The organism is Pseudomonas sp. DF11 (assembly GCF_058148565.1).
This window is the reverse complement of the sequence record NZ_JBYVYN010000001.1, coordinates 747,214-1,208,586: the sequence shown is the minus strand read 5'-3', so window position 1 is coordinate 1,208,586 and position 461,373 is coordinate 747,214. Positions and strand designations below refer to the sequence as shown.

At 60.7% G+C, this 461,373-nt stretch carries 370 protein-coding genes and 10 pseudogenes (2 of these 380 cut by a window edge); 184 read left to right on the top strand and 196 right to left on the bottom strand.

What is annotated here, in order from left to right; genetic code table 11:
• From lolA to cysG, 5 genes are all read left to right on the top strand, one after another.
• Positions 1 to 497: the 3' portion of an outer membrane lipoprotein periplasmic chaperone LolA gene (gene lolA / locus AC30D9_RS05065; RefSeq protein WP_134924967.1), read on the top strand. It extends 127 nt beyond the left edge of the window; only the last 497 of its 624 coding nucleotides appear in the window; the start codon falls outside the window, past its left edge; the stop codon is at positions 495 to 497.
• Between the two features lie 173 nt (positions 498 to 670).
• The gene (locus tag AC30D9_RS05060) at positions 671 to 1,996 is read left to right on the top strand and encodes a replication-associated recombination protein A (RefSeq protein ID WP_134924966.1); all 1,326 of its coding nucleotides are present in this window, start codon (positions 671 to 673) and stop codon (positions 1,994 to 1,996) included.
• The gene (gene crcB / locus AC30D9_RS05055; RefSeq protein WP_134924965.1) at positions 1,993 to 2,367 is read left to right on the top strand and encodes a fluoride efflux transporter CrcB; all 375 of its coding nucleotides are present in this window, start codon (positions 1,993 to 1,995) and stop codon (positions 2,365 to 2,367) included. Before AC30D9_RS05060 ends, crcB begins: the two co-directional genes overlap by 4 nt.
• 15 nt (positions 2,368 to 2,382) lie before the next feature.
• Positions 2,383 to 3,663, top strand: coding sequence for a serine--tRNA ligase (gene serS, locus AC30D9_RS05050; RefSeq protein WP_134924964.1), 1,281 nt, complete (start codon positions 2,383 to 2,385; stop codon positions 3,661 to 3,663).
• A complete protein-coding gene (gene cysG, locus AC30D9_RS05045) occupies positions 3,664 to 5,058 on the top strand; it encodes a siroheme synthase CysG (protein WP_307571781.1) in 1,395 nt (464 codons plus the stop codon).
• A gap of 141 nt (positions 5,059 to 5,199) precedes the next feature.
• On the opposite strand, the gene AC30D9_RS05040 is transcribed toward cysG, so the two are convergent.
• The 8 genes from AC30D9_RS05040 to AC30D9_RS05005 form a co-directional block, all read right to left on the bottom strand.
• Complete coding sequence (locus tag AC30D9_RS05040; protein WP_490143582.1) at positions 5,200 to 6,204, bottom strand: glutathione S-transferase family protein; 1,005 nt, start codon at positions 6,202 to 6,204, stop codon at positions 5,200 to 5,202.
• An 88-nt stretch (positions 6,205 to 6,292) separates the two neighbouring features.
• A complete protein-coding gene (locus AC30D9_RS05035) occupies positions 6,293 to 7,294 on the bottom strand; it encodes a glycosyl transferase family protein (RefSeq protein ID WP_490143581.1) in 1,002 nt (333 codons plus the stop codon).
• Positions 7,291 to 7,626, bottom strand: coding sequence for a TusE/DsrC/DsvC family sulfur relay protein (locus AC30D9_RS05030; protein ID WP_490143580.1), 336 nt, complete (start codon positions 7,624 to 7,626; stop codon positions 7,291 to 7,293). The genes AC30D9_RS05035 and AC30D9_RS05030 overlap by 4 nt, the downstream gene beginning before the upstream one ends.
• Positions 7,623 to 7,916: a sulfurtransferase complex subunit TusB gene (tusB, locus tag AC30D9_RS05025; RefSeq protein WP_134924960.1), complete on the bottom strand. Its 294-nt coding sequence runs from the start codon at positions 7,914 to 7,916 to the stop codon at positions 7,623 to 7,625. The genes AC30D9_RS05030 and tusB overlap by 4 nt, the downstream gene beginning before the upstream one ends.
• On the bottom strand, positions 7,916 to 8,278 hold the full coding sequence (gene tusC / locus AC30D9_RS05020) for a sulfurtransferase complex subunit TusC (protein WP_490143579.1): 363 nt from the start codon (positions 8,276 to 8,278) through the stop codon (positions 7,916 to 7,918). Before tusC ends, tusB begins: the two co-directional genes overlap by 1 nt.
• Positions 8,279 to 8,671: a sulfurtransferase complex subunit TusD gene (gene tusD / locus AC30D9_RS05015; protein ID WP_490143578.1), complete on the bottom strand. Its 393-nt coding sequence runs from the start codon at positions 8,669 to 8,671 to the stop codon at positions 8,279 to 8,281.
• Positions 8,672 to 8,906: 235 nt separating this feature from the next.
• Entirely contained in the window at positions 8,907 to 9,242 is a 336-nt protein-coding gene (locus tag AC30D9_RS05010) for a DUF6388 family protein (RefSeq protein ID WP_490143577.1), read from the bottom strand.
• A gap of 2 nt (positions 9,243 to 9,244) precedes the next feature.
• On the bottom strand, positions 9,245 to 9,505 hold the full coding sequence (locus tag AC30D9_RS05005; protein WP_490143576.1) for a hypothetical protein: 261 nt from the start codon (positions 9,503 to 9,505) through the stop codon (positions 9,245 to 9,247).
• A 143-nt stretch (positions 9,506 to 9,648) separates the two neighbouring features.
• On the opposite strand from AC30D9_RS05005, the gene AC30D9_RS05000 reads away from it, so the two are divergent.
• Positions 9,649 to 9,999 (top strand): hypothetical protein, encoded by a 351-nt coding sequence (locus tag AC30D9_RS05000; RefSeq protein ID WP_134924955.1) that lies wholly within the window; start codon positions 9,649 to 9,651, stop codon positions 9,997 to 9,999.
• A gap of 58 nt (positions 10,000 to 10,057) precedes the next feature.
• Here the strand turns inward: AC30D9_RS05000 and AC30D9_RS04995 are convergent, their stop codons facing one another.
• Positions 10,058 to 10,492 (bottom strand): GNAT family N-acetyltransferase, encoded by a 435-nt coding sequence (locus AC30D9_RS04995; protein ID WP_490143575.1) that lies wholly within the window; start codon positions 10,490 to 10,492, stop codon positions 10,058 to 10,060.
• 162 nt (positions 10,493 to 10,654) lie between these two features.
• On the opposite strand from AC30D9_RS04995, the gene ggt reads away from it, so the two are divergent.
• Both ggt and AC30D9_RS04985 read left to right on the top strand, forming a co-directional pair.
• Complete coding sequence (gene ggt / locus AC30D9_RS04990; protein ID WP_134924953.1) at positions 10,655 to 12,382, top strand: gamma-glutamyltransferase; 1,728 nt, start codon at positions 10,655 to 10,657, stop codon at positions 12,380 to 12,382.
• A gap of 39 nt (positions 12,383 to 12,421) precedes the next feature.
• Complete coding sequence (locus tag AC30D9_RS04985; protein WP_490143574.1) at positions 12,422 to 12,955, top strand: cysteine hydrolase family protein; 534 nt, start codon at positions 12,422 to 12,424, stop codon at positions 12,953 to 12,955.
• A gap of 197 nt (positions 12,956 to 13,152) precedes the next feature.
• On the opposite strand, the gene AC30D9_RS04980 is transcribed toward AC30D9_RS04985, so the two are convergent.
• Both AC30D9_RS04980 and AC30D9_RS04975 read right to left on the bottom strand, forming a co-directional pair.
• Entirely contained in the window at positions 13,153 to 14,013 is an 861-nt protein-coding gene (locus tag AC30D9_RS04980) for a CAP domain-containing protein (protein ID WP_307571789.1), read from the bottom strand.
• A 215-nt stretch (positions 14,014 to 14,228) separates the two neighbouring features.
• Positions 14,229 to 15,194 carry an EamA family transporter gene (locus AC30D9_RS04975; protein WP_490143573.1) on the bottom strand — a complete coding sequence of 322 codons (966 nt, stop codon included), beginning with the start codon at positions 15,192 to 15,194 and terminating at the stop codon, positions 14,229 to 14,231.
• Between the two features lie 243 nt (positions 15,195 to 15,437).
• On the opposite strand from AC30D9_RS04975, the gene AC30D9_RS04970 reads away from it, so the two are divergent.
• Together AC30D9_RS04970 and AC30D9_RS04965 are read left to right on the top strand one after the other, a co-directional pair.
• Positions 15,438 to 16,568 (top strand): sensor histidine kinase, encoded by a 1,131-nt coding sequence (locus tag AC30D9_RS04970; RefSeq protein ID WP_134924950.1) that lies wholly within the window; start codon positions 15,438 to 15,440, stop codon positions 16,566 to 16,568.
• A 96-nt stretch (positions 16,569 to 16,664) separates the two neighbouring features.
• Positions 16,665 to 17,756, top strand: a complete 1,092-nt coding sequence (locus tag AC30D9_RS04965; RefSeq protein WP_134924949.1) for an SMP-30/gluconolactonase/LRE family protein — start codon at positions 16,665 to 16,667, stop codon at positions 17,754 to 17,756.
• Between the two features lie 68 nt (positions 17,757 to 17,824).
• Here the strand turns inward: AC30D9_RS04965 and AC30D9_RS04960 are convergent, their stop codons facing one another.
• Complete coding sequence (locus tag AC30D9_RS04960) at positions 17,825 to 18,823, bottom strand: LacI family DNA-binding transcriptional regulator (RefSeq protein ID WP_490143572.1); 999 nt, start codon at positions 18,821 to 18,823, stop codon at positions 17,825 to 17,827.
• 167 nt (positions 18,824 to 18,990) lie between these two features.
• On the opposite strand from AC30D9_RS04960, the gene AC30D9_RS04955 reads away from it, so the two are divergent.
• The 3 genes from AC30D9_RS04955 (at position 18,991) to AC30D9_RS04945 (ending at position 22,680) form a co-directional block, all read left to right on the top strand.
• Positions 18,991 to 20,166, top strand: coding sequence for a Gfo/Idh/MocA family protein (locus AC30D9_RS04955; RefSeq protein WP_490143571.1), 1,176 nt, complete (start codon positions 18,991 to 18,993; stop codon positions 20,164 to 20,166).
• A complete protein-coding gene (locus tag AC30D9_RS04950; protein WP_490143570.1) occupies positions 20,163 to 21,254 on the top strand; it encodes a sugar phosphate isomerase/epimerase family protein in 1,092 nt (363 codons plus the stop codon). Before AC30D9_RS04955 ends, AC30D9_RS04950 begins: the two co-directional genes overlap by 4 nt.
• Before the next feature lie 193 nt (positions 21,255 to 21,447).
• Entirely contained in the window at positions 21,448 to 22,680 is a 1,233-nt protein-coding gene (locus AC30D9_RS04945; RefSeq protein ID WP_307571794.1) for a nucleoside permease, read from the top strand.
• Between the two features lie 18 nt (positions 22,681 to 22,698).
• Here the strand turns inward: AC30D9_RS04945 and AC30D9_RS04940 are convergent, their stop codons facing one another.
• Positions 22,699 to 23,355, bottom strand: a complete 657-nt coding sequence (locus tag AC30D9_RS04940) for a polysaccharide lyase family 7 protein (RefSeq protein WP_134924944.1) — start codon at positions 23,353 to 23,355, stop codon at positions 22,699 to 22,701.
• A 248-nt stretch (positions 23,356 to 23,603) separates the two neighbouring features.
• Here AC30D9_RS04940 and AC30D9_RS04935 point away from each other — a divergent pair, with 248 nt between their 5' ends.
• Positions 23,604 to 23,939 (top strand): hypothetical protein, encoded by a 336-nt coding sequence (locus AC30D9_RS04935; protein ID WP_109755520.1) that lies wholly within the window; start codon positions 23,604 to 23,606, stop codon positions 23,937 to 23,939.
• Between the two features lie 206 nt (positions 23,940 to 24,145).
• On the opposite strand, the gene AC30D9_RS04930 is transcribed toward AC30D9_RS04935, so the two are convergent.
• The 5 genes from AC30D9_RS04930 to AC30D9_RS04910 form a co-directional block, all read right to left on the bottom strand.
• The gene (locus AC30D9_RS04930) at positions 24,146 to 25,909 is read right to left on the bottom strand and encodes an L-lactate permease (RefSeq protein ID WP_307571795.1); all 1,764 of its coding nucleotides are present in this window, start codon (positions 25,907 to 25,909) and stop codon (positions 24,146 to 24,148) included.
• A gap of 242 nt (positions 25,910 to 26,151) precedes the next feature.
• Positions 26,152 to 26,496: a DUF6124 family protein gene (locus AC30D9_RS04925; RefSeq protein ID WP_134924942.1), complete on the bottom strand. Its 345-nt coding sequence runs from the start codon at positions 26,494 to 26,496 to the stop codon at positions 26,152 to 26,154.
• A gap of 546 nt (positions 26,497 to 27,042) precedes the next feature.
• Positions 27,043 to 27,423 carry a RidA family protein gene (locus tag AC30D9_RS04920; protein WP_134924941.1) on the bottom strand — a complete coding sequence of 127 codons (381 nt, stop codon included), beginning with the start codon at positions 27,421 to 27,423 and terminating at the stop codon, positions 27,043 to 27,045.
• Positions 27,424 to 27,531: 108 nt separating this feature from the next.
• Positions 27,532 to 28,212, bottom strand: coding sequence for an SOS response-associated peptidase family protein (locus AC30D9_RS04915; protein ID WP_490143569.1), 681 nt, complete (start codon positions 28,210 to 28,212; stop codon positions 27,532 to 27,534).
• Positions 28,213 to 28,636: 424 nt separating this feature from the next.
• Positions 28,637 to 29,590 carry a LysR family transcriptional regulator gene (locus tag AC30D9_RS04910; protein ID WP_490143568.1) on the bottom strand — a complete coding sequence of 318 codons (954 nt, stop codon included), beginning with the start codon at positions 29,588 to 29,590 and terminating at the stop codon, positions 28,637 to 28,639.
• A 100-nt stretch (positions 29,591 to 29,690) separates the two neighbouring features.
• Here AC30D9_RS04910 and AC30D9_RS04905 point away from each other — a divergent pair, with 100 nt between their 5' ends.
• Complete coding sequence (locus tag AC30D9_RS04905) at positions 29,691 to 30,554, top strand: aldo/keto reductase family oxidoreductase (protein WP_490143567.1); 864 nt, start codon at positions 29,691 to 29,693, stop codon at positions 30,552 to 30,554.
• A 21-nt stretch (positions 30,555 to 30,575) separates the two neighbouring features.
• Here AC30D9_RS04905 and kefC read toward each other — a convergent pair whose 3' ends face one another.
• The 4 genes from kefC to AC30D9_RS04885 form a co-directional block, all read right to left on the bottom strand.
• Entirely contained in the window at positions 30,576 to 32,402 is a 1,827-nt protein-coding gene (kefC, locus tag AC30D9_RS04900; protein ID WP_307571801.1) for a glutathione-regulated potassium-efflux system protein KefC, read from the bottom strand.
• A gap of 1 nt (position 32,403) precedes the next feature.
• Positions 32,404 to 32,925 (bottom strand): glutathione-regulated potassium-efflux system oxidoreductase KefF, encoded by a 522-nt coding sequence (gene kefF / locus AC30D9_RS04895; RefSeq protein WP_134924936.1) that lies wholly within the window; start codon positions 32,923 to 32,925, stop codon positions 32,404 to 32,406.
• Between the two features lie 182 nt (positions 32,926 to 33,107).
• On the bottom strand, positions 33,108 to 34,442 hold the full coding sequence (locus AC30D9_RS04890; protein WP_490143566.1) for an ATP-binding protein: 1,335 nt from the start codon (positions 34,440 to 34,442) through the stop codon (positions 33,108 to 33,110).
• Entirely contained in the window at positions 34,439 to 35,149 is a 711-nt protein-coding gene (locus tag AC30D9_RS04885; RefSeq protein ID WP_134924935.1) for a response regulator, read from the bottom strand. Before AC30D9_RS04885 ends, AC30D9_RS04890 begins: the two co-directional genes overlap by 4 nt.
• Positions 35,150 to 35,536: 387 nt before the next feature.
• On the opposite strand from AC30D9_RS04885, the gene AC30D9_RS04880 reads away from it, so the two are divergent.
• Together AC30D9_RS04880 and AC30D9_RS04875 are read left to right on the top strand one after the other, a co-directional pair.
• Complete coding sequence (locus tag AC30D9_RS04880; RefSeq protein ID WP_134924934.1) at positions 35,537 to 36,325, top strand: MlaA family lipoprotein; 789 nt, start codon at positions 35,537 to 35,539, stop codon at positions 36,323 to 36,325.
• The gene (locus AC30D9_RS04875) at positions 36,318 to 36,554 is read left to right on the top strand and encodes a hypothetical protein (protein ID WP_307571804.1); all 237 of its coding nucleotides are present in this window, start codon (positions 36,318 to 36,320) and stop codon (positions 36,552 to 36,554) included. The genes AC30D9_RS04880 and AC30D9_RS04875 overlap by 8 nt, the downstream gene beginning before the upstream one ends.
• A gap of 5 nt (positions 36,555 to 36,559) precedes the next feature.
• Here AC30D9_RS04875 and AC30D9_RS04870 read toward each other — a convergent pair whose 3' ends face one another.
• Entirely contained in the window at positions 36,560 to 37,513 is a 954-nt protein-coding gene (locus tag AC30D9_RS04870; protein WP_490143565.1) for an endonuclease/exonuclease/phosphatase family protein, read from the bottom strand.
• Between the two features lie 162 nt (positions 37,514 to 37,675).
• Between AC30D9_RS04870 and AC30D9_RS04865 the strand changes: the two genes are divergently transcribed.
• Positions 37,676 to 38,155 (top strand): VOC family protein, encoded by a 480-nt coding sequence (locus AC30D9_RS04865; RefSeq protein ID WP_490143564.1) that lies wholly within the window; start codon positions 37,676 to 37,678, stop codon positions 38,153 to 38,155.
• A 217-nt stretch (positions 38,156 to 38,372) separates the two neighbouring features.
• Here the strand turns inward: AC30D9_RS04865 and AC30D9_RS04860 are convergent, their stop codons facing one another.
• A complete protein-coding gene (locus tag AC30D9_RS04860; RefSeq protein WP_134924929.1) occupies positions 38,373 to 38,774 on the bottom strand; it encodes a RidA family protein in 402 nt (133 codons plus the stop codon).
• 129 nt (positions 38,775 to 38,903) lie between these two features.
• On the opposite strand from AC30D9_RS04860, the gene AC30D9_RS04855 reads away from it, so the two are divergent.
• Positions 38,904 to 39,830, top strand: a complete 927-nt coding sequence (locus tag AC30D9_RS04855) for a LysR family transcriptional regulator (protein WP_307571806.1) — start codon at positions 38,904 to 38,906, stop codon at positions 39,828 to 39,830.
• A gap of 33 nt (positions 39,831 to 39,863) precedes the next feature.
• Positions 39,864 to 40,256, top strand: coding sequence for a GFA family protein (locus AC30D9_RS04850; protein WP_490143563.1), 393 nt, complete (start codon positions 39,864 to 39,866; stop codon positions 40,254 to 40,256).
• Positions 40,257 to 40,261: 5 nt separating this feature from the next.
• Here the strand turns inward: AC30D9_RS04850 and AC30D9_RS04845 are convergent, their stop codons facing one another.
• The 4 genes and pseudogenes from AC30D9_RS04845 to AC30D9_RS04830 form a co-directional block, all read right to left on the bottom strand.
• Positions 40,262 to 41,710: an aldehyde dehydrogenase family protein gene (locus tag AC30D9_RS04845; protein WP_490143562.1), complete on the bottom strand. Its 1,449-nt coding sequence runs from the start codon at positions 41,708 to 41,710 to the stop codon at positions 40,262 to 40,264.
• Positions 41,711 to 41,887: 177 nt separating this feature from the next.
• Positions 41,888 to 42,085, bottom strand: a pseudogene (locus tag AC30D9_RS04840) (sarcosine oxidase subunit beta); the annotation flags it as partial.
• 29 nt (positions 42,086 to 42,114) lie between these two features.
• The gene (locus tag AC30D9_RS04835) at positions 42,115 to 42,513 is read right to left on the bottom strand and encodes a RidA family protein (RefSeq protein WP_307571808.1); all 399 of its coding nucleotides are present in this window, start codon (positions 42,511 to 42,513) and stop codon (positions 42,115 to 42,117) included.
• Positions 42,503 to 43,639 carry a DSD1 family PLP-dependent enzyme gene (locus AC30D9_RS04830; RefSeq protein ID WP_490143561.1) on the bottom strand — a complete coding sequence of 379 codons (1,137 nt, stop codon included), beginning with the start codon at positions 43,637 to 43,639 and terminating at the stop codon, positions 42,503 to 42,505. Before AC30D9_RS04830 ends, AC30D9_RS04835 begins: the two co-directional genes overlap by 11 nt.
• Positions 43,640 to 43,734: 95 nt before the next feature.
• Here AC30D9_RS04830 and AC30D9_RS04825 point away from each other — a divergent pair, with 95 nt between their 5' ends.
• The 13 genes from AC30D9_RS04825 (at position 43,735) to AC30D9_RS04765 (ending at position 60,299) form a co-directional block, all read left to right on the top strand.
• Positions 43,735 to 44,619, top strand: coding sequence for a LysR family transcriptional regulator (locus tag AC30D9_RS04825; protein WP_490143560.1), 885 nt, complete (start codon positions 43,735 to 43,737; stop codon positions 44,617 to 44,619).
• A gap of 1,405 nt (positions 44,620 to 46,024) precedes the next feature.
• A complete protein-coding gene (locus AC30D9_RS04820; protein WP_134924921.1) occupies positions 46,025 to 46,693 on the top strand; it encodes a haloacid dehalogenase type II in 669 nt (222 codons plus the stop codon).
• Positions 46,694 to 46,729: 36 nt separating this feature from the next.
• The gene (locus AC30D9_RS04815; protein ID WP_307571812.1) at positions 46,730 to 48,004 is read left to right on the top strand and encodes an NAD(P)/FAD-dependent oxidoreductase; all 1,275 of its coding nucleotides are present in this window, start codon (positions 46,730 to 46,732) and stop codon (positions 48,002 to 48,004) included.
• Positions 48,005 to 48,089: 85 nt separating this feature from the next.
• Positions 48,090 to 49,733, top strand: a complete 1,644-nt coding sequence (locus AC30D9_RS04810) for an ABC transporter substrate-binding protein (RefSeq protein WP_307571813.1) — start codon at positions 48,090 to 48,092, stop codon at positions 49,731 to 49,733.
• A gap of 43 nt (positions 49,734 to 49,776) precedes the next feature.
• Entirely contained in the window at positions 49,777 to 50,733 is a 957-nt protein-coding gene (locus tag AC30D9_RS04805; RefSeq protein ID WP_134924919.1) for an ABC transporter permease, read from the top strand.
• Positions 50,730 to 51,605: an ABC transporter permease gene (locus AC30D9_RS04800; RefSeq protein WP_116832813.1), complete on the top strand. Its 876-nt coding sequence runs from the start codon at positions 50,730 to 50,732 to the stop codon at positions 51,603 to 51,605. Before AC30D9_RS04805 ends, AC30D9_RS04800 begins: the two co-directional genes overlap by 4 nt.
• A 1-nt stretch (position 51,606) precedes the next feature.
• The gene (locus tag AC30D9_RS04795; protein ID WP_490143559.1) at positions 51,607 to 53,451 is read left to right on the top strand and encodes an ABC transporter ATP-binding protein; all 1,845 of its coding nucleotides are present in this window, start codon (positions 51,607 to 51,609) and stop codon (positions 53,449 to 53,451) included.
• Complete coding sequence (locus AC30D9_RS04790) at positions 53,448 to 53,756, top strand: (2Fe-2S)-binding protein (RefSeq protein ID WP_490143558.1); 309 nt, start codon at positions 53,448 to 53,450, stop codon at positions 53,754 to 53,756. The genes AC30D9_RS04795 and AC30D9_RS04790 overlap by 4 nt, the downstream gene beginning before the upstream one ends.
• A complete protein-coding gene (locus AC30D9_RS04785; protein ID WP_307571815.1) occupies positions 53,738 to 55,129 on the top strand; it encodes an FAD/NAD(P)-dependent oxidoreductase in 1,392 nt (463 codons plus the stop codon). Before AC30D9_RS04790 ends, AC30D9_RS04785 begins: the two co-directional genes overlap by 19 nt.
• The gene (locus tag AC30D9_RS04780; protein ID WP_490143557.1) at positions 55,126 to 56,280 is read left to right on the top strand and encodes an NAD(P)/FAD-dependent oxidoreductase; all 1,155 of its coding nucleotides are present in this window, start codon (positions 55,126 to 55,128) and stop codon (positions 56,278 to 56,280) included. The genes AC30D9_RS04785 and AC30D9_RS04780 overlap by 4 nt, the downstream gene beginning before the upstream one ends.
• A complete protein-coding gene (gene argE / locus AC30D9_RS04775; protein WP_134924915.1) occupies positions 56,277 to 57,434 on the top strand; it encodes an acetylornithine deacetylase in 1,158 nt (385 codons plus the stop codon). Before AC30D9_RS04780 ends, argE begins: the two co-directional genes overlap by 4 nt.
• A gap of 287 nt (positions 57,435 to 57,721) precedes the next feature.
• Complete coding sequence (locus AC30D9_RS04770) at positions 57,722 to 59,179, top strand: NAD-dependent succinate-semialdehyde dehydrogenase (protein WP_490143556.1); 1,458 nt, start codon at positions 57,722 to 57,724, stop codon at positions 59,177 to 59,179.
• A 40-nt stretch (positions 59,180 to 59,219) separates the two neighbouring features.
• Complete coding sequence (locus tag AC30D9_RS04765; RefSeq protein WP_134924913.1) at positions 59,220 to 60,299, top strand: tartrate dehydrogenase; 1,080 nt, start codon at positions 59,220 to 59,222, stop codon at positions 60,297 to 60,299.
• 553 nt (positions 60,300 to 60,852) lie between these two features.
• Here the strand turns inward: AC30D9_RS04765 and AC30D9_RS04760 are convergent.
• The 3 genes from AC30D9_RS04760 to AC30D9_RS04750 form a co-directional block, all read right to left on the bottom strand.
• Positions 60,853 to 61,560 (bottom strand): cupin domain-containing protein, encoded by a 708-nt coding sequence (locus AC30D9_RS04760; protein ID WP_134924912.1) that lies wholly within the window; start codon positions 61,558 to 61,560, stop codon positions 60,853 to 60,855.
• A gap of 44 nt (positions 61,561 to 61,604) precedes the next feature.
• On the bottom strand, positions 61,605 to 62,462 hold the full coding sequence (locus AC30D9_RS04755; RefSeq protein ID WP_490143555.1) for a GNAT family N-acetyltransferase: 858 nt from the start codon (positions 62,460 to 62,462) through the stop codon (positions 61,605 to 61,607).
• A 223-nt stretch (positions 62,463 to 62,685) separates the two neighbouring features.
• The gene (locus AC30D9_RS04750) at positions 62,686 to 63,612 is read right to left on the bottom strand and encodes a 2-hydroxyacid dehydrogenase (protein WP_490143554.1); all 927 of its coding nucleotides are present in this window, start codon (positions 63,610 to 63,612) and stop codon (positions 62,686 to 62,688) included.
• A gap of 286 nt (positions 63,613 to 63,898) precedes the next feature.
• On the opposite strand from AC30D9_RS04750, the gene gabT reads away from it, so the two are divergent.
• The 3 genes from gabT to AC30D9_RS04735 all read left to right on the top strand — a co-directional run bounded on the left by gabT (position 63,899) and on the right by AC30D9_RS04735 (position 66,467).
• Positions 63,899 to 65,191 carry a 4-aminobutyrate--2-oxoglutarate transaminase gene (gene gabT / locus AC30D9_RS04745; protein WP_490143553.1) on the top strand — a complete coding sequence of 431 codons (1,293 nt, stop codon included), beginning with the start codon at positions 63,899 to 63,901 and terminating at the stop codon, positions 65,189 to 65,191.
• A gap of 85 nt (positions 65,192 to 65,276) precedes the next feature.
• The gene (locus AC30D9_RS04740; protein ID WP_134924908.1) at positions 65,277 to 65,933 is read left to right on the top strand and encodes an HAD family hydrolase; all 657 of its coding nucleotides are present in this window, start codon (positions 65,277 to 65,279) and stop codon (positions 65,931 to 65,933) included.
• A 45-nt stretch (positions 65,934 to 65,978) separates the two neighbouring features.
• Positions 65,979 to 66,467 carry an Lrp/AsnC family transcriptional regulator gene (locus AC30D9_RS04735; RefSeq protein WP_003203167.1) on the top strand — a complete coding sequence of 163 codons (489 nt, stop codon included), beginning with the start codon at positions 65,979 to 65,981 and terminating at the stop codon, positions 66,465 to 66,467.
• Between the two features lie 342 nt (positions 66,468 to 66,809).
• Here the strand turns inward: AC30D9_RS04735 and AC30D9_RS04730 are convergent, their stop codons facing one another.
• Together AC30D9_RS04730 and AC30D9_RS04725 are read right to left on the bottom strand one after the other, a co-directional pair.
• Complete coding sequence (locus AC30D9_RS04730) at positions 66,810 to 67,763, bottom strand: alpha/beta fold hydrolase (protein ID WP_307571821.1); 954 nt, start codon at positions 67,761 to 67,763, stop codon at positions 66,810 to 66,812.
• 479 nt (positions 67,764 to 68,242) lie between these two features.
• Positions 68,243 to 69,043: a DUF6630 family protein gene (locus tag AC30D9_RS04725; RefSeq protein ID WP_490143552.1), complete on the bottom strand. Its 801-nt coding sequence runs from the start codon at positions 69,041 to 69,043 to the stop codon at positions 68,243 to 68,245.
• 207 nt (positions 69,044 to 69,250) lie between these two features.
• On the opposite strand from AC30D9_RS04725, the gene AC30D9_RS04720 reads away from it, so the two are divergent.
• Entirely contained in the window at positions 69,251 to 70,000 is a 750-nt protein-coding gene (locus AC30D9_RS04720) for a substrate-binding periplasmic protein (RefSeq protein ID WP_134924904.1), read from the top strand.
• Between the two features lie 94 nt (positions 70,001 to 70,094).
• Here the strand turns inward: AC30D9_RS04720 and AC30D9_RS04715 are convergent, their stop codons facing one another.
• The 7 genes from AC30D9_RS04715 to AC30D9_RS04685 form a co-directional block, all read right to left on the bottom strand.
• On the bottom strand, positions 70,095 to 72,263 hold the full coding sequence (locus AC30D9_RS04715) for a TonB-dependent siderophore receptor (protein WP_490143551.1): 2,169 nt from the start codon (positions 72,261 to 72,263) through the stop codon (positions 70,095 to 70,097).
• 259 nt (positions 72,264 to 72,522) lie between these two features.
• The gene (locus AC30D9_RS04710; RefSeq protein WP_490143550.1) at positions 72,523 to 73,179 is read right to left on the bottom strand and encodes an HAD hydrolase-like protein; all 657 of its coding nucleotides are present in this window, start codon (positions 73,177 to 73,179) and stop codon (positions 72,523 to 72,525) included.
• Between the two features lie 438 nt (positions 73,180 to 73,617).
• The gene (hisM, locus tag AC30D9_RS04705; RefSeq protein WP_307571826.1) at positions 73,618 to 74,319 is read right to left on the bottom strand and encodes a histidine ABC transporter permease HisM; all 702 of its coding nucleotides are present in this window, start codon (positions 74,317 to 74,319) and stop codon (positions 73,618 to 73,620) included.
• The gene (locus tag AC30D9_RS04700; protein WP_490143549.1) at positions 74,316 to 75,005 is read right to left on the bottom strand and encodes an ABC transporter permease; all 690 of its coding nucleotides are present in this window, start codon (positions 75,003 to 75,005) and stop codon (positions 74,316 to 74,318) included. The genes hisM and AC30D9_RS04700 overlap by 4 nt, the downstream gene beginning before the upstream one ends.
• Before the next feature lie 24 nt (positions 75,006 to 75,029).
• Positions 75,030 to 75,800 (bottom strand): ABC transporter substrate-binding protein, encoded by a 771-nt coding sequence (locus AC30D9_RS04695; RefSeq protein WP_307571828.1) that lies wholly within the window; start codon positions 75,798 to 75,800, stop codon positions 75,030 to 75,032.
• 63 nt (positions 75,801 to 75,863) lie between these two features.
• Complete coding sequence (locus tag AC30D9_RS04690) at positions 75,864 to 76,718, bottom strand: PfkB family carbohydrate kinase (protein WP_490143548.1); 855 nt, start codon at positions 76,716 to 76,718, stop codon at positions 75,864 to 75,866.
• Positions 76,719 to 76,720: 2 nt separating this feature from the next.
• Entirely contained in the window at positions 76,721 to 77,734 is a 1,014-nt protein-coding gene (locus tag AC30D9_RS04685; protein WP_109753364.1) for an SIS domain-containing protein, read from the bottom strand.
• Between the two features lie 251 nt (positions 77,735 to 77,985).
• On the opposite strand from AC30D9_RS04685, the gene AC30D9_RS04680 reads away from it, so the two are divergent.
• Entirely contained in the window at positions 77,986 to 78,777 is a 792-nt protein-coding gene (locus AC30D9_RS04680; RefSeq protein ID WP_109753363.1) for a GntR family transcriptional regulator, read from the top strand.
• A gap of 93 nt (positions 78,778 to 78,870) precedes the next feature.
• Here AC30D9_RS04680 and AC30D9_RS04675 read toward each other — a convergent pair whose 3' ends face one another.
• The 3 genes from AC30D9_RS04675 to AC30D9_RS04665 form a co-directional block, all read right to left on the bottom strand.
• The gene (locus AC30D9_RS04675) at positions 78,871 to 79,797 is read right to left on the bottom strand and encodes a sugar ABC transporter substrate-binding protein (protein WP_109753362.1); all 927 of its coding nucleotides are present in this window, start codon (positions 79,795 to 79,797) and stop codon (positions 78,871 to 78,873) included.
• A 93-nt stretch (positions 79,798 to 79,890) separates the two neighbouring features.
• Positions 79,891 to 80,682, bottom strand: a complete 792-nt coding sequence (locus tag AC30D9_RS04670; RefSeq protein WP_109753361.1) for a TIM barrel protein — start codon at positions 80,680 to 80,682, stop codon at positions 79,891 to 79,893.
• Positions 80,679 to 81,701 carry a Gfo/Idh/MocA family oxidoreductase gene (locus tag AC30D9_RS04665; RefSeq protein ID WP_109753396.1) on the bottom strand — a complete coding sequence of 341 codons (1,023 nt, stop codon included), beginning with the start codon at positions 81,699 to 81,701 and terminating at the stop codon, positions 80,679 to 80,681. The genes AC30D9_RS04670 and AC30D9_RS04665 overlap by 4 nt, the downstream gene beginning before the upstream one ends.
• Before the next feature lie 197 nt (positions 81,702 to 81,898).
• Between AC30D9_RS04665 and AC30D9_RS04660 the strand changes: the two genes are divergently transcribed.
• Complete coding sequence (locus tag AC30D9_RS04660; protein WP_232199751.1) at positions 81,899 to 83,890, top strand: sigma-54 interaction domain-containing protein; 1,992 nt, start codon at positions 81,899 to 81,901, stop codon at positions 83,888 to 83,890.
• A gap of 9 nt (positions 83,891 to 83,899) precedes the next feature.
• Here the strand turns inward: AC30D9_RS04660 and AC30D9_RS04655 are convergent, their stop codons facing one another.
• The 12 genes from AC30D9_RS04655 to AC30D9_RS04600 form a co-directional block, all read right to left on the bottom strand.
• Complete coding sequence (locus AC30D9_RS04655; RefSeq protein WP_490143547.1) at positions 83,900 to 84,877, bottom strand: aliphatic sulfonate ABC transporter substrate-binding protein; 978 nt, start codon at positions 84,875 to 84,877, stop codon at positions 83,900 to 83,902.
• 110 nt (positions 84,878 to 84,987) lie between these two features.
• Complete coding sequence (locus AC30D9_RS04650) at positions 84,988 to 87,471, bottom strand: TonB-dependent receptor plug domain-containing protein (protein WP_490143546.1); 2,484 nt, start codon at positions 87,469 to 87,471, stop codon at positions 84,988 to 84,990.
• A 36-nt stretch (positions 87,472 to 87,507) separates the two neighbouring features.
• The gene (locus AC30D9_RS04645; protein WP_490143545.1) at positions 87,508 to 88,005 is read right to left on the bottom strand and encodes a RidA family protein; all 498 of its coding nucleotides are present in this window, start codon (positions 88,003 to 88,005) and stop codon (positions 87,508 to 87,510) included.
• 24 nt (positions 88,006 to 88,029) lie between these two features.
• Positions 88,030 to 89,604, bottom strand: coding sequence for a flavin monoamine oxidase family protein (locus AC30D9_RS04640; RefSeq protein WP_490143544.1), 1,575 nt, complete (start codon positions 89,602 to 89,604; stop codon positions 88,030 to 88,032).
• A gap of 34 nt (positions 89,605 to 89,638) precedes the next feature.
• Positions 89,639 to 91,768 (bottom strand): TonB-dependent receptor, encoded by a 2,130-nt coding sequence (locus tag AC30D9_RS04635; protein WP_109753355.1) that lies wholly within the window; start codon positions 91,766 to 91,768, stop codon positions 89,639 to 89,641.
• 457 nt (positions 91,769 to 92,225) lie between these two features.
• Positions 92,226 to 93,185 carry a D-isomer specific 2-hydroxyacid dehydrogenase family protein gene (locus tag AC30D9_RS04630; protein ID WP_307571837.1) on the bottom strand — a complete coding sequence of 320 codons (960 nt, stop codon included), beginning with the start codon at positions 93,183 to 93,185 and terminating at the stop codon, positions 92,226 to 92,228.
• A complete protein-coding gene (locus AC30D9_RS04625) occupies positions 93,182 to 94,369 on the bottom strand; it encodes an acyl-CoA dehydrogenase family protein (protein WP_249015271.1) in 1,188 nt (395 codons plus the stop codon). The genes AC30D9_RS04630 and AC30D9_RS04625 overlap by 4 nt, the downstream gene beginning before the upstream one ends.
• A 58-nt stretch (positions 94,370 to 94,427) precedes the next feature.
• On the bottom strand, positions 94,428 to 95,420 hold the full coding sequence (locus tag AC30D9_RS04620) for an ABC transporter substrate-binding protein (RefSeq protein ID WP_307571838.1): 993 nt from the start codon (positions 95,418 to 95,420) through the stop codon (positions 94,428 to 94,430).
• Positions 95,417 to 96,769: an LLM class flavin-dependent oxidoreductase gene (locus AC30D9_RS04615; protein WP_490143543.1), complete on the bottom strand. Its 1,353-nt coding sequence runs from the start codon at positions 96,767 to 96,769 to the stop codon at positions 95,417 to 95,419. Before AC30D9_RS04615 ends, AC30D9_RS04620 begins: the two co-directional genes overlap by 4 nt.
• A 12-nt stretch (positions 96,770 to 96,781) precedes the next feature.
• Complete coding sequence (locus AC30D9_RS04610; RefSeq protein WP_490143542.1) at positions 96,782 to 97,735, bottom strand: ABC transporter substrate-binding protein; 954 nt, start codon at positions 97,733 to 97,735, stop codon at positions 96,782 to 96,784.
• A gap of 99 nt (positions 97,736 to 97,834) precedes the next feature.
• Entirely contained in the window at positions 97,835 to 99,418 is a 1,584-nt protein-coding gene (locus AC30D9_RS04605; protein ID WP_490143541.1) for a rhodanese homology domain-containing protein, read from the bottom strand.
• Positions 99,415 to 100,023 (bottom strand): cysteine dioxygenase family protein, encoded by a 609-nt coding sequence (locus AC30D9_RS04600; protein ID WP_134924884.1) that lies wholly within the window; start codon positions 100,021 to 100,023, stop codon positions 99,415 to 99,417. The genes AC30D9_RS04605 and AC30D9_RS04600 overlap by 4 nt, the downstream gene beginning before the upstream one ends.
• A 241-nt stretch (positions 100,024 to 100,264) precedes the next feature.
• Between AC30D9_RS04600 and AC30D9_RS04595 the strand changes: the two genes are divergently transcribed.
• Entirely contained in the window at positions 100,265 to 101,170 is a 906-nt protein-coding gene (locus AC30D9_RS04595; protein WP_134924883.1) for a LysR family transcriptional regulator, read from the top strand.
• 126 nt (positions 101,171 to 101,296) lie between these two features.
• Positions 101,297 to 102,091: a class II aldolase/adducin family protein gene (locus tag AC30D9_RS04590; RefSeq protein WP_307571843.1), complete on the top strand. Its 795-nt coding sequence runs from the start codon at positions 101,297 to 101,299 to the stop codon at positions 102,089 to 102,091.
• A gap of 234 nt (positions 102,092 to 102,325) precedes the next feature.
• Here AC30D9_RS04590 and AC30D9_RS04585 read toward each other — a convergent pair whose 3' ends face one another.
• Positions 102,326 to 103,414, bottom strand: a complete 1,089-nt coding sequence (locus AC30D9_RS04585) for an LLM class flavin-dependent oxidoreductase (RefSeq protein WP_490143540.1) — start codon at positions 103,412 to 103,414, stop codon at positions 102,326 to 102,328.
• 386 nt (positions 103,415 to 103,800) lie between these two features.
• Between AC30D9_RS04585 and AC30D9_RS04580 the strand changes: the two genes are divergently transcribed.
• The 6 genes from AC30D9_RS04580 to AC30D9_RS04555 all read left to right on the top strand — a co-directional run bounded on the left by AC30D9_RS04580 (position 103,801) and on the right by AC30D9_RS04555 (position 108,636).
• Complete coding sequence (locus AC30D9_RS04580) at positions 103,801 to 104,685, top strand: ABC transporter permease (protein ID WP_307571845.1); 885 nt, start codon at positions 103,801 to 103,803, stop codon at positions 104,683 to 104,685.
• A gap of 1 nt (position 104,686) precedes the next feature.
• Positions 104,687 to 105,499 carry an ABC transporter ATP-binding protein gene (locus AC30D9_RS04575; protein ID WP_134924881.1) on the top strand — a complete coding sequence of 271 codons (813 nt, stop codon included), beginning with the start codon at positions 104,687 to 104,689 and terminating at the stop codon, positions 105,497 to 105,499.
• Between the two features lie 22 nt (positions 105,500 to 105,521).
• Complete coding sequence (locus AC30D9_RS04570) at positions 105,522 to 106,547, top strand: ABC transporter substrate-binding protein (RefSeq protein ID WP_490143736.1); 1,026 nt, start codon at positions 105,522 to 105,524, stop codon at positions 106,545 to 106,547.
• A 48-nt stretch (positions 106,548 to 106,595) separates the two neighbouring features.
• A complete protein-coding gene (locus AC30D9_RS04565; protein ID WP_490143539.1) occupies positions 106,596 to 107,408 on the top strand; it encodes an energy transducer TonB in 813 nt (270 codons plus the stop codon).
• Between the two features lie 99 nt (positions 107,409 to 107,507).
• Positions 107,508 to 108,233 (top strand): MotA/TolQ/ExbB proton channel family protein, encoded by a 726-nt coding sequence (locus AC30D9_RS04560; protein ID WP_490143538.1) that lies wholly within the window; start codon positions 107,508 to 107,510, stop codon positions 108,231 to 108,233.
• Position 108,234: 1 nt separating this feature from the next.
• A complete protein-coding gene (locus AC30D9_RS04555; RefSeq protein ID WP_046061820.1) occupies positions 108,235 to 108,636 on the top strand; it encodes an ExbD/TolR family protein in 402 nt (133 codons plus the stop codon).
• 282 nt (positions 108,637 to 108,918) lie between these two features.
• Here the strand turns inward: AC30D9_RS04555 and AC30D9_RS04550 are convergent, their stop codons facing one another.
• The 7 genes from AC30D9_RS04550 to AC30D9_RS04520 form a co-directional block, all read right to left on the bottom strand.
• On the bottom strand, positions 108,919 to 109,488 hold the full coding sequence (locus AC30D9_RS04550; RefSeq protein ID WP_490143537.1) for an OprD family outer membrane porin: 570 nt from the start codon (positions 109,486 to 109,488) through the stop codon (positions 108,919 to 108,921).
• Positions 109,489 to 109,560: 72 nt separating this feature from the next.
• Positions 109,561 to 111,213, bottom strand: a complete 1,653-nt coding sequence (locus AC30D9_RS04545) for an AMP-binding protein (RefSeq protein WP_490143536.1) — start codon at positions 111,211 to 111,213, stop codon at positions 109,561 to 109,563.
• On the bottom strand, positions 111,210 to 111,959 hold the full coding sequence (locus AC30D9_RS04540; RefSeq protein WP_178082477.1) for a nitroreductase: 750 nt from the start codon (positions 111,957 to 111,959) through the stop codon (positions 111,210 to 111,212). The genes AC30D9_RS04545 and AC30D9_RS04540 overlap by 4 nt, the downstream gene beginning before the upstream one ends.
• A gap of 31 nt (positions 111,960 to 111,990) precedes the next feature.
• The gene (locus tag AC30D9_RS04535) at positions 111,991 to 113,337 is read right to left on the bottom strand and encodes an MFS transporter (protein WP_109753338.1); all 1,347 of its coding nucleotides are present in this window, start codon (positions 113,335 to 113,337) and stop codon (positions 111,991 to 111,993) included.
• Between the two features lie 179 nt (positions 113,338 to 113,516).
• On the bottom strand, positions 113,517 to 114,533 hold the full coding sequence (locus tag AC30D9_RS04530; RefSeq protein ID WP_109753337.1) for an AraC family transcriptional regulator: 1,017 nt from the start codon (positions 114,531 to 114,533) through the stop codon (positions 113,517 to 113,519).
• A gap of 93 nt (positions 114,534 to 114,626) precedes the next feature.
• A complete protein-coding gene (locus tag AC30D9_RS04525; RefSeq protein ID WP_490143535.1) occupies positions 114,627 to 115,337 on the bottom strand; it encodes a hypothetical protein in 711 nt (236 codons plus the stop codon).
• 58 nt (positions 115,338 to 115,395) lie between these two features.
• Complete coding sequence (locus AC30D9_RS04520) at positions 115,396 to 116,580, bottom strand: aldo/keto reductase (protein WP_109753336.1); 1,185 nt, start codon at positions 116,578 to 116,580, stop codon at positions 115,396 to 115,398.
• 190 nt (positions 116,581 to 116,770) lie between these two features.
• Between AC30D9_RS04520 and AC30D9_RS04515 the strand changes: the two genes are divergently transcribed.
• The gene (locus AC30D9_RS04515; protein ID WP_459161262.1) at positions 116,771 to 117,751 is read left to right on the top strand and encodes an AraC family transcriptional regulator; all 981 of its coding nucleotides are present in this window, start codon (positions 116,771 to 116,773) and stop codon (positions 117,749 to 117,751) included.
• A gap of 92 nt (positions 117,752 to 117,843) precedes the next feature.
• Here the strand turns inward: AC30D9_RS04515 and AC30D9_RS04510 are convergent, their stop codons facing one another.
• The 6 genes from AC30D9_RS04510 to AC30D9_RS04485 form a co-directional block, all read right to left on the bottom strand.
• Positions 117,844 to 118,863 (bottom strand): Gfo/Idh/MocA family protein, encoded by a 1,020-nt coding sequence (locus AC30D9_RS04510; protein WP_176689510.1) that lies wholly within the window; start codon positions 118,861 to 118,863, stop codon positions 117,844 to 117,846.
• A gap of 6 nt (positions 118,864 to 118,869) precedes the next feature.
• Positions 118,870 to 119,799, bottom strand: coding sequence for a shikimate dehydrogenase family protein (locus tag AC30D9_RS04505; protein ID WP_490143534.1), 930 nt, complete (start codon positions 119,797 to 119,799; stop codon positions 118,870 to 118,872).
• 73 nt (positions 119,800 to 119,872) lie between these two features.
• Positions 119,873 to 121,306, bottom strand: a complete 1,434-nt coding sequence (locus tag AC30D9_RS04500; protein ID WP_490143533.1) for an MFS transporter — start codon at positions 121,304 to 121,306, stop codon at positions 119,873 to 119,875.
• A gap of 412 nt (positions 121,307 to 121,718) precedes the next feature.
• Positions 121,719 to 123,299, bottom strand: a complete 1,581-nt coding sequence (locus AC30D9_RS04495; RefSeq protein WP_490143532.1) for an aldehyde dehydrogenase (NADP(+)) — start codon at positions 123,297 to 123,299, stop codon at positions 121,719 to 121,721.
• A gap of 60 nt (positions 123,300 to 123,359) precedes the next feature.
• The gene (locus AC30D9_RS04490) at positions 123,360 to 124,907 is read right to left on the bottom strand and encodes a UxaA family hydrolase (RefSeq protein ID WP_176689513.1); all 1,548 of its coding nucleotides are present in this window, start codon (positions 124,905 to 124,907) and stop codon (positions 123,360 to 123,362) included.
• Between the two features lie 123 nt (positions 124,908 to 125,030).
• On the bottom strand, positions 125,031 to 126,017 hold the full coding sequence (locus AC30D9_RS04485) for a LysR family transcriptional regulator (RefSeq protein ID WP_176689514.1): 987 nt from the start codon (positions 126,015 to 126,017) through the stop codon (positions 125,031 to 125,033).
• Positions 126,018 to 126,137: 120 nt separating this feature from the next.
• On the opposite strand from AC30D9_RS04485, the gene AC30D9_RS04480 reads away from it, so the two are divergent.
• From AC30D9_RS04480 to AC30D9_RS04455, 6 genes are all read left to right on the top strand, one after another.
• On the top strand, positions 126,138 to 127,316 hold the full coding sequence (locus tag AC30D9_RS04480) for a fumarylacetoacetate hydrolase family protein (protein ID WP_459161265.1): 1,179 nt from the start codon (positions 126,138 to 126,140) through the stop codon (positions 127,314 to 127,316).
• 278 nt (positions 127,317 to 127,594) lie between these two features.
• A complete protein-coding gene (locus AC30D9_RS04475; protein ID WP_490143531.1) occupies positions 127,595 to 128,401 on the top strand; it encodes an IclR family transcriptional regulator in 807 nt (268 codons plus the stop codon).
• Entirely contained in the window at positions 128,398 to 129,198 is an 801-nt protein-coding gene (locus tag AC30D9_RS04470; RefSeq protein ID WP_109753328.1) for a 2-keto-4-pentenoate hydratase, read from the top strand. The genes AC30D9_RS04475 and AC30D9_RS04470 overlap by 4 nt, the downstream gene beginning before the upstream one ends.
• Positions 129,199 to 129,201: 3 nt before the next feature.
• Positions 129,202 to 130,095 (top strand): fumarylacetoacetate hydrolase family protein, encoded by an 894-nt coding sequence (locus tag AC30D9_RS04465; RefSeq protein ID WP_109753327.1) that lies wholly within the window; start codon positions 129,202 to 129,204, stop codon positions 130,093 to 130,095.
• Positions 130,096 to 130,116: 21 nt separating this feature from the next.
• On the top strand, positions 130,117 to 130,812 hold the full coding sequence (locus AC30D9_RS04460; RefSeq protein ID WP_109753326.1) for a DUF4286 family protein: 696 nt from the start codon (positions 130,117 to 130,119) through the stop codon (positions 130,810 to 130,812).
• A 286-nt stretch (positions 130,813 to 131,098) separates the two neighbouring features.
• On the top strand, positions 131,099 to 132,379 hold the full coding sequence (locus AC30D9_RS04455; RefSeq protein WP_490143530.1) for an OprD family porin: 1,281 nt from the start codon (positions 131,099 to 131,101) through the stop codon (positions 132,377 to 132,379).
• Between the two features lie 58 nt (positions 132,380 to 132,437).
• Here the strand turns inward: AC30D9_RS04455 and AC30D9_RS04450 are convergent, their stop codons facing one another.
• On the bottom strand, positions 132,438 to 132,845 hold the full coding sequence (locus tag AC30D9_RS04450) for a hypothetical protein (RefSeq protein WP_490143529.1): 408 nt from the start codon (positions 132,843 to 132,845) through the stop codon (positions 132,438 to 132,440).
• Positions 132,846 to 133,005: 160 nt separating this feature from the next.
• Between AC30D9_RS04450 and AC30D9_RS04445 the strand changes: the two genes are divergently transcribed.
• Both AC30D9_RS04445 and AC30D9_RS04440 read left to right on the top strand, forming a co-directional pair.
• Positions 133,006 to 133,857, top strand: a complete 852-nt coding sequence (locus tag AC30D9_RS04445; RefSeq protein WP_490143528.1) for an AraC family transcriptional regulator — start codon at positions 133,006 to 133,008, stop codon at positions 133,855 to 133,857.
• A gap of 277 nt (positions 133,858 to 134,134) precedes the next feature.
• Positions 134,135 to 136,489 (top strand): TonB-dependent siderophore receptor, encoded by a 2,355-nt coding sequence (locus AC30D9_RS04440; RefSeq protein ID WP_490143527.1) that lies wholly within the window; start codon positions 134,135 to 134,137, stop codon positions 136,487 to 136,489.
• Positions 136,490 to 136,602: 113 nt separating this feature from the next.
• Here the strand turns inward: AC30D9_RS04440 and AC30D9_RS04435 are convergent, their stop codons facing one another.
• Positions 136,603 to 136,986: a winged helix-turn-helix transcriptional regulator gene (locus AC30D9_RS04435; RefSeq protein WP_109753321.1), complete on the bottom strand. Its 384-nt coding sequence runs from the start codon at positions 136,984 to 136,986 to the stop codon at positions 136,603 to 136,605.
• Positions 136,987 to 137,088: 102 nt separating this feature from the next.
• Here AC30D9_RS04435 and AC30D9_RS04430 point away from each other — a divergent pair, with 102 nt between their 5' ends.
• Entirely contained in the window at positions 137,089 to 138,207 is a 1,119-nt protein-coding gene (locus AC30D9_RS04430) for an NADH:flavin oxidoreductase (protein ID WP_109753320.1), read from the top strand.
• A gap of 477 nt (positions 138,208 to 138,684) precedes the next feature.
• Entirely contained in the window at positions 138,685 to 139,314 is a 630-nt protein-coding gene (locus tag AC30D9_RS04425) for a LysE family translocator (protein WP_116832779.1), read from the top strand.
• A gap of 290 nt (positions 139,315 to 139,604) precedes the next feature.
• On the opposite strand, the gene AC30D9_RS04420 is transcribed toward AC30D9_RS04425, so the two are convergent.
• Positions 139,605 to 140,381, bottom strand: coding sequence for an IclR family transcriptional regulator (locus AC30D9_RS04420; protein ID WP_232199768.1), 777 nt, complete (start codon positions 140,379 to 140,381; stop codon positions 139,605 to 139,607).
• Between the two features lie 167 nt (positions 140,382 to 140,548).
• Here AC30D9_RS04420 and AC30D9_RS04415 point away from each other — a divergent pair, with 167 nt between their 5' ends.
• From AC30D9_RS04415 to AC30D9_RS04400, 4 genes are read left to right on the top strand one after another with little or no spacing between them, the layout of a single operon-like run.
• Entirely contained in the window at positions 140,549 to 141,307 is a 759-nt protein-coding gene (locus AC30D9_RS04415; protein ID WP_163858042.1) for an ABC transporter substrate-binding protein, read from the top strand.
• A gap of 60 nt (positions 141,308 to 141,367) precedes the next feature.
• The gene (locus AC30D9_RS04410; RefSeq protein WP_490143526.1) at positions 141,368 to 142,024 is read left to right on the top strand and encodes an amino acid ABC transporter permease; all 657 of its coding nucleotides are present in this window, start codon (positions 141,368 to 141,370) and stop codon (positions 142,022 to 142,024) included.
• Positions 142,021 to 142,767: an amino acid ABC transporter ATP-binding protein gene (locus tag AC30D9_RS04405; RefSeq protein ID WP_163858044.1), complete on the top strand. Its 747-nt coding sequence runs from the start codon at positions 142,021 to 142,023 to the stop codon at positions 142,765 to 142,767. The genes AC30D9_RS04410 and AC30D9_RS04405 overlap by 4 nt, the downstream gene beginning before the upstream one ends.
• Positions 142,764 to 144,053, top strand: a complete 1,290-nt coding sequence (locus tag AC30D9_RS04400; protein WP_490143525.1) for an NAD(P)/FAD-dependent oxidoreductase — start codon at positions 142,764 to 142,766, stop codon at positions 144,051 to 144,053. The genes AC30D9_RS04405 and AC30D9_RS04400 overlap by 4 nt, the downstream gene beginning before the upstream one ends.
• Here the strand turns inward: AC30D9_RS04400 and AC30D9_RS04395 are convergent.
• The 5 genes from AC30D9_RS04395 to gcvA all read right to left on the bottom strand — a co-directional run bounded on the left by AC30D9_RS04395 (position 144,019) and on the right by gcvA (position 148,046).
• Positions 144,019 to 144,450, bottom strand: a complete 432-nt coding sequence (locus AC30D9_RS04395; RefSeq protein ID WP_490143524.1) for an ester cyclase — start codon at positions 144,448 to 144,450, stop codon at positions 144,019 to 144,021. The genes AC30D9_RS04400 and AC30D9_RS04395 overlap by 35 nt on opposite strands.
• 63 nt (positions 144,451 to 144,513) lie before the next feature.
• The gene (locus AC30D9_RS04390) at positions 144,514 to 145,260 is read right to left on the bottom strand and encodes a hypothetical protein (protein WP_490143523.1); all 747 of its coding nucleotides are present in this window, start codon (positions 145,258 to 145,260) and stop codon (positions 144,514 to 144,516) included.
• A gap of 178 nt (positions 145,261 to 145,438) precedes the next feature.
• Positions 145,439 to 146,200, bottom strand: coding sequence for an SDR family oxidoreductase (locus AC30D9_RS04385; protein ID WP_490143522.1), 762 nt, complete (start codon positions 146,198 to 146,200; stop codon positions 145,439 to 145,441).
• Between the two features lie 37 nt (positions 146,201 to 146,237).
• Entirely contained in the window at positions 146,238 to 147,065 is an 828-nt protein-coding gene (locus AC30D9_RS04380; protein ID WP_109753315.1) for a DMT family transporter, read from the bottom strand.
• 75 nt (positions 147,066 to 147,140) lie between these two features.
• Entirely contained in the window at positions 147,141 to 148,046 is a 906-nt protein-coding gene (gene gcvA / locus AC30D9_RS04375) for a transcriptional regulator GcvA (protein ID WP_109753390.1), read from the bottom strand.
• A gap of 276 nt (positions 148,047 to 148,322) precedes the next feature.
• Between gcvA and AC30D9_RS04370 the strand changes: the two genes are divergently transcribed.
• The 5 genes and pseudogenes from AC30D9_RS04370 to AC30D9_RS04350 all read left to right on the top strand — a co-directional run bounded on the left by AC30D9_RS04370 (position 148,323) and on the right by AC30D9_RS04350 (position 153,535).
• Positions 148,323 to 148,694 (top strand): GGDEF domain-containing protein, encoded by a 372-nt coding sequence (locus AC30D9_RS04370; RefSeq protein ID WP_116832771.1) that lies wholly within the window; start codon positions 148,323 to 148,325, stop codon positions 148,692 to 148,694.
• Positions 148,684 to 149,781, top strand: coding sequence for an ABC transporter substrate-binding protein (locus tag AC30D9_RS04365; RefSeq protein WP_490143521.1), 1,098 nt, complete (start codon positions 148,684 to 148,686; stop codon positions 149,779 to 149,781). Before AC30D9_RS04370 ends, AC30D9_RS04365 begins: the two co-directional genes overlap by 11 nt.
• A 31-nt stretch (positions 149,782 to 149,812) precedes the next feature.
• Positions 149,813 to 152,125 (top strand): annotated as a pseudogene (locus AC30D9_RS04360) (ATP-binding protein); the annotation flags it as partial.
• A 51-nt stretch (positions 152,126 to 152,176) separates the two neighbouring features.
• Positions 152,177 to 152,674: pseudogene (locus tag AC30D9_RS04355) on the top strand (response regulator transcription factor); the annotation flags it as partial.
• A complete protein-coding gene (locus AC30D9_RS04350) occupies positions 152,675 to 153,535 on the top strand; it encodes a sensor histidine kinase (protein WP_490143735.1) in 861 nt (286 codons plus the stop codon). It abuts the pseudogene before it with no gap.
• 435 nt (positions 153,536 to 153,970) lie between these two features.
• On the opposite strand, the gene AC30D9_RS04345 is transcribed toward AC30D9_RS04350, so the two are convergent.
• The 4 genes from AC30D9_RS04345 to AC30D9_RS04330 form a co-directional block, all read right to left on the bottom strand.
• Positions 153,971 to 155,332, bottom strand: a complete 1,362-nt coding sequence (locus tag AC30D9_RS04345; RefSeq protein WP_490143734.1) for a CitMHS family transporter — start codon at positions 155,330 to 155,332, stop codon at positions 153,971 to 153,973.
• Positions 155,333 to 155,423: 91 nt separating this feature from the next.
• Positions 155,424 to 156,167, bottom strand: a complete 744-nt coding sequence (gene phbB, locus AC30D9_RS04340) for an acetoacetyl-CoA reductase (RefSeq protein WP_490143520.1) — start codon at positions 156,165 to 156,167, stop codon at positions 155,424 to 155,426.
• Between the two features lie 130 nt (positions 156,168 to 156,297).
• The gene (locus AC30D9_RS04335; RefSeq protein ID WP_210643937.1) at positions 156,298 to 157,086 is read right to left on the bottom strand and encodes a hydroxypyruvate isomerase family protein; all 789 of its coding nucleotides are present in this window, start codon (positions 157,084 to 157,086) and stop codon (positions 156,298 to 156,300) included.
• Between the two features lie 30 nt (positions 157,087 to 157,116).
• The gene (locus tag AC30D9_RS04330; RefSeq protein WP_210643940.1) at positions 157,117 to 157,776 is read right to left on the bottom strand and encodes an aspartate/glutamate racemase family protein; all 660 of its coding nucleotides are present in this window, start codon (positions 157,774 to 157,776) and stop codon (positions 157,117 to 157,119) included.
• 231 nt (positions 157,777 to 158,007) lie between these two features.
• Here AC30D9_RS04330 and AC30D9_RS04325 point away from each other — a divergent pair, with 231 nt between their 5' ends.
• Positions 158,008 to 158,946: a GntR family transcriptional regulator gene (locus AC30D9_RS04325; RefSeq protein WP_210645193.1), complete on the top strand. Its 939-nt coding sequence runs from the start codon at positions 158,008 to 158,010 to the stop codon at positions 158,944 to 158,946.
• On the opposite strand, the gene rraA is transcribed toward AC30D9_RS04325, so the two are convergent.
• Positions 158,939 to 159,421: a ribonuclease E activity regulator RraA gene (rraA, locus tag AC30D9_RS04320; RefSeq protein ID WP_210643942.1), complete on the bottom strand. Its 483-nt coding sequence runs from the start codon at positions 159,419 to 159,421 to the stop codon at positions 158,939 to 158,941. The two genes, AC30D9_RS04325 and rraA, sit on opposite strands and share 8 nt — an antisense overlap.
• A 254-nt stretch (positions 159,422 to 159,675) precedes the next feature.
• Here rraA and AC30D9_RS04315 point away from each other — a divergent pair, with 254 nt between their 5' ends.
• The 3 genes from AC30D9_RS04315 to AC30D9_RS04305 all read left to right on the top strand — a co-directional run bounded on the left by AC30D9_RS04315 (position 159,676) and on the right by AC30D9_RS04305 (position 163,231).
• Positions 159,676 to 160,746: an isocitrate/isopropylmalate dehydrogenase family protein gene (locus tag AC30D9_RS04315; protein ID WP_490143516.1), complete on the top strand. Its 1,071-nt coding sequence runs from the start codon at positions 159,676 to 159,678 to the stop codon at positions 160,744 to 160,746.
• Positions 160,747 to 160,862: 116 nt separating this feature from the next.
• Positions 160,863 to 162,131 (top strand): 3-oxo-tetronate kinase, encoded by a 1,269-nt coding sequence (gene otnK, locus AC30D9_RS04310; protein WP_490143519.1) that lies wholly within the window; start codon positions 160,863 to 160,865, stop codon positions 162,129 to 162,131.
• 83 nt (positions 162,132 to 162,214) lie between these two features.
• Complete coding sequence (locus AC30D9_RS04305; protein ID WP_490143518.1) at positions 162,215 to 163,231, top strand: amidohydrolase family protein; 1,017 nt, start codon at positions 162,215 to 162,217, stop codon at positions 163,229 to 163,231.
• A 53-nt stretch (positions 163,232 to 163,284) separates the two neighbouring features.
• Here AC30D9_RS04305 and dctA read toward each other — a convergent pair whose 3' ends face one another.
• Positions 163,285 to 164,640 (bottom strand): C4-dicarboxylate transporter DctA, encoded by a 1,356-nt coding sequence (gene dctA / locus AC30D9_RS04300; protein ID WP_490143517.1) that lies wholly within the window; start codon positions 164,638 to 164,640, stop codon positions 163,285 to 163,287.
• Positions 164,641 to 165,038: 398 nt separating this feature from the next.
• Here dctA and AC30D9_RS04295 point away from each other — a divergent pair, with 398 nt between their 5' ends.
• The 4 genes from AC30D9_RS04295 to AC30D9_RS04280 all read left to right on the top strand — a co-directional run bounded on the left by AC30D9_RS04295 (position 165,039) and on the right by AC30D9_RS04280 (position 169,251).
• Positions 165,039 to 166,109: an isocitrate/isopropylmalate dehydrogenase family protein gene (locus AC30D9_RS04295; protein ID WP_490143516.1), complete on the top strand. Its 1,071-nt coding sequence runs from the start codon at positions 165,039 to 165,041 to the stop codon at positions 166,107 to 166,109.
• Between the two features lie 116 nt (positions 166,110 to 166,225).
• Positions 166,226 to 167,107: a LysR family transcriptional regulator gene (locus AC30D9_RS04290; RefSeq protein WP_210643950.1), complete on the top strand. Its 882-nt coding sequence runs from the start codon at positions 166,226 to 166,228 to the stop codon at positions 167,105 to 167,107.
• A 42-nt stretch (positions 167,108 to 167,149) separates the two neighbouring features.
• A complete protein-coding gene (locus tag AC30D9_RS04285) occupies positions 167,150 to 168,214 on the top strand; it encodes a lactonase family protein (protein WP_210643952.1) in 1,065 nt (354 codons plus the stop codon).
• On the top strand, positions 168,211 to 169,251 hold the full coding sequence (locus AC30D9_RS04280; RefSeq protein WP_210643954.1) for an AbrB family transcriptional regulator: 1,041 nt from the start codon (positions 168,211 to 168,213) through the stop codon (positions 169,249 to 169,251). Before AC30D9_RS04285 ends, AC30D9_RS04280 begins: the two co-directional genes overlap by 4 nt.
• 38 nt (positions 169,252 to 169,289) lie before the next feature.
• Here AC30D9_RS04280 and AC30D9_RS04275 read toward each other — a convergent pair whose 3' ends face one another.
• Positions 169,290 to 170,030: an ABC transporter substrate-binding protein gene (locus tag AC30D9_RS04275; protein ID WP_490143515.1), complete on the bottom strand. Its 741-nt coding sequence runs from the start codon at positions 170,028 to 170,030 to the stop codon at positions 169,290 to 169,292.
• Positions 170,031 to 170,244: 214 nt separating this feature from the next.
• On the opposite strand from AC30D9_RS04275, the gene acnA reads away from it, so the two are divergent.
• The gene (gene acnA, locus AC30D9_RS04270) at positions 170,245 to 172,926 is read left to right on the top strand and encodes an aconitate hydratase AcnA (protein WP_490143514.1); all 2,682 of its coding nucleotides are present in this window, start codon (positions 170,245 to 170,247) and stop codon (positions 172,924 to 172,926) included.
• A gap of 51 nt (positions 172,927 to 172,977) precedes the next feature.
• Here the strand turns inward: acnA and otnC are convergent, their stop codons facing one another.
• The 4 genes and pseudogenes from otnC to AC30D9_RS04250 all read right to left on the bottom strand — a co-directional run.
• Positions 172,978 to 173,616, bottom strand: a complete 639-nt coding sequence (otnC, locus tag AC30D9_RS04265; protein ID WP_490143513.1) for a 3-oxo-tetronate 4-phosphate decarboxylase — start codon at positions 173,614 to 173,616, stop codon at positions 172,978 to 172,980.
• Positions 173,613 to 174,563, bottom strand: a complete 951-nt coding sequence (locus tag AC30D9_RS04260) for a GntR family transcriptional regulator (protein ID WP_490143512.1) — start codon at positions 174,561 to 174,563, stop codon at positions 173,613 to 173,615. The genes otnC and AC30D9_RS04260 overlap by 4 nt, the downstream gene beginning before the upstream one ends.
• Before the next feature lie 151 nt (positions 174,564 to 174,714).
• Complete coding sequence (locus AC30D9_RS04255) at positions 174,715 to 175,578, bottom strand: methyl-accepting chemotaxis protein (RefSeq protein WP_490143733.1); 864 nt, start codon at positions 175,576 to 175,578, stop codon at positions 174,715 to 174,717.
• Positions 175,573 to 176,334: pseudogene (locus tag AC30D9_RS04250) on the bottom strand (MCP four helix bundle domain-containing protein); the annotation flags it as partial. The gene AC30D9_RS04255 and the pseudogene AC30D9_RS04250, both read right to left, overlap by 6 nt.
• 322 nt (positions 176,335 to 176,656) lie before the next feature.
• Here AC30D9_RS04250 and pyk point away from each other — a divergent pair.
• From pyk to AC30D9_RS04210, 8 genes and pseudogenes are all read left to right on the top strand, one after another.
• Positions 176,657 to 178,105, top strand: a complete 1,449-nt coding sequence (gene pyk, locus AC30D9_RS04245; protein ID WP_210643964.1) for a pyruvate kinase — start codon at positions 176,657 to 176,659, stop codon at positions 178,103 to 178,105.
• Positions 178,106 to 178,119: 14 nt separating this feature from the next.
• Complete coding sequence (locus AC30D9_RS04240; RefSeq protein ID WP_210643966.1) at positions 178,120 to 178,290, top strand: hypothetical protein; 171 nt, start codon at positions 178,120 to 178,122, stop codon at positions 178,288 to 178,290.
• Positions 178,283 to 179,584 (top strand): phosphopyruvate hydratase, encoded by a 1,302-nt coding sequence (gene eno, locus AC30D9_RS04235; protein WP_210643968.1) that lies wholly within the window; start codon positions 178,283 to 178,285, stop codon positions 179,582 to 179,584. Before AC30D9_RS04240 ends, eno begins: the two co-directional genes overlap by 8 nt.
• A gap of 3 nt (positions 179,585 to 179,587) precedes the next feature.
• A complete protein-coding gene (tpiA, locus tag AC30D9_RS04230; protein WP_490143511.1) occupies positions 179,588 to 180,367 on the top strand; it encodes a triose-phosphate isomerase in 780 nt (259 codons plus the stop codon).
• A gap of 98 nt (positions 180,368 to 180,465) precedes the next feature.
• The gene (locus AC30D9_RS04225) at positions 180,466 to 182,091 is read left to right on the top strand and encodes an NADP-dependent glyceraldehyde-3-phosphate dehydrogenase (protein WP_490143510.1); all 1,626 of its coding nucleotides are present in this window, start codon (positions 180,466 to 180,468) and stop codon (positions 182,089 to 182,091) included.
• An 8-nt stretch (positions 182,092 to 182,099) separates the two neighbouring features.
• Positions 182,100 to 183,623 (top strand): 2,3-bisphosphoglycerate-independent phosphoglycerate mutase, encoded by a 1,524-nt coding sequence (gene gpmI, locus AC30D9_RS04220; protein ID WP_490143509.1) that lies wholly within the window; start codon positions 182,100 to 182,102, stop codon positions 183,621 to 183,623.
• A gap of 160 nt (positions 183,624 to 183,783) precedes the next feature.
• Entirely contained in the window at positions 183,784 to 184,551 is a 768-nt protein-coding gene (locus AC30D9_RS04215) for a TerC family protein (RefSeq protein WP_490143508.1), read from the top strand.
• 197 nt (positions 184,552 to 184,748) lie between these two features.
• Positions 184,749 to 185,006, top strand: a pseudogene (locus AC30D9_RS04210) (OprD family outer membrane porin); the annotation flags it as partial.
• 59 nt (positions 185,007 to 185,065) lie between these two features.
• On the opposite strand, the gene AC30D9_RS04205 reads toward AC30D9_RS04210, so the two are convergent.
• The gene (locus AC30D9_RS04205) at positions 185,066 to 185,473 is read right to left on the bottom strand and encodes a hypothetical protein (RefSeq protein WP_490143507.1); all 408 of its coding nucleotides are present in this window, start codon (positions 185,471 to 185,473) and stop codon (positions 185,066 to 185,068) included.
• 158 nt (positions 185,474 to 185,631) lie between these two features.
• Between AC30D9_RS04205 and AC30D9_RS04200 the strand changes: the two genes are divergently transcribed.
• Both AC30D9_RS04200 and AC30D9_RS04195 read left to right on the top strand, forming a co-directional pair.
• The gene (locus AC30D9_RS04200; protein WP_490143506.1) at positions 185,632 to 186,480 is read left to right on the top strand and encodes an AraC family transcriptional regulator; all 849 of its coding nucleotides are present in this window, start codon (positions 185,632 to 185,634) and stop codon (positions 186,478 to 186,480) included.
• 388 nt (positions 186,481 to 186,868) lie between these two features.
• Positions 186,869 to 189,115, top strand: coding sequence for a TonB-dependent siderophore receptor (locus AC30D9_RS04195; protein ID WP_490143505.1), 2,247 nt, complete (start codon positions 186,869 to 186,871; stop codon positions 189,113 to 189,115).
• A 184-nt stretch (positions 189,116 to 189,299) separates the two neighbouring features.
• Here AC30D9_RS04195 and AC30D9_RS04190 read toward each other — a convergent pair whose 3' ends face one another.
• Positions 189,300 to 189,683 (bottom strand): winged helix-turn-helix transcriptional regulator, encoded by a 384-nt coding sequence (locus AC30D9_RS04190; RefSeq protein ID WP_109753321.1) that lies wholly within the window; start codon positions 189,681 to 189,683, stop codon positions 189,300 to 189,302.
• 102 nt (positions 189,684 to 189,785) lie between these two features.
• Between AC30D9_RS04190 and AC30D9_RS04185 the strand changes: the two genes are divergently transcribed.
• Both AC30D9_RS04185 and AC30D9_RS04180 read left to right on the top strand, forming a co-directional pair.
• Positions 189,786 to 190,904, top strand: coding sequence for an NADH:flavin oxidoreductase (locus AC30D9_RS04185; protein ID WP_490143504.1), 1,119 nt, complete (start codon positions 189,786 to 189,788; stop codon positions 190,902 to 190,904).
• 371 nt (positions 190,905 to 191,275) lie between these two features.
• Positions 191,276 to 192,271 (top strand): lipase family protein, encoded by a 996-nt coding sequence (locus AC30D9_RS04180; RefSeq protein WP_490143503.1) that lies wholly within the window; start codon positions 191,276 to 191,278, stop codon positions 192,269 to 192,271.
• Between the two features lie 187 nt (positions 192,272 to 192,458).
• On the opposite strand, the gene AC30D9_RS04175 is transcribed toward AC30D9_RS04180, so the two are convergent.
• From AC30D9_RS04175 to urtA, 13 genes are all read right to left on the bottom strand, one after another.
• Positions 192,459 to 194,291 (bottom strand): thiamine pyrophosphate-binding protein, encoded by a 1,833-nt coding sequence (locus tag AC30D9_RS04175; protein ID WP_490143502.1) that lies wholly within the window; start codon positions 194,289 to 194,291, stop codon positions 192,459 to 192,461.
• Positions 194,292 to 194,359: 68 nt separating this feature from the next.
• Positions 194,360 to 195,106 carry a hypothetical protein gene (locus AC30D9_RS04170; protein WP_490143501.1) on the bottom strand — a complete coding sequence of 249 codons (747 nt, stop codon included), beginning with the start codon at positions 195,104 to 195,106 and terminating at the stop codon, positions 194,360 to 194,362.
• A 315-nt stretch (positions 195,107 to 195,421) separates the two neighbouring features.
• Positions 195,422 to 196,288 carry an urease accessory protein UreD gene (locus AC30D9_RS04165; protein WP_490143500.1) on the bottom strand — a complete coding sequence of 289 codons (867 nt, stop codon included), beginning with the start codon at positions 196,286 to 196,288 and terminating at the stop codon, positions 195,422 to 195,424.
• Positions 196,285 to 196,944 carry an urease accessory protein UreG gene (gene ureG, locus AC30D9_RS04160; RefSeq protein WP_167659328.1) on the bottom strand — a complete coding sequence of 220 codons (660 nt, stop codon included), beginning with the start codon at positions 196,942 to 196,944 and terminating at the stop codon, positions 196,285 to 196,287. The genes AC30D9_RS04165 and ureG overlap by 4 nt, the downstream gene beginning before the upstream one ends.
• A 25-nt stretch (positions 196,945 to 196,969) precedes the next feature.
• Complete coding sequence (gene ureC / locus AC30D9_RS04155; protein ID WP_490143499.1) at positions 196,970 to 198,682, bottom strand: urease subunit alpha; 1,713 nt, start codon at positions 198,680 to 198,682, stop codon at positions 196,970 to 196,972.
• 3 nt (positions 198,683 to 198,685) lie between these two features.
• Positions 198,686 to 199,381 carry an urease subunit beta gene (locus AC30D9_RS04150; RefSeq protein ID WP_116832764.1) on the bottom strand — a complete coding sequence of 232 codons (696 nt, stop codon included), beginning with the start codon at positions 199,379 to 199,381 and terminating at the stop codon, positions 198,686 to 198,688.
• Between the two features lie 42 nt (positions 199,382 to 199,423).
• Positions 199,424 to 200,149: an urease accessory protein UreF gene (locus tag AC30D9_RS04145; protein ID WP_490143498.1), complete on the bottom strand. Its 726-nt coding sequence runs from the start codon at positions 200,147 to 200,149 to the stop codon at positions 199,424 to 199,426.
• Positions 200,146 to 200,586 (bottom strand): urease accessory protein UreE, encoded by a 441-nt coding sequence (gene ureE / locus AC30D9_RS04140; RefSeq protein ID WP_176687565.1) that lies wholly within the window; start codon positions 200,584 to 200,586, stop codon positions 200,146 to 200,148. The genes AC30D9_RS04145 and ureE overlap by 4 nt, the downstream gene beginning before the upstream one ends.
• A 21-nt stretch (positions 200,587 to 200,607) precedes the next feature.
• Positions 200,608 to 201,297 (bottom strand): urea ABC transporter ATP-binding subunit UrtE, encoded by a 690-nt coding sequence (gene urtE, locus AC30D9_RS04135; RefSeq protein ID WP_116832761.1) that lies wholly within the window; start codon positions 201,295 to 201,297, stop codon positions 200,608 to 200,610.
• A 2-nt stretch (positions 201,298 to 201,299) separates the two neighbouring features.
• Complete coding sequence (gene urtD / locus AC30D9_RS04130; protein ID WP_134924785.1) at positions 201,300 to 202,037, bottom strand: urea ABC transporter ATP-binding protein UrtD; 738 nt, start codon at positions 202,035 to 202,037, stop codon at positions 201,300 to 201,302.
• The gene (gene urtC / locus AC30D9_RS04125; protein WP_490143497.1) at positions 202,034 to 203,176 is read right to left on the bottom strand and encodes an urea ABC transporter permease subunit UrtC; all 1,143 of its coding nucleotides are present in this window, start codon (positions 203,174 to 203,176) and stop codon (positions 202,034 to 202,036) included. The genes urtD and urtC overlap by 4 nt, the downstream gene beginning before the upstream one ends.
• Before the next feature lies 1 nt (position 203,177).
• Positions 203,178 to 204,080, bottom strand: coding sequence for an urea ABC transporter permease subunit UrtB (urtB, locus tag AC30D9_RS04120; protein WP_116832758.1), 903 nt, complete (start codon positions 204,078 to 204,080; stop codon positions 203,178 to 203,180).
• A gap of 90 nt (positions 204,081 to 204,170) precedes the next feature.
• On the bottom strand, positions 204,171 to 205,352 hold the full coding sequence (gene urtA / locus AC30D9_RS04115) for an urea ABC transporter substrate-binding protein (RefSeq protein WP_116832757.1): 1,182 nt from the start codon (positions 205,350 to 205,352) through the stop codon (positions 204,171 to 204,173).
• A 677-nt stretch (positions 205,353 to 206,029) separates the two neighbouring features.
• On the opposite strand from urtA, the gene AC30D9_RS04110 reads away from it, so the two are divergent.
• The 4 genes from AC30D9_RS04110 (at position 206,030) to AC30D9_RS04095 (ending at position 210,200) form a co-directional block, all read left to right on the top strand.
• The gene (locus tag AC30D9_RS04110) at positions 206,030 to 207,178 is read left to right on the top strand and encodes a transporter substrate-binding domain-containing protein (RefSeq protein ID WP_490143496.1); all 1,149 of its coding nucleotides are present in this window, start codon (positions 206,030 to 206,032) and stop codon (positions 207,176 to 207,178) included.
• Entirely contained in the window at positions 207,175 to 207,807 is a 633-nt protein-coding gene (locus AC30D9_RS04105; RefSeq protein WP_134924781.1) for an ANTAR domain-containing response regulator, read from the top strand. The genes AC30D9_RS04110 and AC30D9_RS04105 overlap by 4 nt, the downstream gene beginning before the upstream one ends.
• Before the next feature lie 204 nt (positions 207,808 to 208,011).
• Positions 208,012 to 209,547, top strand: coding sequence for an amidase (locus tag AC30D9_RS04100; RefSeq protein WP_490143495.1), 1,536 nt, complete (start codon positions 208,012 to 208,014; stop codon positions 209,545 to 209,547).
• Between the two features lie 71 nt (positions 209,548 to 209,618).
• Positions 209,619 to 210,200, top strand: coding sequence for a HupE/UreJ family protein (locus AC30D9_RS04095; RefSeq protein ID WP_490143494.1), 582 nt, complete (start codon positions 209,619 to 209,621; stop codon positions 210,198 to 210,200).
• A 93-nt stretch (positions 210,201 to 210,293) separates the two neighbouring features.
• Here the strand turns inward: AC30D9_RS04095 and AC30D9_RS04090 are convergent, their stop codons facing one another.
• Positions 210,294 to 210,770: an amidase family protein gene (locus tag AC30D9_RS04090; RefSeq protein ID WP_490143732.1), complete on the bottom strand. Its 477-nt coding sequence runs from the start codon at positions 210,768 to 210,770 to the stop codon at positions 210,294 to 210,296.
• 479 nt (positions 210,771 to 211,249) lie between these two features.
• Between AC30D9_RS04090 and AC30D9_RS04085 the strand changes: the two genes are divergently transcribed.
• The 11 genes and pseudogenes from AC30D9_RS04085 to AC30D9_RS04035 all read left to right on the top strand — a co-directional run bounded on the left by AC30D9_RS04085 (position 211,250) and on the right by AC30D9_RS04035 (position 222,724).
• On the top strand, positions 211,250 to 212,503 hold the full coding sequence (locus tag AC30D9_RS04085) for a cyclic di-GMP phosphodiesterase (protein ID WP_490143493.1): 1,254 nt from the start codon (positions 211,250 to 211,252) through the stop codon (positions 212,501 to 212,503).
• 827 nt (positions 212,504 to 213,330) lie between these two features.
• Positions 213,331 to 213,933, top strand: a pseudogene (locus AC30D9_RS04080) (methyl-accepting chemotaxis protein); the annotation flags it as partial.
• A gap of 11 nt (positions 213,934 to 213,944) precedes the next feature.
• Complete coding sequence (locus tag AC30D9_RS04075; RefSeq protein WP_135844811.1) at positions 213,945 to 214,313, top strand: response regulator; 369 nt, start codon at positions 213,945 to 213,947, stop codon at positions 214,311 to 214,313.
• A gap of 32 nt (positions 214,314 to 214,345) precedes the next feature.
• On the top strand, positions 214,346 to 214,663 hold the full coding sequence (locus tag AC30D9_RS04070; RefSeq protein WP_490143492.1) for an STAS domain-containing protein: 318 nt from the start codon (positions 214,346 to 214,348) through the stop codon (positions 214,661 to 214,663).
• Positions 214,664 to 214,679: 16 nt separating this feature from the next.
• A complete protein-coding gene (locus AC30D9_RS04065; protein ID WP_490143731.1) occupies positions 214,680 to 216,809 on the top strand; it encodes a chemotaxis protein CheA in 2,130 nt (709 codons plus the stop codon).
• A gap of 21 nt (positions 216,810 to 216,830) precedes the next feature.
• The gene (locus AC30D9_RS04060; RefSeq protein WP_490143491.1) at positions 216,831 to 219,221 is read left to right on the top strand and encodes a methyl-accepting chemotaxis protein; all 2,391 of its coding nucleotides are present in this window, start codon (positions 216,831 to 216,833) and stop codon (positions 219,219 to 219,221) included.
• Between the two features lie 3 nt (positions 219,222 to 219,224).
• Entirely contained in the window at positions 219,225 to 219,737 is a 513-nt protein-coding gene (locus AC30D9_RS04055) for a chemotaxis protein CheW (RefSeq protein ID WP_490143490.1), read from the top strand.
• A gap of 75 nt (positions 219,738 to 219,812) precedes the next feature.
• Positions 219,813 to 220,337, top strand: coding sequence for a chemotaxis protein CheW (locus AC30D9_RS04050; RefSeq protein ID WP_490143489.1), 525 nt, complete (start codon positions 219,813 to 219,815; stop codon positions 220,335 to 220,337).
• A complete protein-coding gene (locus AC30D9_RS04045) occupies positions 220,334 to 221,137 on the top strand; it encodes a CheR family methyltransferase (RefSeq protein WP_490143488.1) in 804 nt (267 codons plus the stop codon). The genes AC30D9_RS04050 and AC30D9_RS04045 overlap by 4 nt, the downstream gene beginning before the upstream one ends.
• On the top strand, positions 221,076 to 221,651 hold the full coding sequence (locus AC30D9_RS04040; RefSeq protein WP_490143487.1) for a chemotaxis protein CheD: 576 nt from the start codon (positions 221,076 to 221,078) through the stop codon (positions 221,649 to 221,651). The genes AC30D9_RS04045 and AC30D9_RS04040 overlap by 62 nt, the downstream gene beginning before the upstream one ends.
• Positions 221,648 to 222,724 (top strand): protein-glutamate methylesterase/protein-glutamine glutaminase, encoded by a 1,077-nt coding sequence (locus tag AC30D9_RS04035; RefSeq protein WP_490143486.1) that lies wholly within the window; start codon positions 221,648 to 221,650, stop codon positions 222,722 to 222,724. The genes AC30D9_RS04040 and AC30D9_RS04035 overlap by 4 nt, the downstream gene beginning before the upstream one ends.
• A gap of 15 nt (positions 222,725 to 222,739) precedes the next feature.
• On the opposite strand, the gene AC30D9_RS04030 is transcribed toward AC30D9_RS04035, so the two are convergent.
• The gene (locus tag AC30D9_RS04030; protein WP_210644142.1) at positions 222,740 to 223,369 is read right to left on the bottom strand and encodes a response regulator; all 630 of its coding nucleotides are present in this window, start codon (positions 223,367 to 223,369) and stop codon (positions 222,740 to 222,742) included.
• The gene (locus tag AC30D9_RS04025; RefSeq protein ID WP_490143485.1) at positions 223,366 to 226,362 is read right to left on the bottom strand and encodes a sensor histidine kinase; all 2,997 of its coding nucleotides are present in this window, start codon (positions 226,360 to 226,362) and stop codon (positions 223,366 to 223,368) included. The genes AC30D9_RS04030 and AC30D9_RS04025 overlap by 4 nt, the downstream gene beginning before the upstream one ends.
• Before the next feature lie 236 nt (positions 226,363 to 226,598).
• Here AC30D9_RS04025 and AC30D9_RS04020 point away from each other — a divergent pair, with 236 nt between their 5' ends.
• Together AC30D9_RS04020 and AC30D9_RS04015 are read left to right on the top strand one after the other, a co-directional pair.
• Positions 226,599 to 229,499, top strand: a complete 2,901-nt coding sequence (locus tag AC30D9_RS04020) for a sensor histidine kinase (RefSeq protein WP_490143484.1) — start codon at positions 226,599 to 226,601, stop codon at positions 229,497 to 229,499.
• Positions 229,484 to 230,545 (top strand): HD-GYP domain-containing protein, encoded by a 1,062-nt coding sequence (locus AC30D9_RS04015; RefSeq protein WP_490143483.1) that lies wholly within the window; start codon positions 229,484 to 229,486, stop codon positions 230,543 to 230,545. The genes AC30D9_RS04020 and AC30D9_RS04015 overlap by 16 nt, the downstream gene beginning before the upstream one ends.
• Positions 230,546 to 230,555: 10 nt before the next feature.
• On the opposite strand, the gene AC30D9_RS04010 is transcribed toward AC30D9_RS04015, so the two are convergent.
• From AC30D9_RS04010 to argH, 10 genes are all read right to left on the bottom strand, one after another.
• On the bottom strand, positions 230,556 to 233,507 hold the full coding sequence (locus tag AC30D9_RS04010) for a DUF4132 domain-containing protein (protein ID WP_490143482.1): 2,952 nt from the start codon (positions 233,505 to 233,507) through the stop codon (positions 230,556 to 230,558).
• Between the two features lie 30 nt (positions 233,508 to 233,537).
• Complete coding sequence (locus AC30D9_RS04005) at positions 233,538 to 233,978, bottom strand: hypothetical protein (RefSeq protein WP_490143481.1); 441 nt, start codon at positions 233,976 to 233,978, stop codon at positions 233,538 to 233,540.
• 102 nt (positions 233,979 to 234,080) lie between these two features.
• The gene (locus AC30D9_RS04000) at positions 234,081 to 235,256 is read right to left on the bottom strand and encodes an MFS transporter (protein ID WP_490143480.1); all 1,176 of its coding nucleotides are present in this window, start codon (positions 235,254 to 235,256) and stop codon (positions 234,081 to 234,083) included.
• Between the two features lie 20 nt (positions 235,257 to 235,276).
• Positions 235,277 to 236,677, bottom strand: coding sequence for an MmgE/PrpD family protein (locus AC30D9_RS03995; protein WP_490143479.1), 1,401 nt, complete (start codon positions 236,675 to 236,677; stop codon positions 235,277 to 235,279).
• Entirely contained in the window at positions 236,674 to 237,561 is an 888-nt protein-coding gene (locus tag AC30D9_RS03990) for a polysaccharide deacetylase family protein (protein WP_490143478.1), read from the bottom strand. Before AC30D9_RS03990 ends, AC30D9_RS03995 begins: the two co-directional genes overlap by 4 nt.
• Complete coding sequence (locus AC30D9_RS03985) at positions 237,554 to 238,402, bottom strand: polysaccharide deacetylase family protein (protein ID WP_490143477.1); 849 nt, start codon at positions 238,400 to 238,402, stop codon at positions 237,554 to 237,556. The genes AC30D9_RS03990 and AC30D9_RS03985 overlap by 8 nt, the downstream gene beginning before the upstream one ends.
• Positions 238,403 to 238,554: 152 nt before the next feature.
• Positions 238,555 to 239,379 carry an ABC transporter substrate-binding protein gene (locus AC30D9_RS03980; protein ID WP_490143476.1) on the bottom strand — a complete coding sequence of 275 codons (825 nt, stop codon included), beginning with the start codon at positions 239,377 to 239,379 and terminating at the stop codon, positions 238,555 to 238,557.
• 39 nt (positions 239,380 to 239,418) lie between these two features.
• The gene (locus AC30D9_RS03975) at positions 239,419 to 240,183 is read right to left on the bottom strand and encodes an amino acid ABC transporter ATP-binding protein (RefSeq protein WP_109753289.1); all 765 of its coding nucleotides are present in this window, start codon (positions 240,181 to 240,183) and stop codon (positions 239,419 to 239,421) included.
• A 10-nt stretch (positions 240,184 to 240,193) separates the two neighbouring features.
• Positions 240,194 to 241,072: an amino acid ABC transporter permease gene (locus tag AC30D9_RS03970; RefSeq protein WP_490143475.1), complete on the bottom strand. Its 879-nt coding sequence runs from the start codon at positions 241,070 to 241,072 to the stop codon at positions 240,194 to 240,196.
• Between the two features lie 140 nt (positions 241,073 to 241,212).
• Positions 241,213 to 242,640, bottom strand: a complete 1,428-nt coding sequence (gene argH, locus AC30D9_RS03965; protein WP_490143474.1) for an argininosuccinate lyase — start codon at positions 242,638 to 242,640, stop codon at positions 241,213 to 241,215.
• Between the two features lie 295 nt (positions 242,641 to 242,935).
• Between argH and AC30D9_RS03960 the strand changes: the two genes are divergently transcribed.
• Positions 242,936 to 243,901 (top strand): LysR family transcriptional regulator, encoded by a 966-nt coding sequence (locus AC30D9_RS03960; protein WP_490143473.1) that lies wholly within the window; start codon positions 242,936 to 242,938, stop codon positions 243,899 to 243,901.
• Between the two features lie 341 nt (positions 243,902 to 244,242).
• Here AC30D9_RS03960 and AC30D9_RS03955 read toward each other — a convergent pair whose 3' ends face one another.
• Complete coding sequence (locus AC30D9_RS03955) at positions 244,243 to 245,493, bottom strand: MFS transporter (protein WP_490143472.1); 1,251 nt, start codon at positions 245,491 to 245,493, stop codon at positions 244,243 to 244,245.
• 228 nt (positions 245,494 to 245,721) lie between these two features.
• Between AC30D9_RS03955 and AC30D9_RS03950 the strand changes: the two genes are divergently transcribed.
• From AC30D9_RS03950 to AC30D9_RS03940, 3 genes are all read left to right on the top strand, one after another.
• On the top strand, positions 245,722 to 246,147 hold the full coding sequence (locus AC30D9_RS03950) for a YciI family protein (RefSeq protein WP_490143471.1): 426 nt from the start codon (positions 245,722 to 245,724) through the stop codon (positions 246,145 to 246,147).
• Between the two features lie 23 nt (positions 246,148 to 246,170).
• Positions 246,171 to 246,578, top strand: a complete 408-nt coding sequence (locus AC30D9_RS03945) for a VOC family protein (RefSeq protein WP_134924769.1) — start codon at positions 246,171 to 246,173, stop codon at positions 246,576 to 246,578.
• 221 nt (positions 246,579 to 246,799) lie between these two features.
• Positions 246,800 to 248,539 (top strand): OPT family oligopeptide transporter, encoded by a 1,740-nt coding sequence (locus AC30D9_RS03940; RefSeq protein WP_490143470.1) that lies wholly within the window; start codon positions 246,800 to 246,802, stop codon positions 248,537 to 248,539.
• A 29-nt stretch (positions 248,540 to 248,568) separates the two neighbouring features.
• Here the strand turns inward: AC30D9_RS03940 and AC30D9_RS03935 are convergent, their stop codons facing one another.
• On the bottom strand, positions 248,569 to 248,709 hold the full coding sequence (locus AC30D9_RS03935; protein ID WP_167659327.1) for a hypothetical protein: 141 nt from the start codon (positions 248,707 to 248,709) through the stop codon (positions 248,569 to 248,571).
• Between the two features lie 443 nt (positions 248,710 to 249,152).
• Here AC30D9_RS03935 and AC30D9_RS03930 point away from each other — a divergent pair, with 443 nt between their 5' ends.
• A complete protein-coding gene (locus tag AC30D9_RS03930; RefSeq protein ID WP_490143469.1) occupies positions 249,153 to 250,370 on the top strand; it encodes a substrate-binding domain-containing protein in 1,218 nt (405 codons plus the stop codon).
• A complete protein-coding gene (locus AC30D9_RS03925) occupies positions 250,358 to 253,378 on the top strand; it encodes an EAL domain-containing protein (protein WP_490143468.1) in 3,021 nt (1,006 codons plus the stop codon). The genes AC30D9_RS03930 and AC30D9_RS03925 overlap by 13 nt, the downstream gene beginning before the upstream one ends.
• A gap of 44 nt (positions 253,379 to 253,422) precedes the next feature.
• Here the strand turns inward: AC30D9_RS03925 and AC30D9_RS03920 are convergent, their stop codons facing one another.
• The 3 genes from AC30D9_RS03920 to AC30D9_RS03910 all read right to left on the bottom strand — a co-directional run bounded on the left by AC30D9_RS03920 (position 253,423) and on the right by AC30D9_RS03910 (position 256,211).
• Positions 253,423 to 253,911 (bottom strand): hypothetical protein, encoded by a 489-nt coding sequence (locus AC30D9_RS03920; protein ID WP_490143467.1) that lies wholly within the window; start codon positions 253,909 to 253,911, stop codon positions 253,423 to 253,425.
• Between the two features lie 249 nt (positions 253,912 to 254,160).
• Entirely contained in the window at positions 254,161 to 254,745 is a 585-nt protein-coding gene (locus AC30D9_RS03915) for an anthranilate synthase component II (RefSeq protein ID WP_490143466.1), read from the bottom strand.
• Positions 254,742 to 256,211, bottom strand: coding sequence for an anthranilate synthase component I family protein (locus tag AC30D9_RS03910; RefSeq protein WP_490143465.1), 1,470 nt, complete (start codon positions 256,209 to 256,211; stop codon positions 254,742 to 254,744). Before AC30D9_RS03910 ends, AC30D9_RS03915 begins: the two co-directional genes overlap by 4 nt.
• An 801-nt stretch (positions 256,212 to 257,012) precedes the next feature.
• Between AC30D9_RS03910 and AC30D9_RS03905 the strand changes: the two genes are divergently transcribed.
• Positions 257,013 to 258,218, top strand: a complete 1,206-nt coding sequence (locus tag AC30D9_RS03905) for a DSD1 family PLP-dependent enzyme (RefSeq protein WP_490143730.1) — start codon at positions 257,013 to 257,015, stop codon at positions 258,216 to 258,218.
• A gap of 36 nt (positions 258,219 to 258,254) precedes the next feature.
• Here the strand turns inward: AC30D9_RS03905 and AC30D9_RS03900 are convergent.
• Positions 258,255 to 259,481, bottom strand: a pseudogene (locus tag AC30D9_RS03900) (multidrug effflux MFS transporter); the annotation flags it as partial.
• A gap of 457 nt (positions 259,482 to 259,938) precedes the next feature.
• On the opposite strand from AC30D9_RS03900, the gene AC30D9_RS03895 reads away from it, so the two are divergent.
• The 10 genes from AC30D9_RS03895 (at position 259,939) to AC30D9_RS03850 (ending at position 270,514) form a co-directional block, all read left to right on the top strand.
• A complete protein-coding gene (locus AC30D9_RS03895) occupies positions 259,939 to 261,357 on the top strand; it encodes an LLM class flavin-dependent oxidoreductase (protein ID WP_307571879.1) in 1,419 nt (472 codons plus the stop codon).
• 4 nt (positions 261,358 to 261,361) lie between these two features.
• The gene (locus tag AC30D9_RS03890) at positions 261,362 to 262,333 is read left to right on the top strand and encodes an AMP-binding protein (RefSeq protein ID WP_490143464.1); all 972 of its coding nucleotides are present in this window, start codon (positions 261,362 to 261,364) and stop codon (positions 262,331 to 262,333) included.
• Positions 262,330 to 263,100, top strand: a complete 771-nt coding sequence (locus AC30D9_RS03885) for an ABC transporter ATP-binding protein (RefSeq protein ID WP_134924758.1) — start codon at positions 262,330 to 262,332, stop codon at positions 263,098 to 263,100. The genes AC30D9_RS03890 and AC30D9_RS03885 overlap by 4 nt, the downstream gene beginning before the upstream one ends.
• A complete protein-coding gene (locus tag AC30D9_RS03880; protein ID WP_134924757.1) occupies positions 263,097 to 263,978 on the top strand; it encodes a branched-chain amino acid ABC transporter permease in 882 nt (293 codons plus the stop codon). Before AC30D9_RS03885 ends, AC30D9_RS03880 begins: the two co-directional genes overlap by 4 nt.
• A 4-nt stretch (positions 263,979 to 263,982) precedes the next feature.
• Positions 263,983 to 265,047 (top strand): branched-chain amino acid ABC transporter permease, encoded by a 1,065-nt coding sequence (locus AC30D9_RS03875; protein ID WP_307571881.1) that lies wholly within the window; start codon positions 263,983 to 263,985, stop codon positions 265,045 to 265,047.
• A 78-nt stretch (positions 265,048 to 265,125) separates the two neighbouring features.
• Positions 265,126 to 266,466, top strand: a complete 1,341-nt coding sequence (locus AC30D9_RS03870; protein WP_490143463.1) for an ABC transporter substrate-binding protein — start codon at positions 265,126 to 265,128, stop codon at positions 266,464 to 266,466.
• Between the two features lie 65 nt (positions 266,467 to 266,531).
• On the top strand, positions 266,532 to 267,866 hold the full coding sequence (locus tag AC30D9_RS03865) for an ABC transporter substrate-binding protein (RefSeq protein ID WP_490143462.1): 1,335 nt from the start codon (positions 266,532 to 266,534) through the stop codon (positions 267,864 to 267,866).
• Positions 267,867 to 267,931: 65 nt separating this feature from the next.
• Positions 267,932 to 268,708 carry an ABC transporter ATP-binding protein gene (locus AC30D9_RS03860; protein ID WP_134924753.1) on the top strand — a complete coding sequence of 259 codons (777 nt, stop codon included), beginning with the start codon at positions 267,932 to 267,934 and terminating at the stop codon, positions 268,706 to 268,708.
• Between the two features lie 170 nt (positions 268,709 to 268,878).
• Positions 268,879 to 270,111, top strand: a complete 1,233-nt coding sequence (locus AC30D9_RS03855; RefSeq protein ID WP_490143461.1) for an SfnB family sulfur acquisition oxidoreductase — start codon at positions 268,879 to 268,881, stop codon at positions 270,109 to 270,111.
• 10 nt (positions 270,112 to 270,121) lie between these two features.
• Positions 270,122 to 270,514, top strand: a complete 393-nt coding sequence (locus tag AC30D9_RS03850; RefSeq protein WP_307571887.1) for a hypothetical protein — start codon at positions 270,122 to 270,124, stop codon at positions 270,512 to 270,514.
• A gap of 94 nt (positions 270,515 to 270,608) precedes the next feature.
• On the opposite strand, the gene AC30D9_RS03845 is transcribed toward AC30D9_RS03850, so the two are convergent.
• The 5 genes from AC30D9_RS03845 to msuE all read right to left on the bottom strand — a co-directional run bounded on the left by AC30D9_RS03845 (position 270,609) and on the right by msuE (position 275,625).
• Complete coding sequence (locus AC30D9_RS03845; protein WP_134924750.1) at positions 270,609 to 271,457, bottom strand: amidohydrolase family protein; 849 nt, start codon at positions 271,455 to 271,457, stop codon at positions 270,609 to 270,611.
• Entirely contained in the window at positions 271,454 to 272,584 is a 1,131-nt protein-coding gene (ssuD, locus tag AC30D9_RS03840) for an FMNH2-dependent alkanesulfonate monooxygenase (protein ID WP_490143460.1), read from the bottom strand. Before ssuD ends, AC30D9_RS03845 begins: the two co-directional genes overlap by 4 nt.
• 118 nt (positions 272,585 to 272,702) lie before the next feature.
• Entirely contained in the window at positions 272,703 to 273,806 is a 1,104-nt protein-coding gene (locus tag AC30D9_RS03835; RefSeq protein ID WP_134924748.1) for a sigma-54 interaction domain-containing protein, read from the bottom strand.
• 8 nt (positions 273,807 to 273,814) lie between these two features.
• Complete coding sequence (locus tag AC30D9_RS03830; RefSeq protein ID WP_109753258.1) at positions 273,815 to 275,002, bottom strand: acyl-CoA dehydrogenase family protein; 1,188 nt, start codon at positions 275,000 to 275,002, stop codon at positions 273,815 to 273,817.
• Between the two features lie 59 nt (positions 275,003 to 275,061).
• The gene (gene msuE / locus AC30D9_RS03825; RefSeq protein ID WP_134924747.1) at positions 275,062 to 275,625 is read right to left on the bottom strand and encodes an FMN reductase; all 564 of its coding nucleotides are present in this window, start codon (positions 275,623 to 275,625) and stop codon (positions 275,062 to 275,064) included.
• 327 nt (positions 275,626 to 275,952) lie between these two features.
• Between msuE and AC30D9_RS03820 the strand changes: the two genes are divergently transcribed.
• Complete coding sequence (locus tag AC30D9_RS03820) at positions 275,953 to 276,222, top strand: YceK/YidQ family lipoprotein (RefSeq protein WP_134924746.1); 270 nt, start codon at positions 275,953 to 275,955, stop codon at positions 276,220 to 276,222.
• 27 nt (positions 276,223 to 276,249) lie between these two features.
• Here the strand turns inward: AC30D9_RS03820 and AC30D9_RS03815 are convergent, their stop codons facing one another.
• On the bottom strand, positions 276,250 to 276,708 hold the full coding sequence (locus AC30D9_RS03815; protein WP_490143459.1) for a winged helix-turn-helix transcriptional regulator: 459 nt from the start codon (positions 276,706 to 276,708) through the stop codon (positions 276,250 to 276,252).
• 119 nt (positions 276,709 to 276,827) lie between these two features.
• On the opposite strand from AC30D9_RS03815, the gene AC30D9_RS03810 reads away from it, so the two are divergent.
• Together AC30D9_RS03810 and AC30D9_RS03805 are read left to right on the top strand one after the other, a co-directional pair.
• A complete protein-coding gene (locus AC30D9_RS03810) occupies positions 276,828 to 278,114 on the top strand; it encodes an MFS transporter (RefSeq protein WP_490143458.1) in 1,287 nt (428 codons plus the stop codon).
• Positions 278,111 to 279,013, top strand: a complete 903-nt coding sequence (locus AC30D9_RS03805) for an EamA family transporter (RefSeq protein WP_134924743.1) — start codon at positions 278,111 to 278,113, stop codon at positions 279,011 to 279,013. The genes AC30D9_RS03810 and AC30D9_RS03805 overlap by 4 nt, the downstream gene beginning before the upstream one ends.
• Before the next feature lie 27 nt (positions 279,014 to 279,040).
• Here AC30D9_RS03805 and AC30D9_RS03800 read toward each other — a convergent pair whose 3' ends face one another.
• Positions 279,041 to 279,931: a LysR family transcriptional regulator gene (locus tag AC30D9_RS03800; RefSeq protein ID WP_134924742.1), complete on the bottom strand. Its 891-nt coding sequence runs from the start codon at positions 279,929 to 279,931 to the stop codon at positions 279,041 to 279,043.
• Between the two features lie 169 nt (positions 279,932 to 280,100).
• Between AC30D9_RS03800 and AC30D9_RS03795 the strand changes: the two genes are divergently transcribed.
• From AC30D9_RS03795 to AC30D9_RS03775, 5 genes are all read left to right on the top strand, one after another.
• The gene (locus AC30D9_RS03795; protein WP_116832724.1) at positions 280,101 to 281,183 is read left to right on the top strand and encodes a 4-oxalomesaconate tautomerase; all 1,083 of its coding nucleotides are present in this window, start codon (positions 280,101 to 280,103) and stop codon (positions 281,181 to 281,183) included.
• A 43-nt stretch (positions 281,184 to 281,226) separates the two neighbouring features.
• Positions 281,227 to 282,552: a dicarboxylate/amino acid:cation symporter gene (locus AC30D9_RS03790; RefSeq protein WP_490143457.1), complete on the top strand. Its 1,326-nt coding sequence runs from the start codon at positions 281,227 to 281,229 to the stop codon at positions 282,550 to 282,552.
• Positions 282,553 to 282,694: 142 nt separating this feature from the next.
• Complete coding sequence (locus tag AC30D9_RS03785) at positions 282,695 to 283,999, top strand: CitMHS family transporter (protein WP_116832722.1); 1,305 nt, start codon at positions 282,695 to 282,697, stop codon at positions 283,997 to 283,999.
• A 91-nt stretch (positions 284,000 to 284,090) separates the two neighbouring features.
• The gene (locus tag AC30D9_RS03780; protein ID WP_134924739.1) at positions 284,091 to 285,344 is read left to right on the top strand and encodes an OprD family porin; all 1,254 of its coding nucleotides are present in this window, start codon (positions 284,091 to 284,093) and stop codon (positions 285,342 to 285,344) included.
• 261 nt (positions 285,345 to 285,605) lie between these two features.
• The gene (locus AC30D9_RS03775) at positions 285,606 to 286,847 is read left to right on the top strand and encodes an MFS transporter (RefSeq protein ID WP_490143456.1); all 1,242 of its coding nucleotides are present in this window, start codon (positions 285,606 to 285,608) and stop codon (positions 286,845 to 286,847) included.
• A gap of 58 nt (positions 286,848 to 286,905) precedes the next feature.
• Here AC30D9_RS03775 and AC30D9_RS03770 read toward each other — a convergent pair whose 3' ends face one another.
• The 6 genes from AC30D9_RS03770 to AC30D9_RS03745 form a co-directional block, all read right to left on the bottom strand.
• Complete coding sequence (locus tag AC30D9_RS03770; RefSeq protein ID WP_490143455.1) at positions 286,906 to 287,829, bottom strand: fumarylacetoacetate hydrolase; 924 nt, start codon at positions 287,827 to 287,829, stop codon at positions 286,906 to 286,908.
• Positions 287,829 to 289,094, bottom strand: coding sequence for an MFS transporter (locus tag AC30D9_RS03765; RefSeq protein ID WP_490143729.1), 1,266 nt, complete (start codon positions 289,092 to 289,094; stop codon positions 287,829 to 287,831). Before AC30D9_RS03765 ends, AC30D9_RS03770 begins: the two co-directional genes overlap by 1 nt.
• 133 nt (positions 289,095 to 289,227) lie before the next feature.
• On the bottom strand, positions 289,228 to 290,277 hold the full coding sequence (locus tag AC30D9_RS03760; RefSeq protein WP_307571895.1) for a type III polyketide synthase: 1,050 nt from the start codon (positions 290,275 to 290,277) through the stop codon (positions 289,228 to 289,230).
• Between the two features lie 157 nt (positions 290,278 to 290,434).
• Complete coding sequence (locus tag AC30D9_RS03755) at positions 290,435 to 290,875, bottom strand: Zn-ribbon domain-containing OB-fold protein (protein ID WP_014337947.1); 441 nt, start codon at positions 290,873 to 290,875, stop codon at positions 290,435 to 290,437.
• A gap of 10 nt (positions 290,876 to 290,885) precedes the next feature.
• Complete coding sequence (locus AC30D9_RS03750) at positions 290,886 to 292,082, bottom strand: thiolase family protein (RefSeq protein WP_134924731.1); 1,197 nt, start codon at positions 292,080 to 292,082, stop codon at positions 290,886 to 290,888.
• 30 nt (positions 292,083 to 292,112) lie between these two features.
• Complete coding sequence (locus AC30D9_RS03745; protein WP_307571896.1) at positions 292,113 to 293,195, bottom strand: hydroxymethylglutaryl-CoA synthase; 1,083 nt, start codon at positions 293,193 to 293,195, stop codon at positions 292,113 to 292,115.
• A 417-nt stretch (positions 293,196 to 293,612) separates the two neighbouring features.
• Here AC30D9_RS03745 and AC30D9_RS03740 point away from each other — a divergent pair, with 417 nt between their 5' ends.
• Positions 293,613 to 294,239 (top strand): TetR/AcrR family transcriptional regulator, encoded by a 627-nt coding sequence (locus AC30D9_RS03740; protein WP_109753234.1) that lies wholly within the window; start codon positions 293,613 to 293,615, stop codon positions 294,237 to 294,239.
• A gap of 19 nt (positions 294,240 to 294,258) precedes the next feature.
• Here AC30D9_RS03740 and phlG read toward each other — a convergent pair whose 3' ends face one another.
• On the bottom strand, positions 294,259 to 295,140 hold the full coding sequence (phlG, locus tag AC30D9_RS03735) for a 2,4-diacetylphloroglucinol hydrolase (RefSeq protein ID WP_163858143.1): 882 nt from the start codon (positions 295,138 to 295,140) through the stop codon (positions 294,259 to 294,261).
• A 147-nt stretch (positions 295,141 to 295,287) separates the two neighbouring features.
• Here phlG and AC30D9_RS03730 point away from each other — a divergent pair, with 147 nt between their 5' ends.
• Entirely contained in the window at positions 295,288 to 295,965 is a 678-nt protein-coding gene (locus AC30D9_RS03730) for a TetR/AcrR family transcriptional regulator (protein ID WP_307571897.1), read from the top strand.
• Between the two features lie 24 nt (positions 295,966 to 295,989).
• On the opposite strand, the gene AC30D9_RS03725 is transcribed toward AC30D9_RS03730, so the two are convergent.
• From AC30D9_RS03725 to AC30D9_RS03710, 4 genes are all read right to left on the bottom strand, one after another.
• Positions 295,990 to 296,460 (bottom strand): DoxX family protein, encoded by a 471-nt coding sequence (locus AC30D9_RS03725; protein WP_490143454.1) that lies wholly within the window; start codon positions 296,458 to 296,460, stop codon positions 295,990 to 295,992.
• 100 nt (positions 296,461 to 296,560) lie between these two features.
• Positions 296,561 to 296,779: a tautomerase family protein gene (locus AC30D9_RS03720; protein ID WP_003200762.1), complete on the bottom strand. Its 219-nt coding sequence runs from the start codon at positions 296,777 to 296,779 to the stop codon at positions 296,561 to 296,563.
• A 139-nt stretch (positions 296,780 to 296,918) separates the two neighbouring features.
• Positions 296,919 to 298,703 (bottom strand): IlvD/Edd family dehydratase, encoded by a 1,785-nt coding sequence (locus AC30D9_RS03715; RefSeq protein ID WP_307571901.1) that lies wholly within the window; start codon positions 298,701 to 298,703, stop codon positions 296,919 to 296,921.
• Between the two features lie 41 nt (positions 298,704 to 298,744).
• Positions 298,745 to 299,926, bottom strand: coding sequence for a fumarylacetoacetate hydrolase family protein (locus tag AC30D9_RS03710; RefSeq protein ID WP_490143453.1), 1,182 nt, complete (start codon positions 299,924 to 299,926; stop codon positions 298,745 to 298,747).
• 114 nt (positions 299,927 to 300,040) lie between these two features.
• Between AC30D9_RS03710 and AC30D9_RS03705 the strand changes: the two genes are divergently transcribed.
• The 4 genes from AC30D9_RS03705 (at position 300,041) to AC30D9_RS03690 (ending at position 304,297) form a co-directional block, all read left to right on the top strand.
• On the top strand, positions 300,041 to 300,991 hold the full coding sequence (locus AC30D9_RS03705) for a LysR family transcriptional regulator (RefSeq protein WP_307571903.1): 951 nt from the start codon (positions 300,041 to 300,043) through the stop codon (positions 300,989 to 300,991).
• A 306-nt stretch (positions 300,992 to 301,297) separates the two neighbouring features.
• Positions 301,298 to 302,680 (top strand): MFS transporter, encoded by a 1,383-nt coding sequence (locus tag AC30D9_RS03700; RefSeq protein WP_490143452.1) that lies wholly within the window; start codon positions 301,298 to 301,300, stop codon positions 302,678 to 302,680.
• A complete protein-coding gene (locus AC30D9_RS03695; RefSeq protein ID WP_490143451.1) occupies positions 302,677 to 303,417 on the top strand; it encodes an SDR family oxidoreductase in 741 nt (246 codons plus the stop codon). The genes AC30D9_RS03700 and AC30D9_RS03695 overlap by 4 nt, the downstream gene beginning before the upstream one ends.
• Before the next feature lie 31 nt (positions 303,418 to 303,448).
• Positions 303,449 to 304,297 carry an ureidoglycolate lyase gene (locus tag AC30D9_RS03690; RefSeq protein WP_490143450.1) on the top strand — a complete coding sequence of 283 codons (849 nt, stop codon included), beginning with the start codon at positions 303,449 to 303,451 and terminating at the stop codon, positions 304,295 to 304,297.
• A 225-nt stretch (positions 304,298 to 304,522) separates the two neighbouring features.
• Here the strand turns inward: AC30D9_RS03690 and AC30D9_RS03685 are convergent, their stop codons facing one another.
• The 4 genes and pseudogenes from AC30D9_RS03685 to AC30D9_RS03670 form a co-directional block, all read right to left on the bottom strand.
• Positions 304,523 to 307,618, bottom strand: coding sequence for an efflux RND transporter permease subunit (locus AC30D9_RS03685; RefSeq protein ID WP_307571906.1), 3,096 nt, complete (start codon positions 307,616 to 307,618; stop codon positions 304,523 to 304,525).
• A 3-nt stretch (positions 307,619 to 307,621) separates the two neighbouring features.
• Positions 307,622 to 308,791, bottom strand: coding sequence for an efflux RND transporter periplasmic adaptor subunit (locus AC30D9_RS03680; protein WP_134924721.1), 1,170 nt, complete (start codon positions 308,789 to 308,791; stop codon positions 307,622 to 307,624).
• Between the two features lie 101 nt (positions 308,792 to 308,892).
• Positions 308,893 to 309,423: pseudogene (locus AC30D9_RS03675) on the bottom strand (methyl-accepting chemotaxis protein); the annotation flags it as partial.
• Between the two features lie 327 nt (positions 309,424 to 309,750).
• Positions 309,751 to 310,596: pseudogene (locus tag AC30D9_RS03670) on the bottom strand (PDC sensor domain-containing protein); the annotation flags it as partial.
• Between the two features lie 825 nt (positions 310,597 to 311,421).
• Between AC30D9_RS03670 and AC30D9_RS03665 the strand changes: the two are divergent.
• The 5 genes from AC30D9_RS03665 to AC30D9_RS03645 all read left to right on the top strand — a co-directional run bounded on the left by AC30D9_RS03665 (position 311,422) and on the right by AC30D9_RS03645 (position 318,898).
• Positions 311,422 to 312,870, top strand: coding sequence for an APC family permease (locus tag AC30D9_RS03665; RefSeq protein WP_490143449.1), 1,449 nt, complete (start codon positions 311,422 to 311,424; stop codon positions 312,868 to 312,870).
• Between the two features lie 85 nt (positions 312,871 to 312,955).
• Positions 312,956 to 314,377 (top strand): aldehyde dehydrogenase family protein, encoded by a 1,422-nt coding sequence (locus AC30D9_RS03660; RefSeq protein ID WP_134924718.1) that lies wholly within the window; start codon positions 312,956 to 312,958, stop codon positions 314,375 to 314,377.
• A gap of 11 nt (positions 314,378 to 314,388) precedes the next feature.
• A complete protein-coding gene (locus AC30D9_RS03655) occupies positions 314,389 to 315,738 on the top strand; it encodes an aminotransferase class III-fold pyridoxal phosphate-dependent enzyme (RefSeq protein WP_307571908.1) in 1,350 nt (449 codons plus the stop codon).
• Between the two features lie 81 nt (positions 315,739 to 315,819).
• Positions 315,820 to 317,145, top strand: coding sequence for an alginate export family protein (locus tag AC30D9_RS03650; RefSeq protein WP_490143448.1), 1,326 nt, complete (start codon positions 315,820 to 315,822; stop codon positions 317,143 to 317,145).
• Positions 317,146 to 317,329: 184 nt separating this feature from the next.
• The gene (locus AC30D9_RS03645; protein WP_490143447.1) at positions 317,330 to 318,898 is read left to right on the top strand and encodes a trypsin-like serine peptidase; all 1,569 of its coding nucleotides are present in this window, start codon (positions 317,330 to 317,332) and stop codon (positions 318,896 to 318,898) included.
• 208 nt (positions 318,899 to 319,106) lie between these two features.
• Here the strand turns inward: AC30D9_RS03645 and AC30D9_RS03640 are convergent, their stop codons facing one another.
• The gene (locus AC30D9_RS03640; RefSeq protein WP_307571911.1) at positions 319,107 to 319,859 is read right to left on the bottom strand and encodes an IclR family transcriptional regulator; all 753 of its coding nucleotides are present in this window, start codon (positions 319,857 to 319,859) and stop codon (positions 319,107 to 319,109) included.
• 274 nt (positions 319,860 to 320,133) lie between these two features.
• Here AC30D9_RS03640 and AC30D9_RS03635 point away from each other — a divergent pair, with 274 nt between their 5' ends.
• The 15 genes from AC30D9_RS03635 (at position 320,134) to AC30D9_RS03565 (ending at position 335,518) form a co-directional block, all read left to right on the top strand.
• Positions 320,134 to 321,675, top strand: coding sequence for an acetolactate synthase large subunit (locus AC30D9_RS03635; RefSeq protein WP_134924713.1), 1,542 nt, complete (start codon positions 320,134 to 320,136; stop codon positions 321,673 to 321,675).
• Positions 321,676 to 321,685: 10 nt separating this feature from the next.
• On the top strand, positions 321,686 to 323,176 hold the full coding sequence (locus tag AC30D9_RS03630) for an aldehyde dehydrogenase family protein (protein WP_134924712.1): 1,491 nt from the start codon (positions 321,686 to 321,688) through the stop codon (positions 323,174 to 323,176).
• 26 nt (positions 323,177 to 323,202) lie between these two features.
• Positions 323,203 to 323,997 carry an SDR family NAD(P)-dependent oxidoreductase gene (locus AC30D9_RS03625; RefSeq protein ID WP_092445563.1) on the top strand — a complete coding sequence of 265 codons (795 nt, stop codon included), beginning with the start codon at positions 323,203 to 323,205 and terminating at the stop codon, positions 323,995 to 323,997.
• A gap of 12 nt (positions 323,998 to 324,009) precedes the next feature.
• Entirely contained in the window at positions 324,010 to 325,050 is a 1,041-nt protein-coding gene (locus AC30D9_RS03620; RefSeq protein WP_490143446.1) for a VPS10 domain-containing protein, read from the top strand.
• 11 nt (positions 325,051 to 325,061) lie between these two features.
• Entirely contained in the window at positions 325,062 to 325,511 is a 450-nt protein-coding gene (locus AC30D9_RS03615) for a VOC family protein (RefSeq protein ID WP_109753211.1), read from the top strand.
• Positions 325,512 to 325,524: 13 nt separating this feature from the next.
• A complete protein-coding gene (locus AC30D9_RS03610; protein ID WP_490143445.1) occupies positions 325,525 to 326,127 on the top strand; it encodes an amino acid synthesis family protein in 603 nt (200 codons plus the stop codon).
• Between the two features lie 27 nt (positions 326,128 to 326,154).
• The gene (locus AC30D9_RS03605; protein WP_307571913.1) at positions 326,155 to 327,018 is read left to right on the top strand and encodes an alpha/beta fold hydrolase; all 864 of its coding nucleotides are present in this window, start codon (positions 326,155 to 326,157) and stop codon (positions 327,016 to 327,018) included.
• Positions 327,019 to 327,020: 2 nt separating this feature from the next.
• Positions 327,021 to 328,628, top strand: coding sequence for a bifunctional 3-(3-hydroxy-phenyl)propionate/3-hydroxycinnamic acid hydroxylase (locus AC30D9_RS03600; protein WP_307571914.1), 1,608 nt, complete (start codon positions 327,021 to 327,023; stop codon positions 328,626 to 328,628).
• Positions 328,625 to 329,389 carry a 2-keto-4-pentenoate hydratase gene (locus tag AC30D9_RS03595; protein WP_134924709.1) on the top strand — a complete coding sequence of 255 codons (765 nt, stop codon included), beginning with the start codon at positions 328,625 to 328,627 and terminating at the stop codon, positions 329,387 to 329,389. The genes AC30D9_RS03600 and AC30D9_RS03595 overlap by 4 nt, the downstream gene beginning before the upstream one ends.
• A gap of 149 nt (positions 329,390 to 329,538) precedes the next feature.
• Positions 329,539 to 330,480, top strand: a complete 942-nt coding sequence (locus AC30D9_RS03590) for a helix-turn-helix domain-containing protein (RefSeq protein ID WP_134924708.1) — start codon at positions 329,539 to 329,541, stop codon at positions 330,478 to 330,480.
• A 238-nt stretch (positions 330,481 to 330,718) separates the two neighbouring features.
• Complete coding sequence (locus tag AC30D9_RS03585) at positions 330,719 to 331,387, top strand: GntR family transcriptional regulator (RefSeq protein ID WP_307571915.1); 669 nt, start codon at positions 330,719 to 330,721, stop codon at positions 331,385 to 331,387.
• A 78-nt stretch (positions 331,388 to 331,465) separates the two neighbouring features.
• Complete coding sequence (locus AC30D9_RS03580; RefSeq protein WP_307571916.1) at positions 331,466 to 332,272, top strand: ABC transporter substrate-binding protein; 807 nt, start codon at positions 331,466 to 331,468, stop codon at positions 332,270 to 332,272.
• A gap of 12 nt (positions 332,273 to 332,284) precedes the next feature.
• Complete coding sequence (locus tag AC30D9_RS03575; protein WP_109753204.1) at positions 332,285 to 333,061, top strand: amino acid ABC transporter permease; 777 nt, start codon at positions 332,285 to 332,287, stop codon at positions 333,059 to 333,061.
• Positions 333,062 to 333,063: 2 nt separating this feature from the next.
• Positions 333,064 to 333,843, top strand: coding sequence for an amino acid ABC transporter ATP-binding protein (locus tag AC30D9_RS03570; RefSeq protein ID WP_134924704.1), 780 nt, complete (start codon positions 333,064 to 333,066; stop codon positions 333,841 to 333,843).
• A gap of 64 nt (positions 333,844 to 333,907) precedes the next feature.
• Positions 333,908 to 335,518, top strand: coding sequence for a gamma-glutamyltransferase family protein (locus AC30D9_RS03565; RefSeq protein ID WP_490143444.1), 1,611 nt, complete (start codon positions 333,908 to 333,910; stop codon positions 335,516 to 335,518).
• Positions 335,519 to 335,538: 20 nt separating this feature from the next.
• On the opposite strand, the gene AC30D9_RS03560 is transcribed toward AC30D9_RS03565, so the two are convergent.
• Both AC30D9_RS03560 and AC30D9_RS03555 read right to left on the bottom strand, forming a co-directional pair.
• Entirely contained in the window at positions 335,539 to 336,555 is a 1,017-nt protein-coding gene (locus tag AC30D9_RS03560) for an NADP-dependent oxidoreductase (protein ID WP_307571917.1), read from the bottom strand.
• 99 nt (positions 336,556 to 336,654) lie between these two features.
• Positions 336,655 to 337,443: an SDR family NAD(P)-dependent oxidoreductase gene (locus tag AC30D9_RS03555; protein WP_307571918.1), complete on the bottom strand. Its 789-nt coding sequence runs from the start codon at positions 337,441 to 337,443 to the stop codon at positions 336,655 to 336,657.
• A gap of 164 nt (positions 337,444 to 337,607) precedes the next feature.
• Between AC30D9_RS03555 and AC30D9_RS03550 the strand changes: the two genes are divergently transcribed.
• Positions 337,608 to 338,195, top strand: coding sequence for a TetR/AcrR family transcriptional regulator (locus AC30D9_RS03550; RefSeq protein ID WP_490143443.1), 588 nt, complete (start codon positions 337,608 to 337,610; stop codon positions 338,193 to 338,195).
• A gap of 27 nt (positions 338,196 to 338,222) precedes the next feature.
• Here the strand turns inward: AC30D9_RS03550 and AC30D9_RS03545 are convergent, their stop codons facing one another.
• The 6 genes from AC30D9_RS03545 to AC30D9_RS03520 all read right to left on the bottom strand — a co-directional run bounded on the left by AC30D9_RS03545 (position 338,223) and on the right by AC30D9_RS03520 (position 345,067).
• Entirely contained in the window at positions 338,223 to 339,215 is a 993-nt protein-coding gene (locus AC30D9_RS03545) for a LacI family DNA-binding transcriptional regulator (RefSeq protein WP_307571920.1), read from the bottom strand.
• 75 nt (positions 339,216 to 339,290) lie between these two features.
• Positions 339,291 to 340,793: a glycoside hydrolase family 32 protein gene (locus tag AC30D9_RS03540; protein ID WP_490143442.1), complete on the bottom strand. Its 1,503-nt coding sequence runs from the start codon at positions 340,791 to 340,793 to the stop codon at positions 339,291 to 339,293.
• The gene (locus AC30D9_RS03535; RefSeq protein ID WP_490143441.1) at positions 340,790 to 341,935 is read right to left on the bottom strand and encodes an ABC transporter ATP-binding protein; all 1,146 of its coding nucleotides are present in this window, start codon (positions 341,933 to 341,935) and stop codon (positions 340,790 to 340,792) included. The genes AC30D9_RS03540 and AC30D9_RS03535 overlap by 4 nt, the downstream gene beginning before the upstream one ends.
• Before the next feature lie 31 nt (positions 341,936 to 341,966).
• A complete protein-coding gene (locus AC30D9_RS03530) occupies positions 341,967 to 342,809 on the bottom strand; it encodes a carbohydrate ABC transporter permease (RefSeq protein ID WP_134924699.1) in 843 nt (280 codons plus the stop codon).
• Positions 342,806 to 343,771, bottom strand: coding sequence for a carbohydrate ABC transporter permease (locus AC30D9_RS03525; protein WP_490143440.1), 966 nt, complete (start codon positions 343,769 to 343,771; stop codon positions 342,806 to 342,808). Before AC30D9_RS03525 ends, AC30D9_RS03530 begins: the two co-directional genes overlap by 4 nt.
• Positions 343,772 to 343,792: 21 nt before the next feature.
• Positions 343,793 to 345,067, bottom strand: coding sequence for an ABC transporter substrate-binding protein (locus AC30D9_RS03520; protein ID WP_490143439.1), 1,275 nt, complete (start codon positions 345,065 to 345,067; stop codon positions 343,793 to 343,795).
• A gap of 169 nt (positions 345,068 to 345,236) precedes the next feature.
• Here AC30D9_RS03520 and AC30D9_RS03515 point away from each other — a divergent pair, with 169 nt between their 5' ends.
• Both AC30D9_RS03515 and treA read left to right on the top strand, forming a co-directional pair.
• Positions 345,237 to 346,793 (top strand): carbohydrate porin, encoded by a 1,557-nt coding sequence (locus AC30D9_RS03515; protein ID WP_490143438.1) that lies wholly within the window; start codon positions 345,237 to 345,239, stop codon positions 346,791 to 346,793.
• 263 nt (positions 346,794 to 347,056) lie between these two features.
• The gene (treA, locus tag AC30D9_RS03510) at positions 347,057 to 348,682 is read left to right on the top strand and encodes an alpha,alpha-trehalase TreA (protein ID WP_490143728.1); all 1,626 of its coding nucleotides are present in this window, start codon (positions 347,057 to 347,059) and stop codon (positions 348,680 to 348,682) included.
• A gap of 86 nt (positions 348,683 to 348,768) precedes the next feature.
• On the opposite strand, the gene AC30D9_RS03505 is transcribed toward treA, so the two are convergent.
• The 4 genes from AC30D9_RS03505 to AC30D9_RS03490 all read right to left on the bottom strand — a co-directional run bounded on the left by AC30D9_RS03505 (position 348,769) and on the right by AC30D9_RS03490 (position 352,650).
• The gene (locus AC30D9_RS03505; protein WP_490143437.1) at positions 348,769 to 349,995 is read right to left on the bottom strand and encodes a zinc-dependent alcohol dehydrogenase; all 1,227 of its coding nucleotides are present in this window, start codon (positions 349,993 to 349,995) and stop codon (positions 348,769 to 348,771) included.
• A gap of 144 nt (positions 349,996 to 350,139) precedes the next feature.
• Entirely contained in the window at positions 350,140 to 350,670 is a 531-nt protein-coding gene (locus AC30D9_RS03500) for a cupin domain-containing protein (RefSeq protein ID WP_134924694.1), read from the bottom strand.
• Between the two features lie 18 nt (positions 350,671 to 350,688).
• Positions 350,689 to 351,648, bottom strand: coding sequence for a sensor domain-containing diguanylate cyclase (locus AC30D9_RS03495; RefSeq protein ID WP_134924693.1), 960 nt, complete (start codon positions 351,646 to 351,648; stop codon positions 350,689 to 350,691).
• 3 nt (positions 351,649 to 351,651) lie between these two features.
• Positions 351,652 to 352,650, bottom strand: a complete 999-nt coding sequence (locus AC30D9_RS03490) for a response regulator (RefSeq protein WP_490143436.1) — start codon at positions 352,648 to 352,650, stop codon at positions 351,652 to 351,654.
• A gap of 313 nt (positions 352,651 to 352,963) precedes the next feature.
• Between AC30D9_RS03490 and AC30D9_RS03485 the strand changes: the two genes are divergently transcribed.
• On the top strand, positions 352,964 to 353,656 hold the full coding sequence (locus tag AC30D9_RS03485; protein ID WP_490143435.1) for a type 1 glutamine amidotransferase domain-containing protein: 693 nt from the start codon (positions 352,964 to 352,966) through the stop codon (positions 353,654 to 353,656).
• A gap of 381 nt (positions 353,657 to 354,037) precedes the next feature.
• Positions 354,038 to 356,392: a putative bifunctional diguanylate cyclase/phosphodiesterase gene (locus AC30D9_RS03480; protein ID WP_490143434.1), complete on the top strand. Its 2,355-nt coding sequence runs from the start codon at positions 354,038 to 354,040 to the stop codon at positions 356,390 to 356,392.
• Positions 356,393 to 356,426: 34 nt separating this feature from the next.
• On the opposite strand, the gene AC30D9_RS03475 is transcribed toward AC30D9_RS03480, so the two are convergent.
• The 4 genes from AC30D9_RS03475 to AC30D9_RS03460 all read right to left on the bottom strand — a co-directional run bounded on the left by AC30D9_RS03475 (position 356,427) and on the right by AC30D9_RS03460 (position 361,981).
• A complete protein-coding gene (locus AC30D9_RS03475; RefSeq protein WP_490143433.1) occupies positions 356,427 to 356,864 on the bottom strand; it encodes a type 2 periplasmic-binding domain-containing protein in 438 nt (145 codons plus the stop codon).
• Between the two features lie 11 nt (positions 356,865 to 356,875).
• The gene (locus tag AC30D9_RS03470; protein WP_307571934.1) at positions 356,876 to 358,090 is read right to left on the bottom strand and encodes a porin; all 1,215 of its coding nucleotides are present in this window, start codon (positions 358,088 to 358,090) and stop codon (positions 356,876 to 356,878) included.
• A 90-nt stretch (positions 358,091 to 358,180) separates the two neighbouring features.
• Positions 358,181 to 360,043: an ATP-binding protein gene (locus AC30D9_RS03465; protein WP_490143432.1), complete on the bottom strand. Its 1,863-nt coding sequence runs from the start codon at positions 360,041 to 360,043 to the stop codon at positions 358,181 to 358,183.
• A 234-nt stretch (positions 360,044 to 360,277) separates the two neighbouring features.
• Positions 360,278 to 361,981, bottom strand: a complete 1,704-nt coding sequence (locus AC30D9_RS03460) for an ABC transporter ATP-binding protein/permease (protein ID WP_134924689.1) — start codon at positions 361,979 to 361,981, stop codon at positions 360,278 to 360,280.
• A 199-nt stretch (positions 361,982 to 362,180) separates the two neighbouring features.
• On the opposite strand from AC30D9_RS03460, the gene fhuF reads away from it, so the two are divergent.
• Positions 362,181 to 362,870: a siderophore-iron reductase FhuF gene (gene fhuF, locus AC30D9_RS03455; protein ID WP_490143431.1), complete on the top strand. Its 690-nt coding sequence runs from the start codon at positions 362,181 to 362,183 to the stop codon at positions 362,868 to 362,870.
• 178 nt (positions 362,871 to 363,048) lie between these two features.
• Here fhuF and AC30D9_RS03450 read toward each other — a convergent pair whose 3' ends face one another.
• The 8 genes from AC30D9_RS03450 to AC30D9_RS03415 all read right to left on the bottom strand — a co-directional run bounded on the left by AC30D9_RS03450 (position 363,049) and on the right by AC30D9_RS03415 (position 401,498).
• On the bottom strand, positions 363,049 to 364,698 hold the full coding sequence (locus tag AC30D9_RS03450; protein WP_490143430.1) for a cyclic peptide export ABC transporter: 1,650 nt from the start codon (positions 364,696 to 364,698) through the stop codon (positions 363,049 to 363,051).
• A 1-nt stretch (position 364,699) separates the two neighbouring features.
• Positions 364,700 to 368,536: a non-ribosomal peptide synthetase gene (locus AC30D9_RS03445; protein ID WP_490143429.1), complete on the bottom strand. Its 3,837-nt coding sequence runs from the start codon at positions 368,534 to 368,536 to the stop codon at positions 364,700 to 364,702.
• Positions 368,533 to 378,735 carry a non-ribosomal peptide synthetase gene (locus AC30D9_RS03440; RefSeq protein ID WP_490143428.1) on the bottom strand — a complete coding sequence of 3,401 codons (10,203 nt, stop codon included), beginning with the start codon at positions 378,733 to 378,735 and terminating at the stop codon, positions 368,533 to 368,535. Before AC30D9_RS03440 ends, AC30D9_RS03445 begins: the two co-directional genes overlap by 4 nt.
• A 94-nt stretch (positions 378,736 to 378,829) precedes the next feature.
• Complete coding sequence (locus AC30D9_RS03435; protein WP_490143427.1) at positions 378,830 to 392,788, bottom strand: non-ribosomal peptide synthase/polyketide synthase; 13,959 nt, start codon at positions 392,786 to 392,788, stop codon at positions 378,830 to 378,832.
• A gap of 58 nt (positions 392,789 to 392,846) precedes the next feature.
• Positions 392,847 to 395,909: a non-ribosomal peptide synthetase gene (locus tag AC30D9_RS03430; protein WP_307571941.1), complete on the bottom strand. Its 3,063-nt coding sequence runs from the start codon at positions 395,907 to 395,909 to the stop codon at positions 392,847 to 392,849.
• Between the two features lie 111 nt (positions 395,910 to 396,020).
• Positions 396,021 to 397,067, bottom strand: coding sequence for a TauD/TfdA family dioxygenase (locus AC30D9_RS03425; RefSeq protein WP_307571942.1), 1,047 nt, complete (start codon positions 397,065 to 397,067; stop codon positions 396,021 to 396,023).
• A gap of 17 nt (positions 397,068 to 397,084) precedes the next feature.
• Complete coding sequence (locus AC30D9_RS03420; RefSeq protein ID WP_307571943.1) at positions 397,085 to 400,513, bottom strand: condensation domain-containing protein; 3,429 nt, start codon at positions 400,511 to 400,513, stop codon at positions 397,085 to 397,087.
• Positions 400,514 to 400,520: 7 nt separating this feature from the next.
• Positions 400,521 to 401,498, bottom strand: coding sequence for a TauD/TfdA family dioxygenase (locus AC30D9_RS03415; RefSeq protein ID WP_307571944.1), 978 nt, complete (start codon positions 401,496 to 401,498; stop codon positions 400,521 to 400,523).
• 248 nt (positions 401,499 to 401,746) lie between these two features.
• Between AC30D9_RS03415 and AC30D9_RS03410 the strand changes: the two genes are divergently transcribed.
• The 4 genes from AC30D9_RS03410 to AC30D9_RS03395 all read left to right on the top strand — a co-directional run bounded on the left by AC30D9_RS03410 (position 401,747) and on the right by AC30D9_RS03395 (position 409,717).
• A complete protein-coding gene (locus AC30D9_RS03410) occupies positions 401,747 to 403,810 on the top strand; it encodes a TonB-dependent receptor (protein ID WP_307571945.1) in 2,064 nt (687 codons plus the stop codon).
• Between the two features lie 108 nt (positions 403,811 to 403,918).
• Positions 403,919 to 405,340, top strand: a complete 1,422-nt coding sequence (locus tag AC30D9_RS03405) for a diaminobutyrate--2-oxoglutarate transaminase (RefSeq protein ID WP_307571946.1) — start codon at positions 403,919 to 403,921, stop codon at positions 405,338 to 405,340.
• A 70-nt stretch (positions 405,341 to 405,410) separates the two neighbouring features.
• Positions 405,411 to 406,565 carry an efflux RND transporter periplasmic adaptor subunit gene (locus AC30D9_RS03400; protein ID WP_307571947.1) on the top strand — a complete coding sequence of 385 codons (1,155 nt, stop codon included), beginning with the start codon at positions 405,411 to 405,413 and terminating at the stop codon, positions 406,563 to 406,565.
• Between the two features lie 26 nt (positions 406,566 to 406,591).
• Positions 406,592 to 409,717 (top strand): multidrug efflux RND transporter permease subunit, encoded by a 3,126-nt coding sequence (locus tag AC30D9_RS03395; RefSeq protein WP_490143426.1) that lies wholly within the window; start codon positions 406,592 to 406,594, stop codon positions 409,715 to 409,717.
• A gap of 571 nt (positions 409,718 to 410,288) precedes the next feature.
• On the opposite strand, the gene AC30D9_RS03390 is transcribed toward AC30D9_RS03395, so the two are convergent.
• Both AC30D9_RS03390 and AC30D9_RS03385 read right to left on the bottom strand, forming a co-directional pair.
• Positions 410,289 to 410,789 carry a methyl-accepting chemotaxis protein gene (locus AC30D9_RS03390; RefSeq protein WP_232201030.1) on the bottom strand — a complete coding sequence of 167 codons (501 nt, stop codon included), beginning with the start codon at positions 410,787 to 410,789 and terminating at the stop codon, positions 410,289 to 410,291.
• A gap of 372 nt (positions 410,790 to 411,161) precedes the next feature.
• Positions 411,162 to 412,316 (bottom strand): annotated as a pseudogene (locus AC30D9_RS03385) (FIST signal transduction protein); the annotation flags it as partial.
• Positions 412,317 to 412,657: 341 nt separating this feature from the next.
• Between AC30D9_RS03385 and AC30D9_RS03380 the strand changes: the two are divergent.
• The gene (locus AC30D9_RS03380) at positions 412,658 to 413,764 is read left to right on the top strand and encodes a hypothetical protein (RefSeq protein WP_490143425.1); all 1,107 of its coding nucleotides are present in this window, start codon (positions 412,658 to 412,660) and stop codon (positions 413,762 to 413,764) included.
• A 218-nt stretch (positions 413,765 to 413,982) separates the two neighbouring features.
• On the top strand, positions 413,983 to 415,509 hold the full coding sequence (locus AC30D9_RS03375; protein WP_490143424.1) for an FAD-dependent monooxygenase: 1,527 nt from the start codon (positions 413,983 to 413,985) through the stop codon (positions 415,507 to 415,509).
• A 51-nt stretch (positions 415,510 to 415,560) separates the two neighbouring features.
• Here the strand turns inward: AC30D9_RS03375 and yghU are convergent, their stop codons facing one another.
• The 5 genes from yghU to AC30D9_RS03350 all read right to left on the bottom strand — a co-directional run bounded on the left by yghU (position 415,561) and on the right by AC30D9_RS03350 (position 420,431).
• Complete coding sequence (gene yghU / locus AC30D9_RS03370; RefSeq protein WP_490143423.1) at positions 415,561 to 416,400, bottom strand: glutathione-dependent disulfide-bond oxidoreductase; 840 nt, start codon at positions 416,398 to 416,400, stop codon at positions 415,561 to 415,563.
• A gap of 44 nt (positions 416,401 to 416,444) precedes the next feature.
• Positions 416,445 to 417,179 (bottom strand): substrate-binding periplasmic protein, encoded by a 735-nt coding sequence (locus AC30D9_RS03365; protein WP_490143422.1) that lies wholly within the window; start codon positions 417,177 to 417,179, stop codon positions 416,445 to 416,447.
• Positions 417,180 to 417,207: 28 nt separating this feature from the next.
• Positions 417,208 to 418,551 (bottom strand): diguanylate cyclase domain-containing protein, encoded by a 1,344-nt coding sequence (locus tag AC30D9_RS03360; protein ID WP_490143727.1) that lies wholly within the window; start codon positions 418,549 to 418,551, stop codon positions 417,208 to 417,210.
• A gap of 1 nt (position 418,552) precedes the next feature.
• Positions 418,553 to 419,311, bottom strand: coding sequence for a substrate-binding periplasmic protein (locus AC30D9_RS03355; protein ID WP_490143421.1), 759 nt, complete (start codon positions 419,309 to 419,311; stop codon positions 418,553 to 418,555).
• Positions 419,312 to 419,435: 124 nt separating this feature from the next.
• Entirely contained in the window at positions 419,436 to 420,431 is a 996-nt protein-coding gene (locus AC30D9_RS03350; protein ID WP_490143420.1) for an aldo/keto reductase, read from the bottom strand.
• A 114-nt stretch (positions 420,432 to 420,545) separates the two neighbouring features.
• On the opposite strand from AC30D9_RS03350, the gene AC30D9_RS03345 reads away from it, so the two are divergent.
• A complete protein-coding gene (locus AC30D9_RS03345; protein ID WP_490143419.1) occupies positions 420,546 to 421,469 on the top strand; it encodes a LysR family transcriptional regulator in 924 nt (307 codons plus the stop codon).
• Here the strand turns inward: AC30D9_RS03345 and AC30D9_RS03340 are convergent.
• Positions 421,399 to 422,064, bottom strand: a complete 666-nt coding sequence (locus tag AC30D9_RS03340) for a TetR/AcrR family transcriptional regulator (RefSeq protein WP_116832658.1) — start codon at positions 422,062 to 422,064, stop codon at positions 421,399 to 421,401. The genes AC30D9_RS03345 and AC30D9_RS03340 overlap by 71 nt on opposite strands.
• 150 nt (positions 422,065 to 422,214) lie before the next feature.
• Between AC30D9_RS03340 and AC30D9_RS03335 the strand changes: the two genes are divergently transcribed.
• Together AC30D9_RS03335 and AC30D9_RS03330 are read left to right on the top strand one after the other, a co-directional pair.
• Entirely contained in the window at positions 422,215 to 422,973 is a 759-nt protein-coding gene (locus AC30D9_RS03335; protein ID WP_490143418.1) for an SDR family NAD(P)-dependent oxidoreductase, read from the top strand.
• Between the two features lie 37 nt (positions 422,974 to 423,010).
• On the top strand, positions 423,011 to 423,712 hold the full coding sequence (locus AC30D9_RS03330) for an NADPH-dependent F420 reductase (RefSeq protein ID WP_134924668.1): 702 nt from the start codon (positions 423,011 to 423,013) through the stop codon (positions 423,710 to 423,712).
• Here AC30D9_RS03330 and phnE read toward each other — a convergent pair.
• Genes phnE through AC30D9_RS03310 form a run of 4 tightly spaced genes read right to left on the bottom strand, consistent with a single transcriptional unit; the run spans position 423,650 to position 426,880 of the window.
• Positions 423,650 to 424,417, bottom strand: coding sequence for a phosphonate ABC transporter, permease protein PhnE (gene phnE / locus AC30D9_RS03325; protein WP_490143417.1), 768 nt, complete (start codon positions 424,415 to 424,417; stop codon positions 423,650 to 423,652). The two genes, AC30D9_RS03330 and phnE, sit on opposite strands and share 63 nt — an antisense overlap.
• Entirely contained in the window at positions 424,414 to 425,241 is an 828-nt protein-coding gene (locus AC30D9_RS03320) for a PhnE/PtxC family ABC transporter permease (RefSeq protein ID WP_490143416.1), read from the bottom strand. The genes phnE and AC30D9_RS03320 overlap by 4 nt, the downstream gene beginning before the upstream one ends.
• Positions 425,235 to 426,032 (bottom strand): phosphonate ABC transporter ATP-binding protein, encoded by a 798-nt coding sequence (locus AC30D9_RS03315; protein WP_490143415.1) that lies wholly within the window; start codon positions 426,030 to 426,032, stop codon positions 425,235 to 425,237. The genes AC30D9_RS03320 and AC30D9_RS03315 overlap by 7 nt, the downstream gene beginning before the upstream one ends.
• A complete protein-coding gene (locus AC30D9_RS03310) occupies positions 426,029 to 426,880 on the bottom strand; it encodes a putative selenate ABC transporter substrate-binding protein (protein ID WP_116832652.1) in 852 nt (283 codons plus the stop codon). Before AC30D9_RS03310 ends, AC30D9_RS03315 begins: the two co-directional genes overlap by 4 nt.
• Positions 426,881 to 427,174: 294 nt before the next feature.
• Between AC30D9_RS03310 and AC30D9_RS03305 the strand changes: the two genes are divergently transcribed.
• The 4 genes from AC30D9_RS03305 (at position 427,175) to AC30D9_RS03290 (ending at position 431,664) form a co-directional block, all read left to right on the top strand.
• Entirely contained in the window at positions 427,175 to 428,110 is a 936-nt protein-coding gene (locus AC30D9_RS03305) for a Ppx/GppA family phosphatase (RefSeq protein WP_307571961.1), read from the top strand.
• A 252-nt stretch (positions 428,111 to 428,362) separates the two neighbouring features.
• A complete protein-coding gene (locus AC30D9_RS03300; protein ID WP_109753143.1) occupies positions 428,363 to 429,460 on the top strand; it encodes a carboxynorspermidine decarboxylase in 1,098 nt (365 codons plus the stop codon).
• 25 nt (positions 429,461 to 429,485) lie between these two features.
• Positions 429,486 to 430,730, top strand: coding sequence for a saccharopine dehydrogenase family protein (locus tag AC30D9_RS03295; protein ID WP_109753142.1), 1,245 nt, complete (start codon positions 429,486 to 429,488; stop codon positions 430,728 to 430,730).
• Positions 430,731 to 431,163: 433 nt separating this feature from the next.
• Positions 431,164 to 431,664, top strand: a complete 501-nt coding sequence (locus tag AC30D9_RS03290) for a GNAT family N-acetyltransferase (protein WP_490143726.1) — start codon at positions 431,164 to 431,166, stop codon at positions 431,662 to 431,664.
• 66 nt (positions 431,665 to 431,730) lie between these two features.
• Here the strand turns inward: AC30D9_RS03290 and AC30D9_RS03285 are convergent, their stop codons facing one another.
• Positions 431,731 to 432,156 (bottom strand): DUF1810 domain-containing protein, encoded by a 426-nt coding sequence (locus AC30D9_RS03285; protein ID WP_490143414.1) that lies wholly within the window; start codon positions 432,154 to 432,156, stop codon positions 431,731 to 431,733.
• A 241-nt stretch (positions 432,157 to 432,397) separates the two neighbouring features.
• Here AC30D9_RS03285 and AC30D9_RS03280 point away from each other — a divergent pair, with 241 nt between their 5' ends.
• Positions 432,398 to 433,180 (top strand): hypothetical protein, encoded by a 783-nt coding sequence (locus AC30D9_RS03280; protein WP_307571964.1) that lies wholly within the window; start codon positions 432,398 to 432,400, stop codon positions 433,178 to 433,180.
• Positions 433,167 to 433,832, top strand: coding sequence for a LuxR C-terminal-related transcriptional regulator (locus AC30D9_RS03275; protein ID WP_134924659.1), 666 nt, complete (start codon positions 433,167 to 433,169; stop codon positions 433,830 to 433,832). The genes AC30D9_RS03280 and AC30D9_RS03275 overlap by 14 nt, the downstream gene beginning before the upstream one ends.
• A 105-nt stretch (positions 433,833 to 433,937) precedes the next feature.
• Here the strand turns inward: AC30D9_RS03275 and AC30D9_RS03270 are convergent, their stop codons facing one another.
• The 8 genes from AC30D9_RS03270 to AC30D9_RS03235 all read right to left on the bottom strand — a co-directional run bounded on the left by AC30D9_RS03270 (position 433,938) and on the right by AC30D9_RS03235 (position 444,926).
• Positions 433,938 to 434,636 carry an outer membrane protein gene (locus tag AC30D9_RS03270; protein ID WP_307571965.1) on the bottom strand — a complete coding sequence of 233 codons (699 nt, stop codon included), beginning with the start codon at positions 434,634 to 434,636 and terminating at the stop codon, positions 433,938 to 433,940.
• Between the two features lie 83 nt (positions 434,637 to 434,719).
• Positions 434,720 to 435,238: an SRPBCC family protein gene (locus AC30D9_RS03265; protein ID WP_490143413.1), complete on the bottom strand. Its 519-nt coding sequence runs from the start codon at positions 435,236 to 435,238 to the stop codon at positions 434,720 to 434,722.
• A gap of 7 nt (positions 435,239 to 435,245) precedes the next feature.
• The gene (locus tag AC30D9_RS03260; RefSeq protein WP_490143412.1) at positions 435,246 to 438,665 is read right to left on the bottom strand and encodes a beta-ketoacyl synthase N-terminal-like domain-containing protein; all 3,420 of its coding nucleotides are present in this window, start codon (positions 438,663 to 438,665) and stop codon (positions 435,246 to 435,248) included.
• 73 nt (positions 438,666 to 438,738) lie between these two features.
• Entirely contained in the window at positions 438,739 to 439,824 is a 1,086-nt protein-coding gene (locus tag AC30D9_RS03255; protein ID WP_490143411.1) for an acyl carrier protein, read from the bottom strand.
• A gap of 119 nt (positions 439,825 to 439,943) precedes the next feature.
• The gene (locus AC30D9_RS03250) at positions 439,944 to 441,707 is read right to left on the bottom strand and encodes an FAD-dependent monooxygenase (protein ID WP_490143410.1); all 1,764 of its coding nucleotides are present in this window, start codon (positions 441,705 to 441,707) and stop codon (positions 439,944 to 439,946) included.
• Positions 441,708 to 441,710: 3 nt separating this feature from the next.
• Entirely contained in the window at positions 441,711 to 442,322 is a 612-nt protein-coding gene (locus AC30D9_RS03245; protein ID WP_109753132.1) for an HAD-IB family hydrolase, read from the bottom strand.
• Complete coding sequence (locus AC30D9_RS03240) at positions 442,312 to 443,832, bottom strand: class I adenylate-forming enzyme family protein (RefSeq protein ID WP_490143409.1); 1,521 nt, start codon at positions 443,830 to 443,832, stop codon at positions 442,312 to 442,314. Before AC30D9_RS03240 ends, AC30D9_RS03245 begins: the two co-directional genes overlap by 11 nt.
• Before the next feature lie 80 nt (positions 443,833 to 443,912).
• Complete coding sequence (locus AC30D9_RS03235) at positions 443,913 to 444,926, bottom strand: SDR family oxidoreductase (protein ID WP_490143408.1); 1,014 nt, start codon at positions 444,924 to 444,926, stop codon at positions 443,913 to 443,915.
• Positions 444,927 to 445,426: 500 nt separating this feature from the next.
• On the opposite strand from AC30D9_RS03235, the gene AC30D9_RS03230 reads away from it, so the two are divergent.
• Complete coding sequence (locus tag AC30D9_RS03230) at positions 445,427 to 446,023, top strand: TetR/AcrR family transcriptional regulator (protein WP_109753129.1); 597 nt, start codon at positions 445,427 to 445,429, stop codon at positions 446,021 to 446,023.
• A gap of 260 nt (positions 446,024 to 446,283) precedes the next feature.
• A complete protein-coding gene (locus AC30D9_RS03225) occupies positions 446,284 to 447,195 on the top strand; it encodes a bifunctional helix-turn-helix transcriptional regulator/GNAT family N-acetyltransferase (protein ID WP_490143407.1) in 912 nt (303 codons plus the stop codon).
• Positions 447,196 to 447,201: 6 nt separating this feature from the next.
• Here AC30D9_RS03225 and AC30D9_RS03220 read toward each other — a convergent pair whose 3' ends face one another.
• Complete coding sequence (locus AC30D9_RS03220; protein ID WP_490143406.1) at positions 447,202 to 447,945, bottom strand: GntR family transcriptional regulator; 744 nt, start codon at positions 447,943 to 447,945, stop codon at positions 447,202 to 447,204.
• A gap of 134 nt (positions 447,946 to 448,079) precedes the next feature.
• On the opposite strand from AC30D9_RS03220, the gene AC30D9_RS03215 reads away from it, so the two are divergent.
• The 5 genes from AC30D9_RS03215 to AC30D9_RS03195 all read left to right on the top strand — a co-directional run bounded on the left by AC30D9_RS03215 (position 448,080) and on the right by AC30D9_RS03195 (position 454,224).
• Positions 448,080 to 448,919 carry an ABC transporter ATP-binding protein gene (locus tag AC30D9_RS03215; RefSeq protein WP_307571976.1) on the top strand — a complete coding sequence of 280 codons (840 nt, stop codon included), beginning with the start codon at positions 448,080 to 448,082 and terminating at the stop codon, positions 448,917 to 448,919.
• A complete protein-coding gene (locus AC30D9_RS03210; protein ID WP_490143405.1) occupies positions 448,916 to 449,917 on the top strand; it encodes an ABC transporter substrate-binding protein in 1,002 nt (333 codons plus the stop codon). The genes AC30D9_RS03215 and AC30D9_RS03210 overlap by 4 nt, the downstream gene beginning before the upstream one ends.
• A 7-nt stretch (positions 449,918 to 449,924) precedes the next feature.
• The gene (locus AC30D9_RS03205; RefSeq protein WP_307571978.1) at positions 449,925 to 450,674 is read left to right on the top strand and encodes an ABC transporter permease; all 750 of its coding nucleotides are present in this window, start codon (positions 449,925 to 449,927) and stop codon (positions 450,672 to 450,674) included.
• 61 nt (positions 450,675 to 450,735) lie between these two features.
• Positions 450,736 to 453,105, top strand: coding sequence for a hypothetical protein (locus AC30D9_RS03200; RefSeq protein ID WP_490143404.1), 2,370 nt, complete (start codon positions 450,736 to 450,738; stop codon positions 453,103 to 453,105).
• 354 nt (positions 453,106 to 453,459) lie between these two features.
• Positions 453,460 to 454,224 carry an SDR family NAD(P)-dependent oxidoreductase gene (locus tag AC30D9_RS03195; protein WP_307571980.1) on the top strand — a complete coding sequence of 255 codons (765 nt, stop codon included), beginning with the start codon at positions 453,460 to 453,462 and terminating at the stop codon, positions 454,222 to 454,224.
• A 70-nt stretch (positions 454,225 to 454,294) separates the two neighbouring features.
• Here the strand turns inward: AC30D9_RS03195 and AC30D9_RS03190 are convergent, their stop codons facing one another.
• The 5 genes from AC30D9_RS03190 to AC30D9_RS03170 form a co-directional block, all read right to left on the bottom strand.
• The gene (locus AC30D9_RS03190; protein WP_490143403.1) at positions 454,295 to 455,350 is read right to left on the bottom strand and encodes a hypothetical protein; all 1,056 of its coding nucleotides are present in this window, start codon (positions 455,348 to 455,350) and stop codon (positions 454,295 to 454,297) included.
• A gap of 32 nt (positions 455,351 to 455,382) precedes the next feature.
• Positions 455,383 to 457,200 carry a hypothetical protein gene (locus AC30D9_RS03185; protein WP_490143402.1) on the bottom strand — a complete coding sequence of 606 codons (1,818 nt, stop codon included), beginning with the start codon at positions 457,198 to 457,200 and terminating at the stop codon, positions 455,383 to 455,385.
• A 3-nt stretch (positions 457,201 to 457,203) separates the two neighbouring features.
• Positions 457,204 to 458,508 (bottom strand): hypothetical protein, encoded by a 1,305-nt coding sequence (locus tag AC30D9_RS03180; protein ID WP_307571983.1) that lies wholly within the window; start codon positions 458,506 to 458,508, stop codon positions 457,204 to 457,206.
• 19 nt (positions 458,509 to 458,527) lie between these two features.
• On the bottom strand, positions 458,528 to 459,451 hold the full coding sequence (locus AC30D9_RS03175) for a hypothetical protein (protein ID WP_307571984.1): 924 nt from the start codon (positions 459,449 to 459,451) through the stop codon (positions 458,528 to 458,530).
• 62 nt (positions 459,452 to 459,513) lie between these two features.
• On the bottom strand, positions 459,514 to 461,373 hold the 3' portion of the coding sequence (locus AC30D9_RS03170; protein WP_134924646.1) for a hypothetical protein. The gene runs 528 nt beyond the window's last position; 1,860 of the gene's 2,388 nt are visible here — the last part of the coding sequence; the start codon falls outside the window, past its right edge; the stop codon is at positions 459,514 to 459,516.

The following is a 461,373-nucleotide window of genomic DNA, read 5'->3' as shown; positions in this document are numbered from 1 at the left end:
TCTCCCAATTGACCCTCGACGGCAGCGGCACCCAGTTGCAGGAAACCGCTGGCGAAATGGCTTTGCAGCGTCCAGGCCTGTTCTACTGGCACACCGACGCGCCGGCTGAGCAATTGATGGTCTCCGATGGCAAGAAAGTCTCCCTGTGGGACCCGGACCTGGAGCAGGTCACCATCAAGACCCTCGACCAGCGCCTGACCCAGACCCCGGCATTGCTGCTCTCCGGCGACATCTCCAAGATCAGCCAGAGCTTCGACATCAGTGCCAAGGAGGCCGGCGGCGTGATTGACTTCACCCTCAAGCCCAAGACCAAGGACAGCCTGTTCGACAACCTGCGCCTGTCGTTCCGCAACGGCCTGGTCAACGACATGCAACTGATCGACAGTGTCGGCCAGCGCACCAATATCCTGTTCACCGGGGTCAAGGCCAATGAGCCGATCGCGGCATCCAAGTTCAAGTTCGACATCCCCAAGGGTGCGGATGTGATCCAGGAATAAACACAAAGTCCCTGTGGGAAATGGCCTGTGGGAGCAAGGCTTGCCCGCGATTGCATCGCCTCGGTCTATCAGATGCACCGAGGTGTCTGTATCGCGGGCAAGCCTTGCTCCCACAGATCTGCTCCGGCAGAGAGGATCGGCACCAGGACCCAGTGGAGGTTGTATAAGTAGTGATGGACCTGTTTCGAAGCGCCCCGATTGCCCAGCCATTGGCCGCCCGCCTGCGCGCGACCAACCTGGATGAGTACGTCGGCCAGGAGCATGTGCTCGCTCGCGGCAAGCCTCTGCGTGAAGCGCTGGAGCAGGGCGCGCTGCATTCGATGATCTTCTGGGGCCCGCCGGGCGTGGGCAAGACCACCCTGGCGCGGCTGCTGGCGGAAGTCTCGGACGCGCATTTCGAAACGGTGTCGGCAGTGCTGGCCGGGGTCAAGGAAATCCGCCAGGCGGTGGAAGTGGCCAAGCAGCAGGCGGGGCAGTACGGCAAGCGCACGATTCTGTTCGTCGACGAAGTGCACCGTTTCAACAAGTCCCAACAGGACGCATTCCTGCCTTACGTTGAAGACGGCACGCTGATCTTCATCGGCGCGACCACTGAAAACCCCTCGTTCGAACTCAACAACGCGCTGCTGTCCCGGGCGCGGGTCTATGTGCTCAAGAGCCTCGACGAAGCGGCGATGCGCAAGCTGGTGCATCGGGCGCTGACCGAGGAACGCGGCCTGGGCAAGCGGCATTTGAGCCTTAGCGATGAAGGTTTCCAGATGCTGTTTTCGGCCGCCGACGGCGATGGCCGGCGCTTGCTCAACCTGCTGGAAAACGCCTCGGACCTGGCCGAAGACGACAGCGAGATTGGCGTCGAGCTGCTGCAGAGCCTGTTGGGTGATACCCGTCGCCGCTTCGACAAGGGCGGCGAGGCGTTCTACGACCAGATTTCGGCGCTGCACAAGTCCATCCGCGGCTCCAACCCCGACGCCGCCTTGTACTGGTTCGCGCGAATGATCGACGGCGGCTGCGATCCGCTGTACCTGGCGCGGCGGGTGGTGCGCATGGCCAGCGAAGACATCGGCAACGCCGACCCGCGGGCATTGAGCCTGTGCCTGGCGGCCTGGGATGTACAGGAACGCCTGGGCAGCCCGGAAGGCGAGCTTGCCGTGGCCCAGGCCATCACCTACCTGGCCTGCGCGCCGAAAAGCAATGCGGTGTACATGGGCTTCAAGGCGGCGATGCGCAGCGCTACCGAGCACGGTTCCCTCGAAGTACCGCTGCACCTGCGCAACGCGCCGACCAAGCTCATGAAGCAACTGGGCTATGGCGAGGAATATCGTTACGCCCACGATGAGCCGGACGCCTATGCCGCCGGTGAAGATTATTTCCCCGAAGAACTCGAACCCCAGCGCTTCTATCAGCCGGTGCCCCGTGGCCTGGAGCTGAAGATCGGCGAGAAGCTCAACCACTTGGCGCAACTGGACCGCTTGAGTCCACGGCAGCGGAGAAAACCTTGATCCCCCTGATTCTTGCAGTTTCCGCCGGTGGCATTGCCGGTACGTTGGTGCGCTTCGCGACCGGCAACTGGATCAACGCAAATTGGCCGCGGCACTTCTATACCGCGACGCTGGCCGTTAATATCGTGGGCTGTCTGCTGATCGGTGTTCTATACGGTCTGTTTTTGATGCGCCCGGAAGTGCCGATCGAGGTGCGTGCGGGCCTGATCGTCGGCTTTCTTGGCGGCCTGACGACCTTTTCATCCTTTTCACTGGATACGGTGCGCTTGCTGGAAAGCGGGCAAGTGCCGCTGGCCCTGGGCTATGCGGCCATCAGCGTATTCGGCGGGCTGCTCGCCACCTGGGCTGGCCTGTCCTTGACCAAACTTTGATAACGAGAGACCGACATGCTCGATTCCAAACTGTTACGTAGCAACCTTCAGGACGTAGCGGACCGCCTGGCATCCCGTGGCTTTGCCCTGGACGTCGCGCGCATCGAAGCGCTGGAAGAACAGCGCAAGACCGTCCAGACCCGCACCGAAGCCCTGCAGGCTGAACGTAACGCGCGCTCCAAGTCCATCGGCCAGGCCAAGCAGCGCGGCGAAGACATCGCGCCGCTGATGGCCGATGTCGAGCGCATGGCGGGCGAGTTGAGTGCCGGCAAGGTCGAGCTGGACGCGATCCAGACCGAGCTGGATTCGATCCTGCTGGGCATCCCGAACCTGCCTCACGAGTCGGTGCCGGTCGGTGAAGACGAAGAGGGCAACGTCGAAGTACGTCGCTGGGGCACGCCAAAGGCCTTCGATTTCCCGGTGCAGGACCATGTGGCCCTGGGCGAGAAGTTCGGCTGGCTGGACTTCGAAACCGCCGCCAAGCTTTCCGGCGCGCGTTTTGCCCTGTTGCGTGGGCCGATTGCCCGTCTGCATCGCGCCCTGGCGCAGTTCATGATCAACCTGCACGTCACCGAACACGGCTATGAAGAAGCCTACACCCCGTACCTGGTGCAGGCACCGGCCTTGCAGGGCACCGGGCAGTTGCCGAAGTTCGAGGAAGACCTGTTCAAGATCAGCCGTGACGGCGAGGCCGACCTGTACCTGATCCCGACCGCTGAAGTGTCGCTGACCAACATCGTCGCTGGCGAGATCGTCGACGCCAAGCAGCTGCCGATCAAGTTCGTCGCCCACACGCCGTGCTTCCGCAGTGAAGCCGGGGCGTCGGGTCGCGACACCCGTGGCATGATCCGCCAGCACCAGTTCGACAAAGTCGAGATGGTTCAGATCGTCGAGCCTTCGAAGTCCATGGAAGCGCTGGAAAGCCTGACGGCCAATGCCGAGAAGGTCCTGCAACTGCTGGAGCTGCCATATCGCACCCTGGCGCTGTGCACCGGCGACATGGGCTTCAGCGCGGTCAAGACTTACGACCTGGAAGTCTGGATCCCGAGCCAGGACAAGTACCGCGAAATTTCCTCGTGCTCCAACTGTGGCGACTTCCAGGCCCGGCGCATGCAGGCGCGTTTCCGCAACCCGGAAACCGGCAAGCCGGAACTGGTCCACACCCTCAATGGCTCCGGCCTGGCAGTAGGTCGGACCCTGGTGGCGGTGCTGGAGAACTACCAGCAGGCCGACGGTTCGATCCGTGTGCCGGAGGTGTTGAAACCGTACATGGGCGGCATCGAGGTCATCGGCTAAATGGACTATCTGCCACTGTTCCACAACCTGCGCGGCAGCCGCGTGCTGGTGGTTGGCGGCGGCGAGATTGCCTTGCGCAAGTCTCGCCTGCTGGCCGATGCCGGCGCGCTGTTGCGGGTGGTCGCACCCGATATCGAACCGCAGTTGCGGGAACTGGTCAGTGGCAGCGGCGGTGAATGCATCCTGCGTGGCTACGTGGAAGCGGACCTGGACGGCTGCGGCCTGATCATCGCCGCCACCGACGACGAACCGCTCAACGCCCAGGTCTCGGCTGATGCCCATAAGCGCTGCGTACCGGTCAACGTGGTGGACGCGCCAGCCCTGTGCAGCGTGATCTTCCCGGCGATCGTCGACCGTTCGCCCCTGGTGATCGCGGTGTCCAGCGGCGGCGACGCGCCGGTGCTGGCGCGGTTGATCCGGGCCAAGCTGGAAACCTGGATTCCGTCGACCTACGGGCAACTGGCCGGGCTGGCGGCGCGTTTTCGCAGCCAAGTCAAAGGCTTGTTCCCCGATGTGCAGCAACGGCGAGCGTTCTGGGAAGAAGTGTTCCAAGGCCCTATCGCCGACCGTCAACTGGCCGGGCAGGGTGCTGAAGCCGAGCGCCTGCTGCAGGAAAAGATCGACGGCCAGGCGCCGAACGCGCCGGGTGAGGTCTATCTGGTGGGGGCGGGCCCGGGTGATCCTGACCTGCTGACCTTCCGTGCCTTGCGCTTGATGCAGCAGGCCGACGTGGTGCTGTATGACCGCCTGGTGGCGCCGGCGATCCTGGAATTGTGCCGGCGCGACGCCGAGCGCATCTACGTCGGCAAGCGCCGCTCCGAACACGCCGTGCCCCAGGACCAGATCAACCAGCAATTGGTCGACCTGGCTCGCCAGGGCAAGCGTGTGGTGCGGTTGAAGGGCGGTGATCCGTTCATTTTCGGTCGTGGCGGTGAAGAGATCGAAGAACTGGCGGCCCATGGCATCCCGTTCCAGGTCGTCCCGGGCATCACCGCCGCCAGTGGTTGCGCGGCCTACGCCGGGATCCCCCTGACCCATCGTGACTACGCCCAGTCGGTGCGGTTCATCACCGGCCATCTCAAGGATGGCACCAGTGACTTGCCGTGGGCGGACCTGGTATCCCCGGCCCAGACGCTGGTGTTCTACATGGGGTTGGTGGGATTGCCGGTGATCTGCAACGAGCTGATCAAGCACGGTCGCGCGGCGAATACGCCAGCGGCGTTGATCCAGCAAGGCACGACATCCAATCAGCGAGTCTTCACCGGCACCCTGGCGGACTTGCCACGGCTGGTGGCCGAGCATGAAGTGCATGCACCGACGTTGGTGATTGTCGGGGAAGTGGTGCAACTGCGCGAGAAACTGGCTTGGTTTGAAGGGGCTCAGGGGCAGGTTTAGGAAGACCGCGTCGTCTCCAATCGCGAGCAGGCTCGCTCCCACAGTGGACCGTGTACAACCGCAGATTCATGGTTGAACGATGATCAAGTGTGGGAGCGAGCCTGCTCGCGATGGGCCTTCAGAGGCAATCAAGACCCCAGATCACTTCCCAGAACCAAGCCAAATCCCTTTCCCACTCAACCTTCCCCGATCATGGGCGACCGTAAAGTCCTGCTTCGGCCCCTTGGGCACGATCCCATTGGGGTTGATGGTCTTGTGGCTGCCATAGTAATGGCCCTGGATGTGGGTGAAATCCACGGTCTCGGCAATGCCCGGCCATTGATACAGCTCCCGCAGCCAGTTCGACAGGTTCGGATAATCGGCGATGCGTCGCAGGTTGCACTTGAAATGGCCGAAATACACCGCATCGAAACGGATTATCGTGGTGAACAGGCGGATATCAGCCTCTGTCAGGTATTCGCCGGCCAGGTAGCGTTGGGTCGCCAGCAAGGCTTCCAACCGGTCCAGTTCGGCGAATAAACCGTCGAATGCCTCTTCGTAGGCCGCTTGGGTGGTGGCGAACCCGGCGCGATACACGCCGTTGTTCACCGCCGGGTAGATGCGCTCGTTCAGCGCATCGATGTCACGGCGTAGCGGTTCGGGGTAAAGGTCCAGGTCGTTGCCGGTCAGCCCATCGAAGGCGCTGTTGAACATGCGGATGATTTCCGCCGATTCGTTGTTGACGATGCGCCGCTGGCGCTTGTCCCACAGCACCGGTACGGTGACGCGACCGGTGTAGTCCGCCGTGTCGGCGGTGTAGCGCTGGTGCAGGAAACTCAGGTTATCGAGTTTGTCGCCGGTGGAGCCGTGGGCCTTGTCGAAGGTCCAGCCGTTTTCCAGCATCAGGTAGCTGACCACCGAGACGTCGATCAGGTCTTCCAGGCCCTTGAGCTTGCGAAAGATCAGCGTGCGATGGGCCCAGGGGCAGGCCAGGGACACGTACAAATGGTAGCGCCCGGCCTCGGCGGCAAACCCGGCTTCGCCGCTGGGGCCGGCGCTGCCGTCGGTGGTCACCCAGTGACGGCGTTGCGCCTGTTCGCGCTGGAACGTGCCGTCCTTGCTTTCATACCACTGGTCTTGCCAGCGGCCCTCGACTAACAAACCCATCTCGATCTCCTCGGCCAATAAACATTGGAGGGCAGTCTATGCCGATGGGTTCGAACTAAAAGCGCAAAGGTTGGGCGTTGATGATCGACTAAATCGATCGATCCCGGGCATCCCAATATTGCCGGGCCCGTTCGAAAGCCTCTTCGCGCGCCAGGCCCAGGCCGCGCAAGGCCAGGGCCATGGTGGCGATCAAGGCCAGTTGCGGGTAGCTGTCCTCCACGTCGCCGCGCCAGATGGCTTTCAGGTGCTCGGGATCGAGGCTTTCCGGCTTGACGTGGCGTTGCTCGGACAGTCGCGGCCATTCTTCGTCCCAACTGGCGCCACCGCTGGTGCCGTACAAGTGGCTGTCGGCGTCCGGGTTGATCTCGATCTCGCCGCCGTCGCCCTTGATCACAATGGCGGTGTCACCCAGCAAGCCGCTGGCATCGCGATGCACCGCCTGATAGCCCGGATGGAAGATACTTTGCAGCCCGCAACGGGCGCCCAACGGGTTGAGAATCCGTGCCAGGGAGTGGATCGGCGAGCGCAGGCCCAAGGTGTTGCGCAGGTCGATCATCCGCTGCATTTGCGGTGCCCAGTCCACCAGTGGCATGAAGGCCAGGCCGCCGTTGTCCAGCGCGCTGCCGACCTGCTGCCAGTCGCGGCACAACGGGATCTGCAGCAAACCGAGCAATTGTTCGGTGTAGAGCCGGCCTGCGGTGTGCGCGCCACCGCCGTGCATGAAAATCCGCACGCCGTTCTGCCCAAGGCACTTGGCCGCCAGCAGGTACCACGGCAAATGGCGCTTCTTGCCGGCGTAGGTCGGCCAATCGAGGTCCACCGCCAAGGCCGGGACCACCAGGCGTTCACGCAGGGCTTCGGTGAAGCCGGCCATTTCCTCGGCACTTTCTTCCTTGTGTCGCAACAGCATCAGGAACGCGCCAAGCTGGGTGTCCTCGACCTTTTCGTCGAGCACCAGGCCCATGGCTTCGCGGGCTTCTTCGCGGGTCAGGTTGCGGGCGCCGCGCTTGCCTTTGCCAAGGATGCGCACGAACTGGGCGAACGGGTGTTCGGCCGGGGTCTCAAGGGACAGCGATGGAAAGTCGGTCATAAGCAATTCGTCGGTTTGGGCAGGCCCGCCAGCTTGGCGGCGAGTTTGGCGGGGGTGCCTTTGAACAATCGGTTCAGGTGCAGGCTGTTGCCTTTGTCCGCGCCCAGTTTCAGTGCCGTGTATTTGATCAGTGGCCGGGTCGCGGGGGAGAGTTGGAATTCGTCGTAGAAACCGCGCAGCAGTTCGAGGATCTCCCAGTGCTCGGGGCCAAGCTCAATGTCTTCGGCGGTTGCCAGGGCCGTGGCCACCTCGGCCGACCAGTCATCAAGGTCGGCCAGGTAGCCGTCCTTGTCCAGCGCGATGGTGCGCTCGCCTATCTTCAGCGTCTTCATAGCCAGGTGTTGACCTTGTCGTGCTCGATCGATAGCTCGACGAAACCTGAATAGTTGATGGCTTCGGCCCAGTCTGGTGTGTCCAGGGCGCGGGCCTGGAGGTCTTCGGCGAGCACGAACAGGTTCACGCCAGCGGCCTGCAGTACTTCAAACGGTGGGCTGCCCGGTTGCAACGCATAGGTCGCGTCGCCACACAGCAACAGCGCATCCTGCTTGCCCAGTAGCCGCAGGCAACTGGCGAGGCGGTTATCGCCGAAGGGCGAATGAGACAACACATGCAAAGTCGACATCAGAGGGTGATCACCTGGTCGTAACGGTCGATGAGCGCGGCGATGTCCGGCGCAGTCAGTACTTTTACCTCGCCCAGCGCCAGGGCATTGGTGGCGATGCCGCGTTCGGCGGCGCTGGCGGCGCAGAGGAACAGGTCTTCGACGCCGAACATCGGCAATGCCTGCAAGTTGGCGCTCAAATCCTTTTGCTGGACAGCCTTGGCGTTTTGGCCGGCCGTGAGCTGGAACACCCCGTCATCGAGAAACAGCAGGCCGATGGGCAGGTCGAACGCACCGCCGGCCAGGACGATGTCCAGCGCTTCACGGGCGCCGGGGCCGGACCATGGGGCCTGGCGGCTGATGAGCAATAACGACTTGGCCATTCACGCGCCTCCAAAACAGATCAGACGGTCGGCGTCCTGAATCGCATCGTGCAACTGACCCAGCCCGGACAAGGCCCAGGGTGCTTCGACGCTGATTGCAGAACGCTGGTAGCGCTGGGCTTCCTCATCGTTCAATACACCACGACGCAACGCCGCTGCGATGCAAACCACGCCATCGAGCTGGTTATCGCTGACGAAAGCGCGCCACTGTTGGGGCAGGTCCTGTTCGTCCTGGGGGGTGACGACACTGCTGGCGGCGTTATAAACGCCGTCCTGATAGAAAAACAACCGCACGATTTCATGCCCACTTGCCAGTGCAGCCTGGGCAAACAACAGGGCTCGGCGCGAGGAGGGCGCATGGGCGGCGGAAAACAGCGCAATGGCGAACTTCATGACAGACCCGATCAGCAAAACTGCGGCCATGATAAAGCTTTATGGGCGCAGGGGCGATTGCCAAGGGTGTTCACCAGGGCATGGGGTGAACACTCTGTGGCGAGGGGATTTATCCCCGTCGGGCTGCGAAGCAGCCCCTGGATTTGCCAACGCGGTGCATCAGACAGACTGCGGTGACTGGAAGAGGGGCTGCTTCGCAGCCCAGCGGGGATAAATCCCCTCGCCACAAGGATGCTCAGCCTTGGCTTTTGAGACCATTCAATTCGCAATACTCCGCCCACTCCATCCCCGCCATCTCCGCCACTTCCCTGTGCACCTCCAGGCGCTGGGCCTGGTAGTCCTCGGGTGAGGCGGCGGTCAGTTGCAGGGTCAGTTCCCAGGCGAACAGGCCCAGGCGCTCGGCTTCGGCTTCGAACGCTTCATGCAGCCGCTCAGCGCGGTACTGCGCGGCGGTCTCGCCCTTGGCCTGGGCCAGCAGCGGGTTGAGGTGGTCCAACTCGACACGCAGCTCGGGGCGTTCATCGAGAAACTTTTCCAGGGCCTGTTCGTGTTGCTGTTCGGTTGCCGCCATGATCACTCCTTGGGGGATGCAGACTGCTTCTTGCTGGCCTTGGCCGAAGCCGCCAGGCATTCGAGGGCGAACTGTTCGGTGTAGGTCATCCGGATCGACGTGGTTTCGCCCTTGACGGTGCGTTCGCCGTCGAGAATGTAGCGAATCCGCTTGTCGGTGACGCCGATTCGCTTGGCGATCCAGGACGGAGTCTGGCCGATCTGGCTGATCAGTTTGTCGGCGTATTCGGCGGTGGGTTTGTAGAACTCGGCGTTGGGAGTCATGGAGTGTTCCGCGATGGCTGGTGGCAATGGCGCGACAGGTTGCGCGAATCGCAGGCCGATGTCCCGTGTAAATTTCAGTAAAGCAGCACGAAGGCTCGGGCCGCAGTGCTACAGTCCGTTTTTTTTCTCGATGAGTGAACGCAATGCGAATGTTGACGGTGGCCTTGGCCGCAACCTTGCTGGCCGGCTGCGCGGGTTCGGCGATGAACGAGGCCCGGACGCAAACCCCTTATAAGACCCTGGCCTCGGACAAACCCGAGCAGGTCGTGGCCCAGTGCATACAGTTTTCCTGGCAGGACGAAGCGGTGTTCGGCGTCGACGCCGGTGCTTACCTGCAACCGGGCAAGCAGGGGGGCTCGACGGTCTACACGCGCTCCGCCGAAGCGTTTGTCGATTTGCAAGCCAGTGCTAACGGCACGACGCTGAACTATTACGCCAAGCATGACGACTTCGTGGCCAAGCGTCGGTTGGCGGCGTTGGCGACTTGTCTTTAAACAGGCAGACCGAGGTGCCTGCTATCGCGAGCAGGCTCGCTCCCACAGGGTTTGTGTTTCAGTAAGCAGGGTTCAGGCGCTTTTGGAAGAAGAAATGCTGGTGGCCCGGTGGGTAGTCATCGATCTGGCCGATTTCCGTGAAGCCGTGCCTGCGGTAGAACTCCGGTGCCTGGAAGTCGAAGGTGTCCAGCCAGATGCCCACGCAGTTTTTCTCCAGGGCCAGCTCTTCGGCCATTTGCATCAGGGTCGAGCCCATGCCCTGGCCACGGGCCTGTTCCGGCACCACCAGCAGCTCGATGTAAAACCAGCGGAAAAATACGCGCCCGTAGAGCCCGCCGACTATTTCGTTACTGTGTTCATCGCGCACCAGCCAGGCCACCAGCTCAGGTACCGTCCCGCCGGTCTTGGCCGTGTTATAGGCGCGGAGCGGGGCGAGGATGGCCTGGCGTTCTTCATCGGTAGGGGCGTCCGTGCGGTCGATTCGCAGCGTCATTGGTGATGTCCTTATTCAGTAAAAAATCAACGCACGAGCCTATCTCAAAGGGGACGTTGCCGTAACCCAGCCGACGGCTGACAAGCGCATTCCACAAACCGGGCCATACTGCCTAATGCTTTTGAAGCGATCCCGACCCTAAAAACAAGAAGAGACCGACTCATGAAGTTCGAATCCTTAGCCCGGACCCTCATCGCTACGTCATTGACCTTCGGTTGTTTATCGGCGTTTGCTGCCTCCCAGGCGCCGGTGGCCGCCGAGAACGGCATGGTGGTCACCGCCCAGCACCTGGCGACCCATGTGGGTGTCGACGTGCTCAAGAATGGCGGCAATGCCGTGGATGCGGCGGTGGCGGTGGGATACGCCCTGGCGGTGGTCTATCCGGCGGCGGGTAACCTCGGCGGCGGTGGGTTCATGACGCTCCAATTGGCCGACGGCCGCAAGACCTTCCTGGATTTTCGCGAAAAAGCCCCCCTGGCCGCCACCGCCAGCATGTACCTGGACAAGGACGGCAACGTCGTTCCCGACCTCAGCACCCGTGGGCACCTGGCCGTGGGCGTGCCCGGCACTGTCTCCGGCATGGAGCTGGCGTTGAAGAAGTACGGTAGCAAGCCCCGGGCGGAACTGATCGCCCCGGCCATCAAGTTCGCCGAGGAAGGCTTTACCCTGGAGCAGGGCGATGTCGATCTGCTGGAAACCGCCACCGATGTTTTCAAGAAGGACATGCGCGACTCCGGTGCGATCTTCCTGCATAACGGCGAGCCGATGCAGGTCGGCCAGAAGCTGGTGCAGAAAGACCTCGCCAAGACCCTGCGGGAAATCTCCGCCAAGGGCGCCGATGGTTTCTATAAAGGTTGGGTGGCCGATGCCCTGGTCACGTCCAGCCAGGCCAACAAAGGCATCATCACCCAGGCCGACCTGGACAAGTACAAGACCCGCGAGTTGGCTCCGGTGGAGTGCGACTATCGCGGCTACCATATCATCTCGGCGCCACCGCCCAGTTCCGGCGGGGTGGTGCTGTGCCAGATCATGAACATCCTCGACGGTTATCCGATGAAGGACCTGGGCTTCCATTCGGCCCAGGGCATGCACTATCAGATCGAAGCCATGCGTCACGCCTACGTGGACCGCAACAGCTACCTGGGTGACCCGGATTTCGTGAAGAACCCCATCGATCATCTACTGGATAAAAACTACGCCGCCAAGCTGCGGGCCGCGATCGACCCGCAAAAGGCCGGCGACTCCCAGAAGATCAAGCCCGGCGTGGCGCCCCATGAGGGCAGCAACACCACCCATTACTCCATCGTCGACAAGTGGGGCAACGCCGTTTCGGTCACCTACACCCTTAACGATTGGTTTGGTGCCGGTGTCATGGCGAGCAAGACCGGGGTGATTCTCAATGATGAGATGGACGACTTCACCGCCAAGGTCGGCGTGCCCAACATGTATGGCCTGGTGCAGGGCGAGGCCAACGCCATCGCGCCGGGCAAGGCGCCGCTATCATCCATGAGCCCGACCATTGTCACCAAGGACGGCAAGACGGTCATGGTGGTGGGCACCCCGGGCGGCAGCCGGATCATTACCGCAACCTTGCTGACCATCCTCAACGTGATCGACTACGGCATGAACCTCCAGGAGGCTGTCGATGCGCCGCGTTTCCACCAGCAATGGATGCCGGAACAAACCAACCTGGAAACCTTCGCCGCCAGCCCGGATACCCAGAAACTGTTGGAGAGCTGGGGGCACAAGTTTGCCGGCCCGCAGGACCCCAACCACATTGCCGCGATCCTGGTCGGCGCGCCGTCATTGGGCGGCAAGCCAGTGGGCAAGAACCGTTTCTATGGCGCCAACGATCCCCGTCGCAACACCGGGTTATCGCTGGGTTATTGATAGCGGCTGGGATTGAGCAGCGTTTTCAAGAGGAAAGCCATGAACACCGCATTGCTGATCATCGACGTCCAGAACGCACTGTGCCGCGGCGAAGAGGAATGCTTCGATATCCAGCGCGTCATCCAGACCATCAACGGCCTCTCCGCCAAGACCAGGGCCCTCGGCTTGACGGTGATCCTGGTCCAGCACGAAGAGTTGGAAGGCTCGTTGACGCATGGCTCTGCCGCCTGGCAACTGGCCGATGACCTGTTGACCGCGGCCGATGACCTGCGGGTGCGCAAGACCACGCCGGACGCCTTCTACCAGACCGATCTGCTGTCGCTGCTGCAAGCCCGCGGCATCGATCGCCTGGTGATCTGCGGGCTGCAAACCGACTACTGCATCAACGCTACCGTGCGCCAGGCCCATGCCTTGGGGTTCGACGTGGTCCTGGCGGCCGATGCCCACTCCACGGTGGCCAACGGCAGCATGTCCGCCGAGCAGATCATCGCCAACCATAACAATCGGCTGGGGCGGCTGAGCAGTGCGGTGTCGCGGATCGATGTGGTGCCGGCCGCTGACATCCGCCTCTGATCCGAAAGACAGGATTGTCTGACCCCTGTGGCGAGGGGATTTATCCCCGTTGTGTGGGAGCAAAGCTTGCTCGCGATGCATGCGCTTCGGTTCCCAGGGAGACCGCGTTATTTCATCGCGAGCAAGCTTTGCTCCCACAGGTGGGGATCCCCCTCGCCACAGATTCGCTGTTTGCAAGTTTGGGCGATTCTGGCTCCTCAAGGAGCGCCTAACACCATCGTCCAGTACACCCCCGCATCGCTGTGCGAGTCGCTGGCGGAAGCTGCGCCCATCTGGGTGAACATCGGGTTCATCAGGTTGGCGCAGTGCCCCGGGCTGGCGAGCCAGTCGTGCAGGGCCTGGCTCGGTGAGCGTTGGCCGGCGGCAATGTTCTCGCCCAACTTACGTCCGCGAAAGCCGGCACTCTTGGCCCGATCGGAGGTGGAGCGACCGTCCGGGTCGCGGTGGGCAAAATAATTCTCGCGGGCCATCGACCGGCTGTGGCCTTGGGCGGCGGCTCCCAGCGCGGCGTTCCAGCTCAGCGGCCGAGCCGCCGCGAAGCGCTGGCCACCGCACATCCGCGGCCTGGCCCTGGCGGCGTTGACTTGGGCCAGCAGTGTCTTGTCCGCCGAACCCGCATCGCCCATCCGCGTGCCGCCCATGGGTTGTGCCAGCACTACACGCCATTCATCACCGACCCGATTGACGCCGATGTCAGCGTACTGGTCGTCCAGCAGCGCCGCGCAGTGTTCGTCTGCCAGCATGTCAAAGGCTTCTTCGGCGTCCCGCGCATCGGTCAGGCGGATGCTGCGCACGGCCTGGGCTTGATAACCGGCGTCTTTCAAGGTTTCCCGCAAACCACCGCGAAAACCGATCGGCAAGCCCAGGCTCGAACGCAGCACCAGCGGTTGGGTGGCACGTACCGTGCGCCATTCACAACGGCGCGACTGGCTACGGAAGTCGTTGATGGCCTCCACCAGTTGCCTTTCGCCGCGGGCATGGGCGGGGCTGGTGAGTAAAGGAAACAAGGTCAACAAGCACAGCGAAACGAAACGGCAAGAGCGAACAGGGTGGCGCATGGGACGAACGGCTCGAGAGGGGGAGTTGCCATAGCGCCAGGCTTGGCGCCGATCAGCTGGAAAACGCGTCGCTGCAGGTCGGCGAGGTTTTCACGGCTGGGGTAGGACTGTGGCTTTGGGAACAAGTTTCAGCAGGCCAGAGACTCTCTGCGAGGTGGCACGACACCATCGCGGCGAAGGGATAAATCCCCTTGCCACAATGGCGTTCGGTCAGTTCAATTCGTCGCTTCAGCCACAGGCGCCTTCACCCGCTCAACCTTGCGATAAGTCAGCAGCACGATGCCGGTCACCACAATCGCGCCGCCCATCACCTGGCCCGGGTTGAGCATCTGGTCAAGCACCAGCCAGCCGATCAGCAACGTTGCCAGCGGTTCGATGTTCATCACCGGGGCGTTGCGCGGCATGTCCAGGCGGGGCACGGAGATGAACAGTACGATGAACCCGGTGCCGTAGAGCACCACCAGGGTCGCCAGGGCGAACCAGCCGGTGTTGCTGGCCGGCAGGTCGAAACCGCCGGGGAGGGCGCCGGTCAGGCCGGCGAGATTGACGCTGCTGAAGACGATGAAAATCGTCAGCAGGCTGCGTACCGAGCCACGCACCTGGGACAGTTTGTGGTCGGTGATCCACAGCGCGCAGGCAAACACGCAGGCGGCGCAGAAGGCCAGGCCCACCCCAAGTAGCCATTGCGGGCCGACCTCCTGCCCGGACGATAACCGTGCCGGCACTTCCAGCACGAACACCAGGCCCACCAGGATCATGCCCATCAACGCGGCGGTGCGCGCCGTCGGACGGGGCCCGCCCAGCGCCCAGGTCAGCAGGGCCAGCAGGATCGGAAACACGTTGCCGACCAACAGCGCCAACGCCACCGGTACCCGCGCCACGGCGGAGTACAGGCACAGGCTCTGGGCGCCGATCAACAACCCCAGGGTCAATTGCCAGCGCCACGTACCTGGCGGCAAGCGCAGGCTCTGTCGCTGCCAGAGCACCATCGCCGCCAACACCAGCAGTGTTCCGCCCGAGCGCAACAGGATCGCCAGTAGCACGCCGGCCCCGTCATCGAACGCGGCCCGCGCGGCGACATGGTTGCCAGCGAAGGCACAACCCATGCACAGCAGGACGAGTACCGCGAGGTGGCGGGGTAATGGCATGGGAGTGACAGATGCGGCGATGGGGCGAGTCATGGCAGGTGTCTCGAAGGCGGCCGCCAGGGCAAAAGACCCAGGATCAGCTATTTTAGTTATAGGTTGTCGTACAACGTTGGAGTTTTTACCCCATAGAATGGCAAGAGACAAGGTTGGTAGCCTGTTCGCCAGCTACAACGGCGTGGCGATCTTGCAAGACAGCGCACATTGTCTGGCGCTTTGCTGTACAACAAACCTGGCCGCTGTGTGGTTTACAGCATTACCCTTCCTGCGGAACCACTCATGCGCCTGGCTGATTTCATTCTCGACAATATCGAGCCGATTCTTCAGGCGTGGGAAGACTTCGCCAAAACCATCACCCCCGCGTCCATTGGCATGGATTCCGTGGCCCTGCGCGACCACGCCGAGCAGATGCTGCGCACCATCGCCGCTGACCTGCGCACCTCGCAAACGCGCAAGGAGCAGATTGCCAAGTCCCACGGTGAGGCGCCGGTGGCTGATGCCGAGACCGCCGCCGAAACCCATGCGGTCATCCGTCAGTCCTCGGGGTTTACCGTGGAGCAAATGGTTTCCGAATACCGGGCCCTGCGCACCAGCGTGCTCATGCTCTGGATGCCGCACACGCAGCTGGATCACAAACAGATCATGGACGATCTGATTCGCTTCAACGAGGCCGTGGACCAGGCCTTGGCCGAGTCCGTCGTCAGTTACTCGGGGGCGGTGGATGCGTCGCGCAACATCTTTCTCGGCATTCTCGGGCATGACTTGCGCAGCCCTTTGGGCGCGATCCTGCTGAGTTCCGAAGTGCTGCTGCGAGCCGGGGATTTGCCCGCCAAAGCCACCAAGATCACTTCGCGCATCTACACCAGTGTCAAGCGGGCCAACAAAATCGTTGGCGATCTGCTGGATTTCACCCGGACCCAACTCGGCTCGGGCATTCCGGTACAGCGCTTCAACGGCGATCTGGTGGCGGCCTGCGAGGGCATGGTGGAGGAGGCGCGGGCCTATCACCCGGAAAACAGAATCCTCTTTGAAACCCGCGGTCCCCTGGAAGGACTGTTTGACCAGGCACGCATGGAACAGGTGTTCTCCAACCTGATCGGCAATGCCGTCCAGCATGGCGCCGAGGGCACGCCGATTACCGTTTCGTTGAGCGCTGAAGAGGATATGGCCGTGATTGCGATCAACAACCAGGGCAAGCCGATCGAGAAAGAGGCCATTGCCAGCATCTTCAACCCGATGGTCCGGAATCTGCGTAGCGGTGAGATGCAGTACGGTTCCACGGCCGGGCTCGGACTGGGCCTGCACATCGCCTCGGCCATCGTATCGGCCCATAAGGGCACCATTGAGGTCCATTCGAAGGCGCGAGTCGGCACGACCTTTACCGTTCGTATCCCGCTGCACCCGGACTGATCGATTGTCCGGACGAACGGGGCTGTATACTTGTACGATGTCTTATCACGTAGTAAAACTGTCGTCCCGTCCAATAATAATTAACGGAGACGCACGATGGATGCTTCGCAATTTGCAACCGCCGCCGATCAGGGCCGCCGGGTATTCCTGAAACGATCCCTGGTGGTTTCTGCAGCGGCTGCCGCCCTCGGTAACCTGCCAGGCCTGGCTCAGGCCGAGCCTCTGAGCCAGCGTTACCCAGACCCACTGATCAATATCCTTGACCCCAGCTTCATGGACTTGCGCATCTTCAACGCCAGCGTGGAAAAACTCGCCACCGGCCTGCGTTGGGCGGAAGGGCCGGTGTGGGTGGGCGATGGTCGTTACCTGCTGGTCAGCGACATTCCCAACAACCGCATCGTGCGCTGGGATGAAGTCACCGGTGGCCTGTCGGTGTACCGCGAGAACTCCAATTTCTCCAACGGCATGTGCCGCGATCGCCAGGGGCGTTTGTTGGTGTGCGAGGGTTCCACCACCTCTAGCGAAGGTCGGCGCATCACCCGTACCGAGCACAATGGCACCATTACCGTGTTGGCGGACAGTTTCGAGGGCAAGCCGCTCAACTCGCCCAATGACATCGTGTGCAAGCGCGACGGCTCGGTCTGGTTCACCGACCCACCGTTCCAGACCGGCAATAACTACGAAGGACACAAAGTCACGCCTGCCCAACCCCACGCGGTGTACCGCATCGACGGGGGAACCGGCAAGCTCACTCGGGTCATCGACGATCTGGCGGGGCCGAACGGGCTGTGCTTTTCTCCGGACGAGAAAGTCCTCTACGTCGTTGAGGGCCGGGCCAAGCCCAATCGCTTGATCTGGGCGATCACCGTCAAGGACGATGGCACGTTGGGTGAGCGACGCAAACACATCGAAGGCCTGGATTACGCGGCGATCGATGGCATCAAGTGCGATGAGAGCGGCAATCTCTGGTGCGGCTGGGGCGGTAATGGCGATCCCAAGGCCGACCTGGAAAAACTCGATGGCGTGCGGGTGTTCAACCCCGAGGGCAAGGCCATCGGGCACATTTCCCTGCCGGAGCGCTGCCCCAACATCTGCTTCGGCGGGCGGGAAGGCAATCGGTTGTTCATGGCCGGCAGCCACTCGCTGTATTCGCTGTTCGTGAATACCCGAGGGGCGACGTTTGCCTGATGTAGCAACGGATCTTCAGGTTGTCGACCATTGTGGCGAGGGGATAAATCCTCGCCACAGGTTCCTTGTCAGGCCAGGGATGCCGTACTGCCACGCACCGTCAATTCAAACGGCAACACCACATGCCGTTCGGCAAGCGGCTTCTTCTCGATCAGCGCGATCAGCATCTCTACCGCTTTTTGGCCAAAGCTCTCGGCAGGTTGCGAAATGGTGGTCAGGGGCGGGTCGCAATAGGCGGCGAACGGGATGTCGTCAAAACCCACCAGGGAAATATCTTCGGGCACCCGCAGGCCCATTTGCCTGATGCGCCTGAGCGCGCCGATGGCCATCTCGTCGTTCTCACAAAACAGCGCACTGGGGCGGTCGGCCAGTTCCAGCATCGCGCCGGCGCCGTCGTCACCGGCCTTCAAGGTGAAGTCACCATGGCAGATCAGGTTGGGGTCGATGGCGATGCCGGCCTGGCGCAGGGCGTCCTGGTAGCCGGCCACGCGGTCCAGGGTCAGGGGACTGCTGCGTGGGCCCTTGATGATGCCGATGCGCCGATGGCCGAGGCCGATCAGATGTTCGGTCATGGCCTGAGCGGCGGCCCGGTTGTCGAGGCTGATGGTTGGGTAGGGGGCGCCTTTGAGCACTTCGCAGGCGTTGACCAACGGCAGGGATTCAGCACCAGGGGGCAGCGATTCAAAAGGGTTGCTGGCGCGCAACTGAATCACCCCGTCGGCCTGGTGGGCGTAGACCAGGGCGGCGAACTCCCGCTCGATGGCTTCCCGGCCCTGGGTGTCGCACAGCAGCAACCGGTAGCCCGCCGCCTGCGCGGCCTGCTGTGCGCCGCTGATGACCCGGGCGAAAAACGTGTTGGCGATGGTCGGCACCAGGATCACCAGGTTGCCGGTGCGGCGGGAACGGAACTGCACCGCCATCAGGTTCGGTCGATAGCCGGCCTGTTCCACCGCGGCGTTGACCTTGTCCCGTGTTTCGGGGAGCACCCGCTCGGGTGATTTCAGCGTTCTGGACACCGTGGCCACCGACACACCGGCCAGCCGGGCCACTTCACGAATGTTGGACAAAATCACCTCAAGGGGCAGGGGCTACGGTTGGGGAGCTTACCGCAGGTTGAGCGCCTCACAAATGTTCAGGTGCGAACAGATCGGGTTTGACACGCCAGGAAACTGAGCCTAGATTTTCGCCATGATGTAACCGGTTACATCATCATCCTGACAAGAAGAGAATCGCGATGAATCCTGCAGTACGAAAAATAAGAATGGGTTTCGTCGGCGGTGGCGAGGGCGCTTTCATCGGTCAGGCCCACCGTCAGGCGGCGGGGCTGGACGGCGGTTTCGAACTGGTGTGCGGCGCGTTCAGCCGCGACCCTCACAACACGCGGCAGACCGGTGCGGCCCTGGGCCTGGCCGCGTCCCGTTGTTATCACGATTGGCAGCATATGCTCGACACCGAAGCGCTCCTGCCGCTGGATCAGCGCATGGAACTGCTGGTGATCGTCACACCCAATCATCTCCATGCCCCCATTGCCAGCCAGGCATTGGAAGCGGGTTTTCATGTGTTCAGCGAGAAACCCGCCGCCCTGGACCTCAAAGAGTTGCTGGCCCTCAGGGAGGTGCTGCAAGGCAGCCGTTGCCTCTACGGCCTGGCCCACACCTACCTGGGTTATCCCATGGTCTGGCAGGCGCGGGAGATGGTGCGTTCGGGCGTGATCGGCCAGGTGCGCAAGGTGTTGGTCGAGTATCCCCAGGGCTGGCTCAGCCAGGATGTCGCCGCCCAGGGCAACAAACAGGCCGAGTGGCGCGACGACCCCTTGCAGTCCGGTTTGGGCGGCTGCATCGGCGACATTGGCACCCATGCGTTTTCCCTGGCCGAGTTCGTCGCGGACCAGCCGATCCAACAGCTATGCGCCGTGTTAGGCACGCATATACCGGGACGGCAGTTGGACGACGACGTGGCGATGCTGTTCAAGATGGCGGACGGCGCCAGCGGTGTATTGCTCGCAAGCCAGGTCTGCACTGGCGAAGAGAACCCGCTGAAAATTCGCCTCTACGGCGACAAGGGCGCCTTGGAATGGCGCCAGGAAGAACCGGCAAGCCTGATCCATCGCGCCTTTGACCAACCCCTGCGCATCCTGCGTAGCGGTGTCGGCCAGCCGTGGCTGTGCGAGGCGGCCCAGCGTCGCATGCGCCTGCCGGCCGGACATCCCGAGGGCTACCTGGAGGCCATGGCCAACCTCTACGGCGATTTCGCCCAAGCCATTCGCAACCATGTCGAAGGCCCTGATATCCCCGGCGTGCCCGGCATCGAGACCGGCCTGCGTGGCATGGCGTTCATCGAGGCCGCCATCCTCAACCATCGTGGCGACGCCAAGTGGACCACCGTACAAACCGGAGCTTCCCTGTTGTGAATATCCTCGACAAGACCCCGAGCGGCCTGCACGGCCCAGGTATTTTCCTGGCGCAATTCATGTCCGCCGAAGCGCCGTTCGATACCCTGGCCAACATCGCCCAATGGGCGGCGTCGCAAGGCTACAAGGCTATTCAACTGCCAACGTCGGGCACGCAATACATCGACTTGGCCCGGGCGGCCGAGAGCCAGGATTATTGCGATCAGCTCAAGGCCACCTGTGCCCAGGCTGGCGTAGAGATCAGCGAGTTATCGACGCATCTGCAAGGCCAATTGGTGGCGGTGCACCCGGCGTTCGACACGCTGTTCGACGACTTCGCTCCTGCGCATCTGCGCGGCCAGCCCCAGGCGCGGACCGAATGGGCGATCGAGCAACTCAAGCTCGCCGCCCGCGCCAGCCAGCGCCTGGGCCTCAAGGCTCACGCGACGTTTTCCGGTGCGCTGCTATGGCCGTATGTCTACCCGTGGCCGCAGCGTCCGGCTGGCCTGGTGGGGCAAGGTTTTGCCGAACTGGCCCGGCGCTGGTTGCCGATTCTCGACTGCTTCGATACGGCTGGCGTGGACCTGTGCTACGAAATCCACCCCGGCGAAGACCTGCACGACGGGGCCTCGTTCGAGCGCTTCCTCGACGCGGTCGATCATCATCCACGGGCAGCGATTCTCTACGACCCGAGCCATCTGCTGCTGCAACAGATGGACTACCTGGGCTTCATCGACCGTTACCACGAACGCATCCGCATGTTCCACGTCAAGGACGCCGAATTTCGCCCCGATGCCCGTTCCGGGGTATACGGCGGTTACCAGGGCTGGGTCGATCGCCCCGGGCGGTTCCGTTCATTGGGCGATGGCCAGATCGATTTCAAAGCGATCTTCAGCAAACTGACTCAATACGATTTCAGTGGTTGGGCGGTTTTGGAATGGGAGTGCTGCCTCAAGGATTCGCGACAAGGCGCGGCAGAAGGGGCGGCGTTCATCCAGCGGCACATGATCAGCAAGACCGGCAAGGCGTTCGACGATTTCGCCAGCGTCACCGCGGATGAGGACTCCAACCGGCGGCTGTTGGGCTTGCCCCCGATGCCAAGGACGTAACCCTTGTGGCGAGGGGATTTATCCCCGTTGGGCTGCGAAGCAGCCCCAAAAACAGTCAACTCAATCAACCTGGGCGAACCGGGATGCCAGGGTTTAGGACTGCTTCGCAGCCCAGCGGGGATAAATCCCCTCGCCACAGAGGGCTCTGCAAAGTTTCATTTTTCACAAGAACAACAATAAAACGGTGACGGTCATGACCACGATGAACGCACGCTTGAGCGTGATGATGTTCCTGCAGTTCTTTATCTGGGGTGGCTGGTTCGTCACCCTCGGTACCTTCCTCTCCAACACCCTGGGCGCCAGTGGCGGACAGATCGGCATGGCGTTTTCCACTCAATCGTGGGGGGCGATTGTCGCGCCGTTCGTGATCGGCCTGATCGCCGACCGCTACTTCAATGCCGAACGGATCCTGGCGGTGCTGCACCTGCTTGGCGCGGTGTTGCTGTATCAGCTGTATTCGGCGGCGGATTTCAGCGTGTTCTACCCGTACGTGCTGGTGTACATGGTGGTCTACATGCCAACGCTCGCCCTGGTCAATTCCGTGGCGTTCCGGCAGATGCGCGACCCGGCGCTGGAGTTCTCCCGCATCCGGGTGTGGGGCACCATTGGCTGGATCGTCGCGGGTGTGGTGATCAGCTTCGTGTTCGCCTGGGATTCGCGCGAGGCGATCTCAGTGGGCGGCTTGCGCAATACTTTCCTGATGGCGGCCGTGGCTTCCCTGGTCCTGGGGCTATACAGCTTCACGCTGCCGGCCACGGCACCGCTCCAAGAGCAGGCGAGCGCTGGCGGCATCAAGCGGCTATTGGGGTTGGATGCATTGGGTTTGTTGAAAGACCGCAGCTACCTGGTGTTCTTCATCGCCTCGATCCTGATCTGCATTCCCTTGGCGTTCTATTACCAGAACGCCAACCCATTCCTGGCCGAAACCGGCATGACCAACCCGACGGCGAAGATGGCCATCGGGCAGGTATCGGAAGTGTTGTTCATGCTGCTGTTGCCGCTGTTCATCCAGCGCTTCGGCATCAAGCTGGCGCTGTTGGTGGGCATGTTGGCGTGGGCGTTGCGCTACCTGTTGTTCGCCTACGGCAATAACGGCGACCTGGCGTTCATGCTGTTCACCGGCATTGCCCTGCACGGTATCTGCTACGACTTCTTTTTTGTCTCGGGGCAGATCTACACCGACGCCAAGGCGCCGGAGCGTTTTCGCAGTTCGGCCCAGGGCCTGATTACCCTGGCGACCTATGGTGTGGGGATGCTGATTGGCTTCTGGGTGGCGGGGCAGGTGACTGATCACTTCGCGGTGGCCGGCGCTCATGACTGGAAGAGCATCTGGCTGTTCCCGGCCGGGTTCGCGTCGCTGGTGTTCGTCTGCTTTCTGTTCAGCTTTCGCAGCCAGCAGGCGCTCGCCGCGCCGTCAAAGGCCTGAAGCAGGACTGGGCGTCAGTCATTTGTGGCTGACGTCCAGTTTGGTGTAGGTCACTTTCCCGCCTTCGCTGGCATAACCGACGTTGTCCAGGGTGTAGACGCCGGCCTTGAAATAGAAATCGTAGCCGTACCACGACGAGTCCAGCTTCACTTGTTTGCCAACGTTGTTGATCAGCACCGAGAGCTTGCCTTGCTTGTCCATTTGCAACGAATAGGAGAAGTCTTTGTTCAGCGGCACGTTTGGCGCGGTGTAGATCACCGGGCTCTTCTTGTCCTTGGGTTTGACCCGGTACTCCACGTCGATATTGCCGGTGCCCTTGGCGTAGCGGTATACCAGCTTCAGCAGGGGCGTGTCGGCGTCCTTGGCGTGGATCTGCGCCACGACCACGCGGCCTTCGGAAGGCACCTGGTTCACGGCCAGCGTGCCCTTGAGGGTATTGATACCGCTGTTGTAGCGCCAATTGCGCAGTTTTCCGTCTTTGCTGGTTTCCCGCAGTTCGGAGCGCGGGTATTCGCTTTTGCCGGTATGGGAGCCAGTGACCGGCGCCCAGAAGACGATCCGCTGGCCGTTATTGTCGAAATACTTGTTTTTCAGGGTCGGCATGGCTTTGGTCGCCACGACTTGCGCCGGCGTTTGCACGGGCAGGGTAACGTTCCAGACAGTCAGGTCAATCATGATCAAATGCTCCAACAGAACCGGCCATTACTCATCAGCCGGAATGGGCAAGATTACCTTCTGTGGCACAGTGTCCATGTTATCGACGAGGGCCCGTTTGGCTGCAGGGGCAACTGACGAATGGCTCTGCGTTGAGCCTCCCAAGTGGTTTTGCTGATTGTGCAGGGGTGATGTCAATTTGATAATGATCGGTTAGAGTACGCGCCGCCCGAGAGACGGATCCCGGGCGTTTCCTCATGGAGTATTCAATGAACCACATCAGCAAAGTTGTCGCCTGCGCACTGTTCGGCCTGGCCCTGGCGGGTTGCACCGGCACCCCGATGAAGACCCAGCAGTACGATGCCAGCCAATACACCGTTGTCGGCCACAGTGAAGCCAAGGCCACCGGCCTGCTGCTGTTCGGCGTGATCCCGATCCAGCAGAACAACCGTTTCGTACGCGCCCAGACCGCGGCGATCAAGGCCAAGGGCGGCGATGCCATGATCAACACCCAAGTCCAGGAAAACTGGTTCTGGGCCTGGGTCCTGACCGGCTACACCACCTCGGTGTCCGGTGATGTGGTCAAGCTGAAAAGCGTTCAGTAACACCCCGCTTGAAAGTAGGTGAGCGCCGGTTGTAAAGGCGCTTACCTGTGGCGAGGGGATTTATCCCCGCTGGGCTGCGCAGCAGCCCCCAAACCAGACAACTCAGTGTGCCAGGAAGATTGAGTTAACTGCTTTAGGGCTGCTGCGCAGCCCATCGGGGATAAATCCCCTCGCCACAACAGCCCCCGATCATGCTTGATCCTCGACTACTGTCCTCCCACCACCATATGCGTGAACGGCGCCACATACGCCTGCAACGTCACCAGCCCGCCCACCAGAATCGCCAGCACCACCGAGTGGAAAAACACGTAGCGCAGGATTTCCCCTTCATGGCCGTACCAACGGGTGGCGGTGGAGGCGACCACGATCGACTGGGCATCGACCATCTTGCCCATGACCCCGCCGGAACTGTTGGCCGCGGCCATCAACACCGGGCTGATGCCCAACTGCTCGGATGTGACCCGTTGCAAGCCGCCAAACAACACGTTGGACGCGGTGTCCGAGCCGGTCAGCGCGACGCCGAGCCAGCCCAGCAAGGTGCCGAACATGGGGTAGAAAATGCCCGTGGCGGCGAAGGCCAGGCCCATCGTTGCATCCAGGCCTGAATATCGCGTGAGAAATCCCAGGGCCAGCATCGCCACGATGGTGATCAGCGAATAGCGCACCACCCAGAGCGTTCGCAAGTAGTGGTGCAGCAGTTGCGGGATCGAGTAGCCCATCAGCAAGCCACCGAGAATCGCCGCCAGGAAGATGCCGCTGCCGGTGGCGGTGAACCAGTTGAATTTGTAGACCGCTTCCTCGGTTTTAGGCTGGGGCACCACCGGCGGGACTTTTTCGATCTGCTGGTGGATGGTGCCGAAGGTCACCAGGGGCGAGAAGATCGGGTTGGCCTCGCGCATCGGCTTGCCTTGGGGGTCAAGCTTGACCGATTGCGTCTGCGGGTCCAGTGCCGGGCGGGTATCGAACAGGTTCTTGAAACCCTGGGTGCCCCAGGCGAACACGAATACCGTGAGGATGATCCACGGCATCCAGGCCCGGAGCACGGCGGGACGGGCATCGCTGGAGAATGCGGCGCTGGTGACGGGTTGTTCATCCTCGCTGGCATCGATCTTCGAGTTGTCGACCCGCCCGGACAGCGCGGCGGAGGTGTGCACCGTGGCCGGTTTCCAGACCTTGAGGAAGCCGGTGAGGCAGGCCATGGAAATCAGCGCGGCGATGACGTCCACCAGCATCGGACCGTGGTAGTTGGATACCAGGAATTGCGGGATGGCGAAGCTGACGCCGGCCACCAGGATCGCCGGCCAGATTTCCAGCATCTTGCGCCACCCGGCAAACGCCCAGATCAACCAGAACGGCACGATCACCGAAAAAAACGGCAATTGCCGACCGACCATCATCGACAGTTCCATTTCATCCAGCCCGGTGACCTTGGCCAGGGTGATGATCGGCGTGCCCAGGGCACCGAAGGCCACGGGCGCGGTGTTGGCGATCAGTGCCAGGCCCGAGGCGGCCAAAGGCGAAAAACCCAGCCCTATGAGGATCGCCCCGGTGACCGCCACCGGCGTCCCGAAGCCCGCCGCACCTTCGAAGAACGCACCGAAGCAAAAGGCGATCAGCAGCAATTGCAGGCGTCGGTCGTCGGTAATGCGTGCGAGGGAATCCTGCAGGACCTTGAATGAGCCGTTCTCGGTGGTCAGTCGGTGCAGGAAGATGATGTTGAGGACAATCCAGCCAATGGGCAGCAGCCCGTTGGCCGCGCCATAAAGTGCCGCAGACCCGGCCATGCCGGCGGGCATGCCGAAGGCGAAGATCGCGATCAGCAAGGCCGAGGCCAGGGCCAACAACGCCGCCAGGTGCGCCTTGACATGAAAGAACGCCAGGGAGGCCAGCATCACCACCACCGGAACCGCCGCCAGGAGCGTGGATAGCACCGCATTACCGAAGGGATCGTAGACTTGTTGCCAGACCATGTTCCACCTCTGCTTTTTATTGTTGGAAGTGCAGGCCCCAGGGGGGATTGGCAGAGAAGTATAGGCGGGGATTGGAGGAGGGGATTGCCAGGCAACCCCCTGTGGCGAGGGGATTTATCTCCGCTGGACTGCGCAGCGGTCTCAATGTCTGTCAACTCGGTGTGTCAGGTTGATCCCTACCTGCCTTTTTGGGGCTGCTGCGCAGCCCAGCGGGGATAAATCCCCTCGCCACAAGGGATGAGTTATGTCGACTGGCGTGCTTCGACGTTATCCATTGCGCGGTTCGCCAGCAGACCGCTCAGTTCGATCAGTTGCTGGATGCCCAGGGCGATGTGGCGCCTGGGACCTTCCAGGTCGAAGGCCAGGTCACTGACCATGGCATTGGCCGAGGCCAGGTTTTCGCTGAGGTTGGCGAGCAGGGTTTCGGTGTCGACGCCATGGGCGACGATGAAGAGCTGGCCTGGATCGGCCTCGGATTTGTTGGGTTTGGGCTTGAGGTAGTGGTCGAGGATGCGGTCGGCGGCTTTGTCGAACGCTTTTGAGCTGGCTGGATCTGTGTCTGGCGGGTTGGGTGTTGGCTTGAACATAGATGAAACTCCAGATAAGAAATTGGAGCCATCACTCTCGCTACCAAACGAAGGGTGGTGGCCATACGAAGGTTGGTAGACCGGTTACCTGGCAACCCGGCGCGTCCGAGAACGCCCTGCGCATGACCACCATAAAACAGAGGACGTAGAGGTCCCTTGCATCAGGATGTATGTGCGCCAGGAAAACCGGGCTACCAAACCCGATCGCTGATTCGTCAGCGACCCGGAAACGATAGAGCCCCGGCCCCCAGGAGCACAAGCCGGCGGATTCTGGCGCAGTTGTAGGTAACGGCGCAAGACAACGTAGCCCGAACCCGAACGTTCCTACATCTGGATAAACACGCCCCCTGCTGGGCTGGGAACATAGGTTAACAACACACCCTTGTGGCGAGGGGATTTATCCCCGCTGGGCTGCGCAGCAGTCCCAATGTCTGTCAACTCGGTGTGTCAGGTTGATCCCTACCTGCCTTTTTGGGGCTGCTGCGCAGCCCAGCGGGGATAAATCCCCTCGCCACAGGGAGTCGTGCCTGTTGGCGTGTGGCCAGTTCAGCCCTTCGCCGCCATCGCCGTCACTTCCACTTTCATCCCCTCAACCGCCAGCGCCGCCACGCCCACCGCTGCACGAACCGGCCAAGGCTTGGCGAAGAAGCGTTTGTAAACCTCGTTGAAAGCGGCGCGATCCGCCATGTCGGTCAGATAGATGGTCAGGTGCAGGACTCGGTCCATGGAACTGCCGGCGCGCTCCAGGGCGGTCTTGAGGGCTTGCAGTGTGCATTCGCTCTGCAGCGTGATATCGCCCAGTTCCAGGCTGCCATCGGCGCGGGTGGGGATTTGCGTGGAAACCAGCAGGCCGCCGAAACCGGCGACGTCGGAGGAAATAGAATCCGCATCCGGATCTGGAACGAACGTGATGTCTGGGTTGCTCATGCAAAGCCTCATGCTGGAAAAGAAAAAAGACCGCCGCAGTTTATCGTCCATTGCTGCGCCGTTCCTGCATTCCTTTATCCGTGCGCTTGCAGCCCGCTGTTCCCAGCACTAAAGCCCCTGGGCCGGACGTTGGGCTGTCATCGCCGGTTCGAGGGGCGGTTGCGCGCCGTTCAGGCGTGCAGCCAGTTGCTGTGCCTGCTCCCATCCCAGCTCGGGCGCCAGCCAGTCGAGCGCATCTGCGGCGCTGAAGGCCAGTACCCGCTGCTGTTGATTGGCGATGTCGCCATACGTCACCAGGGCCAGGCCGTCACAGCCAAACGGGGTTTCGCTGGCCTGGGCCAGGGCGGCCAGGAAGATTGGGGTCGACTGCCGCGCGGTCGTATAGGTGAGCTGTTGCGCCTGGGAGGGTGAGGCGGGGGGCTGCGACTCATACCAGCCCTCCACGGCGACCAGTACGCGGCCTTCGTGCTTGATGGAATCGAAGACTTTGGAACGCATGACCAGATGCAAGGGCAGATGCGTGAGCGGCGGCATCGTTCCCACCGACCAGATGGGTGACCAGCCCCAGCGAACCTTGATGCACTCCAAGTGCCCACCGCGACGGCGAATGGCGCTGACCTGCATGTTTGGCTTGATCAGGCCGTGCCGCTCCTGGGCCTTGGGCGGCGTTGTCACGTACAGGTCCAGGGGCGTTGCGCTGGTTCCGAAACGGCTGCCGGAAGGGTCTCGCTGGGCGAAATACGCCAGGGAGTCTTTTGAAGAAACGTGTTGAACAAGACTGTCACACATAACGAAAACTCCCGGCAGTGAAACGCAAAGAAGCCTTGATGTACCCGCCGTTCAAGCCATGACGTCGAAGCGCGTCAGCGTGGCTTTCAGCGGTGTCATGTAGGTCCGAACCGTGGCGAAACGCTTGGTTCGAAAATCCTCGCGGCGTGGAGACGAGCGGCCCATTGGGGTGAATGCACGACCGCCATCGCGAGCGGGCTCGCTCCCACAATGGATTTGTGGTGGGGCGGGATTTTCAGCTACGCAGCCGAGCCTTTGTGGGAGCGAGCCTGCTCGCGATGGCGGTGTATCAGCTGGCGGGGAGGTTGGCCGTGCTGACGCCTTCGCGAGCAAGCCCGCTCCCACAGGGATTTGTGGTGGGGCGGGATTTTCAGCTACGCAGCCGAGCCTTTGTGGGAGCGGGCTTGCTCGCGATAGCGGTGTGTCAGCTTGCAGGGAGGTTGGCTATGCCGACGCCTTCGCGAGCAGGCTCGGTCCCATACCGTTGTGCATTGATGAAGTCCACGAAAGCCCTCAACGGCGAGGGCAGGTAGCGACGGCCGGGATAGTAAAGAAACGGTCCGGTAAAGCGCTGCCACCAGGGTTCGAGTACCGGTTCGAGGGCGCCGCTGTCCAGGTAGGGCCGTAGCCAGTCCTCGAACAGGTAGACGATCCCTAACCCGTCCACCGCAGCTTGCACCGACAGGTCCACTGCGCCGCCGATCCGGACGATCAACGGGCCGCTCGGGTCGACGCTGATGGTTTCGCCGTCACGTTCATACTCCCAGAGCGGCATCGCGCCACTGGGGAATTTGCCCCGAAGGCAGGCGTGCTTGAGCAGATCCCGAGGGTGTTCGGGGCGACCCCTGGCGTCGAGGTACGCCGGGGATGCGGCGGTTGCGAAGCGCTGAAGCCGTGGGCCGATGGGGAGGGCGATCATGTCCTGTTCCAGGCGCTCGTCGTAGCGAATACCGGCGTCACAACCGGCGGCGAGCATGTCGACGAAGCTCTCTTCGGCAATCACCTCCAGGCGGATGTCGGGATAGCTTTGCAAAAACGGCGTGATGAGCGCCGGCAACACCAGCCGGGCGGCGCTGACCGGAACGTTCAGCCGGAGGGTGCCGGAAGGTCGATCGCGAAAATCGTTGACCACGTCCATCGCCGCCTCGACTTCACCCAAGGCCGGGACGATGCGTTCCATCAACCGCGCACCGGCCTCGGTCGGCACCACGCTGCGGGTGGTGCGGTTGAGTAAACGCACGCCAAGCCGGCTTTCCATCCGGCGTACGGCATCGCTGAGGCTTGAGGCGGACTTGCCGCTCAGCCGCGCGCCTTCACGAAAACCCTTCGCGTTGACCACGGCCACAAAGGCCAGCAAGTCTTGAATATCCGTCGCCATTGTTCTCTCCGTCGTACAAGCCGTGCTGATTGCACCTGATTATCAATGAAGTGGTCAACGCCTATAGTCGGCTCACTTACATTGATCCGAGGGCCACGAGATGAACATTGCAGGCAAGGCAGGCACCTTTTTACTGGGTGATCGCACGATCAATCGCATGGGCTATGGCGCGATGCAATTGGCGGGGCCCCAGGTCTTCGGGCCGCCGAAAGATCCGGCGGCCGCCATCGCCGTGCTGCGCGAAGCACTGGCGAACGGGGTCAACCACATCGACACCGCGGACTTCTACGGGCCCCATGTCACCAACCGGCTGATCCGTGAAGCGCTGCACCCCTATGCCCAGGACCTGGTCATCGTCACCAAGGTCGGTGCCGTCCGCGGTGCCGATGCGTCCTGGAACCCGGCCCACAGCCCCGCCGAGCTGACCCGGGCGGTTCACGACAACCTGCGCAACCTGGGCGTGGAAGTCCTGGACGTAGTCAACCTGCGGGTGTGGGGTGACCTGCATTCGCCCTCGGAGGCTTCCATCGAAGAGTCGTTCACGACACTGGCCGAGTTGCAGCGCCAGGGCCTCATCCGTCACCTGGGCCTGAGCAACGTCACGGCCACGCAGGTCAAGCAGGCCCAGGGCATTGCCAAGGTGGTCTGCGTGCAGAATCACTACAACCTGACCCATCGCAACGACGAACAACTCATCGCCGACCTGGGCCGGCAGGGCATCGCCTACGTGCCGTTCTTCCCGTTGGGCGGCTTTACACCACTGCAATCGGAAAGCCTTTACAGCGTGGCGACACGCTTGCAGGCGTCGCCGCTGTGCGTGGCCCTGGCGTGGTTGCTGCAACGTGCGCCGAACATCCTGCTGATTCCCGGTACGTCGTCCCTGGCGCACCTGCGGGAAAACCTCACGGCGAGTGAGCTGACGATTCCTGCGCCGCTGCTCGCCGAGTTGAATGGGTTGGTCTAGACAGGCTGAAGGGCGTGCCGCCTAGCTCTGGCGTTCATCTATCTCGTTGCGATGGTGTTCCGGCCAGCTGTCGACCGGGTGGGCACGATCTTCGTTGAACATCTCCGTGAGCAGCGCGTTGGCGCGGCGGTAGGCGTCATGGCGGAACTTGAGGTCGTCTTCCGGCTGGGCGACGATTTCCTCCAGCATCTTGAGGTTCAGCCGCCGGAACTGATCCGCCCGTTCGCGCGCTTCGTAAGCCCCGACGCCCATGCGCTCCAGGGCACTGCGACCCAATGACAGCGCGCTCTCGAAAGTTTCGCGCTCGGCCGCCTCCACGCCCATCTGCCGCAGCGTAATGAGGTGTCCCATGTCCCGCGCGCGCACGATCAACTGCAACGCGGGAAAGTGCTCCTGGGCCAGCCGGGTCAGCGTCAGGTTGTCTTCCTGATCGTCGATCGCATTGATCAGCACCACCGCTTGGGCCGCGCCAGCGGCATGCAGCAAGTCGAGGCGCGTGGCATCGCCATAAAAGACTTTCACGCCGAATTTGCGCAGTGTCTCGATGTTGTCAGGGTCGTGATCCAGTACCACCACCTCGACACCGCAGGACATCAACAGGCGTCCGGCGATCTGTCCGAAACGGCCGAACCCGGCGATGATCACCCGCGGATTCTGCTGGTCGACAAGGTCCGATTCGCGTTTGTTTTTCTGGGTGACCGACTCGAATCGACCCAACAACAGGATCAACAACGGCGTCAGGCACATGGACAGGGCCACCGCCAGGGTCAGGCTCTTGCCCCACGGGTCGGTCAAGATCCCGGCCACGGTCGCCGCGCCAAACACGACGAAGGCGAATTCACTGCCCTGGCCCAGCAACACCGCCTGCCAGGAGCGCTGGCCGGCGGGGACGTTGAGGAACCGGCCCGCCAGCTTGATCACCAGCAGTTTGATCAGGATGAAACCCAGGGTCAGGGTGATCACTTTCAGCGGTGCGTTGACCAGCGTGCCGAAATCGATCGACATGCCGACGCCGATGAAGAACAGACCCAACAACAGGCCTTTGAACGGTTCGATGTCGCTTTCCAGGGCATGGCGGTATTCGGAGCTGGCTAGCAGCACCCCGGCGAGGAACGCGCCCATGGCCATCGACAAACCGGCTTCCTCCAATAGAAAGCCGAAGCCGAACACCAGAAAAAGCGCAACGGCACTGAATATTTCCCGCAAGCCCGAGCGTGCCGCGAAGCGCAGCAGCGGCCGCGTCACGTAGCGCCCCAACAGCACGACGATGGCGACGGCGGCGACGATTTTGCCAATCGATAGCAACAGCGCGGTGCCCGACGGGGTGTCGCCGTGGGCCGACAACAGCGGGATCATCGCCACCAGCGGAATCGCCGCGATGTCCTGGAACAACAGCACGGCAAAGCTGCTGCGGCCAACGGCGGTGGCGGTCAGGTTGCGTTCGCTCATGGCCTGCATGGCGATGGCCGTGGAGGACAGGCTCAGGGTCAGGCCGACCAGCAGCGCCGCGGTCCAGTTCAGGCCAAGGGCCGCGCAGAACAAGCCAATGGCGGCGCCACAGGCGAGCATTTGCAGGGCACCGCCACCGAACACCATCCGGCGCAGGGCCCAGAGCCGTTTGGGGTCGAGCTCAAGGCCGATGATGAACAGCATCAGGACCACGCCGATTTCAGCGAACTCCAGGATCGCCTTGACATCGGTAATCAGCTTCAACCCCCACGGGCCGATGACGCACCCGGCCAGCAGGTAACCCAATACCGGGCCCAGCCCCAACCGGACGGCAATCGGCACAATCAACGCCGCCGAGCCCAGGTAAATGAGCATTTCAATCAGGCTGTGCGTCTCCATTTCAATCTTCCTTCCAAGCGGTCAGGCGGGCGCCATAGTGTTCGATTTGTGCATGTTGGGCGTCAGGGTCGGCGGCATAGGCGCCATGCACGACCACCGGCTCCAACCAGCGCATGCCGCAGTAAATGGCCGTGGCGTGGAGGGGTTGGGCCAGCGCGGCAAAACCCGGATAGTCGCCGATCGCAAAGTGCGCTTGATCGCCACCGGTAGTGACGGCCCACAGCAGGCGCTTGTCTTTGAGGGCGACGGCGCCTCTGCCGTAGGCCCAGCCGTGGGTGAAGACTTTATCGATCCACAGTTTCAACAGGGGCGGGGTGCTGTACCAGTACATCGGGTGCTGGAGCACCACAAGATCGGCTTGTTCCACCGCACGCTGTTCCGCCTCGACGTCGATATCGAAATTGGGATAGAGCTCGTAGAGCGAACGTATGACCACGTCCGGGTTGTTCGACACTCGCTTGAGCATCAACTGGTTGACCCGCGATTTGTCGGGGTAGGGGTGCGCATAAATGATAAGAATCATCGGTGAACTCCTTAGTGTTCAGTGGGCTCCGTCGATCCTTGTCTGTCGTGAACGCGAGCGATGGCATTGAGTCGAGCGATATAGAAAAGCGCCTTCCCGGGGCAGCGTCGAGGCCGGAAAGGCCGGACATCCTACCGAGGAAGGCGCTGATTGTTTAGAGCGGATCGTTACATCGGGGGGCTTCAGCCAAGCGGTAGCGAGACCCGTGCCTCCAACCCGCCACTCCGACGATTGCCCAGGGTCAGTGTCCCGCCATGCTCCAGCACCGTCGCCCGGGCCGCCGACAGGCCTAGCCCGACGCCGCCGGTGTGCTTGTTGCGAGAGCCTTCGATGCGAAAGAACGGCGCGAAAACCTGCTCAAGGTATTGGGCGTCGATGCCGGGCCCGCGGTCCAGGATGCGAATGTCCACCCGCTGGGCGTCGGCTTCGAGGCGAACCGTCGGCTCGCCGCCATATTTGATCGCGTTGTCGATCAGGTTGACCAAGGCGCGTTTGATGCCAATGGGCCGGCCGACATAAACCAGGCGCTGGGCACCTTCGAATGAGACCTCGGTGCCGGCGTCCTTGAGGTCATCGACGATGGTGTGCAGCAGCTCGGCCAGGTCGAAGGCAGTGGCATGTTCAAGCCGGGCGTCGTCGCGGAAGAACTCCAGGGCGGAGTTGATCATCGCCTGCATTTCATCGACGTCCCTGAACAGCCGGGATTGCTGCTCGGCATCCTCGATGAACTCGCCACGCAGGCGCATGCGGGTCAAGGGCGTGCGCAGGTCATGGGAGATGGCGGCGAGCATCTGGGTGCGATCCTCGATGAAGTGCTTTAGCTGGGCCTGCATGGCATTGAAAGCGAGGATCGCCTGACGGATTTCATGGGGGCCGACGACGGGGATAGGTGGTGCCTTGTGATCCACGCCGAAGCGCCTGGCGCCTTCGGCAAAGCGTTGCAAGGGCGCTGCCAGGTGTCGCGTGGCGATCAGTGCGACGATAATCGTCGACACCAGGATCAGCGCCAGCATGATCAGGTTGCGCTTCCATTCCTCCAGCCCCCAACTGCGCGCAGGCAGGGAAAACATGACCCACGAGTGGTCGGTCAATTCGATCATCGCGGCGTAGCGTGCGCCGGGCTGGCCAGCGGGCCAATCGCTTGGCTCATAGCCCTCGATCCTCGCGTCGGGCCGGCCCAACTGTTGGCGCAAGCGCAGTGCGCCATCGCTGTATTCGGGGTCGTCGATCACTGGCAGCTTGGCTTCTTCATGGCGTTGGAGCCATTGCGTGTTGAAGGTCTGGTCACTGGCCGTCCTGGCAATGGTGGGTCGTTGTTCGGGCGTTGCCGAGTCGATGATGCGGGTGATGGCGGCGATCTTTTCAATCAGGCCGGTTTCCATCAGGGGCGGGCGGGCCCAGGCATCAGTCAGTTGGCTGAACAGCGCGTTCAGGGCCAGCAACGTGAGCATGGCAACCAGGGTGGTCAGGGCGATCCAGCGCGCCAGCGTATCCCATGGCCGTCGAGTGCATTTCATCGCTTCACCACATGGGGGCTGAACAGGTAGCCGCTGTTGCGCACGGTGCGGATCATCGACGCGCCGGTGAGGTCGGTCTCCAACTTGCGTCGCAAGCGGCTGACCTGGACATCAATGCTGCGGTCGAACGCCTCGAAGGTTTCGCCGCGCGCCAGGTCCAGCAACTGCTGGCGGGTCAGCACCCGACGCGGGTGTTCGGCGAAGACCAGCAGCAGTTCGAATTCTCCGGCGGACAGCGGGATCATGACCTTGTCCGGTGAGCGCAGTTCGCGCCGGGTGACGTCCAGCTGCCAGTTTTCGAACTCCAGGATGGGCCGGGATGAGTCGCTCAACGTACCCCTGGCTTCCCCGGTACGCCGGAGCACGGCGCGCACCCGGGCCAACAGTTCCCGGGCGTCGAAGGGCTTGGTCAGGTAATCGTCCGCCCCCAGCTCCAGGCCGACGACGCGATCACTCAATTCGCCCATGGCGGTGAGCATGATGATGCCGACCGTGTGCTCGGTTCGCAGGCGTTGGCAGAGCACCAGGCCGTTGTCGCCCGGCAGCATGACGTCGAGGATGATGAGGTCCGGCACCCGACGCTCCACCGCCTGCCACAAGGCGTTGCCGTCGGCGGCCACATCCACGCTATAGCCATGTTGTTCGAGGAACTTGCGCAAGAGGGCGAGGACTTCGAGGTCATCGTCCACCAGTAATAAATGGCTCACGGTGGGCACGCAGGGTAATGAATACAGGAGGGGATACTAGGGTCAATCCGGGGCCTGCGTCATATATTTCAATCCGGCAATAAAGTTGCCGGCGGGCAATATGCTGGAAATCTGCGGGCAAAAAAACAGCGGCAGGATGGCCGTTGATGTCGGTCAGTTAAAAAGTAGTCGGTCCTATACAGAACCTGTGGCGAGGGGATTTATCCCCGCTGGGTTGCGAAGCGACCCTCAAATCAGACATCCCAGAGTGTCTGGTTTATTGAGTCGATAGTTTTGGGGCTGCTTCGCAACCCAGCGGGGATAAATCCCCTCGCCACAAGAGCTGTGTCTGGCATCGGTTCTTTAGTTGACCGGTATCGCCTCCATTCCTCGCCGAGATAACCCCGTATGCCGATCACCAAGCCCGCTCCGTTGTTCGTTCGCTCCACCGTCGTGGTTGTATTGGCGGCACTCGCCAGCGGTTGCTCCAGCACGCCCGCTGCGAAACCAGGCTCGTGTGAAAGCGCGGCCTACACCGTTCACGATCCCGCGGAACCGGTCAACCGCGGCATCTTCGCGTTCAACCGAACCGTGGATGACTATGCGCTGGCCCCGGTGGCCCGTGGTTATCGCAAGCTGCCGGAGGTGTTCCAGGGCGGCGTCCACAACTTCGTGGCGAACTTCGGCGAGCCCAAGGTGTTCATCAACGACCTGCTGCAAGGCAACGCCCAACGCTCGGTCAACACACTGGGCCGTTTCGTCATCAACACCACGGCGGGTATCGTCGGGTTGATCGACGTGTCGGGCAAGCTGGGTATCGAGCGCCACAAGGCCGATTTCGGCCAGACCTTCGGCGTCTGGAACGTCGCGCCCGGGCCGATCGTGGAGCTGCCTCTGCTGGGCAGTGCCAACCTGAGAGACGCGACGGGCGAAGTGCTGAGTTTCGCCGTCGACCCGTTCGGCGACAACAGCAGCACCGTCGAGACCCTGGGTACGATCAACACCGTCGGCGGCATTGTCGATGGTCGCGCCGAGGCATTGCCTCTGACGGACAAGTTGCAGACCCAACCGGATTACTACTCGGCGCTTCGCGATGCAACGGCGCAGCGGCGTGCCAATTTTGTTGCGCAGGGGAAGTTGGGGGCGGTTGTGCAGGATAATCCGTTGTGCCAAGGAGCAGAGGCCGGCGATGAGTAACGCGGCGCTGGTCTTGCAACGGCGTATAAAACAGCTTGGCCAGGATGCGTTGCATTGTCGTGAAGTTGAGCTGCGGCTGACCGAGGATGGCCGGTATGTGCTGCTCAGTCGCTACGTCGAGGTGTACCACCACGCGAAGGCCAGCGAGTGTGCGGTTCGTCATTACCGGGTACCACTGGCGGGCATGATTCGCTGGATGGTCAATCACGCAGAGGAGACGAGTGGCTAGTCCGTTCAATACTGCAGATCGTAGAGCACCGGATAATGGTCGCTGCGCAACGCTTGCCCCCTGAAAATGCGCAGCACCTCATCGTGCCCCCGCACCTTGAGTTCTTCGGCATTGCGGATCACTTTGCGCTCATGAAGCCAGGATTTCTTGATCTGCACCGCAGCGTCGCAATATCCACGCGCCACTACGCCTTCATGGACGTAGGCATAGTCCAGTTGTGAGGGGATGGCGAAATCACCGTAGCCCAGGTCGCCACTCTGAAGGCTCGAGACGTATTGGTCGATAGGCGTATAGAAGCGACTCACCTCGTCCAGTCTCTTGTATTCTTTTTTGGCCTGGGTTTCGGTGGAGCGGATGGTGATATGCGTGAATCCGCTGCCTTCGGGGAACACGGCGTTCATCCTGGTTGCGCCACGGTAAGCGGAGATGGTCTTGGGGGCCGAACTGTAGGGGGTATTGAGGTCGCCGCCGAAAAATACCAGCCGTTGAAAGCCGCCTTCCTGGATAGAACCCAGTTCCTGCATGTCACCCAGTATCTGCGGCCAGGCGTTCTTTGAAGCATTGGCATGGCAGAAGGCGAATGTGTTGCCTTTATCGTCGGTCAGTAACAACGTGGCGCGCCTGGCTTCCGGGCCCAGCGGCCAAATGTAGCGCTCCCTGAATTCGTTGGCCCTGTCCGTGCGCACAAAAACCATGGAACCCAGTGTGGTGCTTTTGCGCACGCCACCGTCTTGGTCCAAGGATGACTTGAGGACGTATTGCTGGTTCAGGTCATTGACCAGACGATCATTGGGGTTGCCGGTGCTGCCCACTTCGAATAGGGCGACAATGTCCGGGTTGTCCTGTTGCAGGACCAGTTTGAGCGTGGCCAGTTTTTCCTGGTAGGCATCGCTCATCTTGCCGCCGGCCTGGTTGTTCAGGTGCTGGGTATTCCAGATCAGGATTTTGCACTTGGCCACGGCGTCCGCTCCATGATTGCTGCGCCGCAGCAGTATAGATCAAGGTGATGCGGTGGTGGGCAAGGCCCTGAAAAGTGCTTCGATCCGACCGGTGGGCAGGTTTTTTCCTGCTTTCGGGCAGACTGCTAGACTTTATCGTCCAGTCCCTTTCGGAGAGCCGGAATGAATAATAAAAACAGGATTTGTCTCTGGTACGACGGCACCGCCCAGGAAGCGGCAGAATTCTACGCAAGAACCTTTCCCGACAGCGCGGTGAACGCCATCCATCATGCCCCGGGCGATTATCCATCGGGCAAACAGGGCGATGTGATCACGGTGGAGTTCACGGTGATGGGCATCCCTTGCGTCGGCCTCAATGGCGGGCCGGCATTCAAGCACAGCGAGGCCTTTTCATTCCAGATTGCAACCGATGACCAGGCGGAAACGGACCGCTTGTGGAACGCGATCATCGACAACGGCGGCGAGGCGAGCGTCTGCGGCTGGTGCAAGGACAAGTGGGGGCTGTCGTGGCAGATCAGCCCCCGCGTGCTGCTCGAAGCCGTCGCCAGTGCCGATAAAGCCGCCGCCAAGCGTGCCTTCGAGGCCATGATGACGATGACCAAGATCGACATTGCCGCGATTGAAGCAGCGGTGAAAGGCTAGCCGGCGACCCACACCATCCCTGTGGGAGCGAGCCTGCTCGCGATGACGACAGCACAGCCAATATTGATACTGACTGACCCACCGCTATCGCGAGCAGGCTCGCTCCCACATTGAATGAGGGGGGTGACTTCGATTTTTCGACTTGCACAAATCCCCCTGTGGGAGCGAGCCTGCTCGCGATTGACGGCGGCACAGCCCAACATTGATGCACGCTGACCTACAGGCTGGTTTCAGGCAACCTGGCAATCACCTTGATCTCGAACTGAAAACCATACAGCCACGTCACGCCCACCGCTGTCAGTGTCGGATGCGGTGCGTTGCCCCAGAACTCGGGCACGACGCTCCAGACCCGCTCGAAGGTCGACTGGGGATCGACCATGAAGACCGTGACGTCGACCACATCGTCAAAGCTGCAATCGGCGGCCGCCAGAATCGCCTTCAGGTTGGTGAACGCCTGCCGGACCTGAGCCTCCAGATCAGGCTCTGGCGAGCCGTCTTCGGTGCTGCCGACTTGCCCCGAGACGAACAGAAAGCCATTGGACCGAATCGCCGGCGAGTAGCGATTGCGCTCATACAGTGCCTGGCGTCCAGGCGGGAAAACCACATCGCGTTGTTTCATGAATACCTCCAAAGAGTGGGTTCCAAACGATGAATTCACTCTAGGGGCTTGTCTGCGCGCGATAAACGAGCAACCTTGGCGATCACTGTTTGTAGAATCCAAACAATCGGATCGACACCCGAGGCAGAAATGGATCGTTTTGATGCGATGCAAGCGTTCGTTCGAGTGGTGGAGGCGGGCAGCTTCACCAAGGCCGCTGATACCCTGCACATGAGCAAGACCACCGTGACCCAACTGGTGCAGCAGCTCGAGGCACGGTTGCGGGTCAAGTTGCTCAACCGCACCACGCGCAAGGTCAACGTCACCGCCGACGGCGCGGTTTATTACGAGCGGGTGATCCGGCTGTTGGCCGACATGGACGATGCCGAGACCAGCCTGTCCGGTGCGCAAGCGCTGCCCCGGGGCCGGCTGCGGGTGGATGTGCCGAGCCCGCTGGCCGCTCTGATCCTGATACCGGCCTTGCCGGCGTTCTATGAGCGATACCCGGACATCCAGATCGACATGGGCGTCAGTGATCGCATCGTCGACTTGATCGATGAAAACGTCGATTGCGTGGTGCGCGGCGGTGAGTTGAGGGATCAGTCGCTGGTCGCCCGACGCGTCGGCGATCTCGCCCTCGGCGTTTTCGCCGCCCCGAGCTACCTGGCACGGTTTGGCCAGCCCGCGCATCCGCGAGAGCTGGAAGATTCGCACCATCGCACCGTGGGTTTCCTGTGGGCACGCACCGGCAAATCCTTGCCCTACGCCATGCGCCGTGACGGTGAGCTGCTTCACGTCAAAGGGCGCTACGCGTTGGCCATCGATGACGGTAACGCCTACCTCGCGGCCGGTTTGGCGGGGCTGGGCGTGCTCTGGCTGCCCGAATACATGTCCCGGCGTCACCAGGCGCAAGGTGAGCTGGTGCCGCTGTTCGAAGACTGGCAGCTCGAGCCGATGCCGCTTTATCTGGCCTATCCCCCGAACCGCCACGTCAGTGCCAAGCTACGGGTGTTCATCGATTGGGTTGTGGAACTGATGGCGCAGCACGCGCCTATCATGGATCGACATGTATCGTGAAACCCGACTGGCCGGTTTTAGAGGAGACACACCATGGACCGATTCACTGGCGGCTGCCTGTGCGGCAACGTGCGTATCGAGGCCTCGGGGCGCCCGTATCGCGTTGGCCTCTGTCATTGCCTCGACTGCCGCAAGCATCACGGCGCACTCTTCTACGCCGCAGCGGTGTTCCCCCAGGACGCGGTGACGATCGAGGGGGAAACACGGGATTACGCCGGGCGCTTTTTCTGCCCGCGCTGTGGCTCGTCGGTGTTCGCCCGTACCGGCGACGAAATTGAAGTGAACCTGGGCACGCTGGACGCCCCCGATCAACTGATGCCCACCTACGAAAGCTGGACCGTGCGCCGCGAATCATGGCTGCCGGCGTTTCCGTTCAGCCGACACTACGCCCAAGATCGCGAGGGCACGGGGCGGTTCGAGGAGTAGGGCGCTCACTCGAAGCCGACAATCGCCTTGATCTCCAGATATTCCTCGAACCCGTGGACCCCGTACTCACGGCCATTGCCCGAGCGCTTGTAGCCGCCAAACGGCGCCATCGGGTTCCACGCCGGGTAGTTCAACAGCACTTGCCCGGAGCGAATACGTGAGGCAACGCTGCGCGCCTGTCCAAGGTCCTGGCCCTGGACATGAGCGCCCAGCCCATAGACAGTGTCGTTGGCGATGGCGACGGCTTCATCCACCGTGTCATAGGGGATGATGCACAGCACCGGGCCGAAGATTTCTTCCTGGGCGATGCGCATGGCGCTGTCCACCTGTGAGAAAACCGTGGGGCGGGTGTAGAAGCCCTGTTCAAAACCCTCCGGCCGCCCCGGGCCACCGCAGACAAGCTTGGCGCCCTCGTTCAAGCCCACTTCGATCATGACCTGCACGCGATTGAACTGGGCCTCGTTGGCGATGGGCCCGAGCACGGTTTCTTCCAATTGCGGATCGCCCACGATGATCGCGTTGGCGGTCGCGGCCGCCAACGCCTCGACTTCCGCCAAGCGGTTCCTGGGCACGATCATTCTGGTTGGCGCGCTGCATGATTGGCCGACGTTGCGAAACGCCGACATCACCCCCGGCGGCACGGCCTTGGCGAAGTCGGCGTCGGGCAGCAGCACGTTCGGCGACTTGCCGCCCAACTCTTGCGTCACGCGTTTCACTGTCGGGGCGGCGGCCTGGGCCACCAGCGCTCCGGCGCGGTTCGAGCCGGTGATGGAGATCATGTCGATGTCGGGATGCGCCGCCATGGCCGCGCCGACTTCGGCACCGCTGCCGTTCACCAGGTTGAAGACACCCGCCGGAAGGCCTGCGTCATGCACCAGTTGGGCGAAGAGCAGGGCGCTCAGGGGTGACAATTCGCTGGGTTTGAGCACCACTGTGCAGCCGGCGGCAATCGCCGGGGCGACTTTGGCGGTGATTTGGTACAGCGGCCAGTTCCACGGCGTGATGAGGCCGCAGACGCCAATGGGTTCGCGTTGAATGGCGGTACCATTCTCGACGTTCTGGAAGCGATAGGTGGACAACACATCACGGGCCACCCGAACGTGCTCGGCTGCCAGCGGCACTTGCATGGCCCGGGCGAAGCTGATGGCCGCGCCCATTTCCAGCGAGAGTGCCTGGGCCAATGCCTCTTTGCGCTCAAGGAGCAGTTCATGGATCTTTCCAAGGATCGCCACGCGGGCATCCACCGAAGTTGCCGACCAGCCGGGAAACGCTGCGCGAGCCGCCGCCACGGCCCGCTCAACGTCCTCGCTTGAGCCCTGGGCGACTTCGGTGATGACCGCCTCGGTAGCCGGATTAATCACCGCCAGCGTGGCCGGATGGGCCGGGGGCTGCCAACCGCCATTGATATAAAACTGCCGGTACGCAGGCGTGTCGTTCGAGAATTGGGTGGTCATCCAACGGGCTCCCATAGAGCGGTGATAGCGCTGCCGGCAACAGATCGTGATGCCGTTTTTCTTCTCGATAAACTAACAAAGCGGCCCTGATGGGATATGCCGTTCTCAAGCCTGGCAAAGAAGAATCTGCTGTATCTGCCGGGCTAACTTCGCAAAAAACACAGAGGCGTCGGTTCAGGGCCAAAAAGTGTCCAACGGCACGGCTTCGTCGAATTGTCCGGCCAGCCTCGCCCCCAAGGCCCCAGCGGTGATCATCAGTTGCTCGGCAATGAACAGTCGGCCGTCGGTGGTGGTCACGTGGAATTCGCCGTTCACCTTATGGACGTTGGTGACTTCCGCGCGTTCGCCGATGCCGGCTCCAGCCCGTGTCGCCGCCGATAATCAGTACATGCTTTTTTCTGGTTTCATGATGTGCTCTCACTCCCCGCCAGCGCTTCGATTTCAATCAAGTACCCATGGTGCAACGCCGGCACGGGCACCACCGCGCGCGCAGGCCGGTGTTCGCCCAGATAACGGGCGTAGAGCCGGTCGAAAGCCGGCCAGTGTTCGATGCCGGCGACATAGACCGTCACTTTCAGCAGGTCGCTGGGACGACGGCCTGCCGCGCGGAGAATCGCCATCAGGTTGTCCAGGGCGATGGCGGCTTGTACCTCGAACGGTTGGTCGACACTGTGGCTGCCATCGGCGCGTACCGGCAGTTGTCCGGACACATACAAGACCCCCTGGTGCGACACCGCCTGGGTGTAGTGTCCGCCCGCCGCGGCGGCTTGGTCTGTGTGAATCAACTCGATCTCACCAGCCATGCAGGCGACTCCAGGTATGCACCTGGCCCGAGGCATCGCAGGCGCGGTAATCAGGGAACTGTGCGCCGGTGGCGCAGGCGTGGTTGGGCAAGATGCGCAGGCGACTGCCAATGGGAAAACGCTCGGTGATATCGATGTCCCCGCCCTTTGAAAGGGTGATGATGCCGTGTTCCTGGTTGGCGCTGGAGAGCAGGGCGCCTTCGATCCAGTCGCTGGCTTCGCTGCACACCTGTCCGTAGCCGAAGTCCCGCTGCTGACGTTGCGTGCCTCGATCACGACTCATGGCCATCCACCCGGCATCAGTGATGATCCAGCCTTTGTCCCGCTGATGGCCGATGACGGTGGTCAGCACGCTCAGCGCCAATTCATCCGCCCGGCAAACGCCGATGTTGTGCATCATCAGGTCGAAGAACACATAGACGCCGGCGCGGACCTCGGTCACGCCTTCCAGGTTCAGCGCCGACAATGCCGTGGGTGTCGAGCCGATGCTGACCTGCGGGCAGGCCAGTCCGGCTGCGCGGATGCGTTGGGCGGCGCTGACGCACAGGTGGCGTTCCTGTTCGGCCAGGGCCTGCAGCGCCTGGGGGGTGTCGAGTTCATAGCTGGAGCCGGCGTGGGTCATCACGCCGCACAGCTGCATGCCGCCTTCGTTGAGTCTGCGGGCGATCTCGATGAGGGCATCGTCCTCGACCCGCAGGCCGGAGCGATGGCCATCGCAATCGATCTCGATCCAGACCTCGAAACGTTCGTCGTGCTGCTGGCCGAAATCGATGATCGCCTGGGCGGCGGCCAGACTGTCGGTCAGAAGGCTCAGCCGACAGCCGTTGCGCCTGAGTGCCAGGGCCTGGGGCAGTTTGCCGGGCGCTATAGCGACAGCATAAAAGATGTCCTGGATGCCGGCGGCGAAACAATGCTGGGCTTCCTTCAAGGTGGAAACCGTGACGCCGCTGGCGCCTGCCTCCATCTGCGCCTGGACCACCGGCAGGCATTTACTGGTCTTGATGTGGGGACGCAGGCGCACACCCACGTTGTCCATGCGTTGCTGCATACGCTGGATATTGCGCTGCATTCGCGGCACATCGATGAGTGCGACGGGGGTGTCGAGAGAGGCAATGGAGGCTGGCATGGGCAAGGCTCGGAGGTTGAAGACAGGCTCGACTCTACTCAGTCATCGTAAAGCCGTGGTTCAATGTGGTGTCATCAATCATTAAGTTGAACTGAATGATCAGCCTCGAAGACCTGCGTATGGCCGTGACCCTGGCGCGTTCCGAATCATTGAGCGCCGCCGCCAGGGCGCTCAATGTTTCGCCGCCCGCACTGTCCATGCGCTTGCGCAAACTGGAGGCGCTGCTCGGCCTGACCCTGGCCAATCGTGATGCCCGGCGCCTGAGCCTGACCGCCGATGGTGAGCGCTTTTCCCGGCAGAGTGCGCTGTTGCTGGAGCAATTGGAGGCACTGCCCGAGTCCTTCAAGCAGCAGGATGATCGGCTGGTCGGCACCCTCAGGCTGGCGGCGCCGTTTGGGTATGGACGACAACACATTGCGCCGCTATTGGCTCGTTTTGCCAGGTTGCATCCGCAGCTGTGCCTGCATCTGGATCTGCGGGAAACGCCCTGGCCCGACCGTCATGACAGCGACGCGGTGATTCACATCGGCACCCTCAGCGACAGCCTCTGGGTTGCCCGGCCTCTTACGCAGAACGATCGGTGGTTATGTGCGAGTCCTGCGTACCTGGAGCAGCACGGCACGCCGTCATCGCCTGAGCAACTCGCCGAACACCGCTGCATTTGCATTCGTGAGAACGATGAAGATGTCACGCTGTGGCACCTGCGTAATGAGTACGGGCGCAAGACCCTGCGGATCAAACCGGCTTTATTGAGCAACGACGGCAGCGTGGCCCGGCGCTGGGCGGAGCAAGGCCTGGGCTTGGTGCTGCGTTCGCAGTGGGACGTCAGTAAAGCCATCGCCGACGGCCGCCTGGTGCGGGTGCTTGCCGATTGGCAATTCGACAGCGCCCCGATCAACCTGCTGGTGCCCTCGCGCAAACTGCGCAGCGCGCGGGTACAGGCGTTGGTGAGCTTTCTTGAGGCTGAGTTGAAAGCCTGAGCAAAAGGTTCCTTACAGACCCACCGCCATCGCGAGCAGGCTCGCTCCCACAGGGAATTTGTGGTGGATACCGGTCTTGCGGACCAACCCAAGACTAATGTGGGAGCGGGCTTGCTCGCGGATACAGCAGCACATTCAACATCACTGCAAGCTGCCCTACCGCTTTCGCGAGCAAGCCCGCTCCCACAGGGGATTTGTGGTGGATAGCAGTCTTGCGGACCAACCCAAGACTAATGTGGGAGCGGGCTTGCTCGCGGATACAGCAGCACATTCAACATCACTGCAAGCTGCCCCACCGCTTTCGCGAGCAAGCCCGCTCCCACAGGGAATTTGTGGTGGATGCCGGTCTTGCGGACCAACCCAAGACTAATGTGGGAGCGGGCTTGCTCGCGGATACAGCAGCACATTCAACATCATTGCAAGCTGCTCCACCGCTTTCGCGAGCAGGCTCGCTCCCACAGGGAATTTGTGGTGGATGCCGGTCTTGCGGACCAACCCAAGACTAATGTGGGAGCGGGCTTGCTCGCGAATACAGCAGCACATTTAACATCACTGCAAGCTGCTCCACCGCTTTCGCGAGCAAGCCCGCTCCCACAGGGGATTTGTGGTGGATGCCGGTCTTGCGGACCAACCCAAGACTAATGTGGGAGCGGGCTTGCTCGCGGATACAGCAGCACATTCAACATCACTGCAAGCTGCTCCACCGCTTTCGCGAGCAGGCTCGCTCCCACAGGGGATTTGTGGTGGATACCGGTCTTGCGGACCAACCCAAGACCAATGTGGAAGCGGGCTTGCTCGCGGATACAGCAGCACATTCAACATCACCGCAAGCTGCCCCACCGCTTTCGCGAGCAAGCCCGCTCCCACAGGGGATTTGTGGTGGATACCGGTCTTGCGGACCAACCCAAGACCAATGTGGAAGCGGGCGTGCTCGCGAATACAGCAGCACATTCAACATCACTGCAAGCTGCTCCACCGCTTTCGCGAGCAAGCCCGCTCCCACAGGGGATTTGTGGTGGATACCAATCATGCGACCGCCCAAGATCCCCTGTGGGAGCGAGCCTGCTCGCGATGGCGGCAGCCCATCGAACAAAGATGCCGAAGCTGCTCGCGACGGGCGTAGATTCTGCCGCAAACGACCCTTTGCAGACCCGTTTGGCGCACCATAACTGCCCGCAAACCCACAGAAACACGGGCACAGCGCCCACGCCTGGAGCATCCCGCAAAGTCTGCTGAGCGAGCCCTGCAAAACGGTGGTTTGTACCAAGCAGCCGGTATTTTTAACGATTTATCCACGGTCTCATGGTGTTGTAATGAAAACGTGATGCAGCGTTGCAGCGAAGCTTCACGAACGGCATCAATGTTTGCCTCGGCATGTCTTCAACAACAATCCAGGACCGCACTCATGAGCTTTCTTCGACCCAAGTACATCACCTTCGACTGCTACGGCACGTTGACCAATTTCCAGATGGGCAGCATGACCCGCGAGCTGTTCGCCGACCGTGTCGATGCCGGGCAGATGGACCAGTTCGTCAAGGATTTCTCCGCTTATCGCCTGGACCAGGTGATGGGTGAATGGCGGCCCTATGATGAAATCATCAAGACCTCTCTGATGCGGGTCTGCAAGCGTTGGGGCGTCGAGTATCGCGGCGAAGGCCAGCTCTATTACGACGCCGTTCCAACCTGGGGCCCCCACGCCGATGTACCGGCGGGCCTGTCGAAAATCGCCGACAAGATCCCCCTGGTGATTTTTTCCAACGCGATGGACGAGCAGATCATGTCCAACGTCGAAAAGCTCGGCGCGCCTTTCCATAAAGTCTTCACCGCCCAGCAGGCCCAGGTCTACAAGCCGCGCCTGGCCGCCTTTGAATTCATGCTCGATAACCTCGGCTGCGGGCCGGAGGATGTCCTGCATGTGTCGTCGAGTTTTCGCTACGACCTGATGTCGGCCCACGACATGAAGATCAAGAACAAAGCCTTTGTGGCCCGTGGTCACGAACAACCGGCCAATGCCGTGTATGGCTACCACCAGATCCCGGACATCGGCGGGTTGGCCGCGCTGGTCGGGCTCTGAGTCTCGACGCACGCTTGAAGGCGAAAGGGGTTAGACATGGGCAGTGAGTCCTATTGGCTCGACACCGCACCGGCGTTCACCGGTGCCCAGCTCGGCGGATTGCCCGGGCAGGTCGATGTCGCCATCGTCGGTGGCGGCTTCACCGGCCTGGCTGCGGCCCGGGCCTTGGCCTTGAAGGGGGCCAGCGTGGCGGTGCTGGAAGCGGGCAGGGTGCTTGGCGAAGCGTCAGGGCGCAACGGCGGGCATTGCAGTACCGGCGTGGCCCAGGACTACGCGGCGCTCACCGCCAGCCTCGGCGCCGACAAGGCACGGGCGTATTACCAGGCCTATGAAAGTGCCGTGCAGAGCGTGGTCTCGCTGGTGGAGCAGGAGGGGATTGCCTGCGACCTCAAGCGCAACGGCAAGCTCAAGCTGGCCGCCAAGCCGATGCACTACGAAGGGTTGGCGCGCACCTGCGAATTGATCCGCAAGGAAGTCGATGCCGAGGTCGAGTTGCTGTCGGCCCAGGAGACGCGGGCGGAAGTCAATTCGGCGCAGTTTCACGGTGGCCTGTTGCAGCGCAATGGTGTGCAGATGCACGTCGGGCGTTTCGGCATCGGCCTGGCCGAAGCCGCTGCCCGTCACGGTGCGTTGATCTTCCAAGGGGTGACGGTGCAGGACTGGAAGGCCAGTGCCGGCGGTTATCGGGTCAACACCAGCAAGGGAACGCTGCAAGCCTCGCAGATCCTGTTGGCGACCGGCGCCTGTCAGCAGGGCGGCCTGGGCTGGTATCGGCGGCGGATCGTACCGGTGGGCAGTTTCGTGGTTGCCACCGAGGTACTGCCCCAGGCGCTGATCGACAGCTTGCTGCCGGCGCGGCGCTCTTATGTCACCAGCCGGATGATCGGTAACTACTTTCGCCTGACCCCGGACAATCGCCTGCTGTTTGGCGGCCGCGCGCGGTTTGCCATGTCCGACAGCGTTTCCGACGCCAAGAGCGGCAAGGTGCTGCAAGCGGCGATGGTGCAGATGTTCCCGCAGTTGGCGAACACCCGGATCGACTATTGCTGGGGCGGCCTGGTGGACATGACGTCCGATCGCCTGCCCCGGGCCGGCCAGCATGGCGGGGTTTATCACTCCATGGGCTACAGCGGCCATGGTGTGCAGATGTCGGTGCACATGGGGCAGGTCATGGCCGAGGTCATGGCCGGCAAGGTCGAGGCCAACCCTTGGCGTGAGCTTGACTGGCCAGCCATCCCCGGACACTTCGGCAAGCCCTGGTTCCTGCCGCTGGTAGGCGCGTACTACCGCCTGCAGGACTACCTGCACTGAGTTGCAGGGTGTTGTTTGGCGTTTCAACACATTGCGTTAATCGTGCGCAATCGAGCCCTATCATTTTCCGAAAGGTAGAACTGACATGAGTGACAATAAAAACGGCATCAAAGACCAGTTGATCACCGGTACAGAAAGTCTGCGTGTTTTCGAAGGGCTCAATCGCGGCATGTCACGTCGGCATGCCTTGCAAATGCTCGGGCTGGCGGGCGTGGCCGCAGCCGGTGCCGGCAGTCTGTTCGGCGCTGCCGGCAAGCTGCTGGCCGATGAACAGGCAACCCCCGGCAAAGGCAAGCCCGGCGGGCGTATCCGCGTGGCGGGTATCTCCAGCTCCACCGCCGATACCCTGGACCCGGCCAAAGGCTCATCGTCCACGGACTACGTGCGCCACTACATGTTCTACAACGGCTTGACGCGCTTCGACAGCCACATGGTGCCGCAACTGGAACTGGCCGAGCGCATCGACACCACCGACGCCACGCTCTGGGTGATTACCCTGCGCAAGGAAGTGACCTTCCACAACGGCAAGGGCCTCACCGCCGCCGACGTGGTGTTTTCCCTGCTGCGCCACAAGGACCCGATCACCGGCTCCAAGGTCTTGCCGCTGGCCGAGCAGTTTGCCGAGGTCAAGGCCAACGGTACCCATGAAGTGCAGATACGCCTGAGCGGGCCGAATGCCGAGTTGCCTTCGATCCTGGCCATTTCCCATCTGCTTATCGTCCCCGAGGGCACCAGCGACTTCAGCCAGGGCATCGGCACCGGTCCGTTCAAGGTCAAGGAGTTCAAGCCCGGGGTGCGTTCCATCGGTGCACGCAATACCAACTACTGGAAGCCTGGCCTGCCGTACCTGGACGAGATCGAATTCATCGGTATCGGTGACGAGCCGTCACGGGTCAACGCATTGCTGTCGGGCGATGTGCAGATCATCAACGAGGTCAACCCGCGCTCGACCACGCGCATCAAGGACAGCACTACCCATCGCGTGGTGGATTCGCCATCGGGCAACTACACCGACCTGATCATTCGCCAGGACCAGATGCCCGGCCAGAGCCCGGAGTTCACCGAGGCCATGAAGCTGCTGCTGGACCGCGAACAGGTCAAGTCGGCGATCTTCCGGGGTTTCGCCAGGGTCGGCAACGACCACCCGATCGCCCCCGGTGCACGCTTCTACAACGCCGATCTGCCGCAGCGGACCTACGATCCGGAAAAGGCCCGTTTCCTGTTGAAGAAGGCCGGCATGGAAAACATCAGCATGCCGGTGATGTGCTCGCCGGCCGCCACCGGCTCGGTCGACGTTGCCGTGTTGCTGCAGCAATCGGCCAAGGAGGCCGGGCTCAAGCTCAACGTCAACCGCCTGCCCAGCGATGGCTACTGGTCCAACCACTGGGCCAAGCACCCGCTGAGCTTCGGCAACATCAACCCCCGGCCCAACGCCGACATGCTGTTCTCGCAGTTCTTCCAGTCCACGGCGCCATGGAACGAATCCGGCTGGAAAAACGAACAGTTCGACCAGTTGCTGATACAGGCCCGGGGTGAAACCGACGAGGCCAAGCGCGGCAAGATGTACGCGGACATGCAGACCCTGGTGCATGAACACAGCGGCATCGGCATCCCGGTGTTCATCAGCAACATCGACGGGGTCGACCAGCGCGTCAAGGGTTATGGCACCAACCCGCTGGGCGGTTTCATGGGCTATATGTTCGCTGAGCAAGTCTGGCTCGACGCGTGATGAGCGCGCTCTTGCGACGTGACATGGCACGAGGGGTAGGGTGATGAATAGCAACACACTGTGGTTGATCAGCCGACGCCTGGGCGCGGCGGTCGTGACCCTGTTGATCGTCTCGATGGTGGTGTTCGCCATCACGGCGGTGTTGCCGGGCGACGCGGCGCAACAGTCCCTTGGACAGTTCGCCACGCCTGAGCAAGTGGCGGCCCTGCGGGTGAAGATGGGCCTGGACCAACCGGGTGTGTTGCGCTACTTGCACTGGTTGACCAGCCTGCTCAGCGGCGACCTGGGCGTGTCGGTCTCCAATGCCGTCCCGGTCACCGAGCTGATGGCGGGCAGGGTGCCCAGCACGCTGATGCTGGCGGCCGCCACGGCGCTGGTATCGGTGCCGCTGGCCCTGGTCCTGGGCATCGGTTCGGCGATGGGGCGAGGTGGACGCATCGATGGCTTCATGAGCTTCTTTACCCTGATGATGGTGGCCGTGCCGGAATTTCTGGTCGCCACCCTGGCGGTGCTGATCTTCGCGGTGAACCTGGGCTGGCTTTCCGCGCTGTCCTATTCCAGTGAGATCACCTCGCCGCTGCAATTCATGCGCACCTATGCCTTGCCGGTCATGACGCTGTGCTGCGTGATCGTCGCGCAAATGGCGCGCATGACCCGGGCGGCAGTGATCGATCAACTGGACAGTCCTTACGTGGAAATGGCCCGTCTCAAAGGCGTGAGTCCGGTACGGGTGGTGCTGCGCCACGCCTTGCCCAACGCCATCGGGCCGATCGCCAACGCCATCGCCTTGAGCCTCTCCTACCTGCTGGGCGGGGTGGTGATCGTCGAGACGATTTTCAACTATCCCGGTATCGCCAGCCTGATGGTCGACGCCGTGACGAACCGCGACATGGCGTTGGTCCAGGCCTGCACCATGCTGTTTTGCACGGCGTACCTGACGTTGGTGCTGATTGCCGATCTGTGCGCGATCCTTTCCAACCCGAGGCTGAGAAACCAATGAACAATCCCATTGTGAAACCCCCGACCGCGGCGGTCGCTCTGGCGTTGGGCAAAGATGCTCACGGCTCGTCCTGGCTTGGACTGGTCGGCGCCGCACTGTGTGCAACCTGGTTGCTGGTGGCGATCTTCGGCCCGTGGCTGGCACCGCATCCGGTGGGCGAAGTGGTCTCCGACACGGTTTTCGGCAGCCTCAGCGCCGCTTATCCGCTGGGCACCGATTACCTGGGCCGCGACATGCTCAGTCGGATTCTGGTCGGCGCACAGTTCACCGTGGGCCTGGCATTGATAGCCGCAGTGTTGTCCAGTGGTCTTGGGACCAGTTGCGCATTGCTGTCGGTGGTTTCACCGAAATGGCTGGACGAGCTGATCAGTCGCCTGATGGACGCCTTCATTTCGATCCCGAGCAAGATGCTGGCGTTGATCATGGTCTCGGCGTTCGGTTCGTCGGTGACGTTGCTGGTGTGTACGGCCGTGCTGAGTTACACGCCGGGCGCGTTCCGGATCGCGCGCAGCATGGCGGTGAACATCGAGGCTCTGGAATACGTGCAAGTGGCCCGCACCCGGGGCGAACGGCGGCTGTACATCGCTTGTGTGGAAATTTTGCCGAACATGCTCAACCCGGTACTGGCTGACCTGGGCCTGCGTTTTGGCTTCATCGTATTGCTGCTCAGCGGCATGAGCTTCCTCGGTCTGGGTGTGCAACCACCGGACGCCGACCTGGGTTCGCTGGTGCGGGAAAACATCGGCGGCCTAAATCAGGGCGCGCCGGCCATCGTGATTCCGGCCCTGGCCATCGGCACCCTGACCATCGGCGTCAATCTGTTTATCGACCGCCTGTCTTCACGGCGCAGTCGACGTACGGGAGGCCATTGAGATGAGCGAATTGATCCGAGTCGAGAACCTGCGCGTAGTCGCCTGTGGCGAGCGCAGCGAGGTGGAGATCGTCAAGGGCGTGAGTTTCTCCCTGGAGAAAGGTGAAGTGCTGGCGCTGATTGGCGAGTCCGGCTCCGGCAAGACCACCATCGCCCTGGCATTGCTCGGTTATGCCCGGCGCGGTTGCCGCCTGGCCGGTGGCGTGGTGCAGATCGGCGAGCACGACATGCTGGCGTTGAGCGAAGGCGAGTTGCAAGGCCTGCGTGGCAACCGAGTGTCGTACATCGCCCAAAGCGCGGCGGCGGCGTTCAACCCGGCCAAGAGGCTCATCGACCAAGTGGTGGAAGGTGCGTTGATCCATGGCTTGGGCAATCGGGCGGCGCTCGAAGCCAAGGCCATCGAACTGTTTCGCGACCTGGCGCTGCCAAACCCCGAGCGCATCGGTCGGCGCTATCCCCATCAAGTCTCCGGTGGACAGTTGCAGCGGGTGATGGCGGCCATGGCGCTGATCAGCGACCCGCTGCTGGTGGTGCTCGACGAGCCGACCACGGCCCTCGATGTGACCACCCAGATCGACGTGCTGCGGGCCTTCAAGCGTGTGGTGCGCGAGCGGGGTGCGACGGCGGTCTACGTTTCCCACGACCTGGCCGTCGTGGCACAGATGGCCGATCAGATCGTGGTGCTCAATGGCGGGCAGATCTTCGAACACAGCGCCACTGCGCCGCTGCTCAAGGGCCCGGCCCACGCCTACACCCGCAGCCTGTTGGCGGCGGCGCGGCCGGATACGACGATTCGCCCGCCCTGCGGTGTGGCCGAAGACACGCCGCTGCTGACCATCCAGGGTTTGACCGCCGGCTACGGCAACAAGGATCAGCACGGCATGCCGGCGATCCGGGTGCTGGAAGGCATCGACCTGACCGTGCGCAGGGGCCAGGCCATCGGCGTGATCGGCGAATCGGGTTCAGGCAAATCGACCCTGGCGCGGGTGGTGGCGGGGCTGTTGAGCCCGGCCCTTGGCGGGCTGACCTTCGATGGCCAGCCACTGGGGGGTAGCCTGTCCGAACGCACGGACGAACAGTTCCGGCGTATCCAGATGGTGTTCCAGAACGCCGACACCGCGCTGAACCCGATGCACAGCATCAGCACCATCCTGAGCCGGCCGCTGAAGATGTATTTTGGCCTCAAGGGTGCGGCGCTGCGCGAGCGTATCGGCGAGTTGCTCGACCTGGTGCGTCTGCCACGGGAGCTGGCCGAGCGCCGCCCGAGCGAGCTCTCCGGCGGACAGAAGCAACGGGTCAACCTGGCCCGGGCGCTGGCGGCCAAACCGGATCTGATTCTCTGCGATGAAGTGACCTCGGCGCTGGATACCGTGGTCGGCGCGGCGATCCTTGAACTGCTGCGCGACCTGCGCCAGCAACTGGGGGTGTCCTACCTGTTCATCAGCCACGACATCTCCACGGTACGGGCGTTGTGCGACGACATCGTGGTGATGTACAGCGGCCACAAGGTCCAGGCGGGCCCCCGGCAATCGTTCGCCCAGGCGCCATTCCATCCCTACACCGACCTGCTGATCCACTCGGTGCCGGAGCTGCGCCAGGGCTGGTTGGAAACCTGTGGCGCCACGACCTGCGGCACACTGCCGCCGTTGGGGGCGCGAGCCGAGGTGCCTGACCTGTGCACCTTCCTCAATCGCTGCCCGGTGCGGGTCGATGGCCTGTGCAACCACAGCGCGCCGCCTCGGCGAACCATCGATGGCGGCAGTGAAGTGCTCTGTCATCACGACAGCGCCGAGCTGCTCAAGAGCCAACAGGATTCAAACAGCATGATCGTGGGAGCCTACGCATGAATGCGCGTTTCGTGAGGTTGGCCGAACAGGAGCGGCCCATCGTCAAATTGACAGTCGATGGTGTTCCCATCGAGGCGTTGCAGGGCGACACGCTGATGGTGGCGTTGCTGACCCATGGCCCGGCGTTGCGCCAGTCGGAATTCGATCCGGGTAGCCGCGCTGGCTTCTGCCTGATGGGTGCCTGCCAGGATTGCTGGGTCTGGACTCGCAGCGGCGAACGCCTGCGGGCCTGCTCCAATGAAGTACGCGAAGGGCTGGACATCATCACTCAACAACCGGAGGCGATATGGCCACTGCGCGGCTGAACACCCATCGAGTCGTCATTGTCGGCGCCGGACCTGCCGGCATCCGGTGTGCCCAGACCTTGGTGGCGGCGGGCTTCAAACCGATCCTGATCGACGAAAATCGTCGCGATGGCGGGCAGATCTACCGGCGTCAACCTGAAGGGTTCACCCGCAGCTACACGACGCTGTACGGCACCGAGGCGGACAAGGCCCGGGACCTGCACGAAAGCTTCGACCGCCTGCGCTCGCAGATCGACTACCGTCCCGACACCCTGGCGTGGAACCTGACGCCCGGGCAGTTGTGCTGCGTCAGCCAGGGGCTGCACACAACGGTGGACTATGACGCGCTGATCCTTTGCACGGGGGCCACCGACCGCCTCATGCCGATCGAAGGCTGGCAGCTGGGCGGCACCTACAGCCTCGGCGGGGCGCAGATTGCGCTCAAGGCCCAGGCGGTTTCCATCGGCCACCGCGTGGTGTTCATGGGCAGCGGGCCGTTGCTGTACCTCGTTGCCAGTCAATACGTCAAAGCCGGGGCCACTGTTGCCGCAGTGCTGGACACCTCGCCCCTGGGCTTGCGGATCAAAGCCTTGCCCAAACTTATGGCGCGCCCGGGATTGCTGTTCACCGGCATGAAGCTGCTGGCCCAGCTGTATCGGGCGAAAATCCCGGTGCACCTGGGCATTTCGCCGCTGCAAGTGCTTGGTGAGGCAGTCACCGGTGTCAATGGCGTACGAGTACGCACCGCGAACGGAGAAACCTTGACGGTGGCGTGCGACGCGGTGGCGCTGGGTTATCACCTGCGTCCGGAAACCCAACTGGCTGACCTGGCAGGTTGTCGCATGCGTTTCGACGAGGCCTCAGGGCAATGGTGGTTGGAGGTGGACGAAGAGGGCCGGACCTCGGTCAGCGGCGTCTACGCCGCCGGCGATGGTTCGAAGATCCGTGGCGCCGATGCCGCCGAGCATGCCGGGCGCCTGGTTGCCCTGGCGTTGTTGCGCGATCTGCAACTGCCGGTGGACGCCGCACAGGTCGCCGAGCAGCGCCAGGCGCTTAAAGTCATGGATGACTTTCGCCTCGGCCTGGCCCAGGCGTTTCCCTGGCCCGCCGCGCAAGCCAAGGCCTTGCCGGACGAGGCCATCGTCTGCCGTTGCGAAATGATCAGCGCCGGCGAGCTGCGTCGCACGGTCAGCGAAAAGGGCGCCTGCGAAGTCAATCGGGCCAAGGCTTTCAGCCGGGTCGGCATGGGCCGTTGCCAGGGGCGCTATTGCTCCCAGGCCGGTGCCGAAGTGATTGCCGCGGCAGCGGGTGTCCCTGTGCAGGAGGTGGGACGCCAGCGCGGTCAGGCACCGGTCAAACCGCTTTCGATGCTCACTCGGGAGGTAGCGCCATGACGCTGAATAAAGCCGACGTAGTAATCGTCGGGGGTGGCTTTATGGGCTCGGCCGCGGCGTTTTTCCTGCGGCAGCGCGGGCAGTCGGTGATCCTGCTGGAGCGTGACCAGATCGGTCAGTACGCCAGCGGCGTGAATTTCGGCAATGTGCGGCGCCAGGGGCGGTTCCTCGGGCAACTGGAACTGGCGAACCGTTCCTGGGCACTGTGGAAACGCCTGCCGGAGCTGATCGACGACGATCTGGAGTTCATCGCCAGCGGGCATATGCGCGTGTGCTATCGCGAGGATGAAATCCCCGAGCTCGAAGCTTATGCGGCGGCACCGGAGGCGGCGCAGCTGGACTTGCAGATCTATCGCGGCAGCGAGCTGCATGCGCGTTTTCCGTTTCTCGGCAAGGACGTCAAGGGCGGCTCCTATGCACCCCACGACGGTCACGCCAACCCGCGCCTGGCGGCCCCGGCGTTTGCCCGGGCGGCCCGACGCCTCGGTGCGCGCATCGAGGAACGGACTGAGGTGGCGCAGGTGCAGAAGGTCGGTGATGGATTCAGCATCAGCACCACCGACGGTCGCCAGTTCAGCGCCGGCCGACTGTTGATTACCGCAGGCGCCTGGGGCCAGAAGCTTTCGGCACAGTTCGGCGAGCCGGTGCCCCTGGAGACCAACGGCCCACAAATGGCGGTCACCGAACCGGTGCCTTATGCCTTGCCAACGGTGATCGGGGTGTACACCAAGATTCCCGAAGAGGTGATCTATTTCCGCCAGATCCCCCGGGGCAATATCGTCATTGGCGGTGGCTATCGCAGCAAGCCGGACATGCTCAACCGCCGGGCCTATGTCGAGCCGCGCAGCATCCTCAACCAGTTGGACCAGATGCGCCGGTTGCTGCCGGGTGTCGGCAATCTCAACATCATTCGCGTGTGGAGCGGCATCGAAGGCTACCTGCCCGATTCGCTGCCGGTAATGGGCCCCAGTGGCAAAGTCGACGGCTTGTACTATGCCTTCGGCTTCTGCGGTCATGGCTTCCAGCTCGGCCCGGGCGTCGGCGATGTGATGGCTGAACTGATCAGCACCGGCAGCACCAGCACGTCGATTGAGCCGTTCTCCATTCGCCGGTTCGCCCCTTCTGCCGAGCAACGGAGCAAAGCCTCATGAAACCCCGCGTGCTAGCCATTTTCGAACGCCTGCTGGCGTTTGAAACGGTCTCATCAGAATCGAACCTGGCCTTGATCGAATACGTGCGCGAGCTGTTGCTGAGCAAGGGCATCGAGTCGCTGGTCGTCAAGGATGAAAGCGGCAAGAAGGCCAACCTGTTCGCCAGCACCGGCCCGCGTGAATTGCCTGGGATCCTGCTGTCCGGGCACACCGACGTGGTGCCGGCGGCGGGGCAGGCCTGGACCGTCCCGGCGTTCCAGGCGACCGTGCGGGACGGGCGGGTCTATGGGCGTGGCAGTTGCGACATGAAGGGTTTCATCGCACTGGCCATCGACGCCATGCTCGATGCCGCCGACCATCCCTTGAACCGGCCACTGCAACTGGCGCTCTCCCACGACGAGGAGATCGGTTGCGTCGGCGTGCGTCGCTTGCTCGACGTACTGCACCTGGCGCCAGTGCGACCGTTTCTGTGCGTGATCGGCGAGCCGACCAACATGCAGTTCGTGCTTGGCCACAAGGGCAAGGGTTCCTATCGCACTTACTGCCGTGGCCTGGAGGCGCATTCGTCATTGGCGCCGCGCTCGGTCAATGCGATTCACGTGGCCTGCGATTTCATTGCCGCGTTGCGCCAGAGCCAACAGCAATTGCAGGCGCAGGGCGCCCAGGACGCGGATTACGACGTGCCCTACAGCACCGTGCATGTCGGGCAGATCGTCGGCGGCAAGGCGCTGAACATCGTGCCGAACCTGTGCACCCTGGATTTCGAAGTGCGCAACTTGCCGGCCGATGACCTGGACTTGTTCCTGGAACAACTGCGTGAGCAGGCCGAAGCGATCGTGCGTGAAGCCAAGAAACTCTCCAGCGTCGCGGACATCGAGATCGAAACCCTGAACGTCTACCCGGGTCTTGACACCCATCCGAGCGTCGAGGCGGTGCGCTTCCTGAAAAACTTCGCCGCCCCCGACACCGGCACTGCCAAGGTTTCTTTCGGCACCGAAGGCGGCCTGTTCAAGCAGCGCCTGGATGTACCCGTGGTGGTCTGCGGCCCGGGCTCCATCGAACAGGCGCACAAGCCCGACGAATTCATCGAAATCAGCCAGATGGAGGCGGGGGAGCGGTTTCTGGACGGGTTGCTGGGTTCCTTGAAAATCTAAGCCCATAGCTTTCTTGTGGGTGTACATGAATCTGTGATCACCCAGGACCGGTGTGGGAGCGAGCCTGCTCGCGATTGCAATTCATCATTCAACGTCGATGTTGCCTGACCCTCCGCCATCGCGAGCAGGCTCGCTCCCACAGGGGGATTTGCATTGTCCCTGACTCTTCGGTAGAGCCTGCTGCTTCCCCGCAAAATTCAGCATCCAACACTGCCCAAACCCCGCTTTCAGCATCCTGCCCCGTGGCATCTCCTTAGACTGGAGTCACCTCGGAACAGGACGCGACCATGCTCAAGAATCAATTGAAAGACCCCAGCCTGTTGGCAGAACTCGCTTACGTCGACGGTCAGTGGATCGGTGCCGACAATGCGGCCACCCTGGATGTCATCGACCCGGCGACCGGTGAAGTACTGGCCCGGGTACCGGCCATGCAGGGCGTGGAAACCCGCCGCGCCATCGAGGCCGCCGAGCGTGCCTGGGCGGCCTGGCGCGCGCGTCCGGCGGCTGAGCGTGCGGCGCTGCTGGAGCGTTGGTACCAGGCCATGATCGACAACCTCGACGACCTGGCGCTGATCATGACCCGGGAGCAGGGCAAGCCGCTGAACGAAGCCAAAGGTGAGATCCGCTATGGGGCCGGCTTCGTCAAATGGTTTGCCGAAGAAGCTCGTCGGGTTTATGGCGAAACCATTCCGGCGCCCAGTGGTGACCGTCGCTTGCTCACGCTCAAGCAACCGGTGGGCGTCTGCGCCGCGATCACCCCGTGGAATTTTCCCAATGCGATGATCACTCGCAAATGCGCACCCGCCCTGGCGGCGGGTTGCCCGGTCATTGTCAAACCCTCCGACCTGACGCCTTTGTCGGCCTTGGCCTTGGCCGTTCTGGCTGAGCGGGTGGGGATTCCGGCCGGGGTGTTCAACGTCGTCACCGGCCTGCCGGCCGGCATCGGCGAAGAACTGACCGGCAACCCGACGGTGCGCAAGATTTCCTTTACCGGTTCCACCGCAGTCGGACGGCTGCTGATGCGCCAGAGCGCCGAACACATCAAGCGCCTGAGCCTGGAACTGGGCGGCAACGCGCCGTTCATCGTGTTCGACGACGCTGACCTGGAGCAGGCGGTGGCCGGAATCATGCTCAGCAAGTTCCGCAACGCCGGCCAGACCTGCGTCTGCGCCAACCGCATCCTGGTGCAGGATGGCATCTACGAGCGCTTCGCCGCGCGCCTGGTGGAAGAGGTGGGCAAGCTCAAGGTCGGCAATGGTCTGGAGGCTGACGTGACGATCGGCCCGCTGATCAACCCGGCCGCCGTGAGCAAAGTCGCCCGGCACATCGACGATGCGTTGAGCCAGGGCGCGCGCCTGCTCTGTGGCGGTGTCCCCGAGGGCGACAGCCAGTTCGTCCAGCCCACGGTGCTGGGTGAGGCCAACGCCGGGATGTTGCTGGCCAACGAAGAAACCTTCGGCCCGGTCGCGCCGCTGATGCGCTTTACTACCGAGGAGCAGGCCCTGGCCCTGGCCAATGCCACGCCGTATGGCCTGGGCGCTTACTACTTCACCCAGGACCTGCGTCGTTCATGGCGTTTCGGCGAGGCGCTGGAATTCGGTATGGTCGGCCTCAACACCGGGCTGATCTCCATGGAAGTCGCACCGTTCGGCGGCATCAAACAGTCGGGCCTGGGACGCGAGGGCAGCAAATACGGTTTGGATGAGTACCTTGAGGTCAAAGCCTTCCACATCGGTGGGCTGTGATGCGGCCAGCGTTGAAACAGACATTAGGGAGCCATGATTGATGAGCAAACCATTTCGCATCGCCGCCATTGCCGGCGACGGCATCGGCAAGGAAGTCCTGCCTGAAGGGCTGCGAGTCCTGGAGCAGGCTGCGAAAAAGTGGCAGTTGTCGCTGGACATCGAAGTGCTCGATTGGGCCCACTGCGATTACTACCTGGAGCACGGGCAAATGATGCCCGCCGACTGGTTCGAACAGCTCAAGGGCTTCGACGCGATCTACTTCGGTGCCGTGGGCTGGCCGGACAAGGTGCCGGATCACATCTCCCTGTGGGGCTCGTTGCTCAAGTTCCGTCGTGACTTCGACCAATACGTGAACATTCGTCCGGTGCGCCTGTTCCCGGGCGTGCCGTGTCCGTTGGCCGGGCGCGAAGCGGGGGACATCGACTTCGTGGTGATCCGTGAGAACACCGAGGGCGAATATTCGTCGGTTGGCGGCAAGATGTTCGAAGGTACCGAGCATGAGTTCGTGCTGCAGGAGTCGGTGTTCACCCGCCGAGGCGTCGACCGGATCCTCAAGTTCGCCTTCGACCTGGCCCAGACTCGACCGCGCAAACGCCTGACGGCGGCGACCAAGTCCAACGGCATCTCCATCAGCATGCCGTACTGGGATGAGCGCACGGCGTTGATGGCCGAGCACTACCCGGATGTGCAGTGGGACAAGCAGCACATCGACATCCTCTGCGCGCGTTTCGTGTTGCAGCCGGATCGTTTCGATGTGGTGGTGGCGTCGAACCTGTTCGGCGACATCCTCTCCGACCTGGGCCCGGCCTGCGCCGGCACCATCGGCATCGCCCCGTCGGCCAACCTCGATCCGCAACGACGCTTCCCGTCGTTGTTCGAGCCGGTGCATGGCTCGGCACCGGATATCTATGGGCAGAACATCGCCAACCCGATCGCGATGATCTGGTCCGGTGCGTTGATGCTGGATTTCCTGGGTAACGGCGATGAGCGTTATCGCGCGGCCCATGACGGGATTCTCAAGGCCATCGAGCGGGTGATCGCCCAAGGGCCTATCACCCCTGACCTGGGTGGGCAGGGCTCGACCCAGGATGTTGGCCAGGCCATCGCCGACGCGCTCTGAGATTTAGCCAGGCACGAACGCCTGCCTCACCTGTGACCCCCTTTGCCCGCTCACACTGCGGGCTTTTTTTTGCCGCCAGATCATGTCCACCATGGTTTCCCTGTGGGAGCGAGCTTGCTCGCGATAGCGGTGGATCAGCTTGCGATGATGTTGGATGTGCCGCCGTCTTCGCGAGCAGGCTCGCTCCCACATTTGATCTGGGACGCCCTTCGGTTTTGCGGCTGGCGCAGGCCCCCTGTGGGAGTGAGCTTGCTCGCGATAGCGTTGGGTCTGCTTGCGATGGTGCTGGATGTGCCGCCGTCTTCGCGAGCAGGCTCGCACACATTTGATCTGGGGCGCCCTTCGGTTTTGCGGCTGGCGCAGGTCCACTGTGGGAGCGAGCTTGCTCGCGATAGCGTTGGGTCTGCTTGCGATGATGTTGGATGTGCCGCCGTCTTCGCGAGCAGGCTCGCTCCCACATTTGATCTGGGGCACCCTTCGGTTTTGCGGCTGGCGCAGGTCCACTGTGGGAGCGAGCCTGCTCGCGATAGTGGTGTGACTGTCGTACGTCGGATTATTTGACGACGTAGACCTTGCGCACATAAACGCTGCTCTTCCAGGCACACGGCGCATTCAGGGGCACGAACACCGTATCGCCAGTGTTGACCGTCAGGTTGCTGCCACCGGCGGCCTGCAGGGTGACACTGCCTTCGAGCAGGTGCATCAGTTCATGCAGTTTGTGCGGTCGTGACCGGCGGGTGTAGGGCGTCGAGTCCCAGATGCCGATGCGCAGGTTGCTCGCATCTTCGACAAACAGATTGTGCGAGCGGCATTGCGGCGGCGGGCTCAGCAGGATCTCGTCGTCGGGTGGCGCAGAGGGTGAGAGCAGGGTGTGGGCGGGGAGCGCCGTGAGCCCTGGATGAGGTTCTTCGACCAGTTGGGTGTCGGCGCAGAAGGCCCAGAGCGACCCGGGCTGCGCTTCGACCTTAAGCGCCGTCCCTCGACCGATCACCGCGCTTTCACCCGGCGTGAGCTGCAGCGTCTGCCCCTGACTGCGCAGGGTTACCGCGCCGGCATGCACCACGATCGTCTCACTGAAGGGATATTCATCGACGCTGAACCGTCCACTCGCGCGGACCACGCCGGCTGCCATGCCATCCGCCCCGGCATAGGCAATGAGTCGGTCGAATGGATCCTTGGCTGCCAGTGAGCCCGGCGTGAATGGGGTTGAAGCTAGGCTGCCGTCGGCGTGTGCCAACAGCACTGGGGTGGGTTCGAGCATGAACATGATTCTCCGGGGAAGCGTTGAAAAGAATGTGGTTCGTTTCAGCCAATGGCCTGGGTCACCGGCGCAAATTGTCGAACCGCACCGGTAGCCTGCGGGGGCGTGCCCCGTGCCATTTGGGCGACGGTGTCGACCTGCTTGAGCCCGACCTCTTCCAGCCAAGGGGCCAGGCCACTGTTTGAGGGAATGTCGATGCGCACGAATGCGTCCGGCACTTCGGCCAGCAGCACGGCGATCAAGTGCTGGGCCTGTTCCAGGTTCTGGGCGATGACCGGGCCGATGCAGCGGCCACGGCCGAAGGGGCGCAGCAGGGCGAAGGCGCACAGGTGACCGTCGCGTTCGATTCCCACTGAATGTTCAACGACGTCGAACAGGTCATTGAGTACGGCAGTGCGCTCCAGTCCGCTCCCGGCATTGGCCAGTTCGATCAACTCGGCGCGGTCGGCTTCGCCCAGCACGCGGCAGCGTTCGCCGGCGGCCAGTTCCTGCGGGGCCGGCACTTGCGCGTGCCCTTGATGCTGCTGGATATGCCCAAAATCGACGAATCCCTGGCTGGCATACAGCGGTGCACCGGCCAGCGTCGCGTTGAGAATGGCGGTGCGCGATCCGCAGGCCTCGATGGCCAGTTCCATCAGTTTGCGACCGATGCCCTGGCCCTGATACTCATTGTCGACAATCACCAGGCCAATGGTGGCGTAATTCCCCTGGGCACAGGTGAACGCCGTTCCGATCAAACGGCCCTGGTCTTCCACGACAAACCCTTGGGCGACGCGCTGCAACATCGCCCAGTCCTCCAGGCGATGGGGCCATTTCAACTGTACGGACAAGGCGTGCGCCGCAGGCACATCAGCGGCGGTCATGGAACGATAGAAGTAGGTGGGGCGTTGTGAAATAGACATGGCAGATCACCATTGAGAGGGCCTGTAATTGGACGGTTTTTTATCCGCTGAGCGTGTGTATCTCACCTGCGACGAGGCCTGACAAGGGCCCCGAATTGATTCGGCAGGTTCCGTCAGCAACGACTTTGCCGACCACATTTCTTGCTCAAATCAGACGCCAGGCCAGCAGTAAATACTGGAGTGTTTTCCTGGCGTCCGGGACTAGCGAAGGGCAGTTGACGGATCAATAGTTACGCTCACGATCAACCAGACCCAGCATCGCCTCACCCCGCTGATGCCGGCGGATATTCTCCAGCAACACGCCAAACGCGCTTTCGGGCTGGGTCATCGCTGCGATATGTGGGGTCAGCAGGATCTGCGGGTGATGCCAGAAAGGATGCTCCGGCGCTGCCGGTTCCTGTTCCAGCACGTCGAGCACCGCGGCGCTGAGTTGGCCGTCGGCGAGTGCTTCAAGCAGATCCGCCTCCACCAGATGCCCGCCGCGACCCATGTTGACCAACGCCGCGCCCGTGGGCAGGTGCTGGAACAGTTGCCGATTGAGAATCCCCCGGGTCTGTTCGGTCAACGGCAGGACACACAGCACAATGTCGCACTGGCCGAGAAAGGCCGGCAATTGCTCGTCGCCGGCAAAGCATGCCACCCCATCGATGTGATGCTCGCTGCGGGCCCAACCCGACAAGGCAAAGCCAAAGGTTTTCAAGGTGGCGAGTATCTGCCGTGCCTGCAAACCCAGGCCCATGACGCCCACCCGGCGTTGCTGCGCGGGTACCAGGCGATGTGCCTGCCAGCAGCGTTCGGCCTGTTGCTGGCGATAGCGCAACATGTCCCGGTGCAGGCTGAGCACGGCGAAACTGGCGTACTCGCACATGCCCTGGCTGATGCCCGGGTCGAGCAAGCGCACCACCGGCAGCGTTGTTGGCAAGCGACCGAGGTCGAGCTGATCGACACCGGCTGACAGGGCGAACAGCACCTCCAGGTTGGGTAATAACGTTTCGATGTCGTCCGGTGCCTGCCAGGCCGCCAGGTAACGAATATCCCGCGGGTCGCCGATGTCCGGCCAGGCACGCCATTGGATATCCGGCGCGTGTTCGGCGAACAGGCGCCGCCAGTGTTCGCCGCGTACCGGGTCAGCTTTATAAAGCAGGGCCATGGAGCACTTCTCGCCTGAATTGAGGAATACCTAGGATGCCTCAACGCCAGAGCAGGATCTGTCGAAAGGGCTTGCGTAGCAGCATCAGGCTGCGTTGCAACGCGCCTCCTGCGGCAGATTCCATGGGAGTGGAATGCCTCTGGAGGATTCTGCTGTTTGCCGGGGTGTAAACAGTCGATCCGGATTTCTCAGCGGCCAAGTTCGGCTTAGACAATCGCGTCGAACCCTTAACCTGTGAACACACCGCAACCGCTTCCTGGGGGCGAGGCTCACGATGGGAAAAGCCATGAACAGTAAAGTCGAAGAAACTCCAAGTCTGCTCCGTCAGCGTGATCGATTCGTGCCACGTGGCCTGGTCACCGCACACCCGTTGGTCATCGACAGGGCCCAAGGCTCGGAGTTGTGGGACGTGGACGGCAAGCGCTACCTGGACTTCGTCGGCGGCATCGGTGTGCTGAACATCGGCCACAATCATCCCAAGGTGGTCGCGGCGGTGCAGGCCCAGTTGCAGAAAGTCTCCCATGCCTGCTTCCAGGTCGTGGCCTACAAGCCTTACCTGGACTTGGCACAGCGCCTGTGCGAAATGATCGGCGGCCAGGAGCACTACAAAGCAGCCTTTTTCACCTCCGGCGCCGAGGCGGTGGAAAATGCCGTGAAGATCGCCCGTGCCCACACCAACCGCTCGGCGGTGATCGCCTTTCGCGGCGGCTTCCATGGTCGGACTTTGCTCGGCACCACGCTGACTGGCATGAGCCAACCGTATAAACAGAACTTCGGTCCGTTCGCACCGGAGGTCTTCCACACCCCGTACCCGAATGCCTATCGCGGCGTCACCAGCGCGATGGCGCTCCAGGCGCTGGACGAGCTGTTGGCCACCCAAGTGGCACCTGAGCGGGTCGCGGCGATCATCATCGAGCCGGTGCAGGGCGATGGCGGTTTCCTGGCGGCACCCGCCGAGTTTTTGCAGGGCCTGCGCGCATTGACGCAAAAGCATGGCATTGTGTTGATTCTCGATGAAATCCAGACCGGTTTCGGCCGCACCGGCAAATGGTTCGGTTTCCAGCACGCGGGCATCCAGCCGGACCTGGTCACGGTCGCCAAAAGCCTGGCCGGTGGCTTGCCGCTGTCGGGTGTGGTCGGCAAGGCCGAGATCATGGACGCACCGCTGCCCGGTGGCCTGGGTGGCACCTACGGTGGTAACGCGCTGTCGTGCGCGGCGGCGCTGGCGGTGATCGAGGCATACGAGCAAGAGCAACTGCTGGCTCGTGGCGAAGTTCTGGGTGAGCGTCTGCGCCAGGGCCTGTTGCGCCTGCAAGCGCGCTACCCGCAGATTGGCGACGTGCGGGGCAGTGGTTTCATGCTCGCGATTGAGCTGATCAAGCATGATGACGCGCGTACGCCGGATGCCGATCTGAACCAACGCTTGATCGACGAAGCCCGGGCCGGTGGCTTGCTGGTCATCAAGTGTGGGGTGTACCGCAACGTCTTGCGCTTCCTGGCGCCGCTGGTGACCAGCGAGGCGCAGATCGATGAGGCGTTGCAGATTCTTGACGCCGCACTGGTCCGGGTCGTGGGCTGAAACGCCTGGCGTGGGCGTTTGCCAAGGCAAGCGCCCACGCCACCAATGGAGCGTGAACTGATGGACATCATCGGAGGCTTTACCCATGAGGCTGACTGAATATCGAGCGTTGTTGATTGACTGCGATGAGGTTCTGGTGGACCGCGACGCTGGCGTCTGGACGGCCTTGCAGCCGCTTTTGGAAAACCATGCCGATTCACCGGACAAGACCCAGGTTCTGGCCGAGTTCGACGAGGTGCTGCAGGCCCTGTATCCGCGCTTCGGCGAGCTGGGCTTCAGTGGGTTGCTGTGTTTCGCTCACCGCCAGTTGGCTGAACGCTGGAAGCTCAAGGTCAGTTGGGAGGAGGGCATGAGCTTTGCCCGCTCGGCCGCCGGCTGGACGCTGTTCGAGGATGCGCCAGGGGCGATGCTCTATCTGCGCAAATTCTATCGCCTGCTGGTGCTGGGCGATCGTGATGCCGAGGACCGGGGTGCCCTGTGCGAGCGCCTGGGCATCGAGCCGGATGATTTCATTTCCCTGGCGAGCGACCCGTTGCAGGATCACGATTGGTTGCTGAGCAACGATCTGGATGCCGAGGCTATCCTACAGATAACCCGTCCTGGCGCCCGTCCACGGGAGGTCGGGGCGGTTTGCCTGATCTGCCGCAGCAGCGAAAGCCCGTCCACGTCCTGTGCTGCGGACTATTGCATCAACAGCATGGCTGATCTGGTGGCTCAGCATCAGCTGTCCTTACGACGCTGATTTTGTTAGAAGATTGTCTTACAAATGGCAGGCAAGAGGTATGCGATGGAAGGTTTAGCGAAACTGGACCGGATCGACATCAGCATTTTGGTAGAGCTTCAAAAAGACGGTCGCATGACCAATGTCAGCCTGGCCGATGCCGTGGGTTTGTCCGCCAGCCCATGCTTGCAACGGGTCAAACGGTTGGAGTCGTTGGGGTACATCTCCAGCTACAAGGCCCATCTGAACCTGGCCAAGATTACCGATTCGGTGACGGTCTTCACCGAAGTCACCCTGAGCGACCACAAGCGCGAGGACTTCGCCAAGTTCGAATCCAACATCCGCCTGGTGGATGAAGTACTCGAGTGCCACCTGATCAGCGGCGGCTACGACTACCTGGTGCGCTTCATGACCCGCAGCATCCAGGATTATCAGGACGTGATGGAAAGTTTGCTGGACAAGAACATCGGCATCTCCAAGTATTTCAGCTACATCGTCATCAAGTCACCGGTGCGCAAGGACGAGATTCCGTTGCGCAAGTTGTTGCGGCATTGAAGCCGAGACCTGTCCAGGAACAACTGTGGGAGCAAGTTCGCTCCCACACTTGATCTCTGGTGTACGCAACCCCTGTGTCCACCGCCAACCCTCTGTGGGAGCGAGCCTGCTCGCGATGGCGGTGCATCAGAGCCATAAATGCTGGCTGACACTCCGCTATCGCGAGCAGGCTCGCTCCCACACTTGATCTCTGGTGTACGCAACCCCTGTGTCCACCGCCAACCCTTGTGGGAGCGGGCTTGCTCGCGATGGCGGTGGATCAGAAACATGGATGCAGGCTGACACTCCGCCATCGCGAGCAGGCTCGCTCCCACAGGGGATACCTGGTGGCGGGGGCGTGCTTTATTCCTGGAGGAACTTCAACAGATCCTGGTTGAGACGGTCCTTGTGCGTCTCGGTCAAGCCATGCGGTGCGCCAGGGTAGACGATCAGTCGAGCGCCCTTGATCAGCGCCGCCGAGGCCCGACCCGAAGCATCGATGGGCACGATCTGGTCGTCATCGCCATGGATCACCAGCGTCGGCACGTCGAACTTCTTCAAATCACCGCGAAAGTCGGTAGCCGAGAACGCTGCGATCGAGTCGTAGGTATTCTTGCTGCCACCTTGCATGCCCTGCACCCAGAACGACTGGATCAGCCCTTGGGATGGCTTGGCACCCTTGCGGTTGTAGCCGTAGAACGGGCCCGAGGCGATGTCCAGGTACAACTGCGAACGGTTCTCCAGGGACGCCTTGCGCAGGCCATCGAACACCTCGATAGGCAAGCCACCGGGGTTGCTTTGCGTCTTGAGCATCAACGGCGGGACAGAGGAGACCAGGACGGCTTTCTTCACTCGGGCGGTACCGTGCCGGCCGATGTAACGCGCCACTTCACCGCCTCCCGTGGAGAAGCCCACCAGCGTGACATCCTTCAGGTCCAGGGCTTCAATCACCGCTGCCAGGTCGTCGGCGTAGTGGTCCATGTCGTTGCCTTCCCAAGGCTGGCTGGAGCGCCCGTGACCGCGACGGTCATGGGCCACCACGCGATAACCCTTCGAGGCGAGGAACATCATCTGGCCTTCCCAGCTATCGGAGTCCAGCGGCCAGCCGTGGCTGAAAGTCACGACCTGACCATCGCGCGGGCCCCAGTCCTTGTAGTACAGCTGGACGCCATCCTTGGTGGTGATATAGCTGGCGGACTGGACCACGCTGCCGACAGCAGATGCGCTGGCAGGGGCCTGGACAGGCGACGCGGCCTCGGCGCTGAGGGTGGCCAATGCCAGGGACGCGACAGCGAGGGTGCGGTTGAATGTGTTCATCGTTTCTCTCTCCATAAGGTCGGTTTGATCTGCGGCGATCGTCGTCGATCGCGTTGGTGGGCAGATTAGAGAGAGCGGCCGATGACGAGAACGGCGCGGGTATCGATAGCAACTATTGGAAAATTCGAATAGCTGCGTTTCGCTTCGGTTGCGGTGAACCAGCCATCAACCAAAAGAAGGCATCGGCCCCAGCGAGTGCAAGATCCACATGACCGCCGCCACCGCTGCCAGCACGGCGACCACCACACTGATTAGCACCCATTTCAGGATTTTCCGCCCTTTCGACGGCTGGGACCTTGGCGTGTGTGCCTCTACCGTGTAGTGAATTTCCCCGGCGCATCGCGGGCAGGCAGCGGTGTCATAAGGGAGGAGGGACCCGCATTGTTCACAGTTGGTCATGTCGTCACTTCGAGGCTCAAAGGAGGGGTGGCCCTTCATGGGCTTGTAAAAGCGGACCGAAAGTGTGTGGTGTCGGTCGCTTAATATTTGTAGACAATGCCCAGCCTGCCCATGATCTCGAGGGCGTTGACCAGGCCCAGACCGTTCATGGGCAGGCAGGCGAAGGCCTGGTATTCGTCGAAGTGCGTGCCAATGGCCAACAACTTCAAGTCATGGGCTTGCAGTTGGGCATTGAAATACTGCAGCAGCGCGCGCTCCCAATCGTTGGCGCGATTGATGGCGTCGATGGTTTTACGCTCAGGCGCAGGGATTTCAATGGCCAGTTGCCGCAACGGGGCGAGGGCATTGACCGCATCGACCCCGCAGGACGACCACTCCTTCCATTCGAACTCAGCCAATTGATTGGCCTCGGCGAGCGCTGCCGCGACTTGCGTCCAAGCCCAATCCCACTGCCCTGTAGAGGCCGGAATGGCCTCAATGAGTGCCTGCGCGCGGTCCTCGTCGAACAGGCAATCGAACAGATCGGCCAAGGTGTCGGCCAAATCGGGCTGCGGCCCTTGTCCCTGGGTGTCGAGGTCGCGGCTCAAGCGCTGCCACAGATTGCCCAGCTCGTCCCAGTCTTCGTCGTCCATGTCGTCATCGATCACCTGTGCCTTATGGCCGCGCAGGTAGTCATCCAGCCGCGTCTTGCGCACACGTACGCTGCCCTCGACGAGGTCGACGTCATAGCTGCGGTAATCCAGATAGTTGGTCTGGAAAACGATGCGGTCAGCAAACACCTCATGGGCAAGGCTTTCCTCTGCATCAAAATAGGATGCGCCTTCGAAGTCGCCATGGGCGGTGATGATGCGTTGAAGCGACAGTGGGTCGATTGGATTCATAGGGGCTGGTCACAGGGAGGAAGGAAAGCACCGCGCACGCTGGCCGATAACCGGTTCGCGCAGATCGTACACCAACGCTTGGAGGCCGCTAAGGGGCGGAATGTGGACTGCGTCAACTGTCGGGTGTGTGTTTGGGTCTATGCTTACCTTGTCCTTTGAATCAGGCCTACCTATGTACGAATACCGAACAATCCGCAGGGAGCACAAGTGAGACATTCGATACCGGCTGCAGCGTTGCTCTGTCTATTGCTCGGCACGGTTGATGCCAGGGCCGAGGAGTATCAGGTCGTCACCGAAGAGTGGGCACCTTACAACTACCAGGAAAATAATCGGCTCACCGGCATGACCACCGAGATCGTCCGGGCCATCATGACGTTGACCGGAAGTGATTACGAGGTGCTGCTGCAGCCCAGCATGCGGGCCACCCAGATACTGAAGAATCGGCCCAAGACCATTATGTACTCCCTGTTCCGAACGCCGGAGCGCGAGCCGCTGTACAAATGGGTCGGACCGATCGTGGAAGAGTCCATCCACCCTTATCAACTGGCCAATACGCCCCCGGTGAACTCCCTGGAACAACTGCTGCACGCCCCGCAGATCACCACCCGCCATGCCGGCCTGGTGCCGCAGATGCTGCAGTCGCTGGGCTTCAACAACCTGGACAAAAGCGCAACCGAGAGCAAGCTGCTCTACCGCATGCTGCTTGCCGGACGCACCGACATCATCGTCGGCGACACCGATGCGGGGGTGGCCTACTACAGCCGTCAATTGAACATCGCGCCGGGCACCTTGCGGCGGATCCCCATCGAGTTGTACCGCTCATCGCTGTACATCGCCTTCAGTCCTGACAGTGAAGATGAAGTGGTGGCGGCATGGTCCCGTGCGTTGGAGCAGTTGCGCCGTTCCGGGGAACTGGAGCGGATTCAGCGGCGGTATGAGGAGGCGGCTGGGCGGTGAGGAGAGACAGGAGGCTTGCTCCCGTAAGTCGTACCGGGCTTTTTACCGCTCTTGATAGTACTCCGCAGTTACGCCCCCTTTTGTCTGTTTTTTTCTAGAAGCTGTACTTGGCGGTCAGCATCATATTGCGTGGGTTGCCGTAGGAGTCACCGCCATAGCTCACGGAGTTGGCGATGGTCGAGTAGTAACGGCGGTCGAAGATGTTGTTGGCATTGACCTGCAAGTCCAGGTTCTCGTTGACCCGGTAGCCGGCCATCAGGTCCGTGATGGCGTAGCTGCCCTGTTCGAGACGGTATTTACCGCCATCAGCCAACGAGATGTCGTTGTACATGCGGCTCTGCCAGGAGACGTTGCCGCCCACGCGCAGTTTTTCCAGCGGGCCCTGAAAGTGGTAACTGGTGGTCAACTTGAACAGATGCTCAGGCGTGTCGGTGTCGAACTGCTTGTTCACGTTCTGAGGGTTGGCGGCATCCTTGATGGTGTGTGTGCGCGCGTAGGTATAGCCACCGCCGACTTGCCAGTTTTCGGTCAACGCGCCTTGCAGTTCGAAGTCGATACCCTGGCTGCGAATCTCGCCGGAGGCTTCATAACAGGTTGCCTGTGGGCAGTTTGCCGTAAACAGTTGCACGGCGCGGTTTTCCTGGTCGACGCGAAACAGCGCCAGGCTCGCATTCAGCGCGCCGTCGAAATATTCGCCCTTGATGCCGATCTCGTAGTTCTTGCCAATGATCGGCGTGACCGGGTTGCCGGAGGTATTCTTTTCCCGCTGTGGCGTGAAGATGTCGCTGTAGCTGACGTAGACCGAGTGATGGTCGTCCAGGTCATAGATCAAGCCGGCGTAACGGGTGACGTTACGGGTGACCTTGTAGTCGCCTTCGCCATCGCGGTTATCGTAGTCGTACCAGTCCAGGCGTCCGCCGAGGATCAATTTCAATGGGTCGGCCAGGCTCAGGCGTGTGGTGACATAGACGCCGTCCTGAGTGGTCACCTCACGCTGGTTATCTGTGTGAACGAAGTCCGGTTTACCCGCATTGATCGGCCAATTGGTGTCGTACGGGCTGTAGTTGTGGGTGGTCATGTCGTAGATGCGCTTGCTGGCGCCCACCACCAGTTCATGGGTACGCCCGAACGCCTCGAAGGGCCCACTGGCAAAGGCGTCTACGCCGGCCTGGTTTTCATCGAAGTCGGCCTGGTAAACCGTGCGGGCCAGTGTGTTGTTGACCCAGCGCGATTGATAGGAACCGGAGAACAACGCGTTCTGTTCGGAGTAGTTGGCGTTGACCTGAAGGTTCCAGTCGTTGGCCAGGCGATGACGGACTTCGGCGAACAGCGTGTTGATCTCCTGATCCTTGTTCTCCCAATCCGTACCCGGGTTGTAGGAGCGCGGCAAGTCAAGATGATGGCCGTCCTGACCGATCATCGAAGAGCCCCAGAAGTAATTGGTCTTGTCCTTCTGATGAGAAAAACCCAGGGTCAGGGTGGTGTCTTCGCTCAGATCCGCTTCGGTGACCGCATAGAACAGCCCGTGATCCTCCTCGACGTTGTCGATGAAGCTGTTGGCATCGCGATAAGAAGTCACGACCCGGCCGCGCAGCGTGTCGCTGTCGTTGAGTGGGCTGGAGGCATCGACCTCACCGCGATAATCGTCCCAACTGCCGGCGGCACCGGTCAGGGTGACTTTCTGCTCGGCCAATGGCCGCTTGCGTATCAGGTTGATGGCAGCCGATGGGTTGCCTGCCCCCGTCACCAGGCCGGTGGCACCGCGCACCACCTCGACTCGATCAAACATCGCCAAGTTAGGCTGGGAACCGACGTTAACGCCGTCGTAGCCGCTCGGGATGCCGTCATACATCAAGTTGTCGATTTCAAAACCGCGCGCCTTGTAAGTCTGCCGGCCAGGACCGCTGGAAAAGTCCAGGAACAAGCCGGGCGTCGCCTTGACCACGTCGTTGATGCTGGTCATCGTCTGGTCGTCCATGCGCTGACGCGTAATCACGGTGACGGCCTGCGGAGTTTCACGCATCGTCAGCGGGAGTTTGGTCGCGGTCGACATCGCGCCGGTGGTGTAGGACTCGGTGCCTTCCGTGGTACTTCCCAGTTGGCCACTACCGGTGACCTCGGTCGCGCCTAGCTCCAGGACGGGGGGCGGGGCGCCGCTGCTGTCATCGGCAAAGGCTGGAGCCAGGCTGGCCATGCAAATAGCCATGGCCAAAAGATCGCGGGCAGGGTTGAAGTGACGCGGTGGGGTGGCACAAATCGACATGAACCGATCCTGATATGCTAATGATTGTGAGAATGATTAGCATTAAGTATCACAGGATTTGTCTGGGCAATAAAGCATGTTGCGGCTGGACTACGTTTTGGGGGAGGAGGATTGCGTGACGGTATGAGCGGGTCGTCTGGGCAGTGAAGTCACAGAATTGCGAAAGCCGACGGGGTAGCTTTTCACGCTCTGCACAAACCTGGAATCGAGCAAAGGCGGATTGCTGGAATCGGCTGAAATTGCCCCATAGTTGTCAAGCCTACAGATTCGCGCATGACTTGAGGTGCGCATCATGTCCTGCCAGTCGCCGCAGTTCGCTCACATCGGCGAACCATTCGTGGGATTGAAGGCGATGGAATGCATCATATGTCCCGTATCCCCAGGCGACCGCACCAAAGGCGATACCGGCGGTCGCCGCTGCTTCACCATCCGTAGGTTGGTCGCCGATGTAGATAACTTCTTCTGGCGCCACGCCGAACTTGCGCATGACACGGCGCAGGCGAGACGCCTTGCCGAAAATAGATACTCCGCACTCGAAGGCCTGGATATGTCGACAGCTGGAGCCCAGGATTTGCGTGATGTTTTCTTTGGAATTAGAAGATACCACCGCCAGAATCAGCCCTCTCTCGTCAAGATGGGCGAGGGTATTGGCAATGTTTTCAAACAGTGGGATCGAGCTTCTATGTTTCTTCATCAAGCTCATGAAGGTCCGCGCCACCAGAGGCAGTTTCCAGCGGGGCATGCCGATATGAGCCATGATCTCCCGAGCCCCTTGCTTGCGCAGACAGTCCAATTCGTGCGAGTGAATTCGACTGAATGCGTGTCGGTCAGCGACCTGGTTGAACACTGAAACAAAGAACGGAAAGGAGTCAGCGAGCGTGCCGTCAAAGTCGAAAATGGCAAGCCGGTATGACATGCGAAGGCTCCTTGCTGTAGTGATGGCAGCCGAGTCCAGGCGGCTACTTGTGCTGGGCGAACAATCCACCCGATCGGACTCAAATCGGCCGTCAATCTTAGGTGATTTGATCAGGCACATCCAAGGGTGACTGCTGAGCATGCGCGGAGCTTGATGCTAAAAAGTTAACGCGCCTACATTCTCTCGCCTCTGGTTTTTCCAAGAATTCTGGTCGCATCTCATGCTGGAGGTAAGCCAAACACTCGCGGGTAATCACGACTGAATTGCATAGCGCTTTCATAACCGACCCCGAGCGCCGCATGATTGGAGTAGGAATGAGCATTGTCGTTATTACCGGCTGCCCTGAAAGAAGGTAGCTGGATCAGGCCCAAACCATTGAGGTCTCCGGCGGATAATTCTTTTGGGGCTGCGGCGAGCCCCCTCCATGTAGCAACCAGCTTAACGCTGATAAGCCAAAAGCCGGCGCTCAGCCAATCGGAATACACCCACCAACGCGCACGCCAGCAGCATGTAGAGCAGGGCGGCGATGCCATAGGCCTGGAGGGTCTTGAAGGTGGCAGCGTTAACATCTGCCGCGATTTTAAGGATGTCAGGAACGGTCGCGGTAAAGGCGATGGCCGTGGCGTGCAGGACGAAGATCACTTCGTTGCTGTAGGCCGGAAGTGCCCGGCGCAGCATGCTCGGTATCAACACCAGAACGAACAATTGGCTGCGGGTCATGCCCAGGGCCAGCGCCGCCTCGATCTCACCGCGTGGGGTGGTGCGCAGTACGCCGGCGAGAATCTCGATGGTGTAGGCGCAGGTGTTCAAGGCCAGCGCCAGGATCACGCAATGCATGCCATCACGAAAGAACCACCACAAGCTTGGCGACTCCCTGATCAGGCTCAGGCTTGCCAGGCCGCTGTAGATGATCAGCAGTTGCACGAACAGCGGCGTGCCGCGAAACACCAGGGTGTAAAGCTGTACAGGCAGCGCCAGCCAACGATTGCCGTAGGTGCGAACCAGCGCCAGGGGTATCGCCGCGGCCAGACCGATAACGGCGGACGTCACTAACAGCCACAAAGTGACGGACAAACCACTCCAGCGGTAACCGTCGGACCAGAGGAAGTTCGGCCCGAACTCTTTGAGTATCTCGATCATGACACGCTCCGCCGCGGTTCGATGCTGTAGCGCCGTTCAAGGTGCTTGAGGGCCAGGTTGGAGAGGATCGCAAAGGCCAGGAAGATCGTCGCAATCACCAGATAGAAGAACATCTGCCTTGAGGTCGCGTTGCCCGCTTGTTTGGCGACCTGAACCATGTCATTGAGACCCAGCAGCGATATCAGTCCGGCACTTTTCAAGAGCACTTGCCAGATGTTGCCGATGCCAGGCAATGCGAACCGCATCATCTGTGGCAGGCGGATACGTCGCAGTACCTGCCAATGGCTCATGCCATAAGCCCGGGCCGCTTCCAGTTGGCCGAACGGAATCGCCTGGAAGGCGCCACGAAAGGTTTCGGCGCAATAGGCACCGTAAATGAAGCCTAAGGTGCCGATCGCAGTACCGTAAGGGTTCAACTGCCACGATTCGCGGCCGAGCGCGTCTGCCACCTCGTTGAGTCCGATCTGCACGCTGTAATAGATCAGCAGCATCAGGACCAGGTCCGGCACGCTACGCACCAGCGTGGTGTAGACCATCGCGACCAGCCGTAGCGGCGCCACTGGCGAGAGTTTCGCCAAGGCCCCGAGCAGGCCCAGCACGATGGCGACGCAGGCGGCCCACGTGGCCACCTGGACGGTCAGCCACGCCCCCTGGAAAATGAGATAGCCGTACCCTTCGAGAAACATGCTTTCGGGCTCCGCGCGGGTGGTTTATTTCGGCGAAATGTCGAAGTCGAAGTACTTTCTGGCGATGCGCTCATAGGTGCCGTTGCGGTGCAGCCGTTCGAGCGCCTGATTGATTTCTCCGGCCAGCACGGTATCGCTTTTACGCAATCCGATGCCGGTGCCCGGACCGAAGATCTCCGGTGACTTGACCACCTCGCCGGCATAGCCGAAGCCCTTGCCCATCGGCTTTTTCAGTAGGCCTTCGGAGACAGCGATGGCGTCGTCGAACGCCGCGTCCAGCCGACCATTGATCAAATCCGAATAGGTCAGGTCACTGCTTTGATAAGGCACCACTTCCACGCCCTTAAGGCCCCACATCCGCTTGGCATAGGCTTCGAACACACTGCCTTGTTGTACGCCGATGCGCTTGCCGCGCAAGGATTCGGCCGTGGGTTGCAACGGGCTGCCTTGCGGGGCCACCAGGCGTGCCGGGGTGTCGTACAGGGTGTTGGAGAAGGCGATTTCGGCTTTGCGGGCTTCAGTGATCGAGAGGGCGGAGAGTATCCCGTCGAATTTCCTGCCCTTGAGGGCCGAGATCATGCCATCGAAGGCGTTTTCGACCCAGACGCAACGGCGTTGCAACTCGCTGCACAGGCTTTCGCCCAACTCGATATCGAAACCTGTCAGCGAGCCGTCCGGTCGCTTGGACTCAAATGGCGGATAGGTGGGGTCGACCCCGAAACGCAGCTCTTCGCTGGCGCCCCAGGTCATCAGCGGGCTGGCCACAAGCATCAAACCGATCAGACATTTTTTCATCGACAGGGTATCCACGATAGGTTGGTAGAACCGTCCCGGAAAAGGGGCCCGGGGTAGCACGCATCAGCCTTGATTGTTCAAGGCGTGTTTCAGGTGTTCGACGCGTTGGATGTCTATGGTTCGTCCATGGCCAAAGCCACCGTCCCAGCCGCACACCTGGCCGGCATGATCGACGCCTCGTGCAAGGCACTCGGCGAGGCTGTGCCGGGCTTGCCATGCCAGCAGGAACGCGGCGATAAAGCCGTCGCCGGCGCCCATGCTGTCGACGAACGCACAGGGCCGCGCAGCCTGCTCATACACACCCTGTGCATCGACTGCGAGGGCGCCTTGGGCGCCACGGGTGATGACCACCGTTGCCGGGCCCATCATCCGCATCGAATCCGCCAGGTCACGCGCTTCGCTTGACGACAGGTCGGCGGCCGAAAAAAAAGCGATGTCGACTTGTTGAATCAGCGCCTGCCAATCGAACTCGACCCAGTTGTCCGAGAAGTCGAATGACAGGCAGCCACTGGCCTGGCGAATCTGCGCCAGTTGGCTTTCAAGACCGCTGTAGAGGCTGCTGTGTGCCAGCGGGAATTGCGCGAGATAGGCCAGGTCGTCAGCATCGAGTCGCAGTTGTCGGCATACGCCCGGATCGCTGCCAAGAAACACCCGTTCGCCCGCGATACTGTCGACACACGCCCAGCCATTGGCCCCCATCAGCGTTCTGCAGCGCGATGCATCGACGCCTTCCTGTTGCAGGCAATCGAGCAGGTACTGGCCGTGCCGGTCATCACCTACGCAGCCCAGGTAGGCACTGCGAGCACCCAGCCGGGCGGCAAATACCGAGACGTTGAGTGCGTTGCCACCGGGGTATTCGATGTTCCGGTCCAGGTACACATCCAGGGTGTTGTCGCCGACCGCGATCAGGCTGGCCATGCTCAGTACTCCGTTTTCCACATGTAGCGGCGCGTAGTCAGCGGCTGCTGGTGCCAGACGGCGAGATGCGCGGCAATGCGCTCCACGGCGATGCCGACGATATAGGGCGCGACAATGGCGCGGATCTCTGGATCGATGCCTTCCATCGGGAAGTCCTTGGCGTCATAGACCATGACCCGTCCGGTGTACCGCTGGCAGAAGCGCACGACGCGCTCCATTTGGGCGCGACTGGGGTCTTCGCCTAACAGCAGGAGCAGGGGAGTGGTCGCGTCGATGGCTTCGAACGGGCCATGGAAAAACTCAGCCGCCTCCACTGGCAGGCAATGCAGCCACTGGCTTTCCATCACCACGCAGACGCCGAATACGTAGGCGGTGGTGAACATCGGACCCGAGGCGAGGAAGTACATCACGCGATCATCTTTATACAAGCTTGCCTCTTCGATGGCGCGCCGGTCGTTATTGATCGCCGCATCGGCGAGTGCCTGTGGCAGTGCCTTGAGCGAGCGAGTGAGCTTGTCCAGCAACGGCCAGCCTTCGCGCTTGGCCAGGATCCCGCCGACCAATGCCTGGAGGATCATGAAGCAGCCGAAGTACGCCTCATCGGTACGTCCCAGCAGGAAGCAATGTTGAACAGCCTGGGCCAGCGGCAGCTCGGCGGTTTGTGTCACGCCTACGGTGAGGCAGGGTTTGTCTCGCAGGAAATGGGCGGCGGCGATGGTCTCCTGGGTGGTCCCGGACTTGGAGGCGAGGACCACCAAGGTGCGTTCATCCAGGCGCGGCGGGTCGATATCCATGAACTCGGCCGGGAAGTAACGGCGCACTTCCAGTGTATGGCTGTAGCGCTCAAGCCAGTATTGCAAGCCGAGCATGATGCGGTTGGGAGCACCGCAGCTGACGAAGTAGATGCGGTCGATCCGCGTGGCCAGTTCTTGGCCAAACTGCTGGGCGTCGTCGACGATTTGCACGGATTGCTGCAAGGAAGTGATGAATCCTTCCCGATTGAACTGGATCGCCATGTGAGCTCCTGGGGGCTTTGTTGCGGTGGCTCATGTGACTGTTCATGATCACCGTTTAGACCAAAAGCTATACCATGAAAAATACCAATACAAGGCTTTTTCTCCATGGTCTAATGGGCTGCCTGAGCGGTTTTCAAGGTATGCACCGGGCCGTTTTTTTGTTCTCATGATCAAGCTGGCGGGTTTGCGACGGTTTTCCGGTGGTCATTGTTGCAATGCCGCGGCAGAAAAAATAATCCAGGATGTAGACCATGAAAGTTCTTCCTTCCAAGTCCTCCGATGTGGCCCTCCTGGCGCCTGAACGCAAGCAGGTCGCCTGGCAGGCCGTCCAGGCGCTGCTGGAAATGCTGGAGCGTCCGGAGTTCGGACCGACTGAGCGAATTCCGGCGGAACGGGACCTGGCCGAGCACTTGGGCATCAGCCGGATGACACTGCGAAAGGCTCTGCAAACGTTGATCGACCGTGGAGTCCTGGAGCGCCGGGGCAATCGCGGCACCTTTGTGACCGCGCCAGGCGTCGAGCGGCCCCTCAATACCGTGGCCCGCAAAGGTATCGCCGAAGTGGTGGAGCAAGCTGGGGCCAGGCCTGGCAGTAAATTGCTCTACTTCGAACAAACCCAGGCCAGTGCCCGCGTGGCGAAACTGCTGAAGATCCAGGAAGGCGACACGTTGCTGACCATCAGGCGCCTGCGCACTGTGGATCAAAAGCCATTCTGCATCGAGACCAGCTACATCCCGGCCGCCCGTGCACCGGAACTGGTGGCGGGAGACCTGGTCGAGGGGGCCTCGTTGTATGCGTTGTTGTTATCGCGCTACCAGATAGAAATGGAGAGCGACGAGGGCACGTTGAGCATCGCTACGATGAACGACCAGGAGGCGCGCTTGCTCGAGGTCGAGCCCGGGACGGCGGCGCTGGTCTACCGGGGTGTGATCTTTGATCGTCAAGGGCAGCCGGTGGAATACCTGGTCTCGATCAACCACCCCCAACGTGTGGTATTCAAGCTGGCGGACAGTCGGGTCAATAGTTTCCATACGGATCTTTAGTCCAGGACCGGATGCTCGATCTGTTCGCTTATTTGTGTAGCGAATCGCCGCTGACCCCTGATCAGGCTCGCGGCGAAATGTTTAGTCTTGGCGCTACTTGTAATGTTGTTCGAACACCGCCAACTGCTCAGGCTTGATCAACTGAAAGGGCACCCAGACGTCCGTTTCCACCGGTTCTCCCTTGATCATCTTGAGCGCTGCTTGTACCGCGCTGTTCGCCTGGGCCTTGGGATCCTGGAATACCGAGGCGACCAGCATCCCGCGCTTGATTGCCGCCAGGCCGTCAGGCAAGCCGTCGATGCCGACGATCGCAATCTCGCCCTTGGCTTTGCCGGCCTGCTGCAAGGCCATGGCCGCACCGATGGCCATCTCGTCGTTGTTGGCGACGATGGCATCGAAACGGCTGCCCGCCAATAGCCAGTTACTGGTCAGGTCCATCCCTTTGTTGCGCTGCCACTCGGCACTCTGCTGCTCGACAATCTTGATCCCGGGATAATCCTTGAGCACCTGTTTGACGCCTTCGGTGCGGTCGTGGGTGGCGTTTTGCGCCAGGTCGCCCATGATGATCGCCAGGTTGCCCTTGCCTCCGAGTTTTTCGGCCAGGTAGCGCATTTGCAGCTGTCCGGCCTCAATGTCATTGGACGCCACCGTGACGACGCCTTTGGGCAGGGTGCGCTCGTCCGGGTGACGGTTGACGTAGACCAGCGGCGTCTTCGCTTCGACCGCCGCGCGGGTGATGTTGGCCGTGGCGGAGGTGTCCACCGGCAGGACAATGACCGCATCCACTTTCTGGTTGATAAAGCCCTGGACCTGGTTGAGTTGGCGCACCACATCGCCCTGGGCGTCCTCGAACTGGATCTGCACGTTTTCCTTTTTCGCGGCCGCGTCCAGGCCGTTACGCACGTAGGTCATGAAGTTGTCGTCGACCCTGGCGATGCTGACGCCGATGCGATAGTCGGCGACGGCCCACTGGCTCAAGAGCAACAGCAGGGTGGCGAAAAGCAGTTTGCAACGACGCATGATGGTTTTCCTTTTGTTGTTATGAGTTGAAACGTCATCAATGGGTAAAAATGTGCATCGCGTTCCGAGTGATATCCGTGCAACGCGCTGACGTCATCCATCAAGCGTGAAGGCCTGCTTGAAACGCTCGAGGGCGACTTCGCCGTCACCGCTGGCCCAGCCTTCGAGGCCGACGACACCGCTGTATCCTATGCCGAACAAAGCCCTGGCAATGGCGCGATAGTGGATTTCACCGGTGCCAGGTTCCATGCGGCCAGGCACGTCGGCGACCTGGATTTCGCCGATGGCGCTGGCGGCGCGCTGGATCAGTTCGATCAGGTTTCCTTCGCCGATCTGTGCGTGATAGAGGTCCAGGTTCATCTTCAGGTGCGGGCTGCCCACGGCCTCGATCAGCGCCAGGGTATCTTCAGCGCGGGCGAACGGCGTACCGGGGTGATCGACTTCGGTGTTGAGGTTTTCCAGCAGGAATACCCGACCCGCGTCTTCGCCCAGGCGAGCGATTTTTTCCAGCGTCTTGCAGGCACTCAGCCACATGCGGCCGGTAGTCTGGGCAACGGGCTTGACCGGCAAGCCCTGATCCCCCAGGCCTGTGCCATGCAGGTTCAAGCTTGGGCAACCCAATCGAGCGGCGACGGCCAAGGATTCCTGGGCGCTGCCGAGCAGTTGCTGGATACCCTCGGGATCGGTCAGGTTGCCCGAGATATAGCCGGTCATGGAGGTGAAATCCGCGCCAGTCGCTACGAGGGCCTGGATGTCTTTGGTCGTCCAGTTCCATATCTCGACGCTGAAGCCCAGCGCGTGGATGCGTTTGACCCGCTCGGCAAAGGGCAGGTCGAGAAAGACCATCTCGGCGCTGACCGCCAGTTTGAACGGTATGAAACTCATGAACGGGCTCCTTGCACGCGCACCGGTGTGCCCTGTTGGAAGGACTCGATGCAAGCGCGGGCGATGGCCAGTGCCGCTCGGGCATCTTCGCCGCTGGCCAGGGGTTTTTCGCCGCTGCGCACGCAACTGACAAAATGGTTGAGCTCGGCCACATAAGCATCACGCAGCAAGTCGGTGTCCATGCGCTGGGTGTCGGCCTGGACCCCATTGGCCAGGTAGCGCAGCAGGTCCGAGTCGTTGACGTTGCCCATGGTCAGCATGCCCGCGCTGCCGAACACTTCGCCCCGGACATCGTAGCCATAGACTGCCTGGAAATTGGCCTCGGCCGTGGCGATGGCGCCATTGTCGAAACGGATCGTGACCACCGCCGTGTCGAGAAAACCTTTGTCCTTGTAGGCCGGTGCGATCAGCGCATCGGCCATCACAAAAACTTCAATCGCCTCGGCGCCGGGGTTCAGGTAGCGCAGGGTATCGAAGTCATGGATCAGGGTTTCCAGGAAGATCACCCATTGTGGTGAGGCGGCCGGGTTGTTCAGCGCCGGGTCGCGGGTCAATGAGCGCAGCAGTTGTGGCGTACCGATCCGGCCGGCAACCACGTCCAGATGAGCTGTGCGGAAGCTTTTGGCAAAGCGGCGGTTGAAGCCGACCTGGAGGGTCACCCGTGCATCGGCAGCCGCGGCGATGGCGCGGTCAGCTTCGTCCAGGGTGATCGCCATCGGTTTTTCACAGAACACGCCTTTGCCGGCCCGGGCCGCACTGATCACCAGCTCGGCATGGCTGCGTGCCGGGGCGGCAATCAGCACAGCGTCGATATCCGGATCATCGAGCAATTGCTGTGGATCGGTATAGACCTTCTGCACGTCCAGTTCTGCCGCGAGGCGCGCGGCTTGGCCGGGGGTAGGGTCGGCGATGGCGGCGAGGCATGCGCCAGGGATGTGCCGGGCAGCGCTCAGGCCGTGAAAACTGCCCATGCGGCCGGCGCCGATGAGGCCAAGGCGGATGATCTTGGATGTGCTCATGAACATGACTCCCTTTATTGTTTTTACGACTCGGCGATAAGAACGTCCTCGTCTGGATAGGTGGGGAGCAAGCGCTGTGCCAAAAATTAACCTATTGATATTTAAAGTGTTTTATTCTGAATGGTTCGAATGTGTGTTCATTTTGATTACATGTCTATACTGGCATGTCAAAAATATAAACACGTGGTCGGATAATAATGAATGAGCAACCGGCGGCATTGAGCGAAGAAGACCGCGATTACCTCACCACGCTCGGCCCTGCGTCGTTGAACGAAGGGCCAAGCACCGTGCTGGATGAGGCCTGGCGAGCGTGCTTGCAGGGAGCTATCGATCGCCCTGTCGGAGTCAGGCGGGTGATTTGGCAGTCCTGGTTGCGCAGCGTCCATGCCGGCCTCGATCCGGAAGATGGCGAGTACCGTTTTGTCGCGCCCGCCGACCTGACCGCGACACTGGCCGCCAACCGGGTGCTGATCGCCGCTGCGGCGCAGGTCATGCGCGGTTTGCTCGCCTATAACCCCCGGGGCCATATCAACCTGACCGATGCCGAAGGCACGACTTTGCATTTCTGTGGCCTGGACCTCACCCCCATAGGCAGTCGACTGCTGGAGTCGGTCCAAGGCACCAATTGCACCGGGCTGGCGATCGTCGAAGACCGTTTGGTCTATGTGCTGGCCGAGGAGAACTTCGGGCTTGGCCTGCGCCAGCGCCGCATGCATTGCGCCGCCGCGCCAATCCGGGATGCCCACGGCCGGACGCTGGGTATGTTGACCCTGACGGCGGAGCCAGGCTGGTTTCATTTCCATACGCTGGGCACTGTCCAGGCCGCGGCCGAGGCGGTCTCGAGGCAGATGGCGCTGCAAGCCTTGCTGCAAGAGCAGCAAACAGTCCTCGAGGTGCTCAACGAGGGCTTGGTGGTATTGGATGAACAGGGCTGCATCAAGGCGCTCAACCATTACGCCCGACAATTGTTCCGCGTGGGCCATGACCTGCTCGGCAAGCCGTTCAAGAGCCTGGGGCAGAGCGAATTGACCGAGGCCGTCCTGCTTGCCAGCGGGGAGGGCGTGCGGGACCTGGATTGCACCTTTGAACTGCACGACCGCAGCCATCTGGCGTGCCTGGTGTCGGTCTGCCCGCTGGAGCAGGGCGGGCGGATTGTTTCGCTGCGCGAGAACCGCCGCATCCGGGAAATCACCCGGCGGATCATTGGCACCCAGGCCAGCTACACCTTTGAAACCATCCAGGGCCGCTCACAGGCGATTGAGGATGCAATGCATCTGGCCCGGATTGCCAGTCGCAGTGATTCGACCACGCTGATCCTCGGCGAGAGCGGCACGGGCAAGGAACTGTTCGCCCAGGCGATCCATAATGCCAGCGACCGTTGTGGTGGTCCTTTTGTGGCAGTCAACTGCGGAGCCATTCCCCGTGACCTGGTGCAGAGCGAACTGTTCGGTCATGTCGAAGGCGCTTTCACCGGATCGGCTCGCGGTGGCTCGGCAGGCAAGTTCGAATTGGCCGATGGCGGGACGATCTTCCTCGACGAAATCGGTGACATGTCCTTTGATGCACAGGTCAGCTTGCTGCGCGTCCTGCAGGAGGGTGAGGTGACGCGAGTAGGGGCGAAAAAATCGCTGCGGGTCAACGTTCGTATCATCGCCGCCACTCACCGCAATCTGAGTCAGGCGGTGGCCGAGGGGGCCTTTCGTGAGGATCTTTACTACCGGCTCAACGTGCTGAACCTGACGGTGCCGCCCCTGCGGATGCGTCGCGAGGACGTGCCGTTGCTGGCGCGGCATTTTCTCGCACGTTGTGCCCGGTCGCTCCGCAAGACCATGCACGACCTTTCCCCGGCGGCGTTGGATATCCTTAGCGCTTATCACTGGCCGGGTAACGTTCGCGAGCTGGAAAACGTCATTGAGCGGGCGACCAATCTGGCGATGAGCGAACTGATCCAACCGAACGATCTTGCGCTGGAAATCAGGCAGCGAGGGCGACCCTCGACGTGGGGAAGTACCCCTGAGCCTCGGATGGCCCCCGACCTTGGCACCCATGAAATGAATGCAATCATCGCCGCCCTCACCGAAACCCGCGGAAACATCCGTCTGGCAGCTCAGCGGTTGAATGTGTCGCGTGGCGGGCTGTACAACAAAATGAGTCGGTTTGGACTCAAGGTCGATGCGTTCCGTGTCTAGCAGGAGGCCTCACGGCCTCCAGATTTCGACATCCTGGGCATTTACCGCGTTGGGTAGCAAACCTGCGGCAAAAAAGGCGTTGGCAATTTTCTGCTGTTCACTCAACTGATCGGCTGTCACCGGCTGTACCTGATAACTGCGATGGGTGTTGGCGGCCTCGACTGTCTCCACGTCGAGGTTGCCCCACAACGGCCCCAGGACCTGGGCCGCGTCTCGAGGATGGTTCTTGACCCAGGTCCCGGCTTCCTGCAGTTGCTCGTAAACGAGTTTGAGCACGTCAGGATGTGCTTTTGCGTAAGCAGTGCCGGTCAGGTAGTAGCGCTTGTAGCTGGCCAGGCCGCTGCCGTCGGCCAGGGTCCGCGTCGGCAGTTGACGCTGCACGCCGCTGAGAAAGGGTTCCCAGGTGACCCAGGCGTCAACCTTCTGATTTTCGAACGTCGCCCGGCCATCGGCGGGGGACAGGTACGCCGGTTGTATGTCGGAGAACTTCAGGCCGGCCTTGTCCAGTGCCGCGATCAGCAAATAATGGGCGCCGGCCGCCTTGGTGACGGCGACTTTCTTGCCTTTCAAGTCCGCCAACTGCCGCAACGGCGAATCCTGGCGCACGACGATGGCTTGGGCTGAAGGTGAGGGGGCTTCTTGGGCAAAGTAAGTCAGCCTGGCCTGGGCGGCCTGGGCAAAAATCGGCACGGTATCGGCCACATCGGCGCTGACATCGACATTGCCGACATTCAACGCCTCCAGCAGTGGCAGGCCACTGGGGAACTCGTGCCAGCTCACGTCGATATTCGCCTCGGCGAGGGCTTTGTCCAGCTTGCCTTGGGTTTTCAGCAGCGTGATCAGGGTCGATGATTTCTGATAGCCGATACGCAGGGTTTCTCGTGCCTGGGCCGGCAGGGCGAGAGTCGACAAGACCAGCACCGCGACCAGGCTGGCCAGGGCGGGGCGGCGCAATAGCGCCCCGGAATGCTTGATGAGTTTTGACATGGCATGCTCGATATTGGCTAAGGAATGGGTAACCGCTTGATGAAGCTTATTGTTCTAAAAACCAATTTATAAATACTTTTTGAGTATTAGCTTAGGCGGCTTTGCCGGTATCAAAACGCGTATTGCAGACGGGTGTAGTAGTAACCGCCGGTGAAGCCGAAGGGCGAATAGCTGCCCCAGTTATCGCCGAACGAAGAGTTGCTGACACCGATATGGTCGGGGTATTTGTCGAACAGGTTCTGCGCGCCGACGGCCACGGTCAGTTGTTTGTCGATTGCATAAGCCACGTCGAGGTCGGTGATCCATTTGGCCGAATACTCGCGATCCAGGCTCGGATCGCTCGAGCTGTTGACCTCGGTGTAGGTGCCATAACGGGTCAGGCGCAGGTTGACGTCGAAGTCGTCGATCGCCCAGTCGGCAGAGAAAATCATCTTGCTGCTGGGGGAAGTCTTGGTAATCAGTGCTCGGGACTGGCGGCCGAGCAACTGGAAGTCGCCCAGGGCGCTCAACTGCGAAGGGGTGTCGTTGACGCTGAGGATTTTCGTGTGGTTGTAGTTCAGGGCCGCGGTCCACCTCACTGAGCCGTAACGGTCCAGGTTCTGCCGATAATTACCCACCACATCGACCCCGGACGTCCGGGTGTTGGCGCCGTTGGTGAAGTACTGCGCACCGGCGGTGGCTGGCACGCCAATGCTGTCGAGCAGGGCGGCGACGCCCGGTCCCTGAAAACGCTCGCTGAGCACCAGACGGTCGCGCAGGTTGATGACGTAGCCGTCCACGGTCAGGCTCAGGTCTTCGCTGGGTGTCAGGGCGAAACCAAGGCTGAAGTTGGTCGAGCGTTCGGGTTTCAACGACTCAGCTCCGAGCGCCTGGGCGCCGGCCGAATCCACCGGCAGAATCACGTAGTTGTACGACTGATAGACACCGTTGATGGTGTCGAAACCGGTCGAGCGCGCGGTGAAGATCTGATTGGCCAGTGACGGTGCGCGAAAACCGTTACTGATGGTGCCGCGTACCGAGAACATCGGGTTGAATTCGTAGCGGGTGCTGAGCTTGCCACTGCGGGTGCCGCCAACGCCTTCGTTGTAGTGCTCGTAGCGTGCGGCAACGCCGAGGTACCACTGCTCGACGGGGTAAAAGCCCAGGTCGATGTAGCTGGCAACGCTGTTGCGGCTGACTTTCTGCGCGTCTTCGGGGGTAATGCCGTTGGTGACCTGGGCTCCGGGATCGGGGCGTTCGCCGGCCCGTGGATGGCCGACCGGGAACACATAGCCGCCATCGATGTAGGAGGCCTCGGAGCCGGCGCGGGTTTCGTAGCTTTCACGTCGGTGCTCGAAACCGAAGGCCACGTCCAGGGGTTTAGCCAGGCCGATTTCGTAGCTGTTTTTCAGGTCGAGGTTGCTGGTCAACTGATCGGCGATGTAGATGCCGGAGGTGAACTTGTTCGGCGTGTTTTCCCCCAGCGACGGGTTCTGGTTGTTGTAGGTGCGTTGCTTGGCGTAGTTGCGCCCGTACGTGCTGCTCAGGTCCCACGCCCAGCCGCCGAAGTCCTCGCCCTTGGCGCCGAATGCCGATTGGAAGTCGGTTTCGTTGACCAGCCAATAGGGGCTGTAGCCGTCGGGGTAGCCGTTGGGTCCGGTGGTAATGGTGTTACGGCCATTGGGCAGGCGGAAATTCTGCCCGTCGTTGTTCTCCCGGGTGGCCAATGTGGAGAACGAGTAGAGCGTGACGGTGTCGTTCAGCGGCAGATCGAGGTTGTAGCCGACATCGGCCAGTTGGCTGCGCGGCAGCCCGTAGCCTTTGTACGTGTGATGGCTGGCATCGGCCTCACGCGGGTCGGGCGAGCCGTCGGCCTGCGGGTAGTAATGGGAGGTGTAGCCGTTGCTGCCGGCCTTGTTGTCACGCTCTTGATAGCGGGTGTCGAACGAGACATTGAGCACCCCGGCTTCACCGATCTGGAAACCATAATTGAGCGCCTCCTGGGCAGTCCCGCGTTTACCGTCGTAGCCCTGGCCGAGGGTGGTGTCGGAGCTGCCTCCCGTGGTCTGCTTGAGGATGATATTGATCACCCCGGAAATGGCATCAGAGCCGTACTGTGCCGCCGCGCCGTCGCGCAACACCTCGATGTGATCGATGGACGCCACCGGGATCAGGTCGAGGTCGCTGGGGGCTGCGCCGCTATTGATGCCGTTGATGTTCAACGTGGCGCTGGTGTGCCGGCGCTTGCCGTTGACCAGCACCAGCACATGAGACGCGGTCAGCCCGCGCAGGGTGGCCGAGCGCACCACGCCGCTGGCATCCCAGCCGGCGCGGTCGGGCAGGTTGAAGGACGGGATGAACTTGCTCAGCGCCTCCAGCAGGCTCGGTTTGCCCACGGCGCGCAATTGTTCACCCGTCACCACATCGATGGGCGTCGGGCTGGTGGTTACCGTGCGCTCGGTGGCGCCACGGTTACCAGTGACCACCACGGTGTCGAGAGTTGGCGAGCCGTTTTCGGCGGCCTCAAGGTTGAATGAAGCGAGGCCGCAGGCAATCGACAGCGGCAGCAGTAACGGACGATAGGGCGTGGCCCGGCGCGTTTGGCAGTTGAACATAAGCGTGAAGCTCCTGAATGTCGGCTGAGGTCCGTGTCACTTCTTGCGAGCGGCGACGGCTTCGATTTCCACCAGGCCGCCGGGTAGCGGCAAGGCGACCACCTGGACGGCGGTGCGCGCGGGTTTGTTCGGCTGTTCGACGCTGCCGAAGAACGGCGTATAGCCTTCCTGTAGCCCGGCGAAATCGAGCTTGCCGCCCTTGGCTGGATCGCCCACCAGGAACACCCGCAGTTGCACCACATCCCCCAGGTCCAGGCCCTGGCTTTGCAGTACGCCCTTGAGTTTGTTGAGGATCGAGGTGGTCTGGGTCGCGGTATCGCCGTAGGCGGCAAAAGAGTCTTTCGGCGCTTGCGGGTCGTGCAGGTCAGCGAGCAGGCCGCTGACGAACAGCAAGTCAGTTTGTGCGGGCACCGATACTGCCAGGGAGATTGGAAAATTGGAGTTAGGCAGGGCGATACGCTTGATCTCGTCGGCGTGGCTGGTGAAGGCGGTGGCATTCATGAGAAGTCCTGTGAGCAAGGTCATGGTTTTCATCGGTCAGTCCTTTATCGAAATGAATCAGGCGGCAACGCCCGGTTGCTGGCGCTCGGCATGGCGGCCGATCAGAGAGACGATGCGCCGCGCTGAATCAGCGGCGGTGTTCTGCCAGATACCGACACCGCCATGGGCGAGGGCGTCGCTGGCCAGGTAGGTGCGGCCTTGGGGTTGGTTGAGGATCTGGTAGGCCTGCTCGCCGACTTCGTCGTTGACGATCCACGGGCCTTTGCTGAACGGCACCTTGGACCAGTTGATGGCCACCGGTTTCTGCAGCTTGGCGCTGTGGCCGGGATGCAGCAGTTCGACGGCTTGCCGGGAAGAGGCGAACTGTTCGGCGAGGGGCTTCCTGGCGAAGGACTGGGCGGCTTCGCTGGTGTTGTAGGCCGCGACCAGGATGCCCTGGTCACTGTTCAGGCGATCGCTGGGATACCACAGCCCCTTGACCTCATGATCCAGGTAAGACAGCCCGCCGAAGATGTTGAAGTCGGTCTCCCAGAATCGCGGCGACTGCCAGGCCACTTTGTTCGCCTGGTCGCTTTGCGCGCTGAGGATCGCTTGCTTGAAGGGCGTGCTGAAGTTGCTCGGTAGCCTGGCCAGCAGCGGCAGGGGCACGGTGACGATGGCGTAGTCGGCGCTCAGGGTCTGAGTCTTGCCGGTCTGGCGATCCCGATAGGTGATGCGGCTGCCAAGCTCTGCGGTCTGGATGTCACTGACTTCGGCATGGAACCGAATCGCGTCCTTGAGCTTCTCGTAAAACGCGAAAGGGATCCGATCCATACCGCCGACCGGCTGGAACATGGTCGAGGAAAACTCGGGGATTTCATCGAACACCAATGCCCCCCAGAGCTTGGGATTGAGCAGTGTCTGCAACTCCAGCGGTGTGCGGGTAAGGCCGGTTTGATCGCCTGCACCGGGGATGCGGGTATAGCCCGAGCGCACCGACCCCTTGTATTTGAAGTCGGTGTTGAGGTCGCCATAGACCTTCAGGAAGTTCAGCAGCGCCTGACGGTCGTCGGCACTCAGGTCCTGGTCCAGGGCCTTGCGGCTGACGGTGCGCGCCAGCAGTTCGGACAATTGTCCTCGAGTGTCGTTGACTGCCTGGCGCAGCTGGAACGCCGGCTGTCGGGCGTCCGGCAAGGCCAGCGCATTACGGCTGCTGTTGACCAGCACTTGCAGTTCGACGCCCAGTTCGCGGCAGTAGCCGAGGATCGTCTGGTGATGGCTGGGGATGCGCGCCGGGCCGGCGTTGAAAAACTGCCCGTCATCGAACTCCACGGTCTGGCTGATGCCGTCGTCGAAATCGACCTTGGTGCCACGCCGCAAGGTCCAGTTGCGTCCGCCAACCCGTTCACGGGCTTCGAGAATCGTCACGGTGAAGCCGGCCTTGCGCAGTTCGTAGGCGCTGACCAGGCCGGAAATGCCGGCGCCGACCACCACCACGTGTTTGCCCTTGCCACTGTTGCCCAGCTGTAGCGGGGTGAAACTCGCCGCCACGGCCTGAGGTTTCAGGCCTAGCGCACCGAGGGCGCCGAGGGCGGCGGAATAACCACCGACGGCGGCAATGCGGGAAATCATTTGCCTGCGAGTGAAAGCCATGAAGTGCTCCTTGGCATGGTTGCCGATCAGGGGGTCAGAGGTCGTAGCGCACAGTCAGCAAGAGGGTTCGCGGATCGTTGATCGAGTAGTAGCGGGCGCCACTGGAGGGCACGTAGCCGACTGCCTGCGGGTATGCGCGGTCGAGCAGGTTTTTCACTGACAGCGTGGTGGTCCAGTGGCCGTCGCCGGAGATGTAGCGGGTGTTGGCGTTCCAGAAGGTCTGCTGGGGAATTTCCTGGACGTCGTCGTTCAACGCGTTGGCGTAGGATTTTGTCTGGAACTGCGCATCGGTGCCGGCCAGCCAGGTGCCGGGCAATCCGGCCGGGATGGTGTAGTTGAGACCGACACTGGTGTTCCAGCGCGGCGAGTACACCAGTTGCTTGCCATTGGCATCGACCCCGGCGCCGCTGGCGTTTTCGAAATCGTCGTACTGGCTTTGCAGGTAGCCGAGATTGAAGGTCAGTTGCAGGTCGTTGGTCAGCGCGCTGAGGGTTTCCAGTTCGACGCCGTAGGTGTGCGCCTGGCCGACGTTGGTCCGCAGGCTGACCCCCAGCGCCGGGTCGTAGGCGTTGGTCTGCAGGTCCTTGTAGTCGTTGTAGAACAGCGCAAGGTTGGCGCGCAGGCGGCGGTTGAAGAAGTCGCCTTTGAAGCCGGTTTCCCAAGTGGTCACGTCTTCAGGGGAGAACGCCTGCTCGGCGGCAGCCTGGGTTGGCGCGCGGTTGTCGTAGCCGCCGGCCTTGAAGCCTTTGGCGACATAGGCGTACTGGTTGAGGTGAGGTGTCCAGGCGTATTCGAAGCCGAGTTTCGGGCTGGTGGACTGCCAGGATTTGCTCGAGTCGGCGGTGAAGTTGGTGCCGGTGATCTGGCGGTCGGTGGTGACGGCGTAGTTGGTGTAGTCGAAGTTCTTGTGTTCGCGAGTGAAGCGTAGCCCCGCGATCAGCGACAGTTGCTGCGTGACTTTGTAACTGCCCTGACCATACAACGCATAGCTTTCGGTATTGGTCGTGCTGTATTGACCCTGGCCGATCACCCGGTTGCGCGCGATCGAGTAGGTCAGGCTGTCGCGTTCGGCATCGAACTTTTCCCGATACAGGTACAGGCCGGTGCTGAAACTGAAATCGTCGTAATCGCCGTTGAGCTGGAACTCTTGGGTGGCGTAGTCCTGCTTGTAGGTGATCAGGCTGTTCTGAATCAGGGCGGCCTGGCCCGAGTTGTCATAGTCCACCGGTTGGTTGAACGCGGAATAGGCGGTGACCGATTTGAAGTTCAGATGGTCGTCGATGGCGTAGATCGCCCGCAGTACCGAGCTGCCCTGGTCGAGACGGTTTTTCGGATTGAGGCTGCTGTAGCTCTTGAACTTGTCGAAGTGCCCGTCGGCATCGAATGGGGTGTAGCTGGTCGTATCGCCACGGTCGAAGGTTCCGGCCAGGGTCAGTTGCACGTCCCAGGGCGAATCAATGGGATTGAAGCGCAGCTTGCCGCGGTAGGACTGCAGGTCGACATTGTTCACATCCTTACCGCGGGTGGGATTGGACACGGTGCCGTCGCGGCTCAGGCGAATCGCCGAGAAGCTGCCGAACAAGGTGTTGTCCACCAGTGGGCCACTGATCAGCAGGCGAGCGTTCTGGGCGTTGTAGTTGCCGGCGCCGAGTTCGAAGAACCCCCGGGTTTCCTGGGTCGGGTCACGGGTGATCACGCGGATCGCGCCGGCGCTGCTGTTGCGCCCGTAAAGCGTACCCTGGGGGCCGCGCAGGACCTCGACGCGTTCGACATCGTTGAAGTCGAGCATCGAGGAAATCGCCCGTGGGATGTACAGGTCATCGGCGTAGACCGCCACGGCGGCTTCCTGGATCGGGTCGGTTTCGCCGATACCACGAATCCCGTAGGTCTGCGCGCTGTAGGAGATCGACTGGCGGCTGAGGGTCAGGTTGGGCACTTGCCCGGAGAGATCGCGGATGCTCTTGATCTGCTTGTCTTCCAAGGCGTTTTCGTCGAACGCGGAGATCGCCAGCGGGGCTTTTTGCAAGTCCTCGCTGCGGTGTTCTGCTGTAACGGTGACAACGGGGAGGGCACCATCCTTGGTGTTTTCTTCGGCGTGCGCTGACAACCCGAGCAAGGTCAGCGATACGGCCAGCGTCAGACGGTTTTTGGTGATGTCGTGCATGGTGAGCCCCAGGTGCGTAGGTGTGGCGTTGGTGTTTCATTTTTTTTGGGCAAAGCGTTGCCGCAGTCATGGCTTGAAAGTCATGGCGGAGGTGGCTTGGGCCGGTTCAGGTTTTGGGTGTGGCAATTGACCGTGGAGTGGTGTCGGCCGGAAAAACGTGCAGTTCCGAAAGCCTCCACCTGGTCAGGGGTCGGTGATGGTTGTAACAATATTTATATAATAGGGCGCTGTAAAAGTCCGATTTGTTATAAGTTAATTATAAAAAATTGACATCAATATTGTTATTAAAATGCGTAATTCTGATGTTGTGGCGATGCGGATGCACCCAAATCCAGTGGGAGCGAGCCTGCTCGCGATGGCGTTGGCACATTCAGCATTGATACAAACTGAACGACCGCTATCGCGAGCAGGCTCGCTCCCACATGGGATGTACGTCTCCCGCCAGGATTGCCCGGGGTCAGTACCCGCGCTGTACGTTCGCCAGATTCTCTGGCGCCAGTCCGGCCAGGAAACGCTCGAGGTTGGCCAGGAAGCTGTCAGCGATTTCGTAGCGAATGCTGCTGGAGATCGCTGAAGTGTGGGGTGACAGACGTACCCCGGGATGGGTGTAGAGCGGGTGGCCGTCGGGCAGTGGTTCGGGCTCGGTGACATCCAGAGAAGCCAGGCCAATGAGTCCGCTGTCCAGGGCTGCAAGCAACGCCTCCTGGTCAAGCAAACCGCCACGGGCGATGTTGATCAGGTGCAGGCCCGGCTTGGCGCTGGCGAGCACCGTGCTGTTGACGATATGTCGTGTTGCCTCGGTCAGTGGCGCGGCCAGCACGAGGTGATCGGCTCGGGAAAACAGCTCATGGATATCCCGCGCGGCCTCGACTCCCTCGATTTCGAAGGGAGTCTGGCTCTGACGCAGCGCCAGCACATTGATGCCCAGGGCGTGGGCCTTGGTCGCCAGGCTACGGCCAATCGCACCAAAACCCAGGATCCCCAACGTACTGCCCTTGAGAGGCGTCAGGGCGGTGAAATTCCATTGCGCATCGTGCACCCAGATGTCCGGCAGGCGCTTGGCTGCCGCGAAGATCGCCGCCAGGGCGAATTCGGCGATGTTTTCGGCGGCGCTGCCCCGGGACGTACTCACCAAAGGGCCGTCGAACAGCCACCTGGGGTAGAAGTCGATCCCCGAAGACACCACCTGGACCCATTTCAAACCGTAAGGCCAACCCGGAGGCGGCGTGTCCGGCGCCAGGTAGCCGCGCACATTGATGGGGCGTGCCAGCAACACGCTGGCGGTGGCCGGGAGGTCACTGGGGACGCCGGCCGGTACCTCGAGGACCTCGGTGCCAGGGTGTGTGAGCGCGAGGCGCTGGCGAATCACCTGGTTGAAGTCTTCATCCAATTGGCTGGCGATCACGAGGGTGCTCATGGGAGGTCCTTTTTCTGACGTTGAGCGAACACCGCTTTGCCGACGCCCTGCAGCACGGCATCGTTTTGCGGGGTGTGGATGCGACTGCACAGTACGTCGCGGTAATGCCGTTGCAGCGGATTGTGCCGCGACAGACCCGGGTTGCCGGAGGCTTCGATGGCGAGCTCGACCGCACGGATCGCGTTGCCTGTCACCAGGTACTTCAATTGCGCGGCGTGGTGGGCGGGGGTGCGCCCTTCGGCGGCCGCATCGAGCAGGCTGCGGTTGGCGAACAGCAAGGTGTCGATGTGCCCGACGGTTTCCTGGAAGCGCGGCAGGGTCGACAGCGTGGCGCCGAGGTTGGACGGCTTGCGCTGTTCCAGCCAGCCCACGAACCAGTCACGGGCGGCTTGCGCGACGCCGTCGTAGACCGCCGCGAGCAACACCGCCATCCACAGGAAGCCGTCGCTATCGAGTTCGGGCTGTGGCGCGCTCCAGGGGCTGACGCTGACCGCGTGATCCAGCGGCACCAGCACGTTGTCGAACAGCACTTCGTGGCTGCAGGTGGCGCGCATACCCAAGTGGTCCCAGTCCTCGATGATGCTGATGCCTGGGGTATCCCGGTGGACCAGCCAGGCGCCCACCAGTGGATCTTCATCGGTGCTGCGGGCCCAGACGTTGAACCATGTCAGGCCATGGCTGCCGGTGGAGTAGATCTTGCGGCCGCTGATTCGCCAGCCTTCCGAGGTGCGCCTGGCGACAGTCGCCGGCAGACCGCCACGGGCCGGCGTGCCCAGGTCAGGCTCGACGCGCAAGGCATTGATCAACGCGCCGTCGCGCACGGCATCCTGGGCGACGCGCAAGCGCAATGCTTCGGGCCAGGTCCGGCTGTCTTGCAGGCGTGAGTGCTGGAGATATTGCATCACCAGGATCAAGGCCGTGGAGGGTTCGCCCTTGGCGACCGCAGCGATGACCTTGCGCGCCTGCACCAGGCTGGCGCCGCCACCGCCGAGCGCCTTCGGCACCGTCAGGGCCAGCAGGCCGTGCTCGTGCAGCAGCTTGAAGTTGTCCTGGGGGAAGTCGCCGCTCTCGTCATAGACGTGGGCGGTCGCGGCCAATTGTTGACTGAGGCGTTCGAGCACTGTGTCGAAGTCGGCGACATTAACCGATTGCAACAAGGGTGGACGTAGGGAAGAAAGACTCATGGCGGGCTCACTCGATCAAAAAGGTAAGAGCCAGCTATAACTGCCGTGGCGAGAGGGCTCACAGTGGCAGCAGGCGGAAGTTGCGGTCCCACAGCGGACTCACGTCGAGCCGTTCGTTCAACACGCCGGCAGCGAAGAACAGATCGGCGACTTCCTGTTGCGAGGCGATGGCCTGGTCGTTCACTTCAATGATTTTCGTGGGCTGGCTACGGTTGTTGTACATGTCGAGGAACACTGCTTTGTCGACGCCCAGCAATTGCGCCGACTTGGTCGCCCAAGGTTCGGGATTAGTGTTGATCCACTCCCAGGTGCGTGCCTGGCGCTGGATGTAGTCCTGGATCGCCTGCTTGCGTAGCGGGTCTTCCAGGGCTGCGGGTCGTGCGGCGATCAGGTAGTTGCCGGACAGGTAGCCCAAGGCGGTCTTGAGTACCCGGGCGCCACTGCGGAACTTCGCCAGTTGGATGAACACGCCATAGATCACCCAGGCATCCAGCTGGCCACTCTGGAATGCGCTGAAACCGTCCTGGGGCGTGAGCGCCACCGCGGTGATGTCGTTCATGGTCAGGCCTTGTTCCTTCAGGGCCTTGATCAGGAAATAGTGGGAGGTGGTCGAGCGCACATAGCCGACCCGCTTGCCGCGCAACTGTCCGATCGATTCGATAGGCGAATCCTTGGGGATGAGGAATACCTGGTTGTTCACGTCACTTTGCAAGACGGCGATCAGGCGGGGTTGGCGATGGCTCTGGATGGAAAAGATCGGCGGGATTTCGCTCATGCCACCGACATCCAGACTACCGGAGGCCAGCGCTTCGACGATCAGGTTGCCGCCGGCGAACTCGGAATATGCGACTTTGTAGGGTGTGTTGCCGGTGCCGGCGTCTTCGACGAAGTAAGAGTCCTGTCCACGGTAGGTGGCGACCTCCAGGGTCAGGTCCGCAAGGCTCTTGCCTTGCGCGAAAACTCGCGGGGCGAGGCCCAGCGAGGACAGCCCCAGCGCGCCCAGGGTGAAGGAACTGGCCGTGAGGAAGTCGCGACGATTGATCTGTTTCATGCCACGGCCTCGCGGGTTGCATCATTCGCTCGGGCCGTCGGTGCATAGCGATTGGTGGGCACCGGTAAGCCCAGGTTGTCCCGCAGGGTATTGCCGCTGTATTCGCTGCGAAACAAACCACGTTGCTGCAGGATCGGCACGACCAGTTCAGTGAAATATTGCAGCCCGTCCGGCAGCAGGGAATTGATGATGAAGCCGTCGGCTGCGCCCTTCTCGAACCAGGCTTGAATGGCGTCGGCCACCTGTTCGGGGGTGCCGACAAAATCGCGCCGTGGCTGGGAGAAGCGCAGGGCGACTTCGCGCAAGGTCAGGCCTTCGTCGCGGGCCAGCTGTTTGATCCGCTCCGAGCCGCCTTTCTGGCTGTTGGCACCCAGGTCGCCCAGGTCGGGAAACGGGGCGTCCAACGGGTATTGGCTGAAATCATGGTCATTGAAGGGGCGGCCGAGGGCGACGATTGCGTCTTCGATGCTCACCAGTGACACCGCTTGCTGGTAGCGGTCTTCGACTTCGGCTTCATCGCGACCCACGATCGGACGGATTCCGGGCAGGATCGACAGTTGTGCCGCATCGCGACCAAAGCTGTTGGCGCGGCGTTTGAGGTCCTGGTAATAGGCGCGCGCTTCTTCGAAATTTTCGGCACCGACGAAAATCGCATCGGAATTCTCGGCGGCGAAGTTACGCCCGTCCTCGGAAGTACCAGCCTGGAAAATCACCGGTTGACCTTGCCGGGAGCGGGCGATGTTGAGCGGGCCCTTCACCGAGAAAAATTCGCCCTTGTGCTCCAGCGCGTGCAGCTTGCCGGGGGCGAAGAACTCGCCGGTTTTTTTGTCGTAGGTGAAAGCGTCGTCTTCCCAGGAATCCCACAGCCCCTTGACCACCGCCACGTGTTCCTTGGCGATCCGGTAGCGCACGGCATGGGGCGGGTGCTCGCTCTTGCCGAAATTATCCGCGGTACCGCTGAGCCACGACGTCACCACGTTCCAGCCGGCGCGCCCGCCGCTGATATGGTCCAGCGAGGAGAACTGGCGCGCCACCTGGTAGGGCTCCGTGTAGCTGACGGTGACGGTGGCCACCAGGCCGATGTTGGATGTCAGCGCCGCCAGGGCCGAGAGGATGGTCAGCGGCTCGAAGCGGTTGAGGTAGTGCGGACTGGATTTTTCATGGATGTGCAGGCTGTCGGCGATGAACACGAAATCGAACTTGGCGCCTTCGGCCAGGAGTGTCTGTTGCTTGTAGAAACCGAAGTCGGTACTGGCGTTGGGTTGTGCCTGCGGATGGCGCCATTCGCCCCAGCCGTGGCCGACGCCGTGGACCATTGCTCCGAGTTTGAGTGGGCGTTGTTTGCTCATGGTTCTGCTCCTTTAGCGCGAAGCCTGGGTGAGGGGGGCACGCAGGGTGTTGAAGCTCTTGTCGAAGCCCTGGGAGACATCGATGTGTCGAGTCAGCAGGCCTTCCTCCTGATAAATGTCAGCGGTTGTCTGCAGGCCACTGACTACCGCGTCGTCAATGACCACCGGCTGCATGTGGGTCGCGTTGGCTACCGCCAGGTGCACCTCCAGGGGCAAGCCAGTGATTTTGGCCTGCGCAGCGGCATACTCGTTGGGGTGGTCGTTGCTCCAGCGATAGGCTCGGTCGACCCGGGCGACAAAGTCGTCCAATTGCTGGCGTTTATCGGCGATGGCCTGGCTGGTGGCGGCGAGATAGAGATGATTGCTCAGCAGGTTGCTGCCGCTGACCAGGACCTTGGCCTGGCTTTGCGCGGTGACGACGGTGGTGAAGGGGTCCCAGGTCGACCAGGCGTCCGCGGTGCCGTTATCCAGCACCAGCCGGGATTCGCTGGGCAGCAGGAAAACGAACTCCACGTCTGCGGTACTCAGGCCTGCGCTGCGCAGGGCCTTGATAGCCAAGTAGTGCCCGATGGAGCCTCGTGTGGTGACGATGCGCTTGCCCTTGAGATCGGCGACAGCCTTGATAGGGGAGTCCTTGGGAACAAGAATGGCAGTCGTGTTGCGTCCTTCGGCGTGGATGATGCTGACGACCTTGAGCGACGCTCCGGCGCCCAGGGCGAACACGTAGGGAGCATCGCCCAGGGCGCCGATATCCACGGCACCGGCATTCAGCGCCTCGCCCAGTGGCGCGGCGGCGGGGAACTCGGAAAACTGGATATCGTAAGGCACGTCCTTGAGCTCGCCGGACACTTCCAGCAGGGCCTTGATGGTGGATTTCTGATTGGCGACTCGCAGCGGTTGCAAATCGGCGGCGTGGACCGAGCCAAAGGCAAGGGTGATTAACAGCAGGGGCAGGGTCAGGCGCATCGCGGGGCTCCAGGCTAAAAGTGTTGCGTTCAGTCGCCTCCGCCTGGAGAAGGGGTCGGCTGGTGTAGAAGGGGGCGATCATTGCGCCCCCCTGTGCATTCAGATGACGTAAAAACCATGGGTGCCGTCGCGGGCCAGTTGGGCGACGAGGCCATACTCCCAATCCAGGTACGCCTGCATGGCTTCCCGTGGGCTGTCGGTGCCCTCGTAAGGCCGGCGGTAACGATCGATGCGCGGCGAGGCGAGGCGGGTTTCGCCATGTTCCAGCGGCAATTGCGCAGCAATCCAGGCAGCGGTGCCGTCGCGCAGCAGGAAAACGGCTTTGCCGGTAATGTCCTCGACCTCGGCGACCGCCAGTCGTGCCAACTGGCTGCTGCCGCAGGTCAGGACGTAGCGTTGAGCGGGCGACACCTTGCTCAAGGCTTCGCTCAGTTGCGCGCGCAATACCCACCAGGCGCCCGGGATGTGGCGCTTGACGTAATTGGCGCTGCTGGTGAAATCCAGCACCACCGTGTCACCCTCGGCCAGCCACTGGGCAAGGGTGTCAGGGCTGATCTCCTCGGCCTGTGGCGGCACAGGAACGGGAGCTTTCCACGAGCCCTGTTCACTGAAGTGCGCGGGTTGCAAATCATCCAGTACGTACACGTCCCAACCCAATTGCGCGAGCCAGGAGCCGGTCATATTGGCCCGTACGCCGTCGTCATCGACCAGTACCAGGCGCGCGCCGCGAACACTGGCGAAGTGATCGGTTTCCTGCACCAGTTGCCCGCCGGGGGTGGAGCGGGAAGCGGGCAGGTGACCGGCCTCGAATTCCTCCGGGGTGCGTACGTCGAACAGGTAGGTGCTGCGTGTCGGCTCCTGTTGCCAGCGGTGCAAGTCGGCAAGGGTGGCACGACCCACCAGCGCCTTGTCGGCAACTCGGCGAGCATCGCCGGCGGCAATGTCTCGATGTTCCTCGCCACTGTCGGCGAATCGACGCGACTGGCCGTGCTCCAGCGTTTGGCCGGCCAGGGTCCAGCCGATGGTGCCGTTGCGCAGGGCGGACACCGGGTTGGCGATGCCCGCATTGATCAGTGACTGAGTGCCGATGATGCTGCGGGTGCGCCCGGCGCAGTTGACGATGATTCGGGTTGACGGATCCGGAGCCAGCGCCCGGGCACGCAGCACCAGTTCCGCCCCCGGTACACTGATGCCGCCGGGAATGCTCATGGTCTGGTATTCGTCGAAGCGCCGGGCATCGAGCACCACCACGTCGGCCTCGTTGTCGAGCAGCGCCTTGACCTCTTCCGCCGCCAGGGACGGTGTATGGCGCTGGCTTTCCACCAGTTCACCAAAGGCCTTGCTCGGCACATTGACGTCGATGAACAGCTCGCCGCCGGCCTTGCGCCAGCCTTCCAGGCCGCCTTCGAGCACGCTTACATTGACGTAACCCAGGCCTTGCAGGCGCTGGAGCGCAATGTCGGCCAGGCCTTCACCATTGTCGTAGACCGTCACCGGGGTGTCGCGCCTCGGGATGCGCGAGTAGACCTCGAGTTCCAGCTTCGACAGGGTAATGTTGGCTGCGAACAATGGATGGCCCTGGGCGAAGGGGGCCTCTTCGCGCACATCGATGAGGGCCAGCTCTTCACTGTTCAGCAACGCCTGGCGAATCTGCGAGTAGGAGCGGGTAGGTACGGTGCTCATAGGGCTTGGCTCTCTTTGGACAGGTCCCAGATATTGGGGAGGAAGGCGTTGGAATAACCGGAGATGAACAGTTTCTCGCTGCCGTCGGGCTGGTACACCGCGCGGCGTACGGCGCCGATGTTGGCGCCATAGACATGGATGCTGATGGACACCTGGTCGTCGAAGGCGTTGCTGACCTGATGGATGTCGCCGATCCGGGGAGAGACGGCTTCGACCTGGCCGGGCACCAGCTGAATCGGCGACCCCTCGGGTGCCAGGCTGCCATCGGGATGGCGGGCAAAGCCTTGTGAATGCTCTGCGCCGCGCAACATGCCGATCAGGCCCCAGACCCGGTGGTCATGGATCGGCGTGCGTTGCCCTGGCCCCCAGACAAAACTGACGACACTGAAACGCTGTCGCGAATCGGCGTGCAGCAGGTATTGCTGATAGCGCTCTGGGTCTGGCTTGGCGAACGCTTCGGGCAGCCAGTCGTCATGGCTGACCAGTTGTGCAAGCAACTTGCCGCCGCGATGCAGCAGATCACCCTCGCGGGGATTGCCGTCGATCAGCTCTGCCAGGGCGCCTATGAATGCTCTGAGTCTCTCCGGGTGTCGGGCCTGGGTCATGGCGGATTCCATCGTCGTGGTGAAAATTCGATATCAGGATTTAAGCATAATGATTTTTCTTAATATGCTATTTTTTTATGATTAGGTTATAGCTGAAAAGAATTTAGAATCCATTTGGCTAGTGTTAGATGTTATCGATAGATCTGTCGGGCTATCCAGATTTGCGCAATGGCACTATGCTTTTTCCTAGGGCTTTATGCTTTTCAAACATCTTATTGACTGTTCTCTATGTGCGGGCCAAATGAAAATTGACGATATTGACGCCTTTGTCGAAGTGATTCGTTGCCAGTCCATCAGCCATGCCGCCGAGACGTTGCAACTGACGCAACCGGCGATCACACGGCGCGTGCAGAACTTCGAGCAGGCCTTGGGGGTGGAGTTGTTCGACCGCAATACCAAGCCGCTCAAGCCGACATTGATCGGTACGCGGGTCTATGAGCAATGTCGTTTGATCCTGCGGGAGATGGATGCGCTGCGCGAACTGGTCGCCACCGACGCGCCGCCTACCGGGTTGTTGCGCCTGGGTGTTCCGCAAACGATCGGTGATGTGGTGTTGCTCGATGCCCTCAAGCATTTGCGCGTCGAGTATCCCGAGCTGCGTGCCCAGGTGGTCACGGGCTGGGGCAGTCAGTTGGTCGGCAAGATCGAGCGCGGCGAGTTGGATGCGGCGGCTGCATTATTTCCCGCTGGCAAGATTTTTCCCGACAACATTGTTGGCGAGTCGATCGGCAAGATGGAGTTGGTGGTGGTCTGTGCCAAGGCGCAACTGCCCAAGCGCCCCTGCAAGTTGGCTGATATCTACCAGAATGGCTGGGTACTCAATCCCGACGGCTGCGGTTTTCGCGCCGGGTTGCAGCGGACCTTGTCGGACCAAGGCTTGGCCCTGCGGGTCAACCTGGAGACCTTCGGCACTGAATTGCAGTTGGGCCTGGTCGCCGATGGCCTGGGCCTTGGCCTGGTGCCGCGTCCGTTGCTGGAGCGCAGCGCCCACCGTGATCAGCTGGCCGCGATGCCCCTCAAGGACTTCAAGCCAGTGATGGACCTGTGGTTGATCTATCCGCACTTCCTCGGCAACCTGCAAGGGCCAGTGGATGCCTTTGGCAAGCTGGTGGCCGGATCGTTGCAGAAGATCAAGAGTGCTGCGTAAGGAATACGGACGGCGATCTATAATAAAAAAAAATAATAATTAGCTTAGATTAAAATGTGCTTTTTATTATTTTTTACCTTCCCCTAGGCTTGCTGGAGATCCCTAGTCCATCCAGGAAGTCTTGTCATGAGCAGCGTCAGCCCGCTATCCAGCGCCTCGAAAAATGTCCGCCAACGCGTCACTCCCGAAGAGTGGGAAGTGCGCGTGAAGCTGGCCGCAGCCTACCGGCTGGCGGCCTTGTTCAAGTGGACCGATCACATCTACACGCATTTTTCCGCGCGAGTGCCCGGGCCTGAAGAGCATTTCCTGATCAACGCGTTCGGGTTGTTGTTCGATGAAATTACCGCTTCCAACCTGGTCAAGGTCGACGTCGACGGCACCCTCGTCGACGACCCGACAGGACTTGGCATCAACCATGCCGGCTATGTGATCCATAGCGCGATCCATGGCGCGCGGCCTGATCTGCAAGCCGTTCTGCACACCCACACCCGCGATGGCATCGCGGTGTCCGCCCAGCGGGACGGTTTACTGCCGATCTCCCAGCATTCCATCGCCTTTTCCGGGCGGGTGGCCTACCACGGATATGAAGGCATTGCGCTGGACCTCGACGAGCGTGAACGACTGGTGGCGGACCTGGGGGACAAGAGCGTGCTGATCCTGCGCAACCATGGGCTACTGACCGCAGGCATCAGCGTCGAACATGCGTTCCAGCAACTGCAAGGCCTGGAGCGCGCCTGCAGCATCCAGATCGCGGCGCAGGCCGCTGGCAACGCCGAGCTGGTCTTCCCGCCGGCCGACGTCGTAGCCAAGGTCGAGACCCAGGCCGAAGTGCTCAAAAGAGGCGATGGACCGGGGGTTGCGCGGCACTGGAATGCGCTGATCCGGCAGTTGGAAAGGACCGATCTGGACTACAAGAACTGAGCCTATGGGCGAATGTGCTGGAGGTTGCAACCGGCACATTCCTATTGTGGGGAGCTTTTTGTGGGAGCGAGCCTGCTCGCGATGGCAGCGGACCAGTCAACATCAATACCGACTGATCCGACGCCATCGCGAGCAGGCTCGCTCCCACAGAATATTGATGTGTGAATGTAGATCCGGCGGCAGCCGGAAACATTGTGGGAGCAAGCTCGCTCCCACAATGCCTGCATGGCGCTTTCAGGCCACCTTTTCCGCCGCCTGGCGCTCGCGTTCGGCAACCAATTGCCGGGTCAGGGGGATCAGGCGCTTGCCGTAATCGATGGCGTCCTCCAGTGGGTCGAAGCCGCGGATCAGGAAGGTGGTGATGCCCAGGTCGTAGTAGTCGAGCAGCGCTTCTGCCACTTGTTCCGGAGTGCCCACCAGGGATGTCGAGTTACCCTGTGCGCCGAGCAGGCCAGCAATGCCGGTCCACAGCCGCTTGTCCAGGCGCGAGCCTTGGGCTGCCGCTGCCAGCAGGCGTCGCGAGCCTTCGTTCGGTGGTTCCCGGCGTACGAATCCATTCTGTTTGGCCAGTGCGCTTGCCTGTTGCAGGATGCGCTCGGCGCGTTCCCAGGCTTGCTCTTCGGTGTCTGCCAGAATCGGTCGCAACGACAGGCTGAAGCGGATGCTACGACCATGCCTGGCGGCTTCGGCACGCACCTGGTGCACCACCTCACGCACTTGCTCGTAGGTTTCTCCCCACAATGCATAGACGTCCGCATGCTTGCCCGCCACCGCGACGGCGGCCGCTGACGACCCGCCGAAGTACAGCGGGATATGCGGTTGCTGCGGCGACTTCACGTCCGAGTGTGCGCCTTCGAATTGGTAATACTTGCCTTGATAGTCGAAAGGCTTTTCGCGGGTCCATTCCTGGCGAAGCACGTCGAGGTATTCATCCGTGCGGGCATAGCGCTCGTCCTTGCCGATGTAGCTACCGTCGGCACGCAGCTCGCGATCATCGCCACCGGTGATGATGTGGACGGCGGTGCGCCCGCCATTGAATACGTCCAGCGTATTGAACTGGCGAGCGGCCAGGGTCGGTGCAACGAACCCCGGTCGATGGGCGATGAGGAACTTCAGGTTTTTCGTCACGCTGGCGGCGTGTGAGGCGATCAGTGTGCTGTCCGGGCTATTGGAATGAAACGCGACCAGCGCCCGGTCGAAACCGGCCTCCTCGTGGGCCCGGGCCACTTTCTCCACGTACTCGGGTTGCAGGACTGGGCCGCTGCGAGGATGGATCTCCGAGGCGTGGTGGCCGCCGATGAAACCGATAAATTCAACACTCATGGTGGATTCCTTTTCATTTTCATTGAACTGGCGTGATTGAGCCTCCACCGGGCGAGGGGTCGGTCCGTGACGAGCAAAGTAGGCGTAGCGGGGCAGGCCTGTGAAATGCCGATTTGTTCTATGTTAATTATAAAATATTTTAATCAATATTTAATATCGTTATCAGGTATTTGCATTTTGTGGTGAGTGGTTCGTGAGCCCGCAATCGACGCTGCCCGTAGCGAATTATTATGCAAATAATTCATTTGGAGTTTACGACATCTGATTTTTAAACATATTAGGTTATTCCTAAAAAGAATTTCACTGGGTTTTTTTATGCGAATAGCATGAGTCCGAAGCTGATGCATGGCGCCTCTGGCCATGTTCTATATGAGGAAGGAAGCCTGATGAGCGACAAGATTTTCGAGACACAGGGCACCAGCAGCTCTTTTTTCGTCGAGAAGACCGTGCGTCTCAACACCGCGCGGCAAGGTGCGTCGAGACTGGCTCCCGACTGGTTGCGTCATTGGCGCACGCCAGAGGCGTTGTTACGCTTGATCAGTCCGATTGTGCTCCTGCTGTTGTGGGAGCTGGCGTCGCGCTGGGGCCTGATCCCGCCGCGGGTCATTGCCGCGCCGTCGCAGATCGGCGGAACGCTATGGGCCATGATCGTCTCGGGTGAGCTTGGCAGGCATCTGCTGGTTTCGCTGCAACGGGCGCTCGTGGGGCTGAGCATCGGCGTAACGATCGGTGTGATCGCGGCGCTGATCAGCGGCCTGTCGAAACGCGGCGAGGTGGTCCTCGATTCGCCGATGCAGATGCTGCGCACCATCCCTTCGCTGGCCCTCGTGCCGCTGTTCATCCTCTGGTTCGGCATTGGCGAGTTCACCAAGATCGCCCTGATCGTCATCGGTACCACTTTCCCGGTGTACCTGAATCTGTTTGCCGGCATTCGCAATATCGACCCCAAGCTGATCGAGGCCGCCAACACCTTGGGTCTGAGCCGTCGAGAGCTGATCTGGCACGTGATCCTGCCCGGTTCCTTGCCCTCGTTTTTCGTCGGCCTGCGCTACTCCCTGGGAATTTCCTGGCTGGCCCTGGTTTTCGTCGAGCAAATCAACACCACCGCCGGCATCGGCTACCTGGCCAGTGATGCGCGAGATTTCATGCGCACCGACGTGATCGTGATTTGCCTACTGATCTACAGCGTCCTCGGCCTGTTGATCGACGGATTGATCCGTACGCTGGAGCGATTTGCCCTGGCCTGGCGCCCAACTTTTGTGAGGAACTGATATGTCGAGCATTGATCTCGTGGAGGCATCCAAACCCACGGATGCCGTAGCGCCTGTGCAACTGCGCAATGTGGTGCGTCAATTTGGCCAGCAACGGGTCATCGATGGCCTGGACCTGGACATCGCCCCGGGGGAGTTCGTCGCGCTGCTCGGCGCCAGCGGTTCGGGCAAGACCACCTTGCTGCGCAGCCTGGCAGGACTCGACAGCATCGACAGCGGTCAACTGCGCGTGCCCAGGGCGCGGGCGGCAGTGTTCCAGGAACCCCGGCTGATGCCCTGGAAACGGGCCTGGAAGAACGTGATTCTTGGTCTGCGCGTTCCCGATGCCAAGACTCGTGCGGTAGAAGCCCTGACCGAGGTGGGCCTGGCCCATCGGCTGGAGGCCTACCCGGCGACGCTGTCTGGTGGCGAAGCCCAGCGGGTGGCGCTGGCTCGCGGGCTGGTGCGCGAGCCAAAGTTGTTGCTGCTTGACGAGCCGTTCGCCGCGCTCGATGCGCTGACCCGGATCCGCATGCATCGGCTGATCATCGACTTATGGCGCAAACACACACCTGCTGTGTTGCTGGTGACCCACGATGTGGACGAAGCGATCCTGCTGGCCGATCGGGTCATCGTGCTGGCCAACGGCAAGATCGCTGAACAATTGACGATCGATCTGCCCAGGGCACGGGACACCGGCCAGGAAGGCTTCCAGAATATCCGTGCGCGCTTGCTGAAACTGTTGGGTGTTGAAACGCTGGAACCCGCGGCCCAGGCAAATGGCGCTGCACGTCAGGCTACGGCCAGCAGCGTCCGGCGTTTTGCCCATGGATGATCTGTCGATGAAGGCGTTCGCCATGCCCAGGCGCACCTGGAAGACCACGGCCGTGCTATTGGTCGGTGCCGCATTCGTGCTTGCAGGGTGCAAAGATAACAGCGACAGCCAATCACCTACGGCCAAGGCTCCCGACTTGTCCAGCGTGACGCTGGTGCTGGGCGATCAGGCCAAGGGTTTGCGCACGGTGGTGGAAGCGTCGAACGCATTGGAAGGGATCGAGTACAAGGTGCAGTGGGCGAACTTCCAGGGCGCCGCGCCGTTGTTCGAAGCCCTGCGGGCCGGCGCTGTCGACCTGGCGCCGGCGGGTGACACGCCGGTGCTTGCGGCGGCAACGGGAGGCACGCCGTTACGGATTGTCGCGGTGCGGCGCGGCCAGTCACGAGGCATCGCGATTCTGGTCCCGCCGGATTCAACGATCCGCAGTGTCGCCGATCTGAAAGGCCGCAACGTCGTGGTTTCGTCGGCCCGAGGCAGCATTTCCCAGTACCTGCTGATCCGCGCACTGGCCAACGCCGGGGTCGATGAGAAAGACGTCAATGTGGGGTTTGTCCTGCCGACCGATGCGTTGCCAGCGTTCAACGCCGGAAAAATCGAAGCCTGGGCGACGTTTGGTGTGTACCAGGCTTTCGCCGAGCAGAAGGGCGCCCGGGTATTGCTCAGCGGCGAGGGCATCAACTCGGGGCTGACGTTTATCACGGCCTCAGATGAAGTCCTGAATGACCCGCTCAAGCGCAAGGCGTTGAGTGATGTCCTCGGACGTTTTGCCAAGGCTTTCGAATGGGCGCAGGACAATCGCGACGAGTACGCCCGGGTCTTTGCCAAGGTTAACGACATTCCCCTTGAAGTCTCGCAGACCTTGCGCAGTTGGGGCGACGAGTCGCTGGTTCCGGTCGAGGCGCAAGACGTCCAGGCCCTGCAACAGGTCGACGATTTGTTCGTGGCAAAGAAGATTTTCCCCCATCGAGTCGACGTTAGGGCGCTGACGGATCAGCAGGTGTTTTCCCCGACGCCTTTGACGCTGACGCAATCGGAATCGGCGCGTTAGCCCAGGAACTGGTGCGTGTTCAATTTGGACATTTATAGGAGTCAAGCAATGGGCAATGTTCAGAGCGCCACCCGTGCCCTGGAGGTATTCCGACGCCCGCTGCCGAGTGGCGAGCTGTTGGATCTTGGCCGGGTGTTCCGCGAACCTTTGGCGCTGTCGCGGTTGCACACCACGCCCAAACGCGTATCGAGTCGTCGCGAAGGGCTCTTGCTGGGGGTATTCGTCCTGGTGCTGCATGGAGCGGTGATTGTCTGGGTCAACCAGGCGCCTGCGCCGGTATTGCCCGTGGTACCGCCGGAGATTCCGCCGATGACCATCGAATTTTCCCAGCCCGCGCCGCCGGTGGTGGAGCCTCCACCACCCGCACCGATTCCGCAACCTGTGGTCGAGCCACCGCCGCCGGTTGAGGATGAATTGGCCATCAAGCCACCGCCGCCTAAACCGATTCCCAAACCCAAACCGGTGGTCAAGCCGGTGCCAAAACCCGTAGCCAAGCCGGTGGAGCAGCCACCGGTAGCTCCGGCACCGCCGCAACCGGTCGTGGCCCCGGCGCCGCCCGCACCGCCCGCGCCGAAACCGGTGACGCCACCTTCGGCCAGCGCCGGTTACCTGAAAAATCCGGCGCCGGAATATCCGTCGCTGGCAATGCGTCGCGGCTGGGAAGGCACGGTGCTGTTGCGGGTGCATGTCCTGGCCAGCGGCAAACCCGGTGAGGTCCAGCTCCAGAAAAGCAGCGGCCGCGATCAACTCGACGACGCTGCGCTGGCGGCGGTCAAGCGCTGGAGTTTTGTTCCGGCCAAGCAGGGGGACGTCGCCGTGGACGGGTGGGTCAGCGTGCCCATCGACTTCAAGATCAAGTAACTCAACGCAACCGACAGACCGCGGGCCACCTGACAAAAGGCGCATCGCTACAACCGATACCGCTACAACTGACTTAGCGCCTTGTTGGAGAGCCTGACCATGAACCTGATTGCATCGCCTTTTGAATCCATCGAACACGCCGTCATCTGGCTGTTGATCCTTTTTTCCGTCACGACCTGGGGCCTTGCCTTGCTCAAGGGCGTGCAATTCACTCGTCTCAAGACCCAGGACCGCAAATTCCATAAGCGCTTCTGGGCCGCCTCCAGTCTCGATTCCGCCGCCGAGTTGGCCCAAAGCCAACCGGGTGCGGCAGCCCGAGTGGCACTGGCCGGCTATGCTGCGATCCAGGTGCCGGAAGGCCTGCAAGCCACCGACCTGAGCCAGTCGATCAATCACCAGGACCGGCTCGAGCGCGCCTTGCGCCAGCAGATCGTGCGGGAACGCCGGTCATTGGAAAGTGGCTTGGCAATCCTGGCGAGCATTGGCAGCACGTCGCCCTTTATCGGTTTGTTCGGCACCGTCTGGGGCATCATGTCGGCTCTCAAAGGTATCAGTGCCGCGGGCTCGGCCAGCCTTGAAACCGTTGCCGGCCCGATCGGTGCCGCGCTGGTCGCCACGGGTGTGGGGATCGCCGTCGCGGTGCCGGCGGTGCTGGTCTACAACTACTTCCTGCGTCGCCTGAAGCTGACCGCCGCCGACCTCGACGACTTTGCCCATGACTTCTACAGCCTGGCCCAGAAGAATGCGTTTCGCGTGTTGCTGCACCCGGTATTGAACAAGCCTGGTGCGAACGTCGCCGGACAGAAAGTGAAGGAGGCGTCCTGACATGGCCTTCTCCACACAAGACAGCGACGAAGTGCTCAGTGAGATCAACGTCACGCCACTGGTGGATGTCATGTTGGTGCTGCTCGTGGTGTTCATCGTCACCGCGCCGCTGCTGACCAACGCCATTCCCATCAACCTGCCAAAGACCGAGTCAGTGGCGCCAGTGGAACAGAAAGACCCGCTGGTGGTGAGCATCGACGACAAGGGCAAGGTGTTCATCAACAAGGATGAGATCCAGGCGGATCTGCTGGAGTCGAACCTGCAAGCCGCCAAGGCGAAGAACCCTGATGTACGGGTGCAACTGCAGGCGGACAACGGCGTGAATTATGGCGAGGTGGCCCGGGCCATGGCGTCCATCGAGCGGGCGGGGATCAGCAAGCTGTCGGTGATTACCGCGAAGTAGAGGTGTGGTGCGAGCATTTCCGGGGCTGTGTTTTGTAGCGATCACTACACCAGCATCAAGGCAGCCATCAGGATGCCGATTCCTGTCCAGGCAGGCGAGGGGCATGCGGTCCTCTCACCTGGTATTGGCTAGGTGATGTGGAGGGAGTCCAACGTTCTTTGACATCATCTCGACGTGGAGAACGGAAAAATATGCGCCCCAATCACCTCCATCTGGCCTGGTGACCGGGGCAAGTCGCGACTGTGAGCTCCGTAGGTGCTCGGAGCTGCTCGGCGGCTCGAATCATCCAGGCGTCGGCGTAAGCGTCAAAAGCAACCCCTTGATCGCCTGTATCGCCGGCCGAAAGTAGCGAACGTCAGACAGGACGGTACCGCTGCCCAGCGCGTGTTCATACTTGAGGCCAAAGAAATTCGAGCGGTAAAGGTCTTCCAATTCAGCCACATGGTAGCTGAGTACAAGTTGGGGTATCAGCTTGTAGTCAACCGCCAGATAGGTGAAATGATCGGATTTTACCGGCTTATACCCAAACGCCGTGAGGCTTTCGAAGTCGGTTGAGTTGCGTTGTTTTACCGCGTTGATACGGATTGCACTGAAGGTCAGGGAATCCAGCTCTTTGGATACCAGCATCCCACCCCGGAACACTTGCGGCAGCAGCCGGCTGTTATTGCTCGACAGCAGTGGGAGTACCGGGTTGAGCCCGCCGATGCGCAGCTCACTGCGGCTACACCGACAAAGTCTGCAAAGGCGTTTGGCGCCGCAGAGGAAAACAGCAGGATCGTCACCGACGTCGTACGTTTTATTGCCATCTCGAATGCACCTTTTGTTGTTGTTTTTGGTGTTTGCGGCGTGCACGCCCCCTCAGAGGGAGGCGCTTGCGCGCTCCGCATGCCGACAGTCTTGAGGTCTAGTAAAAAGGGTGAGGCGTCAGCCCGTTGAGGCCAGCCGTACGATTGCCTCTTGGCTTCCGACTTGTTGGCGCAGGATGAACTTCTGGATTTTCCCCGTGGCGGTTTTCGGCAGCTCCATGAATATCACGCGGCTCGGGCACTTGTAGCGGGCTAGGCGCGCCTGGCAATACGCGATCAGTTCAGCTTCGGTGGGTGGCTGAACCTGGCTTCTGAGCTCGATGAAGGCGCAGGGCACTTCACCCCATTTGTTGTCTGGCTGTGCCACCACGGCGGCATGCAACACCGATGCGTGGCCATGAAGAATGTCTTCGATCTCTACGGATGAAATGTTTTCACCGCCAGAGATGATGACGTCTTTGGTGCGGTCGGTGATTTGCACGTAACCGTTGGGATGAACCACCGCGACATCACCGGTATGGAACCAGCCGCCTTCAAATGCTTTTTGCGTCGCGGACTGGTTTTTCAGATACCCCATCATGACGGTATTGCCGCGCAACAACAGTTCACCTGTAGTCTGGCCATCATGCGGGACGGGTTCGAGTGTTTGTGCATCGGCAACCAGCAAACCTTCGAAAGCTGCCGCCCGCGCGCCCTGTCTTACGCGCATCCTGGCTTTTTCGGAGGGGCTGAATTCATCCCAAGTGTCCTGCCAGACGCAACTGACCGGAGTACCCGCGACTTCGGTAATGCCGTACACGTGGTCTACCTGAAAGCCCATTGAAACCACCGCGTCCAAGACTGTGGCCGGGGGAGGGGAACCGGCCGTCAATACACGCACCGGGTGCGGGAGCTTGAGGGGGGTTGGGGTATTGGCAAGCATGGCCATCACCGTCGGTGCTGCACAGAAGTGATTGGCTTTATGTTCGCCAATGGCGCCGAAGACAGCGTCCGCTGTCACTTTGCGTAGGCAAATATGGGTGCCTGCCGCAGCAGTGATCGCCCATGTGAAGCACCAACCGTTGGCATGGAACATGGGCAGCGTCCATAAATACCGTGGCGCCTGGGCAAGCGGCCAATTGGTCATCTGCAGCAAACTCATCAGGTAGGTGCCCCTATGGCTGACCACGACGCCTTTGGGATCGCCGGTGGTGCCGGAGGTGTAGTTGAGGGCTATCGGCTGCCATTCCGTGCCGGGCCATACTCCCTGGAAATTCGGGTCTCCTTCGGCAAGCAGGGCTTCATAGTCGATAACATCAATTTCGCCAACTGCCGGGGCCAGGTGATCTCGGATTATCACGATCGCCGGGGGATGTTCGAGCTTCTGCAGCGCGGCACAGGCTACGGCCATGAACTCGCAATCCACCAGCAGTAAGCTGCACTCACTGTGCCGCAGGATAAATGCAATGCCTTCGGCATCCAGGCGATGGTTGATGGTATTGAGGATGGCGCCGGATAAAGGAATGCCGAAGTGGGCTTCGATCATTGCCGGGGTGTTCGGGGAGATAATCGAAACCGTCTCCCCTGGTTGCACGCCCCGGCCCACCAGCGCTGAGGCGAGGCTATAACAGCGCTCACGTGTTTGTGCCCAAGTACGCTGCAGTTCTCCGTGAATAATCGCGACACGCTCAGGATGAACCAACGCGGCGCGGTCCAGAAATCCCAAGGGCGTTAACGGAACATGGTTGGCTGGGGTTTGATCAAGTCCACTTGCGTACGCTGCACTGATCATGGGCAGGTCTCCTTATTATTATGATGAAAAATGGCGAAAGCGCTGACCGGTTCCCGAGCTGTCACTAGAGTGTTTTCAATGGCCTTGGGGTCGGCATAGCCAAGGCTCATGCCACACACCAGCATCTGGTCGGCGGGAATGCTCAACATCTCTGAAATGACGTTGTGGTATTTGAGAAATGCGGCCTGCGGGCAGGTGTGCAAACCCCGCCCGCGTGCCGCGAGCATGATGCTTTGCAAAAACATGCCGTAGTCCAGCAGGCTGCCCTGTTCCAAGACGTTGTCCACGGTGAACAGCAGGCCCACCGGTGCATCGAAGAAACGATAATTGCGCCCATGCTGCGCGTGCATTTGCTGCTTTTCACCTTTGGCGATGCCGAGCAATCCATAGAGGTCCCAACCCACCTTGCGCCGGCGATCGATGTAAGGCGTGACCCATTCGTTCGGGTAGTAGGTGTAGGGATCCTGCATGTCGCTGCTGAGCCGTGGGTCGTTGTCGATGGCGCTGATGGCCATCGACAGACGCTCTTTCGCTTCACCGGTTACAACGTGCACTTGCCAGGGCTGCATGTTCACGCCCGAGGCACTGAAGCGTGCGACATCCAGAATCGCTTCGACTTCCTCATGGGGCACGGCTGTCGGCAAAAAGGCCCTGACGCTGCGCCGTGACATGATTGCCCAGTCGACAGTGCGCTGGGTTTCTTGCGCAGACAGCGGCGGTGGTGACAAGCGATTCAAGATACGCATCCTTTTAGCGGGCTCCGTTCAGGGTGAGTCGTCAGCGGGACAGGGCCGGTAATTTGCTGACCTGATGGGAATCTGCCCGAGACTGATTGACAAATGTGACCGCCAGCGCCCCGATCAGGCCCGCCAATGCGATCACCATGAAGTTTTGTTCGAGAGGCAAAGCCAATGAAACGAGCCAGCCGATCAGCACCGGTGCGATGATTGCGCCGATCCGACCAACGCCTGACGCGAACCCCACACCGGTGGAGCGAATGGGCGTGGGATAGAAATCCCCGGCATAGGCATAGGCGATCAACTGAGTACCCAGGGTCGACGCGCCGACGATGAACACCACGACAAACAGTAGCTCGGTCGAGCGGGTGTAGGCCATCGCTGTGAGCGCCAATGCACCGACGATGTAGAACGCAATCAGCACATGTTTGATATTGAGCTTATCGCTCAACCATCCCCCACCGATCGCACCCACAATCGCGCCCACGTTGAACACGATGACAAAGTTCAGGGCCGATCCGAGGCTATGACCCGACATCGCCATCAATTTGGTCAGCCAGGAATTGAGCGCATAGACCATGAAAAGCCCTGTCACAAAAGCCGCCCAAATCATCACCGTGCTGAACCCCCGACCTTCGCTGAAGAGACCTTTGATCGGGCTGTCGAGTGCGGCTTTGGTTTCGGTTGGGTTGCCCGCAAATACCGTGTCATCGGCCAGTTCGAGATTGGGGCTGATCCTCTGAACGATGGTGCGCAATTCATCCTGACGGCCTTGTTTGAGCAGATACGCCATGGACTCCGGCATGGTTTTCAATATCAGGGGGATCAGCAGCACAGGCAGCCCTGCGACAAAGAACACCGACTGCCAGCCATGGCTCTCGATCAGTTGCTTTCCCGTCAGTGCAACGAGAATGCCGCCCACGGAGTAGCCCGCAAATACCAGGGTGACCAACCGCGTGCGCAGCTTGGCCGGTGAGAACTCACCCATTTGTGCAGTGACTATTGGCAAGACGCCGCCGATTCCAAGGCCGGCGATAAAACGCGAAAGGCTGAAGCTGATGGGATCACTGGTAAGCCCGGCAGCGGCAGTAAACAGGCTGAACAGCGCAACACAGATCGCGATCATTTTCGGGCGGCCGATGCGGTCGGCCAGTGTGCCGAGGAAAATGGCGCCGAGCATTGTTCCCAGCAGGGCCGACCCAGCCATCACGCCAGCACTTGTTGCATCGATGCCCATGTCTTGCATGATGGCGGGCAGGGCCGCGCCGACCACGGCAAGGTCATAACCGTCGATGATCAGGATAAGCACGCACCAGAACAGAATCAGCCGGTGAAACCGGTTGAATGTTGATTCGCCTGCGAGCGTATAGACGTTCACTGATTGCATGGCGTGTCTCCTTCAGTCTTATTGTTGTTGGTGAAGTGCACTTCGCGACATTCTAGGAAGGCGATCAGGCGCCGCCCATGTCGGGTGGAACCAATTTGTGTGAGCTGTTTGGGCATGCGTGCAACGCAGTGCACTGAACGGAGTTGGGGCGGGGGGCGTAGCGGGGGGGGGGGGGAGGCTTATTCTTCCAGGTGCCCGCGTCGATAGGCACCGGGGCTGACGCCGGTCCATTTTTTGAAGGCCCGATGAAACGCACTGGTCTCCTGGAAACCGGTGGCGGCGGCCACTTGCGTCACGGTCATCTCGCCGCGCGACAGCAGGTCAATCGCCATGTCGCGGCGAAGGTCGTCCCTGAGGCTTTGATAATGCGTGCCCTCTGCTTGCAAGCGGCGTTGCAACGTCGAGTTGGACATGTGCAGTGCCACAGCCAGGTCATCACGTTCGGGCCATTGTTCCGGGCTTGATCCTCGCAAGTAACGTCTTATCTGCGCGCTAAGGCTGTCGTCATTGCGGTATTTCACCAGCAGGCTGCCGGGGGATTCCTTGAGAAAGGCACCCACCGTGGCCGGCGACTGCGCGATTTTCATGTCGAGGAATTTTTTGTCGAAACTGATCTCGGTCGTGGGCGCGTCGTACTCGATGTCCTCACAGAAGCGCATGCGGTAGTCGCTCTGATCCTCAGGCCTGGACGCTCGAAAACTGAGCTTGTGCAAGGGGATACGCTGATTGACCAGCCAGCATGACAGCCCGTGTACGAGGATAAACCAGGTGCCATAGGCAAACAGGCGACGCAAGACACCTCGGTCCTGGACCACGATAAAGGCCTGATCGTCCTTGATCTGCAACTCGCCATGAATGTCATCCAGTACAAGCCGCAGGAATGACAGCATTCGCTGCAACGCCTGGCCCAAGGTGCTGCAATCCAGGAGCGCATGACACATCAGTTTGAAGCTGCCGCGACGCATGGGATGGCTGTCGATGCCAAAAAATTCGTCGTCCAGCAGGTCGGCTATCTCCACCCAAAGTCGGGCAAAGGAGGTCGCTGAGACCCTGGCTTTTGGGGCATCGAGCAGTTGAGGGTCGATGTCGGCATGGGCTAACGCACTCGTCAGGTCCAGGCTCCGCTGTCTGGCGCTATACAATGCCTCATGCACCAAGGAAATTGACGTGGTGCCTTTGTCCTGGAGGGGCGTCATGGTTGTTCCGCGCAGGTGTGGTTGGCCCTAATGTAGGGCTAACGCACATCCACCGCCAGCGCGACGAGCTGCTTCTCGGACGACGCTTTATTTTTAAGTCGGAGGGCTGAGCGAAGGAAGTTTTCTTGCGCCTGCTGCAGAGTTTAACCAGAGCAGAATGGCAGCGAGAGCGGCGGCTACTATCAGCGTGAGCCACATGATGACCAACACGTTGAATGTGACGCTATTGTTTAACTCACGAAAAAGGCCGAAGGCAAAAGCGGTGTACCAAGACACACCCGAAACTGCACCGGATGCGAGAAATAAGGCGGCTCTCCTGCGGGAGACTCCAAAGAGCAGCGGACGACTCAAGTCGCGTAGGGCTGCTGGCAACACAAACGCGTGGATGATTATTCCATTGATGGTCAGGACGATCACCACGATTACCTTGGCCCAGAGTTTAGGATTTTCCAACTTTTCCGGCGACTCCATCGCGTAAAGGGCCAGGAAACCAAGGCCTGAAAGCCACAGGAGGCATAGTCCGGCAGTGACCGCGTCGCTGATGAAGTGAAAGGTGCGGCCGATTTCAACGGGGAGGCTGCCTCTGCGCATCCACCGCAAAATCCAGAGGTCCAGCATCGTCGCCCCGCCGAGACCGAAGCACATACCGAGCAGGTGTATACCTACCAGGAGTGTCAGAACGTTCAACTGTGGGAGTGGATCAGGCAATGGAACGCTAAGCGCAGGTGTGTCCGCGAGTAAATGACCACTGCTGGAGAGCGCAAGCAGGCCGCCGAAAAACATAAGAGACGTTCGCATCTTCATCTATTACGACCTTAGGCTAGTGTTCTTATTCAGCAGGTAGCACGGGCGTGGCCCCTCCTCAGGAAGGAACCGGTGCTTGCGCATCGATCAAGCTCTGGCTCTTGAGCTCCTCCCAGAAGGCTGCCGGAATACCGACCTTCATCGCTTGTACATTGGAAACTACCTGCCCCGGCGAACGCGCCCCCGGGATGATCGCGGACACTTGCGGATGTGCCGCCGCGAACTGCAGGGCGGCAGTATGAATATCGATGCCATGTCGGCTGGCAACCGCCATGATTCGCCCGCGCTTTTCTACCGCTCCGGCAGGTAGATCCAGGCTGAAGTTATATCGACTGCGGCCTCCCAGAAATCCATCATTCAGGGGTGTTCCAACCACGACACTGGTGCCCTTGCTGCTCAATGCCGGAAAGGTATTGCGCAACGCATCGCTGTGGTCGAGGAGGGAATACTGGCAGGCAAGCAACACGATGTCGGGCGTCGGGTCATTACTGGTCAGGGCCTGAACCACGGCGTTCGGTGTATTGACGCCGAAGCCCCATGCCTTGATGAGCCCTTCATTACGCATCTTTTCAAGCTCAACCATCGCCCCTGTGCGGGCAATTCGATACGCCGCTTCCCATCCACCTTCCAGCTCGGTGTTATCTGGCGAGAGGTCATGGATAAAAACGATATCGATACGGGGCAACCCCAGGCGCTGCAGACTGTCTTCCACGGAGCGACGGGTGCCTGCTGCGGTGTAGTCATATCGATAGTTGAAGGGCGCCGGCGACTTCCAGATGGCATGGTCCGCACGTAGGCCGCCAGCGGCCGTCAATACGCGGCCGACCTTGGTAGAGACCACATAATCGTCTGGATTTTTGTCGTGCAGGAAGCGGCCCAGACGATATTCACTCAAGCCAAACCCGTAGAACGGCGACGTGTCGTAAAGCCTTACACCGGCACCCCAAGCAGCTTGCAGAACCAAAGCCGCCTGCTCGTCGCTGATTGGCGCAAAGATATTGCCAATCTGCGTCCCGCCCATACCAAAGCGTTGAGGCGTCACGTATCTCATGGCAAGCGAGGGCAAATTGAGGGGCAGGTCTGTGCGCACGAGCCGCCCTTGCGTAGGCATCACGCTTCCGCGTTCTGTCAGCGAAGAGGGCGCTGGGGCAGTAGCCAGCGAACTTGCGACACTCGATGCTGGCAGCAAAGCGGCTGCAACAGCACCCGCCGCCGAATAGGTAAGAAAATCTCGTCTGTCCATCCAAAACTTTCCTTTCGCGACTGAGGTTTTACGGGCTCATCGAAGCCGATATTCGTACTGGAAGTTAGAGCAACGAGGGTTGGTCGGGTGACCCTAATACGCCATATCTTTTGCACAATCCTGCCGATGCACTTGTGCTGGTCACGAACTCTCAGCAAACTCGAGCATTCCGTATATAGGGGCGCATGTGATGACGAGCGGTTCCTTCTCGCAGTTCCGTTTCAGCCATGTGCATTCCCCGAGCGTGCACGAACCCGCTCAGCCCAACGAACGCCTCCAGGCACTCAGGCGGCTTATCGAAAAAGTCACTCTGCAGATTGGGTTGAACGAGGTTTGCACAACGTCGATTCCAGGCTTGGCCTTTTATCGAGTGGCCGAACTAGGTACGCCCAAGTACTGCATTTATGAGCCTTGCGTGGCCATCATTCTGCAGGGCGCGAAGGAGATCGCGTTCGGCGAGCAAGCCTGTGAGTTCGAGCAAGGGGCGTTTTTTGTCACTTCGGTCGATATACCCACACTGGCTCGCGTTACCGCGGCTACCGAGCAAACCCCTTATTTATCAATTGTGTTGAAGCTCGATTTTGCCATGCTCAACGAGGTGATCCTGACCCTGGAAACGCCAAAGCAGGAAATGGCTACTGAGGCGCGGGGCTTCGTATCCGGTGTGGCGACGAGTGAGATGCTCGATGCGTTCGCTCGACTCTCCACGCTGATCGACCGGCCGCTTGAAGCAGGCTTGATGTCCGGCCTTATCAAGCGGGAAATATACGGTAGGTTGCTGCTCAGTGAAGCGGGGAATTTGTTGCGCAGCGTCACTCGCGAGGGTTACCGAGACAAGGGCATCGTGAGAGCCATTGAATGGCTGAAATATCACTACGACAAGCCGCTGCACGTAGCCGACCTCGCCGAACGATCAGGAATGGCCAGCTCTACTCTGCATCACCGGTTTCGCAAGCTGACAGGCACCAGCCCCATCCAGTATCAAAAATCGTTACGGCTGCAAGCCGCGCGCAGCCTGATGTTGACCGATAGGGTCGATGTGAACACCGCCGCGTTGCGGGTCGGCTATGAAAGCGTCGCTCAATTCAGTCGCGAATATGCCCGGCGTTTCGGAGCCCCACCCTCGAGAGACATCAAGCACGCACGGGAGAATGGTGGACGGCTCGACTAATTAAGCGACCCAATCTCCTCAATCCAGACAGAGATTGGCGCAAGTCGCAATTGTTAGCTGTCTAGGTGTCGGATTCAGCTCGGCGGCTCGAATCATCCAGGCGTCGGCGTAAGCGTCAAAAGCGTACCTCCTTGCCGAGCTGAAGCGTAGGCCGCGTCCATGACCTGCATGATGGCCTCGGCGTCGCGTAACGATGCAATGGGCTTGGCCCCGTTACGGCACTCAGCAAGCACTTGCTTGACGAACAGAGGGTAATAGACGTCAGTGTCCAATTGCAGTCGGCGGCTTCGGGTACCGGCGGCAAGGTTCTGCCGATCCCTTATTTCGATTCGGTCAGGACCGGATTTGGCATACATGTGGTCGGACGAAAGAGTGAAAGAGAACTCGCGCTGCTCATCAAAGGTACTGGGGAAACTGTATCCCGTTTCCACAACCCCGATCACGCCATCTTCGGTCTGCAGGGTCAATAACGAATAGTCTTCGACGTTACCCCGATGCGTGAGTGAATTCATGACGGCTGAGACTCGCGAGACTTCCTTGCCGGTCAGCAGTCTGAAGAGATCTATGAAATGCGTCGCCACGTTGATCGTCGATCCGCCTCCTGAAAAAGCAGGATCGATGACCCAGCCTGAGCCTGCCGTTTCATAACGAGAGGGCGGACCTACGATGAAACGGAAAGACATGTAGTTGAAGTCCGTGGCCAGGTGTCCCTCGGCATCTTGCAGGGCACTGAGCAGTTCACTCATGCGGAAGATCAGCGGTACAGCACAGTAGAGATTGGCTTGCTCGGCCAGCTCACGTAGCCGTGTGACTTGTGCCATGTTGATGCCGCAGGGCTTTTCCAGGGCAAAGGGGATGTTTCGTGCGATCACGGCCTCTGCCAGCGACGGCATTTGCGAATGCCTGCCGAACACGAAAGCAAAATCGACCTCCTCGCGCTCAAGCAATTCGTAGGATGAGCTATACAAAGCGCATTTGAATCGCTCGGCAATCGCCTCACCCTTCACGTGCTCCGAATCCGACACGGCCACCACTTGGACCCCATGGGTCTCAAGCGCATTCAGATACAGCGGGACGTGCCAATGGCTGACTTCCAGTAACGCAACTTTCATATGTACTTACTCCTGGCGCGGTGCTGTTACGTTATCGGGGTGGTAATCGAACCCAAGGAAGCGCAGTGCAAGCAACGCCTGACCTTTGTGCATGGGGCCACCGTCCTGGGTAGGACAACCTCGTTTACGCGCAGCAGTGCAAAGCGGTGTCGAGTCCGGCGAGTTGATGATATCGACGACGAGGGTGCCGGGCTCGAGCCGGTCGGGGTCCACAGGCATAGGATCATTCTTGCTCATGCCAAGCGGCGTGGCATTGATCACGATTTCATGGCCCTGTGGGTCGGGAGGGCCGGGATGCGTGATGCAACCTGTTTCGGCAGCAACGGCTTTCGCCAGCTCCTCGGCTCGCTGTTCGTCGACATCGGAAATAGTCAGCGATCGAGCGCCCGCCGACGCGACGGCAAATGCGATCGCTCTGCCTGCGCCTCCAGCGCCGACCAAAAGAACGTTTTTGTCCGCGGGATAGTAGCCTTCCCATTGCATGCCAAGGACACAACCGAGGCCATCGAATACGGCGCCGACCCAGCGTCCGTCGGTCTCGCAACGAATGACATTGATTGCACCGACTTGCCGCGCAGTCGGATGAAGTTCGTCGACAACCGCCAGCATCCTTTGTTTGTGAGGCATGGTGACCAGGATGCCGGCGAGATTGTTCAGCGCTCTGGCACCCGCCACGAACGAGGACAGGTCATCGGCCTTGACCTCCAAAGGAATACAAACCGCGTCTGCCTGCTGTTCTATAAAGAGTCTATTGAATAATTGTGGAGACTTGGCGGCCGCCAGCGGATGGCCGACCAATCCATAAAGCCGAGTTGTACCTGTGATATGTGAGGCCATGGTTGCCTGATATTCGATGTTGACGGGAAGAGGCGCCCTGATTGCCTTTGGGGGCATGAGCAGCGGGGATGGCTCTGCATAGGCAAATACCAACCGCATGATGCTGCTCTGCCCGTCGGGCCTGTGTGGGGCGCGAAAACCTGAGGGTCGCACCAGTGTAATTCGAAGGTGGTTACGAGCGCAGTTGGCTAGCCAGGTCGTTTGGGACGGCTGTCCGGGCTGTGCCCAGCATCGCTTCGGCCCGCAGACGATCGTATTCTTCTTTGGCGATAGGCACCGCGTTGCGCTTGCCGAGATCTTCAAGGCGAATCCGGTACGTTTCACGCGTAGTGAACGCCGCGATCGCAGCGACCACACAGATACCTAATGTAAGGGAACCGATTTTCAGAGGGATATTCTCGGAGCCGGGCGGCGCGACAGTGACGAAGATTGCCGGGAGAAACGCAGTCATCGCGGTCCCGATATTCTGTCCGATGGCCATGCCGGTCACACGCACCCGCGTGCGGAACAGTTCGGGAAAGAGGCTTGGGAAGACGCCGTTGAAACCCTGGTAGGCGACGCCCCACATGAGTACAGAGAGAATCAGCGAAAGCCACAGGTTGTGGATGCTGATCGCGTACAGGTACGCGTACGAAAGCAGTCCCGCGCAGAGCACGCCAACAATGACTGGGGGCCTGCGGCCGATCTTGTCTGAGAGGTTACCGACGAAGGGGATCAGGATCACCGCGCACATGTTACCCAGCAGAGGAATCCACAAATAGATGCCTGCAGGGAAGCCGATTCCATAGGCAGGTTGAACTGCGTAAGTAGCGCCGAATACCGAAGCGACAATGGCGATCACTGCGGCAAGTGCCATGCAGATCACACGCAAGAGGTCACCCCAGCTCTGCCGGATGACTTCGACGACTGGCAGGACCGTCTCTACGTCTTGCTTTTTCTGTTCGGAAAATGCCGGTGTCTCATCGACCTGGCGACGAATGATATAGCCCATGATGACGACAACGACGCTAAGCAGGAACGGAATCCGCCAGCCCCAGGAAGCGAACTGATCCGCAGGCATGAAGTGAGCCAGAGGCAGGAAAACGGCTGCCGCGAGGAGCTGTCCGGCCTGGACCCCTTGGAGAGTAAAACTCGCGAAGTAACCACGGCGACCGGACGGAGCGTGTTCGAGAATCATGGAACTGGCGCAGGAGATCTCCCCGGCCACCGCAAAACCCTGAATCAGACGCATCGTCACCAGCAGCAGCGGCGCCCAGATCCCGATCTGCTGGTACGTTGGCAGAAGTCCGATGCACATCGTCGAGAAGCCCATCAGGAACATGCAGTAGACCAGAACCGTTTTACGGCCATGACGATCGCCTAAATGCCCCAGGACGACGGCGCCTATCGGCCGGGCGATGTAACCCACACCAAAGCTGGCCAGGGAGGCGATGATGCCGACCGCTGGGTTATCAGATGGGAAAAAGAGCTGTGGGAACAGCAACGCCGCTGCGGTCGCATAGATAAAGAAGTCGTAATACTCCAATGCCGAGCCGATCCAACCGCTGGCGGCGGCTTTCTTTGACTGGCCTTTGGAATGAGCGTCGATCGGTATGCTCTGATTCATGACGTGTCTCCGGTTTTTCAATTGTTTTTATTGTAACGACGTTCCATTAGTAATTCTGTTACTGGAATCGCCGCATTGTCAAGGAAGTCTTTCCTTGGTGATCAAGGCGTGACGCTGGTATTCGTGAGGTGCTGAATGCATACGCCAGGCATCGTCGTCGAGCCGAGCGCGCACGCTAAAGCCCGCTCATGCAATTGAGCGAATAGGGTGTAAGCGGATGAACAGGCTCCCTAGCGCCAGCTGCCAACACTGTTGCTTCCTACCGAGGGCAATGACTCCAACGACAGGTTTTAACGTTGTGATGCGTGGCTCTCTGCAAAATTGGACGTGTCAGCGGTGCAGGATGACCCCAAGGCGCACGAGCCCCGTGCGCCTTGGGAGAACACCTGCGCCGCCTTGCACGTTTGCCAACCTACAAGCTATCTCGCGAGGGATAACCGTCGACAAGCCTCGAAATGTTCAACGGATTCGCGTTCTTGAGCGCATCGGGAAGCAATGCATCCGGGTAGTTTTGGAAGCAGACGGGTCTCAGAAAGCGATCGATAGCCAACGTGCCAACCGAGGTGCCACGACTATCGGAAGTCGCAGGGTAAGGGCCGCCGTGCACCATTGAATCGCAGACTTCGACACCCGTTGGGTAGCCGTTGATGAGGATGCGGCCAACCTTCATCTCCAACAGAGCAGTCAACTCTGCGAATTGCGTCAGGTCTTCTGGCTCGCCAATCAGGGTCGCGGTCAATTGTCCGTGAAGGGCATTGATGGCAGCGTTGAGTTGCGCCTGGTCAGTGACCTCAATGAAGATAGACGTGGGACCGAAGACTTCTTCTTGAAGAACCTTGTCGCCGTTAAGCAGTAACTCTACGTCGGCCTTGAACAACTGTGGCTGAGCCTGGTGACCCTGTTGATTGCTGCCGGCCAGGTGCACGATGCCGGGGTGCGCGTGCAGGTTCTGCAAGCCAGCCGCATAGCTACGCAGCGTGCCTGCGTTGAGCATTGTCTGTGCCGGTTGGTCGCTTATCAACGCTGCCACTCTATTCTGAAAAGTACTGAAAGCATCCGAGCGAATGCCAACCACCAGTCCGGGATTGGTGCAAAACTGCCCACAACCTTGAACCACCGAGGCGGCAAGATCATGAGCGATGCTGTCAGCTCGACGCGAGAGCGCCTGAGGCAGGATCACGACCGGGTTGATGCTCGACATCTCGGCGAAGACGGGAATGGGCTCGGGGCGAGCGGCGGCCATGTCGCACAATGCTCGGCCGCCCTTGAGCGAACCGGTGAAACCAACGCCCTTGATAAGCGGATGTTTTACCAAGGCTTCGCCTACGCCACTGCCGTAAATCATGTTGAAGACACCGGCGGGCATGCCGCTGCGCTCGGCTGCCCGGATAATCGCGTTGGCGACCTGTTCTGCAGTCGCCATGTGGCCGCTGTGGGCTTTGAATACCACCGGACAACCCGCTGCGAGCGCGGAAGCGGTATCGCCGCCGGCCGTGGAGAAGGCCAACGGAAAATTACTGGCGCCAAACACCGCAACCGGACCGATGGCGGTGCGGTGCTGGCGAAGGTCAGGGCGCGGCAACGGCTTGCGAAGTGGTAACGCCTGGTCGATGCGAGCGCCATAGAAGTCACCACGGCGCAGTACGTTTGCAAACAGGCGCATCTGACCGCTGGTACGCGCGCGTTCGCCCTGGATGCGAGCTACGGGCAATGCTGTTTCACGGCAAACCAGGGCAATAAACTCATCGTCCAAAGCCTCCAGCTCTTGGGCAATGGCATCGAGAAATTCAGCCCGTTTGCTCGCGCTCAGGCAGCGGTAGCTGGAAAAGGCGTTGTTGGCTGCATGAGCCGCGTCCTCGACTTCTTGCAAGGTCGCCTGGTGGAAGGCATAGGGCAAGGTCTCCCCCGTGCTGGCATCGACACTCTTGACGATGATACTGCCGGCGGCGCTGCGCTGACCGCCGATAAAATTCTGGCCGGTGATGAGGGGCATCGTTGTCTCCAGGTTGAATGGGCAAGAGATAGCTGGGCAAGGCATTCCCAGGACTGAAAATCAGGTGACGGCGCCGATCTGCCAAGGCACGAACTCATTTTGTCCGTATCCGTGCTGTTCGCTCATGCTGCGCTCGCCTGAGGCAATGCGCAGCATGGTTTCAAAGATCGCGGCACCGCACTCTTCGATGGTCAGAGTGTCTTCGGCTATTTCGCCGCAGTTGATGTCCATGTCTTCTCGCTGACGAGCCCACAAGGCGCTATTAGTCGCCAGCTTGATTGATGGGGCAGGGGCGCAGCCATAGGCCGATCCGCGACCGGTGGTAAACGCAATCAGGTTGGCGCCACCGGCGACCTGACCGGTTGCCGAGACCGGGTCATAGCCAGGGGTGTCCATGAAAACCAGCCCGTTGGCAGTGACGGCCTGGGCATATTCGTAGACATCCATCAGGTTGCTCGAGCCGGCCTTCGCCACAGCGCCCAGGGACTTTTCCAGAATGGTGGTCAAGCCACCGGCCTTGTTGCCGGCAGAGGGGTTATTGTTCAACTCGGCCCCCATGCGCTCGCAGTAGCGTTCCCACCAGTGAATTCGAGCGATGAGTTTTTCGCCGACTTCACGGCTGACAGCCCGCCGCGTCAGCAAGTGTTCGGCCCCGTAGATTTCAGGGGTTTCGGAAAGAATCGCGGTACCGCCGCAGGCGACCAGGCGATCCACCGCATTGCCCAGTGCGGGGTTGGCGGTAATACCGGAATAGCCATCCGAGCCACCGCACTGAAGCCCGACGGTCAGATGGCGAGCGCTGACCGGTTCACGCTGGATCTGATTGGCCTCGCCAAGCAATTGCTTCACGTGGTCAATGCCACTGGCGATGGCCTTGGACGTACCGCCACTGTCCTGGATGTTGAACGTACGCAGGGTATTACTACGGGTCAGTCCTTGCGTCGTGAGTAATGAGTCGATTTGGTTCGTCTCGCAGCCCAACCCGATGACCAGCACGGCCGCAAAGTTGGCGTGGGTCGCATACCCGGCCAATGTCCGGCGCAACATGCTCAAACCGTCGCCCGCGGGATCAACGGCGCAGCCGGCGGAATGCGTGAGAGCAACAACACCGTCGACGTTTGGATACGCTTGCAGTGCAGCCGGATTGATGTCCCGACGAAAATGGTCTGCGATGGCCCGGGCGACTGTGGCAGAGCAATTCACTGACGTGAGAATGCCGATGTAGTTGCGTGTCGCGACGCGTCCATCCGGGCGCACGATACCCATGAACGACGGGGCTTCACTCGGTTTGGCGTTGGGTTTCGCATCGACGCTGAAGGCATAGTCTCGAGTGAATTCCCCCATGGCCAGATTGTGCACATGGATATGCTCGCCTGCTTCTATGTCGACAACCGCAAAACCAATGATTTGCCCATAGCGCCTCACCGGTTGACCGGCTTCGATACGCCGGGAGGCAACTTTATGACCCGGTACAATCGCTTGCCGGACAGTTACGCCTTCTTGCTCAAGAAATTCGCCAGCAAGCAGCGGTCGGCGTGCGATAAGTACATCGTCCAGCGGGTTCAAGCGCAGCACAGCTGCTGCGCCGGTTTTCATGATCAGTTCCATCGCATCCTCACGGGCTGCTGGGTAGTGCGCGGTCACTGGTAGCGCCGCACTTTTGTGCCGGCACTATAGGATTCATGGAAATGGCTGCCTAATGAGAGCTTTCGATTGCTCGATAACTTTGCCTCATCGGCTTTGTCTGGGATGGCTGCGGTGTTTCTTCTCTGTCGCTGTCTGCCGCTGCCTGGCGAATTCCAATAAGGTCGCAATAAACGTCCGCGTCGGCTCTGACAGGGGTTCATCCTTGCGAGTGATAACCCCGTAATCCTGAGATTCAACTTTGAAGGGGGTGTCGAGGATTTGCAGTTGGCCATTTTGCAGGTGCGACTGGACCATGGACTCGGGGAGCATGGCGAGCATTGGCCCAGACTGCAGCAACTGCAGGAAGGTTTGCATGGAAATTGTCTCCACCGTGTTGGTGGGCGGAACGATCTTGAACTTCGTGAAAGCACGCTCCATGCGTTGTCGGATCGGCGTATTGAAGGGATACATGACCCATGGCCATTCGCTGAGTGCTTCAGTGGGCACCACTTCAAGTTGGCACAGCGGATGTGCGCTGTTCGCGACGAGACAAAAGGGTTCAGGCCCCAGCGGCGTAAATTCGAAAGGCTGACAATCCTCATCCGTGAAGCGGGCGATGATCAAATCGAGTTTTTTTTGTTCGAGCATTTCCAGCAGATGGTTGCTGGTTTGTTCGATCACCTCGATAGAAAGCAGAGGGCGCTCCCGCTTTATGCTGGCGATGGCTTCAGGCAACACCACTGATGTCGCGGCGAAAATGGTGCCGATTTTCAAATGACCATGCCCGCCTCTTCGCAGCTTGTTGACTTGGTCGACGAACGATTCGGTGTCTTCCAGGGTAATACGCGCATAACGAGCCACGAACTCCCCTAGTTCAGTCAGCACCAGGTTGCGCGTCTGGCGCTCGAACAGTGGGAAACCCAAGAGTACTTCCAGATCGCGAAGCAATTTACTGATGGCCGGTTGCGTAACATTCATGTGTTCTGCGGTCGTGTGCATATTGCGGGTCTTGGCCAAGCTATTGACCAGTACCAAATGTTTGATCTTCAGCCATCGGGTGACACTGCCAAAAGTAATTTGATCGTTTTCCATTGGATAAGGCCTTGTCTGTCGATAACGAAACAGCATTGATTAGTGAGATTCTTTCATTGGGATTCGCACGGGCGGTCCATTAGCTTTGCGGCTCTGATGGCTGACTGATCTGGAAGCTCTATGGCGAACTTGAAACTGACGCGCGAAAACACCCTGCCAGTGGATGGCTTGGCCGGAACACTGATCGGCCGTGCCTGGATCCCGGGTGCGATTGCAGGACCCTCGCCGGTAGTGCTGCGCGAGGATGGTGTGTTTGATCTTTCTGAAACCTTTTCGACAATAAGCGAACTGCTGGAACACACCTCGCCGTTGTTGGCGGTTCGTCAGGCGTCTGGCAGGTATATCGGGACTGTCGAGGCGTTGCTTGGAAACACTGGCAGCCATGCCGATCCCGGCAAGGCATCGCTGTTGCCCCCAGCAGATCTGCAAGTCATCAAGGCGGCCGGGGTAACGTTCGCCTCTAGCATGATCGAGCGGGTCATCGAGGAGCAGGCCCGAGGCGATGCCGCCAAAGCGGAAAGTGTTCGCCGCTTGGTGCAAGAGGCAATCGGCGATAACTTGCGGGCAATCAAGCCAGGCTCGCCAGACGCGATGCGCCTTAAGGCGGTGCTGATCAAGCAGGGTATGTGGTCGCAATACCTGGAGGTCGGTATCGGCCCGGATGCGGAGATTTTCACGAAGGCACCGGTTCTGGCCGCCGTGGGCAGCGGCAGCGAAATCGGCATCCATCACAAGTCTGAATGGAACAACCCGGAACCGGAAATCGTGCTGGCGGTGAACAGTCGAGGCCAAGTGCATGGCGTCACCTTGGGCAATGACGTCAACTTGCGTGATTTCGAAGGCCGCAGTGCACTGCTGTTGAGCAAGGCCAAGGACAACAATGCGTCCTGTGCGATCGGCCCATTTATTCGTCTGTTCGATGAAGCGTTTACGCTCGATGACGTGCGCAATTGCGTCGTGGATCTTCGGGTTCAGGGCGACGACGGCTTCATCCTTAAAGGCAGCAGCTCCATGGCGCTGATCAGCCGTGACCCGTTGGATCTCGTGGCCCAGACGATCGGCGGCGATCACCAATACCCTGATGGCTTCATGCTGTTTCTCGGGACATTGTTTGCGCCTACCCAGGATCGTGAGGCGCCGGGAAGCGGCTTTACGCATAAGCAGGGTGATGAGGTCAGCATCGGGAGCCCGTTGCTGGGTACATTGCGCAACGCAGTCACCTACAGCCATGAGGCTGCGCCCTGGACTTTCGGCTTGCGAGCAATGATGCACAATCTTGCTGCCCGCGGACTGCTGTAGGTAAGGCGGGAGGGGGAGATGCATTGGGTGTTCTTCCGCAAACGATTGGACATACGCAGGCCCACTTCTATTGATGAAAAGAGCCGAACCCGTTTCATATCGGTCGGGCGTCCCTGCTTCCTGAAGACGCCTGCGGGTCCCACCCTGTCTCGATAAGGCCAGCCAGATACAAGCGGGTTTGACTTATCGGATGACGCCTGCATACTATTGGAACGTCGTTCCAGTACGAACAATGTTGCTCACATTCACCTCATTGTCAAAGATAAGTCGAGAAAAATATGAGAGTCGTTAAAGGTGCTGTTGACCGCTGCCTGGAGGCTATCGAGCTGCTGGCACGTGAAGCTCGCTGGATGCGGATGTCCGATATCGCCGCTGAGTTGGGCTTGGAAAAGGGGCCCGCTCATCGAGTGCTTGCCCAGTTGGTCGAGCAAGGATGGGCAGAGCAGGATGAAGCCACCTCGCAGTACCGCTTGACGCTGAAGCTGGCGCTGTTGGGGCAGCGCTATTTGCATGGAATTGGTTTGCCTGAGTTGGTCCAGCCGATCCTTGAGCAAGTGGCTGTTCAGTGCCAGGAGTTGGTACGGCTGACGGTGGTCAACGAGGGCACCTTGTCCTGGCTGTCTTCGGCCCAAGGCGCCGCGCCGGGGCTCATGTATTCGCCGGCCATGGATAAACCGATCAATCTCTACGCCACCGCCAATGGCAAAGCCTGGTTGGCATCAATGCCCGATGAACTGGCCATTGAGCATGCGTTGCGTAGCGGATTGGGGAAAGCTGACGCCGGGATGGGGCAGGGGCCGAAAGCGATCAACAGCATCGAAGGCTTGTTGGCCGAACTGGCGCTGACCCGCAAGCGCGGGTATGGCTTGGTCATTGAAGAAGCCGAAGCGGGTGTCTGGGCGATTGCCGTACCGGTCAAGCTGGTTCCGTCTGGTGCTGTGGTCGGTACGATGAGTATCGCCGGCCCGGTCTTGCGCATGCAGCCTGAACGTTATGACGAATTGCATGCTCTGCTGGAAGATGCAGCCAACAAGCTGGGTACGGTTTGGCCGCGCCAGAACAACGTGCATTCGGAGAGCGTATGAGCCAGCTCGCACCTGCATGGACCGAGGCGGGGGCAGGGCTGGAAGTCGCGGCTGCCGCTTTGGTTCGTGCACGGCTGGAGGGTGTCCGGCTGGCATCCTTGCCAGGCCCGAACCTGCCAGGCAGCCTGGCACAAGGTTTTGCCATTCAGCAGCACGTGGGGCCATTGGCTGGAAAAACCGTCGGGGGATGGAAGTGTGCATTACCCCCGGCTGGCAAGTGGATCGTAGCCCCGATCTACAGCGACAGCATTGTAAAAGGCGAACGCTACTCACTGGCCGCCGACGCCGATAAGGCGCGCATCGAGCCTGAACTGGCGTGCGTCCTGGCCCATGATTTGCCGGCTCGTGCCGAGCCTTATACAGCTGGAGAGATTGCTGCTGCGATCAGTGACGTGCACTTGGCACTGGAAGTGATCGACTGCCGTTACACCGATCCACACTCATTGCCGTTCGAGCAACTGCTCGCCGATGGTCTATTCAATCACGGCCTGGTACTTGGGGCGCCAATCACGCTGTCGAACGCTGCCAGCATGCCCTCTGAACTGGATATCACCCTGAGCGATGCAACGGCAGAGCTTGTGAATATCAAGGGCCGCCATCCGGACGGGGATCCGCTGTTGCCGATCGTATGGCTGGCCAATTTTCTGTCTACACAAGGGATAGGGCTGCAAGCAGGGCAGGTGGTTATCACCGGGTCCTATGCAGGTGTTCTCGATGTGCCCGTCAATCAGCCACTGCATGTTCGGTTCGGCGAAGCAGGCTCATTGTCTGTCCATTTCTCAACGCTGGAGGAGTAACAAATGCGCTTAGTTCGTTTTGGTTTACCGGGGCAGGAACAGCCGGGAGTTTTGGATTCGCAAGGGATCGTTCGAGACCTTTCGGGCATTGTCGATGACATCGATGCGTCGGCCCTGAGCCCCACAGTGCTTGAAAAACTGCGTGCTGTTGACGTTGAAAAGCTGCCGGTGGTGGCGCCTGGCACACGTCTTGGTCCATGCGTAGGCAACGTACCGAACCTGATTTGCATCGGTCTGAACTACTCCGATCACGCAGCTGAAACGGATACGCCTATCCCGAGCCAACCGGTGGTATTCAACAAGCACACCGCATCCATCAGCGGACCCAACGACCCGGTGATTTTACCGACGGGTGCCCAGAAGCTTGATTGGGAAGTCGAGCTGGCCATCGTCATCGGTACGCCCGCCTGGCAGATCGATGAGTCGCGGGCGTTGGAACACATCGCCGGTTATTGCCTGGCCAATGATGTTTCCGAGCGGGCTTATCAGCTTGAGTACGAAGGCCAGTGGACCAAGGGGAAAAGCGGCTTTTCTTTCGCACCTCTGGGACCTTGGTTGGTCACCCGTGACGAAATTGCCGATCCGCAGGCACTTGACCTCTGGCTCGATGTGAATGGCAAACGTCTCCAGACCGGCAATACCCGTACGATGATTTTCAGCGTTGCACATATTGTCGCGTACCTCAGTCGCTTCATGCCGCTAATGCCGGGTGACGTCATCATTACCGGTACGCCACCCGGTGTAGGGCTCGGGCAGAAACCACCGGTATTTCTCAAGGCGGGTGACACCATGCGTGTCGGCGGCCAAGGGCTGGGTGAGCAATTTCAGACCGTGGTTCCTTACGTTGCTGAAATGGGCGCTGCGTGGGTCGCCGGTCGCCATCCCAACGTTGACTGACTATCGCTAGAGGAAAACGCTATGAGCTTTGCAGGAACAGGAGTAGTCGCGATCTGGCACGATCTTTTGCCCGAAGCGCGGGACGAGTTCTATGAGTGGCATAACCGTGAACACATGCCTGAGCGGGCCGGGATTCCGGGTTTTTTGCGGGGGCGTCGATACATCGCTTTGGATGCAGGGCCTACCTACTTCAACCTCTATGAGGCGGATACGGTGCAGGTGCTGGGCGGGCAGGATTATCTATCGCGTCTCAACAGTCCGACGGCGTGGACCCAACAGTCGGTGAAGTCCTATCGCAACGTCGCGCGATCCATTTGCGAGGTTACTTACACCAGCGGTGTGGGGCAGGGCGCGTATTTGTTAACGGTCCGTTTCGATGTTGTCGAAGGGCAACATAAATCGGTATCAGACGCATTGCGCCAACGCGTACTTCCTCCCCTCGCAGATAAACAGGGAATTACCGGCGTGCACTTGTGTGTGGCTGATGAAGCCGTGAGCAAGGTTGAAACCGCAGAGAAAAAGGCCCGCGCCGAGGGGACGCAAATACCGGCCTGGATCGTCATGATCGAAGGTTGTGCGCCCGACTATGTTCGTGTCGCCGGCGAGTCTTTTGTGGCGGAGTTGCAACGGCTGTTGGAAGGGCAATCAGTGGGGCCGGAAACCACGCTTTATCAATTGGAATACACACGTTGCAAAACGCCGGGAAGTGCGGGTTGATCGCCGAGCGCTCGAGTATGTTTTAACTTTCAGTCGTAATTCTCAGGCAGTTTCCCACGAGCGTGTCATTACAGGCATTGAGTTCGGCTCGCGTCTGCGCACGCTCGGATTTTGTTTGAGGTGAATATCAACCCATTATCAAGTTACTCAATAAAGGGCTAATACAAGACAGATAGTGTTCCCAGCAGTGGCTCGGAAGTTAGTTCTTCGAGCGGCCTGTGCATAGGTTGAATGAAGAGCTAAAAATCGCAACAAAAACAATAATAATTCATTGTGAGAAATTATCATGCGCTACCCTGTTATTTCCCGCAGCGTGCCTGCACATCACTCTCTGATCCGTCTGACTCTTGCGGTCTGCGCGGGTTCGTCAGCGGCTGTTCAAGCCGATCAGAATAGCGGTTTTGTCGATGGCGCCAAGGCCACCCTCAATTTGCGCAATGCTTACATCAATCGTAACTTCACCAACCCGAACGCTGCCCAAGGTAAAGCCGAGGAATGGACCCAGAACTTCATTCTCGACGCCAAGTCCGGTTTCACCCAGGGCGTGGTCGGTTTTGGTGTGGATGTGCTGGGCACGTACTCGGTCAAGCTCGACGGCGGCCGCGGCACTGCGGGCACACAATTGCTGCCCGTGCATGATGACGGTCGTCCGGCCGACGATTTCGGTCGCCTCGGCGTCGCCCTCAAGGCCAAGGTGTCGAAGACCGAGCTGAAGGTCGGTGAATGGATGCCGGTGCTGCCAATCCTGCGCTCCGACGATGGCCGCTCCCTGCCGCAAACCTTCCGCGGTGGCCAGGTGACCTCCACCGAGATCAACGGCCTGACGCTGTACGGCGGTCAATTCCGCGCCAACAGCCCGCGCAACGACGCGAGCATGGAAGACATGTCGATGAACGGTCGCGGCGCCTTCACGTCCGACCGCTTCAACTTCGGCGGCGGCGAATATGCCTTCAACGACAAGCGCACTCAGGTTGGCGTCTGGTATGCGGAACTGTCCGACATCTACCAGCAGCAATATTTCAACCTGACCCACAGCCAGCCCATCGGCGACTGGACCCTGGGTGCCAACCTCGGCTACTTCATCGGCAAGGAAGACGGCAGCGCGCTGGCCGGCGACTTGGACAACAAGACCGCGTTCGCCATGCTCTCGGCCAAATACGGCGGCAACACGTTTTACGTCGGCCTGCAGAAAGTCGGCGGTGATGACGCCTGGATGCGCGTCAACGGCACCAGCGGCGGCACCCTGGCCAACGACAGCTACAACTCCAGTTACGACAACGCCAAGGAAAAATCCTGGCAACTGCGCCATGACTTCAACTTTGCGGTACTCGGTGTACCGGGTCTGACATTAATGAACCGATATATCAGCGGTGATAATGTCCATACAGGTTCGATTACCGATGGCAAAGAATGGGGCCGAGAATCGGAACTGGCCTATGTGGTGCAGTCCGGCGCGCTGAAAAATCTCAGCGTTAGATGGCGAAACTCGAGTATTCGCAGGGATTTCAGTACCAATGAGTTTGATGAGAACCGGATCTTTATTAATTACCCCATCTCGCTGCTATAAAGCGTTTTTCGATCGCACTTCTTGATCGGTAGGCGGCGTTCAGTACGCCGCCGCTGTTCTAAAAATCTCCGGTTTTCATGAGCGCTGGTTCCAATAATCTCTGGGCCAGCGCCAAGGCCTCATCTTCAGTAGCTGTGATGAGCATGGGATAGCCCCAAAACTTTTCATACACGACTGCGAACGCTTTGCCCGCTAAGCGTTTGGTGAGATTTGATTCGATATGAATCGAGGCTTTGACATACTTCTTGAGCTCACTTTTATGGCGCTTCATCCACAGAGCCATTTGTTTCATTTCGTCTGGTGAGTGTTCCGGTTGCTCCTTATCCAGACCTTCGCTGCTTAGGAGGACGAAGGGTTCATTGCGGGCAATCAGGGCTTCGAACTCAGCAAGTGATTTTTCTTGGCTATCGCCCAGTGTGGTCTTTTGCAGCCAAACGAATGGAAATTGGGTGGCATCTATACGCATTTCTATAGTCCTTCGACGAGTTGCCAAACCTCTGTGATGTCTCGCAGTTTCAGGATACCCTGTAAGCGGGTCGGCGTAATTGCACAGTCTGGCCACAATATTGTTCGAATCAGCCAGATTTTTTTTTTTCCCTTGGCTTAGCGAAAGGCATACACCTGCTATGGCGAAGAACACTGCTAACAAAGACACGTTTACCAAGTGGGACGTCGACAGCATTTCGCGGCCCGTCGTTGCACTCAGCGCTTCGATGGTCAGCAAGGACTGGGAGCAGGCCAGTCATCAACATCGTAAGGCGCAACTGCTTTACTCCGTGCGCGGTGTCCTCAATTGTGAAATAGAAGATGGCGTCTGGATCGTTCCACCGCAATGCGCCGTCTGGATACCCGGTGGTTTGTCACATGCGGCACGTGGCTCCGGAGAAACGGAATGTTATTGCCTGTTTGTTGAACCTGATGCCGCCCCGGATCTCCCGCGAGGTTGCTGCACGATTGGCGTATCGCCGCTGCTGCGTGAGTTGTTGCTGAAGACGGCAAGCTTCTCGGGAAACGCAGTCACTGGCGCGCGCGAAGAACGCTTGATCGCAACGTTGTTGGATGAATTGTCGGCAGCCCCCGTGCAGGACCTTCATTTACCGATGCCTCGCGACACGCGTCTGCGCAGGCTCGCCGAAATGCTCCTGGCCGACCCTGCGGTTAAGGTTTCGGTGCACGATTGGGCCACTCGCATCGGTATGAGTGAGCGCAGCATGAGTCGGCTGTTACTGCAGGAAATAGGGATGAGTTTTGGGCGTTGGCGTCGGCAGTTGCATGTGATTCTGTCACTGCAGCGCATGGCCAAAGGAGAGAGCGTTCAAACGGTTGCATTGGAGCTCGGTTATGAGGGCCCCAGCGGCTTTATCACGATGTTCCGCAAAACCGTAGGCAAACCGCCTGTGCAGTATCTTTCCGCCCGCTCAGCCAGTGCTCCCATCGCTGGTGACTCCTCGCACGTGGCGTCGATCCTGTTTCCTTGATGACGTGAATGGCGGCTAATCGGCCCTATCGTTTCTGGTGCTGTATTGCGATCCGCCCCTCCCAAGGCATCGTAGAACGATACCGCAAACATACCTCCCTCATTCCTAATCAAAGTCAAAGTTGACGGCGGTTACGCTCAATTCCGGCCAGAAAACGACCCATCGCGAACATTGGCTGAACTGGAAAATAATCTGGCCATACCTCGATATCTGGCAATGACTGCTTGTTGCTAGATTGCGCGACAACGAATGCTAATCAGTTTCATCTGAGATTGATTTGTCACTTCCGTTCTCCGGTCTGGTTCCGGGTGAGTTCTCGGCCTTCCCTCAAATTCGTCTCTCGACGGTCGGCCGCTGTCTGTTTTTTATTGATAAGGAATGGCTGATGTGGATTTCGTTGACTTACTGCGGTGGGAGGCGCCACTGCGTGCCTCAGCGTCTGGTGAAAAAACCAGTTGCTGCAGCGCTGCTTGTGTTTTTAGGTAGTTCGAGTTGTGTGATGGCGCAGGACATTACTGAAGCTGACGAGAGCACACCGTCTCAGGGCACGATGATCCTCCCATCGGTGACGATAAGCGCGACAGGAACACCCGATGCCACCACGACGGAAGGGACTGGGCTTTACACCACCGGCCAGACCACGGCCGCAACTCGCTTACCGCTGACGCTGCGGGAGACGCCGCAATCAATTTCCGTGGTAACGCGTCAGCGCATGGACGATCAAAAACTGGATTCAGTCCAGGGGGTGCTGGAGAACACGACCGGCATCTCGTCTTACCAATCTGATAGCCAGCGCACGAGTTTTTATTCCCGAGGCTTTCTGATCGACAACATCCAGTATGACGGCATACCGGCCGTCATCGGCGACGTCATAAACGGCAGTGGTATCAGTGACCTGGAAACCGCATTTTACGACCGGGTCGAAATTGTGCGCGGAGCGAACGGACTTCTCACTGGCACGGGCAATCCGTCTGCTGCGGTCAACCTGGTGCGCAAAAGACCAACACCAGAGTTTTCGGCCTCAACCTCTATCAGTGCGGGGTCATGGGACAATTTTCGGGAGATGGGGGATATTTCCGTGCCGCTGACAACAGACGGTCGTGTCCGAGCACGTATGGTGGGGGTCAATAACGATGGTCACTCCTACATCGATGGTTATCAAACACAAAAGCAAGCGTTCTACGGGATCATTGAAGCAGAGCTCACCGAAGACACCACCTTGGATATAGGGTACGACTATCAGAACAGTTCCCCTAAACGACCTACTTGGGGCGGTGTTCCTCTATGGTTCAGCAATGGCTCAGAGGCACAATGGTCGCGTTCCAAATCCATGGCTGCGGACTGGAATCGTTGGGACAGTACTCGGCAAACTGTTTTCGCCGAACTTGAACAAAGGTTTGATAACGGTTGGAAGATCCAGGGTGTCGTAAACCAGTATCGTACTAAGTATGACTCCCAGTTAATGGGAGGTTTCGGTACACCCGATCAGGATACTGGATTGGGCACCTTCCCCAATGGCACTTATCCGAGTGCATTGGCTGGCGAAGGGAAAAGCCGTCAAAACACCTTCGATGTAATGGCGAGCGGTCCGTTTGATTTAATGGGGCGCCAACATGACTTGGTAGTGGGCGGCATGAGCTCCCGATATACCTCGAATAGAGACGATGTCAGTCCTTTTATTCTGGGCTTCACCCCCGGCAATATCTACGATTGGAATAGTCATTTCCCCAAACCCGACTTTGATGCAATGACGTCCATGCCGACGAATACCGAGGTTAAACAGCGCGGCTTCTACAGCACTGCAAGATTCTCTCTGGCCGATCCATTGAGGCTGATTGTCGGCGGGCGGTTCAGCCGATACGAGATTGACGAGACCGCAGGCGGAGCACCGTTCAATTATAAGAAAAGCAATGAGTTTACGCCTTATGCAGGTTTGATATACGACATTAATAGTACGTATTCCGTATACATCAGCTATACCGGCATATATAACCCGCAAACATCGTTCCGAGATAGCAATGGCAACGTCCTCACGCCTACTGAAGGTAAGACGAAAGAGATTGGCCTCAAGGCTGAATACCTGGAGGGGCGCCTAAATGCGTCTGTCGCATTGTTTGACACCGAATTGGACAATGCTGCACAAGTAGATGGCAATCTTCTTACGCCAGGCGGTGCTCAGGCTTACAAAGGTGTTGATGGCACCAAGTCCCGCGGGATCGAGTTTGACATGCAGGGTGAAGTTTCTTCCAATTGGAATATCTATGCCGGCTTCGCCGCTTTCACAGCCAAAGATGGCAACGGCGCCAGGCTTAATGCACAGGTTCCACGCACTACCGCTCAGATGTTCACTACGTATAAATTACCCGGAGTGTTGGATAAGCTAACGCTGGGCGCAGGCGTCAAATGGCAAAGCCGCTTCTTAAGCAGCAGTACCAGCACAAGGGTGGCGGAACAAGATCCCTATGCGTTGACGTCACTGATGGCGCGTTATGAACTGACCAGGAACATGGATGTATCAATCAATGTTAATAATGTGTTCGATAAAAAATATGCAACGCAGAAAGGAGATTTCGACACTATCAGTTATGGGGCGCCGCGTAATGCACTGATGACATTGAATTATAAGCTGTAGCTCGCGGGTAAGCGCTGTCCCCCCGTGGAGCTAGATCTCGCCAAGTTATATCTAGTTGCTGCAATTTTTAACTGCAGACGGGCATGACAGCATCGGCGAGTCAATCAAGAGAATCACACCGTCAGGTTTACCTCTGCGGCCTCGTCAAACTTCAACCGGGCCGCTTCAACCTCAGGCAATTTGTCGAGCGTCCATTTATGCAATTCGCGAAATGGCTGCTGCAGAGTTTGACCAAGTGGGGTGATCTCATACTGCACTGCCACAGGCGAGAATGAGATGACCTTGCGCGAGACGAGGCCATTTCGCTCCAGCCGCCGCAGGCACTGTGTCAGTGCCTTCTGAGTGACGCCCTCCAGGCGGCGTTTGATGGCATTGAAGCGGTGCGGGCCATCATCAAGCACCGCCAATACCATCATTGACCACTTATCTGCGATCTGGTCGAACAGCGCCCGGCTTGGGCATTCCGACGAGAAACATTGCGGCTTTAATTCCAGCATCGAAGTTTCCTCATATATACCTAGGCGACTCTAGGTGCCTAATTGACATTTGGTTTACAAAATATACTTATATGGCTTCCAAAAGCAAACGGAGTCCACCCCATGTCAAACCCTGATACCAGCATACTATTTCGTCCTTTTTCGATCCGGTCGCTTGAACTGAAAAACCGGATTGTCATGTCGCCGATGACCAGACAATTTTCGCCGCAGGGCATCCCCGGTGAAGGGAGCGCCGCATACTACCGGCGGCGGGCTGAGGGGCGGGTCGGGTTGATTTTGTCAGAAGGGACCGTCATCGATCGTCCCGCTTCACGTAACGGTTCTGGCATTCCTTTTTTCCACGGTGAAGCAGCGTTAGCTGGATGGAAGAACGTGATCGATTCTGTTCACAATGCTGGGGGCCGTATGGGGCCGCAACTCTGGCACACCGGCGCAGTGCGTGATGTCAGCGGCTGGGAGCCTGATGCGCCGGTTGAAAGCCCATCTGGCCTCGATTCGCCAAACGAGCCGCGCGGCGTGGCGATGAGCGAAGAGGATATTGCAGACACAGTCGCTGCTTTTGCCAGGGCAGCGGCGGATGCCAAGCGGCTGGGTTTCGATACGGTCGAGATCCATGGTGCTCATGGTTATTTGATCGATCAGTTCTTCTGGGCCGGCACCAATCGGCGTACTGATCGTTATGGCGGACCAACGATCAAAGAGCGCTCCCGCTTCGCCGCCGAGATTGTGTCTGCAGTTCGTCATGCGGTCGGGCCCGAATTCCCTATCATCATGCGCGTCAGTCAATGGAAGCAGCAGGACTTTGGTGTGCGTCTCGCCCAGACCCCAGCACTGATGGAAGACTGGCTGCTGCCATTGGTTGAGGCGGGTGTTGATGTTCTGCATTGCTCGCAGCGACGCTTCTGGGATCCTGAGTTTCCTGAAATTGATGGTGAGAACGGGCTGAACTGCGCGGGCTGGGCGAAAAAAGTCACTGGAGCCACAACCATTAGCGTCGGTTCGGTTGGGCTGGATAACGATGTCACTAACGCCTTCGCCGGCAAGGGCTCAGCCCCTGCAAGCTTGGACCGCCTCGTCGAGCGTATGGAGCGCGAAGAGTTTGATCTGATCGCTGTAGGGCGTGTCCTGTTGAGTGACAAGGATTGGGTCGCCAAAGTGGAAAGTGGCGATTACGCAGATCTGAAAGGCTTCAATCCGGCATCTTTAGCCGAATTGGCTTGAGCCTCATAGCGGAGTGGAGAGTGTGAGACCACACAGGTTTTAGTCTTAAGGCGCAAGAGACCTGGCCTCGGAGGTTGCGAGGTCGAGATCGAAACCTGCTGTTGAGTGCGCCACGGCTGTTTCCACGATCGGACATGTCAAGGCCACTCAACATCCGCGCAAACAGGTGGAGTTTGAACCCGCTGGGAGCTTCAGGTGTAGACAAGAAAACCATGTGCTGATTTTTTGCCTAGGACGTCGACGGTGGTGATCACCACCGCCCACAAATGCATTTGATTTTTGGAGAACAGCCTTGCTCGTCAACGCGAACTCGTTAGCGCCTTATTGCCCAGACTCGGGCTGTTGCCGGCGTTCGCGTTCGCAGGTTTCGGTGCCACAGGTCCTTGGCTGACGGGCTACACAGAACGTTTGACCAAACTTCAAGTGGCTAATTAGAGTGGGTAGCCGTACGAGCGGCCTACTGCCATGGAAACCCAAATGAGCGACTTACCCCTGCTGCTAGCCTTCATCGCTGCCGCGTCAGTGCTCACTGTTACCCCCGGCGTGGACACTGCCATGGTTCTTCGCGCTACAGCGACCGGTGGTCGACGCTCGGCGTTGATGGCCTCTATCGGTATTGCGCTCGGGTGCCTGGTGTGGGGAGCGGCGGTGTCACTGGGGCTCGGCGCCCTGTTGCAAGCTTCGGAATGGGCTTACCTGGTGCTTAAAATTGTCGGCGCAGCTTATCTCGTTTGGTTGGGTATCAAACTGCTGCTGCGACCTAGGACAACTCTGCAAGGGCAGGGGAACGAGAACATGGCTGTCACTGCGCGTGACGCCTTTATCCGCGGTTTATTGACTAACCTGCTGAACCCCAAAATAGGCGTCTTCTACGTCACTTTTCTCCCCCAGTTCGTCCCGAGTGGTTCGAGCGTTGCCAGCTACTCCTTCTTCCTCGCGGCGTTACACGTGCTGTTGACACTGGCCTGGTTCGGCATCCTGGTAGCGGCGACGGTGCCGCTGAGCAATTTCCTGAAGCGCCCGGCGGCCCTGAAGGCACTTGATCGGCTCACGGGCGGTGTTTTTGTCGCGTTTGGGCTCAAGCTGGCTGTTTCCAATCCTGCTTGAGCCGAATGCCGCATTGCCAATAGCCAGTTCACGCATGCGGATTCAAAGAGCCGGCAGTTTCTGCGTCAGCGGTTGGGTCTTGGGCGTACCCGTGCGAACCGGCATCGGGTCGAACACCGCCAGCAGGCCAAGCAGAATGAGCGGGAAGTACATCAGCGACTCCAGGCCAAAGCGCCCCACGATAATTGTGATCGCGGCGACCCCATGAGCATCCCTGAAAAGCCGATGCCCTTAACGATGCCGATCACGACCCGCATGCCCGCATTCAGGCTGTCGCAAAAGTAGATCGGCTACAGGGTTCGTATTGACGAGCGAATCGCCCGCGCGCATTCGATAACCGCGGGCGCCAGCTTGCGTTCGGCTTCCTCCATGGTCCAGCGACTGCTGGGCACGACCACATGCACTGCCGCCACCGGCAAACCCTGGCTGCCTATGATTGGCGCGGCAATGGACATGTCGCCCAGGAACAGCTCTTCCTTGTTTATGGCGTAACCCCTGCGCCGCGTGATCTCGATCTGCTCGATGATGTCGTCGATCTCGGTCAGCGTGTACTGGGTATGTCGTTTGCGATCGCTGGCTTGCAGGGTGGCAGCGAGTTCGTCGTCTGGCTGGGCACTGAGAAAGGCCCGTCCGGAACCAGTGCAGTACATCGGTATACGGCTGCCGATGGGCATGTGGATTGGGATGAATTTCGGCGCTACGAAGCGAGCGACGTAGACCATGTCCAGCCCGTCGGGCTCGGTCAGATTGGTCGTCTCTCCGGTAGCCTGCGCGAGCTCGGCAAGGAATGGGTTGGCCACGTCGACCAGCGTGTCGGCGGCCAGGTAGTTGTAGCCGATTTCCATGACCTTCGGGGTCAGCTGGAAGCGTTTGGTCTGCGGATGCTTGCGCACATAACCCAGCTCTTCGAGGGTGTGGATCATGCGTTGGGCGGAGCTTTTGTTGATCTCTGCCGCTTGCGCGATATCCGCCAGATTCATCGTGCGCCTGGATGCGTTGAAAGCTCGCAACACCGCCAGGCCTTTCTCCAATGACTGATTGAACAGGGGATGAGGGGTATCGCTCATATGGAAATCCTTGTTTTTTTGCTTTGTGCATATCGATATTCGATACTTATAAATCTCTTTACGATTTTAGTAAATCGTTTATAGTCATTTTAAGCCCTCCTGCCATTCACTTGGGGCAACCCTTACCGGACTTAAGACAAATAAAAGCGTCCAATGGGAGATACGCCATGCTTACTCGCTTTCGTGCACTCACGTTCGTTGTTGCCCTGGCTACCGGCATCGTTTCAGCCAATGTCGTCGCCGAGCCCGTCTACAAGGTTGGCGCAACCGCGACGGGCATTCCCTTCACCTTTCTCGACGTCAAGAGCCAGAGCATCCAGGGCATGATGGTCGACGCCGCGCAGGCGGTGGCCAAGGCTGGTGGTTTCGAGGTGGAGATCCAGCAGACCACTTTCGCTTCACTCATTCCGTCACTGACTTCAAACAAGATCGACCTGATTTCCGCGGCCATGCTCCGCACGCCGGCGCGGGAAAAGGTGGTGCAGTATTCCGATCCGGTCTTCAGCTATGGCGAGGGGTTGATCGTCAAGGCCGACGACCAGACCCAGTACACCCGCATGGAGGACTTTGCCGGTGAGGTCGTCGGCGCCCAGGTTGGTACCGTGTTCATCGATGAGCTGAACAAGCGTGGCGTCTTCAAGGAAGTCCGTGGCTATGATTCGATCCCGGACCTGATGCGAGACCTGGCGCTTGGTCGTATCAAGGCAGGTTTCGCCGATCGTCCGGTCGTCGCCTACCAATTGGCTCAAGGCACGCAGAACAAGGTGCATCTGGTCCAGAGCTATCAGCCCGTGGTGATCGGGGATGTCTGTCTGATCATGCGCAAAGGTGACAGTGCGACACTGGAGCAGGTCAACAAGGGCATCGCTGCGATCAAGGCTGATGGTTCGCTCGATCAGATCATCAGGAAGTGGAAACTCAACTGATGGTTGCGTCGGCCGCCCGCAACGGCGGGCGGGTCCACTCATTGTTTCGTGGGTAGCCTTATGTTTTTCCAGAATGCCTTGGACTTTCTTCCTATCTTGCTCAAAGGGGCGGCGGTCACTCTGCAGGTGACGGCCGGGTCGTTTGTCCTCAGTTCGCTGATCGGGCTGGTCCTGGCCCTGATGATGGTCTCCAAAGTCCGCGTGATCGCCTTGTTCGCCATCAGCGTGGTGAACGTCATTCGTGGTCTGCCGATCATTGTGCAGCTGTTTTACATCTACTTCGTCCTGCCGGAATTCGGCATCCAGCTGACGGCAATGCAGGCCGGCATCATTGGCCTGGGGATCGCTTATTCGGCGTATCAGGCCGAGAACTTTCGGGCCGGTATCCAGGCGATCCAGCAAGGACAGATCGAGGCGGCCGAATCCTTGGGCATGCGGGGCGCGATGGTGATGCGGCGAGTGGTGCTGCCCCAGGCATTTCGCATTGCCTTGCCGCCTTACGGCAATACGCTGGTCATGATGCTCAAGGACTCGTCGCTGGTCTCTACCATCACCGTGGCCGAGATGACGCGTGCGGGGCAACTGATTGCCTCCTCGACCTTCGAGAACATGACGGTCTATACCCTGGTGGCGTTGCTCTACCTTGCCATGAGCCTACCACTGTCCTTTGCGCTGCGTCGTCTGGAAGCCCGCTTCAGCACCCGGAGAACGTCATGATCGAGATCAAGGGCATTCACAAGCGTTACGGCAACGTCCCTGTTCTTGAAGGCATCGATCTGCAGGTCAAGAGTGGTGAAGTGGTGTGTCTGATCGGCCCTTCGGGTTCGGGCAAATCCACGTTGCTGCGCTGCATCAACGGTCTGGAAAGTTATGACCAGGGCGACGTCCTGATCAGCAACGAACGGGTCGACCGCAATGCCAGGTCGATCCACGATATTCGCAGCCGGGTGGCGATGGTCTTCCAGCGCTTCAATCTGTTTCCGCACCGCACCGCGCTGGAAAATGTCATGGAAGGGCCTATCTACGTGAAAAAGGAGCCCCCCCAGGCCGCCCGCAGGAACGCCGAGGCGCTGATGGAAAAGGTGGGCTTGTCCCACCGAATGAATGCCTACCCGGACGAACTGTCCGGTGGTCAGCAGCAACGGGTCGCCATTGCCAGGGCGTTGGCGATGAACCCGCAGGCCATCCTCTTCGACGAGCCGACCTCCGCGCTCGATCCGGAGCTGGTCGGTGAAGTGTTGGCGGTGATGCGCAATCTCGCCAATGAAGGCATGACCATGATCGTGGTCACCCACGAGATGGCCTTCGCTCGAGACGTGGCCGACAAGGTCTGTTTTCTTCACAGCGGCAAGATCGTCGAGTCAGGCCCGGCGGGGGAGGTGCTGAGTACCCCGACACATCCGCGCACCCAGGACTTTCTGCGCCGGCTGCTCAATCACAGTGCAGAGGTGCAGGCATGAATGCCCCTTTCGCGCCTCAACTGCCAGCCTCTCTCTGGGCCGCGACTGCGATACCGGCGGTGGAAACGCCGGCGCTGGCTGAAGACAAAAACGTGGACGTCGCCATCGTGGGCGCCGGCTACACCGGTTTAGTCACGGCTTTGCGACTGGCCGAAGCAGGTATCAATGTCTGTGTGCTGGATGCCGGGGAGCCAGGCTGGGGGGCGTCGGGGCGCAACGGCGGACAGGTGATCCCCGGGCTGAAATTCGACCCCGATCAATTGCACAGCAAGTTCGGTACGGCTCGCGCCGAAGCGATGCTCGACGTGGCCGGTTCCGCCGCTGACGAAGTGTTTTCGTTGGTTCGCCAGTACGGGATCGAGTGTGACGCGACCCAGAAGGGCTGGATCCAGCCCGCCTGTTCGGCCACCGCAATGAAGGTGATCGAACAGCGTGCCGCACAATGGCAACGCCGCGGGGTCAAGGTGGAGCTGCTGGACCGGGCTGCGGTCAGCCAACGTATTGGTACCGAAAACTATCTGGGGGGCTGGGTTGATCCGCGGGCCGGCAGCTTGCACCCGCTGAGTTATGCCCGTGGCCTGGCGAAGGCTGCAATGGGACGGGGCGCGATGATCCATGGCCACAGTCGTGTCACGGGGTTGCAGCGACAGCAATCGGGGTGGACGTTGTCCACTGCGCAAGGATCCCGGGTCAATGCGCAGCGGGTGCTATTGGCCACCGATGGCTATACCGACAACCTGTGGCCCGGATTGCGCCAGACCGTCGTCGCGGCCAACAGCTTCATCATCGCGACCCGTCCGCTCCCACCGGCGATACGCAAGACCATCCTGCCCGGTGGCGAGGTTTGTTCGGACTCACGACGCTTGCTGCTTTATTTCAAGCAGGATGCACAGGGGCGTCTGCTTCTGGGAGGGCGAGGGCCCTTCTCGGAGCCTTCCCGGCAGCGTGACTGGGCGCACCTGGAGCGTTCGCTGGGGGCGCTGTTTCCGCAAGTGGCGGATGTGCCTGTCGAGTACCGCTGGAGTGGTCGGGTAGCCCTGACGCAAAGCTTTCTGCCCCATGTGCATGATCCCGCACCGGGGCTGTCAGTCCTGCTCGGCTACAACGGTCGCGGCATTGCCCTGTCCACGGCGTTAGGCAAGCATCTGGCGGCGAAGCTGTCGGGGGCGACGCAGGACTTCCCGTTTCCGGTCATGCCACTGCGCCAGATTCCCTTCCATGCCTTGCAGCGGCTTTATCTGGCTGCCGGCATCAGCTATTACCGGGTGTTGGATGCGCTGTTTTGAGCGCTGCTTGAAATTGGAGTTGAGCTTCGATCGCTTCCTTGTCGATGACCGACCAGACCTCGCGGATCCTGCCGTCCTCGAACGCGTAGAAGACGTTTTCCGCGAAGGAGATCCGCGCTCCATTGACGGCAAGGCCCAGGAACTCTCCAGTCGGCGTGCAATTGAATGCCAGGCGAGCCGCCAATTTGGGTGGCTCTATCACCAGGAACTCGATTTCAAAGCGCAAGTCAGGGATATCCCGGTAGTTCGCTTCCAGCATGCTTCGATAGCCGTGCAGTCCTAACCGTCTCGCGTTATGAACCACATCCGGATGCACGAAATGCCCCAGGCTTTCCCAGTCCTGTGCATTCAGGCAGGCGATGTAGTCGCTATAGAGGGTTGCAAGGTTCGAGGTCATGGGACTGTTCTCCGCTATATGCCTGTTTCCGCCTTCTGCGATCCCTGGCCTTGTTGCCAAGTGTCATGAAGGTGATGTGCTGGTTATCGATGGGGGGTGAGCCCCCGACGATAAAGCTCGAGCCATGCGCCGTTTGACCCTGTAGCAGTCATTGATATCCAGCGCCTTCTGGTAGTACTCCGACCGTTTCGCGCGATTCTTTTCACCCAGCAGTCGGTAGATTTCCGCCTGGTAATCACGGCTGCCGCCCCACTGCATGGCGAAGCCAACAGGTTCCTCAGGTCTGCACTCAAGCCTGACAACAGGCTGCGGAAAGTATTTTTCGTACAGTGGCATGCTGGTCTCCAAGGCCAGCAATGTCGTTTCGTACTGAGGCGTGTCAGTGAACGCCAGGCACCAGTATGCAATTTGAAGGGCCGGTGGAGCGAAGCCTTGAGCAAGGCTTCGTTCGAACAAGGGACATGCCTTCTCTGTGATCACTTCGCTCGGAGATAACATCACGTAGATGAGTCCGAGGCGATACTGGGCTATGGGATGATCAAGGGCTGCGGCTTGTTCAAGCAGAGCAAATGCCGGCTTGAGTAGCATTCCTCCTTCTTCCGCCAGGGCCAAGGAGCGCTTCTTTTCCTCTGCGCTTGTCGTCGGTGTCTCAGCAGTGACCGCCTCAAGCTTGCTATCCGCTTGTTGCAGGAATGGAATGGCCTGTTGGTAAAGGCTTTCACCACGAGGATCAATCTGCAGCGTGTTGGCCATACCCGACTGAGACAGCAGGCATGCCAATAGGGTAAAGCTCCAACGGTTCAGGTGCACGGATCAGCGTCCTTGTATCAACTATTCGATTGCGGTGCAGGTTACGGTAATCGGCTTTTTCCCATCACAACCGGCTGCTTTAGTTGCTCGGTTGTGACTCTGGGGCGTTTGATGCTTGCGCCTAGCTTAAACCTCTTTCTTTGCAGGGGGAGCTAGCACACTGATCCAGCCCACCGACTCATTTGCCCCCGGTCACGTCGAGGAATGTCCCGGTGACGAATGATGCCTGCGCGCTGGCCAGCCATAGAATGGCCTGGGCCACTTCCTCCGGCTGGCCACCCCGGCCCATGGGGATTGTGTCCTTGATACGGTCGACCCGCCCCGGTTCGCCGCCGCTGGCATGCATTTCGGTGTAGATGTGACCGGGGCGAATACCGTTGACGCGTATCCCTTCGCGGGCCACCTCTTTGGCCAGACCGATGGTGAACGTCTCCAGGGCTCCCTTGGACGCCGCGTAGTCGATATATTCGTTGGGACTGCCGAGGCGCGCCGACGCCGAAGAGACATTGATCACCACCCCGCCCGGACCGTTGTGCCGGTAGGACATGCGTTTCACCGCCTGTTGGGCACAGAGCATCGGACCGATGGAGTTGACCGCGAAGATGCGCTGCATGCGTTCGAAGCCGAGGTCTTCCAGGCGCGACTGCACGGCCAGTACCCCGGCGTTATTGACCAGTACGTCGATACGGCCAAATGAGCGGTCGATGGCCGCGAACAGATCGGCGACCTGTCCGAGGTCCGCACTGTCGGCCCGCATGACCAGCGCCCGACGGCCCAACGCCTCCACATCCGCCGCCACCGCCAGCGCGGAGGACTCATGGGCAATGTAGCTGATCGCGACGTCATAGCCTTGGGCTGCGGCGAGCCGTGCGGTGGCGGCGCCCACTCCGCGACCGCCACCAGTGATCAGAATCAACGGTGCCTGGGAGACGTTATTCATCGAGGGTACCTCCTGTAACGGTGAGAAAGCGGCTGTATCAGCCAATCAAGAGAGTGCCGCTGACGATCACTGCGCACGCCACGACTCGGCGAGTGGTGAGTGTCTCGCCGAGGAACGCGTAGCCAATCAACGCGGCGAACAGCACGCTGGTTTCGCGCAATGCCGATACCGCGCCCAAGGGGGCTTCGTTCATGGCGTAGATGACGATTCCATAGGCCAGCAAGGAGACCAATCCACCGACCACGGCGGTCAATGTGCCGGGCCGGAAAGAGAATAAGCTGCGGGCGTCGCGCAGGCCGATGTACACCGCTGGCATCAACACGCCCCACAAGGCGCACATCCACACCGTATAGGCCAGTGGCGCGCCGGAGAGTCTGGTGCCAATGCCGTCGGTGACGCTGTAGGCGGCGATGAAGCAGCCGGTTCCCAGGGCATAGGGCAGGCTGGGCACCGACAGGTTGCGTCCCCTGAAGGCCAACGAAATGATTGCGCCTGATACCAGCGCGATACCCAGTAGCGCACCGGGAGCAATGCTTTCCCCGGCAAAGGCCGCGGCGCCCAGGGTGATCAAGACGGGTGACGATCCACGCGAAACCGGATAGGTCTGTCCCAGGTCGCCGACCCGGTAGCTGCGCACCAGGAACAGGTTGTAGCCGACATGCAGCAACGCCGAAAGCAACCCATAGCCCCAACTGGCAACTGCCGGTGGCTCCATGAACACCGCGGCGACAATACTGGCGATAGCGATGGCGATGCACATGATCGTCATCGACCACAGTCGATCGGTGCCGCCACGCAGTAGCGCATTCCAGCTGGCATGCAGGAGCGCGGCGAAAAGAACCAGCAAGGTGATATGGATAGGCATGCGCCATTTTATGCAGCCCGGCTGCCCGGACTACAGCGAAGTCTCCTCATCGTTTCATGAGTGAATCCTCATGCATTATCCATAAGCTCGTTGGACTTTCAGCGCCTCGCTGGTCAACCATTGGCGAAAGCTGACGATGTGCGGCTGCGATTCGCTGCCTTTCGGGCAGACAAAGTAGTAGGCAAGGGGGGAGGGGAACGACACATCGAAGAGCCTCACCAGGCGACCGTCGCTGATTTCGGTTTCAACATGCCCGCTGCGTACCAGGGCGACACCCTGGCCGAGCAGGGCAGCCTCGACCGTCATGTTGGTGTCCCCAAACCGGACGCTTTCCTTGAGCGGCAAAAACTCCAGCCCGACTTTTTCAAACCAGGCCTCCCATTTCGGCACCAGCTCGGCGCCATCACGGGTCAGCAGTGGGTAATGCAGCAGTTCGGCAGGGCTGCGCGGTGTCCCGAATCGCTGCAGCAGATCGGGACTTGCCACCGGAAACACCTGCTCGCCGAACAGAAACTCTGAATACAGGCCTGGGTAACTGCCCTTGCCGAGCCGGATCGCGACATCGGCCTGGGCGCTGGAGAAATGGATGATCTTGTCCGTGGTGTCCAGTGAGACCAGTAGCTCGGGATGTTGCCGGGAGAGGCTCGGCAAGCGTGGCAGCAGCCATTTCAGCGCGAAGGAGTACGTGGTGCTGACTTCGAGTCGGACCCTGCCTTTCTGCTCTCGAAGATCGGCCAGGGTCGCCTCCAGGCTCATGAAGAATTCCCGCACGATGGGCGCCAGCGTAGCCCCCGCTGCGGTGAGGCTCAACGACTTGCCACGTTCGAACAACTGCAATCCCCAGAGCTCTTCGAGATGCTTGAGCTGGTGACTGACCGCGCTTTGAGTGACATGCAGCTCATTCGCGGCAGAGGTAAAGGTCGCGTGCCGGGTGGCGACTTCAAAGGCACGCAGTGTGGCGGTTGGCGGCAGATCTCTCATGTACAGGGCGTCTCGGCGAGTCATCAGAAATGCGTAACATGAGCGCTAACTCATGATAGAACATCATAGCCGCAATGGCCTTTTCGGTCGTTCAGTTGACTGAAATCCTCCATGGCCGCGCGCGAAGCGGGCACGTTGAGACTATGCTGATGGCCACAGCAGGTAGTGCATTGGTTTCAATCGTCAGCCACCAAGGAAAGGAGTCCGTATGTCTTCATTTCTTTATGCCCGGTTCTACTATCGCAATGGCCGTATGAGCAGACCCGTAACCTGAATATGCCCTTCATTGCTCTGGACAACCTCCAGATGGTCGATGCCTTGACTTGGAAATGGCAAATGGCACGGAATGCGACGCACCAAACGCTCTGCATTGAGCTCGGAAATGAGGCAGGCGCGCAGGCGCCACTGAGAATTTCCCAGCGGATCGAATACGACTCACTGACCGAACTGCCTCATGGCGCCTTACCCGGCGACCGTTTGACTCCGTCGATTTTCCTGTCCAGGCGCCCCGACGAACAATGGGCGGTGATGTTTCTTGGGCTCGATCGTTTCCACCGCATCAACTATGTCCTTGGCTACCCGATGAGCAAAGACGTCGATGAGCCGAGCGTCAATCCCAAGCGTGATGGAGAACCGCATGAACACTAAACCGATTCGCAAAATCCTGTGGCGCTTCGCTGGCTGCGTGACCGGGTTGGCGATGGTTGCCGCCCATCCAGCCCAAGCTGCCGACGGTATCGCCAGCAGCCCTACCGCAAGCTATAGCATTGCCTTCAGCAACTCCTACGCGGGCAGCGATTTCCGCAAGGTGATGGTGCGTAACTGGCAGGAGATTGCGGCCCAGGCGCAAAAGGATGGCTTGATCCGGGAGGCCCCGGTGGTCAGCGCGAATAACTCGGCGTCGGAACAAGCGGCCCATATCCAGGAGATGATCGTCAAGGGCGTGAACGCCATCGTCGTCCTGGCCGCGTCCGACACGGCCCTCAACGGGGTGATCCGCGATGCTTGCAACGCCGGCATCGTGGTGGTCGTCATGGCCAGCCTGGTCACTGAAAGCTGTGTCTATACCGTGGACTACAACTGGTCTGCCATGGGCCGCGTGGAAGTGGACTATATCGCCGAACGCCTCAAGGGGAACGGAACGCTGCTAGAGATCCGTGGTATTGCCGGCGATGCCACCGATAAAAACATCAGCGACGGCATTCGCAAGGCTGCCAGCGACTATCCGGGCCTGAAGTTCGCCAAGACCGTGTACGGGAACTGGACGGCTTCCGTGGCACGCAAGGAGGTGGCGCTGGCGCTGCCGTCGCTGCCCACCATCGATGCGGTCGCTACTCAAGGGGGCGACGGTTATGGCGCGGCCATGGCGTTCAAGGCGGCGGGACGCCCTTTACCGATCATCGTGATGGGGAACCGTCAGGACGAACTCGCCCTGTGGAAACAGGAGCGCGATGCCAATGGCTATGAGACCGTCTCGGTCTCCGCCTCGCCGAGCGTATCCCAGGTGGGCTTCTGGGTGGCCCAGCAGATCCTGGCGGGCAAGCAGGTGCCGAAATTCGTCGAAGTGCCGCTGGTGCGTATCGATGGGAAAGACCTGGATACCTGGCTCGCCACGATGCCGGTGGGCGGCGCCGCCAACCCTCCCTACAGCCAGGCTTCCGTGGCGGCGATGATCGACGCGGCCATCAACAAAACCGCGCCGCCAGCGCCTTTGCCGGAGGTGACGAAGCAGTAGCGGCGGGCGGGGAGTGAGGAGGCGAGGCGCGATGTTGACATTCAAGCCAGTCAGGGACAGGCCTATTGCCGTCAAAATTGGCCTGGCGGTCGCCGCACTGGTGTTCCTGATGCTGGCGGTATCGCTTGTGAACCTCTACGGCCTGCGAGGCGTGGTACGTGCGGTGGATTCCGCCAGCCATTCCGCGGAAATTCTGGCCTCGGTCAACGGGGCCGCGGGGCGGGTGGAAAACTTCATCGCCACCCGCGACCAGCAAAGCCTGTCCCAGGCCGAAGGCATGGTGGCGACGGCTATCGCCGGCCTGACCGCCATTCCGGCGGCAGAAGCGCAATCGCTCAAGGGCAGCTTGGAGAGGCTCACCGCGGCGATCGCTGCCTTGCGTGTGGCAACCCTGACCATGGATGGCGAAACGGAGAACATGACTGCCCATTACGGCCGGATGCGAGAGGCAACGATCCTCGTCGAACAGGGCATCGCCGATGGGCTCAAGGGGCTTGATTCGCGCACCGTTGAGCACGCGGCGCGGGTGAGCGACATCGAAAGCGCCCATCGCATCCTGGATATCCTGCGCAACGGCGAACGGATCATCACCGCCAACGTGGCCAAGATACTGGCGACCGGTGATGGGGCGGCCGTCACTGCGGCGCGCAATGCCGGCGCGGCACTCCCGCCCGTGGTCGAGCAATTGCGCGAGGTGATGGGGGCGCCACAGGAGAGGGAGAACCTGGACCAGTTGGCGACGGCGGTCGCTGCTGCCAGCGTGGCCCTGGAGCGCCTTGGCGAGGCGCCCAGGGTCCAGGGAGGCGAGGCTTTGCGGCATCTCGCTGCCATCGAGGATGTGCTCGAGCGCCTAGATGCAATGTTGGGAGAAATGGATAGGCACGTTGCCCATGATGCAAGCGACATTCAGGCCGCTACGGGTTTGCTGCACAATGCAGCCGCGTTGTCCAAGCGTTTCGCCGAACGTGTTGCCACCCTGGAGGCGCAGACCTTGTCGTTTCGCCTGTCACCGTCGGCCGAGATTGCCGGCTCTGTCGGCGACATACTGGGCGAGCTCACCCGTCTCTCTCGCGTGCTTCCTTCGGCCGTGGGGCTGCAGGCAGAGGCTACGCCGCAGACTGTCAGCGATCAGATTGCCGGCTACCGGGCGGCATTCGCCAGGTTCCATCAGGCGAGCACCGCCTTGAGCGACGCACGCGATCAGGTTCGCAACGAGGCACGCAGCGCCGGCCTGTTGGTTGCGCGTTTCGCCGGTCAAGCGCGCTCCGACGCCGTGGTCCACAATGATCGCGGCATGCTTGCGACGATCCTTGCCGGTACCGTCGCCATCCTGCTAGCCGGCGCCATCGCCTGGAGCACATCGCGTTTTGTCGCGCAGCCCATCGTGGCCCTGGCCTCGGTCATGCGCCGGCTTGCGGCTGGCGACCTGAATGCCGAGATCGCCAGCGTCGGACGCGGCGACGAGATTGGCATCATGACCCGCGCCGTACGGGTGTTCCAGGACAATGCCCTGCGCATCCGGGTGCTGGAGGCCGAGGCCGAAGCCGAACGACAGCAAGTCCAGGCCTCTTTGGAGCGAATGGTCGCCGAACGCACGGACACGCTGCACCAACAGACGGAGGTGCTGGAGGCGCAGGCTGTCGAACTCATCGAGGCGCGCAACCAGGCCGAGACGGCTAACCAGGCCAAGAGCGATTTCGTGGCCACGGTCAGCCACGAACTGCGCACCCCCCTGACCCTCATCCTCGCTCCTCTGGAGCAACTCTCGGCGGTGAGCACCCCGCCGGCGGACTGGCGTGTGCAGATCGACCGCGCCCAACGCAACGCACTGCGCTTGATGAACCGGGTGAACGACATTCTCGACTTCTCCAAGGCCGAAGCGGGCAAGTTTGAGTTGTGCCCGACGCCAATTGACTTGAACAAAACGGTCGGCGTGCTGGCCGAGGATGCCGCCATGGTGGCCGAGGGCAAAGACTGCACCTTGACCAGCAGCATCGATCCCACGCTCGGCACAGTGTTCCTGGACTCCCGACACTTCGAGAAAATTCTGCTCAACCTGGTGAGCAATGCCATCAAGTTCACGCCTGCTGGCGGTACCGTGCACCTGGCCGTCACTGCGCTCGATGGCGAGCGATTTGAACTCGCGGTGCAAGACACGGGAATTGGCATCGCACCTGACAAACTGCCGCTGCTGTTCCAGCGCTTTTCCCAGATCGACAACTCCGCCACGCGCCACTACAGCGGCACAGGCATCGGCCTCGCCCTGGTCAAGGATCTGGCAGAGCTGATGGGAGGCGAAGTCGGCGTCAACAGCGAGCCCGGGCGGGGGTCATGTTTCTTTGTTCGACTTCCGTTGGGAGTCGAGCAAAACACCGTGCCGAGCGAAGTTCGCAATATGCACGAGCGATCGTCATCGAGCGCAGCAAGCACAACCGAGCAGCGTCACCTGCGTTTCGACGACGGCCGCCTTGGCGGTCACAACGACCAAGCTGCGATGCAAGGTGCAGACGACGGGCCGTACCCGGAACACGCCTCGCGATCCAGGGTGCTGGTGGTCGACGACAGCCCGGAAATGCTTGGCTATCTCAAGGAGCTTTTGCAAAACGATTACATCGTCGTCACCGCAACTGATGGCGAGCAGGCCTGGGCACTCCTGCAGCGTCGCCCCATCGATGTCGTCGTCTCGGATGTGATGATGCCGCAGCTCGACGGCTTTGGCCTGACAGCCAGAATCAAGGCCAGCGCCGGTTTTGCCCATTTGCCCGTGATCCTGGTGACCGCCCGCGGCGGCAGCGAGGCCTGCGTCTCCGGGCTGGAGAGTGGCGCCGATGACTATATCGCCAAACCCTTCTCGCCGCTGGAGCTCAAGGCGCGGGTACGCGCGGCGCTACGCATGAGCCAGGTGCAAACCGAACTGCATGCGAAATCCCGTCAGGCGGGCATGGCCGAAATCGCCACCACTGTGCTGCACAACGTTGGCAACGTTCTCAACAGCGTGAACGTATCGGCAGAACTGGTCAGCAGCCAGATGCGCACCTCCAAAGCCCAGGGGCTGGGCAGGGTGGCGCAGATGATGAATGAACACGTCCATGACCTGAGCGATTTTCTCACCACAGACCACAAAGGAAAGATGCTGCCCGGCTACCTGCTCAAGCTGGCGGAGGTGGTGGCGACAGAGCAACAGAGCATCATCGGAGAGCTCGACCAACTCACCAAGGGCATTGACCATATCAAAACCATTGTCGCCGCCCAGCAGTCCTATGCCGTTGCCGTCAGTATCGTCGAGACAGTGCCGGTCCCGGAGTTGATCGATGATGCCTTGCGCTTGAGCGCCGGATCACTGGCGCGCCAGGAAGTGGCGGTGGTCAAGGACATTGACGACTTGCCGCTACTGGCGCTGGATCGGCACCGAGTGCTGCTGATTCTGGTGAACCTGATCCGCAATGCCAAGCAAGCATTGAACGGCGTGATCGATCGCAGCCCCAGCATCACGTTCAGTGCCTCTCTCGTCGACGGGCCAGCATTGCGTATCACGGTGGCCGACAACGGCAATGGGATTGCGCCAGAGCACCTGGCGCGTATCTTTTCCCATGGTTTCACGACGCGCAAAGACGGTCACGGTTTTGGCCTGCATAGCTGCGCGCTGGCCGCGCAGGAAATGGGTGGCAGCTTGACCGTGCGTAGCGACGGGGCCGGGCAGGGCGCGACGTTCGTTCTCGATATTCCCATTGATGTTGCGCAGAGTCAGATGTGAGTCTCGTTTCCCGCTCCAAGATTCAGAAAATGCCCCGGCGTTAAATGCACTGCTGAATGTTCGAGTACTTCACCGGAGAATCTTTCAGCCGCTTCAGCAGTTAAGTCGATGTCACAGGCCTTGGCCACCTGTTGAAGATCCAGTTCCTGGTTCAGCTACGGTTGTTGATCCTGGAAGTATTGCTGCAAGTCGTTGACTAGAGTCATCGTTGTCTGGAGCGACGTCGGGCATAAAGCGCTCCGATCGGCGGCGGGTCAACATCAGACTGTGCTCAACTGTGCGGTAATGTCCAACCGACGTTTGGTCTACCGTTTTTTTTCCGAGTCAAAGCCGTATGGTCGTACTGAACGTACTTAACAAAATCCCAGAGACATTTCTGTCTCCGGGATTTGTTGTTATTGCGTAACGTTGATACGCAGAGCTGGCGTGTCTTCGTCAGACACCCGCCGCCAATGGGAACAGTCCCAATAGCAGACAGGCAAGCAGGATGAGGAAGCTCAGCGCGAAAGCCCATTTCATGGTGTATTTCTGATGGTCGCTGAACTCCACGCCGGCCAAGCCACAGAGCAGGTAGGTCGAGGCCACGAGGGGGCTGAGCAAGTGGACTGGTTGACCCACCAGCGAAGCGCGGCCGATTTCCGCGTGAGTGATGCCATACACCTCGGCAGCCTTGGCGAGGACCGGCAATACGCCATAGTAGAAGGCGTCGTTAGACATAAAGAACGTGCCCGGAATACTCGCCAGCGCGGTGATCGGTGCCATGTAAGGGCCCCAGGTCGCTGGCAGCATGGCCAGGAAGCTCGCCGACATTGCGTTGACCATGCCGGTGCCGGACAGAATGCCCGCCAGGATACCGGCTGCCAGGAAGATCGCGATCTGGTTCAAAGCGGTCGGAGCATGCGCGGAAATGCGGCGACGCTGATCGTTCATGTGTGGATAGTTGATCACCAGGGCAACGGAGAACGCGACCATGAACAGAATGGAGAGGGGCAGCACCTCCGTCACCAGCCCGGCCATCAATCCCACTGTCAGGCTGGCGTTTAACCAGAACAGTTTTGGGCGACGCAGCTCGGCATTTTCATCCGACATGGATGGCAAGCTTCCATCTGACTCATCATCAAAGACGGTGGCGGCGGCACTCACCGACAAGCGCAGTTTGCCCAAGCGTTGACGCTCGCGAATACCGATGAAGTAAGCCAGTGCCAGCACGCCAAGGAAGCCGACCACCATGACGGGAATGAGCGGGATGAACAGTTCGGATGTATCGACCTGCAAGGACGCCGCGGCACGCGCCAGTGGACCGCCCCACGGCAGCAGGTTGGTCACGCTCGCTGCAAGAATCACCACGCAAGTGAGCGATAGTGGCTCCAGTCGTAGACGCTTGAACAATGGCAGCATCGCAGTGACGGTAATCATGTAGGTGGTGGAACCGTCGCCATCCAGCGATACCAAGCCGGCCAGCAGTGCTGCAAACACAACGGCCTTCATAGGGTCGCCGTTGATCAACTTGATGAACTTGCGAATGATCGGATCGAACAGACCCGTATCGAACATCACGCCGAAGTAGAGGATTGCGAACATCACCATGACCGCGGTCGGAGCCACTTTTTTCAGACCGTCGATCATCATATTGCCCATGTCCGGGCCAAATCCCGCCAGGAGCGCGAATACGATCGGAACTGTTGTCATGGCTACCAAGGGTGACAACCGCTTGGTCATGATCAGCGCCATGAAGGTCACGATCATGCCGTAGCCGAGTAGTGAAAGCATTTGTATCACCTTGACGTAAAGTACAATTATTTTTATGGGATCTGCGCTCAAAGCGCATCAAGGTTCCCGCTGTATTTTGGGTTGATCCAGCGGGTTGCCGCTGAGTCTCACACGGCTATCAACTCATATGAAGGCCACCGTTGAGCGAGAAGTCGGCACCGTTGGCGTATCCGGCTTCATCGGATGCAAGCCAGGCGCACGCGGAGGCAATTTCCTCAGGTGTTCCGAGTCGTCGAGTCGGAATGTCCTGAATGATGCGGTCCATGACTTCGGTGGTTGTAACGGACTTGAGCTTGGCTGTCTCAATGTAGCCAGGGGACACCGTATTCACCGTGACGCCGCGAGGCCCGACTTCTCGTGCCAGCGCGCGAGTGAAGCCCCGGATGGCGGACTTGGCAGTGGAATAGTTGACCTGGCCCACATGACCCAGCTGGGCGTTGACCGACGAGATATTGATGACCCGTCCCCAGCCTCTCTCGACCATGCCATCGATAACCTGTTTGGTCACGTTGAACAGCGAGTTGAGGTTGGTATCGATGACAGTAGTCCAGTCGTTGGGCTGCATGTCATGGAACACGACGTTTCGGGCAGTGCCGGCGTTGTTGATGAGAACATCCACGGGGCCGACATTTTTCTTGATTTGCTCGAAGGCTTGGCGGCAGGAGTCCCAATCCGCCACATTTCCTTCCGATGCAATGAAGGTAAAGCCAAGTGCCTTTTGTTGGGCCAGCCAGGTGTCCTTCAATGGGGAATCAGGCCCGCAGCCCGCGACGACGGTAAAGCCGTCCCGCGCCAGACGCTGGCAGACTGCTGTGCCGAGGTTTCCCATGCCAGCAGTCACAAATGCGATTTTCTTGGTCATGCGTTCACTCCTGTTGTGTTTTTTGTTGGGAGCATTGCGTGCAGCCATCAGGCTACTGGTCCTAATAAACTCCACTCCAAATTGTTTTGCAAGATAACGCGGTACAATTTCTGCAAAAAGAAACGTTTTCTTACCAACGGTCATCTTCCAGCGGGCTGGGCTTGAGGGTTCTCCTTAAACCGTCGAGGCCTTCGAGTGTGGAGGTATGAGGGCGATACTCGCATCCCACCCAGCCCTGATAAGCATGGTCTTCGAGCAGGGAAAGCAGCTTGGGAAAATCGATAGTGCCAGTCCCCGGTTCATGTCTGCCCGGGAAGTCGGCCACTTGGATATGGCTCACTCGCGGCAACCACTGATTCAGCTTTCGCAGGCAGTCCTCGCCAAGCAACTCCGTGTGGTAGGTGTCCAGGATCAGGCCCAGATTGGGAATCGTCTCAAGCATTTGCTCGGCAAAGTCGAAGCGACTCATGAGATAACCTGGAACCTCAGTTGAGCTGATGACCTCAATCAGGGGCTCAATACCTTCGTCGGCCAGGAAGTCTGCCGCGTACTTCAGATTGCGCCGGTAAAGGCCGCTGTCGGCAATCACCCCGAGTTCAGGCAGTGATACACCCGACATCAGGTGAAGCATTTTACAGTCCAGGGTCTTTGCGTATTGGACGGCTTGGGTGATTTCTGCCAGGAACGCTTGCTTCGAGGCGCAAATGCCGGTGGTCCCCCTTGTGGAGCCAGTTGGTGCGGAAAATTGCACCATCTGAAGGTGATATTCATCGAGAAGCTCCGCAATTTGTGTCGCTTCGTATTCATAGGGCGAGGGGAACTCGACCGCTCGAAAGCCTGATTTTGCGGCAGCGCAGAATCGTTCCAAAAAAGGCAGTTCCGTAAACTGGAAACCAATATGTGCGTTTAACTTGATCATGCGTGTAGCTCCGGAATCTTTATGACGGCTTCAAGCGTTCAGCAGGCCACGCAGCTTCAGTACAGCGCTGTCAGGCGTGGTCAGCACGGCAAGGCCACTCGTCTGGCTGGCCTGTTGTGCTGCGCTGGTCATTGAGAATTGTGCGAAACACAGCAGTTCGCTGTTCGTCAGCGTTCGCGCCGAATCGGCGATCAGCGCATCATGGCGATCAACGTTACCCTTTCGCAGTTCATCGAATGCTCCAGGGCAAACGTGGGTCGTCAGTTCCAGCGCAACGCCTTGTTGCTGTGCATAGCGTTGGAACTCTTCAGTCATTGACGTAATGGCTGGCTGGAAGGTCGCCAGGATGGTGATCTTTGACGTGCGCTCAATGGCTTGCTCGATCATGGCTTCGTTCGGCTTGAGGATGGGAATGCTCAGGGAGCGTTTGCACAGGTCGATGGCGTCACCGAATGCCGAGCAGGTGAACAAGATGGCGTCAGCCCCCGATTGTGCGGCATAGGTGGCGAGTTTCAAGAAGCGCTCGTTCAATGCCGGGGTGAGTTCACCCGCGTCTGCCAAATCGCCGGAAAGCGAGTCTTCCAATAGATTGACCAGCTTGGCCTCGGGCCAAAGCCGTGTGAAAGCTTCAGTTATGGGAGCAATCGATACCGGTGTTGCGTGGATCAAATAAATGCGTGGTGCGGTCATGACGTAACCTCAAGTTGTGGTCGATCAAGTTGATAGCCGGTGATATCGCGACATCTCAGCGGCGTGTTGATGTGCAATAGGTGTGTTATTTTTCTTTCAAGGGATGGTCAGGGATGAGCAAGGCTCTACCCCAGAATCCTCGCAATTGACGCCATCTTCCTCGGATAGCCGGTTTCCATGAATTCAGCAGAATCGATTCCTCAATCACCATTGGCGGGCGAACAATCCAAAATGAAGCCCAAGATAAAAAAAGACCTTGCCGAGCAGTTGGCTCCCAAGATCATTGATATGGCTCGAGCCAGGTCGATGCGCGCCGGTGATCCACTGCGCGAGGAGTCTTTTGCCAAGGAGTTGGGGGTTTCCCGTTCGCCCATACGCCGAGGTTTCGCTTTGCTGGCTGAGTTGGGGCTCGCGACCAAGGAACCGAATCGGGGCTATTTCCTGACGACGGATGCGCGAGGAATCGATAGCCGGAAGCTCCCCCTGGAGGTCGACCCATTCGAAGATTTTTATTTGCGAGTGGTCGATGACGTACTTCGCGGTGATATCCCGACGACGTTTTTTGAAGCCGAGCTGATGCGCAAGTACGAGGTGCCGAGAGGGCAGCTCATGAAGGTCCTGAATCGACTGGCCAATGAGGCGATGATTGAGCGCAAGCCAGGGCAGGGGTGGGAGATCAACAGCTTCCTGCATGACTCCAAGGCGCATATCCAGAGCTACCGTTTTCGAATGGCGATCGAGCCTGCCGCCGTATTGGAGCCAGGCTACGAGGTGGATAAGGTAGCGTTCGCAAAGGCCCGGGAGATCCAGCAAAAGATGTTGGATGGCGATATTTTCAGCCTTTCGCGATCTCAGCTTTTCCAAGTGGGGGCGCAGCTTCATGAACTGGTGGTCCGTTGCTCTGGCAATGCTTTTTTTCTCGAAGCTATTCGCCGGCAAAATCAGCTGCGTCGATTCATGGCCTACAAGGCCAACGTCGATCGACCTCGGTTGATCAACCAGTGCAAGGAACACATCCATCTACTGGACCTCATTGAAAGTGGGCAGCGAGAAGCTGCCGCGGAGTTTCTGCGCAATCACCTCGATGTCGTCGGCCGGCAAAAAACCGACAAAGAGGCCAAGGATGAGCTGGAACACCAGCGCAGCCTTGAGGTCTCGGTTGTCAGTTAGCGCGCGGCTCGTTCAGCAGCACCACGCCGTCATCGTCGCCGTATAACTGATCGCCATCTGCGATGGCGTGCCCGGCGAACTCCACCGTGACTGCAATCTGCCCCTCGTTACGCTTGACAGTCTTACGCGGCGAGGTGCCCAGTGCCTTGATGGCGATTGGCATAGTGCGCAGGGCCGCTTTATCCCGGATGTAACCGTAGATCAGCACGCCGGCCCAACCGTTTTTCACCAGATCTTCTGCGATCACATCGCCGAACAGCGCGTAGCGATCGCTCCCCCCGCCATCGACAACCAGCACCCTGCCATGGCCCGGCAGACTGCTGATCTCCTTGATCCTGGAATTGTCTTCAAAGCACTTGAGGGTGAAGGCGCGGCCTTCGAAGTCATTCTTAGCGCCAAAGTCGCTGAAAATTGGGGCCAGGACGCGAATGGTGTCCGGGTACTGATCACACAGGTCAGATGTTTTGACGGTCATGGGCTGAGTCTCCTGATTCCGGATAAGGGTGGTCGTGAGCACAAAGGTTGCACAAACTGAATATTCATGCAATAAAATGCAATCTTGCGGAAGCGAAAACGATGCTGCCGGACAGGGCGTGATGAACGGCAGCGATCATTTAGGGACTTCGCTTCGCCAATATTGTACTTTGTATTTACGATATACATAAATAGAGGCGGTGCCTGACGCACCGGCTCCAGAAAATCAGCTCAACAATAAGCAAGGGGTGTTCGATGCGTATTTTGGTTCTTCCTGGTGATGGTATTGGTCCGGAAATCGTTGAGTCGTCGATGTCGGTCCTGCGAGCCGCCAACAAAAAATTCGATCTGGGCCTGGAGTTCGATTACGACGACGTTGGTTTCACCAGCCTTGAAAAATACGGCACCACCTTGCGTGAAGAAGTGCTGGAAAAGGCCAAGGGCTACGAGGGCATCATCCTGGGTACTCAGTCCCACGCCGATTATCCGGTGCCGGAGAAGGGCGGTCGTAACGTCTCCGCCGGCTTCCGTATCGGCCTGGACCTGTACGCCAACGTGCGTCCTGCGCGTACCCGTCCGTTCCTGACTTCAAACATGAAGGAAGGCAAGACGATGGACCTGGTGATCATGCGCGAAGCGACGGAAGGCTTTTACCCGGACCGCAACATGAGCCGCGGTTGGGGCGAGGTGATGCCGACTCCGGACATGGCCCTGTCGACGCGCAAGATCACTCGTCATTGCAGCGACCGTATCGCTCGCCGTGCCTTTGAACTGGCCATGAAGCGTGGCAAGAAGGTCACCGCCATCCACAAGGCCAACAGCTTCCACATGACCGACGGCCTGTTCCTGGAGTGCGTGCGCAACGTGGCCAAGGATTTCCCTGAGGTCGAGCTGGACGACCTGTTGGTCGATGCCTCGACGGCACACCTGGTGCGTAACCCCGAGCGTTTTGACGTGCTGGTGGCGACGAACTTCTACGGCGACATCATCAGCGACCTGGCGAGCGAGTTGTCCGGCAGCCTGGGACTGGCCGGTTCGATGATGGCCAGTGACGTTCATTGCTGCGCCCAGGCCCAACATGGTTCTGCGCCTGACATCGCCGGCCAGGACAAAGCCAACCCGGTGTCGATGATTCTTTCGGTGGGCATGTTGCTGCAATGGATGGGTGAACATCATGACAGCCAGGCCTTGATCGATGCGGGCCTGGCAATGGACAAGGCGGTCGACGCGGTCCTGAAGAACCCAGAGCAACGTACCCCGGACCTGGGTGGTTCGTTCGGCACCAAGGCGTTTGGCGAGGCGGTGGCCAAGGTCATCCTGGGCTGATCGGCTCGGGCGGCATGCCGGTCATGCCGCCCGTTGTCCGGAGTGTTGCGCGGTTAAAACAAGAGAATGCCTGTTCTTCCTTGAGGTAACCAAGGGAGGGGCGCGAGGAGAGAACAGTGAGTCACTTACTACTCGGTTGCATCGCAGACGATTTTACGGGCGGTACTGACTTGGCCAGTACGCTTGTCAGGGGTGGGATGCGAACGCTGCAAGTGATCGGAGTGCCCGAGGGGCCCTTGCCGGATGACATTGATGCGGTGGTGATTGCCCTGAAAAGCCGCACCATCAGCCCCGAAGAGGCTGTCGCTCAGTCGCTCGACGCGCTGGAGTGGCTGCGCGCGACGGGCTGCCAACAATTTTTTTTCAAGTATTGCTCGACGTTTGATTCGACCTCCCGGGGCAATATCGGTCCTGTCGCCGACGCCCTCGCCAATGCCTTGGGTGTTGCCTTTGCGGTGGCCTGTCCTGCATTTCCGGAAAACAAACGCACGATTTTTAACGGCCACTTGTTCGTTGGCGAGCAGTTGCTGAGCGAATCCGGCATGCGCAATCATCCGTTGACGCCCATGACCGACTCCAATCTGGTTCGAGTGCTGCAACAGCAGACGCGCAAGCCAGTAGGACTCGTTGCGCATTCGGTTGTGAGCAAAGGTGCACAAGCCATTTCAACGGTCTTCAAACACCTTGCGGCCCAGGGCCAGGGCTATGCCATCGTCGATGCGATCGACGATGAGGATCTGTATGCGATCGGCAAGGCTGTTGCGGACCATAAACTGGTAACCGGTGGCTCCGGCGTAGCGCTGGGTCTACCCGACAATTTTCGTCGTGCAGGTTTGCTCGGAGACGGTGCGGCCGCCTCGGCGCTGCCCGCCATCCAAGGTCTGGGCGCGGTTGTTTCCGGCAGTTGTTCAGTGGCGACCAACAGCCAGGTCGCACACTGGCAAAAAAACCATCCAAGTTTCTCACTCGACCCACTGCTCTTGGCCAATGGTCACGATCAAGTCGCTGAAGCACTTGAGTGGGCCAAGGACCTGATTCAAAAGGGCCCTGTCTTGATCTACGGAAGCGCACAGCCAGAGACTGTCAAACTCGCCCAGCAAAAGCTTGGTGTGGAAGCCGCGGGTCAACTCATGGAAGACGCCTTGTCCGCGGTTGCGGTTGGCCTGTACGAAATGGGTGTACGCAAACTGGTGGTGGCCGGTGGCGAAACGTCCGGTGCGGTGGTCAAGGCTCTCCAGGTCAAGGCGCTGAGAATCGGCGCAACGATTGACCCGGGTGTGCCATGGACACTCGGCTTGCGGGATGACCCGGTTGCGCTGGCGCTGAAATCCGGAAATTTTGGCACCGTCGATTTCTTCGAGAAGGCGTTGGTCTGCGCGCCGTGATTTGCCCGGCCAGGGCGTCCTCCAGGCCCGCATATTTTTGTGTTTGGCTTGGAGGAGGGTGCTGACAATCAGCGCCTTCAGCCTTGCCTGCTCTTCTTTGCTATTGGAAATACGCCTTCACCCAAGACAATAAAAATAAGGATAAAGAAGTGCTCAGACCCTCCAATCGTCGTCAATTCATAAAAAATCTCGGCAGGCTGGGCGGGTTGGGATTCGCCGCGACCCATATGGCTTACAGCTTTGCCGATGAAGCCTATCCTTTTAGCAGCGGCACCCAGTCGCCTCGCCTGCGTGTCCCTCCACTCGCTTGTGACTGCCATCATCACATCTATGATCGGGCGTTCCCTTACTACGATGATCGAAATCTTCCAAGCGCAAGCGTGGAAGACTATCGACGTATTCAGGCGCGACTGGGACTGACCCGCAGCGTTGTGATTCAGCCATCGTCCTACGCCACTGACAATCGTTGCATGTTGGCCGCGTTAGCCAAGCTTGGCCGGCAGTCACGGGGCGTCGCGGTCGTGGATGACAAGGTCCAGGTCAGTGAGTTGCGTCGCCTGCATGAGCGAGGTGTTCGCGCCATACGGTTCAATCTTGGGACAGGAAGCGCCACCACCGTCGAGATGATTGAGCCCCTGGCAAAACTCATCGCAGACCTGGGCTGGCATGTGGAGATCCACACGCGGCCCGACGACTTAATCCAGTTGGAGGCGTTGCTGTCTCGCTTGCCTGTGCAAATTGCGTTCGATCATTTCGGCCGAATCCCTTTGGAGAACTGGAGCGATCATCCCGTGTTCAAAATGATTGCTCGACTGGTTGATCGGGATCGGGCGTGGGTAAAAGTCTCAGGTGCCTATCAGGACTCGGTACTGGGTGGCCCCGATTACGATGATGTCAAAAGCTTGGCCAGGGAAATGATTGCATTGGCGCCAGAGCGGGTGGTCTGGGGGACCGATTGGCCGCATCCGAGCCTGCAGTCGAAGAAAAAGCCGATGCCCGATGACGCGTCAATGTTTGATTTGTTGCAGGTGTGGGCACAGAGCGATGCCATGGTCGAAAAAATTCTCGTCGCTAACCCGGCCAAGCTCTACGGTTTTTGATAGGAGGCTCAAGCAGAAGGGGCGCCTGGCGCCCCTTTTGGCTTGTCCAAGATTCAGGAATGCGTGGTCACCCCATCGGCTCCCGTGTGGCTTTGCGAGGCCGGAAGAGGATATGACTGCGGTTCGACCTCCGGTTCTGGCTCGACGTATTCGCCCCGCAGGACCTGATTCATGCGCTCTGTATCCAGCGCACCCTCCCATTTCGAGATCACGATCCCGGCCACGGCATTGCCAATGATCGATGTGACGGCTCGCGCTTCGCCCATGAATCGATCGATGCCCACCAGCAACGCAATGGCGCTGAGTGGCAGCACGTGGACACTCGCCAGGGTTGCCGCCAAAGCGACAAAGCCACCGCCGGGAACGCCGCTCATGCCCTTGGATGTGAACAGCCCGATGGCCAGTACGGTCAGCTCCTGGGAAAGCGTAAGTGGTGTGTTGGTCGCCTGCGCGATAAAGATCACGGACATGGTCAGGTAAATACACACACCATCCAGGTTGAAGGCATACCCGGTTGGTACGACGAGGCCTACCACGCTTTTCTCACAGCCCAGCTTCTCCAGTTTTTGCAGCAGCCCCGGCAATGCCGGCTCCGCACTGGCGGTTCCCAGGGTGATCAGCAGTTCGGTTTTCAGATAGCCCAGAAAAGCGAAGATGTTCACGCCACACACTTTCAGAATGAGTCCCAGAATCCCGAAGATGAACACGATGCAGGTTGTGTAGAACGCCATCATCAGGTAGCCGAGCGTCGCCAGGCTGCCGATTCCATACTTGCCAACGGTGAATGCGATAGCGCCGAAAGCACCGATGGGCGCGAATTTCATCAGGTAGCCGATGATGGAGAATAGCGTGATCAACCCTTGGTCGATCACATCCACGAAAGTGGCCACTCGTTTTCCGCCTTGCGCCAATGCCACGCCAAAGAGAACGGCGAGGAACACGACGGGCAGGATTTCACCATTCACGAAGGCGCCCATGACCGAGTCTGGAATGATGTGCAGGAAAAATTCGCGCAGTGACTGCTCACTGGCAATCTTTGCGTAGCCCGCCACCGCCGACATGTCCAGGCTCTTGGGATCGATGTTCATGCCGGCACCTGGCTGCATCAGGTGGGCGACGAGCAGGCCGATAACGAGTGCCGCGGTGGTCACGATCTCGAAATATAGCAGTGCCTTGGCGCCCACCCGGCCAACCGAGCGGATGTCACCCATTCTGGCGATACCCACCACCACCGTAGCGAATACGACTGGCGCGACGACCATCTTGATCAATTTGATGAAGACATCCCCCAGCACCTTCATTTCCACGGCCGCTTTGGCATCAAAGAGCGCGAAAAGGGTTCCGAGGATGACCCCGAGCAGGACTTGGATGTAGAGGGGTTTTAGCGGGCGTAGTAGCGCGAATTTCACGGGGAAAACTCCTGACGTCTGGAGCCGAAAAGCTCCTAATTGTTGTTGTCGGCCGACACAGGAAAAGCATTCCCTGGTGTGGCGAGCGTCGTGTGAGCGAACTTAAATTGCCTCTTGATGCAACAAAAGACAATTTTTTTTGACAAGACAAGATGAAAGGAAGAATTTTGAACGGAGATGAGATGAAAAGGTTGTATAAATTGAATATTTATGCAATAAAATGCAATCTTGCGGAAGCGAAAACGATGCTGCCGGACAGGGCGTGATGAACGGCAGCGATCATTTAGGGACTTCGCTTCGCCAATATTGTACTTTGTATTTACGATATACATAAATAGAGGCGGTGCCTGACGCACCGGCTCCAGAAAATCAGCTCAACAATAAGCAAGGGGTGTTCGATGCGTATTTTGGTTCTTCCTGGTGATGGTATTGGTCCGGAAATCGTTGAGTCGTCGATGTCGGTCCTGCGAGCCGCCAACAAAAAATTCGATCTGGGCCTGGAGTTCGATTACGACGACGTTGGTTTCACCAGCCTTGAAAAATACGGCACCACCTTGCGTGAAGAAGTGCTGGAAAAGGCCAAGGGCTACGAGGGCATCATCCTGGGTACTCAGTCCCACGCCGATTATCCGGTGCCGGAGAAGGGCGGTCGTAACGTCTCCGCCGGCTTCCGTATCGGCCTGGACCTGTACGCCAACGTGCGTCCTGCGCGTACCCGTCCGTTCCTGACTTCAAACATGAAGGAAGGCAAGACGATGGACCTGGTGATCATGCGCGAAGCGACGGAAGGCTTTTACCCGGACCGCAACATGAGCCGCGGTTGGGGCGAGGTGATGCCGACTCCGGACATGGCCCTGTCGACGCGCAAGATCACTCGTCATTGCAGCGACCGTATCGCTCGCCGTGCCTTTGAACTGGCCATGAAGCGTGGCAAGAAGGTCACCGCCATCCACAAGGCCAACAGCTTCCACATGACCGACGGCCTGTTCCTGGAGTGCGTGCGCAACGTGGCCAAGGATTTCCCTGAGGTCGAGCTGGACGACCTGTTGGTCGATGCCTCGACGGCACACCTGGTGCGTAACCCCGAGCGTTTTGACGTGCTGGTGGCGACGAACTTCTACGGCGACATCATCAGCGACCTGGCGAGCGAGTTGTCCGGCAGCCTGGGACTGGCCGGTTCGATGATGGCCAGTGACGTTCATTGCTGCGCCCAGGCCCAACATGGTTCTGCGCCTGACATCGCCGGCCAGGACAAAGCCAACCCGGTGTCGATGATTCTTTCGGTGGGCATGTTGCTGCAATGGATGGGTGAACATCATGACAGCCAGGCCTTGATCGATGCGGGCCTGGCAATGGACAAGGCGGTCGACGCGGTCCTGAAGAACCCAGAGCAACGTACCCCGGACCTGGGTGGTTCGTTCGGCACCAAGGCGTTTGGCGAGGCGGTGGCCAAGGTCATCCTGGGCTGATCGGCTCGGGCGGCATGCCGGTCATGCCGCCCGTTGTCTGAACTGTTGCGCGATTAATAACAAGAAAGCGTCGGGGACATTCAAATTGTTAGAAGAGTTCGAGAAGGCAGTGGTCCATGCGCCATGATCTGCTCAGCCTGGAGATTTTCATGGCAGTGGCGGAGCAGCGAAACCTGACAAAGGCCTCGCAACTCTGTCATCTGGCGACGTCCGCGGTCAGTAAACGAATCAGCGAGCTTGAAGAGAAAGTAGGTTCGCCCCTGTTCATTCGTTACCCCCGTGGCATGGAACTGACGCCCGCAGGGCAGTCGCTGCGTCATTACGCGCTGCAGGTCAATGAAACCCTGCAGAAGATGGATCAGGAGCTGAGTGAATACGGCGCCGGTATCAAAGGCCATGTGCGCTTGCATGCCATCACCTCCGCGTTGGCGCAACAGTTGAGCCTGGACATCGGTTCGTTCCTGGAAACCTATCCCGACATCAAGTTCGACATCGAGGAGCGCGTCGGCGCGGCCATTGTGCGAGCCGTCTCAGATGGGCGAGCGGATGTCGGTATCATCGCCGAACAGACATCCTCCCTGGACTTGGAAACACTGCCCTATCGCACGGATGAATTGGTGATCGCGGTTGCCGAACATCATCCGCTGGCGGGGCAGGCGCACGCCCGTTTCGAGCAGGCGTTGCACTATGAGTTCATCGGCCCTCACCTGGAAAGTTCGGTCCACCGGCTGTTGACTGAACAAGCCGAGTCGTTGGGCAAAACGGTCAGGCAGCGCGTTCGCGTTTCCAGTTTTGAATGCATGTGCAGGATAGTTTCGACCAACCTTGGCATCTGCATATTGCCCCGTGATGTGTTGCGCCCGTATCTACGGCCCTTTCATTTGCAGGCGGTCACGCTTGCCGAGCCCTGGGCCAAACGTCAGTTGCAAATCGTCGCTCGTCGATTTGAAGGCCTACCCCCTACTGCTCGTGCGTTCGTTGCGCACTTGACCGCGTGACAGGCGCGGTGAAAGCGTCTGTTCGCCCTGCGAGGTGAGTTCATGTTTATTTATGTCGGCTGTCGTACCACTCGTGAAAGAAATGCTCGCGGTAACGGTATCAATGTTTACAGCATGGATGCCCAGACGGGGTGCCTGAGCCATGTGCAACTGGTGGATGGATTGGTAAACCCGTCTTTTCTAGCCATCAGTAAGCAACAGGATTTTCTCTATTGCGTCCATGGCGATACGGACCAGGCCAGTGCCTTCAGAATCAATCCTGATGGTGCGTTGAGTTATCTCAATAGCCAGAATACCCACGGCCACAATCCGGCTCATCTGGCGATTTCGCCGGACAGTGATTTTCTCGTGGTGAGCAATCACTACAGTGGTTCGGTCGTTGTGCTACCGATCCTTGCCTCGGGCGAGCTGGGTGAACGCTGTGATCAAGTGTCGACTGTCGGGCCGATCGGACCCCATCGAGTGGAGCAGAAGAATCCGAAACCGCATTTCAACCCATTTGATCCCAGTGGAAAGTTTGTGCTCGTTCCGGATAAAGGGTTGGATCGGATTTTCACTTATCGATTCGATTCGTCACTTGGCAGGCTGCTGCCGGCGGACTGTCCGTTCGTCGCCACGCGAAAAGGGGCGGGGCCGCGTCACGTCGCTTTTCATCCTGGGCTGCCAATTGTCTACTCGGTCAATGAGTTGGACTCCACGGTCGCGACCTACCACTTTGACGGCAAAAGCGGGGAGCTTAAGCCGCAGCAGGTGATTTCTGCGTTGCCCGAGTCCTTTACTGGCGACAGCACCGCTGCAGAGATTGAAGTCGATGCAACAGGTCGTTTCCTGTACGCCTCGAACAGGGGCAGCGACACGATCGCGCTCTTCAACATTAACCCGCAAACGGGTTGGCTGACATTCAAGTCGGCGACGCCGACGGAAGGTCGGACGCCACGATTCTTTGCGTTGTCACCCGATGGGCGCTTCTTGTACGCCGCCAATGAGGACAGCGATACGATCGTGGTTTTCAGGGTTGACCCAACGACTGGGGAGTTGGCCATGACGGGTGAGGTGATCGAGACAGGCAGTCCGGTGTGCATGGTCTTCGGTGGCCCGAGGGCATGAAGGCGTTCTTCGCCTCGATGCGATCGTGGTGGGCGACACCCGTGGTTGGCGTTGCCGGTGCTCTGGTCGCCAGCTATCTCGAGTGGCCGCTGCCGTGGATCATCGGGTCGATGTTGGCGGTGATCCTGGTGCGTTGCCTGGGCTGGCGCGTGGGGGAAATTCCCTATGGGCGCCTGTCCGGACAATGGATGATTGCGACCTCCATCGGTTTGCACTTCACGCCTGTGGTACTGGAGCAGATCCTGGGGCATTTCGCGATGATGCTGTTCGCGGCGTTTCTGACCCTGTTCCTCGCACTGCTCGGTATCGAGTTCATGCGGCGTCGGGGCATGGACCTGACGACCGCATTTTTTGCGTTCATGCCGGCCAATTTTTCAGAAATGATTCAGTCCGGGATCAGGCACAAGGCCAACGTCAGTCAGATCGCCGCGGCTCACAGCGTGCGCCTGGTGTTGATCGTACTGTGTGTCCCGCCCGCGATGTTTTTTGCCGCGAAAATCTCTCCGACGGCGGTGCATGCCCGTTTGCCGAGTGATTGGTATTGGCTCCTTCCGCTGCTGATAGGTGGGGCGCTGACGGCGATGATCTGGAAACGCTACAAGTTGCCCAATCCATGGATGTTTGGTCCGATGGCTTTGTGCGCCCTTTTCACCGCCAGTTTCAACCTGCAAACGGCACTGCCCGTGCAGCTCAGTCATTACGGTCAGCTAATGATCGGCTGCGCCCTCGGTGGTTATTTTGATCGTCAATTCTTCCGGGCCTCACCGACCTTCCTGCTCAAGGTGTCGCTGTTCACCCTGGCGATGATCGGCTGCACACTGATGCTGGCTCTTGGCATCGGGTATTGGTTAGGCTTTCCGGTGATGACGCTGGCATTGGGCATGATGCCGGGCAGCAGCACGGAGATGTACCTGACCGCCGAGGCCCTGAACCTGGGAGTCGGTATTGTCACGGCGATGCAGATCATGCGGCTGGTGGTGGTGATGCTGTGTGCCGAGCCAGTGCATAAAGCGTGGTTGAAACGCCTTCGTCGTTGAGTGGGGCAGCGGCGTTTCAATCGACCATGGGTCAAGTGTCAATGGCCCTGCAAGGGGGCTACCGTGACATCGCTCTGACCACTGTCGGCGAGTGCCTTGCGGACGAAACCGTTGGCTTTCTGTTCCTCCAGAAACGCCCTGACGTAGGCCGCACCTGCGACGCATTGCACGGGAACGCCCATCGCTTGGCGAATCGAGGTGAAGTATCCCTCCAGCACGCGCAACCCGCTGTTGGCTTCGGCAACCTTGAGCAGTGGCTGACGTACACCCGCTGCTGCATCCAGACCTTCGTCCAGAAACAGGTCCACCGCGCCTGCGGAGGTCGGCGCACGGACGAGCGATGCATGTTGCTGGGTTCGGCTCAGGTACAAGTCGTAAGCCGCGCCCTGGCCGACGGCGATCCGCACGCCGGGTTGATCCAGATCTTCCATCTTGTGGAACGGCGAGTCGCTCTTGACCAGATAGGTGCCTTCGATGATTACGTATGGCTCACTGAAGGCGACCTGGGCTTCGCGCACCGGCTCGATAGCCAGGAACGCGATGTTCCATTGCTGCTGCGCCAAGGCCGCGAACACCTTGCCCGCGGCGTCATACGTGATGAACTCGACCGGGACACCCAGTTGTCTGCCCAGCTCCACAGCCAGGCTTACGGAAACCCCTTGAGGCTGTCCTGTTTCGGCATTGCGCTGCGCAAGCACCGGGTTGCCAAAATTGATGGCGGCTCTGAGTACGCCAGTCGGGGCGAGATCGTTCAGGGCTTCTGCGCTAGGGGTGGGCATACAGGGTTCTCCAGGGAGGATGTCATCGGCCCGAGAGTAGGGCAGTGCGCCGCGCCTGACAATTTCAGGCTCATCAAGCCAGCGTTCTCCATTGACGAACGCTGGCTTGCCCAACGCTCAATTTTACTCAGGCCGGCCATTGGTTAGGCTGGGGCCAATTGAACGACCTCTTGGAGTCGTTCGTTCATGCTCTCAACCAGTGAATGACCCATCCATGATTTCAGCCGTCGATGCACGTTATTTAAACCATCTTCAAGTGGGTGACATTCGTTACGCCTACGTGGATCTGCACAAAATATTGAGCCGAGACGAGCTCTCACGCTTGCCCTATTCGATTCGTATCCTGCTGGAGAATGTGGCGCGTTGCTCGCCGGCGGCGCTGGACGGGGTCATCGCCTGCATACGGGACGGCGCGCCCGCCTGCGAAGTGCCGTTCTATCCCAACAGGTTGATGTTCCACGACACCACCTGTCTGCCGGCGCTGGCCGATTTCGCCGGCATGCGGGACATGGTGGCTGAAATGGGCGGCGCGCCGCAAACCATGAACCCGATGATTCCGGCGGTGCTGGTCATCGATCATTCCGTGATCGTCGAGCGCTATGCCGAGCCGGATGCCGTCGAAAAGAACCTGGACATCGATTATCGGCGAAACACCGAGCGTTACGAATTCATCAAGTGGGCGCAAAAGAGCCTGACGAATTTCAAGGTCGTGCCACCTGGCACCGGGATCATCCACCAAGTCAATATGGAGTCACTGGCCACCGTGGTCTGGGAAAGCCGGACCACCGATGGCCAGCCGCTGCTGCATCCTGACGACATCGTCGCAACCGACAGCCACACGCCCATGATCAACGCCATTGGCGTGCTGGGCTGGGGCGTGGGGGGGCTGGAGGGGCAGGCAGCCATGCTGGGCGAGCCGGTGCCGATCAGTTTTCCTGAAACCGTCGGCATCCGCTTGAGCAATGAACTGCGACCCGGAGTAACCGCCACCGACCTGGCTTTGCGCATCACCCAGATACTGCGTGCCAAAGGCGTAGTGGGGAAGTTCGTCGAGTTCTGCGGTCCTGGGTTGTCGAGACTCGGCTGGGCGGCACGAGGCACATTGTCGAACATGGCCCCTGAATACGGTGCCACGGTGGTGTTCTTCCCGTTCGACGACAGCACGATGCAATACATGCACCTGACCGGGCGCAGCGAGGACACCATCGTGCGCATCCAGGCCTACCTTGAAGCCCAAGGTCTATGGCGACACAACTCTCTGCCCGAGCCGCACTTCGATGACGTGATCGAGCTGGACCTAGCGGCCATCGAACCCAGCGTCGCCGGGCCGCATCAGCCGCATCAGTGGCGCAAACTGTCGGATGCCGCACCCTCTTTCCGGCAAGACATCCTGGGGGAGCGGGAGGACGTAATTGCCCGCTCCTCGGACCATGACGCCGAGTACTTCGAGCCTTCGTTTGGCCAGGCATTGACCCATGGCGCCATTTCTCTGGCCGCGATCACCAGTTGCACCAACACCGCCAACCCGAGCCAGATGATCCAGGCCGGATTGCTGGCTCGCAACGCCCAGCGGCGTGGTTTGCGTAGCAAGCCTTGGGTCAAGACTTCGTTGTCGCCGGGCTCGCGGGTGGTGGCTGATTACCTGGAGCAAGCGGGTTTGCTGAGCGATTTCTCGGCCCTGGGTTTTGACCTGGCCGGGTTCGGCTGCATGACCTGCATCGGTAACTCAGGCAGCCTCGAAGAGCACATGGAGCGCTTTTCCGACCAGGGGCTCAAGACCGTGGTGGTGTTGTCCGGTAATCGCAACTTCGAGGGACGGGTCAATCCGCGCGTGCAGGTCGGTTACCTGGCTTCGCCGGCGCTGGTCGTTGCCTACGCCTTGGCTGGCACGATCAACATGGATATCCAGAACGAGCCGTTGGGGCAAGATGCGGCGGGCAATGACGTTTATCTGCATGAGCTGATGCCGACCGAAGAGCAGATCCAGGCACTGGTCAGGCAGACCGTTCGCCCGGAGCTGTTCCGCAAGCGCAACGCGATGCTGTGGGACGGCACTCATCACTGGCAGGCACTGTCGGCCAGCGGCAGTGTGCAATTCCCGTGGGCACCGAATTCAACTTATTTGCGCCGACCTGTTTATCTGCAAAACATCAAACCCCAGGCTAGCACCGAGCTGTCGATTCAAGGTGCGCGGCTGTTGATGGTGTTGGGTGATAACGTCACCACCGATCACATCTCGCCGGCCAGTGCGATTCCACTCGAAAGCCAGGCCGGGCAGTGGCTGATTGAGCGCGGCGAAAACCCCGAGGACCTCAATCAGTACTCGACTCGCCGCAGCAATCACGAGGTGATGATGCGCGGTGCGTTCGTCAATCGGGCAGTGAGGAATCAGCTGCTGGAGCGACAACCGGGGGAGGGGGGATTCGCCCTGGCCTACGACGGTTCTGTTCAACGAGTCTACGACGCGGCGCTGAGCTATGTCGCCAAGGAGGTCCCACTGGTGATCATTGCCGGCTTCAACTACGGCGCGGGCTCCAGCCGTGATTGGGCCGCCAAGGCGCAGGCCACGCTGGGCGTCAAAGCCGTCATCGCGCAAAGTTTTGAGCGTATCCATCGCAGCAACCTGATCGGCATGGGTATCTTGCCCATTACCTTTGCAGCGGGGGGCAATGTCTCGAGCTTGCAACTGAGGGGCGATGAGTCACTGGACTTCGGCGGTCTGGATGCACTGCGGGTGGGCGCCAATCCGGTGACCCTGACGATCAATCGCGCTGACGGTGGGCAGGCGTCGGTGTCGTTGATTCTGCAACTGGATTCGCAGCAGGAAACCCTCTACTTGAGGGAGGGCGGTATTCTGCCGTATGTCGTGCGTAAGGTCGTGGCCGAGGCGGTTTAAACCAAAAGAAGCGGTCTTTGAACTTCAGTGTTCAAAGACCGCTTTGGGGGGCTACCACTTGACGCCGAACACCTGGCGCAACTCTTCAATCGCGTTTTCACCCAGCGGTGCAGGCTTGGGATCGTTCATCATCCAGAGCTTTGCCGTTTCCTCCAGCTCTTCCAGGGCGAAACTCGCTTTGGAGACAGAGCTTTCCCAAATCACGGGGCCCAGGCGCTCCAACATGACTCCGCGGACCTTGTTGGCCAGTTGCGCCACTTGCGCCGCCACCTCGGGTGAACCGGGGCGCTGGTAGGCAATCAATGGGATGTGACCGACCTTCATGACTTGATAAGGCGTCAATGGCGGCAGGATATCGTCGTTGTTCCACACCCCGGCGAGCGTCAGTGCTACGAGCGAGGTCGAATGGGTGTGGACCACACCGTTGACTTCAGGGTTGCGGTCGTACACCTGGCGATGCAATTCAAGGGTTTTCGATGGTTTGCTGCCCGACACCCAAGTACCGTCCCGGCTGACTTTGGCGATCTCCTCTGGTCGCAGTCTTCCCAGGCACGCATCGGTGGGGGTGATCAACCAGCCGTCCTCCAGGCGGGCACTGATGTTTCCTGCGCTGCCCACGGTGTAGCCGCGTTCATAGAGGCTTTTTCCAACGGCGCAGATTTCTTCACGTAGCTGTTCTTCGTTACTCAACGGGTGATCTCCTCAGGGCCTGTGCCGAGGCCTGAAAGTAAAGGGGGAGCGGCGGACTCCGATCGCAGTTTCAGGATCGGTGATTTATGGGCAAAGGAGCCGCTTAGGTGCTGCTTCATCAGATGCGCGGCTTCCAGGTTACTGCCCTGTTCCACCAGCTCGATCATCCGAATGTGTTCGGCGCACTGCTTGTAGAGGCGCTTGCGGTCGATCATCGAGCGGTATTCGATCAGCCGCCGCATGTTGTTCATTTGCACCAGAATCATGTGATACAGCGGGTTGCCGGAGAGCTTGATGAACTCTTCGTGGAAACGAATACCGTTTTTGAGGAGCACATCCGCCGGCAGGCTATCGATGCCGCCGTTGATCATGTCCTGCTGCTCTTTTTTCAAGCGTTGAAGCTTGGCCAGATCGTGCAGGTAGGTCGGTTCAAGCAATGCCGCAGGCTCGATCAGCGAGCGCACCTTATAAATCTGCTCGAGGGTTTCCGGGGTCTTCGCCACATCCAGGAAACGCCAGCCATAACCTGGTTTAGGCTCAGCCCATCCGACCTTGGCCGCGCGGTTGAGGATGTCGATGACCTGGGCTTTGGTCAGGTTGTAGCGAGTACGCAGGAATTGCTCCGTGACCTCACTCGGGATCGCATTGTTCAGCCAGTCTTCCGAGAGCCGGTAATACTCGTCGGGCTCTTCAAGAGGCAGCACCTCGTCATGGATCTGCGTGGGATCCTTTACTGACTCCAGCACAAAGAACCCGCGATTGGGCAACTGCTCAAGAGCACCTTGCTCCGAAAGCGAGACCAAGGCTTCCCGGGCGGGAGAGCGCGAGACATTGAACTCATCGGCGACTTTTTGTGCGCTGAGATGAGCGCCCGGCGCTAGCTCGCCGGTCTGGATCTTCTGCCGGATCTCGGCAGCGATTCGTTGTACTAGGGCGCTTGAGGCCATAACTGTTATCACTTACGCAATGGGTGGCGACAGAACACAATCCGAGTCAGGAGTGTGAGATCAGATGCTGCATGGCTCCGATTCGATCAGGTTTTATCGCATATGACTACTTTTTAGCGTGGCATTGTGCAAAAAATTGCACGTATCTGATTCACATTTTGAAATGCTGCACCATGGCATTCAGCTCCAGAGCCAACAGGCCAAGGGATTGAGAGGCGCTGGTGGTCTGCTGTGAGCCCGTCGCTGATTGAACGGAAAGGTCGCGAATATTGAGCAGGTTTCGGTCGACCGAGCGGGCCACGTGGGCCTGTTCTTCGGTGGCCGTGGTGATCATCAGGTTTCGTTGGTTGATGTCATCGTTAGCGGCCACGATTTCTGCCAGCGCACTTTGGGTAGACTGGGCCAGCGACAGCGTAAGTCGGGTGTTTTCACTGCTGCTGAGCATGGTCGACACGGCGGTATCCGTTCCGCTCTGGATACCGCTGATCATGGCTTCGATTTCTCGGGTGGACTGTGCGGTGCGATGCGCCAGCGCGCGGACCTCGTCGGCGACTACCGCGAAACCACGTCCGGCGTCACCCGCCCGTGCTGCCTCGATGGCCGCGTTTAGCGCCAACAGGTTGGTTTGTTCGGCGATCGTGCGAATCACGTCCAACACTTTTCCAATGCCCTGTGCCTGTTGCGCCAGACCTTCCACTTGGCTGGAGCTCAATTGCACGTCTCGGGTAAGCGTTTCGATTGCCCCCAAGGTTTCAACCATACGCTGTTGGCCTCGAAGAGCAATGTCCCGGGACGCCACCGACAGCTCTGAAGTGGACTGCGCGTTGCGGGCAACTTCCTCAATGGCGGCAGTCATTTCATTGACCGCCGTGGCTGCCTGTTCGATTTCTGCGTGCTGCTGCTGAATATCCTGGCCTGACGCCGCGGTGACGGTGTTCAACTGGGCAGTGGCACTGGTCAGCTGTTTCGATGAACCGGAGATCCGACCCAGGGTTTGGATCAGGTTGTCCTGCATGGTCGCCAGGGATTCGAGCAGACGGGTGGTTTCGTCATTTCCAGTCGGTTGAATGGGTTTGCTTAGATCCCCCTCGGCAATCGTCCTGGCCGCTCTTACCGCTTCATTGAGCGGTGCAGTGATGCTGCGGGTCAGCAGCCATGCCACCAGGATTGTGCCGATGCCGACCAGGATGATAACCAGCACGACTCCCCTGACAGCGCTTTGATAAGCATCGACCGAGTGATTGCCAGCAGCTTCCGCGCCTTGGTTCGAGCGTTCGATCAGGTCGTCGAAGTTTTTCGTCATCTGGTCGTACGAGTCCCTGATGCTCATCAAAAATTCCCTGGCCCCGGTCTTATCTCCTTGACGAGAAAGCTTGAGCAACTCGAGGTGATTTTTTGCATAAACCTCGAGGCTGGCGTTGAAGGCGTTCAAGCGATCTTTTTCTTCGTCGCTGACCAGCAGTTGTCCGTAGCGTTGCATCTGCTCACGGACTTGTTGCAGGCGTCCCGCGGTCTTTTCCTCGTAGGACTGCATATCTTTTTCGCTGACTGAAAGGATGTGCTGCATCGACCCCATGCGATAGCGGTTCAACGCCGCATTCGCCGCTCCCAGTGCCCGAACCCGCTGGAGCCAATTGTCCTTGATCTGGATCGATTGGTCCTGCACCTCGTCAATCTGTCGCAGGGCGAATACCCCTAGCGCGACGCTCAGCGCGGCAATGATGACGAACCCGAGGATCATTCGACCGGCGATTGAGAGATGTCTTGGCATCATGAGTGGTGTCCCTTCATTAGAGTGGCGTAGTCCGGGTCTTGACCGGAAACGTGTTTTTGTACGGGGTAAAATAATATTGCATTTTTATGCGTCAATATGCCAATATTTTTTGGCTGCCTTCTGAGGCGACTGAATCTGCAAACTTTGCTTTTGGTCAGAGATCATTGGGGAATCTCTCCATTAGAGACCAAGCGTGGGTTGCCCTTAGCGCTCATGGCTTTTTCAGTAGATTGAATATTGACGTTCAAATATTCATCGGGCAAAACCGGATTTTCTTTAGCCGTTCAATAATAAAACCTTGTTCGAGGAAGCATCTGTCATGCAGCGCAGAACCAAAATCGTGGCCACCTTGGGGCCAGCAACCGAGTCGGTCGAAGCTATAGAGGGGCTGGTGAAGGCGGGCGTGGATGTCGTGCGTCTGAATTTCTCTCATGGCAAAGCCGAAGATCATATTGCTCGTGCCCGGTTAGTACGGGAGCTGGCGGCCAAGCACGGACGGTTCGTGGCGGTACTGGCTGATCTGCAAGGTCCGAAAATTCGAATTGCGCGTTTCGCGCAAGCCAAGGTCGTTCTCGAAAAAGGCCAGCAGTTCATTCTCGACGCTTCCCTGGACAAGGATGCCGGCGACCAGCAACGCGTCGGAATCGACTACGAGGCCCTGATTACCGATAGCCGGCCAGGTGACATTTTGTTGCTTGATGATGGGCGAATCGAGCTCAAGGTCCTGGCGGTCGAGGCGCCGCAATTGATTTGTGAAGTCCTGGTCAGTGGGCCGCTCTCCAACAACAAGGGGATCAACCGCAAAGGCGGCGGGCTTTCCGCATCGGCGCTGACCGAGAAGGACTTCGCCGATATCAAGACCGCCGCACAGATGCAAGTGGACTATCTAGCCGTGTCGTTCCCACGGGATGCTTCGGACATGGAACAGGCGCGTCGATTGCTGCATGAGGCGGGAGGCCAGGCAGGCTTGATCGCCAAGATCGAGCGCGCCGAAACCGTCAATGACCTGCGTGTTCTGGACGCGATCATCGAAGCGTCGGAAGGGGTGATGGTCGCTCGTGGCGATTTGGGCGTGGAGATCGGCGATGCCGAATTGGTGGCGGTACAGAAACTGATTATCGAGCGCGCCCGCACGTTGAATCGGGTTGTGATCACGGCGACGCAAATGATGGAGTCGATGATCACTCAGTCGATGCCGACTCGCGCCGAGGTGTTTGACGTTGCCAATGCGGTGCTCGATGGTACCGACGCGGTGATGCTCTCTGCGGAAACCGCTGCCGGGGCCTATCCGATCGAGACGGTCGAGGCCATGCATCGGATCATCATCGGTGCCGAAAAACACCCGCAGTCCCATCGTTCCAAGCACCGTGTCGATCAGGTGTTCCACAAGATCGACGAATCCATCGCCATGTCGGCGATGTATGCGGCGAACCACCTGCATGGTGTCAAAGCCATTATCTGCATGACCGAAAGCGGTGATACCCCACGTTTGATGTCGCGTATCCGCTCACACCTGCCCATTTTTGCATTCTCTCGCAACCTGGCGACCCAGAACCGGGTCACGCTTTTTCGTGGTGTCACCACCATCCCGTTCGACAGTGATGAGTACGCCCCAGAGTTGGTGAATGAAAAGGCCGTGGAGCAATTGACCCGGCGCGGAGTGGTCAAGGCTGGCGATCACGTACTGATTACCAAGGGCGACTACGCCAACGCCCAGGGTGGCACCAACTCCCTTCGCGTCGTATGCGTTGGTGAAACCATTCGCTGAGTGAGGAGACGTTGATGAGTGCGATCAATTCACCGGACCACGACGAGGCGCATAACCGTGCTCGCGACGTTTGGCCTAGAGACTTCGATTTTCGTGAGCAGTATGCGGAACAGCAGGAACTGCTGAGGTCGCAGAACAACACCACGCCAGCTGCGAACCATCCGAATGGGGAAAAAGATGCTTAGTAAAAATAGCTTGATCCAACACATCGCTGCCCGGGAAATACTGGACTCGCGGGGGAACCCGACCGTCGAAGCGGTGGTGACTCTCAACAACGGAGTCAGTGCTACTGCCAGCGTCCCCTCTGGTGCCTCGACCGGTTCACGGGAAGCGCTCGAGCTGCGGGATAACGCATTGCGCTACATGGGCAAAGGGGTCATGCGAGCGGTCGAGAATGTGAACAATCCGATTCGCGAGTGCCTCATTGGCTTGGATGCCTTGAACCAGCGCGAAATCGACAACGCCATGATCGCCCTGGATGGCACCGAGAGTAAGAGCATCCTGGGCGCCAACGCGATTCTTGCCGTGTCATTGGCAACGGCCAAGGCCGCCGCCCAGGTCCAGAACATTCCTTTGTATGAACATCTGGCGGCGTTGTACGGCTCGCCAGGCCGGTTCAGCATGCCGGTGCCCATGATGAATATCATCAACGGTGGCGAGCATGCCGATAACAACATCGATATCCAGGAGTTCATGATTCAGCCCGTCGGTGCTGCGTCGTTCCGTGAAGGGCTGCGCATGGGCGCCGAGGTCTTCCATGCCTTGAAGAAGGTTCTGTCGGAGCGAGGCTTGAGCACCGCGGTGGGGGATGAGGGGGGCTTTGCCCCTTCGTTGGCTTCCAACGAAGAAGCGTTGATTGTTATCAAAGAGGCGGTCAGTCGAGCGGGTTACGAGTTGGGCAAGGACATTACCTTGGCACTCGATTGTGCTGCCTCCGAGTTCTATGAAGACGGTCACTACGTGCTCGCGGGTGAAGACCAGTCATTTGATTCGGCGGGGTTCGCCGATTACCTGGCCATGCTGTGCGACAGGTACCCGATCATTTCCATTGAAGACGGGATGGACGAGAGTGATTGGGACGGTTGGGCTGGCTTGACCCGGAAACTGGGGCATCTGCAACTGGTGGGGGACGATCTGTTCGTCACCAATACCCGGATCCTGCGCGAGGGCATTCAGAAAGGCATCGGCAATTCCATCCTGATCAAGTTCAACCAGATCGGAACGCTCAGCGAGACGCTGGACGCGATTCGCATGGCTCAGGATGCAGGGTACACCGCCGTGATCTCCCATCGTTCAGGGGAAACCGAAGACACCACGATTGCCGATCTCGCGGTCGCCACTTGCGCCGGGCAGATCAAGACGGGTTCGCTCAGCCGATCCGACCGGGTTGGAAAGTACAACCGTCTGCTGCGCATCGAAGAGGCGCTGCAGGGGCGTGCGCCGTACAACACCTCCGATCTTTTGCAAAGGAAAGCCTGAGCCATGTCGACCTCTGCGAACAAGAAAAAACTGGTCATCGGCAATTGGAAGATGAATGGCAGTAGCGCCGCCAACGCGGCCTTGCTACGGGGGCTGTTGCCGGTGATTTCGAATTTCCAACGTGTCGAAATCGCGCTTTGCCCGCCGTATCCCTATCTCGCTACCGTCGCGGATCTGCTCGATGATTCGGACGTCGTACTGGGCGCCCAGAACCTCAGTACTGAGCTGTCAGGTGCTCACACGGGGGAGGTCAGCGGCTCCATGCTTGGCGATATTGGCTGTCGCTTCGTGTTGGTCGGACACTCCGAGCGTCGGGCGCTGTATGGCGAAGATGATGCCTGTGTGGCGAAGAAATTTGCTACGGCCTTGCAGGCCGGGCTCATTCCGGTCCTGTGTGTTGGCGAGACCCTTGCCCAGCGCCAGAGCAGCGAAACGCAAACCGTCGTCACCACTCAGTTGCATGCCGTACTCAAGGCCGTGGGCATTGATGAACTGGCCAAAGGCGTGATTGCCTATGAGCCGGTGTGGGCCATAGGCACGGGCGAAACGGCGACGCCTGAACAGGCGCAAGCGGTGCATCGCCACATCCGGCAATGGTTGGCTGACCATGACTGTGTAGCCGCCGATTGCAGGATTTTGTACGGCGGAAGTGTGAAGGCCGACAATGCAGATCGATTGTTCAATCAGCCAGACATAGACGGCGGCTTGATCGGCGGTGCCTCCCTGGACGCGATGTCCTTCGCTGCCATCTGCGAGGCAGCCCAGGCCAAGCCGACGATCTGATCGTTGCGCCCTATGAATTCTTTTGAATGTGTAGACGCGGGGGGCTCGGATCGAGCCTGTCTCCCGACCCGCGTCGCCTGCAAGCACCGAGGTATGAAATGACTTTGAACAGCCGTCTCGAAGCACTGTTCCCAAGCGCTGACGACATTCCCGCCCAGTACCGCCCAGGCCCAGCGATCGAACAGCGAGAGTATCTCGTCAACGGTGAGCTGCGATTGTGGGAAGGTCCAGTGGCGGCCGTGCGCAGCCCGGTGTGCCTGAAAAAAGAATCAGGCCATGCGTCCGTCATTCTGGGCAGTACGCCGTTGCTGGATGCACAGGCCGCCATGACCGCGTTGGACGCCGCGGTGCAGGCTTATGACCGGGGCCAGGGTGCCTGGCCGACTCTGCGCGTGGTCGAGCGCATTCGCCACGTCGAGGCTTTCCTCAAGCGCATGCGTGAACAACGCGAAGCTGTCGTGAAGCTGTTGATGTGGGAGATCGGCAAGAATCTCAAGGACTCCGAGAAAGAGTTCGACCGCACTTGCGACTACATCGTCGACACCATCAATGCCCTGAAGGAACTGGATCGTCGATCCAGCCGTTTCGAGTTGGAACAGGACACCCTGGGGCAGATCCGTCGCGTGCCGCTGGGGGTGACGCTGTGCATGGGGCCTTACAACTACCCACTTAACGAAACGTTCACCACATTGATTCCAGCCTTGATCATGGGTAATACCGTGGTATTCAAACCCGCCAAGTTCGGCGTGCTGCTGATCCGACCTTTGCTTGAAGCGTTCCGTGACAGCTTTCCGGCTGGTGTCATTAACATCATCTACGGTAGCGGACGGGAGACTGTCAGCGCGTTGATGGCCAGTGGCAAGATCGACGTCTTCGCATTCATTGGCACCAACAAGGCCGCCAGCGATCTGAAGAAACTGCATCCCAAGCCACATCGCTTGCGGGCTGCACTCGGCCTGGATGCCAAGAATCCGGGCATCGTCCTGCCGGATGTCGATCTGGATAACGCTGTATCCGAAGCCGTTACCGGTTCCCTGTCGTTCAACGGGCAGCGTTGCACGGCACTGAAAATCCTCTTCGTGCATGAAAGTGTCGTTGACGCTTTTCTGGATAAGTTTCAATCCAGGCTTGCCCAGTTGAAACCCGGCATGCCCTGGGAAGCCGGAGTGGCTTTGACGCCATTGCCGGAGCCCGGCAAGACTGAGTTTCTCACTGGCCTTGTGGCCGACGCCGTCAGCAAAGGCGCCAGGGTGGTCAATGCCGGAGGTGGTGAAGTCTGCGAGACATTCTTCTACCCGGCGTTGCTTTACCCGGTGACCGCCGAGATGCGGGTGTATCACGAAGAGCAGTTCGGACCGGTCGTGCCGGTGGTGGTCTACCGTGACCTGGAAACGGTCATCGACTACGTCCTCGACTCGGACTTCGGCCAGCAACTGAGTATTTTCGGCAACGACCCCGCACAAGTGGGGCGACTGGTGGATGCGTTCGCCAATCAGGTGGGGCGGATCAACATCAACGCGCAATGCCAGCGTGGACCGGACAGCTTTCCTTTCAATGGTCGTAAAAACTCTGCCGAAGGCACCTTGTCAGTCCATGATGCGTTGCGGGTCTTTTCCATCCGGACGTTGGTGGCCACCAAGTTCCAGGAGAGCAACAAAGAGTTGGTCAGCGACATCATTCGTCGGCGTGAGTCGAGTTTCCTGACCACCGATTACATCTTCTAGGGGGCATGATGACTACGCGCTCCTTGATTATTCTCGACGGTGTCGGTATTCGACAGGCAACGGAGTCGAATGCTTTTGCAGCGGCCAGAAAGCCCACATTCGATGCACTTCTCCAGCGCTTTGCCAACAGCCAGATCGAAACGTCTGGCCTGGCGGTTGGATTGCCTGAAGGTCAGATGGGGAACTCCGAAGTTGGGCATATGAACCTCGGAGCAGGCCGGGTGGTTTACCAGAGCCTGACTCGAATCGATAAGGCCCTGGCGGATGGAGAGTTTGCCCGTAACCCGGCCTTGTTGGAACTGCTCCAGAGGGTAAAGACCCGTGACGGCGCTGTGCATGTCATGGGGCTTCTTTCTCCTGGCGGCGTTCATAGTCACATCGATCAGATTGTCGCGGCCTGCCGGTGTCTTGCCGAACAAGGCATCGAAAGAATCTACGTGCATGGCTTCCTGGATGGCCGGGACACGCCGCCCAAGAGCGCGCAGGCATCGCTTGATGCCCTGGAGCATGAGTTCGCTCGTTTGGGCGCAGGTCGGATTGTCTCGTTGGTCGGTCGTTACTATGCGATGGATCGCGATAACCGTTGGCCGAGGATCGAAGCTGCTTACCGTCTGATTGTTTCTGCGCAGGCTGAGCATCATGCAGCGACTGTTTCCGAGGCGTTGTCAGCGGCCTACGAACGTGGAGAATCGGATGAGTTCGTCAAGCCGACAACGATTGGGCAGCCTGTGCGCTTTGGACCCGATGACGCACTGATCTTCATGAACTTCCGTCCCGATCGTGCTCGGGAGTTGAGCCAGGCATTGATCCAACCTGACTTCGACGCATTTGAGCGACCTCTTGTTGTGCCCAAAGATCGATTGCTGACATTGACCCGCTATTCCGAAGAGCTGGATTGCCCCTGTGCATTCGGTCCTGAGACGATCAATAACAGCTTGGGCGAATACCTGGCGATTCTTGGCAAGCGACAACTGCGCATTGCCGAAACCGAGAAATACGCCCACGTCACGTTCTTCTTCAACGGTGGGAGAGAGCAACCTTTCCCTGGTGAGGAACGGATCCTGATTCCGTCACCTGACGTCGCTTCCTATGATCTCCAGCCAGAGATGAGTGCGCCGTTGCTGACGGATCACCTGGTCAGCGCCATCGCCGGCGGCACGTTCGATTTGATCGTCTGCAACTACGCTAATGGCGACATGGTGGGACACACCGGTTCTTTTGATGCCGCGGTGAAGGCCGTTGAGGTACTTGATGACTGCTTGCGCCGTGTCGTGGAAGCGACGCTGGCTGCGGGCGGCGAATGCCTGATTACCGCCGATCACGGCAATGTCGAGCAGATGCTTGATGTTGAGTCTGGCCAGGCACATACAGCGCACACCTTGAATCCCGTTCCCCTGATTCTGGTCAGTGAACAGCCCGGTCGTAGTGGGCTCAAGAACGGTCGGCTGTGTGATATCGCGCCAACCTTGTTGCAGATGCTGAGTTTGCCTGTTCCGTCGGAGATGGATGGCAAGTCGCTGCTTACCGTCTGATTGGCCAGCAGGCGCCATCAGTGCATCGCCGACCTGATGATGGGATTGGTCCCCTATCGTCGAGGCGATGCGGCTTACCACGACTCGCTCACTTTGAGCATGCGGGCATCGCCAAACCGGGTGATGCCTTTTTTTCTGAACAAACGAGAGTTTTGACGTTATGGAATGGTTTCTCAATCCAGAGATCTGGATCGCGTTTTTTACCCTGACAGTGCTCGAAATAGTGTTGGGTATCGACAACATCATCATGATTTCCATTTTGGTCAGCCGCATGCCAAAACCCATGCAGTCAAGAACACGTTTTTTTGGCCTGGCCCTCGCCATGGTTACGCGCATTCTCTTGCTGCTTTCCATCACGTGGATCATGCGTCTGACTGCTGATCTGTTTCATGTCTGGGATCAAGGGATTTCCGGTCGCGACCTGATTCTTTTCTTCGGTGGACTGTTTCTGTTGTGGAAGAGCAGCAGCGAGATCTTTCAGGAGTTGGAAGGCGGGGAGGAGGGGGGATCTGAGTTCGGTAAAAAAGGCGCCGGTTTTCTGAGCACCATTATCCAGATCGCGATTATCGATATCGTTTTTTCCCTGGACTCGGTCATCACGGCTGTTGGAATGGTTTCTCACGTACCGGTGATGATCGCGGCCATCATGGTCGCTGTCGTGATCATGATGCTTGCTGCGGGCGCAATCAGTGCGTTTATCGATAGGCATCCAAGCTTGAAGATGCTTGCCTTGGCATTCCTGATTGTCGTGGGTACGGTACTGATTGCCGATGCCTTGGGTTTTCATATACCCAAGGGCTACGTCTATTTTGCGATGGGTTTTTCACTGCTGGTGGAGACGTTGAACATTCGTGTGCGGGCCGGTCAGAAAATAGGTCCAGGCATTGAGGGTGTGGACGAGCAATGCATGGGAAGTAGAGGGCAGTGAAGGCGTTACTGATTGCACGTGTAGGAATTCAAGCATTTACCAAGGTGGTCGGATTCGCATGGGCAATCAGGTCGGACGTGTGACAGGCCCCGATACCATGAGCTCCTTCTCGCCTTGGACGTGATTCGATTAGGCTTGCGTGAAGCTACGCGGCCGCCCCCAAGACGATGAGCGGCCGCGGCGCGTTCACCTCCTACCGTTTCAACTTCGCCGCCGTCGGCGTGCCGGGCCTGACCCTGATGAACCGCTACATCAGCGGTGACAACGTGCACACCGCCACGGTCGACGATGGCAAGGAGTGGGGCCGAGAATCGGAATGGGCCTACGTGGTGCAATCCGGCGCGCTGGAAAATCTCAGCGTTAGATGGCGAAACTGGAGTATTCGCAGGGATTTCAGTACCAATGAGTTTGATGAGAACCGAATCTTTATTAATTACCCCATCTCGCTATTATAAAGCGTTTTTCGATCGCACTTCTTGATCAGTAGGCGGCGTTCAGGTAGGCCGCCACTGTTCTAAAACTCTCCGGTTTTCATGAGCGCTGGTTCCAATAGTCTCCGGGCCTGCGCCAAGGCCTCATCTTCAGTAGCTGCCATGAGCATGGGATAGCCCCAAAACTTTTCATACACGACTGCAAACGCTTTGCCCGCTAAGCGTTTGGTGAGATTTGATTCGATATGAATCGAGGCTTTGACATACTTCTTGAGCTCACTTTTATGGCGCTTCATCCACAGAGCCATTTGTTTCATTTCGTCTGGTGAGTGTTCCGGTTGCTCCTTATCCAGACCTTCGCTGCTTAGGAGGACGAAGGGTTCATTGCGGGCAATCAGGGCTTCGAACTCAGCAAGTGATTTTTCTTGGCTATCGCCCAGTGTGGTCTTTTGCAGCCAAACGAATGGAAATTGGGTGGCATCTATACGCATTTCTATAGTCCTTCGACGAGTTGCCAAACCTCTGTGATGTCTCGCAGTTTCAGGATACCCTGTAAGCGGGTCGGCGTAATTGCACAGTCTGGCCACAATATTGTTCGAATCAGCCAGATTTTTTTTTTCCTTGGCTTAGCGAAAGGCATACACCTGCTATGGCGAACATTGCTAACAAAGACACGTTTACCAAGTGGGACGTCGACAGCATTTCGCGGCCCGTCGTTGCACTCAGCGCTTCGATGGTCAGCAAGGACTGGGAGCAGGCCAGTCATCAACATCGTAAGGCGCAACTGCTTTACTCCGTGCGCGGTGTTCTCAATTGTGAAATAGAAGATGGCGTCTGGATCGTTCCACCGCAATGCGCCGTCTGGATACCCGGTGGTTTGTCACATGCGGCACGTGGCTCCGGAGAAACGGAATGTTATTGCCTGTTTGTTGAACCTGATGCCGCCCCGGATCTCCCGCGAGGTTGCTGCACGATTGGCGTATCGCCGCTGCTGCGTGAGTTGTTGCTGAAGACAGCAAGCTTCTCGGGAAGCGCAGTCATTGGCGCGCGCGAAGAACGCTTGATCGCAACGTTGTTGGATGAATTGTCGGCAGCCCCCGTGCAGGACCTTCATTTACCGATGCCTCGCGATACGCGCCTGCGCAGGCTCGCCGAAATGCTCTTGGCCGACCCTGCGGTTAAGGTTTCGGTGCACGATTGGGCCACTCGCATCGGTATGAGTGAGCGCAGCATGAGTCGGCTGTTACTGCAGGAAATAGGGATGAGTTTTGGGCGTTGGCGTCGGCAGTTGCATGTGATTCTGTCACTGCAGCGCATGGCCAAAGGAGAGAGCGTTCAAACGGTTGCATTGGAGCTCGGTTATGAGGGCCCCAGCGGCTTTATCACGATGTTCCGCAAAACCGTAGGCAAACCGCCTGTGCAGTATCTTTCCGCCCGCTCAGCCAGTACTCCCGTCGCAGCTGACTCATCGCACGTGCCGTCGATCCTGTTTCCTTGATGACGTGAAGTGGCGGCTAATCGGCCCTATCGTTTCTGGTGCTGTATTACGATCCGCCTCTCCCAAGGCATCGTGGAACGATACCGCAAACATATCTCCTTCATTACCTAATCAAAGTCAAAGTTGGCGGTGGTTACGCTCAATTCCGGCCAGAAAACGACCCATCGCGAACATTGGCTGAACTGGAAAATAATCTGGCCATACCTCGATATCTGGCAATGACTGCTTGTTGCTAGATTGCGCGACAACGAATGCTAATCAGTTTCATCTGGGATTGATTTGTCACTTCCGTTCTCCGGTCTGGTTCCGGGTGAGTTCTCGGCCTTCCTTCAAATTCGTCTCTCGACGGCTGGCCGCTGTCTGTTTTTTTATTGATAAGGAATGGCTGATGTGGATTTCGTTGACTTACTGCGGTGAGAGGCGTCATTGCGTGCCTCAGCGTCTGGTGAAAAAGCCAGTTGCTGCAGCGTTGCTTGTGTTTCTAGGTAGTTCGAGTTGTGTGATGGCGCAGGACACTATTGAAGCCGATGAGAACACACCGTCTCAGGGCACGATGATCCTCCCATCGGTGACGATAAGTGCGACAGGAACACCCGATGCCACCACGACGGAAGGGACAGGGCTTTACACCATTGGCCAGACCATGGCCGCAACTCGCCTACCGCTGACGCTGCGGGAGACGCCGCAATCGGTTTCCGTGGTAACGCGTCAGCGCATGGACGATCAAAAGCTGGATTCAGTCCAGGGAGTGCTGGAGAACACGACCGGCATCTCGTCTTACCAATCTGATAGCCAGCGCACGAGTTTTTATTCCCGAGGCTTTCTGATCGACAACATCCAGTATGACGGCATCCCGGCCGTTATCGGCGACGTCATAAACGGCAGCGGTATCAGCGACCTGGAAACCGCATTTTACGACCGGGTCGAAATTGTGCGCGGAGCGAACGGACTTCTCACCGGCACGGGCAATCCTTCGGCTGCGGTCAACTTGGTGCGCAAAAGACCAACACCAGAGTTCTCGGCCTCCACCTCTATCAGTGCGGGGTCATGGGACAGTTTTCGTGAGATGGGGGATATTTCCGTACCGCTGACAACAGACGGTCGCGTCCGAGCACGGATGGTCGGGGTCAATAATGATGGTCACTCCTACATGGATGGTTATCAAACACAAAAGCAAGCGTTCTATGGGGTCATTGAGGCAGACCTCACCGATGACACCACTTTGGATATAGGGTACGACTACCAAAATAGTTCCCCTAAGCGACCGACTTGGGGCGGCACTCCTTTATGGTTTAGCAATGGTTCAGAGGCAGAATGGTCGCGTTCCAAATCTGTGGCAGCGGACTGGAACCGCTGGGACAGTACCCGGCAGAGTGCTTTTGCCGAACTGGAACACCGGTTTGATAACGGTTGGAAAGTTAACGCTGTCATGAATCAGTACCGTACCCAGTATGACACCCAGCTAATGGGCAGTTCTGGTACACCCGATCAGAATACTGGATTAGGTACTTTTCCTAATGGCGCCTATCCCGTTGCGTTGGCTGGCAAAGGTAAAAGCCGGCAAAATACCTTTGATGTGATGGCCAACGGGCCCTTTGATTTAATGGGGCGCCAACATGACCTGGTAGTGGGCGGTATGAGTTCTCGATACACCTCGAATAAAGACGATGTCAGCCCCTTTTTTGCAGGGTTTATACCCAGCAATATCTACGATTGGAACAGCCACTTCCCCAAGCCTGACTTTGACGCAATGACGTCAATACCGACCAACACCGAGGTTAAGCAGAGCGGCTTCTACAGCACGGCGAGATTCTCTTTGGCCGATCCATTGAAGTTAATCGTTGGTGGGCGCTTCAACCGATACGAGATCGACGAAACCGCAGGCGGAACACCGTTCAGTTATAAGAAAAGTAATGAGTTTACGCCTTATGCAGGTTTGATATACGACATTAATAGTACGTATTCTGTATACATCAGCTATACCGGCATATATAACCCGCAAACATCGTTCCGAGATAGCAATGGCAACGTCCTCACGCCTACTGAAGGTAAGACGAAAGAGATTGGCCTCAAGGCTGAATACCTGGAGGGGCGCCTAAATGCGTCTGTCGCATTGTTTGACACCGAACTGGACAATGCTGCACAAGTAGATGGCAATCTTCTTACGCCAAGTGGTGCTCAGGCTTACAAAGGTGTTGATGGCACCAAGTCTCGAGGGATAGAGTTTGACATGCAGGGTGAAGTTTCTTCCAATTGGAACATCTATGCTGGCCTCGCCGCTTTCACAGCCAAAGATGGCAATGATGCCAGGCTTAATGCACAGGTTCCACGCACTACCGCTCAGATGTTCACTGCGTACAAATTACCTGGAATTTTGGATAAGCTAACGTTGGGCGCAGGCGTCAAATGGCAAAGCCGCTTCTTAAGCAGCAGTACCAGCACAAGGGTGGCGGAACAAGATCCCTATGCGTTGACGTCACTGATGGCGCGTTATGAACTGACCAAGAACATGGATGTATCAATCAATGTTAATAATGTGTTCGATAAAAAATATGCAACGCAGAAAGGGGATTTCGACACTGTCAGTTATGGGGCGCCGCGTAATGCACTGATGACATTGAATTATAAGCTGTAGCTCGTGGGTAAGCGCTGTGGCCCACTATTGGTACCTTGGAATAGATCTTTGGAAATGGCCAGGAATTTCAACGGTGAAGCCTCGCAATTCCCCGCGGAGCTAGAGCTCGCCAAGTTATATCTAGTTGCTGCAATTGTGAACTGCAGACGGGAGCATGACAGCATCGGCGGATCAATAAAGAGAATCACACCGTCAGGTTTACCTCTGCGGCCTCGTCAAACTTCAACCGGGCCGCTTCAACCTCAGGCAATTTGTCGAGCGTCCATTTATGCAATTCGCGAAATGGCTGCTGCAGAGTTTGACCAAGTGGGGTGATCTCATACTGCACTGCCACAGGCGAGAATGAGATGACCTTGCGCGAGACGAGGCCATTTCGCTCCAGCCGCCGCAGGCACTGTGTCAGTGCCTTCTGAGTAACACCCTCCAGGCGGCGTTTGATGGCATTAAAGCGGTGCGGGCCATCATCCAGCACCGCCAGAACCATCATTGACCACTTATCTGCGATCTGGTCAAACAGCGCCCGGCTTGGGCACTCCGACGAAAAACATTGTGGCTTTAATTCCAGCATCGAAGTTTCCTCATGTATACCTAGGCTACTCTAGGTGCCTAATTGACATTAGGTCTACAAAATATACTTATATGGCTTCCGAAAGCAAATGGAGCCCATACAATGGCAAACCTTGATACCAGCATTTTATTCCGTCCTTTTTCCATCGGCTCGCTTGAGCTGAAAAATCGAATTGTAATGGCGCCGATGACGAGGCAATTTTCGCCGGAGGGCATCCCCGGGGAAGGCAGCGCTGCATACTACCGGCGGCGTGCTGAAGGTCGGGCCGGATTAATTCTGTCAGAAGGGACCGTCATCGATCGTCCCGCTTCACGTAACGGTTCCGGCATTCCTTTTTTCCACGGTGAAGCAGCGTTAGCTGGATGGAAGAACGTGATCGATTCTGTTCACAATGCTGGGGGCCGTATGGGGCCGCAGCTCTGGCACACCGGCGCGGTGCGTGATGTCAGCGGCTGGGAGCCTGATGCACCGGTTGAAAGCCCATCTGGCCTCGATTCGCCAAACGAGCCGCGCGGCGTGGCGATGAGCGAAGAGGATATTGCAGACACAGTCGCTGCTTTTGCCAGGGCAGCGGCGGATGCCAAGCGGCTGGGTTTCGATACGGTCGAGATCCATGGGGCTCATGGTTATTTGATCGATCAGTTCTTCTGGGCCGGCACCAATCGGCGTACTGATCGTTATGGCGGACCAACGATCAAAGAGCGCTCCCGCTTCGCCGCCGAGATCGTGTCTGCAGTTCGTCATGCGGTCGGGCCCGAATTCCCTATCATCATGCGCGTCAGTCAATGGAAGCAGCAGGACTTTGGTGTGCGTCTCGCCGAGACCCCAGCACTGATGGAAGACTGGCTGCTGCCATTGGTTGAGGCGGGTGTCGATGTTCTGCATTGCTCGCAGCGACGCTTCTGGGATCCTGAGTTTCCCGAAATTGATGGTGAGAACGGGCTGAACTGCGCGGGCTGGGCGAAAAAAGTCACTGGAGCCACAACCATTAGCGTCGGTTCGGTTGGGCTGGATAACGATGTCACTAACGCCTTCGCCGGCAAGGGCTCAGCCCCTGCAAGCTTGGACCGCCTCGTCGAGCGCATGGAGCGCGAAGAGTTTGATCTGATCGCTGTAGGGCGTGTTCTGCTGAGTGACAAGGATTGGGTCGCCAAAGTAGAAAGTGGCGATTACGCAGATCTGAAAGGCTTCAATCCGGCATCTTTAGCCGAATTGGCTTGAGCCTCATAGCGGAGTGGGGAGTGTGAGCTCACACAGGTTTTAGTCTGAAGGCATCAGAGGCCTGGCCTCGGAGGTTGCGAGGGTGCTAGATGCCAGTCTCGTTGCATGATGGGACGTTATCAAGTGGGCGGGAGCGGCTGTTTTACTCGTTCAACCTGGGCAAGAAGTATTTAAAAATGGATCTCCGAAAAGAGGTCCATTTTTTTGGCGGAATCAAGGACCGTTCTAATTGCTGCGCAAGCGACCGCGCATCAAGTTGTCGCTTCCAAAACTGCGGCTACACTCGATCTTGCTGGCCAAGACGGATCGACGGCAGCAGTGAGTTTTCGTTGGTCCCGTTGAATTATCTATCTTCGAGACAAGGAGCAGTCATGACTTCGCTAGACTCACTTCAGCAAAGACAAATCAATCTTACCCACGCGTACGTGGTGAACAATGCGGCGCTGTCTTCGCCGGATTGGAAGAACATGAAGAACCCATCGCCGAACCAGGTCAAAGACAACATTCTTACGCGCCTTAATGGCTCCAAGGTAGGCGGCGGCTATGGCGTAGCCTGGGGGCCCGCCCTGGTCCCGGATGGCGAGCATGTGGCTCACATCACGGTGGTGCTGGTCGGCGGGCAAAACGAAAACGACATCGTCGTGGTGACGAGTGGGACCCTTGCTGATTCCCTCAAGGATCAAATAGATGACCTCGATATTTCTCCAATGGTGCCGTTGCAGAACCTCATCAAGAACTGCCCAGTGCCGGCGCACTTGGCGCAGGGGACTGCGGACGGTGTAAAGGCGATACTGGATCAGGTATCGACAATCGGTTTCCAGGGCACACTTTGCGATTTTCTGGCAAAACAGCGCAGTGGTGCGACGATCCGGTTGGTCGGGCATAGCCTCGGCGGTGCCTTGATGTCGGTTCTAGCGCTTTACTTGAAAGATAAATTCTCGAACTTCAATTTCCATTGCGAAACGATTGCTGCGCCAACGGCCGGCGATGGTATTTTTGCGAGCTATTTCAATCAGCAGATGGCCGGCAATGCGCTACGTATCTACAACACGCTGGATGTCGTTCCGATGGCATGGTGCGCAACCTCTCTCGACTTCTCCTTGACGATCTATGAGCCTACCAACGTCATCGATGAAAAAATGAAGGAAATGGTTTGCTCCAAAATCGATACCGTTACCCGTAATAACTTGAACTACACGCAATGGGGCATGGGCGGTGCAAACATGGAGCTGCGGCTCTGTGGGAAACCTCAATCCCCGTGCCCAAGCTATGAAGCGCAATCCGGCTATCAGCACATCTACGAATACATGACGCTGCTGGGGTTGCAGCTTGGTGATATCCCGATGCCGCCGCCGTCTGGCAGCTAGCGCGCAGTCTCATCGATCAGGTGTGCGAGTTGCAGTTGCCGGCATTTGTCCGGGAAATCACACAGCTGCAACTCGCTTATTCGCAGCGCTAATTTCATCCGGATCGTTCATGACGCGCGCCTCATCATTATTTTCCACATTCGCAATTCTGGACTTGTTTTTGAAGGGTACTGTGGCTACTGGCTCCTCAAGGCATGATGGGTAGCTCAATGAGATTCGGGCAACCTGAGCGAATACCTTCTTCGACAGCTCCCGCAATATCCCCAGCGCGCTCGATCCTGCGGGAAGGGATCCCCAGGGAAGAGGCGAGGGCCAGGAAATCGATCGCCGGGTCGCAGAGGTCCATGCCGATGAACTGGTGAGTGCTTGCACTTAGATAGTGCGCCTGGCTACGAGCGTAGTTCTTCAAAATGTTGTACTCGCCATTGTTCATGACAACGAACGTGACCGGCAGCCGTTCATGCGCCGCCGTCCAGAGTGCTTGCGGTGAGTACATTGCCGAACCATCACCGACCAGACAGACTACCGGGCTGCGGTCCAGGCCAAGTGACGTACCGACAGCCGCCGGCATGCCCCAGCCCAGGATGGCGCTACGGGTAAAAAGATACTGGCGGGCCGAATGGGAATCCAGGCAGGCACGGACATGAGGAATCGTGGCGGGTGCTTCGTCGACGATCCAGACGTCCGGCCCGATAGCCCGGATAACCTCGTGGGCAGCCACGAAAGGCGTTGTCACCGGAGTGTTGAATTCACGGCTGAGGCGAGCGGCGACATCGGCACGACGTGTATCGCGTTCCTGGCCCGCGACGTTTCGCAGCGTCGCGATTGCCTCGCTGTGCGGGGCCAATTTCTTGTCCAGTATCGGCAACAGCGCTTGCAAGGAAAGTCTTAAATCCCCGATCAGCCCTAGCGCTGTCTCATGGACCCTGCCTAATTGGTGCCCATCGCCGGTCAATTGGATAAGGCGACAGTGAGATGGAATAGCGGGGCCCTGGGAATATTGATAGCTGATCAACGAATGGCCGCCGAGCAGGAAGACCGCGTCGAAGTCAGCGAACGTCTCCCTGATATCGGAAGCCTTCGCAGGCAGCGTTCCCCGCCACTGCGGATGCGCCGTCGGGAACGGAATATGCCCGGGCCAGGATGGCCCGTAGACCGGCGCGCCGAGTGCTTCGGCGAGCATCACGGCTTCAACTTCCGCGCTCGACTGGATCACTTCTTCTCCAACGATAATCGCCAGACAACCAGGGGTAATTGTCGCTAAGGCAGCGGCCAATTCCTCAATCATCCCGGTCACGGCACCGCGCTCGATTCGCGATGGCGGGCCGGCCGTTACATCTGTGTGTTGCTCCATCACGTTAATCGGCAGGGAAAGGAAAACCGGGCCCGCCGGCCCCGTGCGACAGTCCTGAAACGCACGACGCAGCAGCATCGGGATGTGTTCGGGATGATGAATTTCCTCCGCCCATTTGACGCTCGGTCTGGCGAGAGCGACGAGGTCTCCGTGGAGCAGCGGGTCGGTCACGCCATGTCGTGTGTCTTGTTGGCCCGCCGTGACGACAAGCGGCGTATTCGCCATCTTCGCGTTGAGAATTGCGCCCATTGCATTGCCGAGTCCACCGGCCGTATGGAGGTTGACGAAGCCGGGGCGACCGGATGCCTGCGCATAACCGTCGGCCATCGCGACGACTGAGGCCTCTTGGAGGCCGAGGATGTATTGGATGTCTGGGGCGCCGGAGAGGGCGTCGAGCAAAGCCAGTTCGGTTGTTCCCGGATTGCCGAAGACGTGGCGTACACCTTCGCTGCGAAGCACTTCTACGAACAGGTCCGCGCCGCGTTGCCCGCGGCTGTTGGAAAGAACATTGGAACCTAAAGGCATGGCGCAGAACCTCATCTGGTCTGGAAGCTTTAATTTAGCTGGGTTTGCTGTGGTGGTTGTCGTGCGGCAATCGGATTGCCCGAGCCACGGTGATATCTGGCGATACAGCTTGGTTACCTTATTGTGCAAAGCATCAACCATTGGTCGGTTCTGTCTCTTGGCACCGATCTCTCCATTAGGCCGACTTCGCTGCATATCCCAGAGCTTATTTAATTTACGCCCGATCTTTCCAGTGACTGGCTCCGGACCGAAGCGTTACCCGTGGCCTTCAAAATCGCATTGCACAAGGCCCGGGCGACAGGTGCGTAACTGGTCTGGCTGGGCTGTGCGGCTTCGGGTGCTCCAGTGGGATTGATCAGGTGCACCGCGATCTGTCCTGGCAGCCATGAGACGAGTGGCCAACGGGTGCGATAGGCAGGTTTAGGCCGGGTATCTCCGGTGTTCGGAGCAAAATCGCAGGATGTCACAAACGCTATCCCTATCAGGCAAGCACCTATGAGTTGCGAGCGCACGCGACCAGGATTTTTCAAGAAACCCATGTCCGCGACAATGACCGCGTCATGAATGATCAAGCGGCCTTCGTCGCTCACCTCGATATCGAGAACGACCGCCATGCAGGTCTGCGCGTCATAGTGGGCAGCGATGCCTTGCGCCCGACCATGTCTTGGGGGCTTGCCCCAATGAGCTTTCTCTGCCGCTTCGGTGATGACGCTCCGCATTCGATGTCCATCGACGCATGATGGGTGCCGAGTGCCGTCGTTCACCGTCGATGCCGGATCAATCAGCGAAAGCAGGTAGTCCTTGTGATCCAGCTTGCAGGCTCGCACCTGCGCGGCCATGAATCGCTGTTCGGCGAACAGGCGCAGCAACAGGCCTTTTCTGTCCAGGCTGCTGTCGAGCGTCGATTGCCAAGTGAATGGATCAAGAGTACTGACGTGCGCATCAGGATGGCTCATTACGTTTCTCCTTCCGGCTGATGGCAAGAGGTCCAGCTAAAGTGATGTGTCCTTGGTGCCTGTAACGCTGGCACCGTAAGTGCAGTCATTGGGGGATACTTTAGTGAGAAGGATCTGACGTCAGAGTGACCGGAGGCTGACAGGAACATGTCAGGTTTTCATGGTGTCACTCCGTCACCAGTAATGGGTCGGCTCGCAGGCCTGAAGGTCAACCGCTGGCCCGCGTGACTGCGAATCACGCTGCCTCGGGTTTCTCTCCAGGCACATCTGTCGGGTCTGGAATCCCTCAGCACCCAACGAGGGGCTTCGACGCGATCATTTGCGTCGTGGCCTTGGTGCAGCGCCGAACAGTTTTTCACGGGCGCAGGACCAGGCGCAGTGCAGCCCCGTGCGCAATGCCACTGCATCGAGGGTCATGAGGCGCAAGCTGACCCCGCAATCGTTGGGCAGCGCGCTGACGCCCACGTAGCTGTCGGGCAGGCTGCTCAGGGCGTTGCGCAGGCGTTGCTTAAGGACGTCGACCGGTAGGTCATGCCCCACCAGCATGAAGGTCGCCAGCGCCTGCATGCCTTCGCTGACCCCTGGTAATCGACGGCGCATGTCCTCTCCGGTCAGCGCCAGGCGATCACCTGCCAACAGCCGGCCGTTGGGGCTGCGCACTTGCAGGTCGGCGCGATAAGCGTCGAATACCCCTGTGTTGCCTTCAGGCGCATGCAGGCAGAACGCATCGCAAAGCATCACCCTGGCCGCGGGGTGCAGGATCACCTCGACCCGGCTGTGCAGCCTGGCGTGGGGAAACAGGATCGTCGCCATTGGCAGGTATTCGAGCAAGGCGCCGCTCTTGGCTTCCAGGCTGACCACCTGCTGCGCTGGCTGTTCGAGCATGCTGTGTGCGACGGTGGCCGCACCGGTGCTGACGTGTGCCTGGCTACCGGGTTCAGCCCGCACCTGCACGTGCAGGTGTTCCCCTGCGAAGATGCCCCCCGAACAGGACTGCAGGTATACCGCTGCCATGCCTGGCGGGTCGTCGGGCAGTTTGAGCGTACGTCCCAGATGAAACGGGTAGCCCACCTGCTGCGCAGAAATGTAGCTGTCGCCATTCGGGGTTTGGCTGAAGGTAATTCGTGCCTGTGGCTCGACGGATTCGGTCAAGGGACGAAACAGCGTCTGAGGCGCGTTCATGGGCAATCGAACAGCACGGCGCGGCTGATGGCGTCGACCACCGCATCGACGCCTGCGCCCGTGGCGCAGTTGGTGAATAGCACCGGCTTTGCGCCGCGGGCCTCGGCGGATTCACGACGCATGCGTGCCAGATCGACCCCGACGTAGGGCGCCAGATCGTACTTGTTGACGACGAGCAGGTCGCAACTCAGAACTCCCGGCCCTCGTTTTCGCGGAATGTCGTCGCCCCCTGCAACGTCGATGACGAAGATCCAGTAATCCACCAGGTCCAGGGAAAAGGTCGACGCCAGGTTGTCGCCGCCGGATTCGATCAGGATCAGGTCCAGGCGCTGGAAACGCGCTTCGAGCTCGTCCGCCATCTGCAGGTTCAGCGTCGGGTCTTCGCGGATCGCCGTGTGCGGGCATGCGCCGGTTTCCACCGCGCGTACTCGCTCCGGGTCGATCAGGCCGCTGCGTCTGACTCGCTCGGCATCCTCGCGGGTCGCCAGGTCGTTGGTGATCACCGCAAGCTCCGTGCCGCGGGCAATAAAACGCGGGATCAGTTGTTCCAGCAGGCGGGTCTTACCCGAACCGACCGGCCCCCCGATCCCCACCCGTGCAGCACCGGGGTGGGGGACCGGCTCGGCGAGCGGTTGTGCATCGAGTCGGGTATTCATCATCGGGCTCCTTGTACCTTAGGGTTCAGCGCAGCATGTAGCGTTGGGCCAGCGGGACTTCGCTGACCGGCTCACAGGTCAGGCGTTCGCCATCGGCGTATACGTCGAATGTCTGCGGATCGACACGAATGTCGGGACAGGCGTCGTTGTGCAACATGTCGGATTTGCGCAAGGTGCGGGTGCCGGTGGCAGGCAGCAGGGCTTTTTTGAGGCCCAGTTTCGCTGCCGTGTCGGACTCCACGGCCAGACGATTGACGAAATTCACCGACAGAGCCTGTTTGGCCTCACCGAACGCACCCCACTGAGGGCGCATCACCAATGGCTCGCAGGTATAGAGCGATGCGGCCGAATCCCCCATCACGCCATGCACGATGAAACCACCCTTGACCACCAGTTCCGGCTTGATCCCGAAGAACGCCGGGCGCCATAGCACCAGATCGGCGATCTTGCCCGGCTCCAGCGAGCCAATGTAGCGGTCGATGCCGAACACCCGTGCCGCGTTGATGGTGTACTTGGCGATGTAGCGTTTGATCCGTTCGTTGTCGCCCAGCGCGGTGCTTTCTTCAGGCAGGCGGCCGCGCTGGTCCTTCATCTTCGAGGCCAGTTGCCAGGTGCGGCAGATGACTTCATTGATCCGGCCCATGCCCTGGCTGTCCGAGCCGAGGATCGAGATCGCCCCGGTGTCATGCAGGATGTCCTCGGCGGCGATGGTTTGCGGGCGCACCCGCGATTCGGCGAAGGCGACGTCTTCCGGCACGTCGGGATTGAGGTGATGACAAACCATGATCATGTCCAGGTGCTCGTCGAACGTGTTCACGGTGTAGGGGTTGGTCGGGTTGGTGGAGGAGGGGATGCAGTTGGCCTTGCCGGCCACGCTGATGATATCTGGCGCATGCCCACCCCCTGCACCCTCGGTGTGATACATGTGAATGGTGCGATCGCCGATGGCCGCCAGGGTGTCTTCCAGAAACCCTGATTCATTGAGGGTGTCGGTGTGCAGCTGCACCTGGAAATCGTATTCGTCGGCGACCTTCAGGCAGGTGTCGATCACTGCCGGCATCGCGCCCCAGTCTTCGTGGATCTTCAATCCCAGGCAGCCACCGCGCAGTTGCCCGAGCAACGATTCGGGTTTGCTGGAATTGCCGCGTCCCAGAAAACCGAAGTTGATCGGCCACGCTTCGCAGGCTTGCAGCATCTTGCCCACGTTCCATTCCCCGCCGCAGTCGATGCCCACCGTGATCGGGCCCAGCGAGCCGCCGATCAGGGTAGTCAGCCCTGCCGCCAGGGCGTGTTCGCACAGTTGCGCCGAGTCGAAATGCACATGCACATCGATGCCACCGGGGGTGACGATCAGACCTTCGGCGTCGCGCACTGTGGTCGCCACGCCGCAGATCAGTTGCGGGTGCACGCCGTCCATGACCTGCGGATTGCCGGCCTTGCCGATGGCGACGATCTTGCCGTCCTTGATGCCGATGTCGCCTTTGACGATGCCGATCACCGGATCGATGATCAGCGCATTGCAGATCAGCATGTCCAGTGCCCCGTCGTCGCTGTCGTGACCCGGCATCAGGCCCATGCCATCGCGCAGGGTCTTGCCGCCGCCGTGCAGGCATTCGTCGCCCGGCACCGAGTGATCGAACTCGACCTCGGCCAGCAGCGAGGTGTCGCCCAGACGCACGGCATCGCCAACGGTGGGGCCGTACATCGCGGCGTATTCCTTGCGAGTCATCGTTGCCATGGTTCAGGCCCCCTTGAAGTGTTGAGCACGCGCGCGGTCCAGCGCTGCGGCCTTGCAGGCCGGATCATGCAGGTTGCCGTTGGTCAGGCCGCTGAAGCCGTGGATGTCGCCGCTGCCGCCAAACTGCACCAGTTGCACCTCGCGCAACTCGCCGGGCTCGAAACGCACGGCAGTCCCGGCCGGGATATCCAGATGCATGCCGAAGGCGATTTCCCTGGGGAAATCCAGCGCTTTGTTGACCTCGAAAAAGTGATAGTGGCTGCCAATCTGCACCGGGCGATCGCCGGTATTGATCGCGCGCAGGGTGGCTGTGGGCCGGCCGCTGCTCAGCTGAATGTCGCCTTCTGGCGAGATGATCTCCCCCGGCGTCGGCATGATCGCCAGCGCCAGTCGGCCGGGACGGATCGGCTGGTGCACGGTGACCAGCTTGGTGCCGTCGGGAAACGTACCTTCCACTTGCAGCACCGGCAGCAGGTCGGCGACACCGGGCATCACGTCGTCGGTGGTAAGGAGGGTCGAGCCGAAGCCGATCAGCTCGGCGACGCTACGACCTTCACGCGCGCCTTCGAGAATCTCGTCGGCGATCAGGGCGCTGGCTTCCGGAAAGTTCAGGCGCAAGCCCTTGGCGCGGCGTTTGCGCGATAGCTCGGCGGCGGTGTACAGCGTCAGCCGTTCGAGTTCTGTCGGGGTCAGCAGCATGTTCAAGCTCCTGTGTTGACGGCAGGCACAGAGCCCATCGCCTCAATTGGCAAAAAGTCGGAGTTCCTGGGTTTCGTGACGCATCACGGCGATCTCTGCCATGGGGGTAAAACCGCAGGCGTCTTCAAGCTCGGGCACGGGCCAGGTGAGGATGTCCAGCAGCAGAGGCTGGATAGTGGTCAGCACCCTTTGCGCATCCAGATGGCCCATGACGCCCAGGCGTACGGCGGCACTGACCAGCCCCGTGCACAGCCCGTGAGCGGCGGCGAGTTGGCAGTGGTCGTGGTCCATGCCCAGGCGTTGCCAGAGCAACCCTTGCACCACGGCCAGATGCCCCGGTGCGTCGCCCGCCAGTACACACTGCTGGTAGGCCTCGGCGCCTGGTGTACCCATGGCCACATGCACACCCAGCAGTGACTGACCCACACGGCGCGAGCCCAGGCGCAGTTCCTCGGCCAGGGTCAAGGCTTCGATCTGTGCATCCAGCGCACATAACCCCTGAGTGTCGGTGGCCGCGTACCAGGCTGCGGACAGGAACGCCCGGTCGAAACCGGCCCATCGGTGGCGCAGCTGTCCCTCGACGAATCCGCTGACCTGCACACTGCGATCCCGATGCACGCCCCGTTGGCGACGAGGGGCCGAGATCTCTGCGCCCAGACGACCATCGGCCACCAGCGTCTCCAGCCCCCATGACCAGGCCACCGCGCCCCCTGGGAAAAAGCTGTCGGCCTGCTGCAACGCCAACAGGCTGCTGTGTAGCGGACTCATGAACGCGACACCCGGCCGTCGGCCAACATCGGTGCCAGGCGCTCCAGGTAATCCGCTTGCGGGCCATGTAGCGGGATCTGTAGCTGATCACCGGCGAAACGCACTTTCCAGTGCATGTTCCCTGCGAAATACCCCAGTTCCAGCGCTGCGCCAGCATCGCGAGGGCGCAGCGTCAGGTACTGCTGGTCCAGCATCTGCACGACGATGGCGCGCTCACCGTCGAGCATCAGCACCGAGCCGTTGCGCAACTGTTGATGGCGCTCAAGACGAATGGCGCAGTCAGTGCCACGGTCACTGGCCAGGCGCAGGCGATGACGCTGGATGTCGCTGGCCGAAAGGCTCAGGGTTTCGACCTGGCCGTTGTGGTCCAGGTCGTGCAGCCGCTCGGCGAGAGCGGGGTCGCTGGCCTGGCCGACTATGCGATCGAGTATCAACATGGCGTGGTCTCCAGTGCCGAATCAGATGGTCAGGTAGCGCAGGATGCGCTCGCGGTCCATGGTTTCACGGACCTCGCTGTGAACGAACTCGCCTTTCTCGATGATCAGGTAACGGTCGGCCACCGCCATGGCGAACGACAGCACCTGCTCGGAGACGATCAAGGAAAACCCTCGCTCTTTTTTCAGCAGGTTCAGGGCCCGGGCGATGTCCTTGATGATCGACGGCTGGATGCCCTCGGTGGGCTCGTCGAGGATCAGCACCTTGGGGTTGGAAACCAGCGCGCGGGCGATGGCGAGCTGTTGCTGCTGGCCACCGGACAGGTTGCCGCCCTTGCGTCGGCGCATCTCGAACAAGACCGGGAAATACTCGTAGATGTAGTCGGGGATCGGCGCGGCCGGTGCGCTCTGCATGCCGGTCAGAATGTTCTCTTCGACGCTTAGGTAAGGAAAAATCATCCGGCCCTGGGGCACAAAGCCGACGCCTGCCGCGACCCGGTCGTAACTCTTGCGCCCGGTCAGTTCTTCGCCCGCCAGTTTGATGCTGCCACTGCGCGCGGGGAGCATGCCCACCAGGCTCTTGAGCAGGGTGGTCTTGCCCATGCCATTGCGTCCCATGATCGCCAGGGATTCGGCGGGCGCCAGATTCAGGTCCAGATTGCGCAGCACGTGGCTGTCGCCGTAATACACGTTGAGGTTATTGACGGTCAGCATGCTCAGTGCCCCAGGTAGACGTCGATGACGCGAGGATCGTTTTGCACCTGATCCATCGAGCCGTAGGCCAGGGTCTTGCCCTGATGCAGAACGGTGACTTTGTCGGCCACCGATTTCACGAATTCCATGTCGTGCTCGATGATGACCATGGCGCGGCCCTTGGCGATCTGTTTGAGCAAGCCTGCGGTTTTTTCCCGTTCGCCCGCGCTCATGCCCGCCACCGGCTCATCGAGCAACAGCAGCTCGGGGCGTTGCATCAGCAGCATGCCGATTTCCAGCCATTGCTTCTGGCCGTGGGACAGCAGCCCGGCCTTGCGGCCCAGTTGGTCGTGCAGAAAGATCATCTCGGCGATGTGTTCGATTTCAGCCTGCAAGGCCTTGTCCTTGCGGGCGAACAGGCAGTTGAAGATGCCGCGCTTGTCCGGTGAGGAGATGTCCAGGTTCTCGCGCACGGTCAGGTCTTCGTACACCGAGGGGTTCTGGAATTTGCGACCGACCCCGGCGCGAGTGATCTGGTACTCGATCATGTTGGCCAGTTGCAGATCCTTGAACCGGATGCTCCCGGCACTGGGGCGGGTCTTGCCGCAGATCATGTCCAGCAGCGTGGTCTTGCCGGCGCCGTTGGGGCCGATAACCACATGCACCTGATTTTCCTCGACGTAGAAGTTGAGGCTGTCCACGGCTTTGAAGCCATCGAATGACACGGTCAGGTCTTCGATACTCAGTATCATCGCGCTCACGGCTGCACCTCCTTGTTGCTTAGGCGTTGCAGCAGCCCGGCCAGCCCCGACGGCAGGAACAGCACCACGGCCATGAACAGAAAGCCGATGAAGTACTGCCAGAAGTTGACGAAGTTTTCCGACAGGTAGGTCTTCGCCACGCCGATCAGCAGCGTGCCGTAAACCGCGCCCACCAGTGACAGACGCCCGCCCAAGGCTGCGTAGATGACGATTTCGGTGGACGGGATAATGCCCACCAGGGAAGGGGAGGCGAGGCCGACCTGGAGTGTGAACATCACCCCGCCCAGGGCCGAAATCAGTGCCGCGACGGCGAAGATGAACGCCTTGAACAGAGCCGTGTTGTAGCCGGAAAAGCGCACCCGGTCTTCCCGGTCGCGAATGGCGACCACCACTTTGCCCAGCCGGCTGCGCAGAATGAACCCACACAGCGCCACGCAGCCAAGCAACAGCAGGGTGGTGATGAGGTACAGGATCCAGGGCGTTTGCGGGGCTTGCAGGCTCAGGCCGAAGGCGGTCTTGAAGTCGGTCAGGCCGTTGACGCCGCCGGTGTAGCCTTGCTGGCCGATGATCATGATCGACATGATCGCCGCCAGGGACAGGGTGATGATCGAGAAGTACACGCCGCCCACACGCTTTTTGAAGTACGCGTAGCTGAACGCAAACGCCAGCAGGGTCGGGATGATCAGGATCGCGGCGATGGTGAAGGTCGCCGATTCGAACGGTTTCCACCACCAGGGCAAGGCATCGACGCTATTCCAGATCATGAAGTCGGGCAGGGCCGAGCCATAGAAAGCGGCCAAGGCGCTGGCCGCTTCATCAGTGGCGGTCGCTTCCAGCTTCAGGTACATGGCCATCATGTAACTGCCCAGGCCGAAGAAGATGCCCTGGCCCAGGCTGAGAATCCCGCCGTAGCCCCAGATCAGCACCATGCCCAATGCACAGAACGCCAGGCTCAGGTATTTGCCCGCCAGCCCCAGGCGAAAATCCCCCAGGCTCAAAGGCAAAATGACCAGCAACAGGATCGACAGCCAGACCAGGCCATGTCGTTCGATCAGGGGCAACCAGCCCGCGCTGAGCATGCGCGATCCACGGGAGGGCGCCTGTGGCCGGATAAGCGGCTTTTCAGTCATGTCATTCATCTCAGCGTCTCACTTTCGCGGCAAACAGGCCGTTGGGGCGGAAGAACAGCAACACAATCACCACCATCAGGGTGATCGCCTTGGCCATGGAACCAGTGGTCAGGTACTCCAGCGAGATCTGCGTCTGGCCGATGGCAAAGGCGGAAAGAAAAGTCCCTAGCAGGCTTTCGACGCCGCCGAACACCACGACGATGAACGTGTCCACCAGGTACTGCTGGCCGCTTACGGGGCCTGTTGAGGCGAGCATGGTGAACGAGCTGCCGGCAATCCCCGCGAGGCCGCAACTCAGAGCGAATGTGACGGCGTCAACGCGGGCGGTGTTGATCCCGGCGGCACCGGCCATGGCGCGGTTCTGGGTGACGGCGCGGATGCGCAGCCCCCAACGGCTGCGATACAGGAACAGAAACACGGCACCGGCGATGACCAACGTCAGGCCTATGATGAAGATCCGGTTGAGGGGCAACTCCAGTCCCTCACTGATCTTCCAGGCGCCTTGCAGCCACTCCACGGTCGGCACGCTGACTTCCTTGGGGCCGAACACCTGACGAAACACTTGCTGCAGCACCAGCGACAGGCCCCAGGTGGCGAGCAAGGTATCCAGCGGGCGGTTGTACATGAAGCGGATGAAGCAACGTTCGAGCAGGAAACCGAAGGCAAAGGTCACCACGAAGGCGACACCAATGCCGATGATGAAGTACCAGCCCATGAACTCGGGGAAATAGCGCTGGAACACCAGCGATGTGACGTAGGTCATGTACGACCCCATCGCCATCAGCTCGCCGTGGGCCATGTTGATCACGCCCATCAGGCCGAAGGCGATGGTCAGTCCCAGCGCCATCAGCACCAGCACCGAGAACAGCGAGAATCCGCTGAACACCTGCATTATCAAAATATCGAGAGTCATTGCGTCGCTACCTGTCGCTGCTCATGGGCGGACCGTTTTCAGGAACCCTGGGTGGCCGCTGGCGCGAGGTGATTCGCGCCGGGCCTCGCTTCACAGTTTCGGGAATGGGTTGGGCTCGATCGGCGCGGACTCGTAGATCACATCGACCTGGCCCTGGGCGTTGATGGTGCCAATGCGCGCACGCTTCCACAGGTGGTGGTTGTCCTTGTGCACCTTGATCTCGCCTTCAGGCGCATCGAGGGTCAGTTCCGAAGAGGCAGCGATGACGGCCGGGACGTCGAAGCTGTTGGCTTTCTCCACGGCTTTCTTCCACAGGTACACCGCGGTGTAGGCCGCCGCCATCGGATCGCCCACCACGCGTTTTTCGCCATACCGGGCCTTGAATGCCGCGACGAATTTTTCGTTGACCGGATTTTTCAGGCTCTGGAAGTAGCTCATGCAGGTCAGAAAACCGGTGAGGTTTTCTGCGCCGATGCCGGTGACTTCTTCCTCGGTGACAGCCAGGGCCATCAGCGTCTGGTTACTGCTGTCGATGCCCGCGGCCTTGAGCTGTTTGTAGAACGCCACGTTGGAGCCGCCGACGATGGTCGACAGGACGATATCGGGCTTGGCGGCCTTGATTTTGTTGATCACCGAGGAGAACTCGATGTTGCCCAGGGGCAGGTAGTCCTCACCGACGATCGAGCCGCCCTGCTTGTTCACCGACGCGCGGGCGAGCTTGTTGGTGGTGCGCGGCCAGATGTAGTCGGAGCCCACCAGATAGACGCTCTTGCCCTTGTTGGCCATCAACCAGCTGACAGCGGCCAGCGTCTGCTGCGAGGCTTCGGCGCCGGTGTAGATGATGGCCGGGGATTTCTCCAGACCCTCGTAGAACGTCGGGTAGTACAGCAGGCCCTTGTTACGCTCGAACACCGGCAGCACGGCTTTGCGCGAGGCCGAGGTGAAGGCGCCAAACGTGACCACCACGTGATCGTTTTCCAGGAGCTTGCGCGCTTTTTCGGCGAAGGTCGGCCAATCGCTGGCGCCGTCTTCGACGATCGGTTCGATGGTCTTGCCCAGTACACCGCCGCTGGCGTTGATTTCGTCGATGGCGAGTTTTTCCGCATCCACCACCGAGGCCTCACTCATGGCCATGGTGCCGGTGAGCGAATGGATGATCCCCACTTTGACGGTCTCTGCCGCCTGGACCTGGCTGGCCAGGGAAAACGGCAACAGGCTGAAGGCCCCCAGTAATAGGGCATGCTTGATCAAACGGCGCTTGTCGTTGTGCATTTCATTTCTCCCCAGGAATAAAAAAAGCCCGACGTCCCGGTTAAACGAATAATCGGGAGGTCAGGCTTCTTGTGCCGAATCTGGCGGGACAACTGTGTCCGATCCAGTCGTACGCCAAGTGTCTCCCTACTTGCCAAGTGGGCGTAGGGCAGACAGCCGGCGCGATGTCTCGGGAGAGTATCTGCAAGGGCAGTGCCAATTGCCGATGAGGGCACAATCAGGGGCCATCGGGCACAACGGTCGGCATTCACTGCATCTATTGCAAACTTGACGGGCCTTGCGCCGGTTTGGCGCAAGGGGCCTGCTTGCGCACCAAAAGCGTGAAGGTTTCATCGGTGCTGTGCGAGCAGCATTGTCCTACCTACGGTCAGCGCACCCTATGCGTGGCTCAGCGATCAGGCCGCTGGAAGGGGAGTGGCCCGCAATCTGCATGAGGACACGGCACTACCCTCGCAGGGTCCCTTGTCACACGCCCGTTCCCGGCAGGTGTGGAAGGCCCCTCGCATGGCCGGCCCCGACAGCGCAGTCGCACCGGTTTCAGGCACAAGCCGCCTGAGAGCAGCCGTTGAATCCACGGCCACCGCTCACCGATTCTTTGCACAATGACTCTTTGCAGATGGCCCGCCCCCCTTGCGGACGCCGGGCGTCTGATCTCACGTTGAACAAGGTTGATAGGCATGGTTGACCAGGCGATCCGCATAGGCGGTCTGTTTTCCGACACTGGCGTCACGGCGGCCGCCGAGCGCTCGACAATGCGCGGTGCGCAATTTGCGATCGAGCAGATCAACGCAGCCGGTGGCGTAGGGGGGCGGCCTCTGGAACTGGTCACCCGCAACCCCGATTCGACCCCCGCGTTGTATGCCATGCATATCGAGTCGTTGATCCGCGAGGAAAACCTGCGGTTCTTCTTCGGCTGCTACACCTCTGCTGCGCGTAAGGCTGCGTTGCCGATCGTGGAGCGCTACGACGCGTTGTTGATGTACCCGGTGTACTACGAAGGTTTCGAGTACTCGCGCAACATCATCTACACCGGCGCGACACCCAATCACAACGCGGTGCCACTGGGCAATTACATGCTCGACAACTTCGGCAACCGGGTGTTGATGATTGGCTCAGAGTACGTCTATCCCTACGAAACCAATCGGCTGATGAGCGACCTTCTGTATGAGCGCGGTGGCACCAAGCTGGGTGAATATTACCTGCCGCTCAAGAACGCCCGGCCCGAGGATTTCGCCAAGCTGATGGTCAAGGCCAGGGAGCTCAAGCCGTCGTTCATTTTCTCCACGGTTGTGGGCGAGACCATGGCGCACTTGTATCAGGCCTATGCCGATGCCGGTTTCGATCCGGCCGTGATGCCCATCGCCAGCCTGACCACCAGCGAGACCGACATCAAGCAGATGGGGGTTCACCTGGGAGCAGGGCACATTTCGGCAGCGACCTATTTTCAGTCAGTGGACACTGCGATCAACCGCCAGTGCATCGCGCAATACCGTGCACTGTTCGGTCAGGAGCAGGTCACCGACCGATGCTGGGAGGCTGCTTATTTTCAGGTGCACCTGCTGGCCAAGGCGATTCTCAGTGCAGGCAGTACCAACGTCGATGACGTGCTGCAAGCCATGCGCGGTCTCGAATTCGAGGCGCCTCAAGGGCGTGTCAGGGTCGACGCGCACAACCATCACACCTACCTTTTTTCGCGCATCGGGCGGGCCAATGCCCAGGGTCAGTTCGACATTCTTTATGAAAGCCAGAACGCCCTCAAACCCGATCCATACGCCATCGCGCCGCGCCTGAACGACTGGTCGAGCGGCACTGGGAGGCCGCTATGACCTTGCGCGCAGCAAAGAAACGGCAACGCAATGACAGCAGCGCGGGGATCAAGGACCTGCGCGACATCAGCGTGCTGGTGGTGCACCCGGATGACGACGATGGCCGCAATCTGATCGAGCAACTGCAGCGCATCGGCTGTCAGGTGCGTGTGCAGTGGCCGATTCCCGAGCGGCTCAACACCGAGGTGGACGTGATCGTGCTTGCCGTTTCCCCCGAAAGTCTTTCGACCAACACACCCTGGCTGCTACACGCCAGCACATCGCCGATCATTCCGGTGATCGCCTACGAAAACCCGATCATTGTCGAGGCGTTGGTGCAGCTCAACGCCTGCTCGGTGATCCCGTCGCCAGTTCGCTCGTTCGGCCTGCTCACGGCGTTGGCGCTGACCTTGAGTCAATCGCGCAAGGCCCGTGAGCGCGAAAAACACGTCAAGCGACTGGAAGGGCGGATGGCCGTGATGCGCACGGTGCAGCAGGCCAAGATCATCCTGATCGAAACCAAGGGTATGTCGGAAATCGACGCTTACAACGCCCTGCGCGATCAGGCGATGGCCAAACGCGAACCGGTGGAGAAGATCGCCGAAGCATTGGTGAAAGCCCACGAACTGTTTCAACAAGCCTGTTCCTGAGCGTCCGGCCCCACGAGCCTGACCCTCTTCTGCACGGAGGATTGCCATACGCCCTTGATCGGCAGGTATGGATCACCGTGTGGCGACCGGCCTGGACAACGGAGTCCTCCGGAGCGAACCGCAACCTGCGTATCCGCGCAGTGGGTTCGAGTCAATGGCTACCTGATTGCGGGCAGCCCTTAACCGATATCTGGAGAACACCTCATGTCCGTAAAACGCCCAAGCAAAGCCGACTTTCTAATCGCCGCCGAAGACCACAGCTATCACCTGAGCGACAGTCAGATGGAATGCTTCCTCAATTTGGCTGACGAGACCCTCGGTTCCTACGACGCCATCGACAAACTGTATGCGCAAACCATCGCGCAGCAATCCCCGGAGCGTGAATTCAGCAAGGCGCCGGACGCTGACAATCTGCACGGTGCCTGGTACGTGAAAACCCATATCACAGGCGCCGCCCAAGGCCCGCTGGCCGGCAAGACGGTGGTTATCAAGGACAACGTTTCCGTGGCCGGCGTGCCGATGGCCAACGGCTCGCTGAGCCTGGACGGTTATGTCCCCTCAGAGGATGCAACCGTGGTCAAGCGCCTGCTCGCTGCGGGTGCGACAGTGGTGGGCAAGTCGGTCTGCGAGGACCTGTGCTTCTCCGGCGCCAGCTTCACCGCCGCCAGTGGTCCTGTGAAAAACCCATGGGACCTGACCCGCAACGCGGGCGGTTCCTCCAGTGGCAGCGCTGTGCTGGTTGCCTTGGAGGAGGTCGACATGGCGATCGGCGGGGACCAGGGAGGATCGATCCGCATGCCCTCGGCCTGGAGCGGCATCGTCGGCCACAAGCCGACCTACGGCCTGGTGCCTTACACCGGGGCTTTCCCGATCGAAAGGACCATCGATCACGTCGGCCCGATGGCCAACAGCGTGCGTGACGTGGCCGTGATGCTCGATGTCATCGCCGGGGCCGACGGCCTTGACTCCCGTCAGAAGAACCCACCAGCCGTTGCCTGTGTCGCCACGCTTGATCAAGGCGTCGCGGGCCTCAGAATTGGCGTGCTGCGCGAAGGCTTCGCGATTCCCGGCGTGTCCGAGGATCAGGTGGATGCTCAGGTCAAAGCGGCGGTCGCGCAACTGCAAAGCCTTGGCGCGACGGTCGGCGAAGCCAGCGCGCCCTGGCATTCGGGGGTGGCGCTGGACATGTGGAATGTCATTGCCACCGATGGCGCGGCGTATCAGATGCTGCAGGGCAACGGCTATGGCATGAACGTGGATGGCTATTACGACCCGGACATCATGAGCTACTTCGGTGCCAAGCGTCGCGAGCACGCCGATGCGTTGTCCAGCAGCGTCCGCGCCGTGGCGTTGACCGGCCACTACAGCTTGAAAAATCTGCACGGCGCCTATTACGCCAAGGCGCGCATGCTGGTGCCGGAACTCACTCGTCAATACGACGAAGCGTTCAAGGATTTCGATGTACTGGTGATGCCAACCATGCCCTTCGTGGCGACGCCGCTGACCGCTGCCGATGCGCCGATCGAGGAGTACGTGCACAGCGCGCTGAACATGCTGACCAACACCGCGCCGTTCGACCTCACGGGCCACCCGGCGACTTCGATTCCTACAGGTCTGGCTGATGGCTTGCCGGTGGCGATGATGATCGTCGCCCCACGGTTCCAGGACGCCCTGGCCTTGCGCGTGGCTCAGGCCTACGAGCAAGCCCGTGGCCCATTCCCTAAACCGCCGCGTCGTTAAGCCGGTCTTGGCCGGGTGCTGGCGGCGTAAGTGCCAGCACCTTGCCCTTTTCAGGATTCAGGAGTGTTTTCATGGGATTGACTCAATCGATACGGCTTTCTCTGGGCGCGGCCTTATGCCTGCTGCCGGTGTTCGCATTTGCCCATCCAGGGCATGACGAATCAGGCTTGATGGCGGGCGTGGCGCACCCCTTGAGCGGGATGGATCACCTATTGGCGATGTTCGCGGTCGGTCTCTGGGCCGCGCAGCAGGCCGGCAAGGCGCGCTTGATGTTGCCACTGACCTTTGTCGCCGGCATGTTGCTCGGCGGCTTGTTGGGGTTCGAAGGGTTCGCCATTGCACATCTGGAAACCGGCATCGCTGCATCGGTGCTCGCCTTTGGCTTGCTGGTCGCGGTGGCGGCGCGTCCACCTGTGGCGCTTGCCCTCGCCATTACCGGCCTTTTCGGACTGGCCCACGGCATCGCCCACGGCATGGAATTTCCGGAGATGAGTAGCCCTGCGGCTTATGCGGTCGGTTTCCTGATCGCGACATCGGCACTGCATGCCGCTGGCTTTGCACTGGCGCGGGGGTTGCCGACGCGCGCTGCTGCACTGGTTCGTGTGCTCGGCCTGGCGTCGGCGGGGACAGGGCTCGCGTTGTTGGCAGGTTGATGGCGGGGTGTTACCCAAAGCGGACGCGAGCAGTGAGGTTAGTGCATGCAGCCTCACTACTCGGCTCATTTCGATTCAACGCCGATTGAGCTACTAGTGGTTGCCCGCCCAGATGGGCGGGTGTCGATCAGTCCAGGGCATCGCCCGTTCAAGCTGCGCTGCCAACTGCAGGAGTAAATCCTCGCGACCATAAGCTGCGCCGAACTGCATGTCGATAGGTAAACCGGATGCCAGATCCTGCGTCAGTGGCATCGATATGGCAGGGCATCCGCTGACATTGAAACGGCAGTGGTCGAAGACATGGGCCGTCCGCCCTCGGCCATCGAGCGTTTCCTGACTCGCATTGTATTGGCCCACGAGGGGCTGGGGGGCAGGCAAGGTCGGCGTCAGAAGCACATCGTAATTGCAGAAAAAATCTCCAACTTTTCGGGTCACAACATTGCGCTGGTACATCGCTTCCAGCAATTGGGTTGCGCTCAGCTCACAGCCGAGCCGGTAAAGGGCGAGCGTGGCAGGCTCCAGAGTCGATTCATCGATGGGCCGATCCGTCGCAGTCGCGATGGCGTCGATCCAGGCGGCTGTGTTGCTGGACCAGAATCGCGCCAGCTCGGTGTTCGTCGCTCTCGGGGCTCTACCACGTTCAACGCCTGTCCGGCTAACTTGCCTTCGTCTGCCTCATGCAAGTCAAGGAACTTGCGATGGGCATAAGTCATACAGCTTCAGCAGCCAGTACGGCTACCGAATTAACTGCCCTCAGCTCGGCTGAGATAGCTGCGATATTGGTATCGAGCAGACTATCTTAGGCGAATCATCGCAACAGGTTTCGTAGGAAGGCGTATTGAGCATTTTTACCGCGTAGGAAAATTCCTACGCGCCCATCTGTAATCCCTAGATCTAAATAAGATTGCTCTGATTCTTTGCTTGATAGCGCATGGCTACTATTCAAGGGCCAGGGTGGCATCCTGATGCGTATTCAAGACATACCCGTGCTTGGGAATGCGTTCGGGCAATTCAGGGAGGGCGGTTGCTAACAGAGAGGGATCTGCATCGTGCTGAAACATATCGGTGTGAGCGATCTTTGCGTAGGAATGTATGTCCAGGAGCTGTCCGGTTCTCGTGAGGAACGTCCGTTCTGGAGCAAAGGCTTCCTGATTCTGAATGAAGAGGTGCTGGAGAACGTCCTTGCCTCGGGCATTGTCGATGCCTGGATCGACCCGTCCAAGGGCGCGGACGTGCAAGCATCTACATTTGATGAAAGTCTGGTGCAGGCCGGTCAAGGTGACCAGCGACCCGCTCGTTTCTCGAGCCGACCTTGTGCAGAAGTCCCCGGGCCGCGTCCAAGGGTGGCAATGAGCGAAGAGCTGTTGAGGGCGATCAACCTTTGCTCCAGTTCCAAGGCCGCTGTCATGGAGATGTTCGGCGATCTGCGGATGGGACGGATCGTTCAACTGGATCGCGTCACGGACATGGTGGGTGAAATCTCCGATTCGCTGTTACGTCATCCGGATGCGCTGCTCAGCCTGGTGCGCCTCAAGGCTGCCGATGAATACACCTACATGCATTCCGTGGCCGTCTGTGGATTGATGATTGGTTTGGCACGTCAGCTGGATTTACCACCGCCCCTGGTCCAAGAAGCCGGGCTGGCGGGCTTGCTGCATGACGTTGGCAAGATGGCGATACCCGCGGCCATCCTGGCCAAACCATTACCACTGAATGACCACGAACATACGAAGATGCGCACCCACCCGGAGGAGGGCGCCAGGATGCTGGCGGACAGCAGGCATTTCACTTCCCGGGTGCTGGACGTTTGCCTGCATCACCATGAGAAGGTGGACGGCAGTGGCTACCCGCATAAGTTATGTGGAACCCAGATCAGCCTGTTCGCGCGCATGGCCGCCGTCTGTGATGTGTATGACGCCGTGACGTCTGACCGTCCTTATCGGGATCGCTGGGGCCCCGCCGAATCGATTCGAAAAATGGCCGGATGGATCGGGCATTTCGACCAGAAAGTGTTTCACGCCTTCGTCAAATGCATTGGCATCTATCCGGTTGGTGCCTTGGTGCGCCTTCAAAGTGACAGGTTGGCGGTGGTAATAGAGCAGCACGCCGAATCTTTGCTGACGCCCACGGTAAAGGTTTTCTACTCGGCGTTGACTCGTATCCCGTTGTCTCCCGAATGCATTGATCTGGCCTGTGGGCAGGACCGCATTGTCAGCTTTGAGTCAGAGAAGACCTGGGGTTTGAAGAATCTTGAAGCGCTCTGGGTGGGCGAGAGGCTAGGCGGCGAGCCGCGATTTGGATGACGCGGTGCGCGTCTGTGTGTTTTTACCAGCGCTAGTCGCTGGTTTTCTTTTTCTGTCGTTTTGAGTTCCTGTCGCCGTCGAGTAGGAATTGTCCTACCGCGCAGCCGCAATCCTTAGTTGTAAATCAGGATGCTCCGATAGTTTCACGGCCATCACTTGGCCATTATTTCTCCAGGCCAACAAAACCGCGCATCCCCACGGTGGATGTCTTGCACCGGATCCCATCGGATCCGCATTGAACTGGAGAGATGAAGGTGAAAGGACAGGCAATTTCCTCCCCCCTGATCTTGACGATGCTGCCCGCGGGTCTGACGGGAGTGCTCGGTTGTGTCGCGATTCTGATCACCGCGGGCTTCAGCCTGCGCAGTGCAGCCAGTTGCGTGCCTGTCTTGCTTGGCGCGTTGCTGATGGGCGTTTGGGCCCAGCGTGTATCGAGCACCCGGCAGCACGCCCAGCCAGACGACGATCAGCCACTTCACCTGGCAGCTTCGCCTGATGATGGATTGGGCGAGGTGTGCGTGCAGGTACTGCCGATCTGGAGTCACCAGATCGACGCAGCGCGCATCCTTAGCGAGGAGTCGATCCTCAAGCTCAGTCACCGCTTTGCGACGCTGTCGGGGGACATCAGTGCTTCCGCTTCCCAGGACGCGGGCCAGAGTTCGGGAGCACGGTTGCTGGAAATCCTTGAAGTTGGTCAGAGGGACCTGGATTCGATCATGGTTGCCCTGCGCGACGCGCTGTTGCGCAAGGAGTCGGAACTCAAGGAAGTAATGCTCCTTTCCGACTTCACCTCTCAATTGCAAGAGATGGCCAAGTTCGTCGGCGATATTGCCCAGCAGACCAATCTGTTGGCACTCAATGCCGCCATTGAAGCGGCCCGGGCAGGGGATGCCGGACGCGGCTTCGCGGTCGTGGCGGATGAAGTGCGCAAGCTGTCCAGCCTGTCCGGGGAGACAGGGCAGAAAATCAGTGAGACGGTCAACACCGTCAATGCTGCCATCTCACGCACTGTCGAGCTTTCTCGGCACCAGGCGCAGCAGGATTCACAAACCCTGGCTCATTCAGAGCAACTGGTGTCCCAGGTGATCGAGCACTTCCGGCACAACGCCCAGGCCATCGTCGATACCAGCAGCAGTCTTCAGCAGCAGAGCGAAAACGTTGCCACCGAGATAGCGGGGGTACTGGTCGCCCTGCAGTTCCAGGACCGGGTCGGCCAGATGCTTTCCCTGGTCAACAACGATCTTCGCAAGCTGCATGAGCATATCGCCGAACGCCAGCAACTGGCTCTCACCGGCGGTACGCCTGCCCCGATCATCGCCGATACCTGGCTTGAGCAACTGGCAAGCACCTACACCATGCCTGAACAGCATGCGATCCATCACGGCAAGCCTGTGGTGAGCAGCACTTCATCCGAGATCACTTTCTTCTAGGGAGTTTCCCCATGAGCAAAACCATCCTGATTGTCGATGACTCTGCCTCCATTCGCCAGGTGGTGAGCATCACCTTGAAAGGCGCCGGATACGAGGTCATCGAAGGTGTTGACGGTCGCGACGCCCTTACCAAGCTCGACGGACGCAAGATCCACCTGATTGTGAGTGACGTGAACATGCCGAACATGGACGGCCTCAGCTTCATCAAGGCCGCTAAACAACTGCCGGCCTACAAGTTCACGCCAGTGATCATGCTGACCACCGAAACCGGCGATGCCATGAAGCAACAGGGCCAGGCCGTCGGAGCCAAGGCCTGGATGGTCAAGCCCTTCCAGCCGGCTCAGATGCTCGGTGCCGTCTCCAAACTGATCATGCCGTAACGCCGCCCAGAGTCCCTGGAAAGGAGGTTGTCATGACGAACACCACGGCTAGTTTGCGTCGGATTCTGGTTCTCGAAGGGCCGCTGACCATCTACACCGCCGCTGAACGCAAAGACCTGTTGCTGGAGCTGTTTCCCTTGGCTCAGGAAGTCGAAATGGATCTGGGTGGCGTGGACGAAATGGATACGGCGGGGCTCCAGCTGTTGGTGCTGATCAAGCAGGAGTCACAGCGCCATGGCTCCAGCCTGTTGCTGAGCAACCCCAGCGCAGCGGTGCTCGATGCGCTGGATATGAGTGGGTTGCACAGCTTTTTCGACGCGTCGGCCCCGACCCGTCAGCAGAGAGGTTGAAACCATGAGTTCGCCTATGAATCTGGACGACGTGCTACAGACGTTCATCGCCGAAAGCCAGGAGCTTTTGCTTCTGATGGAGGATGCGCTGTTGCAGATCGAACAGGCGCCGGATGATGCCGACACCATCAACGCGCTGTTTCGCGTCGCCCATACCATCAAAGGTTCCGCTGGCCTGTTTGGCTTCACGCCGATCGTTGCCTTTACCCACGTGGCAGAAAGCGTGCTGGATCGGGTCCGTGGACATGAACTGCGGGTGGACGAGTCACTGAGTGCCTTGTTCCTCGAAGTGCGGGACCACTTGTGCACGCTGATTGAATTGCTTGCCTGCAACGGTGACCTGCAAGGCATGACCGCAGAGCATGAGCGGCAGGGCGCGGCATTGGTGGAGCGTCTTAACGGCTACCTGGAGCACCGTCACGAGCCGGTGCAGTGCGCGGCAACGGTTGAGCTGGTGCAATCGGCTTGTACCGCGCGTTGGCATCTGTCCCTGCGCCTGTGTCCCGACGTCCTGCGCAACGGCATGGATCCGCTGTCGTTGCTGCGCTACCTCAACAGCTTCGGTGAAATCAGCGCGGTCGTGTGCATCACCGATGGCATGCCGGACATCTCGAAGATGGATCCGGAAACCTGTTACCTGGGCTTTGAGCTGGGGTTTGTCAGCGATGCCGACCAGGCCACCATTGAAGGGGCCTTCGACTTCGTTCGCGAGGGCAGCCAGATCTGCGTGTTGCCGTGCAATGGCGACCTGACAGGTTTCCGGGCGTTGATTGACCGTCTCGAGGCTGAACCCGATGTCATGGTCGAGGCCTTTATAGCCTGTGGTTCCGTGACCCGTGAGGGTTGGTTGGCGAGTCCGTCCTCTGGTGAATCGACGCCAGTTGCGCCCCTTCTCGTGGCACCAGAGCATGCGGTCCACGATGACGCGCCCAAGAGCCGGGGGGCAAAAGAGGCCCGTCCGGCCGAAGGTAATCTGATTCGTGTCGACGCCGGCAAACTGGATCAATTGATCAACCTGGTGGGCGAGCTGATCATCGCTGGCGCTGGCGCCAATCTGGGGGCCATCCAGAGCGGCATCGGCGATCTGATTGAAGCGACAAGCTCGCTCTCGCGCCTTGTCGAAGAGGTGCGCGACTGTGCCCTGACCCTGCGAATGGTGCAGATCGGTGGCACATTCAACCGCTTCCAGCGGGTGGTGCGCGATGTGTCCAAGGAGCTGGGCAAGGACATCGCCTTGCAGGTACATGGCGGGGAGACCGAGCTGGACAAAACGGTGGTCGAGCGCATTGGTGATCCCCTGACTCACCTGGTGCGTAACGCCATGGACCACGGTATCGAGCCCTCGCAGCTGCGCCGTGACCGGGGTAAACCGGAGCAGGGTACGGTTCGCCTCAATGCCTATCACGAGGCAAACAGCATCGTCATTGAAGTCAGTGACGACGGTGGTGGCCTGAACAAGCAACGCATCCTGGCCAAGGCGATGGAGCGTGGCCTGGTTGCCGAAGGGCAGCAGCTGGCCGACGGCGACATTCTCAATCTGATTTTCGAGCCAGGCTTCTCCACTGCCGATCAGGTCAGCAACCTGTCCGGGCGTGGGGTGGGCATGGACGTCGTCAAACGGAACATCGTCGCCCTGCGAGGCTCGGTCGATCTGGAAAGCGAGGAGGGGGTGGGCACCACGGTGCGTATCCGCCTGCCGCTGACCCTGGCCATCATCGATGGTTTTCTGATCGGGGTGGGCAATGCCTCTTATGTCGTGCCTCTGGATATGGTCGAGGAGTGCATCGAGCTGTCGACCGACGACTGCGGCAATCAGGATTTCCTGGACCTGCGCGGCTCGGTGCTGCCAGTCCTGCGCCTGCGCGAGATGTTTGCCATCGATGAGCCCAACCATGGCCGTGAAAACATCGTGGTCGTGCATTACGCGGGAATGCGAGTGGGCCTGGTCGTCGATCAATTGCTGGGGGAGTTCCAGACAGTAATCAAGCCGTTGGGCAAGATTTTCGGTACAGCCCATGGACTGGGCGGCTTCACCATCCTGGGGAACGGAGCAGTCGCGTTGATCCTGGATATTCCAAAACTACTTGGGCAAGTCGCCAGCCGGCAGAAGCACGGTACGCCCCTCAGCCCTGAATTGACTCAATAGTTCTCCTTGGAGTACAGCATCATGACCGTTAAAAAAAATGTCTCGCTGTTGGTCGCCTCCGCTCTGTTGGGCATCCTGATCCTGGTCGGCCTCAGTCTTTATCTGATGGGCGGGGTCAGGAACACGGCCAGCTACGCGCAAGTCAATACGGTGCCCAGCCTGCAACTGCTGGAGCAAGTGGCCCTGACTCTGGCCGATAGCCACAGCCGGCAATGGCGCAGTCTGTCCGGACCTGCCGGTATTCCCCAGCAAAGCGACAAGGAATCGGTGCTCCAGGCACTGGATCGTTACCAGAAAGAGTTCGTGTCCGACGATCATGATGCGACGCTGCTCAGCGCCTTGCGCAGTGCGGTCAACGAGTACTACCGAGGTGTGGAGCGGTTCGATAACGCCCTCAAGAATGCCGCCCCGGAAGCCCGTGGTTTGCTGCTCGACCTGGAGGTGACCCGCGAAAAAGTCACTTCTGCCTTGAGTGATATGCGTCAGTACAACCTGGAGCTGGGACGCAAAAATGCAGCGGTCGCGGCTTCGACCGAACAGACCGCGGTCTACAGCATCGCTTCGATCGGTGGCGCCACCTTGCTGGCCATCGGCCTGATCGGTTTCTTCCTGGTACGCCGGCTGCTCAGCGCGTTGGGTGGTGAACCCGACGATGTTCGACTGCTGGCCGACCGGCTCGTGGCCGGGCAACTGGATGTGCGGGGCAGCGGCAATGGCCCTGAGCGTACCGGACTGTTGGGTTCCATGGACCGGCTGAGCGGGACCTTGAATCAATTGATCAGCGAAATGAATCACATGTCGGCAGAGCATGATAAAGGCGACATCGACGTGCAGATCGATGCCACACGCTTTGCTGGCAGCTATGGGCTGATGGCCCAAGGTATCAACGATATGGTCAGTGGGCACATCAGCGTGAAGAAGCAAGCCATGGCCTGCATCAAGTCGATCAGCGAAGGCGATCTGCAAGCGCCCCTGCAAGCGTTTCCCGGCAAGAAAGCCTTTATCAACGTCACCATCGAGCATCTTCGCAGCACCATCATGGCGTTGATCGAAGAGATGCGTCACATGTCGGACGAGCACGAGAAAGGCGACATTGATGTGCAGATCGACGTACAGCGATTCCAAGGCTCGTACCGTCAGATTGCCCAGGGCATCAACGACATGGTCAATGGCCACATCAGCGTGAAAAAACAGGCCATGGCTTGCATACGTTCTTTCGGCGAAGGGGACCTGTCGGCACCACTGGCCCGTTTCCCTGGCAAAAAAGCCTTTATCAACGACAACATCGAACAACTGCGCAGCAACGTCCAGGCGCTGATCGAAGACACTCAGATGCTGAGCGCCAATGCTGTGATCGGCAAGCTCGATACCCGTGCCGACAGTACTCGTCACCAAGGTGATTTCCGCCGTATCGTGGCCGGGATCAACAGTACGCTGGACTCTATCGTTGCCCCCCTCAGCGAGGCGATGGAAGTCATGGTGGCCCTGTCCAGTGGTGACCTGACCCGCAGCGTCAAAGGTGATTACCAGGGCAGCCTGCAAGACCTGAAGAATGCGGTCAACGAAACGGTGAGCAAACTTTCGCAGATCATTGGCGAGGTGCGCAGCTCCGCCGATTCGCTGTCCAGCGCTTCGGAAGAGATTTCCGCCACGGCCCAAAGCCTCAGTCAATCGGCCTCGGTACAGGCTGCGTCGGTTGAAGAAACCTCGGCGTCGATGGAACAGATGTCGGCGTCGATCTCCCAGAACACCGAAAACGCCAAAGTGACCGATGGCATGGCCGGCAAGGCGAGCAAGGAAGCGAGTGAGGGTGGACAGGCCGTCAAGGACACCGTCTCGGCCATGAAAACCATCGCCGAGAAGATCGGGATCGTTGACTCGATTGCCTATCAGACGAATCTGCTGGCGCTCAACGCGGCCATCGAAGCGGCCCGGGCCGGCGAGCACGGCAAAGGTTTCGCGGTCGTCGCCGCGGAGGTGCGCAAGCTCGCCGAACGCAGCCAGGTCGCGGCGCAGGAAATCGGCCAGGTGGCCAAGAGCAGTGTTGCCCTGGCAGAACGGGCCGGCAATCTGCTCGATGAAATCGTGCCCTCGATCACCAAGACGTCCGATCTGGTCCAGGAAATCGCCGCTGCATCTGAAGAGCAGTCCATCGGCTCGGAGCAGATCAATACCGCCATGTCGCAAATGAGTCAGATCACTCAGCAAAACGCCTCGGCTTCCGAAGAACTGGCCGCTACCGCCGAGGAAATGAGTAGCCAGGCCGAACAGTTGCAGGAGTTGATGGGCTTTTTCACCCTGCACGGTCGGGTTGCGGTTTGCGCCGTACCTCGGGCCGCCTCTTCCAGTCTGGGCGGGATGCAAAGCAGTGAGCATACCCAGGAAGGCGGTTTCATCCGCTTCGGGAGTTGAGACATGGAAGCCGCAGTCTTCAGCCATTTCGAGCATGCGCCGCAGAGTCCATGTGACAGCGAGTTCCTGCAGTTCCTGACATTCGTCTCCGCCAGGGAGGTCTATGCAATCGATACCTTGTGCGTGCGCGAGATCATCGAGTATGGCCAGGTGACAAGCGTACCGATGATGCCGGATTTCATTCGGGGGGTGATCAACCTGCGCGGTTCGGTGGTACCGGTGATCGATCTGCAGGCGCGCTTTTGCAAGGGCGCCACGCAGCAAGGTAACCGGACCTGCATCGTCATCCTGGAACTGGTTCAGGAAGGCGAGCCGCAAGTGCTGGGCATCGTAGTTGACTCGGTGAGCGAGGTGATCGAAATCGAGCTGGCCGACATCAAGGCCGCTCCGGCGATCGGGAACCGGATCCGTGAAGACTTCATTCGCGGGATGGTCAAGGTGCGCGGGGCGTTCCTGACTGTGCTTCAGATCGACCAGGTGCTGTGTGTCAGTGAAATCGCCAGTCAGTTGCACTGAGGTATAGCGCTCAGGCGTGCCTACATTGTCTTGAAAGGGAGGCTGCCGTCTACGGTGGATCCCGAGGAGTAAACCATGTCCACATCCGCCTCGCGCTTGCCGGCCCCAGGGACGACAGCGCCACAGTACCTGACCTTCAGCGTGGGCCAGGAGATGTTTGCGGTCGGTACCCTGTGTGTACGGGAAATTGTCGAATACGGTCCGATTACCCCGTTGCCGATGGCGCCGCAGAAGGTTCGCGGCATCACCAATCTGCGCGGAGCAGCCATTCCAGTACTGGACCTCGGGCTGTGTTTCGGGGGCACTCAGACCCTGGCAAATCCACGCACCTGCATCGTCATGCTGGAGGTCCACGGCAGCGGCGGCGCAGGCCTGGTGGGCATCGTCGTGGACGCCGTCAGCGAAGTGCTGGAGATCCCGGCCGAGCAGATCGAACCGGCCCCGGCGCTGCAGGGGCGCCTCAGCCCCGCATTTGTGGTGGGGATCGGCAAGCTCAGCGACCGTTTTGTCTTGTTGCTGGATATCGAGCACATGCTCAGTAGCGAAGACTGGTCGACGCTGCTCCCTTCGAACATCGACGCAGACGGGCTGAGACTATGAATGTCGTTCTCTCCGACAATGAGTTCCAGCAGTTTCGGGCGATGATCCATGAAATTGCCGGGATCAGCTTGTCCGTTGCCAAGAAACAGCTGGTCAGTGGCCGCCTGGCCAAGCGCTTGCAGTTCTTCAACCTGACCACCTATGGCAGCTATTACCGCTTGCTGATGAAGGACCGCACCGAGTTGCAAATGGCGGTGGATTTGCTGACCACCAACGAAACCTACTTTTTCCGCGAACCCAAGCATTTTGACTTTCTGCGCAATGTGGTCCTCCCCGAGCTTCGTGGGAATGGCCCGGTGCGCGTCTGGAGTGGTGCCTGTTCCACGGGAGAAGAGCCCTACACCCTGGCCATGGTGCTGGCCGACAGCCTGGGCACCCGGCCATGGGAGATCCTCGCTTCGGATATCAGTAGCCGGGTGCTGGAAAAAGCCCAAAGCGGACGTTACCCACTGGATGGTATCCGCGGCATTCCCGAGGTGCTTTTGAACAAGTACTGCCTGAGGGGCGTGGGCTGCAACAACGGCATTTTCATGGTGGATCGCGCGTTGGCGTCTCGGATTACGTTCACGTCGATCAACTTGAACAATGCGCTGCCTTCGGTGGGGCAGTTCGACGTGATCTTCCTGCGTAATGTGATGATCTATTTCGATAACCAGACCAAGTCCGAGGTGGTCAAGCGCTTGAGCAAACACCTGAGGCCTGGCGGTTACTTCATCGTGAGCCATTCAGAGAGTCTGAATGGCATCAGTGATGAATTGCAGTTGGTCAAACCTTCCATCTACCGCAAGCCGGACGCTTGAGATGGGCCGGGTGATCGAATATTTCCTGCAACCCGGTGACGTGGCGTTCGGAGAGCGCCAAACGCGCCTGTGTACCGTGCTGGGCTCCTGTGTCGCACTGGTGTTCTGGCATCCGCAACGCTTGTTGGGCGGTATGTGTCATTTCATGCTGCCTCGTCGAGGGGCGCATGGTGCGGGACATTTGAACGGCCGTTACGCGGCAGATGCGTTGGCGCTGCTGTTCGAGTGCATTCACCGCGCGGGGGCCCGGCCCGAGCAGTTCGAGGTGAGCCTTTTTGGCGGGGCTGACATGTTTCCCGGGGTAAAGCGCGGTAACGGTATCGGGATCGGCCAGCAGAATGTCGATGCCGCCAGAAGCCTGATCCAGGCCCATGGCTTGCAATGCCGGGTTTATCACGTCGGTGGCCGGGGGCATCGCCATTTGGTGTTCGATGTGGGTACCGGACGCCTTCAACTCAATCATGCCGATTCCACATTCAAAGTAATCGAATCGTCCAAGAGTAATGTCAGATGACGGATATCAAGGTGTTGATCGTTGATGATTCGGCCGTGGTGCGTCAGGTGCTGAGTGCGACCCTGAACCAGGCCAGCGGTATCCAGGTGATCGACGTTGCCGCCGATCCGGTGTACGCCATCGAGAAGATGAGCAAACAGTGGCCTGACGTCATCGTGCTGGACGTCGAGATGCCACGAATGGACGGCATTACCTTCCTGAAAAAACTGATGGCGCAAAAGCCTACGCCGGTGGTGATCTGTTCGACGCTGACCGAGAAGGGCGCCAAGACCACCTTACAGGCACTGGCGGCTGGTGCCGTCAGTATCGTCACCAAGCCACAGTCCAACCTGCGACAGTTCCTGATTGAAAGCGCGGACGACCTGGTACACGCCGTCAGGGCCGCGGCGAAGGCCAACATGCGGCGTGTAGCGGGCGCTCGGGTGCCTGTTGAGGTGCCACCCCGGCTCAGTGCCGACTCGATCCTGTCTCCCGCGAACGTGGCCATGGCCCGCACGACTGAAAACATCGTTGCCATTGGCACTTCCACCGGCGGCACGCAGGCCCTGGAACAGGTACTCCAAGGGTTGTCGCGGATATGTCCGGGCATTGTCGTGGTGCAGCACATGCCAGAGAAGTTTACCGCTGCGTTCGCCGAGCGCCTCAATCAGGTTTGCGAGATCGAGGTCCGCGAGGCGGTGCAAGGCGATCGAATCATCCCCGGACGCGCGCTGATCGCACCCGGTGGAACCCATATGCTGGTCAAGCGCAGTGGTGCCCAGTACCAGGTGGATATCGTGCAGGGGCCGCCTGTCAGTCGGCATCGACCCTCGGTGGATGTACTGTTCCGCTCGGTCGCTCGTAGCGCGGGCAGCAATGCCCTTGGCATCATCATGACGGGCATGGGGGATGATGGCGCTCGCGGCCTCAAGGAAATGCGCGATGCCGGCGCCAGGACCCTGGGCCAGGATGAAGACTCGTGTGTCGTGTATGGAATGCCACGGGAGGCCTTGAAGCTGGGAGCGGTCGAGCGCGAGCTGCCACTGGAGCAGATTGCTTCGGCCATCCTTGGCGTTCGTGCAAATCACCCCTGAGCGAGCGCCGTCGTTTCAGACCAGGCCTTCACTCAAGGCGTAACGCACCAGGTCTGTGCTGGTGGCAAAGCACATTTTCTCCATCAGCCGAGTCTTGTGGGTGCTGACGGTTTTATTGCTGATCACCAGTTGTTCGGCGATCTGGTTGACGCTCAGCCCTTGAGCCAGCATGCGCAGGATCTGGAATTCACGCGCGGTCAGGCTTTGCGAAACGTTCTCGGGCGTCACACCGCTGCTCTGAAGCGCGATCTGTTCGGCCAGTTGTGGATCGAGGTAACGTGCGCCGGTGCTCACCTTACGGATCGCGGCCAGTAGTGCTTCTGGGTCACGGTCTTTGGTCATGTATCCGGAAGCGCCGGCGCGTAGGGCACGTTGGGCAATGTGGGCTTCATTGTGCATGCTCAAGATGAGCATAGGCAGCTTGGGGTAATGGGCGTGGATACGGCCGATCAAATCCTCGCCACTTGAACCGGGCATGGTCATATCGAGCAGGAGTACATCGATCTCGGTATGGCGCAACAACTCCAGGACCTGGGCACCGTTCTCCGCTTCCGCCACCACGCAAAAGTCCTTTACCAGTGCGAACAATTGCTTGAGGCCTTCGCGCATGATCGTGTGATCGTCGGCCACCATTAAACGGATCATGAGTCTTGACTCCTTGAAACAGGGACGCGCAGTTGAATGGTGGTACCGCTGCCGATATTGCTGGATACGGTGGTGGTTCCTCCCAGGGTCAGGCCACGTTCGCGCATTCCCAGCAAACCGAGGGTCCTGGACGATTGTTCGCGCTGGTCGAAGCCTTTGCCGTTGTCGGTGATTTCCAGCGACCAGCCATGCTCGCCTTGCTCAAACGTGATATCGACCCGAGTGGCTTCGGCGTGCCGGGCGATGTTGGTCAGCGACTCCTGGGCGATGCGAAATGCGGCTGTGGCACTGGCATCGTCCAAACGGATTTTCTGCGGATGAATCTGCAGGTTGCAGTCGATGCCCCATTGCTGCTTGAACGTGTCGGTCAGCCATTCCAGTGAGGCGGCGATACCCATGTTGAGAATGGAAGGTCGCAGGCTGGTGGAAATGTTCCTGACCACCTGCACCGTCTGGTCGATCAACTGCAGCAGGCGTGCGACTTGTTCGCTGAGCTGGGGCAGTTGCTCGCCATACTGGAAGCGCAGCAGCGATGTACCCATGCGTATCGCGGTTAGATGTTGTCCGAGCTCATCGTGGATCTCTTGCGCAATCAGCTTGCGTTCCTCTTCCCGTGCACTTTCTCGACTGGACATCAATTGGCGCAGTTGCTTGTTGAGCGATGCCAGACGCAGTTCGGCCAGGCGCAGTTGGGATATATCGCGAACGACAGCCAGCACGGTGGCGATTTTTCCCTGAATGTCCTGCTCGGGAACGAGGCTGATGTGATAGACGCGTTGCAGTCGATGTTGCTCGGTGAGCACATATTCATGCTCCAGGGGCTGGCCCTTTTCCACCGCTTCGATGACTGCAGCACTGAATAATTGGCTCTGCAGGTTTTTCGGCAGAATCTCCAGCAGATCCTTGTGCAGCAAATCGATTTGCGGGCGATCCAACCAGGCTTCCAGCGCCGGATTGACGAACAGCACTTCTCCCGTGCGACTCAGTCGTGCAATACCATCCGGAGAATTCTCGACCAATGTGCCGATTTCCTGCTGCCGTGCCAGTTCGTTGCGCTGGGCTTCGCGGATATCGGTAATGTTGCGAGCAATGCAAACCAGCCGATGCAAGCGCCCATTCGAGTCGGCTACCGGTACCAGGTTGAAATGGACAACGAGTGAGCGCTGGCCGCAAGGCAGATGGGCATCCAGTTCGATGGGGGCACCCACGGCTATGCAATGCAGGCAGATCGCCTCGATGATGTTGGCGACTTCTTTTTCCACGCACTGGCCCAACGGTTGGCCGATCATGTCCGAATGACTTTTGGCGAGCATCTCGCACAGCTTTGGATTGGCTTCCAGGCAACTGAGTTGCTGGTCGGCATCCACGGCGAGCAGGCAAAGCATGTCTTGCGAATGATCGAAGACTTCACGGTAACGACGTTCGCTTTGCGCCAGGTGGCTGTGGGCGCAGCTGCGCTCCCACGCGATGGCGCCAATATGACTGGCCATTTGTGCATGCTTGCGGTCCTGCTCGCTCAGTTGGCTTTCACCGCAGACGAACAACAGGATGGCCCCCATCGTGACACCGGTCTGATTGACCACCGGCTCTACCCAGCAACCTCGATAGCCTGCCTGCAAGGCGGGCTGGCTGAAAGCGAGGTCAGGGGCATCGCTCCTTAGATCACGAATGAAATGATGGTGCTCGAACAGCTCGGGATGTCGATCAAGATCTTCGGCCAGGCAGGTTTCAATCGAGGAGGTGTCTGCGGCGTACGCGTGAAGGGGATCGTCACCGGGCACAGCCTTGAAAGCCATGGCATTACGAAAATCGGGCGTCAGGATCTCCAGGTAGGCGCTGAGCAGCGGCAGCACCTCGAGCAGCGTGTCGTTAGTGACCATCTTTTGAAAGATGGCAGAGCGTGCATTTTCGGCGCGCTCCTGCCGGCGCAACGCGCTGATATCCTGGGCCGTGACAAGCACCCCGCAAAGCTCGCCTGTTTCGTCATGCTCCGGCGTCAGGTTGCACAGGAAATCCCCGGAACGACCTGAATGCGAGTTTCTGTTTTCCAGCAGGAACGTGTTCGCTGCACCAGTTGATAACGTGAGTTTTACTTGCGTGCGAAAGTACTCGTCGAGCGGATCGGGTGTCGAGGTACGTTCCGTGATGTGCGTATTGGGAAAGCCTCGAGCGCGTTCAAGCTCGGGGTTGGCATAGATCTGTTGTCCAAGCCGGTTGTAGCGAAGGATGATGCTCTGTGAGTTTTTAGCCAGTGAAAGGTATTTCTTTTCGTTATTGAACAAAGCCTGGCGCAGGGCAAGATGTTCACTGATGTCTTCCAGCTGCGATACAAAGTAAAGCGCTTGGGCTTGGGAGTTACGGGCGATGCCTACCGTCAAGCGTGCCCACAGGGTGCTGCCGTCTTTACGAATATAGCGTTTTTCCAGGGTCAGGCTGGTGCGTTGGCCCTGGATGAGCCTGTGTAATTCGTCCTTACTGACATCTGCGTCGTCCGGATGAGTCAAGTGCTGGAAAGACGTGGCGCGAAGTTCTTCTTCGGTGTAGCCGAGCATCTGGCACAGCATTCGATTGGCAGCGATCCATTCACCGCTCATTCGCAGTAAGGCCAGGCCCGTGCCGGCGGAGTCGAATGCCAGGCGATAATCCTGTTCGGCAGGGTGAACGTGTTCGGCGCGGCGGATCTTTATCAGGTACGTGGACTGATGTGCTTGGTAGTCGAGCTTCACATTCAGTGTGTCGCCATTGGACGACATACTTTGGAAATGCCAGTTCCCCTTCAGTCGTGCATGGGTGAGGTGCTGCTCAAACGTCAGCGGCTTGAGAGAAAACAGGGAGGGCAAGGGCGCAAGGGAGGCGGCGGTCTCGCTTAGCCCTAACAATGCACTGGCGCAGTCATCCATGATGAGTAGCGCCCCATGGGCATCCAGCAACAATACACCCACATCATCCGCGTCCTGCGTGAACGGCGTTGCTACCGCCATGGCTGAATCCATTCGCCTCATCCTCTGGTAACCCGCTCTTGAGCATAGCTTAAGTCGTTGGGAACGAAATCGAGTGTTCGACTATGGTCATAAGGCTGACACAGGGTTTTTGATCGATGCTTGGTGTCCCTGCAAGGTTGCTCAGCTGGCGGACGAAAGGAGAGGGGGCCCTTGGACAGAAATCAAGGATGAGACCACAATGATGTCACTGCGATATCAATTGTGTGGCCAACGCAGCGAGCGTGCCTATGCAAGCAACTTCAAAGAAAAGGATCAGTTTACGCAGATGGATCTGGCGAGCGTTTGCCAGTACCAGCCTGTTGCCGCTCGTCTTGGTGGAAGGCGTGCTGATCACCACTTATTTCATCACCAACCAGTCCATTCGCAGTTCCCAGATCGAGTACCTGCATCAAAGCGCGACCCGAGACATACAGGTGTCGGTTCAGCAAAACGCGCTGTTGGTGCAAGGACAACTGGAGCAGATTCACCATGCGATTGGCCTTTATGCCAAGGCCACTGAACATGAACTCACCGAAAACCAGCACCCCGTGGCGGCATCGCTTTCAGTAAGTGCCGACGGTGTTCGTTACAGCGCAGCCAATGACGGGGCGTCTGCCTCGTTTTATTCGAATGTCACCCCATTGCAAAAGCAGGACCTCTACAAAGTATCTCTTCTGGCGAACCAGGATTTCATGATGAAGCAGTTGAAGGATGGGGATCCTCTGATTGCCAGCATCTATTTCAATAGTTGGGACAGCTATAACCGGATTTATCCCTGGTTCAATACGCTTGAGCAGTACCCGCATGATATGGATATCACCCAATACAACTTCTACTACTTGGCCGATGCCAAACATAACCCGGATAAAAAAGTAGTCTGGACGGATGTCTACCTGGATCCCGCCGGCCAGGGCTGGATGATGTCTGCCGTTGCGCCGGTTTACAGCGCGGATTTCCTGGAGGGCGTAGCCGGGGTCGACGTAACGGTCGATGGCATCTTGAAGCGAATAGAGCAGTTGAAGATGCCTTGGGATGGCTACCTGATGCTGGTCAACAACAAGCTCGATATCATGGCCGTACCCGAGGCGGGGCAGCGTGATTTTTCCCTGCAAGCCGTCGAGAACCAGCCCGCTGGAGAGCCTGTCGAGCGCGAGCGCTTGCAATCGCCGGATTTGAACCTCGCCCGTCATCCGGACCTCGCCAGTCTCAACAAGAACTTACCCGACCACCCAGAAGGTCTCGTTGCGCTGACATTGAATGGGCGGCCGCATCTGCTCGCCTGGAGTGCTATCCCTTCCACCGGCTGGTTCTTGCTGGCGGTGGTGGATGAAGCCGCGGTCATGCAGGAAACCAATCTGCTGGCCAGTCATTACCGCGAAGTGGGGTATCTGTTGGTCGCGGGCTTGGTTCTGTTCTATGCCTTGTTCTTCGCCTTCATGTGGTGGCGTACACGGGACCTCAGTCGCCAGTTGAGCACGCCGGTGCAAGGCGTCTCACGAATGATACGAGAGATCGGTCGGGGTAACTGGCAGCCGGCGACAACTCCTTCCGATATCACCGAACTGTCGTCAATGTCCAACCAGGCACTGGGGATGGGCAGGCAGTTGGCTCAGGCTGAGCTTATTCGCAGTTCCACGCAGCAGCGTCTTGAGTTGGTCATGGAGAGTTTTGCCGAAGGGCTTTGGGAGTACTACCCGAAACGGCAGCGTTTCATTCTCAAGGGGGCCTTGTGCCAACGCTTCGGCTTTGCTGCCAATGAAGTGCCGATGGCAACTCTGCTGGAGAACATTCCCATTGAGGATCGGCAGACCTTTACGCAGTTCCTTGAAGAGGCCAGGGGCAGTGCAAGCGTGGCGCCGGAAGTGGAGTTCCGGATCCGGGACGTGCACGGAAAACTGATCTGGATACTTTGCCGGGGCCGTACGCTGGAACCCTCCCGGCTTGATGATTCCGATGTCGTGGTCGTGGCGTGTGTCGACATCACGACACTCAAGCAGACTCAGTTGGATCTGCGAGAGAAGACCTTGGAGGCAGAAGCCGCCAGTACTGCCAAGTCCAAATTCATCTCCAGCATGAGCCATGAGTTGCGTACGCCATTAAACGCGATCTACGGGTTTGCCCAGTTGGGGCTCATGCAGTCGTCTGCCCAGGCAGCGCAGCAGACGACCAATCTGCAGGAAATCATTGAGGCCAGTGAACACCTCATGCAGTTGGTTGATGACTTGCTTGAACTCTCCAGTTTGCAGGCCGAGAAGCCCCTGCTGGACCTCAAGCCCGTGCATGTGGCAAGCCTGTTATCCAACTGCGCTGACATGGTCCAGCAGCAAGTCTCGGCGCACGGCCAGACCTTGCACATCAATGTTCCCCTGGATACATGGCATGTCTGGGCGGATAAGCGCCGTCTCAAGCAGGTCCTGATCAATCTGTTATCCAATGCAATCAAGTACAACCGGCCCGGCGGAGATATCACTCTGGGGGCTTTGGCTGTCGAGGACGGAGCCAGGCTTCGACTTTATGTAACGGATACCGGGATGGGCATTTCTCCGGCTTTGCAGGGCGAGCTTTTCAGGCCCTTCCAGCGATTGGGCAAAGAGAACTCTTCCATCCAGGGAACGGGCATTGGCTTGGCGCTGTGCCGAGACTTGGCGCTGCTGATGCACGGCACCATGGGCTTGGAAAGCAACGTCGAAGTGGGGACGACTTTCTGGATCGACCTGTGTTCGTCGGCTTTTCCTGTGCCCGGGAGCACATCCAAAGTGTCGGCGATAGCCCTGCCACGGGTCCTGCTGGTGAGTAAAAACGCCGAGGATGGTCAGGTGGCTCGAGAGGCGTTAGCCGGCGATTTCGAGTTGGAGTGGGTCAATACGTTGCCCGACGCCAGCCTCGTGCTCGACTCCACAACGGTCCGTGTTCTGATCGTCGCCACTGCGGACTCTGTGTCTGTGCTGCACACTTTTTTCAATAGCTTGCGCACCCGTATCGCAACGACTGCCATGTCGATCGTCGTGGTCCGTGCGGTTGCCGATCACGCTTCGATGGGCCACCTGGAATGCCAGGCCATCGTGTCTTCTCCCTTGGAGATGCAGAGTATTCGTAGTCTGGTATTGAGGCTCGCCATGGGGAGGGCAGATGTATGTTTTCCAAAATAAAGGCTGAAAGCAGGATCGTCATTATCGACGATGTGGCCACCAATCTGCGGCTTCTGGACTCCTGCTTGCGAGCCGTGGGCCTGAATAACATCACGACATTCAGCGATTCTGGCGAAGGACTGGACTGGCTGCTTTCGAACGCCTGGGACCTGCTGTTGCTGGACCTGGACATGCCCGCGCCCGATGGTTTTGAAATCCTTGATCGTCTCGGTACACGCGACCGCACTGAGTCACCGGTCATCATCGTAACGGCCTTGAATGATCAGCAGAACAGGCGGAAAGGACTGGAAAAGGGCGCTAACGACTTCATCTCCAAACCCATTGACCTACCCGAAGTGTTGCTCAGAGTGCGAAATTGCCTGGAGCTGGCCCAGGCGGCGAAGCTGCTGCGCGACGTCAATGCTGAACTCGAGCGCAAAGTGGAGTTACGCACGGCCCAGCTGGCTTCCAGCTACAAGGCGATCAGCAGCAGCTTGAGTCGAGCCGCCAGCTATCGCGACGACGACACGGGGCACCACATTGTCCGTATTGGCGAGTCTGCTGCGTTGTTGGCCAAGGCCATCGGCATGCCCACTCAATGGTGCGAGCTTATGAGGATGGCTGCACCGATGCACGATGTGGGAAAAATCGGCATTCAAGATGTCATTCTGCAAAAGCCTGGCGCTCTGACGCCGCAAGAACGGACGATCATGCAGGAGCATGTGCGCATTGGTTATGAAATCCTGCATGACCCAGAGGGTTCGCCGTTGACAGACCTGGCAGCGGAAATTGCCCTGTCCCATCACGAGCGGTGGGATGGCACGGGCTATCCCAAGGGATTGCGGGGTAAGGAGATCCCGTTATCCGCAAGGATTGTGGCGATATGTGATGTGTATGACGCCATAAGAATGCCTCGCGCCTATAAACAGGCTTGGGATATCGAGAGTTCGAGACGATTTATCATCGAACAAGCGGGTTCCCACTTCGATCCTTTCCTGGTGGACATCTTTTGTAATCTCTTTGACGAAGTAGATCGCTTACGCCTGGCCGATGCGCGAGAGGGCTGATTGATGTCGTTCAGGCGTCGATGGCGTGCCCGGCTCCTGGTATATCCGCGCGCTGTATCTGCTCCAGTATCAGGCTGTCGGTGATGTTCAGGTCGTCCAGCAGCAGAAACATCTTGCTCAGCACTTCGGCCATTTTCTTGTCGGTGTCGGCGAACGGCAGGTAGAACTCCGTAGAGCTGCTGCCGACGGGCACGATACACAGGTAGTTGCCGGGTTCGATATGGATGGCTGCGCTGCCCAGATGAATGCGGTAGTTCGCGCGCTGGCCGGTAATGTGCAGAAAATGCCCTTCGCATCTGACGTTTCGTAACCCCAGACCCTGAATCAACTCGCCGACCAGTTCGGCGCGTCGTTGCAGGGTTTCGTTGCTGGTGCTGTAGCCGTCTGCGGCGTGGGCCACGGAGACCAGCAGGTCGGCGTCACGCATGATTTCCGAGAACAGCAGCGGCGGTACTTGCTCAAGGGGGATGGCCTTCTGGTCGCGGTAGAACGCAATCGTGTCGAAGGTAAAGTGTTCTGTTTCCGAGAGGTAATGGCCGGTATCCAGAAAGTTGAACATGGCATGGATGCCGTGCTCTTTGCTCTCGTAGTAGATGTCCTCGACGCTTGAGGTCGACCAGTTGCGGACCTGCAGCAACCGGGCAGCTACCTTGCCTTTCAGGCGGTGGCCGGCGAATCGGTTGGACCACAAGCCAGTGTCTCGCTCGGCAGGTGTCAGCAGGTACAACTCGCGAAAGGCCTGTTTGAACGGCTGCACGCGGCGATGGGTCACCACTTCTTTCTGCCAGGCCGACAGTTGTCCAGCCATGAACAGATGAAAAGGGTGAGCAATACGCAGGTGCTTTTCAGCGATGTGTTGGCGGCCTTCAAGGTCAGTCACCGTCAGCGTCGCGCTATCGAGCCAGCCCAGCGCAGCGTCGTCGGCCTGCATGATCAGCTGTTCGAGCAGCAGGCGAACCGCGGGCATTTTCAACAGCGGCTTCAGGTCGTCCAGCGCCAGGCTTTCGCCGCTGCTCATCATCGCTTCCAGGGTGCGGCAGAAGCGGGCGATCTGTTCCTTGAGCTGGGTTTGCTGCGTTTTGAGGGCGATGAAGTCGGCGTGCTTGCGAATCGCAGGCGGTGCGCTTTTGAGCGTCTTGCCGGCTTTGCAGATGTGCAACGTAGGCGACAAGCCGTCGATTTCCAGCGTGACGTCATAGCCATCGATGGTGGCGGCTGTCACGGTGGATTCGGCGATTTCCGATTCCATGGCCCATTCCAGGCGAATCACCGAAGGGTAACCGGCGACACGCGCCAGGTTTTCCAGGCCTGCCTGCACCGCTGCGTGGGAGTTGGCCTGTCGCTGAGCGCCGTATTTACGCACCTCTTTGTGCAGTTTCTTGAGCGTCAGGTAGCGCTGGCGTACGTCGTCCGGCCCTGTGACGGGCAGCAAGCCATAGATGCGCATGGCCGGCTGTGCGTGGCGGGTCAACTTCTTTTCCAGCGCCGCTCGACCGATGCCCTGGTAGGCGTCGAGCAGTACACGGGTCTCGGGAAACGCCCAGTGCGAGGGTTCGAGTGTCGCGAGGTACTCGCGCAGGTGGTCTGGGTCGGCTTCGGCCAGGGCCTTGTCCAGCAGGTAGCGGTCCACCACGCCCACGGTTTCATCCAGCGTATTGGGCAGGTCGCTGCCCCAGCCGGACCGAGGGGCCAGGGCAATGTTCAGGTATTCACGCTGGAAGCCTTGCAGATCACTCCAGCCGAGCGCGTCGAGCACCACCCGGCTGGCTTGGCCGGCGTAGGGCAGGGCGGTGAGCAGGGTATTTCTTGAAAAGCCGGACAACGCCGCGAGCAGCTCTGGGGATTGGTTTTTGGGCAAATCCTGAAGCAGTAGGAAGTATTGGAGCACCGCAGCCGTGTAGCCGAAGCTGTCAAAGTCATCCGGCGTTATGCCCAGTCGTTCGATGACCGCCAGGGCCTGCAACAACCAACGGGTCTGATACACCTCGACCGAGCGGAAGGTGTCAGCCAGCCTCTCGGCGTTATCGGGCAATCCAGCCAGGGCGTCCTCGACGTAACGAACGGTGAAGTTTGCCAGCTCAGGCGGCACTGCAGCGGGTTCTTCAGTGGTGGTGTCACCAGGCAGGGACGACTCATCATCGATGTCTTCCGTGGCCTCGTCGTTTGAATCGTCCTCGTCGTACTCTTCATCGGTGTACCGATTCAGATCCACATCATCGCTGTCCAGCCCGGCGTCGTCCGAGTAGAACATCATGGCGCGGCCCCAGGTATTGGCTGCCCGGACGAAGCGCGGGTAATCGAGGCGGCCCGCTTCCAGCAGGCCCAGTGCGATGCGCTGGATTTCCTTGTGCACGTAGATATACGCGTCGGCGATCTTCCTTTGTTCGCCACCGGGCGCTGAAGGGGGCTGTTCGCGGTTCCAGCTGCCGTCCAGCAACCATTCGGCGAAGGTCTGCCAGGCCGGGGTGGATGGGTAATTGCTCAGGCGATTGATGCAGGCGTGAACGTCGGGGAAGGCCCAGGCCTGGTCCGGGCTTCTTCGGTAATAGGCCGGGTCATCTTCGTCAGTGGGCAAGGGATAGTCACTGTCCTCGAAGGCATATTGCAGCATGTGCTGCAGTCGCGCACCGATCTGCTCCAGTGCATAGGCATCCGGGCGAGCCGTGATCCACGCATCGCAGAGTCGATATTGCAGGCCATAGCGCTGTTGATCGCGGCGGCCCTCCAGATCGTCCCAAACGGTCGGGAACACAAAACCATCCGCCAGTGCCTTGGGCCCATCCTTGGGGTGCTGCCTGACCCAGTCACCGGCGATGCGCAGCAAGTCGATGCCGTCCCAGAAATCGGGCTCGAACTCGTCATATAGGCTGAGCTCGGGATAGTCACCCAGCGCTCTATCACAGAAGGCGCGCAGCGTAGCGAGGCGTGTGGTTTGTTCGGGCGCAGGACGGCGTGATTGCATGAGGGTATCCGGGGAAGTGAGCGACGAGGATCAACCGCCAATCAGCGGCACCAGGCGGATGAACGCGAGCGTGGAAGGGGTACTCAATTCAATGGATTCATCGAGTCTTTGCAGCATGACGCCGTTGTGCAGAACGCGGAACGCACGGGCTTCAAAACCCTTCAAGGCGCGTTCGACCTCAACGCTGACATCCAGGTCTAGAGGCGCGCTGGCCTGAGGCATGACAACCGCGCCTTCACTGGCTTGCCGAAGAACGTCCCGCTCGCTCAGGTATTGGCGGTCGAGCACTTCGCGCACCGACACTTGTGCCAGCCAGTGCTGGACCGACAGCGCGGCGATCTGTTCGGAAACGGTCAGGCGAATGAGCTCGGCGACCGTCAAGGTCAGCGAGGTCGGTATCAGGGTGACAGGCGGCAGCAAAGGCTCCTGGCGTGCGCCTTTCAGGCAATAACTATGAACCACGAACTCCATGACGCATTCCTTGCAAGCCAGGCCAGCCGGGGCGGGTGGCGCCTTAGCATAGCCCGGTCTGCAACAAACTTCATCGTGCTGCGCGCTCGTGCAGTGCCTGGCTCAGATTACTTTAGCCATCCGACGACCACTCATGAAACACAAGAGGCCCCCCATCGCGGTCAGTGCGCTCAACGCATAGAACATCGTGGGGGCCGGGGTGTGCATCAGCAGGTATCCGCAGATCACCGGGCTCAGGGCGCCACCCAGCGCCGCCAGGTTTTGCGCGCCGTAGTAGCTGCCGCGCAGTTCTTCCGGGGCCAGGGTGTCGACGAAAAGGAATTCGGCCGGGTAAATGATCATTTCACCGAGGGTGAAAACGAACATCGCCACGCACCAGCTCACCAGGCTGTCCGCCAGGCTGAAGCCGATCAGGCCAAGAATGAACAGGCTGGTGCCCGCGGCAATCCAGTAGCGCAGCTTCTCGCGATCGAGGAACCGACCGATTTGATACTGCAGCAAAATCACACTGATGGCGTTGCAGGCGAGCAGGGCGGCCATGATGTCCAGCGCGCGTTTGGAATCGTGGGTCACCAGCAGGTATTGCGACAAGTAGAGGGTGAAGCGTCCGTGCACCACCGTGCTGAGCAGGCAGCCGCAGGTGAACATGATCAGGGTACGGTCGTTTTTCAGGGTCTTGAGCGTCTTGAGAAAACTTGGCGGCTGACCAATGACCGGCGTTGGCGCGGCATCCCTGGGGATTCCGGTCATCAGGAAGATGCTGAAAAACGCGATGCCACCGGCGATCAGGAATGGCCCGATCGGATAGACACCGGCAATCACCACGCCGAGCATGGGACCGGTGGCATAGCCGATGTTGGTCAGGGTGTAGCGCAGGGAAAACGCCTTGGCGCGCTGGCCCACGGGCAGGTTTTCGCTGAGGATCGCCTTTGAGCCGATAAGGAACAACGCTGACGCGGTCTCGGTGATCACCACGGTCAGGGTGGTCAGGTAGAGGTTTTCGGCAAAGGTCAGCAGGATGAAACCGATGGCGCTGGAAAGCATCGCCAGGATCAGCAGTCGGCGCTTTTCCAGGCGGTCGATGACATAGCCACCATACAGCGCCAACAGGGTGGCGATGAACACTGCGATACCCAGCAGCAAGCCGACGTCCTGTTGGTTGAGGCCCAACTTGTTGCTCAGGAATAACGTGAGCAATGGACTGGTAATGGCGCGGCTGACCACGATTGTCAGCGAAACGATCATCAAGCGTCGAATAACGAGCGAGTAAGTGGCCACGGTGATGCAAATGTCCTTATTCAGATTTTCGGCGTTCGCCGTAATGTCCCGTCGTTGCCATCGCTGCCGTCGCGGACCAGCCAGCGATCCAGCGTGCGTACCGATTGCAGTCCTTCGATGCGCCACAGTTGCCGCAGTAATCCTTCAGCCTGTTCTCGCGACATCACCTGCATCGTCAGGCTGAAAAACTTCTCCTCGAGGGCCACATCGCTCAGCGGATTGCCTGGCGCGCCCCATGGTATTTCTACGCATAAGCTCGCCTGCCGGCCATCCACGGTGCGCAGCGTCACCACCGGCTCGCCATTCTCGGACAGGCGTGGGTCCACTTCTAGCTGAATGCGCGACAGCCATTGGGTCATGCGCGGATCGTTGCGTTGTAAATCGTCATAGGCCTGCAATCGGCAATGCCCTTGCACCAGCCGCGCGGCCAAGGCATACGGCAGGCTCATTTGCGCGGCGGCCAGGGTACTGACGTCCTGGCCGCCACACATGTTGTGGAGAAACCCGCTCAGCGCAACCTGTACGGATTCGACCTGGTCGCTCCGCACATTCAGTTGATCCAGCAGCAGGCCCAGGGCGTCGATGGCCGAATGGGTCCCACGGCAGGAGGCGTAGGGTTTGATCGAGCAGCGGGCGAGTTTCCAGACCTCGCCGAGGTCTGCATCCAGCGCTTCTGGCATCGAGGTCGTTGGGGCGAGGGTCTTTAGAAAACCACCCCAGACCTCATCGAACAACTGCGTAGGCCCGCTGATGCCCTGTTGGGCAAACCTCGCCGCCAGTAGCCCACCTTCTGCGGCGCGTCCGCTGTGCAGTTTTTTGCTTTGCGAGCCGTCGTGGATGAAGGCCCACAGCCCTCCGCTGAAACTGCCGGCAATACCCAGCGCCGCGAGGGTCTGGCGCGCATCCAGGCCCAGGATGCGCGCACTGGCTGCCGCTGCGCCGAACACCCCACAGGTCGCCGTGGAGTGCCAACCGGCGCCGTTGTGGGCCGAGTAGCCACCGCATGCTTCGAGCACCCGACGGCCGACTTCGTAGCCGATCACTACGGCGCTGATAAACTCACGACCACTCACTGGCCGCGCGAGCAGCGAAACCGCCGCCATCACCGCCGGCAGCACAACGGCACCGGAGTGATCGCAGCCGCCGGTGTCGTCCAGCTCCAGGACATGGGCGGCGACACCGTTGAGCAGCGCTGCCTGAGTCGCGCAAACCTGCAAGTCAGTGCCCCAGACCGACACTTCACCCGCTTCTCCGGCGAACGCCTTGCGTGCCTGTTCCGCGACACCGCTGTCGGCTCCGGCCAACGCTGCGCCGAATGTATCGAGAATGTGCCGCTTGGCTTGCGCCACCAGCGCAGGCGGTAGATCTTCAAAGCGCAGATCCACACAGAATTGCACCAGGCGTTGCAGACGCTCGCTCATAAAACGTAATCCCGATAATGTCGCTCGTAAACCGACGCCGGGTGATCCTCAGCGACCGGCGCGGCGGTCTCCGCCCACCACTGCGCGACCTCGGCACCCGTGGCGATCCATACGTCATCGTGCTGTTGAATTCCCTCGATCAACTCGCGTAGCACGCTTATCCGTCCCGGCGTGGCGATGATTTCCGGGTGCAGGCGAAGCACATAGCAAAGGCCAAACCGATGAAACCCGGCGAAGTCCATTTGCAGGTTGCCCAAGGTGTGGCTGTAGGACGCGATCCGTGACTGCGCCGGTGGCACCGCCGGGCTCAGGTTGAAGGCGAAGTAAGGCTCGTCCTCCAGTTCATAATGCAGGGGCAGCTCAATGACACTGAGGGCGGTCGGGTGAGCGAATGGCAGGTCATCGCCGCGCCACGACGAAGACCAGAGAATGCCCTGCTCGCTCAAGGCCTCAATGAACCCCGGCGCACCATTGCCCGCCGGAATGCGAAAACCGACCGGTCGCTGGCCGGTCAACCCGGCCAAGGCCTCACAGCCCCTGGCGATGTCATCGCTTTGCGCGGCCAGGTCCAAGGTGTCGTAGTTCTGATGACGATAACCGGCGCAGGCGATTTCATGGCCGTCGGCCAGGATCGCCTGAATGTGTTCGGGGTTTTCCTGGGCAACGATGCCGGGGACAAACCAACTGCTGCAGATCCCGAGTTCCTTGAACAGGCCGAGCAAGCGCGCCACGCCGCGTTGGCTGCCGTAGCGCCAGACCGACAAGGTCTTGTCACGCCCGGCGACTTCCGGGGCTTGGGTGAGGATGCCGTGGATGTCGTTGTAATCGACGGTCAGTACCACGGCGCAGCGATAGCCTTTCGGCCAGACAGTGGAGTCAGCCATGGTGATGCTCCTTCAGCCACCACTGGGCGACATCGCGGCAAGTGGCGAACCACACGTCGTCGCGCTGGCGCATGTGTTCGAAGAGTTTTTCCAGCAGCAAGATACGCCCCGGCTTACCGGTAATCTTGGGGTGGAACAGGGTGGTCAGGCATAAGCCTTCGTCCATCGCGCCGTCGTATTCGCGGCACCAGTTATCCAGGGTCAGCGCGTAGCTGGCGGTGCGGTCCAACCCGGAAGGGAAGTTCGGCGCGCGGGTGTAGGCGAGGGAGGCGTAGTCGTCCATTTCCCAGCGGCCAGGGATTTCCACCAACGGCGTATCGAACCCCGGCACGTTCACCAGGTACGGTCGGTCATCGCCGCGCATGCTGCTGGAGTAGCTCACGCCAGCTTGCATCAGTATGGCCGGGGTGTCGGTACGCCAGTCACCGGACGGCGTACGAAAGCCTTCGGCGCGGATGTTCAGGTGTTTCCAGAACACCTTGCGGGAGGTTTCCATCACCGCTTTTTGCTGATCCGGTGTCAGGGCGTAAAAGGATTCGTGTTTGTAGCCGTGATATGCCACCTCATGCCCGCGCTCGACAATCGCCTGGCACTGTCTCGGCCAGTTCTCTACGACCCAGGCCGGGACGAAGAAAGTCGTCGGGATGCGGAACGCGTCGAGCAGGTCGAGCAGGCGTGGGAGTGCCCGGTAAGGGCCATAGCCACCGAAACCGAAGTACTCGGGCTTGCGCCAGATCGAGCCATCGAGCATGGCGTCACCGGTCGGGCCATCGAGGTCGAAGGCCAGGGCCAGACAAGCCTTGTGCTGGTCGGGCCAGGTGGGTTGGGGTGAGGAGGACATCTGTAGTGCTCCATTGTTTATCTGTTAACACCAGACCCTTGTGGGAGCGGGCTTGCTCGCGAGGGCGTCAAGTCAGGCAACATTGACGTTGAATGACACACCGCCTTCGCGAGCAAGCCCGCTCCCACATTGGATTAGGGGAGGCCGCGCGGTTACTTCCCGGCGTTGATGGTCACAGTCTTGATCGCACCCAGTTCCAAGTCCCACTTCTTCAGGATCGCCTGGTAGCTGCCGTCATCGATCATGCTCTGCAGCGCGACCTTCACCGCGTCACTGAGCTCAGGTTTTTTCTTGCTCACGCCCAACCCGGTGTACTGCTCGGAGATCGGCAGGCCCACGGTCTTGTACATGTCCTTTTCCTGGGTCTTGAGGTAGGGCAGGGTTTCGCTGCCCTGCATGGCCGCATCGATGCGGCTCTGACGCAGTTGCGCACGGGCATCGGCCGAGCCTTCGGTGCCGATCACATTGATCGCAGGCTTGCCGGCGGCTTCACAGTTGGCCTTGCTCCACTCGGCGATTTCCGTCGGGAAATTGGTGCGGCGGCTGGTGCCGACCTTTTTGCCGCACAGGTCGACGATCTCGTTGGTGTCCTTGTTTTTCTGCAGGGTGTAGAACTGCGGACCGCTGGTGAAGTAGTCGATGAAGGTCACGCTGGCCTGACGTTCGACGGTGTCGGTCATGCCCGACAGCACCATGTCCACGCGGTCGGTGGTCAGGGCGTTGATCATTTGTTCGAAGCCGGTTTCCTGCCATTTGATCTTCACCCCCAGGCGTTCGGCCAGGGCATTGCCCAGGTCATAGTCCAGGCCGGTGAGGGTGTTGGTGGCCGGGTCCTTGAAATCCATCGGCGGGTAGTTCGGCATGATCGCTACGACGATTTCGCCCTTGGCCTTGATGCTGGCCGGAAGTTCGGCAGCGAAGGTGAAGCCGGATGCCATAACGCCTGCGAGTACTGCTGGAATAACGAAGTTCTTCATGGTCGTTCTCTTATGAGTGTTGTGAGCGCCAACGGGCGCCTAGGTTCGAACGGCAGAAATGAAGCTTTGGGTGCGAGGGTTTTGCGGACTTATTAGTATTTCTTCGGGGCTTCCAGCCTCCATGATCTGCCCGTCGTCCATGAACACCATGCGGTTGGAAACCTCGCGAGCGAAGCCCAGTTCATGGGTGACGACGATCATGGTCATGCCGGTCTGCGCAAGGTCGCGCATCACCGACAGCACCTCACCGACCAGTTCCGGGTCGAGTGCCGAAGTGGGTTCATCGAACAGCATCAGCTTGGGGCGCATGGCCAATGCCCGTGCAATGGCGACGCGTTGCTGCTGGCCACCCGAAAGCTCGATCGGATAGCTGTTGCGCTTGTCGGCCAGGCCGACGCGGGCGAGCAATTCCAGGGCTTCTTCGTTCGCCTCTTTGGGTGAACGCTTGAGCACCTGGCACGGCCCTTCGATGATGTTCTGCAGCACGGTCATGTGCGGGAACAGGTTGAAACGCTGGAACACCATGCCGGTGGACAGGCGCTGGCGGGCGATCTGCGTTTCGTTGAGTTCGTGCAGTTTGTTGCCGACGATCCGGTAACCCACCAGTTCGCCGTCGACCCACAACCCGCCCTTATCGATTTTTTCCAGCTGGTTGACGCAGCGCAGCAAGGTGCTCTTGCCCGAGCCGGACGGACCGATGATGCACAGCACTTCGCCTTGCTCGACTTCGATGTTGATGTCCTTGAGCGCGTGGTATTGGTCGTAGTACTTGTTCAGGCTCACGGCCTTGACGATGCTTCTCATGGGGGGCTCCTCAAGAACGCTTGCCGGCGCCGCGGGCGAAACGACGCTCCAGGCGACTTTGCCCAAAGGACAGGACGGTGACGGTGGCCAGGTACCAGATGCCGGCGACGATCAGCAGCTCCATCACGCGGGCGTTGGCGTAGTAAATGTTCTGCGCGTTATAGAGCAGTTCCGAGTACTGGATGACGCTCGCCAGCGAGGTCATTTTCACCATGCCGATGAACTCGTTGCCCACCGGTGGAATGATGATGCGCATCGCCTGGGGCAGGATGATTCGCCGCAGCGCTTGCAGGCGCGGCATGCCGATCGACTTGGCGGCTTCATACTGCCCGGTGTCCACCGAGAGCAGGCCGGCACGTACCACTTCGGCGGTGTAGGCGCCCTGGTTGATGCTCAAGCCAAGCAGGGCCGCCGCGAATGGGGTCATTAGGCTCACGGTGTCCAGTTCGAACAGGCCGGGAATGCCGATGGTGGGGAAGATCAGCGCCAGGTTGAACCACAACAGCAGTTGCAGAATCAGCGGCGTGCCGCGAAACAGCCAGGTGTAGGTCAGCGCCACGTAGCGCAGGATCGGGTTGGCCGACATGCGCATGATCGCGGTGATCACGCCGAAGACGATGCCCAACGCCATCGCCAGTACCGCCATGACGATGGTATTGAGCAAGCCCCACATGATCGCCTGGGAAGTCAGGAACTGGCCGATGTACGACCATTCGATCTTGCCTTCGGCGAAGGCGCGCACCAGGCCGATGATTGCGATGACGATCACCGTGGCGAAGAAGATCCGCCCGTAGTACCGCCGGGGCACATGATCGTACTGGGTGATGTCGAACTGGTTTTCCGCCAGCTTGCGCTCCGCCTGGAGTCGTTCTGCCTGTGTCTGGCTCATGGTGGTTCTCCGTACTCGGTTTCGGCGCTATCGCTGTGGGAGCGAGCGTGCTCGCGATAGCGGTGGGTCAGTCCACGTTGATGTTGAAGGTGAAACCGTAATCGCGAGCAAGCTCGCTCCCACAGGTTTGATGTGCTGCGTCAGAGGCGGAAGCCCTGATAGTCCTCGGTCCATTGCTGCTGGGCGGCGAGGGCGGTTTTCAGGCGGCCGATCTGTTCGCGCACCTGTTGTGGCGCGGTTCCGCCCCAGCCGCTGCGGGCCGCGATGGCGGCTTCGAGGGTCAGGCTTTCGCGTACTTGCGGTGTGAGGCGCGGGTCGATTTCCGCCAGCAGTGCGGGCGAGGCTTCCCACAATTCGATGTCGTGTTTCTCGCAAGCCTGGACCAATGCACCGGTGATCTCGTGAGCTTCCTTGAACGGCACGCCGCGCACCGCCAGCCAGTCGGCGACTTCAGTGGCGAGGGTGAAGCCCAGCGGTGCCTGGCGACGCAGTTCTTCGACGTTGACCGTCATGGTCGCAACCATTCCGGCCATGGCCGGCAGCACCAGCAACAGGGTATCGACGCTGTCGAGCACGCCGTTCTTGTCTTCGCTCAAGTCGCGGTTGTAGGACAGTGGCAAGGATTTGAGGGTGGCCAGCAGGCCGGTCAGGTTGCCGATCAGGCGTCCCGCCTTGCCCCGTGCCAGTTCGGCGATGTCCGGATTCTTTTTCTGCGGCATGATCGAACTGCCGGTGGCGTAGGCATCATCCAGCGCGACCCAGCGGAACTGCCGCGACGACCACAGGCAAAACTCTTCGGCCAGGCGCGAGATGTTGATGCCGAGCATGCTGGCAATGAACAGGAATTCGGCGACGTGATCGCGGCTGGCCACGGCGTCGATGGAGTTTTCGCAAACACCGCTGTAGCCCATTTCTTTTGCCGAATGCTGGGGCAGGCGAGCGATCGCCGAGCCAGCCATGGCCGCGGCACCGAGTGGCGACAGCGACGTACGCGCGTCCCAGTCCACCAGGCGCTGCACGTCGCGCAGCATTGACTGGGCGTGGGCCAGCAGGTGATGAGCAAACACGATCGGTTGGGCCTGCTGCAGGTGGGTAAAGCCGGGGCAGATGCTCTCGATGTGTTGCTCGGCCTGCGCCACCAGCGCCTGCTGCAAGCCCAGCACTTCAACGGCCAGGGTGCGGACATGGTCACGCAGGAACAGCCGCAGGTCGTTGGCGGTCTGGTCGTTGCGCGAACGACCGGCGCGCAGCTTGCCGCCCAGGGCACCGAGACGTTCGGTCAACAGGCGCTCGATGAAGGTATGGACGTCTTCGTCATCCAGGGTCGGGGCGATGCTGCCAGTGCGGTAGTCCACGCCGATGCGCTCCAGGGCGTCGAGCATGGTCAGGGTTTCCTGTTCGTTCAGCAGTCCGGCGCGCTGCAACTCCCGGGCATGGGCCTTGGAGCCGGCGAGGTCGTACGGGGTGAGCCGGAAGTAGCGCTCAGGGCAACGGGACAGGGCCGCCAAGGCTTCGGATGGGCCGCTGGTGAAGCGAGCACCCCAGAGACGGTCGGTGGTTTGGGACATTGTTGTTTTCCTCGTCGGTAACGCGAACTGAAATAGGGATTGCGGGCCGCAACGTCGCTGGAAAATAAGCGAGCGAAATCAGGCCAGGGCAGTTTTCAAGAGGGCAGTTGCAACGGAGCGAGAGCTGATCGAAGTGCCAGCTTTTAATGTTTCGAGATCAGTGGTTTGGCACTGATGTTCGGGATTTATTGGCGGTTGCCAAGGCTGGTTTTCTGTGTTCATTATTATTAGGCCAGCTGTATTTTTGTTGTTGGGCACAGATTGTTGAATAGGGCGCCAGAGGTAAATAAGCATTATGGAAACCCCACTTTCCAATTCCGGAAACCCGCCGCCGAAACCGCCGCAACGGGCACCGTTAGCCCTCAGTGGTCTGGACTTCAAACTGCTCAAGGTGTTCAAGGCCGTGGTCGAGGCAGGAGGTTTCAGTGCCGCGCAAAATGAGCTGAATGTGGGGTTGGCAGCCATCAGCAAACAGATTTCCGACCTGGAAATCCGTATCGGCATGCGCCTTTGCACACGCGGGCGAGAGGGTTTTCACCTGACGGAAGAGGGGCGTCTGGTGTATCAGGCGTCAATAGACTTATTTGCCTCGGTCGACAACTTTCGCGATCGTCTTAGTTCCGCGCAGAATGAACTTGTTGGTGATCTCGGGGTGGGGGTTATTGATAATACGATCTCCGATTCTAATTCACCCTTAGTTGCCGCACTTAAGCGTATAAACGAACAATCTCCGAAGGTCAGGTTTCAACTTAAGGCTACGCAACTCGATGAGGTTGAAAGAGGTGTCGTCGAGGGCCGATTGGTGGCGGGAATCGTGCCGATTTATCAGAAACGCGAAGAGTTCGATTACTACGCGCTATACGAAGAGCGCTCGGAGGTTTATTGCGCGCTCGGCCATCCGCTGTTCTCCATGGCGGACGCGGACATGGGGGAAAATGTGCTCAAGGATTACGAGTGCATCAACCATCGCTACGCGATTCATCGCGACAAACTGAAATTTGCCCACTACGACAGCTTTTCCGCCTCGGCAACCCAGGTGGAGGCCGTTGCACTGCTGATCAAGACGGGGCGTTTTCTGGGGTTCCTGCCCCAGCACTATGCCGCGCCGATGGTGGCGCGGGGAGAGTTTCGCGCGGTGCGCCCAGACCTGTTCTACATCGTCACGCCGTTCAGTTTGATACTGCGCCATAACATAGTACGCAGCCCCTTGGTCAAGGCATTTGCCCAGGCATTGGGCGTGGACTTGAAAGCCCCGGTTTGATTGTTTGCGGCGATAAGCACCAATGGTCCCCTGGCGGCGAATGAGGACAATTTGACCATGCTAAAAAGCCCGGCATTTACAACAATGCGCACGCCTTGCTAGTCGGCCTGTTGGTTGCGTCGATTGATTGAGTTCACAGCCGAATGCTGCCAGTCAAAGCGTGGTGAAGCCGGTTGCATCGGATTGATGAACCGGGTCATGGATGGTCTATGTGCTGGCAGTCACGAAAGCCTGAAAAAGAAATCTTCGAGCACTTAAATTAAGTGGTCGGCGAACAGCTTCATCTTGCGAAACCAGGTCGGGTAGTGATTGGTCTGGGCACTGCCCGGCCAGGGAAGAGGTCAGTAAGCGGTTTTCTTGAAGGGACGCGCGGATACACCTCGATAAAACGACAGAATGGCCAGCACCTGCACCACGACCGCGCCTGTCACGACGGCGCCGATGGCGTGATTCGAATCGGTGAAGGCGGAGCGCAGCAGGCCGAAAAACGCCGGGGCGAAGGCGTAGGTGGCCTGGCTGATCGCGACCATCAGGGCGATCACCCTGGCGGTTTGTTCACGGCTGAACTCGGCCTGGGCAATCAGTGGCGGCAAGGATGTGGCATTGCCGATGCCCGAACCGATCAGCACCACGGCTATCCAGGCCACTGTCGGGTGAAGGTCCAGGCCGAGAAGCATCAGCGTGCCCAGCACCTGGATGGCATAACCGAGGCAGGCCAGTTGTCGGCGGTTCATGCCTTGGATCATCAGGCGCGCGGCGACGTATCGCCCGCCCATCGCACTGGCAGTGGCCAGGCCCAGGGCGAATGAGGCGTCATGGGCTCCCATGCGTCCGACCAGGATCGAGTACAGGTGCGCAATCAAGCCGATCTGGGCGAACAGCCCCAGGGACATGCCGGCTGCCAGGGTGCGGAAACGTGCCGACCTGAGCGTTTGCATGGTGCTCCACGGCGTGGCGCTGGCGTTGATCGGCAGGGGTTCGGGCTGGTCTGCATTATCGGGATGTTGTCCCAGGCTTTGTGGGCTTTTATTGAAGACCAGGAAGGCGAAGGCACCGATGAGCAGCACGGCGACAACGCTGACCGCCAACGCCGCCATGGCGAAGCCGAAACGCTCGATCAGCAACACCCACAGCGGCGAAAAGATCACGCCACCCAGGCTGGCGCCGTTGTAGGCCTTGCCCAGGGCCTTGGGTCTGTCCTTGACGTACCACGCAGCGATCAGGGTGTTAACGGCGGCGGCACCCAATGTCACCCAGCCGATACCCGAACAGACGGCGCCGGCATACAGCACCCATAGCCGGTCGGCTTGAGCCCAGATGTTCACACCGATGCCCAGGACAATGCAGCCCAGCAGGGTGATGACGGGTATCCCGAAGCGTGCGTAAAGTCGTGGCAGGTTGGCGATGACAATCGTGCCGCTGAGAAAGTGCAAGGTCACGGCAGTCGAGACCTGGGCGATCGGCCAACCCGTGCGCTCCATGACCGTTTGCATATAGATCGGCGGCCCATAGAAGCCGATCCCCCAACCGATCATCGCCAGGATGAACGTGCAGGCCAGTACGGTTTTTCCAAAAAAACGGGTGTGTGTCATCGCCAGCTCCTCCAAGTTGGCTCATAGCCTATGGGCTCGACAGGTTCCTCACTTCGAGGCGCGTCGAACAATGGATGTCGAGTGAGTGATCGTCAGTCCTGCAATCTGGCTCGGAGTCTGTCGAAAAAATATTCGCATCGGATTGTCGATTTCGGCCTACGCCATTCGATTAGTCCATAGAGCCGCCAAAAGGACGGCTTGATCCATCCACTCTCAGGAGATACGAGCATGCGATTTATGGTGATCGTCAAAGCCAGTCCGGAATCGGAAGCCGGACAGATGCCCAGCGAAGAACTGTTGGCCGCCATGGGCGCCTACAATGAAGAATTGGTCAAGGCCGGAGTGATGCTCGCCGGTGAAGGCCTGCATCCCAGTGCCGAGGGCGTGCGTGTGCAGTTTTCCGGCAAGGACCGAACGGTGGTCGATGGGCCCTTCGCTCAAACCAGGGAGCTGATCGCCGGTTTCTGGATCTTCAAGGTCCAGTCATTGCAGGAGGCCATCGATTGGGTCAAGCGCTGCCCGAACCCGATGGTCAGCGACAGTGAAATCGAGATCCGCCAGATCTTCGAGCTCGAGGAGTTCGGCGAGTCCTTTACCCCGCAATTGCGCGAGCAGGAAGAACGCTTGCGGGCACAGATGTGCGCTCAATCATGAAACTGGAGACAGGAGATCCCACCATGAGAATCATCCCCTACCTGACCTTCGACGGCCGCTGCAAGGAAGCCTTTGCGTTGTACAAGCAGGTGCTGGGTGGCGAGCTGTTTTCCATGTCCTTTGCCGAGGCGCCCGAGGAAACCGGCATGCCCAAGGATCCCGACCTGATCCTGCACACTTGCCTGACCGTCGGTGCTTTCAGCCTGATGGCCTCTGACTGCCCGCCAGGCCAGCCGTACAGCAAACCGCAAGGCGTGTCGGTTTCCCTCAACGTCGACAGCGTGGAGGAGGCCGAGCGGCTGTTCAAAGGCTTGAGCGCCGGTGGCAGCGTGCACATGCCTTTGGCGAAGACCTTCTGGGCGGAACGCTTTGCCATGTTCGAAGACCGTTTCGGGATTGCCTGGATGGTCAATTGCGAGGGCAGGCAATAAGTCGAGCGCTGTCTGGGGCGCGATGCGTCGCGGCGCTCGCGACATTCCTTACCTCATGCCCATCAATTGAGGATCCTGGCGAGCACGTTCGCCAGGGTTTCCCTTCGCCATGTGAACCTTGCGCCAATACTGCGTTCACTTATTAAGTTGCCGCTTTATGTGACCCACAGGGGACCTGTCTGCCTCTGGCGGCTGCTTCCCAGTGCCGATAAGGACTTCGCATGCACCCAACCTCGTCCACATTGCCCTTGAACGCCCCTGTCGAACGCGAACTCAGCCTGCGCGCGGTCAGTACGGGAATTGTCCTGGGTATTCTGCTGACGCCGTCCAATGTCTATGCCGGATTGAAGATCGGTTGGTCGTTCAATATGTCGATCATTGCCTTGCTGGTCGGTTATGGCATCTGGCAAGGCTTGGCGAGTCGATCGGCGGGGCGGCTGCCTTGGACGCTGCACGAAAGCAACATCAACCAGACCGTGGCCTCTGCCGCTGCGTCGATCATTTCCGGTGGGTTGGTCGCGCCAATCCCGGCCTATACCTTGCTGACCGGCCAGCAGCTGGACGCCATTCCCATGGTGGCCTGGGTCTTTTCCGTGAGTTTCCTGGGGATCTGGATTGCCTGGTATCTGCGACCGTCACTGCTCAATGACAAGGCGCTGAAATTTCCCGAGGGTATGGCAACCCTGGAAACCTTGCTGCACATCTACAACCACGGCCACGAAGCCGCGACGCGTTTGAAGGTGCTGCTCAGCGCCGCGCTACTGTCCGGGGTGGCCAAGGGGGTCGACACCTTCATGTGGGCCATCCCGCGCTGGTCTCCAACTGCCCAACTGGAGCGCCTGACCTTTACCGCTGACCCTTCGCTGCTATTGGTCGGTTTCGGCGCGATCATCGGCATTCGCGTGGGCCTGACCCTGCTGCTCGGCGCCGTGCTGGCGTGGGGCGGGTTGGCGCCGTGGCTGCTGGCCCAAGGCCTGGTGCAGTTGCCGCAGGGCAGTAGCGGCCCGCAGTTCGCTGCGCTGGTGGAGTGGTTGCTCTGGCCGGGGGTGAGCCTGATGGTCTGTTCGACCCTGGCCTCATTGGCAATTCGCTTGTGGGCATTGCACAGGTCCACCAAGGCTGGCGGCGGGGCGATCTGGACGATACCCAAGGCCGGGCCTGCCACAGGTTTCGGACTGGCGATTGTCCTGGTGGTGAGCCTGCAAGTGCTGTTGTTCGGCATCAACCCGTGGATGGCCTTGTTGACCATTCCCTTGGCGATCTGCCTGGCGGCGGTGGCCGCCCGGGTGGTCGGTGCCACGGGCATCCCGCCGATCGGAGCCATCGGACAACTGTCCCAGTTGAGCTTCGGCATCGTCGCGCCGGGGCAGGTGCCGATCAACTTGATGAGTGCCAACACCGCCGGCGGTTCGGCCGGGCAATGCACCGACTTGATGAACGATTTCAAGGTAGGCCGGGCGATTGGCGCCACGCCGCGCAAACAACTGATCGCCCAGACCTTGGGGATTCTTGTCGGTAGCATCGTCGGGGTGTTGGCGTACCTGGCCCTGATCCCGGACCCGCAAGCCATGCTCCTCTCCGAAGAGTGGCCGGCCCCGGCGGTCGCGACCTGGAAGGCCGTGGCGCAAACCCTGACCCTGGGCCTGGATTCATTGTCCGCGAGCATTCGCTGGGCGATTTTCATCGGCGGTCTGGTCGGCTTGTGGTTGGGCGTGCTCGACAGCGTGCTGCCGGCGAACCGGGCCCGGTACCTGCCGAGCACGGCGGCCCTGGGCCTGGCCTTCGTCTTGCCGGCCTCGGTGTCGCTGATGATGGCCCTTGGTGCGGTGCTGACCTGGCTGGTGAGCTGTCGCTGGCCGACCCTCACAGAACGCTTCGCCATCACCGCGGCGGCGGGGTTGATTGCCGGGGAGAGCATTACCGGGGTCGGGGCGTCGCTGTGGCAGATGCTTGGCAACTGATCGTAGGCGCGATTTGCCCACGTCGGTGGCTAAGGCTGACCTGCGGTCTTGGTCGAGACAATCTTGCTGTAACCTTCTACCGGAGGCGTCTCATCGACCACCCACAAACGCTCGCTACGACACTTGAACTTCACGCCTTTGCGCGGTGCCATGCCTCTGGCCGTCTCCATGCATATTGCCTTGGAAGCAAAGGTTGGCCCTTGTTTGCGTTCCTCGACACAGCCTTCGATGCCACTGCAAATCGTCATGACAACAAAATATACAGTCATCATCTCGGTGTTGCTCCATTGAGCGATGCGATTGATACATCCTGTCGTTCAGGTCGGCGGCCTGAACGTTTTATGGGGGGGTTGCCAGCGGATGATGAGCCTCGACTTGAACCCCCAGCAATGGCGCATGGCTACCGTGTGTCGGGAAACCGTCGCTGTATTAATTTATTTTTATCTCGGTGATTTTTGTGCCAATAAGTTGGCGTCACCCGGGCTGAAGTAAACGCTTTCTGGGGGTAGGCGAAGCGAAATCTGTGGGAGCACCCTTTTACCCACAAAGGACCTGATGGCAGCAGAACCGACTATCCTTTGGGAACACTGCATTCTCGGCAAAAAGGGACGTCATGCCAGACTATGATCGCGTCACCGGCCCCAGAGCCGGCACCACATGCGGTGACCCAACCTGTTTGATCAGGCCCAGATTACTGAGTCCCTGGCTACTGGGGATGGCTTGCGTAACGGTAGCCTGTCTTTTCACGGCAACTTCCGGATACGGCCAGGACCTGCCAAGCGCAGCGGATGCCGAGAACGACAAGATCACGGTGACGCAAGCGCGAGAAGTCGTTTCCAGGGCCTCCCTCGGCGCCGTTCGTTGGAGCGGCCCAGCGTCCGGCCCGCAAGCCCAGCGGGGCAAGAGCATCGCGCTCGTCGCAGAAGATTTGCGTAATGGCGGCATTGTCGGTGTCGCGCAGGGCGCTCGGGAGGCTGCCAACGCGTTGGGCTGGACGCTGAAGATATTCGATGGCGCCGGATCATCGGCTGGGCGCGCGAAGGCCTTTTCCGATGCCCTGGCCGCCAAGCCCGACGGCCTCATTCTGTGCGGCTCCGATGCCCTTGAGAACAACTCCGCGCTGCTCCTTTTCGCCAATCGGGAGGTGCCGGTGGTCGGTTGGCACGCCGGGGTACGCCCTGGGCCGATCGACGGCACGCCAGTGGCCATGAATGTCACCACCGACCCGCTTGAAGTGGCTCGCCTCACGGCCATGGCGGCAGTGGCACAATCAAACGGACGCGCCGGCGTGGTCATCCTGACCGATTCCAAGTACAGCATTGCCGTGGCGAAAACCAAGGCCATGGAGGACGTCATCCGGGCTTGTCGAAAATGTACGCTGTTGGAGGTGCGCGATGTCGCGATCTCCGAAAGTGGCGAGAAGATGCCGGCGGTCACCAAGGAATTGCTTGGGCGCTATGGCAAGCGCTGGACCCACACGCTGGCCATCAACGACATCTATTTCGACTACTCGATTGCCTCGTTGACCAATGCGGCCATACCCAGTGACGGTCTCAGTCTGTTGTCTGCCGGTGACGGCAGCGCTTCGGCTTTCTTGCGCATACAGGCAAAAACCTACCAGACCGTTACCGTGGCTGAGCCGCTCAACCTGCATGGCTGGCAAGTGATGGATGAATTGAACCGCTTGTTCGCAGGCCAGCCGGTGAGCGGCTTCGTAGCGCCGGTGCACTTGGTCAATGCCGACAACATGGCCTTCGATGGCGGGAAAAAATTTCACTACGATCCTGACAATGGCTATCGAGACATCTATCGCCACCAATGGAATCCTTGACGTTGGACATGAATTTCCGACTTGGACGCCCGCTATTGCCGCAATCGCTGCGGGCACAGTTCACGCTGGCGTTCCTGACGCTGGCGCTGCTGATCCTGGCAGGGGGCGCCACAGCGGTCTATGCGTTGCGTACCTCGAACAGCGCCACTCGCCAGTTGACCGATGAACGACTGGTCCGCATGCAAGATGGGCAAGACATGGCGCAGCACACTTTGCTGATCGAACGCCAGACCGACCAGCTTCTGACAACCCGTTCCCCCGACATCCTGCGTTCAAGCTATGCGGCGACCGTCGAACAGCTTGAAGCCCTCGATCACCTGGTGCAGCAACTGACTGCCGCCAACAGTGGCGTGGCGATACTCGACATGCACCAGTCGAGTCAGATGTTCCGCAATACCGCCAACATCGTTGCGCAACTGCGAGAAAGCCAGCTGCAAACCGAGGTCACCTTCGAGCAGGCCCTCAAGGATCAAACCGCCCGGCTTACCGCGACCCAGGCCCGGGCCAACCTGGAACTGGCGATGTTGCTTTTCGAGCTGCCGCAAGCGGCTGACAGCGAGGCTGTGCAACGACTGCGGATCCAATATGAGGGACTGTCACGCACCGCAGGCAAGTTGCCTGACGCTGATGGGGCGATGCCCGATCTCTTCGCCCTGCGCCAGACACTCATCAATCAGAATAACGTCATGCAGCGCTTCAATGAGCAACTCAAGAGCGAAGCCGAGGGCCTGGTCGCGGTGGCCCGAGCGCAATCGAGCGCCTACACCGAAGACTATCGCCAGGCCGTGCAGCGCCTGGTCGAAGCCTCGAACCGCAGCCAGCGATGGGTGCTGATCATGTTGGGGGCCAGCCTGGTATTCGCCTGGTTCGTGACCCGGGTCTTCATGGGCCGCCATGTGCTCGTGCGCCTGAATGAAATAAGCCGGCAATTGCGCCAGGAACATGCTGACAAAACTCATCTGATGATGGCGGACCATGGCGGGGACGAGATCGGCGACATGGCGCGCGCGGTGAATCAATTCCTCGAAGATCGATTTCAATTGGAAAAAAGAACGGCGCAATTGAGTATCGCCACAGAACGGCTCGCCGTGCAAAACGACCGCTTGGAGCAAGAAGCCATTGTCCGTGCCGGACAAGGTCATGTCCTGGAAATGATCGCCAGGAGCACCGAGCTTGCAGAAGTGCTCGACAGCCTGGCTCACCTGGTCGAGTCCCAGTTGGAGGGCATGAAGGTGTCCATCCTGGTGCTGGATGAGGAGGGCAAGCACCTGCTGCACGGGGCGGCGCCCAGTTTGCCGAAATCCTATAGCCAGCTCATCGACGGGGTGGAGATCGGTCCGAACGTCGGTTCATGCGGCACCTCGGCCTATCGACGAGAACCGGTCATCGTCACGGACATCCAGCAGGATCCATTGTGGGAAGCGTACCGTTCACTCGCTGAACCCTATGGTTTTCGCGCCTGCTGGTCGACGCCGATCCTGTCCCATGAGCGAAAGGTCCTGGGTACGTTTGCCTTGTACGCCAACACCGTACGCAGCCCCAGCCCGGCCGAGACACAATTGATCGACATGGCGACACCGCTTGCCGGCATTGCGATAGAACGCCAACTGACCGAAAAGCGCATTCGCTATATGGGCGACCATGACGCACTGACCGGGCTGCCGAATCGCACCCTGCTCGAAGACCGTCTCAAGCAGGCGATGCTTTATGCCCAGCGCTACAACCGGCTGGTGACGGTGGTATTTCTCGACCTGGATAAGTTCAAACTGGTGAATGACAGCCTTGGGCACAGTGCCGGGGACGAACTGTTGAAAACCGTCGCCCAGCGCATGCTGGAATGTGTACGTCGTACCGATACCGTCGTGCGACTGGGAGGCGACGAGTTTGTGATCATCCTGTTCGACCAGCCCTCGGATCTCGACGGTGTGACGCCAGTCCTGCATAAAATCCAGGAAGCCATCCTGCGGCCGATTCAGCTCGCCGGCCATACACTCCACGTCACCTGCAGCATGGGGCTGGCCACTTACCCGGCCGACGGCAACGATACCGACACGTTGCTCAGCAATGCGGACGCCGCCATGTACCGGGCCAAGGAACTGGGGCGCAACAGTTTTCAGTTCTATACGAGCGAGATGAATAACAAGGTCCAGGGCAAGCTCGCCATGCAAGACGGGCTTCGAAGCGCACTCAACAATGATGAATTCCTGCTGTTGTACCAGCCCCAGGTGGATTTGCAGTCAGGCCGGATCATCGGCGTAGAGGCGTTGATCCGTTGGCAACACCCCGATCTGGGCATGGTGTCTCCGATCAAATTCATTCCCCAGGCCGAAGATACCGGGTTGATCGTGCCCATCGGCGACTGGGTGATTCGTACCGCTTGCAGACAGAACAAGGCGTGGCAGGACGCCGGCTGGCCGCCGATCACCGTGTCGGTGAACATCTCCGCCCGCCAGTTCATCGAAAGGGACCTGATCGACCGGGTGAAGCATGCCTTGCAAGAAAGTGGACTGGACCCGATGTACCTTGAGCTGGAATTGACCGAAAGCCTGATCATGCAGGACCTTCAGCAAGCCATCAGCAAGATGAAGGCACTGCAAGCCATGGGGATCAGTCTCTCGATCGACGACTTCGGCACCGGTTACTCCAGTCTCGCCGCATTGAAAAGCTTCCCGATCGCCAGACTCAAGATCGACCAGTCTTTCGTGCGCGATCTGCCCGACAACGAGAACGACAAGGCCATTGCCACCGCGGTGATTTCGTTGGGGCACAAACTGAACCTCAAGGTCATTGCCGAAGGTGTCGAAACCCGAGAGCAGCAAGACTTCCTGCGCGAGAATGGCTGCGATGAAATCCAGGGGTACTTTTTCAGCAAGGCGGTCAGCGCGCAGGAAATCGCTCTGTTATTGCGTGCGTCTCGCGGGCCTCAATCGAACCGCATTGCCAACCCTGACTCGGTAAGGCAACAACGCGATGTAAAACACCCAGACAGTCCGATGTCCGGGCATTAACGACTCGGTCCTTCGGTATTCTCGGGGGAGGGTATCGCCAGGCCTCAGGAAGCATCCTGCTCATAGCTGCAACCCACGTAGAGGTCGCTGTCCTTGTTTTCCGTGGAGACCACGCGCATGGTCGCGCCGTTGCCGAGGTCGCGCTGGTAGTCAACGTAGCCGTCGGTATCCAAGGTCTTTTCCAATTTCAGGGTGCTGGCGAGCTTCTGTGCATCGGCCTTCGGGTTGCTGCTTTTGGCCTGGAGAAAGAAACTGAAGCGGTCGGTCATCACCAAGGTGGTCGACGACACGCCGTGCACCGTCAGCGCCGGGGTGGCTTGCCAGGCGCCACCGCCCCACGGGCTGTGGGCTTCATCCTTGGGGAGCGTCAGTTGCTCAGTGTCAACCAGGCCATTGAACTCGCTCACTTGCTGCGCACTGGCCTGGCACTGGGCCAGGGCCTTGAACAGATCGCTGTGGCTCGGACCTGCGGCCGAGACAGAAAAGGTGGACAGGCACCCGGCCAGGGTGACGATACCAAGGGAGATTTTCATGCCGACATCCTTGTTCAGTTGAGTGACAGGTGATGGGTACCCGAGGTGAATGGCAGCCAGCATGAACGTGCTGTCCAGCTGCACACGGGCCTGTGTTGCCGGTCGCAAGCTTGCCATCGCTGAGTTGAATATGCCATCAGGATATTCCTGAGGATGGAGCGTCGAAGCAACCCATCGTGCTCATTCCTGGCTCCCGTCAGCCGGCGAGTCAATGGTTGGAGAAGGGGCGCATGCCCCTTCCTGGTGGGGTCACTTGTGCACGTAACAGCGGATGAAACTGCGGAACAGGTCCAGGCCGTTTTCAGTCAGGATGCTTTCAGGGTGGAACTGCATTCCCTCCACCGGCAGGTGACGATGGCGTACACCCATCACATAGCCGTCGTCCGTGGATCTCGAGGTGATCTGCAGGCAGTCGGGTAATGGCTGGTCGCTGATCATCAGCGAGTGATAACGGGTGGCCTGTATTGGCCGTGCCTGGGTGTGGGCATAGACGCCCTTGCCGTCGTTCTCGATCGTACTCACCTTGCCGTGCATCACGTGCGGGGCCCGGCAAACCTGGGCGCCGAAGGCCAGGCCGATGGCCTGGTGACCCAGGCACACACCCAGCAGCGGCAGGCGCCCTTGAAAGTGCTGGATCACTTGGATGTAGCCCACGTCGGCCGGATGCCCAGGCCCGGGGCCCAATACGCAGAAGTCCGGCGAGAACGCTTCGATGCGCTGGATGAGATCCGGCACGTCGTGGCGCTCGACGCGGGTTTCCAGCCCCAGTTGTTCCAGGTACTGGCTGATGATAAAGACGAAGCTGTCGTAGGCATCGATCAGGAATACTTTCACAGTGCGATCTCCTGGCCGGTCACTGCCCGATAGACGGAACCCATCTTGTACAGCGTCTCTTTCCACTCCAACTCAGGCACCGAGTCGGCCACCACCCCGGCGGATGCACGCAAGTGGTATGTGCCCTTGTCGAAGACCGTCGAGCGAATGCACAACGCGGTGTTGACGCTGCCATCGAAACCCACCAGGCCAAGGGCTCCGGCATAGATGCCCCGACGGTTGCTTTCCATCCCCTCGATCAGCTCCATCGCCCTGACCTTGGGCGCGCCGGACATGGTTCCCGCGGGGAACGATGCCTTGATCACGTCGTAGGCATCCAGGCCCGGGCGCAGCCGGCCGCGAACGTTGGACACCATGTGATAGAGGTGCGAGTACTCTTCCACCAGCATGAACTCATCGACCTCCAGCGAGCCGGCCTGGCACACCCGACCAATGTCGTTGCGACACAGATCGATGAGCATCAGGTGCTCGGCACGTTCCTTTTCCGAGTGGGTCAATTCCAGGACCAACTGAGCCGGATCGACACCGGGCTTCTTGCCGACGGTGCCGGCGATCGGGCGCATCTCTATCAAGTCGGCCTTGATCCTGACGAACAGCTCGGGACTGGCACCGATCAGGTCGATGCCGCCTACGTGGGCCAGGTACATGTAGGGGGAGGGGTTACGAAGGCGCAGGTTCTGATACACAGCGAGCGGCGAAACCTGCGAGCGGATACGAACCTCATGGCCGAGCTGGATCTGGTAGACGTCACCGGCGCGGATGTGCTCCATCGCCACTTCGACACGCTCGACGAACTGCTCCGGGGACACCGTGCGTTCTTCCTCGAACGCCTCGGGATACGATGGCGGATCCTGCGCTTCGCATGCTGGGGTTGTGCTCAGGAAGGGATAGTCCTCCAGCGTGCGGGGCGTCCAGAGGTCGTGGTTGTTGATCAGGGTTTCGACAATGCCATTGCTGTGGAAATACACCAGCGTCTGATAGACCGACAGGGCAATGAGCGGGTAGTCGCAGGTCTGTTTGGCCAGGTCGGGAAGCCGCTCGATCAGGCGAACGCAGTCGTAGGAGAAATAGCCGAAGAAGGCCAGGCTGGTGGGGGCGTAGGGCGCCGGCTGGAATGTCGCCTGGATAGCTCGGAGCAGGTTCCATGCCGCCTCACTGTCGGGCAGATGGATCGTGTATGCCGGGTCGACCTGCACGCCCGCTTGCCGCAGGCTGGCGGACAAATGCTCGCACAGGGCGGCGCAGCCTCGCAGTTGTGCCCGGCCCTCGTTGATGCACACTTCGAAAAGCGGCTCGAGCCCGATGATCGTCGCCCGGCGGTCACGGCTTGGGCCGGACAGTGATTCGAGAATGAAAACAGATTCGCGACCTAATTGTTCCAGTGCATTTGCATATATGCCAAGTGCATCCGCAGGCCGAGGTTCCTCGTGATGAAGAACATTCACGGCAATTAAATTTCTATTCATGGTTAATACCATTTTAAAGGTGCAACGATTCAGGCGCTCCATTAAGAGAGCACCACGGGAATATAAAGCGCGCAGGCACTTTAAATACGTGTTGACGGATATTCTGAATATTCGGGACGGACGCTGTTCATGTCGCGCGCATGACCAGGCTTGCAATGGATTGCAGCCAGGCGATGCGCAGGGCACAAGGCGCGAGCGTCTTCGAGTTCAGTGGGGAAAGATCAGGGCGTTGCTGGCAGGCAGCAGACAGGCTCCGGTCTTCGCTGGATTAGCGACGCCAGATATTGCTTTTGAAGATGGCCAGAATGGCCGGGGAGCAGCTATCGGGATAGCTGTGGGAGGAACTGATAGCAGAAAGGTGATAGTACATTTTAGACATCCCAGTCTTGGCTAAACACTGCGGGAATAATTGGCAGTGCGGTGAAACTACCAACGTGTCCCTTGAGCTGTCAACTGCTGTGGAAGATTTAATCTTTCATTCGTTTTGGAATGGGGCGAAAAACTATTTCCGTGTATATGTAATCGCGCGTGCTTTTTTACAAGAAATTTGTGCGAGCCCAATTGCGAGATAGCGCAGCTGGGTATTTGTAAGTTCTGGGGGCGCCGATGTGGTTGCGGGCTTCTTGGCAAAGCATGGCCGCCAAAGTCCCCTTTCTGACCTCCCATAGCCTCAACAGCCAGATGCTGCTGCCGTAACGTGCACCTGACTGCGCACGCCGAGGGAGCGTCCTGATGAATCGTAGAACCTTTATGCTCGGCACCGCGGGAGTGGGGGCATTGATGGTAGGGGCGGGGGCGTTGTTGCGGCCGAGCGATCGGGGCGGCCCTTACAACGAGTACTTCCGCACGCTGAACCAGGAGCTGAAGAGCCATGGGCCGATGCGACCGGTGATGCTGATCGACCTCGACCTGCTCGATCACAACATCAATGTGGTCATGCAATCCGTCACACGCGCCGGTAAACACTTGCGCCTGGTGGAGAAATCCCTGCCATCCCCGGGGCTGTTGGCCTACATCGCCAAACGTACCGATACCCGGCGGCTGATGTCGTTTCATCAGCCGTTCCTCAATCATGATGCAGTGACCTTTCCCGAGGCGGACATCTTGGTCGGCAAACCTTTACCGGTACGCTCGGCCGAGGTGTTTTACCAAACCCACAAGGGAACCTTCGACCCTTCCAGGCAACTGCAATGGCTGCTCGATACCCCCCAGCGACTGATGGATTACCTGGCATTGGCGCAAGGCCTGGGCATCCGGATGCGGGTCAATATCGAGCTGGATGTCGGCCTGCATCGCGGCGGTGTCGCTGACCAAACGGTGCTCGGCGAGATGCTGACACTGATCAGTGCCCATCCGCAGCATCTCGAATTCGCCGGTTTCATGGGGTATGACCCGTTTGTCGGCATGGGTGTGCCCAAGATCCTCGGTTCGTCCCAGGCGTTGTTCGACAAGGTGATGGTCATCTACAACGCTCATGTGCGCTACCTACGGGAGCGTTTCCCGGCGCTTTGGCACGAAGGGCTCACGCTCAATACCGCCGGCAGCCCCAGCTACCGCATGCATGAGCAGGAACGCTTGAGCAGCGAGGTCTCGGTGGGGACGGCGTTTCTCAAGCCGACCCATTACGACCTGCCATCGCTGGCCGAGCATGTGCCGGCGGCCTTTATCGCAACGCCAGTGCTAAAGAGTACTGGAGCTGTGAATTTTCCAGCCTTGGATGGCAAGTCCCGATTGTTCTCTTGGTGGGACCCTAATCAGCGCGCGACTTTCTTTATCTATGGCGGCAACTGGATGGCCGAGTTCGAGTCCCCCACGGGGCTTCAAAGCAACGAGCTCTATGGCCGCAGTTCCAACCAGGAAATGGTCAACGGCTCACCCGCCGTAGGGCTGAATGTGGAAGACCAGGTGTTTTTGCGGCCGACACAGACGGAATCCGTGCTGCTGCAATTTGGTGATTTGCTGGCCGTGCGCGGTGGGAAGATTGTCGAAACCTGGCCCGTGTATTGATCGGAGCGGGTAATGCCCGGAGCATGGCGGCCATCTTCAACGGCTGCCCCGCAAGAGAAACAATACCAGTGCCACCAGGCAGGCCGTCGCCTGGATCCCGCCCAGCGTCGTGACTGGCGCGAAGCTCAAGACCGAGGCCAGCCAGGTGGTCAGCGCCGCCGCACCCATGGAGAGAAACCCCAGCAGTGCGGAGGCCATGCCGGCTTCTTTGCCAAAAGGTCCCATGGTGATTGCCGTGCCCAGCGGATTGGCCAGGCCCATGCCCCACAGAAAGGTGATCATCGAGAGGGCATACCACCCAAGACCAGGCGCGGCCGGACCGACGAGAAGCAGGCCTCCGCCGGTCATGGCGCAGGCAATGCCCAGCAGTGTGATGATCCGGGCACCATGACGATGCGCCAGGCGCGGAGCCGCCATGCCGGCTGCGAACACGACGAATACCGTAGAGGCGAAATACAGGCCGGTCTGCACCGACGTCAGGCCGATACCTTTCATCAGGATGGCAGGTGCCGCCGCGAACGATGCGAACAAGCCGCTCATCAGCAGGCTCATTGAAAGGGCAGGGAGGATGAAGCGCTTATCCAGCGCCAATCGGCGATAGGCCAGGACCACGCTCTTGGCCGAGTGCGGCGCCCGGCGATCGGCGGGATGGGTTTCTCCCAGGTCACGCACATAGAAAAAGGCCAGTACAACGGCGGCCATCCCGACCAGAATGAAGACGGCACGCCAGCCGAGCGTGACGGACAGGACACTACCGGCCAACGGCGAAAAGCCAGGCGCCGCGGCAGTGGCGATCATCGTCAGCGACAGGGCGCGGGCGAGCGTTTCGCCTTCGAACAGATCCCGAGCGATGGCGCGCGACAGCACCGAGGCTGCGCATACGCCCAGCGCCTGCACGACGCGTCCGGCGATCAATACATCGAGCGTGCTGGCAAGACCGGCGATGACGGTGCCTACAACGAATACCGAGAGGCCGCCCAGCACCAGTTTCTGGCGCCCGTAGCGATCGGCCAGTGGCCCGACCACCAGTTGACCCAAGGCGAAGGTGATGAAGAAGCTGGACAGCGTCAGGCCGAGCTCGCGAGCGGTCACGCCCAGATCTTCACCGATGTCCGCAAACGCCGGAAGGATGATATTGGTGGAGAGCATACTGATCGCCGCGAGGCCGGCAAGCAGCGCCACGACTTTGCCGGTCAAGGGTTGGGTGGAGGCGTGGGGTTGCATATCGGCAATCGCCAATGAAGTCCGGGCTTCCATAACGTCATCTCCTGCGCTGGTGGATGGCGTGCCTCAACCTGAGTCTGCGGCCCGCGGCGTCGCTGGGGTGAGCATCACGCTGTAACGTCTCGTCAATAACATGATGGTCATAATATTCTGGCTAAATATGATGGTCGTAATCTGATGCGTCAAGTTAAATCTCGGGGGAATTTCGGTATAGGCGCGAGGAGCCTCTTGCGCGGATTGCGCTTATCGGATTCGCCGCAGCCTGGGAGGCGCTGCAAGAGCCATCGGGGGCTTTCAGAAGCTCATACGCATCAACTGCACACTGTCTGCCACCAGACAGTTGATCAACAAGGTTGTCCCCGTGCAGGCATTTCCACTGCCTGAATGCATGTCTAACTGTTTGTAAATAAACGAATTATTACTTGGCACGAATCGTGTTGATAGAGCAATGAGAAGCACCGGGAAGTGGTGCTGAATCTATCGAGCAGGAGTTCCCATGCCACGTGAAATTCGTTTGAATGCCTTTGAGATGAACTGTGTCGGTCACCAGTCGCCCGGTCTCTGGAGGCATCCCAAGGATCGCGCCTGGCAGTACAAGGACCTGGATTACTGGACTGACCTGGCCAAGCTGCTGGAGCGCGGCAAGTTCGACGGCATCTTCATCGCCGATGTGATCGGTATCTACGATGTGCTCGGCGGCAACGGCGATGCCGCCATCCGCCAGGCGACCCAAGTGCCGGTCAACGATCCGTTGGCGTTGATCACGCCGATGGCATTGGTGACTGAACACCTGGGTTTCGGCCTCACTGCCTCGCTGACCTTCGAACACCCTTATCCCTTCGCCCGTCGCCTGTCCACGCTGGACCATCTGACCAAGGGCCGCATCGGTTGGAACATCGTCACCTCTTACCTCGACAGCGGGGCGCGCAACCTCGGGCAGAAGGCGCTGAGCGATCACGATGCGCGTTATGACTACGCCGACGAATACCTGGAGGTGCTCTACAAGTTGTTCGAAGGCAGTTGGGAGGAGGGTGCGGTGGTGCGCGACCGTGAGCGCGGGATTTTCAGCGACCCGAGCAAGGTCCACGAGATCCGCCACCAGGGCAAGCACTTCCAGGTACCGGGTATCCACCTTTGCGAGCCGTCACCGCAACGCACGCCGGTGCTCTACCAAGCGGGGGCGTCGAGTCGTGGCAAGGACTTCGCCGCCGGGCATGCGGAATGTGTGTTCGTCGCCGCACCGTCCAAGGTGATCCTGAAAAAGACCGTGGCCGACATACGCCGGCGCGCCGCCGAAGCCGGGCGCGATCCGCGCAAGGTGTTGATCTTCAACTTGCAGACGGTGATCGTCGACGAGACCGACGCCAAGGCACAGGCCAAGTGGCGGGAACTGAAAGCCTACAGCAGCTACGAGGGCGCGCTCGCGCTGATCTCCGGCTGGACCGGCATCGACTTCGGTCAGTACCGGCCCGACCAGGTGCTCAAGCACATCCACACCAACGCCATCCAGTCGGCAGTGGAAACCTTCTCTACCGCCGACCCGGACAAGCAATGGACCGTCCAGGAACTGGCCGACTGGGTCGGCATTGGCGGGTTCGGCCCGTTGATCGTCGGCAGTGCGCAAACCGTGGCCGACGAGCTGCAAGCCTGGGTCGAGGACACGGATGTGGACGGCTTCAACCTGGCCTACGCCCTGGCCCATGAAACCTTCCACGATGTGGTTGAACTGCTGGTGCCCGAGTTGCAACGGCGCGGTGCATACAAGACCGAATACCGCCCAGGCACGCTGCGTGACAAGCTGTTCGGTGACGGTCCGCGACTGCCCGCCAACCACCCTGGCGCTGGCTATCGGGACTTGAAGCGCCTGGTCCGGCACACCAGCCTCGCTGAGCCGGTCCTGGCCGGGGAGGAGTAAGCCCATGAGTGTCTTTGAGCTCAACTCGCCACTGCCCGACGGAGTGACTGACAGCGCCCTGGTGGCCTTGCAACGCTGGGCCAGGGAGCGACCGACGCAGATCGCCCTGCGCCATCGGCGCCTAGGCGTCTGGAAGGCCTGGCGTTGGATCGATGTGCAGCGCGAGGTCGAGCGTGTCTGCGATGGCTTGCGCCAGCAAGGCTTTGCCCCTGGCGCGCGGCTGGCGCTCAGTGGCGCCTTCGAGCCGAGCCTGCTGATCCTGGCACTGGCGGCGCGTCAGTTGGGCGGGCACAGCGTGGTGATCGACCGCGACAGTCGTGGTGAGGCGCTACAACGCCAGTTACGCCTGATCCGTCCGGCGTTCGCTTTTGTCCAGCGCCGCGAAAGCGTGTCGCACTGGTTGCAGTGCGGCCTGGATGAGGATTGGCCGCTGCGGTTGTATTCGGCCCAGGTTAGCGCGGCGAGTCGTGGCCTGTGGCAGGTGCAGTCGCTGTCGGTGCTGTTCGTCACCGAGGCGCCGACAGCGCAACGCCAGGGCTGGGCCCAGGTCGCCGAGGACGCGGTGGTGTGGGTCGATGAAGGCACCGAATGGCGCGATGGCCTGGCCCACTTGTTCAGTCGCTGGCTGGAGGGCGGCGAAGGCCTGGCGTTTCCGGAAAACTGCGAGTCAGCCAGCCGCGATCGCCGCGAGATCGCCCCGACCGCCTTGCTGCTGTCCGCCGCGCGAGTCGAATCGCTGGCCGCGGAAATCGAAGCTCGCCTGCCACTTCCAGGCAGTTGGCGGCGGCGCCTGTGCGAATGGACTTTGAACGATCCACGGCGTGGCCTGCGCCGCTGGCTCAAGGCGCGGGTGCGGCACCTGCTGGGCTTTCAGCGGCTGCGTCGGATCGAGGTGCCGAGCGCGCCCGCTGACGCGGTGCTGCACGGCCCGGCGCGTCAATCGTGGTTGCAGGAGTACCTGGAGCGAGCGGCATGAGTGCGCTGCTGGAGGTGCGCAACGTGTCGCTGTCGTTCCGGGGCGTGAAAGCGATTTCCGACCTCTCGTTCAGCGTAAAGCTCGGTGAGATCTGTGCGCTGATCGGGCCGAATGGCGCGGGCAAGAGTTCGCTGCTGAACATTCTCAACGGGGTCTACCGGGCCGACGCCGGCCAATTGTTCTTCGCCGCCGAACCGTTGCGCCGCCCGCATCCACTGAAGGCGGCCAGGCTCGGCATCGGCCGGACGTTCCAGAACAATGCGCTGTTCAAGAAAATGAGTGTGGTGGACAACCTGCTCACCGGTCTGTCGCGTTTCCAACGAACGTTTTTTCTCGAACAGGCCCTGGGCTTGCCACGTGCCCGACGCGAGGCGCGGGCGTTCGCCGAGCGGGCCGAGCGGGTGCTGGAATTCCTCGAATTGCAGGCCTGGCGCGATGTCGCCGTGGGCAGCCTGGCCTACGGCCTGCAGAAACGCGTGGAGTTGGGCCGGGCGTTGATCGCGCAGCCGACCCTGCTGTTGCTCGATGAGCCGATGGCCGGCATGAACGCCGAGGAGAAACAGGACATGAGCCGCTTCATCGCCGACATCAATCGTGATCTTGGCACTACGGTGATTCTCATCGAGCACGACATCCAGGTGGTCATGGGCTTGTCCAATCATGTGGTGGTGCTGGACTACGGACGCAAGGTCGGCGATGGCTCGCCGGCCGAAGTCCAGGCCAATCCCGAGGTGATCGCTGCCTACCTGGGAGCGCCTCATTCATGAATTTCTTTCTGGAAACCCTGATCGGCGGGCTGCTGGCCGGTACCCTGTATTCGCTGGTGGCCATCGGTTTCGTGCTGATCTACAAGGCCAGCGGTGTGTTCAATTTCGCCCAGGGCGCCATGCTGTTGTTCGCCGCGCTGACCTTTGTCAGCTTGCGTGAACAAGGCCTGTCCTTTGCCCTGGCGCTGCTCCTGACGGTGTTGGTGATGATTGTCGGCGCGCTGTTGATCGAGCGCCTGGTATTGCGGCCGTTGGTCAACCGCTCGCAGATTACCTTGTTCATGGCGACCCTCGGCCTGTCGTTCATCATCGAAGGCCTGGCCCAAGGACTGATGGGTGCCCAGGTGCGCGCGCTGGACCTGGGCATCGAGGACGTTCCGCTGTTCGTCGGCGAGATCATGGTCAGCCAGTTCGACCTGATCGCCGCTGGGGTGTCCGCGCTGACGGTGGCGGTGCTGGCCGTGCTGTTCAACAAGACCCGCATCGGTGTCGCCCTGCGCGCCGTGGCCGACGATACTCGCGCGGCACTGTCGCTGGGCATCAACCTCAACCGCATCTGGCAGATCGTCTGGGCCGTGGCCGGGATGGTCGGGCTGGTCGCCGGGCTGCTCTGGGGCGCGCGCCAGGGCGTGCAGTTCTCGCTCTCGCTGGTGGTGCTCAAGGCGCTGCCGGTGCTGATCATCGGCGGTTTCACCTCGATCGGCGGGGCCATCGTCGGCGGTCTGATCGTCGGGGCCGCCGAGAACCTCGCCGAGGCTTACATCGGCCCGCTGATCGGCGGAGGCATCACGCCCTGGTTCGCCTACTTCCTCGCCTTGATCTTCCTCTACATCCGTCCGTCCGGCCTGTTCGGCGACCGGATCATTGAACGGGTATGACGCCATGACCGCTACTGTTCCGCGCCTGACTGCCAGTTTCGACGAAGCACCGCTGACCCTGGTGCGCCGGCGCTGGCGACCGGGCCTGCTGCTGTTGCTGCTGGTGGCCTTTGTCGGCCTGCCGTGGCTGGGCAACGACTATTGGCTCAATGCGATCCTGATTCCTTTCCTGGTGCTGTCGCTGGCCGGCCTGGGGCTGAATCTGCTGACCGGCTACACCGGGCAAACGTCAGTCGGCGCCGCCGGCTTCATGGCGGTGGGGGCGTTCGCCACCTATGGCCTGCTGCTGCGCGTACCCGGATTGCCGTTGCCACTGGCGCTGACAGGCGGTGGTTTGATCGCCGGGCTGGTGGGGTTGCTGTTCGGCATCCCCAGTTCGCGGATCAAGGGCTTCTACCTGATGGTCACCACGCTGGCCGCACAGTTCTTCCTGGAGTGGGTGTTCGCCAAGTTCCCTTGGTTCTACAACTACGCCTCGTCCGGCACTATCAGCGCGCCACGCCTGGAGCTGTTCGGCCATGACCTGAGCGCACCGGTCGGTCGCTACCTGTTGACCCTCAGTTGCGTGGTGCTGCTGACCTGGGTGGCGGTCAACCTGGTGCGCAGCCAGGTCGGCCGCAACTGGATGGCGATTCGTGACATGGACACCGCTGCGGCGGTGATCGGGATTGCCGTGGAGCGCGACAAGCGCATGGCCTTTGCCGTCAGTTCGTTCTATTTGGGGATCGCCGGAGCGCTCTGGGCGTTCGCCTACCTGGGCACGGCCAGTGCCGGCAGCTTCGATATCAATCGCTCGTTCCAGATTCTGTTCATCATCATTATCGGCGGCATGGGCAGCATTGTCGGCAGCTTCATCGGCGCGGCCTTCATCAGCCTGGTGCCGATCCTGCTCAGTCATGCCGGGCAATGGTTGTTCAACGGCAATGTCGATGCCGGGCAACTGCAGAACCTGCAGAAAGTGCTCTTCGGCGCCTTGATCATCTGGTTCCTGATCAAGGAGCCGGAAGGGCTGGCCCGCCTGCTCGGTGACCTGCGCGAACGCGTCAGGGTCTGGCCGCTGCGGTTCTGAACGCCGACCCACGCTCCAACAGACCTTGACCCGGCCCAGGGAAAGGAGGTTTCCAACACTGCACAAGAAGTACAGACCATGCGTAGAACCTTGCCTCGCCTCCTGTTCGCCAGCCTCTTCGTGGCTGGCGTCCAGGCCCTGCTGCCGACCATCACCCAGGCCGCCAGCAACCAGCAATTCATCCCCATGGCCACTTATCGGGTCGGTGCCTATGCCTCCAGCGGCATCCCCTGGTGGGCGGGGGAAATCGACTATTTCCGTTACATCAACGAAGTGGAAGGCGGCATCAACGGCGTCAAGCTGGTCTGGCAGGAATGCGAGACCGAGTGGAACGTCGACCGCATCGTCGAGTGCTATGAGCGCTACAAGGACGGGCTCGACGGCGCGCCGACAGCGTTCTTTTTCACTCACAGCACGCCGGGCTCCTATGCGCTGATGGAGAAAGGCGCGGCGGACCGGATCCCGCTGATCGACGGCGCTGGCGGGCGTACCGAATCCACCGATGGCAGCGTGTTTCCCTATGCCTTCCCGCTACTGCTCAATTACTACGGCCAGGCCTCGGTGGGCATCAACTACATCGCCGAGCGCGAGGGCGGTTTCGACAAGCTCAAGGGCAAGAAGATCGTCACCGTCTACCACGACTCCGCCTATGGCCGGGAAACCCAGGCGCCGATGACCCTGCTGGCGCAGAAGTACGGTTTCGAGAACATCCAGATTCCGGTGGCCGATCCCGGCAATGAACAGTCCGGGCAATGGCGCCAGGTGCGGCAGATCAAGCCGGACTGGGTGTTCCTGCGGACCTGGGGCGTCTCCACCCCGGTGGGGATCAAGACCGCCGCAAGGTTCGGCATCCCGGTAGACCGCATCATTGGCGATGTCTGGGCCGGCTCCGAGGCCGACGTGATCCCGGCGGGCCCTGCCGCCAAGGGCTACCAGGCCCTTGCGCCGTTTCCGGGCGGTGACGGTTTCGAGATCCACAAGCGCTTGCGCCAGTCGATCCTCGACACCGGCAAGAGCGACCTCAAGGATCGCAGCTACTTCGGCAAGGTCTACTACAACATCGGTCTGATCAATGCAGCCATTGCGGTTGAAGCGCTGCGCACGGCCCAGGCCAAGTTCGGCAATCGCCCCCTCAACGGCGAGGAAGCGCGCTGGGGCTTCGAACACCTGGACATCGATGCCGCGCGGCTCAAGGCCAGCGGTTTTGAAGGCCTGCTACCACCGCTGAAACTGTCCTGCTCCGACCATGAGGGCGGCGGCGCGGCGCGCGTGCAGCAGTGGGACGGTGAGAAGTGGGTGCTGGTGACCGACTGGGTCCAGGCCGACCGCGCCACGTTGCGCCCATTGATCGAAGCCAAGTCTGCCGCCTATGCGAAGGAAAAGGGCATCACCGCGCGTGATTGCGCCCGCGAACAATGAGCCACCGTCGATAACTGTCGTCCGGCGGCCATGGCGCGGTCGGGCACTCAAGCCGAGAAAAAATCATGCATGCAACCCTTAAACGCAGTTTCGCCGTCGTTGGCCTGGCGCTCAGCGCCTGCGCGGTGCTGGTACCGGTCGCCCAGGCAGCCAACGAACAGTTCTTCCCCCTGGCCACCTACCGGGTCGGCGCCTATGCCTCCAGCGGCATTCCAGTCTGGGCCGGAATGATCGACTACCTGCGTTACATCAATGAGGTGGAAGGCGGGATCAATGGCGTCAAGCTGGTCTGGCAGGAATGCGAGACCGAATGGACGGCGGAGAAGGGCATCGAATGCTACGAGCGCTTCAAGAACGGCCTCAATGGCGCGCCGGTGGCGGTCTACCAGCCGAATGGAGCGCCGGCGGCCTACGCCCTTGCGGACAAGGCCGCCGCCGACAGAATTCCCTTGATCACCCTCGGCTATGGCCGCACCGAAGCCACCGACGGCAGGGTGTTTCCCTATAACTTCCCGGCCATGCTGACGTTCTACAGCGAGGCCTCGGCGTTCATCAACTATGTGGCCGAGCGCGAGGGCGGACTGGACAAGCTCAAGGGCAAGAAGATCGCCACCGTCTACCACGACTCCGCCTACGGCCGGGAAACCCAGGGGCCACTGGCGCTGCTGGCGCAGAAATACGGCTTCGAGAACATCCAGATCGCGGTGGCCGACCCAGGTAATGAGCAGGCCGGGCAGTGGCGCCAGGTGCGGCAGCTCAAGCCGGATTGGGTGTTCCTGCGGACCTGGGGCGTGTCCACGCCGGTGGCGATCAAGACCGCCGCAAGGTTCGGCTACCCGGTGGAGCGCATCGTCGGCGACATCTGGGCCAGTTCCAACGAAGACGTGCTGCCGGCCGGCGAGGCAGGCAAGGGCTACCTGGCACTGACGCCCTATCCGGGCGGCGCCGACTTCGATATTCACCAGCGCCTGCGCCAGTACATCCTCGATACCGGCAAGAGCGACCTCAAGGATCCGAAGAGCTTCGGCAGCGTCTACTACAACTCTGGCCTGGTGAACGCCGCCATTGCCGTCGAGGCGATCCGCACCGGGCAGAAGCATTTCGGCAATCGTCCGCTCAACGGAGAGGAAGGTCGATGGGGCCTGGAGCACCTCGACCTCAACGATGCACGCCTCAAGGAAATCGGTTTTCTTGGGCTGATGCAGCCGCTGAAGCTGTCCTGCAGCGACCACGAGGGCGGTGGCGCGGCGAAGGTGCAGCAATGGGACGGCCAGCAGTGGAACCTGATCACCGATTGGGTCCAGGCCGACCGCGTGACGTTGCGGCCACTGATCGATGCCAAGGCCGCCGAGTACGCGAAAGAGAAGGGTGTGACCGCCCGCGATTGCGCGGCGCAATAGCCATGCGCATGGCTCGGAAAATCGAAACGCAACCGGGCGCGACCGCGCCCAAGGAGTAGGGAATCATGACCAACGCGGCCCTTGCCGGCACCGAAAACAGTGAGTTGCTGGCGGTGCAAGACATCGAAGTGATCTACGACGGCGCGATCCTCGCCGTGGCCGGGGTTTCCCTGCGGGTCGGACAGGGTGACATCGTCGCCCTGCTCGGCGCCAACGGGGCCGGCAAGAGCACCACGCTCAAGGCCATCTCCGGGTTGGTCCAGGCCGATCGGGCGCAAGTCAGCCGTGGACGGATTGTCTTCCAGGGACAGGACACCGCCGGGGTTGCGGCCAATCTGCTGGCGCGCCAGGGCATCGTCCATGTGCTGGAGGGACGACATGTGTTCGCCCACCTGACTGTCGAGGATAACCTGCGCAGCGGTGGTTTCCTGCGCAAGCCGACACGACGGGAGCTGGAGCAGGATCTGGAGCGTATCTACGCCTGGTTCCCGCGTTTGAAGACCAAACGCAAGACCCAGGCCGGGCTGACCTCGGGCGGCGAGCAGCAGATGCTTGCCCTTGGCCGGGCACTGATGACCAAGCCTCGACTGGTGCTGCTCGATGAACCCTCGATGGGGCTGGCGCCGCTCCTCGTCGAGGAAATTTTCGCCATCGTCGCGCAGCTCAACGCCCAGGAGGGCATGAGCTTTCTGGTGGCCGAGCAGAACATCAATGTCGCCCTGCGCCATGCCAGCTACGCCTACATCCTGGAGAACGGGCGGGTGGTGGGTGAGGGCGACGCCACGGAGCTGGCGGCGCGGGAAGACATCCAGCATTTCTACCTGGGTGGCAAGGCTCGTTGATGGGGCGTGGCGCAACTGTTCGCTGGGCAACAGTCCATCGACAGTTTGCCGCTCCCGAGGCTTTCAAATGTACCCGGATATTTCTTCAACCTATTGAATATAAAGCGTTTTAAAGGTTGGTACGGGCTGTGCTTTAGCTCTGGGTGAACCCGTTATGCATGGAGTAGCACATGACCGACTCACCGTCTTTCGATCAGCCTGGGCAGGCGCGTCCGGCGCCACGCAGTCCGGCCCACATCATCCGTAGTGACGCCGAGGCCATCGAGGTGGCACAGCGCCTGGCCGAGGATTTCGCCCGCGAGGCTGCCCTGCGCGATCGCGAGCGGCGCCTGCCCTGGGAAGAACTCGAACGCTTTTCCGCGAGCGGGTTGTGGGCGATCCGCGTGCCGAAGGCCTACGGTGGCGCCGAGGTGTCCTATGCCACCCTCAGTGAAGTGATCGCGATCATTTCCGCTGCCGATCCGTCTCTCGGCCAGTTGCCGCAGAACCACTTCGGCGTGCTCAGCAACCTCAGCCTGACCGGCAGCGAGGAGCAGAAGCGCCGCTACTACGCCAAGGTGTTGCAGGGTTATCGCTTCGGCAACGCCTTTTCCGAGGCACGCAGCCAGTACGTCACCACCTTCCAGACGCAGATCCGCTTCGATGGCGATACCGCCGTACTCAACGGTGAGAAGGCCTACTGCACCGGTGCGCTGTTCGCCCACATCGTGCCGGTCGCCGGGGTGGATGAGGTGGGGCACGTCCATATCGCCCTCGTTCCGCGCGATGCCGCAGGCCTGACAGTGATCGACAGTTGGGACGGTTTCGGCCAACGCATCACCGCCAGCGGCCAGGTGCGCATCGAAGGCGTGCGGGTGCCGGCGAGCGACGTGGTGCCGGCCTGGAAGGCCTATGACCAGCCCACCTCCGACGGCCCGATCTCGCAAATCATCCAGGCTGCGGTGGACACCGGCATTGCCCGTGGCGCTTTCGCCGAAACCTTGCGCGTGGCACGCCAGGCGCGTCCATGGGTGGACAGCGGGCTGCAACACGGCTGGCAGGACCCGCTTGGCCAAGCACTGATCGGTGAGCTGGCCTGGCGCCTGCAAGCGGCCGAAGCGATCCTGCGGCGCGCGGCGCACGCGGTCGACCGTGCTGTCGCCGAGCCCAGCGAGGAACGGGTTGCCGAAGCCTCGGTGATCGTCGGCCAGGCCAAGGTGCTGTCCACCGAGATTTCCCTGGAGGCTTCCAGCCGCCTGCTGGAGTTGGGTGGCACTCGCAGCGTCTCGGCCAGCCAGGGGCTGGATCGGTTCTGGCGCAATGCGCGGACTCATACCCTGCACGATCCGGTGCGTTGGAAATATCACTTGGTCGGCAATCAGCTTCTCAACGGCATCAAGCCGCAACGTCATTCCTGGAACTGAGGTATCGCGCATGTCCAACTTACATTCCCAAGGCCGCAGCGACCTGGCCCATGCCCGTCATGTCGAGGCGGCGTTGCTCGACTATCTGCGGGCGCAGAGTGCCCGTCATGAAGCCCTGGTGATCGCCGCGGTCGGTGAACTGCGCATTCGCATCGACGCTGCCGATGCCTTGCTGGAGTCCGCTGACGAGTCCCAGTCGGCCGCCATCGCTTTTCGCCTGGCCGCCGCCGAAGCGGCGCGCTTGAGCGGTCATGTGTATTTCGAGCTGGCCGGGCGCAACCTGCCGCGGCCCTTGCCGGACAATCCCGAGCCGGCATTGCTGACCCAGCGTCGACTGCTTGGCGACCATTTCCTCAACGGCGCTGCATTGGCCGACGGACACGGAGAAAGGCTGGGTAGATGAATGGATCCGGGGAGTGCTGGAGCGCTCCCCGGGTTTCCTGCGGCTGGGTTTGAACCGCAGGAAATGCTGCGCGAGAAATAGAATCGACGTCGGCTCAGGCCAGCCCTAACACCCTGCGCGCGTTACCGTGGAAGAATTTCTCCAGCACCTCGTCCTTGAGCCCCAGTTGCAGGGCATCTTCGATGCTTTGGCGGATCGGGCGGAACGTGTAGGAAGAGCCGAACAACAACTGCTCGGCCAGATAGCCGTTGGCGGCCTGCACGTAACCCTCGCTGCCCGGTTGGAACAGGTACATGTCCGGCACCAGGTGAATGTTTTCAAAGCGGAACGCAACGCCGAGGGCCTGCTGCACGTTGGGCCAGTAGCCGTGGTAGACGACAATCGTCAGGTCCGGGAACGCCCGAGCCACCGCAGCCAGGCGTGCCGGGTCGTTGTAGCTCGGGTCCGGTGTGGTCGGCCCGCTCATCAGGAACAGCGGGATACCGCGCTTTTGCAGGTGTTCGTAGATCGGCCAGTACAGTGCGTCGTCGGGGTGCCGGGCCGGCTCGGCGAAACCCGGCTCGAGGTCGATGCCGGCCAGGCCCAACTGGTCGATCGCCCGGTCGATTTCTGCCAGGGCGCCTTCGATGCCTTGCAGCACCGGTTCTATCGAGCCGATGCCGATCAGCTCGTCGTGGCCATGAACGATTTCGTGGATGCGTTCGTTCGGCAGATGCTGCCCCGGGGTGTGGCGGCCGACCACCACGGCCTTGTCCAGGCCGGCATCCCTTACTTCAGCGAGAAAACCCTCCGGGGTCAGCGAACGCTCGAAGTGAATGTCCGGGCCGCGGGTGCCGACGCGTCGATTGAGCCAGCGCGCCACGGCGTGTTCGGGCGAGCCCGGTACACCGCCGAAGAACGGGTGCAGGTAGGCCGGGCGGCAACGCAGGTCGATGACTTTCATGCGACTTTCTCCTTGCCGGCGCGAACGTCGAAGGCTCCACCGGTGAAGGCGCCTTCGACGGTGACCTTGCCCTTGCCCGGCAACAATGGGAACACCAGTTCGGCGAAGCGATAGGCTTCTTCCAGGTGCGGGTAGCCCGAGAGTACGAAGCTGTCGACACCCAGTTCGGCGTATTCGAGCAGGCGTGCGGCGACGGTTTGTGGGTCGCCCACCAATGCGGTGCCGGCACCGCCGCGTACCAGGCCGACACCGGCCCACAGGTTGGGGGCCACTTCCAGTTTGTTGCGGTCGCCGCCGTGCAACGCGGCCATGCGCCGCTGGCCTTCGGAATCCATCTTGCCGTAGTTGGCCTGGGCCGCAGCGATGGTGGCATCGTCCAGGTGACTGATCAGCTCGTCGGCCGCGGCCCAGGCGGCCTCGTTGGTTTCCCGCACGATCACATGCAGGCGCACGCCGAAGCGCACGCAGCGTCCATGCCTGGCGGCACGGGCGCGCACGTCGGCAATTTTCTCGGCCACGGCAGCTGGCGGCTCGCCCCAGGTCAGGTAGGCGTCCACATGCTTGGCCGCCAATTCGTGGGCGGCCTCTGATGAACCACCGAAGTACAGCGGCGGGTGCGGTTGCTGCACGGGGGCGAAGAAGTTCTGGGCGCCACGGACCCTCAGGTGCTTGCCGTCGAAGTCGACAGTCTCGCCTTGAAGCAGGCGCCGCCAGATGGTCAGGAACTCGTCGGAGGCGTCATAACGCTCGTCGTGCGTGAGGAACACACCGTCGGCTTCCAGTTCGGTGGCATCGCCGCCCGGGACGACGTTGAGCAGCAGGCGACCACCGCTGGCCTGATCCAGGCTGGCGGCCTGGCGCGCCGAGGCCGTGGGGTTACCCAGCGAGGTGCGCAGCGCCACCAGCAGCTTGATCCGTTGGGTCACCGGAACCAGGCTGGCAGCGGTCACCCAGGGATCCAGGCAACTGGCCCCGGTGGGGATCAGCAGGCCATCGTAGCCGAGCTGATCGGCGGCCACGGCGATCTGGCGCATATAAGCGTTGGTCGCCGGCCGGCCGCTGCCGGAATGGCCCAGGTAGCGGGTGTCGCCAGAGGTGGGAAGGAACCAGAAAATATCCAGGCTCATGAAGTTTGATCCTTGTGCGGTTGAGAGTATGAAAAGGCGCATGGCGCCCTTGCTGTATCGCAACGCTTGGCGTATCGGGGCTTTGTCGGCCGGGCCGCATTGCCTGTTTTTATCGTGATCAGATCGACAGTTGCAGGGCTCGGTCCGGGCGTGTGTGGGTGTCCGGGCGGCGTCGGTTGACCACCAGCTCGCCAATGGCGATCAGTCGCGCCCGCGTGACGTTGCGACTCAGGCCCAGCAGGCTGGCGGTGCGCACCTGGTTGCAGTGGCAGAAGCGGTAGGCGGCGCGCAGCAGGCTGTCTTCGACCTTCTCGTGGAGGCCGCCGGCCTGTTCTTCGAACAACCGGTGGAAGGTGCGCAGCAGTTGTTCGTCGGCGCTCTCGCCGTGGGTGGCCTGGGGTTGCTCCTGGCGCTCGATGCGCAGGGACGACAAGCGCAAGTCGTCCTCCTCCACCAGGCCGTTGCGGCACACCAGCAGGGTGTGGTGGATGACGTTTTCCAGTTCGCGGATGTTGCCCGGCCAGCTGTAGTCCACCAGTTTGCGTTCGGCTTGCGAAGTCAGGCGCACCTCGCCATAGCCCAGGCGATTGCAGTAGGTCTTGATGAAGTGACGGGTCAGCGGCAGGATGTCGCCCGGTCGCTCACGCAATGGATAGAGTTGCAGGCTGACCACGTCGAGGCGGTAATACAGGTCTTCGCGGAAGTGGCCGGCGCCGATGGCCTTATCCAGTTGCACGTTGGTGGCGGCGACCACGCGCACGTTGATCGGGATGCTCTTTCGCGAGCCCAGGCGCACCACCTCGCGTTCTTGCAATACCCGCAGCAGCTTGACCTGGATGGCCATCGGCAGGTCGCCGATCTCGTCGAGGAACAACGTGCCGCCGTTGGCTTCCTCGAACCAGCCGGCCTTGGCGGCGAGGGCACCGGTGAAGGCTCCTTTTTCGTGGCCGAACAGCTCTGCTTCCACCAGCGATTCGGAAAAGGCCCCGCAATTGACGGCAACGAACGGCCCGGCGCGGCGGCCGCTGAGGTTGTGGATGTGGCGTGCGACCAGCTCCTTGCCCGTGCCGGTCTCGCCAATGATCAGGACGCTGGCCTCGCTGGGGGCGACCTGTTGCACGTGGGCGAGCAGCGCCTGCGATCTAGGGTCTTCGAAGACCTGTGCGGTCGCCCGGATCGAGGTAGCCAGTGTCGGCGAAGGGGGGAGAGTCAGCAGTTGCATGGGCATCCCTATGAGTAGAAGGAGGGGGTAGGCCGCGTCTGGTTCAGCGCCCAGTCACCCAATTCGTGGAGTTTGTAATCCACCGGGTCGTGCAGGCTCTGGGTGCGCAGGTTGCGCCAATGGCGGTCGAGGCGCAGCGAAGCGTGGGTGGCGCGGGCGCCGGTGACTTCGAACAGGCGGCTACAGATATCCAGGCCGGTGCGCACGGCGGCGACTTTGGCGGTGGCGATGGACAGCGCCAGTTGTGCGCGTTCCTCGGCACCCAGCGCGTGGCCCTTGTGCCAGGCTTCATCGAGCTGCTCGGCGGCGCGTTCCACCAATAGGCGCACGCTTTCCAGGCCGACCCAGAACTCGCCGTAGTGGCGCAGCACATAGGGGTCTTCGCTGACGTGCTGAGCCTTGGAACGGAACCACGGCCGGCCTTCCTTGAGGGTGTAATGGCGGGCCTCTTCCAGGGCGCCTTCGGCGATGCCGAGGAAAATGTGGGAGAAATGCAATTGGGCGATCAGCGGGCGCAGGCAGGCGAAAGGCGTGCTCAGGGGGCCGGGGTCGAGCAGCAGTTCGTTCTCTTCCACCCGCACCCGTTCGAAGGTGGCGCTGCCGCTGTCGGTCTGGCGTTGGCCCATATTGTCCCAATCGCCGTGCAGGGTGATGCCGGTGCGGCCACTGGGGATCGCGGCGATCAGCAGTTTGCCGCCGGCGCTTTCGTCGATGGCCGAGGCGATCAGCATTTCCGAGTCGCTGGCGCCGGAGCAGAAGCTCTTCTTGCCGGAGAATTCGCGCCAGCCGTCGAAGGTCTTGACCACGGTGCGGGTGTCCAGCGGGTTCAACGCGTTGCCCCAGAACCAGTTTTTGCGGGCGGTCTGTTCGAACCAGGGTTGCCACTGATCGGGGCGTGAAAACAGGCGCACGGTGGCCAGCATCAGGTGCTGGAAACCGAAGACATGGGCGATGGAGCTGTCCACCTTGGCGAACTCGCGGACCACACCGAGGGTTTCGCTCCAACTGGCCCCGAGGCCGCCAAATTGGGTGGGAATGCTCAAGGCCAGCAGGCCGCTCTGGCGAATGGCGTCGCGTTGCTCCTTGGGGGTGCCGCCGGCCTCATCACGCTCGACGGCGGTTTCGGCAAATTCCGCAGCCAGGCGGCGGGCGGTCTGTAGCGGGGTCAGCACGGTGGGTTGTTGTTGGATTCTCACGCGATATCCCTCGCAAAAAGGCCTTCCAGGCAAATGCAGTGGTGATTCATGCGGGTTCCTCAGGCGATCTTGCGCAAGGCGTGCGCCTGGCCGGCAAACAAGCGCGCGGCGCGTGCGGCCGCCAGCTCGATGCGCGACTGCAAGGCCGCGTTGACGATGCGGTAGTCGGTAAAATCGGTCTCGCTGGCGTACACGCCGATGGGCAGGGTGAGCGACTGGAAGAAGCTGAACAGCGGGCGCAGTTGGTGATCGAGGACCAGGGCATGGCGCTCGCTGCCACCGGTGGCGGCCAGCAGTACCGGCGTGTTGACCAGGGCATCCTGGCCGACCAGGTCGAACAAATGCTTGAACAGGCCCGGGTAGGTGCCGCGATAGACCGGCGCGGCTACCACCAACAGATCGGCAGACTCGATCAGGCGCAGTTCGTGCTCGACGGTTTCCGGCAATTCCTTGCGCCACAACGCACCGCCCAGCGGCCGGGCAATGTTGCCCAGTTCAATCAGGTGGGTATCGATGACCAGGTGCTGGCCGAGTTCGCCCAGGATGGCTTCGGTCAGTGCCAAAGTGCGCGAGGGGCGGGAGGTACCGCCGGAAATAGCGACGACTTTCAGGGGAGTGCTCATCCTAGGTGTTCCTGTTGGACTGTTGATCGATTTACATAGGCTTGAGCAAGGGCCGTACCAACGCGAAAAGCCCAGTGTTTGCTGGGGTTCGCGGGGCAGGGAGGGGGAGCGACTGTTGGTCTGGCGGATGAATTGTTGAATGGCTGTTGCTCAGGCAACAGTTGGTCCGCTGTTTCTACGGCAACAGTTTTCAGTGGTGGGATCGGTGCAGGGAGAGAATGGGGGCGTCGGTGCAGTCTTGCGCTTCTCATTCCGGTCACAACGCTTGCCCGTATGGGGCGTCTGCCATCGGTGCTACAGTCCGGTCTTTCCAGGGGAGGAAGCGGCATGCGGATCGCAGTAATGGCTTTGACAATGGCGCAGTTGGCAGGCTGCGCGACGGCCAATGAAACCTTTGGCATGGGGCAACTTTGCGGCCGTCAGCCTTACTGCGGTGCGGCAACCGATATCGAGATCATCAAGGGCTCGACGAACGACAACGACGTGTATTCACGCGCGCTGGCACCGTTTGCAATCATTGACCTGCCTTTCAGTATCGTCGCCGATACGTTGATCCTGCCTTATACGATTTTTCATATGAGACCTGCCGAGGAGTAATGCGCGGAGCTTTAGGGATGGAAACCGTCATGTCGGCTTGTCGGCAATGACCCTCACCCTATGGCAATCGGCCGGCCCGAGTTTCTGACCGTTCGAGGAGCGCACATCCATCGGCGTGAGGGGCTGCCCAAACGTATTGTCCAGCAGCACCGAACGGGTTTCTCCCGGCTCGAACAGGAACCGTTCGCCCCACTGCCTCAGGCTGACCACCACCGGAAAGATCTCCCGGCCTTTTTCCGTCAGGACGTACTCCTTGTAGGCGCTTCCATCCGAGGCGGGGCGAACGTCGAACACACCGACCTCGACCAACGCTTTGAGTCGCGAAGCCAGAATGTTCTTGGCTACGCCCAGGCTTTTTTGAAATTCGCTGAAGCGGCGAATGTCGTCGAATGCATCGCGAATGATCATCAGCGACCAGCGATCGCCGATCACATCCAGTGTCCTGGCTACCGGGCATTCGCTGTTTTGTGGTGAAGCGTTTTCCATTTTGTTGACCTTATGAAAAAGGATCGCCAGGCATATCTGTGGTTGCAAATTGAAACCTGATCGAGCAACAATCTGTACAGGTTTTCAATTGAAACCAGTTTAGCGCCAAGGAGGCGTGCATGACAGCAGATGCCGACTGTTTCATCCAGCAGCCTTCGGGAAATCCGCGCAAAGAGGGCGCTTGCGCCCACGCCACCGGTTCCTTGAACGAACAGCATTGTCCGGGGCTTTCGCCATCGCTCACGTTATTGTTTTCCGTGACCTGCGCACTGGCCGTCGCCAATGTCTACTTTGCCCAACCCTTGCTCGCCTCGATGGCCGAGAGCCTGGGCGTCGCTTCTGGGGTGATCGGGGTTGTGGTGACGGCGACTCAGGTGGGTTACGCGCTGGGTTTGATGTTCATCGTTCCGTTGGGAGACAAGATCAACCGTAAACGGCTGGTTTTCGCGCAATTGGTGCTGTCTGCGATTGTGCTGGCGGCCGTCGGCGCAGCCCGGCATTGGTTGGCTTTGCTGGGCGCCATGAGCGTGATGGGCTTGCTGGCGGTGGTCGTCCAAGTGCTGGTGGCCTATGCCGCCGTGTTGTCCTCGCCCTCCCAGCGGGGGCAGGCCGTGGGAGCCGTCACCAGTGGCGTTGTCCTGGGGATTCTCCTGGCGCGGTTTACTTCCGGGGTGATCGCCGATCTGGCGGGTTGGCGTGGGGTTTATTTCGTGTCCTCGGGTTTGATGCTGGCCATCGCGGCGGTGTTCTGGGCTGCGGTGCCTGCCGCCGTGTCGCCCTGTAACCGACAGCCCTACCTGGCGCTTATCCGCTCGCTGTTCATGCTGTTCGTGACCGAGCCGATGCTACGGACCAGGGGGCTACTGGCCTTACTGATCTTTGCCGCTTTTTCGGTGTTATGGACGGCCATGGTGCTGCCGTTGAGCGCCGCGCCGCTGTCGCTTTCGCACACGGCCATCGGCCTGTTTGGCCTGGCGGGCGTCGCCGGGGCCCTGGCGGCCAGAAGGGCCGGTCGTTGGGCCGATCAAGGCTTTGGGCAACGTGTTACCGGCTTGTCGCTGGGGCTCCTGACGCTTTCCTGGTTGCCCATCACGTTTGCCGAAACCTCCTTGATCGCGCTGGTCTGCGGCGTGGTGCTACTCGACTTCGCGGTACAGGCCGTGCACGTCACCAACCAGAGCCTGATTTTCGCTGCACGGCCCGACGCCCAAAGTCGCATGGTCGGCGCCTACATGTGTTTCTACTCGGTGGGCAGTGCACTGGGCGCGGCTGCCGCGACCCAGGTCTATGCGCTGTGGGGCTGGATGGCGGTCAGCCTGCTGGGCGCCTTGATCAGCCTCGCCGCGTTGGCGCTGTGGATGGCCTCGATGCATTTTTCAACGACCCTGCCTGGAAGATCAGCATGAAAATCGGACACCTGTTACTCGCCATCTCGATAACGGCTATATGGGGCGTGAACTTCTCGGTGATCAAGCTGGGCCTCATCGCCGTCGATCCGCTGGTCCTGGCGGGTATTCGCTTCACGCTCTGCGCATTGCCGGCGATTCTTTTCATTCCGAAACCCGATGTGCAGTGGCGCTATATCGTCGGCTACGGCCTGGTCTTCGGTATCGGGCTCTGGGGTGTCGTCAACATGGGCATCAAGGCCGGTCTTTCAGCCGGCATCGCGTCGCTGGTGCTTCAGTTCAGCGCGTTTTTCACCATTGTGCTGGGTTCGTGGGCCTTCAAGGAGTCGATTTCCCGTTACCAACTGGCGGGTATCGGTATCGCTTGCTGTGGCTTGTTGAGCATCCTCTCGATTGCTGATGGCACCGTGACGACGACCGGGTTGTGCCTGGCGCTACTGGGGGCAGTGGCTTGGAGTGTGGCCAATGTCATCAGCAAAAAAGCCAAGACCACCCAGGTCTTCGCGTTCCTGGTGTGGTCCAGCGCGTTTTCGCCCATCCCGCTGTTCGCGCTGGATTATGCGGTGAACGGTTCGACGGGTTACAGCGCGTTGGTGAATCAACTCGACTACCGCGCCGTCCTGTCGATCCTGTTCCAGGTCTACCCCAATACACTGTTCGGCTACTGGGTGTGGAACTCACTGCTGAAACGCTATCCGGTGTCTACCGTCGCGCCCTTGTCGCTTTTGGTGCCGGTGTTCGGCCTGCTGGGTTCGGTGCTGATTTTTGATGAGCGCCTGTCGCTCAACAAACTCATTGCCGTCGTGCTCATCGTGGCGGGGCTTGGTGTCGGCTTGTACGGACAGCGTGCCCTCACTGCGCTCAAGCGTTCGGTACGAATGGGTGACCTTTCGCGGTGATCATCGATCCAGGGGTTCGGCCTCGCTTCATTGCGGCCACTGTTCAAGCAGGATCGAGACGAATTTCTCCGCGGCAGGGGAGAGCGATGAGCCCCGACGGTAGACCAGGCCCAGCGAGCGGTTTACCACCGGCTCGATCAGCGGCACGCTGACCAGGGTTGGATGATCCCCGGCCGGCATGGCCAGGCTGGGCATCGCCGAAACGCCGAGGCCAGCCTCCACCAGCCCCAACGACGTAGACAAGTGCTGCACTTCGTAAAACCATTGTGGGCGCCAGCTCAGGCCCGACAGCGCGTGGTCCAGCAGCATGCGGTTGCCGCTCAGGCGACCGACGCCGATCAGCCGATAATCGCTGAGTTCCGACCAGGTGATCGCACTGCGTCCAGCCAATTCATGGTCGCGTCGGCAGGCCAGCACAAAGGGTTCGTTGACCAGGGGCACGAACTCAATGTCCGGGTGCTGGCCGCTCATCATGTTGATGCCGAAGTCGGCTTCGCCGCGCAGTACCGCCTCGAGCCCCTCGTTGGCGCTGAGGTCGAGCAGGCGGATGCGGATTTTCGGGTAGCGCTCGTTGTAGAGGCGGATCACTGACGGCAGGAAATAGAAAGCCGCCGTGGGAATGCAGGCCAAGGTCACCCGGCCGATCTGCCGCTCCGCCAGTTCGCGAATGTTGAGAATCGAGTCGTCGAAATCATCCAGCAAGCGCCGCGCCTTGGGCAGGAAATCACGGCCGACACTCGTCAGGCTGACCTTGCGGGTCGTGCGATCGAGCAAAGCGGTTCCCAGGCCTTCCTCGAGTTTTTTCATCCGCCGACTCAATGCCGGCTGGGACAGGTGCAGCGCATCTGCGGCCTCGTGGAAACTGCCCAATTCGGCGATTTTCACGAAAGATCGGATGTCCTGAAGCTCATATTCCATTTGTTTTCTCACCGAGGTAAGGCAATGCGCGATGCCAGTCATCGTAAAGTAATTCATTTGTGAAACGCAATAATCGCTCCGATCTTTGCATTGGAAACACTTTTCAAACCCTGCCACTCTTGTGTCCAGAGCATCAATTATTCAGATTGATTAACAAGAGTTAGTATTCATGCAGCGAATTCCTTGTGTGTTAATGCGCGGCGGTACGTCCAAAGGCCCGGTATTTCTCGCCTGGGATCTGCCGGTCGCCATCGCCGAACGTGATGAGCTGCTGCTCAACCTGATGGGCTCCGGCCATGAGCTGGAAATCGATGGCATCGGCGGCGGCAGTCCACAAACCAGCAAGGTGGCGATCGTCAGCCCATCGCTGCACCCTGACGCCGATGTCGACTATTTGTTCGTCCAGGTCATGGTTTCCCAGCGTCGGGTCGATACCGCACCCAACTGCGGCAACATGCTCTGCGCCGTTGGCCCGTTCGCCATCGAGCAGGGATTGGTCAAGGCTTCGGGCGAGCGGACTCGGGTGCGTATCCGCAACCTCAATACCGGGACCTTCGTCAATTCCGAAGTGCAAACCCCAGGTGGCAAGGTCAGCTATGAGGGCGATACCGCCATCGACGGCGTGCCTGGCACCGCCGCTCCGGTGCAACTGACCTTTCTCGACGCCGCGGGCAGCAAGACGGGGAAACTCTTCCCGACCGGGCAAACCCAGGACCTGATCGACGGCATCCCGGTGACCTGCATCGACATGGCGATGCCGATGATGATTGTTCAGGCCAGTCAGCTGGGTAAGCGCGGCGATGAAAGCCCCGCCGAACTGGACGCCGATAAAGCCTTCCTGCAGCGCCTGGAGGCCTTGCGCCTGAAAGCCGGCCTGGCCATGGGCCTGGGTGATGTCAGTGACAAGGTCATTCCCAAGCCGGTACTGGTGTCTCCGGCCAAGTCCGGCGGGACGGTCCAGGTGCGTTATTTCATGCCGCACAACTGTCATCGCGCCCTGGCGATCACCGGTTCCATCGGCCTGGCCACCGCATGCGTGACCGAGGGCAGCGTCGTCGCACAGTTGCTCGGCACCGTCAGTGAGCCGCGCTTGCAACAGGTTCGTATTGAGCATCCAAGCGGAGGTATCGATGTCGTACTGTCCTACACCGGTGAAAAGGGTGAGACCATTCAGGCCTCGGTAGTACGTACTGCGCGCCGGCTCTTCTCAGGTTACGTCTACGCCACGACGGCCCAGCGGCTGGCCGGATAGCCCCAGGCCGCCAGGGGTCTTTTGCATCAGAACAATTCTAAAAATGGGTGATGCCATGAAAGTTGTAAAATCGCTCTACTTCCAGATCATCTGCGCCGTGCTGCTGGGCGTGATCGTCGGGCACTTCTGGTCGCAACAGGCAATCGCCTTGAAGCCGCTGGGCGATGCCTTCATCAAGCTGATCAAGATGATGATCGCGCCGGTGGTGTTCTGCACCATTGTCACTGGCATCGCCGGCATGAGTGACAAGCGCTCGCTGGGGCGTCTGTTGAGCAAGACCATGCTGTTGTTCCTGGCGCTGACGGTGATTAGCCTGATCATCGGCCTGGTGTCGGTCTACCTGTTCAAGCCTGGCGCGGGGATGAACATCGACCCGACGCAGTTGAGCACCAAAGGACTGTCGCAGTACACCGACTCCGCCGCGAAACTGAGCGTGGTGGACTTCTTCATGCACATCATTCCCGACACCTTCATCGGCGCCTTCAATAAAGGCGAGGTGTTGCCGGTGCTGTTTATCGCGGTGCTCTGCGGGTTTGCCCTGTCGTCCCTGGGCGAGCGCGGCAAGCCTGTGCTGCAGGTGCTGGAGTCAGCTTCGCACATGGTGTTCAAGATTTTCTCCTACCTGATGCGTTTCGCTCCGATCGGCGCTTTCGGGGCCTTGGCCTTCACGGTGGGGCAGTACGGCATCACGTCGCTGGGCTCGCTGGCCAAGCTGATCATGACCTTGTACATCGCCTGCGCCTTCTTCGTCTTCGTGGTGCTGGGCGGTATTTGCCGCGCGCACGGTTTCAGCCTGTGGAAGCTGTTGCGTTATCTGCGTGAGGAGTTCCTGGTGGTATTGGGGACGTCCTCGACCGAACCGGTGATGCCGCGGATGTTGGAAAAACTCCAGGCCCTGGGTTGCAAGAAAGGCGTCGTAGGGCTGGTGCTGCCGACCGGTTACTCGTTCAACCTCGACGGTACGGCGATCTACCTGTCACTGGCGGCGATCTTCATTGCCCAGGCCTGCAACATCGACCTGACGCTGACCCAGGTCATCACCATGCTGGCGATCATGCTGCTGTCGTCAAAGGGGGCCGCGGGTGTGACTGGCAGCGGGTTTGTCGCCCTGGCCTCGACCTTGACGGTCATCCACGACATTCCCCTGGCGGGCCTGGCCCTGTTGATCGGGATCGACCGATTCATGTCTGAAGCGCGGGCGTTGACCAGCCTGGCGAGCAACGCCGTCGCGACCGTGGTGATCTCCCTCTCGGAGAATGCCTGTGACCGCGAAGTCCTGCTGCAGACCCTGGATGGCAAACCTGCCCTGACGCAATCCCCGGCAACGGACTCGAGCTGGGACGGCGCGAAGGTCGCCAAACACATCTAGCCGTTCACGGCTGATTCGACAGCACCGCGTAAGCTTATTCAATCCCTCTGCGCCAGGCACACCTTCGCGTGTTGCCTGGCGGGTGGGAGGGCGTGCGCCTGGGTGTCTGCCAAGCTACTCATAACAACAAGAGATCTGACATATGCTCGCTTTACTTGGCTTGGCCATGGTGGTGGTCTTCACCTTCCTGATAATGACCAAACGCTTGTCTCCGATCGTCGCCCTGACGGTCGTGCCAATAGTCTTTGCGGTGATCGGCGGTTTTGGCGGTACCACCGGCAAGATGATGCTGGATGGCCTGAAAATGGTCGCGCCGTCGGCGGCACTGCTGTTGTTCGCGATCCTGTTTTTCGGCCTGATGATCGACGCCGGCCTGTTCGACCCGCTGATCCGCAAGATCCTCAAGCGGGTCAATGGCGATCCGATGAAAATCGCCGTGGGCACCGCGCTGCTGTCGCTGTTGGTGGCGCTGGATGGTGACGGCACGACAACCTACATGATCACCTGTGCCGCGATGTTGCCGCTGTATAAGCGCATCGGCATGAATCCGATGATCCTGGCAACCATTTCCATGCTCTCCTTGAGCATCATGAGCGGCATGACCCCTTGGGGCGGCCCGGCGACCCGTGCGATCGCAGCGCTGGGCCTGGATGCCGGCGAGTATTTCGTGCCGTTGCTGCCGACCATGATCGGTGGTGCGGCGTGGGTGGTGTTCACGGGGTTCCTGCTGGGCCGTGCCGAGCGCAAGCGCATCGGTAACGTCCAACTGCAAAGCGGCGGTGGTGACTGCTATATCAACGCGATCATGGAGGACACGCCGCACAAGCGTCCGAAGCTGGCCTACGTCAACCTGCTGCTGGTGGTCGCGGTGATGGTCGCGCTGGTGATGGGGATCATGCACTCGGCGATCCTGTTCCTGATCGGTTTCGTCCTGGCGCTGATGATCAACTATCCGCAGCTGGATATTCAGAAGGAACGCATTCTCGCCCACTCGGGCAATGCCATGACCGTGGTCCTGCTGGTATTTGCCGCGGGCATCTTCGCCGGGATTTTTTCCGGGACGAAAATGGTCGATGCACTGGCACAAACCCTGGTCGACTGGATTCCGCCTTCCTGGGGCCATCTGTTCCCGCTGGTGGTGGCGATTACCAGCATGCCGCTGACCTTCGTGCTGTCCAACGATGCCTACTACTTCGGTGTCGTGCCGATCCTGGCCAATGCCGCGGCGGCCTACGGGATTGATCCGGTGGAAATTGCCCGGGCCTCCATTCTCGGCCAGCCGGTGCACCTGATGAGCCCATTGGTGGCCTCGACCTTGTTGCTGGTGGGTATGGTCGACCGTGACCTGGGCGACTTCCAGAAAGCCACCGTCAAATGGGCGGTGCTCACGTCCCTGGTGATTACCGCGCTGGCTCTGCTGACCGGGGCGCTGACCCTGTTTTCCTGATTCACCCGACACCTTAGCTTCTTGCCTGACACACCCCCGCAAGCGGGTGTGCGCCGGCCTGCACGCCAAATAACAACAACGAGTAACTCGAATGACCACTTTGCTTACCCGCGGGGCTTTGTTTCCAATCCTTGGGCTGTTGCCCCTGGCCACGGCCAGCGCTGAAGGTTTTATCGACGACAGCAAGCTCAAGCTGCAATTGCGCAACGTCTACTTCAACGAAAATTTTCGCGACGAGCACGGGATGAGTGCACGGGCGGCGAGGACCGCCAAGAGTGAGCGCACCGAATGGGCCCAAGGCTTCCTGCTGGATTACCAGTCGGGCTTTACGCCGGGCACCATTGGCTTCGGGGTCGATGCCCTGGGCCTGCTCGGGGTCAAGCTCGACTCAGGGCGTGGCCGCAGCGGTACCGGCCTGCTACCGGTGCATGACGATGGCCGCGCCGCCGATGAGTTCGCCAGTGCGGGTATGACCGCCAAGGCCAGGCTGGCCAAGACCACCCTCAAATACGGCACCTTGCTGCCCAAGACCCCGGTGCTGGTCTACAACGATGCGCGACTGTTGCCCCAGACTTACCAGGGCACCCAGATCACCAGCAGCGACATCGACAACCTCACCCTCACCGGCGGGCATCTGGAGCGCTTCAAGCTACGGGACTCGAGCGACAGCATGCCCATCGTGCCCGATGGCTATGGTGGCGATGAGTCTGGTGACTTCAGCTATGCCGGCGCTGACTACAAGCTGGGCAAGAACATCCGCCTGAGCTACTTCTATGGTGAGCTGGAGAATTTCTATCGACAGAACTTTGTTGGCATCCAGCATGATCTGCCCCTGGGCGCCGGGGTATTGACCAGCGACCTGCGCTACTTCAACAGCGTCGATTCGGGGTCGGCCTACGGCGGCAAGATCGACAACGACATGCTCAGCGGGTCGCTGTCCTACGCCGTTGTCGGCCACACATTGAGTGCTGGTTACCAGACCCTCAGTGGCGAGGCAGGTCTGCCTTATATCAGCGGTGCCACGGTGTACTCCTTCAGCAACGTCGGGATCGGCAAGTTCATCGAGGAAGACGAGAAGACCTGGATGCTCGGTTACGGCTATGACTTCGCTCGCCTCGGTGTGCCCGGCCTGACGTTTTCCACCCGCTACCTGAGCGGTAATGACGGCAAGTCCAACACCACGGTCAAAGAGTGGGAGCGTGACGCCGAGATTGCCTATGTGGTGCAGCAGGGCACGTTCAAGGGGCTGGGGGTGAAGCTGCGCAACTACGTCTATCGTTCGGATTATTCACGTGGTCGTGACAGCAACCGGATCTACTTCACCTACGACATCGCGCTTTGGTAGGTGATGCAGTTTACCTAAGAAAAACGATGGACCTGTGGCGAGGGAGCTTGCTCCCGCTCGGCTGCGAAGCAGCCGTGAACCGGTGGGTGCGGTATGTCTGTTTACGCGTTCGGCAGGTTTGGGGCCGCTTCGCGACCCAGCGGGAGCAATCCCTGGCCACGGTTTCCTCAGTGGCCTCGGGTTCGTCACGGTGGTTCGGTTCGATTCTTTGCGACATCATGGCGTCAATCAACTTTGGGCAAAACCCTCATCGAGACCGCTGTGGATCGAAACCTGGACCGACGCAACAACCTTTCCCTGGATGGCCTGAACTTCTTTCTCGCGGATGTGCGTGATGGGTTGGGGCCGTACCTGGCGATCTACCTGCTGGCGGTGCATCGCTGGGACCCGGCCAGCATTGGCGTGGTGATGACAGTGGCGGCGATGGCCGGACTGGTTGCCCAGGCGCCCGCTGGAGCGCTGATCGACCGGGTGCGCAGCAAGCGCGCCGTGGTGGCCGTGTCGGCCTTGTTGGTGACGCTGGGCTGCCTGGTGCTACCGTTCACTTCTTCCTTCGGCCTGGTGGCGTTGACCCAGGCGCTCGGCGCCGTGGCGGCGTCGGTCTTCGCGCCGGCAATTGCGGCGATTTCCCTGGGCATTACCGGCGCCAGGGCCTTTACGCGGCGTACTGGACGCAACGAAACATTCAACCACGCGGGCAATGCCTGCGCGGCGCTGCTGGCGGGTGGGTTCGCCTGGTTGTTCGGTCCTATCGCGGTGTTCTACCTGATGGCCGCGATGGCACTGGCCAGCATCGTAGCGGTCAGTTGCGTGTCCGCCGAGGCCATCGACCATGATGTGGCCCGGGGCCTGGAGGTCGGTCAATCAATGCAGGGCCCGGTACCCTCGGCGCTGCGCGTGTTGCTGGATAACCGTACGCTGCTGTTGTTCGCCATTTGCTGCGGGCTGTTTCACCTGGCGAATGCGGCGATGCTCCCGCTGGTCAGTCAGAAGCTCGCTCAGGCCAATGCACACCTGGCCACGCCGCTGACGTCGGCCTGCATCGTCGCCGCGCAACTGGTCATGGTGCCTATGGCGTGGCTGGTCGGCGTCAAGGCCGATGTCTGGGGACGCAAGCCGTTGTTGCTGGCCGGCTTCCTGATCCTGCCCATTCGAGGTGTGTTGTACGTGCTCTCGGATGACCCCTATTGGTTGGTGGCGGTGCAGTTGCTCGATGGTATCGGTGCCGGTTTGTTTGGCGCGCTGTTTCCCCTGGTGGTGAAGGACCTGACCCAGGGCACCGGACGTTTCAACGTCAGTCTCGGAGTGCTCTCGACGGTGTTCGGGTTCGGCGCGGCGTTGAGTAACAGCTTGGCCGGTTTTGTCGTGCAAGGGGCCGGCTACAGCGCCGCGTTCCTGACCCTGGCGGCGATTGCCGCGCTGGCCTTCGGCCTGTTGCTGGCGCTGCCCGAGACCTTCGTGCCTAGACGCGTTTCACAGCCCGGTGCCCCGGCACACCTTTGATGGGGGAAGGGACGTTGCTCGATGGTGAGCTGACCCAATCGATGCTCATAGAGGTTGATCAGAACTTCTTAGGCACGGGCAGGGGCAGGTCAAAACAGCCATGGTCAGGCGTGCGCCGCGCAGGCAATGGAACTAGCGAAACGAGCTCCTCTTCGACGATTTGATTGTTCATGGCCAGCTCCAGCTCGGGGCAGTCGATGCTGAGCCAGTCACCGTGTTGGAGCGGCACATTCGCAGTGCGATGGCTCAAGCTGTGAAACACGTAGTGGACCAGTCCGGGCTCGAGAAACTGCTCGTGTTTCTCCAGGAACTCTTGGGAATATCGGCGCAAACTCTGCCAGCGATGCAAGCTCATCCGATGGTGACTTGCCGTCAAGGGTTGGCCATCGCGTTCTATCTGGACGTTGATGGCCAGATCAGCCTGCAATTCCCCCACGATCAAGGCCGGGGCAATCGCACAGGTACGCAAGTGGGCATGGGTTGAAGAAATGGCGTCACGGCTGTGCAATACATGATCGTGAATATCGTTGCCCAGGGTAAAACCAATGAAGCGCAGCGCGCCAAACTGGTCGACCCAGTAAAGGCAGACAATGCACGGCTCGCTACTGATGCTTTGTGAATGATAAGGCACCTGCAAAGGGTCGCCGTCGGTCTTGAGCAGTCGACCGTTGCCTTTGTAGTACCAGGCTTGTTCTGTCTTGGCGGTACAGAGGGTGATTTCGCTGATCTGAACCAACAGATTGTTATCGGGCTTTAGCGGCGGTCGGTATTTCACCGCCGCTGGCGTAAGCGGGTAGGGCGTGGACGGCAGGCCCTTTAGATAGGACTCCCAGTCCATATTCCGCTCAGCACAATGGGCCAGGGCTTCATAAAGATTTCCCTGGGGAGGGCGCACTTCCCGACTTTGACCGGATTTGAAGTCAAAGACACCAAGGCCTCCTTGCGGCACTGGAGAGTCCAGCAACATCACATAATGGGTCATTACTTATCCTCCAGGGTCAAGCGTGCGGATAGGGGGGCATAGTCCTTGAGCCCGTTGAAGACCGGGTTGGCCTCTTTGAGCCACAAGGACAGCAACCCACCGGTCAAACTTCCGGCCAGTGCCAGGAACAGGATTGCGGTGAGGCCCCACGTCATGGCGATGTAGCCGGCGATAACAGGCGCGACGCCTCCGCCCAGGATCTCTCCGCAGCCCACCACCAGCCCTGTCGCGGTGGCCAATAAACTGGGCGGTACTGATTCGCTGGTCAGCGGGCCAACCGTTATGCAGATCAGGCTGAAGTTGATGAAGGACAAGAAAAATAATTGAAGAAACAGTAGCCAGGGCAGCGCAGGGCTGATGATCAATAAGCCCACTAACAATGCGCTGACCATGAAGCAGATGGAAACCACGGGCTTGCGACCCAGTTGGTCGGACAAGCCGGGAATGACCAGTTGGCCAAAGAAACCACCCAGGCCAATGGCGGAAATGATCATGGCCATGGAGAAATTGCTCAGGTGCAGAATGTCGGTCAGGTAGCTGGGGAGCAGGGCACACAGCACGAACTGGCACGTCAGGATGCACAGCATCAAGGCAATATTGAGCCGCACATTGCCGCTGGACAGGGCCGTCCTCCACTGGCTTCTGGAGGCGCGAGCAATCGACGCCGTGCTGGGCGCCTGGGTGGGTTGGTAAGTTTTATAGAGATACCAGGCCACTAACAGGCCGGGTAACGAAATGATAGCGAACACGGCACGCCAGGATCCGAACACTTCCAGCAAGACGCCGGCCAGCAGCGGTCCGAGGCACAGGCCGATGATGGGGAACAATGCCTGTTGAATACCCAGATTGAGTCCGCGCCGGCAGGGCTGCGAGACTTCATCGGTAACAATGATACTGACCGGGGTGAATGCACCTTCACAGACGCCCATCAAGGCACGCAAGAGCACCAGGCCCACCAGGCTGGTGATCAATGCGGACGCACCGGCCAGGAGGGATAGCAGGGTGATCGACAGCACCAGCAACTTCTTGGTGCCCAATACCCTGATGGCGGCACCCATGAACAGGGCCGAGCCTCCCCATGCAAATGCCAGGATGGCCGACAGCATGCTCAAGTCCTGATAGTCCAGGGCCAAGTCACGCATGATCACCGGGAACAGCGGCATGATGATGAACCTGTCCAGTCCTACCAGCCCGAAGCTCAGCGACAAAAGTATGATCATGCGTCTTTCATAGCCGCCCCAAGGTCGAGCGACCAGATACTTCATCTCCATGTTCTTTCCCCTTCTTTCCCTAGCGCTTTCGAAGCTCTCTCGAACGAGGTTGAACGCCTGCGATCAATACGCCTGTAGCCAGGGGCAGGTGTGCCCCTGGCTGGGTGCTGGTGTTTTATCCGGTCTGTCAGGCGACCCACTTGCCCACGGCCATTTCAGCGGTGAAACCCGGGCCGAAGGCCGCCAACATGCCCGTCGCGCCATTGTCAGGTCCGCTGTCGAACTGGCGCTTGAGCACATCGAAGACCACCACGCTGGCGATGTTCCCGGCTTCGCTCAAACTGTCGCGGGATTGCGCGACCCTGCCGGGTTCCAAGTCCAATTGCAGGACCAGTTCATCAAGAATTTTCCGTCCGCCTGTATGGAAGATGAAAAAATCATTTTGAGCGCAATGTTGATTGAAGGTCTCGTAGTTCAATTCCTCCATCATGGGTGCGACATCTTTAATGGAGTTCATGACCGCCTTGTCCAGGGTAAAGTGAAAGCCACTGTCTTTGACGTCGTATTTAATATAGTGCTCGCTATCAGGCAGGAAATAAGACCCCGTCTTGGCGATCTTGAAACCAGGCGCCTGATCGTCGGCTCGCATTACGCAGGCCGATACAGCATCGCCGAATAATGCCGCTGAGATGAATGCGTGCAACTTGGTGTCCTGGGGTTGATAGCAGAGCGACGAGAACTCCAGGGAGACGATGAGCACATGGTTGTCCGGCGCGAGGCTGGCGAAGTCATTGGCTCGATTGATCGCCGCAGCGCCTGCCACGCATCCCAATTGAGCGATAGGCAGTTGTACGGTCGACGTTCGCAGGCCCAGGTCGTTGATCAAGTGGGCCGTCAGCGAAGGCATCATGAAACCCGTGCACGATGTCACAGCGACCATTCGAATGTCGTCGGTGGTCAGCCCGGCATTCTCGATGGCTTGGCGCGCCGCGATGGATGACATGCGGCGGGCCTCGCGCTCATAAACAATGCTGCGATGGGTGAAGCCGGTATGCACCGCCAGTTCATCGATGGGCAGGACCAAGTATCGTTCGTTCACCTGTGTGTTTTGAATCATGCGTTTGGCAAGAGCCATTCTCGGGTGATCATCATGCAACTGCTCTAGATGCTCGATCATTTGTTGCTGGGTGATCTTATATTGCGGGAACAGCAGACTGGGTTTGCAAAGAGTAGACATGACAAGTCCTCGGCTAAAAGCCAATAAAGTTAGAAACATGTTTAAGGCAATAACAGCAAAGCTGGACTCTGAAAGACAGAATCAAAGCAACGGGCTTGGAGGCCAAAAACTTGACTGTTGTTATCAATAACGCGGGGTATGGCGGCGTCTAAGTTTGTTATTTCACCAATACAAACTTATAGGCATATTGCCAGGCCAAGTTACTTTCCCGGACATGTTTTCGAATGACCATGCGCACGGGCGCACCGCTGACGACTTGTCGCGGATCGATGACGTCTACTATTTCCGAGGCAATCACCAGACCGTCATCCAGGCGCACCATCGCCATGAAGCGGGGCACGGTTTCGCCGTAGCCCATGGCCGCAAGAATGGGGTTCTCGGCGTGTGCGCTGACCTGGATAGTGCCGGTGCGCGCGCAGCGATACGGTTCTACATTCAACGAGTTGCACGCGCCGCAAACTGTGCGCCGAGGGAAGAAGATTTCTTCGCAATCCTGGCATCGGCTGCCTTCGAGGCGGTATTTGCCACCGTGTTCGCGCCATTCGCGCAACATGCTGGCGGTGGTCATGCGGTGAATTTGTTCAGGGTAAAGGGACATGGTCGGCTCCTTAATCGTTGGAAAGCACAATGACGCTGTTGTGCGCGGCGTAACCGCCCAGGTTTTGCGAGACGCCAATACGCGCGCCTTTGACTTGATTGTTGGACTCGCCGCGAAGCTGCCGGAACAATTCAGTAATGTGCAAAATCCCATCGCAACCGGAAGCGTGGCCGCGTCCGATGTTGCCGCCGTCAGTGTTCAGGGGAAGTTGCCCATCAAGGGCTATGCCGCCTTCCAATACAAAGTCGCCTGCCTGGCCTGGACCACATACGCCCATGGACTCCATTTGAATCAACCCGGCGCCCAGCAAGTCGTAGACTTGCGCCACATCGATATCCTTTGCGGTGATACCGGCTTTTTTGTAGGCGATTTCGGCGCAGGCCAGCGAGTTGGCGGAAACCGCCATGCCGACATCTTTTGGCAGCCCCGGAAATTGCAACGTCGGGTTGTGATAGCGAGTGCCGAAATAATGCGACACACCGGTGTAGGCACAGCCACGGACAAATACCGGTTGGGTCGTGTAGCGGTGCACAAGGTGTTCGGCAACCAGGATGGCGCAACCGCTGGCTTCACCCCAGGCCAGCATGGAGCCGCATGCTTCGCTGCTTTTGAGTGTTTCGAGAGACGGGATCGGCACGCCATAACGGGTAGCCGTGGGAGTGTTATGGGCATAAATGCGCATCTGCCGCCCGAAAGTGGCCAATACATCCGCTTCGCGTCCTGCATAGCCGTACTTTTCAAAATATTCGGCGGTCGCCAGGGCGAAGGCGTCTGTGTGAGAGATGCCTAGAAAATAATCGTATTCACACTCAGTGCTTGAGCCAATGTACTCGGCATAGTTGAAGTGATCGGTCATTTTTTCAAAGCCGCCACACAGAACGATGTCGTATTCACCTGAGGCGACCATTTGGTGAGCCATCTGGAAAGACACCGAACTGCTGGTGCAGTTGGCCGTACTCATGAACGTGGGGGCAGGGCTGATTCCCAAGGCATCGGAGATGGTTGGGCCCAGACCTCCGTATTCAGAAATACCTTCACCATGGTACCCATAGGCAACTGCCTGAAGTTCGCGAGGGTGCATCTTGATGGCGTTGAGTGCCTGGTAGGCGGACTCGACGATCATCTCCTTGAAAGTCTGGCGAACTCTGGAACTGCCAGGTTTAGGGGTATAGGCAGCCGAAACGATAGCAACGCGTCGTGCGCACATAAAAAGGTGCTCCTTGCTGGATGATTGGAATCAGAGATAGGCCGTCAGGGCATAGTCGGGCCGCAAGTATTTGAACTCGTACTTGATCGACGTCCCGTAATCCACGTAGTACTTATCCTCCAGCTGCGTGCGCAGCGGAACGTTGGTCTTTTGATAGGCTTCGATGGCATCGGTGACGGTCAAGGCGATGGCATCGCTGCCCGCACCGAAGCCATAGGAAACCACCAGGATTCTTTCGCCAGGACGCGCTTGATCGAGTACGTTGACCAAGCCCAGTAAAGGACTCGCGGCTCCAGCATCGCCGACACTCTGGGCGTAGATGCCAGGTTCGATTTGGGCCTTCGTGAATCCCAGGTGCTTGCCGAGAGAGTAGGGGGTCGACACCAGGTTTTGTTGGAAGACGACGTAATCGAAATCATCGGCTTGCGCATGGATCTTGGCCATCAATCCCGAGGCGGCGCGGCGAGTCTGGTCCTCGAGGCCGATACTGTTCTTGTCCGAGCCCAATCCCATTCCCGAGCGGATATAGCGGTCCCCTTGAGGCCTGATGTTGTCAGCGACATCCGCCGCGCAAGAAAAACTTGCGTCAAAATGCGCGATCACATTTTCTGTCCCCAACAGCAAGGCCGCGGCCCCGGCTCCGGCATAGGACTCCGTCAAGTCACCGGGGGCGGTGTTGCGGTTGATCGTATCGGCACCCACCGCCAAAGCGTTGCCCACCATGCCCGACGCTACCAAGGCGTATGCGATCTGGAGGGCGCTGGTGCCTGACTTGCCGGCAAACTGCACGTCTGCGCAAAAGGCGTCATAGCCGCAGCCGAGCATTTCCAGGATGATTGCGGCCGAGGCCCGGGAGTCATAAGGATTAGTGCAGGTGCCGAGATAAAGCGCTTCGAGAGAACAAGGTGGTGCCTTGTCCAGCGCGCGTTGGGCGGCGAGGACACCCAAGGTTATGACATCTTCGTCGGGTTGCAGGACGGCCCTTTCAATAACGCCCAATTGGCCCTTTACCAAACTCAGATCGGTGTTTTTCCACACCTGGATCACGTCGTCCACCTTGAGCCGGCAGACCGGGATACCCGCGCCATAGCTCACAATTCCTACCTTATTCATGTGTACATCCTCCAGATTCCGTTCTTTCACCTGTTGGCCGGGGGCCGTGACAAGCGCATGAAATATTTAGAAACTATCTATTGGTGCCCGCAAAGTGATACTGGCGCTCCTATGCCCGTAAATAGGCAGGTTCACAAGGCGGAACCTACCGGTCAGCATGTGAACAATGGGTTTATTCTTGTACAATTGTTATGTATGATACGAAACGTGCCGTATCGTTAAGGTTGCGTTAAAATTTTATGACTTTCCTTCTCCGATTTCCCTACATAGAGGCAATAAGCGCTCCAGAGGCCCGCTGCTAAGCAGAAGCTGAGATCAAATAAACATACAAAACGAAACGATCCGTTTCATTGCTTTTCGAGAGAATCCTATACCCTGAGTCTCTTTTGTCAAGCGCCATATTGGAGATTTTGAATTATGGCCCGTAAACCATCTCGGAGCTCCATTGGCTCATTGAGGAGCCCTCACACGCATAAAGCGATCATTATTTCCGCCATAGAAACCCTTAAGGAGTGCGGTTATTCGGGGTTGAGCATCGAGGCGGTGGCTCGCCGTGCTGGCGCGAGTAAACCGACCATCTATCGGTGGTGGGGTAACAAGGCAGCCTTGATCGCCGAGGTCTACGAGAGTGAAAGCGAGCAGATTCGCAAAGAGCCTGATAAAGGCTCCTTCAAGGAGAACCTCAATTTCTTGCTGCTCAATCTATGGAAGGTCTGGCGAGAAACGATTTGCGGGGAGGCTTTTCGGTGCGTCATCGCTGAGGCCCAACTCGATCCCAGTACGCTGCCAAAACTGAAAGATGAATTCATGGAGCGGCGTAGGGAGTTGCCTCGCAAGCTGGTGGAAAATGCCATTCAGCAAGGCGAGTTGCCAAAGGATACGTCGCGTGAACTGCTTTTGGACATGATCTTTGGGTTCTGCTGGTATCGGCTGTTGACTGAGCAGTTGGAGGTGGAAGCGGATATCAATGAGTTCACGACACTTCTGCTGAACGGGGTATTGCGCCCGACTTCGGCAGCGGTTCAGGGCGCCGCCGAAGCCTGATTATCGGGTGGGGTTGTCCTTACTTTGCGCCACTGAATTGCGCATGAAGGCTCGGCAGGATGCTGGCCAGGTGATTGAACTCGCACATGTCATGCACTGCAAATTCATAAGCCAGGGTTTCCAACTCCACTTCCCCCAGGCCGCTTTCTTCCAGGAGCTGGGCGGCTCGCTCGGCGCCTGGGAAACGCTGCATGGCAGGGTGGCTACCGACCCAGTAACGGCTCGTCAGGTACAAACCTTCCGGGCATTCCTTGAACAAGTGCGCCATCAGCGACACCGGCACTTGCGGTTCGTGGGCCAGGCTCATCAAGGCGCTAACGCTGCCGTCTATCTTGGATTCGCGATACAGATCCGGACAGAAGCCCAGCTCGCAGGGATCCCTGAAATGAATGTGCAGGTGCATGAGACGGTCGCCGACGTATTCAGAGGCGCAAAAGGTATTCCCATACAAGCTTTCCTCAAAGCTCAAGGTAGTGTCGCTGAGACGCTCGTGATGAACGCAGGGGTTTTCCACATGGGCATAAGGAAACCACAAGGTGTAGCGTTCAGCCTCCAATGGATGCCACATGAACCACCACTTGAGCATCTCAGCTGTGCAGTTGGGAAAAAACTTGCGGCTTTGCACATAAGCCATCGGCCCTGGCAGCAAGGCGTAGCCTGCCTCTTCGCTAATGAAATCAGCAGCGAGCATGCGGTTGAGGTCTTCAATACTGGGCGTCAAGGTGTCAGCCAGCGGCATGGGGCCTTGCTGTATTTTTTCGACAGCACTGAGCGGCACGCTGATCTTCGAGCGGAAAAATTCGGCGTAGGGTTTGCCTTGAATGGCCTGTTGATTGGCCAGGAACTGCTTCTGCATTGGCAATGAGAAGTAGGTGAAAGGTGTCATTACGCGCGCTTCCATGACGATATTTCCTTGATAGTGCGTGAGAAGCCGCGGCATCGGCTGCGAAGTCCTCACGCGGTGTTGTAAAGGGACAATGACGGGACCAAAATAGGTAGACTGAAATAAAAAGTCAAATTTGAATTAGAACTATAAAGAGATGAGCTCATGGACAATGCCATTGGCAAGCCTTCCCTGCCTCGTGCTTCGCGGCTCGATGGGCAGGCAACGCGGCTGCAGATTCTGGAAAAGGCGGGTGAACTGTTTGCCGAGCAGGGGTTGGCCAACACCACCAGCAAGCAGATTTGTGAACGTTCGCAAGCCAACAGTGCGGCGGTGAACTATCACTTCGTGAATAAAGAGGGCCTGTATCGCGCAGTGTTGCTCGAAGCCCATGCTCGGTTGGTGCAACTGGAAACGCTGGTTTCGCTTAACGAGCGGCCAGGTTCACCGCAGGACAAATTGCGTGCGCTCATTACCGTGCTGGTCGAGCGACTGCACAATCATCCCGATGGTTGGGCGCTGAAAGTGCTCACGCGCGAAGTGCTTTCGCCTTCTCCCGAGTTTGAGGTGGTGCTCAAGGAGCAATCGTTTCCCAAGGCACACATCCTGCGTGGCTTGCTTGGACAAATCATGAACTTGCCGGCGGATCACCCGACAACGTTGCGCAGCGCCATCAGCGTCTTCGCACCCTGTCTTTTCCTGCTTATAGCCCATCAGCCGCTAAAGCAGCATGTACTGCAGGGGTTGAGTCTCGAGCCGCAGGGCTTGATAGACCACATGATGAGCTATGCCCTTGGCGGCCTCCAGGCAGTGGCGGCAACTGCGCACGACGCTACAAGCTGACACCGGGGCCGCCATCATCGGCGTCTACCGCTGGCGCGAGTCCAATGAATAGGCTCCGCCGCCGCGCGCGACGATGTAGAGGGCGAGAAAGCCCATCAGTACAGGAAATTCAATGCCTCGGTCTATCCAAGGCCATGTCGGTCCCAGCGCATAGCTGATTGCAAGCATTTGAATGGCGATCAGCAGGGCGACGAGTCGCGTACCCAACCCCATCGCCAGCATGACTGCACCGATCGTCTCCAGAAGCATGACCAGAAAGGCAAGCTGCGCAGCGAAAGGCAGCCCCATCACGTTCTGGATAAGGTTGATCGAGGCGGCCATTGGATCCGCCATCGAACCGTGTGAGCTGCGCAGAGCCTTTGGCAAACCGTGGGTCAACAGGACCACGGCGAAGACAATCCGCAGCAAGGCGTACAAATAGGGTTCGAAGCTGGCGACCCGTGCAGTCACGGTGGCCTGCGCGTGGCGCAGCGACGATAAGACTTGAGTTGTCATGGGGAATCCCTGGCAGGGTGGCTTGAAGCGCCGGCGCATGAGTTCGATACGACCCCCGCACGATGCGAGGGGCGATACCTCTGCGAATACTCCGAAGGCGCTATTGTCCTTTGGCGGGCAGGCCCATTTTCGCCAGTGTCAGTGTTTCATCGGCGCGCCCCCATCCGCCGTCTGCGACCTCTTCGACAAGGACCATGGTGAACGGGCGGACCCCTTCGCCGAAGTACTCGACGAACATCTCGGTGGTGCGATGGATGATTTCTTCTTTGCGGGCGTGGTCCAGGATTCCTTCGGGGAATTTGTAGTTGGCGAATGGCATGGATCGACTCCGTGGGTGTAGGAAAGATGCGGTAGGGACAACGACCCCTGGCGCGCATCTTTCCCCTTTAGGTCCATGGAATAAATCCCTCTGGATTGTCATCAGCATTCAACATGCGTGAACAATCGGCAGCCTTGGCTCAGTGCGAATGACGCGGCTCGCCGCTGCGGGCGATCACGCGCAGATGCAAGGTGGCTGGCTCCAGGCAGCCCCCCGTGGACAGTTGCCCCACCAGTTGCCGGTACAGCTCCTGCCAGGGCGTTTGCGAAGGCGGGATGTTCGGCGTCCACTCGAGTCGACGCCGGGTCATCTCGGCTTCGTCGATCAGCAGGTTCACGGTGCGGGTGTTCAGATCGACTTTCAGGCGATCATTGGTTTTCAGCAACGCCAGGCCGCCACCCACGGCCGCTTCAGGGGACATATTGAGGATCGATGGGCTTGCCGATGTGCCGCTCTGGCGACCATCGCCCAGGCAAGGCAGGGAGTCGATGCCTTGTTTGATCAGCGCCGCCGGAGGGGCCATGTTCACCACTTCGGCGCTGCCAGGGTAGCCCACGGTGCCAACGCCACGGATTACCAGGATGCAGCGCTCGTCGATGTCCAGCGCCGGGTCGTCGATCCGGGCGTGATAATCTTCCGGTCCTTCGAACACAATGGCCCGGGCTTCGAAACTGTTCTCTGCGCCGGGCTCGGACAGGTAGGTCTTGCGGAACGCTTCGCCGACCACCGACATCTTCATGATCGCGCTGTCGAAGAAATTGCCGCTGAGCACTATGAACCCGGCTCGGTGTTTGAGCGGGGTGTCGAAGGGGTAGATTACATCGGCGTTGCTGGTCAGGCTGCTGCGTACGATTTCGCCGATGGTCTTGCCGCTGACCGTGGCGCAGTCTTCATGCAGGCGTCCGGCTTTTTGCAGTTCATGCATGACCGCGGGCACGCCGCCGGCCCGATGAAAACCTTCACCCAGGTACTTGCCTGCCGGCATGCAATTGACCAGCAGCGGCACGTCCTCGCCAATCCGTTGCCAGTCATCCAGGCTCAGCTCGACGCCCATGTGTCGGGCGATGGCGATCAGGTGCGGCGGGCAGTTGCTCGAAGCACCCAGGGCCGAGGCGACGGCGATGGCGTTCTCGAAAGCCTGGCGGGTCATGATCTGTGACGGGCGGACGTCTTGCAGGACCAGTTCGCAGATGCGCTTGCCGGTGGCATAGGCCATTTGCCCGCGCTCGCGATAGGGCGCCGGAATACTCGCGCAACCGGGCAGCGACATGCCCAGGGCTTCGGCCAGGGCGTTCATCGACAGGGCGGTGCCCATGGTGTTGCAGTGACCCACCGATGGCGATGCGGCGGTGGTCATTTCCATGAAGCCTTCGTAGTCGATCTCGCCGGCGGCCATCAGGTTGCGCGCATGCCAGAGCACAGTGCCGGAGCCGATCAGCTCGCCCTTGTGGTGGCCGTCGAGCATCGGCCCGCCGGACAGGACAATCGCCGGCAGGTCGGTGGTCGCCGCCGCCATCAGGCAGGCCGGGGTGGTCTTGTCGCAACCGGTGGTGAGCACCACGCCGTCCAATGGATAGCCATGAAGGATCTCCACCAGCCCCAGGTAGGCCAGGTTACGGTCCAGTGCCGCCGTGGGCCGGCGCGATTGCTCGGCGATCGGGTGCACCGGGAATTCCATGGGAATGCCACCGGCGTCACGGATGCCAGCCTTGACCCGTTGTGCCAGTTCCAGGTGATGACGGTTGCAGGGGGTCAGGTCGCTGCCGGTCTGGGCGATGCCGATGATCGGGCGTCCCGATTGCAGCTCCTCGCGGGTCATTCCGTAGTTCATGTAGCGTTCGACGTACAGGGCAGTCATGTCCGCGTGGGCGGGATCGTTGAACCATTGCTCGCTGCGCAGGCGGCGTTTTGGCGTGTCAGTCATGATTCATTTCTCTCTTGTAATTAGGCGAATCGGCAAACGGTTCAGCGGGCGAGCAGTCCTCGGGCGGCCAGGTTGCGCAGCAAGGCGCCGACGCCAAAGGTCCAGGGTGTGGCGTCGCAGCTATGGGTCACCTGATTATGCAGGCTGCCGAGCAACGGGCTGCTGATACTGACCCGGTCTCCCAGTTTGTGGGTGAAACCGCTGCCGGCATGATCACGGTCTGCGGTGGGGGCGAACAGAGTACCCAGAAACAACAGGAAGCCATCCGGATATTGGTGATTGGTGTTGAGTGTCTGGCCTGCCAGGTCCTGCGGGTCACGGCTGATCTGGCTCATGGAGCTCGAGCCGCGCAGCCGGTAACCGTCCTCGCCTTGAACCTCCAGATCGACCACGCAGGCCCGCACATCGTCGAGGCTGAAGCTTTCGTCAAACAGGCGAATGAACGGCCCGATGGCGCAGGACGCATTGTTGTCCTTGGCCTTGCTCAACAGCAGCGCACTGCGACCTTCGAAATCCCGCAGATTGACGTCGTTACCCAGGCTGGCGCCGTGGATCTGGCCGCGGCTGTTCACCGCCAGCACCACCTCCGGTTCCGGATTGTTCCATTGCGAGCCGGGATGAATGCCGATGCGGCTGCCGCTGCCGACGGCGGAGAGCACCGGGGCCTTGGTGAAGATTTCCGCATCCGGGCCGATGCCGACTTCCAGGTACTGCGACCACATACCCTGTTCGATGAGCCAGGCTTTCAGGCGCATGGCCTGCTCGGAGCCCGGCACGATCGAGCGCAAGTTGTCGCCGATCACGCTGTGCACGGTGGCGCGCACGGCTTCGGCTTTTGCCGCGTCACCGCCGGCCTGTTCCTCGATCACTCGCTCGATCATGCTGGCGGCGAAGGTCACGCCGGCGGCCTTGATCACTTGCAGATCCAGGGGGGGCAACAGCGACGGTTTGGACGGGTCGGTATCGGGGCCGGTGTTGGCCAGCAGCGCTTCGACACTGGCGATGAAGGTGCCGGGTGTCTGCCGCACGGCAGCCAAGGGCGATTCGGTTTCCAGCAAATCACTCAATGTCGCAAAACGATCCGACAGATCGAACACACCGTCGCTGCGCAACGCAATGGGCGAAGGCCCGGCGATCCGGCCAGGTACCCAGGCGCGGCCAATCAAGGTGCCGGCCACGCCATCGACGGGCAGGGTGTTCTCGGGAGTAAGCATCAGCGACATGGGCAGTCTTCCTGGTTCGTAAAGCTTTCAAGCTAGGGCGCGCTGTTGATGAACTCCAATGAGATATATTCAGTATCTGATAACGTCCGGTTATTGCATCGTCGAGGATTGCCCATGTCCGACCTGTCCTTTTCCAGCTTCTGCGGCTGGCTCAAATTCCGCCATCTGCTGCTGATCGATACCTTGGGGCGCACCTGCAACATGCATTTGGCGGCCGAGCAGATGAACCTCAGCCAGCCGGCCGTGAGCAAGATGCTCAAGGAAATCGAAAGCCTGCTCGGCTTCGCTCTGTTCGAACGTCGCCCCCGGAGCATGCCGCCCACCGCGTTGGGTGAACATGTGCTGCGTTACGCGCAGATCGCCTTGAACGACGCACGTTCGTTCGTCGAACAAATCAGCAGCCTGCGCGAGGGTGGTCACGGCTACCTCAAGGTCGGTGGGATCTTTGCCGCCACGGCGGTGGCCTTGCCCGAGGCGATCCTGCAGATCAAGCAACGCTGGCCGTTGCTGTCCATTGAAGTCGTCGAGCAGACCAGTAATCACCTGATGGAGATGCTCGAAGAGAAGAAGCTCGATCTGGCGGTGGCACGCTTTACCGACCAAAGCCAGCAACAGCGTTATGACTTCCAGGCGTTGGCCCCGGAACCGTTCTGCATTGTGGTCAACAGCCGGCATCCGTTGGCGAACGACGGGCCGACATCCTTGCAGCAACTGGTGGACCTGCCGTGGATTCTCTACCCGGTCGGCACACCGATTCGCGCACGCATGGAACTGGCCTTTGCCGAGGCCGGGGTGGGGATGCCGCGCAACACCATCGACACCATTTCCATGCAGACCTTCCTCCAGGTGCTGCAACGCGGGCCCATGATCGGCATGCTGCCCAATGCCATGGTCGATCCGCTGCTCGAAAGCGGCCAGCTCAAGACCCTCGACACCCCGTTGCACCTGGTGCCACAGGACTACGGCATCCTCACGCGAAAGGATGAGCCGCTGGTGGGCGCGGCGCTGGAGTTTGCCGAGATCCTCAAGGATAACGCCCGTCTGGCAGCCATGTTGCCCACTTGAGTCCGTAGATAAACCTGTGGCGAGGGGATTTATCCCCGTTGGGCTGCGCAGCAGTCCCAAAAAAGGTTGAATGGACCCAATCGATAGACTGCGGTGGCTGGGTTCAGGGCTGCTTCGCAGCCCAACGGGGATAAATCCCCTCGCCACAATGACTCATCCAAACAATTACTTTGATAACCAACTGTTATCGACTAATCCAAAAATGCCATTGGGAAAGAATCGATTCCCGACAGTAGAGTCCTCGTTCAATCGCCGGATGATTCGCTCATTCGACGTGACCCAATAAAAACAATCAGGGGTTACCTCATGCAAACCATCTCCGAGCAGTTGCCCGCCCAGGCGCAAGCTGGCGAGCTCGATTTTGAAGACCGGACCTACCGCAAGGTCATCTGGCGGATTCTTCCCGTGTTGCTGTTGTGCTACATGGCGGCCTACCTGGACCGGGTGAACATCGGGTTCGCCAAGCTCGACATGCTCAACGAGCTGCAATTCAGCAACACCGTCTACGCCTTGGGCGCCAGTATGTTCTTCTGGGGCTATTTCCTCTTCGAAGTCCCCAGCAACCTGTTGCTGCATCGTTTCGGCGCGCGGTTCTGGATCGCCCGGATCATGCTCAGCTGGGCGGTGATCTCCATGGCCGTGGCCTACACCGTGCCGCTGGCGGCTTTCTTCCACATCGAATCGAGCACGATGTTCTACGTGCTGCGTTTCCTGTTGGGGATCTGCGAAGCGGGCTTTTTCCCCGGCGTGATTCTCTACCTCAACTACTGGTTTCCAACCCATCGGCAGAGCCGGGTGATGTCCGGGTTCCTGCTGGCGTTGCCAGTGAGCCTGACCCTGGGCGGCATACTCTCCGGCTGGCTGATGAATAGCATGCAAGGGGTGCATGGCCTGTCCGGCTGGCAATGGATGCTGCTCATCGAAGGCGTTCCTTCGATCATCATGGCGTTCGTGGTGATCGTCTGCCTGGCGGACAACATCGATAAGGCCAAGTGGCTGAGCGTCGCGGAAAAAGCCCTGCTCAAGGCCAATCTGCAAACCGACAACCAGGGCAAGGCTACCCGCTTGAGCGAAGTGTTCTTCAATCCTCGGGTGTGGTTGCTGGTGTTGATCCTGCTGACCTTCAACACCGGCTTTTATGGCTTGGCGTTCTGGATGCCTTCGATCATCAAGAGCACCGGCATTACCAACAGTTTGCACATCGGTTTGCTGACCGCCATCCCTTACTCGGTAGCGATCGTGGCGATGCTGCTCAACGCCCGGCACTCCAACCGCACCGGTGAACGGCGCCTGCACGCAGCGATTCCGGCCTTCATTGGCGGTGCGGGCCTGATCCTCAGTGCCTTCTTCGCCGACAACCTGGTGTTGTCCGTGCTCTTTCTCAGTGTCTCCGCCTCGGGGATTCTCAGCCTGATGCCGATTTTCTGGACCCTGCCGGGGACCGTGCTGTCGGGCGTCGCCGCCGCAGCCGGGATTGGCATGATCAACGCCATCGGCAACCTGTCGGGCTTCACCGGTTCGATGATCACCGCCGTGGCGGAAACCCTTACCGGCAACATCAACAACGGCACCTATGTACTGGCCCTGTGTCTGTTGGTCAGCGGCGGGCTGATCCTGGCGATTCCCGCCTCGATGCTCGGCAGGACCCCCAAGGGCGCGACCACGACAGCGCAACTGGAGGCTGCATGAGTCTACAGAACAAGCGCGTACTGGTGACGGCCGCGGGGCAGGGCATTGGCCTGGCCAGCGCCGTGGCCTTCGCCCGGGCCGGGGCCGAGGTGTTCGCCACTGACATCGATATTCAAGCATTGGCGCAGATCGAAGGGCTCACCGCCATGGCCCTGGACGTCACCTCGACCACCGCCATCAGCGCTGCCTGCGAGCGCATCGGCGGGCTCGACGTGCTGTTCAACTGCGCGGGCTACGTGCACAGTGGCAACATTCTGGCGTGCGACGAAGCAGCCTGGGCACGTTCGATGGACCTCAATGTCACGGCCATGTACCGGATGATCCGTGCGTTCCTGCCGGGCATGCTGGCCCGTGGCGGCGGCTCGATCATCAACATGTCGTCGGTGGCCTCCAGCGTCAAGGGCGTGCCCAATCGTTTCGCCTATGCCTCCAGCAAGGCGGCGGTGGTGGGCCTGACCAAGTCTGTCGCCATCGACTTCGTCAGCCAGGGCATTCGTTGCAACGCGATATGCCCCGGCACCGTGGATTCGCCCTCGCTGCGCCAGCGCATCGCCGACCAGGCCGTGCAACAGGGCATCGATGAGGCCCAGGTCTACCGGCAATTTCTCGACCGCCAGCCCATGGGCCGCATCGGCAACACTGAAGAGATCGCGCAGTTGGCGTTGTACCTGGGCAGCGATGCGTCTGCCTACACCACGGGGGCCATCCACATCGTCGACGGCGGCATGAGTATCTGAACCCCGGTCTTCACTTGAGCAGGAGTACGTCATGAAACTATTGCGCTATGGCGAAAAAGGTTCGGAAAAACCCGGGCTATTGGATTCCGACAATCGGATCCGTGACCTCTCGGGCCATGTGCCGGATATCGCCGGACAGGTCCTCGGCCCGGACAGCCTGGCAGCGCTCGCCGCCCTCGACCCGTGCAGCCTGCCGCTCGTTGCCGGCCAGCCACGGATCGGTGCCTGCGTCGGCCAGGTCGGCAAATTTATCTGCATCGGCCTGAACTACGCCGACCATGCGGCCGAGTCGAATATGGAGGTGCCGAAAGAACCGATCATCTTCAACAAGTGGACCAGTGCCATCTGCGGGCCGAACGACGACATCCAGATCCCCCGCGGCTCGCTCAAGACCGACTGGGAAGTCGAGCTGGGCGTGGTCATCGGTAAAGGCGGGCGCTACATCGACGAAGCGAACGCCATGGAACATGTCGCCGGCTACTGCGTCATCAACGACGTATCGGAGCGTGAGTGGCAACTGGAGCGTGGCGGCACCTGGGACAAGGGCAAAGGCTTCGATACCTTCGGTCCTCTTGGACCGTGGCTGGTGACCCGGGACGAAATCGCCGACCCGCATACGCTGGATCTGTGGCTGGAGGTCGACGGACACCGCTACCAGAACGGCAATACCCGAACGCTGATCTTCAGCGTGCCGCAATTGATTGCCTACCTGAGCCGGTGCATGAGCCTGCAACCCGGGGATGTTATCTCCACCGGCACGCCGCCTGGCGTCGGCTTGGGCATCAAGCCCAACCCGGTGTTCCTGCGTCCGGGCCAGACCATGCGCCTGGGGATCGAGGGCTTGGGCGAACAGCGCCAGGTCACGGTGCAGGCGGACTGATCGCTGGGCGCGCTGCCATCTTCGTGAGCCTGCTCGCTCCCACAGGGGCCTGTGGGGCAGATGAATTCTGTGCCTGTCGAAGATCAAACTGTGGGAGCGAGCAAGCTTTGCTCCCACAGATCTGACAGGTGTACGACCAGGAGAGCCAGGCCGCCATCGCGAGCCAGCTCCCACAATGGGAACGGAGTACGGCCGGGAAAACCAGGCCGGCTATAACGCCTAGCCTCACTTGGGATCAACACGCCTGACTCGCTTCATCACCACCACGAAAAACACCGGTACGAACACCACCGCGAACGTCGCCGTCACCATCCCGCCGATGACCCCGGTGCCGATGGCCTGCTGGCTCGCCGAACTGGCGCCGGTGGCAATCGCCAGCGGTACCACGCCAAGGATGAACGCCAGCGAGGTCATGATGATCGGTCGCAGGCGCAGGCGTGCGGCCTCGAGCGTTGCGTCGATCAGGTCGTGGCCCTCGTCGTACAGGCTCTTGGCGAACTCGATGATCAGGATGGCGTTCTTTGCCGACAGGCCGATGATGGTAATCAGCCCGATCTTGAAGAACACATCGTTGGGCATGCCGCGCAACGACACGGCCAATACCGCGCCGAGCACACCCAGCGGCACCACCAGCAACACCGAGGTCGGGATCGACCAGCTCTCGTACAACGCCGCCAGGCACAGGAACACCACCAGCAGCGACAGGCCCAACAGGATGGGCGCCTGGCTGCCGGACAAGCGTTCCTGCAATGACAGCCCGGTCCATTCCTGGCCCAGGCCTGTCGGCCCCAGGGCCACCAGTCGTTCGATTTCGGCCATGGCTTGCCCGGTGCTATAACCCGGTGCCGGTTCGCCGGAAATACTCACCGCCGGATAGCCGTTGTAGCGGGTCAATTGCGCCGGCCCCTGGGTCCAGCGGGCCTGGACGAATGCCGACAACGGGACCATCTTCCCGCTGTTGTTGCGCACATGAATCTTCAGCAAGTCCTCGACCTGGCTGCGCTGGTCGCCCTCGGCCTGGACCACCACCCGCTGCATGCGGCCCTGGTTGGGGAAGTCATTGATGTAGGCCGAACCCACTGCCGTGGACAACACACTGCCGACGTCGGCGAAGGAAATGCCCAGGGCATTGGCCTGCTTGCGGTCGACCTCCAATTGCACCTGCGGTGCTTCGGCCAGGGCGCTTTCGCGCACATTCATCAGCATCGGGCTTTTTTCGGCGGCGGCGAGCAATTCGCTGCGGGCCTGCATCAAGGTCGCATGACCGAGGCCACCACGGTCTTGCAGACGGAACTCGAAACCGCTGGAGGTGCCCAGGCCGTCTACTGGCGGCGGCAGTACCGAAAACGCCATGGCATCCTTGATTTGGCTCAACGCCTGGTTGGCACGCTCGGCGATGGACGCCGCCGAATCATCGGCGCCGCGTTGTGACCAGTCCTTCAGGGTGGTGAAGGCCAGGGCCGCGTTCTGCCCGCTGCCGGAAAAGCTGAAACCGAGAATGATCGTGCTGTCGCCAACCCCCGGTTCGCCGGCGTTGTGGGCTTCGATCTGCTCCACCACCTGCACCGTACGATTCTTGCTGGCACCCGGTGGCAACTGAATGTCGGTGATGGTGTAGCCCTGGTCTTCCACGGGCAGGAACGAGGAGGGCAGGCGACTGAACAGCAGGCCCATGCCTACCAGCAACACGCCGTAGATCAGCAGATAACGGCCGCTGCGTTTCAACGCATAGGCCACCCAACCCTGGTAGCGGTCGCCGAATCGTTCGAAGCCACGGTTGAACCAGCCGAAGAAGCCGCCCTGGCTGTGGTGATCGCCCTTGGCGACAGGCTTGAGCAAGGTCGCGCAGAGCGCGGGGGTCAAGGTCAAGGCGAGGAAGGCCGAGAACAGGATCGACGTCGCCATCGACAGCGAGAACTGCCGGTAGATCACCCCCACCGAACCCTGCATGAAGGCCATCGGAATGAATACCGCCACCAGCACCAGGGTGATGCCGATGATCGCGCCGGTGATCTGCCCCATGGCCTTGCGCGTGGCCTCCTTGGGGGACAAACCTTCCTGGGCCATGATCCGTTCGACGTTCTCCACCACCACGATGGCATCGTCCACCAGGATGCCGATGGCCAGCACCATGCCGAACATGGTCAGCACGTTGATCGAGAACCCCAGCGCGAGCATCGTGGCGAAGGTGCCCATCAGCGCCACCGGCACCACCAGGGTCGGGATCAGGGTGTAGCGGATGTTCTGCAGGAACAGGAACATCACTGCGAACACCAGCAACATTGCCTCGCCAAGGGTGTAGATCACCTTGGTGATCGAGACCTTGACGAACGGCGACGTGTCGTAGGGGATCTTGTATTCCACGCCGGCCGGGAAGTAGCGCGACAGCTCGTCCATCTTGTTGCGCACCAGGGTCGCGGTGTTCAACGCGTTGGCGCCCGGCGACAGCTGCACGGCCACCGCAGTGGACGGCTTGCCGTTCAGGCGCGTGGAAAACTGGTATTCCTGGCTGCCGATCTCCACCCGCGCCACATCGGCGATACGCACCGTCGAGCCGTCGGGGTTGGCCTTGAGCACAATGTCGGCGAACTCCTGCGGCGTGTTGAGCTGACCTTTGACGACGATGGTCGCGGTGATTTCCTGGGTGCTCCGGCTCGGCAAATCCCCCAGGCTACCGGCCGACACCTGGGCGTTCTGCGCCACGATGGCGGCATTGACGTCAGCCGGGGTCAGGTTGAAGCCCACCAGTTTCTGCGGATCGATCCAGATCCGCATGGCCCGCTCGGCCCCATACAGCTGCGCCTTGCCGACACCGTCCAGGCGCTTGATCTCGTTCATCACGTTGCGCGCCAGGTAGTCGCTGAGGGCTACGTCGTCGAGCTTGCCGTCGCTGGAGGTGAGGGTGATCAGCAACAGGAAGCCGGCGGAAACCTTTTCCACTTGCAAGCCTTGCTGCGTCACCGCTTGCGGCAAGCGCGACTCCACGGCCTTGAGGCGGTTCTGCACGTCGACCTGGGCCAATTCCGGGTTGGTACCCGGTTGGAAGGTCGCGGTGATGGTGGCGCTGCCCAGGCTGCTCTGGGACTCGAAGTACAGCAGGTTGTCGGTGCCGTTGAGCTCCTCCTCGATCAGGCTGACCACGCTTTCGTCCACGGTTTGCGCCGAAGCGCCTGGATAGACGGTGTAGATCTCGATTTGTGGCGGGGCCACGACCGGGTATTGCGCCACCGGCAGTTGTGGAATGGCCAGGATACCGGCCAACAGAATGAACAACGCGACGACCCAGGCGAATACCGGACGGTCGATGAAAAACTGCGGCATGGCTTAGTGTCCTGCCTGTGGCCCGGGAACCTGGGCGAGGGGAAGTGGGGTGTCATCGATCTCGACCTGGTCACCGGGCCGGGCGTGTTGCAGGCCTTCGATGACGATGCGGTCGCCGGGTTTCAAGCCGTGGGTGACGACCCAGCGATCGTTTTGCGCGGCGCCCAGTTGCACCGGTTGCTGGCTGACCTTCTGCTCGGCGTCCAGCAGCAACACCTGGGCGACCCCGGCGCTGTCCCGCAGGATCGCCCGTTGCGGCACGGTGATGCCCTGGCTGTTGACCGCCTGTTCCAGGCGCACGCGAATGAAGCTGCCGGGCAACAGGTCCAGGTCGGGGTTGGGGAATTCGCTGCGCAGGGTGATCTGGCCGGTGCTCGGGTCAACGCTGAGGTCGGTGAACAGCAACTTGCCGGGCAGCGGGTAAGGGCTGCCGTCGTCCTGAATCAACGTGGCCTTGGCCTGGCCCTGGCCGACCGCTTGCAAAAGCCCTGCGCGAAAGGCGCGGCGCAGGTCGTTGAGTTCGCGAGTCGACTGCGTGAGGTCGGCGTGGATCGGGTCCAGTTGCTGGATCAGCGCCAACGGCGTGCTTTCGTTCTGCCCCACCAGGGCGCCTTCCGTCACCAGGGCGCGACCGATGCGCCCGGAAATCGGCGCGGTCACCGTGGCGTACCCCAGGTTCAACCGCGCCCGCTCCACGGCGGCCTTGCTGGCAGCGACGTCGGCTGCGGTCTGACGCACGCTGGCCCGGGCGTTGTCGTAATCCTGGCCACTGATCGCCTTGTCATCGATCAACTGAGCGTAACGCTGTGCCTGCAAGCGGGCCTGGAACGCATTGGCCTCGGCCTTGCGCAACGCCGCCTCGGCACTGTCCAGGTCGGCCTTGAACGGCGCCGGATCGATGCGAAACAACACATCGCCTTTCTTCACATCGCTGCCTTCTCGAAACACTCGCTGCAAGACCACGCCGGCCACCCGCGCCCGGACTTCGGCCACTCGCGGCGCGGCGATACGGCCGCTCAGCTCGTTGCTGATCGACAGTGGCCGGGCCTGGACGGTTTCGACACGCACGCTTGCCAGCGAGGTGGACGCTTGCGGGGGCGAGGCGCTATCGCAGCCACTGAGCAGCAGTGCCCCGACCAACAGGCCCAGTGTGACGAAAGGAATCTTGGACATGGTGCTTCCCCAATATTGAGCCGCTCATGGTAGGGATCCAGGCCCATGACAGGGGTGAAGCTTTGTAGGCGCTCTGTGAAATTGTGTAATCACACAGGCCGCTAAATCCGAAAATGCCCCACCAACTGCTGTTGACGGTTGGCCATGGTATGCAGCGAGTGACTTGCCTGAGAGGCTTCCTCCATTCGGCCGGTCAAGGTCTCGCTGATCCCGCGAATGTCACTGACGCGATGGCTGATGTCTTCCACCACGGCACTTTGCTCCAGGGCCGCGCTGGCGATCTGTTGGTTCATGTGTTCGATCACTGCCACGGCGTCGCTGATGTGCTGCAGCGCCGCATGGGTTTTTCCGACTTGAGCGACGCTGTCCCTGGCCTGTTCGCGGCTCAGTTGGGTGCTGTGCACGACCTCCTGGCTCAACTGCTGCAGCGCTTCGATCACCGTGCGTATCTGCTCGACCGAGTTCTGGGTGTTGCTGGCCAGATGACGGACTTCGTCAGCCACCACCGCGAAGCCGCGGCCCTGTTCACCCGCCCTGGCTGCTTCGATGGCGGCATTCAAGGCCAGCAGGTTGGTCTGCTGGGCAATGGCGCAGATCACGTCCAGCACCTGGCCAATGTGTTGACTGCTGCCGGCCAACGCCTGCACTTGCCCGAGCGTGGTCTCCAGGCGCCGGTCGAGGTGATCGATGCTGGTGACCGCATCGGCGAACAGTTCACGCCCCGAACGGCTGGCGTTTTCGGCGACAGTAGCGGCATCGGCCGCCTGGTGGGAGTGGCGGGCCACTTGCTGGGCGCTGGTGCTCATTTCATGCAGGGCGGTGGCTGCCAGCTCGACTTCCCGGTACTGCGTGTGCATGCCCGCGCTGACTTCCCGGGCCACCTGCGCCGACGTATCGGCGGTGTTGCGGGTGTCCAGGGACGCTTGCTGGATATCGCGGATAATGGGCTGCAATTTGTCGAGAAAGCGGTTGAAGCCCTTCGCCAGTTGGCCCAACTCATCGTGGCGGTCGTTGGGCAGGCGCTGGGTGAGATCGCCATCGCCTTCGACAATCGCATCGAGCATATGCGCCACTCTCAGCAGCGGCCGGGTCACGCCGTAAGCGGTGAGCCAGATGAGCAATAGCCCCAAACCGGCAGCCAGCAAGCCCAGGCCGAGGTTGAACCAGTTGGCCTGGCGATGCTTGTCGTCCAGCTGTGCCTGCATTTGCAGGGCCGGCGCTTGCACCAGTGCTTGCGGCACGCGTATCTGCAACTGCCAGGGGGTATTGGCGGGAACGGTTTGCACGGCTTGTCGAACGTCGACTGAGGTGTCGGTCACACTGCCGCTATGGCCGGCAATTTGCCCTGAGGGGGAAAGAATGTTGATCTCGCTGTGGCCGGGATACAGGTCGTCGGCCAGTTGGGCGGCGAGTTCCTGAAGGGTCCCGAGGCTGATGTCCATGCCCACCACACCGATGATTTTGCCCTGGTCCGACAGCGGGATGGAAATGCTGCTCATCAGGGTTTTCTGGCCTTCGACTTCAATCGCGTAGGGTTCCGTCACGCAGGTGTGCCCCTGGGTCTGTGGGCAGACGTACCAGGCGTTTGCCGGCTCGCTGCCCGGCGGCGCCGTGTTGGCACTGATCTGGGCTTCGCTGAGCACTTCCTGGACCAGATGCCCGGGTTGGCTCTGCGACCAGTACAGGGCAAAGCGACCGTTTTCGTTGCCGGCCAGGCTGCGCTGACCCGCGAAACCGGCATCGTCACCGGCCAGTGCATCGGGTAGCAGCACGACGTAGAAACCGAGCACTTTCCCGCGATCCATCAGTGCCTGGCGGGTCGCGCTGACCAGGTCCTGGCGCAACTGCCCTGGTGTCAGTCGTCCGTTCAGTGCCTGGGCGCGCAGTTGCAAGACCTGCTGGGCAAAACCTTCCCCGTAGATCGCTGTTTCGCTGAAAAAGCGTTCCACCCGCTGACCATGAGCCAGGGCTTGCGCCTGCAGGCCTTCCAGGGCCGAGCGCCCCAACAGTTGACCGCTTTGCTGCTTGAGCAGCGTCGCGCCTTGCTGGTTCTGATACAGGGAGGCGCCGGTCAATGCCCCGACGACGGCCAGCAGGCACAGCCCACTCAGGAGCGTGATCCGCCATTGGATAGAGAGACGAGCGAAGAACATGCTGAGATTTTCCTGCGCTTAGGGGCTTTTATTGTTTTGGGCCCAGCGCTGTCTGAGCGGTGGGCGAGGTTATCTTGCGGCAGGATGCGCCTTCCCGTTATCCCGAATCGGCAGCCGTTGTGCTCCGACATTGGGCTAACGCGGTTCACCTGGGGCAACGACACCCCTGTGGCGAGGGGATTTATCCCCGCTGGGCTGCGAAGCGGCCCCAAATGCAGGCAACCCGGTGTATCAGACAGATTGAGTTGACTGCTCAGGGGCCGCTTCGCGCCCCAGCGGGGATAAATCCCCTCACCACAAGGGCTGACCTGTTTTGGGGCATGGCTTTGGATGCTGCCGTTTTGGGATAGCGAAGGGTTTTGGCAAGGGCCTAGCATCGAATCCAGCGTGCAAGCAGAACAATTAGCTTTTGGAAGTCGGCGAAGCTGGCCGTCTCCGATCCAGCAACAACTGCCTCATACAATAAGGTCAAGAACAATGAGTGTATCTTTCCCGATCAGCGGCTCGACGGAGTTGAAGCGCGGCGCCCTGGGCGTCGGCTTTATCATCTTCTTTGTGATTTCGGCGGCGAGCCCCTTGAGTGTCATCGCCGGCGGTTTCCCCATTGGCATCATGTTGGGCAACGGCGCCGGCACACCGGCATTGCTGCTCCTGGCGCTGCTGGTGTTGCTGGCCTTCTCGGCGGGCTACACCGCCATGTCCCGGCACATGACCAACGCCGGTGGCTTCTACGCGTTCACCTCCCGTGGCCTCGGTGGCCTGGCCGGTGGGGCGGCGGGGGTGCTGGCGATGTTTGCCTACAACATCCTTCAGGTGGGCCTGTATGGCATGTTCGGTGGCGTGGTCAGTGGCACGATGGCCAGCGTCTTTGGCCTGGACTTGCCGTGGTGGACTTACTCGCTCCTGGCAATGGCGAGCATTGCGATCCTCGGCTATCGCAAGATCGACCTGTCGGCCCGGGTCCTGTCGGTGGTGGTGGTTGCCGAGTACCTGGCGATCCTGACGCTGGATTTCGCCATTCTCAAGACCGGTGGCGACAGCGGCATCAATCTCGATTCGTTCGATCGCAGCCATGTGTTCAGCGGTACGCCGTCAATCGGCTTGCTGTTCTGTTTCGCCGCCTTCATTGGCTTCGAGGCCACCACCATCTATGGCGAAGAGGCGAGGAACCCGCACCGTACGATTCCTATCGCCACCTACAGTTCGGTGCTGTTGATCGGTGGTTTCTATGCCCTGTCGGTCTGGTCGATGATCGTCGGCGTCGGGGCGGACAAGATCGTGCCGACCCTGCAAGCGCTCCAGGATCCCACCACCTTCATCTACGGCATGTCCGATCATTTTGTCGGCCCGTACCTGACCCAGATCATCCGCGTGCTGTTCATGGTCAGCATCTACGCCGGGTTGCTGGCGTTCCACAATGCCGCGGCTCGTTACTTCTATGCCATCGGCCGTGACGGTTTGCTGCACAGCCGGTTGGGGACCACCCATCGTGTGCACCAGAGTCCGCACATGGGTTCGGTCTTGCAAAGCCTGATCGCGGCGGTGGTGGTGCTGATTTTCGCCGCGCTGGACGCCGATCCTATCCTCCAACTGTTCGCCTGGTTCTCCAACCTGGCCACGCTGTGCGTGATCTTGCTCATGGCCCTGACCTCGGCGGCGGTATTTGTCTATTTCCGCGCGCATCCGGAACTGAAGCTGGGGTTCTGGCGCGGTCGGATTCTTCCGGGCTTTTCGTGCCTGGCATTGCTGGCGGTCCTGGCCCTAGCGGTGATTCATTTCGATGTGCTGACCGGCGCCAGCCAGCTCTTGTCCTACGGCCTTTGCGCCGTGATTCCCGCCGCGCTGATCGTCGGCGTGCTCCTCGCTGCTCGATTGCGCAAGGCTTCGCCCGAGCGATTCATGGCGCTGGGAAGCCACAAGCTCTAAGGCGTCAAGCGACAACGTCTATCCACCCAGAAAACAAGTCCGCTGTCGTTCCGGACGGTTCGTCAGCGCGTGAAAGGAAGGTGCTATGCACGATTATCAAATGCTCATCAATGGGGCTCGGGTCGACGGTGAAAACGGCCACTTCGATGTGTTCAATCCGGCGACCGGTACCGTGTTCGCCCGCTGCCCGGCCGGTTCCCTGGCCCAACTGGACCTGGCCGTCGAAGCGGCGCAAGCGGCCTTTGTCGAGTGGCGACACAGCACTCACGAAGACCGCCGCCAGCGTCTGCTGAGCATCGCTGCCGATCTTGAACAGGAAGCCGAGTCGTTGGCCCGGCTCATTGTCCTGGAGCAGGGCAAGCCACTGGAACTGGCATTCTCCGAAGTGATGGGCGCAGTGGCCTGGACGCGTTATGCCGCCGAGCAGCAGATTCCCGTCGAACTGGTGGAAGAAACCCCGACCCAGCGCATTGAACTGCACCGCAAGCCATTGGGCGTGGTGGCGTCGATCACGCCCTGGAACTGGCCATTCATGATCGCCGTCTGGCACATCATGCCGGCGTTGCGGGCCGGTAACTGCGTGATCAGCAAACCGTCCAGCCTGACTCCCTTGAGCACCCTGCGCCTGGTGGACATCATCGCTCGCCATGTGCCTCGTGGCGTGATCAGTAGCGTGACCGGTGAACAAGGTTTCGGCAGCGCGATCACCGCCCACGCCGGTATCCAGAAAATTGTCTTCACCGGCTCGACCGCCACCGGCCAAAGCGTGATGCGCGGCGCCGCGAGCAACCTCAAGCGCCTGACCCTGGAGCTGGGCGGCAACGATGCCGCCATCGTGCTGCCGGGCACGTCGGTCGAGGCGGTCGCCGAAGATATTTTCCAGGCGGCCTTCCTGAACATGGGGCAGACCTGCGCTGCCCTCAAGCGTTTGTACATCCACCAATCCCAGTACGAGGCCTTTGCCGAGGCCCTGACCCTTATCGCCAGGCGTCAGGTGGTGGGTGACGGACTGGCGCCTGGGGTCACTTTTGGCCCGGTGCAGAACCTCGAGCAGTTGGCGCTGGTGGAGGAACTGGTGGCCGATGCCCGTGCCCATGGGGCGCGGGTGTTGTGTGGCGGTGCCCGTCTGGACCGCCCGGGCTTTTTCTATCCGCCGACGCTGGTCGCCGATGTCACCGATGGGCAGCGCCTGGTGGACGAGGAACAGTTCGGTCCGGTGCTGCCCCTGATTGCCTATCAGGATATCGAGGATGTCCTGCGCCGCGCCAACGCCGGCGACATGGGCTTGGGCGGATCGGTCTGGGGACGCGACAGCGAGCAGGCACAGGCATTGGCCAGTCGCCTGGAATGTGGCATGGCCTGGGTCAACTGCCATGCGCAGATCCAGCCGAATACGCCGTTTGGCGGCAGCAAGATGTCCGGGTTCGGCGTCGAGTTCGGCCTTGAAGGGTTGCTGGAGTTCACCGGCCAGCAACTGCTGTACGTACGCAAGCGTGAAACAGAATGAGGACTGCAACCATGTACGAGCAATACAAGACAGCACAGAAGAAGTTCTGGCACCCGATGAGTTCTTCGGCGCCAGCCAATCGCTCCAAGACGTTGATCATCGCCCGTGGCGACGGTAACTACATCACCGATATCGAGGGCCATCGCATGCTCGATGGTGTCGGCGGTCTGTGGAACGTGAACGTGGGTCATAACCGGGCTTCAGTGAAGGCGGCCATCGCTGCGCAACTGGACGAGCTGGCCTATTACCAGACCTTTGACGGCATCGCCCATCCGCGGGTGTTCGATCTGGCCGAGCGGCTGACGTCGATGTTCGCCCAGGAAAACATGGCGCGGGTGTTGTTCAGTTCCGGCGGTTCCGATGCGGTCGAGACGGCACTGAAAATGGCCCGCCAATACTGGATCGCCAGCGGTGAGCCAGGGCGTACGCGCTTTCTGTCGCTGCGCAATGGCTACCATGGCGTGCACGTGGGCGGTACATCGGTGGGCGGCAATGGGGTCTATCACTACAACCACGGGCCGCTATTGGCCGGCTGTCATCTGCTCGATACGCCCTGGCTGTACCGCAACCCCTGGGACTGCCGCGATCCGGAAGAATTGACCGCTCATTGCATTCGTCAGTTGGAAGACCAGATCGCGCTGCTTGGCCCACAGACCGTTGCCGCGCTGATCGCCGAACCGGTACAAGGCGCCGGCGGCGTGATCGTGCCGCCCGCGCATTACTGGAAGCGGCTGCGCGAAGTCTGTGACCGCCACGGCATCCTGTTGATCGCCGATGAAGTGGTCACCGGTTTCGGCCGCACCGGCTGCATGCTCGGCAGTCGCGGCTGGGGTGTCGCGCCCGACGTCCTGTGCCTGGCCAAGGGCATCACTGCCGGTTACATCCCCATGGGCGCCACGGTCTTCAACCAGCGTATCGTCGATGCCATCGAGAACGGCCCGGGTTTCAGCAGCGTGATCATGCACGGCTACACCTACAGCGGGCATCCGACCGCTTGTGCGGCGGCCCTGGCGGTGCTGGACATTGTCGAGGCCGAGGATCTGCCGGGTAACGCGGGAACAGTCGGAGCCCAGTTGCTGGAGCAACTGCAACCGCTGACCGAACGTTATGCGGTGGTGGGCGAGGTACGCGGCAAAGGCTTGATGATCGCCGTGGACCTGGTGGCGGACAAGGCCACGCGCGAGCCGCTTGACCCAGCCAACGGCCTGGCCTCGCGCATCGCCGAGCAAGCGCGCCTGGCCGGCGTTTTGATGCGCCCGATCGGCAACAAAATCGTTATGTCGCCACCACTGACCCTCACCAGCGACGAGGCCGCCTTGATGGTCGGCGCGTTGGACAGCGCGCTCGCCGATTGCCGCTAGCCTGATAGCCGGCGCAGAGTCCTGCGCCGGCTCCTGAATATAAAGACGGCCTTCAAAGGTGCACCACAAGGAGCTCCAGCCATGCGGTCTCTATCTCGTATGGATTTTTTCGGCAGTGGCCTTGCCTGTACGCTGGCGCTTTGTGCCACGAGTCAGGTTCAGGCCTATGAGTTGTATGCCGATGAAGACACTCACCTCAACGCCGACCTGCTGGCGGTGTTCGGCCATTTCAACAGCCGCAAGAACTACGACGGCACGCCCGGCGGTTCAACCTGGCGCGAAGGTTTCATCAAGTATGGCGTCAGCGGCGACCAGGGCCTGGCCGGCCATGGCACTGCCTACGGTGCGTTCAACCTGATCAGTTCCGCCACTTGGGGCGATGGCGATCCGGCCGGTAATTCCCTTGGGTCCGAGCGCACCACCAAGATCGAAGACGCTTACCTGGGTTGGCGCTCCGCCGATCTGTTCCCTGTGCTGGGGCAGAACGGTATCGATATCTCCGGTGGCCGCCAGGTGGTCAAGCTGGGCCGGGGATTCTTGATCAACGATGACGGGCCGAACCTGGGCAAAGGGCCGGCCGATGGTCGCTTGAATCGTGGTGGGGCCTATTACCTGGCGGCCCGGCACGCCTTCGATCAAACCGCCGTGTTGCGCCTGGGCGGGCAGGATGGGTTGCATGGCAGTGTGGTATGGCTCAAGTCCGACAACCGTGCCCAGGCCGAAACCGAATTGGCCGCCGGCACGCTGGATTACACTGCCAAGGCCGGTACGTTGGGCCTGACATGGGTGCATGGCCTCGACGTGAACGAGCGGTGGGCCAGCGACTTCCAGAAGCAACGCAAGGACATGAACGTCTACAGCATTCGTGGGGAAGGCGACGCGGGTATCGACAATGCCAGCCTGGCATTCGAATACGCCTGGCAGGACAAGAACGCCGGCCCACAGAACGCCTGGTACGCCGAGGCCGGCTACACCTTTGCCGATATCGCCTGGGCGCCCAAGCTGACGTACCGCTACACCCGCTATTCGCAGAAGTGGGACTCGCTGTTCACCGGGCAGAGCACGGGTTATGGCACCTGGTTCCAGGGGGAAGTCGGGGGCAACTACGCCGGGCCATTCAACAGCAATACGGCGATCCACCATGTAGGCTTGAAGGCCACGCCATTGGAAAACCTGACCCTTGGTGCGTTGTACTTCGATTACAACACCGTGCGTAAAGACAACGCCCTGAACCTGGATGCCCGTGAGCTGGATGTGTATGCCGAGTGGGCTGTCAACGAGCATTTGATCATCACCCCGCTGATAGGCCTCTACAAGCCGGATCGGGATGCAACGACGGGGGGTAATCAAGTGACGGGCAATGGCACCAACGTGTACAGCCAGGTGACGGTGGCCGTTCCGTTCTGAAGCGGGGGACTGGTTCCCTGAGCCCGTGGCAAGCGAGCTTGCTTCCTCGCCAAGGGGGCAGTGTCCAGCCAGCCCCGACCATCCGTCTGCAACCTGCTCAAACCTGTCAGCTCTGACAGTAGGCAGCGAGTACGTTCCATCTCATAAATCGCTCCATCGTCCCTTACGCGATTGGAGTACCCGCATGCCGACCCAACCGGAAAAAACGCCCGTGTCGCTGGCCATGCGCTCGGCTGTATGTGGATTGATGCTGGCCTCTGTTGGGTTGGTATTGGGTGCTGGGGCGGCGGTCGCTAGCATGCAGCCACTGCCTCCCACCCCGATTACACCGGGTCAAATCATCGGGGAGAGTCAGCTCGAGAAGGCTCGGTGCGTACAGGCGTCGGATCCGGCAAAGTACCAGCGCTCGCGCGCGGTGGGCAGGATCTATACAGGGCGCAGCTATGGGACTGCGTGGCGGGTAGGCCCCGGAAACCTTGTGCTCACCAACCTGCATGTTGTCGGTGAGAACCCGGATCTGACTCGGATGGTCGTGGCGTTCGATTACGAGGAGTCCAGTTGTGAGTCGGATGCCATGCGGCCTGCTATTCGGGTGCCGGTCAAGCGAGTCGTGGCCTCCCATGCATGGGAGGATTTTGCGCTACTTGCTTTGGATCAGGATGTGGTCGACAGCGGCGCTCTGGATTCCTTCGGCTATCTGGGCTTGGATACGCGTATCTCGAAGGTTGGCGACCCGGTTTACGTTGTGGGGCATCCCAAGGCTGGGCCGAAGCGGATCTCGCGCCTTCACGATGACGGGCGTCCCTGCTGGGTGACTGAAGTGCAAAACAACGACCTCAGCGATTTCGCAAAATACAATTGCGATACTGAGTCGGGTTCTTCCGGATCGCCAGTGATCGACGCGGGGACCAATACGGTAATTGCCCTGAATTTTGGCTTCAGTTCAGGATATAACGCTGGCGCGCAGATGAGTAGCATTTGGCCCCGTATCGCGCGGTATTTCGATGGCAGGTTGCCCGAGGGCAGTACCCCAGTGGAACAGCCGACGGTGCCGGTGGCCAAGCCTGGTGCAGTTGCAGTACAGGTGCCGGTACGAGTGACGCAGGTGGACGGGCAGGCTCCGGTGGAAGGAGCGGCCGGTGAACAGCTGTATTACCAGCCCCCCACACATACCACGGTCACCGACGTGTCCTGCCAGAGTGGAACCACCAAGTGGATTGCCGAGGACGGTAATGCCGCGTCATGCACCCTGCCAAGCGCGGCAGACTGGACCACGGCACAGTCGGTGACGCTCCGCGTGGATGACACCGTCCCCGACGGCCAAATCACCGACGGCCGGGTACGGTTACTGTCCGATACAGGGCAAGCCCGCGGGGGAAACAATATCTCCTTGAACGTGATGTCGCGGGGCCCAGGCGAGGTTCAGTCGCTACAGGTGCAGGCGGGGAACCTTCAGGTAGCCCCGGTGGGCAGCCGGTTCCCGAATCCATTGACCGCGCGGGCGAAAGACCCGCTGGACGCGGCTGTTGTGGGCGCGGATGTCACCTTCGCGGTCGCTGATGATGGTGGGACAGGGACGCGGTTCGACGGGGACGATCAGACTCCGATCGTGCAGACGAACGCCGAGGGTGATGCAACGTCGCCGACGCTGGTGGCCGGTTCCAGAACGGGTGTATTGCAGGTCACTGCCATGTCTAGCGATAGGACGGCCACGTTCTTTTTGAAGGTGGGTGTCGCAAGAGAGCGACAGTGATGGCCAACAGTAGTGACACAGTGTCTGAACCAGACGACTGGCAACAAATATAGTTTGGTGGAGGTCACCGTGACCTCCATCGGCAAGGCGACGACGTTCATCTTGATTATGGGCAGGATGTGAGCGCATTTTGGGGCTGCGCAACCCAGCGGGGATAAATCCCTTGCCACGGTGTTAGCGTTTCTCTTGAGTGAGCAGCCTCGGGTTTCTAGCCGGCAGCGGGCGGATTGTGCATTCGTTCAGCAATCCGCCGGGTAGTGTCCATCACCATCTCAATCACGGTTTCCTGGCGCAGCAGCTTGAAGTTGTGGGTGCTGCCGACCGCCGAAAGGCTGCCCACCACCTCGTCGAGCCCTGGGTTGACGATCGGCGCCGCGATACCGGTGAGCCCCAGGTTGAGTTCATCGTGGGTCAGGCAATAGCCGTCCTTGCGGATCTTTTTCGCTGCCTTGGAAAAGCTGGCCCAGTCGTAGGTGCTGTCAGGGTCATTGGCCAGGTGTTCCTCGAACAGGCGTTGCAGGCGTCGACCCTTTTGAAAGGCGATCAACACCTTGGACTGCGCACCGCGAAAAAACGGCAGCGGCTGGCCGCGTCCGAATGCGAACTGGTAGGTGTCATTGGGTTCGGCGATGTAGGTGTTGATGATGTGTCCGTCATAGAAAACGCTGGCGAACACCGCCAGGCCGGTGGCTTCGGACAGCTCGTGCATCAACTCGCGGCCCGCCACGAGGATCGGGTCGTACTGGCGCATCATCCAGTCGAGTTCGATGATGCGCGGCCCCAGGCCATAGCTGCCGGCATCCACCCGCACCAGCAGGCCGGCGTCACACAAATCCTTGACGTAGCGGTACACGGTCGCCCGTGACAGGCCCATGCGCTCGGCGATGGTATCGGGGTCGATCTTCAGCGTTGCCGGGCCAAAGAGGTCCAGCACACTCAGCATTTTGCTCAGACTGCTCATTTCGCTCCTAAAGGGGGGAATGGCGCGTAGGTGGTCGTTGGGTGAGCACTATAGGTAGCCGCGGCGGTGATGAAAAGCCCGCGGGCTCGCTCAGGAGCGCGTTGTCACGGTAACCCAATGCCTGAGAAATACAAGCGCATTTGTGGCGGTTTTATCTCAATAAAAATGCATAAATCTCAAAATATGATTTTTATGCAGAAAAATAGCTTGTTTTGTCGATTATCCTGTGTGATAAATCTCAGCCACTGCAAACGCTCGATCGAGAGGGCTGGAAATGAATGGTGCGCAACTGATAGTGAAGGCGGCGGTGGCGAGCGGTATCGAATACTGCTTCGCCAATCCCGGAACGACTGAAATTCCCCTGGTGGCAGCCATGGCCAGTGCGCCAGCCCTCAAGCCGGTGTTGTCCTTGTTCGAAGGGGTATGCACCGGTGCTGCGGACGGCTACGGCCGGATTGCCGGCAAACCGGCGATGACCCTGACTCACCTGGGGCCTGGCTTTGCCAATGGCATTGCCAACCTGCACAACGCGCGGCGCGCCAATACTCCGATCGTCAACGTCATCGGCGATCATGCGTCATGGCACGTCAATTACGATCCGCCGCTGGCCAGTGATATCCAGGCGCTGGCCGGGAGCGTTTCCGGTTGGGTGCGCACGTCGCGCACCGCGTCAGGCGTAGGGGAAGATTTCCAGGAAGCCGTGCGCGCGGCCTGGCAAGCCAAGGGGCAGATTTCCAGCCTGATCCTGCCAATGGACCTGCAAGCCCATGAAGTACAGCGTGAACGCGCCTTCACCGTGTTGCAGGCCCCGGTTCGGCGTTTTGCCGGTGACCGGATCGAGGCGGTCGCCCAGGCATTGCGTGATGGCCGGCGCCTGGTGTTTATCGTTGGCGACCAAGGCTTGTCCGTCGCCGGGCTCGAAGCGGCGGGGCGCCTGGCCCAGTTGCCGGGTGTGCGCCTGTTCGCCGAAACCTTTCCACGCCTGAGCTATCGCGGTGGTGGCCTGCCTGACCTGGATCGTCTGCCTTACTTCCCCGAAGTGGCCATTGAGATCCTTGACCAATACGACGCGGTGGTTTGCGCCGGTGTGCCGGACCCGATCAGTTATTTCGGCTACGAAGGCATCGCTTCTCGCCTGGCTGAACGTGAACGCCTGCTCTGCCTGGCGGAAGTCGGGGACGACGTCGCCGGAGCGCTCACTGCGCTTGCCGATGCGCTTGAGGCGCCGGCTTATGTGCCAACGCCAATGGGTATCGAGCTGCCACCAGGCGATGCCACGTTGACGCCCCAGTCTGTGGGGCAAGTGTTGGCCGCATCGCTGCCGGACGATTGCATCGTTTCGGTGGAAGGCGGGACGTGTGGCTATCCATTCTTCACCGCCTCGGCCCACGCCGCGCGGCATCGGGTCTTGACCAACACCGGCGGGGCCATCGGCCAGGGTATTCCGGTGGGCTTTGGCGCCGCCATGGCCGAGCGTGGCAACCAGGTGTTCTGCCTGCAATCGGACGGCAGTGCCCAGTACACCATCCAGACCCTGTGGAGCATCGCCCGCGAGCAACTGCCGGTGGTGATCCTGATCGCGGCCAACCATCGCTACGCCATTTTGCAGAACGAGCTGCGCCGCTTCGGCATGACCGAACTGGGCCCCGAGGCCTTGAGCCTGACCGTACTGGACCGTCCACGCATCGATTGGAAAGCCTTGGCCAAGGGCTATGGCTTGCCGGCCAGCACCGTGCACACCAATGGTGAGTTGCATCGGGCCCTGGCCAATGCCAAGGCCGACGGCGGTCCTTGCCTGATTGAAATGGCGCTGTGAAGGAGTGGATATGAACCAGATCCAATTATTACCTGCCGTCGAGAAGTTCCTGTCGCAACCGGGACGCCTGTTTATCGGCGGCACCTGGCAGGACGCCGCCAATGGCCGCCGGTTTGCCGTGGAGAACCCAGCCACTGAACAGACCCTGACTGAAGTCGCCGAAGGCGGCGAACGCGACGTGGATGCCGCTGTCGCTGCTGCCCGCGCGGCCTTCACGGGGACTTGGGCGCAGCAGTCGCCGGCCCAGCGTGGGTTGTTGCTGTTTCGCCTGGCGGAACTGCTCGACCAGCACCGCGAAGAGTTGGCGCAACTGATCACCCTGGAAAACGGCAAGCCGATTGCCAACGCCCGCGGGGAGGCGGCGAGTGCCGCCAACATCATTCGCTACTTTGCCGGCTGGCCGACCAAGATCGAAGGCAGCACGCTGCCGGTATCGCCTTCCAGTGGCGCGCCGATGCTCAACTACACCTTGCGCGAGCCGGTGGGCGTCTGTGCGTTGATCGTGCCGTGGAACTTCCCGCTGACCATGTGTGTGTGGAAGCTCGGCCCGGTGCTGGCGACCGGTTGTGTCGCGGTGCTCAAGCCCGCCGAGCAGACGCCCCTGGTTGCCATTCGCCTGGTGCAACTGATCGAGGCCGCCGGTTTCCCGGCCGGGGTGGTCAACCTGCTCACCGGTCTTGGTGTGCATACCGGCGCACCGCTGGCCCAGCACCCGGACGTGGACAAGATCGCCTTCACCGGATCGACCCAGGTGGGACGGCTGATCGCCCAGGCCGCCACCGGCAACATGAAGAAGGTTTCGCTGGAGTTGGGTGGCAAGTCTCCCAACATCATCCTGCCGGACGCCGATATCGTCCGGGCCGCCAAAGGCGCCGCCGACGGCATTTTCTACAACCAAGGCCAGGTCTGCACCGCCGGATCGCGCCTGTACGTGCACGCCAGCGTCCTCGACCAGGTGCTGGAAGAACTCCAGCGCCACGCGGCCGCCCATGTGTTGGGGCCAGGTCTGGATCCGGCCAGCAGCATGGGCCCGCTGGTCTCGGCCCGGCAATTGGGCACGGTGCGTGGCTACCTGCAGCGGGGCCAGGAAGAAGGCGCCGAACTGATCTGCGGTGGTGACCGGCCGGCTCATCTGGAACAGGGGCACTTCATTCAGCCCAGCGTGTTTCTCGACCGCGCCGAGCGTGCCTGTGTCGCCCGGGAAGAAATTTTCGGCCCGGTCCTGACCGTCATGAGCTGGACCGAAATCGACGAGCTGGTGCTGCGCGCCAACGACTCGCCTTACGGCCTGGCCGCCGGTCTCTGGACCCGTGACTTGCGTTCCGCCCATCGCGTGGCTGCGCAGTTGAAGGCCGGGTCGGTGTGGATCAACTGCTGGAACGTCGTCGACCCAGCCTCGCCATTTGGCGGCTACAAGCAATCCGGCTGGGGCCGGGAAATGGGCAAGAACGTGATCGATGCCTACACCGAAACCAAAAGTGTCTTCGTCGATCTCGCCTGAGCCGAACAATCACAAGAGGAACTGCTATGGATCTGGAATTGCAAGGCCGCGTGGCGATCGTCACCGGCGGTGGTATGGGTATCGGCAAGGAAGTCGCGCGTTTTCTGTCCCAGGAAGGTTGCAAGGTGGTGATCTGTGCGCGGCGCATGGAGTTTCTCCAGCAGGCCGCCGAGGAAATCACCGCAGAGACCGGCAACGAAGTGCTGCCGTTGTTCTGTGACACCAACCAGATGTCGGCGGTGTCCGACATGGTCGAGGCGGCCCACAAGCACTTCGGCCGCATCGACATCCTGGTCAACGGCGCCGCGGCACCGTCCGGTGTGGTGCGCAACGACATCGAACACGCCGGTGACGACGAATTGCTCTCGGACCTGAACACCAAGGTGATCGGCTATTTCCGTTGCGCCAAGGCGGTGACCCCGCACATGAAGGCCGGCGGTTTCGGTCGCATCATCAACATCGGTGGCCTGACCGGGCGTGGCAGCAAAGTCCTCTCGGGCATGCGCAACCTGGCCATCGCCCACATGACCAAGACCCTCTCCGACCAGTTGGGCCCATCGGGCATCACGGTCAACCTGATCCACCCCGGTGTAGTGGATACCCCGCACATCCAGGAGCTGTACGAGCGCGAAGGGGTCAAGCAGGGCAAGACGCCCGAGCAGGTGGAGCAGGGTTACATCGACGCGACGCCGATTCGACGCACCCTGGCGCCCATCGAAATGGGCTGGTTGATCGGTTTCCTCGCATCCCCCAAGGCCGGTGCCGTGACCGGGGAATCCATTGGCATCGATGGCGGCTTGACCCGTGGCATCTTCATTTGAGGAGCAACAGTGATGAGTAACGGAACCCTTTTGGTCGCCACCGTAGGGCAGGCGGTAATCCGCAGCGCCGACGATGGTCGTACCTGGCATCGCCTGGGGCTGGGCCAGGATCTGGAATTCGATGCAATCACCCGATCCCTGAGTGTCCATCCGGGGACGCCGGAGGTGATCTACGCCGGCACCGACGTCGGCTTGTGCATCAGCCGTGACACCGGAGGCTATTGGCAGCGGGTGGATTCGCCGTTCAATGGGCAGACCGTCTGGAAGGTGGCCGTGGATCCACAGGATGCACAGCGCATTTTCGTCGGCACCGGCGCGCCTTCGCGAGCGGTGCTGTGGCGCACCCTGGACGGCGGCCAGAGCTGGGATCGTGCCCCGGTGGAGATTCCGGAGTTCTGCGATGGCGTCAGTCGTCCGCGCTTGCTAGCCTTCGCCTACGACCCGACGGATCGCAACCAGCTCTGGTTCGGCCTGGAGGAGGGTGGGCTGTTCCACAGCCGCGACGGTGGCGATAGCTGGACCCGCGTCGATGACCGCTTGCTATGGGACTTCAACTCGGACGTGCACAACATCCTGGTTTTGCCCAACCATGGGCAAAAGGTCATTGTGGTGGTGTGCGTCAACGCCGTTTACCGCAGTCTCGACGAGGGGCTGACCTGGACCGGCATCGTCGCCCGGGAAGCTTTCGGCCTGTACTACGTGCGCGCCATGAATGCCCCGCTGGGCAGCGAAGATACCCTTTACCTGAGCATTTCCGACGGCACACCGGGCACGACCAGCAAGGTGCTGGTTTCGCGGGATGCCGCCCTCAGTTGGGAAGTGCTGCCATTGCCGCAACAACCCAACTCCTGTGTCTGGGCGATTGCCTTGAACCCTGCCGACCCTCGCCAGATCGTCGCTGGTACCAAGTACGGGCATCTGTTCACCTCCGAGAACGGCGGTGACGGCTGGCAGAAGCAGTGGCGTGAATTCAGTGAAATCGCTGATGTGCTCTGGACGCCCGCCGTGGCGCAAATCAAGTCCGGGCATCAATCCATCATCAAGAAGAACTGAGGTATCGCGCGATGAAAGTCGAAGTCGTTCGTACTCACCTGTCGTTGTTCGTGAGCGACCCTGAAGTGTCGGCACGTTGGTACGCCGACGTGCTGGGCATGCATGAAAGCGCCCGGGGTGAAAGCTGGATCATGATGGCGTTTGGTGCCAAGCATCACGACATCGCGTTGCTCCGCGCGGAACCCGGAGCCCACCAGGGCGGCCTGGGGTTGCAGCACTACGGGCTGGAGATCGCGGGCGACATGACCACCCTGCGCAAGCTCTACGGCATGTTGCTGAAAAAGGGCGTCGAGGTGGTGAAGATCACCGACCACGAGATCGGCAACGGCGTGTATTTCAACGACCCCGATGGCAATCGCATGGAATTTTTCCTCGAGTCCGAACACGACGATGCACGCGGCAAGGCCCGCTTCAAGGCCGCTGGGGCGCCCAGCCGCCACTTTGATCTCGACCCACTTTAAGGAGATACGTCTGATGAAAACCGCAAATTTCGCCAGCTACCACATTCGCAAATGGTACAGCTTTGTCGAGGAAACCCTGGCCAATGAAACGGGCCAGTTGGCCGATGGTGAGCCGCTGTTCAAGTACGCCATTGGCGCGGTGATCGCCAACCCCTATGCCGGCCGTTTCAGTGAAAGCCTGGCCGAGCTGATCGAGCCTTCACCGTTGTTGGGCCAGGAGTTTGGTCGACGCATCCAGGCTCTGGCCGGCCAGCGGGAAATCGTGAGTTACGGCAAGGCGTGCCTGGTGGGCAGCCAGGGCGAGTACGAGCATGGCAATGCATTGTTGACCAATCCGGCGGCGGATCCGATCCGTGTCGCACTGGGCGGCGGCAAGTCCTGGGTGCCTTCCACAGGCAAGCGTGGCGGGCCTGGCGTGACCATCGATGTGCCGCTGGCCCACAAGGACGCGCTGTATGTCCGCTCGCACTACGACAGCATTTCGCTTTCGTTCGGTGATGGTCCCTCGGCCGACGAGCTGGTCATCATCTGGGCCTTCGCCACGCGCGGGCGCTTGCATGCACGTCTCGGTGGCCTCCAGGTTGCGGACGTGAAGGGTAATGACGGCCTGTATTGAGGTGCGTTGATCGTGGGAAGCAAACGAATGTCTGCAAACAGCCAGTTCTTCACCAATCGATCCGGGATGCGCCTGCACTATCTGTCCTGGGGCAATGCATCGGGCATTCCCGTCCTGATGCTGCATGGGTTGCGCGCCTATGCCCAGACCTGGACGTCATTGGCCAATGCACTGGGCGAGCAGTACTGTTGCTATGCCCTGGATCAGCGCGGTCGTGGCGACAGTGACTGGGCAGAAGCTTCCAGCTACCGGACCGAGGCCTATGTCAGTGATCTGGAAGATTGGGTCGCGCACCTGGGCCTGGAGCGTTTCGTCCTGATCGGGCATTCCCTCGGCGGCACCAATGCGCTGGAGTATGCCCGGCTCAATCCCGGACGCCTGCAAGCCCTGGTGATCGAAGACATCGGCCCCGGTTCGTCGGTCAGCGGCGACGGTGCAGAGCGCATCCGTCGCGAGATGAGCCAGACGCCGCTGTCGTTTCCCGACTGGGAAAGCGCCGCGCAATTCTGGCGCCGATCGCGGCCGGGTCTGTCTGCCCAGGGGCTGACGTCCAGATTGACCCACTCGATGAAGGAAACACCGGAAGGCATCGGCTGGCGCCATGACCAGGCCGGGATTGCCGAGGCGCGCTTGAGCATCACCCCGACCGATCTGTGGCCGGCGGTTCGGGCCCTGGATTGCCCGACGCTGTTCATCCGCGGCGCGCGTTCCGATTTCCTGCCCCAGGCGACCCTGGAGGCTATGAAAGAGGCCAATCCGCAGGTGCGCACAGCACAAATCGCCGATGCCAGCCATTATGTCCATGACGACCAGGAGGACACCTTCAACCGTGTCGTCAGGGACTACTTGCACGACCAATGCCTAAAACCACAACAACAAAGCGGTGAATAGCGATGAAGCAGGAGAAAACCCAGGTTGTCATCGTGGGCGGCGGCCCGAACGGGATCACGGCCGCTCATTACATGGGGCTGTACGGAATCGACTGCATCGTCCTTGAATTGGCTGACGGCGTCCTGCCGTATCCGCGCGCGGTGGGCATGGATGACGAGGCGCTGCGTGTGTTGCAGGGTATCGGCATCGCCGAGCTGGCCGCGCGCGACATGATCTGCAACGTGCCTTTGCGTTACTACAATGCGCGAGGCGTCTGTTTTGCCGAGGTCAAGCCGAGCACCGCAAACTATGGCTGGCCGATGCGCAACATCTTCATGCAACAGTTACTTGAAACGACGTTGCGCGAACAACTGGGCAAACACACCAGCGTCGAGTTGCGCCAGGGCCATGAAATGCTCGACCTGGAGCAGGATGCCGAGGGCGTGACCTTGCAGGTGCGCGATGCCCGGGGTGAGCCGTATCAATTGCAGGCGCAGTACGTGATCGGCGCCGATGGCGGTCGTTCCAGCGTGCGCAAGAAGCTCGGTATTGAACTGCTGGGGCTGACCCATCCGCGCAAATGGGTGGTGATCGACACGGCCAACGACACCCTGGATGCACCCTACACGGCCCTGCATGCCGACCCTCAACGCCCCTTTGTCTGCATCTACCTGCCGTATCAGCAACGGCGCTGGGAGTTCATGCTCCTGGAGGGCGAAGACGAGACCAGGATGTGCGAAGAGGCAACGATCCGGGACTTGATCCGTGGGCATATCGGCGATGCGGTCGATCAACTGGAAATCATCCGGATCCGCGCCTACACCCATAACTCCCGGGTCGCGGCGCGCTTTGTCCAGGGGCGGGTGGCTCTGGTGGGGGATGCGGCGCATATTTCCCCGCCCTGGGCCGGGCAGGGGCTCAATTCGGGCCTGCGAGATGTCGCCAACGTTGCCTGGAAGCTCGCCGCGATTCTCCAAGGGCGGGCGTCGCCGGCGATTCTTGCCAGTTACGATCAGGAACGCCGTGGGCATGCGACCGATCTCATTGCGTTGGCCGACAACATGGGCGCCGTCCTGGGGCTGACCAATCCGCTGATGGCCGGTGTCCGGGACTGGTTGTTCCAGGCCGTCAACAGCGTCGACAACCTTCGCTCACACTTGTTGGAGTTCAAGTTCAAACCCAAGGCGACCATCACCAAAGGCCTGGTGTATCACGAGCGCGCCGAGCTGCATGAGGATGATCTGGTCGGGCAGTTGTTCATCCAACCGTCTATCGAAGATGCCCAGGGCCAGCGCCGGCGCCTGGACGAGGTGTTAGGGCATTCCTATGCGGTGCTGGGGTATCGGGTCAATCCGAGCGAACAGCTCAGCGAGCAAACCGCCGCCTGGTGGGCGCGCTGGGACACACGCTTCATCCAGATCAATCGTTCGCGCAGTGGCGTAGGGCGTAACCAACCCTTGTCTGTCGATGGTGCCATTTGCGTCGAGGATGTCGATAACCGCCTGGGCGAATGGTTTGCCAAGGTGCGTGATTGCATCGTGGTGGTGCGGCCGGATCGGTTTGTCGCGGCGATCACCACACCCGAGCGGCTCGAAGGCGTATTGCGTAAGCTGGCGGAGCAACTCTCATGAGGCGCGAAGACGATCTGCTGGTCCGGCTTCACGATGCCGCGCAGGCCGTACACCCGTTGCCTTCGTTGGAGCCTCACGCCTTCGACCTGTCGGCGGGCTACACCTTGCAGCGCGAGGCAATGCGCCGACGCCAGGTCGCTGGTGAGCAGTTGACCGGATGGAAGGTGGCGTTCGCGGGCCGCGCCGCCCAGGACCGTTTCGGTATTGATGAACCGGTATTGGGCGGACTGACCGATGGCATGAGCGTGGAGCCCGGCAGTACGCTGGCGCTTGCACGGCTGATCCAGCCCAAGCTGGAAATCGAATTGGCGTTTGTCCTGGGGCGTACGCTGGTGCCCGGTTTTTACAGTGACGAGGATATTCTGGCCGCCGTGTCCGAGGTCGCGCCGGCGTTTGAAATTGCCGATTGTCGCTGGCAGGGCTGGCGCTTCGGCGTCGGCGCGTTTCTGGCCGACAATGCCGCCGCGGGGCTTTACTGCCTTGGCTCGCGAATCAGGTTTCATCCTGAGCAATTGGCCCACGTGAACTATCGCCTGGAATGCGACGGGGAGCCCTGTGGCGAAGGCAATGCCCAGGCGCGTGAGGACACACCCCAGGCAAACCTGTGCTGGCTGGTGCGGCGCGTGCTGGCCGATGGGCAGTGCGTTGAAGCGGGTCAGGTGGTGCTTTCCGGCTCTTTGTTAGCGCCCTTGGACATCCAGGCCGCCGAATACCGGTTGCACATGCTTGGCATGGAACTGGCTTTGGTTTTCCAGCAATAGGTACTGTTCACGCAGGAGCTGCCGAAGGCTGCGATCCTTTGATCTTTCGCTCGAGATTCAAGTGTCTGGGGAAAGATCGCAGCCTCGTAGCATTCGGCAGCCCCTGCAGCATCAGGCAGTAAGGGCAGGGCCACCGAGGAACAATGATCATGTTCGCCGAAGTTCGTACTTTCAATGATCCTCAGCAACACGCCGGCTCCATCCTGGGCTGGCAACAAGTCTACGACCAGCTCGGGCGTGGATGCCTCTCCAGTGAGCTGCGGCAGGTGTGCGCCGAGCGTTTCCAGATCTTCCAGGAGGTGCTGGATAAACGGGTGGTGCAGCGTGGTTGCGCGCCAAAAGGGCGCCTGTGCATTGCCATGTCGCTGGGCGGTGCGCCGGTGGTCCAGGGGCACCAGGTGGGCGCCCACAGCGTCGTGCTGCTGCGCGATGGTGAAGACTTCGTCTTGCACGCCCCGGAAGGTACGCACTTCTTCGCGGCCAATGTCGACACGGTACGGTTCGCCAAGCTGGCGGCCTATGAACTGTCGAGTGAACAACTCAAGCGCTTGAAAAGCGTGTCCCAAGTCAGCGTGGATGAGGTGGTACTGCGTAGGGTGCAGCAAAGGATCCACCCAATGTTTGGCCACCTTTTGGAACAGGCGGACGCCGTCAATCCCGCCTCGGAAAAAATCCTCGAGGACGTCCTGCTCAACGCCTTCCTCGACCTGTTCAGTCACGCCTCGGACGAGGTGCGTGGCCGCCGCGGCAATTTTGCCGTCAGCGCCTACCTGGTCAAGCGCTGCCAGGAACTGGTCGACGCCAGCGCAGAGGTGCCCTTGAGCATCCTCGATCTGTGCGAGCAATTGCGGGTCAGTCGCAGGACCCTGCAAAACAGTTTCCAGGCGGTCACCGGGATGCGTCCGATGGAGTACCTGCGTAACCTGCGGCTTAACGCCGTGCGCCGGCGTCTGATCGCAACCCATGCGGCCACATTGAACGTCAGTGAAATTGCCATGGCGATGGGGTTTTACCACCTGAGTCATTTTGCGGCCCATTACCGGGCGCTGTTCGGCGAGTCGCCGTCAGATACGCCCAGGGCATCGGCATGATGGACCGCTGCCTGCGGTGTTACCGATCCACCGTCTTGCACACTTAAAGATCACTCGCTGAGCTATTTAGTAGCACCGGTGTGCGGTTGAGCCGGTGGTAAGCCCTCAGTGCTGCCTGCTGCTTCTTCGAACAAACTCCTTAAGATCAACGGCTTGCACAGATGCTTGCGAAGTTGGCACGCATTCTGCTTTTTTGAATTCATGGATAATTGGATACAAAAATGCAGAAGGTGCTGCCATGCAGTTCGTTCCGACTTACGCTGAACGCCCGCCCATGACTGCCGAAGAGGAGGCGTACAACTTCCTGCTCGATGCCATTTGTGGCGGTCGGTTACGCAAAGGCGACCGATTGATTGCCGAGGACATTGCCAACGAGATCGGCATGAGCCGGATGCCGGTGCGCGAGGCCTTTCGCCGTCTGGATGCCCAGGGCCTGGTGACTCTGCGGCCCAATCGGGGAGCGATTGTCAGCGGCCTGGACATCGAAGAGTTGCACGAAGTCTTCGAAATGCGCAGTGCCCTGGAAGGCCTGGCGGTCCGTGTCGCGACAGCCAGAATCGGCGAACGCCAGTTGGCCGCCTTGGAGCGCTTGCTCGACGAGATGGACGATTACCGCGAGGAAAGCGCCGAGTGGGTCAGCCGTCATCGCGCTTTCCATGAGTACCTGTGCAGCCTCAGTGGTCGCCCCCGTTTGTTGAAGCAGATCAGCGCGCTCTATTCCCTGATCGAAGCGCCCATGCGTCTGTGGTTGCAGCATGTGGAAAAGCCCCTGAGCGCACGCCAGGAGCACATGCTGATCCTCGACGCGCTGCGTGCTGGCGACGCCGAGAAGGCCGAGGCGGTGGTACGTGCACACATCGAAGGCACCGTTCCTGAATTGATCGAGTTCCTGCAATCGAAAAAATAACGAGAGCAGGACGTTAGAGCCTGCCCGTGTTTTGACTTTGAGTACTGCCCGTTACTTACTGAACTGGAGTGTCTGGTCATGCATAAGCCTCGCCTGTTGGTTGCCGCTATATCCTTGGGTTTCTGTGCGCAGTGGGCGGTTGCCGCGCCCGTTGTCCCGGAACGTTTGCTCAAGGTCGATAAACTCGTCTACTGCTCAGGCATGGATTCGCCGCCGCTGGTGTCCTTCGATGAGGCGCAGAAACCCAAGGGATTGACCGTGGACCTGGGGCTTGAAATCGCCAAGCGCCTGGGCGACAAGAAGGTCGAATGGCGGGTCATTCCCTTCTCCGGGTTGCTCCCCGCGTTGCTGGCCCGACAGTGCGACATGATCGTCGACCAGCTGTTTGACAAGCCCGAGCGCCGCGAGGTGATCGACATCGTCAACTACATGTATTCCAGCCAGGCGGTGGTGGTGCCCAAGGGCAATCCCAAGGGCCTCAAGACATTGCCGGATCTCTCCGGGCACAAGGTCGCGGTGCTCAACGGTTCCACCATCAAGACCCTGCTCGACGCCGAGAACGAAACCCTGGCCAAGGCCGGCAAGCCGGCGATGAAGCTGGTGGTCTACAACACCGACACCGATGCTTTCCAGGCCCTGCGCATCAGCCAGGTGGACGCCTACGGCACCACCGTGGAAACCGCCGGTTACTACGCCGCCATGGCACCCGACCTGTTCGAGGAAGGGGTGCCGGCCTTCAGCCGGATTCTCACCGGCCTGGGTATTCGCAAGGACGATTCGCAACTGACCGCCGCCGTGCAGCAGGTGATCGGCGATATGCGCAACGATGGCAGCTACAACCAACTGCTCGGTAAATGGCATGTCGCCAGTGACACACTCGATTGAGGTGAACCATCGATGAATTTCAATTGGGATGTGTTCTGGCAGTACCTGCTACAGCCCAGTGGGGTCTACCTCACCGGGCTCTGGCTGACCTGCCTGATCAGCGTGCTGGCGATGCTCCTGGGCTGTGTGCTGGGGCTGGCCGCGGCGTTGCTGCGGTTGTCGCGTAACCCGTTGCTGAACCTGCCGGTGCGCTTCTATGTATGGTTGATGCGCGGCACGCCGTTGCTGGTGCAGATTGTCTTTCTCTATACCGCGCTGGCCGCCGGCGGGATCTTCCGTTTCGAAGACATCGACCTGTTCGGCCTGGTCATTCCTGGCAATATCCAGGCCGCGATCATTGCCCTGGGCCTCAACGAGGGTGCCTATATGGCCGAGATCATCCGCGCCGGCATTGGCGCGGTGGACAAGGGCCAATACGAGGCCGGGCGTTCCCTGGGCATGACCTTCGCCAAGCTGATGCGCCGCATTGTCCTGCCCCAGGCGTTCCGGGTCATCGTTCCGCCGTTGGGCAACGAGTTCAACGTGATGCTCAAGAACACCACGCTGGTCAGCGTGATCGGCGTCCAGGAACTGTTGCTCAGTACCCAGATGGTCACGTCGGCGACGTTCCGGGTGTTCGAGCTGTACCTGGTGGTGGCGATCTATTTCCTGTTGCTGACTACATTGTGGGGCTTTTTCCAGCGCTGGCTGGAGGCCCGTTTCGGCCAGTCGGACCGGCCTTCGTCGCCACCGCCGGCGTCGACGCGGATGTTCGGTCGCAGCACCCTGAACCTGCTGAGGGCTCGTTAACCATGGCGCACAAAAGCGAAGAGCTGATTATCGAGGCGCTGGACGTCCACAAGTCCTTCGGCGAGCTGCAGATTCTCAAGGGTATTTCCCTGCAAGTGCGGCGCGGTGAAGTGGTGGTGCTGATCGGTGCCTCCGGCTCGGGCAAGACCACATTCATTCGCTGCATCAATCTGTTGGAAGACATCCAGGGCGGACGTATCCGCGTCAATGGTCGGGCCATGGGTTATCGCGAGCGGGCCGACGGCAGCCTGGTGCGTGAGTCGGAGCGCAACATCGCCCGCCAGCGCCGGGACATCGGCATGGTCTTCCAGCGTTTCAACCTGTTCCCCCACATGACTGCCCTGGAGAACATCATCGAGGCGCCGATCCAGGTGCTCGGCGTGGCTCGCTCCGCCGCGTTGGAGCAGGCCCGCGGGTTGCTGCAGCGGGTCGGCCTGGCGGACAAGGCCGATCACTACCCATCGATGCTCTCCGGCGGCCAGCAACAGCGGGTAGCGATCGCCCGGGCCCTGGCCATGAAACCCCAGGCCATGTTGTTCGACGAACCCACCAGCGCCCTCGACCCGGAGACCGTCGGCGAGGTGTTGCAAGTGATGAAGGAGTTGGCCGAGGAGGGGATGACCATGGTCGTGGTGACCCACGAAATGGGTTTTGCCCGGGAAGTGGCCGACCGCGTGGTGGTACTGGACCAGGGCGAGCTCATCGAGCAAGGGCCGCCAGAGCAAATCTTCTGTCACCCCATCCACCCGCGTACCCGGGCTTTTCTCAGCCGGGTGCTATGACCGCTGCAAGGTTGTCTATCCCCTGAGTCCGGTCAATCAATTCCTGTATTGAAGAGCCTTCGCCATGCTGAAATTTTCTGCCCACGAATACCCTTATCCGTCGCAACGCCAGAGCGTTTTCGCCCGCCGGGGCATGGTCGCCGCGTCCCAGCCCCTGGCTGCCCAGGCGGGCATCGAGATCATGCAAAAAGGCGGCAATGCCATCGACGCCGTCATCGCCACGGCGGCGACGCTGACGGTGGTGGAGCCCACCGGTTGCGGCATCGGCGGTGACGCCTTCGCCCTGGTCTGGTGCAAGGGGCAGTTGCACGGCCTCAACGGCAACGGCCATGCACCCGCCGCCTTGAGTATCGAAGCGGTCAGAGCCGCGGGTCATGAACAGATGCCGCTCTATGGCTGGACACCAGTGACCGTCCCAGGTTGCCCATCGGCCTGGGCCGAGTTGTCCCGACGCTTTGGCAAGCTGCCCTTTGCCGAGCTGCTGCAACCGGCGATCAGCCTGGCGCGGGACGGCTTTGCATTGTCGCCGGTGGTTGCCCATCAATGGCAGGTCGCGGTGAAGGAGTTCACGCCCCATCGCGATGCCGTCCTGGAGACCTGGTTCGATACCTTTCTGATCGAAGGTCGCGCGCCACGGGCCGGGGAGGTTTTTCGCAACCCGGCCCAGGCCCGCACGCTCCAGGAGTTGGCCGACACCTACTGCGAAAGCCTCTATCGCGGTGCATTGGCCGAGCGCCTGGACGCCCATTCCCGAGCCAGCGGCGGCTACCTGCGCGCCTCGGATCTCAGGGATTACCGCGCCCAGTGGGTCGACCCCATCCACGTCAATTACCGAGGCGTGGATGTCTGGGAAATCCCGCCCAGTGGGCAGGGCCTGGTGGCCTTGATGGCGCTGAAGATACTAGAGGGCTTCGACTTCGATCACCGTGACAGCCAGCAGACCTGGCATCGCCAATTGGAGGCGATGAAGTTGGCCTACAGTGATGGCCTGCACTACATCACCGACCCGCTGCACATGCGTGTGGCGGTGGCGGACCTGCTCAGTGATGACTACAGCGCCCGCCGGCGCGGGCAAATCGGCGAACAGGCCCAACCACCCAAGCCCGGCGACCCCCACGCCAGCGGCACGGTGTACCTGGCGACAGCGGATGGTGAGGGCAATATGGTCTCGTTCATCCAGAGCAACTACCACGGGTTCGGCTCCGGCGTGGTGCTGCCCGACAGCGGTATCGCCCTGCAGAATCGCGGGCAGGAGTTCAGCCTCGATCCGAGCCACGCCAACTGCCTGGCCCCGGGCAAGAAGACCTTCCATACCATCATTCCCGGATTTCTCACCCGCGATGGCGAGGCCCTCGGCCCCTTCGGCGTAATGGGCGGCTACATGCAGCCCCAGGGGCATGTGCAGATGGTCATGAACCTGGTGGATTTCGGCCTGAACCCGCAAGCGGCCCTGGACGCACCGCGCTGGCAATGGCTGGGGGACATGAAGGTCGGGATCGAGCACGGGGCGTCACGGGACTTGGCCAATGCCTTGGCGCGACGGGGGCATGAGGTTCAGATCGCCAGCGACCTGACCGACTATGGCCGTGGCCAGATCATCCTGCGTGACCCGGCCAGTGGTGTGCTGTGCGGCGGGACCGAACCCCGGGCGGATTCACACATAGCCGTTTGGTGATGCCCGCAGGTAAACCGGGTTCACTCATCGGTCATTCCTGAGTGGATCTTGATGACGACCTTGCCCTTGGACCGCCCCTGTTCGACGTAGTCCAGGGCATCGGCCGTCGCGTCGAGGGGGAAAGATCGGTCAACCACCGGCTTGAGGATGCCGGCCTCGACGAGCGGGGTGATCTCGCGCAGTTGAGGGCCACTGGCGCGCATGAACATGAATGTGTAGTTCACACCCTTTCGGCGGGCCTTGCGGCGGATGCCGCTGCTCAACAGGCCCATGATCAGTCTCAGCACCCAGGAAAAACCCTGGGCTTGGGCGAACTGCGGGGTGGGTGGGCCCGAGATGGAAATGAGCTGGCCGCCGGGTCTGAGGATCTCCAGGGATTTTTCCAGCTCATCGGCGCCCAGGCTGTTCAACACGACGTCATAGTCCCGCAGGACGCTGGCGAAATCCTGTTGTTTGTAATCGATGACAACGTCCGCGCCGAGGGCTTTGACCCACTGCACATTGCCGGTACCGGTGCTGGTCGCAACGAAGGCGCCGAGGTGCTTGGCAAGCTGGATGGCGAGGGTGCCGACGCCACCTGAACCGGCCTGGATGAACACCTTTTGTCCTTTCTTCAACCGGGCTGTTTCAACCAGTACCTGCCAGGCCGTCAGGGCGGCCAAGGGCAGGGCGGCGGCTTCTTCCATGCTGACGTTCATGGGTTTCATGGCCAGGGCATTTTCGTTCACTGCAATCTGCTCGGCGAAGGTGCCGATGTGCCCGTCCGGGGCGCGGGCATAGACTTCATCACCCGGCTTGAATTGCTGGACGCCGGATCCCACACGCTCCACGACCCCGGCCAAGTCATGGCCCAGTATCAAGGGAAATGAATAGGGCAGGATCAGTTTGAATTCGCCTTTGCTGATCTTGGAATCCAGTGGATTGACACTGGCGGCATGCACGCGGACCAGAACGTCGTGGTCACCCACCTCAGGGGCCGGTAGGTCGCCCAAACGGCCATTGTTCTTGCCGTAGCGGTCGATTGAAAATGCCTTCATGGTGCTTTGCTCTCATAAGGGATGCAGCGCAGTGATCACCCGGCCAGGCATCCAGAAATACCGGCGCTTTCCTTCGCGCCGGCGCCTGCTAGACGATGATCACGCCGGCTCTTGATAGCGTTCGGCAACATGGGATTGCCTGATTTGCCCGAGCAGGCCTTGGCGCGCGGCCTGCAAGGCATCCCAGCGTGCCTCTTCATGCAAGGGTGGGATGGTCACTGGCTCGCGCCGATCGAAACCAACCAGCGCGGCATCCACCAGGTCACCGACTTCCATGATCTCATTCAGGGTATTGATATCGATGCCCGCGCGTTCCCATATCTCGGTACGGGTGGCCGCTGGCAGGACAGCTTGAACGTAGACGCCTTTAGGCGAGAGTTCCAGGCTGAGTCCCTGGGACAGAAACAACACGAAGGCCTTGGTCGCCCCGTAGACCGACATCCCGAACTCCGGTGCCAGGCCAACCACGGAGCCGATATTGATGATCGCACCGTCACCCGCTTTGACCAGGCGTGGAGCGATGGCGCTGGCCAGCCGGACCAGCGCGGTGGTGTTGAGCGACACCAGGTGCGCGACGCTGTCGGTCGATTGCTCGATGAAGGATCCGGATTGGGCGGCACCGGCGTTATTGACCAGGATGCCGATGTTGGCGTCGTCGCGCAGCCGGGCTTCGACGGTCGTCAGGTCGCTGGTCTGGGTCAGGTCGGCCTGGAGAATATCGACGGCAACGTTGTGTTCGCTGCGCAGCTTGGCAGCCAGCACTTCCAGGCGCGCGCTGTCGCGGGCCACCAGGACCAGATCGTGTCCACGTTGCGCAAAGCGCTGGGCATAGACAGCGCCGATGCCGGTGGAGGCGCCAGTGATGAGAACGGTTGTGCGAGTGTCCATGGGGCAGTCTCTTCTTCAAGGATTGAGGGGCGAGTCATGCGCTGCATTGCTAGTGTCTTGTTATTATGATGATGATCGAAATCTAAGCTGTCAACGAATTTGATTACACTCGACATCTATGTATGATGCGAGCATGATTTTCGAGCAGCACGAGGGAGTGAAAAATGCGAGTGACCAAGGCCCAGGCCCAGGCAAATCGGGAGCACATCGTCGAGACGGCCTCTGTCCTGTTTCGCGAGCGAGGCTTTGACGGCATAGGGGTGGCGGACCTGATGGCAGCCGCCGGCTTCACCCATGGCGGTTTCTACAAACATTTCGGTTCCAAGGCCGACTTGATGGCAGAAGCGGCCGCCAGCAGCCTTGCGCAATCGCTGACCGACAGCGCGGGCCTCGGCGTGCCTGAGTTCATCAATCTTTACGTGTCCAGGGACCACCGTGATGGCCGGGGCGACGGTTGCACCCTGGCGGCGCTGTGTGGGGACGCTGCGCGTCAATCGCCTGAGCTGAAGGCCACCTTCGCCAGCGGCGTAGAAAACACGCTGGCCGCACTGGAGCGCCACTACGAGACCGGGCAAGACGCGCCCCAGGAGGCGATCAGGGCCAAGATGCTCGACACGTTGGCGCATGCCGTCGGTGCGATCATGTTGTCGCGCGCCTGCCCGGACGATTCCGCGCTGGCCGATGAAATACTCGAGGTTTGCCGTGCCCGGATAATCGCGGCGCTGCCTCCGTCGCCGGCGAAGCAGCCTTGATGCGAGGGCGTTGGGTACCGATTGACCTTAGAGCGACGCCCTGACTACCAGTGGGCAATCCACGGGCTGGGGGCCCGATACCTCGAGGCTCTCGATCAGGTGCCGGGCAGCCTGGCGACCGATCTCGTAGTACGGCAGTTGTACCGTCGTCAGTGGCGGGATGAACAGTTCGGCGATGCCGATCATGTTGTCATAACCGAGCACAGCGACATCGTCGGGAATCTTCAGGCCACGGCCCAACAACAGCTGATAGGCACAAAAGGCAATGCGGTCGTTGCCGCAGACCAGGATGTCGAATTGCGGACGGCCGTCGACGATATGCCGGTCAAGAATGGCGGCGGTTTCACCATAGGCGTCGTGATCGGAAAGGTCGTATTGCAGGAGTGCCTCGGGCGCGAGCGCGAATGCCTGGCAGGCACGTTGCAGGCCTTGTTGGCGCAGGCGCCAGGCAACACTCTTCCTGGGCAAATTGATGCACAGCGGGCGCCGATAGCCTTGGCTCAACGCATGTGCCATGGCTCGATACTGTCCAGCTTCATCATCCGGCACATAACTGACCAATTGGTTGTCGTCTGCCAGGCAGTTGGCGAGTACCAGCGGTTTGCTCTTGAGTCGTTCGGGAATGCTCACCTGGCGCAATCCCATGGCGCTGAAGATCAATCCGTCGGGGCGGTGGGACAGCATCAGGTCGATGTTCTGGTCGGTGGGCGGGTTGCTCAGCAGGTTGAGAATGAAGACGTTCCAGCCTGCCTGCTGCGCGGTCTGTTCGATGGACAGCAGCAACTCGACGGCGAATGGCGTGGTTGCGGTGTCCAATGCGAACACACCGATGGTGCGCGCCTGCAGGTTGTCGCCGCGCATCCTGCGGGCCGACAGGCTCGGTACGAATTGCAGTTCATCAATGGCGCGACGCACCCGCTGAAGGGTTTCGGGGCTCAGTTTTTCCGGTGTGTTGAGCGCTCGCGAAACCGTCATCAGGGATACGCCGGCCAGCTGTGCAACGTCTTTCACGGAAGTCATGCGAGGTGCGGCCAGTCAGGTTGACGCAGAATCATGACACAGGGCCCGGGCTTCTCGCGACTCCAATGGCGGTACTCACAGCCAGCCCGAGGCCAACGGCCACGCCTTGGGAATGGCGACGCGCCCGCCGGTGCCGTTTGCCAACAGTTTCACTCCGAGGCTGTCGGGCCGCGGATAGAGGCGGCTGCTGAGGCTGAAGCGGCCGTTTTCCTCAAACACTTCGATGGACGAGCGATCGAGAAACACCCGCAGGTGCAGTTGCGTTTGTGCCCGTTCTATCGACACGCTGCGCTGGCCGGTCACCTGGGCGCCCGAGCGGCTGCGATCGAGCACCAGGCGTTGCAGTGACGCGTCGTAGTAAAGCAGGGTTTGCTCCTGCTCATCGGCACTGCAGCGCAAGGCGATGCCCAGGTGGCCTTCGGTGCAGCCGAGCAGATCCAGGTGCACGTGGATTTCGAGCCTGTCGCCTTCCACCTGCGGTACCCAGCGGCTACCCGACTCGCCCCACGGCGCGATGCTCGGTAACGGCGCCTGGCGCAGCGCGACCAGTTCCCGCGCCGGAAACACGCCAAGGCGATCGCCCTGCAGTTCAAGTTCGCGGGGCAGGCCAAGCATGCCGCACCAGTGATGGGCCTGGCTCGGCATCGGGCTTTCCCACATGTCCAGCCAGGCCCAGACCAGGCGCCGACCATCGGCGGCCTCCAGCGTTTGCGCGGCATAGAAATCGTGGCCGTTATCCAGTTCGATGAACGGCCCGCCGGTGAAGTGCCATTCACTGTCGAGCCGGCCAATGCGATAACCGGTCTGGTACTTGTTGAGCCGGTCGTAACCTGCTGATTGCATGCCCTGGGGGGAGTACAGCAGTACGTCGCGCCCGTTGAGGCGAAACAGGTCCGGGCATTCCCACATGTAGCCATCGCCCTCGTTGCCGCTGGACACGTAGTCGAGGAACTCCCAGGCGCGAAGGTCGGTGGAGCGGAACAGCGGCAGCAGCGGCGTGTCGCCCAGGCGCGCGCCAGCAATCAAGTACCAATAGCCATCCGCCTGCCAGACCTTGGGGTCGCGAAAGTGCATGATCGCGGCTTGCGGCGCGTCCTCTATGACGGCGCCATGCTTGACGAACCGGACGCCGTCGACACTGGTGGCCAGGCACTGGACCTGGCGGATCAGACGTTCATCGCCGACTTCTCCCAACCATGTGTGCCCGGTGTAGATCAGCGCCAGGGTGTCGCCACACACCACCGCGCTACCGGAAAAACAGCCGTCGCGGTCGAAGTCATCCCCCGGTGCCAGGGCAATAGGTAGGTGCTGCCAGTGGACCAGGTCGGCGCTTTTGGCGTGACCCCAGTACATCGGACCCCATTTGGCGTCGAAGGGGTGGTGTTGGTAGAACACGTGGTATTCGCCACGAAAAAACACCACCCCGTTAGGGTCGTTCATCCAGCCCGCGACAGGCGCCAGATGATAGTCAGGTCGATAATCGTCGATGACGCGGGACTGACTGTCACTCAGCGCTTGCTGCGCGCGTTCGAGGGGAGTTGGCATGGGGGCGTTCATGGTATTCACAGACAGGGTCATAGAGCGCCTGCTTTTGGCGAGCGCTGGGGGATGTCCTGCGCAAGGACTTCAATGACGGCAGGATGGCGTCTCAGGGCTGTACCGTCGGTATCGAACAGGTGCAGATTGTCGAACGCCAGTTGCAGTTCAACCCGATCGCCCACGTGCCATCCGGCGTTGACCTCACAGCGACAGATCAAGGGTTCATCCTCGCCTGTCTCCAGGTGCACGTAGGTCTCGCTGCCCAGGTATTCGACCGCGGCCACGACGACTCCCGCGTTTCCCTGCGCGGCTATGAGCGACACGTGTTCCGGGCGAACCCCGAGGGTCAGCAGGCTGTCCGCTGCCAGGTGGGCGCTGTCGAAGGGAAGGGATGTCATCCCCAATAAAGGGCTATCGATCAGGCTGGTTTCGCCGGGAGTATGCAGGCGTGCCGGCAGAAAGTTCATCTTGGGCGAGCCGAGGAAACCGGCGACAAAACGGCTGGCCGGACGCTCGTAGAGTTCCCGTGGCGAGCCGACCTGCTCGATGCGCCCGCCATTGAGCACGACAATCTTGTCGGCCAGGGTCATCGCTTCGACCTGGTCGTGGGTCACGTAGATCATGGTCGAGCCCAGTCGCCCATGCAGCCGGGCGATTTCGTTGCGCATCTGCACGCGCAGGGAGGCGTCCAGGTTGGAAAGCGGTTCGTCGAACAACAGGATATCCGGTTCCCGTGCCATGGCCCGGCCCATGGCGACCCGCTGGCGCTGGCCTCCCGACAGTTCCCTTGGCTTGCGTTGCAGCAGTTTGTCCAATTGCAGGATCTGCGCGGTTTTCAGCACCCGCTCGCGCAGGCTGGTCTTTTCGGTCTTGGCCAGCTTGAGGCCGAAGCTGATGTTGTCGTAGACGCTCATGTGCGGGTACAGCGCATAGGACTGAAACACCATGCCGACGCCACGCTCGCGCGGTTCCAAGTCGTTGACCCGGCGCCCGTCGATCAGCAGGTCGCCGCCACAGATCGAATCCAGTCCGGCGATCAATCGCAACAGGGTCGACTTTCCGCAGCCCGAAGGGCCGACGAAGACCACGAATTCACCCGCCGAGATCTCCAGGCTGACGTCGCGAAGAATGCGTGCGCCGCCCAGTTTTTTGTTCACGTTGTCCAGCTTCAACTTGATCACGATGCTGTTCCTTTCTTGTCTGTGTTGGGCCTCAACCCTTTAACGCGCCGGCAGTGAGGCCGGAAACGATGCGGCGCTGGAAGATCAGCACCAGAATCACCAATGGGACCGTGACCAGCACCGACGCCGCCATCAACAGGCCCCAAGGCAGCTCATGGGGGCTGCCCCCGGAAATCAGCGCGATGGCGACCGGGACCGTGCGTTGCGAGTCGGTCAGGGTGAAGGTCAGGGCAAACAGAAACTCGTTCCAGGCGGCGATGAAGGCCAGGAGGCCGGTGGTGACCAGCGCCGGCCAGAGCAGCGGCAGCAGCACGCGGGTCAGCGTGACCCAGGGTGACGCACCGTCCATGATGGCGGCCTCTTCCAGCTCATGAGGCAGTTGCCCCATGAAGGTGGTCAGCACCCAGACGGTGAAGGGCAGGGTGAAAATCGTGTAGCTCAGGATCAACGCCCAGGACGTGTTGTACAGGCCCAGGGCACGGATCACCTCGAACAATCCCGACAGCACCGCGACTTGCGGAAACATCGAAACACCGAGGACCATCATCAACACCGTACCGCGTCCGCGAAACTTCACCCGGCCCAGGGCATAGGCGGCGGTCAGGCTGAGGAACAGCGCCAGTGTGACCACGCACAGCGCCACCACCAGTGAGTTGCCGATGGCCCGCAGGAACGAGGCCTGGTTGAGCACGGCGGCATAGTTGGAGAAGTCCGGGTTATCGATCCAGTAGCTCACCTGGAACAAGGCGCTGGATGGCTTCAGCGATGTCACGATGGCGTAGTAGAAGGGGAAGACCGCATACACCAGCAAGATCCCGATCAGGCACCAGAACCCGAGACGCAGCAGGTTTTTTTTTAGCAGGCGCGGGCTCATGAGCGGACCTCCAGCTGACGGCGTCCGAGGTACAGGTAAGCCATGGCAATCACCGCAACGACCAGGAACAGCAAGGTCGAGGCGGCGCTGCCGTAACCGACATCCTGGAACTCCACCAGGTGCTGGCGGGCATAGACCGACATGCTCATGGTGCTCGACGAGTTCGAGGTCAGCACGTAGATGACGTCGAACACCCGCAAGGAATCGAGGATGCGGAAGATCGCCGCCACCAGCAACGCTGGCATCAGCAGCGGCAGCGTGACCCACCAGAACACTTTCAGCGGATGAATGCCGTCGACCCTGGCGGCTTCGTAGCAGTCGCTGGGCAACATCTGCAAGGCCGCCAGCATCAGCAGGGTGACGAAGGGCACGGTCTTCCAGACGTCGACGATGATCACCGCCCACATCGACAGATCGGCGTCGGCGGTCCAGGCCAGGGGCGCGTCGATCAGGCCGAGGCTCAGCACCAGGTGATTGATGATGCCGAACTGGTCGTTGAGCATCCATGACCAGATCTTCGCCGAGACGATGGTCGGGATCGCCCAGGGAATCAGGATCAACGCCCGCACCAGTGCGCGTCCGCTGAACTGGACGTTGAGCAGCAACGCCACCAGCAGGCCCAGGACGATTTCCAATCCCACTGACACCACGGTGAAATGCAAGGTGTTGCGCACCGCATTCCACCACTGTGGGTCGACAAGCAGGCCTGACCAGCCGGAGCCGTTGTACAACAGGTAATTGCTCAGGCCGACAAAGCTTGCATCGCCGGTGTCGGCCAGGCTGGCGTCGGTCAGGCTGAACCAGAATGTGCGCAACAGCGGCCAGGCCGCCACCAGGGCCAGGCACAGCAGCATCGGGGTCAGGAACAGCCAGGCGGCGCGAACGCGACGGCGTTGTACCGGCGTTTCCCGGGTGAGCAGGTGCTCATCGTCGCCGAGGGCGAGTGTAGTGGAGACAGACATGGTGATTTCCTTCCTTGTGGCTTACCAGTTCCGGCGTTTGATGCGCGTGAGTTCGCTTTCCAGTTCGGCCAGCGCCTGATCCACCGGCCGCTCGCCCGCCAGCACGCCATGCACTTGATCGAAGAACGCATTGGAGACCCGTGGATAGCGGTCGGCGGTGATTGAAGCGGGGCGCATGACCCCATCATTGAGGATGCTGCGCAGTTGGCTGTAATAAGGCATGGCCGCGAGCAATTCGGGGTCCTGGTACAGCGATTCGATCACTGGGTTATAGGCGCCAACCAAGGCCCGGTGTTTCTGCTGTTGGGCGCTGCTCAGGTAGCTCACTAGTTCTGCGGCGAGCTTGGGATTGGCGCTGTAGCGCGATACCGCCAGGCCCCAGCCGCCGAGGGTGGACGCGTGGGTACCCGTCGCGCCGCCGCGGGGCAGGGGAGCGACGCCGACCTTGTCTTTGACGGCGCTGTCCTGGCTTTGCACCAGGGCCCAGACATACGGCCAGTTACGCATGAACAGCGCATTGCCTGACTGGAAGACGCCGCGTCCTTCCTCCTCGGTGTAATTGAGCACGCCACGGGGGGCGATGTCCCCGACCCAGCTCTTGGCCAGGGTCAACGCCGCCCTTGAGGCCGGGCTGTTGACCACGATGTCGCCTTGCGCGTTGACCAGCCCGCCTTGGGGTTGGCTGCTGATCCACTCCAGGGCATTACAGGTCAGGCCTTCGTAGGCGCGTCCCTGGAATACATAACCCCAGGCATTGGCGTTCCCGGCATCGCGCTCGGCCTGCTGGACTGTCCTGGCGGTCGCCGTCATTTCCTCCCAGGTCTGGGGCACGGGCTTGTTGTATTTATCGAGCAGGTCCTTGCGGTAATACAACAACCCCGAGTCGGTGAACCACGGCATGGTCACCAGGCGGCCGTTCACCGTGGCGTTGTCCACCTGGGCCTGGAAGTAACCCTGGGTAGCGTTGGCAGGCAGCACCTCGCGCAGATCCATCAAATGCTTGGCCAACATTCCCGGCCACACCATGTCGATCTGGATGATGTCGATGTCGCTGGACTGCGCGCTGAGGATCTGTTGATAGAACGACAACCGCTCGGTCGCCGAGTTAGGCGTGGAAACCACCTCGACGCTGTTGCCGGTCTGCTTCGACCACGCCTCGACGGCTTCCTTGCAAAGCTGCAATTCAGCACCCACGGCACCGCAGGAAATCGTCAGGTTGGCGGCTGTGGAGAGGGACGGAAACCCGACACAAAGGCCGAGCAGCGCCGCTGGAAGGAGCGATTTGAGCTGTTTCATAAAGCCCTCTTTATTTTTGTTTTTAGAAAAGTTAACGTTAACATCGCCAAATGTAGCAATGTATTTGCGATGAGGCATCCTTTTTTTCCTTAGGTTTGACAATTCAGAACCTGGGTGAAAAAGACCGCTCGCGGCAACAGAACAATAAAAACAAAACAGGGAAATCCACATGCAGAAAGCATCAAGCTGGCTACTCGCAAGCGTGCTCGGCGCCTCGACGGCCACTTCTCAGGCCGCGACTCTGGAAGAGCGCATGGCAGCGTTCGAGGCCCGTGCCAGCGCAGCGGAAAAACGTGCCGCCGCTGCCGAACAACAAACCCAGGCGCTTGCCAGGGAACTGCAGCAAATCAAACTCGCCGCGCCCGCCATGCAACCGTCGGTGTCCACCGCTGAGGCCCCCACGCTGGATGCACGCCTGGCCAAACTCGAAGCCCGCCAGCAAAGCACGGAAAAGCAGGGCAGTGGCCCACACCTCACTGACGGCTTCAGCTTCAAGGGCTACGCCCGCTCCGGGTTGCTGATCAATGATGGGTTGGGCGGCGGTCGGGGCGGCCCGTATACCACCCCCGCCGGCTCTGTCGGTGGCGCCGTCGGGCGACTAGGCAACGAGGACGACACCTACATGCGCATCGACCTGTCGAAAGAGTTGTACGCGCAGAACGGCACCCGTTCCAAATTCACGGTGTCCATCGCCGATGGCGTGGAGAGTTCCAACGACTGGACCGCCGAGGAAAGCAACCTGAACGTGCGCCAGGTGTTTACCGAACTCGATCACCTGGCGGCATTCAAGGGCAACTCGATGTTCGAAAACTCCACCCTGTGGGCAGGCAAGCGCTTCGACAGGGACAACTTCGACATCCATTGGCTGGATTCCGATGTTGTCTACCTGGCCGGCACCGGCGGCGGTATCTACGACGTGCAGATGAACAAGAACTGGCGCTCGAATTATTCGCTGATCGGTCGTAACTACGGGGATTTCAGCGAGGGCGGCGTCAATGCCGATGTGGAAAGCTACATCCTGACGTCCAACCAGTTTTTCGACGGTGGGCAGTGGCAGTGGATGTTCAACGCCATTGGTTCGAAGAAAAACGACTTCGGCACCCGCACCAATGAAGCGGGGCTGACGCCGGCCGATTCCGGCTTGCACAGCATGGTCGCCAATCACCAGAAAACTTTCTTCGGCCGCGAGGGCTTCTTCAAGACCGCGCTGCTCTATGGGCAGGGTTTGGGGGCCGAGGTCAAGAACATCGGCGCCGATGGCGAACTGATCGACGATGCCCGCGCCCTGCGTGTGGCGCTGTACGGCGAGACGCCCCTGGCGCCCAACTGGCGCATCGGCCCGAGCCTGTTGGCCGAGCAAAGCAAGGACCGCTACGTCAAGGGCGACGACTACCGTTGGATGACCCTGAACGTGCGGTTGGCCAACGAAATCAACAGCAATTTCGAAATGGCCTACGAGGTGAGTTGGCAAACCATGCAACTCGACCCCAAGGGCTACCTGCAACGCAATGCGGTCGACGGTAACTTCTGGAAGTTCACGGTCGCCCCGACCTTCAAGCCTGACTTGGGCGATCTGCTCACGCGTCCCGAGCTACGCCTGTTCGCCAGCGTGATGAACTGGTCGTCGGACCTGGACCGGTACAGCACCACGGATTCCTTCGGCAAGACCGACTTCAACGCCGGTGGCGTCTGGCAATACGGCATGCAGATGGAAACCTGGTTCTGATGCAACCGGCGGGTTGCTTTTAGAAGGACTGGGACTACCGTACCCAGGATCAACCTGCCAGGCCTGGGGCCGGTCGAAAGACATCATCCAGGCCGTCCATGGTCGGTGTGCCCCTGGCCTCGATACAGAACGGCAGCGTCTTCAACGGACAATGGAATGCGTTGAGTCAGGACGAGTGAGGCTATCGAAGATCATTTAATGAACCCAGGTCCAGCCGCTCATGTCACTCGTTTGTCAGGAACGACAACATGATGGAGCCGCCGATGCGACCGATGGACCTCACCAGCCTTTCCTTTGCCGCGCTGCTGTGCGTAGCGTGTTCAAGCCAACCTCCCGCGACATGGAGCTATGCAGACGCCCAAGGACGGGCCAATCTCCCTCCCGACCAAGCCTACCCCGAGCTCTTTGAAGCGGTGCAGCGCGAGCAGGTGTTCACCGACCAGAAGCATTTCGTGGACGCACTGCCCAACCGTGATCCGGCGCAGATCCGCGCCGATTACCTGGCCCAGCGTGGCAGCGAGGGCTTCGATATCAAGGCCTTCGTGAAAGACAACTTCATCGAGTCCGGTCAAGCCGAAAGTCCGGCCCCCAAGCCCGGCGCGCCGATCAAGGAACACATCGACAGCCTCTGGCCCGTACTGAGCCGATCCTACAGCCAGGTGCCGGCCCACAGCAGCTTGCTGCCCCTGCCACAACCCTATGTGGTGCCCGGCGGACGTTTTCGCGAGATGTATTACTGGGATTCATATTTCACCATGCTGGGGCTTGAGCAAAGCGGCGAGAAGGCGCAGATCCGGCAGATGACCGACAATTTCGCCTACATGATCGACACCTACGGCCATATTCCCAATGGCAATCGCACCTACTACCTGAGCCGGTCGCAGCCGCCGTTCTTTGCCTATATGGTGGAGTTGCAGGCGCGAATCGAAGGCGACCAGGCCTATGGGCGCTACCTGCCACAGTTGCAGAAAGAGTATGCCTACTGGATGGAGGGCGCCCAGGCGCTCAAACCCGGCGCGGCCGCGCGACACGTGGTCAAACTCGCCGATGGCAGTGTGCTCAATCGCTATTGGGATGCCAGCCCGACGCCTCGACAGGAATCCTGGTTGCAAGATGTCAGCACTGCCGAGCGAGTGCCGCACCGGCCCAAGGAAGAGGTCTGGCGTGACCTGCGCGCCGGTGCCGAAAGTGGCTGGGATTTCAGTTCCCGCTGGTTGGACGATGACCAGAACCTGGCGAGCATACGCACCACGGCCATCGTGCCCGTGGACCTCAATAGCCTGATCTATCATCTCGAAAACACCATCGTCAAAGCTTGCGAGACGGTGCAGAACGTCTCCTGCGTCCAGACTTACGGTCGGCGTGCAGAGCTGCGCCAACATGCCATCGAGAAGCACTTGTGGAATGCCGACAAAGGCTTCTATGGGGACTACGACTGGCAACGCAACCAGCAACGCCAACAGCTCACGGCCGCGACGCTGTTCCCGCTGTACACGGGGCTGGCGTCCGGCGAGCACGCCAATCGCACCGCCGATGCGGTACGCGAAGGCCTGCTGCGCCCCGGCGGCATCGCCACCACCCAGGTCAGCAACGGCCAGCAGTGGGATGAGCCCAACGGCTGGGCACCGCTGCAATGGGTGGCAGTGGAGGGATTGGACCGCTACCAGCAAACGGCGCTGGCGCAGCAGATTGGCAGCGGCTTTTTGCAGCAGGTTCAGAACCTCTACCGCAAGGAGAACAAGCTGGTGGAGAAATACGATTTATCCGGCCAGGGAAATGGTGGGGGAGGCGGCGAGTATGAGTTGCAGGACGGTTTCGGCTGGACCAACGGGGTGACGCTGAAACTGATGAGCAAGTATGGCGCAACCCCACTCACCACCAGGCCGTAGACTGAACACCGTGGCGAGGGGGCTTGCTCCCGCCGGGCTGCGCAGCAGCCCTTGGGTTCCCCTCACCACCATGAACTCGCCAAGTCTCAAGTAAGCGCCATCGCACCGTTCAGAACATCACCCTCCGGCAACGCCACGTGCGGGCTGCCCGGCGTCAAAATGACCTTCCTGCAATCCTCCTGCTTCTTGTCGAAAAGCTTGTAGCCCTCGGCGGCCTGCTCCAGCGACATCCGGTGGCTGATGATCACCTCAGGGGACAAGCGACCGGTCTCGATATGGCCAAGCAGTTCGGGCAGATAACGCTGCACGTGGGTCTGGCCCATCTTGAAGGTCAGGCCTTTGTCGAACGCATCGCCAAACAGGAAGCCGTGGATGAAGCCGGCATACACCCCCGGCACACTCACCACGCCGCCGCGCCTGACTGCCGCGATGCATTGGCGCAGCGCTTTGCCGCTGCTGCCTTCGAGCTTGAGCGTAGCCAGTACCGTTTCGGTGGTGCTGCCCTTGGCTTCGAAGCCCACCGCATCGACCACACCGTCCACGCCGCGCATTCCTCTGGTCTGACGAATGATCGTGTCCGCAGGGTCGTCGTCTTCATCGAAGTTGATCGGAATCACGCCGTAGGTTTGCTGCGCGTAGGCCAGGCGATAGGGATGATGATCGACCATGAAGATCTGGTCGGCGCCCAACATCCGCGCGCAAGCGGCACTCAACAGACCGACGGGCCCGGCGCCGTAGATCGCGATACTCGAACCCTTGCCGATCCCTGTGTTGGTGACCGCTTGAAACGCGGTCGGCAAGATGTCCGAGAGGAACAGGACCTTTTCGTCCGACAGGGTCCCCGGCACCTTGAACGGCCCGGTGTTGGCCTTCGGAACACGTACGTACTCGGCTTGGCCGCCCGGTATGCCGCCGTACAGGTGGCTGAAACCGAAAAGCGCCGCGCCCGGTGGAATGGCCTTCTTGTTCAGGATCGCGCCACGCCCGGTGTTGGTGGTTTCACAGGCGGCGAACAGATCCATCTGGCAGAAAAAACAGCTGCCGCAGGCGATCACGAACGGAATCACCACACGGTCGCCGGGTTGCACTGCGGTCACCGCTGAACCCGTTTCCTCGACGATGCCCATGAACTCATGTCCGAAGATATCGCCGTGCTCGACGGCGGGAATTTTCCCGCGATAGAGGTGCAGGTCGGAACCGCAAATCGCCGTTGCGGTAACGCGCAGAATGATGTCGTCGCTGTCCACCAGGATGGGGTCGGCGACCGTATCGACTTTCACACTGTGGGCACCGTGATAGGTAAGTGCTCTCATGACGTCCTGCCTCTCTCGATAGTTGGTAAAGGGCAGAGGGGCGATTCCGGACGGAAGTTCAGAGAGATGACGGGCCGTGGGACTAGCGGTCGCTTTGTGTTGCGAGAGTACTTTTGGACGGATTCTGATAGCGCCGCCTGGGTGCTATCGCCGGCTTGTCCAACACCGGACGACAGCCCCTTCGCGCCCCTGCACCGGATCCCTGTCGGGAAATGGCAGGCTGGCGATCTTCGTCAGTTGGGCTTCGCTCGGTGCTTCACGGCAGATGTCGGCCTGTTGGCCGGGAGGGTAGGCGCCGACCACCAGGAAATCCTCGCTGGCGTGCAGGTTGCAGTGGCCTGTACCGGCGGGGAGCAGCAATACGTCGCCGGCTTTTACCTCAAGGACATGTCCCTGCGGACCGCCAATCATCAAGCGCGCCTGGCCACTGGCGACGCCTAGCACCTCATGGCCTTCGGTATGGTAGTGGTGGTAGCTGTAAATCCCGTAACGCCATTGCGGGGGCCAACCATTGGTGCGGAAAGTCTCTTCGATCAACGCCGCCGCATCGCCGTCCCGAACGGCAATGGCGCCGGGGTAGACAAGCACGGGCAGGCGCGGGTTGTTGGGTACCCAGCCGTTGCGTTCCAATATCAGGGCCTGTACGGAATCCGAAACTGCATTCAATGTGCTCATAGAACAATCTCCCGCAGGCTAAGCCTGCTCGTACACCGTCACCCGGTTACGCCCGGTCTTCTTCGACGTATACAGCGCCTGGTCCGCCCAGGCGATCAGGTCGGCGTGGCTGTTCGAGGCTTGGCTCAGGTCGGCCACCCCCAGGCTGATGGTGAAACGAATTCGTTGGTCGTTGTACATCACCACCAGCGCCTCTATGGAGTGACGCATGCGTTCGGCGAAAGTTTGCGCACCGCTGCTGTCGGTATCCGAAAGCACCACGCCAAACTCTTCGCCGCCATACCGCCCGACCACGTCGGAGTCGCGCGCGTGCTCGCGCAGCAGCCTGGCGACCTGCTCGATGACTTTGTCGCCGGCCTGATGACCGTAAGTGTCGTTGACCCGCTTGAAGTGGTCGATATCGAGCATCACCAGGCTCAACGCATTGCCATAGCGCTGGTGCCGGGCATAGGCGGCCCTGAGGCTTTCCTCCCAATGGCCGCGGTTGTACAGGCCCGTCAGGCGATCGGTACTGGAGAGCCGTTGCAGTTGCGCATTGGCGGCTTGCAACTGATGCCGGTTGGTGGCGACGTCGGTGACGTCATAGATCACCAGGCAGATATGCTTGATGTTGTTGTCGGGCGAGCGCAGCGGTAACAGCGTGGTGTTCTGGTACATGAATTCTTCATTGCCGGTGATCGGCTGATAGTTCTCGAACCGCACCAGATACGGCCGCTGCTCCCAGACGGTGAAGGCTGGCGTGCCGAGGGTAGCGACGCTTTCCACTTTGCGGCTGAACCATTGGCGATCGATTTCGGGGAACAGGCTGAAGATAAGCTGATTGTGGGCATCCTTTGGCTGCACCCCGGAGCGGTTCTCCATGAAGGTGTTCCAGACCTGCACGCGGTAGTCGCGGTCGAGCACCACCACACCGACATCGATGCTCTGAACCACGGCAAGCAACCAGTGAAACTCGTTCAGATCAATGGAATCGTTCATGGCTCAGTTCATCAGATAGGCGAGTTTGTGGGTCAACCGTTCGATGGAGTCCTCCGTGAACAGCAGCAATAGGTCGAAACGAATATCGTGCCCTTCCAGGCTGTAGCTGATTTCCACTGCCAGGGTTTTTTTCCAGCGCTTGCGGTTGACTCGGATCAGCTCATCGATCGCCGCGTGTTGGCCCAGAATCTGTGGGTGACCTTGAGAGAATCCCACATCGATCTGATCGGCAATGCTGGTCAGGCAAGCTCCGATCAGGACGCTGGAAAGGTCCAGCAGCATTTCCAGGTCGGAATAGTCGCTGCTCTGGCGTTGCATCAGGTGTGCGATGTCGGCGATTTCCGAGTCGTGAAACATCAGCAGGGCTTCACCCGCGATGCCACTGCCGATAAAACCCTGGCAGATAGCCGTGAGTTGCTGTGAGCTGCTGGCATCGTTCAGTGCCATATGCAGCTCACCGACTTCGAGGATGTTCACATTGGGCACTGGCAGTTGCACAAAGACGCCCAAGACCTTGGCGATCAGGGCGGCTGCCTGGCCAATGGCGACGTTGACTGTCTCGCGGAACACATCGTGAAAACTGATGGCCGTGTTCGTTGCCGAACGATTCTGCAGCGGCACCTTGCCGGGTTGGGTCAACAGTCCCACCCGGGTGAGGGTCTGGCACAGTTCGTTTTCGTCGAAAGGCTTTTTCAGGAACGCCAGTGCGCCCAGCTCGAGCACGCGGCGTACCGCTTCATCCTGGACGTCACCGGAGATCACGATGACCTGCGCCTTCAATCCTTCGGCGCGCAAAGCGCTCAACACCTGGTAGCCATCCATCTCCGGCATGGTCAGGTCGAGTAACACAACTTGCCCCAGGCCTTGGCGTATGGCGTCCATGGCCTGGCGACCATTGACGGCCTCGGTAACGGACACCGGCCAGTCCGCGGGCAGAGCACGTAGGACCTGTTTGCGGGCCATGTTGGAGTCGTCACACACCACTAGGGGAATCACTGACACAAATGCACTCTTTTTGGAGTTGGATATCAGGGAAACGCTTACATGCGTCATACCATAGGGTAGCAAAGACCCGCGGATGCACAGGATTTACCAGGAAAAACACCCAGCAGGCCGCCCGGATGGGCCGTTACGCGGTTTGCCCGGCCCCGTAGTACTTGTCAGCTGGTAAAACGAGAGTCCCGGAAAATTCATCGGAGCCGGCCGGTTGGAAGGGGCATCGTGACGCCCACTGAACGTCTGCTCCCGGGCGACCTCTGAAAGTAGTGCAGGGTGGCGATCTCGCTGCCCGTCAACACTTGGAGGACAGGCTCATATGAACATTCTAATGGTCCTTACATCCCACGATCAGTTGGGCGATACCGGCAAGAAAACCGGATTTTGGCTGGAAGAATTCGCTGCTCCCTATTACGTATTTGTCGACGCCAAGGCAACCGTCACGCTTGCCTCTCCCAAGGGCGGACAGCCGCCGCTGGACCCTAAAAGCGATGAAGAGGACGCCCAGACTGAGGCTACTCGCCGTTTTCGCAGTGATTCGAAGGCCCAAGCGGTACTGGCCAGCACGGTGCCGCTGGGCGAGATTGACCCCTATGACTTCGATGCGGTGTTTTACCCTGGAGGTCATGGACCGCTCTGGGATCTGGCCGAGGACACGGATTCGAAGACCCTCATCGAAGCCTTTTATGCCGCGAATAAACCTGTGGCTGCTGTTTGCCATGCCCCTGGCGTTTTCAAGAACGTTCAAGCCCCGGATGGCCAGCCTGTGGTGAAAGGCAAGAAGGTGACCGGGTTCACCAACTCCGAGGAGGAGGCCGTGGGGTTGACGCACGTGGTGCCGTTTCTGGTGGAGGACATGCTCAAAGCCAAAGGCGGCGAGTATTCCAAGGCTGCCGACTGGGCGAGCTATGTGGTCGAGGATGGGCATTTGATCACGGGTCAGAATCCGGCTTCATCCGAAGCTGCCGCCAAAGCGCTGCTCAAGCGGCTGGTGCAGGAAGAAACGGCCTGAGGACATGCCGCCTGTCACTACTGTCATCTCTGACAGTAGTGAGGCGAGAGGTTTTCACCCTATATCTGTAGCCCCATCCTTACTTTAAAAGAGAAATGGATATGGCTACGCAAAAGACAACCCGACAATAAAATCCTGGCAGCAGGGGGCTCCCTGGGGGGGAGCCTGATAACCGCCAACATCACATTGATGCGATTGCTTGAAAATAGCGCTCTGGCCCTCTAGTAAGCCCTGGCCCTGACAGACGCAGTTTGTAGTCTATAGTTTTCACCAGACCCGGAATCCTTTCGTGTGGCCGATCAGGAGCAATTGACTCCTTGAGCCGTAACCGCGTCGGATTCCCGCAAGCCGTCAGCAGTGAAGTGATGCAGGGAGCACACCATGCCGGTCCAACGGTCGAATATACTGAGGTCGGCCACTGATATCGCCCTTTCTGCAAACTCTGTTTCAGCTACCACGAACAGCCTGTTTCGGCGCGGGTTTGACCAAGCCAAAGAAATCTACATTTTATTTCCGCTGCTGGCGGTTTTCCTGTTGCTGAGCATCTGGGCGGCCACCTTGTACCTGATCAAGGTCGAACAGGTGCGCGCGCAGCAGAGCGCCGCCGCGGCAAGTGTGGAAATCGCGGCCACGTACGAAGCGCAAATCCTGCGGGCCGTGCGTGAAATCGATCAGACCCTCAAGCTCGTCAAATACACCTACGAGTCCGAAGGGGAACAAAACCCGCTGCCCAAACTCAAGGCGCGGGCACTGTTGCCGCCGCCTTTCCTGTTTGACGTCAGCGTGGTTGATTCGGATGGCCTGGTCGTCGCGAGTACGCAGCCGAGCGAGGCTGGAAGCAGGATCGCTGAGGATGAGCTGCTAGCGTTGAAGCGTGACAGTGCATTGTCGGTCAGCCGTCCCTGGAAAGATCCTGTAACGGGGGAATGGAAGCTGCGTTTCAGTCGGCGTCTCAATTCGGCGGACGGCGCGTTCTCCGGGATCTCGATGGTCGAGGTCGATGCGGCTTATTTCGTCAGTAGTTACGATGCCTCGAAACTCGGCTATCAGGGCACACTCGGGCTGCTCGGAACCGATGGCATCTTCCGCGTGCGGCGCACCGGGGAGGTGGTACTGGCCGGTGATACGGTCGATTACGTGACAGTGGTACCGGACGATGAAACCACCGAGGCGGTGCTCGCGATCAATGGATGGGACGGCGTACGGCGCTACACCAGTGCCCGCCAACTCTACGATTATCCGCTGGCGATCATTGTCGGTTTATCCGAGGAGGAGCAACTGTCGGCGGTGAATCGACAAGCACACACCTATCTGTGGAGGGCGGCGGGCGCAAGCCTGTTGCTGGTATTGTTGGTGAGTCTGTTGAGCCGGATGAGCTGGCAACTGGTGCAAAGCCGTTTGCGAGCCGCCGAAGCGAAAATAGCCTACGCCGAACGCGTCGAGTACCTCGCTTATCACGACGGCTTGACGTCGCTGCCCAATCGCAGTCTGTTCAGTAAGATGTTGAGTCAGAGTATCAGCGAGGCAAGCCGTTATCATCGGCAACTGGCGGTGCTTTTCCTTGACCTCGACCGTTTCAAGCTCATCAATGACACGCTTGGGCACGATGCCGGCGACCAGTTGCTGCAAGAAGTCGCACAGCGAATCACGGCCTGTCTGCGGGCTAGCGATACCGTCGCCCGACTGGGCGGCGACGAATTCGTGATATTGCTGCCAGAGCTGTCCGAGGACAAATACGTGGCGATCACCGCCCAGAAAGTCCTGTCCACCATTGCCCGGCCCTTTAACCTCCAGGGCCATGAGTTCCGTGTAACCGCCAGTATCGGTATCAGTGTCTTTCCGCAGGATGGCCTGGATGAGCAGACGCTCAAGAAAAATGCCGATATCGCGATGTATCAGGCCAAGCAACAAGGCAAGAACAATTTCCAGTTCTATTCCGAGAAGCTGAACACAGACTCACTGGAACGACTGACACTGGAGCTGAGCTTGCGCCATGCCCTGGAGCGTCAGGAGTTCCAGCTGCACTATCAGGCCAAGCGAGATATTCGCAGCGGCCAGATCACCGGCATGGAAGCGCTTCTGCGCTGGGATCACCCCGACCTGGGCATCGTCGCGCCGATGCAGTTCATTCCGATTGCCGAAGAGACCGGTTTAATCGTGCCGATCGGCAAATGGGTACTCAAGACCGCTTGCCTGCAAAACGTTGCCTGGCAACAACAAGGCCTGCCGCATCTGGGGATGGCCGTGAACCTGACTGCGCGCCAGTTCGCCGATGAGAATTTACTCACGGACCTCGCTGCGATACTGGCTGAAACCGGTATGGAGGCCAGTCTGCTGGAGCTCGAAATCGCTGAAAGCCTGCTCATGCAGGATGTCAAAAGAGCGTTGAGTGTGTTGACCGGACTTAAACACCTGAGGATCCGGATCGCCATTGATGATTTCGGTATCGGTTATTCTTCGCTCTCTGCCCTCAAGCAATTTCCGCTCGACTCCATCAAGATCGATCGCTCATTTATCTGTGATGTCACCAGTGTGTCGGAAGACAAAGCCTTGACCGAGGCCATTATTGCAATGGGTAGAACCCTCAGTCTGACCGTGGTTGCCCAAGGTGTGGAAACCAAGGAACAGGCCGATTTCCTCAGGGAAAATGCCTGCGACGAATTTCAGGGTTTTTACTTTAACCGGCCGGTGCCCGCCGATCAGTTCACGATGTTGCTGCAAGCACAGCCGGGATAGGCAAGGGTTCGACAGCTTGAGTCACGATGAGCGCTCATTGCGGATCGAGTGGCAGTGCCCTGACGCTGCCGTCCACCTCCCGAGCGTCGATGTAGCCGATGGTGTCGGGATTCTCGGCCACACGTTTCTTGACTTCTGCGCTGCTCGAAACAGCCTGCGGCGGCTGGCCCCGGCCAGTAAAGATGATTTTCGACCAGTGCGCCTTGAGCTGGGACGCGGACTTGCCGGTGAACGTTGTATAGAACTCGTCGCGGGTCGCCGAGTTCTCAGCCTGATCGATCGGAACGGCCTGTCTACCATCGGGGAAACGACTGATCTTGCCCAGGAAAATATCCGCCACCTGGTTGCGCCCGAGTGCCTTGACCGGGCTGGACGTGGCAACGACCACCACCACATCGGCCTTGACGGCGGCGCTGGCCGCGCACATGGCGAGCCCCGCTACGGCGAATCCGATGAGCCTCACGAACCACATGACCTGCTCCATCAGAATACAAAATCGATAGCTAGGCTGATCACGCTGAACGAGCCTCCGGACTCGAAGTCCGGCTCGGTATTGATCAACGGACCAACGGAGGCGCCCTTAAGACGGGTGTGATCGTACTGTAATTTGGCGTCCATGTTTTTTGTGAAATCCCAGCGCACGCCAAGGGAAAGCGTTTGCTGGCCTTCGTCCGAGCCCAGGATGGAATTGAGGGCACCGTTGAGGCTGGCCGCAGCCCCGGTGGAAGCCGTCAAGCCCGAAGCGCAGGTGTCAGACTCCGTCTTGGAGCGAGCGTAAGCGAGGTAGGGCGTGAACGCATCGATTCGGTAACCGCCGCTGACGTACCAGGCGCTTCTTTCGCCTAGCGCGGAACGGCTACTCAGGCGCCCCCATTCGCTCATGACGAACCAGTTGCCCGGATCATAGCTGGCGCCCACCCCGAAAAAATCGACGGGTGTGCCGTCGGAGTCGTAACGATCGGCGATAGCATCACCTTCTGCGCCGAATGCCCTGAATGCATCGAAGAGTGAGTTGAATTGCTCCACGGTCAGGTGGGTTCTCATGTAGGTGACGCGGGTGGTCAGGGCGCCGGACTCGGTGGTGTTGGTAATGCCCCAAAGGTTCCTCGCCATCGCCTTGCCGGCCCCGTCGGGTTGGCGGCTGTCGTGCTGGCCGTAATTACCCTGCACGGTGTTGGTGATTTCATCGACATGGAATCTATAGCTGAGGTCTACGCCGTCGCTGCTGGTGATTGGAATCAGGCTGTAGACTTCCATCGGCGGACGCACCCAGGGCAGGGTGTATCCCACTTTTCGGGTGTCGGAGAGCAGAAAAACCGGCAATACGGTGCGACCGACGCGTGCACTGGAATCCGGTGTGAACTGATACTTGATGTTGGCCCACTCGACGAAGGGGCGGTAGCTGTTGTCGTAACGCTGCTCGGAAATGACCTGCACCACGGCCGAAAGCTGCGGGGTGAAGGTGGTGGTCAGTTGGGCACCGATCAGGCTGTCGACGTCGGCGCTCCAGTTGCGTGAATGCCCTGCGCCATTGGGCTTGAAGATACTGGAGGTGAAGTCGGCTTTTTTCTCGCTGGAATGGACGATCCCCACCGTGCCGAAACTGCTCAGCGAGAACATATCGGCCGCGTCAGCACTGGCGACGCCGACGTACAGCGTCACGACTACCAGGGCCATTGCATTGGGCTTGTTTACCATGGGCTCAAGGTAACCTCGTTGCGTGGATCGCCATTCGTCTGTTCCTTGTAACGTTGGCTGAAACTGCGCGCTACCACGCAGCGAAGCGTTCTAGACCGTCAATTTGAGCGTAAAGGTCGCCCCTGTTCCCGGGCCATCGCTATGGGCCTCCAGCGAACCGCCCATCTCCATGGCCGCCAGGGCGCAACTGTGCAGACCAAAGCCATGGCCGTCCTTGCGTGTGGTAAAGCCATGGGCAAAGATCCGTGTCAGGTTCTCGGGCGCGATGCCTTCGCCGTTGTCGATGACCTTGATCACCAGGGTGCCTTCTTGGGGGATCTCGCTGCGCAGGATGATTTGAGGGGCAGACTCCGGCCGGTCATCCATGGCCCTGCTGGCGTTTTTTATCAGGTTGATCAGGATCAGCAACACCCGGTGCTTGTCCAGTTGCAGCACGGGTGTTTCGGCCAGGTTGCGCACCACGGTGATTCGATGCGCCGCGATGATGCCGGCGTTCATGCGCAGGGCATCCTCGATCAGTTCCTTTATCTGCACGGTTTCGACAAGGCTGGAGGTGCCTGCATACGATTGCTGGGCGGCGACGATTTCCTTGATGTGATCAACGCTTTTGCTCAGTTGGCCGAGTTCTTCGGTCATGCTCTGTTGTTCGAGGGCCAGCGCGTCCACCAGTTGGTTCAGGTAGCTGGGCAGAAGCTTGCCTTTCTCGTCGTGGGAGATGAAGTCGCCGAGGTCCTCGGCATGCTCGTTCATCATTTGTACCGCCTTGCCAAGCCCCAAGGCCTTGCTGGTGCGCAGCTTGCGGGTGACCAGGTCGGCGGAGATATTCACGCTATTGAGCACATTGCCCACGTTGTGCAGGACGTTGGTGGCGATTTCGGCCATGCCGGCCTGGCGTGCGGCCGCGGCCAGTTGAGTCTGGGCTTCGGCGGCGCGCAAACGGCTTTGTGCCAGTTGCCAGCTCATCCGGGCGAGCAAGCCCACCAACAGCACCAGTACCAGGCTGCCGCCCGCGGCGCGCCAGAGATAGGTTCGCGCTTGCTGGTTCACCGCGGCCAGTTGTTCTTCTTCGGACAACCCCACGATCACCGCCAGCGGCAAGTCATAGAGCTGACGGGCACTGGTGTAGCGCCGCACCCCGTCCCAGCCATTGACCGAGAGCACCGCCTCGGTGTTTTCAGTGTCCGGCACCACGGCGGTGTAATCGACCGTATCACCGGCCAGTACCGTTTCCCCGGTGCGCCGCACGCGGAAGATGCCGTCGGTGCCGAGGAGTCCGAGCGCACCCTGGTCGCCGAGTTTCGAGGCGTCGTAGCTGCTGACGAAATAGGCGGCATCGACCTCGACCCTGGCGATCCCGGAAAGCCCGCCATCCGCCGCGTTGAGTCGCCGGCTGAAGCGCAAGCGCCATTCTCCGGTGACAGGGCTTTTCCATGGGTGACTGATGGACAGTGAGTCGCTGTGCCGCAGCGTTTGCTGCTCATCCGGGTCAGCGATGTTTTCCCGGTCGTTGACCCGGGTGCTTGCCACGAGCCTGCCGTCCGGATTGACCACGCTGACGTCAAACACCAAGGCCGGCGGCAGCAAGGCCCGTTCCTGGAGGCGGCGCAGGGGATTAGGCTCACCCTCGGCTTCGTAGGTGTACTTGACCAGCTTGAGGGTTTGATCGATTTCGTGAATGGCGCGCAACATTTGCGCTTCGTAGGTGGCGCCCATCTCCTGGCTTGCCGTCGCCGCGCTCTGCTGTGCGCGGATATGTTCGACCTTGATCAGATACAGCGTCGCGGTCCAGATGGCCAGCAACAGGAGCGCAGCCAGCAACGGGAACAGAATGTAGGCTTCCTTGGCCTGGTCGAAGCCGCGCCGAAGGACGCCGGCTTCGGTAGCGCCATCGGCCTGCACGCGATGGACAGCGCCAGGGGCCAACCTCAGTGTCTCAGGCCGCTGGATCGGCATGGTGTGCTCCCTGCATTGTTCACTACCGAAGGCTGGTGGGCCCGACACGGTTACGGCTCGGGGGGTGTTGCTCCTGAGGGTCCGAGCGAAATCCTGAATCTGTCAGCAACTATAGACCACAAACTCTGTATGCCAATGTGCGAAGAGAGTTTCGATTGACTGGGGCTCGGAGGATTGTGTGGCGGGGGGATTTATCCCCTCGCCACAAGAGGTTCAGCGTTTGTCCTGGCGGACTCACACCGCTTGCTTGACCCTTCGATGCACCCACTGCGCCTCGTCCTGCAATTCGAGGACTTGCCAATGGAAGTGCTCCAGGGAGGCGCTGTGCCCGACGCTGATCAGGATCGTGTCCGGCAGTGTCTGCTTGAGCAGTTGATAGCAGCGCGCTTCGTTTGCCGCATCCAGCGCCGAGCTGCTTTCGTCGAGAAACAGCACCGTGGGACGGGCCAGCAGGGCTCTGACGAACGCGCAGCGTTGCTGTTCGCCGACGCTGAGGGTCTGTGCCCAGTCCCGTTCCTCTTCCAACTGCTCGGCCAGGTGTTGCAGGCCGACTTGCTCCATGATCTGGCGCAGCGCGCCATCCTCTTCGCGGCGGGGTGGGTTGGGGTACCAGAGTGCTTCGCGCAGGCTGCCCAACGGCAGGTAGGGTTTCTGCGAAAGTGTCAGGGCACGCTCACGGTCATAGCCGCTTGAGCCGCGAGCGTGATGCCAAAGCCCGGTAATCGTGCGGATCAGCGTCGATTTGCCGTAGCCGGACGGCGCACTGATCATCAGGCTGTCACCGGGCTTGAGGGAAAGGTTGAAGCCTTTGAACAATGGCCGGCCGTTCGGCAACCAGATGTCCAGGTCCTTGATGTCGAGGCCGCTGGCTTGCTGCTCGAACCTGACCTGGGACTTGACCTCGACGTTGTCCAGGCGCTCCTGGAAGCCGACCAGCCGGTCGATCACCGATTTCCATTCAGACAGTTCCGGAAACACGCTCACCAGGTAGGCGATGGCCGCGTGCACCTCGCCAAAGGCTGCGCTTATCTGTGTCAGGCGGCCGAGGGGGAAGGCCCCGGCAAAGAACTGTGGCGCCATGATGAACATCGGGATGACCGTCGCGCTGCGCAAGTAGAAGGTCGAGTAGCCCATGATCAGCTTCTGTTTCTTCACCAGCGCCCAGAAGTTCTCCAGCGCCGCCTCCAGGCGTTGGTTGAAGCGTTCGTTCTCCACGACTTCGCCTCGGTAATGCGCCACTGAGTCAGCGTTCTCCCGCAGGCGGATGAGCGAGAAACGGAAATCCGCTTCACGCCGCTGCTGCATGAAATTGAGGCTGGGCAACGCGCGTCCCAACCAGAAGGCCAGGCCGGTGCCCAGCAGTGCATACAGCAGGGCGATCCACACCAGCAGTCCCGGAATGACCACCGACTGGTCGTTGAACGGCACGCTGACGAGGCTGGAAGCCTGCCAGAGGATATGCAGGAAGGAAAACAGCGACACCACCGACGTCAACAGGCCCAAGCTCAACTTGAGCGACTTGACGATAAACAGGTCGATGTCCTCGGCAATCCGCTGGTCGGGGTTGTCGACGTCGGTCTCGGTCAGTTTCAGCTTCTGGTAGCGCTGGCTGCCCAGCCATTGATCGAGCATGTTGCGGGTCGCCCAGCGCCGCCAGCGGATGGTCAGCTTCTGCTGGAAGTGGAACGCGCCCACGGTAAAGGCGGCCATGCCGATCTGCAGGAGGATGAACTGCAGGCTGCCCACGATGAAGCCGTGGTAGTCCAGGGCCTGCAAGGCGTTATAGAAATGCAGGTTCCAGAAGTTGGTGAGGATATTGACGCCAACCAGGCACAGGGTCATCGCCACGGTAGCCAACAGCAGCAACAGGGCCGGGTATTTCTCCTCGGATGCCCAGAAAGGCCGCGCGAGACGCCAGAAATTGCGAAGTGTGTGCATGGGGTCTTGATGAGCCTGGTCGCTAACGACGTTGAGTTTGCAGGGGAGGGAGGATAGGATCAGCCAATGCTAATCGTTTGCATTAATTAGGGAAAGCCACGGGAGCCCCGTTATCGAATTTCCAGAATGGCTTAACCAGGCCTGGCCGCCGATACAGCGGGTCATCCGGCAGGAACCTGGCGATCAGCCTTGCGTCGCGTTGAGCCAGCTTGCCGACCCTGCGGTACTGCAACCCTTGCTGGCCCGGTTTGCCTTGCGTTACCCAGGGGTGAACCGCGCCGCCGTGGTTTCACAGTGGTCGATGAACTACATGAGCCTTGTCCTGCCGGCCACCCTGGCCTGTGTGCTTACGCGCCATTGCGCGATCGAGTTCTGGGGCGAGGACGCGGTGCTGTTGCACGACGACGGTCAACCTTCGGCGTTGGGCCTGGCCGCCGGGCTGTCGGCCTTGGGCGCGGATGGCCGGGCAGTGTATTGGTCGCGGTTGGTCCACGAGCACCTGGCGCCGTTGTTCGGCACCCTGGCCGCTGCCGGTGGCCTGGCTCCGAAGATATTGTGGGGCAACTTCGTCGCCATCTGGGACGGGGCGTTCGCCAGGATGGACCCCGACCTGTCCAGGGACGGCTTCGCCGAGGCGCACCAGTGGCTGGAACCGGTCACGGTCAACGATGGACGCTTGAAGTTGCGCGGCCTGCAACGCATGGTCGAGTCACCGGCACCGCAGATTTGCCCGTGCCTGCCCTTGCGCCGGCATTGCTGCCTGCATTACCAACTGCACGAACCGGTCGAAGGCCAACCGCCGGTGCTCTGCGAATCCTGCCCCAAGCTGCACCGCCTGCCGCTGGCAGAGCAGGTGAGCTATCTGCGTTACATCTATGAGGAGGGTTGAGCGCGAGTTCAATCCTTACCCCCCTTGGTTTTTCTGGCACAGCAAGTCCCTGTGGGAGCGAGCCTGCTCGCGATAGCGGCGGGTCAGCTGGCATCAATGCTGAATGTGCCGACGCCATCGCGAGCAAGCTCGTTCCCACATTTGGACTGGGGGGCGCCCTGGAATGGGGGGCGCACTCTCAGGTGGACAGCATTTCAGCCAGGCGCGGCGTATCAGCCTGCGGAGCGACTTCGCTGAGCTTGCCATGTTCGATGCGGATCAGCCGGTCGGCCAGGCCGAAGTAGGCGTCGTCGTGGGAAATCACGATCAGTAATCTGCCGCGCTCGCGCAGATCCGGCAGGATCCGGGTGTAGAAAAAGTGCTTGAACACCGGGTCCTGGTCGGCCGCCCATTCGTCGAACAGATAGCAGGGGCGATCATCCAGGTACGCACTGAGCAGCGCCAGGCGCTTGCGTTGCCCGGTGGACAGCGCCAGCGTCGTCAGTTTGCCTTCCTCGATTTTCACCTTGTGGTCCAACTGCAAGTGCACCAGATAGTCCTGGGCCTGTTTCATCAGGTGCGGGTCATCGCCATCGAACAGGTTCTCGAACAGGCAGAAGTCGGTGAAGATCGCCGAGAAATGCTGCCGGTAATGGTGATTGTCGTTGCTCGAGGACACTTGCTCGTCGAGCATGATGTCGCCGCTTTCGGGCCGGTACAGCCCGGTCAGCAGCAAGGCCAGGGTGGTCTTGCCGCTGCCGTTGCCACCGGTGATGAACACCACTTCGCCGGCATTGAGGGTCAGGTCGATGGGCCCCAGGGTGAAATGCCCGTCCTCGCGCTCGCGGTAGTAGGTATGGGTGACCTGGCGGCACACCAGGCTGCGAACCTGGGTCGGCGAGATCGTGTCGATGCTCTCGTCAGCGGTTTGCATCTGGCCTTCCAGGGCGCGGATCTTGTTCAGGGCCACGCTGGCCCGGCCTAGAGTCGGCAAGGCATGCATCAGTTCCGACAGCGGCGTGATCATGTAGAGGATCGCCAGGATATAACCGGTGACCAGGCTTACGCCCAGGTCGATGAAATGCGGCGCGGCGAACAGCACCACGCCGATCAGCAGGTAGAACACCGCGTTACCCCAGTTCAGCACCAGGGCGTAGATGCTCATGCCGCGTACGAAGTCGCGACGGTATTGCTGGCTGACCGGTATCAGCAGGCGGGTGAAGAAATGTTGCCGGCGTGGATGGTTGAGTTGCAGTTCCTTGCTGCCATCGGTGAGCAGGCGGTATTGATTGAACAACTGGTCCTTGAGTTCGCGGGCACGGGAGATCGAGGTCAGTGCCCGGCGTTGCGGCCAGTGAAAACTCAGGCTGCCCAGGGCGATCAGCAGCAGCGTCAGGCCCAGCAGCGGCATGCTGAGCCAGCCCAGGTAGCCGAGGCACGCGGCGATGATCCCGACGTTGACCAGCAGGATCGGCACCAATTCCACCGCCTGGCTGATGGTTTGCGTATCGTCGGTGAGCATCGCCAGCAGGCGATGCTTGCCCAGGCGCTGCAATTGCGCGTAGGGCGTATCGATCAGCTTGGCGCTCAGGTGCAGGCGCATGTCGTTGACCGCGGCCTGGCCCAGGCGCAGCAGGCTGATGTCGGAGACGATCCGCGACACCGCGACCAACACCACCAGGCCGGCGAAGAGCAGGCCATCCGCCGGGCGCAGCTTATCGAACACCTCCAGGCTGTGGTTGATGTTGGCGATCAGGCCGGCCGCCGCGAGCCCGCAGGTCAGCCCCGTCAGGGTCGCCACCAGCAGTGCCCGCCATGAGCGTTTAGCCATGAGTAACAACAGATCCATTTCAAACCGCTCCGTGTGTAGCAATGGCCGTGAGGCGCGCCGCCAATTGTTCATGCAAGGCGCGTTGCTCAAGGATGGTGAGGTGTTGCGCCGAGATGACCTCGCGGGTCAATGGCCCACTGCTCAGGCCTTCCCAATGCGGGTCGGCGAAGTCGGCCTGGGCCAGGGTGTCGCTGGCCCACCAGACATGCACCGGGCAGCTTAGCCGGGCAGGCTTGAAGGTCGCCAGCAGATGCTGCGTATGCTGCTGGTAGCGCAGCCGCGTTTGCAAATGCTCCCAACTGTCGCCATCGAGTTGCAGGCCTTGTTGCCGGGCCCACTGGACCAGTTCCGCCAGGCGTGCCGCTGGCGGCAGGGCGTCCAGTCGCTCCAGCAACGCAGCCATGATCGGTGCCGGCAACTGGCGCAACACGGCCTGGCTGTCTGGCGTCAGTGCTTGGGAGGCCGATTCCAGCAGCGCTTCGACACTGTCTTGCGGCGCTTGATGCTGGTACTGCGAGTCGATGATACCGAGGAATGCCACTTCCTCACCCTGGCTTTCCAGGCGCGCGGCCGCGGCAATCGCGAGCAGGCCGCCGAGGGAGAAGCCTAGCAGGTGATAAGGCCCTTGCGGCTGCTGCTGGCGCAGGTGCTCGACATAAAGCGCACCGAGGCTCTCGATATCGCCGTCCAGCGTTGCGCTGTCGTCGGTGAGGTAGGCGGCCTGCAAGCCCCACAGATGCCAATCCGAAAGCGGCGCCAGCAGCGTGCGGTAGTCCTGCACGTGGCCGGTGGAGGGGTGGAAACAGAACAGGTTGGCGGCTCCGACGGCGTTGGGCGCCGACAACCGCACCAACGGCGAAAGCTTGAGCTCGGCCTGCACCAGCGCCGCAAACGCCGAGACGCTCGGGGCGTTGAACACGGCGTTGACCGTTACCGGGGCCGACAGTGCGGCCTGCAAGCGACTGGCAAGCGTCACCGCTGCCAGGGAGTGCCCGCCCAGCTCGAAGAAATCATCGTCGATGCCCACCCGCTCCAGGCCCAGCACCTGTGCCCAGACCTCGGCGAGCAACGCTTCCAGCGGTGTGCGTGGCAGGGCACTGCCGACCGTGTCGAGGACTTTGTCGGCCCATTGCTGCAAGGTCTTGCGGTCGAGTTTGCCGTTGCCCATCAGTGGCAAGGCTTCGACGATCCGCAGGGTGGGCAGCATGTAGTCCGGCAAGCAATCCTGGGCCTGGCCGTGCAGCCGGGCGACCGTGGTCGAATGCCCGGGTGCCAGGGTCATGAAGGCGAACAGTTGCTGGCCGAGTTCGCCTCGGGGAATGCATTCCACGGCCGCCTGGGCGACACCGGGAAGAGCGGTCAGCTGTGCCTGGATCTCATCGAGCTCTACACGGAACCCACGGATTTTCACCTGGCGGTCGGCGCGTCCGGTGATTTCCAGGCTGCCGTCATGGCGATAGCGGGCCATGTCGCCAGTGCGATAGAGGCGTTCGCCAGGCAGTTGCGCCAGCTCGATGAAACGCCCGGCGTTTTGTTGCGCGTCCAGGTAACCGCGAGCCAGTTGCGGGCCGGCGATATACAGCTCGGCGCTTTGCCCGGGGGCGGCCAGCGCTTGCTGCTCGTCGAGCAGGTACAGGCGCATGCCGTCGAGGCGGTCACTCAGGGGCAGGCGGCGATAATCCATGGCCGGCTCGGCTTTGTGCATCACCACGCCAACGGTGGTTTCGGTCGGGCCGTAATGGTTGAAGATCGCCAGTGCCGGCGCGAGGCTGCGAATGCTTTGTAGCAGGCGCCGCGAGCAGCTTTCGCCACCGAGGATCAATTGCTTGCGCGGCAACACCGCAGCGCTTTGGGCGTGAATCAACCAGGCGTCGAGCAACGACGGCACGATTTTCAAGTGATCGATCGGGTACTGCGCCTGCCAGGCTGCCCAGGCCTGGGCGTCCATGGCCGTTTCCTTGTCCAGCAGGTGCAATTCGCCGCCGCTGAGCAGTGCCGGGAACAGCAACGTGTAGCCCAGGTCGGCCGCCAGCGACGTGACCACCGCACTGCGTTCGCCGGCGGCCAGCGCCAGGCGCCGGGACACGCTGGTGACATAACTGGCGAGCTGGCGATGCTCGACGATGACGCCCTTGGGCGTGCCGGTGCTGCCGGAGGTGAACAGCACGTAGGCCGCGTCCTGGGCTTGGATCTCGACGTTGATTGCCGTGGCAGGTGCTTGCTGCCAGGTCGCTTCATCCCGCAGGTCGAGGCTGCCGATGGTGGGCAACGCCGGGGCGCTGCCGGCCGAACCGCTGAGGACAAAGGCGGGCTGTGCCTGTTGCAGGATGGCCAGGGTGCGTTGCGCCGGCTGATGCACGTCCAGGGGAACGAACGCCGCGCCGCTCTTGAGCACCGCGAGCATGGCCAGGACCATCTGCGCCGAGCGATCCAGGTACAACGCCACGCGATCTTCGCGACCCACGCCCTGGGCGCGCAGGTAATGCGCCAGTTGGTTGCTGCGGGCCTGCAATTGGGCGTAACTCAGTTGCCCGTTGTGGTCGCGCAGGGCCAAGTGCTCGGGGAATTGCGCGGCACACACATCGAAGCTCGCTGGCACACTGGCAAACGCCAGCGTCGCATCGTCGAGTGGCGCCTGCCGGGCGGCGAGCGTCGCGGTGAAGCTCGGCGCCTGCACTGACAGCTCGGCCAGGGGCTTGCCGGGGTTGACGAGGGCATCGAGCAGCAGCGACTGGAACTGCTCCAGCAGGATCCGGGCGGCTTGCTCGCTGTAGCGGCCCGGCAGGTGGCAGAGGTTCAGGCGATAGTCGCCAGCGATGGTTTCGGCTACCAGCAGCAGCTCCATGCCCGCCGGGATGGCTTGGGCGTCCAGCACCGTGAGTGTCGATGCCATACTGCCCAAGGTGTCGAGCCGATCGGGCAGTTGCCCAGCCCACTGGAAACCGTACTGCGCGGCGTCGGCTGGCGGTGTCGTGCTGACAGCGCAGTATTCCTGCCATTCCGTGGCTTGCTCGCAGAGCACCTGCAGGTTCGCCAGGGCCTGGGCAAACGCGCTGTCCGCCGCCGGTTGCCAGCGCAGGGGCAGGGGCTTGGCGAACAATCCCCAGCAGTCGGCGAGCTCTTCGTAGTCGTCGCGGCAATCGTGGACCCAGTTCAAGGTCAGTGCCGGGCTGTCGCCGCTGCTCAGGCGCTGCAACAGCACGCCCCAGGCCGCCATCAGCACCTGCTCGGGTGTTGCGTCGTGACGCTGGCAAAAGCTGTCCAGGGCCATGCTCAACTGCGCATTGGCGCTCAGGCGCGTGGTCACCGGGGCGTCGGGGCAGTCGCTGCGTACCTGGCGGTAGAGCAGTTCGCTGGCAACCGGCTCATCGAGGGTCTGGCTGGCCCAGAAGCGCCGGCCATGCTCGGCGTCTTCATCGGCCTGCAATTCGTAGAGCCAGGCGCTGTACTGGGTATAGGTCATGGCCTCGTCATCCAGCGATGGCGCATCCGTCGAGGCCAATGCCTGTGCCAAGCGCAGCAAAGTCCCGCGATCCGCGCTCAGTGCCGGCAGTTGCAGCGTCACCCGGTGCCGATCATCGCTGATCGATTGCACCTCGACGCCGATGGCGTCCGCTGCCGTGACGGTGGATTCAACCACCTGTAACGGCGTCAGCAAGCCCGGCTCAGGCCGCACCCGCAGGCGCAGGGCCTCGTGGCATGCGCTCAGGGCTACGAGTCGCTGGTGCAGGCGTTCCAGGGCCAACGGGCCTTTGATTTCCAGTTCCAGGCGCACCGCTGGCAATCCCGCCAACCACTGGCTGCGTTGTTGCGGCGAGAGGGCGAAGGCTTCTTCACGTTTTTCAAAAGCGCTCATGCCTGCACCTCCACAACCGGCGACAGTTGTACTTCAGGCAGCAGCCCGGTCAATTGCTCACGACGCATCATCTGGCCCATGGCGACACAGATCTTGCGCTCGCCCTCGAAGGGGTCCCGGGCGTGAGCCACCAGCATATTGTCCAGCATCACCATGTCACCCTTTTGCCAACTGAAACGTACCGCGCAGTCCTCATAGGCCTCGCCGATGACTTGCATCACCGCGTCCTCGATCACGCTGCCGTCGCCGTAGTAGACGTTGCGTGGCAGGTGTCCGGGGCCGAACAAGCTAATCAGGTTGCTGCGCACCTCCGGTTCCAGGCAGGCGGTGTGGTGCAGTTGCACCTGGTTGAAGAACGACAGTTCCCGGGTATCGGGGTGCTCGACGATGGCCGGGCAGTGCTGGGCGATCCGCAGGTTGTCGGCCCCCAGCCATTCCCAGCGCATGCCCGACGCCAGGCATTGGCGTTCGACTTCCTCGCGCTGTTCGGTCTTGAAGAAGTCCTGCCAGCGCACATCCAGTTTGTCGGTGAAGTGCCGCACGTAGAGCAGTCCCTGGGTCTTGAGGCGGGCGACGATGTCTTCCGGCAAACGTGCCAACACTTGCCGGCAATCGACGATGGGCGTGCAGCCGCCACGGGGTGCCGGCGTTTCGCAGTAGAACCACTGCTTGCGCGGCCACTGGGGCAGATGGGAGCTCTCGTTGTGGAAGAGAATCATGTGCTGTTCCGGGTACGGCGTGGAGTGGTAGATGTTCTTGCCGGAAGTGTTTTTCGGCAGGTCGCCGTAGGTCCCGTAGAGGTCGGGCTCGATGGCCTGGGCGAACTGCTCGAAGGCGGCGGCATCCGGCAGGTTGAAACCTCGGAACAGCAGGCCGCCGTGGGTCAGCAGCTGTGCGTTGATCCATTCCCGGGCTTGCAGCGCCCAGTGCACCGGGTCCAGGTCGCCGAGCAACGGCTCGATCACCAACGGCAAGGCTTGCCCGGCGTTGAGGGTGCGGGTCCGGACCTGCTCGTGGGCCACCTGGCTCACGGCGGTTGCACGGGTCTGCTTGAGCTTGCTCAGTTTCGACTGCTTGCGCGCGCCACGAGTCGTAGCCTCGTCGAGCGCCGAATCAGGCTGGGATGGCGCGCTGGCATTGCTGCCCTCCAGGCGCCACGACCACTGGTCCAGTGCCTGCGCCGGGGCCGCGACGATTTGCTCCAGCAGGTGCTCGAAGCCTTGTTCGAGGCGCTGGATGGTCTGTTCCTGCAACACGCTGGTGCGATACACCCAGCGCACGTTCAAGCCTTGTTCTTCGTCCTCTTCGACGAACACGGCGAGGTCGAACTTGCTGCTTTCCTGGCGCGATACCAAATGTTCCACCTCGAGATCCGGCAGGCTGGCATTGCCGCTGGGCGTGTTCTGCATGACGAACAGCACCTGCACCAGCGGGTTGACCCCCGGTGTACGCGGCGGCTGCAATTCCTCCACCAGTTTGTCGAACGGCACTTGCTGGTGCTGGAATGCCGACAGGCAATCCTCGCGCAAGCGTTGCAGGCGGGCATCGAAGGTTTCGCCCTCGCTCAGGCGGGCACGGATCGGCAGCACGTTGACGAAGAACCCGATGAGGTGTTCCAGGGCCGGGTGTTCGCGGTTGGCCAGGTCGGTGCCGACGATAAAGTCGTTGGCCCCGGTGGCCCGCTGCAACAGGCTGTTGAAGGCATTGAGCAGGACCATGAACAGCGTCGCCCGTTGCTCTTGCGCATAGGCCTTGAGCACTTGCGTCTGGGCGGCGGTGAAGCGTTGTTCAAGGGCCGCGCCCTGGTAGTCGGGGCGCGCCGGGCGTGGCAGGTCCAATGGCAGCGGGATCAGGGTTGGCGCGCCGTCGAGCTGGCGGCGCCAGTAGTCGATGGCCCGTGCCAGCAGGCGCTGTTGCGCTTCGCTGCGTTGCCAGTAGGCGTAGTCGGCGAACTGGATCGGCAACGTCGGCAGCAGCGGTGTCGAGCCGCTGGTGCGGGCCTGGTAGCCGACGATCAGCTCTTGCATCAGGATGCCCATGGACCAGGCGTCGGTGGCGATGTGATGCAGCACCAGTTGCAGCACATGATCATCGCTGCCCAGGCGCAACAGGTTGGCGCGCAACATCGGCGCCTGTTGCAGATCGAACGGGCGTGCGGCCTGTTCGTCGATCAGGCGTTGCAGGGTTTGCCCCTGTTCCGCGCTGTCGAGGTGGCTCAGCTCGGTCGGCGTCAAGTCAACCAGCGGTGCCGGGCTGATGACCTGGCACGGTTGGTCGCCGTGGAGGTGGAACGCGGTGCGCAAGGATTCATGGCGTTCGAAGACCGCTTGCAAGGCCCCTTGCAGCGCCGCGACGTCCAGCGCGCCGCGCAGCCTGACGGTAGTGGTCATGTTGTAGGCGGCGCTCGGGCCTTCGAAGCGATCCAGGAACCACAACCGTTGTTGGCTGTAGGACAGCGGCAACGGTTGGTCGCGCGGCGCCAGGGCCATCTCGGTGTCGTCGGCCTCGGTCTGGGCATCGCGCTGCTGATCCACCGCCTCGGCCAGTTGTTCGAGGGTCCCACGCTCGAACAACGTGCGCAGCGGCAGGTTCACGTTCAACCGTCGACGGATCCGCGACAACACCTGGGTGGCCAGCAGCGAATGACCGCCGATGGCGAAGAAGTCGTCATGCACACTGACCTCGTCCAGGCCCAGGATTTCCTGCCAGAGTTCGGCGAGCACTTTCTCGGTTGGCGTGCGTGGTGCCATGCCTTGCGCCTGTGCCGTCTCGTCCTGGGGTACACCCAGGGCGACGAGGGCGCGACGGTCGACCTTGCCATTGGCGTTCAGTGGCAATTGCGCCAGGGCCAGCCAGCGGGCCGGGACCATGTAGCTTGCCAGTTGCTGGCCCAGGTAAGCGCTCAAGACCTGTTGAGCAGACTCGCTGCCCAGGTCGGCCGTTTCGTCGAGCACATACCAGGCCACCAGTTGCAACGCGCCGCGGGCGTCGGGCAGCGCCAGTACTGCCGCGCTGTCCACCGCCGGGTGTTGCATCAGGCGGTTTTCGATTTCACCCAGCTCGATGCGGTGACCGCGGATCTTCACTTGCTGGTCGCGACGGCCGAGGTATTCGATCACGCCATCGGCACGCATGCGGCCGATATCACCGCTGCGATACAGGCGCGCATCGGCCTGGAACGGATGCGGGACGAAGGCTTCGCGGGTGCGTTGCGGGTCGCGCAGGTAACCGCGACCGACGCCGACACCGCCGATGCACAGCTCACCGGGTACGCCGATGGGAACCATGCGCAGTTCGGAGTCGAGGACGAACACCTGGTTATTGGCGGTCGGCTTGCCGATGGGCATGTGCAGGCAGTCGTCGCCCGGGGCTTGGGTGATGGGGTAGAAGGCAACGTCGTCCGAGCATTCGGCCGGACCGTAGGCGTTCATCAACGCGATGGCCGGGAAGCGGGCGAACCAGTCCCGGGCCAGGGCCGGCGGCAACGCCTCACCGGTAGGCAACAGCCAGCGCAGGCTCGCCAGGGTGTGATGGGGCTGGCTTTCCTGGAGCATGCCGCGAATCAGTGCCGGCACGGTTTCCAGCAGCGTCAGCCGCTGATCCTCTACCGCATCGAGCAGGGCCACCGGGTCGTGGGCCTGGGCATCGGGAAGAATGTGTACGGTGGCGCCGAACAGCGGCGCGGCGAGGAACTGCCAGACGCTGATATCGAACGCCGGCGAAGCCGTCTGGGCAATTCGGTCGTGCTCACTCAGGCCCAGGCTCGGGACCTTGCCGAACATGTTGTTGAGCATTCCTCGCTGTTCGACCATGACGCCTTTTGGCGTGCCGGTGGAGCCCGAGGTGAAGATCACGTAGGCCAGTTGATCAGGGTTGTGGATGTAGCTGACTGGCGGTTGTTCGCGACCTTGCCAAAGCGCCTGGGCAATCAGGCAGGTGGGTTGCTTGTGCATCTGTGGCAGGACGTTGTCCAGCGTCGACGTCGCGTGCTCGCACACCAGCAACAGCGGCGCTTCACCGAGGTCCAGCAGCTCCGCCAGGCGTGCGTGGGGCTGTTGGATGTCCAGGGCCTGGAACGCGGCGCCGACCTTGAGCGTGGCGATCATCATCGTCAGCAGGGCCAGGCCACGTTCGGCGAATAGCGCCACCAGGGTTTCCGGGCCGGCACCGGCGGCTTGCAGTGCGTGGGCGATGGCGTTGGCGCGACGGTCCAATTCAGCGTAGGTCAGCGACTGTCCCTGGCAGACGGCAGCCAGGTGTTGCGGGCGGCTACGCACTTGCTCGGCGAACAGCGCCGCATAACCGCGTTCCAGCGGGAAGTCGACGGCGCTGCGGTTGCAGTCAATCTGCAACTGTCGACGTTCCGCCCCGGGCAGCATGTGCAGGCTACCCAGGGGCGCCTGGGGCGTCTCCAGCATGCCCGAAAGCAGCTGCACCAAATGCCCGAGCATGCGCTGCACGGTGTCAGTGCTGAAACGCATGCTGTCGTAGGACAGGCGAATGCCCAGGCGGTCGCCGGGGTACAGCACCACCGTCATCGGGAAGTTGGTGTGCACCCGGTCTTCATAGATGTCGATGCTGAAGGCATCCAGTTGCACGCTGCTGATGTCCAGCGGCGCGTTCTCGAACACCACCAGGCTGTCGAACAACTGCTGGCCGCGCGGCACCTGGCTGCAACGCTGGATGTCCACCAGCGAGGCGCTTTCGTGTTCGCGCAATTGTGCGTTGTGGGACAGCAGCGCCTGCAGCCAATCGGCCACTGGCGCCTCGGGGTCGACATCGATGCGCAGTGGCAAGCTGTTGATGAACAGGCCGACCATTTCCTCTACACCGGCGAGGTCCGTCGGGCGGCCGGCGACGGTCACGCCGAACAGCACATCGCGATTGCCGCTGTAGCGCGACAGCAACAGCGCCCAGGCGCCCTGGATCCAGGTGTTGGGGGTCAATTGGTATTGCTGGCACAGCTGCTGCAGACGTTGGGTCTGGGCGATGCTCAGGGTCTGGTCGAAGTCACCCACCTGTTCCGGTGCCTGCTCCGGACGGGCCACGGGGCTGTCCACATGCAACGGTGTCGGCTCGCTGAAACCGGCCATCTCGGCCTGCCAGAACGCGTGTGCGGCGGCCATGTCATGACGTTCCAGCCAGCTCATGTAGCCGCGGAACGAGCGTAGGCGCGGACGGGCCACCGGCTCCTGGCGCACGATGGCCTGGTAGATCGCCAGCAGATCTTCCATCAGCAGGCCGAAGCACCAGGCGTCAGTCAGGATGTGATGGAAGCTGCGCACCACGGCGAAGCGTCGCTCATCGAGTTGGAACACCCGCAGGTGGGTCAATGGCGCGCAGGCCATGTCGAAACCTTGCAGGCGCTGTGCTTCGAGGGCCTGGTCCATCGCCTGGCGCTGCTGCTCCTCGTCGAGATGGCGCAGGTCCTGCCAGTCGAACGCTTGGTGGGTCTGGCGATACACGCATTGCAGCGGCTCGTGGTCGTCCTGCCACCAGAACGCGGTGCGCATCATCGGATGGCGCTGGAGGAACAACTGCCAGGCCGCTTCCATCGCCGGGCGTTGCAAGACCCCGTCCCAGCTGTAGCGTTGCTGCATCAGGTAGATGCCGCTGTGGGGTTGCAACAGGGTATGCAGGAGCATGCCCTGTTGCATCGACGACAACGGGTAAACGTCTTCGATGTTCAACCAGTCCAGCGGTTCGGCCGCCAGGGTCGCCGCTTGCTTGTGGCACAGCGGGAACGCTTGGCTGACAGGCCGCAGGTCGGTTGCGCTAGCGAGCCCGGCGAGGTCGTTCAGGCGTTGAGCCAGGCGCGGTGCCCAGTCGGCGGCGAGGGCGCCCTGGCTGCGCAGGTGCAGGCAATCGTCCTGCCACCAGGCGTCCAGGGTCAGCGGGCAAGTCGACGTCGGCGATGGGTTTGCGGCCTCGACCTTGGCCAGGATGCCGCGTTCTTCGCGGTGGCTGTCGAGGTTGCCCAGCCAGCGAATGGCGACCGATGCCGCTGGCAGCTCGCGCAGCGGTTCTTGCAGGTAGGTATTGTCCGACAGGTAGCGCAGGGCACCGTAGTCGACACCGTGTTGCGGGTAGGCGCACATCTGCGTGGTCAGTGCCTGCAAGCGTTGCAGCAGGCTGTCGCCTGTGGGCTGGAGGAAGTACGGCACCGCCAATTCCAGAGGCCCCACGATGCGCGCCGGATCAAGGTCGGCGACGGCAATCGGCGCAGTGACCGGCAAGCGTTCGGCGTTCGGACGGGCGCCGTGCACGCTCAGCGCGACCAGGCCATCGCCGCACAGCTCACGGCATTGTTCGGCCACGGCAGCGGCCAACAGGTTATGCCAGTCCAGTTGCAGCACCTCGCCCAGGCGCTTGAGCTCGCCCGAGGTGTTGGCCGGCAGGGCCTGCTCGATCATGCTGGCCGGCTGTTGGCCGGCAGGCAGTTGCAGCGGTTCCAGGCCAGCGTATTGCAGCCAGTGCTCCCAGGCGTCATCCAGGGCGTCGCCCTGGGCATGGGCCTGCTGGTGCCGCGTCCACTGGGTGAAATCGCCACCGGTGTAGGACAGGCGCACCGGGCGTTGATAGCGCAGCTGCGCCAGGGCCAGGTTGAGGTCCGTCAGCAGCAGCGACCAGGACGCTTCGTCCAGGCTCAGCGGATGAGCGGCCAGCAGCAGGGAATGCTTGCCGTCCACTTCCAGCAGGCTGGCATGCAGGGTTTGGCCGGCATCCAAGTCCAGTCCATCGACACCGGCCTGGGCCAGGGCTTGCAGTTGCGCCGGGGCGCAGGTCGCAAGTTTTTCGATGGCGATGACCGGGGCCTTGGCCGCCACCAGTACCCGTTGCTGCCACTCGCCCTCCGGCAGGGCCTTGAGCGCCAGGCGCAGGGCCTGGTGGTGTTGCTGCAAGGCGACGATGGCCTGGGTCAGCAGCTCGCTGTCGATGGCCTGGGTCAGCGCCACGCAACGCCAAGTCGCCTGCAACGGTCCTTGTTGCAGGCGCGCCAGTTGCCCGGCGGCCAGCGGCAGGTCATAGCCATCGGAAATGGCTTGCGTCACGCCTTGGTTGGCATCGGCGCCCAGCACCCGGGCGATGTCGGCAATGGTGCGGTTCTCGAAGAGCTGGCGCGGGGTGAGTTTCAGCCCCTGCTGGTTGGCGCGGGCGATGATCTGCAAGTTGATGATCGAGTCGCCGCCCAGGGCGAAGAAGTTGTCATGCACGCCGACACGCTCAAGCTTCAGGACCTCCTGCCAGATGGCGGCCAGTTGCGCTTCGACCTCATTGCGCGGGGCCACGTGGGTGGCGTTGTCGTCCGTGGGTTTCTGCGGCAGCGGCAGGCGCTGCACATCGACCTTGCCGTTGCGGGTCAGGGGCAGTTCGTCGAGGGTGATGAAGTGCGCCGGCACCATGTAATCCGGCACCCGCGCAGCGAGGTCGTTACGCAGTTTCGTGGCGGACAGCGACTGGCTGGCGACCAGGTAGGCCACCAGGCGCAGGCTGCCGTCCAGTTCCACGGCACGGACCAGCGCCTGCTCGATCAGTGGCGACAGGCGCTTGAGCTGCGCCTCGACTTCGCCCAGCTCCAGGCGGTTGCCACGGATCTTGACCTGGCTGTCGACCCGGCCAAGGAACGCCAATTGACCGTCCACTTGCCAGCGCACGCGGTCGCCAGTGCGATACCAGCGTTGCTGATCGGCGTCGAGGTGGAAGCGTTCGGCGGTCAGGTCCGGGCGGTGCAGGTAACCCCGGGCCAAAGCGCCGTTGATCAGCAGCTCACCGGACACCCCGGTGGGCACCAGGCGACCCTTGGCATCCACCACTTGCAGTTGGCGGTTCGGCAGCGGGCGGCCGAGGGCAATGCTGCGCAGGCCGGCGGGCAGCTCGGTGGCAATCGCCCCGACCGTCGCTTCGCTCGGCCCATAGTGGTTGAACACCCTCAGCCCGGTGGCCAGACGGTTGACCTGCTCCAACAGCGCCGGGCTGAGGGCGTCGCCACCGAAGACCAGCAGGGCGCGAGGCAACAGGCGGGCATCGGGCAGTGCCTGCAACAGGCCGGCCAGGTGGCTTGGGGTGATCTTCAGCACATCCACTGGGTGTTGGTCGAAGAGTTCGGCCAGTGCCAGGGGGCTGAAACCGCTGTCTTCATCCACCAGCAACAGGCTGGCGCCGCTGCACAAGGCGCCGAACAGTTGGGTGTGGCCCAGGTCGGCGGCGATGCTGGACAGCAAGCCGTAGCGAGCCGCCGGCGGCGGATTGAGTACCGCGTGCACCGCCGTCAGGTAATCGACGATGGACCGGTGCTCGACCACTACACCCTTGGGGGTGCCGGTGGAGCCTGAGGTGTAGATCACGTAGGCGGCGTCAGTTGGGCTGTGGGCCACGGCCGGTGGGGTGTCTGGCTGGGAGGCGATGGCGTCGGCCTGTTCCGCCAGCCACAGCGTTGGCGTGTGTTCTGCCAGGTTCTTGAGCAAGGGCGAGGCGGCGGCGCCGATCAGCAGCGCGGCGCGGCTGTCCACCAGCACGTCGGCCAGGCGTCCGGCGGGTTGCTTGAGGTCCAGCGGCAGATAGGCGGCGCCGGCCTTGAGGGTGGCCAGCAGGGCAACCACGAACTCGGCGCTGCGTTCCAAGGCCAGTGCCACGACGCTGTCGTGGCCGATGCCCTGGGTACGCAAATACTGGCTGAGGCGATTGGCCTGCTGGTCCAATTCACGGTAGGTCAGGGCGACCTGGCGGTCCTGGACTGCCAATTGTTCCGGGTGGGCGGCCACCTGTTGTTCGAAGCGTTGGTGCAGGCACGCAGCGGGCACCGGCAGTTGCACGCCGCGACCCTGTACGAGCAGTTGCTGGCGTTCTTCAGGGCTCAGCCACTCCAGCTCGCTGACCCGGCTATGCGCTTGCGCCGTCATGGCCAGCAGGATGGCGCGCAATTGTGCCGACAGCACCGCGACCTCGGCATCGCTGAAGCGACTGCGGTCGTAGCTGATCAGGTAGTGCAGTTGTTTGTCCGGCACCACGATCAGCGACAGCGGGAAGTGGTTGCGGCCTTGGGTGTGGGTGATGCCGTCGACCTGCTGGTCGTTGCTCGGGGCACTGAAGCTCAAGCCGCCGGTGTCCTGGTTGAGCGCATCGGTGACCGGGAAGTTCTCGAACACCAGGATCGAGTCGAACAGCGCCTGTTCCGCGGCGATGCGGGTCATCGACTTGAGCTTGCCTAGCGGCAGGTAGGCGTGGTGGCGCACATCGCTGTTGGCTTGCTGCAAGCGTTGCAGCCAGCCCACCAGCGTCGGTTCGTCAGCCCATTGCACGCGCAGCGGCAAGGTATTGATGAACAGGCCGACGGTGCTGTCCACCGCCGCCAGGTTCTCCGGACGCCCGGCGACGGTGACGCCATAGACCACGTCGTCACGCCCGGCATGTTGGCCCAGCAGCAGTGCCCAGGCGCCCTGGATCAGCGTGTTGAGGGTCAGGTCATGCTGGCGGGCGAAGTGCGCCAGTTGCTCGGTTTCGCTGGCGGCCAGCAGGCTTTCCCGTTCGGCGAACGGCGCGCCTGCCGGTGCCGGTTGGCGTACGGCGAAGGTGGGTAGCGGGGTCGGCTCGCTCACGTCCTGCAACTGCTCGCGCCAGAAACCCTCGGTGGCGGCCATGTCCTGTTCCGCCAGCCAGGCGATGTAGTCCCGATAAGGGCGGGTCGGTGCCAGGTTGGCAGGGCGGCCATGGGCTTGTTCGTAGTACAGCGCCAGCCACTCCTGGACGGCGATGCCGACGCTCCAGCCGTCCATGAGAATGTGATGGAAGGTCCAGATCAGGTGCCAGCGCTCGGGGGCCAGGCGTACCAGGCACACGCGCATCAGTGGCGAGTCATTGAGCTCCAGGGGTTGCGCCCGTTGCTCCAGTGCCAACTGTTCCAGCGCGGCCTGGGGCTCGGTGCGGTCCTGCCAGTCCAGTTCGGTCAGGGGCAATGGCACTTCCTGTTGCACCACCTGATAGGCATCGTCCAGTTCTTCCCAGAGAAAAGCACTGCGCAGCACCGCGTGGCGCTGCATCAACGCCTGCCAGGCGCCGCGAAACGCGCTCAGTTGCAGCGGGCCGTTCATGTCCAGGCTCAATTGCTGGTAATACACCCGCGAATCCGGTTCATAGACGCTGTGGAACAACAGGCCGTGCTGGGTCGGCGAAAGGGAGTAGATGTCTTCGATGTTGTTCATGCTTGCTTGGTCCATTTCAAAGTCTTGAAAACTCAAGTGAGGTCGATCGAGGCGCCGCGCAGGTTCGAGACCTGCGCGGGCGCGGCGTCGCTCGCTAGCTTTGGGAATTGGGTTTGGTCTTGAGCTTGCCCAGCAGTTTGTCCAGGGATTTCTGGTTCAGCGCCTTGGCCAGCGGGAAGTCGGCGGGCATCAGCGCACCGGCCTGTGGGTCGAGGCAGTGTTCGACCAGCGCCTGCAAACGTTCCAGCAGGCGCGCGGGCAAATGGCTGTCGGCATTCGGCGTGACGCTGTGCCATTCGACACGCAACACGCCGTCCTCCAGCCAGGCCACCACTTCACGGGCATGGGTCACTCGGTTCTGCGGGGCCACGTCCGCCGGCGGGGTCAGGCTGCTGGCGCGCAACCAGCCCTCTGGCGTTTGCTCATGCCCCAGGTAGTTGAACAGCACATCGCCATGGCTGGCCGGCAACTCGCCGCGCTGGCGCAGCAAACCGTAGCTCAGGCCCAGGCCGGGTACGTCACGCAAGGCTTGCTTGGCGTTGCGCACCTGATCGCCGGCGGCGCCGCTGGCATTCACCCGCAGTGGGTAAAGCGTGGTGAACCAGCCGACGGTGCGGCCGACGTCCAGCCCGGCAAACGGTGCGTCACGCCCGTGGCGCTCCAGGTCCACCACGATGTCACTGCGCTGTTCGACCTCGGCCAGGGTCGCGGCCAGGGCGGCGATCAGCAGCTCTTCCGGTTGCGTGCGGTATGCGGCATGGGACTCGGTCAGCCATTGGTGCGTGCGGCTGGCATCCCAGCGGGCCGACAGTGTCTGGCGCTCGGCGACGGTGGCCTTTGGCGGTGGGTTCGCGCCGGTCTGGGCACTCCAGTAGCGATGCTCGGCAGCGACCTTGGCGCCATGGGCTTGCAGGTGCTCGGCCCATTGCCGATAGGACGTGGTTTTTGCCGGCAGCGTTGGGCTTTCGCCACGCTCCAGTGCGGGGTACAGCTGCTGGAAGTCTTCCAGCAGCGGCGTCCAGGACACGGCATCGACCACCAGGTGATGAGCCACCAGGTACAGGCGCTGCGGTGTGCCTTCCAGCAGGGCCGCGGCGAACAGCGGGCCGTGTTGCAGGTCCAGGCTTTGCGCGACTTGCAGCAGCTGTTCCGGGTGCTCGCAGCAGGTCAGTTGGGCCGGTGCCACCGGCGCGATGTGGGCTTGCCATTGGCCGTCGACATCGGTGAAGCGCAGGCGCAGGGCGTCGTGGTGGGCCACCAGCCGATCCAGCGTGGCTTGCACGATGGCCGGTTGCAGGCGACGGTCGCTGTCGGCCAGTACCGATTGGTTCCAGTGCGCGGCCTGAGATTGCTGCTGGTCGAAGAACCACTGGTGCAATGGCATCAGCGGCATCGGCCCGGTCACCTCGCCTTGTTCGGCCTGGGTCAGCAGTGCCGTGGTCACGTGGGCCAGGGCCGCCGGGGTCGGCGCACGGAACAGGTCCCGTGGGGTGAGTGAATAACCCTGTTCCCGCAAGCGCGAGATCAGTTTCAGGCCGAGGATCGAGTCACCACCCAAGGCGAAGAAACTGTCCGAGGTCCCGACTTCACGGCCGCCGGTCAAGTTTTTGTCGAGCAATTCGCCGAGCAGTTCGCCGAACAACTGGCAGAGCAGGCGCTCCAGGTCATTGCGCGGTGCCGCGTAGTTTTTCTGGGTGTTCGGCAGGGGCAAGGCAGCCAAGGCCTTGCGGTCGATCTTGCCATTGGTGCTCAGGGGCAGGGCCGGGACTTGCACCCACACCGCTGGCACCATGTACGCCGGTAGTTCGGCCGCGAGCTGGGTGTCGAGGTCCGACTGCGCGGTGCTACTGCTGTAGAACGCCACCAGGCGATTATCGATGACCAGGGTGCAGGCACCGGTGATGGCCGGCAGGTTCAGCAGCGCAGCGTCGATTTCCCCCAGCTCGATGCGTTGTCCACGCAACTTGACTTGATGGTCGAGGCGCCCCAGATACTCGATGTTGCCATCGGCCAGGAAGCGGCAACGGTCGCCAGTGCGGTACAGGCGGTCACCGGCCACGAACGGGCTGGCGAGGAAGCGTTCTTCGGTCAGGTCCGGACGTTTCAGATAACCCCGGGCCACGCCGACGCCGCCGATGTACAGCTCGCCGATGCTGCCAATCGGCAGCGGTTGCAGGGCCTCGTCGAGGATGTACAGGCGCAGGTTGGCGATGGGCTTGCCGATCGGCACGATCACGTCGTCGGCCGAGCAACGCCAGACCGAGACGTCGATGGCTGCTTCGGTCGGGCCGTACAGGTTGACCAGGGCTGCCGGGTGTTGGCCCATGAAGCGCCGCACCAGGTCCACTGGCAAGGCTTCGCCACTGGCGAAGACCTGGCGCAGACTGTGGCAATTGACCAGGCTCGGTTCCTCGACAAAGGCACGGAGCATCGACGGCACGAAGTGCAGGGTGGTGACCCGTTCCTGCTGGATCAACTGGCTGAGGTAGGCCGGGTCGCGATGCCCGTCCGGACGGGCGACCACCAGGGTCGCACCAGTGATCAGCGGCCAGAAGAACTCCCACACCGACACGTCGAAGCTGTACGGGGTCTTTTGCAGCACACGGTCGTTCGGGCCAATCGGGAAGGCGTCCTGCATCCAGTGCAGGCGGTTCATCAAGGCACCGTGTTCGTTCATCACGCCTTTGGGCTGACCGGTAGAACCGGAAGTGTAGAGCACATAGGCCAGGTCGTTAGCCTCGACGCTGATCGGTTCTCCAACTTCAGCGTTCGGCAACGCATCCAGCGTCCAGGCTTGATGCCCAACGGGCAGGCGCGACAGCCACTGTGCCTGGGTCAAGGTGACCTTGGCATCGGCGTCTTCGATCAGGAACGCCAGGCGCGCGGCAGGCAGTTCCGGATCCAGCGGCAGCCAGGCGGCGCCGGCATGGACGATGCCGAGCAAGGCCACGACCATCTCCACGGAACGTTCCATGCACACCGGCACGATGCTGTCGGTGCCCACGCCGGCTGCGCGCAGGGCTCGGGCGACGATGTGCGCCCGCTGGTCCAGCTCGGCATAACTCAGGCGCTGGCCTTCGAACACCAGTGCCGGGGCGTTGGGGCTCAGTGCGGCCTGTTGGCTCAGGGCGGTGTGCAGGTTGGTCGGGCCGCTGTAGTGACGTTCAGTGGCATTCCAGCGATCCAGTTGCTGTTGGTCCTGCTGCTGCGGGAACAGTTCGACCAGGGTGCGCTCCGGTGCCGCTACCAGGGCGTCGAGCAGCGCGCACCACTGTGCGCTCCAGCGTTGCATCGTCGTTTCGTCGAACAGCGCCGATTGGTACTCCAGCGCCAGGGTCATGTCGCTGCCGTCGTCCTGGACTTCCCAGCTTTGTTCGAACTTGGCGTCGATCACCGGCAGCATCTGTTCTTTGACGTTCAGCCCCGGCCATTGGCTGCTGTCGACGCGGCCATAGTTGAGGGAGAACAGCACCTGGAACAGGGGCGTACGGTTCAGGTCGCGGTTTTGCGCGACGGCGCCGACCAGGGTGGCGAAGGGTAGATCGGCGTGGGCCTGGGCGGCGCGCAGATCGGCCTCGAGGCTGGCGAGCAATCGCTCGGCCGGGGCCCGTTGGTCTACCTCGCTGCGAATCACCAGGGTGTTGACCAGGCAGGCCAGCAACGTCTGGGTTTGCGCATGGTCACGTTGGTCCGCCGGGGTGCCGAGGCGGATTTCCCGCTGGCCGCTGTAGCGGGCCAGCAGCGCGCTCAAGGCGGTTGCCAGCACCACATAGCTGGTCGTGCCGCGCTGACGGGCGAACTGCCGGATGGCTTCGGCGCGCGGGGTGCCGAGGCGAACGGTCAGTTGCCGGGCGCGTCGGTCCGCTTCGGCGCCGCGTGGATGATCGAGGGGCAGGTCGAGCTGGTAGTCGTCCTGGCCCAGGTGGTTTTTCCAATAGTCCAGGCTGTCACTGCGCCGGGCCTGGGTGTCCGGGTGCTGTTGCCAGAGGGCGAAATCGACGTAGTCGATCTCCAGCGGCGTCCAGGCGGGCGATTGCCCGTTGAGGCCGGCGGCGTAGGCCTGGGTCAGTTCATCGATGAGCAACTGCATGGCCCAGCCGTCGGTGGCGCTGTGATGCAGGCACACCAACAACAGGTTTTCGTCGCTGCCCTGGCGTTGCAGCAAGTGTGCACGCCAAGGCGCGGCGGCGGCCAGGTCGAACGGTGTCATCAGTTCGTCCTGAGCCTTGGCGCAGGTCGTTGCCCAGTCCTGGGTTGCGACGCAAGTGACCGCGAGCGCCGGAGCATGATAGTCGATCAGCAGTTGCGGCTCGCCGTCGACTTCGACAATCCGGCTGCGCAGCACCAGGTGGCGTTGGCTGACCTGTTCAAAGGCGTCGCGCAAGACCTGGACCTGCAGCTCGCCGCGCAAGGTCAGGGCGAATGGCATGTGGTACTCGCGGGATTCCGGCACCAGGCGGCTGAGCATCCAGAACCGGTGCTGGGCCAGACCCAGGGGCAATTGCGCCGGGCGCGGTTGTGCGCTGATCGATTCACCGGGCATGGCCGTGCGCAGATGCTCGGCCAGGGCCGCTACCGTCGGTTGGGCGAACACCAGCGGCAAGGGCAGGGAAACCCCAAGACGTTCACGGACCCGACTGACCAGGCGGGTAGCCAGCAAGGAATGGCCGCCGAGTTGGAAAAAATTGTCCTCGATGCCGACTTGCGAACAGTCCAGTACTTCGCTGAACAGTTCGCAGAGCACGGTTTCAGTGACATTGCGCGGCGCGGTGCGCGGCTGGTCGCTTTGGCTCTGGGGCAGCGGCGTGGCGGCCAGTGCCTTGCGGTCGAGCTTGCCGTTGCTGTTGAGCGGCAGGCGCTCGAGCTGCACGAACAGGCTTGGTTGCATGTGCGCGGGCAGGCTGTCACTCAAGTCGGCACGCAAGGTCGCTTCATCGGCGTCACCGCACCAGAAACTTACCAGGCGCTGGTCGAGCAACAAGGTGGCGGCGTCGCGCACACCGGCCTGGGCCAGCAGCGCAGCGTCGATTTCCCCCAGCTCGATGCGTTGTCCACGCAACTTGACTTGATGGTCGAGGCGCCCCAGGTACTCGATGTTGCCATCGGCCAGGAAGCGGCAACGGTCGCCAGTGCGGTACAGGCGGTCACCGGCCACGAACGGGCTGGCGAGGAAGCGTTCTTCGGTCAGGTCCGGACGTTTCAGATAACCCCGGGCCACGCCGACGCCGCCGATGTACAGCTCGCCGATGCTGCCAATCGGCAGCGGTTGCAGGGCCTCGTCGAGGATGTACAGGCGCAGGTTGGCGATGGGCTTGCCGATCGGCACGATCACGTCGTCGGCCGAGCAACGCCAGACCGAGACGTCGATGGCTGCTTCGGTCGGGCCGTACAGGTTGATCAGGGCCGCCGGGTGTTGGCCCATGAAGCGCCGCACCAGGTCCACCGGCAAGGCTTCGCCACTGGCGAACACCTGGCGCAGGCTGTGGCAGTCGACCAGGCTCGGTTCCTCGACAAACGCACGGAGCATCGACGGCACGAAGTGCAGGGTGGTGACCCGCTCCTGCTGGATCAACTGGCTGAGGTAGGCCGGGTCGCGATGACCGTCTGGACGGGCGACCACCAGGGTCGCGCCAGTGATCAGCGGCCAGAAGAACTCCCACACCGACACGTCGAAGCTGTACGGGGTCTTTTGCAGCACACGGTCGTTCGGGCCAATCGGGAAGGCGTCCTGCATCCAGTGCAGGCGGTTCATCAAGGCGCCGTGTTCGTTCATCACGCCTTTGGGTTGGCCGGTGGAACCGGAGGTGTAGAGCACGTAGGCCAGGTCGTTAGCCTCGACGCTGATCGGTTCTCCAACTTCAGCGTTCGGCAACGCATCCAGTGTCCAGGCTTGATGCCCAACGGGCAGGCGCGACAACCACTGTGCCTGGGTCAAGGTGACCTTGGCATCGGCGTCTTCGATCAGGAACGCCAGGCGCGCGGCAGGCAGTTCCGGATCCAGCGGCAGCCAGGCGGCGCCGGCATGGACGATGCCGAGCAAGGCCACGACCATCTCCACGGAACGTTCCATGCACACCGGCACGATGCTGTCGGTGCCCACGCCGGCTGCGCGCAAGGCTCGGGCGACGGTGTGCGCCCGCTGGTCCAGCTCGGCATAGCTCAGGCGCTGGCCTTCGAACACGAGTGCCGGAGCGTTGGGGCTCAGGGCTGCCTGTTGGCTCAGGGCAGTGTGCAGGTTGGTCGGGCCGCTGTAGTGACGTTCGGTGGCGTTCCACTCGATCAGTTGACGGTGACGCTCGGCCGCCGGCAGCGGTGTCCAATCCCCGAGGCGGGTCTGTGGCGCATCGAGCATGGTTTCCAGCAGTTGTTGCCATTGTTCCAGCCAACGCCGGGCCGTGGTTTCGCTGAACAGCGCGGCGCGGTATTCCAGCAACACCGACAGCACTTCGCCGTCGTGCACTTCCCAGTTCAGGTCGTACTTGGTGGCCTGGGCGGTCACCGCCCGTTCGCTGACCTGCAACTGCGGCCACGGCTGGCTCGACGAATCGGCGTTCTGCATGGCGAATAGCACTTGGAACAGCGGCGTCTGGCCGAGGCTGCGCGAAGGTTTCAGGTGTTCCACGACCTGGTCGAACGGCACATCCTGATGCTGCTGGGCATCCAGCACACGGTTGCGCACCTGGCCTAGCAATCCTTCGAAATCCAGCGTCGGATCGAGGTCGGCACGCATGACCACGGTGTTGACGAAGCAGCCGATCAGCGGTTGCAGCTCGGCGAATGGCCGCTGGGCCACCGGGCTGCCGATTCGCACGTCGCGCTGGTTGGCGTAGCGTCCCAAGAGCAATTGCGCCGCACCGAGCATGAGCATGTACAGGGTGGCACCGCGTTGCTGGGCGAACTGCCGCAGGCGTTCCACCAGCTCTGGCGGCAACTGCAATTGCACCGCGCCCGCCGCTGGGGCGAGCTGGTTTGGACGGCCCTGTTCGGTCGGCAGGTCCAGCAGGTAGTCGCCGTCTTCCAGCTGGTCGCGCCAGTATTCCAGTTGAGCGCTGAACGCTGTCTGCTGGCCGGGTTCGCGCTGCCAGAGGGCGTAATCGGGGTATTGCAGCGCCAGCTCTGGCACTGTCGCCGGGGTGCCCTGGCACTGGGCGGTGTAGAACTGTCGCAGTTCATCCAGCAGGTTCTGGCTGGAGGCGTCATCGATAGCGCAGTGGTGCACGCTGAGCAACAACAGCGACTGGGTGCCGTCGCGGCGTTGCAGCAACGTGGCACGGACGGGTACGTCGGCGGCGAGGTCGAAGCGACGGCCGGTTTCCGCGCGGATCGCCGTGTCGGTCAGTTGCTGCCACTGCGCGTCGCTGCTCGCCTCCAACACTGTAACTCGCAGAGTGACATCGACCTGCGGTTCGACCACCAAGCGCAACTCGCCGTCGGTATCGCGCACGATGCGGCTGCGCAGGATTTCGTGGCGTTGGACCACATTGCTCAGGGCCGTTTGCAGGGCCTGGACATTGAGTTCGCCGTCCAACTGCACGGCGCTGACCACGTTGTACTCGCCACCGCCAGTGCTCAGTTGTTCGAGGAACCACAAGCGTTGCTGTTCGAACGACAGCGGCAGGCGCGCCGGACGTGCCGCCGGGACGAAGGTTGCCGCCGGGGATTGCAGCGGATCACCCAGCAGCGCGGCCAGGGCTTCGAGGGTCGGGTGTTCGAACACTGCTCGCAACGGCGGCACGCTGGCGAACTGTTGGCGCAGGCGGGCAAACAGCGTGGCCGCCAGCAGCGAGTGGCCGCCGAGGTAGAAGAAATGGCTGTCACGGCCGATTTGCGCCGACGGCAGGTTCAGCAACTCGGCCCAGAGGGCGGCCAGTTGCTGTTCGGCGGCGCTGCGAGGTGGGTCGAGGGCGTCTGGCGCGGCTTGGATGTCCGGGGCCGGCAAAGCCTTGCGGTTGAGTTTGCCGTTGTCGGTCAGCGGCAGCTCATCGAGCAGCACGAACGCCGAGGGCACCATGTAGTCGGGCAGGGCGGCGCCAATGGCTTTGCGCCAGGCATGGATGTCGGCCTGCTGGTCGCACGTCACGTAGGCCACCAGGCGCTTGTCGCCGGGCACGTCTTCACGGGCCAGCACCACGGCCTGGCGCACGCCCGGTTGGGCGCCGATCAAGGTTTCTATTTCTCCCAGCTCGACGCGGAAGCCACGGATCTTCACTTGATGATCCATACGGCCCAGGTATTCGAGCTGGCCATCGGGCAACCAGCGCACCAGATCGCCGGACTTGTACATCCGCGCGCCTGCCACGGATGAGAACGGGTCTTCGATGAACACCTTCGCGGTCTGCTCGGCGCGGTTGAGGTAGCCCAGGGTCACGCCGGCACCGCCGATGTGCAGCTCCCCCGGGACGCCCACCGGCATCGGGTTGAGGAAGGCATCGAGCACGTAAGTGCGTACGTTGGCGATGGGGCGGCCGATGATCGGCCGCAGCGGGAAGTCATCCACCGCGCAACCGGTAGCGTCCACCGTGCATTCGGTCGGGCCGTAGGTGTTGAAGAACCGGCTGCCGGTAATCGACGGCAGGCGTTGCCACAGTTGCGCGTCCACCGCATCGCCACCGAACAGCACGAAGCGCGGCAGGTACACCTCGCCACGGCGAACGCCGTCGCTTTCGAGCAGGGCCTTGAGCTGTGCCGGGGTGCACTCGAAGGCCTCCAGGCGGGTGTTGCGGAAGAATCCGGCGAGGGCCTCGGGGTCGTAGCGCACCTCTTCCGGGGTCAGGTACAGGCTGTGACCGTCGAGCAACAGGATCAGCTCGGCCACCGAACTGTCGAAGGCGAACGAGTAATTGAAGCTGGTGCGCATCGGTTGGTCGGTGTAGCGGCGATACAAGCCATGGATACGCGCCCAGGCCAGGTTGACCACCGAGCCATTGGTTACCAGGGTGCCCTTGGGCTTACCGGTCGAGCCGGAGGTGTACATGATGTAGGCCAGGTCTTGCGGCCCGGCCAGTGGAGTCGGGTTGCTGTCCGGTTGGTTGGCGAACAGGGCGGCGTCGCTGTCCAGGCGCAGGCGCGGCAGTCCGGCCCCCAGTTGTTCCAACAGGCCTTGCTGGCCGAGGAACAGCGCCGGTTGCGCGTCTTCGAGCATGTACGCCAGGCGATCCACCGGATAGGTCGGGTCCAGCGGCACATAGGCGCCACCGGACTTGAGAATGCCCAGCAGGCCGACCAGCAGTTCCAGCGAGCGCTCGACACACAGCGCCACCGAGCGGTTGGCAGCGACACCACGGCTGCGCAGGTAATGCGCCACCTGGTTGGCGCGCCGGTTCAGTTCGCCGTAGCTCAGGCTGCGGCCTTCGAAACACAGGGCATCACGTTCCGGGGTGCGCTCGGCCTGTTGTTCGAACAACTGGGCGAAGGTCAGGTGCGTCGGCACCGGCATCTCGGTGCGGTTCCACTCGACCACGGTGCGTTGCCACTCCGCGTCCATCAGCAATGGCAAGGCGGCGACCGGGCGCTGTGGCTCGGCGAGCATGTGTTCGAGCAAATGTTCCAGGCGGGCGAGGGTCTGGCGGGCGCTGTCGGCGACGAACAGGTCGAGGGCGAACATCAGCTCCAGTTGGATCGGCGCATTGGCCGGGCACAGCACGTGCAGGTCCAGATCGCATTCGGAGTGGCGCAGCGGCGTGTCCAGCGCTTCGAATTCCAGCCCGGGGAAGCGCAACCGCGACTCCATGGCCAGTTGCTGGGCGACCATCACCTGGTACAGCGGCGCATGACTGAGGCTGCGTGGCAGTTGCAGGCTGTCCACCAATTGTTCGAACGGCAGGTCCTGATGCAACAGGCCATTGCGCAGGCGCTCGGCCACTTGTTTGACCAGGGCGGTGAAGTCGGCTTGCGGTTCGAAGTCGGCGCGGATCGCCAGGTTGTTCAGCAAGATGCCCAGCAGCCCTTCGGTGCCCGGCTGTTCACGGTGGGTGACCGGGGTGCCGACCAGTACCGCGTCATCGCCGCTCAAACGGTGCATCAACACGGCAAAACCGGCGAACATGACGCTGAACGGCGTGGTGCCGAGACGACTGGCAAAGGCCTGTACCCGGGCGCTGAGGTCGGCGCTGAGTTCACGCTGCACGATCCCGGCGCGGTAGCTTTGCACCGATGGCCGTGGATGGTCGGTGGGCAAGGCCAGCAGCGGGCTGGCGTCGCTGTCGCGGCGGTCCAGGGTGGTGGTCCAGTAATCGAGCTGGCGCTTGAGTTCGGCGCCTTGCAGGTGTTCGCGCTGCCAGAGGGCGAAGTCGGCGTATTGCAGCGGCAGGGCCGGCAGTTCGGCGGCGGCACCGTTGCAACGGGCTTCATAACCCAGGGCCAGCTCGCGCAGGGCGATGGTGGCCGACCAGGCGTCCGAGACCAGGTGATGCAGGGCGATACCGAGCACATGCTCGCCTGGCGCCAGGCGCAGCAAACGTGCACGCAGCAGCGGTGGGCAGGTCAGGTCGAACGGCTGCTCGAAGGTGTCTTGCAAGGCATTGAACTGCGCGCCGGCGCGGGCGGTGGCGGTCAGGCCCGACAAGTCTTCGAAGGGCAGCGCGATGTCCAGGGCTGGGCTGATGCGCTGGCACGGCACACCGTCGACGCTGTGGATGCCGGTGCGCAGGATTTCATGGCGCACCAGCAGATCGTTCAGGCTGGCGTGCAGCGCCTCGACATTGAGTTCACCCTTGAGATGCAGGGCGAACGGGATGTTGAACAGGGTGGTGCCCGGTGTCAGTTGCTCGATGAACCACAGGCGTTGTTGTGAGAACGACAGCGGCAGCAGCGGCGGGCGTGGCTGGGCCTTGGGCACGCTGGTCGCGTAGGCTTGCGGTGCGGCGGCCTCGGCCTGGCGTGCACCGATGGCTTCGGCCAGCAAGGCCACGGTCGGCTGTTCGAACAGCACCCGCAACGGCAGGTCGAGCTTGAACTGGGTACGCAGGCGGGCCACGATCTGGGTCGCCAGCAGCGAGTGCCCGCCGAGGGTGAAAAAGTTGTCTTCCACGCCCACTGTGTCGCGCCCCAGGACCTCGGCCCAGATCGACGCCACGCTGGTTTCCAGCGCGTTACGCGGGGCGATGCTTTGCTGGGTGTCGGCCTGCCAGTCCAGTTCTCGGGCGGCCAGGGCCTTGCGGTCGACCTTGCCGTTATTGTTCAGGGGCAGTTTGTCCAGGCAGACGAAGGCTGCCGGCACCATGTACGGCGGCAGTTGGGCGCGCAGGTGTTCGCTCAGGCCGTCGCTGCCCAGGGCCTGGTCATGGGCCGACCAGTACGCCACCAGCCAGGCTTCGCCAACGGTGTTTTCCCGCAGCAGGACAGCGGCCTCGCGGACGTTCGGGTGCTGGGCGAGACGGTGTTCGATTTCCGTCAGTTCGATCCGGTGCCCGCGCAGTTTCACCTGCTGGTCGCGCCGGCCGAGGTACTCGATCACCCCGTCGGCACGCCAGCGTCCCAGGTCGCCGGTGCGGTACAGGCGACCTTCGAGCTGAGGATGGTCGATAAAGGCCTCGGCGGTGCGTTGCGGGTCATGCAGGTAGCCGCGGCCGACGCCGACGCCACCGACGCAGATCTCCCCGGCCACGCCGACCGGCAGCGGGCGCAGGGATTCGTCCAGCACATACAGGCGGTTGTTGGCGGTCGGCTGGCCGATGGGCATGTGGCTGACCTCGGCCCCCGGTGCTTCGAAAATGGGCTGGAAGGCCACGTCGTCGGCGCATTCGGCCGGCCCATAGGCGTTCATCAAGGCGATGTCGGGGAAGCGCGCGAACCAGTCCCGGGCCACGGTCGGCGGCAGGGCTTCACCGGTGGGCAGGACCCAGCGCAGGTCCGGCAGCTGCAAATCGCATGGGCACAGCGCGAGCAAGGTGCGCATCAGGCTCGGGACGATTTCCAGTACGTTCAGGCGCTCGCTGGCAAGCACTTGCAACAGGCGCTGCGGGTCGTGGGCGACTTCATCCGCAAGAATGTGCACGGTGGCGCCGAGCACCGGCGCGGCGAGGAACTGCCACACCGAAATGTCGAACGCCACCGACGCGGTCTGGGGAATCCGGTCGGTGGCGCTGAGCCCCAGGGCCGGCACCTTGCCGAAGATATTGTTGAGCATGCCGCGCTGTTCGATCATCACGCCCTTGGGCGTGCCGGTCGAACCCGAGGTGAACAGTACGTAGGCCAGGCTGTGCGGGCCCGCGAGCACCGGCAGCGGCGCGTCGTTGCCGGACGTCCAGCAGGCTTCGGCGAACAGCGCCTCGGGCGCCTGGTCCAGGCCACTGAGCAGTTGATCGAGCAGGCCGCTGCAAGCTTCGCTGGCGACCAGCAATGGTGCGCCGGACAGCCCGAGGATTTCCCGCAGGCGCTCGGGCGGATGATTGACTTCAAGAGGCAGCATCGCCGCGCCGGCCTTGAACACCGCCAGCATCATGGTCAACAACGCCAGGCCACGGGGGGCGACCAGCGCCACCAGTTGATCTTCAGCGGCGCCGGCCTCGCGCAGGGCGTGGGCCAGGCGCGTGGAACGCAGGTCCAGCTCGGCGTAGGTCAACGACTCACCGGCGCAGATCGCGGCGACCTGTTCGCCGCGCTGGGCCACCTGGGCGGCAAACAGCTCGGCGTAGCTTTGATCCAGTGGGAAAGCGTGGGGGTTGAGCGCCCATTCGCCCAGCAACTGCTGGCGTTCCTCGGCGGCCAGCAGCTCGAAGCTGGCCAATGGCGCGTCGGGGGCGGCGAGCATGCTGTGCACCAGGCTGGCGATATGGCCCAGCAGGCGCTGCACGGTGGCGGCCGCGAAACGTTCGCGGTCATAGGACACGCGGATGCCCAGCTGTTCGCCCGGCAGGATCACCACGGTCAAGCCGTAGTGGGTATGCACGCTGTGGTCCATGCCTTCGAGGCTGAACTGGAAACCGCCTTCGAGAATCTGTTCGTCGATGGGGGCGTTTTCGAATACCAGGATGCTGTCGAACAGGGTTTCGCCCCGGGGGAAATCGCTCCAGCCCTGGATGTCGGTCAATGGTGTGTGCTCGAAGTCGCGCATGTCGACGTTGAGCTTTTGCAGGTCGCCCAGCCAATTGCCGAGCGCGGCGTTCGGGTCCACCGAAACCCGCAGCGGCAAGGTGTTGATGAACAGGCCGATCATTTCCGCGACGCCGGTCAGGTCGGCCGGACGCCCGGCCACGGTGACGCCGAAGACCACGTCCCGCTGCCCGCTGTAGCGCGACAGCAACAACGACCAGACGCCTTGGAAAAACGTGTTCGGGGTGATCCGGCGACTGCGGCAGAACGCTGCCAGCGCTTGGGTTTCCTGTGCGTCGAGGTGAATCAGTTGGTCGTCCACCAGCACTGCATCGGTGTAGCGGTCGCGGGTCACGCCGTTGTCCACGGTCAGTGGCGTGGGGGCGTTGAGGCCTTGCAACTGGCCGCGCCAGAATTGCTCGGCCTTGCCCGCGTCCTGGCGTTGCAGCCACTGGATGTAATCGCGAAATGGCCGAGGGCTTTTCAGTTCCGGCGTGCGGTCGTTGCACAGTGCTTCGTAGACTTTGAGGAAGTCCACGGTCACCAGGGAAATGCACCAGGCGTCCATCAGGATGTGGTGGAAGCTGCGAATGAACTCGTAGGACTCATCGGCCAGGCGCACCAGCCGGAAGCGAATCAGTGGTGGTTTCGACAGGTTGAAACCGACTTTTTGCTCGTCTTCCAGCAGCGTGCGGATTCGCGCTTCCTGCTCATGGGGGGCGAGCCCACGCAGGTCGAGGGTGTCCAGCGGCACCTTGACCTGGCGATGGATCACCTGCACCGGTTGTTTCTGGCTTTTCCATTGGAAACTGGCACGCAGGGAAGGGTGCAGCGCCACCACCTGGCGCCACGATTCGAGGAACGCCCCTTCATCGATGGCCCCGCCGATGCGGTAGCGATCCTGCATCAGGTACACGCCGGAGTCTTCGTGCAGCAAGGAGTGGAACAGCATCCCTTGTTGCAGCGGCGATAGCGGATAAATGTCTTCGATCGGGTTACCGGCGGTTTTTTCGGTGGTCATTGAAAGCGTCCTGCGTAAAAAGGGGCAGCGGTGATGGCATGGCGACGGGAGGAGCCGTTCACAGGTCGGCCTCGTCCAGTTCGGCCAGCAACGCTTGCATTTCGTCATCGGACAGGCCCGAGGCGCTGAACTCGGTGCTGTCGGCCTGCGGCTCGGCGGCGCTCGGGGCCAGCGGTTGCGCGACCTCGGCCATGGCCGCGATGGTCTGGCGCTCGAAGACTTGCTTGGCCGAGAGCGCGATGCCTTGCTCATGGGCCTGGGCCACCACTTGCAGGCTCAGGATCGAGTCGCCGCCGATGGCGAAAAAGTTGTCGGTGACACTCACGGTCGAGAGCTTCAAGACCTTGGCGACGATGGCTTGCAGGGTGGTCTCCATGGCATTGCGTGGCGCCACATGGGCGCTTTCGTCGAACTGGTCCGGGTCGGGCAACTGGCGAGTGTCGAGCTTGCCGTTGGGCGTGCGCGGAAAGCTCGCCAGGGTCAGCACCAGGGCCGGCACCATGTACGACGGCAGGCGTTCGCCGAGGAAACGCTTGATCGCCTCGGAGTCCGGTGCGTAGCCATGAGCGGCCAGGATGTAGGCGAGCAGGCGCTTGCCGGCGGCCTGTTCCTGGACGATCACCGCGGCTTCGCGCACGTCGCTGTGGCTGCACAACTGGCGTTCGATTTCGCCCAGCTCGATGCGGTAGCCGCGGACCTTGACCTGATGGTCCTTGCGTCCGAGGAACGCCAGGCGTCCGTCGGCCAGCCAGCACGCCAGGTCGCCGGTGCGGTAGGCACGGGTGCCGTCGGCCAGGGTGACGAAAGCCTTGGCGGTTTCTTCGGGCTTGTTGCGGTAGCCGCGGGCCAGGGTCGGGCCGGCGAGGACGATTTCCCCCGGCTCGCCGATGCCGCAGGCGGTATCGAATTCGTTCAGCAGGCGCAGGTCCATGCCGGCGATCGGACGGCCGATGCTGACGTTCCGGTTGGGCTCCAACACCTCATAGGTGGCCCAGACGGTGGCTTCAGTGGGGCCATATTCGTTCACCAGCCGGGCGTGGGGCAGGGCCTTGCTGTGTTGCGCGATCAGCGACGGCGGACAGGCTTCTCCGGCGACGATCCAGCAGGCGAGGCTGTCGGCTCCGCCACTGCGTTGCAACTGATCGAGCAGGGCCTGGTAGAGCGACGGCAGCGACAGGCCGTGGCTGACCTGATGCTGGGTAATCAACTGGGCCAGGCGAGACATCTCCAGCTCTTCACCCGGGGCGGGCAATACCAGGCGTCCGCCTTGGGCCAGGGTCCAGAAAATCCCGGCGACCGAACTGTCGAAGGCAAACGACGACAGCAGCAGGTAGGCGCGCACCGGCGTCGCATAGGCGGCCATGCGCACTTGGGTCGAGAAGCTCAGGGCGCCGTGACTGATTTCCACGGCTTTTGGCGCGCCGGTGGAGCCGGAGGTGTAGATCAAGTAGGCGAGGTCGTTCGCGTCTGGCAACGGCAGTGTTGGCAAATCGCCAAGGTCCGGCGTCGCCAGGTCATCCAGCACGAAGCGTTGCAGGCTGGCCGGCACGCTGTCGGCCAGTTCGGCGCTGACCACGATATGGGCAATGGCGCTGTCGGCGAGCATGTAGGCGCGGCGGTCGGCCGGGTAGGTCGGGTCGATTGGCACGTAGGCGCCACCGGCTTTCAAGACGGCGAGCATGGCGACAATGGCCGCGTTGCTGCGGGCGAACAGGATGCCGACGGGCACTCCGGGGCCGATGCCGGCAGCGACCAGGCGATGGGCCAGTTGCGTGGCGCAGGCGTCGAGGCGGCTGTAGCTCAGGTCGCCGTCCTTGTCGCTGAGAGCGATGGCGTCCGGCTGTTGGCGAACCTGACGGGCAATCAACTCCACCAGTGTCAGCGGTTCGATGGAAGGCACGTTCGCGTTGGTGCCGATCAACTGCGATTGCAGCGCTCCACCCAGGGGCAGTTGAGCCCAGGCCCGTTGCGGTTCAGCCAGGGCGCCTTGCAGCAGTTGCAGCCATTGCTCGGCGAGGCAACCCGCCGCGTCGGCACTGAGGACATGGCGATCGTAGACCAGCTGCGCGTGCAGGCTGTCGGGCAACTGGCGCACGTTCAGGCACGCCTTCAACGGGTTCATCACCGCGCTGGCATGACGTTCTCGGGCATCGCCCGGACGCCAGGCAAAGGCATAGCCGGCGTTGAGGTGGCCGGTGTAATAGTCTTGCCAGCCGACTGCCCGTTCCAGGGTGGCGGCCACTTGCGTGCTCTGCTCCAGCGGGGTCGCCTGGGCATCCAGTTCGATGTTCACGGGCAGGCACTGCTCGAACAGGCCCAGGGTATCCGCCAGTTCCGCACCGCGACTTTCATGGATCAGGGCGAGCGGCACCTGTTGCTGGCCGGCCAGTCGGCCCAGCACCGCTGCCCATGCCGCCAGCAGCAGGTCCGGGGCCAGGGCCGGGTGACGGGCGAGGTTGGTCGGCAGGCTCAGGTCCAGTCGGGCGGGGGCAAATCCGCCATCGAGGGCCGATTCGAGCGGAAGCTGCAAGGTGGCCGCTTCGGTTTCGCCCGAAGGTTTCCAGAAACTCACGCCCGGATGGTCCGGCGCCTCCTCGACCAGGCTCCAGCGCCATTCGGCGTAATCGGCGTACTGCAGGGTTTCGGACAGGTCCGTGGGAGTGTCCTGCAGCAGTGCACCGGCCAGCCATTTCAGGCTGGCGAGGTCGAAGTGGCTGCTGGCCGCCGCCAGGTCCAGGACCGCTTGCTCGTCGGACAGGCGCGCCAGGGTTACGTACAGTGGAGTTGTCCAGTCACGGGGCTGGTCGGCGAGCCGTGTCAGCGCGGCGTCCTGGTCGGCGCGGCTGTGCTGGCGCAGGTCCTGCAGGTTCACCGCCAGTGAGCCGGCTTCGTCAATCACCTGCACCGGGTCGCGCAGGCCGAGCACGGGCATCAGTCGCGTGCGCAGGATTTCGCTGCCGGCCACCAAGGCTTGCAAGCGGTTGTTCAATGCGTCGACGTCCAGCGGTTGCGACAGCGACCATTGCAAATGACAGCTGAACGGGTGCTCCGCCGCGCCGTTGATGTGGGGGTAAACCGATGCCTGTTGCGGTGAAATACGAAAACCTTGAAGTCCGCTCATGTTCATCTCGACTGGAAAAGGGCTTGAGCCTGGATCACCGCACAGACGTCGGGGCTTGCTGGACACGCGTCAGGCAAGCCTCCTGCGAACGGCGGGTGGACCCGTTGAATGTCAGACGGCAACGTCGCTCGACAGCAGGGCTTCAGCCATGCCGGTCATGATGGCGCGCTTGCCGGTAAAGGGTTCGCGACCGTGCACGGCGAGCATGTTGTCGATGAACAACACGTCCCCCTGTTGCCAACTGAAGCGCACCAGCGAGTCGAGGTAGGCCGCACGCAGCGATTGCAGTACGTGCGGCTCGATCGGTTCGCCATCGCCATAAAAGGTGTTGGTAGGCAGGTCGAGGTCGTTGAAGTTGCTTTGCAGCGAGTCGCGGATGCGTTCGGGCAGGGTGCTGATATGGAAGAACGTCGCGTGGTTGAACCAGACCTCTTCGCCAGTACGCGGGTGGCGCACCACGGCCGGCCCACGCTGGCGGGTGCGCAGGCGATTGTTGTCTTTCCATTCCACTTCGATGCCGACGCTGGCGCAGTAGGCCTCCACTTCGCGGCGGTCTTCGGACTGGAACACGGTCTGCCACGGCAGGCCGAAACCGTCGCCGTAGTTGCGAACGTACAACACGCCTTTTTCCCGGAACCGCGCTTCGATCAGCGGGCTGATCCTGGCCTTCACGGCGCGGGTCGAACCAATCGGTGTTTCACCACCGGTCTCGGACGGCAGTTGGCAGTAGAAGAACAGCCGCAGCGGGAAGCGTGGCGAATAGGAGTGTTCGTTGTGGGGGAAAATCATCTGGTCGGCCGGGTAGTCGGTCGAGGTGTAGATGTTGCCGCCGACCCGTGTCCGGGGCGAGGCGCGGAACATGTATTCCAGGGCGCCGGGGGAGAGGGCGGCGATCACCTGGTCGAACTGTTCGACGGACGCGACGTTGAAGCCGCGAAACAGCAGGGCGCCGTACTCCAGCAGTTTCTTTTCCAGCGACTGGCGTTCCCGGGCGGCCCAGGCAACCAGGTCGACGCCACTGACCGCCGGCTCGATCACCAGGGGCAGGGCGTGGTCCGGGCTGAGCAGGCGCTCGGTCACCAACTGTTGTTCCGAGACGTTCATGGCTTTGCGACGCACGGCGCCGAGGGCGCGTGGCGATGGGGGCACGATAGACATAACGGCATCCGACTCGGTTAAAGGGACAAGGAGCGACGTTTGGCTTGCATCAGCTGGCTGCGACCGGCCAGTGCCTGGGACTGTTGCCGCTGGCGGGCGAAGGCCTGGTCCCAGTTGTCGATGCGTTCGGCCAACGCCGGCAATGGCTCGTCCAGCAGGCCGTGTAGCTGTTCCAGCAGGCACGTCCACAGGTGTTGCAGGCGCAAGGCACGGTCCTGGTCGAAGTATTCGCCGCGATACTTGAGGGTCGCGGCGAGGCCTTCGCTGCCGTGCACCAGGTCGAGCACCAGGTGGAAATCCCCTGGTGCCTGTGCCACGTCCAGCGCGGACAAGTGCGCGCCGGCGATGGTGGTCGGGGCCACCCGCGACGGCTGGTAGTTGAGCTTGACCTGGAACAGCGGCGAGTGACCGGGACGGCGCTGCGGCGCCAGGGCCGAGACCACCAGGTCGAAGGGCAGGCCTTGGTGGGCGTAGGCCAGGCGCGCTTCATCGCGAACCTGTCCAAGGAAACCGGCCAGGGTCGGTTCACCGCGCAGGTCGCAGCGCAGGGTCAACTGGTTGACGAAGAAGCCGATGACGTCGTTGTGCTCGGCCAGCGGCCGGCCGCTGACATCGGTGCCCAGCAGGAACTGCGGCTGGCCGCCCAGTTGCTTGAGCACCAGTTGGTAGCTGGCCAGCAACAGCATGAACAAGGTCATGCCTTGCTCGCGGGCCAGCGTCGTCAGTCGTTCGCAACTGCCCTGGGGCACGCTGAAGTCCAGGCTGTGCTGGCCTTGGGTCTTGCCGTTGCCACCCAGGTCCAGCGACTGCGGCATGTCGGCCAGGTGCGCGCGCCAGAAATCCTGTTCGGCGGCGATCCGCTGTTCGCTCCAGTGCCGGGCTTCCCATTGGGCGAAGTCGAGGTATTGCACCGGCGACGAGGCATCTGCCGAACCGGCCAGTTCCGCCAGCAGCACTTGCGCCGAGCGCCCGTCGAAAGCGATGTGGTGCAGGGTCAGCAGCAGGTCATGGTGCTGGTCATCGTGGCTGAGCAACTGCGCCCGCAGCACGGGGCCGGCGTCCAGGTCCACAGGTGTGGCGTGTTCGTTGGCCAGGTGGTCGCGCAGTGCCTGCCGTTGCTGCGCCTCACTCTGGTCACGCAAGTCATGGTGCGCCAGCGGGACCGCCGAAGCCGGCAGCACCCGTTGTTGCGGGCCTTCGACACCGTCGCGGTAGACGGTGCGCAAGACACTGTGGCGCTCGACCAGGGTGTTCAGGCGCAGTGCCAGAGTCTCGATGTCCAATGGCCCTTGCAGATGCAGGTGCAGCACCAGGTTGTGCTGGGTGTCGTCCGGGTTCAATTGACGCAGGAACCACAAGCGACTCTGGGCGAAAGACTGGCGACTCTGCTGGGTGTCGAGGCGCTCGCTCGAGGCCTCGGAGGTTGGCGACGCCTGTCCCAGGAAATCCTGCAAGGCCTGCGCCCATTGCCCAAGGGTTCGTTCGCCGAACAGATCCTGGGTATCGAGGTTCCAGCCCAGGTCCCGGTGCAAGCGAGCGGCGAAGTCGACCAGGCCGATGGAGTCCAGGCCCTGGCCGACCAGGCTGAGTTCGAGGTTCACCGAGAAGTACGGATTGACCTCGCGCAGCGTCTGTTCCAGCCACTGACGGCACGCCGCCGGGGCGAGGTGCGATGCTTCGGTCACCAGGCGCTTGAGCTGGTCAAGGTCGACGGCCTCGTTATTGTCGGCGAGAGCGCCAGCGCTCTGGGCAATGATGCTCAGGGTGCCCGCGGCCAACTGTTTGCGCGCGCCTTGACGGGCGATCTTGCCGCTGGTGGTCATCGGGATGGTGCCGGCTTGCACCAGCACAATCTGGTCGATGCCACAGTCGGCGGCTTCGCGCACGGCGTTTTGCATCGACGCGAACAGCGCCGGGTGATGGGCCGGGTCGACGAACTTGCGTTGCGGCTCGGCGATGATCACCAGTTTCTCGCGGCCCAGTGCCGGGTCCATTTCCGAGAAGGCGGCGATGCGCCCGGTACGGATGCCCGGCTCGGCGTCGGTAATGGCGAATTCGATGTCGTGGGGGTAGAGGTTGCGACCATTGAGAATCAGCAGGTCCTTGAGCCGCCCGCAGATCACCACCTGGCCTTCGTGCATGAAACCCAGGTCGCCGGAGCGCAGGTAATGCTCCGATGAGCCGACGATCCGTGCTTCAAAGGCTTCGCGAGTGGCCGCAGGGTTCTTCCAATAGGATTCGGCGTTGCTCGGGCCCTTGAGCCAGACTTCGCCAATGCGATCGTCAGCGCAGCGCTCAAAGGTTTGCGGGTCGACGATGGCGATGCTGTGCAAGGCTTGCGGGTAACCGCAGGCGACGAACTCCACGGCGGCGGCATCGGCGGCCGCCAGGGCCACGCGGCCGGTCTCCAGCACGGCTTTGTCCAGGCGCAGCACCACCGGCAGCGCGTCGGCCGGTGTGGCGCTGACGCACAGGGTGGCTTCGGCCTGGCCGTAACCGGGGCTGATGGCCAACGGGTTCAGGCCGCATGCGGCAAAACGCTGGGCGAAGGCTTCCAGGGTGCCTGGGTGGATCGGTTCGGCGCCGTTGATGGCGTGTTTCCAGGCGCTCAGGTCGAGCTGTGCGATCAGGCTATCGCTGACCACGCGGTTGCACAGGGCATAGGCGAAGTTGGGGGCGAAACTGGCGGTGGCGCGGTAGCGACTCAGCGCCTGCAACCAGGTCGACGGCGCATTGACGAACGTCTGGGACGCCATCAGATAGCAGGGCATGCCGCTGTAGAGCGGGGCCAGCATCCCGCCGATCAGACCCATGTCGTGGTACAGCGGCAGCCAGTTGACCATGGCGCCGTGTTCGTCGAAACCGTACGCCTGGCGCATCAGCTCGACGTTGGCGATCAGGTTGCGCTGACGCACCTCGACGCCTTTGGGCGAGCCGGTAGAGCCCGAGGTGTATTGCAGGAAGGCCACGGTCGAACCATCGATGGCCGGGCGTTGCCACTGGCTGGCCGGTGGTGTGCCCAGGTCCTGGACGGTCAGCACCTCGACGCGACCCTCCACCAGTTCCAGCAAGCCTTCGCAATAGTCCGCCGGTGCGAGAATCAACGCCGGCTCGGCATCCACCACCACGTTCCGGACGCGGTCGAGGTGGCGCGGTTTGCGCGACGGCGGCGGAAACAACGGCACGGCAATCAAGCCGGCATACAGGCAGGCACAGAAGGCGCGGGCGTAGTCGAGGCTGCTGGGCAGCATCAGCAACACCCGGTCGCCCGCTGCATAACGCGCTTGCAGCGCGGCGGCCAGGGATCGGGATTGCTCGTGCAGTTGGGCAAAGGTCAGGGTTTCGCCGATCTCTACGCCGTCCGGCAGGAAATGCAGGGCGGCACGCTGAGGGAAGTGCTGGGCGTTGGCTTCCAGCACGTCGATCCAATGTTCGAATGAAAACATGTGCAATTCACGCCATGGCCACGATGACTTTGCGGTCACCGGTGAAAGGATTGCGACCGTGTGCCACCAGTCGGTTGTCGAGCATCAGGACATCGCCGGGCTGCCAGGGAAAACTGATGGCAGTCTCGCGGTAGACCTCGCGCACGGTATCGAGCATGTCGTCGGCAATCGGCGAACCGTCGCCGAAATAGACATGGCGCGGCAGGTTCTCTTCACCCACCGCAGCCAGCAGGCTGGCGCGTACGCTCGGTTCGATGGCCGAGACGTGGAACAGGTGCGCCTGGTTGAACCAGACCCATTCACCGGTCTCGGGATGCTGCTGCACGGCGGCGCAACGCTGGCGGGTGCGCAGGTCGCCATCGGCTTTCCATTCCCACTCGATGTCGTTGTCCTGACAATAGCGTTCGACCTGGGCACGGTCCTGGGTGTTGAAGACTTTCTCCCAGGGCAGGTCCAGGGCGCCGCTGTAGTTGCGCACGTAGAGCAACTCGCGGCTGGCGAACAGCTCGCGAATCTCGGCAGGCATGCGCTGGTAGATCAGGCGGCTGTCGGCAATCGGGGTCTCGCCACCGGTTTCGCTGGCCTTGATGCAGTGGAACCAGATGCGCGAAGGCCAGGGACGGGTGTAGGCCTGCTCGTTGTGCAACGGGATGAATTGATGGGCCGGGTACTCAGTGGAGCTGTAGATCCCGGCGAAGACTTTGCTGCGCGGCGTGGAGCCGAATTCGTAACTGGCCAGCGGTGCACCGAAGCTGGCAGCGAAGCGCTTGAAATCGATGGGCGTGGCGACGGTGAAGCCGCGGAACAACACGCCGCCGACCGTGGTCAGGGCATGGGCCAGGCTGTCGCGGATCGAGGCGTCCAGATCGTGGATCGACTGTCCCGGTGCCGCCTGTACCAGCACGGGTAACAACTGCGCGCTTGCATCCGTGGGCGCCATTGAAAAAAGCTCGGAACGCCCGTTCAGGTGTTCGATTGAGGTCATCCTTGTGCATCCTCTTTTGTCTTCGTCGACCAGTCACAGGACCTTGAAAGCAGGGCAGCGGTCGGGTGTGTAGGACTCGTCTGTAATGTATTCAGATCAATACAAGACGACATACTAGGTACAAATGAGATGGATTATCAATACTATTTATTTAATTTTTTTTTTGGATTAGACTCCGCTCCGCTGGCGCCAAACAGCCTTCGGCCAGCTCAAAAAACCTAAAAATATCTGTCGCAGGGGAGCGGGGCGTGAATTTCAAAAAGAACACAATTGCGTTGGCTGTGGGGTCGGCCATCGGCTTGAGCAACGGCGCATGGGCGGCTGAAGAAGCGAGCAAGATGGAGATCGCTCCCATCACCGTGACGGGTGAAAAAATCGACCGTACCCTCGAGAAAACCCAATCCAGCGTCGTGGTCGTCACCGACAAGAACCTGCGTGAGCATGGCGACAAGGACCTGGTGGATGTCTTTGCCCGTACGCCCGGCGTCTATAGCCAGGCCGGCAATGAGAACTGGGGGATTCGTGGCGTGCCGGTGTCCGGTTTCGACGACCAGGGCCCGGCGGCCCTCAACGGTGCGGTATCGGTATATGTCGACGGCGCCGTGCAGCCGAACCGCGCGCTGACCCTCAGCCCGGTCCCGCTCTGGGATGCCGAGCAGGTCGAAGTATTCCTGGGTCCACAGTCCACCACCCAGGGGCGTAACTCCCTGGCCGGTGCGGTGGTTATCCAGACTAAAAATCCAACCTTCGAGCCTTCCTTCTCGGCGCAAACCAATGTGGGGAACTATGGTGAGCACGGAGCGGCCGTGGCGGGTGGCGGAGCGATCGTGGATGAGAAGATCGCCGGGCGTATTGCCGTGGATTATTCCGACGGTGACGGCTACATCCGCAACACCACGCTCGATAAGGATGCCAACCCGCATCGCACCAGCAATGCCCGCGGTAAATTGCTGATCCTGCCCAATGACGACACCGACGTCTTGCTGACTTATGCCCATAACGAACACCGCCAGGGTGACCGCTCGACGATGCGCGGTTCCGATGGCAAGCCGAGCTATTACGACATCGCGTCCAATACCGAAGCCTTCGACAACCTCAAGCAAGACACCCTCAGCGCCAAGGTGGATTATCGCCTGAACGATGCCTGGTCGCTGACCAGCATGACCGCCAATACCAGCACGGACTACAGCAACCGTCTGGATTTTGACCAGAATGCGGTGGACAACGAGGTCGTTCTGCGTAAGCAAGACGGGAACCTGTTCAGCCAGGAACTGCGTCTGAATTACGCCTCGGACACGGTGAAGAGTTTCGTCGGCGCCTACTATGGCCACAACACCAACAAGTTCCACGACCGGCTGTTGTTCGATGACGTGCTGGTGCGTACCGTCAAAGGTGATACCAAGATTGAAAACAAGGCGGTGTTCGGTGAAGTCAACTGGACGTTCGCGCCGCGCTGGACGTTGATCACCGGCCTGCGTTACGACCACGAGACGAACAATACCGATATCGAGGAGGACGGCCGTTTCGTTCCCGAGAAAATCAAGAAGTCGTTTGATGCCGTACTGCCGAAACTGGGCATCGACTATGAATTGGCCACGGACCAGTACCTCGGATTCATGGTGCAGAAGGGCTATCGCGGTGGTGGTGTCAACCTGCGCTCCGGTAGCGGTCACCAGGCCTACGACCCGGAATACACCACCAACTACGAGCTGTCCTATCGCGGTTCGTTCTTCGACAAGACCCTGCGCGCCCGCGCCAACCTGTACTACACCGACTGGAAAGACCAACAGGTCAGCGTGCGGCAGTCTGGCAGCAACGTCATTGATATCTACAACGCCGGTCGCAGTGACATCAAGGGCCTGGAAGTCTTCGTCGAAAAAGACATCACCGAACAACTGACCCTGAACGTCGGTGGTGCCATTACTGACAGCAAATACAAGGACTTCGTCGCTGACAATGGCCAGGACAGGAGCGGTGAATCGTTCCTCTACTCGCCTAAATACAAGGCCTCGGTGGGTGGTGTCTATCGCTTCGACGATCGCCTGATATTCGGCACGGACATTGTCTATCAGAGCACTGCGCCTTCGGAGTACGAATTCGACTCAAACGGCAAAGTCAGTGGCGAGCGTAAGAGCGACGCCTATGTGCTGGTGAACTTCAACACCGAGTACAAAGTCACCAAGAACGTCGCCGTGTCCGCCTACGTCAAGAATGCGTTCGACAAGGAGTACGTCACCAACAATCGCAACGACGAGATCATCGACGTCGGCGCACCGCGCACGTTCGGCATGATCCTGCGTTACGACATGTAAACCCATGGGCGCGGGGAGGCAATCTCCCCGCGCCTGGCTTGTTGCTTCCCGGATGTGTGTTTCCAGGCTGTTTGTTCCCTTCCAAACCCAGCCTCCATGGAGGAAATCATGAGTGCTTTTTCGAATGTCACAGCGGGTGGCGCGCAACAGCTACGCCTGTTGCACACTGGCCTGTCGAGTCCTTACTGCCTCGATTCGACACCGTTGCTGGAACGTCAGCAACAGCAGGAATCCAACGCCCGCAGTTACCCGCGACGCATTCCCCTGGTGCTTGAAAGGGCCCATGGCATTTATGTGCAGGACAGTCGCGGGCAAGTGTTCGTCGATTGCCTGGCCGGTGCCGGCACCCTGGCGCTGGGGCACAACCATCCGGTGATCATCGAAGCCATCACCCAGGTCATGGCCGCTGGTGTGCCGATGCATACCCTGGACCTCATGACACCTGTGAAGGACGCATTCGTCCAAGAGATTTTCGCATGCCTGCCCAGCGAGTTCGCTCGCCATGCACGCATCCAGTTCTGCGGCCCGAGCGGGGCCGATGCGGTCGAGGCCGCGCTCAAGCTGACCCGTACCGCGACGGGGCGGCATTCGGTCCTGGCGTTCGAAGGGGCCTATCACGGGATGACCCTGGGCACGCTGGCCATCAGTGGCAACCTGTCGCCCAAAAACGCCCTCGGTGCGTTGATGCCAGGTGTGCAGCGCTTGCCGTTCCCCCACGATTACCGCTGCCCGTTCGGGGTGGCCGGCGATCAGGCGGTCACGTTGAACGTTCGCTACCTCGAACACTTGCTCAACGACCCGGAAAGCGGAGTGACCGCACCGGCGGCGATGATTTTGGAGCCGATCCAGGGCGAGGGCGGGGTGATCGCCGCGCCGGACCGCTGGCTGCAGGAGCTGCGCCGCTTGACCCAGGCCCATGGCATCCCGCTGATCGTCGATGAGATCCAGTGCGGCATCGCCCGCAGTGGCCGGATGTTCGGCTTCGAGCAATCGGGCATCACGCCGGATGTCATTACCCTGTCCAAAGCCATTGGCGGTGGCTTGCCGCTGTCGGTCATGGTCTATCACGAGTCGCTGGATGTCTGGCAACCGGGTGCCCACGCCGGCACGTTCCGTGGCAATCAGCTGGCGATGGCGGCAGGCACCGCGACCTTGCGCTTCATTCGTGACCATGGCCTGGTCCAGCACGCCGAAACGGTGGGCGCGCACTTGCAAAAACAACTGCGGGCACTGCAAAGCGAGTTTGCCTGGATCGGCGATGTGCGCGGTCGCGGCCTGATGCTCGGCATGGAAATTGTCGACCCCCAGGGCACCCTCGATGTACAGGGCCATCCGCCGGTGGACACGGCCCGGGCCAAGGCTTTCCAGCAGGCCTGCCTGAAGCACGGATTGATCGTTGAACTGGGCGGACGCCACGGCGCGACCGTGCGCTTGCTGCCGCCGTTGATCATTACCGAGCAGGAAATCGATTTTGTCGCGAAAATCCTGTTCCAGGCCGCGAGCACGATCAACGAGCGTCCTGCGGGTTAATCATCCAGCGATGTCCAGGGCTTGCCGACTGCCATCGGCAAGCCTTTTTTTCATGGGGCAGGGAGTGACAATGCAGAAGAATTTCGCCTCGCTGAAACCCGCCTCGCTGTTGCTGCTGGTGCTTGGGTTAAGCGCCTGTGGTGCCCAGGAACCGCGCGCCAGGCCCAGTGCGGCGTTGCCGCAGGTCAAGACGCTGACGGTCCAGCCGCGAGCGTTTGCCATGACCACTGACTTGCCCGGTCGGATCGAGCCGGTGCGCATCGCCGAGGTGCGCGCGCGGGTGGCCGGTGTGGTGCTGACCCGGCACTTCCAGGAGGGCAGTGACGTCAAGGCCGGCCAGTTGCTGTTCAGCATCGACCCGGCGCCGCTCAAGGCGGCGCTGATGCGCGCCGAAGGTGCGCTGGCCAGGGTCGAGGCCGATGTCTATCGGGCCAACGCCCAGGTGCAGCGCTTCAAGCAACTGGTGGAGATCAGCGCCGTCAGCCCGCAGGCGTTCGACGAAGCCATGTCCGATCTCAAGAGCGCCCAGGCCAATCGCCTGGCGGCCCAGGCCGACCTGACCAGTGCCCGGCTCAACCTGGATTACTGCCAGGTGCGCGCGCCGATCAGCGGCCGCATCGGTCGAGCCCTGGTCAGCGAAGGCGCGCTGGTGGGGCAGGACGAGGCGACGCAGATGGCGCGGATCCAGCAACTGGACCCCATTTATGCAGACTTCACCCAATCCGCCGATCAGGTGGTGGCCTTGCAGCAGGCGCTGGCCAGTGGGCGCCTGACCCTCGATGGCAGCGGTGCGGCCGAGGTGACGGTACAGGTGGGCAATCCCGCCCAGACCCGACGCGGCAAGTTGATGTTTTCCGATATTTCCGTGGACCGAAGCACCGGGCAAGTGACCTTGCGCGGCGAATTCCCCAACCCGGACAACGTGCTGCTACCAGGCATGTACGTGCGGGTGGTGGCGCCGGCAGGGGTCGACCCACAAGCGCTGTTCGTGCCACAGCAGGCGGTACAGCGCGGTGCTGACGGCCAGGCCCGGTTGATGCTGGTGGATGTCGGTGGAGTGGTGCGCGAACGGGTGGTCAGCACCGGTGCGATGTTCGGCACCGACTGGCAGATCACCCAGGGACTGGCGGCGGGCGAGCAGGTGGTGATCGAGCGGGCCGACAAACTCAGCGCGGGGACGCAGGTCCACGTGGTTACCTTGGCCGAGCAACAGGCCCGTAACTGACGGCCAGCGGCCTTGGGAAGAAAACGATGCCGGATTTTTTCATCAACCGTCCGAACTTTGCCTGGGTCATCACCTTGTTCATCGCCCTGGCCGGCGTACTGACGCTGGGCTCCTTGGCGGTCAGCCAGTACCCGGACGTGGCGCCGCCGCAAATCAATGTCAGCGCCAACTATCCGGGGGCCTCGGCGCTGATTGTCAGCCAGAACGTCACCAGCCTGATCGAAGAGGAGCTCAACGGCCTCAAGGGCTTGATCTATTACGAATCCAACAGCGCCAACGGCGGCGCCGAAACCACCATCACCTTCAAGCCGGGCACGGATCCCGACATGGCCCAGGTCGATGTGCAGAACCGCTTGCAGCGAGTGATCGGCCGCTTGCCCCAGGCGGTGATCGAGCAAGGGCTGGAAGTGGAGCAGGCACGTTCCAACTTCCTCCTGGTGTATGCCTTGTCCTACACCGATGGCCAGCAGGACTCCGTCGGGTTGGCCGACTATGCCGCCCGCGCCATCAACAACGAAATTCGCCGGGTGGCCGGGGTCGGACGGGTGCAGATGTACACCGCCGAACGGGCCATGCGGATCTGGGTCGATCCGGCGCGGCTGGTGGGCTACAACCTGTCGATGGCCGATGTCGGCAGGGCCATCGCCGGGCAGAACATACAGGTGCCGGCTGGCAGCCTGGGGGAGAGGCCGGGGCCCGCCGACCAGCAGATCACTGCCACGGTGATGGTGCAAGGGCAGCTCGAATCGGTGGAGGCGTTCGGCAACATTGTGCTGCGGGCCAACGATGACGGTTCCAGCGTGCGGATCCACGACGTGGCGCGGGTCGAGCTGGGGCGCAAGGACTACCGCTTCGACGCGCGCCTGAACGGCAAGCCGGCGGCGGCCATGTCGGTGCAACTGGCACCGGGCGCCAACGCACTGCAAACGGCGGAGGCGATCAAGACGCGGCTCGCACAGCTGTCGAGCACCTTGCCGGCGAACATGGTCCTGAGCGTGCCGTATGACACCTCGTACTTTGTCGAGGTGGCAATCAAGCAAGTCATCTACACCCTGGCCGAAGCCATGGTCCTGGTGTTCCTGGTAATGCTGCTGTTCTTGCAGAACCTGCGCTATACGCTGATTCCGGCGGTGGTGGTGCCGGTCTGCCTGCTGGGAACGGTCGCGGTCATGGCCGCGCTGGGCTTCTCGATCAACATGATGACGTTGTTCGGCATGGTGCTGGCGATCGGGATCCTGGTGGACGACGCCATTGTCGTGGTGGAAAACGTCGAGCGGTTGATCGCCCAAGAACACCTGTCGCCCAAGGCCGCGACCCGCAAGGCCATGCGCCAGATCAGCGGGGCGATTGTCGGCATTACCCTGGTGTTGGCGGCGGTGTTTCTGCCGCTGGCGTTCATGGGCGGCTCGGTGGGCGTGATCTACCAGCAGTTTGCCGTGGCTTTGTCGGTGTCGATCCTGTTCTCCGGGTTCCTGGCGCTGACCTTGACGCCGGCCCTGTGTGCCACCGTGCTCAAACCTTTCGACTCGGCGCACCCGACCCGGCCCAACCGCTGGGCGAGCGCTTTCAATCGACGCTTCGAGGCCTTGGCCCAGCGTTATGAGCGACTGGGCGCGAGCTGGGTTCGACGCGGTAGTCGCAGCCTGTGTCTGTACCTGGTGTTGCTGCTGGTACTCGGCTTCACCTATGCCCGGTTGCCGTCCTCGTTCCTGCCAGCGGAGGACCAGGGGTACATCGTCACCGATATACAGCTGCCACCCGCCGCATCGGCCGCGCGCACCGACGTGACGGTCCAGGCATGGGAGCGATATGCCCTGGCGCAACCAGCCACGGACCAGGTGTTGGCGATCATGGGGTTCAGTTTTTCCGGGGAGGGTGCCAATGCGGCGTTGTCGTATGTCACCCTCAAGGATTGGTCGCTGCGCGGTAGTGGGCAGGCCAGCGACGAGGTGGCTCGACGCGCGAACGACGCCTTTGAAGAGGTCGCCGATGGCACGTTGTTCAGCGTGGTGCCGCCGCCAGTCGACGGTCTTGGCACCTCCAGCGGCTTCGAGTTGCGCTTGCAGGATCTGGCGGGGCAGGGGCACGAAGCGCTATTGAAGGCGCGCAACCAATTGCTCGAGGCAGCCAAGGCCTCGCCGGTGATTGACCATTTGATGGAGGATGGCCTGGCCGATGCACCGCAAATCAACGTCAGCATCGACCGTGAAAAGGCCGAGGCGCTGGGGGTGAGTTTCGATGTGATCAGTGCGGCGCTGTCCTCGGCGCTGGGTTCGGAGCAGATCAACGAGTTCGCCAATCAGGGACGGATGCAGCGGGTGATCATCCAGGCCGATGGCATGAGCCGGCAGACGCCGCAAGCGCTGCTGCGCCTGCAAGTGCCCAACCGCCAGGGGCGCCTGGTGCCGCTGGATGCGTTCAGCCGTTTTGAATGGCAGGTCGGGCCGTTGCAGATCGCTCGCTATAACGGCTCGGCATCGCTGCGTTTTTCCGGGGATGCCGCGCCGGGCTACAGCACCGGGCAGGCGATGCAGGCGTTGCAGGACATCGCCCGGCAGTTGCCAGCCGGTTTCAGTCTCGAATGGGCGGGGCTGTCGTTGCAGGAACAACAGGCCAGCGATCAGGTGCCGCTGTTGGTAGGGTTGTCGTTGACCATGGTTTTGCTGGTGCTGGTCGCCCTGTATGAAAGCTGGGCGATTCCCTTTGCCGTGCTGCTGATCGTGCCGGTGGGCATGCTCGGTTCGGTATTGGCGGTGACGGTGATGGGCATGTCCAATGATGTCTATTTCAAAGTGGGCTTGATCACGATCATCGGTCTTTCCGCCAAGAACGCCATCCTGATCGTCGAATTTGCCAAGGCCCTCCACGCTGAGGGCGCCAGCCTTGCGCAGGCGGCGGCTCAAGCGGCACGCCTGCGATTCCGACCGATCGTCATGACCTCCCTGGCCTTCATCCTGGGAGTGATGCCCCTGGCGTTCGCCAGCGGTGCCGGTGCTGCCAGCCAGCGAGCGCTCGGCACCGGCGTGGTCGGCGGCATGTTGGCAGCGACCGTGCTCGGGGTTTTGTTCGTGCCGGTGTTCTACGTCCAGGTGCTGTCCATGGCGAACCGCTTGCGCCGCCGCCGTGGTGCATCGATCGAGGAGGGCGCGTGACATCCCGTTGATTCGGGCTGGGTGGAAGGCACTTCCGGCGTTGGAAAACACCGAGCCCCAGGTAGCCGTTCAAGGTCTCTGCAGTGATCACCAAACCCTGTGGGAGCGAGCCTGCTCGCGATGACGCCGGCACAGCCAACATCACTGCCAACTGACCAGCCGCTTTCGCGAGCAGGCTCGGTCCCACAGGGGATTGCGGGTGTTCACGGCATTTGGAGTCACCACAAATAATCAGTGGGGGCGAGCCTGCTCGCGATGACGGCGGCACATCCGACATCACTGCCAACTGACCCACCGCTTTCGCGAGCAAGCCCGCTCCCACAAGGGATTGCGGGTGTTCACGGCATTTGGAATCACCACAAATAACCTGTGGGAGCGAGCCTGCTCGCGATGACGGCAGCACATCCAACATCAATGCAAGCTGACCCACCGCTATCGCGAGCAAGCCCGCATCCACTGGGATCTGCGGCGGACGCGCGATCTCGCCCGTCAGTAAGCCGGTGCTATCGGCCTTCCAAGCAGACCTGTTGGAACCATATTGCCAAGTCCGGCCATCCTACCGTGCTCGACTTCAGGCATTGGCGTGGGTCAGCCCGGTCAAGGTGTCCGCGATAGCCTTCGTACGTTGCGCCGTGCCTTCGGTGGTGCGGCTCGAGTCTTCCAGGGCATCGAGCATCTCGCGCAGGGCGCTCACGGCGATGGACTGGTCTTCGATCTGTTGGGCGACACCTTGGATCTCCGTGGAGAGCAGGTCAATGTCGACGCCGATTTCCGCGGCATTCTTGCGGGTGATCTCCGCCAGCTTGCGAACCTCGTCAGCCACCACCGCAAACCCTCTGCCCATCTCACCGGCGCGCGCCGCTTCGATGGCGGCGTTGAGGGCCAACAGGTTGGTCTGTCCGGCGATTTGCTGGATAACCTGTACGATCGACTGGATACGCAAGCTCGAACTGGCCAGCGCCCGGGCGCCGACCACCGCTTCACCCGCTTGGGTGGCAAGCTGCTCGACAGTCGTGCCGGCCTGCTCGGCGACGTTGTTTTGCCGGTCGATCGTGCCCGTCAGGTCATCCATCGACAGGTGCAGCTCGCCGGAGTAATGCTTGATCTGCGTTGCGATCTGCGCTTGCTGCTGGCTGGCGTGGGCCAATACCTGGCCCAGGTCCGTCAGGCCGTCGAACACCGGCAGGATCGTGTTATCCAGGCCGCGAGTGTCCAAGGCGCTACTGAAGTCATTCATCTTGAACGCCATGATCTGCTTGACCACCACATGGTTCAGGCCCGCCAGCTTCTTGACCTGGCGGCGCAGGAAAAACGCCTTGAACTCGCCATAGTGGGCGATGAAGTTATCGACGTATTCATCGACGAAACTGGCGCCCTTGGTGATTCGAAAGAAGAAAATCGCCGTGAGCGTCTGATTCAGGTTCAAGCCGAGGATTTCACCAAAGGTCGAGAAGCCGGCCAAGGGCACATCCCCGAAAATACCGGCCATGCTGCCCAGGTCGCTGCTGTTGTTGAGCCGGCGCAGGATGCAGTCGTTGAGAATGGCGGCCACCGGACGGCCGCCCTTGCCCTTGAGGAATTTCTCGTAGTCGAGTCTGGTCGCCTCGCGAAGGGGGGTGCGCTTGACCATCACCAGCTCTTCGCCGGGCGCCACGTCGCAGAACAGCTGGATGATCTGCTGCTGATAGTCGATACGGGCAATCGAGCGTACGAACAGCTCATCACCCACACGGATGGCGAATGAATAATCGGCCAGCTTCTTTTCCAGCGCCTGGGCACTGCACTCGAACGCATCGCACAGCGCCTGGACCATGCTCTTGATGTTCCCACGGCTGTCGATGACCTGGTCGATGGTGCGGTCTTCGACCGATGCGGTCAGCACATTGAACGTCAGCCCGGCAGGTTGGAAGTTCTGGCTCTTGAACACCCCGAAGCGCACATCCGCCGCGGTTTTCAGGAAGACAATCTGCGCATGGTTCTGATAACTGCGCTGCCCATCACTGATCAGGGTCTTTTTGAAATCCGTCTTGCCACCGGCCGACCCGCCGACGAACAGGCAAGGGAAACGTCCAGATTCATAGAGCGCCTCCATAAAGAACGACTCGGAGGCCGAAAGACCATCGAACACCACGTAGGCCAAGGTATCGCGATGATCAATGGGCGTGCTCACTTGCGCCTGCTTGATGTTATTCACCAATCGGGTGATTCGCTCACGCATGGCCAGGCGCTTGCCGCCACCGCGAATGTCCTCGCACTCCAGCGGCACCATCACCACCTCGGCCGACACAATCACACTGGCGTCAAACAGCAGCAGCACCACCCGGTCCCAGGCCTCGCCGGTTTGGCAGTACAGCGTATTCGCACCGTTGCACAACTCACCCGAGGTCGTGCACAGGCTGATGGTGCTGTTGGGAAAGCGCTTCTTGACCTTGGCAGCTACTCGGTCGATGTCCAGGTGAGGGGAGACAAACCCGGTGACCAACACGGGAGTGATGCGTAGGTTGGCCAGCGTCTGGTCAAGTTCACCCGAAGTGCAGACCACGCTGACCGTCCCCTGGTTGCGGGCTCGGGCTTTGTTGAAGAGGCTCAGTAGGTTCATGGCTGGACTCGGTTGAGCGCGACGTGAGGCGTATGGGTATGGGGCGGAGTCCTTTCTCTATAGCGGTCACGGCTGGGGGGCTTGTATGGGCGTGAGCTTGGGCTATTGGCGGGGGTGGTCCATAGGGGCTTTTGGTTGGGGTTTACTACGTCTGTTGGTCAGCGACTTTCGTATAAGTCTCTGGAGAAACCTATGGAAAAAATCAGTTCTCATCCGCTGGACGACAAAGCGCCACCCGCTATGCTTCGATGGTGGCGTCTTGCCATTCGCCACGCCCATCACAATCAACCCCAGGCGCGAGACCAGAACTTGTCCGTCATCGCCCTTTGCAGAGACGATCCATGAATACATACAAAGCCGTGTCGGGAGTTGTGTGGGGTGTTTTGTTGGGTTGCATCGGTCAGGCCAATGCCTTTCAACTTTCACCGGATGGCACCTTGGCTGAGCGAGAGATGGCCAAGAAATACGGGGTTTCCTATAAGGCGACGGTGCCTTTCGCCAGCTTTGCGCTGCATAATTTTTCCGATCCGGCCCATGAGGCGTTGACGCAGAAAATCTATGGGTGCGACGGGGATTGGCAGGAGTGCAGCAATCCCAACCTGGAGAATGCCGGCGCTTATGTTATTGCCGGGGTTCGCTGGAACGATGATCCGGTGTTCATGCCTGGCGCGGAAGATGCCAAGACCAAGGGTTGTGATGGGCGTTATTCGGTTGGCTTTATCTCGCAGACGCGGTGCTGGGTAAATCTGTTCGAGAAAGCCGAGGACAAAAGCGCCTCCGATCCGATGGCATTCATGGGGTCGGGGAATTACATCTCTCGTTCGCATTTCGGCGACTTGCAGTTCTTGCATGCAATGGCTTCCCAGGAGGGCGCCACGCCAGAGCAGACCAAGCGTGAAATCATGATGTGGGCCGAGTTCGCCTGGGGGGTTGCCGACGGAACCTACCCCATCAATACCTATTTGAAAGACATCAAGATCGAAGGCTGGGAGCAGCATTTCAATAATGGGCAGACGGTGCAGGACCTTTTTGCGGTCGGGCGCCCATGGCTGCGGGCGAATGTGAGCCAGGTGGCGTTTGGCAGCCTGCTTCATCTTGTCCAGGACAGTTTTGCCGGCGGGCATGCGCAGCGGCGCGAAGAGGTTTTGGGTGACAAGTGCATGGGCGGGACCGAAGCTGTGCTGGGGCGAATCGAGGAGTTTCATTCTTACGCCCGGCAGGACCATGCCAAGCATAAGGACGCCGATGCCAGTTCGGTTGCCAGGCTGATGCTGATGGCGCATGAGCCGGATGTCGTGGATGCCGGCAAGAAGCTGAGGGGGTTTATCGCGGATCGCAAGAAATGGGCGGACGTCAGGCCGTATCTGGATGAGTGTATCTTCGCCCTGGCCAATGAAACGACTCCGGCGTCGGCGGGTGATGGATATAAGCTGGAGGCCAATCGCTGACCACCTGATGAAAAACTGGTGGGAGCGAGCTTGCTCGCGATAGCGGTGTGTCAGGCGACTTCGATGTTGACGGTCATGACGCTATCGCGAGCAGGCTCGCTCCCACAGTAGCCGCAGAACGATGTGCCTTACTTGCCCGCCGGCCGTTCGTTGACATTCAGCCTTCCTCGACCATTATTAAGTGCCTCCAGCGTCATCAGTCCTCCAGAGGCACGAGCATGGTACAAACCGACATTCTCATTGTGGGAGCCGGCCCTACTGGATTGGTCCTGGCGTTATGGCTCACCCGGCAGGGAGTGGCTGTCAGGATCATCGACAAGAGCCATGGGCCGGGCGAAACATCGCGGGCCATGGCCGTCCAGGCCCGTACCCTTGAGTTGTATCGCCAACTCGGCATGGCCGGTGCGGTCATCGAAGCCGGGTACAAGACCCCGGCCATGAACATGTGGGCCCTGGGAAAACGCAAGGCGCGGATTCCGCTGGTGGATGCCGGCGGGGATGTATCGCCTTATCCTTTTGTCCTCATATACCCCCAGGATCGTCATGAGCAGCTGTTGGTCGAGCAGCTTAAGTCCCTGGGCGTCGAAGTCGAGCGGCAGACCGAACTGCTGTCTTTCGAGGACCATGGCGATCGGGTTACCGCGCGCTTGAAGCAGGCGGATGGTCGCGAAGAGACGCTCACGGCCGCTTACCTGGCAGGCTGCGATGGCGCGCGCTCGCTCGTGCGGCATCAGGTGGGGAGCGGTTTCGAGGGCGGTACCTATAAGCAGCTGTTCTACGTGGCGGACGTTTCTGCCAGCGGTTTCGAGCCTGCGGGCGAGGCCCATATAGCGTTTGATAAATCCGAATTCGTGCTGGTGTTTTTCTATGGCGAAACTGGTCAATATCGCCTGATCGGCACGGTTCGTGACGAGCGCGCAGAACACCCGGAGACGCTTACGTTCGAGGACGTGGGTCACGACGCGATTAACGGCCTGAACATCAGAGTCGATCACGTCAATTGGTTCTCCACTTACCGGGTTCATCATCGCGTCACGGATCAGTTCCGCTGGGGCAGGGCGTTTTTGCTGGGAGACGCTGCCCATGTCCACAGCCCGGCCGGCGGCCAAGGCATGAATACCGGCATCCTCGACGCGATCAATCTGGCCTGGAAACTGGCGGCGGTGGTGAAGGGGCGGGCAACAGACTCGCTGCTCGACAGTTACCAGGCGGAACGCCAGGCGTTTGCGCAAAAGCTTGTGGAAACCACAGACCGGCTGTTCACCTTTGCCACCGCCCAAGGCAATTTTGCCGACTTCGTGCGCACGCGCATCGCACCGCTCTTCGCAAGCGTTGCCTACAAGAGCGAGAACGTGCGTGAGTACCTGTTCCGGATGGTGTCCCAGACCTCCTTGAATTATCACGAAAGCCCATTGAGTGCCGGCAAGGCGGGTGAAGTGCAGGGCGGTGACCGTTTGCCATGGGTACCGCTGCCGGGTGCCGACAACTACGAACCGCTCGCGACCATCGGCTGGCAGGTGCATGTCTACGGTGAGGCCCGGGGGGACCTGAAAGCCTGGAGCCGCCAGCACCAGATCCCCCTGCACACGTTCGCCTGGCAGCATGAGCATCGCCAAGCCGGGTTGTGTCAGGACGCCGCCTACCTGCTGCGTCCCGATACCTACGTCGCCCTGGCGGATCCGCAAGCGTCTACGGCAACCTTGAGCCAGTATTTCAGCGACCGGGGCCTGACACTGCCGGTTTGAGCGCGTCAGGTTGGGCGCTGGACGCTGCCGATGGTCGACCTGTGAGCGTCTTCAGCCCAGATCCCCAGCCTCATGCCGCTCCGGCACCTGGCTCGCCTCGTCACCCCACGTGCGGTTGACGCGTTGTCCACGCAGGACGGCCGGGCGCTTGGCAATTTCTTCCGCCCAGCGCTGCACATGGGTGTATTCGTGGGCACTGAGGAATTCGGCGGCGCCGTAGACGTTGTTGCGCACCAGTTGGCCATACCAGGGCCAGACCGCGATGTCGGCGATGGTGTAGTCGTCGCCTGCCAGGTAGTGGCTTTCGCCAAGGCGGCGATCCAGCACGTCGAGTTGACGCTTGGCCTCCATGGTGAAGCGATTGATCGGGTATTCGAGCTTCTCCGGCGCATACGCGTAGAAATGCCCGAAGCCACCACCCAGGTACGGGGCGGCGCCCATCTGCCAGAACAGCCAGTTCAGTGTTTCGGTGCGACCTGCCGGATCGGTGGGCAGGAAGGCGCCGAATTTTTCCGCCAGGTAAAGCAGGATCGAACCGGACTCGAAGACGCGGATGGCCGGCTCTACGCTGTGGTCCACCAGGGCCGGGATCTTGGAGTTGGGGTTGATCTGGACAAAGCCGCTGGAGAATTGATCGCCCTCGTTGATGCGGATCAGCCAGGCATTGTATTCCGCGCCCGCATGACCCCGCGCCAGCAGTTCTTCCAGCAGGATGGTCACTTTCACGCCATTGGGCGTGGCCAGGGAATAGAGCTGCAGTGGATGCTTGCCAATCGGCAAGGTCTTTTCGTGAGTCGGGCCGGCAACAGGGCGGTTGATGCTGGCGAACTGGCCGCCAGACGGGGCGTCGTTTTTCCAGACCTTGGGCGGAACGTAGGACGCTTTGCTCATCGGGACATACCTCATCGGTTGCTTGTGGTGTGATCCCCCAGAGTCTACCGCTGTTCGTTCATGATCCGCGCCACTTCACCGGAAGCCTTGAGCTGCTCGAACGCGCGTTGGGCCCTGGCGACGACTTCATCCGGTGTGCTCAGGCTGAAGGCCAGGTGGACCCTGTGGGGTTGCTCGTCGAGGGTATAGACCTCTTCCAGAGAAGTGAAATCCACTTGGGCGTCTTTGCTCATCAGGCGTGCGGTGTTCTCCGGCATCGGTAGCAATTGGATCTGGCGATTGAGCAGCTTTTGAAAGTTGTCGTGGTTGTTGGCCGAGATGACCAGCCGGGTGAACCCACGCTGTTGCAGGTAAATCTGCTTGGCGTCATTGCGCACCACGCCGATGCTGTACTGCTTGGCATCCTCGAGGTTGTTGACGGCAATGCCTTGGCTGTCACGCATCTTATAGAGCCGGCTCGCCACTCGATGTATTTCACCCACCCATTTGAACAGTTGCTCGCGAGCCGGGGTGCGGTCCAGCGGGAAAATCAGCACGTTAGGTTCGTGCAGCGCTTTTTCATAGGCCCGGGCCCACGGGTAGAGCGACAGACTGTAGTCGGTGAGCTGCGCGTTTTTCAGCGTTTCTTCGGCGATGCGAATGCCCGGCCCGACAACCTTGTCGTCACGCTGATAGGCGTACAGCGAGTCTTCGGTGACGACTTCGATCGCCTCGGCGTGGCTTTGCAGGCTGATCGAGGCCAGTAGCAAACATGAGCAGAGTGTCAGGCGAATGTGCATATGCAGACCTCGTGGCGCGCGATGGTTGTTACAGGGCGACGCAGTCGCGTCCCTGGTGTTTGGCCCGGTACAGCGCCTGGTCGGCGCGTTGCAGCAGTTGATCGAAATGATCCATGGTCTGCGGGTCGAGCTCGGCGACCCCGATGCTGACGGTGACAAAAGGCGAGACCTTGGAGCCGCTGTGGGGCAACTCACGTTCGGCCAGGCTTGTACGCAAGCGTTGGGCGGCTTCGCAGGCCTGGGCGGCGTCGACGTTGGGCAGGACCACGACGAACTCTTCGCCGCCTACGCGTGCGGTCAGCTCGCCAGAGCGGCCGAACACATCGCGCAGGGTCTCGGCGATCTCTTTCAAGCACTGGTCGCCCTGCATGTGGCCATAGGTGTCGTTGTAGATCTTGAAGAAATCGACATCGCACATGAGCACGGCCAGGGGGGTCTTATGGCGGATCGCCCGGCGAAACTCGATTTCCTTCAATTCGTCGAAGTAGCGACGGTTGGCCAGGCCCGTCAAAGCATCGTGACGTGACAACGTTTCGAGCGACTGGTTGGCCGCCTTCAATTCAGCGGTGCGTGCCTCGACCAGTTCGGCCATTTGATCGCGGCTGGCGGCAAGAGCCAGTTCGTCCGAACGCTGGCGTTCCAGATGGGCGTGGAGATTGTCCTGGAGTGCATTGACCTGGGATTCGAGCAGGCTCAGTTCGTCCTGGCGCAACACCGCCCGTTGCAGCTTGAGGTGATGCTTGAGGGTTTGCGGCGCAAGTTCGCCCAAGTGCCGGGCGATGTGCACCACGTGCACGGTCACCAGGCGGTTGAACATGGTCATGACCAACCCGGCCAGCAGCAAGGACTGGATGAGCTGGGTGATGACGATGCTGCGTGCTTCGCTCCAGAGGCGCTCCCACAGCAGGTTATTGTCGCCTTCGATGGTCAGCTCGCCGACTTTTTCCTGGGCTCCGGCGTAGGGCTGCGCGATGAGTTGGCGATGCAGCACCGGTACCACGCCCGATTGAGCGACGGTGTATCGATTGAGTTCGATGATTTCGGGGGCTTGGCCGGGGCGCAGGATGTTCAATACCACGCGACCCACGGGCGGGGCCGTGGCGACGCTGGTGATTTGCTGGTCGAGGGATTCACGGTCCAGCTCCCAAATGGCGTGGGCCAGGGTGTTCTGGAACACCTGGTCGATCAGCGCCAGTTCCGAATTCATTTCCGCCAGGTTGTTTTCCCAGGCCAGCCAGGTTCGCCAGGTGACCATCGCCAGGGTAAAGAGCAGGCAGAACAACAGCGTTGCCAGCACCAGGCGCCGCCCCAGGGAGCTGAATGCCTTGGTCTGTGGTTGTAAGGAGGACACCGTACGGAAATCGCCCCCCATGTCATAACCATTTGCGCAGGATGGCATCGTAGACGCCGTTGCGGCGTATGGTTTCAAGGCCAACACGGAACTTCTCCACTGTTTCGGTCGGCGTCTTGCGGCTGAACGCCATGTTCAAGCCATCTGTACTGCTCAGCTCGGGCAGCGGCAGCGAGCGGATCAGCACTTTGTCCGGGTCTTCGCCATTCTGGCGCGTCAGGTACAACGCGTTGAGCTCATTGGAGATCCACAGCTCCACGTGATCGACCTTGAGCTTGCGGTAGTTGTGTTCGTACTTGGTGCTCGACTGTAATTCTTCGCCGATGCGAAAGCCCTTCGACACCAGGTATTGCTCGCCCACGTCCTGATTGACCGTGGCGATCTGGTGACCATGGGCATCGGCCAGCGAAGCGAGTTTTACCGGCCGGTCCGCCAGTGAGTAGATATACCACTGCGTTGGGCCAATGGTGCCGACCCACTGGAAAAGCGATTCGCGTGCCGGTGTACGGACGATCGAGTAGATCAGTACGTTGCTTTCATTGAGCGCCAGTTCATACGCCCGGGCCCAAGGCATGGCCTGGATAGGCGCGTCCAGGCCGACCTCCTTGAGCACGGCCTGGACCACCTCGGTGCTCATGCCGGTCACTCGCCCATTCTGCGTCATGTTGTAGGGCGGCAGCTCCTCGGTGACGATGCGCAGCGGTACCTCTGCCGCGCAAGCGCTTGCAGCGAGGAACATCAGGACGCCCCACATCAGCAGGCGATTAAGCGGCAAACCCATTGATCATTACCCTATGCAACTGGCAGAACCCGGCGGGGCCTGGGAGCTATCACTGATAGGGTTATCGGCTGGGCGGGCGCCTGCTTGAATCCTGCCTGTCGAAAGCGACAGCCCAGCCGCGGGATCAACCGTTCAATAGCGTCATCGTTTGCGCCTGGTATCGGTCACCGGCCACCGCACCTTCGCCTGCGAAAATCCCATCCAGCTGGGCCAGTTCGTCAGCACTCAACACCACCGAAGCCGCTGCCACATTGCTCTCCAGGTACTTGCGCTGCTTGGTGCCCGGAATCGGAATGACATGCTCGCCCTGGGCCAATACCCAGCCCAGGGCCAGTTGCGAGGCGTTGATGCCCTTGTCCGAGGCCAAGGCCTTGACCCGCTCTACCAGCACCAGGTTGCGATTGAAGTTGTCGGCCTGGAAGCGTGGGCTGAAGCGACGATAGTCATCGGCGGCGAAGTCCTCGGGTGATTTCAGCTCGCCGGTCAGGAAGCCCCGGCCCAGGGGACTGTAGGCGACGAACGCAATGCCCAGGCGTTGGCAGGTAGCGAGCACGCCGTTTTGTTCGGGGTCGCGGGACCACAGCGAGTATTCGCTTTGTACCGCTGCCAATGGATGCACGGCGTGGGCCCGCTGGATGGTCTCGGCGCTGGCTTCCGAGATCCCGATGTGGCGGACCTTGCCGGCTTTGACCAGCTCGGCCATGGCGCCGATGGTTTCCTCGACGGGCACTTCAGGGTCAATGCGGTGCTGGTAGTAGAGGTCCAGGTAATCGGTGTCGAGGCGCTTGAGGCTGCCGTCGACAGATTGCCGGACGTATTCGGGGCGGCCATTGACGCCTCGGGCGTGGGGATCGCTGCTACGCACCAGGCCGAACTTGCTCGCCAGGTACAGGCCTTCACGCTTGCCACGCAGGGCGCGCCCGAGCAGTTCTTCGTTGGTATATGGCCCGTACATGTCGGCGGTGTCGAACAGCGTCACGCCCAATTCCACGGCGCGGTGCAGCGTGGCAATCGCTTCCCGCTCGTCCACGCCCGTGGTGTAGAAATCCGACATGCCCATGCAGCCCAGGCCGATGGAGGAAACGTAAGGGCCACGATGGCCGAGTTGGCGGGTCTTCATGATGATTACTCCTGGAAATGAACGACCCGTTCAGTCTCCAACAAGGAGTTATCCTGGATAAACCCACGATTATTGGTTTAACTATTCGTGATATCTGAATAATGAGGCGCGACAGTGGACCGATTACAAGCCATGCAAGTGTTCCGGCGCATCGTTGAACTGGGTGGTTTTGGCAAGGCGGCCGATGACCTCGGGTTGCCCAGGGCCACCGTCAGCCTGCTGATCCAGCAACTGGAAGCGCATCTAGGGGTGCAATTGTTGCAGCGCACCACCCGGCAGGTGCGCGCAACGCTTGATGGTCAAGCGTATTACCAGCGCAGTGGCCAGTTGCTGGACGACCTCGATGAACTGGAAAGTTCGTTGTCGGCGCAGCGAAGCCAGCCGCGCGGCACATTGAAAGTGGACATGCCCATCGCTTTTGGTTGCACCTGGATCCTGCCGCGCCTGGCGGATTTCTACCGCCGCTACCCGGCGTTGCAACTGGATCTGGGCTTTCATGACCGCCAGGTCCATCTGCAGCGTGAGGGTGTGGATTGTGCAATCCGTGCCGGTAACGTCGTCGACCAGGCGTTGGTGGCACGCCCCATCGTGCGCCTGCACCAGCTGACCTGTGCCAGCCCCGGCTATCTTGCCCGCTCAGGGACGCCTGGGCGGCTGGAGGATTTGTCGGCGCACCAGGTCATTGGCTTTGCGTCTGGCAATGGACGGTTTTTCCCGTTCGAATTCGAGGTGGCGGGGCGGGTGCGCGAAATGCAATTGCCGAGTGAACTGAACGTCAATAACGCCGACGCTTATGTGACCGCCTGTGAGGCGGGATTCGGCTTGATCCAGGTGCCGCGTTACCACGTGCAACGGCAGTTGGCCGAGGGCAGGCTGGTCGAAGTATTGAGCGAGTATCGCGTGCCGACGTGGCCGATCTCAGCGGTGTACCCGCCGCACCGGCAGTTGTCGCCCAGGGTGCGGGTGTTTATCGACTGGGTGATCGAGCTGTTGCACGGCGAGGCGGATGCGCAGGGGGCGCTGATGGAGCGGGTGTAGGCTTGTGCACTGTGCTCGACGGCCAGGTCGACAGAGCCTGGTCAACCACCATCTCCAGAAGCTCGCGACTAAAGCCGGCCTTGGCCTGAACAGCCATGCCGTGAGTCATTGCCAGTACAAAGGCGGCCAGCGCCGTGCAGTTGGCGCTCTGCGGCAGATCCCCATCCTCTTTTGCCCGTTCGAAGCGCTCACGCAACGTCACCTCTGCGGTTGCTCGTGCGTCGATCAAGGCGCATCGAATGGGTTCGGCATCGTCCGAGCCTGCCAAGGCGCCATGGATTCCGAGACAGCCTTTGCGGTCCGGGTACCGGGTATTCAATTCCACCGCCCGGCGGAGGATGTGTTCGGCTACCTCCCGCGAAGTGGGTTGTTCCAGCGCCATCGGGAAGAAATCCAGATAATGCGTGTAATAGCGCTCGAGCGCTTTGCGGAACAAGGCCTCCTTGTTGCCGAACGCAGAATAAAGCGCAGGGCGTTCAACGCCTGTGGCCTGGGTCAGGTCGGTGTATGACGCCCCCTCGTAGCCCTTGCGCCAAAACACGCAAAGCGCCGCTTCCAACGCTTTCTCCACGTCGAACTCACGCTGTCGCCCCATCAGATCACCTCAAGCTTTTTCATAACGATCGATATTAAACCCCTTGACGATTGCTTCGCAAATTCATACTGTCCGTTACGTTAACGGTCGTTATGGTTTATCGGTAGCCTCCACGAGGGGCATTCAAACATTCATGAAGAGGTTTTTACCGTGCAGAAATTACTGGCAGGCAAGGTTGCACTCGTAACAGGTGGATCACGTGGCCTCGGTGCCACCCTGGCGCAGGCACTCGCCGACCTGGGAGCGGATGTTGCAATCAGCTACGTCGCATCGGTCGAGAAGGCCGAGGCGGTGGTCCAGCAACTCAAGGCGAAGGACGTTCGTGCGCTGGCAGTCCAGAGCGACCAGGCGGACATGGCGGCGGCCCGACCGTTGATCGACAAGGTGATAGCGCATTTCGGCCAACTCGACATCCTGGTGAACAATGCGGCGATCGCGGTTCAGGGCAAGACGGTGGACGCCCCCGATCTCGATACCGTCAACCTCGATCGCCAGTGGCAGACCAACGTGATGGGCGCCGTGGCGACCACGCGCGCGGCCGCCCCGGTGCTGTCGGATGGCGGTCGGATCATCTTCATCGGCTCACTCCTGGGCGGGCATGTCCCGTTTGCCGGCGCCGCCGACTATGCGGGAACCAAGGCGGCTATCGTCGGTTATGCCAAGGGCGTCGCCCGGGACCTGGGTGCTCGCAATATCACGGTCAACGTCGTCCAGCCCGGCATCATGCCAACCGACATGTCGGCAGAGGTATTGGGCGACAGTGTGCCCGACGCGCTGCTGGACCTGCATCCGATTCGCCGGATTGCAACACTCGAGGAGGTGGCGGCTACGGTCTGTTTCCTGGCGGGGCCAAGCGGTGGCTATATCACCGGCAGCGCGATCGATGTAGCCGGCGGCCTGAGCATCTGACCCCAACGTTCAATCGGAACCAGAGGTGCAAACTCCCATGACGACCATCGGCATCATCGGCGCAGGCGAGGTGGGTAGTCACATCGCACGCGCGGCCATCGCGAACGGCTATCAGGTCGTGATTGCCAATTCGCGCGGCCCCGAGACCCTGGAGAGCCTGATTGAGACGCTGGGTCCGTCAGCGCGCGCAGCCACTGCTGCGGGCGCTGCGATGGCGGGCGATTTCGTCGTCGTGGCGGTTCCACTCAAGGTCGTCAATGACATGCCAGTGGAAGCGCTTGCGGGGAAGGTCGTGCTCGATACGAACAACTACATGATATGGCGGGATGGGCATATCCCGCTCATCGATTCCGGCGAAAAGACCGTCCACGAACTCCGTCAGGAGCAACTCCCCACTTCCAAGGTGGTCAAGGCCTTCACTCATATCCAGGCGCCCCGGATCATCACCTGGGGCCAGCCCGCGGGCACCGCCGAGCGCCTGGCCCTGGCGGTTTCGAGTGATTTTCCTGAGGCGGTGGCACTCGTGACGCGACTGTACGACCAATTCGGTTTCGACACTGTCGACAGCAGCCCGCTTAGTCAATCCTGGCGCAACGCTCCCGGCCAACCCGCCTGGAAGCAAGAGCGCCAGACCCGGCTCGAGCTTATGGCCAACCTGGCCGCTGCGCGACACCCATCAAGCCTTGACCCAACGTTGGCGACTCCAGCTACTCAACGTATCGACCGCGAACACCAGTAGCAACATCGCCAGGATCACCGTACTGCCTTGGGCTTCCTGGAACAGGCTGAGGCTGACGTAGAGCATTTGCCCCAAGCCGCCGGCGCCGACGAAGCCGAGCACGCTGGCCATGCGAATGTTGTTTTCCCAGCGGTACAGAACATAGGCCAGCAGTTGGGGCAGAAGGTTGGGCAACGTGCCGTAGCAGAACGCCAACACGGCATTGCCGCCTTGCAGGCGGATCGCGTCGGCCGGTTCGGAAGGGGTATTTTCCAATGCCTCGGCGAACAGCCGGCCGAGCACGCCGGTGGTGTGCAGGGCCAAGGCCAGGGTGCCGGCATTGGGGCCGAGCCCGGCGGCCAGGACCATCAGTGCGGCCCACACCAGTTCTGGAACGGCGCGCAAGGCATTGAGCAGCAGGCGCGAAGCGCTCTGCGGGGGCCAGCCGAAGCGACCGGCCGCAGGCAGGGCCAAAAGTAGGCCAAACACCGCCGCGAGCAGGGTGCCAAGGGCTGACATGGCAAGGGTTTCCAGGGCGCCGTGAGCGATCGCCTTCAGATGACCCGGGCTCAGGTCCGGACTGAGAAAACGCTGCGCGTAAGCCCCCATCCGATGCAGGTTACCGCTGTCGCCAAGCTCGCCCAGGTCGATGCCCAGGTAGACGAACGAGGCGACGACCGCAGCGCCGATGCACAGGACCATGACCGCGTTGAGCAGGCGCTTCATGCCAGCCTCCAGCGCAGCAGGCGGCTGAGTTGATCGGCGAGCAGCACCAGCATCAGGAACGTCAGCAGCAGGCTGGCCACTTCACCGCCGGCGAACATTCGCAACGACAAATCCATTTGCTGGCCCAGGCCTCCGGCACCGACGAACCCCATCACCACCGAGGCGCGGATGGCGCATTCCCAGCGGTACACCGTATAGGACAGCAGTTCCGCCGCGACATTGGGCAGGATCCCGTAGCAGAAGGCCGCGAGCCGGCTGCTGCCGGACTGCAAGAGTGCGTGGGCCGGGCGCTGGTCGACCGACTCGTAGATTTCCGCGTAGACCTTGCCCAGCATGCCGCTGTAGGTGATGGCGATAGCCAGTACGCCGGCGGTGGGGCCGAGGCCGACGGCGCGTACGAAGAGCAAGGCCCAGACGATTTCCGGGACGCTGCGCAGGAAGATCACCAGGCCGCGTACTGGCCAACGCAGCAGTTGCCCCCAATAACCCGGATGCCCGGCACGGGAGGCCGCCGACAGTGACAGGGCGCGGCTGGCCAGCAGGCTTGCAGGCACCGCCAACAGCAGCGCCAGGGCCATGCCCGCCGTGGCGATTGCCAGCGTCTGCAAGGTGGCCTGCCACAGCAGTTCGATGAATTCGTCGCCATGGGCGGGAGGCCAGAAGGCCGCTACAAACCGGCCCATTTCGCTCTGGCTGTCACGGGTCACCAGCACCCGGAGGTCCAGTTCGCTGAACTGGATGCCGGGCCAGAGCAGGACAAGGGCCAGCAGGCTGAGCAGCAGGCGAGGGCGGCTGGCGGGGTCTCGGGTATCGCGCATCAGCATCGGGGGATCTGCACGCTCAAGGGCGAGAGGGGCGTTGGCGAAGACTGCAACTGTTCGTTGGCGTAGAGCGTGTCGAGCAACGGACGGTCGACCGCCTCGGTGGGCAGGTCGAACAGGATCTGCCCATCACGCAGGCCAATGACCCGAGAAAAGTGCGCCAAGGCCAGTTCCACCGCATGCAGGCTGGCAACCAGCGTAACGTTGTGCTCCCGGGCGTGGCGACAGAGCACCGAAAGCGTGTGCTCGGCCAAAACCGGGTCCATGGCCGAGACCGGTTCGTCGGCCAGCAACACCTCCGGCGCCTGATACAACACCCGGGCAATGCCAACGCGTTGCAACTGTCCGCCGGACAGCTGCTGGCATTGCGCGAACAACTTGTCACCCAGGTCCAGCCGGGCCAGCGCCGCCCTGGCGCCTGGAATATCCAGCGGATGCAGCAGGTTCAACAGGCTTTTGCCGATGCCCCACTGACCGAGTTTTCCGGCCAGGACTGCGGTGACCACGCGTTGGCGTGGCGGCAGGGGCGGCGCTTGGTGGATCAGGCCGATACGCGCGCGCAGGCGCTGACGCTGGCGGGCAGACAATTGCCAGGCACGTTCGCCGAGCAGTTGCAGCTCGCCGCTCCCCGGGCGCAGGGCGGTGGCGAGCAGGTTGAGCAGGCTCGACTTGCCTGCGCCGGACGGGCCGATGACCGCGACCTGTTCGCCCGCGCCGATGTGCAGGTCTATGCCCCGCAGTGCCTGGACACCGTTGGCATGGGTGACGCTGACCTGGGTCAGTTGCAGGGTCATTTGAGCAGTTCGGCGGCGCGTGCGGCTTCCTCGATGCCCTTGTAGTTCTCAGGCTTGGTTTCGATGAAGCGACTGGCGGCCTGCAGGTCGAGGATTTCCTTGTCCTTCGGATTGGCCGGATCGAGTGCCAGGAATGCCGCCTTTATCTTCGCCGCCAACGCTGGGTCGAGGGTTCCGCGCACCGTCCAGTTGTAGTCGAAATAGGCGGGGGTGGTGGCGAAGACCTTGACCTTGGTCGTGTCGACCTTGCCGGCAGCCACCAGTTTTTCCCAGACGCTGGCGTTCAGCACCCCGGCGTCCACCTTGCCGGCCTGGACCCAGGCGACGGTGGCGTCGTGGGCGCCCGAGTAGCCCACGCGGCTGAAATAGCTTTCCGGCTTGATGCCGTCCTTGAGCATGAAATAGCGCGGCATGAGACTGCCGGATGTCGACGACACCGAGCCGAAGGCAAAGGTCTTGCCCTTGAGGTCGGCGAGGGATTTGACGGCCGGGTCGGCGGTGATGAATTTACTGGTGAACTGAGCATCCTGTTCGCGCTGTACCAGCGGGATGGCGTTGCCGGTTTTCAGGCGTGCCTGCACGAAGGTGAAGCCACCCAGCCAAGCCATGTCGATCCGGTCAGTGGCCAGCGCCTCGACCACGGCCGGATAGTCGCTGACGGGGACGAACTCGACTTTCATGCCGGTTTGCTGTTCCAGATAGGCACCCAGCGGCTTGAACTTGCGCAGCAACTCGGTCGGGGCCTCATCGGGAATCGCACTGACTTTCAGGGTATCGGCGGCCTGGGTCAGCAGGCTGCAAACAGACAGGGCAACGCCGACGGCCAATGCCAGGGAACGCTTGAGCATGGAAGATCTCCGGTACATGAAGGCAGGAATGTTGACGCATCACGCCCACGGGGAAGCGGTACGCCGTTCTGTGAGGGTAGACGAAGGAGAGGGATATTAACCGTTTCCGGCCTTGAACTCACCCAAACCCCTTGTGGGCGCGAGCTTGCCCGCGCCGCCACGCGTCTGCTTGCATGGCAAAGTGCACGGTGTGTCATCCAGATGTCATCGACACCGTGGCAGGATCCTCGCAAACCATCGTGGGATGTCCGGCAGCGCGTGTGCCTGCTGGCTGATGAATCAAGGAACACCGCTATGAAAGGCGACGCCCCTCTGTTCGCGGCCATTGACCTGGGCTCCAATGCGTTTCGCCTGATGATTGGTCAGTCGGTCAAGCGCAATCGACGCCTGGTGATCCAGGAGGTGAAAACCCTGCGCGAGCCGGTCCGCTTGGCTGAGGGCCTGCAAGCCGGGGCTCTGGACGAGCTGGCGCTGGATCGGGGTTGGCAGGCCCTCGCCCGATTTGGCAAAAAACTGCGTGGCTTTGAAGCCACAAGGGTGCGGGCAGTGGCGACCAGTGCCGTGCGCGAAGCGGCCAATGCCCAGTTGTTCCTGGCCAGTGCCGAGCGGCACCTGGGGTTTCGGATCGATGTGCTGTCCGGTCATGAAGAAGCCCGGCTGGTGTATGCCGGTGTTGCCCATACGGTGCCCGGTGTCGAGCGTACGCGACTGGTGGTGGACATCGGCGGTGGCTCGACCGAACTGATTCTGGGGCAGGGCGCTCAACCGTTGTCGACCGAAAGCATCGCCATCGGCAGCGGCACCTTTGGCGCACGTTACTTTCCGGGTGGCTGCATTACCGCTCAAGCCTTGTTGGAGGCTGAGCGAGTGGCCGCCCAGCAGTTTGAAAAAGTGGCGGCTGGTTATCGCGCGCAGGGCTGGCAGCAGGCGATTGGCTCTTCCGGTACTGCGCGGATGTTGGCCAAGGTGCTCAAGGCCAATGGTCTCAACGACTTTGGGCAAGGCGGCATCACCTACAGTGGGTTGTTGCGTCTGTCATTGCGGCTGCTGGAAGCCGGTCATCTCAACCGGCTCAGGTTGGCCGGCTTGCAGAGCCATCGCCTGGGCATCTTGCCCGGTGGCCTGGCGATCATGCTGGCGGCCTTCAAGACTTTCGGTATCTCGAACATGATCGCTTCCGAACCGGGCCTGAGGTTCGGCGTTCTTCATGGCCTGATGCATCAGCACTGATCGCGGACGGTCGCTGCCATTACCGTTTATCAGCGACGGCTCAATTTCGGGCATCAGCGCCTCTTCGGCTGTCCCTTGTTTGCCGCAACCTCCAGCATTTCATCGCCTGGGCAGCAGCTACGTCCGCTTATCGCAAGCGTCGGCCTGGATCAGGGTGATTGCATGAACGGGACTTTTCGCTCTTTCGATATGCAGTCAGTGAAGGCACAATGCGCATCCTTTTTTGGCTCGCCTTGCCCGGAGGCCTCGAAAATGATCAAAACGCCGTACTACCTCATCGACAAACAAAAGCTGCTGGCGAACATGCAGAAGATCGCCTATGTGCGTGAGCAGTCCGGGGCCAAGGCCTTGTTGGCGCTCAAGTGCTTCGCCACCTGGTCGGTGTTCGACCTGATGCAGCAGTATATGGACGGCACCACGTCGTCGTCGCTTTACGAACTCAAGCTCGGCCGGCAGAAGTTCGCTGGCGAGACCCATGCCTACAGCGTGGCCTGGGCCGACGACGAGATCGAGGAGATGCTCGCCAACTGCGACAAGATCATCTTCAACTCCATCGGCCAATTGCAGCGCTACACCGAGGCATCGGCCGGCAAGGTCCGTGGCCTGCGGGTCAACCCGCAAGTGAGCAGCTCCGATTACCTGCTGGCCGACCCGGCGCGACCGTTCAGCCGCCTGGGCGAATGGGATCCGGTGAAAGTCGAGCAAGTCATCGAGCATATTTCCGGCTTCATGTTCCACAACAACTGCGAGAACGGCGATTTCGGTTTGTTCGACCAGATGCTGGGCACTATCGAAGAGCGCTTTGGTCACTTGCTGCATAAGGTCGAGTGGGTCAGCCTCGGTGGCGGCATCCATTTCACCGGTGAGGGCTATGCCCTGGATGCCTTCTGTGCACGGCTCAAGGCCTTCTCGCAGAAGTATGGCGTGCAGGTCTACCTGGAGCCGGGCGAGGCCGCGATCACCCAGAGCGCGTCGCTGGAAGTCACCGTGCTCGACACGCTCTATAACGGCAAGCACCTGGCCGTGGTGGACAGCTCCATCGAGGCGCACATGCTCGATCTGCTGATCTACCGCCTGAACGCCAAGCTGGCGCCGAGCGAGGGCGAACACACCTATATGGTGTGCGGCAAATCCTGCCTGGCCGGAGACATTTTCGGCGAGTACCAATTCGATCGTCCGCTGTCCATCGGCGATCGGCTGTCGTTCATCGACGCGGCGGGCTACACCATGGTCAAGAAAAACTGGTTCAACGGCCTGAAAATGCCGTCCATCGTTGTGAAGCAACTCGACGGCAGCGTCGAGGTGGTTCGCGAGTTTGTTTACGACGACTACTTGTCCAGCCTCTCTTGAGCTGGCGGAAGGAGAAATAAAGAAATTGAAGAAGAACGTACTTATCATTGGTGCAGGAGGTGTCGCCAAGGTGGTGGCCCACAAGTGCGCGCAGCACAACGACGAACTCGGTCGTATTGCTATCGCGTCGCGCAACATCTCCAAATGCCAGGCCATCATCGACAGCGTCAAGGCCAAGGGTAGCCTCAAGCAACCCGCCGACATCAAGGCCTTTGCACTGAACGCTCTGGATGTCGAAGCGACCAAGGCGCTGATTCGCGAAACCGAGTCGCAGATCGTCATCAACGTCGGCTCTGCCTTTCTCAACATGTCGGTGCTGCGTGCCTGCATCGATACCGGCGTGGCCTACCTGGACACCGCCATCCACGAAGAACCGGGCAAGGTCTGCGAGACGCCGCCCTGGTACGGCAACTACGAGTGGAACCACCTCCAGGAGTGCCAGGAAAAGAACATCACCGCCATTCTCGGCGTGGGCTTCGACCCGGGTGTAGTCAATGCCTATGCGGCACTGGCGCAGCAACAGCATTTCGACCGCATTGATTCGATCGATATTCTCGACGTCAATGCCGGCTCCCATGGCAAATATTTCGCCACCAATTTCGACCCGGAAATCAATTTCCGCGAATTCACCGGACAGGTGTGGAGCTGGCAGGACAGCCAGTGGACCAGCAACACCATGTTCGAAGTCAAGCGCACCGATGACCTGCCGGTCGTCGGCTCGCAGAACCTGTACCTGACCGGTCACGACGAAGTGCACTCGCTGTCGAAGAATCTCGATGTGCCCAACGTGCGTTTCTGGATGAGCTTCGGCGAGCACTACATCAATGTGTTCACCGTACTCAAGAACCTCGGCCTGCTCTCCGAGCAACCGGTCAAGACCGCCGAAGGCCTGGAAGTCGTGCCGCTGAAAGTGGTCAAGGCCGTGCTGCCTGATCCGAGTTCGCTGGCGCCGGGCTACACCGGCAAGACCTGCATCGGCGACCTGGTCAAGGGCACCAAGAATGGCCAGCCGCGCGAAATGTTCATCTACAACGTGGCCGACCACGAGGAGGCCTACGCCGAAACCGACAGCCAGGGCATTTCCTATACCGCAGGCGTGCCACCCGTGGCCGCAGCCTTGCTGGTGGCCCGTGGCGAGTGGGACGTGCAGCGCATGGTCAACGTCGAGGAGCTGCCTGCCGAGGCGTTCCTCGAAGCGCTGGATGTGATGGGCTTGCCGACGCGCATCAAGGACGAGCATGGAGACCGTCCCTGGAACCAGAACGCCTGAAGGATTCCAGGCAGGTTCCGCCCTGGCTTCCCCGATAGGAACTGCAGAATCGCTCCGGATCCTGCAGGCGATTGAACCAGGAGACTCACCGTCGCGTGAATCCCTGGCAATCCGCGGGAAGCCTTGAAGAAATGCTCCGTATCGAAAGGTACGGAGCATTTTTCGTTTATGGCCCATCAAACAGATAACCTGTGGCGAGGGGATTTATCCCCGCTGTGGCGCGCAGCGGCCCTGAAGTCAGGCCCTGTGGTGTTTCAGGTAGACCGCATTCAGCTTTTTGGGGCCGCTACGCAGCCCAGCGGGGATAAATCCCCTCGCCACAAAAGCCCCTCGGTGTTCCATCCCCCGACACAGGATCGCTCAAGCAAAAATCCTCGCCATGAACGATCACTCGACCTTACGATTGCGCTTCACGGCCCAGGAGAAACAATCAGTGCAACCCTTCAGGATTCGCGAGCTGGAAATCACCGATGCGCAGGCGCTGCTGGCCTTCGAAATCCATAACCGTGAATGGTTCGAGTCGCAGATCGACGCACGGGACCCTGCCTTTTATTCATGGGCGGGTGTCACCGATCACATTGAAAGCTATCTGGCCGATTTTGCCGCGGGCGCCTGGCACCCGTTTGTGATCGAAGATGCCGGCGGGAGAATAGTGGGGCGGGCGAATTTGAAAGGCATCCATGCACCACACGGTTGCGCCGAGGTGGGCTATCGCATTGATCAACGCGTTTGTGGGCAAGGGCTGGCAACGCTGGCCCTGAAACATCTGATCGAGGCGGCGCGGATACATTGGGGGCTTACGGGGCTGGTGGCCTATGTCTATGAGAACAACGTCGGTTCAAGGAAGGTCCTTGAGCGGTGCGGTTTTTTGCCTGAAGTGCTGTCGGGTAGCGAGGAAGTCGAGGGCGGACGCCGCTTTGCGCTGTCGATCTAGCTATTCGATTCACGCAGGACAGCCATTGAGTTGGCCACCTGTACCACCGACGTCCATGTTTCGTAATTAGTTTTTTCCCTCTGGCTCCTTAAGTAACTCCAGTGTCCTCGAGTCGACACGCACCCCACCATCCAACGCCTGGGCATACACGGAATGCTCGCCCGCGGCCGCCGCAAAAAGCGTCATGCAGGATGCGAACTTCATGGCATCGAGTGTTCCCAGGAGTTGCTCTAGAGCGACTTCCGAGTCCAGTACGACAAGGGTCGCGCGCTCAAGTCGCGGTCCCAGAAGCGGGTGATGCAAATACTCGCGTGCCTCCTCCATACCGCGCAGGCCATAGTAGGTAGCGTTCTCGCTGACACCCAGGCCGCGTAATTGGGGAAAGATGAACCACATCCAGTGGCCTTCCTTGCTGCCACGTCGTAGCTCAAGCAAGGCGCGATCATAGGTTGACGCTTGCGCCTGGACAAAACGCTCCAGTGATTCGGTCATGCGAGCCTCTTGTACGGTTTCAAGATTGAAGAATGAGCGCGCCAGGTTCGAGCAAAATAGTGGCTTCATGACGTTGTAGTCGGGCGCGTATCGGCAGCCTTGATCATCCCCCCCTTCAATACAAAGGCAAGGCCTATAGCACACTTGCGCTATAGCGCCGCTCGGTGCTCGACCCTAACCTATGAGCGCTATCGGGTTTTCGACCGGTTGCAACGAGCATATTTGAACAAGGACCTGTTTTTTGAAAAGCACACCTGCCAGAAAGTCCAACATCTGCCTGGCTTATCGCAAACGCCTCGCAAAGGTCTTCGCCGCCTCGGCCCTTGCCGCCAGTGCCTGGGGTTCTTCTATCGCCGGTGCATCGGCATCCACGGCCAGCGAGACATCCTCTGCGGCTTGCACCAACGAAGCGGATTTCCAGGCCGGGACGGTGGTGGAGTATGAAAGCCGTGACAACCTGTCGCCAGCCACCAGTCGCGGTAAAACCGAAACGCTAGGGCGTGAGGCATTTGCCGGCGCGAATCCGGTGGCTTCGGCGCACACCTCGTTCCTCAATAACGCGCCGTTCTTTGTGACGACAACCTTCGCCGAGATCAAGGATGGCCGGTTGGTTCGCTACGGTGATCGTCATGGCGCCGGTGCATCGCTGGTGACCACCACCTACCTGCCTCCCGCTTCCACACCGATTGATCTGCAACCCGGGCAGACCGTCACCGTCAGCTACAAAAACAAGGCGGTGAGTGCCGGCGCAACCGTCGAGTTCGATGTCGTTGAGAAGTTGACTTACAACGGCCGTGAAACGATCAAGACGGCCCTCGGGACGTTCGATACCTGCAAGTTCACCAATGAAATCTCTACCGGCTCGGATTCCGCCAATCAGCCCAAAAACGTGGTCGTTGTGCAGAATTGGTTTCCCGCGGACGGACCTTATCGTGGTCAGTCGATCCGATCCGTCACGCCTCCTGCCCATGGCGTTGCACAGAGAATCACTGAAGTCGTCAAGATGCAGTATGGGACGCGATGAGAGACGCGTCTCGGGCCGGAAGATTTGCCGGATTATCGTGGCCGACGAACACCCGCTGTTCCGGGAAGGGATGATGGTGCTGCTGGGCCGCCTGATACCTGACGCCATGATCGAACAGGCGGGAAATCTGGAGGAAGTACGGACGCTCGCAACCAATGGACAACCGCTCGATACACTGATTCTTGAAATACGTCTTCCCGGCCTGGGCTCCGTCAGCGAGCTCGCGCAGTTGCGCCAGGAGCTCAAGCACACCTCGATGATCGTGGTTTCGACCCTGGATGACGGCGATCTCATTGGTCGTGTCATGGCGACGGGTGTAGACGGGTTTGTCGGCAAGAGCCTTTCTCCCGAGCAGGTCGGCAAGGCCATCGACGATATTCGCCGGGGCGAAGTACTGGTCAAGTACGAGCCTTCGGACCCGCTGCCGCTCGGCCCCAACGATGACATGAGCAAGCTCACCTCCCGGCAGCGGGAGGTCTGGAAGTTGATTGCCGAGGGCAAGACCAACAAGGAGATCGCCGCGGCGCTCGAGATCTCTCCCTTTACCGTGCGCATTCATGTCTCTTCGTTGATCCGCGCGCTGAATGTCCCCAACAGAGCGGTGGCCGCTGCACGTTTTGCCGGGCGTCAGACGCCTGCTACCTTGCGCTGATGGAAACCCACAAGCCTTGGAACAGGCGCGCGCATACCAAGTGTGCACAGCGGCAATCTGTCATGAAGGGCGAATCGGCACCCAAGGCGCCGATCCGTCCAGTGCTTACAGCCAGTACCGCAGGCCGAGCATCAAGGACTGGGTGTTGTACTGCGTTTCTACATCGACCTGGGGCAGGCCCTGGATTTTGCCGAAGTTCGCTTCGCGAGTCTTGAAGTAGCGATAATCCAGGGACATGGACCAATGCTCGTTGAGCTCATAACCGACGCCGGTGCCCAGTTGCCAGGCCGAGACAGTGTCGCGATGGGTGCCGCCGAACTCGACGCCGCCAGCCTCCAGGCCCTTGATGGTCAGCACCGCGTAGCCCAGGCCACCACCAACGTAAGGCGTGAAGCGACTCAAGGGAGCAGGCAGGTTCGGGATGTCATACCAGAGGTTGGCCATGAGGCTGCTGGCTTGCTCTTCGCCTTTGCCATCGATGCTGCTTCCGCCCTCATAGATCCGGTTATTGAACTGCTTCAGGGTGTTGCGGCGATAGCTCAGTTCCACCTCGGGCCGTAGCCCGACCGGGAACCGCCAGCCCAGTGCCAGGCCGGTGGCGAAGCCAGAGTGCAGCGGTTGATTGAACTCCATCTCGACGAAATCGCTGTCGTTCTGGGTCAGGTCCTGGTCAGCGACCCAGTTCACCCCGCCCATGGCACTGACATAGGGGCCGAGTGTGTCGGCGAAACTCGATGCTGGGGCGATGACACCCAGGCCAACGATGCCCATGACGAGATACTGAGTTTTTTTCTGTAGGTTCATGCTAGATCCGAAATGTACTGTTATCGATAAGTAAGCAAAGCGAGTCGGGAGGACGCGTTCAGCACGCAGCCATCCGGAAGGGTTCATACGAGATGCAAAGGCGTCGTCGCGGTTTTCTCGTGCCGCGAGGTGCCGAGGGCCCGTTGTTCGGCCAGCGTGCACAGGTTGTCCAGTGCGGTGGTCATCGCCGCAGTCAACGCTTTGCGCAGTAACCCGCGATACAGGAAACTCAACGGGCCGGAAATCTTCGCGCTATGGATGACATGGGTTTCATCGACAGAAAGCCTGCGCATCTGATGATCGAATTCAAGGTCGATCCAAAGCAGTCGTGCGCTGTTGCGATAGCTTTCGTGCAGGCTCACGGCTTCCAGTTTCAGTGGCATGTTCAAGCCGTTCTTGAGGACGCACTGGCCGTGCGTTCCCGCCTGGAACGGACCGTCGAGTCGACACTGGCGAACGTCGGTATCCCATAACGGCGCTTCTGAAAAATTGCTCCAGATCTTCCAGATTTCAGAAGGGGGCGATTTGACTATGACTTGCACTTTGACGTCGTTCACGGCGATACCTTGGTTGTAGGGGGCACGGTCATGGGACAGATCCATTCAATGTTCAGGCGGCCGGCGCCGATTGACTCAGCACCTGGGCGGTAATGTTGGCTTGACCGATTTTTTCGCCCCGGTTGAACAGGTCGATATAGATGCGGTTGGTCTTGAATGCCTGGAGCGACGCATCAAAACCGGCTTGCGGCGCCAATGACAGCGGGCTGTTCCTGGGGATGGGACGATCCAGGGTGAAGCACAAGGCCAGCAGATTCATTGGGGTATTGAGTGGAATGCGCAGATGGCTGTGGGCGATCTGCATGTAGCACTGGCGAGCCACTTCGAGGAAATACACCATCGAAAAGTGCTCGGGATCACCTGCCTGGAAGAAGTGTCTTGGCGGCAGTTTCACAGTGTCCACGCTCAGGCCCTGGGCGACGCCGCTCATGTCACTGACGATGACGTTCTCCTCCCTGGCCTTGTGCAGCAGGGCCTTGTCGCGGCAGGGCGTGGCGGTGAACTCGCCGGCTGGCGATGTTTCGAACGCCGAGCTGTAGGCCATCCCGAGGACGCAGGTGCACATCACTTTCCCGTCTTGCATGACCTTGGCATTGAACACTTGGGGATCCTGGCCTTGCTCGACGTGCAGATCGATCACGCCCTGCTTTTGTACGTATTGCTGGAACTTGATCGTCAGGCTCTTGATGTAGGCGACCCGTCCGCTCAGGGGAGGCATGGCCAGTTCGATCAGTTGCAGTACGCCCTCGAGCAACAAAATGCCCGGGATGTGGTCCAGGGGATGATCGAAGAAGTACGGGTGCGCTTCATTCACCAGGAGCTGGGCATGCAGCGACTGAGGGTTGCGCTGTGCGTTGGCGATCACGATATGTTCCGCGCTGCGCTGCCAGTGCGCCGGGCGCTGGGTTGCGTCGCCCCGGTGCAGGGCGAACAGGCTTTCCATCGCGCGTACTCGTACCCGCAGCCCGGAGAGCAGGGTGCTGGTGAGCATGTCGCTCAGTTGCTGCACGTCGACGCCATCGTTCTGCGGTTCGCGAACCAGGCTGACAGGCGTGATGACTTGCTGCAGTTCGTGGGATGACGAATGGGCAAAGCGCAACATGAAAGGATGCTTGATAGGCGAACTGGCTTCGACCGCTGTCGGGCTCCATTGGCGAAGCTTCTCGGTAAACAGCCACATCACCGTCTTGCCGGCGTCGCGCACCTCGATCACGGTATGGCGCGCACCCCTCAACATCACCGCCAACAGAGTCTCGATGCCACTGGCCTCAGCCAGGAAACCGGTCAACTCCCGCAGTGATCCGCTGGCGGGCGCCGCAACAGGCTGCAACTCGCAGACCTCAACGTTCGAATAGTCGCTCGGCTCCTTGCCCAGCCGTTGGCACGCCTCTTCCAACGAGTCGGCGGCATGGGCGAGGACCGCGGCGTGGATCACCAGCAAGGGTTTGTCGGCGGCATCCGGTTGATAACGACGCAGTGCGACCAGCCCCAGACCTTCACCCTGGGTAGTCGTGCTGCACCGGGCACGCTCTACTTCTACTTCAGCGCTGACAAAGCGTCCTGCGCCGAGAAGGAGCGTGGTGATGCCGTCGTTGAACCATTGCGGCGAGGCCAGCAAGGTTTGCCAGAACAGGCCCGTCGTGCCGACCAGGGTCTGATGGAAACCCTTGAAGTCGAAAATCTGCGCCGGATAGCCGGACAACATGTTCGGCAGCATGGTTGCCACGTCCGTCACTTCGACGCCCGGTGCCGCACCTTGTGCCTGGGAGTAAAAGTTATGGGCGCTGCTATAGGCATTGCTGAAGCGCTCGCCACCCATGTTGCAGCACATGACCATCGCTGTGCCGGGCGAACCGGCCACCCCCGGCAAGCGGCGCAGCAAATGATTGACGCGGTCGGTGATCAATAGCTTGAACGGATCGACATGAGCCAATGGCTTGGGGCCCATGCCAAAGCCGTCGATATCGATGACGTGGTCTTGTGCGAGGAATTGCCCCAGCAAAGGCTGGCCGGGAGCCGGGGTGTAATCGACGAAGCGCCCATAAGGGAACATGACCGCGGGGGCGGCCGGTTGATCAAGTTGCTGCTGGAATGACTGCAAGGAGCGGTGGCTGCCCAGCGCTGCTTCAGCCTCGACAATGGCAAGGTCCAGCGTCACCACGCCGCAGGCGCTGGCCGAGGCCGGCTGGGGCGCGACAGGCTGGTCATCGGGAATGTATTCATCCACCACCAGGTGCGCGTTGGCGCCGCCGAAACCAAAACTGGAGATGCCGATCCGGATGGCGGACTGACGCTCCTCCAGGGGTTGCACCTGCTGGGTGGCGAGCCGCAGGCAGGTCTCGTCGACCTTGGTGCTGGGGCGGTAGCCGGGCTGAGGCGGAATGCCTTTATGGCGCAGGATCATCAATGCCTTGGCGAGGGAAGCACCTCCGGCAGCGGCCAGGGGATGGCCGATGACCGACTTGATCGAGCCGATGGTGATTTTCTTGCCGTCCGGGCGATGGGGGGCGAAGAAGCTGTTCAGCGAGGCCAGCTCCGTTGCGTCCCCCAGCGGAGTACCGGTGCCGTGGGTCTCGATGTAGTCCACGTCACGTGGATCAAGTTCACGATAGGCACGTTGGTAGGCCGAGTACTGGGCCTGTTTGCCGGGCGCGAACACCGAGCCTTCGGCACCGTCGGCGGACATGCCCAAGGCGCGCAGGACGCCCAGGGGACGGCGCTGCGCCGTCAGGGCCTGGGCGAGCGGCTCGACCAGAAAGGCGACTGCACATTCGCCCGGCACGATGCCGTCGGCGTCCTGGCCGAACGCTTCCATCCGGGCCCGGGCGGAGAAGGCCGTCAACTGCGAGAAACCCAGGAACAGCGCTGGCGGCAGCACGGTGTTGAGGGCCATGACAATCGCGTTGTCCGCCTGCCCACTGTTGACCAGTGCCTGGGCCATATCCAGGGCGTAGGGGAACGAACTGCATGCGGTGTCCACCGATAACGCCGGCCCACCCAAGGCAAAGGTCGCAGCCAGTTCCGCGACCTGTTCACCCGGTGTAAACCCCGGCGGCGTGGCGGTTTTTTCGGACACTCCGGTGACGAAATAGCTCTCGTCACTCCAGGACGTCGCGATCACCAGCGCGGTACGCTCCCTGTTCAGCTCCGAGCCTTGTCCGGCCAGTTGGTCAAGCAGTGCCTGGAGTACTTTCTTGCCGATGGCGACCTGTCGTCCTTCGTGCCGTGATGGGGTCGACACGTCGTCGGCCAGGCAAAAAGCGCTGTCCAGATAGATGCGATCCTTCTCGCCGGCCTTGCTTGAATAGATCGATGCCTTGTCCAACTCCCAACGGGTCGGCATTGATTCAATCGGTGCGACCTGCCCATGCGAGAGCAACTGCCAAAGCGCATCCGTTGACGGCGCCCCTGGAAACTCGCCCGCCATCGCGCTGAAGCAAAAATCGCCCGTTGTCGTTACTGCGCCACTCATACCCTGTCTCCCTGATCGCCAAAATGCTGGGTGATCTGTTCGATCACCCGGATTCCATTCCTGTTGCCCGCTGCTAGCTCAGCCTGGCCAGCAGCGACAGGGCATCCTGGGGCGTGCGACGGGACATCAACGCTTCGCCGGCAAACTCGCTGGCAGAGCACTGTTGCGCCATGGATTGGCAGAGCGCCTCTCGGGCAAAACCGTTGAGGCCCAGTTGTGCGAAGGGCGCCTGGAGGTCGATCGACTGCGCCGTGTCCGGGATCAACGGCGACAGGGCGCTGAGCAGCAGGTTTTCTTCCTGCCCTTGAGTGTCCGTCGCGGCAGGTGAGGGCGCTGCCTGCGGCTGGGGATCGGCCAGGGCTGCTTGAATCAGAGCGATGGTGGCCTGCGGGAACTTGGCGTTGGCCAGCTCGCTACTGTGGGCCTTGAGCTGCGGCCACATGGCAACTGCCGCTTCCAGGAAGTCCAACTGCACCAGCGAGTCCAGGCCGAGGCTTTCATAGCTTTGTGTCGGATCGATCTGCTCGGCCGTAAAGCCGGTGATGGTCGCCAGTTGGTCGATTACCCACGCTTGGACGTTCACCGCAGGTGCCTGCGGATCGGCTTCAAGCCGGGCCAGCAAGGCTGTCGGGGTAGGGGCGTCGAAGAGCTGTGAAGTGAGGTCTTTCTTTTCCGGGAAGTGTTGGGCCAGGGACTCGAAAATATCCACCAGCCCCAGCGAGTCGATCCCCAGGCTCTCGAAGCTTTGATCGAAGTCGATCTGTTGCGCCTGGAATCCGGTGACCGAGCTGATTTCGGCGCGCAACCACTGTCCGTAACTGAGCGCGGCTGCCTGTTCGACGGCTTCGGTTTCGACTACGGGTGCCGGGGCCAGTATTGTCGGGTTCGAGTGAACCGGCTCCAGGGCTGGAATACTCTTATTGACCGGGGCTTCGATCCCATTGGCATAAACGCCTTCAAGGACTTGTTGGTGAGCATTGAAATAATGCGCAGTGACAGTTTCGGCCTGTTCCAGGAGCCGCAGTAATATCGATTCCTTGGCGATATTGGATTCGCACAATGAATCAATGATCTTTTCTGAAAGAGAGAAATAGCTATGGGCTATCCTTCCATTGGACACGATGAATTCCTGTACAACATCGTTAAGTTGCAAGCGCATGAGAATCTCCTAACCAAGTCGGTCGAAATTTCTATAAATAAGAAAGATCAAGAAATCATGGCCCAGGGCAGGGCCTTGTTTATATCAATTAATCAAACTGGCAGTAGTCATGGAGCGACTTAAAGTTGGAGTTCCACTGCGTCGGTCTCGCAAGATATTGTTTTTCTGGCGCCCTTGAGCAACCCCGACCTTACGTTCAGATAAGTCACCAGCGTCATTGCATCGGTGCCGAGGAAAGCGATGTAGCCGTCAGGCCGAATCAGCATCAACATGCCTTCCTTTGCGTGGTAGCGCTTGTGCAGCCGCCAGTCGGGGTCCAGCAGTGTCGAGTGCCAGGCCGGCAGCCCGGCGCTGCTCAGGGCATCGATCACGCAATAGGCCTTGATTCCCGGGTAGTCCTTTTCCACCGACTCGGCCAGCGCGTAGTAGCCTGGCAGCAAAGGGGAAAACTGGTCGGCCGCGCTGAAAATCAACAGCGTGAAGGTTCCATGGAACAAGTCGATCAAGCGTTTTGCCGGCATCCCTTGCAGTTGCCACAATTCGACATCGGGCGCCAGTTGCCCGGCGCGAGGCGGTGCGCTCTGGAACTCGGTTTTTTTGCCTTTCTTGTTCCAGTTCCGGCGCTGTTTTTTCGGCACTGATTCTTGAATGTAGTCACTTTTTTCGTAGTGATACTGATGACCGGAAATCATCGACGGTAGTTTGCGCTGGACCTTTTTACGGTTGCTCAACAGGGGCAGGACATTGTCGCGTAGCCAGACCAGGGCACGACGCCTGACGGTAATCAATCCTGTCAGCCGGTGGGCGGTGTTCTCGACTTCCAGGGCCACCGGATAGCGCTCGTCGTTGTAGCTGTCCAGCAAGGACGGATCCGCCAGGCCCTGATCGACATAAGCCATTTTCCAGGCCAGGTTATAGGCCTCGGAAATCCCCAGGTTCATCCACTGCCCGCCGATGGGACTGCCGATGTGCGCCGAGTCCCCCAGCAGAAACACCGAGCCTTGCTGCATCGATTGCACGCGGCGATGCTGGAAGGAGGCGATGGTGGTCGATGAAATGTTCGACAGCGTCATCTTTTGCCCGCGTCCTTCGCACAAGCGCTGGAAGTTCTCCAGGCTCAAGGACGGGCGTTCGCCTTCTGGCGGCAGGTTGTAGGGCATTTCGATGAACAGCCGATAACGCGATTGGGCGCTGATCGGCGCAACCGCCACATAACCGTCCTGCGCACCCAGGAAGAAAGCCCCCTCATCCTTGCTTCCGGACCATTGGATATCGGCATCGGCGAGCATGAAGAAGCGATCGTAGGATGAACCTTCGAAGGTCATGTCGAGGCGTTTTCTGATGTTGCTGCGAGCGCCGTCACAGGCGGCCACCCAGCGACTGGTGAAGTTTTCGTCGGTGCCGTCGGCATGCTTGAGCGTCATGCGCACCGAACCCGGCAGGTTTTCGATGTCCACCAGTTCGGTATTCCATTCCACCTCGGCGCCCAGTTCCTTCAGCCGCTCAAGGAGAATTTTCTCGGTTTGCGGCTGTGGCAGGCTCAGGAGCAGGGGATAGGTCGCATCCAGGTAGGAGAAGTTATAGTTCAACACCCGCTTGGCATTCGACTGCACCGAAAACTGGTTGATCGTGAAGCCGGCGCTGATGGCTTGCTCGGCAACGCCCAGGTCGCGAAAGATTTCCAGGGTCCGGGAATGGATGGCCATCGCCTTGGTCGCCGTCGAAGGACCGGCGTTCTTTTCAATGATGCGAAACGACACGCCCCATTTCTTCAACAGGATGGCCAGGGTCAGGCCAATGGGACCGGCGCCTACGATCATCACGGTCGGGGCGCTGCCAGGTCGCTTGAAATGCTTGGGGGCCAACGTGCTCAGAGTGTTCATCGATCAGTACCAGTTTCTGTAGAAGGGGGAGTGGGCAATGCTGAGCAGGGCATCGTCGCCTGATGAATCGCCGTAGGCATAAATGTAAAAATCATCAAGGTTGCTCAAGCAGCCTTTGAGCCGCGTGACTTTCTCTCGCTCTACACAGTTGGTACCGGATATCCCGCCGGTCAGCTTGTTCTTGGCCGTTGCCAGGCGGGTGCCGCACACATAGTCAAAACCCGCGGCCTGGCCCCAGGGGATCAGGTAATTCTCCGGCGAGTTGCTGACCAGCGCAGTGACGTGTCCCATGGATTGATGCCATTTCAGCCGCCGCAACGCCTCGGGCCTGAGCCAGAGCGGCAGCTGCTCGCTGATGAAGTACTTGGCATGCTCGCGCTCTTGCTCCACCGACAGGCCGCCCAGGTAGCAGGCAATGAACGCCAGGCGCGCCTGCATCAGCGGGGTGATGCCCACGATCACGCTGAGCATCTTGGGCAGCAGGGGAATGATCCTGAGCCAGAACGAACGGGTTCCCACGATAAAGCGCATGTAGCGCCAGAACGTGTGCCGGTCGGTCAATGTGCCGTCGAAGTCGAAGACGGCCAGTACCGGTTGTGTGCTGTTAGCGTGCATGTGCCTCTTCCTTGAGAGAAGTGATCTCGATGGTCTTGGGCAGCTTGAAGCCCGATAGGTAGCGCGAAAGCAGGGTGGAAAGCGCGTTCTGGCGCAGCTCGCCGGTCCCTTCGACGCACAGGTGCAGCACGTTGACTTCCTTGTGGTCCGGGACGATATAGGCCTTGGCGCGCACCACATCAGGGTGCTTGAGAGCGATGGATTCGATTTCCACCAGGTCGACCATCTGCGCCTTGATCTTCGAGATCCGCAGGCGTTGGCAATAGAAAAACACATGCCCATCGTCGTCCTGCCAGACCAGGTCGCCGCTGTGGAACCAGCCGTCGCGGAAGAACCGCGCGTTGGCGTCCTCGGCATCGTTGTAGCCATCGATCACCATCGAGCCGCGTATCAGCAGTTCACCGATGCGCCCTGGCGCCACGTCCTGGCCCTGGGCATCGACGACTCGCAGTTCCACGCCGCTGATCGGCTGGCCCATGGCGCCACGGTGGACTGGGCCAATCGAGCTCTGGACGATCACGGGCATGCTTTCGGTCAACCCATAGCCTTGCAGCACCGGATTGCATCCCAGCAGCTTCCCCAGTTTCTCGGCTTCGTCGGCCGGCAGGTGACTGCCGCCGGAGTAAATCATCAACTGCGGGTGCAACGGCAAGAGCGCGCCTTTGCGCTTGGCCAGCCGCGTATTGAAGTAGCGAATGACATCGGGCACCAGGCAGGCAAAGGTGACCTGATGTTCGGACAGGACTTCTGCCAGGTCTCGATTGAGCAGGGTGTTGGTCATGAGCAGGGTGGCGCCCACGCTCAAGGGAAACACCATCATCACCGACAGGCCGAAGATGGCATACAGCGGCAGCGTCACCAGATGAACCGAGCCGACGCCTTGCAGATGAAAGTGTTCATGTAGCCCATCGCTCGATTGCGTCAGGTCGAGATAACGATGCGAAACAGCCAGGGGCCTGCCGATACCGCGATAGGTGAATTGCACCGAGACGATCGGATTGCCCTCGGGCAACAACAAGGGCTCGATCTGGCGAGGAAGTTGAGAGATGGCCGTTGCGTTGGCGGGCAGGGGCGATGACGGTTCGCTCTCACCGTCCACCAGCAGGGAATGCCTGACGCCGTTGTCAGCCTGGAACACCTCACTGTGTTGCCCCCATAGCGCTTCGGTCGTGACCACTAGCATCGGCCTGGCGAGGCTGACGACACCGGTCATTTCGAAGGGAGTCAACTTGTAGTTGAGAATGACCGGAATTGCACCCCGCCCGATGATCGCCAGGTAATAAGCGATAAACGCCACCCCATTGGGTAGCACCAGCGCTACTTTATCTCCAGGCAATACACCGAGTGCCGTCAGGGCGCCGTTGCATTCTTCAGCCTTGATTCGCAACTGGCGGTAAGTAACGGTATCTTCTTCCGCGTCCAGATGCCGAATAGCAACTTGCTCGGGGAAAGATTCCGAAAAACCGACAAAGCGATGCAGAAAACCTTCTTTATATGAAAGGCTTTTCATTTACCAACCTCTCTCAATCCTTGGATGTTTGGCTAGTCAAAAAAGTACTACAGAGGCAGGCTATATATGAATTGTTTCAATTAAGCATCTGTGTAGTTGTTATTCCGATACCAATTCAGGGTATCGGTCAGGGTTTCAGCGACAGGGCGGAACTTGCACTCCAACTCCCTTGCACTTTTAGAGTGGCTGAAATGAGTACGGCCTTGTTCCTGCTCCATGAGCTTGACCGTGGAAGTACTGATGAGCACCGGTTTTTTGGTAATCCGGTAATAACCTTCATAGATAAGCGCGATGATTCGCAGCATGAACAACGGCACTTTTCGCTCCGGAGCCTTTATGCCGCTGACGTTCGACAGCGCCTGGAAAATGCTCTTCATGTCCATGTGATTGCCGGCGGCCAGGTAACGCTCTCCGGACCTGCCGCGGGTGATGGCTGCGATTTGGTGCTCGGCCACATCCCGGGCATCGACAACGGAAAAGCTTCCGGGGAGTACGCCGGGCAATTTTTGTCCGACAAAGTCGAGCAAGAACTGGCCTGAAGAAGTAGGGCCGATATCACCAGGGCCGAACATCCACCCGGGCAGGACCATGGCGACAAACATGTCCGGATGTTCTGCCAGGAATTGCTGGACCTTTTGTTCGGACAATATTTTGCTCAAGTAGTAATCGTCAGCCTCCAACTCACTGCGAGACATGGTTTCATCGATCACTTGATCCCTATTGCCCTTCAATACGGCAATGGAAGAGGTATGGACTGCACGACGGATACCGGCGTCATAAGCCGCTTGCAACAAGCGCTCGGTACCGACCACATTGGTGTCGTAGAGTTTCTGCCAGTGCTTCCCGCCTTTGTAACTGTCACGGAAATAGGCTGCGGTATGAAACAAGGCATCGCATCCTTGCAGGGCATGGCTGAAGGCATCGACATTAAGCATGTCACCTTCGACCAACTCCACGGGCAGGCTGCCGAACTGTTTCCTGGCTTTCTCTACGGAACGAACCAGCGCTTTTACTTTGATGTTTCGTTTTAACAGCGCACGAACGACATTGTTTCCGAGCAGGCCAGTAGCGCCTGTAACGAAGGCATATTCCATTAAAATCCCGCTCCTGTGAGGTGACCTGCCATTGCATCGAGACCAGTTTCGCTGACTCGATGCCCTGATCAGGGGTTGGGCTCCACCAACGGCGCAAGTAAAAACCATGCGGTATCTGAAAATCAAGTGGTATTTCGTCGGATTGTCGAACGGATGGCTCTGAGCCGGGCCTCGGGCGCGGTTTTCCAAGTGTGAGCGGGGGGGCGCAGAAGCGGAAAATCCGCGGTTAAGCCATGCAAAAGACGCGGCGCAGCTCAAGAAACAGCAGGACGTGATCGCCTGTTCTACGGCAAAAAATGTGGCAGGCCGCTCATCTAGCACCCCTTTTCGATGGCGCAACTACATGGCACATACATGGCACTTTTTGAAAGTTAAAATGTAAATGATTGAACAAGGCGCGTATAAGATATGATGGTGAAAACGGGTTCCGTACAGCGAGTAGACGATTCGTTGCATCCAGTTACACATAGATATCTTGTTTGGCCAAAGGAGCCGAGGGCGTGATTAAAAAGAGACTAGGTCGAGAAGAGAGCCAGCAAGTAACGAGAGACAAATTGTTCGACACAGCCACTGAGCTGATGATCCGAAAAGGCTTTCATGCCGCCAGCGTCAACGTTATCGCCGAGGAGGCCGGTTTTTCCAAAGGCGCCTTTTTTTCGAATTTCTCAAGTAAATCGGACTTGCTGCTGCAACTGACTCAGCGTTTCAAGCGAGTTGAAATCGACCGATTGAGTACGACCCTGGCATCGGGATATTCGTCGGAGCAGTTGAGTCACGGCTTGAATGCCTATATCGACACGCTGAAGAACAATACTCGCTGCGCGATCCTCGATGCCGAGTTGCAATTGATCGCCTTGCGCGATGAAGAATTCTCGCCGCATTACTACGACTTGCATGAAGAAAACAGCGAGGCTTTGGGCAAGTTGATCACCATCATATTCAATCATGCTGGCAAGAAGCCGCCCCTGGCCAATGCCGCGCTGGCCAAGACTTTCACTGCCCTGGCGGAAGGCCTGATATTGCAAGGGCACAAAGACCCGGCTGTTGAAATCAAGCTGGTGTTGAACTCGCTCATTCAGACCGCAGAGCCTCTATAGGGACTCTGTCGTTATCGTTGATAAGCCAGCAACCGACGCTCAGCCGATCGGAATCCACCCGCCAGCGGCATGTAGAGCGGGGCGAATGCCATAGGCCTGGAAGGTCTTGAAATTATCCTGGGGTTTGGGTCGACAGCTTGACTGAATGCATTGAGAGGTATTTAGTTGTGCGGTGCAACTAATCGCTCATTGCGTCCGAGGTCCCCGTGAACCATTGCCCACCAGATCTGATTGAAAAAATCCGTTCGGCGTCTCGTCTCATGGTGCGGGAGCTGGGGTTCATGCATCCCACACTGGCAGCAACGGGTTACCCGCCGTCGTCAGTCCACACAATCGTGGAGCTTGGCAATCGCCAATCCCTCACTGCGGGAGAGCTTGTCGAGCTGCTCGGCCTGGAAAAATCCAGCGTAAGCCGGATGGTTCGCAAGCTCATCGAGGCCGGTGAGATTGAAGAGATTGCCCATGAACAAGATGCGCGCGCCAAGCGATTGCGCCTCACCGCGCAGGGGCAAACCACCTTTCGAGCCATCGATGCTTTTGCCACGCAACAGGTCGTCGCGGCCATGTCTCACTTATCCAACGACCAATGCCAGACCGTGAGTGAGGGGATTGCCAGCTATGCCGTCGCGCTACAGGCTCATCGGCTCGGTACAGAGCCGCCTGCGCCGGCGCAATTGGAGATTGCACGAGGCTACCGTCCTGGCGTCATCGGCCGGATTGTGCAAATGCATGCGGACTATTACGCCAGGCATTCGAACTTCGGCCAGTCGTTCGAAAGCCTGGTCGCCTCGGACATGGCCGAGCTGATGGGGCGCTTGCACAACCCGCGCAACGAAGTCTGGGTGGCCCTGGACGGCGAGCGAATGGTCGGTTCGATTGCCATTGACGGCGAAGGAGAGGGCGGCAGTGCGGTGCTACGCTGCTTCATCCTGGATGATTCGGCGCGAGGCAAGGGTGTCGGTAGACGCCTGTTGGCTGAAGCGATGAAGTTCTGTGACGAGTGGGGCTTCAGCTCAACGAGCCTCTGGACGTTCCAGGGGCTCGACGCTGCCCGCAAGCTGTACGAGGCGTTTGGTTTCAGGTTGGTGCAGCAACAAGAAGGGCAGCAATGGGGGCGGCAGGTGACGGAGCAGTGTTTTGTAAGGCCGGGCCCAGCCGTGTCGCCCATTTGAATCGTATCAATTGGCGCTATTGGATTTGAAAACCCCGCTAAGGATAAAGGCATAGCGTTCCGGGCGGATGAAAAACGTCGTGCGGTCGCAGCAGCGGCCATCGGCAAAATAGGACGTGCGCTCCATGACCAGCAGCGCGGCGCCGCGTTTGACGTGCAGCGCGCCGGCCAGGCTCTTGTCGGCTTCCTGTGCTCGGATGGCCAGGTCGGCACGGCTGACCGCCAGGCCGGTGATCGACTCGAGAATGGAATAGATCGGCTGATGTTCGACTTCAGCCCAGGCCACACTGGCCAACTCTACCGGTAAGTGGCTGCGTCCCAAGGCGATGGGTTCGTCATCGACGAAGTGCAGTCGCTCCAGAAGCAAGCAGTCATCTGCTCCTTCAAACAAACCACGCATGGCTTCTGGAACAGGCCGCAGGGCATGGCTGAGCACCTGCATGCTCGGTTGCAGCCCTTGCAGCAACAGCGCCTCATGAAAGCTGCGCAATGCATCCAGGCCGTGGCGTACCTGTTTGGCCGCCACGAAGGTGCCTTTGCCTTGCTTTCGCTCCACCACACCGTCGTCGCTGAGCTTGCCCACTGCCAGGCGAACCGTGACGCGGCTTACCCCGAACCGTTCGCCCAACTGCGCCTCGGACGGTAGTTTGCCGCTGGGTTCGTAGTCGCCGCGCTGGATTTCCTCCAGCAGTTGATGGGCGATCTGTTCGTAGAGCGAGGTGCTGCTGTCGCGAAGAATGGAGGTGGACACTGTCAGCTTCCATGGCCTTGAGTGAGGCGGGGGGCCTTCACTTCTAAGGTTATAAAAATAGGTTATTGGGACTACTTGTATTAATACGTATTATGTCGGGCATTCCCATTGTAAACGACCTGACGACACTTGCCATGCTCAAAACCCTTCCTTGCGCACCGCCGCAAGCCGATGCCCTGACGGTTGATGACATCAGCTTCAGCTACCCCAATGGCCACCGGGTGTTTTCCTCTTTCAGCCTGAACGCCAAACCTGGCGAGTTCGTTGCGATCCTCGGGCCATCGGGCTGCGGAAAAACCACCTTGCTGAATTTGTTGTCCGGTTTCGTGCAACCGCAAAGCGGCCGCATCACGATCAACCAGACAGCGGTACGCCCGGAGCGTTCGGAGTTGGGTTACGTGTTCCAGGCGCCGCAATTGTTTCCCTGGCTGAGCGCTTTGGAAAACGTCCGTTTCGGTCTGCGGATGAGCGCCCGCACCGACGAATCGCAGCAGCGCGCACAGGCATTGCAGTACCTGCGCCTGGTCGGTCTGGAGAGTGCGGCGCATCGGTTGCCGCACCAGCTTTCCGGCGGCATGCAACAGCGTGTTTCCCTGGCCAGGACCCTGGCCCTCGAACCCAGCGTGCTGCTGATGGACGAGCCGTTCGCCGCGCTCGACGCCATCAGCCGCAACAGCATGAACGAAGAGACGTTGCGCCTCTGGGCCGAACTGGGCCAGACGGTGCTGTTCATTACCCACGATATCGACGAAGCGGTGTTCCTTGCCGATCGGGTCATCGTACTCAACATCGCGCCCGCAGGGATTCACAGCGAGTTGGAGATTCACCTGCCACGCCCTCGCACCAACCTGAAAACCCGCCGCCTGCCGGCGTTCCTCGATTACCGCAATGAGCTGATGACGCGCATTGCCCAGGTGATGGACGCTTGCGACGCCACGGCTTATCCCGCCCCTCGACTTGAGCTGACAGCATGATCAAACGTTCGCTGCTTGCCCTTACCTTGTCTGCCGCCACGTTGGCCGGTAGCGCCTGCGCCGTGGCGGGCGAGGAGAGACCCTTGCGCGTGGGGTATGTCTTCGCCATGGCCAACGCCCCGGCGCTGATCGCGGATAAACAGGGTTACTACCGTGACGAGGGCTTGAATGTCGACCTCAAGGCGTTGGGCGATGGCCCGGTGATCCAGCAGGCACTGGCCGCCGGCGAACTGGACGTGGCCTATGTCGGCACTCCACCGGTGTACCAATGGTTTTCCCGCGGGCTGCAAAGCCGGATCCTGGCGAAGGTCAATTACGGCCAGGCCGCGGTGATTGTCGACGCCAAGAGTCCGATTACCGACCTCCAAGCGCTCAAGGGCAAAAAGCTCGCCGGGGTCAAGAAGGGCAGTGGCATGGATGTGCTCCTGCGCGGTTATGTCCTGAAGGAAAAGGCTGGGCTCGATCCTGACAAGGACCTGGACATCGTCGACATGCCGCCGGGCAACATGAACGCAGCCCTTGAACGGGGCGTCGTCGACGCGGCATTTTCCTGGGAGCCCTTCGTCAGCCAGTCAGTGTTGCGCGGCTCGAGCCGGATCCTGCTGGACGTGAACCAGGCACTGCCCCAATACCCGTGGTATGTGGTGATCGCCTTGCCGAATACCTTGCAGGAGCGCCCGGATGAGGTGGTGAAGCTGCTCCGTGCCCATCGCAAGGCCATCGCCTTCCTCAATGAGCATCCCGCCGAGTCGAACCGGCTGATCGCCGAGGCGTTCAAGCTCGAATCGGTGCAAGGTACTGACGGCGAGATCATCGCGCCGCAGGCTATTGTCGCCCAGGCCCGAACCCGGCTGGGCTGGTCGGCGCAGTTGCAGGCCTCGGACATCCAGTTCATCCAGCGCCTGATGGATTACTCCCACGACCTGGGCTTTATCGATACCACGCTCAAGACCGAACAGATCGTGGATACCTCCTACCTGGAAAAAGCCGCGCACTGAGTCCGTCATGTCCTTGCCAAAACCGAATTGGGGATGGGCGTCGCTGCCATTCCTGCTGTTGATCTGGATCGCCTTGGCGAGCCGCTTTCCCACCTACATCCTGCCGCAACCCTGGGACGTCGCCCGCGAGGCGCTGCGGTGGCTGGGCGACCGTTCGCTGTGGCAGCACCTGCAGGCCAGCGTCCTGGAAGAGTTGGGTGGTTTTTGCGCCGCCGTGCTCGTGGCGCTCCTGCTGGGCACGGCCGCAGGCCTGTCCTCGCGCTTTCGCGATTTTATCTCGCCGCTCAACAGCCTGTTCATGGCTATTCCGCCGATTGCCTGGGCGCCGCTGATCATGATCATTTTCGGCCTGGGTTATGTCTCCATCGTGCTGGTGATTTTCATTGCCGCGATGTTCCCCATGGCGGTGACGATCCAGGAGGGCGTGCAGAGTATCCGCGGTGGTGAAGTCCGCGCGGCGCGCACCTTGGGCGCCAACGCCTGGCAACTGTTGGCCCATGTCTACCTGCCGGCCTCGTTGCCGTTCGTGACCGCCGCCTTGCGCATCGGCTTCAGCCAGGGCTGGCGGGCGCTGGTCGCGGCGGAAATGATCGGCGCGTCCCGGGGCATCGGCTGGATGGTCGCCACGGGAGGGCAGATCGGCAACAGCAGCCAGGTGCTGCTGGGCATTGTCGTGATCGGCCTGATTGCCTGGCTCATGGAGAGCTTTGTGTTCCGGCGTATCGAGCGCCACTACCAGAAATGGCGCGTGCAATAAGCACCGTCGCTGTCTTCGCCGCCCCTTCAAACCTTCAGTGGACCACTGCACGAGGTGTCATGTGAGTAATGTTTTCGATCCCCGCGAAGCCGGGCACTACATCGCCCCGCAAGGCCTGTACGAGCGCAACAAGAAACGTCCGTTCCTGGGCAGTATCCACTGCGACCGTGACACGCTGGTCGCCGGGCAGTGGGATGAGATCACCCTGGTCTACGAAGTCGGTGGCAGTGGCCTGGCCGACGGCGCCTGGCTCAAGCTGGCCTTCAAGTTCTATTCCGACTGGGCCTTGTTCCAGACCTCGAACCCGGCGGGTCCCAATTATGTGAGCGCCGAATACCAGGCCGGTGAGTTGGTCCCCGGCCAGAGCCAGGCCACGGTGCAGCACTTGAAAGTGCGCTTCGACCAGAAGGGCCATGAACGGCCATTCCAGAAAGCGATCATCATCGACATCATCGACGGTTACCTGAACCCGGGCGATAAAGTCATCATCCGCCTGGGCGATCGGCGCCAGGGCGGGGCGGGGACTCGGGTCCAGAGTTTCGTCGAGAAGGACTTCCGTTTCCGCCTGTTCATCGACCCCTTGGGCAGCTCGAAATTTGCCGAGGTGCCCGGTGATCCTTTGCTGGACATCGTGCCGGGGCCGGCGCAGCGCGTGCAGTTGATCGTGCCGCGGCTGGTCAGCGCCGGTGAGGCGTTCGATGTCCTGTTGCGGGTGGACGATGCCTGGGGCAATACCTGCCGAAACCTGCCGCTCGAAGGTGTCCTGACCCTGGTTGATCCGGAGGGCGGTGAGCGTCGACAGCCGTTCACGCTGGCGTCCGAAGGTTGGGCGACGGCCCGGATCGAGGGGCTTGGTCTCGGTGCCGTAGGCGAGTGGCGTTTGTCCGCCAAGGTGGAGGCGCCCTTTGTTGACGCTGCCCAGGCCTTCGTCACCGTCGATCCGGCCGGTACTGCGTTGCGCCCGCTCTACGCCGACCTGCATGTGCACTCCGATGACACGGTGGGCACCAACGACACCTTGTACAACCTCAGTTATGGCCGTGATGTCGCCGGGCTCGATGTACTCGGCTATACCGCCAATGATTTCAATATCACCGAGCAGCGTTGGGACCAGGCGGTCAAGTTGATCCACGAGCTTAACGAACCGGGCCGGTTCGTGTGCTATCCCGGAACCGAGTGGTGCGGTAACTCCTGTGCGGGCGGTGACCGCAACGTCGTCTTCCTGCATGACCGCAAACCCGAGTTTCCTTTCGACAATCAAGGACGATTGGTGCGTTCCTTCGAGTGGAACGAGTTCACCGCCGGCACCATCAAGCCGGGCGCCTGGCCGGTGGACGAGTTGTACGCCGCCTATGCCAAGGACCCCGAAGGTCACCTGATGATGCCTCACGTCGGTGGACGCCGTTGCAACCTCGACTGGCATCACCCGGAGCTCGAACGGCTGATCGAGGTCGGTTCGGCCTGGGGCCAGTTCCATTGGGTCTACGCCGAGGCGCTGCAGCGAGGCTATCGGGTCGGCGCCGCGGCGAACAGCGATGAACACCAGGGACGCTGCGGTGGCGGCGTTCCAGCCACGGCGGTGTTCGGCTCCCGGGGCGGGTTGACCGGCGTTCTCGCCGAGGCTTTCGACCGAGCCAGCGTCGGCAAGGCCCTGCGCGCCCGTCGCACCTTCGCCACGACCGGGGAGCGTTCGTTCGCCAGCCTGCGCCAGGGCAAGCACTTGATGGGTGAAGTCTTTACCGCCGACTCGAATGCCCCCCTGGACTATCGACTGTTGGGAGAGGCGGGCTGGGAGCAGGTCGATCTGTTCGATGGCGACAAGTTGATCTGGTCGCGCAACCTGCACCAGGAGCTGGGCTTCTGCACACAACGCATTCGTTTGCGCCTGGGTGGCGCAAGGATCAAGGACCGTTATCGCGGTGCCTACTGGACCGGCGAGATCCGCATCACCGGCGCGGTCATCAATGGCTTTCGCGCCTTGGGCCTCGATCATCCCGAACAGACCGTATGGCGCAAGGATGCAACGGTCCTGGCGTTTCGCACCGATACCAACGGCGATACCGACAGTATCGAAATCGACCTGTCGCAACTGGCCGGCGCCACGCTGCAGATCCACAGCCGGATCGACAACTACGTCAAGGTTGGCGACCCCTCCGAACCCCAACCATATGTACATGCGCCGACGGTGCTGATGGAACTTTCCGGTGATGAACTGCTGGCAACATCGCAAGTGGTCGAAGCGTTGCCGGGCGCGGAGTTGAAGATGTCCCTGGAGCGGATGACCGCTGCCCCGTTGCCCCGTGAGTTGCAGGGCAAAATCGAACTGGCCCGCCTGGGGCTTGAGCCAGGGCGCGAACACCCGTTGTTCATCTGCGCCCGCCAGCGCGATCAGTCACGGGTCTGGACGTCCGCGCTGTTCCTGACCTTGTAGGTCTTCGGGCTGGCGAAGGTCTCATTAACCTGTGGCGAGGGGATTTATCCCCGCTGGGCTGCGCAGCAGCCCCTCAAAGGGGCAACCTGATCAACCTGACACACCGGGTTGGTCGCGCGTGGGGCTGCTTCGCAGCCCAACGGGGATAAATCCCCTCGCCACAGGCTTGCGGAACAGCATTACCCGCCGAAATGACCCTCATGGACAGATTCGCGCAAAACCCCGACAGTCCCAGCAAACCTGCGAAAGCCCGGCAGTCGTCGTTGCGAGAAAGTGAAGCCGTCGATAACGACAGCGCCCACGGGCGCCGGGCTGGCGAATGCCTCGTCTGCCCGCTCACGCAGGAGAGCGATCATGACCGATATCCAACACAACATTCCCCACGAAGTCGAAGGCAAGGTTGCACTGGTCACCGGCGCCGCCAGTGGCATCGGCAAGGCCATCGCCTTGCTGCTGCACGCCCGCGGTGCCAAGGTGGTCGCGGAAGACATCAACCCCGCTGTCCATGAGCTGGCCCGTCCGGGGCTGGTGCCGCTGGAGGCCGATATCACCGAGGATGGTGCTGCCGAGCGCGCGGTCGGCCTGGCCGTCGAGCAGTTCGGCCGATTGGACATCCTGGTCAACAATGCCGGGATCATCATCAATAAACTGGTCATCGATATGACGCGCCAGGACTGGGAGCGCATCCAGGCGGTCAACGCCACCGCCGCCTTCCTGCATTCCCGCGAAGCGGTCAAGGCGATGATGCCCAACAAGTCGGGCGCCATCGTCAACATTGCGTCCTACGCCTCCTATTTTGCCTTCCCGACCATTGCCGCCTACACCGCGTCCAAGGGGGCCCTGGCGCAGTTGACCCGCACCCTGGCGCTGGAAGCCATCGAGCATGGCATTCGCGTCAATGCCATCGGCGTTGGCGATGTGGTCACCAACATTCTCAATGACGTGGTCGAGGACGGCCCGGCGTTCCTCGCCCAGCATGGTGAGGCCGCGCCGATCGGTCGCGCCGCACAGCCGGAAGAAATTGCCGAGGTTGTGGCGTTCCTGGCCTCGGACCGTGCCAGCTTTATCGTTGGTTCGGTTGTCATGGCGGATGGAGGCATGACGGTCACTGCTGGCTGAGTCAAGAAAAACGGCGCTTATCCCATGAAGGATAAGCGCCGTTTTTTTGCCTTCGGCCTTGAGTGTTCGTTCAGAGTTGCACCCGACGAAGCCTGCCGCTTAACGGCACCACGTGCCCATCTGGCGTAGGCAGTGGCCGCCCGACCAAGCCCATGCCTTCGCTGACCAGTACCGCGTCGGGTAACAGGCACAGATTGGACGGGGTATCCAGCCCTCGGGCGAGCACCGTGACCTGGGCTGTTTGCAAATCACAGCTCAGCAGTCGCCCACTGAACCGGGTAAAGCCACCATGCAGGGGTTCGCCGTTCCAGTCGGGGAGCAGCGGTTGCTGCAGGCGCTCGCAGAGTTCCAGCACCAGCAGATTGCCGTTGGGGCGCAACGCCAGCCCGGTGGGCAGTTGCAGGCCGCGAATCAGTACGTCGATTTTCGCGCTGGTGGGCCAGACTCGGATCACCTGGCCGGCCTTCTCGGCAAAGTCGATGCCCTTGCGGCTCGGTTCGCCATGCAGTTCGCCCGAAAACAGACTGATCAGCACCGCGTCTGTCGCCGGTTCGTACACCAGGGTCACGGGAACGGCTTCCTGGCCTTGATCCAGTTCCGGCAGTTGGGCCAGCACGCGCTCCTCCTGGCCCATGGCGAACTCCACCAACTGATTGGTATCGGGCTTGACGGCCAGCCAGCTGCGGCGGGTCGGGTGGTAGCACAGCGCGTTCAGATTGCCGCGGCTATGGAAGACCGGCTCGGGCGGTGTGAATTGCAGGTCCAGCAGCTTGGAGCCGGCGACGTAATCGGTCTGGCTGACCAGGCAGCGTCCGTCACCACAGGCGATGTCCGACACCCCCATGATTTCATCGCGCAACATGCGTGCCTGCATGTTCATGGCGCGAAACCCTTGCGCCAGGGTTTCGCGGGGCAGGTAGGCACCGGGCCGCTGCGGATCCGGTCGCAGTCGAATGATACGGCCGCTGAAGGGCTGGTCGGGCAATCCCGAGCCTGCTTCGGTGAGCAGCAAGCTGCCGTCGGCCTGCAGGCAGAGGCCACGAGGGTTCAGCAGGTCTTCGGCGATGAAGGTGCTGGGACGCAGGGCTACGCTGGGATGCACGGGAATCTGAAGGGGAACGGCCATAGGTTCTCTCCATGAACAAAAGGGGGACGCATTCATTGCGGCGGTTGCCAGGGCTCACCGGTGAGATAGGCACGCAGCAACGCTCGTTGGCAGGGCGACATCGAGCGCACCACCGGCATGAACAGCGTGGTGCCTTTGTAGGCATCCGAGGTGCGGGCGAGGATGGGGTTCTTGGCGCCCATGATGGCGTCGGGTTGATTCAGCGGGATATAGCGCGACATGGCGGGGAACGCCAGGTAGTGAAAGCGCAGGACGTTGGGGTACATCAGCGGCCAGGTGATGGTGGTGCCCGGGGGAATGCCGAAGTCGGTCTGGGCGTACTTGCGAAAGTTGGTGAAGCAGGCACTGCTGCCGAGGCCATTGGCCGTGCAGGTCAGAGCGACAAAACCCGCCTGGGCGGCGCTGCCCGGCTTGACTGTGACGGGGAAGCTGACGGAAAGCTGGCCACTGTTGACGGTCAACGAATCAGGGAAGTCGAGGAAGTCCCAGTACTGCGGTTCTTTGTACACGGGGGGATCAGCTGCCGGCAGTGCCTGCAGGGCGATTTCGGTGGTGCTGGGGACCGCTCCGCCCAGGTACCTGACCTGGAGGGTGATCGACAGGCCGTTGGGGTAGTCCTCCAGATAGACGTTGCGCTGGTCGGCATAGATCCGATAAGTCGATTCGATGGCTTGCAACGTGGTGCCGGCGACCGTGCCCGGCGCGGTGATCGCCAGGGCGCCGCTGCGCACCGCCTGCTGCTGGCTGGCGGTCAGGGGCAGGTCGACGATGCCGCCATACACGTAGTAGTCCACCAGAGGGCTGCTGGTCGGGTCGAGGGTCGTCAGGGTGGTGGAACCGGCGCTGATGGTCACGGTCCCGTAATTGGCATTGGGGCCGATAGGGCTGGTGATGTCGTCCCGGACCGCCCGGAAGGTTTCCTTTGGAATGACGTTCACCATGTCGATGCTCAGGTAACCGTTGTTGCCCAGGTCGGCATAGCCGGCGTTGTCCGTGCTCTGGTTGACCAGTTGCCGGCCCGGCTGGCAGTTCAGCGGTTCGTCGGCGAAGGCCGGCGCCAGTGTGCCGATAACCCGGCCGATGCTCGGGTTGGGTGTGTACTTGCCGGCGGCGTAGTCGGCGTCCAGTTGTTCGGTGGTCATCGTGGGGCACATTTCGAACATGACGAAACGCAGGACGATGCCCGTCGCCCCCGGTGCCTGAATGATCGAGCGCAGGCCGCTGCTGTTCTGGTTCCAACTGACAATGCTGCTCAAGGGGAAGGTCAGTTGAAACGTGCCGCTGGCGTGGAAGGAGCCCGGCGCGTCCATTTTTTTCGGCAGCAGCACACGTCCCGCCACGTCGAAACTGCTGCACACGGTGTTGCTGCGGATCAGCAATTGGACGTTGTCGTTGCCACCGATTTGCAGGCCGCCGACGAAGATTTGGGTGGTCGTCGAGGCGGTGGGGTCCAGGTCCACCATCATCGGGCCGGAAACGGGCCCCTGGCCGGTCACCGGGTCCACCGAGCCGAGCAGGTAGACGGCCTGGCCCACCAGGTCGCCGGTGGTGCTGATGCTGCCAGGGATGCCCTGGGAGCTGATCAAGGCGTTCTGCATGTCGACGACATGCTGTCCGTAATGATTCCAGCCCCCGGCGGTGTAGTAGTTGCCGGTGGGGGCATTGATCATGTTGTTCAACTGGTCGTCGGTGTAGGACTGGGCGCCTGGTGCCAGGGTCGAGGTGGTCAGGTCAAAGAGCGGCCAGTGATCGTTGCCATCGTAAGGAATGGTCGGGGAGTTGTTCGGCAGGCTGACGTCGGTGCGGATGCCGCCCCAGAAATTCAGCCGTGGTCCGTTCAGGATGCTCATGTTTTATTCCTCGTCCTTGAAGGGTTTGCCGACAGGCGCATTGGCGAATTTGAACAGGTAGGAATAGTCGGCCTTGTAGGGGCTTTTGACCGGTGTCGCCATGGAGTGGCAATTCATGCAACTGCTGTTGGGCTGGATGTAGCTTTCCATGGTCACGTTGGCCGAAAGGGCCGGTGTCGGCTGGCCCAGTGGGTTGCTGGGGTTGTCCGGCATCAGCGGGCGCTGGGTGGTGATGAGTTGGTAGTACTTCAAGACGCTGCGTTGCAGGCCCGGGTCGCTGCGATAACGAGCGTTGACCTCGTTGGTGATCTCGGCGATCGGGGTGACGCGGTTCAGCGGGTTCGGGGTCTGGAACGTGGTGCCGGGTTTTGGCACGCAGACCAGATGCGCGCCCTGGGTTTGCCAGTCGCAGGGTGACTGGTTGAGGGTGGCTGCCGGAGCGCTGGGGTTGAAGTAGGAATACGCCGTGCCGGATGTTGGCTGGTCAACCCATACGCCGTTTACCTGTGCTTTGGGCGGAACGTTGTCGATCTGCTCGAAGGTCGACCAGATCCACTGCGGATATCCGTTGACCTTGGTAATGATGTGCAGTCCCACCAGGCCCAGGTAGGCCTCGGTGACGCCGTTGCGCTGGCCCTGGTCGTCGAACGTGGCCACACGCGCAAGCATGGTCAGGTAGCGGCTGGCGTTGTCATGGGGGGTGAGAATGCGCCAGCTCGATTTGACTTCGATGACCCCGTAGGGAAAGTTGATGTTGTTGGCTTTGGAAACCACATCGGCGTTATAGAACTGGTTGGCGACGATGTAGTTATAGGAGGTCTCGTTGGCCGAGATATCGTAGTAGGTCGGGTTGCCGGCCTGGTCGATCAGCCAGCCGCCGACGGCCTGGTCGACGGCATTGACCTGGGAGCTGTTCTTCAAGGCGGCGATGTTGATGATGCCCAGGCTCTTGGCAAGCTGTGGGGTGTTCCAGGGGCCTGGATCGGCCCCGCGAGGCAGGAAGGTTTCTTCCACGGTCTTGTAGGTCTGCCAGACGGTGTAGCCGGGGTCTCCCGGTTGTTTGCTGCAGTCGGGATCACCTCGCTGCCCCGCCTGGGCGGGCCAGTTCACGGCGATGAACAGTTGCCAGCTGTATTGATCGAACAGATCCTGGCTGGCGTTGGCCGCCGGCGCTGTGCTGGGCGGTTGGCAATTCAGGTTCGTGGCCTGCGCCCGTGGCATGGCGTGTTCCTGGGATTGCTCCAGGGCCAGGGCCGGAAGGCTGGTCATACCCAGCAGAAGCAAGGTGAAACGCAGTGAAGTATTCATGGCGATCCTCCGTCATTGCTCAGGGTTTACGCTGCATGAGCTTGTTCCACTGCGCTTTCTGGCCGTTGCTCTGCGAGGCCGGTGGCTCGAACAGTTGGCAGGGCGGTGGATTCGCCGGGCACATCGCGGCCACCTGCGCCCAGGTTTGGGCCGGGTCCGGTTTGGCGATGCGGAAGTTGGTGTAGTTCTGGCTGACGATGGGGGCATTGGCGACGCTGGTGTCACCGGAGAAAAAGAACGATTGCGGCTGCCGGTAGGGCGGTTGCCCCGTCATTTTCTTGTAGAAGGCATAGCCGAACAGGATCGGACCCTGGGGTGATTGAAGGTCCAGCGCGTAGGCCAGCACGCTGGCGTCGAGGTTCTGGCTGCGCTCGGCGCTGTAGGGCAGGTGCTGGATGAAGTCTTGCCGCGGCGGATGATTCATCGGCGAGAACATGCAGCAGGCCGGCATGTCCTTGGGGCGATCCTGCGGGTAAGTCAGGAAGTAGGCCTTGTTGCCCAGGGACACGAAGGAGCAGGTGTAGTTGTTGTTCTTGATCGGGAAGATCGGCAGGCAGTACTTCTCATAGTGCTCCATCATCGCGCCGAAGCCATCGCCATCGGCCGGGATGTAGGTGGTGTCGTAGTAGCTGGTCCCTCGAGAGACGGTGTAGTCCGCCGGGGTGAGAGTGGAGGGAGGATTGCTGTAGGGCGGCGGGTTCTTTTCGTAGTTGTGCATCACCCGGTACATGGTCCAGTCGCTGATCCAGAACGCCGGGAAAAACGGATCGGAAGGCTCGCCCGGGGCGCGTTTGGCGATGCAGTTGCCGTTCTGCTCGTTGCAGCCCTCGGTGTTATGCACGCCCATGGTGAAATACACCGCGCCGCTGTCCTGTTGGGCAAAAAGCCCCGGACTGAACAACAGGATCAGCAACAACAGTCGGTTCAAAATGCTGGCTTTCATATCGACACTCCTGTGCAGTGCCGGGCGGCGGGTTCGCCACCCGGTGATCCTGGGTGAAATCGTCAAAGACCGTTGTAGTCACTCATGCTGAGTTTCTTGGGCGGATAGTTGAGCTTCACCAGACGCTTGGCCCATAGCTCCAGGACGGCCCGGCGGCTTTGGGACATGTCCCGGGTGATAGGCATCGCGAGGGTGCTCTGGTCCTGGTAATCCTTGTTGATCAGCAGGATCAACTGATCGACGGCGCCCTCCACGCGCGTCCGGGAATTGAGCGGCATGTATTTGTTCATGATGGGGTAGAGGTAATAGAAGGTCTGCAGGATCCTTGGATAAATGAACTTGTCCCACAGCAGCTCTGGCGCGTTTGTTTGCTCGTAGATGGCGTTCCAGGTATCGATGAAATCCTGTTGCAACTGCATGTCCAGCGGCAGCACCCGTATCGGGGCGAGGAAGTCGATGTAGGCCTGGGTGATCGGGAAGCTGAACGGAATGGCCGGTTTCTTGCCGTTCTCCTGCACGAAGAAGCGCAAGGTCGGGAAGCCTGGCGCCACTGCCCGGCAGCTTATCTGGGCGATGCCTTGGGCGTTGGTGGTGATGACGGCGTAGGAGTAATTGACGCTGCTGGCTTTCTTGTCCTGCAGTGTACCGGTGCCATTGAGGCCCTTGTCGAAGACCAGGCAGGGGCGCAGGTCGACGGCGATTGGCGTACCGGACGTTCTGAGGAAGTCTTGATACCCGATCGGGTTGCCCACGGGTTCGGGCACATCCTGCAGATCGGTCAGCCGGCGACCGCTGCCGGTGCTGCGATAGAGGGCGACCTTGGGCGCGTCGATGAACTGGGGCAGATTGGCCGTGTTCTTCGTACGGTCCGACGTGTTGTCGTAGAACAGCGTGAAATCGGCCGCATTACTGAAAGCCAGGTAGTAGTTGCTGCTGGTCACCATGTAGGGGTTGCCGTACTCCGCGACATACAACGTGGTGTTGGCGGCCGGCTGACCATTTTTCTGCACCATGATGCTCAGAATCTTGCGGTCACCGACATCGATGAAGCTGCCGCTCTCGATCACTTCGGCGGTCCACAGCTGCTGCCCGGCGGCCATCTTCGGAGGGACCGGGGCCGGGTTGCGCTGTTGCAGCAGTAGAGGACCGGACTGCAGCAGTGCCTTGGCTTCGGCGTTGAGCGGGAGGTCGAGGATGCCTGAGCGTTGCTCGAAAGCCGATTGTTGGTATTGGTCGAAGCCGAAGCCGATCGCCGGCATGAACTGCCCCTGCTGGCGGACGCCTAACAGGAAGCTGCCGGCGTTGAATTTCTCCGGCACGAGGATATCGGCTGTGGCGTTCACGGGATAACACGGGAACGTGTTGCTCAGGTCCAGCGAGAGGGTATTGCCGGTGATCTGCGCCGAGATCACCCCCAATGGGACACTCTTCGCATCTTGGCCCGGTTGAACAACCGAGACTGGCTGGGTGGGTACCAGGCGCACCCCGGAAGGGGCGGTGGGGTATTCGTTGGCGAACCACAGACCGAGCACCGCCGAGGTGCGGCTGTAGGCGGGATTGAAGAAAATCTGGTTGACGTTGTTCAAACCCTGCCTATAAAGATCACGCACATTCGCCATGACATTCGGGTCGTTGGAACGGGTGTTGAGGCGCTGCGGGTAATCGTTGAATATACCGTTCTTGTCGTAGCAGGTCAGGTAGACAGAAAACCGGAACATCAGGCCCTGGGCCCCTTGCTGCGTTATCTGCTGCTGCAGGTTGGCCAGCAGGCGCGAGTTGCCGGTCGCCCATTCCAGGTTTTCCTTGGGAAAGCAGGTCTGCCAGGTGGTGCTGACGTTCACCAGCCCACCCAGGGCTCCCCAGTTGAAGTTCAGGAAACGGTCCATCATCCGGTACTTGCGGTTGAGGGTCAGTCCGCAGGA

Excerpts from the sequence above, each read along its gene's own strand:
- AC30D9_RS04505 (WP_490143534.1), bottom strand. The coding sequence starts at position 119,799 with ATGCGGTTGGTATTTGCCTATGCAGAGCCATCCCCGCTGCTCATGCCC.
- AC30D9_RS04835 (WP_307571808.1), bottom strand. The coding sequence starts at position 42,513 with ATGGCTGGTGAGATCGAGTTGATTCACACAGACCAAGCCGCCGCGGCG.
- AC30D9_RS03600 (WP_307571914.1), top strand. The coding sequence starts at position 327,021 with ATGAAGCAGGAGAAAACCCAGGTTGTCATCGTGGGCGGCGGCCCGAAC.
- AC30D9_RS03245 (WP_109753132.1), bottom strand. The coding sequence starts at position 442,322 with ATGCACGCTAACAGCACACAACCGGTACTGGCCGTCTTCGACTTCGAC.
- AC30D9_RS03580 (WP_307571916.1), top strand. The coding sequence starts at position 331,466 with ATGCATAAGCCTCGCCTGTTGGTTGCCGCTATATCCTTGGGTTTCTGT.
- AC30D9_RS04770 (WP_490143556.1), top strand. The coding sequence starts at position 57,722 with ATGCTCAAGAATCAATTGAAAGACCCCAGCCTGTTGGCAGAACTCGCT.
- cysG (WP_307571781.1), top strand. The coding sequence starts at position 3,664 with ATGGACTATCTGCCACTGTTCCACAACCTGCGCGGCAGCCGCGTGCTG.
- AC30D9_RS04560 (WP_490143538.1), top strand. The coding sequence starts at position 107,508 with ATGAACCTGATTGCATCGCCTTTTGAATCCATCGAACACGCCGTCATC.
- AC30D9_RS03205 (WP_307571978.1), top strand. The coding sequence starts at position 449,925 with ATGTCCTTGCCAAAACCGAATTGGGGATGGGCGTCGCTGCCATTCCTG.
- AC30D9_RS03360 (WP_490143727.1), bottom strand. The coding sequence starts at position 418,551 with ATGGGGGGCGATTTCCGTACGGTGTCCTCCTTACAACCACAGACCAAG.
- AC30D9_RS04365 (WP_490143521.1), top strand. The coding sequence starts at position 148,684 with ATGAACACTAAACCGATTCGCAAAATCCTGTGGCGCTTCGCTGGCTGC.
- AC30D9_RS03705 (WP_307571903.1), top strand. The coding sequence starts at position 300,041 with ATGTCCGACCTGTCCTTTTCCAGCTTCTGCGGCTGGCTCAAATTCCGC.
- AC30D9_RS03265 (WP_490143413.1), bottom strand. The coding sequence starts at position 435,238 with ATGGATCTGTCCCATGACCGTGCCCCCTACAACCAAGGTATCGCCGTG.
- AC30D9_RS04395 (WP_490143524.1), bottom strand. The coding sequence starts at position 144,450 with ATGACCTCGAACCTTGCAACCCTCTATAGCGACTACATCGCCTGCCTG.
- AC30D9_RS04370 (WP_116832771.1), top strand. The coding sequence starts at position 148,323 with ATGCCCTTCATTGCTCTGGACAACCTCCAGATGGTCGATGCCTTGACT.
- AC30D9_RS04955 (WP_490143571.1), top strand. The coding sequence starts at position 18,991 with ATGAATCCTGCAGTACGAAAAATAAGAATGGGTTTCGTCGGCGGTGGC.
- AC30D9_RS04065 (WP_490143731.1), top strand. The coding sequence starts at position 214,680 with ATGAATCTGGACGACGTGCTACAGACGTTCATCGCCGAAAGCCAGGAG.
- AC30D9_RS03650 (WP_490143448.1), top strand. The coding sequence starts at position 315,820 with ATGCGGTCTCTATCTCGTATGGATTTTTTCGGCAGTGGCCTTGCCTGT.
- AC30D9_RS04640 (WP_490143544.1), bottom strand. The coding sequence starts at position 89,604 with ATGGCTTTCACTCGCAGGCAAATGATTTCCCGCATTGCCGCCGTCGGT.
- AC30D9_RS04920 (WP_134924941.1), bottom strand. The coding sequence starts at position 27,423 with ATGAGCAACCCAGACATCACGTTCGTTCCAGATCCGGATGCGGATTCT.
- AC30D9_RS04595 (WP_134924883.1), top strand. The coding sequence starts at position 100,265 with ATGAAAATTGACGATATTGACGCCTTTGTCGAAGTGATTCGTTGCCAG.
- AC30D9_RS03475 (WP_490143433.1), bottom strand. The coding sequence starts at position 356,864 with ATGTGGTTCGTGAGGCTCATCGGATTCGCCGTAGCGGGGCTCGCCATG.
- AC30D9_RS03640 (WP_307571911.1), bottom strand. The coding sequence starts at position 319,859 with ATGAGCAGTCTGAGCAAAATGCTGAGTGTGCTGGACCTCTTTGGCCCG.
- AC30D9_RS04620 (WP_307571838.1), bottom strand. The coding sequence starts at position 95,420 with ATGAAACAGATCAATCGTCGCGACTTCCTCACGGCCAGTTCCTTCACC.
- AC30D9_RS03595 (WP_134924709.1), top strand. The coding sequence starts at position 328,625 with ATGAGGCGCGAAGACGATCTGCTGGTCCGGCTTCACGATGCCGCGCAG.
- kefC (WP_307571801.1), bottom strand. The coding sequence starts at position 32,402 with ATGGAGACGCACAGCCTGATTGAAATGCTCATTTACCTGGGCTCGGCG.
- AC30D9_RS03975 (WP_109753289.1), bottom strand. The coding sequence starts at position 240,183 with ATGAGAAGCATCGTCAAGGCCGTGAGCCTGAACAAGTACTACGACCAA.
- AC30D9_RS03565 (WP_490143444.1), top strand. The coding sequence starts at position 333,908 with ATGCTGAAATTTTCTGCCCACGAATACCCTTATCCGTCGCAACGCCAG.
- AC30D9_RS03695 (WP_490143451.1), top strand. The coding sequence starts at position 302,677 with ATGAGTCTACAGAACAAGCGCGTACTGGTGACGGCCGCGGGGCAGGGC.
- AC30D9_RS04325 (WP_210645193.1), top strand. The coding sequence starts at position 158,008 with ATGAAGCCCAAGATAAAAAAAGACCTTGCCGAGCAGTTGGCTCCCAAG.
- AC30D9_RS04665 (WP_109753396.1), bottom strand. The coding sequence starts at position 81,701 with ATGAGCACATCCAAGATCATCCGCCTTGGCCTCATCGGCGCCGGCCGC.
- AC30D9_RS04530 (WP_109753337.1), bottom strand. The coding sequence starts at position 114,533 with ATGACGCCCCTCCAGGACAAAGGCACCACGTCAATTTCCTTGGTGCAT.
- AC30D9_RS03850 (WP_307571887.1), top strand. The coding sequence starts at position 270,122 with ATGTCCAACTTACATTCCCAAGGCCGCAGCGACCTGGCCCATGCCCGT.
- AC30D9_RS04740 (WP_134924908.1), top strand. The coding sequence starts at position 65,277 with ATGAGGCTGACTGAATATCGAGCGTTGTTGATTGACTGCGATGAGGTT.
- AC30D9_RS03525 (WP_490143440.1), bottom strand. The coding sequence starts at position 343,771 with ATGTCTGTCTCCACTACACTCGCCCTCGGCGACGATGAGCACCTGCTC.
- AC30D9_RS04330 (WP_210643940.1), bottom strand. The coding sequence starts at position 157,776 with ATGACCGCACCACGCATTTATTTGATCCACGCAACACCGGTATCGATT.
- AC30D9_RS03215 (WP_307571976.1), top strand. The coding sequence starts at position 448,080 with ATGCTCAAAACCCTTCCTTGCGCACCGCCGCAAGCCGATGCCCTGACG.
- AC30D9_RS04070 (WP_490143492.1), top strand. The coding sequence starts at position 214,346 with ATGACGAACACCACGGCTAGTTTGCGTCGGATTCTGGTTCTCGAAGGG.
- AC30D9_RS04275 (WP_490143515.1), bottom strand. The coding sequence starts at position 170,030 with ATGCCCACCCCTAGCGCAGAAGCCCTGAACGATCTCGCCCCGACTGGC.
- AC30D9_RS05035 (WP_490143581.1), bottom strand. The coding sequence starts at position 7,294 with ATGACCGACTTTCCATCGCTGTCCCTTGAGACCCCGGCCGAACACCCG.
- AC30D9_RS03590 (WP_134924708.1), top strand. The coding sequence starts at position 329,539 with ATGTTCGCCGAAGTTCGTACTTTCAATGATCCTCAGCAACACGCCGGC.
- AC30D9_RS04940 (WP_134924944.1), bottom strand. The coding sequence starts at position 23,355 with ATGATTGACCTGACTGTCTGGAACGTTACCCTGCCCGTGCAAACGCCG.
- urtB (WP_116832758.1), bottom strand. The coding sequence starts at position 204,080 with ATGACTCTCGATATTTTGATAATGCAGGTGTTCAGCGGATTCTCGCTG.
- AC30D9_RS04935 (WP_109755520.1), top strand. The coding sequence starts at position 23,604 with ATGAACCACATCAGCAAAGTTGTCGCCTGCGCACTGTTCGGCCTGGCC.
- AC30D9_RS03435 (WP_490143427.1), bottom strand. The coding sequence starts at position 392,788 with ATGACCACCGAAAAAACCGCCGGTAACCCGATCGAAGACATTTATCCG.
- AC30D9_RS03425 (WP_307571942.1), bottom strand. The coding sequence starts at position 397,067 with ATGTCTATCGTGCCCCCATCGCCACGCGCCCTCGGCGCCGTGCGTCGC.
- AC30D9_RS04655 (WP_490143547.1), bottom strand. The coding sequence starts at position 84,877 with ATGTCAAAACTCATCAAGCATTCCGGGGCGCTATTGCGCCGCCCCGCC.
- AC30D9_RS03875 (WP_307571881.1), top strand. The coding sequence starts at position 263,983 with ATGACCGCTACTGTTCCGCGCCTGACTGCCAGTTTCGACGAAGCACCG.
- AC30D9_RS03920 (WP_490143467.1), bottom strand. The coding sequence starts at position 253,911 with ATGAAAATCTCCCTTGGTATCGTCACCCTGGCCGGGTGCCTGTCCACC.
- AC30D9_RS04060 (WP_490143491.1), top strand. The coding sequence starts at position 216,831 with ATGACCGTTAAAAAAAATGTCTCGCTGTTGGTCGCCTCCGCTCTGTTG.
- AC30D9_RS04520 (WP_109753336.1), bottom strand. The coding sequence starts at position 116,580 with ATGGACAGACGAGATTTTCTTACCTATTCGGCGGCGGGTGCTGTTGCA.
- AC30D9_RS04540 (WP_178082477.1), bottom strand. The coding sequence starts at position 111,959 with ATGCGTATCTTGAATCGCTTGTCACCACCGCCGCTGTCTGCGCAAGAA.
- AC30D9_RS04005 (WP_490143481.1), bottom strand. The coding sequence starts at position 233,978 with ATGGAGTTCGTGGTTCATAGTTATTGCCTGAAAGGCGCACGCCAGGAG.
- phbB (WP_490143520.1), bottom strand. The coding sequence starts at position 156,167 with ATGACCAAGAAAATCGCATTTGTGACTGCTGGCATGGGAAACCTCGGC.
- AC30D9_RS03800 (WP_134924742.1), bottom strand. The coding sequence starts at position 279,931 with ATGGAATATGAGCTTCAGGACATCCGATCTTTCGTGAAAATCGCCGAA.
- AC30D9_RS04525 (WP_490143535.1), bottom strand. The coding sequence starts at position 115,337 with ATGAAGATGCGAACGTCTCTTATGTTTTTCGGCGGCCTGCTTGCGCTC.
- AC30D9_RS04420 (WP_232199768.1), bottom strand. The coding sequence starts at position 140,381 with ATGAGCGATACCCCTCATCCCCTGTTCAATCAGTCATTGGAGAAAGGC.
- AC30D9_RS04585 (WP_490143540.1), bottom strand. The coding sequence starts at position 103,414 with ATGAGTGTTGAATTTATCGGTTTCATCGGCGGCCACCACGCCTCGGAG.
- AC30D9_RS04800 (WP_116832813.1), top strand. The coding sequence starts at position 50,730 with ATGAACAATCCCATTGTGAAACCCCCGACCGCGGCGGTCGCTCTGGCG.
- AC30D9_RS04785 (WP_307571815.1), top strand. The coding sequence starts at position 53,738 with ATGGCCACTGCGCGGCTGAACACCCATCGAGTCGTCATTGTCGGCGCC.
- AC30D9_RS03540 (WP_490143442.1), bottom strand. The coding sequence starts at position 340,793 with ATGACCCTGTCTGTGAATACCATGAACGCCCCCATGCCAACTCCCCTC.
- AC30D9_RS04030 (WP_210644142.1), bottom strand. The coding sequence starts at position 223,369 with ATGATCCGTTTAATGGTGGCCGACGATCACACGATCATGCGCGAAGGC.
- AC30D9_RS03175 (WP_307571984.1), bottom strand. The coding sequence starts at position 459,451 with ATGAAAGCCAGCATTTTGAACCGACTGTTGTTGCTGATCCTGTTGTTC.
- AC30D9_RS03585 (WP_307571915.1), top strand. The coding sequence starts at position 330,719 with ATGCAGTTCGTTCCGACTTACGCTGAACGCCCGCCCATGACTGCCGAA.
- AC30D9_RS03505 (WP_490143437.1), bottom strand. The coding sequence starts at position 349,995 with ATGAGAGCACTTACCTATCACGGTGCCCACAGTGTGAAAGTCGATACG.
- AC30D9_RS03300 (WP_109753143.1), top strand. The coding sequence starts at position 428,363 with ATGATCAAAACGCCGTACTACCTCATCGACAAACAAAAGCTGCTGGCG.
- AC30D9_RS04545 (WP_490143536.1), bottom strand. The coding sequence starts at position 111,213 with ATGATCAGTGCAGCGTACGCAAGTGGACTTGATCAAACCCCAGCCAAC.
- AC30D9_RS04105 (WP_134924781.1), top strand. The coding sequence starts at position 207,175 with ATGACCTTGCGCGCAGCAAAGAAACGGCAACGCAATGACAGCAGCGCG.
- AC30D9_RS04410 (WP_490143526.1), top strand. The coding sequence starts at position 141,368 with ATGTTTTTCCAGAATGCCTTGGACTTTCTTCCTATCTTGCTCAAAGGG.
- AC30D9_RS04875 (WP_307571804.1), top strand. The coding sequence starts at position 36,318 with ATGAGTAACGCGGCGCTGGTCTTGCAACGGCGTATAAAACAGCTTGGC.
- treA (WP_490143728.1), top strand. The coding sequence starts at position 347,057 with ATGCGACCGATGGACCTCACCAGCCTTTCCTTTGCCGCGCTGCTGTGC.
- AC30D9_RS04675 (WP_109753362.1), bottom strand. The coding sequence starts at position 79,797 with ATGCGTCGTTGCAAACTGCTTTTCGCCACCCTGCTGTTGCTCTTGAGC.
- AC30D9_RS03560 (WP_307571917.1), bottom strand. The coding sequence starts at position 336,555 with ATGAAGGCATTTTCAATCGACCGCTACGGCAAGAACAATGGCCGTTTG.
- gabT (WP_490143553.1), top strand. The coding sequence starts at position 63,899 with ATGAACAGTAAAGTCGAAGAAACTCCAAGTCTGCTCCGTCAGCGTGAT.
- AC30D9_RS04510 (WP_176689510.1), bottom strand. The coding sequence starts at position 118,863 with ATGAAAGTTGCGTTACTGGAAGTCAGCCATTGGCACGTCCCGCTGTAT.
- AC30D9_RS03780 (WP_134924739.1), top strand. The coding sequence starts at position 284,091 with ATGACCACTTTGCTTACCCGCGGGGCTTTGTTTCCAATCCTTGGGCTG.
- AC30D9_RS03895 (WP_307571879.1), top strand. The coding sequence starts at position 259,939 with ATGCCACGTGAAATTCGTTTGAATGCCTTTGAGATGAACTGTGTCGGT.
- AC30D9_RS04830 (WP_490143561.1), bottom strand. The coding sequence starts at position 43,639 with ATGCCAGCCTCCATTGCCTCTCTCGACACCCCCGTCGCACTCATCGAT.
- AC30D9_RS03720 (WP_003200762.1), bottom strand. The coding sequence starts at position 296,779 with ATGCCATTCGCCAACTACAAATTCCCCGAAGGAATCCTGGACCACGCC.
- AC30D9_RS03730 (WP_307571897.1), top strand. The coding sequence starts at position 295,288 with ATGGACAATGCCATTGGCAAGCCTTCCCTGCCTCGTGCTTCGCGGCTC.
- AC30D9_RS04810 (WP_307571813.1), top strand. The coding sequence starts at position 48,090 with ATGAGTGACAATAAAAACGGCATCAAAGACCAGTTGATCACCGGTACA.
- AC30D9_RS03515 (WP_490143438.1), top strand. The coding sequence starts at position 345,237 with ATGCAGAAAGCATCAAGCTGGCTACTCGCAAGCGTGCTCGGCGCCTCG.
- gcvA (WP_109753390.1), bottom strand. The coding sequence starts at position 148,046 with ATGAGAGATCTGCCGCCAACCGCCACACTGCGTGCCTTTGAAGTCGCC.
- AC30D9_RS04925 (WP_134924942.1), bottom strand. The coding sequence starts at position 26,496 with ATGTTCAAGCCAACACCCAACCCGCCAGACACAGATCCAGCCAGCTCA.
- AC30D9_RS04605 (WP_490143541.1), bottom strand. The coding sequence starts at position 99,418 with ATGAGCACCGTACCTACCCGCTCCTACTCGCAGATTCGCCAGGCGTTG.
- AC30D9_RS04280 (WP_210643954.1), top strand. The coding sequence starts at position 168,211 with ATGAAGGCGTTCTTCGCCTCGATGCGATCGTGGTGGGCGACACCCGTG.
- AC30D9_RS03925 (WP_490143468.1), top strand. The coding sequence starts at position 250,358 with ATGGAATCCTTGACGTTGGACATGAATTTCCGACTTGGACGCCCGCTA.
- AC30D9_RS03310 (WP_116832652.1), bottom strand. The coding sequence starts at position 426,880 with ATGCTCAAGCGTTCCCTGGCATTGGCCGTCGGCGTTGCCCTGTCTGTT.
- acnA (WP_490143514.1), top strand. The coding sequence starts at position 170,245 with ATGATTTCAGCCGTCGATGCACGTTATTTAAACCATCTTCAAGTGGGT.
- AC30D9_RS03795 (WP_116832724.1), top strand. The coding sequence starts at position 280,101 with ATGCAGCGAATTCCTTGTGTGTTAATGCGCGGCGGTACGTCCAAAGGC.
- AC30D9_RS04965 (WP_134924949.1), top strand. The coding sequence starts at position 16,665 with ATGGATGCTTCGCAATTTGCAACCGCCGCCGATCAGGGCCGCCGGGTA.
- AC30D9_RS05000 (WP_134924955.1), top strand. The coding sequence starts at position 9,649 with ATGCGAATGTTGACGGTGGCCTTGGCCGCAACCTTGCTGGCCGGCTGC.
- AC30D9_RS04890 (WP_490143566.1), bottom strand. The coding sequence starts at position 34,442 with ATGAAATGCACTCGACGGCCATGGGATACGCTGGCGCGCTGGATCGCC.
- AC30D9_RS03885 (WP_134924758.1), top strand. The coding sequence starts at position 262,330 with ATGAGTGCGCTGCTGGAGGTGCGCAACGTGTCGCTGTCGTTCCGGGGC.
- tusC (WP_490143579.1), bottom strand. The coding sequence starts at position 8,278 with ATGGCCAAGTCGTTATTGCTCATCAGCCGCCAGGCCCCATGGTCCGGC.
- AC30D9_RS04555 (WP_046061820.1), top strand. The coding sequence starts at position 108,235 with ATGGCCTTCTCCACACAAGACAGCGACGAAGTGCTCAGTGAGATCAAC.
- AC30D9_RS03330 (WP_134924668.1), top strand. The coding sequence starts at position 423,011 with ATGACGACCATCGGCATCATCGGCGCAGGCGAGGTGGGTAGTCACATC.
- AC30D9_RS03415 (WP_307571944.1), bottom strand. The coding sequence starts at position 401,498 with ATGACCTCAATCGAACACCTGAACGGGCGTTCCGAGCTTTTTTCAATG.
- AC30D9_RS03980 (WP_490143476.1), bottom strand. The coding sequence starts at position 239,379 with ATGAAGAACTTCGTTATTCCAGCAGTACTCGCAGGCGTTATGGCATCC.
- AC30D9_RS03500 (WP_134924694.1), bottom strand. The coding sequence starts at position 350,670 with ATGAGCACATTGAATGCAGTTTCGGATTCCGTACAGGCCCTGATATTG.
- AC30D9_RS03725 (WP_490143454.1), bottom strand. The coding sequence starts at position 296,460 with ATGACAACTCAAGTCTTATCGTCGCTGCGCCACGCGCAGGCCACCGTG.
- AC30D9_RS04480 (WP_459161265.1), top strand. The coding sequence starts at position 126,138 with ATGGCGAACTTGAAACTGACGCGCGAAAACACCCTGCCAGTGGATGGC.
- AC30D9_RS04255 (WP_490143733.1), bottom strand. The coding sequence starts at position 175,578 with ATGCAGGACAACCTGATCCAAACCCTGGGTCGGATCTCCGGTTCATCG.
- AC30D9_RS04985 (WP_490143574.1), top strand. The coding sequence starts at position 12,422 with ATGAACACCGCATTGCTGATCATCGACGTCCAGAACGCACTGTGCCGC.
- AC30D9_RS04485 (WP_176689514.1), bottom strand. The coding sequence starts at position 126,017 with ATGGAAAACGATCAAATTACTTTTGGCAGTGTCACCCGATGGCTGAAG.
- AC30D9_RS05030 (WP_490143580.1), bottom strand. The coding sequence starts at position 7,626 with ATGAAGACGCTGAAGATAGGCGAGCGCACCATCGCGCTGGACAAGGAC.
- urtE (WP_116832761.1), bottom strand. The coding sequence starts at position 201,297 with ATGCTGACCGTCAATAACCTCAACGTGTATTACGGCGACAGCCACGTG.
- AC30D9_RS04630 (WP_307571837.1), bottom strand. The coding sequence starts at position 93,185 with ATGAGCACCCTCGTGATCGCCAGCCAATTGGATGAAGACTTCAACCAG.
- AC30D9_RS04170 (WP_490143501.1), bottom strand. The coding sequence starts at position 195,106 with ATGAGCCATCCTGATGCGCACGTCAGTACTCTTGATCCATTCACTTGG.
- AC30D9_RS04760 (WP_134924912.1), bottom strand. The coding sequence starts at position 61,560 with ATGCTCGAACCCACCCCAGTGCTGTTGGCACACGCCGACGGCAGCCTA.
- AC30D9_RS04995 (WP_490143575.1), bottom strand. The coding sequence starts at position 10,492 with ATGACGCTGCGAATCGACCGCACGGACGCCCCTACCGATGAAGAACGC.
- AC30D9_RS03865 (WP_490143462.1), top strand. The coding sequence starts at position 266,532 with ATGCATGCAACCCTTAAACGCAGTTTCGCCGTCGTTGGCCTGGCGCTC.
- AC30D9_RS03480 (WP_490143434.1), top strand. The coding sequence starts at position 354,038 with ATGCCGGTCCAACGGTCGAATATACTGAGGTCGGCCACTGATATCGCC.
- tusD (WP_490143578.1), bottom strand. The coding sequence starts at position 8,671 with ATGAAGTTCGCCATTGCGCTGTTTTCCGCCGCCCATGCGCCCTCCTCG.
- AC30D9_RS04025 (WP_490143485.1), bottom strand. The coding sequence starts at position 226,362 with ATGGATTCAGCCATGGCGGTAGCAACGCCGTTCACGCAGGACGCGGAT.
- AC30D9_RS03655 (WP_307571908.1), top strand. The coding sequence starts at position 314,389 with ATGTACGAGCAATACAAGACAGCACAGAAGAAGTTCTGGCACCCGATG.
- AC30D9_RS03970 (WP_490143475.1), bottom strand. The coding sequence starts at position 241,072 with ATGAGCCAGACACAGGCAGAACGACTCCAGGCGGAGCGCAAGCTGGCG.
- AC30D9_RS03660 (WP_134924718.1), top strand. The coding sequence starts at position 312,956 with ATGCACGATTATCAAATGCTCATCAATGGGGCTCGGGTCGACGGTGAA.
- AC30D9_RS04765 (WP_134924913.1), top strand. The coding sequence starts at position 59,220 with ATGAGCAAACCATTTCGCATCGCCGCCATTGCCGGCGACGGCATCGGC.
- AC30D9_RS04690 (WP_490143548.1), bottom strand. The coding sequence starts at position 76,718 with ATGGCCAGCCTGATCGCGGTCGGCGACAACACCCTGGATGTGTACCTG.
- AC30D9_RS04580 (WP_307571845.1), top strand. The coding sequence starts at position 103,801 with ATGAGCGACAAGATTTTCGAGACACAGGGCACCAGCAGCTCTTTTTTC.
- AC30D9_RS04180 (WP_490143503.1), top strand. The coding sequence starts at position 191,276 with ATGACTTCGCTAGACTCACTTCAGCAAAGACAAATCAATCTTACCCAC.
- AC30D9_RS04915 (WP_490143569.1), bottom strand. The coding sequence starts at position 28,212 with ATGTGTGACAGTCTTGTTCAACACGTTTCTTCAAAAGACTCCCTGGCG.
- AC30D9_RS04910 (WP_490143568.1), bottom strand. The coding sequence starts at position 29,590 with ATGGCGACGGATATTCAAGACTTGCTGGCCTTTGTGGCCGTGGTCAAC.
- AC30D9_RS03740 (WP_109753234.1), top strand. The coding sequence starts at position 293,613 with ATGGCCCGTAAACCATCTCGGAGCTCCATTGGCTCATTGAGGAGCCCT.
- AC30D9_RS04400 (WP_490143525.1), top strand. The coding sequence starts at position 142,764 with ATGAATGCCCCTTTCGCGCCTCAACTGCCAGCCTCTCTCTGGGCCGCG.
- AC30D9_RS03985 (WP_490143477.1), bottom strand. The coding sequence starts at position 238,402 with ATGTCCTCCTCACCCCAACCCACCTGGCCCGACCAGCACAAGGCTTGT.
- AC30D9_RS04750 (WP_490143554.1), bottom strand. The coding sequence starts at position 63,612 with ATGGCCCTGCTTTATAAAGCTGACCCGGTACGCGGCGAACACTGGCGG.
- kefF (WP_134924936.1), bottom strand. The coding sequence starts at position 32,925 with ATGATTCTTATCATTTATGCGCACCCCTACCCCGACAAATCGCGGGTC.
- AC30D9_RS04335 (WP_210643937.1), bottom strand. The coding sequence starts at position 157,086 with ATGATCAAGTTAAACGCACATATTGGTTTCCAGTTTACGGAACTGCCT.
- AC30D9_RS03450 (WP_490143430.1), bottom strand. The coding sequence starts at position 364,698 with ATGGATCTGTTGTTACTCATGGCTAAACGCTCATGGCGGGCACTGCTG.
- AC30D9_RS03745 (WP_307571896.1), bottom strand. The coding sequence starts at position 293,195 with ATGAATAAGGTAGGAATTGTGAGCTATGGCGCGGGTATCCCGGTCTGC.
- AC30D9_RS04260 (WP_490143512.1), bottom strand. The coding sequence starts at position 174,563 with ATGGCCTCAAGCGCCCTAGTACAACGAATCGCTGCCGAGATCCGGCAG.
- AC30D9_RS03710 (WP_490143453.1), bottom strand. The coding sequence starts at position 299,926 with ATGTCGCTGATGCTTACTCCCGAGAACACCCTGCCCGTCGATGGCGTG.
- AC30D9_RS03340 (WP_116832658.1), bottom strand. The coding sequence starts at position 422,064 with ATGGGGCGACAGCGTGAGTTCGACGTGGAGAAAGCGTTGGAAGCGGCG.
- AC30D9_RS04565 (WP_490143539.1), top strand. The coding sequence starts at position 106,596 with ATGGGCAATGTTCAGAGCGCCACCCGTGCCCTGGAGGTATTCCGACGC.
- AC30D9_RS03400 (WP_307571947.1), top strand. The coding sequence starts at position 405,411 with ATGCAGAAGAATTTCGCCTCGCTGAAACCCGCCTCGCTGTTGCTGCTG.
- ureG (WP_167659328.1), bottom strand. The coding sequence starts at position 196,944 with ATGAATACCCGACTCGATGCACAACCGCTCGCCGAGCCGGTCCCCCAC.
- AC30D9_RS03355 (WP_490143421.1), bottom strand. The coding sequence starts at position 419,311 with ATGGGTTTGCCGCTTAATCGCCTGCTGATGTGGGGCGTCCTGATGTTC.
- AC30D9_RS03395 (WP_490143426.1), top strand. The coding sequence starts at position 406,592 with ATGCCGGATTTTTTCATCAACCGTCCGAACTTTGCCTGGGTCATCACC.
- AC30D9_RS04650 (WP_490143546.1), bottom strand. The coding sequence starts at position 87,471 with ATGTTCAACTGCCAAACGCGCCGGGCCACGCCCTATCGTCCGTTACTG.
- ssuD (WP_490143460.1), bottom strand. The coding sequence starts at position 272,584 with ATGAGCCTGGATATTTTCTGGTTCCTTCCCACCTCTGGCGACACCCGC.
- AC30D9_RS04055 (WP_490143490.1), top strand. The coding sequence starts at position 219,225 with ATGGAAGCCGCAGTCTTCAGCCATTTCGAGCATGCGCCGCAGAGTCCA.
- AC30D9_RS03810 (WP_490143458.1), top strand. The coding sequence starts at position 276,828 with ATGACAGCAGATGCCGACTGTTTCATCCAGCAGCCTTCGGGAAATCCG.
- AC30D9_RS03605 (WP_307571913.1), top strand. The coding sequence starts at position 326,155 with ATGTCTGCAAACAGCCAGTTCTTCACCAATCGATCCGGGATGCGCCTG.
- AC30D9_RS04315 (WP_490143516.1), top strand. The coding sequence starts at position 159,676 with ATGCGTATTTTGGTTCTTCCTGGTGATGGTATTGGTCCGGAAATCGTT.
- AC30D9_RS03250 (WP_490143410.1), bottom strand. The coding sequence starts at position 441,707 with ATGAACACTCTGAGCACGTTGGCCCCCAAGCATTTCAAGCGACCTGGC.
- AC30D9_RS03545 (WP_307571920.1), bottom strand. The coding sequence starts at position 339,215 with ATGACTTCCGTGAAAGACGTTGCACAGCTGGCCGGCGTATCCCTGATG.
- AC30D9_RS04755 (WP_490143555.1), bottom strand. The coding sequence starts at position 62,462 with ATGTCTATTTCACAACGCCCCACCTACTTCTATCGTTCCATGACCGCC.
- AC30D9_RS04385 (WP_490143522.1), bottom strand. The coding sequence starts at position 146,200 with ATGAATAACGTCTCCCAGGCACCGTTGATTCTGATCACTGGTGGCGGT.
- AC30D9_RS03320 (WP_490143416.1), bottom strand. The coding sequence starts at position 425,241 with ATGCTGATGCGCGATACCCGAGACCCCGCCAGCCGCCCTCGCCTGCTG.
- AC30D9_RS03210 (WP_490143405.1), top strand. The coding sequence starts at position 448,916 with ATGATCAAACGTTCGCTGCTTGCCCTTACCTTGTCTGCCGCCACGTTG.
- msuE (WP_134924747.1), bottom strand. The coding sequence starts at position 275,625 with ATGAGCACTCCCCTGAAAGTCGTCGCTATTTCCGGCGGTACCTCCCGC.
- AC30D9_RS03440 (WP_490143428.1), bottom strand. The coding sequence starts at position 378,735 with ATGAACAACATCGAAGACATCTACTCCCTTTCGCCGACCCAGCACGGC.
- AC30D9_RS04825 (WP_490143560.1), top strand. The coding sequence starts at position 43,735 with ATGATCAGCCTCGAAGACCTGCGTATGGCCGTGACCCTGGCGCGTTCC.
- AC30D9_RS03880 (WP_134924757.1), top strand. The coding sequence starts at position 263,097 with ATGAATTTCTTTCTGGAAACCCTGATCGGCGGGCTGCTGGCCGGTACC.
- AC30D9_RS03420 (WP_307571943.1), bottom strand. The coding sequence starts at position 400,513 with ATGTTTTCATTCGAACATTGGATCGACGTGCTGGAAGCCAACGCCCAG.
- AC30D9_RS03235 (WP_490143408.1), bottom strand. The coding sequence starts at position 444,926 with ATGGAATATGCCTTCGTTACAGGCGCTACTGGCCTGCTCGGAAACAAT.
- AC30D9_RS03495 (WP_134924693.1), bottom strand. The coding sequence starts at position 351,648 with ATGAACGATTCCATTGATCTGAACGAGTTTCACTGGTTGCTTGCCGTG.
- AC30D9_RS03445 (WP_490143429.1), bottom strand. The coding sequence starts at position 368,536 with ATGAGCGCTTTTGAAAAACGTGAAGAAGCCTTCGCCCTCTCGCCGCAA.
- AC30D9_RS04150 (WP_116832764.1), bottom strand. The coding sequence starts at position 199,381 with ATGCTGCTGACCCCGACAGAACTCGAACGGCTGACGCTGTACACCGCC.
- AC30D9_RS04435 (WP_109753321.1), bottom strand. The coding sequence starts at position 136,986 with ATGCTGGAATTAAAGCCGCAATGTTTCTCGTCGGAATGCCCAAGCCGG.
- AC30D9_RS03380 (WP_490143425.1), top strand. The coding sequence starts at position 412,658 with ATGAATACATACAAAGCCGTGTCGGGAGTTGTGTGGGGTGTTTTGTTG.
- AC30D9_RS03890 (WP_490143464.1), top strand. The coding sequence starts at position 261,362 with ATGAGTGTCTTTGAGCTCAACTCGCCACTGCCCGACGGAGTGACTGAC.
- AC30D9_RS03805 (WP_134924743.1), top strand. The coding sequence starts at position 278,111 with ATGAAAATCGGACACCTGTTACTCGCCATCTCGATAACGGCTATATGG.
- AC30D9_RS04295 (WP_490143516.1), top strand. The coding sequence starts at position 165,039 with ATGCGTATTTTGGTTCTTCCTGGTGATGGTATTGGTCCGGAAATCGTT.
- AC30D9_RS04020 (WP_490143484.1), top strand. The coding sequence starts at position 226,599 with ATGCAAGCAACTTCAAAGAAAAGGATCAGTTTACGCAGATGGATCTGG.
- AC30D9_RS04730 (WP_307571821.1), bottom strand. The coding sequence starts at position 67,763 with ATGAACACATTCAACCGCACCCTCGCTGTCGCGTCCCTGGCATTGGCC.
- AC30D9_RS03365 (WP_490143422.1), bottom strand. The coding sequence starts at position 417,179 with ATGCACATTCGCCTGACACTCTGCTCATGTTTGCTACTGGCCTCGATC.
- AC30D9_RS03680 (WP_134924721.1), bottom strand. The coding sequence starts at position 308,791 with ATGTCCAAGATTCCTTTCGTCACACTGGGCCTGTTGGTCGGGGCACTG.
- AC30D9_RS04175 (WP_490143502.1), bottom strand. The coding sequence starts at position 194,291 with ATGGTTGATGCTTTGCACAATAAGGTAACCAAGCTGTATCGCCAGATA.
- urtA (WP_116832757.1), bottom strand. The coding sequence starts at position 205,352 with ATGCACAACGACAAGCGCCGTTTGATCAAGCATGCCCTATTACTGGGG.
- AC30D9_RS03945 (WP_134924769.1), top strand. The coding sequence starts at position 246,171 with ATGAGAATCATCCCCTACCTGACCTTCGACGGCCGCTGCAAGGAAGCC.
- phnE (WP_490143417.1), bottom strand. The coding sequence starts at position 424,417 with ATGAAGCGCCTGCTCAACGCGGTCATGGTCCTGTGCATCGGCGCTGCG.
- AC30D9_RS03955 (WP_490143472.1), bottom strand. The coding sequence starts at position 245,493 with ATGACACACACCCGTTTTTTTGGAAAAACCGTACTGGCCTGCACGTTC.
- AC30D9_RS04660 (WP_232199751.1), top strand. The coding sequence starts at position 81,899 with ATGAATGAGCAACCGGCGGCATTGAGCGAAGAAGACCGCGATTACCTC.
- AC30D9_RS03575 (WP_109753204.1), top strand. The coding sequence starts at position 332,285 with ATGAATTTCAATTGGGATGTGTTCTGGCAGTACCTGCTACAGCCCAGT.
- AC30D9_RS04570 (WP_490143736.1), top strand. The coding sequence starts at position 105,522 with ATGCCCAGGCGCACCTGGAAGACCACGGCCGTGCTATTGGTCGGTGCC.
- AC30D9_RS04470 (WP_109753328.1), top strand. The coding sequence starts at position 128,398 with ATGAGCCAGCTCGCACCTGCATGGACCGAGGCGGGGGCAGGGCTGGAA.
- AC30D9_RS03855 (WP_490143461.1), top strand. The coding sequence starts at position 268,879 with ATGACCGACTCACCGTCTTTCGATCAGCCTGGGCAGGCGCGTCCGGCG.
- AC30D9_RS03350 (WP_490143420.1), bottom strand. The coding sequence starts at position 420,431 with ATGAAGACCCGCCAACTCGGCCATCGTGGCCCTTACGTTTCCTCCATC.
- AC30D9_RS03225 (WP_490143407.1), top strand. The coding sequence starts at position 446,284 with ATGGTGCGGGAGCTGGGGTTCATGCATCCCACACTGGCAGCAACGGGT.
- AC30D9_RS04050 (WP_490143489.1), top strand. The coding sequence starts at position 219,813 with ATGTCCACATCCGCCTCGCGCTTGCCGGCCCCAGGGACGACAGCGCCA.
- AC30D9_RS03305 (WP_307571961.1), top strand. The coding sequence starts at position 427,175 with ATGAAAGGCGACGCCCCTCTGTTCGCGGCCATTGACCTGGGCTCCAAT.
- AC30D9_RS04880 (WP_134924934.1), top strand. The coding sequence starts at position 35,537 with ATGCCGATCACCAAGCCCGCTCCGTTGTTCGTTCGCTCCACCGTCGTG.
- AC30D9_RS04430 (WP_109753320.1), top strand. The coding sequence starts at position 137,089 with ATGTCAAACCCTGATACCAGCATACTATTTCGTCCTTTTTCGATCCGG.
- AC30D9_RS04815 (WP_307571812.1), top strand. The coding sequence starts at position 46,730 with ATGGGCAGTGAGTCCTATTGGCTCGACACCGCACCGGCGTTCACCGGT.
- serS (WP_134924964.1), top strand. The coding sequence starts at position 2,383 with ATGCTCGATTCCAAACTGTTACGTAGCAACCTTCAGGACGTAGCGGAC.
- AC30D9_RS03755 (WP_014337947.1), bottom strand. The coding sequence starts at position 290,875 with ATGTCCCTTTACCCTGAACAAATTCACCGCATGACCACCGCCAGCATG.
- yghU (WP_490143423.1), bottom strand. The coding sequence starts at position 416,400 with ATGAGCAAAGCGTCCTACGTTCCGCCCAAGGTCTGGAAAAACGACGCC.
- rraA (WP_210643942.1), bottom strand. The coding sequence starts at position 159,421 with ATGACCGTCAAAACATCTGACCTGTGTGATCAGTACCCGGACACCATT.
- argE (WP_134924915.1), top strand. The coding sequence starts at position 56,277 with ATGAAACCCCGCGTGCTAGCCATTTTCGAACGCCTGCTGGCGTTTGAA.
- AC30D9_RS04190 (WP_109753321.1), bottom strand. The coding sequence starts at position 189,683 with ATGCTGGAATTAAAGCCACAATGTTTTTCGTCGGAGTGCCCAAGCCGG.
- AC30D9_RS04490 (WP_176689513.1), bottom strand. The coding sequence starts at position 124,907 with ATGGAACTGATCATGAAAACCGGCGCAGCAGCTGTGCTGCGCTTGAAC.
- AC30D9_RS03645 (WP_490143447.1), top strand. The coding sequence starts at position 317,330 with ATGCCGACCCAACCGGAAAAAACGCCCGTGTCGCTGGCCATGCGCTCG.
- AC30D9_RS03665 (WP_490143449.1), top strand. The coding sequence starts at position 311,422 with ATGAGTGTATCTTTCCCGATCAGCGGCTCGACGGAGTTGAAGCGCGGC.
- AC30D9_RS05010 (WP_490143577.1), bottom strand. The coding sequence starts at position 9,242 with ATGGCGGCAACCGAACAGCAACACGAACAGGCCCTGGAAAAGTTTCTC.
- AC30D9_RS03845 (WP_134924750.1), bottom strand. The coding sequence starts at position 271,457 with ATGAAAGTCATCGACCTGCGTTGCCGCCCGGCCTACCTGCACCCGTTC.
- AC30D9_RS04725 (WP_490143552.1), bottom strand. The coding sequence starts at position 69,043 with ATGAATCCAATCGACCCACTGTCGCTTCAACGCATCATCACCGCCCAT.
- AC30D9_RS04715 (WP_490143551.1), bottom strand. The coding sequence starts at position 72,263 with ATGTCGATTTGTGCCACCCCACCGCGTCACTTCAACCCTGCCCGCGAT.
- AC30D9_RS04425 (WP_116832779.1), top strand. The coding sequence starts at position 138,685 with ATGAGCGACTTACCCCTGCTGCTAGCCTTCATCGCTGCCGCGTCAGTG.
- AC30D9_RS04380 (WP_109753315.1), bottom strand. The coding sequence starts at position 147,065 with ATGCCTATCCATATCACCTTGCTGGTTCTTTTCGCCGCGCTCCTGCAT.
- AC30D9_RS04625 (WP_249015271.1), bottom strand. The coding sequence starts at position 94,369 with ATGAGTCTTTCTTCCCTACGTCCACCCTTGTTGCAATCGGTTAATGTC.
- AC30D9_RS03630 (WP_134924712.1), top strand. The coding sequence starts at position 321,686 with ATGAACCAGATCCAATTATTACCTGCCGTCGAGAAGTTCCTGTCGCAA.
- tusB (WP_134924960.1), bottom strand. The coding sequence starts at position 7,916 with ATGTCGACTTTGCATGTGTTGTCTCATTCGCCCTTCGGCGATAACCGC.
- AC30D9_RS03690 (WP_490143450.1), top strand. The coding sequence starts at position 303,449 with ATGAAACTATTGCGCTATGGCGAAAAAGGTTCGGAAAAACCCGGGCTA.
- AC30D9_RS03860 (WP_134924753.1), top strand. The coding sequence starts at position 267,932 with ATGACCAACGCGGCCCTTGCCGGCACCGAAAACAGTGAGTTGCTGGCG.
- AC30D9_RS03485 (WP_490143435.1), top strand. The coding sequence starts at position 352,964 with ATGAACATTCTAATGGTCCTTACATCCCACGATCAGTTGGGCGATACC.
- tpiA (WP_490143511.1), top strand. The coding sequence starts at position 179,588 with ATGTCGACCTCTGCGAACAAGAAAAAACTGGTCATCGGCAATTGGAAG.
- AC30D9_RS04215 (WP_490143508.1), top strand. The coding sequence starts at position 183,784 with ATGGAATGGTTTCTCAATCCAGAGATCTGGATCGCGTTTTTTACCCTG.
- AC30D9_RS04350 (WP_490143735.1), top strand. The coding sequence starts at position 152,675 with ATGAGCCAGGTGCAAACCGAACTGCATGCGAAATCCCGTCAGGCGGGC.
- AC30D9_RS03460 (WP_134924689.1), bottom strand. The coding sequence starts at position 361,981 with ATGCACACACTTCGCAATTTCTGGCGTCTCGCGCGGCCTTTCTGGGCA.
- AC30D9_RS04045 (WP_490143488.1), top strand. The coding sequence starts at position 220,334 with ATGAATGTCGTTCTCTCCGACAATGAGTTCCAGCAGTTTCGGGCGATG.
- AC30D9_RS04980 (WP_307571789.1), bottom strand. The coding sequence starts at position 14,013 with ATGCGCCACCCTGTTCGCTCTTGCCGTTTCGTTTCGCTGTGCTTGTTG.
- ureC (WP_490143499.1), bottom strand. The coding sequence starts at position 198,682 with ATGGCAACGATGACTCGCAAGGAATACGCCGCGATGTACGGCCCCACC.
- argH (WP_490143474.1), bottom strand. The coding sequence starts at position 242,640 with ATGTCCCAAACCACCGACCGTCTCTGGGGTGCTCGCTTCACCAGCGGC.
- AC30D9_RS03765 (WP_490143729.1), bottom strand. The coding sequence starts at position 289,094 with ATGAAGTATCTGGTCGCTCGACCTTGGGGCGGCTATGAAAGACGCATG.
- AC30D9_RS04465 (WP_109753327.1), top strand. The coding sequence starts at position 129,202 with ATGCGCTTAGTTCGTTTTGGTTTACCGGGGCAGGAACAGCCGGGAGTT.
- AC30D9_RS03550 (WP_490143443.1), top strand. The coding sequence starts at position 337,608 with ATGCGAGTGACCAAGGCCCAGGCCCAGGCAAATCGGGAGCACATCGTC.
- AC30D9_RS04710 (WP_490143550.1), bottom strand. The coding sequence starts at position 73,179 with ATGTCATACCGGCTTGCCATTTTCGACTTTGACGGCACGCTCGCTGAC.
- AC30D9_RS04945 (WP_307571794.1), top strand. The coding sequence starts at position 21,448 with ATGACCACGATGAACGCACGCTTGAGCGTGATGATGTTCCTGCAGTTC.
- AC30D9_RS04865 (WP_490143564.1), top strand. The coding sequence starts at position 37,676 with ATGAATAATAAAAACAGGATTTGTCTCTGGTACGACGGCACCGCCCAG.
- AC30D9_RS04075 (WP_135844811.1), top strand. The coding sequence starts at position 213,945 with ATGAGCAAAACCATCCTGATTGTCGATGACTCTGCCTCCATTCGCCAG.
- AC30D9_RS04610 (WP_490143542.1), bottom strand. The coding sequence starts at position 97,735 with ATGCGCCTGACCCTGCCCCTGCTGTTAATCACCCTTGCCTTTGGCTCG.
- AC30D9_RS03315 (WP_490143415.1), bottom strand. The coding sequence starts at position 426,032 with ATGACCCTGCAACTGACCCAGGTCAGCGTCACCCATGCCAACGGTGTC.
- AC30D9_RS03835 (WP_134924748.1), bottom strand. The coding sequence starts at position 273,806 with ATGCAACTGCTGACTCTCCCCCCTTCGCCGACACTGGCTACCTCGATC.
- AC30D9_RS04405 (WP_163858044.1), top strand. The coding sequence starts at position 142,021 with ATGATCGAGATCAAGGGCATTCACAAGCGTTACGGCAACGTCCCTGTT.
- AC30D9_RS04500 (WP_490143533.1), bottom strand. The coding sequence starts at position 121,306 with ATGAATCAGAGCATACCGATCGACGCTCATTCCAAAGGCCAGTCAAAG.
- AC30D9_RS05005 (WP_490143576.1), bottom strand. The coding sequence starts at position 9,505 with ATGACTCCCAACGCCGAGTTCTACAAACCCACCGCCGAATACGCCGAC.
- AC30D9_RS04855 (WP_307571806.1), top strand. The coding sequence starts at position 38,904 with ATGGATCGTTTTGATGCGATGCAAGCGTTCGTTCGAGTGGTGGAGGCG.
- AC30D9_RS04035 (WP_490143486.1), top strand. The coding sequence starts at position 221,648 with ATGACGGATATCAAGGTGTTGATCGTTGATGATTCGGCCGTGGTGCGT.
- AC30D9_RS04850 (WP_490143563.1), top strand. The coding sequence starts at position 39,864 with ATGGACCGATTCACTGGCGGCTGCCTGTGCGGCAACGTGCGTATCGAG.
- AC30D9_RS03960 (WP_490143473.1), top strand. The coding sequence starts at position 242,936 with ATGGAAACCCCACTTTCCAATTCCGGAAACCCGCCGCCGAAACCGCCG.
- AC30D9_RS03430 (WP_307571941.1), bottom strand. The coding sequence starts at position 395,909 with ATGAGCGGACTTCAAGGTTTTCGTATTTCACCGCAACAGGCATCGGTT.
- AC30D9_RS05040 (WP_490143582.1), bottom strand. The coding sequence starts at position 6,204 with ATGGGTTTGTTAGTCGAGGGCCGCTGGCAAGACCAGTGGTATGAAAGC.
- AC30D9_RS04240 (WP_210643966.1), top strand. The coding sequence starts at position 178,120 with ATGAGTGCGATCAATTCACCGGACCACGACGAGGCGCATAACCGTGCT.
- AC30D9_RS04930 (WP_307571795.1), bottom strand. The coding sequence starts at position 25,909 with ATGGTCTGGCAACAAGTCTACGATCCCTTCGGTAATGCGGTGCTATCC.
- AC30D9_RS03770 (WP_490143455.1), bottom strand. The coding sequence starts at position 287,829 with ATGACCCATTATGTGATGTTGCTGGACTCTCCAGTGCCGCAAGGAGGC.
- AC30D9_RS04415 (WP_163858042.1), top strand. The coding sequence starts at position 140,549 with ATGCTTACTCGCTTTCGTGCACTCACGTTCGTTGTTGCCCTGGCTACC.
- AC30D9_RS04645 (WP_490143545.1), bottom strand. The coding sequence starts at position 88,005 with ATGAAAACCATGACCTTGCTCACAGGACTTCTCATGAATGCCACCGCC.
- AC30D9_RS03615 (WP_109753211.1), top strand. The coding sequence starts at position 325,062 with ATGAAAGTCGAAGTCGTTCGTACTCACCTGTCGTTGTTCGTGAGCGAC.
- AC30D9_RS04460 (WP_109753326.1), top strand. The coding sequence starts at position 130,117 with ATGAGCTTTGCAGGAACAGGAGTAGTCGCGATCTGGCACGATCTTTTG.
- AC30D9_RS04575 (WP_134924881.1), top strand. The coding sequence starts at position 104,687 with ATGTCGAGCATTGATCTCGTGGAGGCATCCAAACCCACGGATGCCGTA.
- AC30D9_RS03815 (WP_490143459.1), bottom strand. The coding sequence starts at position 276,708 with ATGGAAAACGCTTCACCACAAAACAGCGAATGCCCGGTAGCCAGGACA.
- AC30D9_RS04860 (WP_134924929.1), bottom strand. The coding sequence starts at position 38,774 with ATGAAACAACGCGATGTGGTTTTCCCGCCTGGACGCCAGGCACTGTAT.
- AC30D9_RS04680 (WP_109753363.1), top strand. The coding sequence starts at position 77,986 with ATGAAAGTTCTTCCTTCCAAGTCCTCCGATGTGGCCCTCCTGGCGCCT.
- AC30D9_RS04590 (WP_307571843.1), top strand. The coding sequence starts at position 101,297 with ATGAGCAGCGTCAGCCCGCTATCCAGCGCCTCGAAAAATGTCCGCCAA.
- AC30D9_RS04795 (WP_490143559.1), top strand. The coding sequence starts at position 51,607 with ATGAGCGAATTGATCCGAGTCGAGAACCTGCGCGTAGTCGCCTGTGGC.
- AC30D9_RS03685 (WP_307571906.1), bottom strand. The coding sequence starts at position 307,618 with ATGCCGCAGTTTTTCATCGACCGTCCGGTATTCGCCTGGGTCGTCGCG.
- AC30D9_RS03620 (WP_490143446.1), top strand. The coding sequence starts at position 324,010 with ATGAGTAACGGAACCCTTTTGGTCGCCACCGTAGGGCAGGCGGTAATC.
- AC30D9_RS03570 (WP_134924704.1), top strand. The coding sequence starts at position 333,064 with ATGGCGCACAAAAGCGAAGAGCTGATTATCGAGGCGCTGGACGTCCAC.
- AC30D9_RS03950 (WP_490143471.1), top strand. The coding sequence starts at position 245,722 with ATGCGATTTATGGTGATCGTCAAAGCCAGTCCGGAATCGGAAGCCGGA.
- AC30D9_RS04670 (WP_109753361.1), bottom strand. The coding sequence starts at position 80,682 with ATGAGTTTCATACCGTTCAAACTGGCGGTCAGCGCCGAGATGGTCTTT.
- AC30D9_RS04110 (WP_490143496.1), top strand. The coding sequence starts at position 206,030 with ATGGTTGACCAGGCGATCCGCATAGGCGGTCTGTTTTCCGACACTGGC.
- AC30D9_RS04225 (WP_490143510.1), top strand. The coding sequence starts at position 180,466 with ATGACTTTGAACAGCCGTCTCGAAGCACTGTTCCCAAGCGCTGACGAC.
- AC30D9_RS03700 (WP_490143452.1), top strand. The coding sequence starts at position 301,298 with ATGCAAACCATCTCCGAGCAGTTGCCCGCCCAGGCGCAAGCTGGCGAG.
- AC30D9_RS04095 (WP_490143494.1), top strand. The coding sequence starts at position 209,619 with ATGGGATTGACTCAATCGATACGGCTTTCTCTGGGCGCGGCCTTATGC.
- AC30D9_RS03785 (WP_116832722.1), top strand. The coding sequence starts at position 282,695 with ATGCTCGCTTTACTTGGCTTGGCCATGGTGGTGGTCTTCACCTTCCTG.
- AC30D9_RS03935 (WP_167659327.1), bottom strand. The coding sequence starts at position 248,709 with ATGGAGACGGCCAGAGGCATGGCACCGCGCAAAGGCGTGAAGTTCAAG.
- AC30D9_RS03790 (WP_490143457.1), top strand. The coding sequence starts at position 281,227 with ATGGGTGATGCCATGAAAGTTGTAAAATCGCTCTACTTCCAGATCATC.
- AC30D9_RS03405 (WP_307571946.1), top strand. The coding sequence starts at position 403,919 with ATGAGTGCTTTTTCGAATGTCACAGCGGGTGGCGCGCAACAGCTACGC.
- AC30D9_RS04790 (WP_490143558.1), top strand. The coding sequence starts at position 53,448 with ATGAATGCGCGTTTCGTGAGGTTGGCCGAACAGGAGCGGCCCATCGTC.
- AC30D9_RS04970 (WP_134924950.1), top strand. The coding sequence starts at position 15,438 with ATGCGCCTGGCTGATTTCATTCTCGACAATATCGAGCCGATTCTTCAG.
- AC30D9_RS04290 (WP_210643950.1), top strand. The coding sequence starts at position 166,226 with ATGCGCCATGATCTGCTCAGCCTGGAGATTTTCATGGCAGTGGCGGAG.
- AC30D9_RS04695 (WP_307571828.1), bottom strand. The coding sequence starts at position 75,800 with ATGAAAAAATGTCTGATCGGTTTGATGCTTGTGGCCAGCCCGCTGATG.
- AC30D9_RS04975 (WP_490143573.1), bottom strand. The coding sequence starts at position 15,194 with ATGACTCGCCCCATCGCCGCATCTGTCACTCCCATGCCATTACCCCGC.
- AC30D9_RS03555 (WP_307571918.1), bottom strand. The coding sequence starts at position 337,443 with ATGGACACTCGCACAACCGTTCTCATCACTGGCGCCTCCACCGGCATC.
- AC30D9_RS03820 (WP_134924746.1), top strand. The coding sequence starts at position 275,953 with ATGCGGATCGCAGTAATGGCTTTGACAATGGCGCAGTTGGCAGGCTGC.
- AC30D9_RS04635 (WP_109753355.1), bottom strand. The coding sequence starts at position 91,768 with ATGCACGACATCACCAAAAACCGTCTGACGCTGGCCGTATCGCTGACC.
- ggt (WP_134924953.1), top strand. The coding sequence starts at position 10,655 with ATGAAGTTCGAATCCTTAGCCCGGACCCTCATCGCTACGTCATTGACC.
- AC30D9_RS03255 (WP_490143411.1), bottom strand. The coding sequence starts at position 439,824 with ATGCGCTTGCAACTTAACGATGTTGTACAGGAATTCATCGTGTCCAAT.
- ureE (WP_176687565.1), bottom strand. The coding sequence starts at position 200,586 with ATGTTGATACTCGATCGCATAGTCGGCCAGGCCAGCGACCCCGCTCTC.
- AC30D9_RS03715 (WP_307571901.1), bottom strand. The coding sequence starts at position 298,703 with ATGACTGACACGCCAAAACGCCGCCTGCGCAGCGAGCAATGGTTCAAC.
- AC30D9_RS04450 (WP_490143529.1), bottom strand. The coding sequence starts at position 132,845 with ATGCGTATAGATGCCACCCAATTTCCATTCGTTTGGCTGCAAAAGACC.
- pyk (WP_210643964.1), top strand. The coding sequence starts at position 176,657 with ATGCAGCGCAGAACCAAAATCGTGGCCACCTTGGGGCCAGCAACCGAG.
- AC30D9_RS04285 (WP_210643952.1), top strand. The coding sequence starts at position 167,150 with ATGTTTATTTATGTCGGCTGTCGTACCACTCGTGAAAGAAATGCTCGC.
- AC30D9_RS03275 (WP_134924659.1), top strand. The coding sequence starts at position 433,167 with ATGGGACGCGATGAGAGACGCGTCTCGGGCCGGAAGATTTGCCGGATT.
- AC30D9_RS04515 (WP_459161262.1), top strand. The coding sequence starts at position 116,771 with ATGACGAGCGGTTCCTTCTCGCAGTTCCGTTTCAGCCATGTGCATTCC.
- AC30D9_RS03240 (WP_490143409.1), bottom strand. The coding sequence starts at position 443,832 with ATGAAAAGCCTTTCATATAAAGAAGGTTTTCTGCATCGCTTTGTCGGT.
- AC30D9_RS03625 (WP_092445563.1), top strand. The coding sequence starts at position 323,203 with ATGGATCTGGAATTGCAAGGCCGCGTGGCGATCGTCACCGGCGGTGGT.
- AC30D9_RS04600 (WP_134924884.1), bottom strand. The coding sequence starts at position 100,023 with ATGACCCAGGCCCGACACCCGGAGAGACTCAGAGCATTCATAGGCGCC.
- AC30D9_RS04805 (WP_134924919.1), top strand. The coding sequence starts at position 49,777 with ATGAATAGCAACACACTGTGGTTGATCAGCCGACGCCTGGGCGCGGCG.
- AC30D9_RS03185 (WP_490143402.1), bottom strand. The coding sequence starts at position 457,200 with ATGAGCATCCTGAACGGACCACGGCTGAATTTCTGGGGCGGCATCCGC.
- AC30D9_RS03990 (WP_490143478.1), bottom strand. The coding sequence starts at position 237,561 with ATGGCTGACTCCACTGTCTGGCCGAAAGGCTATCGCTGCGCCGTGGTA.
- AC30D9_RS03285 (WP_490143414.1), bottom strand. The coding sequence starts at position 432,156 with ATGACCGAATCACTGGAGCGTTTTGTCCAGGCGCAAGCGTCAACCTAT.
- AC30D9_RS04780 (WP_490143557.1), top strand. The coding sequence starts at position 55,126 with ATGACGCTGAATAAAGCCGACGTAGTAATCGTCGGGGGTGGCTTTATG.
- phlG (WP_163858143.1), bottom strand. The coding sequence starts at position 295,140 with ATGGAAGCGCGCGTAATGACACCTTTCACCTACTTCTCATTGCCAATG.
- gpmI (WP_490143509.1), top strand. The coding sequence starts at position 182,100 with ATGACTACGCGCTCCTTGATTATTCTCGACGGTGTCGGTATTCGACAG.
- AC30D9_RS03760 (WP_307571895.1), bottom strand. The coding sequence starts at position 290,277 with ATGTCTACTCTTTGCAAACCCAGTCTGCTGTTCCCGCAATATAAGATC.
- AC30D9_RS03520 (WP_490143439.1), bottom strand. The coding sequence starts at position 345,067 with ATGAAACAGCTCAAATCGCTCCTTCCAGCGGCGCTGCTCGGCCTTTGT.
- hisM (WP_307571826.1), bottom strand. The coding sequence starts at position 74,319 with ATGATCGAGATACTCAAAGAGTTCGGGCCGAACTTCCTCTGGTCCGAC.
- AC30D9_RS04495 (WP_490143532.1), bottom strand. The coding sequence starts at position 123,299 with ATGCCCCTCATCACCGGCCAGAATTTTATCGGCGGTCAGCGCAGCGCC.
- AC30D9_RS04145 (WP_490143498.1), bottom strand. The coding sequence starts at position 200,149 with ATGAGTCCGCTACACAGCAGCCTGTTGGCGTTGCAGCAGGCCGACAGC.
- AC30D9_RS04010 (WP_490143482.1), bottom strand. The coding sequence starts at position 233,507 with ATGCAATCACGCCGTCCTGCGCCCGAACAAACCACACGCCTCGCTACG.
- AC30D9_RS04195 (WP_490143505.1), top strand. The coding sequence starts at position 186,869 with ATGTGGATTTCGTTGACTTACTGCGGTGAGAGGCGTCATTGCGTGCCT.
- AC30D9_RS03870 (WP_490143463.1), top strand. The coding sequence starts at position 265,126 with ATGCGTAGAACCTTGCCTCGCCTCCTGTTCGCCAGCCTCTTCGTGGCT.
- AC30D9_RS04165 (WP_490143500.1), bottom strand. The coding sequence starts at position 196,288 with ATGAACGCGCCTCAGACGCTGTTTCGTCCCTTGACCGAATCCGTCGAG.
- AC30D9_RS04535 (WP_109753338.1), bottom strand. The coding sequence starts at position 113,337 with ATGCAATCAGTGAACGTCTATACGCTCGCAGGCGAATCAACATTCAAC.
- AC30D9_RS03260 (WP_490143412.1), bottom strand. The coding sequence starts at position 438,665 with ATGAGTGGCGCAGTAACGACAACGGGCGATTTTTGCTTCAGCGCGATG.
- AC30D9_RS03190 (WP_490143403.1), bottom strand. The coding sequence starts at position 455,350 with ATGGCCGTTCCCCTTCAGATTCCCGTGCATCCCAGCGTAGCCCTGCGT.
- AC30D9_RS03610 (WP_490143445.1), top strand. The coding sequence starts at position 325,525 with ATGAAAACCGCAAATTTCGCCAGCTACCACATTCGCAAATGGTACAGC.
- AC30D9_RS04185 (WP_490143504.1), top strand. The coding sequence starts at position 189,786 with ATGGCAAACCTTGATACCAGCATTTTATTCCGTCCTTTTTCCATCGGC.
- AC30D9_RS03930 (WP_490143469.1), top strand. The coding sequence starts at position 249,153 with ATGCCAGACTATGATCGCGTCACCGGCCCCAGAGCCGGCACCACATGC.
- AC30D9_RS03470 (WP_307571934.1), bottom strand. The coding sequence starts at position 358,090 with ATGGTAAACAAGCCCAATGCAATGGCCCTGGTAGTCGTGACGCTGTAC.
- AC30D9_RS04845 (WP_490143562.1), bottom strand. The coding sequence starts at position 41,710 with ATGACCACCCAATTCTCGAACGACACGCCTGCGTACCGGCAGTTTTAT.
- AC30D9_RS03940 (WP_490143470.1), top strand. The coding sequence starts at position 246,800 with ATGCACCCAACCTCGTCCACATTGCCCTTGAACGCCCCTGTCGAACGC.
- AC30D9_RS03910 (WP_490143465.1), bottom strand. The coding sequence starts at position 256,211 with ATGAATAGAAATTTAATTGCCGTGAATGTTCTTCATCACGAGGAACCT.
- AC30D9_RS03180 (WP_307571983.1), bottom strand. The coding sequence starts at position 458,508 with ATGAATACTTCACTGCGTTTCACCTTGCTTCTGCTGGGTATGACCAGC.
- AC30D9_RS04455 (WP_490143530.1), top strand. The coding sequence starts at position 131,099 with ATGCGCTACCCTGTTATTTCCCGCAGCGTGCCTGCACATCACTCTCTG.
- AC30D9_RS04615 (WP_490143543.1), bottom strand. The coding sequence starts at position 96,769 with ATGAGCAAACAACGCCCACTCAAACTCGGAGCAATGGTCCACGGCGTC.
- AC30D9_RS03995 (WP_490143479.1), bottom strand. The coding sequence starts at position 236,677 with ATGAGCGAGCGTCTGCAACGCCTGGTGCAATTCTGTGTGGATCTGCGC.
- AC30D9_RS04100 (WP_490143495.1), top strand. The coding sequence starts at position 208,012 with ATGTCCGTAAAACGCCCAAGCAAAGCCGACTTTCTAATCGCCGCCGAA.
- eno (WP_210643968.1), top strand. The coding sequence starts at position 178,283 with ATGCTTAGTAAAAATAGCTTGATCCAACACATCGCTGCCCGGGAAATA.
- AC30D9_RS03375 (WP_490143424.1), top strand. The coding sequence starts at position 413,983 with ATGGTACAAACCGACATTCTCATTGTGGGAGCCGGCCCTACTGGATTG.
- AC30D9_RS04685 (WP_109753364.1), bottom strand. The coding sequence starts at position 77,734 with ATGGCGATCCAGTTCAATCGGGAAGGATTCATCACTTCCTTGCAGCAA.
- AC30D9_RS04040 (WP_490143487.1), top strand. The coding sequence starts at position 221,076 with ATGGCATCAGTGATGAATTGCAGTTGGTCAAACCTTCCATCTACCGCA.
- AC30D9_RS03635 (WP_134924713.1), top strand. The coding sequence starts at position 320,134 with ATGAATGGTGCGCAACTGATAGTGAAGGCGGCGGTGGCGAGCGGTATC.
- AC30D9_RS05060 (WP_134924966.1), top strand. The coding sequence starts at position 671 with ATGGACCTGTTTCGAAGCGCCCCGATTGCCCAGCCATTGGCCGCCCGC.
- AC30D9_RS04475 (WP_490143531.1), top strand. The coding sequence starts at position 127,595 with ATGAGAGTCGTTAAAGGTGCTGTTGACCGCTGCCTGGAGGCTATCGAG.
- AC30D9_RS04905 (WP_490143567.1), top strand. The coding sequence starts at position 29,691 with ATGAACATTGCAGGCAAGGCAGGCACCTTTTTACTGGGTGATCGCACG.
- AC30D9_RS04735 (WP_003203167.1), top strand. The coding sequence starts at position 65,979 with ATGGAAGGTTTAGCGAAACTGGACCGGATCGACATCAGCATTTTGGTA.
- AC30D9_RS03195 (WP_307571980.1), top strand. The coding sequence starts at position 453,460 with ATGACCGATATCCAACACAACATTCCCCACGAAGTCGAAGGCAAGGTT.
- AC30D9_RS04820 (WP_134924921.1), top strand. The coding sequence starts at position 46,025 with ATGAGCTTTCTTCGACCCAAGTACATCACCTTCGACTGCTACGGCACG.
- AC30D9_RS03465 (WP_490143432.1), bottom strand. The coding sequence starts at position 360,043 with ATGCCGATCCAGCGGCCTGAGACACTGAGGTTGGCCCCTGGCGCTGTC.
- AC30D9_RS03390 (WP_232201030.1), bottom strand. The coding sequence starts at position 410,789 with ATGGATGACCTGACGGGCACGATCGACCGGCAAAACAACGTCGCCGAG.
- AC30D9_RS03530 (WP_134924699.1), bottom strand. The coding sequence starts at position 342,809 with ATGAGCCCGCGCCTGCTAAAAAAAAACCTGCTGCGTCTCGGGTTCTGG.
- AC30D9_RS03750 (WP_134924731.1), bottom strand. The coding sequence starts at position 292,082 with ATGTGCGCACGACGCGTTGCTATCGTTTCGGCTGCCTATACCCCTAAA.
- AC30D9_RS04200 (WP_490143506.1), top strand. The coding sequence starts at position 185,632 with ATGGCGAACATTGCTAACAAAGACACGTTTACCAAGTGGGACGTCGAC.
- urtC (WP_490143497.1), bottom strand. The coding sequence starts at position 203,176 with ATGAATGACATGACTGAAAAGCCGCTTATCCGGCCACAGGCGCCCTCC.
- AC30D9_RS04445 (WP_490143528.1), top strand. The coding sequence starts at position 133,006 with ATGGCGAAGAACACTGCTAACAAAGACACGTTTACCAAGTGGGACGTC.
- AC30D9_RS03270 (WP_307571965.1), bottom strand. The coding sequence starts at position 434,636 with ATGAACCTACAGAAAAAAACTCAGTATCTCGTCATGGGCATCGTTGGC.
- AC30D9_RS04700 (WP_490143549.1), bottom strand. The coding sequence starts at position 75,005 with ATGTTTCTCGAAGGGTACGGCTATCTCATTTTCCAGGGGGCGTGGCTG.
- AC30D9_RS04205 (WP_490143507.1), bottom strand. The coding sequence starts at position 185,473 with ATGCGTATAGATGCCACCCAATTTCCATTCGTTTGGCTGCAAAAGACC.
- AC30D9_RS04015 (WP_490143483.1), top strand. The coding sequence starts at position 229,484 with ATGTTTTCCAAAATAAAGGCTGAAAGCAGGATCGTCATTATCGACGAT.